The sequence below is a fragment of the Microbacterium marmarense genome (assembly GCF_037204165.1).
Taxonomy (GTDB): Bacteria; Actinomycetota; Actinomycetes; order Actinomycetales; family Microbacteriaceae; genus Microbacterium; species Microbacterium marmarense.
Window position 1 is genome coordinate 229,092 of sequence record NZ_JBBDGL010000002.1, and the last position, 461,373, is coordinate 690,464.

The following is a 461,373-nucleotide window of genomic DNA, read 5'->3' on the forward strand; positions in this document are numbered from 1 at the left end:
AGGTACAGGCTGGTCACACCAAACCGGCCGGAGGCAACCTGCTTGATGGCGCTGCGACGTTCTGGATCGAGTAGGCGATCAACATCTTCGCCACCCTCTCCGGTGTTCGACTTGCCACCGATGCGGTTCATCGCGATCGCGAGAGTCTCGTGCGCTTCGCTCGAGATAGAGCCATAGCTCATCGCGCCGGTCGAGAATCGCTTGACGATCGCCGACACTGGTTCGACCTCGTCGATGGGGATTGGAGTGCGACCCTCGGTGCGCAGCGTGAAGAGTCCGCGAAGGGTCTTCAGCTCCTCTGATTGGTCATCGATGAGCTTCGTGTACTCGCGGAAGATGTCATACCGGCGCGTACGCGTCGCGTGCTGCAGACGGAATACCGTGTCGGGGTTGAACAGGTGAGGAGCGCCGTCGCGACGCCACTGGTACTCGCCGCCGGTCCAGAGGCGCTCGTGAGCGCGCACCGCGGCATCTTCGGGGTACGCGTAGGCGTGACGCGAAGCGTTCTCGGCCGCAATGACATCGAGGCCGATGCCACCGAGCTTGGTCTCCGTGCCGGTGAAGTACTCCTGGACGAATTCCGCCGAGAGTCCGACGGCTTCGAACACCTGTGCGCCGGCGTAAGACGACACGGTGGAGATGCCCATCTTCGACATGATCTTCAGCACGCCCTTGCCGAGCGCATAGATGAAGTTCTTGACGGCTTTCTGCGGGGTGACGCCGTTGATATATCCCGCTCGCACCAGATACTCCACGGTCTCCATGGCGAGATAGGGGTTCACAGCTGATGCGCCGTATCCCATCAACGTTGCAACGTGGTGTACTTCGCGCACGTCACCGGCTTCGACGACGAGTCCGACCTTCATGCGCGTTTGGTTGCGGATCAGGTGGTGGTGCACGGCTGCGAGCATGAGCAGCGACGGAATCGGTGCAAGGTCTTTGTTGGAATCGCGGTCGCTGAGCACGATGAACTCAGCGCCGTCTTCGATCGCGTCATCGACCTCGCGGCACATCTGCGCTAGGCGTTTCTGCATGCCCTTGTGTCCAGCCTCGACACGGTAGAGCCCTCGAATGGTCACCGAGGAGCGACCGGGCAGCGCCGTGTCGATGTGCTGGATCTTCGCCAGTTCATCGTTGTCGATCACCGGGAAGTCGAGCGTGACGATCTGAGTGTGGCCGGGGCCCCACTGCAAGAGGTTGCGCTCAGGGCCGAGACCGATCGATAGCGACGTCACGACCTCTTCGCGGATCGAGTCGAGCGGCGGGTTCGTCACCTGCGCGAACTGCTGAGTGAAGTAGTCGAACAGCAAACGGGGACGATCGCTGAGCACGGCCACTGGGGTGTCGCTTCCCATAGCGCCCAACGGCTCCGCGCCGTTTTGCCCCATGGGTGTGAGCATGATGCGCACTTCTTCTTCGGTGTACCCGAACGTGCGCTGGCGTCGTGTGATCGATGCGATTGGATGAACGATGTGCTCGCGCTCGGGCAGGTCTGCAAGGCGCACGCGGCCAGCCTCCACCCACTTCTCCCACGGTTCCAGCTCAGCGAGCTCTTGTTTGAGCTCGGTGTCGGGAACGATGCGCTGTTGGGCGGTGTCGACGAGGAACATCCGCCCTGGGCGAAGACGACCGCGACGCTTGATGCGCTCGGGCTCGAAGTCGAGAACACCGGTCTCGCTGCCGATGACGATCAGACCGTCGGTGGTCTCTGTCCAGCGACCAGGGCGCAGACCGTTCCGGTCGAGGGTGGCACCGATCATCGTGCCGTCGGTGAAGATGAGCGCCGCCGGGCCATCCCACGGCTCCATCTGCATGGAGTGGAAGTCGTAGAACGCGCGCAGCTTCGGGTCGATATCGTTCTGCTTCTCGTACGCCTCGGGCACCATCATCATGATGGCGTGAGGCAGACTGCGACCAGTGAGGGTCAGCAGCTCGAGAACTTCGTCGAATGATGCCGAGTCGCTGGCGCCCGTGGTGCAGATCGGCAGGATCGGGGCCAGGTCGCCGATCAGCTCGGACTCGAGCTGAGACTGGCGTGCGCGCATCCAGTTGCGGTTTCCGTTGACCGTGTTGATCTCGCCATTGTGGGCGAGCATGCGCAGCGGCTGAGCGAGCGGCCACGACGGGAACGTGTTGGTCGAGTAGCGCGAGTGCACGACGGCGAGTTCAGAGGCGAACCGCTCGTCTTGCAGATCAGGGTAGAACGGCTCGAGCTGGAGGGTGGTGACCATGCCCTTGTAGCCCAGCGTGCGTGCAGAAAGCGAGACGAAATAGGCATCGAGCTCGTTGCGCGAGCGCTTGCGCAAGCGGAACGTGCGACGGTCCAATTCAATGCCACTCAGCGCAGGCTGGTCACCGACGGGTGGGCGTGAGACGAAGACCTGCTCAAACACCGGGCGAGCCGCGAAGGCAAGCTTGCCAAGGTTGTCTTCGGCAGTGGGCACTACGCGCCAGCCAAGAATCGTGAGTCCTTCCGACGCCGCGATTCGCTCGACGCCATCCTTCACCGCGGCCCGCGCGTCGTCGTCGCGCGGCAGAAACGCCATGCCGGCGGCGTACTCCCCCATGGGCGGAAGGTCAAAATCAACAACTTCACGAAGAAAGGCATCCGGCATCTGCGTCAGGATTCCCGCACCGTCGCCAGTGCCGGAGTCAGAGCCGATCGCACCGCGGTGCTCAAGGTTGCGAAGCGCCGTCAGCGCCAGATCGATGATGTCGTGTCCGGCTTCGCCTCGCAAAGTGGCGACCATGGCGAGGCCACAGGCGTCCTTCTCAAAGGCGGGGTTGTACATCCCTTGCTTCGCGGGAAAGCTTCCCACATGCGACTGCGCGTTGATGATTCCCTCAGACGAGGGCTCGCGACGGGGGCTCGGTGCCATACCAACCGTCCTCACTTTGATGATCAAGATGGGACGACGTCGGCCCTGTGCTGATAGTTAATCTCGTCCCCATGGACGAAAGTCTCAGTTCGTGTCGGCTGTGCTTGTGGCGGTGCCCTTGACTACTTGGACGTAAGCGGTTCGCTGACGTCGACGAAGTCGTCGGTGTCTTGCGATTGTAGCGTGCCTTCTGCGTGCCACTCACGACCGGGTACGTACGGCGAGGGCTCCAAGCCCGGGTGGCGTCGCCTCTGCACGATGAGCAGCACCAATCCGATGAGCACGCCGAAGATCGCGGCCCACACGTTCGTGCGCAGGCCGAAGATGATGTCGCTCGGATCGATGCGGATCGACTCCCACACGATTCGACCGGCGCTGTACCAGATGAGGTAGAGCGCGAACAGCCGGCCCCACTGCATCGAGAGCTTGCGTCCGGCCCACAGCAGCACCAGAACGCCCAGGCCGTTCCAGAGCACTTCGTACAAGAAGGTCGGGTGAAAGAGGGTGCCCTCGGCAAGTCCAGGAGGGAAGGCAGGATTGTCGTAGTCGATCTCAAGGCCCCAAGGAACGTCGGTGGGCAGCCCGAACAGTTCCTGGTTGAACCAATTTCCGAAACGTCCGATTGCCTGAGCCAAGAGCAAACCAGGGGCCAGCGCATCCGCGAATGTCCAAAAGCGAATGCCGGTCCACCGGCAGCCAAGCCATGCGCCGACTGCGCCACCGATGAGTGCGCCATAGATGGCAATGCCGCCCTCCCAGATGTAGAGGGCCGACAGCGGGTTGGCGCCTTCGCCAAAGTAGAAGTCAGAGTGGGTGAGCACGTGGTAAATACGCGCCGCGATGATCGCCAGCGGCACAGCCAACAGTGCGATATCGATGACTACCCACGGCTCGGCGCCGCGCTTAGTCAGGCGTCGGTTCGTCAGCAGGGCTGCGAAGACGATTCCCGTGATGATGCAGAGCGCGTAGAAGTGGATGCGGGGACCACCGTCCCACAGGTCGAAGTAGCTGACCGTCGGGCTGGGGATACTGGTGAGCACGCTGGCTGCGGCGGTGATCATGGGCGATCAGGTCCTAGCTGTTGTCGGTGACGGCGAGAAGCCGACGAGAAGAAGTCTAATTGCGACGTGTGCCAGCGGCGATGGCGCGGGTTGCCTCGGCAAGGCCCGCAAGTCCCCCGTCGCGCAGGGCGCGCACCAAGGCGGTGCCCACAATCGCTCCGTCCGCGTACTCCAGTACACCTGAAACCTGCTCGGCGTTGGAGATGCCGATGCCGACGCAGGCGTTGACCTGGCCGTGTTCACGCATGCGCGCGACGAGCTTGCGCGCAGCCGCGTCGAGTTCCGTGCGCTCCCCCGTGATGCCCATGGTCGATACCGTGTACACGAATCCGGTGGAGTTCGCCAAGATCATCTGGAGCCGCTCATCGCTCGAAGTCGGCGCGGCGAGGAACACGCGATCAAGTCCGGTGCGCTCGCTTGCCGCGATCCAATCGGCCGCCGATTCGGGGGTGATGTCGGGTGTGATCAAGCCCGCGCCACCGGCCGCGGCGAGGTCATCAGCGTAGCGATCAACGCCGTACTGCATCACCGGATTCCAATAGGTCATGACGAGAACTGGAATGCTCACACGCTTGGCGATCTCGCGAACCGCCGTGAACGTATCGCGTAAGCGAAAGCCCGCGGCCAAGGCGTGCTGTGTTGCTTCCTGAATGACGGTGCCGTCCATGACCGGGTCAGAGTACGGCGGGCCGAGCTCGAGAATGTCGACGCCGTTCTCAGCGAGTGTGACGGCCGCATCAATGCTCGTTTGCAGGTCAGGAAAGCCCAGCGGAAGGTAGCCGATGAACGCACCGCGCCCGTCGGCAGCAGCAGCATCGATGGCCGCTGAGACGCGTGAGGTCATGAGCTGGCTCCATCATCGTAGAGGCCGAAATAGCGAGCGGCGGTGTCCATGTCTTTGTCGCCACGGCCAGAGAGGCAGACGGCTAGCACTGCGTCGGGGCCCATTTCGCGGCCCAGCCGCATCGCACCCGCAAGCGCGTGCGCGGACTCGATCGCTGGAATGATTCCCTCGGTCTGAGTAAGCAACCGCAATGCTTGCATCGCCTCGTCGTCGGTGGCAGGAATGTATTCCGCACGCCCGATTGAGGCGAGCCATGAGTGTTCGGGGCCAACGCCCGGGTAATCCAGTCCTGCAGATATCGAGTGCGACTCGGTGGTCTGGCCGTCTTCGTCTTGCAAGACATAGGTCTTGGATCCGTGCAGAACTCCCGGACGTCCGCGCTCGATGGATGCTGCGTGACGTGGGGTGTCTACGCCGTCGCCCGCGGCTTCGACGCCGTAGAGCTTCACATCGGCGTCGTCGAGGAAGGCATCGAACATGCCGATCGCGTTGGAACCACCGCCCACACAGGCGATGACCGCGTCGGGCAGTTTGCCTACCTCAGCGAGCAGCTGTTCGCGTGCTTCTTCTGAGATGACCTTCTGGAAGTCGCGGACCATCGCAGGGAAGGGGTGCGGTCCAGCGGCCGTGCCGAAGATGTAGTTGGTGGTTTCAACGCTCGCTACCCAGTCGCGGTACGCGTCGTTGATTGCGTCCTTCAGCGTGCGGGAGCCTGTTTTGACGGGAATCACCTCGGCTCCGAGCAGACGCATGCGTGCGACGTTCAGCGCCTGGCGTTCGGTGTCGACTTCGCCCATGTAAATCGTGCAGTCAAAGCCGAACAACGCAGCCGCGGTAGCGGTAGCGACGCCGTGCTGCCCGGCGCCCGTTTCGGCGATGACACGGGTCTTGCCGAGACGCTTGGTAAGAAGCGCCTGGCCGAGCACGTTGTTGATCTTGTGCGAGCCGGTGTGGTTCAGATCTTCACGTTTGAGGAACACTCGTGCGCCGCCTGCGTGTTCGGCGAAACGCGGAACTTCGGTGATGATCGACGGCCGGCCTGCATAGGTGAGCAGCAGGCGAGCGAATTCGGCGTGAAAGGCCGGGTCGGCTTTCGCCGAGTCGTATTCAGCAGCGAGCTCGTCAATCGCTGCAATGAGGGATTCAGGCATGAAGCGGCCACCGAAGTCGCCGAAGAACGGGCCTTGGGCGTCGCGCAGACTCATGAACCAGCCTCCAAAAATGCGGTGAGAGTAGTCACCGGGTCGTTTGTCACGAGGGCCTCTCCCACGAGCACAACGTCTGCCCCCGCGGAGCGATAGTGCGCGACGTCGGCGGGTGAGAGCACCGCGGACTCCGCGATCTTGACGGCGTCTGCGGGAATTCGGTCGGCCAGAGATCCGAAAAGATTGGTGTCGAGCTCGAACGTGGAGAGGTTGCGGGCGTTGATACCGATCAATCGGGCGCCGATATCTGCTGCGCGGGCGAGCTCTTCGCCAGAGTGCGTTTCAACGAGGGGCGTCATTCCCAGCTCAAGCGTGAGCGTGTGCAGGCGGGCCAGCAAAACTTGATCGAGCGCAGCGACAATCAACAGCACCAGATCAGCGCCTGATGCCCGTGCTTCGAATACTTGGTATTCGTTGGCGATGAAGTCTTTTCGCAGTACCGGCACGCTGACGCGAGATTTCACAGCTTCGAGGTCGGCGAGACTGCCCTTGAATCGGCGACCTTCGGTGAGAACCGAAATCGCGGAGGCGCCTCCCAGCTCATACCGGCTCGCTTGAAATGCCGGATCGGGAATGGTCGCCAAGTCTCCGCGCGATGGGCTCGCGCGCTTGACTTCAGCGATGATCTTCACCCGATCAGCGGGTTCGAGCGCTTTGAGCGCATCGAGCGCGGGTTTCTGTGCGAGCGCGGCTGCCTCAACGACAGCCAAGGGGCGTTCCGAAGCTCGCGCTTCGGAGTCTGCAACCGCGCCGGCCGTGAGGTCGGCGAGCACCTCAGTGGGCTTTCGGCGAGTACTTGGGCCCGGAGGCGCCGTACCCGGCTTTGGCCATGATCCAGCCGACGATGAGGCCGATGACGAGAAGTCCCGCCGATGCCCACACCAATGCGGGCATGTCAAAGAAGAAGAAAAGTGTGCCGAGAGCGACGGCGACCAACATGATTACGACTGCGGTCCAAGCCGCCGGCGAGTGTCCGTGGCCGGGGTCGTCGATGGGGTTGCTCATTGATGTCCTCCGAGGTAGCGCGGGCTTGGTCAGTCTAGCGGTCGAGCGGTGGGATCGTCGCCACGAGACAGGTCATCCCACGAGTCGATCGCATCGTGCGGTCGTGAACTATCTGCGCCAGCGGTGGCCGCAGGAGCGCTCTGGTCGGTGCGAAAGCGACGCGACGAGCCTGACCATGTTCGAGCCGTGGCGAGCGTGAAGATGCCGACAGCCACCAGCAGCCCGCCGGCGACCATCGTCATCGCTGGCCATGCGGTTGGCGTGATTGACGAGACGAGGGCAGAGACAGCGCTTTGACCGCTGATTCCGGTTGCGACCGACACCGTGGCAACGACCGCTGAGGTCGGCTGTTCGAATGCGATGGCAGCGGAAAGCCAGCCGACTATGGCCCCGATGATGACGGTGAGTACGCCGAAGGCGTAACGCAGTATCGTGCCGACGATGGTGAGAGCCAGACCGAGCGCGAGCACGGCAAGGCTGAGCGGAGCAAGCACCACCACGGCGTCGGCGCCTGAGACCGCAAGATCATCACTGCCGCCGTCTACCAGAGTTACGTGCAGCCAGGTCTGTGTGGACGAGATCACCGCCATTGCTCCACACAGCACGATCGCGCTGACAGCGATCAGGCGAGCGCGCTGGATCACGCGGGGGGCTCCGCCGCCGCGAAAGGCTCAAGGTCGACCGCGTCGAAGCACGTGCGAGTGCCGGTGTGGCACGCCGCGCCGACCTGTTCTACGGTCACCAGAATCGTGTCGCCGTCGCAGTCGAGTCGTGCACCACGCACATACTGAGCGTGTCCAGAGGTGTCGCCCTTGCGCCAGTACTCGTTGCGCGAGCGCGACCAGAACGTCACTCGTCCTTCGATCAGAGTGCGGCGCAGCGCTTCAGCATCCATCCAGCCCATCATGAGCACCTCGAGGGTGTCCCACTGCTGAATGATGGCAGCAACAAGTCCCGCATCGTTGAACGTGACGCGGGCGATTCGTTCGTCAATCGATCGGTTCATGCGTGTACTTCTCTCACGGCGATTCCATCAGCCATCATGACTTCTTTGACATCTGCAACCGTGAGCTGGCCGGAGTGAAAGACAGATGCTGCCAACACTGCATCGGCGCCAGAAGCGATCGCCGGCGCAAAGTGTGAGGCATCGCCAGCGCCGCCCGAAGCGATCACCGGCACCGCTGAGATCTCACGCATCAGTCGCACCAGTTCGAGATCAAAACCTTCTTTGGTGCCGTCGGCGTCGATCGAGTTGACCAACAACTCGCCCGCACCGCGGTCGATCGCTTCACGCGCCCATGCAAGAGCGTCGAGCGTGGTTTCGGTGCGCCCGCCATGGGTGGTGACGACGAAACCAGACGGGGTAGCGCCAGAGCGCTTTACGTCGAGCGAGAGCACGAGAACCTGCGCTCCGAATCGGTCAGCGATGTCATCGATAAGCTCGGGCCGCGCGATCGCTGCAGAGTTCACACCAATCTTGTCGGCGCCGACGCCGAGCAGCCGTGCGACATCTTCTGCGGAGCGAACGCCACCGCCGACTGTGAGCGGAATGAACACTTGCTCAGCCGTTCGTCGCACGACGTCGTACGTCGTCGAGCGCGCGTCGACCGTGGCCGTCACGTCGAGAAAGGTGATTTCATCTGCGCCCTGCTCGAAGTAGGCCTGGGCGAGCTCGACCGGATCGCCCATGTCGCGAAGGTTCTGAAAGTTGACGCCCTTCACCACGCGACCGGCAGCGACATCAAGGCACGGGATGACCCGGCAGACCAGGCTCATCACTAAAGCCTGGCGTTGTGGATGGCGGTGACGAGAATTGCGCGTGCACCGATCGCATAGAGGGAGTCCATGACGCGGTTCACGTCTTTGCGGGGGCTCATGACGCGTACCGCAACCCATTCGGGGTCGCGCAGCGGTGAGATAGTGGGCGACTCGATGCCAGGAGCAAGTGCTACGGCCTCATCGACAAGGTTCGCGGGCAGGTCGTAGTCGATCAGCACGTAGCGTCGCGCAACCATCACCCCGCGCAGTCGGCGCAACAGCGTTTCGGCGCCCTCAGCTTCGGTGGGCCCGGCGATGAGCACCGCCTCGGATTCCAGAATGACTGGACCGAAGATCTCAAGACCCGCCTGGCGCAGCGTGGTGCCGGTGGAAACGACGTCGGCGACCGCATCGGCGACACCCAACTGCACGGCAGACTCGACGGCACCATCGAGCGGCACCAGGTCTACTGCGACCCCGTGAGCGTCGAGGAAGCCATCGACCAAACCAGGGTAGGCGGTGGCAACACGTAGGCCTTCGAGATCTTTGATATCGGCGTAGACGCCGGGGCGGCCAGCGAATCGGAAAGTCGAGCCCCCGAAGCCCAGCTGCTCCACTTCTTGCGCACCCGGCATTCGGGCGTCGAGCAGCAGATCGCGACCCGTGATCCCAACGTCGAGCGCGCCGGAGCCAACATAGGTGGCGATATCTTTCGGGCGCAGGTAGAAGAACTCGACATCGTTCACCGGATCGATGACGTGCAGATCTTTCGGATCACGACGACCGGTGTAGCCGGCCTCGTTGAGCATTTCGGTTGCGGTCTCGGCGAGCGAGCCCTTGTTCGGCACAGCAATTCGCAGCATGGGAGCGTGGCTTTCTTGAGTCGAGGTGGGTGAGCGGGGTGAACTCACAGATGTCGGTAGACATCCTCCAGAGAAAGGCCCTTCGCGAGCATCATGACCTGCAGGTGATACAGCAGCTGCGAAATCTCTTCTGCTGCAGCATCCGTCGACTCGTACTCGGCAGCCATCCACACTTCGGCTGCTTCTTCGACGATCTTCTTGCCGATCGCGTGGACACCGGCATCCAGCTCCGCGACGGTTCCCGACCCCTCAGGGCGCTCAGCGGCTTTCGCGGCGAGCTCGGCATACAGAGTGTCGAACGTCTTCACAGTCCTAGGGTATCGAACCGAGAGGATGCTTCGGACGCTGTGACAGATTGGGTCGCGCTTGGGCCGGTCAATATGTGTGACGGTGGCGCGTTGCGATGTTGCGCAGATTCACGATCGCGGTGTCAGGATCGTCGGATCCAAACACCGCGGAACCCGCCACAAAGGTGTCGGCGCCTGCTTCGGCAGCTTCGGCGATGGTCGACTCGCCAATGCCGCCGTCTACCTGCAACCAGACCGCGCTCCCCCGTCGCTTCGCATGCTCCGCGAGTGAGCGAAGCTTCGGCATGGTCTCTGGCATGAATGACTGACCGCCGAAGCCGGGTTCTACGGTCATCACGAGAATCTGATCGAACTCATCGAGCACGTCAAAGAGGTTGTCGACGGGTGTTCCTGGCTTGACTGCCACGCCCGCGCGCGCCCCAATTGAGCGAAGCCGCCGTGCGAGCGCTACCGGCTCGGCAGCCGCTTCCAAATGGAATGTGACCGAAGCAGCACCGATCTCGGCGTACTCGGGCGCCCAGCGCTCGGGGTCATCGATCATGAGATGAACATCGAGCGGAACCGGGCTGGTCTGTTGGATTCTCCCCACCATCTGCGGTCCGAATGTCAGGTTTGGAACGAAATGGTTGTCCATGACGTCAACGTGAGCGAAGTCAGCGCCCGAGATGCGCGCGAGTTCGGACTCCATGTTCACGAAATCGGCCGCGAGAATGCTCGGGTTTATGCGAATGCCGTCGACGCGGCCTGTCTCATCGAGTGGGGGCACGGCTCCATTATGGCGTTCGCAGCGCTCAGGCGCGCTGAAGCAACGAGATCGACATCGCGTCAGTGTTGTGGCGGTGCGGCCACAACTGCGCACGAGCCGTGCCGTCTGACTGCGTCAGAAGCTCAGGGTCACTCGTCGAGAGCCTCGTGATGACATCGCGAGCCGACAGCTCGATGATGGCGTCACCCCACTCGCGCTGCACTTCGGCGACCACGCCCGCGGTTTCTGCCAAATGGGGCGAGCAGGTGATGTACGCCACCACGCCCCCGGGACGCAAAGCGCTCACTGCCGTCGAGAGCAGCTCGGTTTGGAGCGCGGTGAGCTCTGGCACGTCGCCCGGTGACTTTCGCCAACGCGCCTCGGGGCGGCGTCGCAGTGCCCCGAGCCCGGTGCAGGGCGCGTCAACGAGGATTCGGTCATAGGTATCGGCGGAGTTCGAGGCCAAGGCGCGCCCGTCTTCTTCAAAGACGGTGACCTCGAGCGGCACGCCCGCGATCGCCTGACGTACGAGCCCCGCACGCGCTGGTGAGATTTCGTTCGCATCGAGCGCAGCACCGAAATTGAGCGCCTCGGCAGCGAGCATCGCAGTCTTGCCGCCCGGTCCCGCACACAGGTCAAGCCAGCGTTCGCCTTCGCGCACGGGCAATGCACGCGTGAGCGCGAGCGCCGCCAGCTGGGAGCCCTCGTCTTGCACGCGCACGCGACCGTCGGCAGCGCGAATGACCGATTCGGGGTCTCCCCCGCCGAGGCGGAACCCGAACGGCGAAAAGGGGGTGTGTCGGGCATCTTCTGGAAGGTGCGCGAGCCCGGGCAACGCTGCCATTGTCACGCGCGGGGCGGAGTTGTCGGCGGCGAGGAGCGCTTCAAGCTCATCGGCCCTGCCCTCGGCCGCCAGCGCCCGGCGGAAGGCACGCACAATCCAGACCGGGTGAGAGAACAGCAATCCAAGTCGTTCGTCGTCAGAGCGCGCGCTGTCACTCACCCGCGTCATCCAGTCACCAGGATTGTCTCGTGACACCCGGCGCAGCACAGCGTTGGCGAACCCCGCGGCGCCGCGGCCGCCCGCGGATCGGGCGAGTTCGACGGACTCATTCACCGCGGCGTGCGAGGCGACACGCGTGGATTGCAGCTGATGCACTCCGAGTCGCAGGGCGTCCAAGACGGCAGGATCGATATCGGCGATGCTGCGATCAGCCGCAATCGAAATCACAGCGTCATAGGTGCCTTGACGTCGCAGCGTGCCATACGTCAGCTCAGTAGCGAGGGCCGCGTCAGCGGTCGAGAGGCCAGCACGCTCGATCGACTTCGGCAGGAGCAGGTTCGCGTAGGCGTCGGACTCATTGACGGCGCGCAGCACATCAAAGGCAACCTGGCGAGCAGGGGCAACTTTGCTCATGATCCGGCGACCACCGTCTCGCTTCGAAGGCCGCGGAACCAGTCAGCGGCCCGCATTGGGCCCTTGCCTGCAGGCTGCACGATATCGACCTGGATGGGAGCGGTTGCCGTTCCGATGATGACCTCTTTGTGGTGAAGGGCGACCTGCCCTGGCGGAAGGGAAGGGGCGCCGGCCGGTGCGGTGCGGGCCTCGAGCACTTTCACGCGCGCGCCATTGATGGTGGTGTGCGCGCCCGGTGCGGGCGTGACCCCGCGGAATCTGCCGAGAACGCGGTCGCTCGACTGCGCCCAGGTCAACTGACCGTCGATGTCTTCCAGCTTCGACGCATACGACGGTTCTCCGGTTTGGGGCTGAGCCGTCGCGGTGCCGCCGTCAATCTCATCGACGACGCGGGCCAACAATGTTGCCCCACTGACGGCGAGATCTTCGAGGAGCTCCCCCGCCGTCGAATCTGGCTTGATCTCGTGCACGATCTCGTCATACACATCGCCAGCATCCAAACCAGCAACCAGCTGAAACACGCTCGCTCCCGTGACGGGATCGCCCGCGATGAGAGCATGTTGCACCGGCGCCGCACCGCGCCACTTCGGCAGCAGCGAGAAGTGGAGGTTGATCCAGCCGTATCGCGGCATCGACAGCAGTGGTTCGCGAACCAAGCCGCCGTACGCCACGATCACGCCCAGATCGGGTGCGAGCGCTTCCACCTGCGCAGTCGTGGCTGCGTCGAGTCTGTCGGCTCGAATCACATCGATCTCGAGCTCCTCGGCTCGGCGGGCCACAGGCGATGGTGTGAGCACGCGCTTGCGGCCTACGGGAGCATCGCGGCGAGTGATCGCAGCGAGCACCTCGTGGTGGCTCGCGGCGAGCAACTCGAGAGACGGTACGGCCGGTTCCGGTGTGCCGGCGAAGACGAGGCGCATGGGGCTCCTCACAGTTCTAGGTCGGGTACGTCAACCCGCACTCTGAGTGTATTGCCGGGACGGGTCGGACGCCCCTTCGGGGGCTTACGAGATTTCATGGCTTGAGAAACGACTGAGGCACGAAGGCTCTCGGTGACTTTCGCTCCAGATGCGTAGTCGAAGCGAACGAGTGCACGGACCGTCTGGTCGTGCGGGAGGGGACCCAGTATCGCCAACTCATCGAGGGTGGGAACTGCTTCACGTAGAGCTGCGATTGCCGCGTCGACGGCGCGTCGGTCACCCTCAAGTGCGGCAACGCGCACGACGGGAGGCATTCGCAGCGGCGCGCGCTCGTTGAGTTCATTGCGTGCGTAGGCAGGCTGCGTCCAGGTTGCCAACGCGCGAGCGACAGGCCCGGCTACGCCGACAAGATGGACGGGCGCACCTGGCGCGGCAAGGGCGGCGGCGTTGGACCACCAGCGCAGGCAAGACTCTGCGATGCGGAGGTCATCGGCGAGCAACATCTTGTCACCGTCGAGCAGGATCACCGCTCCGTATCCACCGGCCGCAATCGGTTCTGCACCGCGAGTCGCTACGACTAGTGCAGGTCTCGAATCGACATGGGTCACCAGGTGTTCGCCATCCGACACGATCACGCGCACGCCGGGGAAAGCGCGGCCCAGATCATCGGCCGTGCGCTCACTCCCCGACGACGCCATGCGGAAGCGCGTTGACGTGCAATCCGGGCACGTCCAAGACATGGCAGATCGGCCGCACCACGAACACGCTGGTACTGCTCCCTGCCGAGCCGCGTGCAATGGGCCGCTGCAGTGCGGGCAGCGCGCTGGGTGCCGGCACTCGGCGCAGACAAGCACCGGTGCATAGCCGGGGCGTGAAACCTGCACGAGCACTGGTTTGTCGCTCAGCGCCTGCCTTGCGGCGGCGAACGCGGCCGAAGGCACACGTGCGCCTCTCGATTCGCCCTCGCGAGTGGCACTGAGCACGACTTTCGGTGTGATGCGTTTCGCTGGGGCGATCTCGCGCACCCAACCGACCGCGATCAGCCGTTCCACGTCGGTCGTGCGAGTGTGACCAGCGAACATCAGCGCGCCTGATTCGATCTCTTGTCGAAGCAAAGCGGCGTCGCGTGCGTGCACGCCGGGGCTCAACGGTTCTGACAACAGCGAGTCGCCGTCGTCCCACAGCGCGATCAGGCCCAGCGAGCTCACCGGCGAGTACACACTGCTGCGGTTGCCGAGGACTATGCAGGGCGCATCTGCGAGAGTGCGCAGAAACGCGCCGTATCTTGCCGGTGAAGACTGCGCGGCGTCGTGGCGAACGAGTGCGTATTCGGGCACTCTGCCCGCAAGGGCTGCCTCGATCTGGGCGCGGTCGCGATGATCCGGCACCACGATGACAGCGCTCTTTCCCCGAGCGAGAGTGTGGATCGCAGCCGCCGCGAGCAATGCGGCCCAGCCCCCCACGTCTTCGCCATCGTGCGCGCCGCCAACCAGCCGACTAAGGCGAGGCGGGGCGTCGATCGCCATGCGCTCGCCGTCTTGGATCGCAGAGCCGAGGCGGGGAAACGGCGCCATGACATCTGCAGCCCAGCCGAGTGAGGCGCTGTCAACCGTCGGCAGAGTCGGCACGTCTGAAGCGAGCCATGCGCGTTCGGCACGCACCATTCGTTTGGGGATCGCGAGGCGAAGGATGTCGCTGGCTGATCCTGCGGCGCGGTCGGCCGCTCGCCTGGCCAGAGCGTAGAGCTCGGGGGTGAGCACCGGGATTGGCGACACCACGCAGTCGAGTTCTGAGAGCGGACGGTCTGAGTCGTCAGTGTCGCCGTGCTCGACGATGTAGCCATCGACCACACGCCCTGCCGAGCGCAAGGGCACCTTCACGCGCACGCCCGGACGGGCATCCTCAAGAAATTCGCGCGGAATCTCGTAATCGAACAGCCGATCGAGCTGCGGCAGTGGCGAATCGATCAGCACGCGCGCGACGGACCGCGCGGTCACCTCAGAGCCCGGCGGCCGAGCGCAACTCGTCTACTCGATCGGTACGCTCCCACGTGAAGTCAGGCAACTCGCGACCGAAATGACCGTATGCCGCAGTCTGCGCGTAGATGGGACGCAACAGGTCGAGGCGATCGATGATTGCTTTGGGGCGAAGATCGAAGACATCGAGGATCGCGCGGGTGATCGCTTCATCCTGCACATGTCCGCTGCCGAATGTCTCTACGTACATGCCTACGGGAGCTGCGCGCCCGATGGCATACGCGACCTGCACCTCTAGTCGGTCGGCGAGACCTGCCGCCACAGCGTTCTTAGCCACCCAGCGCATGGCGTAGGCGGCCGATCGATCGACTTTGGACGGGTCCTTGCCGCTGAACGCCCCGCCGCCGTGACGCGCTGCGCCGCCGTACGTGTCAATGATGATCTTGCGGCCGGTCAGGCCAGCATCGCCCTTCGGTCCACCGATCACGAACGGACCGGCGGGATTGATCACGTACTCAACGTTCGAAAGGTCAAGGCCGGTTGCTTCAAGCACCGGGTTGATCACTTCGACCTGCAGTGCTGCGCGCAATGCCGCCATGGAGATATCCGGATGGTGCTGGGTGGAAAGCACCACGGTTTCGACCGTGCGCGGAGTCGCTCCGTCGTACCCGAGCGTTACCTGGGTCTTGCCGTCAGGGCGCAGAAACGGCAATGCTCCATTGCGCCGCGCCTCAGTCAGGCCCTCCGCGATGCGGTGCGCCGCCCAGATCGCCGTCGGCATCAACTGCGGCGTCTCGTTTGTGGCGTAGCCGAACATGATGCCCTGATCGCCGGCGCCGAGTGCGTCAATCGGATCAGCAGAGCCGCCTTCCCGGTGTTCGAGAGCAGAATCCACACCCGCGGCGATATCACTGGACTGTTCACCGATCGACACCGTGACCCCGCAGGAGTCGCCGTCGAAGCCAGTCTCGCTGGAGGTATAGCCGATGCGATTGACCACCTGGCGCACGATGCCCGGAATATCCACATATCCGTCGGTGCGAACCTCGCCAGCGACGTGCACGAGTCCCGTCGTGACGAGCGTCTCGACGGCGACACGACTGTTGGGATCTGCGGCAATGAGCGCATCAAGAATCGAGTCCGAGATCTGGTCACAGATCTTGTCGGGGTGTCCCTCGGTGACAGACTCAGAGGTGAACAGACGCAATTCGGTCATTGGTGCTCCAGATAGAAGGCGGCGGACACCAGTATGCCCCTGAGGTCGGACAAATCCGACCTCAGGGGCATCTGAAGGTAATAACTATTCGACGGGCCGCAGGCGCAGCTTGTCTTCGTGAATCTCGTGCATCGCGATCGTCAACGGCTTGTCTTCGACAGTTGAGTCGACGAGCGGGCCGACGTTGTCGAAGAGGTTTCCCTCGTGAAGATCCGAGTAGTAGTCGTTGATCTGCCGCGCACGCTTGGACGCGTAGATGACCAACTGGTACTTCGAGTCGACCTTCTGAAGAAGGCTGTCGATGGGGGGTTCAATGATGCCCCCGTGGTTCGTTCCTGCCATGGCGAAACCTCCTGGATCGGATGACGGTGGAAAAGTCTTTGATGCCTCGAAGGATCAAGGCATCGGTACAGTCTACCTGAGAGTCGCGGAGGGTCGCCTACCGGCGCACCACTAGCGTGCGAGCGCGGCGATCTCGGTTGCTGCGCGCGCCACGTCGTCGTTTACGACGCGATAGTCGAACTCCGATTGCGCTGCCAATTCGACGCGCGCAGTGCGCAGGCGTCGTGCGCGCTCTGCATCGTCTTCGGTGCCGCGGCCGACGAGGCGCTGAACAAGCTCGTTCCAGCTGGGGGGCAGCAGAAAGACAAGAGCGGCTGAGGGGTCAGCTGCCCTCACCTGGCGAGCGCCCTGCAGGTCGATCTCGAGCAACACCGTTCGATTCTCGGCGAGAACTCGGTCGATCGGAGCGCGCGGCGTGCCATAGCGGTGCGAGTTGTGCACTGTGGCGTACTCGAGCAGCTCCCCCGCGGAAATCATACGATCGAACTCAGCATCGGACACGAAGTAGTAGTGCTCTCCCTCTACTTCGCCCTTGCGCGGGCTGCGTGTGGTTGCCGACACCGAGAGATAGATCTCGGGGTGACTCTTTTTGATCTCGGCAGCCACGGTTCCCTTGCCGACGGCGGTAGGGCCCGCCAGCACGAGCAGTCGGCTGCGATCCGACCGAGGCGAAGCTTCAGGCCAGCGGCTGTCGAGAAAGTCTGAAAGCACATCGCGCTGACGTGATCCGAGTCCTCCGATTCGCTTGACCGGCGAGATGCCGAGATCTTGCAGGATGCGATCCCTCTTGCCTTCGCCGATAGCCGGAATACTGGTGAGGAACTCGGTGACGCGCATCGCGCCGGCCGGTGTCTCGGGCGCTGCCCATGCCCGGCGCAAGAGTTCTTGCGGCGAGATGACACGCATGGTGACGTCTTTCTTGAGGGCAGCTCGTTCACGACGGGCGGCGACGGCACGGCGAGATGCCGCTACACGGTCGACTTCTGGTGGTGTGCGGGAATCAGGCACTGGGGAACTCCTGGAGTAGCGCGCGACGCTTGTCGATCGCCATCGCTACGCCTGCGGGGCCAGCCTGAAGAATGCCTCGGCTTTCGCTCACCAGTACTGCTGGAGAGTGAACGCCGAATAATGCCTCAAGGTCGGTGAGCTCGGCACCTTGGTGGCCGAACCCAGGAGCAAGGATGGGTGCGATCGGTTCGATCTTTTCGGGTAGATCAAACGCGTTCCAGTCGACGGTAGCACCGATAACGACACCGATACTCGCCCATTCCTTATCTTGTGTATGAGTGCTGTTAAAAACTGAGATTTGGCCGATGACAGCGGAAGAAACCGTCCGAGATTCGGGATCGGCAGTGCGTGCCGTCTGCAAACTGGGGGCATCTGGATTGCTCGTCGCAGCGAGCACGAAAAGACCCTTGCCGTGCTCATGAGAAAGCGCCATCGCCCCATCGAGCGCCCCCACCCCAAGATAAGGGTTCACGGTGAGCGCGTCAGCTTCGAGGGGCGAGCCGGGAAGCAGCCACGCTGCGGCATATGCGTCCATGGTCGTGCCGATATCGCCACGTTTAGCATCGGCGATCACCAGAAGGCCGGCGGCGCGGGCCGCAGCCAGAACATCCTCGAGGGCAGCGAAGCCCGCAGAGCCGAACCGTTCGAAGAACGACACCTGGGGCTTCACGACGGCGACTCGGCCGGCCGCGGCGTCAACCACCCGCAGACCGAACTCGCGCACCCCGGCCGGTGTCGCATCCAGATTCCAATCGGCGAGCAAATGCTCATGCGGGTCTATACCCACGCAGAGCTGCCCATAGCGCGTCACCGCGCTATGCAGTCGCTCGCCGAAGCTCGTCATGCGCGAGCCGCGCGATCTTGGGCGTACTCCTGAAGACTGCGCACGCGGAACCCCTCGCCCATCACACTCATCGCACTCACGGCGGCGCCGAGCGTTGAGATCGTCGTGAACAGCGCCTTATCTGCGGCGACCGCCGCCGCGCGAATCTCGTAGCCGTCAGCACGGGCAGACATGCCGCTGGGTGTGTTCACGATGATGTCGACTTCGCCCGCGTTGATCAAGTCGACGATGTTTGTCTCGTCGCTGCCCTGCGTCGCGCTGTATTTGTTGACGAGCGTCACGATCACTCCGTTGCGAGCCAAGATCTCGGCGGTGCCCTCAGTGGCAAGCAGACGGAATCCGAGCTGCTGCAAACGGTGCGCGGGCAGAATAACGGCTCGCTTGTCGCTGTCGGCAACAGAGATGAATACGGTGCCCGACAGCGGAATGCCACCGTAGGCCGCAGCTTGACTCTTTGCGAACGCGGTCGGGAAGTCGCGGTCGATGCCCATCACTTCGCCGGTCGAGCGCATCTCGGGTCCGAGCACTGAGTCGACCGTCTGACCGTCTTTTGTGCGGAAGCGCTTGAACGGAAGAACTGCTTCTTTCACTGATACCGGTGCGTCCAGCGGCACCCGGGAGCCGTCTATCGCGGGCAGCAGACCCTCTTCGCGCAGCGTGGCGATCGAAGCGCCCACCATGACTCGGCTCGCCGCCTTCGCAAGCGGAATGCCCAGTGCCTTCGATACGAAGGGCACGGTGCGGCTGGCACGGGGGTTCGCCTCGATGACGTAGAGCACTCCAGCGCTGATCGCGAACTGCACGTTGAGCAGACCACGCACGCCCACGCCCTTCGCGATGGCAAGGGTAGCGTCGCGCACGCGATCGATTTCGGAGCGTCCCAGCGATACCGGCGGCAGCGTGCACGCGGAGTCACCGGAGTGGATCCCGGCCTCTTCGAGGTGCTCCATAACTCCCCCGATGTAGAGCTCTTCGCCGTCATACAGCGCGTCCACATCGATCTCGATGGCGTCGTCGAGGAAGCGATCGACGAGCAGCGGCGTTCCGGCACCGACGATCACTTCGCCTTCGGTGCGCACGAAGTAGTCGCGCAGGCTCGCGGTGTCGTAGACGATCTCCATGCCTCGACCGCCCAGCACGAAGCTCGGGCGCACGAGCACCGGGTAGCCGATTTCTTCCGCGATGGCGACAGACTCCGCGACGTTGATCGCTGTGCCGTGTCGGGGTGCTATCAGTCCGGCAGCGTCGAGCAGCTGCGAGAACAATTCGCGCTCTTCTGCGAGATCGATCGCTTCGGGGCTGGTACCGAGAATCGTGTAGCCGGCGTCTTCGATGCCCTTGGCAAGCCCCAGCGGAGTCTGGCCGCCGAGTTGGCAGATGACGCCAAGAATCTCGCCGGACTGCGCCTCTGCGTGCAGAACTTCCAGCACGTCTTCCAGCGTGAGCGGTTCGAAATACAGTCGATCACTGGTGTCGTAGTCGGTTGATACCGTCTCGGGGTTGCAGTTGACCATGATGGTCTCGTACCCCGCATCAGACAGCGCGAACGAGGCATGCACGCACGAGTAGTCGAACTCGACACCCTGTCCGATTCGGTTGGGACCCGAGCCGATGATCACGACCTTCGTGCGCTCCGACGGCGTGACCTCTGTCTCGAAGTCATAGCTCGAATAGTGATAGGGCGTGAGCGCGGGAAACTCCCCGGCGCACGTGTCCACCGTCTTGTAGACCGGGCGCAATCCAACCTCGTGACGAAGAGATCGCACAGCGGTCTCTTCGATACTGCGCAGCTGCGCGATCTGCACGTCGCTGAAGCCGTGATCCTTCGCGAGGCGCAAGGTCGCAGCATCCAATTCATCAGCAGCGTGCACGAAATCAGCGACCTCGTTGATCAGCACCATCTGGTCAATGAACCACGGATCGATCTTTGTGGCGTCGAAAGCCTGCTCAGGCGTTGCACCCTTGCGCAGCGCCTGCTGCAAGACCACGATGCGACCGTCGGTCGGGGTCTTTGCGATCTCAAGCAGCTCCTGAGTTGAACGTGGTTCCTCGCCCCAGTGAAAACTCGAGCCGCGCTTCTCGAGAGAACGCAGCGCCTTCTGCAGCGCCGTTGTGTAGTTGCGGCCGATCGCCATCGCCTCGCCCACAGACTTCATGGTGGTCGTCAGCGTGGTGTCGGCGGCCGGGAACTTCTCGAAGTTGAAACGCGGCACCTTGACCACTACGTAGTCGAGCGTTGGCTCGAAGCTCGCGGGCGTGACCTTGGTGATGTCGTTGGGAATCTCATCGAGGCGGTAGCCGATGGCCAGTTTCGCCGCGATCTTTGCGATCGGAAAGCCGGTTGCTTTCGACGCCAGCGCCGACGAACGCGAGACACGGGGATTCATCTCGATCACGATGATGCGTCCGTTGTCTGGATCGATGGCGAACTGGATGTTGCAGCCACCCGTGTCGACACCGACCGCACGGATGATATCGATGCCGATGTCGCGCAGCTTCTGGTACTCACGGTCAGTGAGGGTGAGCGCGGGGGCGACGGTAATGGAATCGCCCGTGTGGACGCCGACGGGATCGACGTTCTCGATCGAACAGACGACAACGGTGTTGTCAGCTGTGTCACGCATCAGCTCGAGTTCGTACTCTTTCCACCCCAGAATCGACTCTTCGAGGAGCACCTCGGTGGTGGGCGAGTCGCGCAACCCGGCACCAGCGATGCGGCGCAGATCGGCTTCGTCGTAGGCGAACCCCGATCCGAGGCCACCCATTGTGAACGAGGGGCGTACGACCAGAGGGTAGCCGAGCTCTTCTGCCGCGCTCAGGCAGTCGTCCATGGTGTGTGCGATTCGGGATGCTGCGACATCGGCGCCTGCGTCGAGCACCAGCTGCTTGAAGATCTGGCGGTCTTCGCCCTTGTTGATTGCTTCGAAGTTCGCACCGATGAGCTCGATGTCGTACTTCTCCAGGATCCCGTGGTTGTGAAGATCGATAGCCGCGTTCAAAGCGGTCTGACCGCCGAGCGTCGGCAGGATCGCATCGGGCTTCTCTTTAGCGATGATCGTTTCGATGACCTGCCAGTTGATCGGCTCGATGTAGGTGGCATCGGCGAAATCAGGGTCGGTCATGATCGTCGCTGGGTTCGAGTTGACGAGGATGACGCGCACGCCTTCTTCGCGCAGGACGCGACATGCCTGCGTTCCTGAATAGTCGAACTCGCACGCCTGGCCGATGACGATCGGGCCAGACCCGATGACCAGGACGCTCTTGATATCTTCGCGCTTCGGCATTACTCGGAGTCCTTCACAGAGTCAGTGCTCGAGCCGGTTTCTGCACGCACCATGTCGGCGAACCGGTCGAAAAGGTAATTGGCGTCGTGGGGGCCCGCGGCCGCCTCTGGGTGGTACTGCACCGAGAAGGCAGGAAGATCGAGGGCGCGAAGACCCTCTACGACGTTGTCGTTCAATCCGACGTGGCTCACTTCGACGCGGCCGTAGCCGTTGGGGCTGTCGAACGTGCCGTCGATCGGCGCGTCGACCGCGAAGCCATGGTTGTGCGAGGTGATCTCCACTCGTCCCGTCGACTTGTCGACCACGGGCTGGTTGATACCACGGTGGCCGAAGGGCAGCTTGTATGTGCCGAGGCCCAGGGCGCGGCCCAGCAACTGGTTTCCGAAGCAGATGCCGAAGAACGGCAGTCGCTGGTCGAGAACTGCGCGAAGCAGCGCAACGTGATCGCCAGACGCCGCGGGATCGCCTGGCCCGTTCGAGTAGAAGACCGCGACCGGGTCGATTGCACGAATGTCCTCGATAGTGGCGTCCTGAGGAAGTACGTGCACGTCGAAGCCTCTAGCGGCGAGGTTGAGGATCGTGGCCTGCTTGACGCCGAGATCGAGCACGGCGAGGTTTCCGATGCGGGTGCCCACCGCAGCGGTCACCTGAGCGGTGCCCACAGAAACGGATGCCGAGAGGTTCTGGCCGGCCATCTGCGGCGCATCTTGAACCAGCCGCAACTGCTCGGCGGGATCGAGCGACGCTGCTGCGCCCGAGAAGATGCCACCACGCATGCTGCCGGCTGAGCGGATGTTGCGCGTCACCGCGCGGGTGTCGATTCCGCTGATTCCGATGACCTCATCCGCAACGAGAGCCTCGTCGAGGGTTTCGTCTGCGCGCCAGTTCGACACGATCCGAGACGGGTCGCGAACGATGTAGCCAGCTACCCAGATGCGGCGTGACTCAGGGTCCTCGGCGTTCATGCCGGTGTTGCCGATATGCGGCGCGGTCTGCAACACGATCTGGCCGGCATACGAGGGGTCGGTGAGCGTCTCTTGATAGCCGGTCATGCCGGTCGAGAACACCACTTCGCCGAGCGTGGTTCCGCGCGCGCCGTAGGCATGACCCGAATGGCGGCTGCCATCTTCGAGCACCAGGACGGCGGGGTCGGTCGTGAACTGAGAGGTCATGCGTCGGTTCCGATCTGAGACGGGGTGAGGGTGCCACGGATAGCATCGGCGACGGCGTGCGCCGATGCATCTTGTGGGCGAATGTAGCTGTCAACGGCGGTGGCGTCTGCGGTCAGCCATGTCAGACGCACCAAGCCGTCGCGTTCAACGACGCGATCGATGGTGACGGTGGCTTGCGCGACGTCACGGATGATGTCGCGCGCGAAGAACACGCGCGGTTTGCCGGTGAGGTCGAGCGCCACGCCAGCCGTGGTCACGGTGACATCGGCGCGTGAGCGAAAGTCGAGACCGGCGATTGCGAGGCGCTCGAGTGGCTCGCCGTGGCGAGTGGTCGCCACGTACAACGTTCTGAAGCTGGCAACGGCCGTGGCGTCGTTCGGCATTTCGCCGACAGGCGCGGCGATTCCCGAATCGCGCCGAGTGCGCCGCATCCAGGCCCAGACGAGCACGCCGATGAGCACCAGCGCGAATGCGACGGTGATCGCGAGAGCGCCTTCGCGGGTCATGAGCGCACTCCCGGCTGGTCGAGCAGCGCACCGTCGGCAACGGTGGGTGTTCCCTGGTGCAGCGTCCAGCGCACCTCGCCTGGCAGCTCGCGACCGAGATACGGCGAGTTGATGCTGCGGCCCCGCAGGTCGTCGGTGGTGAACGTGCGCACTGGCGCAGGATCGTAGAAAGTAAGCGAAGCCGCGTGGCCGACGGTCAAAGGGGTGCCGTGCCCCGCGAGCCGGCCGATGCGCGCGGGCTCGCGCGACATCACCCGAGCGATGTCGCCCCAGGTCAGCATCCCCGAGTCAACCATCGAGAGTTGCACCACCCGCAGTGCGCTTTCGAGCCCGACCATGCCGTTTGCGGCGGCGTGCCATTCGCACGATTTGGCTTCGGCCGGGTGCGGAGCGTGATCGGTGGCGACGATGTCGATCGTGCCGTCAGCCAAGCCCTCGCGCACCGCGAACACATCTTCGTCACGGCGCAGTGGCGGGTTCACTTTGAAGTGCGGGTCATATCCGCGCGCGAGTTCGTCGGTGAGCAGCAGGTGATGGGGTGTCACTTCGGCGGTGACATTGACGCCACGCTTCTTCGCCCAGCGGATGATCTCCACCGAGCCGGCCGTTGAGAGGTGACACACGTGCAACCGCGAACCGACATGCTCGGCGAGCAGCACGTCGCGTGCGATGATCGACTCTTCGGCCACGGCCGGCCATCCAGCCAGCCCCAGCTCAGCTGATACCGAACCCTCGTTGAGCTGCGCACCTTCGGTGAGGCGCGGGTCTTGAGCGTGCTGAGCGATCACGCCGTCGAAGGCTTTCACATACTCAAGAGCGCGGCGCATGATGAGCGGGTCCCACACGCAGAACCCATCGTCACTGAAGACACGTACTTGCGCGCGGGAGTCTGCCATGGCGCCGAGTTCGGCGAGGCGCTCCCCCTTCTGTCCGACAGTCACGGCGCCGATTGGCTGCACCGTGACGAAGCCAGCAGCTTCGCCGAGAGCGAGCTCCTGCTCGACGACGCCCGCGGTGTCGGCAACCGGCGAGGTGTTCGGCATCGCGAAGACGGCCGTGTAGCCACCTGCGGCAGCCGCGCGGGATCCGGTCAGGATTGTTTCGGATGCCTCGAAGCCGGGCTCACGAAGGTGGGTGTGCAGGTCGACGAGTCCTGGCAGCGCCACAAGGCCGTCGACATCGATCTCGGTCGCGCCAGCGCGGCTCAAACCGGTGCCGACTTCGGTGATCTGTCCGTTTTCGACGAGCAGATCGGCCGTGCTGGCACCCTCTAGCGTCGCGCCGCGAAACAGGAAGACTTCGCTCATCGTGCGTACTCCTTGTCGTTCTTAGGCACACCGTTCGGGGCGGTGTTGGCTTCGTGCTCTGAACCTGACAGCAACAGGTAGAGCACAGCCATGCGCACAGACACCCCGTGTGTCACCTGCTCCAACACTGTGGAGCGGGCGGAATCGGCTGCCGCGGCAGAGATCTCGAGCCCCCGGTTCATGGGTCCGGGATGCATCACAATGCTATCGCTCCCCAGCGCCTCGAGTCTGAGTGGGTCAAGACCCCAGCGGCGGGAATACTCCCGTTCAGTGGGAAAATATGCCGCATTCATGCGCTCAAGCTGGATGCGAAGCATCATGAGAGCGTCAGGGCGCCGCTCGATTGCCTCATCGAGGTTGTAGAGAATAGTCGCAGGCCACAGCGACACGTCTTGCGGAACAAGAGTCGGCGGCGCCACCAGCGTCACCTCGGCCCCCAACGTAGCGAGCAGCCAGACGTTCGAACGTGCGACGCGCGAGTGCAGCACGTCGCCGACGATCGTGACACGCATGCCATCCAGATCGCGTCCGCGGCTGTCGGCGCCGAAGCGACGTTTGCGCATGGTGAAGGCGTCAAGAAGGGCCTGGGTGGGATGCTCGTGCGTTCCATCGCCCGCATTCACCACACCGGCAGTGATCCAGCCGCTCGAGGCGAGAGTGCGCGGAGCGCCAGAAGCCCCGTGCCGGATGACGACGGCATCTGCCCCCATCGCTTGGAGGGTCTGGGCGGTGTCTTGCAGCGATTCGCCTTTGGAGACGCTTGAGCCCTTCGCCGAGAAGTTGATCACGTCGGCACTCAACCGTTTGGCTGCCGCCTCGAACGAAATGCGGGTGCGGGTGGAGTCTTCGAAGAACAGGTTGACCACGGTCTTGCCGCGCAGGGTGGGGAGCTTTCTCACCTCGCGCAACTGCGTGTCAGCCATGTCTTCGGCCACATCGAGAATCTGAATCGCGTCGGCTCGCGAAAGCGTTTGCGTATCGAGCAGGTGCCTCATGATTCGATCGTCACCTCGTCTTTGCCGTCGGTTTCAGTCAACCGCACGTTGACACGCTCATCCCGCGCACTGGGGAGGTTCTTGCCTACGAAGTCTGGGCGGATGGGCAACTCGCGGTGACCTCTGTCGATCAGTGTTGCCAGACGCACGGCAGAGGGTCGGCCAATGTCTTGCAGAGCGTCGAGCGCGGCGCGAATGCTGCGCCCCGAGAAGAGCACGTCGTCGATGAGCACAACCGTCTTGCCGTTGATTCCGCCATCGGGAATCGAGGTCGGCCGTGGTGCTCGGGTCGGATTCTTGTGCAGGTCATCACGGTACATCGTCACGTCGAGAGCGCCGGTCTCGACAGCAACACCGCTGAAGGTCTCGATCAGCTGGGCGATGCGCGTGGCGAGCGTGACGCCTCGGGTGGGGATGCCGAGCAGAACAAGGTTGTCGGCCCCGCGATTGGACTCCAGAATCTCGTGAGAGATCCGAGTCAAGGCTCGGGCGATATCGGCGTCCTGCAGCACGATTCTCTCGTGTGCGCTCATACCGCTCCCTTCTCCGCCTCACGGGACGGTGTTAAAGGTTGCTTGATGACTACTATCTTAGCGCGTGACGCTAAGCGACTGGGTGCGCAGCTTCGCGGTTGAGTTGGTCTTCAGCCTGTGATGCCCGAATCGGGTGTCCTTGGGTGCTCAGACACTTACCTGAGGCGAGATCCCATTTCCAGTCGTGCAGACTGCACGTGAGCACACCATCTTCGATCTTCGCGGTCTTCGACAGGTCAGCGCGCAGGTGGGGGCATCGCCGCTGCACCACCCACTCTTCGAGCTGGATGTCTTCTGACACGTCAGACTGCTCGGCGTACCAGTTCTCAACATATTCAATGCGATCGCGTGAAAGACACTTGAAGAACGTGTAAATGAACTCGTTGAACTTGCCGATGCGACCAGCGCCGAACTGCATCGAAAGGAAGATGGAGTTCGACCAGTCGATCTCGTGATCACGAATGTTCGTCGAAACGAGATCGGCGGGGATCGTGAACCAGTAGTTCGTCTCTTCCCCCGCGAATTCACGCACCTTCGCTTTCGGGAAGTCGACCACAAGGTCAAGTTCGCCGATGGTCATGCGCACCGCGCCGCCGACGCCGTTGCGGAAGATGCGTCCACGACGCAGCAGGGGCTCCCACCAAGACTTGAGCTCGGCAAGCATCTCGTCCGGAGCGAGCACCGGCGCGCGGGAAGCAACTTCTGCAGCGATCTCGTCTTGGCGCGAATCGCGCTGTTCGGCAAGATACGCCCACTTGTCGTCGAAGATTCGGTCGATCTCAGCATCGGTGTAGAGCGTCTGCGTGACCGAGATCTCGCCGTGGTTGAGCTCCACCGCCGTGCCTGGCACGAACTCGTACCCGTTCTGCTCGGGCCGCAGCTGTTTCATGTGCGCGAGAAACTGGCGTTGATCGGTGAAGATCGAATCGTCTTCGAGGCCGAATCCGTTGTAGCGGAACAGTTCTTCGCGCAAGAACATGGGCGGTCCGGCCATAGGGAAGACGTGCGCCGCGTCGACTTTCTCGATGTAGTACATGGCTCGTTTGTTCTGAGCGTCGCGCTTGAGCCGTGCGAAGTTCTGCTTGGCGTCTTGTGGCAGGTCATAGACCATCGGCCACCAGATAGCCCCCGAGACTTGAGTGAAGTACGCCTCTGGCTTGCTGAAGCGAAGCAGCGTCTCGAGATCGAGCGGGTGGGAGTCGTTTTGGTTCAGGATGCTGGCTGTGCCGTCGTCGACGCTCAACGACGAGTCTCCGATCGGGCCATCGCTCGGTGCGCGCAATGGCGTGACCATGATCTTCAGCTCGCCGAAGGTCAGCGGCTCCCCCGCCTGGGTGTGGATGATGTTGTTGTATCCCAGTCGGCGCAGATCGTTCTCGAGGTCATCGGTTGGGTAATCAGGCAACAGCACCTTGATGCTCTTTGGAACGTGTTTCTGCATCAGCGCAGGATCGAAGTGATCACGGTGACGGTGAGAGATGTACAGAAAGTCAGCGTTGCCGAAATGAGCCCAGTCGAGCGCGCGGTTGTCGGGAAAAGGGAACCACGATCCGAAGAATGTTGGTCCGACGACGGGATCGCACAGGATGCTTCCTCCGGCCGTCTCGATGAACATTCCGGCGTGGCCGAGGCCCGTGATGCGCATGAAATCCTCCTGATTGGAACAGCCCCAATTCTACGTGGCGTGATCGCGCACCAGCGCAGCGGCGCGGCTCGTGGGCGCTACGACTCAAAGAGGCCGCGAATATCGTCCGCGGTGAGCGCGCTGCCGAATAGCGCGTCATCGTCCATCACCGAGCGGAACAAGCGAGCTTTCCGCTGCTGGAGTGCCATCACTTTCTCCTCGATAGTGCCGTTCGCAATGAGTCGGTAGACCATCACCGTGCGTGACTGTCCGATGCGGTGGGCTCGATCGACCGCCTGTGCTTCAGCAGCGGGGTTCCACCATGGATCCAACAGGAACACGTAGTCGGCCTCGGTCAAGGTGAGTCCAAACCCACCCGCCTTGAGGCTGATCAAGAACACCGGCGCATCGCCCTCGCGAAACGCTCGCACCGCGGCGTCGCGATCCTTTGTCGAGCCATCGAGGTATGCGTACGGCACCCCTCGCCTATCGAGTTCTGCGGTGGCGAGCGCCAGAAACGATGTGAACTGACTGAAGATCAGCGTGCGATGACCCTCGGCGAGGATCTCGTCGAGCTGTTCGAAGAGCGCCGTGATCTTGCTCGGGGCGATGTGCGCATGCTCGGGATCTACCAACGCGGGTGCCAGCGCAAGCATGCGCAGCAGGGTGAGCGAGCGAAACACGATGAACCGATTGCGGTCCAGATCATCGAGCAATCCCAACACCTTCTGGCGCTCGCGCTGCAGCACAGTGTCGTAGAGCTCCCGGTGCGCTGCGCTGAGCTCAATGCGCACTTCTTGCTCTTGCTTTGGAGGCAGGTCTGCCGCGACGACCTCTTTGGTGCGACGGAGCACCAGTGGACGAATGCGACGTCGAAGCTGCGCCAAACGCGCTGCTCGATATTCCCCGCCCTCGCGGTTGCTGGGTACCTTCCCCTGCTCGATCGGTCCGACATACTCTTCGCGGAAGCGCCGAGCCGACGGGAACAGCCCCGGCGCCGAGAGCGCAAGAAGCGACCAGAGTTCAGTCAAGCTGTTCTCCAGTGGTGTGCCCGTGATCGCGAAGGTGACCTCGGCAGTGATGTCGCGCGCAGCGCGATGCGCCTTCGTCTTCGCGTTCTTCACGAATTGTGCCTCGTCAAGCACGAGTATCGCCCACTCGACGGCGGTGAACTCACTTTCGTTCAGCCGAAGCAGCGTGTAAGAGGTGATCAGCACATCAGCCGCGGCGGCAACAACGGGCACTGAGACGCCGCGCTTGCTTCTTGTCGCGTCGACGATCGCCACCCGCAACTCGGGCGCGAAGCGAGCGGCTTCGCTTTGCCATGTCGACATCACAGAAGTAGGCGCTACGACGAGCACGGGTCGAGTCTCACCCGATTCGCGCAGGTGTTCGATGAGCGCGAGCATCTGCAGCGTCTTGCCGAGCCCCATGTCGTCGGCGAGGATTCCGCCGAGGCGGTGCTGCCATAGGAATGCAAGCCAGTCGAAACCCGCGCGCTGGTAAGGACGCAAGTCGGCGGCAATACCGCGGGGCACGGGCGTCGGCACGATCTGCCCGACGTCGCGCAGCCCTTCTGCAGTGCGTCGCCAAGATATGGCTGGCTCCGCTTCATCTGCGACGTCTTCAAAATCTGCCCAGAGATCGGTTTGGTACCGACTGAGACGAGGGGGCGTCTCCCATTCGCTCAAGCCGCCGGCTTCATCGATGAGGTCGCGAAGGCGCTGCAGTGCGGGGTGAGAAAGCGAGAAGTAGCGGCCATCGCTCAGCAGCATCTTCTTGCGGCCACGAGCAAGTGCGGTGAACAGGGGTGTGAACGGAATCGTGCGACCGTCTACCGTGACGATGATGCCGAGGTCAAACCAGTCTGGGTCGGTCGACTCCACCGTCGAGATCTTCACGTGCGGATCCGCGGATAGTTCGCGATATTTGGGGCGCTCGCCTCGCAACTCCACTCGCACCCCGCTGCAGGACTCGAGCTCAGGAAGCAGTTCGGCGGCGAACACGGCAGCATCCAGCCCGCTCAGTGATCCCTTGGCGCCCATCGGTACGGGCGAGATCGGATTCCACACGCGCTCAACACGCGTCAGAATCTCAGATTCAGCGTCGTGATCTCGGTGGGCCGCGGAATCCCAGCTGAAAGGTTCCCGCCGTCGCGAGCCATAGCGCCAGTCCAAGGTGAACGACAGCCGATGTTGCGCAGAGAACTGCACAGCCAGCACAAGTTCGGGGCGAGGTGCCAGCGGAATCTCGACGCCCTCAGTCTCTACGGTGCTTTGACGGGCGAGCAGAGGCAGATGCTCATCGATGAACTCGTCCGCATCGGCCTCGGGTACTTCGACGGGAGTTCGCGCAACGAGCAACCCGTGCAAGGGCGCTGACAATGGCACTTGCGCGAGCGTCAGGTCGATGCGTTCGCGGTGCACCTCGAACCTGTACACACCCAGATGTCCGATTGGCCGCAGTGACTCGACGTCCGCAACCACGTCATTGATACGCACCCGTGGTGAGAGCTGAATTCCGCTCGCGGTGCGCTCGGCGCGAACGACAGCATCAGCGCTGTCGGCAATCGTTACGCTGCTCTGCTTCTTTGTCGCGACGATCGGAATGTTCCGTGCAGCGGCTTCACCGAGGTGTGCCCACAGCAGTGTCGATTCGACGTCGTCGATGGTGAGCCACTCTGACACGTCCACGAACGAGCCCAGGGAACGGACCTCGTGTGCGATGCTCCACAGCTCTGCGAACCAACGTGCCTGCGCGGGCTCGAACGGGTTGGCGGGGCGCCTGACCGTGTCCCACGAAGCGCCGCCTTTGATCCAGGTGTTGCTGCGACCGCTGAGTTCGAGAGGGCGCAGACCTACGAGCAGGTCGGCACCCGCAAAGTGCAGACTGCGAGCTGTCGCAGCTTCCGCGCGCAACGGTGCCCAGTTCGACGCGCCGCGCCTGATGCGCTGACGCAGTTCGACTCCGAGCGCGAGGGGCGTCACAATTTCACGAGGCGATGACTCTTCAACAAATAGCGACCGCCAGCGGTCAGAGCCGGCCGTCGGTGCTTCTGAGACCTTCTCGGCACGTTGATTGCTGGCGAGCAGCGTCGCTACGGTGTGCTTGCAATCTGCGTGCAGCGGACAGGTGCATCTGGCAGAAAGGATCGGTCTCGTGCTTCGGGCCGGGTCGAGATGAATTCGGCAGCGGTACGAGAAGTCGCTGCTACCGGTCACCTCGCCGATCAACAATGAGCGGCGAACATCCCACGTCAGGTTTCGCACCGCACCGTCAGCGAAGTAGGCGACGCCTCGCTCGTACGCACCGCCAGACGCCTGCCGGCGGATGTGCGACGAATCGATGAAGGGCGCGTTCACAGCATCCATCCTGCTGGTCGCCCCTGACAATGCCAGAAGATCAGGAAGAGCGTGCGATGCGCGCGAGCACACCGTGCACGAATGATCCCGCTTCGTCGGTCGAGAACTCTTTCGCGAGGTCTACCGCTTCATCGATGGCCACTGCCGTTGGCACCGCGTCGTTGTAGAGAATCTCCCACACTCCTAGCCGTAGCACAGCACGGTCTACGGCAGGCATCCGCTCGAGCGTCCAGTCCTTGGCGAAGGTAGTGATCTGCTCATCGATGGCTTCGCGGTTGTCGACGACGCCATCGACGATCTCCCGTGCGTACAGCCACGAGGCCTCGCGAGACGGCTCATTTGCCGCGCGCTTGGCTTCGGTAGCGAGCATCTCTGCGAGCGCGACGTCACGTACGTCGGCTTGAAAGAGGATGTCGAGCGCGCGTTTGCGTGCTTTAGTGCGAGCACTCACGGCTAGTTCACACGGCCGAGGTAGTCTCCGGTGCGGGTGTCAACCTTGACCTTGGTGCCCGTCTCGAGGAACAGCGGCACCTGAATCTCGTAGCCGGTCTCAACGGTGGCAGCCTTGGTTCCGGCCGAAGAACGGTCGCCCTGGAGGCCAGGCTCGGTGTAGGTGATCTCAAGCACAACCGACGGCGGCAACTCGACGTAGAGCGGGTTGTCGTTGTTGAGCGCAATCTGAACCTGCTGGTTCTCGAGCATGAAGTTTGCCGCGTCGCCGACCGTTGCAGCCTGCAGGCTGATCTGGTCGTACAGCTCAACGTCCATGAAGACGAAGCTGTCGCCGTCGTTGTAGAGGTACGTGAAGTCGCGGCGGTCGACGTTCTCAACGTCTACCTTTGCGCCAGCGTTGAAGGTGCGGTCGATGACCTTGCCGCTGAGCACGTTCTTCAGCTTGGTGCGGACAAATGCTCCGCCCTTGCCGGGCTTGACGTGCTGAAACTCCACAACGTTCCAGAGCTGTCCGTCGATCTTGAGCACGACGCCGTTCTTGATGTCTGCGGTGGATGCCATGAGGAAAACAAGTCCGTTCGTGAGGGAAGTGGGCCGTGGCGGCCCGACGTGTCATTCTACGGGATGGGTTGCGTCGCGCGTGATTCAGGCCGTTGCGCGCTTGACAATGAGGTCTAGCAGCTGTTCCACCGCGCGGGCATATCCGGCCACACCCTCACCGATCACGTGCACCGAGGCGACATCGCGAACGTACGAGTGGTGACGAAACTCTTCTCGCGCCATCACATCCGAGATGTGCACCTCGGCAACCGGCAGCGCAACGCCAGCCAGCGCGTCGCGCAGCACCACAGAGGTGTGAGTCAGGCCGCCCGGATTGATGACGATCCCCGAACATCGCTGTCGCGCGTCGTGAATGGCATCGATGAGCACACCCTCGTGGTTGGACTGGATCGTTCGAACATCGAACCCGCGCGCCTGGGCGGTGTCGGCCACCAGAACTTCAACGTCTCGCAGCGTCTCGTGCCCGTAGATTTCAGGCTGGCGCACACCGAGCAGATTGAGGTTGGGGCCATTGACGAGCAGCAGCGGCAGGTTCGATATCACGCGCTCAGCCTACGACGCGGCGACTTCTTGGTACGCCGCAAACAGCAGCGATTCGTCGGGAGCTTGCAGCACAGTGGGCTTGGCGATGTCATCAAGCACGATAAAGCGCAGCATGCCCCCGCGGCTCTTCTTATCGCGCTGCATCGACGCCTTCAGGGTGGGCCATGCGCCGGCGCGGTAGCTCACCGGCAGGCCAAGAGATTCGAAGATGTCGCGATGGCGCGCGGCGGCTTCATCAGAGAGCCTGCCTGCCAACCGCGACAGTTCGGCGGCAAAGACCATGCCGATCGAGATCGCGGCGCCGTGGCGCCAGCGGTAGCGCTCTGCGTGCTCGATAGCGTGGCCGAGCGTGTGGCCGTAGTTGAGGATCTCGCGCAGCCCTGCTTCGCGAAGGTCCTCCCCCACCACGCGCGCTTTCATGTCGATGGCGAGTTCGACGGTGCGCCGAAACTCGGCCGTCGTGGGATCGGTGGCCACGAGCGGATCAGCCTCGATGATGTCAAGGATCTCTGGTGCCCAAATGAACCCGGCCTTGACCACCTCTGCGTAGCCGGCGACCAGTTCGTTGCGTGAGAGCGTGTCGAGCAGTTCGAGGTCGCAGATCACTGCACGTGGCGCCCAGAAAGCGCCCACCAGGTTCTTTCCTTCGGCAGTGTTGATCCCCGTCTTGCCGCCGACGGCGGCATCGACCATCCCGAGCACGGTCGTGGGAATCTGCAAGACCTCAACGCCGCGCAACCAGGTGGCTGCGACGAAGCCCGCGAGGTCAGTTACCGCCCCACCGCCAAAACCGATGACCGCATCGGTGCGGGTGAAGTCAGCCTGGCCCATAACCTGCCAGCAGAAGGCCGCGACCTCGACGCGCTTGCCCTGTTCCGCATCGGGCACCTCTGCCAGAAGCACCTCGCGTTCGCCTCGAAGAGCGTCGCGAAGACCTTCCGCCTGGGCAGCGAGAGTCGGCGGGTGGATGATGAGGACTTTGCGTGCCGCGGCAGGCAGCAGCTCGCCCGCGGTAGCGAGAATGCCGCGTCCGACGAAGATGTCATACTGTGCGTCACCGCTGACCGAGATGGTGCTCACGTCTGTCATTGGTCCTCCGTGGTTTCGTTGTTTTTCGCCCACGCCACGATCTCTGTGACGATGTCGGCCAAGGGGCCGTGAGAGGTGTCGAAGGTGGCATCTGCGAGTGTTTCGTAGATCGGGCGCCGTGTCTCGAATATCTCGGTCCAGCGTTGAGCCGAATCGTCGCCCTGCAACAGCGGACGTTTCGAACCGGACACTCGAGTTGCCACCACGCGGGGCGCAACGGTGAGAAAGACCACGCGGTGTTCGGAGAGGTCGCGCTGTGTCGTTTCATCGAGCACAGCGCCACCGCCCAGAGCGACCACTCCGCCATTGCCCAAGGCGTCGCTAACCGCTTGGCGTTCCAGAGAACGGAAGTGTGCTTCACCGCGCTCGGCGAACAACTCAGCGATCGCGCCGTGTTCGCGCACAACAACAGCGTCGGTGTCAACGAATGGCAGTTTCAGAGCGCGTGCGACGCGTTTGCCGATACTGGTCTTGCCAGCTCCCATCGGTCCGATCAGAACGATCGAATCAGACCGTTTCGTCATCGCTCAGAGACGCATCGCTTGCGGCAGAGGTGTGAAGCGACTCAGGAATTGCCGCCAGATACGACTCGACGTTGCGACGCGTTTCTCCGATGCTGTCACCGCCGAACTTCTCGAGCACGACATCGGCGAGCACTACGGCAACCATCGCCTCAGCGACGACGCCAGCAGCCGGGACCGCACAGACGTCGGAGCGTTGGTGATGAGCGGTTGCATCATCACCGGTGGCGATATCGATCGTGCGCAGCGCCTTGGGCACGGTGGCGATCGGCTTCATACCCGCGCGCACGCGCAGCACGGTGCCCGTCGACATTCCGCCCTCCGTTCCGCCCGCACGATCGGTCGAACGAGTGATTCCGCCGTCGGTCGCATAGAGCTCGTCATGAGCTTTCGAGCCGCGACGCGTTGTGGTGAGAAAACCGTCACCGACCTCGACGCCTTTGATCGCCTGGATGCTCATGAGCGCCTGCGCGAGCTTGCCATCGAGGCGGCGATCCCAGTGCACGTGAGAGCCCAGTCCGGGCGGCAGCCCGTAGGCCAGCACCTCCACGATGCCTCCCAGCGTGTCGCCGGCCTTGCGCGCATCGTCAACTTCTTCGACCATTTTTGCGCTCGTTGCGGCGTCGAAGCAACGCAACGGATCAGCATCCAGTGCGTCGACATCGGCGGGCGCAGGAACGGGTGCATCTTCGGGCACCCGAACCGGCCCGATCGAGAGCGTGTGACTGACGAGCTCGATGCCGAGTTCCGCGAGGAAGCTGCGTGCGACCGCGCCGAGTGCGACGCGGGCCGCGGTTTCACGCGCGCTCGCACGTTCAAGGATCGGACGAGCCTCGTCGAAGTCGTACTTCTGCATGCCCACGAGGTCGGCGTGACCGGGCCGTGGGCGTGTCAGGGCTGCGCCACGCCCGCGTGACTTGTCGGTGAGTTCGACGGGCTCGGCGCTCATCACCTCGACCCACTTTGGCCATTCGGTGTTGCCAATGCGAAGCGCAATCGGGCTGCCCAGCGAGTAGCCGTGTACGACACCCGACGAGATCGTGAGCTCGTCTTGTTCGAATTTCATGCGCGAACCGCGGCCGTAGCCGAGCTTGCGTCGTTCGAGGTCGGCTTGGATGGCAACGCTGGAGACGGGGACGCCCGAAGGCAGACCTTCCATGACAGCGACAAGTTCGGGGCCGTGCGATTCGCCGGCCGTGAGCACACGGAGCATTGGTCTAGTCTCCCATGAGCGTCGCGCGCATTTCGGCGACGACGGTTGATTCGTTCTCGAGCGGCACGTCGATCTCGTCCGATGTGAACACCCGCACCTGCAGAACCGCTTGATGCAAGAGCATGCCGAGCCCTGATGACGCGGTGTGTCCAGCTCGGACCCAGGCGGCAGACAGCGGGGTCGGCCAGTTTCCGTATACGACATCGCAAAGGTGTCCGCCAGATTCTGCGAGGGCGTCAGAGCCAGCTTCGCTGAGCACTGTCTCGCCGGGCAGTGTGGCGATCGTCACGGTGGCAGCGTTGAATCGTTCGGCGTTGAATCCCACACCCTCGACCTGCATGCCGAGCTTGTCGCCAAGAGCTCGCAACGGCAGCACGGATTCCGGGCGGCGCGCCACGATCTGCACGTCTCGCGCATCGAGCTCGCTGAGAGCGATGAGCGCAGATGTCGCGGTGGCGCCAGCTCCGATGATTCGAGCGGTAGGCGCCGCAGCTACCCCGTCTTCGCGAAGTGCGCGCACCAGGCCGCCGACATCGGTGTTGAATGCGTGAGGACCGTCCGACGTGAGCAGAAGGGTGTTCGATACGCCGGCGAGGGCAGAGTGGCGATCGTGGCTGACGGCACAGTTGAACGCTTCAGTCTTGAGGGGCATCGTCAGCGACAGCCCTCGCCAGTGCTCGTCGAGGCTGGCGAGGGCAGCTGTGAACTCTCGCTCGTTGACGCGACGACGTCCGTAGTCCCAGTTCAGGCCGAGCGTTCGGTATGCCGCACGATGAAGTCTTGGCGAGCGGCTGTGCTCGATAGGGTCGCCCCATACCGCGAGCTGGGCAGACGTCAGCACCCGGCGTCCGGGTTCTCAGAGCACCACGACAACCAGTCGTTCACGGCCGCGTTGTGATCGTTGAGGTTCGTGGTGAACGTCGTTTCACCCGTATTGAGGTTCACTGTCACGAAGTAGAGCCAGTCGCCTTCGGCGGGGTCCATCGCGGCGGCGATCGCGACATCGCCGGGGTTTGCGATCGGGCCCACAGGCAGCCCAGGGTTCACATAGGTGTTCCACGGGTTGTCATCGTACTGAGCGTCCGCTGACGTGCTTGCCGTGCCGTCGTCTTCGCCGAAGCCGTACTGGGCGGTCGAGTCCATCTGCAGGTACCCGAAGGTCTCTTGGTTGTCGGCCTGCAGCCGATTCTCGATCACCGTTGCAACCTTGCGCATGTCTTCTTCGTAGCGCGCTTCGCGCTGGATGATCGACGCGATCGTGAGGATCTCTTGGCGCTGGTCGACCGGCACCTCTGCGGCATCCAATGAGGTGATCGTTCGGTTGACGAGCCTTTGGATCACTTCTTCGGCGGTCACACCCGGATCGAACGAGTATGTGGCAGGAAAGAGCCAGCCTTCGAGGGTGTCGGCTTCGACCCCGTAGTCAGCAGGGTTCTTCACCGCAGCTTCGAGGTCTTCAAGCGGCAATCCGATGCCTTCTGCGAGCAGGGGCAGCGAGTCTTCGACGGTGAGACCCTCGCGAAGTTGTGCAGAGTTCTCCATCTTGTTCTCGGGATTCATCAGCGCGGCAAGTGCGGCTTCAGACGTCATCTGCTGCTGCATCGCGAACACACCGGGTACGAAATTGGGGTTCTGGCCGGTGTCGATCAGATAGTCGTAGAACGCCTCAGGCGTCTTGGTCACTCCGGCGTCGTACAGCGACTGCGAGATAGGCGAACCGGTATCTCCTTCTGAGATGGTGACGAACGTCTCGCCCGTCGCGAGACCCTCCTCATAGTCCTGTGGCTCTTCCCAGCCCATGACCTCGCGGATCTGACTTTCGTATGTACTCCAGACATACCAGGTGGCGACGGCTGCTCCTCCGATGAGGAGCAGAAAGACCGCGAGAGCTATCCACCCGCCGATGCGGCGTTTGCGCCGGTTGCCTGGCGGCGGAGGCGTTCCCAGCGCATCAGCGGTCGCTTCTGCGCTGAACAGATCATCGAGCGTAGCGGTTGAGGCGCGCGGTGTCGGGTCGGTTGGGTTTTGCGCGGATGAGGTGCGAGCGGATGCTGCGTTGCCCGCGCGGTTGTACGACGGCGACGCGGTGGGACGTGTCGCGGGTGTGCCGAAGATCCACGAGTCGTCCGAGCTGTTCGATTCCGTTGATGCGCGCACAGGTGCCGCGGTCGGTGGCGGTTCGGGTGCGCCATCGGGAGCCTTCGCGGGCGCGGCCTCGCGGGCTGCCGCTTCGCGCGCGGCGCGTCGCGAAACGGGCGCAGCGCCGTCGGCGGGACCGGGCGTCGGGGTATCGGACATGTCAGGCGGGCTCCTGAGAGAGGGGGGTTCCAGGGGATCGCCCGGTGTTCTTCTCAACGTCGAGAGCCTGTTGCAACAGGACGACCGCGGCGACCTGATCAACAATGTTACGAGATGAACGCTGTGATCTGCCCGAACTGCGCAGGGCCGCGTGGGCCGAGACCGTTGACAACCGTTCGTCAACGAGCCGCACGGGGCGCTCTGACACCTGCGCAAGCGCTGCCGCGAACTCCCTCGCGTCTGTCGTTGATTGCGTATCGGTGCCTTGCATGTTCAACGGCAAGCCGACCAGAATCTCGAGCGCGTCGTACTCAGCGGCGATTGCTGCCACTCGCGCCACGCTCTGCTGCTCGCGGGCAACCGTTTCTACCGGAACGGCAAGCATTCCGTCAGGATCGCATCGTGCCACGCCGACTCGGGCACGCCCGACGTCGACGCCGATGCGCACGCCACGCCGAAAGCCGTTCACGCCTCGAGCGCCGCCGAAATCGCTGCGAACGCCGCAGGCAGAGCAGCAACGTCAGTGCCGCCACCCTGCGCAACATCATCGCGTCCGCCGCCACCACCACCGAGTACGGCGGAGGCAGTCTTTACGAGTGCACCCGCTTTTGCACCAGCGCGTCGAGCCGAATCGTTCGTCGCGACGATGACGATCGGCCGACCAGAGATCTCGGCGCCCAGGGCGACGACGGCTGCGCGATCTCCCAGACGCTCCCGGACCTGAAGCGCGACAGCACGAACATCGTCTGCCGAAGCTGCACTGCCGAGAGAAGATGCGACCACGGTGTACTCGCCGACGCTATTGGCCGCGGCGACGAGGGCAGGCAATTGGTCGCCCAACGCCTTGGATTCGAACGCAGCGATCTTCTTTTCGGCTGCTTTGAGGTTTGCCGTCAGCTCAGCGATCTTTGCGGGCAGACCTTCGCGCGGCGTCTTCAACGTTGTGGTGAGCTGCGATACCAGGGTGCGCTCTGCCGCCATGGATCGGAAGGCGTCCAAACCGACGAGCGCCTCAACGCGACGGTTTGACGCCCCGACCGATGACTCTCCCACGAGATTGATGATGCCAATCTCCGCGCTGGAAGCGACGTGCGTGCCGCCGCAGAGCTCTCGCGACCAGGGACCACCGATGTCGACCATGCGAACAGTGTCGCCGTACTTCTCGCCGAAGAGCGCCATTGCGCCGAGAGCCTTCGCATCGTCCAGCGCCAGGACGCGCGTGGTGACTTCGAGATTGTCGTGCACCGCGTTGTTGGCGATCTCTTCGATCTCGGTCTTCGTTTCTTCAGAGAGCGCTTGGCCCCACCTGAAGTCGAAGCGCATGTAGCCTGCGCGGTTAAGAGAGCCCGACTGGGCGGCAGACTTGCCGAGGGTGTCGCGCAGCGCCGCGTGAACCAAGTGCGTGGCGGAGTGCGCCTGCTGCCCAGCACGACGATTCGCGGCGTCAACCACAGAGGTCGCAGCTTGCCCGATTCCTACTTCGCCCGAGCTCACCTGCACGGTGTGGCTGATGAGGCCGGCAACGGGGCGCTGCACATCGAGAACTTCGAGCTCGAATCCGGGGCCGACGATGAGGCCCTTGTCGGCGACCTGGCCGCCAGACTCCGCATAGAGAGCGGTTTCGGCAAGGATCACCTCGGCTATCTGCCCGACGGCGGCGCTCGTGACCGGCAGCCCATCGACGAGCAGTCCGAGCACCCGCGACTCAGTTTCGAGGTCGGAGTAGCCGGTGAAGATCGTCTCACCCTGCGAACGGAAGTCGCGGTAGACGCTGAGATCGGCCAGCTGACGCTTGCGCGACTTTGCATCGGCCTTGGCGCGAGCGCGCTGCTCTTGCATCAGCGTGTCAAACGCGGCGCGATCGACGCTGAGCCCGGCCTCTTCGGCGATCTCTAGCGTCAGGTCGATGGGAAAGCCGTAGGTGTCGTGCAGCAGAAACGCCTCATCGCCTGCGAGGCGTGAGCCGCCAGCATCCTTCGTCAAAGCCAGCGCATCGTCGAGAATCACCGAACCGGCCGCGAGCGTGCGCAGGAACGTCTGCTCCTCTGCATAGGCATAGGCAGAGAGGCGGTCGTACTCGTCACCGACTATGGGGTACGCCTCTTGCATCGCATCCCGCGAGGCGGTGAACAGGTCGGGGAATGTCGCCCCCTCTACGCCGAGGAGGCGCATCGAGCGAATGGCACGCCGCATGAGGCGGCGCAGAATATAGCCGCGGCCCTCATTCGACGGGGTGACGCCGTCGGCCAGCAACATCAGTGATGAGCGCACGTGGTCGGCCACGATGCGAAAGCGCACATCGTCTTCGTGCACGGCGCCATAGGTCTTGCCGCTCAGCTCGACAGCCTTGTCGAGAACAGGGCGAACCTGGTCGGTCTCATACATATTGTCGACGCCCTGCTTGATGAACGCGACGCGCTCAAGCCCCATGCCGGTGTCGATGTTCTTGTTGGGCAATTCGCCGATGATGTCGAAGTCGATCTTCGATCGCACATTGTGAATCGCATACTGCATGAAGACCAGATTCCAGATCTCCACGTAGCGGTCGTCGTCAGTGGCGGGGCCACCATCAATGCCATAGTCGGGGCCGCGGTCGAAGAAGATCTCTGAGCACGGGCCGGCAGGGCCGGGCACACCGGTGCTCCAGTAGTTGGTGTCTTTGCCGAGGCGCTGGATGCGCTCGTCTGGCAAGCCCGCGATTCTCTGCCAGAGTCCGAACGCTTCGTCGTCGTCTTCGTAGACCGTGACCCAGAGGTCCTTGGGATCAAAGCCGAACTTTCCGTCGTCTTCAGAGCCGGTGAGCAAGTCCCACGCGAAGGTGATTGCGCCCTCTTTGAAGTAATCGCCGAAAGACCAGTTGCCCAGCATCTGGAAGAAGGTGCCGTGTCGAGGCGTCTTGCCGACCTCTTCGATGTCGTTCGTGCGGATGCATTTCTGCACATCTGCGGCGCTCGGGTAGGGCGCGGGCACTACGCCGCTGAGATACGGAATGAAAGGCACCATGCCAGCGACGGTGAACAGCAGTGTCGGGTCATCACTGACAAGAGACGCGCTCGGAACGATCGTGTGACCCTTCTTTTCGAAGTAGTCCAGATAGCGCTTCGCGATTTCGGCAGTCTTCATCGGGGTCCTCGTCATTCAGCGCGCCCGAATCGGTCCTGGTCGGAGCCGGGGCGCGAAGGTTGGGCAGCGTGTCAGTCGCGGATCTTGTCGGCGATGGCGGCCGCGGAATCGGCGGCGTCGGATGCCGCTGCGATGGCAGCCTCAGCGCCCGCAGCTGCGGCGTCTTTCACATCGTCTACGAGCCCGGTGAAGCGGGACTCTTGTTCACGGTAGGCGTCGCTCATGCGATCAGTGAACTCGGTGATACGAGCGTCAACGTCGGTGAGCACCTCGTGGCCACGCGGGTCTTTGTTGACCAAATGCGCCAAGACGAATCCACCGGCGACACCCGTCAGAAACCACAGGAACTTTCTCATGTCACCACTCTCTCGTGGGCCGCACATGCACGGCCTCCCCCATCGTAGGCGCAAACGAAGAAGGGCGCCGGAATTGCCCGGCACCCTTCTCGCTACAGCTTGCTTTGTTGCTTAGCGCGCTGCGTAGTACTCAACGACGAGCTGAACGTCGCACACGACCGGAACCTCGGCGCGCTTCGGGCGACGCTCAAGGCGTGCCTGCAGCTTGTCGAGTTCAACCTCGAGGTAGCCGGGAACGGGAGGCAGAACCTCGGCGTGACCGCCGGCTGCTGCAACCTGGAAGGGCTCGGTGCCCTCGCTCTTGGCCTTGACGTGGATGGTCTGTCCCGGCTTTACGCGGAACGACGGGCGGTCTACGGGCTGGCCGTCGACGAGAATGTGGCGGTGCACAACGAGCTGGCGTGCCTGCGCGGTGGTGCGGGCGAAACCCGAACGGAGCACGAGAGCGTCCAGACGCATTTCGAGCAGCTCGACCAGGTTCTCACCGGTCAGGCCGTCCTTGCGGCGGGCTTCGTTGAACGTGTTGCGCATCTGCTTCTCGCGAATGCCGTACTGCTCGCGCAAGCGCTGCTTCTCACGCAGACGAACGGCGTAGTCGCTGTCCTGCTTGCGCTTGGTGCGGCCGTGCTCACCCGGAGCGTAGGGACGCTTCTCGAGGTAGCGGGCAGCCTTGGGGGTCAGCGCGATACCGAGTGCGCGTGAGAGGCGGACCTTGCGGCGGTCCTGGGACTTCGTGGTCACGAAGGTGTCCTTCCGATGACGTGGCCGCGTCTTTCGCAGCTCACGGACGTATCGCCCATTCCCGCCATTCGGCGCGCACGTCGGGGCGAACCGGTGGTTTTGTGGGGAGTGGGGATGCCCGAAAACTGTGTTTCGAGCCGGTCTACCTTATCAGAGAAGCCCAGAGGGATTTCTGAGTGGATGCTGCGCTATTGCCGGTCCGACAGAATTCGCCGAATCTTCTCGAGCCGCGCCTGCACATCGCGCTCCGCACCGTGGTTGGTGGGCTCGTAGTACCGCTTGCCCACGAGCTCATCTGGCAGGTACTGCTGGGGCACCACGCCGATCTCAGAATCGTGCGGGTAGCGATATCCCTTTCCGTGCCCGAGCCGCTTCGCGCCGGCGTAGTGCGCGTCTCTGAGTGGCACGGGAACACGACCGAATCCGCCAGCGCGCACGTCAGCAATCGCCGCGTCGATCGCCACGTATGCGGCATTGGATTTGGCAGTCGTCGCGAGGTAAGCGGTTGCTTCCGCGAGCGGAATGCGACCTTCCGGCATACCGATGAATTGCACAGCATCGGCGGCCGCTACCGCGATGGTGAGCGCCTGTGGGTCAGCAAGGCCGATGTCTTCGGCTGCCGAGACAATCAAGCGCCGAGAGATGAACCGAGGGTCCTCTCCCGCTTCGATCATTCGTGCGAGGTAATGAATCGACGCATCCACATCAGAGCCGCGGATCGACTTGATGAACGCGCTGATTACGTCGTAGTGCTCGTCGCCTTGGCGGTCGTAGCGCAATAATGCCCGATCCACGGCCAACGACACATGCTCGGCGGTGATCAGCGGCGCGGAGGCATCGTCGCCCGCGTCGCCCGCGGGTTCGGCCAGCGACGCAGCGGCTTCGAGTGATGTCAGCGCGCGACGCGCATCACCCGAGGCGAGCTGAATGAGCGCAGCGCGTGCGGCGGGCTCGAGGGTTGCAGAATCCGCGAGCCCGCGAGGGTCTGACACGGCGCGGTCGAGCAGCGTTGCGATGTCTTCATCGGTGAGTGGCTGCAGAGTGAGCAGCAACGATCGCGAAAGCAACGGCGAGATGACCGAGAATGACGGATTCTCTGTCGTCGCAGCAATGAGCACGACCCAGCCGTTCTCTACTCCTGGAAGCAGCGCGTCTTGCTGCGCCTTTGTGAAGCGATGAATCTCGTCGAGGAACAGGATTGTTGACTGGTCGTAGAGGTCACGCTGGGTGAGCGCCTCTTGCATCACCTCTCGCACGTCTCGTACGCCCGCGGTGACTGCCGACAGCTCGACGAAACGCCGACCCGAGGTTCGGGCAATTGCTTGCGCCAACGTGGTCTTGCCGGTGCCGGGCGGCCCCCACAAGATGACAGAGGTGCCCGCCCTGGTGGCTGCACCCGGATCAGCGAGGGCTACCAACGGTGAGCCTTTTCGCAACAAGTGGCCCTGCCCCGCGACCTCGCTGAGCGAGGTGGGACGCATGCGCACCGCAAGGGGGGTCTGCCCCTGGAAGAGTGCGCTGGGAGTGGTCACCTTCCCAGGCTAATGCGCGAGATGACCGTGCTCGGCGGTTTGGCTGTGAGCGAAGCCGCGCCGTAGGATCAACCCGGCCCGGGCATCGACCCGGAGCGAGGGAGGTTCCGTGGCCGCTGGTGGCAAGGATCGCGAAACACGCGAGTCCCGTGAACGTGCGCGTCGTTATTTGGCGCGCCAGCAATATCAGGCGGGCCTCAGCACGCGGCGGACGCGCGACAACGTTGTTGCAGCCTTGGTCGGTGGATTACTCATCGTCGCAGCCTTCGTCGCGCAGTCGTTGTACTTCACTACGGGTCCGGGCGCCCCGGAGCCCGTGCCCACTCCCGTCGTCACATCCACTCCCACGCCCACTGCGGAGCCTACGGCCGAGCCGTCTGAGAGCGTTGAGCCCAACCCGACCGAGACGCCGGAACCCTGACGCGTAGCGAATCTCCCGAAAGAGCGGTCCTGGCGTACTAGGCTTGGGAGCCGTCCATCCCCCACAGGCGGCGTATGCCGCGATGAGGTGCATTCCGTGACTGCCGCAGCAGATTCAACTCCCGAACCGACAACAAGCGAGCCCTGGGGCCGCGTCGACGACGATGGCACGGTCTCCGTGCGCGAAGCCGACGGATGGCGGGTCGTGGGTCAATACCCCGACGGTTCGCCCGAGGAAGCACTCGGCTACTTTGAGCGAAAGTATGCCGATCTGGCCAGCGAGGTCGGCCTGCTTGAAGTGCGACACCGTCGCGCCGGGGCGTCTGCCGCCGACCTTCGTGGCGCGGCCCGCACTGTCAGCGGCAAGCTCAAGAACGCCGCGGCCGTGGGCGATCTGGCCGCTTTGGAAGCACGAGTGGCTGCGCTCAACGTGCAGCTGGCAGCAGAGTCTGAGACCGAGGCTGTCGCCGCCCGCGAGGCTGTTGATGAGGCGATTGCCGTGCGCACGACGCTGGTCGAAAAAGCTGAGGCTCTCGCCGCTCGTGATCCCAAGACCGTGCAGTGGAAGCAAGCCTCCGCTGAGCTCGCCGAGATGTTCGACCAGTGGCAAGCTCAGCAGCAGAGCGGTCCACGTCTGCCGAAGTCGACGGCTCAACAGCTTTGGAAGCGGTTTCGCGATGCGCGCGCCACGGTCGACAAGCACCGTCGGGAGTTCTATGCCGAGCTGGACAGTGCGCACAAGGTAGTTCGCGACCAGAAGACCCGACTCGTAGAGAAGGCAGAAGCACTCGCGCCGAAGGGCGAAGACGGAATCGCTTCGTACCGCGAGCTTCTTGACCAGTGGAAGAGCGCAGGTCGTGCTGGCAAAAAGGTCGACGATGCTCTGTGGGCTAGGTTCAAGGCCGCGGGTGACGCGCTCTACGGTGCCCGCATTGAGCGAGAAGCAGCGGAGAACGAGGCCTCAGTCGAGAAGATCGCCGCTAAGCGTGAGCTTCTCGAAGAGGCCAAAGCCGTCGCTGACGAGCGTGTCATCGCCAAGGCACGCACTCTGTTGACCAGCATTCAACGCCGTTGGGACGAGATCGGTCGCATCTTTCCACGCGATACCGAACGCGGACTCGATGACAGCTTGCGCAAGATCGAAACGGCACTGCGCACCCGCGAGGACGCTGACTGGAAGAGCAACAACCCAGAGACGAAGGCTCGCGCCAACGACATGACGCGTCAGCTCACCGATGCGATCGAAAAGCTTGAGGAAGAGCTCGAGGCTGCGAAGAAGTCTGGCGACAAGCGCGCAATTACTGCGGCTACCGATGCGCTCGAAGCTCGACGCACCTGGTTGAAGGCGCTCGGCGGATAGCGAACGTTCGGGACTGATCTGTCCACAGATCGCCCTGCAAGCGCTTCTGGACGCGACACGTCGGGCACGATGCCGGTATGGCATCGCAGTTTCTCTACTTTCCCGATGATCGCTTGTCTCTCGCAGAGCTGACGGCGGCGTGCCTCGATGGCGACCTCGTCGAACTCGGCCCGGCTTTCATGCCCGCGGATGCCGTTGAGACCTCCGCGTTGCGCGCGGGCTCGATGCAATTGCTGCTCGGCGATTCGCTGGCGGCGACGCATCTGAGCGCCGCATGGATCTACGGAACGCGCCACAACCCACCTCTCCGCCACAACGTGCAGCGGGCCGTACCGCAGCGGCGCAACCGACTCCCCGCGCGAAGCGTGATCTACCGTGACGTCCAGCTGCCCGGATCAGATCTGCAACGTATCGGCGGCGTGTGGGTCACCTCGCCCGCGCGCACGGTCGGAGACCTCGCCCGTACGCATGACGAAGAGTACCGAGCTACGGCCAGGCAGATGGTCGCCTATGATCTGCCGTTGCTGCGAGCGAGCATCCGCCAGCTGGAGGCGAGCACACTGCCGAACAAGCACGATGCGCTTGCCCTCTTGCGTCAGCAAGACGTTGCCGGCTAAGAGGATTTGACCCGATACACGTCGTAAACAGCATCGATTCGACGTACCGCATTGAGGACGCGGTCGAGGTGCACGATATCGCCCATCTCGAAAACGAACTTGCTGATGGCGAGTTGGTGCTTTGAGGTCGCGACCGTAGCCGAGAGGATATTCACATGGTGCTCACTGAGCACGCGCGTGACGTCACTGAGCAGTCCCGAGCGATCAAGAGCTTCCACTTGGATCTGCACCATGAAGATGCTCTTGGTTGACGGGGCCCACTCGACGTCGATCATTCGCTCGGGCTCGTCGCGCAGCGCGCTCACGTTGGTGCAATCGTCGCGATGCACCGACACTCCGCTCCCCCGAGTGACAAAACCGAGAATCGCGTCCCCCGGAACCGGGGTGCAGCACTTCGCCAATTTCACGAGGATGTCGGGTGCCCCACGAACGAGGACTCCAGAGTCTCCGGTGCGGGGCTGGCGGGCACGACCGAGCGGAAGATCAATGGGGCCAGTGTTGGTATCTTCTTCGGCGCTCACCAGCGCAGTGACCTTTTCAATCACCGACTGGGTAGAGATGTGCCCCTCGCCTACGGCGGCGTAAAGGGCCGAGACATCTTCGAAGCGCAGTTGGCGGGCTACCTCGGTGAACGAATCCTGGCTCATGAGGCGCTGAAGCGGCAGGTTCTGACGTCTCATCGCACGAGCGATGCCCTCTTTGCCCTGCTCTACCGCTTCTTCGCGGCGCTCTTTCGTGAACCATCCGCGGATCTTGCTGCGTGCTCTGGTGCTCTTGACGAAGCTCAGCCAGTCCTGGCTCGGACTCGCGTCAGGGTTCTTCGAGGTGAACACCTCGACGACATCGCCGCTCTTCAGCTCAGACTCGAGGGGAACCAGCCGACCGTTGACCTTTGCTCCCATCGTGCGATGACCAACTTCGGTGTGCACGGCATAGGCGAAGTCGACAGGTGTGGCACTCGCGGGCAGACCGATCACACGTCCCTTAGGCGTGAAGACGTAAACCTCTTTGGCGCCGATCTCAAACCGGAGCGAATCGAGGAACTCGCCAGGATCGGCGGTCTCAGCCTGCCAATCCGAGATGTGCGCGAGCCACGCCATATCGGTGTCGTTCGCTTTGACATCGAACTTGCCGCCAGCGATCTGCTCTTTGTACTTCCAGTGCGCCGCGACACCGTACTCAGCCTGCTGATGCATCTCGTGCGTGCGAATCTGGATCTCCACGGTGCGGCCGCCGGGTCCGATCACCGTGGTGTGAAGCGACTGATAGAGGTTGAACTTCGGCGTGGCGATGTAGTCCTTGAACCGGCCAGGCAGCGGAGTCCAACGCGCGTGAATCGAGCCGAGCACGGCATAGCAATCGCGCACACTGCCGACCAGAATGCGAATGCCGATCAGGTCGTAGATGTCGTCGAACTCGCGACCGCGCACCACCATCTTCTGGTACACCGAGTACAGCTGTTTGGGACGACCCATGACGCGTCCGCGAATGCGAAGTTCACGCAGGTCGGAGTCAACAGCGTTGATGACGTTCTGCACGTACTGCTCTCGCTGTGGCGTGCGCTGGGTGACCAAGCTGTTGATCTCGGCAAAGATCTTTGGATGCAGCACAGCGAACGAAAGGTCTTCCAGCTCTGACTTGATTGCCTGGATGCCGAGCCGGTGCGCGAGCGGAGCGAAAATCTCGAGCGTCTCAGTCGCTTTCTTCGCTGCTTTCTCTGGGGGCACAAAACCCCACGTGCGTGCGTTGTGAAGTCGGTCGGCGAGTTTGATCAGCAGAACGCGAATGTCTCGTGACATCGCCACGATCATCTTGCGAACGGTTTCAGCCTGTGCGGAGTCGCCGTACTTGACCTTGTCGAGCTTCGTCACACCGTCGACGAGCATGGCGACTTCGTCACCGAACTCTGCGGTCAGCTCGTCCAGCCCATACGACGTGTCTTCGACAGTGTCATGCAGCAGGGCTGCGGCGATGGCCCTGGGTCCCAGCCCGAGGTCTGCGAGAATCTGCGCCACCGCGAGAGGGTGGGTGATGTAGGGCTCGCCGCTTTGACGCGTCTGCCCGGTATGAGCCCGCTCGGCGACCGAATAGGCGCGCTCGATAATCGACAGGTCGCCTTTGGGGTGGTGTGTGCGCACCGTCCGCAGCAGTTGCTCGACGTCGTCTCGGCGCGCGGAACGCGAAAAAATGCGCGGAACCAGGCGACGCAGTGAAGACGGCGGCGCAGGAGGAGAAGTCTCTGCCACTAGATCTCTCCCCTCTGCTGAGTGCCACAATCCTATGCCCGCCCGCGGGCGGAGAACTTCATGCTGAAGTGACGGCTAGCTCCCGTGCGGCGACGATGCGTGCATCGCGTTCTTTGAGCGCGGGCTCATTCTCGCGGAACAACGAATACAGCGGCGCGGCGACGAAGAGCGTGGAGTACGCCGCGACGATCGTGCCGACGAAGATCGACAGCGAGAGGTCGGTGAGTGTTTCGGCACCAAGCCAGAGCGCACCGATGAACAGAATTGCCCCGGTCGGCAAGATCGCAACAACCGTGGTGTTGATGGAGCGGATCAGCGTCTGGTTCACGGCGAGGTTCACTGATTCGCCGAATGTGCGGCCAGACACTTCGCCGTCTTCGCTGGTATTCTCGCGGATCTTGTCGAAGACCACGGTTGTGTCATACAAGGCATACGACAAGATCGTCAGGAAGCCGATGACGGCTGCGGGCGAGATCTCGAAGCCAAACAGCGCGTAGACGCCGATGGTGATGACTAGTACGTCAACCAGGCCGATGATCGCTGAGACTGACATTTTCCAGGTGCGAAAGTACAGCGCCAATATGGCGAAAGTCAGTGCGAGGAAGATTGCCAGACCCCAGAGAGACTGTCGCGTCACATCGGCGCCCCAGCTAGGCCCGATGAATGAGTAGCTCACTTCTGCAAGAGGGACGTCGTAAGCGGTAGCGAGCGCGTCGCTCACTTCGCTGCTGTCATCTGCGGTCAGCTGGTCGGTCTGAACACGCACCGCATCTTCACCGATCACGACAACCTTGGTGGTCGCGTCGGGTACGACAGAGCGCACGGCGTCGGTGGCCAGCTGCTGGTCGGGGGTGGCGACGCTGTTTACCGTGAACTGCGATCCGCCCGTGAACTCGATGGAGAACTGAATCGGTCGGAACAGCGGCACCAGGGCGGCCGCGATCACAAGGATTGCCGCGATCATAAACCACAGTCGGCGTCGCCCAACGAAGGGGAATGACGCTTTGCCGGTGTAGAGATCATTACCGAGCTGACCCATGGAACGCATCAGTTGCCTCCCTCATTGCCGGTCGTGCCGGGTTTGGTCTTGTTTGACGCTGCCGCGAGTTCCGCTTGCTTGCGTTCTGCGATGGTCTGCCTGCGAACTGCCTCACCGCGTGATTTAGAGGCGCGCTTGCCTGCCGGCGTGGTCGCTGACGCCGCCGCCGGTTCGCGGAATTGCGCTCGCCCGCGATAGACGGCTCCCAGAGCAGTCGGATCGAGGCCTGAGAGTGGATGGCCGCCACCGAAGAACCTGGTGCGAGCAAGCAGCTGCATCACCGGGTGCGTGAACATGATGAAGATGAACACGTCGATAGCGGTGGTGAGTCCGAGAGTGAACGCGAACCCCTTGACGGTCGAATCGGCGAGCAGATACAGAACGACGGCTGCGAGCACGTTAATCGATTTGGAGATGTAGATGGTGCGCTTCGCGCGACCCCAGCCGTCTTCTACAGCCGCGGTGATCGACTTGCCATCTCGTAGCTCATCTCGAATGCGTTCGAAGTAGACGATGAACGAGTCAGCGGTGAAGCCGATCGTCACGATCAAACCAGCGACGCCGGCGAGCGAGAGGCGGAAGCCAATTCGCCACGCAAGGATCGCCAGCGCGAGATAGGTCAGGATTCCCATCACCACGAGAGAGGCGATGATCACTGCGCCGAGCGCGCGGTAGACGATCAGCGAGTAGATGGCCACCAGAATGAGGCCGATAAGCCCGGCGATGAGGCCGATCTGCAGCTGCTGCGACCCGAGCGTGGCAGAGATCGTGTCGGAGCTCACGACCACGAAGCTCAGCGGCAGCGCACCGTACTTCAACTGGTCCGCGAGAATCTGAGCCGTTTCTTGCGTAAAGCTTCCGGTGATGCTGGGCTTGCCGTCGAGAATGACGCCATTCATCGATGGGGCCGAGAGTACGGTGCCGTCCAAGACGAAGGCGAATTGATTGAGCGGCGCTTCTGCGCCGTAGAGGCGCTGACTGATCTCGCCGAAGGTTTGAGTGCCCTCGCTGTCGAAGGTCAGATTGACCGACCACAGTCCGTTGGTCTGCTGTAGCCCGAACGTAGCGTCATCGATCGATGACCCGTCCAGTTCGACCGGACCGAGGATGTACTTGTAGAGCCCGTCCACGTCACAGGTGATCAGGGGCTCATCGACAGGTTCAGATGCGGGGTCGTTGCTGGGGTCAGCGCAGTCGTAGGCGAGGAACTCGGCCTGCAGTGCGGGCGTGATCCAGTTCAGGTCGCTGCCGCTGGTCGGCGCCACGGTCGGCGTTGCATCGAGCGTGGGATCTGGTGTCGGGAACGGCGTCTCAAGCCCGTCTTCGCCGACGTAGCTGGTCACCGGTTGGCCGGTGTAGAGCACCGCGCGCAGCTGAAGCTGCGCCGATGCTTCTATGCGTGCACGGGTTTCGTCGTCGGCTTGACCCGGAATCTGCACCACAATCTGGTTCCCAGACTGCGTGGTCACATCGGCCTCGCCCACACCCGAGGCGTCAACGCGCTGGCGGATGATCGTCACAGCCTGCTGCATCTGCTCGGACGACGGATCAGCACCGTCTTCGGTCTGCGCTTCCAGGACGATCTGCGTTCCGCCCTGCAGGTCAAGCGCCAGCTCTGGCGTCCAGGAGCTCTCTTCGAACCCCCATACACCGAGGGAATTGATGCCGAAGAGCACGGCAATTGTTACGAGAAGGCCGGTCAGCGCACGCCAGGCATGCCGGACAGGAGTAGAAGTCGCCACGAGGGTCAGCTTTCTGCAGGTACCCCGAAGGGCGTTCGGTCAGGCCTGGGGCTTGGTTCCGGCGTCGGAGTCCGGCTCGCTTGAGTCGCGCACCGTTCCTGTCGCGTCGTCAGCGGCCAGATCGATTCGTTCGTGGGAGCCGTCAGCGTAGCCTGCGACCGTCTCGTCGACCTCGACGAGCTGATCGTCGTCATCGTCGGCCTCTTCGAGATCTGACACCACGCGCAGGATGGCCTGGCTGTGCACCTCGATCTGCACTCCGGGCGCAATCTCCACGACTGCAGGCTGGTCGAGGTTGTCGGGATCAAACGCGACGATTGTGCCGTAGAGACCACCCTGCAAGAGCACCTTTGCGCCAGGAATTGTCTGGCGAGCCTTCTGTTCCTGTTCGGTCTTCTGCTTCTGCATACGGCGACGCGAGCTCCAGAACATGAAGACGAGCAACGCGCCCAAGAGAAGAATCAGGCCGTACTGGTTGAAGAATGTCGCGAGATCCATGGAGGAGGGAGCGCCTTTCGGGTCAGACACGCGCCGGGCGGCACTGCCAAAGTAATCGGGGCAAGAGATGCCCTCAGCGATTATAGGTCATTGAAGCGCAGCACCGATTCGGGACTGGGCAGGCCAAGGTGCTCGTAGGCCTCTGGCATGGCGATGCGGCCTCGAGGTGTGCGCCCGATAAAGCCGATGCGCACGAGATACGGTTCCACCACTGATTCGATGGTTTCGCCCTCTTCTCCCACCGCGACCGCGAGTGTACTGAGGCCGACCGGGCCGCCGCGGAACCGGCGAACAAGGCTGTCGAGCACAGCGCGGTCGAGCCGGTCGAGGCCGATCGAGTCAACGTCGTATAGATCGAGCGCCGCATCGACGATGCCCATGGTTGCTCCCTGGTCTGAGCCATGAACGATCACGTAATCGCGTACTCGGCGCAGCAGCCGATTGGAGATTCGTGGTGTGCCGCGTGACCTCTTCGCAATCTCTGCGCGGGCCGCTGGAGGAAGCTGAACATCGAGCATCACGGCGGATCGTTCGATCACGCGTTCGAGCTCGCCGGGTTCGTAGTACTCAAGATGCGCGGTGAAACCGAAGCGGTCACGAAGCGGGTTCGGCAGCAGTCCCGACCGTGTCGTAGCGCCGACGAGCGTGAAGGGCGCAAGATCAAGCGGAATGCTGGTTGCGCCCGCGCCCTTGCCCACCATGATGTCGATGCGAAAATCTTCCATCGCGAGATAGAGCATCTCTTCGGCCGAGCGCGCCATGCGATGGATCTCGTCGATGAACAGCACCTCTCCCGGTGTGAGGCTCGACAACAACGCGGCAAGATCGCCGGCGTGTTGGATGGCCGGTCCGCTCGACAAGCGAAGAGGGCGATCGCTTTCGTGAGCAACGATCATCGCCAGGGTGGTCTTGCCTAGCCCAGGAGGGCCAGAGAGCAGAATGTGATCGGCGGGGCGCTGCTGGATCTTCGCGGCATCCAACAGCAACTGAAGCTGCCCGCGCACCTTCTGCTGGCCGACAAACTCAGCGAGCGACTGCGGGCGCAATGCACCCTCAACAGCGAGTTCGACCTCATCTTCGGGTTCGGCGGTGTCTCGAAGGTCATCCATGCACGGACTCCTTCCGGCTCGGGCCAAGCTGAGCGAGGGTCAGACGCAGCAGAGCGGGCACTGACTGCTGGTCGGCTGAGTCGGCATCCACCATGACACCCTCGAGGGCTTCAATGGCAATACGCTCGCTCCACCCGAGACCGATCAGCGCCTGCACAACCTGTGGGGTGATCTGTGCCCGGCCGGTCGTGGTGCCCGCTGACGCGGTCGGGTTCGACACAGTGACCTTGCCCGCGAGCTGAACCACAATGAGCTTTGCTGTCTTCGGACCGATGCCAGAGACGCGCCGAAAAGGAGCGTCGTCGTCAGCAGAAACAGCATCGGCGATTTGGGCGACCGACAGCGTCGCCAAGACGCCGAGGGCAGACTTTGGGCCTACTCCCGTCACGCCAAGCAGCAGCGTGAACACGGCAAGATCGTCGCGGGTATCGAAGCCGAAGAGCGAGAGGGAATCCTCTCGCACGATCAAGGTTGTGTGCAGTGCGATCTGGTCGCCGGTATGAGTCTGTCGTGCAAGCTGCGCGGTCACCGCGACGGAAAGGCCGACCCCGCCGACCTCGATCACCACGGCGTCAGACTCGACGTGCACCACGGTGCCACGAAGCGAAGAGATCATGAACCGAGCCTACGGAGGAGTTAGGACATTTGTTCGAGCGACACGCTTATCGCTTGGCCGAGCGTTCGGCATCTGCCCATGCCTGTTGCGCGGGGGTGAGTGATTGCGCGGTTGCGCTCGGCCCCGCCGACCGCCATGCGTGGCACAGTGCGAGCGCGAGGGCATCGGCGGCATCTGCGGGCTGAGGAAGAGCATCGAGGCGCAGAACACGCGCGACCATGGCCTGCACTTGGCGCTTGTCGGCAGCGCCGTACCCCGTGATCGCTGCCTTCACCTCGGTCGGGGTGTGGGTCGCCGCGCGCAGTCCACGCTCCCCCGCGACCAGAAGCGCGATGCCACTCGCTTGAGCGGTTCCGATCACGCTTTCACGGTTGTGCTGTGCGAAGACACGCTCAACCGCGATCACCTGGGGTGAATGAGCGTCAACGATCCCTCGCAGTCCGGCCGCGATCGTCGCCAAGCGTTGCTCGATGGGGGCGTTCGCGTCTGATCGGATCACGCCGACGTGCACGAGTGTTGCTGAGCGATCGCGCGAGACATCCACAACTCCGACTCCGCATCGCGTCAGACCTGGGTCGACGCCGAGCACTCGAAGGGTTCCCTTGCCTGGCGTTGTTCTCACGCCCTCACGCTACGTGACCTCGGCTAGCAGGGCCGCAAGGCGCGCACCAGTGAGGCCTACTCGTCGTGATCGGTTTCGAGTTCTGCCTGCACCTCGGCGGTCAGATCGAAGTTGCTGAACACGTTCTGCACGTCGTCGCTGTCTTCGAGCGAGTCGATGAGCCGAAAGACCTTTCGTGCGGTGTCAGCGTCGATCTCGACTTTGAGGTTGGGAACGAACTCCACGTCTGCCGACTCGTAGTCGATTCCTGCTGCTTGCAGCGCGCTGCGCACTGCGACAAGATCTGTCGCCTCAGTAATGATCTCGAATCCCTGGGCGTGAGGCTCGACGTCATCAGCGCCAGCTTCGAGAGCGACGAGCATCACCTCGTCTTCGGTGGTGCCGTCTTTCGACACGACGATCACACCTTTGCGCGAGAAGTTGTAGGCAACGCTGCCGGGGTCGGCCAGGGTGGCGCCGTTGCGGCTGAGCGCCGTGCGCACCTCTGCAGCAGCGCGGTTTTTGTTGTCGGTGAGGCACTCGATCATCAAAGCCACGCCGTTGGGTCCGTAGCCTTCGTAGACGATCGACGTGTACTCGACAGCTTCACCGCCGATTCCGGCGCCACGCTTTACGGCACGGTCGATGTTGTCGTTGGGAACCGAGGTCTTCTTGGCCTTCTGAATCGCGTCATAAAGCGTCGGGTTGCCAGCGAGATCGGCGCCGCCCATCTTGGCCGCTACTTCGATGTTCTTGATCAGCTTGGCGAACGACTTGGCACGGCGGCTGTCGATGATCGCCTTCTTGTGCTTGGTCGTCGCCCACTTGGAATGCCCGGACATTGTGCTCCTGAAATCGCTTGCCGACGGGTCTGTCGTCGGCGACCCATTCTAAGACAGGCTAGGCGATGACGCTCAGCCGACCACTTTTCGCATGGTTCGCAGGTTGCGGTTCGTCGTGCGCGTGCGGAACGTCGGCTTCGCCAGCAGCTTCGCAAACGGCGTGTCGGTCGAACGGCCCTTGGCGGGGTTCCAATACACGACGTCGCCGCCGCTGGCCACCGGATCGGTCGCAGCATCCATCTGCACACTCATGCCCACCAGCTCATCGCGCGTGGCGTTGTCGACACAGAAAATCACCCATGGCTGGCGCTGCGCATCAGTCTCGTCGTAGGGAAAGTCGCTGATGGCGACGGCTGCCTCATCGCGCGTGACGAGCACGATCCACGCGTCATAGTCGAACGTTTCACGGAGGGTGGCTTCAATACGAGACTTGAGAACTGCGCGTTCATTTACCGATTCGGATGCTGAGAATGTCACATTTCCGCTCGCGAGCACCGTGCGCACATCGCCGAATCCGAGTTCGACAAACATCTCTGCGAGGGCGGCGTTGCGGATTGTGACCCCGCCGACATTCACCCCGCGCAACAGTGCGACCCACGCCGTGGCACTCGTCATGCGGCTGCCTCCACACGATCGAGGAACAGCCGGTGAAACCGGTACTCCCCCGTGACCTCGGGGTGAAACGCTGTCGCCAACAGATTTCCCTGTCGCACCGCAACGACTCGTCCGTCTTGAAGCTGAGCGATGCGCTCGACTCCGGCTCCTGCTTCTTCGACGAGCGGTGCTCGAATAAACACCGCGCGAACGGGATCGCCGCCGAGCACGGGCACGTCAAGATCAACCTCAAACGAATCGACCTGGCTGCCGAATGCGTTTCGACGAACCTGCACATTGAGGCCGCCGAACGTTTGCTGGCCATCGATGCCATCGCTGATCGAGTCGGCAAGCATGATGAGACCGGCGCAGGTGCCATACATGGGCATACCGGCGGCGATCGCGGCTCTGATGGGTTCGCGCATTCCAAAGATGCGTGACAGCTTGTCAATGACGCTCGATTCGCCTCCGGGAATCACTAGCCCGTTCACGCTGTCAAGTTCATCGGGGCGGCGCACCAGGGTGACGTCTGCGCCGATGTCCGTGAGCGCGCGAGCGTGCTCACGGACATCGCCCTGCAACGCGAGCACGCCGACTTTGGGGCGTGTCGACACTCCGCTACCAGCCGCGCTCGGCGAGGCGGTGGGGTGCGGGCAGGTCCGAGACGTTGATACCCACCATTGCTTCGCCCAGGCCCCGCGATGCCTCGGCGATCACCTTGGCATCGTCGAAGAATGTGGTTGCCTTGACGATGGCGGCTGCGCGTTCTGCAGGATTGCCTGATTTGAAGATTCCAGACCCAACAAACACGCCGTCAGCACCCATCTGCATCATCATCGCGGCGTCTGCGGGTGTTGCGACGCCGCCAGCCACGAAGAGGACGACCGGAAGCTTGCCCGTCTCGGCGACTTCGGCGACAAGTTCGTAGGGAGCCTGCAGATCTTTGGCTGCGACGTAGAGCTCATCCTTCGTCATCGAACGGAGCATGTTGATCTCGCCGGTGATCTTGCGGATGTGCTTCGTCGCTTCCGACACATCGCCGGTGCCCGCCTCGCCCTTCGAGCGGATCATCGCGGCACCTTCGTTGATGCGGCGAAGCGCTTCTCCGAGGTTCGTCGCGCCGCACACGAATGGCACGGTGTAGCCCCACTTGTCGATGTGATTGACGTAGTCGGCGGGTGAGAGCACTTCAGATTCGTCGATGTAGTCGACGCCGAGCTCCTGCAAGATCTGGGCTTCAACGAAGTGCCCGATGCGAGCCTTGGCCATCACCGGAATCGACACCGAGTCGATGATGCTGTCGATCATGTCGGGATCGCTCATGCGCGAAACGCCGCCCTGCGCGCGGATGTCTGCGGGAACGCGTTCGAGAGCCATGACCGCGACTGCGCCAGCATCTTCCGCGATCTTTGCCTGCTCTGCGGTGACGACATCCATGATGACGCCCCCTTTGAGCATCTCTGCGAGACCGCGCTTGACACGGTTGGATCCGGTTGAGGTTGCAGTGGTCACAGGGTTTCCTTCGGGACGGCGCGGCGTCGGGTGCTCCGCGATCGGGGTTATTGGCCTAGGCCAAAACATAGCACGCACTAGGCCGTACACTTCGAACCATGAACCACGACGTCGCGGCGCGCATCACAGGGAGCTCAGCGATCGAGATCGCCGACAGCGTGCGTGCGCTCACAGAGCGCGGGGCTTTCTTTCCCGGCGACACACTGCCTTCAGTACGCGCCCTTGCCCAAGAGCTTGGTGTGAATCGCAACACCGTGATCGCCGCCTACCGGCAATTGGCACAAAGCGGTCTCGTAGAGTCCCGAGGGCGCGCGGGCACCCGAATCACCGACCGAGCTCCGGTCGCACAAGAAGGCTTCGCGTCAGGGACCGTCTTGCGCGACATAGGCACCGGAAATCCCGATCCTGCGCTCATTCCCGATCTCTCCGCAGCACTCGCCGGTCTTGCGGGCAGGCCGGTGCTCTACGGCGAGCCAGTCATCGACCCTGACCTTGAGCGCTGGGCGCTGCCGTGGATGTCAGAAGCTGTCGGTGAGGCAAAGCCGATGCGGTTGACGATCACGGGCGGCGCGATCGATGCCCTGGAGCGCCTGCTCGCGCAAGCACTTCATCGTGATGATGCAGTGGCCCTCGAAGACCCCTGCTTCTTGTCAAGCCTTCACACCGTGCGATTGGGCGGCTACCGTGCAGTGCCCGTCGCCGTCGACGACGAGGGCATGACGGTCGCCGGTCTGCGTGCAGCTCTCGACGACGGGGTTCGAGCGGTCGTATGCACGCCCCGAGCTCAGAACCCGACCGGAACAAGCCTCACTGCTGAACGCGCGTCAGCGCTTCGCGAAGTGCTGGCCGAGCATCCCTACGTATTGATCATCGAAGACGACCATTTTTCAATGCTCTCGACGCAGCCCTACCACTCGCTCGTCTCAGCGGAGCACCAGCGATGGTCGCTTGTGCGATCCGTTTCGAAGTTTCTCGGCCCCGACATGTGTCTGGCCATCACCGCATCCGACCCGTACACCGCAGCCCAACTGGCGAAGCGGCTAAGTCCCGGTACGACCTGGGTCAGTCACTTGCTGCAACGACTCGCCCACGCGCTCGTGACGAGTGATGAGGCACTCGCGGTGGTTCGCAGTGCAGCGCAGCACTACGCGGCACGCAACGCGGCCTTCGCCAACATGATGACGGCTCGGGGGGTGCCAGCATCTGCCGGCGACGGCCTCAGCCTCTGGGTTGCGCTGCCCGTTCCCGCGCGCGATGTCTCTGACCAGCTGATGCGGCGGGGGTGGCTGGCGCGCACGGGCGACGAGTTCGTGCTGGTGGATGCGGCGGCCAGACGACGCTTGCGGCTCACTGTGCACGACTTGACCGATGATGACGCCGAGCGCCTCGCGACAGACATCGCTGAGTCGATCACAGCGGTGACGGAGCGAAAAGTGCGATGATCGAACGGTGAAAATCCTCTCGATCCAGTCAGCCGTCGCCTACGGTCACGTCGGAAACTCAGCGGCGGTGTTCCCGTTGCAGCGTATTGGCGTTGAGGTGATGCCCGTCTATACCGTCAACTTCTCCAATCACACCGGATACGGACAATGGCGCGGCCCGATGATCAGCCCCGATGACGTGCGCGCTGTGATTACCGGCATTGAAGAGCGCGGCGTGTTCGAAGAGATCGATGTCGTGCTGTCGGGCTATCAGGGTGGCGAGGGCATCGCCGACGTGATCCTCGATGCGGTTTCTCGAGTCAAGCAGGCGAACCCCGAAGCGATCTATGCGTGTGATCCGGTGATGGGCAACGCGAAGTCTGGATGTTTCGTCGCCCCAGCCATCCCCGTGCTCCTGCGCGAGCGAGTAGTGCCCGCAGCTGACTTGATCACCCCGAATCAGTTCGAACTGGGGTACCTCACCGACACCGAGCCGGGCACGCTCGAGTCCACTCTGGCATCGGTCGATCTCGTCCGTGCACGCGGTCCTCGTGCTGTGCTGGTCACGAGCGTTGAGCGACCTGATCAGCCCGCCGACACTATCGAGATGCTTGCCGTTGATGAAAGTGGAGCGTGGATTGTGCAAACCCCGCGGCTGCCCTTGAAAGCGAACGGCTCCGGAGACGTTACGGCAGCCCTCTTCACCGCCCACTATGCGCGTACGAAGAGCGCATCAGACGCGCTTGCGCGCACAGTATCGAGTGTCTACGACCTGCTGGCTCGCACGCATGAGTCGGGCCAGCGCGAACTACAGCTCATCGAGTCGCAGGAGTTTTATGCCGATCCGCGCATGCAGTTCGAAGTGCAACAGGTGCGCTGAGCTCTCAGTCGTTCCACGCGGCGGCGACGGCCTCGCGCACGTCGCCGAGCAGTTGCGGTAGAGCTTTGGTCTTGGCGATGATCGGAAAGAAGTTCGCATCCGTAGCCCATCGCGGCACAATGTGCTGATGGAGGTGCTCATCAACCCCGGCGCCTGCGACGCTGCCCTGATTCATGCCGATGTTGAATCCGTCACACCGCGCTACCTTCCGAAGCACGTTCATCCCGCGCTGAGTGAGCGCGCCGATCTCGGCGACCTCTTCGGGCGTGGCCTGGTCGTAGGTGGCGATATGTCGGTACGGGCACACCAGTAGATGACCCGAGTTGTAGGGGAACAGGTTGAGTAGCACATACGCGGTCTCGCCGCGATGCACGATCAAGCCGTTCTCGTCGCTCTTGTCTGGTGCCGCGCAGAACGGACACTCCTTGCGGAGCACTTCTGGCCCGGCCTGAATGTAGGCCATGCGATGAGGTGTCCATAGCCGTTGGAACTCATCCGGCACACCCGCAAACTCCGCGGCATCCCGAATACCCTCGCCATCCGGTGTCGATTGTTCAGCGCCTTGGGTCACACGAAATCCTCGGCGGTGTTGATCAGCGTCTTCGCATCGATGACCTCGTGGATGAGACGCACCGCATCAGCAATCGGCACGGCGTTCCGTTGTGTTCCGTCGCGGAAGCGGAATGAGACGGTACCGCCCGCGCGGTCTTGCTCACCGGCGATCAGCATGAGCGGAACCTTCTGCGTGGTGTGAGTGCGAATCTTCTTCTGCATGCGGTCGTCGCTGTGATCGAGCTCAGCGCGCACGCCGCCCGTCTTGAGCGTCTCGACGACTTCTTGCAGATAGTCGGCGTACTCGTCGGCAACGGGAATTGCGACGACCTGGGTGGGGGCGAGCCACACCGGGAAGGCGCCAGCGTAGTGCTCGAGCAGGATCGCAAAGAAGCGCTCTACAGACCCGAACAACGCGCGGTGGATCATGATCGGGCGCTTCTTCTGGCCGTCACTGTCGGTGTACTCGAGGTCGAAACGCTCGGGCAGATTCGGGTCGACTTGAACGGTCGACAGCTGCCACGTGCGCCCGATGGCGTCTTTGGTCTTCAGGTCGATCTTCGGACCATAGAAAGCAGCTTCACCGGGAACCTCGGTGAGCTTCAGGCCGCTTGCAAGTGCCACATTGCGGAGAGCATTCGTGGAGTAGTCCCAGAACTCCTCGGTGCCGATCCACTTCTCTTTCTCTTCGTCGCGCATCGAGAGCTCGAGTTCGAAGTCGCTGAGGCCGAAGTCACGCAACATCGAAATGACGAACTCAAGCACGCGCGCTGTCTCTGATTCAAGCTGCTCCGGGGTGACGAAGAGGTGTGAATCGTCCTGTGTGAAGCCACGCACGCGGGTGAGTCCGTGCAGAGCGCCAGAGAGCTCGTTGCGGTAAACGGTGCCGTTCTCGGCTAGCCGCATGGGCAGGTCGCGGTAGCTTCGCGCACGCTCCTTGAAGATCAGAATGTGCATCGGGCAGTTCATCGGTTTGAGGTAGTAGTCCACCCCGACTTTGGTGATTGCGCCGTCGGCATCGCGCTCTTCATCCATATGGATGGGAGGGAACATCCCTTCCCGGTAAGTCACCAGGTGGTTCGAGGTGAGAAACAGATCTTCCTTGGAGATATGGGGGGTGTACACGTAGGTGTAGCCGCCCTCGATGTGCCTGCGGCGCGCATGCTGCTCCATCTCGCCGCGAATGATTCCGCCGCGCGGATGCCACACCGACAGGCCAGAGCCGATCTCTTCGGGGAACGAGAACAGGTCGAGTTCTTTGCCGAGCTTGCGGTGGTCGCGCTTGGCTGCCTCTTCGAGCCGCTGCTGGTAGGCGCGCAGTTCGTCTTTGGTGGGCCATGCCGTGCCGTAGATGCGCTGCAGCTGGGGATTCTTCTCGCTGCCGCGCCAATATGCGCCCGCCGTGCGTGTGAGCGCCCAGCCGTTGCCAATCATGCGCGTGCTCGGCACGTGTGGTCCGCGGCAGAGATCCTTCCAGATCGTCTCGCCGGCGCGGTTCACGTTGTCATAAATTGTGAGCTCTGAGCCGCCCACCTCGACGTTCGCTCCTTCGGCCGCTTCTTTCGAGCCGCCCTTGAGTCCGATCAGTTCGAGCTTGAAGGGTTCGTGAGCAAGCTCCGCGCGTGCCTCGTCGTCGGTGACCACGCGACGGGTGAATCGTTGCGCTTCGCGCACGATGCGCTGCATCTCTTTGTCGATGGCCTTCACATCTTCGGGGGTGAAGGGCTGCTCGACGTCGAAGTCGTAGTAGAAGCCATCGGTGATAGGCGGACCGATACCGAGCTTGGCTTGCGGCTTGATGCGCTGCACGGCCTGGGCCAGCACATGCGCCGTTGAGTGGCGCAGGATGCTGAGGCCATCGGGAGTATCGATGGCAACCGGCTCTACTTCGTCTGTTGCTTCGACCGTCGCGGCGAGGTCTCTGAGCTCACCGTTGACGCGCATTGCGACGATAGAACGGTCAGGGAACAGGGCGAAACCATCCGCGGGGTAAGAAACATCAGCAGGAAGGGCGACGTCAGTCACAGGAGTTCTCCAAGGTAATTCGCGATAAAGGCCGCTCAGCTTCGGACACCGACTGTGTCCCGCCCGCTCAGGCCCGCGGTGTTCGCATGCGCGCACCCTGCACGACATCACGCGTGATAGCTGGGCACAACTTCATGGGTCCGATTCTAGTGGCGTGGCGTCCGTGGCGCCTGTCAGCCTCCGTTAAACACAAAAACCCCTGACGAATCAGGGGTTTTCTGCTGTGCGCGATACTGGGATCGAACCAGTGACCTCTTCCGTGTCAGGGAAGCGCGCTACCGCTGCGCCAATCGCGCCTATACAGGCTTTTCAGTTAGAAGCGAGGTGGCGACGGGATTCGAACCCGTGTAAACGGCTTTGCAGGCCGGTGCCTAGCCGCTCGGCCACGCCACCGTGTGGTTTGACCCCACGTGCTGTGATCTCTCCTAGGAGAAAATCTCTACACTCGAGCGGATGACGAGATTCGAACTCGCGACCCTAACCTTGGCAAGGTTATGCGCTACCACTGCGCCACATCCGCATTTTGCACCCTGATTCTCACCCGGGCACTTGGAAAACTTTAGCCCACAAATGGCCGTGCGCAAAACCAGGCGCACTCCGCGCGTGTCTGACGTCGCGGTTCGGTCGACCCCGCAGCATCCGGTAGTATCGACTCCGGTCCTTTGGGGCTTTTGGGCGATTGGCGCAGTTGGTAGCGCGCTTCCTTCACACGGAAGAGGTCATCGGTTCGAGTCCGGTATCGCCCACCAAAACGCTCCGCCTTGCGGGGCGTTTCGTGTTCACTCCCCCACCTGCCAGCCGTAACGCTTGCTCAGGGCATGGGCAACGCGCACGAATCTGTCGAGATCCAGTGCGGCGGCTTCTCGACGCATCCCAGCGTTGTGCACGCTGTACACCTGGTCGATGTCGACCCAGGAATCGCGTCCTTTGCTATCCCACGGCCCCGACCCGATGGGCAAATAGTCGTGGTCGCCATCATGCGCGCGCGAGGTCAGCTTGACCACGAACACCCGGTTAGCACTCTGGCGGCCGATAACGAGCACTGGGCGATCTTTGCCTCGCCCGTCACGTTCTACGTAGGGAACCCAAGTCCAAACGATCTCGCCGGCGTCTGGGGCACCGTCGCGCGACGGTGCATAGGTGATTGTCAGCGCTTCGCGGCTGGGCACGTCGATCTCGATCGTCGCAGTCGACCCGCTTTGGGCGGGCCCCGCTTGAATGCTCTGAGTGGATGCCTGGCTGCGTGATCGAGATCGCGAAGGCGTCGAAGCCGCTGCGGACTGAAACAGGCGGCGCAGAGCGCGCATTACTCCGAGGCTTCTGCTCACAGCCCAACCCTAGCGAACACGGCGAAGGGCGCCACGGCCGAAGCCGTGACGCCCTTCGCTGTACGCGAGAGTTCGATCGATCAGACGCGCTCGTCGAGGAGGTAGCCCTCTTCGCCGTGCACGACGGTGTCGACGCCAGCGATCTCGTCTTCGTTCTTGATGCGGAAGCCGATGGTCTTGTTGATCGCGAAGCCGATGATGTAGGCAACAACGAACGAGTAGACCAGCACGCCAGCCGCGGCAACAACCTGAAGGATGAGCTGCTCTGTGCCGCCACCGAGGAACAGGCCGGTGTCGATTGCGAAGAAGCCGAGGTAGATCGTTCCGATGAGGCCACCGACAAGGTGGATGCCGACGACGTCGAGCGAGTCATCGAAGCCGAGCTTCCACTTGAGCTCGACGGCGAGTGCACAAACCGCACCAGCAACGACACCGAGTACGAGTGCCCAGCCGGGCGTCAGGTTGGCACATGCCGGGGTGATCGCAACAAGACCAGCAACTGCACCCGAGCCAGCGCCGACCGAGGTGGCCTTGCCGTCTTTGAGCTTCTCGACGACCAACCAGCCGAGGATTGCCGCAGCCGTCGCACCGAGGGTGTTGATGACGATCAGGCCGACAACGGTGTCTTCGGTCCCTAGGGCGCCCAGGCCCTCAGCGCCAGCGTTGAAGCCGAACCAGCCGAACCAGAGCAGCGAAGCGCCGAGAAGTACGAGCGGCACGTTGTGGGGCTTCTGGATGCCCTTCTGGAAGCCAATGCGCTTTCCGAGGACGAGCGCCAGGGCGAGAGCTGCAGCACCCGCGTTGATGTGAACGGCGGTACCACCGGCGTAGTCAATGACTTCGGTGGAGAAGCCGAACGAGGTGCCGAGGTTGTAGATCCAGCCACCGCCCCAGACCCATGCGGCCACCGGGAAGTAGACGACCGTGGCGAAGATGCCAGCAAAGATCATCCATGCGCCGAACTTGGCGCGGTCTGCGATCGCACCCGAGATCAGGGCGACCGTGATGATCGCGAAGGTGGCACCGAAGAGTGCGCCTACGAGGTCATCGCTGCCGGCGCTTGCCAGACCGAAGTCTGAGAAGGGGTTGCCGGCGAAGCTCCAGGTGTCGGGGACTGCACTCATGTTGAATCCGTAGAGGATCCACAGCACGCTGATGAGGCCCATTGCACCGAAGCTCATCATCATCATGCTGACGACGCTCTTCGCCTTAACGAGGCCGCCGTAGAAGAACGCCACACCGGGTGTCATCAAAAGCACCAACGCCGACGCAGTGATCAACCACGCGAGATTTCCGCTATCCATCAAATTCCTCATCCATGTCGTTTACCCAAGGTCCTGCGGAAGCCACATAATCGGGTTGCGGTCTTCCAGGTACCCCTAGTGTTGCCAGCCGCGGTTACCAGCGTTGTGCTTGACGTGTTTCGGGTTTGTTACGCAACCTGCGCTCAGGTAAACATCAGGTTTCCTCGCGGCGTGAGCGAACTTGGAGTTTCGCCCAGCGGCGTGGTTTTCGGATCAAGCGAGAGTAGAAGCGACCAGACGTGAAATGGCTCTGAGGTACTTCTTGCGATACCCGCCTGCAAGCATTTCTTCGGGGAAGACCAGGTCCAAACTCACGCCCGTTGCGCGAATGGGAATCTGGGCATCGTAGACGCGGTCGATGAAGGCAACGAAGCGAAGTGCGGCGGATTGATCATCGAACGGATGCACATCGCGAAGCCCCACCACATCGACTGATTCGAGCAGTCGGATATAGCGCGAAGGGTGAACGCGTGAGAGATGCGTGATCAACAGGTCGAAATCATCATCTGAAACGAGTGCATGATCGGCGGTTGACGCGAGCGACGCGGCATAGCCTTCGGCATCGAGAACGTCGGCGTGCCCATCGACTGCCCGGTGGCGATAGTCGGTGCCGTCAATGCGAATGGTTTGAAAGCTTGCCGACATCGCGTGAATCTCGCGCAGAAAGTCCTGCGCAGCAAAGCGCCCCTCGCCTAGAGCGTTCGGGGGCGTGTTCGACGTCGCCGCGAGACGGGTGCCCGAGGCAACGAGTTCGCCGAGCAGTCTCGTCATAACCATGGTGTCGCCGGGATCGTCGAGCTCGAACTCATCAATACACAGCAGATCCGCGCCACGGAACAGTTCGACCGTGTTCTGGTATCCCATTGACCCGACCAGCGCGGTGTACTCGATGAATGAGCCGAAGTACTTTCTTCGCGCCGGCATCGCGTGATAAATAGCGGCCAACAGATGAGTCTTGCCGACTCCGAAGCCGCCGTCGAGGTAGACCCCGGGCTTCACCTCGGGGGCACGCTTGGCGCGGCGAAAGAACCCTGTCCGCTCGACCGTACGCGCGCCAGCGAAGAGCATCAGCAGATCTTTCGCTTCTTGTTGTGAGGCGAATTGCGCGTCAGCGCGGTACGACTCGAAGGTCGCGGCAGCGAACTGCGGCGGTGGCACGAGGGCCGCAACCATCTCTGCGCCGGAGAGTTCCGGCGACCGGTCTGTCAGTTGAATGGTGCCGGTCGCGGTCGTAGTCATCGTGCTACAACTCTACTTCGCGTGTCGGCTCAGCCATTCATTGATGCTCGACGTCCAGCGCTCTTGGTCGTAGTTCCACAGTTTTGTGTGCCGAGCAACGTCGAAAACCACCAAGTCGACAAGATCCGGGCGAAGGATCGCAAGATCGTGAGACGCATCAGACGGCACGAACCCGTCGTCGTCGCTGTGAAGAATCAGAATGGGATGCTGCAACTCCGAGGCCCGCGACAGAATATCGAGCTTGTCGAACGGTATTGCTCCCCCGCTGCGTGTGATGGGAGAGGCCCACGGCGTCGAAAGCGCGCCGATCGCAAGATTGCTCACCGCAGTCGGCACGTTGAGCGCGGCGGACTGGTACTCGAGCACGAGTCGCCAGTCGACCACGGGCGACTCGAGAATCAGACCAATGATGTGTTCACGGTGCGCAGAGTTGAGTGACACTTGCAGCGCAATCGCGCCGCCCATCGACCACCCCATGAGCACAATTCGATTCGCGCCGCGGCGGCGCGCGAAGCCGATGGCGGCATCGACATCGCGCCATTCCGTTGCGCCAAGGGCGTAGGTGCCGGAGCGGCTTCGCGGTGCTTCGGAATCATTTCGATATGACACGAGCAAGGAGGAGATTCCGGCCGCAGCGAAAAGGGGGACGGCGCGCAGTCCCTCAGCGCGGGTGGTGCCGCGGCCATGAATCTGGATCACCCAAACGTCGCCGTCGCCGGCGGGGAACAGCCATGCCGGGCAAGGGCCGACCGACGTGCCGATGAGCTCTGGGGTGTAGGGAAGGTGCAGTTGGTCGGGCGAGTCGAAGTACCAGCCGCTGAATGCAGCCCGCGGCTGGAGATGCGCGTCGGCGGCGATATGGGTGAGCAGCTTGCGAGTGACCTGCGTCTCTTGTTCGGCAAGCACGGATCCGAGCTTGACGTAGGTTGCTGAACCGGTCGTGAAGAGACCGTAGCGGCCCGGCAGCTGCGTATCGGGCGTGCGCGCGAGCGTTATAGTCTGCGCCGCGGTATCGAGATCGAGAATTGTCGTATCAGGCATCCGTGCCGCAGGCGTCACCACCCGCCGTGCCATATGGATAGAGGCCACTGCCATCGCGGCGAGCACGCCGCTGAGAGCCATGCTGAGCACTGTCAGCGCGGCTCGGATTCCGGAAAGGAACGTGGGGGATGCGCGGCGCATCGCGGCGCGCCTGGAAGCGACCATCGAGGCATCAGCCTAGTCTGTCCGCGTGGCTGAGCAACGTTCTGGCGAAGGACCGTCGACGTTCGACGATGCGGCCGCGCAGGTTCGCTCGCTTTCATTCCGTGCAGATCTCAGTGTTCGAGAGATTGCTGCGCCCAGCGGATTGGCAACCGATGCACTCGCTATTGCGGGCGATGTGCGGCCCGAGACCGACGCCCTCGACTCGGCTTACGGCACCGGACGCCTCGTGCTTCTTCACGACGAGGAAGGCCCCTCTGCATGGAACGGCGCCTGGCGCATTGTCTGTTTTGCGCAGGCTCCGCTCGAAACGGATATCGGCATCGACCCGATGCTCGCCGACGTTGCGTGGGCATGGCTCACAGACGCACTCTCTTCCCGCGGGGCGGCGTTTCACTCCGAATCGGGCACGGCCACGAAGACACTGTCCAAAGGTTTCGGTTCACTCGCCGATGAAGGCGATGGGGCACAGATCGAACTGCGCGCATCGTGGTCTCCCCAAGGTGAAGTGACGCCGCACGTGGAAGCATGGGCAGAATTGGTCTGCATGCTGGCGGGTCTGCCGCCGGGTTCTGAAGGGATAACGATGTTGGGATCGCGCAGGTTGCTCGGTGGCTGAGTATCACGTCATAAGCGACGCAGCGGGTCTCGTCGAGGCGTGTGATCTGCTCGCGGCGGGCAGCGGCCCGGTCGCTGTCGACGTCGAGCGCGCTTCGGGATTCCGGTATTCGCAGCGGGCGTACCTGATTCAGGTATACCGACGCGGCGCGGGAGTCTTTCTGTTTGATCCCCCGCCGATCGGCGACTTTGCGCCGTTGAAGCGCGCGATCGGCAGCGTGCTGTGGATTCTTCACGCCGCGAGCCAAGACCTCCCGTCATTGCGGGAACTCGACCTTGAGCCTGAAGAGATGTTTGACACCGAACTGGCAGCACGCTTGCTTGGTCATGAGCGGGTTGGTCTCGGCGCGGTCGTTGAGCACACCCTCGGAATCACGCTGGCGAAGGCACACTCTGCCTCGGATTGGTCGACGAGACCGTTGCCGCAGTCGTGGCTGGAATACGCTGCGCTCGACGTTGAACATCTCGTTGACGTCTATGAGGCGCTGGCAGCCGAGCTGGTAGAACAAGACAAAACAGACTTCGCTGCCCAGGAATTCACGGCAGTGCTGCAGCGCCAGCCGAAACCGCCGCGGGATGACCCCTGGCGCCGCCTCAGTGGGCTGCACACGGTGCGCGGTCGAAAGGCATTGGCCGTTGCTCGTTCGCTGTGGACCGCACGTGAAGAATACGCTCGCGAACAAGACGTCTCGCCCGGACGCTTGGTACCCGATCGTGCATTGGTCGCGGCGATTAGAGCAAACCCGACCAGTAAGCAGGCACTCGCAGCGAACAAAGAATTCATGGGCCGCGCAAGCCGCACTCAGCTGGATCGCTGGTGGGCTGCGATCGAGGCGGGTCGTGCCGACGAGAACCCTCCTGCGGAACGGGCCGCTGGCGGCGACTCGCTGCCTCCTCCGCGCGCGTGGGTTGATCGCAACCCCGAAGCGGACGCCCGCCTTAAATGTGCGAGGCCAGCCGTCGAAGCGGTCGCAGAGGGCCTGAGCATGCCTACCGAGAATCTGCTGACGCCCGATACTCTTCGCAGAGTCGCGTGGTCGCCTCCGGAGGAGTTCAGCGCGGAAGCTATTGCGGAGTCGCTTCGCGCGCTCGGCGCACGCGAATGGCAGATTGACCACACTGCACAGACAATTGCGGATGCCTTTGTCGAATCCGTGCAACCAGTGCCAGAGGCTGAGTCACCTGTTTCGTAGGAATCCACTACGAGTTTCAGCACTAAACCGCGCTCGAACCTAGGCTGGCTGTATCCCAACTATTGGAGGCAGAGTGGCCGAGCTTTCGGACGTCTATTTCGTTGATGGAATGCGCACACCTTTTGGTCGTGCCGGCGAAAAGGGCATGTACTGGAATACCCGAGCGGACGATCTTGCCGTTAAGGCGACGATCGGGCTCATGGAGCGAAATGCTGAAGTTCCGGCAGATCGCATCGACGACGTGGCGATTGCCGCGACCTCACAGACCGGCGATCAGGGCCTGACACTTGGGCGTTCCGTCGCGTTGCTTGCGGGTCTGCCGCAGACCGTTCCCGGCTTCGCCATCGATCGCATGTGTGCCGGAGCGATGACAAGCGTGACGACGATGGGCGCTTCGATCGGCGTGGGGATGTACGACCTCGCCCTCGCTGGCGGTGTCGAGCACATGGGTCGTCACCCGCTGGATGGCAGCAACGTTGATCCCAACCCGCGCTTCGTGGCGGAGCAACTGGTCAGCGCCGATGCCCTGAACATGGGTATCACGGCTGAGCGACTGCACGATCGTTTCCCTCACATGACGAAGGAACGCGCCGACCGTTTCGGAATGCTCTCACAGCACAAGGTGCAGGCCGCATACGACGCGGGCAAGTTCCAGGATGACCTGGTCTCCGTCGCCATCAAGGATGCGTCCGGAGCGTGGGGCCTGGCATCTGAAGATGAAGGTCGTCGCCCTCAGACGACGATGGAAGGTCTCGCCGCGCTCAAGACCCCGTTTCGCCCCCACGGGCGTGTGACGGCTGGCACCTCGTCGCCGCTGACCGACGGTGCCACGATGAGCTTGCTCGCCGGTGGCGGAGCTGTCAAAGAGCTCGGCCTCAAGCCGAAGATGAAGCTGGTTTCATTCGCGTTCGCCGGAGTTCAGCCAGAGGTCATGGGTATCGGACCGATTCCCGCAACCGAAAAAGCGCTCAAGAAGGCAGGCCTCTCGATCACGGATATCGGCCTGTTCGAGTTGAATGAGGCATTCGCCATTCAGGTCATCTCGTTGCTCGACCACTTCGGAATCGACGACGAAGACCCGCGCGTGAACCAGTGGGGCGGCGCCATTGCGGTTGGCCACCCACTCGCTGCAACCGGAGTACGACTGATGATCCAGCTTGCGGCCCAGTTCGCCGAGCGCCCCGACGTCCGCTACGGACTGACTGCCATGTGCGTCGGCCTCGGACAGGGCGGCTCCGTTATATGGGAGAACCCGAACTACAACGGCAAGAAGAAGTGAGCGGCGCAACGATGACCAATTACGCAGAGGTTGACTTTTCTCCGATTCTCGCCGACACCGACGACGAGGTGATCACGCACTCCCCCGTGCGAGACATTCGCCTCGCCTCCGGCAAGGTGCTCGCGCTCATCACGCTCGACAACGGACGCGACCACACTCGCCCGAACACGCTCGGGCCTGCGACGCTGCAAGAGCTGAACAACACGCTCGACGCGCTCAAGGTGCGCGCCGCGGCTGGTGAGATCAACGCCGTGGCCGTAACCGGTAAGCAGTACATTCTTGCCGCTGGCGCCGACCTGAGCGACATCAGCAAGGTGGGCTCGCGAGACAATGCCAAGATGGTTGCCCAGTTCGGCCACCACGTGCTCGGCAAGCTCGGCGATCTCGGGGTGCCTTCGTTCGCCTTCATCAATGGGCTGGCGCTCGGTGGCGGACTCGAGATCGCACTCAACTCGACCTATCGAACGGTGGACGCCTCGGCGGCCGCGATTGCATTGCCCGAGGTGTTCCTCGGGATCATTCCTGGTTGGGGCGGTGCGTATCTGCTGCCAAACCTGATCGGAATCGAGAATGCTCTTGAGGTCGTCATCTCGAACCCGCTGAAGCAGAACCGAATGCTCAAGCCGCAGCAGGCGTTTGAGTACGGCATCACAGATGCGATCTTCCCCGCGGCCAACTACCTTGAGAACTCGCTCTCATGGGCGGATGGTGTGCTCGCCGGCAAAATCAAGGTAGAGCGCAAGAACGAACCAGGAAAGATCGAGCGGCTCACCAAATGGCCGATCGCTATCAAGATGGCGCGCGGCATGCTCGAGTCGAAGATCGGTACCGTTCCGAAGTCACCGTATGCTGCACTCGAGCTGCTCGAAAAAGCTAAGTCGGGCACAAAGGCAGAAGGCTTTGCTCGCGAAGATGACGCACTCGCCGACCTCGTCGTCGGCGACCAGTTCGCAGCATCCATGTACGCCTTCGACCTCGTGCAGAAGCGCGCGAAGCGTCCAGTGGGAGCGCCCGACAAGTCGCTGGCGAAGAAGATCACCAAGGTGGGAGTCATCGGTGCTGGTCTGATGGCCAGCCAGTTTGCGCTGCTGTTCGTTCGTCGGCTGCAGGTTCCCGTGATTATCACTGACCTGGATCAGGCGCGTGTTGACAAGGGTGTGGCCTACATCCACGACGAGATCGGCAAGCTCGAGGCGAAGGGTCGGCTTGACTCCGACTCGGCGAACAAACTCCGCAGCCTCGTTAGCGGCACCACCGACAAATCACTCTACGCAGACTGCGACTTCGTAATCGAAGCCGTTTTTGAAGAGGTGGGCGTCAAGCAGCAGGTATTCGGCGAGATCGAGAAATTCATCGCCGACGATGCCATTCTGGCGACCAACACCTCGTCGCTGTCAGTGGAAGAGATCGGCTCAACTCTCGCTCACCCCGAGCGTCTGGTCGGCTTCCACTTCTTCAATCCGGTTGCCGTCATGCCGCTTATCGAGATTGTGAAGACGCCTCAGACCTCCGACGCTGCGCTCTCGACGGCTTTCGTCACTGCAAAGGGTCTTCGCAAGAACGCCGTGCTGACCGCTGATGCCCCCGGCTTCGTAGTGAATCGTCTGCTTGCCAAGGTGATGGGTGAAGCTGCTCGGGCGGTCTACGAGGGCACTCCCCTGCTCACGGTGGAGAAGGCCTTCGCTCCCATTGGGCTGCCGATGACGCCGTTCCAACTCATCGATCTTGTCGGGTGGAAGGTCGCCGCGCACGTCCAGGACACCATGGCGCATGCGTTCCCTGAGCGCTTCTTCGCCTCGGAGAACTTCCACAAGCTTGCGGAGCTTTCGGAAGTCGTCGACAAGGACAAAGCCGGACGGGTCACCGGCTGGAGCAAGTCAGCCGAAAAGGTACTCAAGGGTGCCGTGGGATCGACCCCCGCGACGGAAGCAGAGATTCTGCGCCGCGTGCAGGATGGACTTGCCCAAGAGATCAAGATCATGCTCGACGACAACGTCGTTGCAGCAGTCGAAGATATCGATCTGTGTTTGATTCTCGGCGCGGGCTGGCCATTCATTGATGGTGGAGCTTCGCCATACCTCGACCGCGAAGGCGCATCCGAGCGTGTGTTCGGCGAGACCTTTCACACGCCGATGGTGAAAGGCATAGCCCACAGCTAGATCCTGATTGAAATATGGGTCAGTACTCTCGGACAGCAATCCGACAGTACTGACCCATATTCTCGTTTTAGGTCAGTGGCAGCTCAGCGCTTGCGGCCCGTGCAACCGGAATTCTGGTGCCCAGCACCTGCGCGATCACGTCTTGCGCGATCTTGGCGGGTGTGAGGCCAGCATCGTCGAGAATCTGCTCACGTGTGGCGTGGTCGATGAACTCATCTGGCACACCGAGTTCGTCTACGGCCGTATCGACTCCTGCCTCACGAAGAACCTGGCGCACGCGCGTGCCGATGCCCCCGACACGAATGCCGTCCTCGATCGTGATGACCAGCCGGTGGTTGGCTGCGAGTTCGATCAACGAAGCTTGAACGGGAATGACCCACCGCGGATCGACAACCGTGGCGCCGATTCCCTGGGCGCGCAGGCGCGCGGCGACGTCCATCGCGGTATGAGCCATCGGACCTATTCCCACAATCAGCACATCTTGGGCATCAGAGCGAGCGAGTACGTCAACACCATCGTGCAGCCGTTCGATCGTCGGAATGTCGTTGCTCACCGTTCCCTTGGGAAAGCGAACCACAGTCGGTGCGTCGTTGACGGTCACGGCCTCGCGCAGCTCCTCCCGCAGCCGCTCAGCGTCGCGTGGCACCGCGATGCGAATGTGGGGCACGAGTTGAAGCATGGCGAGATCCCAGATGCCGTGGTGACTCGGGCCGTCGGGGCCGGTAACGCCAGCCCTGTCGAGCACAAACGTCACACCGGCTCGGTGCAGCGCGACATCCATCAGCACCTGGTCAAAGGCGCGATTCATGAAAGTGGCGTACATCGCCACCACCGGGTGCAGCCCACCGAATGCCAGACCCGCCGCCGATGCGACCGCGTGTTGCTCGGCGATACCCACATCGTAAACACGGTCGGGGAACCGCTCCGCGAACGGCAGCAAGCCCGTCGGGCGAAGCATGGCAGCAGTCATCGCAATGACATCATGACGCTCGGTGCCCACAGCGAGAAGCTCGTCGGCGAAGACGTCGGTCCAGGCCTGGCTGGTGGATGCTCCGCCGACCGTCCGGCCCGTGATGGGATCGATCTTGCCGACCGCGTGAAACTGATCGGCATCGTCGTCGAGGGCAGGCTGGTAGCCGCGGCCCTTCTCGGTGATCGCATGAACGATGACCGGCGCACCGTAAGACTTCGCCAGCTCCAGAGTCTCGAGCAGCACGGGCAGGTCATGACCGTCGATCGGGCCGAGATACTTGATGTCGAGGTTCGAATAGAGCGCTTCGTTGTTGGTGAAGCGCGACAAGAATCCGTGTGTGCCACCTCTCACCCCACGGTAAACGGCACGCGCCGCAGGGCCGAGTGTGTGGAACAGGCTGTCAGAGCCGCGACGCAAGTTGCGATAGGTATCGGCCGTGCGTACGCGGTTGAGGTATCGCGCCATTCCCCCGATTGTCGGTGCGTAAGAGCGGCCGTTGTCGTTGACGACGATGACCAGATTGCGGTCGTTGTCGTCGGAGATGTTGTTCAGCGCTTCCCAGGTCATTCCACCGGTGAGCGATCCATCGCCCACAACGGTGACGACGTGTCGGTCCTTGCGCCCGGTTCGCACAAACGCACGAGAAACGCCATCAGCCCAACTCAGCGAGCTCGAGGCGTGCGATGACTCGACGACATCGTGTGGGCTCTCAGACCGCTGCGGGTACCCCGCCAGGCCGCCGCGCGAACGCAGCCCGGAGAAGTCCTGGCGACCGGTAAGCAGCTTGTGCACGTACGACTGGTGGCCGGTATCGAAGATGAATGGATCTTGCGGCGAGTCGAAGACCCGATGAAGTGCAATGGTGAGCTCAACCACGCCGAGATTGGGACCCAGGTGTCCGCCGGTGCGCGCCACGTTCTCGACGAGGAACTCTCGCACCTCGGAAGCAAGCTGTGACAGCTGTTCGGTCGACAACGAGTCAAGATCACGCGGCCCATGGATGGACGACAGCAACGACATCCTGGCTCCTCTCTTGGCCCTGAAGGGCGCAATTCAGTCTAACCGCGAGACAACGAAGAGGCCGGGACTTGCGTCCCGACCTCTTCGATGTGTGTTTGTTTGCTTAGACGAGCGAGCGCAGCACGTACTGCAGAATTCCACCGTTGCGGTAGTAGTCAGCTTCGCCGGGAGTATCGATGCGCACTACGGCATCGAACTCCACAGTCGGCTTGCCTTCGGCAGAGAATTCGCTTGGCTTCGCCGTTACGTGCACTGACTTCGGCGTGACGCCTTCGTTCAGCTGCTCAAGACCTGAGATCGAGACGATCTCTGTGCCGTCGAGTCCGAGCGAGGCCCAGCTTTCGCCCGCGGGGAACTGCAGCGGGACGACGCCCATTCCGATCAAGTTTGAGCGGTGGATGCGCTCGAAGCTCTCGGTGATGACCGCTTTCACCCCGAGCAGGCTGGTGCCCTTGGCCGCCCAGTCGCGCGAAGAACCAGAGCCATACTCCTTGCCGCCGAAGATCACGAGCGGCGTGCCCTGGGCCTGGTAGTTCTGGCTCGCGTCGTAGATGAACGACTGCGGACCACCAGCTTGCGTGAAGTCGCGAGTGAAGCCACCCTCTACCTCAGCGCCGTCATTCACTGAACGCACGAGCTGGTTTTTGAGGCGGATGTTCGCGAACGTACCGCGGATCATGATCTCGTGGTTGCCACGACGTGAGCCGTAGGAGTTGAAGTCCTTGCGGTCAACGCCGTGCTCTGCCAGGTACTGACCGGCTGGGCTGTCTGCCTTGATGTTTCCGGCGGGGCTGATGTGGTCGGTGGTGACCGAGTCCAGCAGTGTCGCCATCACGCGCGCATCTTCGATGTCGGTGACCGGAGTCAGCTCCATCGTCATGCCATCGAAGTACGGGGGCTTGCGCACGTAGGTCGACTGCGCATCCCACTCGAAAACATCACCGGTCGGAGTGGGGAGGTTCTTCCAACGGTCATCGCCCTCGAACACGCTGGCGTACTGGGTATCGAACATCTCTTTGTTGATCGATGAGTCGATCGTTGACTGGACCTCGGCGGCGTCGGGCCAGATGTCTTTCAGGAAGACATCGTTGCCGTCGGAGTCCTTGCCGAGTGCGTCGGTTTCGAAGTCGAAGTTCATCGTTCCCGCGAGCGAGTACGCGATGACCAGTGGCGGGCTTGCCAGGTAGTTCATCTTCACGTCGGGGTTGATGCGGCCCTCGAAGTTGCGGTTTCCGGAAAGAACCGCAGTGACAGCGAGATCGTTCTCGTTGATCGCTGTCGATACTTCTTCGATCAGCGGGCCGGAGTTGCCGATGCACGTCGTGCATCCATAACCCACCGTGTAGAAGCCCAGAGCCTCCAGGTCGTCGGTCAGGCCTGCCTTCTCGTAGTAGTCGGTGACGACCTTCGAGCCGGGCGCGAGCGTCGTCTTGACCCACGGCTTCGCCTTGAGGCCCTTCTTCACCGCATTGCGAGCGAGAAGTCCCGCGGCCAGCATGACCGAAGGGTTCGATGTGTTGGTGCACGAGGTGATAGCGGCGATCGTGACAGCGCCGTGATCGAGCGTGAACTTCTCACCATCTTCGAGCGTGACCGCAGACGGCTTCGACACCGACTTCGGTGCGTGGCTGTTGTGGTGGTGCTCGTGCGAGTTGTGCTCGTCTTCCGGCGTGTTGCCGGGCGGGTCGGATGCCGGGAACGATTCCGCACCTTCGAGGTCAACGAGGTCGTGGTCGACCTCGGCGTAATTCACGAGATCGAGTTCGAACTGCTCCTTCGAGCGCGACAACTCAATGCGGTCTTGCGGACGCTTCGGCCCGGCGATCGAGGGAACAACTGTCGACAGATCGAGTTCCATGTACTCGCTGAAGGTGGGCTCCACCGAAGCGTCGTGCCAAAGGCTCTGCTCTTTCGCATAGGCCTCGACGAGCGCGAGGGACTGTTCGCTGCGGCCGGTCAGTCGCAGGTAGTCCACGGTGACCGAGTCGATCGGGAACATGGCGGCCGTCGAACCGAATTCCGGGCTCATGTTTCCGATGGTGGCGCGGTTGGCCAGCGGCACCGAGGCGACGCCGTCGCCGTAGAACTCGACGAACTTTCCGACAACACCGTGCTGGCGAAGCATGTCAGTGATTGTGAGCACGACGTCAGTGGCGGTGACCGCAGCAGGGATCGTTCCGGTCAGTTTGAAGCCGACAACCTTCGGAATGAGCATCGACACGGGCTGCCCGAGCATGGCGGCCTCTGCCTCGATGCCGCCGACGCCCCAGCCGAGCACGCCGAGACCGTTCACCATGGTGGTGTGCGAGTCGGTACCGACGCAGGTGTCGGGGTATGCCTGCAGCACACCACTGTTCGTGCGGTCATAGATGACCTTTGCGAGGTGCTCGATGTTCACCTGGTGCACGATGCCGGTGCCAGGAGGAACGACCTTGAAGTCGTTGAACGCGGTCTGGCCCCAGCGCAAGAACTGGTACCGCTCGCCGTTGCGCTGGTACTCGATCTCTACGTTGCGCTCCAGTGCGTTCTCGCTGCCGAACAGGTCAGCGATCACCGAGTGGTCGATGACCATCTCGGCGGGCGAGAGCGGATTGATCTTGGTGGGATCGCCGCCTAGTTCAACGACCGCTTCGCGCATCGTGGCAAGGTCGACGATGCAGGGCACGCCCGTGAAGTCCTGCATGACGACGCGCGCGGGCGAGAACTGGATCTCGGTGTCGGGGTCTGCCGCAGCATCCCACGAACCAAGTGCCTCAATCTGCGCCTTCGTCACGTTCGCACCATCCTCGGTGCGAAGAAGGTTCTCCAGCAGCACCTTGAGGCTGAACGGGAGCTTCTCGTAACCGGGAACGGTATCGATGCGGAAGATCTCGTAGTCGGTGCTGCCGACCGTCAGGGTGCTCTTGGCACCGAAGCTGTCAACCGTGGACACGTGTGTCTCCTTCGTCGGCGGCGGGAGGCGCCGAAATGAGGCGCATCCCCATCATCCCGCGCTCCTGAGCCCTCGGCTAGTGAGGGTGACCTAAGCGAAGCGACGGATGAATTTATCTTGATGTCAAGATAAATCGTATCACTTGGGTTGCGGCGGATACAGAGCGCGCACGGCGAGCCACGTCACAGCGACCATCGGCGCGAAAAGCGGAAGACCCATAACGAGTTTGGCGGTTCCGAGCGCGGTCGTTGCGCCCGGGTCTCCCTCCAGACTCGCGAAGTAGAGGGGCAGCTGCACGAGCAGCCGTGCCGCAAACAAGCCGGCCCATGCGATGCCGAGCCAGAAGAATGCTCGCCGCTTGCGCTTGTCGGCACGCCATGAAGTGCCGTCTCCCATCAAGAACCCGATCGCAAGACCAATCAACGACCAGCCGATGAGCGCCGAGACGAGCAACGCTGAGCCGTAGAGAACGTTGGTGATGAAGCCGGGAACGAAGTTGTTGCTGGCTTCGCCGGTAAACGCGGCGAACGCGGCCGCGACACCAGTGGTGACAAGCCCGCCCATTGCGGCGGTGATCGGCTGGCGCGAGACTAGACGCACGACAGTGAACACGCCGGCAGCACCGAGTGAGACGCCGAGCGACAGCCAGAGATTGCCCTTCTGCGTCTCAGGGTCGATGGTGACGGTGTAGAGCACGATGAACAGCAGTCCGGGCAGGACTGATTCGAGGATGCCGCGCCAGCCTCCCATCGCGCCCCACACGACATGGGAAGTGCTCTTGCCTTCGTTCGGGTCTAGACCGGCACGCCTGGCTGCTCCCCCAAGGGCGGCGCCGAAGATCTCCGACGCCGCGGGGGGTGAGGACGCTTCCGCCGACCCCCGATGCTCATCGCCCGATTCGGTGTCTGCGCCGTTCGCGTCACTCATGCGCTGCCGGGGGTCGCCGGCATGCGCAGGGGAATGAGATCTCGCGGCGGCATGGGTGTTCCACCTCGCACGACGACGATGGATCGGAACAGATCCTCGACTTTCGCCGCTGCTTCGACATCTGCCGTTGCCGCGCCTCCGATGACGCCTCGCAAGAACCAGCGAGGGCCGTCTACGCCCACGAAGCGCGCGAGACGCTTGCCACTGGCACCATCAGCACCAGCAACGACGGGGACTTCTGCCAGCAGCTCAGCCCCCAACGGTCCTTGGCGTTCCTCTACTCGCCCGCCCTGTTGACGCACCTGCGCGCGGATCTGTTCGCGCGTCTCGTCCCACAGCCCGGTGGAGCGGGGCGCCGCGAAGGGCTGCACCTGCAGTGTGGAGTCGGCGTAGTCGAGGCCGACGGCGACAATGCGCTTCGTCTGCTCTTCGACCTCGAGGCGCAGATTGAGGCCTTCGCGAGGGAGGATCTTGATGCCGCCGAGGTCGATGTAGGGCCGCACGGGATTGGCCTCAGTCTCGTCGAAAGGACCGTTTGCCGCGCGCAGGGCCGGGGTCAAACCCGCGGGGGCGTTTTCGGCAGGTGTGGGATCGGTCATGCCGGGGTTCCCTCTTTCTGATAGCCGGTCGATCCGAAGCCACCTTCGCCACGGATGCTGTCGGGCAAGGTTTCGACCGGGATGAAGTGTGCGCGAGAGACGGGCATCACTATGAGTTGGGCAATGCGATCGCCGACGGCGACGTGAAAAGCGGTGCTGCTATCGGTGTTGAGAAGCGTCACCTTGATCTCGCCGCGGTATCCCGCGTCGACAGTGCCCGGCGAGTTGACAACGGTGATGCCGTGCTTGGCCGCGAGGCCGCTTCGCGGCACGACGAATGCGGCATAGCCTTCTGGCAGAGCGATACGAACTCCGGTGCCGACAAGAGCACGAGCGCCGGGAGCAAGCGTCACGGCTTCAGACGCCGCTAGGTCGGCCCCTGCGTCGCCGGGATGGGCATACACGGGTGCGTCGGGGGCGATAATGGGAATGTCCACCGTTTCAGTCACCCAACGAGGGTAATGCAGAACTCAACGAGCAGTGCAGGAGTCGGCGATTATCGCGAGCGACTCGGTCCATCTTTGTGGGTGCTGGTGAGCGCCGGAGTTGTCGCACCGATGGCAGCGCTCGTGTTTGCGCCGCTGAACACAACTCTCGCTCTTGTCATCGGAGCAGCGCTGGGATTGCTGACGGTCGTCTTGCTTGTAAGTCTCGCCCCAGTGGTCAGCGTCGAGAACGACGTCTTGCGGGCGGGACGTGCGCACATCTCCACCGAATTGCTCGGAGAACCAGAGGTGCACTCCGGCGAGTCGGCTCGGCATGCCCGAGGTACAGGACTCGATCCTCGAGCGTGGCACCTGATCCGAGGTGGAATAGACGCGCTCGTTGTTGTTCCCAATTTGGATCCTGAGGATCCCGCTCCGGCGTGGGTGATCTGCTCACGCACGCCAGAGCGACTGGCCGCGGCTATTCGCCGAGCACAGCTTACGCGGAGCACTCCAGGCAGATAGCGCCATCGGCGCCGGTGTGATCGAGCTGCGAACGGTGCTTCACAAGGAAGCAGCTCATGCAAGTGAACTCGTCGTCCTGTGCGGGAAGAACGACAACATCGAGTTCGAGGTCTGAAAGATCCGCTCCGGGCAGTTCAAAGCCTGAGGGATTATCAGCATCCTCAGCATCGACCGAACCGGAGAGCTTGTCGGGAACGCGCTCCTTGAGCGCCTCGATCGACTCGCTGTCGTCTTCGGTCTTGTTGCGTGGTGCGTCGTAATCGGTGGCCATGCCTGTACGTCTCAACTTCCGGGTGACTCGGTGTGTATCGGCCCCGTGGGGCGGCGACAGTTTGCACGAGTTTGAGCGAATACGCAAATACGCTTGGCTTTCGCGCCCTGTCACCCACCTAAACTCGCGGCGCACGCACGAAATTCCCGAGGATTGGGACGGCGTGTGTAAGCATTAGGGCGCATACGCAGGGATCGGAGAGGCGTCCGCATGGAACAGCTCAAGGTCATCGGAACAGAAGAGGACAAACTCGTCCTGGCAACCGAGTCAGGCGAAAGGTTTGTGCTCGCCATAGACGACGTTTTGCGCGTCGAATTGCGCAAGGTGCGTCGCGCCCGCGAAGATGAGAATTCCGTTCTGCGCGCCAGCCCGCGAGAGATTCAGTCGCATATTCGCGCCGGGCTTTCTGCTGCCGAGGTCGCTGAGCTTCTCGGCGCTCGCGTCGAGGACGTCGAGCGCTTTGAAGGGCCCGTGCTTGCTGAGCGTGAACACATCGTCGGGCAAGCGCTCGCTGTGCCCGTGTTGATGGGCGGCGACTTCGAACCGAGCGCTCAGCCGACTTTCGGATCCGCCGTGCGGGGCAAGCTTGCTGAAGCCGCCGCGATTGGCGAACGCTGGACCAGCTGGAAGGAGTCCACCGGGTGGATTCTGAAGCTTGAGTTCACCGCGAATGATGTCGATCACGATGCCCGCTGGAGCTTCGATCCGCGTCGCAGCACGCTGGCTCCTCTCAACTCTGACGCGGTGCAGCTCTCTCGCCAAGGATCGTTGCCTGAGGGCCTCATCCCCCGTCTACGTGCTCTAGACGTTGCTCCTGCGAAGGATGACACCCGGTTCGACAGTGGAGCGTTCGGGCCCCGCAAGATGCCCGAAGCAGACCTTGAGGCTCCCGACCTCAGCGAGCCGACGGCAGCCGCAGTTCAAGCCGCAGCGATCAAGCGTGCCGATTCTCCGGCTACCACGTCGGCCGAAACTGCAGACCTGCTTGAAGCTCTGCGTCGACGCCGTGGACAACGCGAACCGTTGCCCGGTGCTGACGAAGATGCTCCGGAGGATCCACCACGTTCGCACGCACCCGTCGCGCTCTTTGATGCGCTCGAGCCTGGCTACGAGGCGACAGTCGACGAAAACGACGACTCCGCGGCGGCGAAACCCTCACATTTCGAGTCTTCGTCTGCGGCAGCCGAGGGCGGACGCCGCAAGGGGCGGTCTTCAATGCCCTCATGGGACGAGATCGTTTTCGGCGCGAAGACCGACGACTAGCTAGCGGAATGCACCGAGCCTGATCAAGGGCACAATGCGCTCTTCGGCGGTCAACGATCCGTGCTGGCCGATCATCCGTTGCGGACCTTTGTCACCCGTACGATCGTCGTAGTACGCGATTCCGGCGCGTGGGGCGATCAATACATCGCCGATTCGCTCAATGACTTCGTCGCTCACTGGGCCGAGCAAGCCCGACTCGATGATCTCGGCACGAGACAGCACCCACGAGCGCTCGCCCTCTGAGGCACGCCACCGCGCAAGGACGCTCTCTTGCTGGCCCACTTCGGCATAGACATGAAGCATGCGCGGTTCGCCTCCCACCAGTGAGACGCCGTCGACGAGATCGTCGCCAGCACCCAGCAGAATGTGTCGGTGGCGAGGCACGTCGATCATGCCGTGGTCGGCCGTCACGACAGCACCAATACCCGGTCTCAGCTGCGCTGCCAGAGAAGCCGCGGCGGCATCCAAGGTCTCGAGAGTTCCCACCCATTCGTCGGACTGCCACCCGTGTTTGTGACCAGCGCCGTCAAGTTCCGGGGCATAGAGGTAAACCAGAGATCCGGGATGCTGATGAGCGATCCGTGCAGCTTCGGCCACTCGTTCGGTCAGGTCGTCGACACCGACGAACTGAGCGCCGGACTGGGTTGCGCGCGTATATCCGGTTGACTCATACTCGCTCTTCGAGACGACGAAGAACGCTCGACCGAGCGACGTCGCCAGCGGGATGGCGCGCTGCCACGACTCGGGTAGCCCGTCTGTCTCCCAACCCCGCAACTGGTTCGCGACCCGGTGCTCGCCGGGCACGCGAGCCTTGTAACCGACGATCCCATGCTCCCCCGGCAGCGTTCCGGTGAGCAGACTTGCCAGGGCGCTCGCTGTGGTCGAGGGAAAGACAGTGCGGGCAACATCTTTCTTGGTCGCCATCGACGCGAGAAACCGCGCGTGGCCAGACCGAGCGGCTAGATTGTGGCTCCCGAGACCATCGATGACGAAAACGATCGCGCTCGTGGCAGGGGCAAACCATGCGGAGTCTGCGCTCAGTGCGCGCGCCATCTCGGGCACAACACCGGTGAGGCTCCGGGCGTGCGGCGGGTCCACGGGTAGGCTGAGAGGCATCTGGGCCAGTCTCGCATATGCGTGCCGAGCCCTCGCCGCACCGCTGTTACCCCGAGGCCACATCGTCAATGCCTGCATCACGCCCTGAATCCGCCACCGCTGATCACGGACGCATCGAGGACGTCGATGTGTCCGCCGAAATGCAGGGTTCGTTCCTTGAATACGCCTATTCAGTGATCTACTCCCGGGCGCTTCCGGACGCCCGCGACGGACTGAAGCCGGTTCAGCGCCGCATTCTTTTTCAGATGGCCGACATGGGCCTTCGCCCAGATCGAGGCCATGTCAAAAGCGCGCGCGTCGTCGGTGAGGTCATGGGTAAGTTGCACCCGCACGGAGACAGCGCGATCTACGACGCGCTCGTGCGCCTGGCGCAGCCCTTCTCTCTGCGCGTGCCGTTGGTCGATGGCCACGGAAACTTCGGATCCCTCGATGACGGCCCGGCAGCCTCCAGATACACCGAGGCGCGGCTTGCGCCCCCGGCGCTCGCGCTGACCGAGAATCTCGACGAAGACGTCGTGGATTTCATCCCGAATTACGACGGCCAGTTTCAACAGCCCGAAGTGCTGCCCGCGGCATTCCCGAATCTGCTGGTGAACGGCGCATCGGGCATCGCGGTTGGCATGGCGACCAACATGGCGCCCCACAACCTGATCGAGGTTGTCGCTGCGGCCATTCATCTCCTTGAGCATCCCGAAGCCACCGTGGAAGAACTCATGGAGTTCGTCCCGGGGCCCGATCTGCCCTCCGGGGGCATCATCGTGGGCCTTGACGGAATCAAAGACGCGTACACGAACGGACGCGGCAGCTTCCGCACCCGCTCGAAGGTTTCGATCGAATCGGTCGGTCCGCGGCGCACGGGACTTGTCGTCACCGAACTTCCCTACCTCGTGGGTCCTGAACGCATCATCGAGAAGATTAAAGATGCGGTCAACGCAAAGAAGCTGCAGGGCATCGCTGATGTCGCCGATCTCACGGATCGTCACCACGGCCTTCGTCTGATCATCACAATCAAGACCGGCTTTGACCCGCAGGCGGTGCTCGATCACCTTTACCGGCTGACGCCGCTCGAAGATTCATTCAGCATGAACAACGTCGCCTTGGTGGCCGGTCAGCCGGCAACGCTTGGTCTTCGTGAGATGTTGCGCGTCTATCTAGACCATCGCATCAGTGTCATCACGCGCAGAAGCCAGTATCGACTGCGCAAGCGCAAAGAGCGGTTGCACCTTGTCGAGGGCCTGCTGGTGGCCATTCTCGACATCGACGAGGTCATTCAAGTCATCCGCGCATCTGATGACACCGAGCAGGCCCGCGCGAGGCTGATGGATGTCTTCGACCTCTCACAGTTGCAGGCCGAGTACATCCTCGAGCTGCGGTTGCGCAGGTTGACCAAGTTCTCTCGTATCGAACTTGAAGCGGAGCGTGACAGCCTGCTTGCTGAGATCGCCGAGCTGGAGAAGCTGCTCGGCAGCGATGCGCTGATTCGTGCTCAGGTCGCCCGCGAGCTTGAGGTCGCGGCAGACACGTATGGCACGCCGCGCCGAACGGTTCTTCTCAACGGCGGACCCGTACAGCCGCGCTCGCGCGCTGCGGCAGCAGCGGCGGAACTGCAGATCGCTGACGCGCCGTGCCGAGTCTTCCTCTCGGCGAGCGGACGAATGGTGCGCGCCGAGCTCACCCCAGACGTGGCCGCGGGCGGAATCGTGCCACCAGCACGTCGGTCGAAGCACGACGCGATTCTTGCGAGTGTCGACACCACTGCACGCGGTGATATCGGCGCTATCACCACTCATGGTCGTCTGGTTCGCTTCACTCCCGTTGACCTGCCGTCGGTGCCCGGAAACTCTGTGCAGCTGAGCGCAGGAATGCGTGCAGACCAGTACTTGGGTCTGACGGGTGGCGAACGCATCGTATCGATCGTGCCGCTCGCCGACTCCCCCGCGATCGCCATCGGCACAGCTATGGGAACAGTCAAGCGAGTTGCTGCGACCGAACTCGGCGCCAAACACGACATCGAGATCATCTCGTTGCGCGACGGCGACCGTGTCGTCGGGGCTGCGCCCGCCTCTGACGGCGACGAACTGGTGTTCGTAGCCAGCGACGCGCAATTGCTGCGCTTCGACGCATCTTCGGTAAGACCCCAGGGCAAGGCTGCCGGAGGTATGGCAGGAATCCGTCTCGGCGACGGCGCATCCGTGATCATGTTCTCAGTGGTCGGCGCGTCGGCCTTCGATGCGGTGGTGGTCACCGTAGCTGGGGCGACCTCTGCTATCGCAGGCACCGATGCTGGCAGCGCCAAGGTGTCGGTCTTCAGCGAGTTTCCCGCGAAGGGACGCGCGACCGGTGGTGTGCGCGCCCAGCGTCTGCTGCGCGGCGAAGACGCCCTCACGCTCGCCTGGGTTGGATCAGACCCCCGTGCGATCGCCGCTGACGGAGCGACGCGTTCGCTGCCGGAGCCCGGCGCGAAGCGCGATGCCTCGGGCACACCGCTCGACGGCGTGATCGCGTACGTCGGCACGGGAGTTCGCTGACGCAGAGTCAGGCGTCGATTCTGCCGCGCTCCAGGCGGCCCGATGCGTCGATGATGAACTCACGGCGTGGTGCGACCTCGTTGCCCATCAATAGTTCGAACACCGTCGACGAGGCCTCAGCGTCGTCAACTCTCACGCGGCGCAGCAGTCGACCCGAGCGGTCCATGGTCGTAGTGGCCAACTGCTCAGCATCCATCTCACCGAGACCCTTGTAGCGCTGGATCGGTTCTTGCCAGCGCTTGTTGCTCTTGGTGAGCTTAGCTAGGAGCGTCTGCAACTCCTTTTCGGAGTAGGTGTAGATCGTCTCGTTGGGCTTCGAGCCGGGATGCATCACGATGACGCGGTGCAACGGCGGTACCGCGGCGAACACGCGTCCTTCTTCGATGAGTGGACGCATGTAGCGGAAGAACAGCGTGAGCAGAAGGGTGCGAATGTGTGCACCGTCGACATCGGCGTCGCTCATCAGGATGATCTTGCCGTAACGAGCGGCACTGAGATCGAACGAGCGCCCAGAACCGGCACCGATAACCTGGATGATCGACGCGCACTCCGCATTCGAGAGCATGTCGCTGACCGATGCCTTCTGCACGTTGAGGATTTTGCCTCGAATCGGCAGCAGCGCCTGATACTCGCTGTTTCGCGCCAACTTTGCCGTCCCGAGCGCCGAGTCACCCTCGACGATGAACAGTTCGGATTCCGCCACGTCACTTGAGCGGCAGTCCACGAGCTTCGCCGGCAGAGATGATGACTCGAGCGCGTTCTTGCGACGTTGCGTCTCTTTGTGCGCTCGTGCTGAAACACGGGCCTTCATCTCAGACACGACCTTCTCGAGCAGCTGAGAGGCCTGGGCCTTGTCATCACGTTTCGTCGAAGCGAACCGAGCGGTGAGCTCACGCGTCACCACGTTTGCGACGATCTGACGTACGGCGGGGGTGCCAAGAACCTCTTTGGTCTGGCCTTCAAACTGCGGTTCGGGAATGCGCACGGTAAGTACCGCACTGAGACCAGCGAGAATATCGTCCTTCTCGAGCTTGTCGTTGCCCACCTTCAGCTTGCGAGCGTTCTGCTCTACCTGGGTGCGCAGAACCTTCATCAGCCCGGCCTCAAACCCTTGTTGGTGAGTACCGCCCTTGGGTGTCGCGATGATGTTCACGAACGAGCGCGACGTGGTCTCGTAGCCGATCCCCCATCGCACGGCGATGTCGACTTCGCATTCGCGTTCAACCTCAGTGGGGAACATTGCGCCGCTCGGTTGCAATACCGGCACTGTTTCTTTGAAGGTGCCAGTGCCGCTCAACCGCCACGTATCGGTCACCGAGGTGTCGGGAGCGAGAAACTCCGCAAACTCCGAAATGCCGCCGTCGTAGCGATAGCTCGTCTCGATCGGCTCGTCGGTGCGCGCGTCACGGATGACGATCTCGAGGCCAGGTACAAGAAAAGCGGTCTGTCGTGCGCGCTGCTCTAGTTCAGTCAGCGTGAACGCTGCATCTTTAGTGAAGATCTGGCGGTCGGCCCAGTACCGAATCCGTGTGCCCGTCACGCCCTTGGGTGCACGCCCCTTCAGCTTCAGCTCCGACGCATTCTCGAACGGTGTGAAGGGAGAATCCGGTGCGTTGCCGTCGAAATTGCCGGGTTCGCCGCGGTGGAAAGACATCGCCCACGTCTTGCCGGCGCGATCCACCTCGACGTCAAGTCGTTCCGATAGTGCGTTCACGACTGATGCTCCGACGCCGTGCAATCCACCCGAGGCCGCGTAAGAGCCGCCGCCGAACTTGCCGCCGGCATGCAGCTTCGTGAAGACCACTTCCACGCCGCTCAGTCCGGTGCGTGGTTCGATATCCACGGGAATGCCTCGAGCGCGGTCGCGAACTTCTACGCTTCCGTCGTCATGCAGAATGATCTCGATATGAGACCCGTGGCCCCCGAGTGCCTCGTCTACTGAGTTGTCGATGATCTCCCACAGGCAGTGCATGAGCCCGCGCGAGTCGGTCGAGCCGATGTACATGCCCGGCCGTTTGCGGACGGCTTCAAGGCCTTCAAGTACCTGGAGGTGATGGGCGGAGTACTCGGAAGTCACAATCATCGAGCCTATCCGCGGTGTGCGCCAGGATGCCGCAGACACGCTCCGTGGCGACTTCGGCGTACGCGCTGAGCGAAATAAGGCGGTTTCTGGGCGATTGCGGGCATCGTCTAAGCCAGGGCGTGGTTGTATTTCATGACAGCTACATCGCTCTACGCATATGAGGAGGCACCGAGATGACTACGCTATCGACCCCAGAGGCCGCCGTCCTCGAACACCGCCTGACCGCGTCGGACCGCTGTGATTCATGCGGCGCGCAGGCCTACATCGCCGCCGAAGTGAACGGCAGCGAGCTGCTTTTCTGCGCTCACCACGGGCGCAAGTACGAAGAGAAGCTTCGCGCGATCGCCACCTCATGGCACGACGAGACAGCACGCCTGCACGAGGCTGTTTAGCCTTTCTATTCCCCTGAGTACACTCTGGGGATGAGTGGAGACACGCGCAGCGCGATCTCTTCGCCGATCGTGTCGATCGCTTCGGCGAGATCTGTCGGAGACGCTTCCTGGAGATCACCTGGACCGTAGATGCGAACGGTATCGCCGACGCGCGCGTCAGGCCATTTCTCAACGACCGACTGGGAGTCTCCGACGCTCAGCAGCTTTCGAGAACCAGCTGGGGTGCCGACTCGCACCAGGCCAGCGAGCAGTGATGCAAGACCATCAAGACTTCCGATGTTGACGGTGACGCTCCTCTCACCAACGGCGGTGACGTCCGCCTCAAGCCGAGATACCACGGTGAGGCCGAGCGCCTGTTCGGAGGCACCACCTGCCGAGCGGATGCCGTAGCAAAAGGCTCCCACTCTGACGAGGTCGTACCGAAACTCTGGTCTTGCGAAGGCCGCGGCGCTCGCAGCCAGATGGCGCACGCTGATGGCTAGTCCGGCCGTCGCTGCTTTCGCGAGGGCGTCCTCATACAGCCTGCGCGACTCATCGTCTTCATCGTTCGACGCTTCGGCAATGTGGCTCCACACCCCCACTACGTCGATCGACCCGGATTGTTCCAGTCGCGCGGCGTGCGCGACGAATGTGGGCCAGTGCTCAGGCCGGATGCCATTGCGGTGGAGGCCGGTGTCGATCTTCAGATGCACGCGCGCTACCTGGCCCGCCGACGCTGCAGTTGCCGCCACTTGTTCCAGGAGCGCGGCGTCGCCGATTCCTACTTCGAGTCGTTCGCTGATGACAGCGTCGACGTCTGCCTGCGAGCCAGCCATCCATACGAAGATGCGGGCGCTATCTCCCAACGTGGCTCGAACCGCACGACCAGTGCTCACATCGAATGCGCCGAACCAGCTGACGCCCTCTTGCGCAGCCCGGCGCACCACCGGGGCTATCCCATGTCCGTAGGCGTCATCCTTCACGACCAACATCACTTCGGCGGGACTGACAACGGTACGAACACGGCTGAGGTTGCGGGCAAACGCGTTCAGATCGACGTGCAGGCTAGCGGTCACAGCGAAATCTCCCGAGCCGCGCGTAAGCCGACCATCGTCACAATCTCGTTTGCGCGCAGGCCGCATGCCTGCGTCCACTCCGCCAAAGAAGGGTCGCCGGCGCGAGGGTCGCCGAAGAACACGGCGCGGTCGCCTCGTGCGACGTCCGCACTCCCGAAATCGACCACGCACACGTCCATGGCTACTCGTCCGACGACGGGATGGACGTCACTGCCGATTCTCACGCTGATGCTGCCACCGAGGGAACGAACGACACCCTGCGCGTAGCCCCCCGTGACCAGAGCGATGTGCGTGTCGCTCGTAGCGCGAAAAAGATAGCCGTACGACACCCCTTCGCCGGTGCGCAGCCGCTTGGTGCTCAGCACGGTCCCATGCAGGTGCAGTGCCGGGATGCAGGCGTCGTCACCACCGGGTAGCCCGAAAAGCGAATACGGATCGAGGCTGCCGTCGTCGCTGGGGAGGATCGCGGCTGCTGCCAGCACCTCGGTGACCATCGGCGCGCCATGGCCCCAGGCATCCGCATCCAGTATCGATCGCGAGTACGCGCGGTCACCCGCGGCGTACGCGCGACGGGCGTTGTGAACCAAGGCTTCGCGAGACACCCGCGCCGTAGGGCCGCTGGAGGACGCCCGATGTGCTGACACCGGACCGTGCCCAGGGTTCGTCGAACTCACGCCGTCTAGACTATCGGGGTCCCCCAGTTTCTACCTCGGAGTATGCATGCCTTCTCAGCGCCTCGGTCTGAGCGACCGCCTTCGCTACCTTGTTGCTCGCGCGCGTCGAATAGATGTCGGCTCAGTGTTGGAGCGTGCCAAGGAAGCGTCGGAACAGCACGGCAAATGGACGCCCCGCATCGTGATTGACATGCTTTGGTCTGCAGGATTCAACAATGTTGGTTTTCAGGACTACATCGACTACGACTTCGCGATTCTGACGCGCTCAGAGCGAGCGACCTATATGACTCACCCGGTGTCGAACCAGCTGTCGCAGAAGTACGATCACCCCGACTATCGGTACATGTTTCAAGACAAGGTCGAGTTCAACCGCGTCTTCAGCGACTTTTTGCTACGCGACTGGATGGTCGTCACCGACGGGAACGCCGACGAAGTGCAAGCTTTCGTGACCGCTCAAAAGACGGTTGTCACGAAAGAACCAGTAGGTCAGGCGGGAACCGGCGTTCATCGGTATCACGCGGCGGAGATCGCTGACTGGGCTGAGTTTCACCGCGGACTGCTCGAACGCGGAGAACTGTTGATTGAAGAGGTGATTCGGCAGCACGAAGATCTGGCCGCTGTTTGCCCCGGCACCGTCAACACGACGCGGGTGACGGCATTCTTCGATGGCCGCGAAACCCACATACTTGCGATGGCGCAAAAGTTCGGTCGCGGCGCTGTCAGCGACCAGATGACCTTTGGCGGTTTCTACACGATGCTGGACGAGAACGGTCATTCGATGGGCCCCGGCTACGATTCGCATGCGCACGTGCATGTGAAGCATCCCGATAGTGATTTTGTGATCGCCGACTTTCAGCTGCCCATGATCGACGAGGTCAAGGCGTTTGTCGACCAGGTAGCACGCGTCGTGCCACAAGTGCAGTACGTCGGATGGGACATCGTCGTGACCCCCGACGGCCCGGTACTCGTCGAGGGCAACTGGGGAGCGGGCGTGTACGAAAACAAGCCCAGCGTCACCGGAATCCGCACGGGCAACAAGGGCCGCTATCGGGCCGCAATCGGCTTCTAGAGCCAGACAGAAATCTCCCGCTGCGCATATCGCAGCGGGAGATTTTCTATACCGCGGCTAAACAGCGCGAATCACGCCGAGCGGCGTGGACTGATGGCCCTGGCCAAGCGGGTTGTCCTTCAAAATCGACACGAGCCGCTTCTCTGCGGTCTTGTCCAATGTGGAGCCGAGAATGTTTCCACCAAGATCATTGATGTCAACCACAGCGACCTCGCAGACGCCGCCAACGATCGACTTGAGATGGCGAGCAACCTCGTTTGGACGTTCGGGCCCAAGCACGACCGCCTGATTGTAGGGCGGGATCGTACCGCTTGTGGGTCCATCAATGGCGCGTGCCTTGTCGCCTGCGATGCGATAGAAATCGCCCTTGCGACCGAACAGCTTCGTCACGGCCGAAACAGCCGCGGCAAACAGGATCCGAACGTTGCCACACTCGCGTAGCGCCATTTCCATAGTCTCAGGCATGCCGAGACCAATGCCGTATGGAGTGCGGGTCACGTACTTCGAGAGGAAGAGTGCTAGCTTGCGTGGCGTGATTTCGTCGATCGCGAACGAGCGTCCCTGTGTGATCGCCACGATCTTCTCCGTGACGAACAGAATGTCGCCTTCGCGAACGACACTCGTGGCGTACTCGGCGATGAACTCGTCGAGATCATCACCGGGCATGACAACGCGCGTGCGAATTGGGATGCGTGCAAACGACATCCCATCGATGTCGACTGTGAGCGCCTTGCCGGCGTTAGCCTCGCTCACTCGAGGTAGTCCCGCAATGACTGCGACCGGCTCGGGTGGCGCAACTTTGCCATCGTCTTCGATTCGATCTGGCGAATGCGCTCACGAGTGACACCGAACGTGTCGCCGATCTGGTCGAGAGTCTTGGGCTGTCCATCGCCCAGACCGAAGCGCATACGAATCACGCCCGCCTCACGTTCAGACAGCGAGTCGAGCAGCGACTCAAGCTGACGCTGCAACATGGTGAAACCCACTGCATCGGCGGGAACTACTGCTTCGGTATCTTCAATCAGGTCGCCGAACTCACTGTCGCCGTCTTCACCCAGCGGCGTGTGCAGAGAAATCGGCTCGCGACCGTACTTCTGCACCTCAACAACCTTCTCGGGGGTCATGTCGAGTTCGTGGCTGAGCTCTTCGGGCGTCGGTTCGCGACCGAGATCCTGCAGCATCTGACGCTGCACTCGTGCCAGCTTGTTGATGACTTCGACCATGTGCACGGGAATGCGAATGGTGCGCGCTTGGTCGGCCATTGCGCGGGTGATCGCTTGACGGATCCACCAGGTGGCGTAGGTCGAGAACTTGAAGCCCTTGGTGTAGTCGAACTTCTCGACGGCACGGATGAGCCCGAGGTTTCCCTCCTGGATCAGGTCGAGGAACTGCATCCCGCGACCGGTGTAGCGCTTTGCCAACGAGACGACGAGACGAAGGTTCGCGCCGAGAAGGTGGGACTTCGCGCGCTGACCGTCGCGGGCTACCCACTGGAGGTCGAGTCCGAGCTGGCCGGTCCTTTCAGACGGTGACATCTGCGCGAGCTTGTCTTCAGCGAACAGACCCGCTTCGATGCGCATCGCCAGCTCGACTTCTTGCTCCGCATTCAGGAGCGGAACTTTACCGATCTGCTTGAGGTAGTCCTTGACGGGGTCGGCCGTCGCACCGGTGATCTGGGTGGAGTAAACCGGCACATCCTCGTCGTCACTCGATGAGATGACGATCGCTCCGGTGGGCAGAGGTTCAGTGAACGCCGGCTTGGTGTTCTCTTCTTCCTCGTCTTCTTCTGCTGCAGGTGGCGCTTCTTCAGCCTCTGCGACAGGATCAGCAGCCTTGCGCCCGCGCTTGGCAGGAGTCTTCGCGGCCGCTTTTGCCGGAGCCTTAGCGGCTACCGGCGCATCTGCCGCAGCTTCGACGTCGTCGTCGACCTTCGTGCTCGCTGCTTTTTTCACAGGAGCCTTCTTCGCAGCAGCCTTCGCAGGGGTGCGCTTTGCGGCAGGCTTGCGAGCGGGCGCCGGAGCTGTCTCGACAGCTTCCTGTTCGGTGTCCGTCGCAGCCTTTTGGGCAGTTGTCTTCGCGCCTGGAGTCACGTTTAGCCTTTCACCGACGGGCACGAGCCGCACGCCCTCGGTATTCTTCGGACACTAGTAAGACCCTTGTCAAGTCCTCAGCCACGCGCGGAACGCGAACCTATCGGATTGACAACGGGTCAGAGTGTCTATTGTCTCACACATGTGCGGCACCTCTTGCAATTTCGCCGCTATTGTGCCTTTTGCATCTCGCCGAGTCCTGGAGACCGCACGAGACAGTCTGCAACGCGCGACGTGGCGCGAAGATTCCTCAGAGCCCGCGCTTGTCGTCTTCACCCGGAGGGCGTGATGCGAGAAAACGCTCCAACTCCGCGCCGAGTTCGTCGGCACTGGGCAGATCGCCCGTGTGAATAATCGGAGTCGCGTCGGTCGACCCCGCCATGTAGGCGTCGTATCGATCTTCCAGCCCCGAAACCATGCGAGAAAGCTCGTCGTTGTCTTTGATCTGGTCGCCCACCTTGGCGAGATAGTCGCGGTTGGCCTCGCGCAGGTCGTCACCAGCGAACACAAGCCCCGTGGCGATGGAAAGACTGTCGAGCGCGGCCATCGCGGCGGCGGGATAGTCGCTTTCGGCAAGATAGTGCGGCACGAGCAGAGCGAATCCTGCCACGTCGTTGCCAGCCTCAGCCAGGCGCAACTCGAGCAAGTGTGCTGCTGTCGCGGGGACTTGCGTGTGAGGTTGCCACACTGAGTGCGCTTTGGTCAGCTCCTTGCGCGTGCCGCTGACGGTCGTGCCGATTGGCCGGGTGTGAGGCACCGGCATCGGGATGGCGTGAACCCATGTCGCCGACGAGGTTTCGTAGGCGCCCGCGAAATCAACGACAGCTTCGGTGAATGCATCCCAGCCGAAGTCGGGTTCGTAGCCTCCGAGCAAGAGGAAGGGCTGGCCCAGAGTGTCGTGCACGAGCGACAGTTCAAGCCGCGGTGCACGATAGCCGGTGAGATGGTCCTGGTCGAAAGAGATCATCGGGCGTCGAGCTCGGTAGTCAAGAAGAGCGTCGTTCGAGAAGACGGAGACGGGGGTGCCGTCGAGCTCGTCACGCATGTAATCGAGCGTTTGACTCACCGCGTTGCCCGCATCGGCGAAGCCGGTGAGGGTGATGATGAGGGGAAGACCGGCGGGTACAGGCGGTGCTGAACTCGCGCGTTCAAATATGGGACCGGACGAAGGCATATCACCATCGTACGAGGCGTCGTCTACGCGTGGGTCGGGCACGTCCCGCTCACAGCGAACACATCGTCCCTAGGATGGAGAGCATGTCGTACCCCGACCTTGAATATTCGACCGAGTCCATCCGAGACACCGCCGCCGATGCGATCGTTCTGGCCCTTCCGCCGCTCGATACAGATCCGGCTCCTGACCTGGCTGAGTGGCCAGGTCTTGCACAGTCTCTGACAGCCATCGGGTTCACTGGTGCGCCAGGTGTGCTGGTGCGTGCCTACGCACCCGATGTCACCGCACTGCCGCTCGCCGTTGTCGGCACAGGCACGAATCCGGATGCCGCGAAAATGCGCGACAGCGTCGGCGCGGCGTTTCGTGCGCTCGTCGGTTTTGAGAAAGTCGCCCTCGCCTTTCCGCTAGCCGATGAGGCACTCTGGTCGGCTGCAGCCGAAGGCGCTGCTCTCGGCGGATACCGTTTCGACGGGTACAAGAAGGCTGCCAAGAAGTCACGGGCCTCGCTTGTCACCTTGCACCTGGCGAACGTTCCCGACGAGACCGAAACCGCGCGTGTGCTTGCGAGCGCTGACGCCGTCGCCCTCGTGAAAGATCTCGTCGCGACTCCGGCGGAATGGCTCGGTCCTGCCGACTTCGCCGAGCACGCGACGCAGAGCGTTGCCGGCCTGGATGTTTCCGTACAGGTTTTCGATGAGGCGGCCCTCAAAGACGGCGGCTTCGGCGGCATCCTCGGTGTGGGGCAAGGGTCTGATCGCCCGCCACGGCTGGTGCGATTGGAGTATGCGCCGGCGGACGCCGAGCGACATGTCGCGCTCGTTGGTAAAGGCATCACGTTCGACACCGGCGGACTCTCGCTCAAACCTGCATCTGGCATGGTCGGCATGAAGTACGACATGTGCGGAGCTGCAACAGCGCTCGCGGTGCTGCGCGCCGTCGCCACGGTTCACGCGCCGGTTAAGGTCACCGCATGGCTCTGCATTGCCGACAACATGCCCTCGGGTCGAGCCACTCGCCCGGGTGATGTGCTCCGCATCGCGGACGGCACCACCGTCGAGGTGCTCAACACTGATGCCGAAGGACGCCTGGTGCTGGCTGATGGCCTCGTGGCGGCGAGCCGGGAGCATCCGGACTTGATCGTCGATGTCGCGACCCTGACTGGCGCTGTGACGGTTGCGCTCGGTACAAGGCACGCCGGCGTCATGGGTGACGACACCGCGGTCGCCGACTATCTGAAAGCTGCCGCCGACGTGAACGAACTAGCGTGGCAGCTGCCCCTCCCCGAACACATGGTTGACGAGCTCGATTCACCGATCGCGGATCTGCAGAACGCGAAAATCGGCGATCCTGCTGGTGGCACGATGTTCGCGGGGCTGTTCCTGCGTCATTTTGTCGGGCGAGTGAGCGATCAAGACGATGCTGCACGCATCCCTTGGGTGCACGTCGACATCGCGGGTGTCGGCATGAACAAGGGTGCCGGGTTCGGCTTTACCGACAAAGGGGCGACCGGAGCTTCTGTGCGAAGCCTCTTTCACTACGTCACGGGAGCAGCGAACTGATGGCGGAACACACCTTCGACGTCGTGATTCTGGGCGGCGGAAGCGGTGGCTATGCGGCAGCGATTCGCTCGGCTGAACTCGGAAAATCCGTCGCGGTGATTGAGAAAGACAAGCTGGGTGGCACGTGCTTGCATCGCGGCTGCATCCCCACAAAAGCTCTCCTTCATTCCGCCGAGGTCGCTGACACGGCTCGTGCCGCCGCCGACGTAGGCGTGCGAGCAACTTTCGATGGAATCGACGCGCAGGCGGTGCGTGCATATCGCGAGGGAATCGTCGCGAAGAAGTTCTCAGGACTCGAAAGCCTCATCAAGGCTCGGGGTATCACTGTCATCGCGGGCGAAGGACGCCTCGTTGCTGCAACATCAGTCGGCGTCGGCCAAGACGTCTATCACGGTGCCGACGTCATCTTGGCGACCGGATCGCAAAGTCGGTCGCTACCAGGACTCGATATCGCTGGTCGCGTTCTCACGAGCGAACAGGCCTTGGCGCTGGAGGAGATTCCCCAGTCAGTCATCATTCTTGGCGGCGGTGTCATCGGCGTGGAATTCGCCAGCGTCTGGCGCTCGTTCGGTGTCGATGTGACAATCATCGAGGCAATGGATCATCTCGTTCCCAACGAGGACCTCGCAGCTAGCAAGGCTCTCGAGCGCGCCTTCCGGCGCCGCGGTATCAAGTCGTCTCTGGGCGTGCGTTTCGCGTCATCTGCCCAGACTGATGATGGCGTCGCGGTGAGACTCGAGAACGGTCAAGAGTTCGCGGCAGACTATCTCTTAGTGGCCGTTGGCCGAGGGCCGGTTACCGCCGGGCTCGGCTTCGAAGACGCTGGAGTCACGCTCGATCGGGATTTCGTCGTCACAGACGAGCGCCTGCGAACCGGCGTCGATCACCTTTGGGCAGTGGGCGACATCGTTCCCGGGTTGCAGCTTGCTCATCGCGGCTTTCAGCAGGGGATACTCGTCGCCGAGCAGATCGCTGGCCACACTCCCCCGTTGGTCGCGGACGTGAACATCCCCAAGGTCACCTACTCGCATCCTGAGGTGGCTTCGGTCGGCTTTACCGAAGCTCAGGCCATCGCAGACCACGGCGCAGACCAGATTGCGTCTTTCGAGTACAACCTGGCCGGCAACGGCAAGAGCCACATCCTCGGTACCGCCGGAATCGTCAAGGTCGTCCGAATCAAGGACGGCCCTGTGCTCGGCGTGCACATGGTCGGCGACCGCGTCGGCGAACTCATCTCCGAGGCGCAGCTCGTGGTCGGCTGGGAAGCTCATCCTGAAGACATCGCACCCTTTATCCACGCACATCCCACCCAAGGCGAGGCTCTGGGAGAGGCATTCTTGGCTCTCTCGGGCAAACCGCTTCACGCGATCTGACGATCGTGGGCGCAGTCGTCACTAAGCTAGAAAAGAATTCCATCTTGAAGGAGACATCGTCATGAGCACTTCCGTGGTCCTCCCCGCTCTCGGAGAGAGCGTTACCGAGGGAACGGTCACCCGCTGGCTCAAGCAGGTCGGCGACACGATCGAGGTGGACGAGGGACTCCTCGAGATCTCCACTGACAAGGTCGACACCGAAATCCCGTCACCTGTCAGCGGCGTTATCGAAGAAATTCTCGTCCAAGAGGATGAGACCGTCGAGGTCGGCGCGGTTCTCGCGAAGATCGGTGATGGCTCGGGGGCTTCCGAGGCGCCCGCTGCTCCGGCCGCTGAGTCGGCACCGGCTGAAGAGGCACCCGCTGAAGAGGCACCCGCTGAAGCTGCGCCCGCTGAAGCTGCGCCGGCTGAAGCTGCGCCCGCTGAGGCAGAGTCGACTGAAGCTGCGCCGGCTGAAGAGGCTCCTGCGCAAGCACCTCCCGCCGCGTCTGGCGGCAAAGACGTGGTCTTGCCCGAACTCGGAGAGAGCGTCACTGAAGGTACCGTCACTCGTTGGCTGAAGCAGGTCGGCGAAGACGTTGCCGTCGACGAGCCGTTGCTCGAGATTTCTACCGACAAGGTTGATACCGAGATCCCGTCGCCTATCGCCGGGGTGCTTCAGGAGATTGTCGTCGGGGAAGACGAGACAGTTGAGGTTGGCGCGGTCCTCGCGCGCATTGGCGATTCCGCGCCCGCGGCGCAGCCTGAGCCCGAGGCTGCTCCGGCTGCCGAAGCGACGCCCGAGCCCGAGTCAAAGCCCGAGCCTGACGCGAAGCCCGAGCGCGAGGCGAAGCCCGAGCCCGAGGCGAAGCCCGAGCCCGAAGCGAAGCCTGAGCCCGAGGCGAAGGCCGAGCCCGCCGCCCCGAGCGCCGCTCCCGCTGCTGCTGCGCTCGCTGACGACTCAGACACCGTCGCATACGTGACTCCGCTGGTTCGTCGATTGGCACAGCAGCAGAACGTCGATCTCGCTTCCGTAACCGGAACCGGCGTGGGAGGGCGTATTCGCAAAGAAGACGTTCTCAAAGCCGCGGAGGCAGCATCTGCGCCCGCCGCGACTGCCGCAGCTCCGAGCGCGCCCGAACCGGCGCCGCTTGAGGTTTCGCCGTTGCGCGGCACCACACAGCCCATGTCGCGTCTGCGCAAGGTTCTTGCCGAGCGAGCGGTCGCTTCGATGCAGTCGACAGCGCAACTCACTACCGTTGTCGAGGTTGACGTCACAAAACTGGCCAACTTCCGTGACCAGGTGAAGGGAGACTTCCTCGCAAAGACCGGCGACAAGCTGTCATTCCTCCCCTTCTTCGCGTTGGCGGCAGCTGAAGCACTTCAGGCTTTCCCGATCGTCAACTCCACCGTTGACGGAGACAAGATTGTCTACCCGGCGAGCGAGAACCTGTCGATCGCGGTCGACACCGAGCGCGGTCTACTCACGCCGGTCTTGCGTGATGCCGCTTCGAAGAACCTCGCAGAGATCGCTCACGAAGTCGCAGACCTCGCGGCTCGTACGCGCGACAACAAGTTGAAGCCCGACGAGCTCGGTGGCGGGACGTTCACTCTGACCAACACCGGCTCGCGTGGTGCGCTGTTCGACACGCCCGTCGTGTTCTTGCCGCAGACGGCGATTCTCGGCACGGGAATCGTCGTGAAGCGTCCGGGTGTGGTGTCGGTCGATGGGAAGGACGCCATTTCGGTGCGCTCCTACGTCTACCTCGCACTTTCTTATGATCACCGTGTTATCGACGGTTCGGATGCAGCGCGCTTCCTTGGTGCTGTGAAGGCACGCCTCGAGGCGGCTTCGTTCCAGGGATCCCTCGGAATCTAGTCATCGTGTGAATGGCTACTGCTCGGCGTCATACACGTCGCGCAGTAGCCATTCGTCGTTTCTGCGCTCGATGACAACGATCTGAGACTCGCCACCGCGCGCTTCGACCTGCACGACGGCGACTCCCCCATACTCGTCGATCAACGTTTCAGAGCGTTGATCGGAGGGCAGATCGATCACTCCGGCTGGCGGCACAAATCCGCTCTCGACGGCGAAGGCAGTTTCGCAGCCGTCGTCACCTTCACAGTCGGCTCGCCGGGTGAGCAGAGAATCGACAGCCGTTGCGATGTCAGTGTCGGTGCGTGCACCGGATGACTCTTTCTCGTCGGCAGCATCGTTTTCTGGTGCCGGCGACTCAGTCGGTGACACGCCTGGATCCGAGTCCTCCGAGACCATGGCGGTAGCGCTCGGCGATGGCAGCTCGGCGGTCGCCGGTGCTCCAAGTTCCGTTGGCCAGAACAGCCCCCCGGCGAGCACTGTCGCGGTCACTGCTGCGGCGACGAGCCAGGGTGCGCGTTTACTGGTTGAGCGCCGGGAGGTCGTCAACCAGCGCCACACCACGGTGGTTGCGCGTGAGAAGGTGTCGGCGAGGTCTGCATCGACATGGCGAGCGAGACGCTCAGTGAGTCCGCGGGAATGAGGCGTCAAGATCTCATCAAACGTGGTCGCAGTGTGGCTGGCGAGATCTCTCGCTTTGCGTGTGCTCCCGATTGCAGAGGTCGCAAGTGCGCTTGACTCTGCAATCGTGAAGAGCAGCTCTTCTGCGCGGTCGTACTCGCGTTCATTCTCGACGGCACCATCGAGCGCGACAAGCGCCTCTGCCCACACCGGGCCCGCGGCATCATTTTCGGAGATGGCGCGGATCAGCGAGAGCGAATGTTCCCATGCCATCTGAGTGGATGTGCCGGCGGCAAGCACCGGCCGACCAGATTGCGTGAGCCACCACTGACCGGCCACGGCGGCGCTGTCCGTCACCTCGCTCAGTCCGCGTACGATGCTGACGGCCAGAGTCACGCGCTCCCCTTTTGTCAACGCAGCGCCGAGATTCTGGCGGCGTGCAACGAAGTCCTCGACACGCTCGGTGAGCACGGGCATCGCCACGTCGTGACCATCACTGCGCCTCACGATCGCAAGAGGTGTGACGAGGTGACCATCAGGATCAGCGGACCAGCCATCCCATTGCTCAGGCAGAGACCGAGCATCGATCAGCACGCACGCGTCGCCCGACTCCACGGTGGTGAGCATTCCGCCGAACGGAGCATCATCGCCCGCTCGCACGGGTCTGATGCCGCGATATGGCGCACTCAACGCGGTGCGGGGCGTCGACGGGTCGGTAGGCATATTGGTCATCACCCCACACTTGCGCGCGTCCAATGCCATCGGGTCGGCAAGAGCCGAGGTGTGCGCAAGTCAGGAGGGCTGAGTGTCGGGGAGGAGTAGAACGGCGCGGCGACAAAGTAGGCTGTAGTTCATGTCCAGCCGCAGTTCAGTTCCCGAGAAGCGTCCCGGTTTCTTCTCACAGCTTCGTACGCTCTACTCGTTCACTCAGAAGTCATTCCGGTGGCTCCCCTTCTTGCTGATCGCGATCATTCTGATTGGCGTCGCTGCAGGTGTGGGCGTCGGATTTCTGATTCCGCCAGTCGCAGTGTGGAGCCTGATCTTGTGGGGCATCACCGGCCTCATGCTCGGAGTTCTGGGCGCGCTTACCACGATGACGCGTCTGTCCACACATGCGATGTACCGCAAGATCGACGGTATGCCCGGAGCAACTGGACATGTGCTCTCGACGTCTCTCGGCCGCAAATGGCAGGCCAGTGAGGCTCCGGTCGGGGTGAACCCCAAGACGCAGGAAGCGGTCTATCGTACTGTCGGCCGCGGCGGTGTAGTCATCGTGGGTGAAGGCAATCGCAGTCGACTCACGCGACTCGTCGGCGATGAGCGCTCCAAGGTCAAGCGCGTCGCTTCGGGAGTTCCCATCACGGTGTTCTATGTCGGACACGGCGACGACGAGGTCACGATCGCAAAGCTCGCATCCGCGATCAAGTCTCTCCCGAAGGCAATCGACCGCACCACGATGGCGGCAGTCATCAAGAGAATTGATTCGGTATCGCAGTCGAAGTCATCGCTGCCGATCCCCAAGGGCATCGACCCAACAAAGGCTCGCGCTCCTCGACCTCGCTGAGCGCTAGTCGCTCGTTCCGGCGCGACGCATAGGAATGTGCGGAATGTCATCTTCGACGAACGGTTCGCCCGATTGCGCGAAACCAAAGCGTCCGTACCACTCGCTGAGATGAGTTTGCGCGTCGAGCAGTATGGGCGCTGTGGGGCGAAGCTCGGCACATCGTCCAATGGCGAGACGCATCAAACGAGCAGAGTGCCCGAGTCCGCGTGCGCCGGGCGACGTCGCAACACGCCCAATGCGCATCTCTGTCGGCTCGCACAGGATTCGCAGCGTCGACACCACCTGATCGGAGTCTTCGATCCAGGCAAGCTCTGCGCCCGGCTCGATATCTCGTCCGTCCAGTTCTGCGTAGGCGGCCTGCTGTTCGACGACAAAGACACTCACACGAAGCCACAGGATGCGATAGAGGGTTTGCGGGTCGATGTCTGCAACCGGAGCGCAATGAATAGCTATGGGCACCATTCGACGGTACGCCATCGAACGACGAGGCTCCTGTAGGTCGATCCAGCACACGCAACTCGCACCTATCGTGCAGCGGACGCATGGCACCCTGGGATGAAACGCAGCGCGAGAACGAATAACGACGGAGGTGGGGCGTGAGAGCATCTTTGGTCCTGCTCAATGTTGTGATCGCGGCCTCGCTGACCCTGGCATCGGTCGCCGGCGCGGCGACGCTGGCACCGGATGATGCGGAAACAATCACACCGACACCAGGTGTCGCGGCGACCGCGACGCCTGTGCCAGAAGTCGCCGAGACTGCTGAGCCTTCCCCGACCCCTACGGGCGGGTTAGAGACCCCTACCCCTACGCCCAGCACCACCTCCGAGCCGACGTCCACCGCAACCGCGACGCCCACGTCAACCGCGACGCCCACCGCGAGCCCGACAGCCACCTCCACCCCCACCGCAACGCCCACTCCCACAGTCGTTCCCGCCGTGCCGCCGTCAGTGGCCACCTCGACGACATCGTGGCTCACGGTGCTCATCGCAGTCGGGGTGCTTGCGGCAGCGCTGATCATCTTCATCGTTCTCGTGCGCCGTGCGCCGCGTGCACTCCCGGCAACGTCTGCCGCTGTGCTCCCGGAGGCCGAGGACGAGTCGGCAACCATTGTCGTAGACGCGATGGCTGCAATGGGACAGGCCATGGTTGACAGCGGCTATTCGGTAGGAATGGTTCGCACCGCGATGATGGACATCGCCGCGGTGAATGGACATCCCGACGCGGAGGTCATCGTCCTCCCGACTGCGTTGATGCTCTCGGTGAATGACGACGGTCGCGCCATCACCAGAGTCGTCAGCGCCGGCGACTCGACATTTCTGCTGCACCAGGTTGCCGCGGTAGACGCGCTCGTGCAGCGCGCTCGCGCGCAGCGCGGCGCTGCCTCGCGGCTCGCTGACGAGGTGTCGATGATCCGTGTCATGCCGCCCTCGTTCACTCATTTTCAGCGCGTGCTCGCCTACTCGGCGTTGTCTGCGGGAATCTCTGTGCTGCTGGGCGCATCGTGGCTCGGGGTGCTCCTCGCCGTAGTGCTCGGGGTCGCGGTGGGACTGCTGCTGCTGTTTTCTGAGCAAGTGCCTACCAGCTACCGCGTGCTTGTCAACGTCGCCGCTGCCTTTGCGGTCGGCGTCGTGGTGCTTCTGGTCGCGCGAACGTCGTCAGACATTGGAGTGTTGGCGACGGCAATCGCTCCCCTGGTCATTCTGCTGCCGGGGGGCCTGCTCACGACAGCGGTGATCGAGCTTGCGACAGGCCACATCATGTCTGGCGCTGCCAGAGCAGCCGCCGGAGCGATGCGCTTGTTGCTTCTAGCGGTCGGCATGGTTGCGGCAGCCGCCCTCATCGGAGTGCCTTCGTTCACGCTCACCGGTGACGCGTCTGGGGTGAACTCGCTCGCGCCATGGATCGCGGTTGCCGTGTTCGGCATTGGAATATCCGTGTATCAATGCGCAGACCGATCATCGATTCTTTGGATACTGCTGGTGCTGTACGTCGCGTACGGCGCACAGGTTCTCGGAGACATCTTCTTCGGTGGCGTGCTTTCTGCCCTCATCGGCGCTGTAGCCATGGTTCCCGTCGCTGTCACCGTGGCACGACAGCGCACCGGCCCGCCCGCCATCGTGAGCTTCTTGCCAGCCTTCTGGCTGCTCGTTCCCGGGGCGCTCGGGTTGGCGGGGGTCGCGGCGGTGCTCGGCGGCGACTCGAGCGGGGTCGACACGATCGTCACAACAGTGGCCACGATGATCTCCATCGCCTTGGGCGTCTTGATCGGCCTGGCGCTCACGAACATTCCGCGCCATATGCGTATTCGCGGCGCGGCTGAGCGCACTGACCTCAACGCATCGACAGATGCGATCGCTTCGACGAGCGAGCGTTACGCAACGGATGAACCGTAACGCAACGCCGACCACAACTCAGCGCCGCACGAGCACCGTGCCTGCGAGTTTGTCGTGGAAGCCTCTGTGATCGGCATCCCAAACAACGGCCGGAATCACAATGACGAGCAGCAACGTGCGCACGATAGGACGCCAAAGTCCGACCCATGCCCCATCGACGCGCCTCAGCGTAAGGCCGAAGAGGCGGTGGCCGGGGCTTGACTGCATGGTCGGCAGAAAAAGCACCTGAAGCACCGCGAACACGATCAATGGGTAGAAGAGGGTTATGCCTGCGTCGGGTGGCAAGGCAAACTGGTCGTACCCGAAGAACGCGGCGATGATCGTTGCCGCAATGTAGTCGACAAACAACGCACCTACGCGGCGTCCGAGCTTGCCGATCGAGCCGCGTCCGTCGCTTGGCAGGCCAAGACGCTCGCCGGGAAATGTCTCAGGACTCGCGCTCATGCGACAAGCGTATCCAGGTGCCTGTAACATGCACGAAACAATGTGGTCACTGGTGGGCAACGCCTTACCGGTACCTTTCAGGAAGGTCCGCGTTTAGCGCGGCGATCCCGAAGCCCTACCTCTGGAGCGTTAATGTTCAAAGATTCATCCGAGGTCCTGAAGTTCATCAAGGACGAGGACGTAAAGTTCCTCGACATCCGTTTCACGGATCTTCCTGGCGTTCAGCAGCACTTCAACATTCCCGCATCGTCTGTCGATGAAGAGTTCTTCACCGTCGGTCAGCTGTTCGATGGCTCGTCGATCCGCGGCTTCGCCAACATCCACGAGTCCGACATGCAGCTCATCCCTGATGTCACGACCGCCTACCTCGACCAGTTCCGCGACGCGAAGACGCTCGTCATGATCTTCGACATCTACAACCCGCGCAATGGTGAGATCTACCACAAGGACCCGCGCCAGGTTGCCAAGAAGGCCGAGAAGTACCTTGAGTCGACGGGTATCGCAGACACGGCGTTCTTTGCGCCCGAGGCCGAGTTCTACATTTTCGACGACGTGCGTTTCGAGGTCAAGCAGAACTCCAGCTTCTACTCGGTCGACTCCGAAGAAGGTGCCTGGAACTCAGGTCGCGCAGAAGAAGGCGGAAACCTCGGAAACAAGACGCCCTACAAGGGTGGCTACTTCCCGGTCAGCCCCGTCGACAAGACCGCCGACCTGCGCGACGACATCACCCTCAAGCTGATTGAGGCTGGTTTCGTGCTCGAGCGCTCGCACCACGAGGTGGGTACCGGTGGTCAGCAGGAGATCAACTACCGTTTCGACACCATGGTGCACTCGGCTGATGACATCTTGAAGTTCAAGTACATCGTCAAGAACACCGCTGAGCTGTGGGGCAAGTCCGCTACCTTCATGCCCAAGCCGCTGTTCGGCGACAACGGTTCTGGTATGCACGTGCACCAGTCACTGTGGCTCGACGGAAAGCCGCTCTTCTACGATGAGCAGGGCTATGGCGGTCTCTCCGACACCGCGCGTTGGTACATCGGCGGGCTGCTGAAGCACGCTGCATCGGTACTCGCATTCACGAACCCTACGATCAACTCCTACAAGCGTCTGGTCAAGGGCTACGAGGCCCCGGTCAACTTGGTCTACTCGGCCGGAAACCGTTCCGCCGCGGTTCGCATCCCGATCACGGGAAGCAACCCCAAGGCAAAGCGCATCGAGTTCCGCGCACCGGATGCTTCGGGTAACCCGTACTTGGCCTTCGCCGCCCAGCTGATGGCTGGACTTGACGGAATCAAGAACCGTATCGAGCCGCACGAGCCCGTCGACAAGGACCTCTACGAGCTCCCTCCTGAGGAAGCAAAGAACATCCCTCAGGTTCCGAACTCGTTGCTCGACTCGCTCGAGGCGCTTCGCGAAGACCACGAGTTCCTGCTTGCAGGAAACGTCTTCACTCCTGAGCTCATCGAGACGTGGATCGAGTACAAGATCGAGAACGAAATCAAGCCGATCGCTGCTCGTCCGCACCCGTTCGAGTTCGAGCTGTACTACGGCGTCTGATCTAGAGCGCTGAACGATGGGCCCCGGGAAACCGGGGCCCATCTTCGTGTTCGCTACCCGTAGAAAAGCTTCTCGAAGACGCGGCGCGAGCGGCGCGCGGTTGCGAGGTAGTCTTCTTCGACGCTCGTGGCAGAGCGCGGCGGATAGCCCAACAGTCGCCCGATGCCATCGAGCCGCTTGCGATCGGCTGGCAGCACATCGCTGGTCTGACCAGAGAGCAACGTGTTCGCAGAACGCAGTCGGCTCGAAAGCCGCCATGCTTCTCCGAGTCGCTGTGCAGCAATCTCGGGAATGAGCCCGGCGGCACTCGCTGCCTCTAACGTTGCCTGCGTCGAGGTGGTGCGCAGTTCGGGGTGGTCGTGACCGTGCTCGAGCTGAATGATCTGACACAGCCATTCGACATCACTCAGTGTGCCCGGGCCGAGCTTCAGATGACGCGACGGATCCACGCCTTGCGGCAGCCGTTCATTTTCTACTCGTGCCTTGATGCGCTTGATCTCACGCAAACTCTGTGGATCGACCGCGGCAGGATAGCGCACCTGGTCGGCCAGCTCCATGAACGCGGTGATCAGCTTGACGCTCCCGGCTACGCCGCGAGCACGCAACAGTGCCTGCGCCTCCCACGAGAGCGACCAGCGGCGGTAGTACTCGGCGTACGAGTCCAGTGACCGCACGAGCGGGCCGTTGCGGCCCTCGGGCCGAAGGTCGGCGTCAAGATCCAATGGCAGTCGGTGATCTTCCGAGTGCTTGCGAAGTTCAGAGACGATCTTCGTTGAAAGCGCGTGCGCACGCTCTGCGGAGACATCGTTCGCGCGATACACGTACATCACATCGGCATCTGACCCGAAGCCGAGTTCTGCACCCCCGAATCGGCCCATCGCGATGATCGAGAAATCCAACGAGTCATCTTCGGGCGGAACCACCTCGCGTCGCACCGCGCGCAGTGTCGCTTGAATGGTCACGTCCGTGATGGTCGTGAGCGCGGCAGCGACTTCTTCGATCGTGATGTCGCCACCGATGCCAGCCATGGCTGTGCGCAGCAGCTCACGCCTGCGCAGCGCTCTCACGGCGCGCATGGCGTCATCGATGCGTGTGTGACGCGTCTGAATAGCACGCGCCTCTTGCTGTAGTGCCGTCCCAGTGCGAGGGCGAAGCGCTGCCGGATCGTCTAGCCACGCGGCCGATTCCGGTATCCACTCCATGAGCTCGCCGACGTAGTGCGATCCCGACAAGGCGTACGACAGCGACTCCGCTGCGCCTGAGGAATCTCGCAGCATCCGCAGGAACCAATGGGTGTCACCAAGTCGTTCGCTCAAGCGTCGGAACGCGATGAGACCGTAGTCGGGATCGACGCCATGCGCGAACCAACGGATCATCACGGGCATGAGATGGCGCTGGATTGTCGCCTTGCGGCTGAGGCCCGTGGTGAGCGCGGCGATATGCCGCAGTGCACCCGCGGGATCCACGAACCCGATTGCCGCCAGTCGATCGCGAGCCTGGTCGGTGGACAGAACCCGTTCTTCGGCTGGCAAGGAGGCAACGGCAGACAGCAGCGGCCGGTAGAACAGCCGCACGTGGATTTCACGAACCTCGCGCTTGACTCGCTCCCATTGATCCCAGATCTTGGGGCCAGTCTCGGCAAGTTTGGTCGCGCGCGCGAGTATTCGCAGGTCACTGCGATCCTCCGGCATCAGATGCGTGCGGCGAAGGTGACGCAACTGCACGCGGTGTTCAAGTAGGCGAAGAAACCGGTAGTGATCAGAGAATGTGGATGCCTCGGCGCGCCCGATATAGCCCTGTGCGACCAATGAGTCGAGTGCGTCTAATGTACTGCGTTGGCGAATGCGCTCATCTGACAGACCATGCACGAGCTGCAGAAGCTGCACCGTGAACTCGATGTCTCGGATGCCACCGGGGCCGAGCTTGATCTGCAGCGGCACCTCTTCGGGTGGGATGTGTTCCGTCACCCGCTCTCGCATTCGCTGTACATTGTCAACGAAGTTCTCGCGCGCAGCGCTGGTCCAGATCTTAGGCTGAACGGCATCGACGTACGCGGCCCCCAGCTCAGCATCCCCCGCTATCGGACGGGCTTTGAGCAGCGCTTGAAACTCCCAACCCTTCGCCCACCGGTCGTAGTAGGCCAGATGAGAGTCAAGAGTGCGCACAAGGGCGCCCTGCTTTCCCTCTGGTCGCAGATTCGCATCCACCTCCCACAATGGCGGTTCGATCTCGATACTCGACACACCGCGCATCGTCTGCAAGGCCAGGCGTGTGGCGATATCGACGATCTTGCTTTGGCCGAGCGACTCTTCAGCCTCAGCATCTGCGCCCGCGACGAAAATAACGTCTACGTCGCTGATGTAGTTGAGCTCGCGTGCCCCGGTCTTGCCCATGCCGATGATCGATAGCTGCGTCGCGGCGACATCGGCGCGCGGGAATAGACCAGCGCCCGCCGCTCCCCCAGAAATCCGCGTGCGAGCCACACACAGCGAAGCCTCTAGAGCGGCCCCCGCGGCGTCTGCAAGTCGTGAGGACACCGCAGCGACCTCATTGATAGGTGAATCGCTCAAGAGGTCGTACGCCGCGATCTGCGCGAGGATGCGGCGATAGCGCACACGCAACGCAACCCATGAAGTTTCAGAGCCGTCGGGGGCGAAGCCGTCTTTCGCCGCGACGGACTCCAGCATCGAGGCGAGCACTCCTTCGCTACTCGGAAGGGCGCCGAACGTGTGGATCTGACCGATCTCTTCGGGATGCCGCAGATAGAACTCGCCGAACCCGGTAGACGCCCCCAACAATGCCCAGAGCGTTCGCCAGCCATGGGCGCTCTGCCGCAGTGCCCGCACCGGAGCAGCATCCCGTCGGACGATCGAGACGAGCGCGCTGATAGCACCGTCTGGATCTGCCGCAACAGCGACGTCGCTGAGCAACTCGTCGCGTGTGAGTCCGGTTTCTACACTGAGCTCTTCCAGGTACTTTTCGGCGTCTTGAAGATCGCCAAAGCCGAGCCGTGCAAGTGGCGTGAGTGAAGAGCCGGGGCGTTCGCTGGGAGCCATACGTCAGCCGTGTGGCGTCAGAGCATCTCGAGGTTGCTCTTGAGCTCGTACGGAGTCACCTGCGAACGATACTCCTGCCACTCCTGGCGCTTGTTCAGCAGCACGTAGTTGAATACCTGCTCACCGAGCGTCTCGGCGACCAGTTCTGACTCCTGCATGAGCTCGAGGGCATGATCGAGACTCGCGGGCAGTGGATCGTAGCCAAGCGCGCGCCGCTCCGAGTCGGTGAGTGACCACACGTTGTCTTCTGCCTCGGGTGGGAGCTCGTATTCTTCTTCGATTCCCTTGAGGCCCGCTGCCAAGAGGAGTGCGTAGGCCAGGTAAGGGTTTGCCGCCGAGTCGAGTCCGCGGTACTCAACACGCGACGATCCGCCCTTGTTGGGCTTGTACATCGGCACGCGCACGAGCGCGGAGCGGTTGTTGTGACCCCAGCAGATGAAACTCGGAGCCTCGTCGCCGCCCCAAAGTCGCTTGTACGAGTTCACGAACTGGTTGGTCACCGCTGCGATCTCGCCAGCGTGCTTCAACAGTCCCGCGATGAACTGGCGACCAACCTTCGAAAGCTGGTATTCGCCACTCTCGTCGTAGAACGCGTTGACATCGCCCTCGAAGAGCGACATGTGGGTGTGCATACCGCTGCCGGGCTTGCCACCCAGGGGCTTCGGCATAAACGTCGCATACACGCCCTGTTCGATCGCGACCTCTTTGATGACCGTGCGGAAGGTCATGATGTTGTCGGCAGTAGCGAGCGCGTCTGCGTAGCGAAGGTCGATCTCGTTCTGGCCCGGTCCACCTTCATGGTGGCTGAACTCGACTGAGATACCCAGATCCTCGAGCATGCGCACAGAGCGCCGCCGGAAGTCGTGCGCCGTTCCGCCTGGCACGTTGTCGAAGTACCCAGCTGAGTCGACCGGCTGCGGACCTTCCGGCCCGTACGACGACGACTTCAGAAGGTAGAACTCGATCTCAGGGTGCGTGTAGAAAGTGAAGCCGGCGTCAGCCGCTTTCGCCAATGTACGCTTCAGCACGTGACGAGGGTCAGCAACCGCGGGTTGACCGTCGGGAGTCGTGATATCGCAGAACATGCGTGCGGTGGGGTCGATCTCACCGCGCCACGGAAGCGTCTGGAACGTCGTCGGGTCTGGGTGGGCCAGCAGATCGGATTCGTACGACCGCGTGAGTCCCTCGATGGCAGAGCCATCGAATCCAAGGCCCTCAGTGAAGGCACCTTCAACTTCCGCCGGGGCGATCGCCACCGATTTCAAGGTGCCGATCACGTCTGTGAACCACAGACGAACGAACTTGACTCCTCGCTCTTCGATTGTCCTCAGAACGAAGTCACGCTGCTTGTCCATCGCATCCTCTCCAGTGCCGGGCGCGGCCATAGCCAGACTACTGGTCGCACGCGGCGAAACCTGACACTCAGGCAGAACCCCAGTTGTCTTCCTTGGACTCTTCGTCAGCCCACGCGCGTGAGCGCGCCTTGAGAACCTCAGGAGCGGCCGCTGCCTCGTCGGGTGTATCGAACGGCCCCGCGCGGTCAATGGCGGGCGACTCGAAGCCCTTCTCCACCTCGCCCGTTTTCAGGTTGTACCAATACTTCTCGTTGTCACCGGTCATCGTGGATCTCCTCAATGAAGCGGGTTTCCGCAGCTACCGTCATCCTAACGACCCGCGTTCAGCCGATGGGGCGCTCGATCGATAGGCTTGCTCCATGGCATCTCAAGGGACCCGTGCGGTCGGCGTAGATATTGGCGGCACGGGGATCAAAGCAGGAATCGTCGACCTCGACCGTGGCGAGCTGATCAGCGACCGGGTCAAAGTTGCGACGCCTGCCGGGGCGGAGCCCAAAGATGTTCTCGCAGCCGTTACGACAGTGCTCGGCATTCTTGAGGTTGAAGATGCGTCGATTCCGCTGGGGGTGGCTTTTCCCGCAATTGTGAAGAACGGCCGCACTTTGTCTGCTGCGAACGTCTCTGACAAGTGGATCGGGTTCGAGGCAGAAAAGTTCTTTGAAAAAGGGCTAGGCAGAGACATCCACTTCGCCAATGACGCCGACGTCGCGGGCGTCGCTGAGCTGCGATACGGCGCAGCCAAAGGGCAGCAAGGATTGACGATCCTGACCACGCTTGGCACCGGCATTGGCTCAGCCCTCCTGTACGACGGCGTTTTGGTCCCTAACTCAGAGTTGGGCCATGTGCACCGCCCAGGCCACAAGAGCGACGCCGAAGCGTACGCCGCCTACTCGGCGATGGAGCGTGAAGAACTCTCGTGGAAGCAGTGGGCGAAGCGTCTGCAGTGGTACTACGGGCACATCGAGTTTCTGTTCAGCCCAGATCTGCTGGTCGTCGGCGGTGGAGTGTCCAAACACTCGAAGCAGTTCTTGCCGTTACTCGACCTCAAGACGCCGATCGTTCCCGCGGTGCACCGCAACAACGCCGGCATCATCGGCGCGGCAGCGCTCTCGCTGGGCTGACATCAGGGGCGCAACGGCGTTATCGATTCCGCGATGAAGCTGCCGTCCGAGAGCACCTCGGCGTCGAGGAGCGTCTGCGCGGCGTCTTGAACTTCGTCGAGGAGGGTGTTGACCTCTTCGTCGCTGAGATTGCCTGTCTCCACAGCCTCCAGCGACGCAACTGCCCACAGTGAGAACGCTGCTCTTACCCCCATGCCCAGATAATGCTGTCCAGGTGTGTCGGCCACGCCGCGACTCTCAGGAAAACCCCACTCGGGCGGCAACGCCCAGGGCCAGATGGTCGCGGCGGTGACATACTCTGCGTCGACGTCTTCGTGTGTCACTTTGACTGACCCGGTGTTGTTGAGACCTGTCTGAGCGAGCAACTCCGCGGGAGTGCCCGGGTTGGTATCGATTGTTCCGCCCAACGCAATTTGCACACGTTGTGGAAGCAGATGCATGAAGGCCGGTGCGGCCAGCACGAGCAAACCGAACACCACCGCAATCGCGATGGCAACCACGCTGGCCCTAGCAGCGATCCCGCCCTGCGGTCTGCGCGCGGACTTGACGCTCTCGGGGTCTGAATCTTGCATGGTGAACAAACTACTGGAGTGGTACGACAGCTATGAGGCGAATGGGCCGGCCTGTACGCCGGGTTCTGTTCGGGGGCTGAAAGCCCCTCTGATGACCATCTATCTCGGCGACACGTTGCCGTGCCGCTCTAGCGGCCTACCCGGGGACTCGGCGAGCCGCGTCAACATCCCCTGTCTGGCCTTGCTCCGGGCGAGGTTTACCTTGCAGACCGTGTCACCACGATCTCGGTGGTCTCTTACACCACCGTTTCACCCTTACCGGGCGCGCCCGGCGGTCTATTTTCTGTGGCACTGTCTCGCGGATTGCTCCGGGTGGGTGTTATCCACCGCCCTGCCCTGTGGAGCCCGGACGTTCCTCGGCGCGAAGCGGTGAACCGCTCACGACGTGATCATCCAGCCGACCCATTCGCAACAGCGATCCTATCTGGGTCGCACACAATGTGAGACTCTCAGTCTTTCGCCGCGGTGTCTGCGATGCTCACATCGAGCGGGAAGTCGAGGCGGAACTCACCGAACAACAGCCGTCCGGCCGCGTCGGCGGCGGCACGTGCTGCCTCGGCGGCCGCGGTCGCCTGCGACTCGTGCACATGCACAATCACCTCATCGTGCAAGAAGAATGCCAGGTGCGCTCGTCTATCAAACACCGAACCAGATGCACTGGCTCGTTCCTCGGGCGGCGCTGGCGGCAAGCGAGCAAGTCTCGAGCGCAGATCTCCTAGCCACGCCAGCGCCCACTCGGCGGCCGTGCCCTGCACAATGAAGTTCCGCGTGAATCGACCGCGGTCTCGTGCCCAACCTCGTGCACGGGCAACGTCGGCCTCAGACGCGCCTGAGTCGCTTGCCTGTGCTTGGGCAACCTGCCACTGCGATGACGGCGGTGCACAGGTGCGACCCAGCCAGGTCGCGACTGTACCGCCGTCTTCGCCGGTTCTCGCCGCGCCGTCAACGAGAGCCATTGCCCGGGGATAGCTTCGCCGCAGACGCGGCACCAGCCGGCCAGACTCCCCCGACGTCGCGCCGTACATCGCGCCGAGCATGGCGATCTTGGCTTCTGGGCGGCTTGCGATCGTTCCCGAATCGACGATTCCGGCGTAGAGGTCACGGCCGAATGCCGCGTCGGCTAGGTAGTTGTCCGCCGCCATTGCCGCGAGCACGCGCGGTTCGAGTTGCGCTACATCGGCGACGACGAGCTTCCACCCTGGATCGGCACGCACTGCACTGCGCAGCTGACGTGGAATCTGCAGGGCTCCCCCACCAGAAGACGCCCAGCGCCCGGTGACAACTCCACTCGGCACGTAAACGGGCCGGAAGCGGTCGTCGTGCACCCACTCATCGAGCCAAGCCCACCCGTTGGCTGATAGCAGACGAGTCAGCTTCTTGTACTCGAGCAGGGGCGCAATGACCGGATGCTGCTGCTCGGCAAGCTCCCACCGGCTTGTCGATTCCACCAAGACACCCGCGCGATGCAACGCGCGCAGCAGCTTAGGCTGCGAATCTAGGCTGACGGTGTTGTCGCCGAGAAGCTCGTGGATCTGATTTCTGAGCTGAAGGATCTGCGTGGGAATGCCAGTGGTCGTGTCAGGGGTGCCAAGACTCTCGTGCAAGATCTGCTCATGAGCTGCGCGACTCCATGGCAGGCCAGCCACTTGAAGCTCAGCCGCGACGAGCGCGCCCGCCGACTCGGCCGCCGTGAGTAGCCGCAATCTGTTGGGATCTGTGCTCTGTGTAATCGCGGCTTGTTGGCGCGCGAATTCCGCGACAGTCTCATCGGCATCGGTGGGCAGTGCACTTCGTGAGGTGTCGGAATCCCAGTCAAAGAGCACAGGTGCACGGAGTGCACCCGCCTCATACGGCAGCGCATGCCAGCGAGATGCGGCCCGCAGCGGTGCAGCATCCACTACCAGGTTCGAAGCTTCTAGAACGAGGTGTGAGAGCCGAAGATCGTGACACCGCGAAACTCGAATGCCGGCTTGGAGCAGTCGCGGATACCACCGCGGCGTGTCGTTCCATACCCAACGTGGTGAGAAGGCTGACTCTCGGTCGATCACCCAGCCCGGAAACTCCGCTGCGCTCAAATCGACGCGTTGCAGGGCGGCGCCGGTGGCATCGAGCACAACCGCGAGTACGCGCTCGCCAGATGTGCCCAGCGCTACCCAGCCGTGGCGGGCGGAGTCAGAGACCGGAGTCCTCACCGCGCACCAGAATGCACCCGCACTCAGGACAATGCACGACGGCGTCAGGCGCAGCCGCGCGCACTTTCTGCAGGTCGGTGCCAGACAGCACCATGTTGCACGCGCTACAGGTGCGTCGAACGAGTTCGCCCGCGCCGTTGTCACGCTGCGAGATACGGTCATACAGCGCCAGCAAGTCGTCGGCTACGTTTTGCGCGACAGCCGTGCGGTCTCTCGTAGCAGCCTCGAGCTCGGCGGTTGCCTCTGCAACGTGCCGCTTTGCCCCCGCACTCAATTCGGCGCCTTCAGCGTTGGTGGTTGCGATGAGCGACTCCTGCTCGGCGACGGCGGCCTCTGCGGCCTCGAGTCGCTCCATCACCAGAATTTCGCCGTCTTCGAGTTCGCTCTTGCGGCGTGCGAGAGATTCAAGCTCGTGCTCTAGCCCGGCAATCTCCTTCGTATTGCTCGACACCGCGAGACGCCCGGTGTCGCGTTCTCGACGAGCGTCGACTACTTCGACGTCGGATTCGATTCGAGACAGCTCGGTGCGCAGATCATCGCGAACTCCGAGCCGAAGCGCCAACTCTTGCGAAAGCACCTGGCGCTGCGCCAGCAGCTCTTTGATGCGCGCGGCCTGAGGGGCATTCGCGCGGGCATGCTCGGCGCGACGAATTCGAGCGTCGAGGTCGGAAACCTCAAGAAGGAGGCGCTGGTTTGCGGGGCTGGCATTCACGGATCAAACCTAACCGACACGAGGGCTTCCGCGTGAAAGCCGGCTCTAATGTTGGCTGGGCGCGGCGACTTGCACCGTCACACACCAAGGTGCGTGAGATACCGAATCACGCCTGCAGTGGGCCCTGCCGGGATCGAACCGACGACATCCACGGTGTAAACGTGGCGCTCTACCAGCTGAGCTAAAGGCCCTTCCCCATCAGTCTACGAGACTCAGCCCCAAATCAGCGAAACGAGCACATCTGGCCGCGAAACGCAGACATCTGGGCACTTCGGAATCGGCTCCCGACACTCAAACTCGCTAGGCTTATGGTTGGCGCTTTGTGTGAGTCGAACAATGTCCACACCGCTTCGATAGTGATTCCCTGGCACGATCTGCCAGACGACGAAAGGTCTTCTGTGACTGTCAACGATCAGGATCCATACTCGCAGGCTCCCCTCGATAGCGATCCCGATGAAACTGCCGAGTGGCAGGAATCCCTTCAGCAACTCGTGCAAGCTCGTGGCCACGGCCGTGGGCGCGAGATCATGCTGAGCCTGCTCCACACGTCGCATGAGCTTCAGCTCAACGTGCCCCAGGTGCCAACCACCGACTACATCAACACGATTGCGCCTGACAACGAGCCTGATTTCCCGGGTGACGAAGAGATCGAGCGCCGCTATCGCCGTTGGGTTCGTTGGAACGCGGCACTCACCGTGCACCGCGCTCAGCGCCCCGGCATCGGCGTTGGCGGACACATCTCGACGTATGCGTCTTCGGCGTCGCTCTACGAGGTTGGCTACAACCACTTCTTCCGCGGCCTCGACGATCCGGACGGCGGAGACCAGGTCTTCATCCAGGGTCACGCATCCCCCGGCACGTACGCGCGATCGTTCCTTGAGGGAAGACTTACCGAGAACCAGCTTGATGGGTTCCGCCAGGAAAAGTCGAAGGCTCCTGATGGACTGCCGTCGTACCCGCACCCGAGGCTCATGCCCGAGTACTGGCAGTTCCCCACCGTTTCGATGGGACTTGGCCCCATCAACGCCATCTATCAGGCGATGACGAACAAATACCTCACCAACCGAGGCATCAAGGATGTCTCCGATTCGCACGTTTGGGCATTCCTCGGCGATGGCGAGATGGATGAGGTCGAAAGCCGCGGGCAGCTTCAGGTAGCCGCCAACGAGGGCCTTGACAACCTGACCTTCATCGTCAACTGCAACCTGCAGCGCCTTGACGGACCCGTTCGTGGAAACGGCAAGATCATCCAGGAGCTTGAGAGCTTCTTCCGGGGCGCGGGCTGGAATGTCATCAAGGTCGTCTGGGGCCGCGGTTGGGATCAGCTGCTCGCGAAGGATGACGATGGCGCACTCGTGCGTCTGATGAACAGCACCCCCGACGGAGACTTCCAGACCTTCCGTGCTGAAGACGGCGCGTACATTCGAGAGAACTTCTTTGGTCGCGACGAACGTACCGCCGCCCTGGTCAAGGATTGGAGCGATGACCAGATCTGGGGCGACCTTCGTCGTGGTGGGCTGGACTACCAGAAGGTCTACGCGGCCTACAAGAACGCCCGCGAGCACAAGGGACAGCCGACGGTCATTCTGGCCAAGACAATCAAGGGCTATGGACTCGGTCACCACTTCGAGGGGCGCAATGCGACGCACCAGATGAAGAAGATGAGTCTGCAGGATCTCAAGCACTTCCGCGATTCGATGCGGATTCCGGTCTCAGACGCACAGCTCGAAGAAAACCCATACGAGCCTCCGTACTACAACCCCGGACCCCAGGACGAGACGATCCAGTACATGCAGGAGCGACGTCGTGCCTTGGGCGGGTTCCTGCCCGAGCGCCGCACACATCACGTCGGTCTGCAGTTGCCCGGCGATGCGACCTACGCGCTTCCGAAGAAGGGCTCCGGCACGCAAGAGATCGCCACGACGATGGCGTTCGTTCGACTGTTGAAAGACCTGTTGCGAGCGAAGGACTTCGGCCACCGCATCGTGCCGATCATTCCCGACGAAGCACGCACTTTCGGCATCGACGCATACTTCCCCACGGCGAAGATCTACAACCCGAACGGCCAGAACTACACGTCGGTCGACCGTGAATTGCTGCTTGCCTACAAGGAGAGCCCGCAGGGCCAGATCCTTCACGTCGGCATCAACGAGGCGGGTGCTGTGGCCGCGTTCACCGCCACAGGAACGTCGTACTCAACGCACGGCGAGCCCTTGATCCCGGTCTATGTGTTCTACTCGATGTTCGGATTCCAGCGCACCGGCGACGCTCAGTGGGCCGCTGGCGACCAGATGGCTCGTGGCTTCATCATCGGCGCCACCGCAGGACGCACCACGCTCACGGGTGAAGGCCTTCAGCACGCGGACGGTCACTCGCACCTGCTCGCATCGACTAACCCGGCAACGGTGTCGTACGACCCCGCCTACGGCTACGAAATCGCTCACATCGTGCGCGCCGGCATCGAGCGCATGTACGGCGGCGAGCACTCCGATCCGAACGTCATGTACTACATCACCGTGTACAACGAGCCGCTGGTGCAGCCAGCCGAGCCCGAAGACGTCGATGTCGACGGAATCCTGCGTGGAATCCACCGCATCTCGGTGGGCGAAGGCGAAGGTCCTCGTGCGCAGCTACTCGCTTCGGGAGTGGGCGTGCTTTGGGCAAAGGAAGCGCAGCAGCTGCTTCGCGATGACTGGGGTGTGATTGCTGACATCTGGTCAGTGACCTCCTGGACAGAGTTGCGTCGTGATGGGCTCGCTGCCGATGAGCACAACTTCTTGCACCCCGAGGAAGAGCCGCAGACCGCGTACATCACCAAGAAGCTCGCTGGCGCTGAAGGACCCGTCGTCGCAGTGAGTGACTTCATGCACGCGGTGCAAGACCAGATCCGACCCTGGGTGCAGCACCAGTTCGCCACCTTGGGCGCAGACGGCTTCGGCTTCTCTGACACCCGTGCGGCTGCTCGCCGATTCTTCAAGATCGATGGGCCTTCGCTGGTTGTTCGCACGCTTCAGGCGCTCGCCGCCGAGGGCAAGGTCGATCGCTCGCTATCGGCTCAAGCTATCGAGAAGTACAAGCTGCACGATGTGACCGCTGGCACGAGCGGCAACGCGGGCGGCGAGAGCTGATCGCATAGATGCCCGCCTCGACCGACCCCAAGGCCAAGGCCGAGACCCTCGCCTGGCTCAGGCGGATCTCGGGCGAGATTGCCACCACGACGATCAAACGACTTGACGATACCCTTCCGTGGTACGCCGAGATGCCGCCCGCACGGCGATCGTCTGTGGGGTTGGTCGCACAGGCGGGCATCGCCGCGTTCATCCAGTGGTACGACGATCCCGGGGGCACACCGTGGATTGCCGCCGATATCTTTGCGGCAGCACCTCGCGAACTGCTGCGTAGTGTGAGCTTGCAGCAGACGCTGCAGCTTATTCGTGTGACAGTCGAAGTCACCGAAGAGCGCGTCCGCGGGCGCGGCGACGATTTGCGCGAGGCGATTCTGCTCTACTCGCGCGAGGTAGCCTTCGCGTCTGCCGATGTGTATGCGCGTGCGGCCGAAGCACGAGGACTTTGGGATGCTCGGCTCGAGGCGCTCGTTGTCGATTCGATTCTTACCGGTGAATCTGACGAAGAACTACCCAGTCGTATCGCGGCGCTTGGCTGGCACGGGCATGGTGAGGTCGCGGTGCTGGTGGGCACCACCCCCTCGCAGTTCGACATCGACCAGTTGCGGCGTACCGCGCGCAAGCTGGGCGTTGATGTGCTGATCGGTGTGCAAGGGTCACGCCTCGTGCTGGTTGTCGGGCGCTCCGACGCGCCTAATTCCTCCGAGGACCCCGAAGGCGAGTTGGCCTTCGTGGAAATCGCGAAACGACTCGAACCCGGCTTCGGCGCTGGCCATCTGGTGCTGGGCCCGACGGTTCCAGCACTCGTCGACGCCGGTCAGAGTGCCCGAGGCGCGCTTGCGGGTTTCGCGGTCGCACGCGCATGGCGTCATGCACCTCGGCCGGTAGAAGCCGACGACCTGCTGCCTGAACGCGCGCTCGCAGGCGATCCGCTTGCGAAGCAGACTCTGGTAGAGCGCATCTATCGTCCCCTGCAATCGCACAGTGCAGACCTGGTCACCACGCTGTGGAGCTACCTCGACAATGGCCGCTCGCTTGAAGCGACGGCACGTGAGCTGTTCGTTCACCCCAACACGGTGCGTTACCGGCTCAAACGGGTTTCGGATGTCATCGGCTGGGATGCGACCGGTCCGCGGGAGGCGCTGATCTTGCAGACTGCCCTGATTCTGGGCTCGGTAGGGTCAGAAGCACACCGGCGCCGCATGCCGACACGCCGTCAGTCGCACTGACTGTATATCTCGTACAAAGGTTCTGGAGATTCTTGTAAGAGCATCGCCAGAGCGGCCTCGACTGTGCCTGACAGTATGGATAGGTGAAGATCGCCGTATTCCCTGGACAAGGTTCGCAGTCTCCCGGGTTTCTCGCCCCTTGGCTTGAGATCGACTCCGCTCGGGAGCAGCTATCTCGCTACTCCGACTTCGCCGAGATCGATCTCGTCGCGGCCGGAACCGAGTGGGATGCTGATCGAATTCGCGACACACAGGTCGCGCAGCCACTCATCGTCGCCGCGAGCCTGTTGTCGTGGAATCTGCTGACTGATCACTCTGCGATCGGAGCCGTCGCTGGCCACTCGGTTGGCGAGTTCGCAGCCGCGGTCGCCGCCGAAATTCTCACCGACGAAGACGCGCTTCGTCTCGTGGGAATCCGTGGACGAGCCATGGCCGAAGCCGCGTCACAGACCGCGACCGGCATGAGCGCCGTGATTGGCGGAGACGAAACCGAAATACTCACACGTCTTGAACAACTCGATCTCACGCCCGCCAACTACAACGGTGGTGGACAGCTCGTCGTTGCCGGCGCTGTCGAAGCGCTCGCCAACCTGGCCGCCAGCCCCGTTGCCGGCACGCGGGTCATCTCTCTCCCGGTCGCCGGAGCATTCCACACGCGTTACATGCTGCCCGCAGTCGATGCGCTGCGCGCTGCGGTGACCACAGCAGCGGTGTCAGCACCCGCGCTCATGATCCATACCAACAAAGACGGTTCGGTCGTGACCAGCGGAGAGGAGTTCATCGATCTGCTGGTGGCACAAGTTGCATCTCCGGTTCGGTGGGATCTCTGCATGTCGGCGTTTGCACAGGCCGAGGTTTCGGGCATTGTGGAACTGTCGCCCGCAGGAGCTCTCACAGGCTTGGCGAAGCGTGCACTTCGCGGCGTTCCCACAGTGGCCGTCAAAACCCCCGATGACCTTGAAGCAGCCGAAACGTTGCTCGGCGCCGTCAGCGAATAACAGGAAGCCGTTCCATGAACCCCACCCTGACCCAGCCCACCGGTCCTGCTCACACTCGCATCTACTCATACGGTGCCGCTCGAGGCGAGATCGCAGTGACAAACGACGAACTGGTCGGTCCCATCGACTCAAGCGATGAGTGGATCCGTCAGCGCACCGGCATCGTCACACGCATGCGCGCCGTCGCCGATACCGACGCGATCGATCTGGCCACCGATGCTGCTCGCGAAGCGATCTCTCGATCAGGTGTCGCGCCTGACAAGATTGACGTCGTGATCGTAGCGACGATCAGCAACCCAAAGCAGACACCCTCCGTTTCTGCGATCGTGGCCGATCGGGTGGGCTCGAACCCGGCGGCCGCCTACGACGTGAACGCTGCGTGCGCTGGATTCGCGTACGGACTGGCTCAGGCCGACGCTCTTATTCGCGCGGGAGCCGGTCACTACGCGCTTGTCATCGGCACTGAGAAGCTCAGCGACGTAGTTGACCCCACCGATCGCAGCATCTCGTTCCTCCTGGGAGACGGTGCAGGAGCAGTCGTCGTCGGCCCAAGCGACTTTGCAGGCATCGGCCCCACGGTCTGGGGTTCAGATGGATCAAAGGCAGACGCTGTCGCCATGAATCACACACTTACTGAGTTTCGCGACGGTCTTTCCCCCTGGCCTACTCTCCGACAGGAAGGTCCCACTGTCTTTCGTTGGGCGGTTTGGGAGATGGTGAAGGTCGCGCGACAGGCGCTCGAACAGGCGGGAGTGCACGCGAGCGACCTCGCAGCGTTCGTTCCGCATCAAGCCAATATGCGCATTATCGATGAGTTCGCAAAGCAGCTGAAGCTGCCAGAAAGTGTGATCATCGGGCGAGACATCGAAACCACGGGCAACACCTCTGCGGCATCCATTCCGCTGGCGACCCACCGCTTGCTTGAAGATCACCCGGAGCTCAGCGGCGGACTGGCCCTGCAGATCGGCTTTGGTGCAGGACTCGTTTTCGGCGCACAGGTCGTCGTGCTGCCATGAGTTGAAGGCGCACGACTCTAGACTGATTCCCGGCCCGTCAGGGCAACCGACCCAAGAAAAACAGGAGAGATCATGGCATTCAGCACAGAAGAAGTTCTCGCAGGGCTCGCCGAGCTCGTCACGGACGAGACAGGAATCTCGGCCGACGAGGTTGCGCTCGAGAAGTCCTTCACCGAAGACCTCGACATCGACTCGATCTCGATGATGACAATCGTCGTCAACGCAGAAGAGAAGTTCGGCGTCACGATTCCGGACGACGAGGTCAAGAACCTCAAGACCGTGGGCGACGCTGTCACCTTCATTACGTCGAACCAGGCGTAGCGCCATCCCGGTGGGGGCGGATGCCCCCACCGGCAAACGATCACGGAGAATCTGCATCTCATGACCATGTCTCGCATCGTTGTTACCGGCATCGGAGCTTCAACGCCGATCGGCGGTACAGCTAGTGACAGTTGGGCCGCACTGCTAGACGGCGCTTCCGGTGTCAGCAGCCTCGAATTCGACTGGGTAGCCCAGAATGATCTTCCCGTCACCTTCGCCGCGCAGGCAGCGGTTCGCCCCGACAGCGTTCTCGAACGTCCGGAGGCGAAACGGCTCGATCCGTCTGCACAGTTCGCCCTGGTAGCCGCGCGTGAAGCATGGGCCGACGCCGGAAGCCCCGAAGTGGAACCCGAACGACTGGGCGTCGACTTCGCGACCGGTATTGGTGGACTCTGGACTTTGCTCGACGCATGGGACACGCTTCGAGAGAAGGGGCCGCGCCGCGTCATGCCGATGACGGTGCCGATGCTGATGCCAAATGCTGCGGCTGCGGCTGTATCGATGCATCTGAACGCCCGGGCGTATGCCCGCACGGTAGCTTCGGCATGCGCCTCCAGCACGGAGTCGATTGTGAACGCCGTTGAGCATCTCCGTCTCGGACTTGCCGATGTCGTCATCGCGGGTGGCGCGGAGTCAGCCATTCACCCGTTGACGATGGCCGCGTTCTCGTCGATGCAGGCGCTGTCAAAGCGCAATGACGACCCGGCGACCGCTTCGCGCCCGTACAGCATCGATCGCGATGGCTTTGTCATGGGCGAAGGTGCAGCCGCGCTCGTGCTTGAACGTGAAGATGACGCTCGCGCGCGCGGCGCCAAGATCTACGCCGCCGTCGTCGGCGGCGGGATTACCGCTGATTCATACCACATCACGGCCCCCGAGCCTGAAGGGCTGGGCGCATCCCGCGCTGTGCGGCTCGCGCTCGAAGAGGCTGACGCTTCACCCGATGATGTGACGCACATCAATGCGCACGCCACATCAACGCCAACCGGCGACATCGCCGAGTATCGGGCGCTGCGCAGCGTTTTCGGAGACCGGGTACACGAGATTCCGGTGTCTGCCACCAAGGCCTCCACGGGCCACCTGTTGGGCGGCACAGGCGCGTTGGAAGCGGTGTTCGCCATTCTTGCGATTCGAGACGGGATCGCGCCCCCGACGATCAATATCTCAACTCAGGACCCAGAGATTCCGTTGAGGGTTTCCGGCACGGTGTCTCCGCTCCCGTCGGGCGACCAGCTCGTGATCAGCAACTCCTTTGGATTCGGTGGCCACAACGCGGTAGCCGCTTTCGCTTCCGTCTAGGAAGCAGTCTTTGACGGACGAACGCCCTGCGCTCCTTGCGAGGAGTACAGGGCGTTTGTCGTGTCAGGCGACGATTCGTGTTTCCGTTCCCCAGGACCTGAGTCTTCCGAGTGTCGGTAATAGCGCCTTGTCGCCTGAGGCTACGAAGGGCTAGCCCACTTTGTGAAGCCAGACCACGGATGCTTCGTCACTCGCGTGACGGAAAGGTTCGAGTTCTTCGTCCCACGCAGCTCCGAGGGCGACGTCAAGTTCGCGTTGCAGTTCGAAAGCATCGCCTGCCGCAAGTTCGATCGCGTAGCGGATGCGGTCCTCACCGATCACGACGTTGCCCGCGGAGTCAGTCTGGGAATAGTGGATGCCGAGCCCGGGCGTATGCAGCCATCGCCCGCCATCGCTGCGTGGTGTGGGGTCTTCGGTGACTTCGAAGCGCAGGTGCTCCCACCCACGAATTGCGGTGGCCAGAGCTGCACCAGTGCCAGCGACGCCCTCCCAGTAGAACTCAGCACGACGACTCCCCGCCAAGACCGGCTGTTCAGCCCAGTCGAAATTGACCGCGCGCCCGAGGGCGCGACCAACAGCCCACTCAAGGTGCGGGCAAAGTGCTCTGGGCGCAGAGTGAACAAAGATCACTCCACGCGCCTGTGGTGTCGTCATCATCATCTCTCCGTTTCATCAGGTGCGTCTTCCCCTACGACCTGCCGAATTGATGCGGTGACTGCTGTTAAGTTCTGCCGCCATTATCGCCCAGTAACCAGCCAAATAACAACAGTGTTATTCGGAAACGCCGCAAACGCGGCAAAACAAAGTGCGGGGCCCCGAGAATCGGGACCCCGCACTCTGTTGGCAGTGGCGATCAGGCTTCGCTCATCGCCTGCACTTCCACCTGTCCTTTGGCCGCATAGTACGCGGCGCGAGCAGCATCCCGCCTGGCCTGTTCAACCTGGCCGGCCTCGAAGACCTCGGGAGAGATCTCGACCTGGTCGGTGTGCGCCTTGCCGTTGTACTTCGCGATGTATGCGTCAAGTTCGGGGCCAGAGGTCCACGAGGTGATCAGACAGTAACGCGGCTCATCGCCGTTGTGAGTCGCGGCGTGCCAGAGACGCTGGGTATCGACGATCAACTGGGCACCAGCGGGCAGCGCAATGCGGTATTCCAGGCTGGGATCGGTGCGGTTCTCGCGAAGGACGAAGTAGCTGTCCTTGTCGTCGGTCAGATTGAAGAAACCTCGCACGACCCAGCCGGTGCCGTCCGGGTTCAGGCGATTGTTGTCGTCTTGGTGAAGGTTGTAGAGGCATTCGCCGTAAGGAGTCGGCTGCAGCTCGATGATGCGGCAACGCCCCACATTCGCTCCGGGTTCCTGTGCGCGGCGGGCCAGGTTCGGGGCCTTTTCAACCTGCGAATCGATCCAGACACCGTCTTTGTCGGTACGCGGCGGCTTGTGGTTCCAAAAACCATTGCACTCGATGTCGCCGAACGCGCTCGCAAGTGGAGCGAACCGCGTGTCGCCCGACGATTTCCAGTCGTTGTATTCGACGTCGAGCCATTCCTTCGGATCGAGTTCCTGGTTGTAGGAATCGAGCACTACAAAGCCGGTCTCTTCGAGAGCGGCAGACTTGATATAACCCATGAGTGAATCATGCCTTTCGTAGCGGGCCAGCACGTTTTTACAGGCCCTACTTAGGCAAGCGTACCGCTCGCGCAATAGCGGTTGTAGGGCAGGACACACCGTAGACTCGATCGACGGATGGGGTCTCCCTGCTGGGGATTCAGCAGCGCCAGGAGGGACAAAGACACACGATGCTCAACGCGACAAACATCGACGCAACCGCAACCAACACGATCACCTGGTTGGCGACGGGGCATTGGAGCATTGTCGTTCCGGTCTATCAGCGGCAGTACCGCTGGGATATCGGCAGTTGTGAGCGCCTTCTCGTTGACGTGCGCGCCGCAGCGGATTCCCCCGCCAGCCACATGCACTTCATCGGTTCCATACTTTCGAGCCTCAGCGGCGACGCGGGATCAGGCGCCGGTGCGGAACTGGTATTGATCGACGGGCAGCAGCGACTCACCACCCTGATGTTGTTGATCTCGGCGCTTCACCACACCGTGCGTCCCACCGATCCTGAACTGGCTGACGAACTGTTGCAGGTATTGGTCTCCCCCGCAGACGGCCGGCGAACGAAACTGCGTCCGCATAGTGCCTGGGCCGAAGTGTTCGAAGACGTCGTGCTCGATCGGACGCCCGCGCAAGGTGCGCACCGCGAGTCGCGATTCGATGACAACTACGCGTTCTTTCGCAGCCAGATAAGCGTCGAGGAGGCGCCTCGAATTTGGCGGGGCCTGCAGAAGCTCGAACATGTCGCCATCACTCTGGGTGTCGGTGCCAACGCTCAGCAGATCTTCGAGAGTCTCAACTCCACGGGCGAGCCGCTGCGAGACCACGAACTGATTCACAACTACATACTGATGGGCTTGTCTCATACCGAGCAGCGACAGATCGAAGAACAGTACTGGATTCCGATCGAGCGCAACACCGGAGACTCGATCGCCGCATTCTGGCGACAGTATCTGGTGATGGTCACTGGGCGCGAGGTCTCGGTTGCGGGTGGGCGCGGTGTCTACGACACGTTCCGTCAGGTGTTCCCGCGCATCGAAGCTGCCCAGCTGCGCGCGTATGCGCATGAGTGGCGGTCATACTCTGAGGTGTATCGCACACTGATGAATCCCGAAGAGGCTCCCGATTCGGAGCTTTCTCGGCAACTCCACTTTGCCAAGACTTTTGGCTCAAGCATGTACCCGTTGATCATGCGTGACTACGCGGACTTGCTCGATGGAGCGCTTGCGCGCGAGAGCTTCATCTCGCGAATTGAGAATGTGCAGTCGTTGGCGCTGCGACGTGCGGTTGTCGGGTTGAGCAATGATCGACTTGTTGCCCGACTCTGTCGAGCACGAGACAGCGGCGCACAGGCGCTAGAGCGGGCGTTCGAACGCGTCACACCGTCGGATGCGCGGGTGCGCGTCGCGCTGAAGTACTCACCTCTGCCCTACCCTGCGTACGTGCTCGGTCGCCTCGCTGATCTCCACACCACCAACGGCCTGGGCATCGAACACATCGTTCCCGCTGCTCCAGCCGATTCGTGGAGCGGCGATGGAGTACGTACTTGGGCGGAACTCTCCGACGATGAGCAGAATAGCCACCGCGCTCTCGCCGACACCATCGGCAACCTCACCTTGCTCGAAGATGAGCTTGCGCTCAGCGCGCTCGACAAGTCGTACGCGGCAAAGCGCCGCCTCTATGCGCGCAGCACCGTGACCTTGACGGCTGCACTTGACGCTGTTCCTGCCTGGAACACGACAGCGATCGCCGCGCGCTCAACCGCGCTCGTCGAGCGTTTCATCGAAGTCTGGAGGCGTCCCGGTGAGCTGGCGATTGACGACGACGGACTGACTCCGATCCTCGACGCCGTTCGTCGCCGCGGCTGGCCTGCGGGATGGGAACGAGAGTTCGCCTACGTGGAGTATCGAGGCGAGCACTGGGAAGTTCCAGACATCAAGTACCTCTTCAATCGCGTGTTCAAGCGGCTCTGGGCTGATTCGCGTGACGCCGTGATCTCGTACAACGCTCGCCGCGGCGGTCCGGTGTACGAAGCCCGGTCATGGAACGGCCAGTGGGACCAACTCGACGATAGCCACCACCTCTACATGGGGTGGGATTCGAGCTATATGTTGACGGCCGCGCAGGGCGTGCTAGACGAAGCCGGCATCGCCGCGGAGGTCTTCCTCAAGTACTCCTACATCGGCGATGCGATGCGCTAGCGAAATGCAGAAGGAGCCGCCCACAGGACGGCTCCTTCATCGGTAGGGCGGGTGGGACTTGAACCCACGATCGTCGGGTTATGAGCCCGCTGCCTTGACCAGCTTGGCCACCGCCCCGTACATCTCCAGCCTAACGGGAGTATGGCCCTGCTCAATGCGAGGACGTACCGTCGCCTTTGTCCTTTATCGGCGGGTCGGGCCAGACCTTCGCTACCGCCTCAGTGACGCGAATCGAACCAGTCTTGGGCTGCCCTGAATCAGAGAAGGGCTCAGACCCGCGTTCGATAGGGAGTTCCGCGCTCGCACTGACCACCTGCGGGTGGTATCGCGCCAACTGGAACACGCCCCACACCGCGACAGCACCCACGACGGCGAATGCGATGTGTACCCACACTGGCGCACCGTCTGCTTCGCCGAGCACAAAAATCCCAATCAGAATCGCCACGATCGGATCAACGACGGTAAGCCCCGCGATCACGAGATCTGGCGGGCCCGATGAATATGCCGTTTGCACAAAGTAGGCGCCCAGGATCGCACCGACTATCAGTGAAGCCAAACACACGAAAGTCAGCCACTCGAAGTCGCCGGTCTGGATCCTGCTGATGACGACTTTGGCCAACGTCGCGACGAAGCCGTAGATCACGCCAGCGGCGACGATGTAGAACAGCGCGCCCATGCGCGAACGCAACCAGACCCAGAGGATCGCGAAAACGATCGTGACCGCTGCGAGCAGGAGCAGAATCGTGATGAGCTGGCGGTCTGTGACAGGGCTCTCTGTGGCGAAAAGCGCTGCGAGGGTAACGAAGACGAAGATGCCGCCCACGCATGCCGCGATTGCAGTGAGCGAGCGACCTGTGGGCTTGTGACCGCTGATGCGCGCGTTGAGCAGAGTCGTGATGACGAGTGCGATCGCCCCGAGGGGCTGAACCACAATCAGCGGCGCATATGACAGCGCAGCGAGCTGGCACACTATCGCAAGACCGAGCATCAGCGAGCCGATCACCCAGGAAGGGCGTGTGAGCAGGCGCGCCATTTGGGCACCGCTCAATCCCTGCGCCGCGGCGGAACCGCTCATCTGCTCGACTTTTGTGACCCCACGGTGTTGGTACTGCGCACCGAACGACATGAAGACAGCACCCAGCAACGCCAACGGAATTCCGATGAGCAAATCCGGACTCGCGAAGACACCGACGAGTTGGTCACCCACGCTGTCGAACCCTTCTGCTGCCCACATCACATGACGACACTAGCCGTTGCCGTTGCTCGGTAGGCTTAAGGCGTGGCAGTTCTTCCGATTCGCATCATGGGCGATCCCGTACTTCATGCACCTGCGTCGCGCGTAGAAGCGATCACCGACGAGGTGAGAAGTCTCGTGGCTGACATGTTCGAGACGATGGATGCTGCACCCGGCGTCGGCCTGGCAGCACCGCAGGTAGGTGCAGGACTGCGCATCTACACGTATAACTATGAAGACGATGACGGCAATCCATGGCGCGGGGTCATCGTCAACCCCGAGTTGTGGATGAAGCCACTTGAGCCCGGGCATCCTGACCCTGACGAGGAGTCAGAGGGATGCTTGTCTTTTCCGGGTGAGCGTTTCGCGCTTCGTCGTTCCAATTCTGTGATCGTCACCGGCGCCGATCTCGAAGGCGAATCGATTCGCATCGAAGTGGATGGGTGGCGTGCGCGGATCATGCAGCACGAGTTCGACCACCTCGACGGCATTCTGTACATCGATCGACTCGATGATTCTGACTGGAAAACCGTGCAGAAGATCGCGCGAAAGCGAGGATGGGCCAAGCCCGGCGCGGCGTGGACACCCGGCATCGACAACCTCGACGCTTAGAGCGATAGCGCGCCGCGGCATCTCTGTGCCCTTCGCGGCATCTCTGTGCGCTTTGCGTGATCGCTTTGCGGGATCGCTTCGCGATTCCTTGTCCGAAATACGAGCGTCCACCGAAACCCGTGGGCGAACGAGAAAGACCCGGGGTGGAAGCCCGGGTCTTAGGTGAGGGCCCACGCAGATGACGTGGACTTCTCGCTCCCCCACTTGGACTCGAACCAAGAACCTACCGGTTAACAGCCGATTGCTCTGCCAATTGAGCTATGGAGGATTATGCCTTGCTTGCGCGGTGGCAACCCAACTATCTTAGCAAAGCTCTGAGGGTGCTCGTGACATCAAGGCACCAAAAGTTTCCGTTCGGACTCTTCACCCGGAGTCCACTCCACATGATCCACTCCGGGGCCGAAGCCAATGGTGTGGCCCGCGCGCAACACCATCACGTTCGTCTCCAGCTGGCGCAACACGTCGACGTCATTTGTCACGATGACCGATGACATGCCGTAATCGTGCTGCCGCTGGGCGATCGCATCTATTGCGGTCTTGCGCACCTCGATATCCATGTTCGCGAAAGGGTTGTCTGCGATGAAAATGCGTGGCTGCAACACCAGAGCCCGGGCAAACGCAACGCGCTGGCGCATTCCCGCGCTCAGCTCGTATGGATACTTGGTGGCACAGCCGAGGGGCAAGAGTAACTCATCGAGCAGCGTCGCGACCCGCACGGCCAACGCACGCGAGTTGACGTTCCGATCGCGACTCGTGATCGGATCGCTGATCACCTCCGACACGGTTTGACGCGCGGGAAGGCGGGCGCCAGCGGATTGCTGCAGATAGCCGGTGAGGTAGGTGAGAACGCGGTGAGAGCGGCCAGGTCGGCGCACCGAAATTCCCTCGACCTCCGCGTCACCGCCGGCGACCGAGAGCGCTTCTTCTCGTGTTCCAGACAGCACACGGGCGAGTGACGACTTGCCCGAGCCGGTGGGTCCCATCACCGCAATAGCCTGGCCGTGCGGCAACGCGAACGAGACACCGTCTATCACGCGTTGGGAGCCTCCGAGGCGGCCGGCGCGTGAGATGGAGAGGTCCACGCAGCGAATCGCTACCTCGGGGTCTTTAGGTCTGCCCATCCACTCATCCTGCCTTGGCTCGGAAGCGATTGCCAGCGGGACTAGGCGTCGTTGTGCAGCCGCTGACGCTCAGCGTCGAGCTCCCGCAGCTGCATGCGAATTGCTCGACCCTCCTCAGAAGAAGGTGCGACTCGCTGAATTGCGCCGAGTAGTTCGCTCTTGTGCCGATCGATGGAGCGAAGCACGAGCCGTCGCGCGAGTGCAATGGTGGACGCAACTGCGGCGGCGTCGGTGAGCGCCGGAAAGTCGGCTGCCAACAGTTCACCACCGACAGAACGATACGGCTCGCGCACAGTGCCCACTGCGTCGGCAGCCCATCCAGGCCTGTCTAGATCGTCTGCTGCCGCGATAGCCTTTCGCACGGCATCCAAAGCTGGGTGTGCGAAGTCAATCGCCACCGCGCGAGCCAGGAGTTCGGCATCCATGCGATGCCCAAACTGCAGAAAACCCATGAGAGCGTCTCGCTCGAGAGCCGCGCCTGAGGTGCGCGGCAACGATGCGAGCGTGATGCGCGCGACGGGTTCGGCACCGTCAGATGACGAAGCGTCCGCTGAGGCAGTTCTGCGCGTATTGCGCTCCGCGCTGCTGTCACGACCTGCGCGCGATGCGCGTTCGACTTCTCTGCGCACATCTTCGGTGTCGAGGCCCAATCGTCGGGCAAGCACGCGCACGTACTCTGGCTGCAGGAGCTGATCGCGCAATTCGGCGACAACGGGTGCCGCAGAGCGCAATGCTCCGACTCGCCCCTCGACACTCGCGAGATCAAAGCCAGCAATGCGCTGATCGATCACGAACTCAACCATGGGGATTTTCGTTTCTATCACGCTGCGCACAGCGGCATCGCCGCGCTGCAGGCGCAAATCGCACGGGTCCAGACCCTCAGGGCCGGTCGCCACATAGGTCTGCGCATTAAAGCGCTTGGCGTCAGCGAAAGCCCGCAAAGCTGCCTTCTGGCCAGCCGCGTCCGGGTCGAAAGTAAAGACGACTTCGCCCGCTGTAGAGTCATCGCCCATTACTCTGCGCAGCACACTGATGTGATCTGAACCGAAGGCGGTGCCGCACGTTGCCACCGCCGTGGTGATACCAGCGAGATGGCAAGCCATGACGTCGGTGTAACCCTCGACAACAACGACTCGATGCTGGCGCGAGATGTCACGCTTGGCGAGATCCAGACCGTAGAGCACCTGCGCCTTGTGATAAATCGTCGTCTCAGGAGTGTTCAGATACTTGGGGCCTTTGTCGTCATCGAAAAGGCGGCGTGCACCGAATCCGATGACCTGGCCGGTCACGTCGCGAATCGGCCAGACGAGGCGTCCGCGAAACCGGTCGTATACGCCACGTTGCCCCTGAGAGACCAGGCCAGCGTTGGTGAGCTCTTCGTCTGAGAAACCCTTGGCGCGCATCGCCTGGTGCAGTGACGACCATCCTTGTGGGGCGTACCCAACGCCAAAGTGCGCAGCGGCACCCGCATCGAACCCGCGCTCACCGAGAAAGCGGCGCCCCGTGTCGGCATCAGGGCTGGAGAGCTGCGCTCTAAAGAACTCAGCTGCGGCGGCGTTCGCGGCGTACAGGCGCGAGCGTCCGGACTGTTCCGGGGCCGCTCCCCCGTCTTCGTAGTGCAGAGTGAGCCCGACTCGCCCCGCGAGTCGCTCCACGGCCTCAGTAAAAGACAGGTGGTCCATCTTGCGCAGGAACGAGTAGACGTCGCCCGATTCGCCACAGCCGAAGCAGTGGTAGAAGCCCGCTTGGGGTCGAACGTTGAAGCTCGGGCTACGCTCGTCGTGAAATGGGCACAGCCCCTTCATGGCGCCCACGCCCGCCGACTTCAAGGCGACACGCTCGCCGATGATCTCGGAGATATCGGTCCGGGCTTTGACTTCGTCGACGTCGCGCTGACTGATGCGTCCTGCCATCAGGAACCCACGTGCGGTCGCGCGATGGGCGACCAGATACCGACGGCCGCGGGGTCGATTTCGCCTACCAACGTGGTGTGCCATGCGATGGCCACCTGATCGGTGAGACTGGCTACCTGATCGATGATCACGCGGCGCCGCGCGGCATCATTGGCAGCGTGCTCGAAATCTTCGGTGTGGAGGGTGTCGAGTTCACCCGGCGATTCCCATAGCGCCGTGGCCAGTCGTTTGAGCATGCGCCGCTGCTCTTTGTAGAGCTCCTTGCGGCCTTCGATTGACACAACGAACGCGCCGATGATTCCTTTCAGAACCGCCATCTCGGCTTCAATGACACGCGGCACCACTACGTGTGCCTGATAGCGCGTCAGCACATCAGAGGCGTAGGCCTCGCGGGTTGCGGTCGTCGAGGCGCGTGCGAAGCGGCCGATGAGATCCGAGGTGAGGTTCTTGAGCTGCGAGAGCGACGCTCGGGTGCCGTCAAACGAATCAATCCACACAGGCATGCTGGTGAGCCTGAACAAGGCATCGTTCAGCTCATCGCGAGCAAAGTCGTACCCGACCCAGGTCTGAATGGCGGTGAGCAACGAATCATGGTCAGCGGTGTTGGTCAGCGTGGCCGGATCGAGGTAGCCATTGACAATCGCGTCCTCAAAGTCATGGACAGAGTAAGCAATGTCGTCCGACAGATCCATCACTTCGGCCTCGATACAACGCACTCGGCCGGGGGCGCCCTCGCGCATCCAGTGAAAAACATCCTCGTCGTCGGGATAGACACCGAACTTAAGCCGACCGCCCGGATCAGGTATCGGGTTGTCCAGCGTCCACGGATACTTGCATGTGGCATCAAGGCTCGCGCGGGTCAGGTTGAGGCCGTGGGTACGGCCAGCGTCATCGAACACCTTCGGCTCGAGACGCACGACGATGCGCAGAGTTTGAGCGTTGCCCTCGAACCCGCCGATATCAGCGGCCCAGTCGTTGAGCGCTCGCTCGCCGTTGTGGCCGAACGGAGGGTGGCCGAGGTCGTGATTCAGACACGCAGTGTCGACAACGTCGGCAGCCAGGTTCAACGAGGTGGCCAATTCTCGCCCTACCTGCGCCACTTCGAGCGAGTGAGTCAGCCTGTTGCGTGCGAAATCAGCGGGACTAGCGGGACTCAGCACCTGTGTCTTGGCCGCCAGGCGGCGAAGAGCGGCTGAGTGCAGCACCCGCGCGCGATCCCGAGCGAAGTCGTCTCGCTTCGAGCGATGGTGCTCGCTGAAAAAGCGAGCGGCGTCGTGATCGTCGTACCCGGCGGGACGCTGTGACGCTGTGCCAGCCGCAATCGAGGGATCAACCACCACTGTTGTCCAGCTCCGCTTCAGCAAGCGTGCTCGTCGCCTCAGCACCGAGCGCGCGCGAGTCAAGCCAACCTTCGGGCAATGCGGGGCGTTTGGGCGTGCCGGCTCGCCCTCGCTGCCCTTCGGCTGCAGCGCCGGGATAGGGGGCATCCAGATCAAGTTCTTCGATCAGCTCATCAACTTCGGCAAGCGTCGATACCGTCGCGAAGCGTGCGCGAAGCTCCCCGCCGACGGGATAGCCCTTGAAATACCACGCAACGTGCTTGCGGATGTCGCGGCAGCCGCGGCCTTCGTCGTCGAAGAAGTCGACGAGGAGCTCAGCGTGCCGGCGAAAGGCCTGAGCCACGAACTTGAGCGTGGCATCGACGGGCGGGCCTGCTGCGGCATCCGGACCGCCGAGAGCGCGAGCGAGGTCGCCGAACAGCCACGGTCGACCGAGACAGCCTCGACCGACAACCACGCCGTCGCATCCCGTTTCGGCCATCATTCGCGCAGCATCGTCTGCGGACCAGATATCACCGTTGCCGAGAACTGGAACATCGGTGAGTGCTTCTTTGAGCTTTGCGATGGCCGACCAGTCCGCCGATCCCGAGTAAAACTCCGCCGCGGTGCGAGCGTGCAGCGCAACCGCCGCTACCCCGGCGCCTTCGGCGATGCGGCCAGCTTCGAGGTAAGTGAGGTGATCGGAGTCGATTCCCTTTCGCATCTTCACGGTGAGCGGAACGTCACCGGCCGCACTCACGGCCCGGGTGACGATCTCGCGGAAGAGCTCAAGCTTCCAAGGCAAGGCAGCGCCCCCACCTTTGCGGGTCACCTTGGGCACCGGGCAGCCGAAGTTCAGATCAATGTGGTCGGCACGGTCTTCTTCGACGAGCACTCGTATCGCGGCCGCAACCGTCGTCGGATCCACACCGTAAAGCTGGATCGACCGCGGGGTTTCTGATTCGTGGTGAGTAATGAGCCGCATCGTGGTGTCGTTGCGCTCTACAAGCGCGCGTGAAGTGATCATCTCGCTGACATACAAACCAGCGCCATACTCACGGCAGAGACGCCTGAACGCAGTATTCGTGATGCCCGCCATCGGTGCGAGCACGACCGGCGCATCGAGAACGATCGGCCCGATGCGCAAAGAGCGCGCGGGAGCGGCAAGAGTAGTCACGTCCACTATTCTCCCAGAGGAAACCGGCCGTTCGCACGTTCCAGGGCTTAGCCTTTTGATATGACTGAGGTGACGCTGACTGACCCGCGCAATATTCCGTTTCTTGGAGCCGACGGCAACGAGACGTCTCTCGCAGACTTCGGCGACAAAGCCGTGCTCGTCGTGAACGTTGCATCCAAATGCGGTTTGACTCCGCAATACGCTCAGCTCGAAGAGTTGCAGCGCACCTATGGTGACAAGGGTTTCACTGTGCTCGGCTTTCCGTGCAATCAGTTCCTGGGCCAAGAGCCCGGCTCGATGGAAGAGATCCTCGACTACTGCGCCGTCACGTGGGGCGTCAGTTTTCCCATCGCTGACAAGGTTAAGGTCAACGGCGGCGGCGCGAGCCCCCTCTACAAAGCCCTGAAAGAGTCGCGAGACGACAGCGGTAAAAAAGGGCGCGTGATGTGGAACTTCGAAAAGTTCCTGGTGACACCTTCGGGTGAGGTGGTGCGGTTTCGCCCGAAGACGGTGCCGACCGACCCTGCTGTCATCTCAGCCATCGAAGCAAACTTGCCTGCGAAAGGCTAGAACTGCTGTTACGCGTCGACCGTCTCGACTCGCTCATTCCAGACTTGGCGCACTATCTGCGCGAAGGCGTCGGCGGGCTGCGCGCCTGATACGCCGTACTTTCCCTCGATGACGAAGAACGGAACGCCGGTGATGCCATATGCCTGCGCTTGTGCCTGATCGGTTCGTACCGCCTCGAGAAACTGTTCGCTGCGCAGGGCGTCACGTGCCTTGTCGGTATCTAGGCCTACTTCGCCAGCCAGCGAAACCAACTCGTCTTCGCGACCTAGGTGGCGACCTTCGGTGAAGTAGGCGCTCATCAGGCGCTCTGCAAGCTCGATCTGGCGTCCCTCTGCCTTCGCGAAGTGAAGGAGCTCGTGGGCCTTCACAGTGTTTGTGTGCTTGAGAACGTCGAAGTTGTACTCAAGCCCCGCTTCGGCGGCGACCGACGTCACGCGTTCGAGCATCTCAGAGACCTGTTTGCGCTCCATGCCCTTGTGCGTGGCGAGAAACTCAAGTTCATCGCCATCAAAATCGACGGGAGTGTCGGGCGACAGCTCGAACGAGTGGTACGTCACCTCTACGACTGGAGCGTCCTCATCAGATGCGGTCGCGGCGATTCCGCTTTCGAGGTTCCGCTTGCCGATGAAGCACCACGGGCACGCGATATCGGACCACACATCAATTTTGAGGGAATCAGTCATGCTTGGTCGAACGCCAGAAACCGGTCTCAGTATTCCGAATAGCTCAATCTTCGGGTGAAGGCACTTGCTTCGAGGCACCGGGTGAGTCAATTGCTCCGCCAAAACGCCGGTCCCGCCCGAGGTAGCGATCGATCGCTTCCCAGAGGTCGACGCGAGAGAAGTCGGGCCAGAGCGTGTCAAGAAAGACAAATTCCGCGTACGCAGATTCCCATAGCAAGAAATTGGAGGTGCGTTGTTCCCCGCTGGAGCGGACGAAGAGATCTACGTCAGGCATGCCGGGCTGATAGAGCCGCTTCTGAATGAGCTTCTCAGTCACAGCAGATGGCCGCAGCCTGCCCGCAGAGACATCGTCGGCGATCGAGCGCATCGCATCGACGAGTTCCACGCGTCCGCCGTAGTTCACGCACATGGTGAGGGTCAGCACGTCATTGTTCTCTGTGAGTCGCTCGGCGTGCTGCAGCTCCTTGATGACGCTCCCCCACAAACGGGGCTTTCGACCTGACCAGCGAACTCTCACACCCCATTCGTTGAGCTGATCACGCCGGCGGTGCAGGACTTCTCGGTTGAACCCCATCAAGAATCTCACCTCGTCAGGTGAGCGCGACCAGTTCTCGGTCGAGAAGGCATACACCGAGAGATGCTTGACGCCTGCCTGTATCGCCCCGGCGACCACATCGAGCAACGCGGCTTCACCCGCGCGGTGTCCCTCGACACGGGTGAGACCGCGTCTGTTTGCCCACCGACCATTGCCGTCCATCACTACGGCAACATGTTCGGGAACAGCGCCCTTCGGATACTCCGGGGGATACAGTCCCGTCCAGTCGATCGGACGATACGCAACTGCGTCGCGATGCGTATAGGGCTTGGGGGTCATCGAATACTCTCCTGCCGACGAGACGACATCTGACTGAGTGAGCGAATACCGCGCTCAAGGTGCCACTGCGCGTATGCCGCGATGAGGCCGGATGCTGCCGCCGAGGCTCCTGCACCCGCAGCATCCACCTGGTCCCACTCCCCCGCCATGAGCGCTTGCAAGAGAGCGGCAGTGGAAGGGTGCACCCGTGCGGCGCCCGTGGGTGCACAAGAGTCGCACACCATACCGCCCGACTGCGCAAGGAAGGTGTCGTGGGGCCCTGGGGCACCGCAACGTGCACACTCGGTCAGCCCCGGCGCCCAGCCTGATAGCGCCATCGCGCGCAAAAGGTAAGAATCGAGGATGCTGCGCGGCGCATGCGCGCCCTGGGCAAGAGCGCGCAGACCGCCCACGAGCAGGAGGTATTGCTGGGGTGTCGCTTCAGCTTCGTTGAGGCGGTCGGCCGCTTCGACCATGGCGTGCGCCGACGTATAGCGGTCGTAGTGCACCACGATTTCGGCGCCGTACGAACCCAACGACTCTGCCTGCTGAATGATGTCGAGGCTGCGTCCCCTGTAGAGCTGCACATCAGCCACCATGAACGGCTCCACACGAGCACCGAACCGCGATGAGGTGCGCCGGACTCCCTTGGCCACCGCACGAATCTTGCCGTTGCGCTTGCTCAACATCGTGACAATGCGGTCGGCCTCGCCCAGTTTGTGGGTGCGGAGCACGACGATCTCATCGCGATAGGTGGGCATCCATCGATTATCGCTCTGCGCAGAGACATCGCGGCGCTCCGCGCCGCCGCGGCGACTGAAAAGGTGCGCGTCACCGAGAATGGAACGGTGAACGAGCCGACTTTTGTCATTCCGCTGTGGGCGGACCTCATCGCCGTGGGACTCGGCGGCATTCAGGGAGCACTATTTGCGTCGGGCTTCCGCGGGGAGCGGCGTTTGGATCTGCTGGGCGTTGCCATCATCGGGGTTGTGATGGGTATGGGCGGTGGTTTGATCCGCGATCTGCTGTTGAACACCACGCCGGTCACGCTGCAGAGCAACTGGTATCTGTTGACCGCAACGCTGGCTGCCCTTGCAGGAATGTTGATGGCCGGGTTGTTTCACCGATTGAACGCCGCGATCGTCGGCCTCGACGCGGTCGTGATCGGCCTGTTTGGCGCATTCGGAACGAGCAAGGCGTTGACGCTCGGCCTGCCGATCGTTCCCGCGGTCTTCGTCGGCGTCTGCTCCGCCGTCGGCGGGAGTATTCTTCGCGACGCGATGATGGGGTTGCCGACCGCGCTCATGCATGTCGGCTCGCTCTATGCCGTGGCGGCGCTCGGGGGCTCGCTGGTTCTTGCGGGTAGCTATGCCGCCGGGCTCGACCTGACCACCGCGTCAATCATCGGCATCGCGGTCACAACGGTCATCAGGCTGCTCGCCGTCATTTTCGATATTTCGCTGCCTGAACAGCGTGCGCTCTATCGCCGCAAAGTCGCCGTGGAAACCTCGGCGATTCCGATCGTCAAGTCCTGAATTGCGTGGTGGGCGGCCAGCAAACCGTGACCGCCCACTCAAACCGCTTCGAACTCAGACCGCTTCGAGCACGCCTGCCTGTTCGCGCGTACGGATGGCACGGTTCACGCACGAGACGATTGCCTTGAGCGACGCAGTGGCGATGTCGCCGTCGATGCCGACGCCCCAGAGCCGTTCGCCGTCGACTTGGAGTTCGACGTAGGCGGCTGCCTGTGCGTCGCCGCTGGCGCTCAGCGTGTGCTCAACATAGTCATAGAGCGTGACGTCGAAGCCGTGCGTTCGAAGAATTTCAAGGAACGCTGCCACCGGCCCGTTTCCGACACCAGACGCTGCGTGTTGCGCGTCGCCATCGCGAAGTGTGATGTCGAGTGCAACTTCTCCAGACAAGTCGCTCTGCGTGCGGGTCGAAACCAACTCGAAGCGACCCCAGCGGCGATCCGCGTCGTCGGCGGGAAGATACTCGTCGCGAAAGATGGACCAGATCTGATCGCTCGTGACTTCGCCGCCCTCGGCATCAGTCTTGCCTTGCACTACGCCCGAGAACTCGATCTGCAGCTTGCGGGGCAGGTCAATCGCGTGATCCGTCTTGAGCAGGTAGGCAACGCCACCCTTGCCCGACTGCGAGTTGACGCGAATGACCGCTTCGTAGGAGCGACCGAGGTCTTTCGGGTCGATAGGCAGGTAAGGAACTGCCCACTCGATTTCGTCAACTGACACACCCGCGGCAGACGCCGCCGCGTCCATTGACTCGAAACCCTTCTTGATGGCGTCCTGGTGCGAGCCGCTGAACGCTGTGAAGACGAGATCGCCCGCCCACGGGCTGCGCTCGTGCACCGGCAATTGATTGCAGTACTCGGCGGTTCGCTTCACCTGATCGATATCGCTGAAGTCGATCTGCGGGTCGATGCCCTGGGTCAGCAGGTTGATGCCCAGCGCGACAAGATCGACGTTGCCCGTTCGCTCACCATTGCCGAATAGACAGCCCTCGATACGATCGGCACCCGCCATATAACCGAGTTCTGCAGCAGCGATTGCCGTACCCCGATCGTTGTGCGGGTGCAACGAGAGAATCACATTCTCACGGTGAGCAAGATTGCGACTCATCCACTCGATGGAGTCGGCGTACTGGTTGGGCGTTGCCATTTCGACGGTCGCCGGCAGGTTGATGATGACTTTGCGATCAGGGCTCGGCTCGAAGACCTCAATGACCTGATTGCACACATCGACGGCGTACTCGAGTTCCGTGCCGGTGTAGCTTTCGGGCGAGTACTCGTAGAAGACCTTGGTCTCGGGGATGCGCTCCTCGAACTTGCGGCAAAGACGAGCGCCCTCGAGGGCAATGTCGATGATGCCCTGCTTATCAGAGCGGAAGACAACTTCACGCTGGAGCACACTCGTCGAGTTGTAAAGGTGCACAATCGCCTGTTTCGCACCGACGATCGACTCGTAGGTGCGCTCGATAAGGTGCTCGCGCGCTTGAGTCAGCACCTGAATCGTCACATCGTCAGGAATGAGGTCTTCTTCAATGAGTTGGCGGACGAAATCGAAATCAGTCTGACTCGCAGACGGAAAGCCGACCTCAATCTCCTTGTAACCCATGCTGACGAGAAGGTTGAACATCACACGCTTGCGCTCGGGACTCATCGGGTCGATGAGAGCCTGATTGCCATCGCGGAGGTCTACGGCGCACCATCGTGGCGCAACCGCGATGTGCTTGTCTGGCCAGGTGCGGTCAGGCAGCGAAACGGAGAATTGTTCGTGGTACGGGCGGTACTTGTGGATGGGCATCCCTGAGGGCTGCTGAGCGTTGTCCATGATTATGCTTCTCTCTCGGCAAAAAATTAGAGGGGCCGACGACAAGCTCCGCGACGAGGATGGCCCTAAATCGAGGCCTCGTCGCGGCAGCTAAGAAGAAGCAGAAAGCCCGCACGCACGTTTACAGGGTACACCGGGTTGCATCATTTGCCGCACAGACCCGTTCGCGAAGCGACGCGAGCTAGAACCCCAGCCGTCCCAGCTGTTTCGGGTCACGTTGCCATTCCTTCGCGACGCGTACATGCAATGACAAAAAGACTCGGGAGCCGATCAGCGGCTCGATCTGGGCGCGGGCGCGCGCACCGACGTCGCTCAGGCGCGAGCCCTTCTTGCCGATGATGATCGCCTTCTGGCTGTCGCGCTCGATGACGATGTCGGCGAAGATGTCGGTCAGATCGCTGCCCTCGCGGGGCGCAATCTCTCGCACCATGACGGCAATCGAGTGTGGAAGTTCGTCGCGCACGCCGTCGAGGGCGGCTTCGCGAATGATCTCAGCGATTCTGTCGTCGATGCTCTCATCGGTGACGATGTCTTCCGAGTAAAGGGCCGGTCCCTCCGGCATCAAAGCGAGAAGCTCATCCGAAACCACGTCGAGCTGGTCGTTCGTGAGAGCGGAGATCGGGATGACCGCTGCCCAGTCCTCGCGCAGCGCGTCGACTTCCATGAGGCGCTCGGCGATCTGGTCGCGGCTTGCTGCGTCGGTCTTGGTGACAATGGCCACCTTCTTTGCACGTCCGTACCCGCCGAGTGACTCTGCGATGCGGCGATCCCCCGGGCCAACCTTTTCGGTGGCGGGAACACAGAAGCCGATCACGTCGACGTCGCCAAGCACCTGCTCGACCAGATCGTTGAGGCGCTGGCCCAGCAGCGTACGCGGCTTGTGGAGACCCGGCGTGTCGACGATGACCAGTTGTCCCCCGGGACGGTTCAAGATACCGCGTATCGCGCGCCTCGTTGTTTGAGGTTTATCGCTCGTGATCGCTACCTTCTCACCCACCAGAGCGTTTGTGAGAGTCGATTTGCCCACGTTCGGCCTGCCGACGAACGTGACGAATCCTGATCGGTTGGTATCGGTCATGACCGATCCCCCTTCTTCGACACCTTCGCGTCTTTGGATGGCTTCGCGTCCTTCGACGCTTTGGGGTCCTTCGCGTCCTTGGACGCCTTGGTGTCTTTCGCGTCTTTCGACGTCTTTGAATCGCCGTTACGAGACGGGACGGTGCGAATCTCACCCGTCCGCGGTGAACGAGAGGTCGATGTCTCCTCTTCGGGCAAAGACCCTCGTTCAACGAAGACGGTGGATATTCCGCGGCCTTGGCCACGCGACGCGCCACCGGTCATCGCGATGCCGCCGAGCTCGGCTGACGCCCCCGGTTGTGGAACGCGTCCCAGCGCCTTGCCAAGAAGCCCACCGATTGAATCAACATCTTCGTCGTCAAGTTCGAGTCCGAACAGATCGCCGACCGCGTCCAGTCCGAGTCGCGCACTGACACGGTACTGACCAGGAGCAAGCTCGGTGACTTCGTCGATGCGCGCGTCGTACTCGTCTGCGATCTCGCCTACGAGCTCTTCAATGAGATCTTCCAAAGTCACGAGGCCCGATACCCCGCCGTACTCGTCGATGACCATGCAGAGGTGGATCGCGTCACGCTTCATCTGCTGCAGAAGGGTTTCTGCTTTCATCGATTCGGGTACGAACATAGCCGGCCGCGAGATACGGCTGACGGGAGCATCCCGCCATCCGCTTTCGTCGCGGAAGCCGAACTGCACCAAGTCTTTGAGGTAGAGCACGCCGACTACATCATCGGCGTCACCGTCGACAATCGGAGCGCGCGAGATTCCGGTCTCCAGAAACACGCGCATTGCATCACGGGTATCGGACTGGGCGTCGATTGAGACCATGTCGGTGCGAGGGATCATCACAGCGCGAACGAAGGTGTCGGTGAAGTCGAAGACGGAGTGGATGAGCTGGCGATCATCTTGCTCGATGAGCTCGTTCTCGGCAGCTTCATCGATGATGCTGAGCAGCTGTTCCTCTGACGCGAAAGACGTGCCGCGGCTGGCGCCGGGCGTGATGCGCGTGCCCAGGGCGACCAGGCCGTGCGCGAGCGGTCCCAGAATGATGCGCACGCCGCGAATGATTCCCGCTGCTGCGCGCAGCAACCCCTTCGCATGCTGGCGACCGACATTTCGAGGGCTCGCGCCGACCACGACGTAAGAGACGCCCGTCATCAGCACGGCGGCGGCGAGCACAGCCCACCAGATGTTCTCGAAGACGAGCGTGAACGCGACGGTGACGAACACGGCGGCCGTGGTCTCTGCCAACACCCGGATGAAAATGACTGCGTTCGCGTGGGCGTCCGGGTCATTGGCGATCTTCTCTAGAGACGAAGCGTTGCGGCCGGACTCCGCAAGCTCGAACAGGTCCGCTCGCGAGGTGACGCCCATGGCAGCGTCGATCGCGACCATGAGAAACCCGAAGGCAAGAAGGAGAACTGCAAAGACGAGAAGAAACAGCGGAGTCATGCGCGTCGTCGTCGCTCGGCTGCGTTGAAGCTCACGATGAGCTCTCGCTGCAAACCGAACATCTCACGCTCTTCTTCGGGTTCGGCGTGGTCGAACCCCAGCAGATGAAGCAATCCGTGCGTGGTGAGCATGATCAGCTCGTCCATAGTGGAATGTTTCGCCGCTACGGCCTGGCCTTCCGCGACCTGCGGGCACAGCACGATATCGCCCAACAGACCGGGAGGCGTTGGCTGATCTTCCGTGCCGGGGCGCAGCTCGTCCATCGGAAAGCTCAGCACGTCGGTCGGGCCTGGCTCGTCCATCCACTGCACGTGAAGAGCTTCCATCGCGCCCTCGTCGACCAGCATGATGGCGACATCGGCATCGTTGCTGACGTTGAGCTGCATCAGGTTGTGCGCAACGAGCCGCAGCAGAACGGCTTCCTCGACCGCTATGCCGGATTCGTTGCCGATCTCGATTGTCATGAGTGTCCTCGCTTGGGAAGGTGATCTCTCGGCCCCGGCTTGCGACCGCCGCGGCGCTCCACGCGTGACGCGAACTCTGAGGCTTCGTCGCGCTCCCGCCTCGCCGAGAGCCGTGACTCGTCGTACTCGGTGTAGGCGTCCACAATCCGTCCCACCAGAGAATGCCGCACGACATCTGCGCTCGTGAGGCGCGAGAAGTGAATGTCTTCGATGTCTTTCAGCACGCGCGTGACCAGGCGTAGGCCCGAGGTTCCCTGGGGAAGGTCCACCTGAGTGATGTCACCCGTGACCACCATGCGGGTGCCGAATCCAAGACGAGTCAAGAACATCTTCATCTGCTCAGGAGTCGTGTTCTGGGCTTCGTCGAGCACCACGAATGAGTCGTTCAAGGTGCGGCCGCGCATGTAGGCGAGCGGCGCAACTTCGATGGTGCCCGATGCCATCAATTTCGGCACGATCTCAGGGTCGAGCATCTCGTTCAGAGCGTCATACAGCGGGCGCAGATAGGGATCGATTTTGTCGTTCAGGGTGCCGGGCAGAAAGCCCAACCGCTCCCCCGCCTCTACCGCAGGTCGTGTGAGGATGATGCGGCTGACTTCTTTGCGTTGCAGCGCCTGCACCGCCTTGGCCATGGCGAGGTAGGTCTTCCCAGTTCCTGCCGGCCCGATCCCGAAGACGATGGTGTTCTCTTCGATCGCGTCGACATACTCCTTCTGGCCAATCGTCTTTGGGCGGATGATGCGCCCGCGCGACGAAACGATTGCCTCACCCATAACCTCGGACGGCCGTGGGCCACCGTCCGTGCGAAGCATGCGCTCGGAAGAAGCGACATCGTTGGGAACGAGGTCGTGACCAGATTGGGTCATTGCCAGCAGTTCATCGACCAGCCTTCGCGCGGCCTGAACAGCTTCGCGGGAACCCGAAAGTGTGATCTCATTGCCGCGCACATGCACGTCGACCTCAGGGTGTTCCTTTTCGACGACGCGCAGCAGGCGATCCTGAGGTCCGAGTAGCTGCACCATGGCCACGCCATCGGCAAATACTCGGTCGATTGTTGGTTCGTCAGGCACCGACGCTCGTTTCGGTCAGTTCACCGCAGAGCACATGCGCATGAACGTGGAAGACAGTTTGGCCAGCGGTTTCGCCGGAGTTGAATACCAGCCGAAACTCGCCGTTCGCGTGCGTAGCGGCTAGCTCTTTGGCCAGCGCCACCATTTCAGCCAGCAACGCGGGATCTCCAGCTGCGAGCTCGGCGACATCACGGTACTGCTGTGTCTTGGGGATCACGAGCAGATGGACCGGTGCCTGAGGGGCGATATCGCGAATCGCAAACACGTTGTCGGTCTCTGCGAGGATCTCCGACGGAATCTCACCCCGGAAGATGCGTGTGAAAATCGTGGGTTCGCTCATCACTGCAGTCTACCGGCGGGTGGGACCATCGGAAGAGAAACGCTTCTCACCAGCGATCGAGCCGCGCGCTCAGCACCGCGAGCGCCGCCGGGCCCGCGGTTGAGGTGCGCAGCACAGTCTCGCCCAGTCGAACGAGGTCGGCGCCAGCGCCTATCAGCGCGGTGATCTCGTCGGGACTGATGCCGCCTTCCGGCCCGACCACCAGCAGCAGATCGCGAGGATCGTCCTTCACCTCGAACGTCGAGAGTCGCTGTGTGGCAGTGGGCTCGAGCAGAACGACTCGCGAAGACTGAGCACGGGCAACCAGCGCAGCAGTCGTCACCACATCAGAAACCTCGGGCACCCAAGCGCGATGGGCCTGCTTGGCTGCCTCGCGCACGATGCTCGCCCAGCGAGCCCGCCCCTTCGCCTTCTTTGCCGCGTCCCATCGAGATACGCTGCGAGCTGACTGCCACGGCACGATCGCGTCGATGCCGAGTTCAGTGGCTGCCTGCACCGCGAGTTCGTCTCGGTCGCCTTTGGCAAGCGCCTGCACAAGGATCACGCGAGGGTGGGGTTCTGCAAACTGCTGGCGTTCCTCGACCGCGATGCACACCTCTTTGGGCGCGACTGAAATCACGGTGCCGCGAAGCCAGCCGCCCCGACCATCGCCGACGGTCACTTCTTCGCCGGCGCGAACGCGCCGCACCGCAGCAGCGTGATGGGCCTCCGGTCCGGTGAGCGTGACAGTTTCGCCCACTCCAGCCGGCAGCGGATCATCAACCAAGAAGTGCAACGCCACGTCAGATCATCCTCGGAAGCGGTCGCGGAGCTTAGAGAAGACTCCCTGGTGGAACTCCGAGAGCTTGGGGCTTGGCGCGCGGGTGCGCTTGGCGAAGTCTTCGATGAGGGCGCGCTCTTTCGAGCCGATGCGCGTTGGCGTCACCACATGCACGCCGACTCGAAGGTCACCGCGGTTGGACCCGCGCAAGGGAGTGATTCCACGGCCCTTGATCGTGAGCACGTCTCCGGACTGCACGCCGGGACGGATCTCAAGGTCTACGGAGCCGTCGAGAGAGTCGATGGTGGTGTTGGTGCCCAAAATCGCGTCGCTCATTGACACCTCCAATGTCGCGAGCAGATCATCGCCGTCGCGTGAGAACACGTCGTCGTTGTTCACGGTGATCTCCAGGTACAGATCACCATTGGGCCCACCGGCTGGACCCACTTCGCCCGAGCCCGGCAACTGCAGTCGCAGACCGTTCTCGACGCCAGCAGGGATGTCGAGAGACACCGTGCGACGCGAGCGCACTCGACCTTGACCCTGACACGTGGCGCACGGATAAGGGATCGTGGTGCCGTATCCAGAACACACGTTGCACGGCTGGTTGGTGACCACGTTTCCCAGCAGGCTTCGCACCTGACGCTGCACGTGACCCGCTCCGTGGCAGATGTCACATGTCACCGGAGACGTACCGGGCTGGCAGCAGGAGCCCTCGCACGTCTCGCACAGCACTGCGGTATCGACTTCGATGTCTCGGTGAACACCGAAGACCACGTCAGCAAGATCGAGAGTCACCCGCACCAGTGCATCTTGACCACGCTCGCGTCTTGAGCGCGGGCGACCGCCCCGCGAACCACCTGCGCCGCCGAAGAACGTCTCGAAGATGTCGTTGAAACCCCCGAATCCTCCTGCGCCGCCGAAGCCTGCATTATCACCGCCCATGTCGTAGCGGGCACGCTGCTCATCGTTGCTCAGCACGTCGTAAGCGTGAGTCACAAGCTTGAAGCGCTCTGATGCGTCTTCGCCCGGATTGACATCAGGGTGCAGTTCCCGGGCAAGTCGGCGGTATGCCTTCTTGATCTCATCGAGGGATGCTTCTCGGGAAACCCCGAGGACTTCATAGTGGTCAGCCACTTTCGCCTTCCTGCCGCGCACGAGCGCGGGATCGTATTGCGAGCGCGCTTCAGCGGCTCGTGTCGTCTTCTTCGAGCATGCGCGTGAGGTAGCGGGCTACCGCTCTCACCGCCGCAAGGTTTGTGGGATAGTCCATTCGCGTGGGTCCGAGCAATCCGACACGCGCTCCCGCGCCGGTCGCGTCATAGTCGCTTGTCACAACGGATGCTTCGGCGAGTCCGAATGCTTCGTTCTCACGACCGATGCTGGCGGCGAGCCCGTGCTCATCGGCCACCATCTCCCCCATCAAGCGAACCAAAGTCACCTGCTGTTCGATTGCTTCCAAGAGCGGATAGATGCTGCCACGAAAGTCCGACTCTCGTTTTGCGAGGTTCGCGCTGCCTGCCAGCACCAGGCGATCTTGCCGGAATTCTTCGAGGTCTTCCGCTACGGCACGCGCGAGCACGCGGGTGGCGGCATCCCATGGCTTGGTGGGATCGTCGTGCAGCGCCAGGTGGGTTTCGATGCGATGGAGGCCGTCACGCACAGATCGACCGACCAGCAGCGTGCTGAGTTCAGCGCGCATGCGGCCAAGGTCCGTTTCATCGAACTCGTCTTGAACATTGCTGACCCGTTGCGATACGCGGCCTGTGTCGGTAACGACAATCACGAGCATCCGACCACTGCCCAATTGCACAAGTTCGACGTGAGACACATTCGCTCGCTCGAACGAGGGGTACTGCACGATCGCTACTTGGCCGGTGAGCTGTGTCAGGGCGCGCACGGTGCGGCTGAGTGCGTCATCGAGGTCTACCGGGCCCTCAAGAAACGAAGAGATCGCGGTGCGCTGGGCGGGAGTGAGCGGGCGAACCTCAGCAAGGTGATCCACGAACACGCGGTATCCCTTGTCAGTCGGGATGCGTCCCGACGAGGTGTGAGGGGCGACGATGAGCTCCTCATCTTCGAGGAGAGCCATATCGTTGCGAATCGTGGCCGCTGAGACGCCGAACGCATGACGGTCGACGATCGTCTTGCTCCCGACCGGCTCGCGCGTGTCGACGTAGTCCTGGACGATGGCGCGTAGCACTTCGAGCCCACGTTCGCTGACCATGACGTTCCTCCCCGCTGGCACTCCTCAACCGTGAGTGCCAATTCTAGACCGGCTCGACGCCTGACGCGTCAGCGTAGCCCGTGCGTGTGGCATTTTTCCTCGTGCGCACCTACGCTGACTGCGATGAGTGATCCGCAGAGTTCAACGACGAAGCTCCACCTGACCGCCGGAAACGTGCGTGGAACCGAATCCGGGGGCATTCGTCGCTTTCTCGGTATTCCGTACGCTCTGCCGCCTTTCGACGAGCGCCGGTTTCGGCTGCCCGAGCCGGTTCCCCCGTGGGAGGGAGAGCGGGATGCGACCCAATTCGGTGCGACTGCGCCGCAGTCACCGTATCCCGGCGCTATCGGCGAATTGCTCTCGTCTGTCGAGATTGCGGGCGACGACATTCTGACGGCGAACGTGTGGACGCCCGTCGAGGCGCACTCCTTGCCAGTGATGGTGTGGTTTCACGGCGGGGCTCTTGAAAGAGGAACGCCCGCGCTGAGCGCGTATGACGGCTCAGCTTTCGCACGCGATGGTGTCGTGTTCGTCTCAATTGCCTACCGGGTCGGCTCTGAAGGGTTCTCAGTGCTCGAGGGCGCCCCATGCAATCTCGGACTCGCAGACGCCGCCGCCGGGTTGCGTTGGGTTCACGACGAGATCACGCACTTCGGCGGAGACCCGAACCGCATCACGATTGTGGGAGAGTCCGCTGGCGGCGCGATCGTAGCGGCATTGCTCTCGCGCCCCGACACCGTCAAGTTGGTTGCAGGCGCAGCGATCGAAAGCGCCCCGCTGGTGGCCGATTCAATGGCGCGCGCCGGCCGCGTGACCCGAGCGTTGGCCAAGCGGCTGGGTCTTCCCGCGACCCGAGATGCGTTCGCGCAGATCACGCCGAGGATTCTTCTCGAAGAGAGAAGGCAGCAGTCCGCGGGCGGCTCCCCACTGGGCGGGGCACCTGGTTTCGCGCTGGCCATTGACCCTGATACCTTGCCGCTGTCACCCCATGAGGCGCTGGTGAACGTCGAGGTTCCCTTGCTGATCGGCACAAACACCGACGAGTATCGATTGTGGTTTCCGCCGGCAGCGCTCGCTGCCATCACAACCCTGAAGTTCCAGCTCGGTCGCCTGGCGCTGGGCATTTCGTCACGAGCAGTCAAGCTGTATCGGGCGGCATGGCCGCACGCGTCTACCGGAGAGCTCTTTGGGCAGATTGCCACCGACGTGCTTCTGCGCAAGGCCGCTGTCTCCGTTGCCGAAAAGCGCCGGGCGAACTCTTTCGTCTATGAGTTTGCGTGGCAGAGCCCGGTGCGAGAGCTCAAAGCGGCCCACGCGATCGAGATTGGCTTTGTCTTCGATCAGCTGAATGCCGCAGATTCGGTGCGCATGGCGGGCAGGCTTGCACCGCAGGCGCTTGCCGACCAAATGCACGCCGACTGGGTGCGTTTCATTCGCACAGGTGATCCCGGGTGGCCTGCCTATGGCGCACAACGCACGACCCAGCTGTACGACACGGCTACCACGGCTGTTGCCCTGCGCCGCGCCGACGCCCTCGATTCGCTGCCCGCACCGAAAGTGCGCTGAGCCTAGTCGGTGAGCCGGCGAACGACCGCGTCTGCCAGCAGCCGTCCCCGCAAGGTCAGTACGACGGTGCCGCTGAGTGCCGAGGCGCCATCGATGAGCCCATCAGCAATCAGCGAAGCGATATTCGTGCGAGATGCACTCTCGATCTCGTCGATCGGCAGTCCTTCGCGAATGCGACTTCGAAGCAGCACAGCCTCGAGAGTGCGCGCCTTTGCGTCGGGAATCTCTCGCCCTGCCGCTGGCGAATTCTGGTGCGCAAGGCGCTGAGCGTATGCGGCTGGATGCTTCACGTTCCAAAAACGCACGCCAGCGATGTGGCTGTGGGCGCCAGGGCCGAAACCCCACCAATCGGAGCCCTGCCAGTACGCGAGATTGTGCCGCGATCGCTGCGAAAGATTGCGGGCCCAATTCGACACCTCGTACCAATCGAGTCCGGCAGCGCTGAGGCGGGCGTCGACGTATTCGTACATGTCAGCTTGCACGTCATCGTCGGGTGCCACCACTTCGCCGCGCTTGATCTGTCGAGCAAGCTTCGTGCCGGCTTCGATGATCAAGGCGTACGCCGAGATGTGATCGGGTTCTAAATCGAGTGCGGCGTCGACCGAGGCGCGCCAATCATCGAGGGTTTCTCCCGGTGCGCCGTAGATGAGATCAACGCTGACGTTCAAGTTAGCGCGGCGTGCCGCGGCAACGGCTGTTGTGACGTTCGCGGGGTTGTGTGTTCTATCGAGCGCGGTCAGCACTCGCGGGACTGCTGACTGCATTCCGATCGATAGCCGAGTGACACCCGCCGCGGCGAGTTCCTCTGCCACCGCATCGGTCACTGTGTCGGGGTTTGCCTCGACGGTGATCTCGGCGTCGGGTGCTACCCCGAATGCGTCCCGCACGCCGTTCAACATGCGGGCAAGGTCTCCGGGTGGTAGCAGTGTGGGGGTTCCGCCACCGAAGAACACAGTGGATGCCGCACGAATGCCGCCAGCGCGGCTGAGAACACTGCGCGAGAACTTCACTTCGCGCAGCAATGTGTCGGCGTATTGATCCTGCCGTGCGCCGTGCAGTTCTTCAGAGGTGTAGGTGTTGAAGTCACAGTAGCCGCAGCGCACTCTACAAAACGGAACGTGCAAATAGACGCTGAAGGGGGTCGCGAGATCTATCTGTGTGTCAGGGGGCAGGGAGCCGTCTTCAGGAACTGGCTCGCCGTCGGGTAGTGCCGAGCCCACTAGCGAGCCCTCACGCGGGAGTGTTGTAGAGCGGCGAGATCGCTCGTAGATAGCGCGTGAAGAGCTCTCGGCGACGCCGCCGCGTGAGCGCAGGCACCATGCGATACAACAGCGACGTTGGCGCGTCGAATGCGCGAACGGTGAACCACACTTGATCGTTCTCGTACCACTCGATCATGAAGGATTCTTCGCCGCTGACGACCGACTCGCCGACGGTGCCGAGCGCGAAGCCAACCCGTCGAGGTTCGTCGATCGTGAAGATAACCCGCAGTTCGGCGTCGGCGCGCATTCCGCTGACTCGGCCGTGAACACGGACGGTGGTCCCGGGGGCGACGTACGGGGTGCCGTCCGCGTCGTAGCGAAGGTCTGCCTCTGCGCGACTCGGAGCGATCGGAGTGCCGTCGGCGTCGAAGCTCACCCCGGAGTACATCGGGCCGGACGCGGGACGGACATCTGTGAGGGCCAGCCCGGCTCCACGTTGCGCGGTCCACGACAGCAGCGTCTCACTCGCACCCCGAAAACGTGTCTCGCCACTGCCAATGCGCCACGACTGCTCCGCAGGAATGCTGCGTTCAGGCGGAAAGTGCATGAGATCCGCCGCCTGGGTAGCGCCCACGGCCGCATAGTCGACTGTGTCGTCTTTGAAACTCCCGCGGCGCATGTCGAATAGCCTACTTCGCGTTGCGGGTGCGATGCGGGGCCAGATTCGTGGGTCGCAGCATCCGACTACTTCTTTTCTTTGCCCTCGGTGTCACCAGAGAGCGCAGCGATGAAGGCCTCCTGGGGCACCTCGACGCGACCGACCATCTTCATGCGCTTCTTGCCCTCTTTCTGCTTCTCAAGGAGCTTGCGCTTGCGGCTGATGTCGCCGCCATAGCATTTCGCGAGAACGTCCTTGCGCATTGCCCGGATCGACTCGCGAGCGATGATCCGCGCGCCGATGGCCGCTTGGATGGGCACCTCGAACTGCTGGCGGGGAATCAGCTTTCGCAGACGCTCAGTCATCAGCTGACCGTAGGCGTAGGCCTTCTCACGGTGCACAATCGAGCTGAAGGCATCAACCTTGTCGCCCTGCAGCAAGATGTCGACCTTGACGAGGTCAGCCTCTTGCTGCCCGCTTGGTTCGTAGTCAAGGCTGGCGTAGCCCTGCGTGCGGCTCTTGAGCTGATCGAAGAAATCGAAGACGATCTCGCCAAGCGGCATGTTGTACCGCAGCTCCACTCGCTCCTCGCTGAAGTACTCCATACCCAACAGCGTGCCGCGACGTGCCTGGCACAGCTCCATGACGGTGCCGACATAGTCCTTCGGAAGCAGGATCGCTGCCTTCACCATCGGCTCCGTCACTGAGGCGATCTTGCCGTCAGGGTATTCGCTCGGGTTGGTAACGGTGATTTCAGCGCCGGCATCGGTGCGCACCTCGTAGGTAACGCTCGGTGCGGTCGTAATCAGGTCGAGGTCGAACTCTCGGGAGAGGCGCTCGGTGATGATCTCGAGGTGCAACAGGCCGAGGAATCCGCAGCGAAAGCCGAAGCCAAGAGCAACGGATGTTTCCGGTTCGTACTGAAGTGAAGCATCCGAGAGCTTCAGCTTGTCGAGAGCTTCACGCAGCACGCCATAGTCGCTGCCATCGATCGGGTAGACCCCAGAGAAAACCATAGGCTTCGGGTCGGTGTATCCGGGAAGCGCCTCGGTGGCCGGCTTGCGAAAGTGCGTGATCGTGTCGCCCACCTTGGACTGGCGCACATCCTTCACGCCCGTGATCAGATACCCGACCTCGCCCACTCCAAGACCCTTTGACGGCACTGGCTCGGGGCTGGTCACGCCGATCTCCAGCAACTCGTGGGTTGCCCGCGTCGACATCATCTGAATGCGCTCGCGCGGCGCCAGCGCTCCGTCGATCATTCGCACATAGGTAACCACGCCACGGTATGCGTCGTACACCGAGTCGAAGATCATCGCTCTTGCGGGTGCGTCGGGATCACCCTTCGGCGCGGGGATCTCGCGCACCAAGCGATCAAGCAGCTCCTCAACGCCCTGACCCGTTTTGCCGCTCACTCTCAGCACGTCGTCGGGGTCGCCACCGATGAGACCAGCGAGCTCGGCGGCGAAGCGGTCAGGGTCGGCAGCGGGAAGATCGATCTTGTTGAGCACCGGAATGATGTGGAGGTCATTCTCGAGCGCCAGGTAGAGGTTGGCGAGAGTTTGCGCTTCGATGCCCTGCGCAGCATCCACCAGCAAAATGGCGCCTTCGCACGCGGCGAGGGAACGACTGACCTCGTAGGTGAAGTCCACGTGGCCGGGGGTATCGATCATGTTGAGTGCGTGCACTTGATCATCAAGCGACCACGGCATGCGCACCGCTTGCGACTTGATGGTGATTCCCCGCTCGCGCTCGATGTCCATGCGGTCGAGGTATTGCGCACGCATGTCACGGTCAGAGACCACCCCGGTGATCTGCAGCATTCGATCGGCCAACGTGGACTTGCCGTGGTCGATGTGGGCGATGATGCAGAAATTGCGAATCTGCTCCGGTGGGGTGACAGACGGCTCGAGAGGCTTCAGGGCGCGGGGTGACATGGCTAGTCGATTCTATGGTGAACGGCTGGATGTCCCGTACGAAGCCGTTTTGACCTGCGTGTCGAGAGGTGCACGGCACGGTTGCGGTGCAATAGCCTCTGTTGCATGGCGGTCGAGGTCGTCCTGGTACACGGGATTCGCACATCAGCGACGATGTGGCGCGCACAGGTGGGCTATCTGCGTGACCGCGGGAACAACGTCGTCGCTGTCGACCTGCCAGGACACGGCTCTCGAATGAGCGACGAGTTCACGCTGGAGGAAGCCTTCGCCACGATCGATCGCGCTGTGCGCGACGCCGCCGCGCGCGGTCCAGTGCTGCTCGCCGCCCATTCGATGGGAGGACTGCTGTCGATCGAGTACGTGGGGCGTCAAGACGCACCGCCTGTTGCGGGCTTCATCGCGGCCTCATGCACGGCAGTTCCGCGTGGTCTCGGGCTCTCGACATATCGCACGCTCGCGCGCGGGTTCGACTCGCTGCCCGACCGAGGAATGTGGCTCACGGATCGAGTGCTAGAGCGCACGCTGCCGCCGCACACTCGCGCCGACTTCGGTGCCGGTGGCTACGCGTTCGACACTCAAGATGAGGCGTTGCGCAGTCTCTCCGTGCTGAACCTGCTCGAGGCGCTCGGGCGCATCTCGATTCCACTTTGGTTCATCAACGGCCAATACGACCAGCTTCGTGTCAATGAGCGTCTGTTTGCGAGGGTTGCACCGCACTCAGAACTGGTAGTTGTTCCACGCACCTCTCACCTGGTGACCGCCATGCGGCCTGACGTCTTCAACGCACTGCTCAACCTGGCGCTCACCACACTCGAACAGACCTGATAGACTCGGACATTGACTTGCGCGTGTGGGCTTCCCATTCCACACGACCGCTGGAACGCACCCCTCTACTGCGAACCGGCATTTCTCATTCACTCTGAACGAAAGACGTCAAACGTGGCGAATATCAAGTCGCAGATCAAGCGCAACAAGACCAACGAAAAGGCCAACGAGCGCAACAAGCGCGTCAAGAGCGAGCTGCGCACCGAGGTGCGTCGCACCCGCGAAGCGGTCGCCGCTGGCGACAAGGCCGCTGCCGAAAAGGCACTCGCAACCGCGTCGAAGAAGCTCGACAAGGCCGTGAGCAAGGGCGTCATCCACGAGAACCAGGCAGCGAACCGCAAGTCGGCAATCGCGAAGCAGGTCTCGGCTCTCTGAGGCTGAAGAACCCCGGGAGTCATCCCGTCAAAGGCTCGACCCTTCGGGGTCGAGCCTTTCGTTTTTGGTGACGCTCGTGTCTTGACGAGCCTTTGCGACGTTCTATTCGGCGAAGGGAGCGCGCGTAGCGATCACAGTCACGAGGCGCTCGAGCGCAAAGACGGGATCACGCGAGCCGCCTTTCACCTCGGCGTCGGCGCGCGCAGCTGCGTGGATAGCCATGCCTAGGCTCATCTCGTTCCACCCGGTCAGATCGCGGCGCGCACGATCGACCTGCCAGTCTTTCAGGCCCAGCCGTGCGGCGAGGGCTTTCGCTGGCTCGCGATTGCCTGCCACTCGGGCCATGGTGCGAAGCTTCGACGCGATTGCTGCAACCAGCGGCACCGGGTCGGCGCCCGAAGCGAGCGCGTGGCGGAGCGAAACCAGCGCATCACCGTAGCGCCCAGCAATCGCGGTATCGGCAACCGTAAACGCCGACGTTTCGACACGCCCGCCGTAGTAGCGCTCAACCACTTGTTCCGTGATGTCACCGTCGACATCTGCAATGAGCTGTTGGCACGCGGCCGCCAGTTCGGTCACATCATCTGCAAACGCAGACACCAAAGCGCGCAGCGCTACCGGGGCGATACGACGACGAGCAGCCTGAAACTCCCCCGCTGCGAAATCGAATCGGTCTGAGTCGCGCTTGATAGCTGGACACGTGATCTCGATGCCGCCGCCAGTGCCCGCGCGAACCGCATCGAGGAGCTTCTTGCCGCGCACACTTGAGCCGGTATGGCGCAGTACGACCGTTGCTCCCTCTTGCGGCATATCGAGGTACGACACCGCCTCAGACAGGAACACGTCGGAGCACTTCTCGACGCCAGTGACTCGAACCAAGCGAGGTTCGCCGAACAGCGACGGCGAAGTCAGCGCCAAGAGTGTGCCGGCGGTGTAATCGTCGGCTCGGACGTCTGAGACCTCCAGGCTCGCATCGTGTGCGCGCAGTTGTTCACGGATTCCCGCAATCGCGCGCTCAGCGCAGACATCTTCAGGGCCTGCGACCAAGACGATGGCCGCTGGTCGGGGATCGCGCCACGACACTTGGGGGATGCTGCTGCGAGCCGGGCGAGTGGCGGGTCGGCGCGCGGAAGATGGCATGAGACAAGACTATCGACGGCGGATGACATTGCCCGTGAAGGTGGGAGCGATCACCCGCCACGATCACGCCAGATCTGCGCGCCGAAATCGGTCGTTGTTACAGCGACAGTGCCCGCGAGATCGGTGCGGGCGATCACCGCGTCGAGGTCATCGAGTACGGCAACGATCTCATCACGAGGGTGCCCATAGCGGTTGTCGGCGCCGACGGTAAGCAGCGCGATTGACGGTGCCGCCTGCTCATAGAGCGCGGTGTACTGGTCTGCGCTGCCGTGATGCGCGACTTTCACAACTGCGTACGGCGGTTTCAGCACATCAGACGTGAGGAGGCTTTGCTGAGGCGCCGCCGAAAGATCTCCGAGCATCAGCATGGTGGGCACTCCTCCACCCCGCACGTCGAGCACGACACTCGTATCGTTGCCCGGCGCGGCCGACGAGCCGGCTATTGGCCAGAGCACCCGCCAGCGCGAATCCCCAAGAGCGCCATCCATGCCTGCGTGCACTTGCGAAACGAGCGCACCCGAGCGCGCGAGGTCGTCGAGGACAAGCGCGCCCTCGGGCGTAGCTGGGCCGTGAAGAACTGTGCGAGTACGGCCGATCGTTGCTTCCACACCGCCCACATGGTCGGTATCGAAATGTGTCAACACGAGAATGTCGATCTCGCCGACACCAGCTCTCGTCAAGCAACGTTCCAGCAGTGCCGGATCCGGTCCAGTGTCGACCAGAGCGATCATGTCAGCAGACCGCACGAGAATCGCGTCGCCTTGCCCGACATCGCAGGCCAGCACGCTCCAATCGGCCGGCAGCGTCAGTCGGCCGACGCTCGTCGTCAAGAGCGCAACGCCGCCACCGACGCCCGCCACCACCGCCAGCGATATGGTCGCGAGTCCGACGAGGCGCCGCTGCCAACGACGCGGACCTGCCCCGACCAGCACGACAAAGAGGGCGACACCGATCGCGGTGAGAAGCGCAGCTCCCCACAGACCCTCAGCCCACGGCAGCGAGGAGCCGGGCAGCTCGGCAGCGGTTCGCGCGGTGCCAGCGATCCACGAGGCCGGCAACCAAGTCAGTGCGACCAATCCATCCTGTAGCCATGGCGCCCACGATGTGAGGCATGCTGCCAAGCCCACGACGGTCGCCACCGGCGCCGCCGGTGCAGCCAGCAGATTTGCCAGAACGCCATAGATCGGCACCGTAGGCGCGATCAGTATGAGAAGCGGACCGCACACAAGCTGCGCCGACAGCGGTACGGCCAGAGCCAATGCGAGCGCGCGAGGGAGCCATCGTGCCAGCCCGTTGGTGAGCGGCCGAGCAAGCACCAGAAGTGCGGCGGTCGCGGCTGCCGACAGGGCGAAGCCCAGCGAAGCAGCCAACCAAGGATCGAAGACCAGAAGCAGCGAAACCGCAAGACAGAGCACCGCCAACCCTGCACCAGTGCGGGCCAATAGCACCCCGAGCATCGCGACTATCGCCATCGCTGCTGCCCGCACGACACTCGGCTCGGGCGTGACGATGAGCACAAATCCAGCCAGAGCCACCAGGCCGCAGACCACACGCACGGCTCGCGAGGCGCAGCATTGCGCCGCCACGAGGAACGCGATGCCCACGACGAGTGCGCAGTTCGCACCCGACACTGCCGTCAGGTGCGATAGCGATGACGTCTTCATCGCCTGGTCGAGTCCAGCGCTCACCAACGCGGTATCACCGATCGCCAGGCCGGGGATGAGCTCGGCTCCGTAGCCTGGTAATCGCGACGCAGACTCGACGAGGTGCTGACGCAGATGTGATGCCAAGGCGAAGACGCCAGACGGTGCTGCCACCACTGAGAGCTCGCGCGACGCGGCGATCTCGAAGAGTGCCCGTGACCCCTCGTAGGCTGGGCGTGCGGTGCCACGCGCAACGATGACCGCGCCGACATCGAGGCCGCTTCTATCCGTGATGTCGGATGACTCGACACGCACGATGATCGGCCCGTGCACGGCATGTTCGACGTCGCCGATTGCGATGACTGACGCCGTCGCATCAAACGCGAGACTGTCATCTGCGCGTCGTTCGACCTTGCCGACGACGGTGGCGTCGACAGCGAGCGCGCGCCCATCATCTAAGCCGAGCTCAGTCACCTCGGCGCGCAGCGGCGCTGCAAGTGCGACATTCGTCGCGGCCACCGCGCCTGCCGCCGTGGCAATGGTGATGAGTATCAGAACGGTCAAGATCGTTCGCGTGAGCGCATGGCGCTCTTGGTGCATCGCGACCCACGCCGTCGTTGCAAGCGCAACGAAGACGATTCCCCACAGACACGCGGCCGTTGCGCGCGCTGCTTCCGGGACAGCAATCGCGATCGCACAGACGCTCCACGCCACCGCGACGACGGGGATCAGACGCGCTCCCGGTCGCGCCCACACCGCTCAGACCACCACCAGATCACGAAGGGTTGCGAGCATCTTCTCGCCGATGCCCGACACAGCGAGCAGATCTTCGACGCTCGTGAAGTTTCCATTCGTCTCGCGCCATTCGATAATGCGCTGTGCCAACGCAGGCCCGATACCCGGCAACGTATCCAGCTGCGCGCGGTCACTGCTATTGAGATTGACCCGACCGTCTGATGATGTCTCAGCCCCGCCGGCCGCAGCGTTGCTTGCCCCGGGCGTGTTCTCAAGATCCGCGGTTGTCGGCGCGACCAGTTGCTCGCCGTCAGAGAGGAGACGCGCGAGGTTGAGAGCGCTCGGCGCTGCTTCGTCATCGAATCCACCTGCTGCTGTGATCGCGTCGACCACTCGTGCACCTTGGTCGAGAACGTAAAGCCCCGGCGCGGTGACCGCTCCCGATACATGCACGTAGATCACCTCGTTTTCAGCGCTCGAGGTGCCTGTTGCATCCGCGATGATGACTTCTTCGCTCGGCTGCACAGTCGAGCGAACGACACCGATTCCGACCGTCACGGCAAGCGCAACGATGACGATGACTATCGCTGCCCCGAGCCCCAGCCGCTGGCGTGGGGAGGACGGGGGTTGATCCTTCGTTGCAGACACCCGCTCACGCTAAGGCGCCTGCATGCTCAAAGCCGCCATGCAGGTTCAATTGTGCATGGCGGCTTTGAGGCCTAGTCAGAGGAGGAGCGTTTATTTGGTGCTGAAGCTGACGACCTTTGGCGGTCGTACGACGGCACGCGTGATTTCGCGGCCGGCTAGCGCCTTCAGCACGCGGTCGTCTGTGCGAGCGAGGTCCTCAAGGGTCGCCGCATCGATCTTCGCGGACACATCGAGCGTCGCGCGCACTTTGCCGTCGATCTGAATAATGGCTTTCGCCGTGTCTTCCACGAGCAGCATGGGGTCGGCAACTCGCCACGGCACCAGACCGACGAAGCCGGTGTAACCGAGCATCTCCCACATTTCCTCGGCGGTGTGGGGAGCGAACAGGTCGAGCACCATCGCGGTTGCTTCGGCTGCTTCGCGCACAGCGGGATCGGCTGCACCTGCTCCGGAATCGATGGTCTTTCGAGTTGCGTTGACGAGTTCCATCAGACGTGCAACGACAACATTGAACTTCGTCTGATCGATAAGCGCCGGAGCGTCGGCGAGCAGCCGGTGAGTCACGCGCCGAAGTGCCTGATCGCCCTCAGCCCACACGACGCTGGGTTCGCTCGTGACGTCCTGCGCTACGCGAAGGGCACGCGCGAGGAATTTCTGCGCCCCGGTCGTCGAGACATCGTTCCAGTCTTTGTCATCTTCAACCGGACCTGCGAACCCGAGTGCGACGCGCAACGCATCGGCGCCATGAGCGTCGATCTCGTCTTTGAACAGCACGAGGTTGCCCTTGCTCTTCGACATCTTCGAACCACCGAGAATCACCATCCCCTGGTTGATCAGCGAAGAGAATGGCTCCGTGAACTCGATGTACCCCATATCGAACAGCACCTTGGTGATGAACCTGGCATAGAGAAGGTGCAGGATGGCGTGTTCAACGCCGCCGACATATGAATCAACCGGCGCCCACTTGTTGGCTTCGGCTGATGGAAAGGCCTGCGTTGCGTCATTGGGAGCGAGGAAGCGCAGGAAGTACCACGAACTGTCGACGAAGGTGTCCATCGTGTCGGGGTCGCGCAGCGCGGGTTCGCCCGTGTCGGGATCAGTCGTCTGAATCCACTCGGTGGCGCCACCCAACGGTGACGTGCCCTTCGGCGTGAGGTCGAGGCCAGCTGCGTCAGGCAATTGCAGCGGAAGCTGCTCATGAGGAACCGGAACGATTCGACCGTCCGCAGTATGAATCATCGGAATCGGTGTGCCCCAGAACCGCTGCCGTGAGATCAGCCAGTCCCGAAGACGGTAGGTTTTGGCGGCGCGCCCGGTACCGGCTGCCTCGAGTTGTTCGATGCTGCGCGCGATCGCGTTGCGCTTTGAGAGGCCGTCGAGCGCGCCCGAATTGATCATGCGGCCTTCGCCCACCAAAGCCAGGCCGGTCTTGGCTGGGTTGAGCTCGTCGATCGAGTCATCCATACCAGGATCGATCGGGACGCCCTCGTCGTCGAGTTCGATCACAGGGATCGCTCCGGTAATGGGCGCTGTGGTGTCTACGACTACTCGAATCGGCAGATCGAAGGCTCGCGCAAAGTCGAGGTCACGCTGGTCATGAGCGGGTACCGCCATGACCGCTCCATGGCCGTAGTCTGCGAGCACATAGTCCGCGGCCCAGATCGGCAAACGCTCGCCGTTGACCGGGTTGATTGCATATCGCTCGAGGAAGACTCCGGTCTTGGGACGGTCAGTGCTCTGCCGCTCGATCTCGGTCTGCCGCGATACCCCAGCGAGATAGGTCTGGAAGCGTTCTTGGACCTCTGGAGTCGCCTCGGCGACCAATTCTGCCGCCAGGTCGCCGTCAGGAGCCAACACGAAGAACGTCGCGCCGTGCAGGGTATCGGGACGGGTCGAAAAGACCGTCACCGCTTCGTCGCGCCCTTCGATCCGGAAGTCGATGTCGGCGCCGATTGAACGACCGATCCAGTTGCGTTGCATCTGCAGAACCTTGTGCGGCCAGAACCCCTCCAGCTGGTTCAGGTCATCGAGCAAGCGGTCAGCGTACTTGGTGATCTTGAAGTACCACTGGGTCAGCTTCTTCTTGATTACTTCTGCGCCACAGCGCTCGCACCGGCCGTCGACGACCTGCTCGTTCGCGAGCACCGTCTGATCGTTGGTGCACCAGTTGACGGGGCTCTCTTTGCGGTACGCAAGATCGCGCTCATGCATGCGCTGGAAGAGCCACTGGTTCCAGTGGTAGTACTCCGGATCGCTGGTGTGCAGCTCGCGGCTCCAGTCGAACGACACCCCGTATGAACGGAAGCCTTGTTTTTGCTGCTCGATGTTTACGTACGTCCACTCGCGCGGCTCCGCCCCGCGCTTGATCGCGGCGTTCTCAGCTGGCAACCCGAAGGAGTCCCAACCGATCGGGTTGAGCACGTTGTAGCCGCGGTGACGCCACGCGCGCGCGACGATGTCGGAGTACAGGTAGTTTTCGGCGTGCCCCATGTGGAGATCACCGGACGGATACGGGAACATCGCGAGCACGTACTTGCGCGGCCGAGTGTCTTCAGATCCACCGGCGCGGAACGGATCGGCTTTCTCCCAGCGCTCCTGCCATTTGTCCTGGATAGCTTGGGTGTCGAACCCACCGGACTCGGGAAACGGCGTATGACTCACGTGGTGATACCAATCATGGGGTGCACAGGAAAGCGCACAGCGCGCTCTTTCCAGGTTACCCGACGATGTCACACCAGCCCGGCGGCAGGGTGGCGCCGAGCGCCGCGAGTGGTCCTCGCGCCTTGATGCCCACTTCGGCCACCTCATCGGCCGGCTTCGACTGCCAGGTGATTCCGCCGCCCGCCCCCACATACGCCCCGCTCGGATGCGCGACGATCGATCGGATCACCATCGCGAGGTCCAACCCGCCGTCGTCGCCTACCCAACCGAAGCATCCACCGAACAGCCCGCGCGCATCGTCCTCGAGGCCGTGCAGGATTGCCATCGCTGAGAGTTTCGGCGCACCGCTCATGCTGCCGGCCGGTGAAGTCGCAGCGAGCAGGCTGCCGACGGTCGTCCCCGGCGCGAGCGTGCCAGCCACCGTGCTCACCAATTGATGCACTGCGGCGTAAGACTCGACCGCCAACAGCTGTTCGACGGCGACTGATCCCGCCAGGCAGACCTTCGACAGGTCGTTGCGCATGAGATCGACGATCATGATGTTCTCGGCGCGCTCTTTCTCGCTCTGCAGAAGCTCGGCACGCAGCGCGGCATCCTCCTGACCGTTCGGACTTCTAGGGCGAGTGCCCTTGATGGGTCTGGTGCGCACTCTCGCGTCTGAGACCTCCAAGAAGCGCTCCGGGCTTGCACTTGCGAGCGCGACACCGGCAGAGATGATCAGTCCCCCGTGGTGAGACGGGTTGGCCATGCGCAACCGGGCGTACACATCGTGCATCTTGAGCTGTTCGCTGAGTTCAAGCTCGAACCGGGTCGTCAAGCACAGTTGATATGCGTCGCCACGGCTGATTGCGTCGCGGCAACGCTCAATCAGCGATGCGTACAGCTCGGCGGTGTGACGGGGAACTGCTTCACGACACGGCGCTGAGGGAACCTGAGGCGTCGTCGCGCGGGCAGCCCGCTCCCCCGTCTCAATCAGCGATGCGAGATCGTCGGCGGGAGCGAGGGCCCACATTCGACCGCGGGCATGATCGAATGCAAAGAACTGAGTGGCTCGCATCCAAAGGCGCTGAGGCACTGCAAAGCGATCTACTGCAGAGGGCGCACCCGCACGCGATGCGGACTCGTCGTAGCCCAGCCACCCCACCCAACCGCCGCGAAACTTGCCGTCGTAGGTGTCGTTTTCGCGCCCACCTGGAACGCAGACGACAGCGTCCACAAGCGTGGCGTCCCGTTCGGGAACGCCCACGCCGACCCAGCTCCAGCCGAGGCGCGCTGCCGGTCCTGCATCCAACCAAAAGGAATGTTCCGAGGTTGCAGTCAACTCATGATGCACTCGAGCAGGATCAACCCAGCGATCGCAAAGAAAGGTTGAGAGAACCTGCGCCATATCCCCAGGCTAATGCGCTCCTGACGCCCTTAGGATTTTGGGGTGAACGAGTTCTTGACGTGGTTGCTGGACGCCGTGCAGTCTGTCGATCCGTTGGTTCGCAGCCTCATCGCTGGGTTCGCGATCATGCTCGAAACGAGCGTGCTGATCGGTTTGATCGTGCCAGGAGACACGATCGTGATTGTGGCTGGCACAGCAGTAGCGTCCTGGGCAGAGGGCCTCGTTCTGGGGCTTGCCGTGGTGATCGGCGCCCTGGTCGGTGAGTCGATCGGGTTCTGGCTCGGTCGCTTGCTTGGGCCACGGATCCGCAGGTCTTGGCTGGGACAGCGAATCGGTGACGAGAACTGGGCTCGGTCAGAACGTTATGTCGATCGCCGCGGTGGCCTTGCCATCTTCATCTCCCGGTTTCTGCCGGTGCTTCACTCGCTCGTGCCGCTCACCGTGGGAATGACCCAATACTCCTATCGGCGCTTCCTCGCTTGGACGCTGCCGGCGTGCATAGTGTGGGCATCGCTGTACATTCCCGTGGCTGCGCTCGCCGCCGGCACGTACCGAGAGTTGGCCGATCGACTTCACTTCGCCGGATACATCTTCGTGGGGATCATTGTCATTCTCGTACTCGCGGTGTTTGCGATGAAGAAAGTCATCCATCGACTCGAACGACGCCATATGGAAGGCGACGCTGTAGGCGACGTGAAAGACTAGGGAAATGCCCGAGAACGACGCAGCGCCCGCGCGCAAAAAAGCGCTCTGGTTCGCTCGGCTGGAGTATCGGCTTCACGCATGGCGCGAGAGACGGGCCCGCGCTCGCGGCAAACTCCCCACGATCACGGCATTTCCCGGATACGGCGGCGGAAATGGAGACTCGGGCTGGGCTCGGGTCTTAGGGCGCACGATGATTGTGCCCCCGCTGCCAACGGCAGCCAGCGGCGAGCTTGCCAGCGTGCGGGGATGGCGCAGCTTCGCCGCTGTTCCGATCGGCTACGCGCAGGTGACCGTCACGATCGGCGGCGCGACGCACGAAGTGGTCACTGACCGCGGTGGAGTGCTCGATGTGATGCTCCCTGCGTCGCTTGAACCAGGGTGGCAGAGGTTCACCATGTCGGTGGAGGGCAGCGATCCTGTCGAGTCGCGTGTGTTCGTCGTTGCCCCCGAGATTCGCTTCGGGGTCGTCTCCGACGTGGATGACACGGTGATGGTGACCGCGCTGCCTCGGCCGCTGATCGCGGCATGGAACTCGTTCGTCGTCGACGTACACGCGCGCCAGCCGGTCGCAGGCATGGCGGTGTTGCTGGGAAAAGTCGCTCAATCCACGCCCGGTACACCGATGATCTATCTCTCTACCGGAGCGTGGAATGTCGCCCCCACTCTCAGCCAGTTTCTGCGTCGTCATCTTTTTCCCTCGGGCTCGCTCTTGCTCACCGACTGGGGCCCGACGCACGATCGCTGGTTCCGCAGCGGGATCGCACACAAACAGGAGAACCTGCGACGTCTGGCGAGGGAGTTTCCCGATGTCAAGTGGCTGCTTATCGGTGATGATGGGCAACACGATGACGCCATCTATTCCGAGTTTGCCAATGAGAACCCCGACAAAGTGGCGGCCGTTGCCATTCGGCGGCTCTCGACCGCAGAGGCGGTGCTGGCGGGTGGGCGTACCGCGGTCAACGACCACGCCGCCTCCCGGGTGCCCTGGCTGACGGAGTCGGATGGTGCGGGTCTTCTAGAACAGCTTGAGTCCCTGGGCGTCATTCCCCGTTGAACGAGGTTGTGGCCGTTTGTCGATCGAGCGGGCTGTGACCCGGCGCAGAGCCGATTCAGACTGAGCGATGGCCTCTTGCGTGAGCTCGGCCGCCGACAGATCGCTGGTCAGCCAGTCATCTGCGAAAGAACCCGGTATGAGCAGCGGTACGCGATTGTGGACCTCGCTCAGCTCTTGTGACGCTGGCCGCATAACAAGCGAATAGCACGTGTAGCGGGTGCCGTCGGCCGTGCGACCAGGCCGAGTCACGGCGGCCATACCGAAGAGGTCACGCGCCGAGTTGAACTCATACCAAGTGCGCTGGGGTTTTCGCATCTCGAACCATCGCGTCGCTGGCACGAGAGCGCGATTGGGTAGCGTTTCTCGTCGTTCCCGAAGGCGCTCTGCCCTGGTGTTGATCGAGGGGAAATTTGCGGGAGCACCGTCAATCAAATAGCCCCACCACGCATGTTCGAGTGTGCGCTCGCCGCTTTGCGATACGAGAATCGGGTTCAGATTTCGCAGGTTCTTTCCTGTAGGCAGCAGCGTTGCGCCGTCGTTCGCCAGTGACCACGCACTGAGCTGATCGAAGAGATCCTCATTGTCAGCGAGAAGCTCCTCCGGATCCGAAAACCGAGGGTCGAGCCCATAGCTTGCGCACATGTCTCAAAGGTAGTCGAGGCCCACGACATGGAGCGTATCGCTGCTGAGCGGCCACTCAGCAGCGCAACGTATTGTCGAGGGGTGCCCAGTGTTCACGAGCTCGCTTCCCCTGCGCTAACCCTTTCGGAGTGGCATGGTCGCGAGCAGGCGCATCACGAACGCGCGGACGCCCTCACCCGCGAGCGACGTCAACGCGCTGCAATCGGTCAGACCCATCCTGTCGACGATTTTCTGTATACCTACTACTCGTACAAGCCTGCTGTCCTTCGGCGGTGGCACCCAGGCGATGGGCTGCGACTCGAAGCAGCGAGGTACACAGACAGAGCGAACTGGCGCTGGTACGTTCCGGTCAGCGGAACTGATGCGCTCACGATCGACGGCGGCGGTTTTCGCAGCAAGTACGGCGCGCTCATCGCAAATATCGCTCGTATATTGCGGGCGACAGCTGCACGCAGTGCCAGCTTTCGGTGCTTCGGCCTGCATGAGTGGGCCATGATCTACCGCGACGAAGAGCATCGGCACGACGTGCCACTGCGGTTAGGCCAGTCGGGCACCGACGAGGTCGTGGAGTCACACGAACTGGGCTGCACGCATTTCGATGCGTTTCGCTTCTTCACTCCTGCCGCCACCAGCCGGAATTCAGTGGAACTGAGCCGGCAGAGCCAGCCTGAGCGTGAGCAGCCAGGGTGTTTACACGCAGGGATGGATCTGTACAAATGGTCGGTAAAGCTCGGCCCATTGGTGCCGGGCGAGCTGTTGCTCGACACTTTCGAGCTCGCTCGCGAGATTCGAGTCGTCGATATGAGGGCTTCGCCCTATGACCTGAGCGATTGGGGTTTCAGTCCGATCAAGATTGAAACGGCGCAAGGCAAAGCTGAATACGTGGCGGCACAGCGCGATTTCTCGGCCCGAGCCCAGCAACTGCGCGAGGAACTCTTGACAGTTATCGCGCGCGCGTGATCAGTCCAGCGGATTGCAGTCTTCGCACGGAAAGAGACCCCGTCCGTCACCGCTGATTTCAAGTCGTAGCGCCGCGACGCGCTGCGAAGCTTCTTCGAGACGCTCCATAGACAGCGTCCCGTCTTCGGTTGCCGCAACAATTCCCGAGACAATCCGGGGAGCAGTGCTCTCATCCGAGTTGAGCAATGTCAGCACCATATCGTTTCCGGCGATGAGTGCTTCGACAGCGTTCGATACCGGATCAGCGTAGTCGGCGATTCCGGATGCTTCGAGCATGCCGAGATCGTCGGTGATCGCCACTCCAGCAAACCCCAGTTCTTCCCGAGCGATGTCATGCCACTTTGCAGAAAGCGTTGCCGGCTTGCTATCGATCTCGCTGTAGCGCAAATGGCCAAACATCAGCAGAGGCGCACCCGCGTCTATGCCGGCTTGGAAAGGCACCGCGTCAGTGTCGCGCCACTGGGTCAGCGACATTTTCGTCTCTGGAATTCCCGCGTGAGAGTCTCCGGGGGCTGCCCCGTGACCTGGGAAGTGTTTCAGGGTCGACATGGTCGTCGCCGATTCGCCCGACACTGCCGCAGCGACGCGAGAGGCGGCGGATGAGGCAGTCGTGCCCAGCACTCGACGATAGATGAACATGTCAGGATCATCGGTCTCGTCGGCGACAACGCCGAAGTTGATCCCGATTCCCGCACGCAACACCAGGCCGCCGCGACCAGAGAATGCATCGTAGGCGGCTTCGACGGGGTCGTTCTTCAGGGTGAGCGCAGAAGGAAAGTCATCCCACGGGAGACGCGAGACGTCGCCGCCTTCTTGATCGATCGCCAGCAGAGGCGCGAAAGCGGGATCGACCGTGAGCGACGCCGTGAGCGCGCGCAACGACTGTTCAGATGAAGGAACGTTCGCTCCCATCATTATGAACCCGCCGATGTCGGTGTCGTTCATATAGGCGCTAAGAGTGGCGGCATCCGTCGAAGGGAGGTGGCCCATGACCACGCTCGCGGCTTTCTCCTCAACCGTCATCGCAGCTACACGTGCAGTTGCAGCCTCGGCAATCATGTTCGCGGTTGCGGGTTCCACGCGCACGATGCCGGCCGCAGCAGCGTCACCCTCGGTGTCAGTGCCCGACGTCGGGCCGGCGAATGCGGTTGCGGGCGCGAACGCACACCCAGCGATGGTGACCAACAGCACTGCTCTCGCTATGAACGTTCCTACATTCATCGGTCGCTCACGTCGATTCCGTCTTGGGTTCGCGTGCGAGCGCGAACTGTTCCGCGAACCCAACCGGCGCACGCGAGACCAGACGATGCACGAATGCCAGTTTCCGCGCGATCGATCCGACGATGTCAAACGGATACAGATCACCGAAACCCATCGAGCGATTCACCCGGTTGAAAGCTTCCGACATCCATTCCCAATCCGACAGAAGACGTTCGACGGGCTCGGACTGGTATGAGTCGATCGGCACGACGTCGGTGTCGCGCAGTCGAGAAACACTCTCATCGAGACGAATGCCCAAGACAGCAGCGGTGTTCAAGGTGCCCGTGATGTGCAGGTAGTGCGCAAAAGTCTCTGCGAAGTCTTCCCAAGGGTGCATCGTTGCGTACTCGGAGATGAAACTGCTTTGCCACCCTTCTGGTGCGCCCAGAGCGTAGTGCCGCTTGATCGCATCTTGATAGCTGGCACGCTCATCGCCAAAGAGGTTGCGGCATTGATCCCAGTCTGAATCGTCGCGCAGCAGCACACCCTGAAAGTAGTGCCCGACCTCGTGCCGAAGGTGGCCCAGCATGGTTCGGTACGGCTCGCCCAAGCTCACCCGAAGGCCTTCGCGCCGATCATCGAGGCTCTCTGCGAGATCGACCGTGACGATGCCATTCGCATGCCCAATCGTCACCCGTTTGCCGTCCGAGAGGCTCGAGATCAAATCGAACCCAAGACCTCCCTCGTGCAGGTACCAGGGCGCAATTGGCAGGCCGAGGTCGCCGAGTTGCAGAACGAGCCGTCGTTTGGACTCTTCGGTCTTGGCAAGTGCCTCAAGCGCAACCGTGTCGTTTGCATCAGGCTTCCTACGTGTGAGGCGACACGAATAGCAACGGCCCGCCGACGCGTCATCTGCCACGAGCCAGTTGCAAAGCCACTCGCGGTTCGAGCAGGTGAAACGCAGGTTCGAGTCGATCGCTACCTGGCCATCGACAACGCTATGAAATTGGCGGGAGGCTAGATCGTATCCGAGCTGGGTGGTGCAGTTTGGGCAGACCAAGGTATCGAGATAGACGAAGCGCCGGCAGTGCGGGCAGTGGGGCTGAGAGCTCACCCACTCACGGTAACGCTCTAGCTGGCTATTCAGGCGCTGCTCGTAGACTTTCCTGGTGCCCGTTTCTAAGATCATCCTCTACTACACGTTCGCGCCACTGTCTGACCCCGACGCCGTACGGCTGTGGCAGCGGGATTTGGCGGAGTCACTCGGGTTGCGCGGACGCATCCTCATCTCAGAACACGGTCTGAATGGCACCCTGGGCGGGCCGATGGCTGCGCTAAAGCGCTACGTTCGCAAGACACGCGAATATGCTGCATTCCGCAATATCGATTTCAAGTGGAGCGATGGCAGCCCGCTCGATGTCGATGGACGCAGCAGCGACTTTCCCAAGTTGAGCGTCAAAGTGCGAGACGAAGTCGTCTCCTTTGGCGCTCCAGGCGAACTCGAAGTCGACGCACGCGGCGTTGTCGGCGGAGGCACGCACCTCTCGCCAGACGCACTGCATGAACTCGTGTCCGAGCGCGGCGAAGATGTCGTCTTCTTCGATGGGCGAAACGCTCTTGAAGCCGCGATCGGCCGATTCGCTGGTGCCGTGGTGCCCGATGCGGAAACCACCAGAGACTTCGTGCGATTGCTGGATTCTGGTGAGTTCGATGACCTCAAGAACCGCCCTGTGGTGACCTATTGCACCGGGGGCATCCGTTGCGAGGTGCTCTCGAGTCTGATGGTGTCTCGTGGCTTCGACGAGGTGTACCAACTAGATGGCGGTATCGTGCGCTACGGCGAACGTTACCGCGATAAAGGCCTATGGGAAGGGTCACTGTACGTCTTCGACAAGCGCGGGTCGATTGACTTCAGCGATGAGGCCGCGATAATCGGCGAGTGCGCTGGGTGCGGGACTGCGACAAACCGCACCGCGAACTGCAGCATCCGATCGTGCGATACCGAATTCGTGGTGTGCGAAACGTGTGCGCAGGTACCCTGCCTCATCCACAACTAAAAAATCCCCGGATCACCGGGGATTTTTTGTGGACCTGAGGGGACTCGAACCCCTGACCCCCTGCATGCCATGCAGGTGCGCTACCAGCTGCGCCACAGGCCCATCTCGTCGCCGGCCGGAGCCGGGGCAACCCCTCTAGATTACTACATGTTGGAGGAACTGCCGAACACGAGGCTCAGTCAGAACTGCTCTTTGTCGGCGAATCGATCGCGATGACAGGACAGTCCTTCCACAGGCGTTCGAGCCCGTAGTAGTTGCGCTCCTCTTCGTGAAAGACGTGCACGATGAGATCGCCGAAGTCGAGCAGCACCCAGCGCGATTCTTTGCGTCCTTCACGACGAAGACGTTTGTGGCCCGCCTGAAGCAACTGGTCTTCTACCTCGTCGGCGATTGCGGCGACGTTGCGCTCGCTACCGCCAGTAACGAGAAGAAAGGCGTCGGCGAGTGGCAGTGGCTCTGACACATCGAGTGCCACCAATTCTTCGCCGCCTTTCGAATCTGCAGCCGCCGCAGCGATCTGAACCATTTCGTAAGTGGACGTTCTTGCTGTCAAGAGAATACTCCGGTCGCGAATGCGACGATCAGCACGCCTACAAGGGCGAGCGCTAAGACGCCCGCGGTAATCGCGAGCGCCATCATGAGCCGGCTGCCCTTTTCAGGCGCCGGAGGTCGAATTACTTCGCCAGCAGACTTGACCGTGCTGATCGCAGCACTGGCGGCGATCGGCGTGGGCGAAGAATGTGCAGGCAGCTCCCCGTCGATCAGCACGGCATCAGTCTCCTTGCTGTCAGCGGTGCCAACCGCGTGGCCGGTCGATCCCAGGCCTTCAGGCAGCTGAAACGTGCCCGTGACGAGGACTTCACCGGTAGCAGTCACGGCGCCACCGAAATCAGTGGCTGGGTTGTCAGAGATGATGAGCGCGTTCGATGTCGAAACCGCACCGGTGGATCGGGAGAATATCTGATCGAATGACGCCGGTACATCGCTCTCAGCTGCTTTCGCAGTGAGCAAGTTCGCACCGAGCAGCGGATTGACGACAGCGCGATCTGACTCACTGCTGAGTTCATCACGCGCATCGACATCGTTCTCAACAGATTCGACCAACGGTGCTGTGCCGTCGGCGGCGCGTGACTGAGCCTCGATGCTGTCTGCGGCAACCAAGCTGGCCGCTAGTGCAGATGCTTCTGGCGAAACCTTGACGAACATGTCGCGCCAACCTTCATTGTCTGCGCTCACATCCTCATCAAGAACGGTGGGAGCGAAGTCGCTGTCGTCGAAGGACTGTGCTGCTACAGGAGTAGCTCCGGTGCCGAAGACTGATCTCAGTCCATCATCGTGTCCGCGCTGGGCATCGACATTGGCCGTGACCTGTTCCGCGTCATGCTGCGCGGCGACTTCAGGGGTGATCACCGGGACGGATGCCGTGCGGATGCGCTCTTGCTGACGCGCCTGCCGCCGCGTTAACGGGCTCATTCCCAGGTCGACGCTCGAGTCAGCAACCGGCGCAGGAGCGACATCCACGGGAACTGCGGCCCGTGGAAACGGCGCTGCCGGGGTCTTGGGGGCTTCCGGTATCTCGGGTGCGGATTGCTGCTCCGAGTCGGTTTGCTCCCCCGGCTGTTCCGACACGTCGAGCGCCGGTTCACTCTCGGGCTCGGGCTGCACGTCGGCAGCGATGATGGGCGTGGCTCCGGTGTTGCGGATTTCACGCAGTTGCTTGCGGGTCAGCGGTGGGTTCGCCGGCTGCTCAGGTGTGCTCATTCCTCGCTCCGGTAGAGATCATGCTTTGCAATGTACTGGACGACTCCGTCTGGGACGAGGTACCACACCGGGTCTCCTCGCTGGACGCGCTCACGGCAGTCGGTCGATGAGATAGCCAGGGCCGGAATCTCAAGCAGGCTGACACCCTCGGTCGGCAGCCCGTCTGTGCTCAGCGCGTGGCCTGGTCGAGAGACGGCGACGAAATGGGCCAGGTCCCACAGATCATCATGCTCCCTCCAACTGAGAATTTGCGCTATGGCATCGGCACCGGTGATGAAAAACAGTTCAGCCCCGGGGTACTCAGCGCGAAGATCACGAAGGGTGTCGATTGTGTAGGTCGGTCCGTCGCGCTGAATGTCCGTGCGGCTGACCGTGAACTGGGGGTTGGATGCTGTCGCGATCACCGTCATGAGATAGCGGTCCTCGCCAGGCGATACATCCGATTTCTGCCACGGGCGACCGGTCGGAACGAAAATGACCTCATCAAGGTCGAACGATTTCGCGACTTCGCTCGCAGCAACCAGGTGGCCGTGGTGAATGGGATCAAACGTCCCACCCATCACTCCAATTCTTGGAACCTGCGTCACCGACATTCAGTGGGCCTAGTGGCCGTGTCCCACCTGCTGGACATCGTTCTCGTGAGCCTTTGCGTAGGCTTCCGCCTTGTGCACGTGGCGGTTGGCGACGTTGCGATACGAAAGCGTGACGATACCGAGTGAGGCGAACACTATCAACGCGACGATGCCGTAGCCGACCGTCTCGAGCGCCACATTGCCATGGTGTTCGGACTCTTCAGCTGCGAGGTACAGGATCGTGGCGAGGGTCATGCTTGCTCCGTTCAGGTGTGCCTGTGTCGCGCAGGCTTGTTCCAGTCTAGGTGGTTAGGCTCGCACTTGCCCGGTGCCGCGCGCCAGCCACTTCGTACTCGTGAGCTCCGGCAGGCCCATCGGTCCGCGAGCGTGCAGCTTCTGTGTCGAGATTCCGACTTCAGCTCCGAAACCGAATTCTCCGCCGTCGGTGAATCGTGTTGACGCGTTCACCATCACGACGGCGGAATCGACCTCAGCCAAGAAGCGCTCGGCATTGGTGTCAGACGCCGTGATGATGGACTCGGTATGTCCTGTCGAGTACTGCCTGATGTGCGCCAACGCTTCGTCGAGATCGGCGACTACCTTCATCGACACATCGAGACTCAGGTACTCGGTCGACCAGTCCGCTTCCGTAGCCGGCACGACGTGATCCGCCAACAATGCGACAGCTTCGTCACCGTGAACCGTTACGCCGTGCGCGTGCAGCGCCCCGGCGACGGGAGCTACCAGGCGCTCGGCAGCCTCGCGCACCACCAGCACGGTCTCGACCGAGTTGCACACGCTGGGCCGCTGCACTTTGGCGTTGACCACGATGTCACGGGCCCATTCCAGTGGAGCGGACGCGTCGAGCACGATGTGGACAATCCCCGCTCCGGTCTCAATCACGGGCACCAACGACTCGGTGACCACCGTCTCTATCAGCGCGGCGCTCCCCCGCGGGATCAGCACGTCAATGAGCCCGCGTGCCTGCATAAGCTCTCGCGCCCCATCGCGCCCGAAATCATCAACCGTCTGGATGCCGTCCGGATCGACGTTGGCTTGAGTCAGCGCGCGACGCATCGCCGCGATCAAGGCGGCGTTCGTCCGCTCTGCGGCCGACCCACCGCGTAGCACCACCGCGTTGCCAGAGCGGAGCGCAAGAGCGGCGATGTCGACAGTGACGTTCGGTCGCGCCTCATAGATCGAGCCGACGACCCCGAATGGCACCGAGACTTTCGTGAGAGCGACCCCGTTGGGCATTACCTGTTCATCCAGCACTCGGCCGACCGGGTCGGGCAGTCGTGCGACCTCGCGCACAGCTCTCGCGAGCCCTGCGATGCGATGCCCATCCAGGCGCAGCCGATCTTGGAGCGCCTCAGAGAGCCCGTTGTCGCGTCCATGCGCGAGATCTTCGGCGTTCGCGGCCACGATATCGTCTGTCGCGGCCGTAATCTCGTCGGCAACACTCATCAGCGCACCGCACTTTTGCTGATCGGTGAGCAACGAGATCGTTCGTGAGGCGTGCTTGGCGAGAACCATTCTTTCGCGCGCGGTGATGGCCGTAGTGAGCATCAGCCCAGCTTAGCGAGCGGACAGGGCCACGGTGCCCTATCGCTTGGGATGAAACCAGGTGCCGACGCTGCTGCCACGAAGCGCATCGACGACAAGGTCGGCACTCGTGACGAGCACACCAATACCCGAGGCGGCGGCAATCCGGGCAGCCGAGACCTTTGTTGCGGCGCCGCCGGTTCCCACACTGTTGACGACCACAGAACCGAACTCGAATCCTGCCAGCTCATCGCCGTAGGCAACCTCGAAGATGGGCTCCGCCCCCGGCTCGTCTGGCGGTCGGGTGTAGAGGCAATCAATATCGCTGAGCAGAACCAGCGCCTCGGCGCCGATTAGTTGGGCGACCATCGCTGCAAGGCGGTCATTGTCTCCAAAGCGAATCTCGTGCGTCGCGACGGTGTCGTTCTCGTTGACGACAGGCAGAATGCGAAGCCCGAGAAGTCGGTCCATTGCTCGCCGAGCATTGGACCGGGGTGTGGCATTCTCCAGATCTCCGGCAGTCAGCAGCACTTGACCCGCGACGATCTCAAATGGTCGTAGCGCTGCCTGATAGCGGTAGATCAGAATATTCTGGCCGACCGCGGCCGCAGCCTGCTGCGTCGCGAGATCACTCGGCCGCTCATCGAGCGACAGAAAGGGCATGCCCGTGGCGATCGCCCCCGATGAGACCAACACAATCTCGGTGCCTCGACCGTGTGCTTCGGCGATCGCCTCAACGATCGGTCCGATTTTTTGCGAGCTCTCGCCGCTGATTGACGAAGACCCGACCTTGACAACGACACGTCGTGCCGCGGGGATCAGGGCGCGCGCATCTGTGCTCACTCGTCGTCCCCAGCGCGGCTACCACTCTCCGCGATGCGCTCAGATTCGAGTTCGGCGCGAGCCTCAGCTTTCGCGTCCATGCGCTCTTTGTAGTGGTCGCGTCGCTCAGCGGTCGTGCGGCGATTGCTCTGCAAGAGCCGGGGATCGGTGCCTCGCGGCGCGGTCATCAATTCGGCCGCTGAAGTCACCGAGGGCTGCCAGTCGAAGATGATGCCGTCGCCCTCGCCGATGACGACCGTGGCGCCCGGCACCGCACCGGCGCGGAAGAGCTCAGTTTCAACGCCGAGCTTCTCAAGTCGATCGCCGAGGAAGCCGACGGCCTCTTCGTTCTGAAAATCAGTTTGCTGAACCCAGCGCAATGGCTTCTCGCCAAGCACGCGATAGAAGTTACCGTACGTGCCACCTTCGACGCGGATCGTGAATTCCTTCTTCGATCCACGCGGCCGAATGACGACGCGCTCCTGAACCGGAGTCGCGGCGAGCGTTGCGCGATGTTCAGCAACGACCTCGCCAAGTGCAAAGGTGAGCTGACGAAGGCCCGCGTGGCTGACGGTGGAGATCTCGAACACTCGGAACCCGCGCTTCTCGACGTCCGCGCGCACGAGATCAGCGAGCTCTTGAGCTTCTGGCACATCGACCTTGTTCAGGGCAACGAACTGGGGGCGTTCAAGCAGAGGCGTCTGGCCTTCTGGAACCGGGTACGCAGCGAGTTCCGCGAGGATGATGTCGAGATCGCTCAGCGGGTCGCGCCCCGGTTCCAGGGTCGCGCAATCGAGCACGTGCACGAGCGCGGTGCAGCGTTCTACGTGGCGCAGGAACTCAAGGCCGAGGCCTTTGCCCTCGCTTGCGCCCTCGATGAGACCTGGTACGTCAGCGACCGTGTAGCGGTTATCGCCTGCCTGCACGACGCCGAGGTTGGGGTGCAGCGTCGTGAACGGATAGTCCGCGATCTTGGGCCGCGCAGCGGAGATCGCCGCGATCAGGCTCGACTTGCCTGCAGACGGAAAACCAACCAGGGCTACATCCGCGACTGTCTTCAGCTCAAGAAAGACATCGCCTTCCCAACCGGGAGTGCCCAACAGGGCGAAGCCGGGGGCCTTGCGCTTTGGGTTCGCCAATACCGCGTTACCCAGACCGCCAATTCCGCCGGGCGCCACAACGAAGCGCATACCGGGGTCGAGCATGTCGGCCAGTACCTGGCCATCAGCGTCTTTGACTACGGTGCCAATCGGCACCGGCAGTTCGAGCGTCTCTCCGAGAGCACCTGAACGGTGATCTCCCATGCCGAACCCGCCGTTGCCCGCTGAGCGGTGCGGCGAGTGGTGATATGCCAGCAGCGTCGTGACCTGCGGTTCAGCAACCAGCACGACGTCGCCGCCGTGTCCCCCACTGCCACCATCGGGACCAGCGAGCGGCTTGAACTTCTCGCGCTTGACCGACACGCAACCGTTTCCGCCTTTGCCGGCGCTCAGGTGCAACGTCACACGATCGATGAACGTGACCATGCGTTCCTCCCTTTACGGTGCGGTCTGGGTCAAGCCCAGAGTAAATGGAAGGGGCGGGCCGAAGCCCGCCCCTTCTAGAAAAATCTGTGAAACCTACGGAACTACTCCGCGAAGGCCACGATGTTGACGACCTTGCGACCGCCCTTTTGTCCGAACTCGACAGCCCCCGCGCTCAGTGCGAACAGGGTGTCGTCACCGCCGCGGCCGACGTTGACGCCCGGGTGGAAGTGGGTGCCGCGCTGGCGGACGATGATCTCGCCAGCGAGAACTTCCTGACCGCCGAAGCGCTTGACGCCGAGGCGCTGTGCGTTGGAGTCACGACCGTTACGAGTGGAGCTTGCGCCCTTTTTATGTGCCATCTCTGCGTCTCCTGTGGCTCTACTTGATGCCGGTGACCTTGACGCGCGTGAGGTCCTGACGGTGCCCCTGGCGCTTCTTGTAACCGGTCTTGTTCTTGAACTTCTGGATCACGATCTTCGGGCCGCGCTCTTCGCCGATGACCTCGGCGGTGACGGTCACGTTGGCGAGCTTGTCAGCGTCGGTCGTGACAGCGTCGCCGTCAACGAACAGAACGGCGGGCAGCTCGATGCTCGCGCCAATCTTTGCCTTCTGTCGATCGAGAACGACAACCGTGCCGACCTCTACCTTTTCTTGCCGGCCACCGGCGCGCACTACTGCGTAAACCACTTCACACCTGTTTCGTCTTGGGAGCGCACGGCTCCGAGTTGTCTTTATGAGACTGGAAAGTCCTGGTGCGGAAGCAAGGCTCTCGACAGTTTCGCGATCAGTCTGCAAAACGTGACGCACCAAAGGACTACTTTACCGGATGTAGGGCGTATCGGCAAAAGCATCGAACGCCGTGTCTCATGCGAGTGAGTAGGATTCGGGGGTGGCGATCCTGATTGACGACCCGCGCTGGCCAGCCCACGGTCGACTTTGGGCGCATTTGGTGAGCGACTCGAACCTCGGCGAGCTCCACGAGTTCGCCCGTGCGCATGACATTCCGGTGCGCGGGTTCGACCTCGATCACTATGACGTGCCCGAACAGATACACGCGCAGCTCGTGGCAGCCGGAGCAGAGCACGTGAGCGGGCACGAACTCGTGCGACGCCTGATCGCCTCAGGGTTGCGCGTCACCGCTCGCGAGCGGCGCGCGCAAACCTGAGGGCCTAGTCTTCTGGAACGTGCGCGACAGGTGTGCCGGTGAGGGCAGCCGTGGTCACGCGTCGACGCGCGCGTCCCTGCCCGGGGGCCTTCGGCTCGGGTAGCGCCTCGAGTACTGAATCGAGCAGCAGGTCCTTCTCAGTCTTGGGAGCCTGCTGTTTGGCAGGAGCCTTCGCCACTGGCTCTTTGCGTTTTTTGCGCGGCTTCTTGGCGCGCGGTTCAGCTGCCACGTCGGTTTCCGCAGGTGATTCGTCGGCAACCGACTCATCTGGATGATGAATTGTGGATGCTGCGATTTGGGCAAGCGCGGACTTTACGCCCTCGGTGATGACATGAGTGCCGCCGTTCGCCTGAGCAGGCGGCTGTTGCTGCTGTGCAGCGCCGCGAGAGCGGCGCGGCTGTTGTCCGCCTGAATTCGCACTGCGGTGCTTGACGACCGGGTCGTGGTGCACGACAACACCGCGGCCTGCGCACACGTCACACGCCTCGCTGAACGTTTCAAGCAGCCCGAGCCCCAATTTCTTGCGCGTCATCTGCACGAGGCCCAGAGACGTCACCTCAGCGACCTGGTGCTTCGTGCGGTCGCGGCTGAGGCATTCGACCAACCGTCGCAACACCAGGTCGCGGTTCGACTCGAGCACCATGTCGATGAAGTCGACCACGATGATCCCGCCGATGTCTCGAAGGCGCAACTGGCGCACGATCTCTTCAGCGGCTTCAAGGTTGTTCTTAGTGACCGTCTCTTCGAGATTTCCACCCGTGCCGACAAACTTTCCGGTGTTGACATCAACGACCGTCATCGCCTCGGTGCGGTCGATGACCAACGAACCACCGGAGGGAAGCCAGACCTTGCGGTCGAGCGCCTTCTCGATTTGCTCAGTCACGCGGTACTCGTCGAAGGGATCGCGCTCACCCTCATGTGACTTGACGCGGTCGAGAAGGTCGGGGGCGACCGATTGCAAGTACGTCGTGATCGTCTCGTGCGCCTCGTCGCCCTGGATGAGCATGTGCGTGAAGTCTTCGTTGAAAACATCGCGCACGATCTTGACCAGAAGATCGGGCTCGGAGTGCAACAGCGCGGGAGCGCCGATCGACTGGATTTGCTTTGAGATGTGTTCCCACTGATTTGTGAGTCGTTGCACGTCGCGGGTGAGCTGTTCTTCGGTCGCACCCTCGGCTGCTGTGCGAACGATGACACCGGAAGATTCCGGCAGCACTTCCTTGAGGATCTTCTTCAGACGAGCACGTTCGGTGTCTGGGAGCTTGCGTGAGATGCCGTTCATCGCGCCGCCGGGGACGTACACGAGGTAGCGACCAGGAAGCGAGATCTGACTCGTCAGGCGTGCTCCCTTGTGACCGACGGGGTCCTTGGTGACCTGGACCAGAACCTTGTCACCTGACTTCAGCGCCAATTCGATGCGACGTGGCTGATTGCCGGTCTCGACACCGTCCCAGTCGACTTCACCCGAGTACAGCACCGCGTTGCGGCCCCTGCCGATGTCGACGAACGCGGCTTCCATGCTCGGCAGCACGTTCTGCACCCGCCCGAGATACACGTTGCCGATCAACGACGCATCCTGGTTGCGAGCGACGTAGTGCTCTACCAACACGTTGTCTTCCAGCACGGCGATCTGAACTCGACCGTTCTTCGAACGAACGACCATGACGCGATCCACGGCTTCGCGGCGAGCAAGGAATTCAGCTTCGGTGACGACCGCGCGGCGACGCCCTGCTTCTCGTCCGTCGCGGCGTCGCTGCTTCTTTGCTTCGAGTCGCGTCGAACCCTTGATGCGCTGCGGCTCGGTAATGAGCTCGACGGCTCGCTGACGATGGTGCGGCTGGGTCTGCGCGGAATCCGACTGCTCGCTCGAGTCCTGTCGGGTATCGCCACCCCGCCGGCGGTTGCGGCGACGGTTGCTCCCCCGCGGTCCGTCGTTGTCAGCCTGGGAAGGCTGGTCTTCAGCCACGCTCGGCAGAACCGTGATCTCAGGCGCGTAAAACATCAATTGCGTGGAAACTGCCGACACAAACGTTTCGGGCAACAAGCCCAGGCTCACCGCGGTGACGGGGCCGGAGTCCGGTGCTGTTTCGACCGGCTCGGCTTCTACGGCGTCTTGAGAATCGGAATCTGCGTTCGATTCTCCCGCCGACGCGCTGACCTCTGCTGCCTGCGCGGGCGCGTCGCCAGCGGGAGGTTGTTCTGCAGGAGTGTCATCGCGGGGCGCTTCTTCGGCGGCCGGTTCGCTCGGCTGCCGCTCTGCCGCCGCTGTGGGCAGGGCGTCGGGTGCATCGCCGGGAACCGCCGGTGCAGCGTTCCCAGACTCTTGCGCCAGCGAGGCCTCGGGGGCGGTCGGTGTGTCGAATTCTTCGTTTATGCCATCGGCAATCAAGGGTTTACTCCCTGCGGGGTCGCGCCGCGCGCGACCCGGCAAAATCTTGTGCGGTGCCGCACCTGCGGTGCCGCTCTCTCACTCGGTCTGCAGCACACTCTCAACTCTCGTGGTGAGACGTTGTGCTGCCAAGGGCCTTCGTTGCCCTGAAGTCTTCGGTGATGTGCGCATCGGCGCGGCCGCGGCACATCAATCCTCATTATCGCACTTTCGCGCGCCGATTGCTCGCCGACGCGCAATACGCGAGTTGACAATGTCGTTTTGTCAGCTCGACGTCAGCGTCAGTGGGATAATCCTGCACATGCCCAATCCGTCGCCTCGCACTCGTCCAACCGCTCTGGCAGTGTGGCTGGTGATCGCCGGCGTCATTGGATGGTGGGCAGCTTTTCAGCTGACAATCGAGAAGTTTCATGCCCTGACGAATCCTGGTGAAGCCGCCTCATGTGACTTCAATCCGCTGGTGCAATGTTCTGCAAACCTCGATTCCTGGCAAGGGAGCGTTTTCGGCTTTCCCAACCCGCTCATGGGCTTGACCGCGTGGGCTGCCCCCATCGTGGTGGGAATGGCGATTCTCGCAAGGGCGCGTTTCGCACGGTGGTTCTGGCTGCTGTTCGAACTCGGGCTTACGCTCGCCTTCGTCTTCGTGATCTGGCTGATCAGCCAGAGCATCTTCGTACTTGGCACGCTGTGCCCTTGGTGCATGGTGACGTGGGCGGTGACCATCCCCACCTTCTACGCGGTAACTCTCTACACGCTGCACACGGGCTTGTTGCCCGCGCCTGCGTCTATTCGACGCGGCGCGGGCAAACTCACGGGGTGGGTTCCCGTGCTGACCGTTCTCAGTTACGCGGCTATCGCCGTCATCGCGCAGCTTCGACTCGACGTCTTAGGCGCGCTGTTCTAAGAGAGCGCTGCCGCGTCATTGTTCAGAACCAGATCTCGAGTTCACGCGCTGCAGATTCTGGGCTGTCGGAACCATGCACCAGGTTCTGCTGAACCTTCAGCCCCCAGTCGCGTCCCAAGTCGCCACGGATCGTTCCCGGAGCGGCCGAGGTCGGGTCAGTGGTTCCCGCCAGCGACCGAAATCCTTCGATGACGCGGTTTCCCGCGAGACGAATGGCCACTGAGGGGCCAGACATCATGAACTCGAGGAGCGGTTCGTAGAACGGCTTGCCCTCGTGCTCGGCGTAGTGTCGCTCAAGCTTGGCGCGATCTGGTTCGACGAGTCGAACATCGACGAGCGAATAGCCCTTGGCCTCGATGCGGGCCAGGATTGCGCCAGTCAGGCCACGAGCGACGCCGTCGGGCTTGACGAGGACGAGAGTTTCTTCCGTTGACATTTGTATATCTCCGTTCGCCTGAATCAGGCAGGTTCGGTTGGTGATGCAGCTCGCTTGGCGTTGATGCGATCAAGCGAGCTTCCTTTGATGGTGGCATACGCATACATGCCACCGAAAATGATCGCCACGAACAATAGCGCCGGCACCAAGAAGGCGCCGAGTGCGACGATCAGCTGCAGCAGCCATCCCACGGCGATTCCCCAGCGATAGCGAACGAGACCGGCCGTGAGCAGCATCAACAGTGCAACAGCGACACCCCCAACCACACCCCACCACTGCGGCACGGACTCGGGCAGGGCCTCTAGCCCAAAGATCGCCAGGCCCCCGAGAAATGCGATAACCGCTTCAAAGGTCAGCACTATCGAGGCGAGCGACTCCGCGGCTCCTCGCGGGCGCCGCGCGCGTGCCGGCTTGGCAGGCACGTTCGAGCTGTCTGGCCCGGTCACTCTTGCCAACCCGACTTCCACTCCTCTGCGTCGGCGAGCACGATGGCCTCACCGGCGAGAATGACCGAGCCCGCGATGATCACGGCGCGCCGGTCTGCCGCTGCGGCCCACTCGCGGGCTGCCATTGCGGCCGCTGATAGATCGGAGTGCACGGTGACGGGCAAGCCCCGCTCCTCTGCGAGATCCGCCACGCTGTCGGCATCGCTCGCTCGCTCAGAAGTCGGTGCCGTCGCGAAGATGTGAGTTGCTGCCGGTGCCAAAGCGTCGACGATGCCGGACGCATCTTTGTCGGCGAGCACGCCCACGACCATGCCCCACTCGTCAAAATCGAACGACTCGCGCAACGCGGCGACAAGGGCTCGTGCGCCGTGCGGATTGTGGGCAGCATCCACCAAGACGGTCGGGTTGATTCCCGCTAGCTGCAGCCGTCCCGGCGTCGTGACCTGGGCGAACGCCTCGGTAAGGATGTCGGGCGCGATTGGCTGTGTGCCTCCGCCCACCAAAGACTCAACGGCGGCAATGGCAAGCGCAGCGTTGAATGCCTGATGCTCGCCATAGATCGGCAAGTACTCGTCGTCATAGGTGCCAGCCAGCCCGCGCACCGAGACGAGCTGACCACCGACCGCGAGACGCTGCTGAGTGAGAGCGAAATCGGTGCCCTCGAATGAAACCAACGCTCCACGAGCGCCTGCCGCGGCTCGAATCGCGGCTTCTGCTTGGGGAGACTGGCGTGCGGAAACAACAGCAGCTCCGTCTTTGATGATCCCAGCTTTAACCTCCGCGATCTCGGCAATCGTGTTGCCCAAGCGGTCGGCGTGGTCAATGTCAATTGGCGAGAACACCGCAACATCGCCATCGGCGGTGTTAGTGGAGTCCCACGAACCACCCATGCCGACCTCGATCACCGCAACGTCTACCGGCGCATCGGCGAAGACGACAAAGGCAAGAACGGTGAGCAATTCGAAGAAGGTCAAAGGAGCGTCGTCGGCTGCTGCGAGCTCGGCGTCGACGATCTCAACGAAGGGTTCGATCTCGTCCCACGCATCCGCAACGGCAACGTCGGCGACATTCTCGCCATCCACCATGATGCGCTCGGTGAAACGCTCAAGGTGCGGGCTGGTGAACAGCCCCGTGCGCAGTCCGTGGGCGCGCACCAGGCTCTCAATGACCCGGCTGGTGGATGTCTTCCCATTCGTGCCAGTGACGTGCACAACACGGAACGTACGCTGCGGGTCATCCAAGAACTCCAGCACGCGTCGCGTGCGCTCGACGCGTGGCTGCACCCACTGTTCTCCCTGGCGAGCAAGGAGTGCCGAGTAGACGGCGTCGGCGCGCTTGCGGTCTTTATCGCTCATGCTGCTGCCTCGACTTTCGACACTGCGACGATGAAGTCGCCACGATTCGCATAGGTTCCCGCGCTGAACTCAGCGCGGTGGTCGGCACTCTGATCGGTGAGGGCGCCCAGAGTGACAGCGTGAGAAACAGCGAGAGTCTCACCGGCGATATCAGCGACATCGAACGCGGAACGAACGGCGGCTTCATCGGACGGATCGGTGAATGCCAATTCGAGACGAATGCGATCGCTCACGTCGAACCCGGCAGCCTTTCGAGTGTCTTGCACCGCGCGGATGAGATCGCGCGCGAGGCCTTCTGCCTCGAGTTCCGCGGTCGTCGTAGTGTCGAGCAGAACAAAGCCACCACCCGGAATCAAAGCAAGCGCCTCGCCGTCGGGTCTTCCTGTCGTCTCGAGCACCAGGTCGTACTCCCCCGCGTGCAGCGGCAGCTCCCCGTCTGGGGTAACCACGGTGACGACTCCATCTTGCTCGGTCCAGGCGCCCGTGCGCGATGCCTGGATCGCTTGCTGAACTCGCTTACCCAGCCGGGGACCCGCGGCGCGCGCGTTCACGGCGAGACGGTGGGTGATTCCATAGGCACCAGCGGTGTCATCGCGCAGTTCAACAAGCTCGACGTTCTTCACATTCAATTCGTCGCGCAGAATGTCGTCGAACTGCTCGAGTGCCTGCGCATCGGTCAGCACTACGGTCATCGATGCAAGCGGCAGACGAACGCGCTTGCCTTCCTTCTTGCGAAGCGCGTTTGCGACGCTTGACACCTGGCGCACGGCATCCATCGCACTGCGAATATCGGCGGCAGCAGCAAAAGCGGCCGCATCGGGCCAGTCTTGCAAGTGCACGCTGCGTCCACCAGTGAGCCCCTGCCAGACGCGTTCCGAAAGGTGCGGAATCAACGGAGCTGCGACCCGTGTCAGCGTCTCGAGCACGGTGTACAAGGTGTCAAACGCTTCACGGCTAGTCTCGTCGTCTGACACGCCAACCCAGAATCGATCACGCGAACGACGGATGTACCAGTTGGTCAACGCCTCACCGAACTCGCGCAGTTTGGCGGCTGCCAGAGTTGAATCGAGGGCGTCGAGATCAGCAGCAACGTCACGCACTAGGTCACCGGTGAGGGCCAGAATGTGCCGATCGAGAACGTTTGTCGAATCCGTGCGCCACGTCGCTTCGTACCCCACGTCGCCCTGACCGCCTGCGGCGTTGGCATAGGTGGCGAAGAAGTACCAGCTACTCCACAGTGGCAGCATGAACTCACGCACGCCCGCTCGGATGCCCTCCTCGGTGACAACCAGGTTGCCCCCGCGCAGTACGGGGCTGGCCATGAGGAACCAGCGCATCGCGTCAGAGCCGTCGCGGTCGAACACCTCAGAGACATCGGGATAGTTGCGCAGCGACTTCGACATCTTCTGTCCGTCGTTGCCCAACACGATGCCGTGGCAAGACACACCGGTGAAGGCTGGGCGATCGAACAGTGCTGTCGACAGCACATGCATCACGTAGAACCAGCCACGAGTCTGCCCGATGTACTCCACGATGAAGTCGGCGGGTGAGTGGGCGTCGAACCACTCTTGGTTCTCGAACGGGTAGTGCACCTGTGCGTACGGCATCGAGGCTGAGTCGAACCAGACGTCGAGCACGTCTTCGATACGACGCATCGTCGATGTGCCCGAAGGGTCATCGGGGTTCGGGCGCGTGAGGTCATCGATGAACGGTCGATGAAGGTCAACTTGACCGTCGGCATTGCGTGGCAGGCGGCCGAAGTCGCGTTCCATCTCTGCGAGTGAACCGTATGCGTCGGTGCGCGGGAACTCGGGATTGTCGCTCTTCCAGATCGGGATCGGCGAGCCCCAGTACCGGTTTCGACTGATCGACCAGTCGCGGGCGCCTTCAAGCCACTTGCCGAATTGCCCGTGCTTGACGTTCTCTGGCACCCACGTGATCTGCTCGTTGTTGGCGAGCATGTCGTCTTTGAACTCCGTGACGCGAACAAACCAACTAGACACAGCCTTGTAGATAAGGGGATTGCGGCAACGCCAGCAATGCGGGTAGGAGTGCTCATAGCTGGCAAGGCGCAACAGTCGTCCTGACTGGCGAACCAGGCGCACAAGCGGCGTGTTGGCGTCCATCCACAGTTCGCCCGCGACATCGGTCACCTGCGGAAGGAACCGACCACCGTCGTCGAGACTCATGACGAGCGGAATGCCTGCAGCCTCCGTGATTCTTTGGTCATCTTCACCGAAAGCAGGAGCCTGGTGCACGATGCCGGTACCGTCAGAAACCGTCACGTACTCATCGACGAGAATTCGCCAGGCGTCCTGCGTGCCCCAGGTCTCGGAGTCGGCGTAGTAATCGAATAGCCGGTCGTACGCGACGTCAGCGAGTTCAGCACCGAGTATCGTCTGTTCGATGGCGGCGCGAGCGTCGTCAACGGACTCGTACCCAAGGTCCTTGACGTAGCCAGCCAGCAGGTCCTCGGCAATGAGATATCGATGTGCCGTTGCTTCAAGAGGATCGTCTGCCGTTCCATCGGCGTCACGGTGCACATCGGCAGCACCTGCCGGCCCCCCTGGAATGACCACATAGCTGATCGCGGGCCCAACGGCCAGGGCCAGGTTCGTGGGAAGAGTCCAGGGCGTTGTCGTCCAGGCCAGGGCGCGCACACCGGTCAGCCCGAGAACCTCCGCTTTGGCGCCGACGAGGGGGAAGGTTACCGTCACAGACGGATCTTGACGCATCTTGTAGACGTCGTCATCCATACGCAGTTCGTGCGCGCTGAGCGGAGTTTCATCGCGCCAGCAATACGGCAAGACTCGGTGGCCCTCGTAAGCGAGGTCCTTGTCGTAGAGCTGCTTGAACGCCCAGAGCACACTCTCCATATAGTTCGTGTCGAGCGTTTTGTAGCCGCGTTCGAAGTCGACCCACCTGGCCATGCGACCGACGTATGTCTTCCATTCTTCGGAATACGCCATCACCGACTCGCGCGCCTTGTCATTGAAGGTGGCGATGCCCATTTGTTCGATCTGAGCTTTCTCGGTGATGCCGAGTTGTTTCATCGCTTCGAGTTCAGCGGGTAGGCCGTGGGTGTCCCAGCCGAAGACGCGGTCGACCTTTTTGCCGCGCATCGTCTGAAAGCGCGGAAAGACGTCTTTGGCATAGCCGGTCAGCAGGTGACCATAGTGGGGCAAGCCATTGGCGAACGGAGGTCCGTCGTAGAAGACCCACTCCTCGCAGCTCTCGCGCTGGGCAATGGAATCGCGGAAGGTGTCATCTTCGCGCCAGAACGACTGAACGTCTTCTTCGATCGAGGGAAACCGCGGACTTGGTACGACCGCGTCTACGGCCGGCCCGAATGCGGACTTGGGATACGACATGTCACTCCAGCAGGTTGCAATGCTTCCTGCGAGGACGACGCTCCCGAAAGGAAGAGCCGCGGTACCACCCCGCGTGACGAATGCTGCTGCATCCGTCCTCTCTCACTGTGGCTGTCACGGGCCTGACCCGCTCGGTTCTACTTGGCCGAAACGTTCTCGACTGTTCTTCCGAGAGCTCCCCGGTGATAGCCGGATCGGTGCTGGTAGCAAGATTCTACTCGCACTTTTGCTCTTTCGCTGTGGCTGCTCATGCGCCTGACGCCGTGAGCAGCTCACGCGTGAAGGGATGCTGGGGGTTGGCGAATACCTTCGATGTCACACCGGACTCCACCACGACGCCGTCCTGCATGACAAGAACTTCGTCTGAGATTGACGCGACGACTCCTAGGTCGTGGGAGATGAAGAGCATCGCAAGGTCGCGCTCGTCCTGAATGCGGTGCAACATCAGCAGCACACGCTCCCTCACCGAGGCGTCCAACGCAGACACGGGCTCGTCTAGCACCAGCACGTCCGGGTCTGTCGCAAGCGCCCGAGCAATGGCTGCGCGTTGACGTTGACCTCCCGATAGCTGGCGGGGTCGGCGCGTGAGCACATCGCGATCGAGATCCACGTCCCGCAACAGCTGGGCAATGTGCGCCGGGTGTTCGGTCCGCGCAACGCCCACGGCGTCGAGCGCCTCCTTCAATGAACGACCGATGCTCCAGCGCGGGTTGAAGGCGCCAAGAGGGTTCTGGTGCACGAGTTGCACCCGCACGGGGGAACTGTCGCGCATGCCAGACGGCCAGACATTGCCACCACGAAGTATCTGGCCCGTATCTGCCTGCTCCACTCCGATGAGCAGGCGTGCGAGCGTGGTTTTTCCCGAGCCTGACTCTCCGACCACCGCAAGAGTGCGCCCGCGCGTCAACGCGAACGAAACGTCGCTGACAGCGACTCGATCAAATGCCTTGGTCACGCCCCTAGCCTCGAGCACGATGTCACTTGCCGGCTCGCGTGGGGCACGCGGTGAATGCCGAGCGGCCGCTACAAGCGTTTTGGTATGAGGATGCTGCGGTGCGCTGAGCACCTCGGCAACGGTGCCTGACTCTACGATCTTTCCGTGTTGCATCACCGCAACGCGATCGGCCACTCGTGCGACGGCGGCGAGATCGTGGCTGATGAAGACGATCGCCACACCGCGATCAACGATTTCGCGCAGAAGCGCAAGCACGCGCGCTTGCACCGTAGCGTCAAGGGCCGTGGTGGGCTCATCTGCGATGATCACGGCGGGGGCAGCGGCGAGGGCGGACGCGATAAGGGCGCGCTGGCGCAATCCGCCGGATAGCTCGTGAGGAAACTGTCGAGCTCGCCGCTCGGGATCAGGCATTGCCACCGCACGCAGCAGATCGCTCGAGCGCGATTGCCGCGCAGAGCGCGATAACTGCCCGTTGTGCACTTCGAAGGCTTCGACGACCTCGCGCTCGATGCGCCGAAGCGGATCAAGCGACACGAGCGCGTCTTGCGAGACCAGCGCAATGCGTGCCCCGCGCAACTCTCGCCAGCCGCGTTCGCTCAAGTGTGACGCGTCTATGCCATCGACCTCGAGCGCGGTTGCCGTGACCGCAGCGTCATTGGGCAACAGCCCCAGCAACGCGCCCGCGGTGAGGGATTTGCCTGCGCCCGATTCGCCGACGATCGCGAGGCATTCGCCAGGGCCTACCTCGAAACTCACGTCATCGACCGCCACTCGGTCTTCAAAGGCAACCCGCAGATTCTCAACACGTAGCGCCGTCACAGCGATCTGCCTTCCGCTCGAGCGCGCAGAAGTCGTCCCACTACGGTTGCTGCCACGACCGTCAGCGTGATCGCCAGCCCAGGGAACAGCGAAATCCACCACGCCTGGCCGAGCACATTTCGACCGCCCGAGAGCATGAGTCCCCACTCAGGCGTGGGCTCCGTTGGGCCCAGGCCCAGAAACGACAACCCTGCGGCGGCCAGAATGCTCGAGCCGATCCCGATCGTCGCAAGCACACTCAGTGCACCCACCACGCTTGGCACCACGTGCCTGAGGAACGCAGGAAAAGCACGCACGCCGAGTATGCGCGCCGCCTCGACGTGTTCGGCTTGCAACAGGGTGCGCGTCTGTGCTCGAGCGAGTCGCACGTACACGGGAACCGCGGCGATCGTGACAGCGACAGCAATATTCACTGGACCGGGCCCGAGGATCGCGACCACCACGAGGGCGATCAGAAACTCGGGAAAGGCCAGAAGCACGTCGGTAGCGCGCATAGTCGCAGCATCTACCAACCGAGGGGCGCTACCTGAAAGAGCGCCGATCACCAGCCCGATGGTGAAGGCCAATGTGGTGGCGAGCAGACCGATTCCGGCCGAACGTGATGCGCCGTAGACAACACGCGTGAAGACATCTCGCCCGCTCTGGTCAGTTCCAAAGGGATGCGCAGCGCTGGGGGGCTCGAGGGCTGCCCGCACGTCGGTCGTCAGCGGATCAAGCGACGTGAACAACGCTGGCGCGAGGGCCATGGCGGCAATCACGGCCAGCACAACGAGAGCAATCGTGAGTAGTGCGCGGCGCGCGATGCTCATGCGGCATCCTCCCGCGTGCGGGCCCGTCGCCGTGAGGCGCGGAGGCGCGGATCGAGCAGCGGGTAGAGCGCATCGACGACGAGATTCACAATCACGAACACCACCGCACTGAGCAAGATCACGCCAGTGATCACGGGGAGGTCGCGATCCGTGATGGCGGTGAGCGTCACACGGCCGATGCCCGGGCGGCCGAACACGGTTTCGACGAGCACCGCGCCGCCCAAGAGAGAGCCGATGAGATAGGCGGCCAGTGTGAGCGCGTTCGACGCGCCGTGTCGGGCTGTGTGGCGCAGCGTGAGCCACATTGGGCTGGCACCGCGGGCGCGCACGGTGGTAGCGAAAGGCAAGCGCTCGGCCGACTCGATTCCGTCACGCAACACCTGCCCGAGGAGCGCCGCGACCGGCAGCGCCAGTGTCACCGCGGGCAGCACGAGCGACAGCGGGTCACGTGCTCCCGAGACCGGGAACCAGCCCAACTGGAATGCGAAGACGGCGAGTAGCAGCAGTCCAATCCAAAACACCGGAGTCGACAACACCACCAGTTCAGACGCCGAGGCGATGCCGCGACCGGCAGGCCCTCGCGCGAGAAGCGCCACCGCTGCCGCGATGAGGGCCGCGAGTAGCAGTGCGAGTGACGTCAATTGCACGGTTGACTCAAGCTGTCGACCGATCACATCGATGACGGGCATGCGCAGCTGGTAAGAATCTCCCAGGTCACCGCTGCCGAGCTGCAACAGGTAGGTGACGTACTGTTCGAACGGCGGCCGGTCAAGCCCAAGTTCAGCGCGGATCTGGTCTTTCGCGGCGTCGCTGATCTGCGCTTGCGGCCCGAGCATCACTTCCACTGGATCGCCGGGAATGATCCGAACCGCGACGAAGGCGAGCGTGGCCGCCCCCCAGAGAACGAAGACGATGGATGCGACGTGTCGCCCGACCCATGTAAGAGAGCGCCCCCACAGGCTGGTGTCCGCGTCCCGCCTCATAGATCCCTCTCACAACGAGGGCGTCGCTTCACTCGACAGTCACAGAGTAGAACAGCGGACGCCCGTACAGATCGTATTCGAGGCCGGCCACGGTGTCGCCAACGGCGGTAATCAGCGAAGGGCTGTAGAGGGGAACGATGGCATTGTGCTCAGCGTTCCACTCTTGGACCTCGCCGTAGATCGACGCGCGCTGTGCGGGGTCTGTAGCGGCAACCCCACTCTCAAGCAATGCGTCAAGATCGGCGTCGCTCACTTGCGATGCATTCTGAAATCCGTCTGTGTGCAGATGGTTGCGCAGCAGATCCGGGTCGACACCTGAATAGCCCCAGTCGGTGAGATCGAAGGTCTTCGGTCCGTACTGCTCGTTGTAGGCGCCCGGTTCGAGCACTTCGCGCACAATCTCAAATCCGACGTCGCGCAGGTTCTGCTGAATAGCGTTGGCAAGTGCTGCTCGATCATCGGGCACGGGCGTCCACGCGATCCATCGTGCAGAAAGCCGGTCGCCGTCTTTGACCCGGTAGCCCTCGTCGTCGTACTCCGTGAAGCCCGCTTCATCGAGCAGCGAGTTGGCGAGATCGGGGTCAAACGCCCACGTGTCTTCGAGGCCTGCGTTGTAACCGGGCGTCGTCGACCCCAGAATCGACCAGGCCCGTGGGAACTGGTCGAAGAAGATCTCTTCGACGGCAGGCTCGATGTCAATCGCTCGCGAGAAAGCTTCGCGCACGAGCGGGTCAGCGAAGACGCCATACTGCTCGTTGAGATAGAGCGAGTAGGGCAGCCCGGGGTACTCCAACGACTCGACGCTGACGTCATCGCCCAGTGTCGACGCCACGTTCGGGGGCAATTGGCTCGCCAGGTCGGCTTCGCCGCTTGTGACAACGCCTGCGCGCACAGAAGCCTCCGGCAGAATGCTCACGCGCAGCGTTTCGAATGTCGGTGCGAGGGCTCCATTCGGACCCCACGTGTAGTCAGCGTTGCGGGTGTAGATGATCTCCTGATCCGGGATGTACTCGCTCAGCAAGAACGGTCCAGTGCCCACAGTGACGTCGGGACCGCCCGCTTTGAGCTCGTCGGCGTGAGCGTCGAGCACCGCCGGCGAATAGAACCCGAGAAGCGCCGTGCTCGCTGCCTGCAGGAAGGGCGCGTAGGGCTGGGTGAACGAGACCGTCACCGTGTGGTCATCGATCACCTCGGTACCGGCGTAGAAGTCGCCGCCGAGCATGCTCGCTGCTTGCGCCGACTCTGTGGCCGGGTCGACAATCCGATCGAAGTTCGCCTTCACCGCGGTTGCGTCGAACGCTTCGCCGTCCGTGAAGGTCACGTCGTCTCGCAACATGAAGGTGTACTGCGTGGAGTCTTCAGAGATCTCCCACGAATCGGCAAGCCATGGGCTGAAAGTGCCATCGGCCTCCTGGAAGACAAGCGAGTCGAGGACGACGCGCTGCACCATTCCAGACACATCCAACTGACTCGTTTGAGGGTCCATGTGGCCCGCCGAGAGATTCGCGCCTTCGATAGCCCACACCACCTCACCCGTTGCGGGATCAGGTGACTCGGAATCGGCCGTGGCAGCGCACGATCCAAGGATCAGGCTCGCACCGACGAGAGCGGCGACAGCAGAAAGACGACGTAGCGATGGCATGACACAACCTCAGCAGCAGCAAATGGGGGAACATGACAACCGTAGCCCATTATTGGACTGAGTGGATTTACACCGTCGCAGCCGCATGCGAGCTGAGCGGTAAACTGGTGCAGCATCCACACTCAGGCACGCTCACACGGTGCCGCATATACCGGTCGAGGAGATCCATGTCCGACGCGCACATTCCCGATAAGCCCGCTCTTGAAGGCCTTGAGTCCAAATGGGACGCCGCATGGACTGCGCAGGGTACGTACGCATTCGATCGGATTCATGCCGCAGAAGTGGGCAGGGATGGAGTGTTCTCGGTCGACACTCCCCCGCCGACAGCGTCAGGCAGCCTGCATATTGGCCACGTCTTCAGCTACACGCACACCGACGTCAAGGTGCGTTTTGAGCGCATGCGTGGCAAGACGGTCTTCTATCCGATGGGATGGGACGACAACGGGTTGCCGACCGAACGTCGAGTGCAGAACTACTACGGCGTGCGTTGCGACACCACGTTGTCCTACGACGAAGACTTCACCCCTCCCTTTGAAGGCGGCGACAACAAGAGCAGCCGCGCCGCGGACCAGGTGCCTATCAGCCGTCGCAACTTCATCGAGCTCTGTGAACGACTGACGGTCGAAGATGAGAAGCACTTCGAAGACCTATGGCGCTCGCTCGGCCTGAGTGTCGACTGGACGCAGACCTACCGCACGATCTCTGGCGACACGATGCGCACAAGCCAGCGTGCGTTTCTGCAGAACCTGGAACGCGGCGAGGCCTATCAGGCAATGGCTCCCACGCTGTGGGACATCGACTTTCGCTCCGCGATTGCGCAAGCAGAGCTCGAAGACCGCGACCAGCCAGCGGCCTACCACCGCATCGCCTTCCATAAGAGTGATGGCTCGGGCGACGTGCACATTGAAACGACTCGCCCTGAATTGCTTGCGGCGTGCGTCGCGCTCGTCGCCCATCCCGATGACGAACGCTACCTGCCGCTGTTCGGCACGACCGTGCGCACCCCACTCTTCGATGTCGAGGTGCCGGTTTTGCCGCACCCCTTGGCACAGAAAGACAAGGGTTCAGGGATCGCGATGATCTGCACCTTCGGCGACGTGACTGACATCATCTGGTGGCGTGAGCTTGACCTGCCAAACCGCACGATCCTGGGCAAGGACGGCCGCATCATTGCCGACGCGCCCGATGTGATTGCGACCGAGTCTGCCAAATCCGCATATGCGCAAATTGCCGGCAAGACCGTGTTCAGCGCCAAGAAGGAGGTCGTAGAGATGCTTCGCACCTCCGGCGAGCTCGACGGCGATCCCAAACCGTTCACGCATGCAGTGAAGTTCTTTGAGAAGGGCGATCGGCCGCTCGAGATCGTTTCGACCCGCCAGTGGTATTTGCGCAACGGTGCGCGCGACGAAGACCTGCGAGACAAACTGATCGCTCTGGGCCGAGAGGTATCTTGGCATCCCGATTTCATGCGCGTGCGGTACGAGAATTGGACGAATGGCCTCACGGGCGACTGGCTGGTGTCGCGCCAGCGCTTCTTCGGAGTTCCGATCCCGGTGTGGTACGGACTCGATGAAAACGCAGAGCGCGATTACAGTCGTGTGCTGACCCCTGACCTCGCGTCGCTTCCGGTAGACCCGACCACCGACGTACCGTCGGGCTTCACCGAGGATCAGCGCGGCGTCGCTGGCGGATTTGAGGGTGAGGGCGACATCTTCGACACGTGGGCGACCTCTTCGCTCACGCCACAGCTCGCGGGTGGATGGGACCGAGACCCACAGCTGTGGGATCTTGTCGCGCCATTCGACGTTCGTCCGCAAGGTCAAGACATCATTCGCACTTGGCTGTTCTCGACCATGCTGCGCAGCGCGCTCGAGGACGGCCGCGCGCCTTGGCGTGATGCGTCGATCTCGGGGTTCATCGTTGACCCAGATCGTAAGAAGATGTCGAAATCAAAGGGCAACGTCGTCACCCCCGCCGACATCCTCGTTCAGCATGGTTCAGATGCCGTTCGATATTGGGCAGCGTCCAGCAGGCTCGGCACGGACGCCGCCTTTGACCCGCAGAACCCGACGCAGATCAAGATCGGTCGTCGCCTTGCAATCAAGATCTTGAACGCAGCGAAGTTCGTGCTCTCGTTCCCCGTTCCCGAAGGCGCAGAAGTCACTCACTCACTCGATGCGTCGATGCTCACCACTCTCGATCGCGTCGTCGGCGAAGCGACGAAGGCCCTCGAAGCATTCGACCACGCACGGGCGCTTGAGGTAACCGAGTCATTCTTCTGGACGTTCTGCGACGACTACCTCGAACTCGTCAAAGAGCGGGCCTACGATCGCAGTGATGTCGGTCAGGCCTCGGCGGCCTTGGCCTTACGTACGGCTCTTTCGACGATGCTTCGCCTGTTTGCCCCGGTGCTCTCCTTCGCGACTGAAGAGTCGTGGTCTTGGTTCAACGAAGGCTCGATTCACACTGCCGAGTGGCCCAAGTCCTCGGGAACCGATGGCGACCCGGCGATTCTCATCGCGGTCGGCGAGGCGCTCATCGGAATTCGTCGCGCCAAGACCGAAGCCAAAGCGTCTCAGAAGACTCCGGTGAGCAGCGTTACGATCGCAGCAACCGAAGAGGTCATCGCACGCTTACGCACAGCCGAAGGTGATCTGAAGGCCGTGGGGCGCATCGCCGAGATCCACTACGCGATCGCCGACGCAACAGCAGTCACCGAAATCGAACTCGCACCGCAGGAGGTTTGAGATGCAGTTGGGCACACGCTGGACGTCTGGCGAGGAACCTCCACGGGCAGTCCCAGAGGGTCTGGCCCGCGGTGTGCGAGAAGTCGATGCCGCATTGCCGGTGGATCCCCTCGGTCAACCACGAGAGCGCTGGACACTCACCTGGCTCGAAGGCCGCCCGATCGCTGAACTCGACTCCGGCGTCATCGTGACCCTTGACGATTCCGGCGAGCCTGTGGTCAGCCACGACGACGACGGCGAGATGTAAGTCCGGTCTGCATGGCGCAGCTAGCGCGGCATTATTCCAAGCCCGCCAGCCGCGCTGGCATAACGGCGCTGGTCGTCCGCGCTCGCGGCAATCGCAACCCGCGAGTCGGCGACCGGTAGCGCTCGTCGTTCCAGACGTCCCGACACGTATTGCTCCAGTCGGGCGGCGGCGTAGAGAACAAATCGTTCGTATCTCGTCGGGCGCCCTGTCTCGGCGATGAACGCGCTCACTGAAGTTCTCCTCGGTCGGGCAGCGGGAAGACATCGCTGCGGATGGTGACCGCTCGCACGCCTTCACCAGTCTGGGTACGATTCTGAGCAACAACCTCGTCAATGATCGCCATGAGCCGACGGCCGAGCTCGCGGGTCTGTTCGGCGGTGAGTTGCGTGGTGGATGTAGAGATGAGAGTGGCTTCGTGCCACTCGTCGGGCTCTGCGTTGATCCCGCGCCCGACAAACGCCATGAGCTCCTCATTGCGATTGCGCAAGAACTCGCCCATCACCACTTGGGTGGCCGCTCTGCCCGCAGGAGTCGTCATCGCATCGCGGTTCGCGAATGACACTGAACCGACCGGGCGTTCCCACCAGCGTTCCCGTCCCGTGCCGCGACCGTTGCATTCAACGATCAGATCGTGCTTGGCAAGAGCACGCAGGTGGTAGCTCGTCGATCCGCTCGACTCCCCCAGCTGCTGCGCCAGCGAACTTGCAGTTTGCGGCCCGTATTGGCTCAAGATGTTGTACATCTTGACGCGCAGGGGGTGGGCAAGCGCCCGCAGCGCTCCGGCATCGAGAACACGCTCGGGAGACGAAGAAGCAGCAGATTCGTTGACCATACGGCGATCTTAGTCGTGCAAAGAGACCTTTGCAACTGCTTCTTTGCAACAGAACCTTTGGGGTTTCAAGGTAGGCTCATCTCATGCCAAAGGACAATCCACTGCTCGTTGACTCTGCGCTCCCCTACGGATTGCCGGATTACCGGCGCGTACGACCCGAGCACTTTATGCCGGCCTTCGAACGGGCGTTTGCAGAGCACCGCGCCGAGATTCAAAACATCACTCGGGTTCGGTCGATGCCGACATTCGAGAACACAATGGTTGCACTCGAACGTAGTGGGGAATTGCTCGGCAGGGTCGCGCGAACGTTCTACACAGTCTCGTCGGCGCATGCGACGCCAGAGATTCAAGAGATCGATGAAGCTCTTGCGCCCCTCATGTCGGCACACCAAGACTCGGTGCAGCTCAACGCTGACCTGTACTGGCGCATCAAGACCCTGCACGATCAGCGTGACTCACTCGTGCTCGAAGACGAACAGCGCTATCTCGTCGAACGGTGCTACCGTGAAATGACCCACGCGGGTGCGGGCCTTGACGGCGAGGCGAAGAAGGCATTGACGGCCATCAACCAGGAGCTGTCGATACGCACCAACGCGTTCGAGAAGAATCTGCTCGCAGACACTAACGACCTGGCCCTGATCTTCACCGATGAGGCTCAACTCGACGGCTTGAGTGATGGCGAGCTCTCTGCTGCTGCCCAAGCTGCAGCGGATCGTGGTCTCGAGGGTCAATGGCTAGTGACGCTCACTCTGTTCACCGGTCACCCCTATCTCGCGTCACTCACAAACCGTGAGAGTCGCAAGAGAATTCTGGATGCTTCTCGCATGCGGGGTAGGCGCGAGAACGAGAACAGCAACGGCCCGGTGCTTCTCGAGATCGTGCGGCTTCGCGCCGAGCGGGCAGCCATCTTGGGATATGACTCACACGCGGCGTATGTCACTGCAGATGAAACTGCTGGCTCTCCCGACGCAGTGCACTCGTTGCTGCGACAGCTGGCGCTTCCGGCAGCGTCAAACGCCGCGAAGGAACAGTCGGCGCTGCAAGCGATAGTCGACGCGGAACCGCGACCGTTCCCTCTCGAGGCACACGATTGGGCGTTCTACACGGAGCGAGTGCGAGCGGCTACCTACGATCTCGACCGGGCTGCTCTGCGACCATGGTTCGAAGCCGAACGTGTACTACGAGATGGCGTATTTCGCGCGGCAACAGAGCTGTACGGGGTGACCTTCACCGAGCGTGCGGACCTGCCCAGCTATCACCCTGACGCACGCATCTTCGAACTGCACAATGACGACGGCTCGCCGCTAGGACTGTTCATACTCGACCTGTACACGCGCGACACCAAACGAGGTGGCGCGTGGATGAACTCGATCGTTGACCAATCGACGCTACTCGGCACCGCACCGATCGTGGTGAACAATCTCAACGTATCGAAGCCATCGGCAGGAAAGCCCACCCTGCTCTCGCTCGACGAGGTGAATACGCTCTTCCACGAGTTCGGGCACGCCCTGCACGGCCTGTTTGCAACCGTGACCTACCCGCACTTCGCGGGAACGAATGTGTTCCGCGACTTTGTCGAGTTTCCAAGCCAGGTCAACGAGATGTGGATGTTCTGGCCCGAGATTCTGGCCCAATATGCGCGGCACGTCGAGACGAATGAACCGCTGCCGGCAGATGTGATCCAGAAGCTGCAAGACTCAGAAGCTTTCAACCAAGGGTTCGCAACCAGCGAATATCTGGCGGCCTCATGGCTGGATCAGGCATGGCACTCGCTCAACAGCGACGAGGCGGCAGCCATTGTCGATGCAGACGCTTTCGAAGCGGCAGCTCTCGCCGACATCGGACTCGACAATCCAGCCGTACCCACGCGCTACTCGTCGACATACTTCGCGCACGTCTTCTCGGGTGGGTACAGCGCTGGCTACTACTCGTATATCTGGAGCGAGGTGCTCGATGCTGACACGGTGGAATGGTTCATCGAGCAAGGCGGCCTCACGCGCACGAACGGTGACCGATTCCGACAGCGGCTCCTCGGAGTCGGCGGATCCAAAGACCCACTCGAGGCGTACCGCGACTTCCGCGGCCGCCCCGCTGAGATCGAACCGCTGCTGAAACGGCGAGGACTCGCGGGCTAGGCGCTCTTGCGCTTTTCGCGCACGACGAGCGTCGGCTGAGCGCGTTCCTCGACGGATGCACGGGTGATGATGACCTTGTCGACGTCGTCTGTTGAGGGGATGTCGAACATGATCGGACCCAGCACATCTTCCAGGATCGCGCGCAGTCCGCGTGCTCCGGTCTTTCGCTCTACCGCGAGGTCGGCGATGGCGGCCAACGCACCTTCGTCGAACTCGAGTTCGACACCGTCGAGTTCGAACATGCGCTGATACTGCTTGACCAAGGCGTTCTTCGGCTCGGACAGAATCTCGATCAAAGCGGCGCGGTCAAGCGGCGATACTGACGCGATCACGGGCAAACGGCCAATGAATTCGGGAATCAACCCGAACTTGTGCAGGTCTTCTGGCCGCACTTCACCGAAAAGGTCGAGATTGGCATCCTTCTCTTGCAGGGTGGCGCCGAAGCCAATGCCGTGTTTGCCGACGCGTGCAGAAACAATGTCGTCGAGTCCGGCGAATGCACCGGCCACGATGAAGAGAACATTCGTGGTGTCAATCTGGATGAACTCCTGATGCGGATGCTTGCGACCACCCTGCGGGGGCACCGAGGCAACGGTGCCCTCAAGGATCTTCAGAAGCGCTTGCTGCACACCTTCACCCGAGACGTCTCGCGTAATTGACGGGTTCTCGGCCTTGCGGGCGATCTTGTCGACCTCATCGATGTAGATGATGCCCGTTTCGGCGCGCTTGGTGTCGAAATCAGCGGCCTGGAGCAACTTGAGAAGTATGTTCTCGACGTCTTCGCCTACGTAGCCTGCTTCGGTGAGTGCGGTCGCGTCTGCAACCGCAAAAGGTACGTTCAGACGCTTCGCCAGGGTCTGTGCCAGATAGGTTTTTCCGCAGCCGGTGGGGCCCAACAGCAAAATGTTGCTCTTGGCGATCTCGATCTCATCAGCGCGTTGTTCCGCTGATTGGATGGTTCCCTGCGCGCGCACCCGCTTGTAGTGGTTGTACACCGCTACCGACAGCGCCCGCTTTGCCGCGAGTTGCCCGACGACGTACTCGTCGAGGTAGCCGAAGATCTCACGAGGTTTCGGCAGTTCGAACTCGACTACTTCTCCGGAAGACGACTCTGCCATGCGTTCTTCGATGATCTCGTTGCAGAGCTCAACGCATTCGTCACAGATGTAAACGCCCGGTCCCGCAATGAGCTGCTGAACCTGTTTCTGACTCTTTCCGCAGAAGGAACACTTGAACAGGTCGGCACTCTCACCGATGCGAGCCATGAGGCTTCTCCTCGTCTTGCCAGGACGACCCCGGCTTTCAACAGAGCCTAACCGCTGACACCGACAACCACCGGGATTGCGACACGGTCTGTGCATGGTTGTCGTTCGCTGTGCGCGCAACGAAGTGCCCCACCGCCTTTTCGGCGGTGGGGCACTTCGTTCAAGGAACTACTTGGTCAATGCGGCAGGGCCACGCTTGCGCGTGCTCAGCACCTGGTCGATGAGCCCGTAGCTGAGTGCCTCATCGGCCGACAGAATCTTGTCGCGATCGATGTCCTTATTGACCTCGGCCTGACTCTTGCCCGAATGCGCAGCAAGGGTTTCTTCGAGCCAGGTTCGCATGCGCAAGATCTCTGCGGCCTGAATCTCGATGTCGGAAGCCTGTCCGTGTCCGGCTTCGCCGACGGCGGGCTGGTGAATCAGGATTCGCGCGTTCGGCAACGCGAGCCGCTTGCCGGGGGTTCCGGCCGCCAGCAATACAGCGGCGGCAGATGCTGCCTGACCGAGTACCACGGTCTGAATCTGCGGCGCGACGAACTGCATCGTGTCGTAGATCGCGGTCATCGCGGTGAACGAGCCGCCGGGCGAGTTGATGTACATGATGATGTCGCGGTCGGGGTCCTGGCTTTCCAGCACCAGCAACTGCGCCATGACGTCGTCGGCTGACGCGTCGTCAACCTGCACGCCAAGGAAGATGATTCGATCCTCGAACAGCTTGTTGTACGGGTCCTGGCGCTTATAGCCGTACGCGGTGCGCTCTTCGAACTGCGGAAGGACGTAGCGGCTGCCGGGTGACTGAAGCGCCTGGGGCTCGGCGTTTCCGAAGGTGGGGGTGTGCATGTGCGGTTCTCTCTCTTTCGCCTTCGGGATCAGCTTGCGTCTTCAGCGGCCGTGCCGCCACCACCGACGACATCGCTCAGATGTGCGCGGATGTGATCGACGAAGCCATATTCAAGAGCTTCTTCTGCGGTGAACCAGCGATCACGGTCGCCGTCGGCGTTGATCTGTTCAACAGACTTGCCCGTCTGAGCTGCTGTGATCTCGGCAAGCCGACGCTTCATCGAGAGAATGAGCTGGGCCTGCGTCTGGATGTCGCTCGAGGTGCCACCGAAACCACCGTGTGGCTGGTGAAGCAGCACGCGCGCGTTAGGCGTGATGTATCGCTTGCCCTTGGTGCCGCTCGTCAGCAGCAACTGGCCCATCGAAGCGGCCATGCCGATACCCACGGTCACGATGTCGTTCGGCACGAACTGCATCGTGTCGTAGATCGCCATTCCGGCCGTAATAGAACCGCCTGGCGAGTTGATGTAGAGGTAGATGTCCTTCTCAGCGTCTTCGGCAGCGAGAAGCAGAATCTTCGCGCAGATCTCATTGGCGTTCTCGTCACGCACTTCAGATCCGAGCCAGATGATGCGATCTTTCAGCAGCCTGTCGAAGACACTCGTCGCCATAAGCGGTTCTGGCATATTCACTCCTGTTTCGGTGGTCTTGACATCGAATCTACCGGCGCGAGCGCCGTGACCCGCCCGTGTTCGCCCTGGGCAGAGCGGATGAACGAGTGAGGGGTGGATGCCGCAGCATCCACCCCTCACTCTTTGTCGTCTAAACGACTACTCCTTGTCGGCAGCAGGCTTCTTGGCCGGTGCCTTTTTCGCAGCGGGCTTCTTGGCAGCCTTCTTCGGCGCCTCCTCAGCCTCGATCACTGCGTCAGCCTCTTCTGCCGCCTCAACGATCTCTTCAGCCTCGGAAACTACGTCTTCCTCAGCTGCCTCTTCGTCTTCGACCGCAATGAATCCAGTCAGATCGACTGCTTTGCCGTTGGTGTCGACAACCGAGACCTTGCCCAGAGCGACAGCAAGCGCCTTGTTGCGCGCAACTTCGCCGACCATAGCGGGCAGCTGGTTGTTCTCTTGCAGAGCGTTCACGAAGTCCTGCGGCGACATGCCGTACTGAGCCGACGACTGCACGAGGTACTGTGTGAGTTCGTCCTGCGAGACCTGCACGTTGACGCTCTCAGCAATCTTGTCGAGCAGCATCTGAGTCTTGAACTGCTTCTCGCTCGCCTCAGCGACCTCGGCGCGGTGCTCGTCGTCTTCGAGGCGATTCTCACCCTCGAGGTGGTTGTTGACCTCGTCGTCGATCAGCTGCTGCGGAACCGGAATCTCAACGGTCTCAAGAAGCTGCTCGATGAGCTTGTCGCGTGCTGCAGAGCCCTGGGTGAAGACCGACTGCTGACCGACCTTCTCGCTCAGGCTGTCACGCAGTTCTGCGACGGTGTCGAACTCGCTGGCAATCTGCGCGAAGTCATCGTCGGCTTCAGGAAGCTCCCGCTCCTTGACTGCCTTGACGGTGACCGCAACCTCAGCTTCTTCACCGGCGTGGTCGCCGCCAACGAGCTTCGAACGGAACGTCGTGTCTTCGCCAGCGGTGAGAGACTCGATTGCTTCGTCGATGCCCTCAAGCAGTTCGCCCGAGCCGAGTTCGTAAGAAACACCCTCTGCGCGGTCGATCTCGTTGCCGTCAATCGCAGCGACGAGGTCGAGTTCAACGAAGTCGCCGGTTGCCGCGGGGCGATCCACAGGCACGAGAGTGCCGAAGCGTGCGCGAAGAGTGTTGAGCTCCTCGTCGATTGCAGCTTCATCGACCTCTACGGCGTCGACCTCGATCGTGGTTCCCTCGAAGGCGGGCAGTTCGAACTCGGGCCGAACGTCGACTTCTACTTCGACCTTGAGGTCACCTGAAAAGTCCTTTTCCGCGGGCCATTCGATGACCTCGGCGTTGGGACGGCCCATGACGCGCAGCTCGTTCGCGGTGACTGCCTCGCGGTAGTAGTTGTCGAGGCCTTCGCTGACAGCGTGCTCGAGAACGGCGACGCGACCGACGCGCTGGTCAATGATCGGAGCCGGAACCTTGCCCTTGCGGAATCCAGGAATCTGGATGTCCTTGGCAATGTGCTCGTATGCGTGAGCAATGCTCGGCTTGAGCTCTTCCGGGCTTACCGTGATGTGGAGCTTGACCCGAGTGGGGCTGAGCGTCTCGACGGTGCTGTTCACCATGCCTATTAGTTCTCCTCGTTTGGACCGCAAAATACCGCGGCGGTTGAAGGTCTGTTCGCTGGATACTGTCGGGGCGACAGGATTCGAACCTGCGACTTCCCGCTCCCAAAGCGGGCGCTCTACCAAGCTGAGCTACGCCCCGGGCGGCTGCGCACACAGCTGTGTACGATTTCGGCCCAGTGCAGTCTAGCCGACACATCTGTGCTGTTGCTCCGCACGCGATCCGCGACAGAACAACGTGTCACGAAGGTGCTCAAGTTGTGATTAGAATTGTGGATGCTGCGGGGATGTCTTTCCCGCAGAAACCCATCCGGCATCCGTCCGATGCGGGGCTGTAGCTTAGTGGTAAAGCCTCTGTCTTCCAAACAGATGATGCGAGTTCGATTCTCGTCAGCCCCTCCAAAGAAAAACCCCCGGTCATGCCGGGGGTTTTTTGTCTGACCGTCGCAACGGCTTCTGTTCTACCGCTGGCTGCGCCGGTCAGGTTCCGCGTCTTGCCATCGCAGTCGACGAATCACCCGATATCGGCGATGACTTGCATGAGTTGCAGTGAAATGATGTGAGCACGCCGCACTGGCCGTACATCTCCTGCCAAAGGATCGCGACATGACCTCGACGAATGGCCCGATCGGGGCCGCGCCCGCTCGCAAGCTCCCCAGGAAGCCCGCCTCCCGACTTGCGGAGAAATGGACACACGTCGACGACGTCGATGTGTTCTACCGCGAGTCCCCCGTGGTGCCTGCGGATAGCCGCGTGATGGCTCATATTCACGGGTTCGGGCTGTCGGGGCGCTATCTGCTGCCGACGGCCGAGATTCTGGCGGACGATTTTCATACCTATGTGCCTGACCTGCCCGGTTTCGGACGAAGCGGACGCAAAAAGGGAATGCTCGATATTCCAGAACTTGCTCATGCAACGGCTTCATTCCTCGACGATCGAGGAGTAGACAAAGCCACTCTGGTCGGAAACTCAATGGGATGTCCGGTCATCATCGAGTTCGCGCACCACTATCCCGACAGAATCGATCGCGCTGTTCTTGTGTCGCCAGCTGGCGGCGCGTTCAACCAGCCATTGCGGCGCGCCATCGGGCAATTGTCAAAAGATGCCGTCCGAGAGCCCACGCGCATGGCGACAGTCGCCGTGCCGGACTATCTGCGTTTCGGAGTGCCGAGCACAGTGCGCCTGTTCAAGGCCCTCACGCAGTACCCGTCGCTCCAGCGACTCCTTGAACTGCGCATCCCCACACTGGTCGTGCTCGGCGAACACGATCCCCTACTCCCCCACGCGCATCGAATCGATGAAGTCGCCAGCCAAGTCGACAGCCATGTGCTCGTGGTGCTGCTCGAGGGTGCCGCACACGCCATCAACTTCAGTCACCCAGGGCAGCTCGCACACGTCATCAAGCTCTTCATGGATGACAAGCCGATCCTCAATGACCCCGCCTGGCCCGGACACGTGCGGTTGTATGAGGTGCACCGGGGTGCGAATCATCCGACCGGCGAGGTCGACTAGAGCGCAACCGCTTGCTCATGTGCCGCGAGGTGCTCGCGGTAGTTCTGGGCGTTTCGAAGAATTCCGTCACGCTCTTCAAGCGACAGCTCGCGACGCACCTTGGCGGGAACGCCTGCAACCAGTGACCCGGGCGGCACCACAGTGCCCTCGAGCACGACAGCACCGGCCGCCACCAGGCTTCCCGCCCCGATCACAGCGCCAGTGAGCACCACGCTTCCCATACCGATCAACGAACCGTCACCAATAGTGCAGCCGTGCACGACCGCGTTGTGCCCGACCGAGACGTCTTCGCCGATAAACAGCGGCGAGCCGCGGTCTACGTGCACAGAAACGTTGTCTTGCAGGTTGCTACCGGCCCCGATCGTGATGGAGTCGCTGTCAGCACGCAAGACAGCGTTGTACCAAACACTTGCGCCTTCACCTAGAGTGACAGCCCCGATGAGACGGGCGCCGGCGGCAATGAACGCTTCGGCATGAATGTCAGGCGCATGGCCTCCGACAGAGAGGATCGTGGCACCGGCAGCAAGAGTCATGCCACTGACAATACGGGGCGTGACCGCTAGCGCGCAGCTAGCGCGTCGGCTACTGCTTGTTCGTACCAGGGCGCAAGGGAATTGGCGAAGGTGACCGTCAAATGATCTTGATCGCGGTAGATATTCGCCCCGCCCACAACGGTGCTGCACACCTCGGGACCGCAAAAGACATCGGTGAAGTCGAGCAGGGTGACCCCTTCAATTCCTCCCGCCGCGCCGCGCAGGGGGTCGTCTTGAACCAACACGTCATCTCGTGCACCGACGCAGGTCGCAGCATCCCTCGTTCTCAAACACTTGTTCGGGTCGGTTTCCCACACTGGGTTGTCGACGACCGTGATGACCGGGGTGCCCTCATCGAGCACTTCGGACCATGCTTCTTGGTAGCCAGAAACTGCGGCATCGTATGAAGAATCAAACCCCTGAGCGGAATAGGGGGTTGTCGCTATCGCCGCGGTGAACACTGCGTCGAGGTCTGCATCGGTGATCGCGGCGCGCACCTCGTCGCGCCATTGCGTGCAGGCCTCGCCGAATGCGCCCGGTGTGGAAAGGGGCGTGGTGTTCCACGGGCATGCGCCCTTGAACCACGTCACCAGTTGCCAGCCGTTGGCCTCGGCGAGCTGCTGAAAAGTCGAGAGCAGCTGGTATGCGTGGCTATCGCCCACCAGCGCTACGCGCGGTGCCTCAGGATCATCAGAGCCGAACGTGCATGACACGGGGCGCGAATCGGTCAACTGCACAAAGCACTGCTCGTCGGCCGGCCTGTCCACGCCCGCAAAGCCCGGTGCTGGCAACACGGCGTCACCGAAATCAACGTCACCACACGCTTCATCGAGTACCACCGCTGCGCCAAAACAAGTGGGCGGATCGTCACGGAGTTCTTCTAGCCCGCGTACGCCAGCTGCATAAGCCGGAGCGTTCACACCCCACGCGGCAACAGCAACGACGGCGACGAGCAACATCGCTCCGAGCGAGGAGAACAGCGTCACGCGCGGCGGCCGCGAGGTCAGAACCTTCCAGCGACGCGCGGGGTCTTCCACGAACCGCTTCGTCAGCCACGCAAGCACGAAGCAGAGCACGAGCAGGGCGAGCCGGTGGTAGATCGTGAGTCCCCAAAACGGTACCGAAGGCGCGATGATGATCAATGGCCAGTGCCAGAGATACAGCGAGTACGAGATATCGCCGATGAACTGGGCCGGGCGAATCGCGAGCACTCGTGTGGGGTACCACCAGCGCTCAGTGTTTGACGCTGCAATCACCGCAGCCGCGCCCAGAGTAGGTATTGCCGCCATATACCCCGGGAACGGTGTCTGGCCATCGAACTGCACCGCTGCGTAGAGAATCGCGACCAATCCTGCCCAACCGAGAACAAAGCTCGCCAGCGGGTGCTTCACACGCAACCACGGCACCAGCGCGATCATCGCACCCACGCCGAACTGCCACATCCGGCCGAATGTCACGAAATACGCTGGCGCCGGGTCGGTCAGCGTGAACACAACGCAGAAGACGAATGACGCCAGCGAGATCACAGCGAGTGTGACGATGACCGCCTTTCGGCGCGCGCCCGAAAACCATTTGACGCCGATCCACGCCGCGAGAAGCATGAGCAGCGGCCACATCACGTAGAACTGCTCTTCGAGTGACAGTGACCAATAGTGCTGCACGGTCGTGGGATCACCGGAATGATTCAGATAGTCAGCCGAATTGATCGCCAAGTACCAGTTCTCGACGTAAAACGTCGACGCTAGAATCTCGCGCACTTCGTTCGGCAAGGCCGAGGTAGGCGTGAGGTACGGAGACATGGCGACGAGCGCTGAGAAGAGCAGCACGAGAAGTGATGCTGGCAACAGCCGACGGGCCCGGCGGGCCCAGAACTGCCCAAGGCGAACCGTGCCCGTTGCGGTCAATTCGCGCATCAGATGCGCCGTGATCAAGAACCCCGAGATGACGAAGAAGATGTCGACGCCGACGTAGCCGCCTGTGAGACGGCCAGGCCAAAAGTGGTACAGCACGACGCAGAGAACGGCGATCGCACGAAGTCCCTGCACATGCGGCAGGAAGGTCGTCGCGGTTTGGTGTTCGGGTGAGGTTGACACCGCGCGCGCGGACCCAAGCTCGTGATCAGCGGAAGGCACGCCTCGACGTTAGTCGGTGAAGCAACCATTCCAGGTAGCGACTAGCGTCGCGGCACGTTCTGGTTAGCCGAGCCTTGTCTTGCTTGCGGAATTTCCAGGGCTGAGTAGCGTTACACGAGACGAGACAGATCCGCCCCAACCGGGGCCCTTTGATCTGAGATGGAGGCGCTCAACATGAGCAAGACGCAAACTACCGCAGCCACAGCCGCAGACCCCAACACCGCTGCAGCAGCAGCCCAATTCCTCACTCCTGTCGTCATCGGCCTGCAGTCGCTCGCCGTAAACGGAAAGCAGGCGCACTGGAATGTTCGCGGCGCGAACTTCATCGCAATCCACGAGCTTCTCGACACAATTGTCGGCAACGCGCAGAACGGCGCAGATACTGCCGCCGAACGGATCGTCGCGCTTGGCCTTCCCGTAGACGCGCGCGTTTCTACAGTCGCTGACAAAGCCTCTAAGACCGCTGTAGCGGCCGGGTTCTCGCAGTGGGATGACACGGTTCGCTCGGTGATCTCCGACATGGACGCTGTGATCGCAGATGTGAAGGCAGCCATCGACGGACTGGACGAGTTCGATCTGACGAGCCAGGACGTCGCCATCAGCATCATGCAGTCGCTCGAGAAAGACCGTTGGTTCCTCTTCGCGCACGTCGCGGCATAACAACACCACGCACGCAGTACGGCCTTCGACTCACGAGTCGGAGGCCGTTCTGCGTTGCCGCACCGCTTTCTAGCCGCGGTGGGTGAGCCGACCCTCGAGCATCGTCGCGAGCACTTTCATCGAGCGCAGTCCAGTCTCGTCTGCAGTCGACGGATCGTGTGCACACAGTACGAGATCGGCGACCGCGCCGGGCTCGATCCGGGCGACGCTGGCGGAGCCGCCGTGGGTGGACGCGCCGAGGGCTGTTCGCACGTCCACCCGCTGGTGATCCTGCCACGCAGGGCGGCCATCTCGAGTACGGAAGACGGCGGCGGCGATCCCCGCCCACGGATCCAACGGTGACACTGGGGCGTCCGAACCGAAGAGCAGGTTGACGCCCCCGTCAGCCAGCGCCCGCAGCGGATACGGTTGCGCCGTTTGCGTCTGCCAGATGGTGTCGGCGAGATCGCGGTCATCGATAGCGTGCTCGGGTTGCACGCTGGCGCCGATACCCAGCCTTGCAAATCGTGGAATATCAGCGTGAGAGACCAACTGCGCGTGTTCGATTGTTCCCCACGCGCCCGTGGTCGCGAATGCATCGAGGGCGTGAGAGTTCGCCACATCGCCGATGGCATGAATAGCGCAGGCGAGGCCCGAAACCGTCGCTCGGGTCATCAGATCCACGAGTGTCTCGGGATCGATAGTGAGCAGGCCGTGATTGTGCTCATCGTCTGGGTACGCGTGTGAACACGCCGCAGTACGAGTGCCGAGCGAACCATCTGTGATGACTTTCATCGGACCGACCCGTGCGAGATGAGAGTTCGATCCTCGGGCGTCGTCGCCCGTCTGCAGCCCCTCCGAGATGGCTCGATCAAGGTCGTGCGGATAGATTCCAAACTCCACGCGCAAGGTGTCGAAACCCCTGGCCATCCGCCGCGCCCAAGCTTCTTCGTTCCACGCCATATCGAGATCGACGAGGCCAACAATGCCTTTCGATGCCGCCTCTGCGGCCATTCGTGACACCAGCGGGTCGCTCACGTCGGCGGGGACAGCATTCAATCGCCGTGAAATCTCGAAAGCTGGCTCTTCTCGCAGCATCCCTGATTCGTCAGGCTCAAAGCCCTCTCGGCGCCACGCAGCCCAGTTCAGCCACACACTGTGCACGTCGGCATTGATGAGATACGTCGGCACCATTCCGGTCACGGCGTCGAGCGTCTCAAGGCTTGGTTCGTCGGGCCAGAAGGCATCACGAAAGCCACTGCCGACACGTCGGCCGTCGTCTCGAATGGGTGCTGTGCTCATGATCTCTGCTGCTTGGGCCGCCGAAGTGGCATGTCCCAACGGCTGACGCGTGGATTCGAGCGCCCACTGCATGACGTGAACGTGGTGATCCCACAAGCCGGGAATCAACCACGCCCCCTGAGCGTCGAGCACCCCGCCTCTGCGAGCTATGGCGCCGGCCGGTGCGATATCGACGATGAACCCGTGTGCAATGTGAACGTCGACCAGCTCGCTGCCGAAGGGGTCGACCCGCTCCGCGCCGCTGAGGCGCGCGTTCGCGATCACCGACACGTGTTCGCTCTTACCCAGACTCATCGTGCACTCTTTCGCATTTCAAGATCGCGTTTCGCTCGGCATGCGAGACGCAAATCGACGTACGGCGGGCAACATCGCATGCCTCTGGTTGTGCCGCATGCCAACCCTAAGCTTTGCGTCAGGCTTGGCAGCGCGGGCACCAGTAGAGCTTGCGGCCCGCCGCTTGCTCCATCACGATGGCCGTCCCACACACACGACAAGGCAACCCGGCGCGGTGGTAGACCCAGTGCCTGTCATCTCTGCTCGCCATAGCGCGGCGATAGGAATCCGGATCCAGGTCGTCCATGGTCATCATCTGGCCCGTCTCTACACCTACGGCAAGCATCCGTACCCAGTCGCGCCAGATCCCGCGCACGACGTCGTCGCGCACCTCACGGCCGGGGGTATGTGGGTTCTGTTGCGCGCGAAACAACAGTTCAGCGCGATACACATTGCCGATACCGCTGATAACCGACTGATCCATCAGCAGCAGGCCAATGGGAGTGGGCTTGCGCAACACAACCTGGGTGAAGCGATCTTCGCCCTCGGCCACATCATCGACGAGTGGGTCAGGCCCGAGTTTGTCGATCACCGTGGCGACCTCATCGGGGGTCTGGATAGCGCACGCAGTCGGACCGCGAAGATCTGCGCAGGTGCGGTCGGTCAAGAGGCGCAGCCGAACCTGTCCGACGGGTGGCGGCGGCCACTGCTCGCTTTCTTCGTCTGCCAGTCCCTTCGTCTGTTCCGACATGCGCACGCGAACGCGAGCACGCCGAGGCGCTCCGATGGAAGACAACGAGTTCTCGCCCGCCGTGTCCATGACCGTCTCGGCAACCTCGGTCCCCCGCTGGTTTGTCTGCCCCATTCGGCCGTTCGCAGAAGCGATCGTAGGGTCGGTGAGGATCTCACCGGCAAAGTCCCACGCGCCGTACATCCCGAGGTGAACGCGGAGCCAGAAGGTTTCATCGAACTCGAGAAACATCTGTTTGCCGACCGCACGCACGGACGTCGCGGTGCAGCCGTCGATCAAGGCTGCACCTTCAGCGAATCGCCCTTGGGGGCTCACCGCGCTGAGTCGGTGCCCTACGAAGTTGCGGTCGAACTGACGGGCGATGCGATGAACCGAGTGCCCTTCGGGCATGAGGGCTCAGCCTGCTTCGGGATCGAAGGAATCGGCTTCGCGCGGATCCGGTTGCAACGAACCATCGGTTTCGAACGCGGCAAGCTGTGCAATACGGCGCGCGTGGCGTTGTTCGCCCGAGAACGGAGTGTTGACGAAGCGATCGATGAACTGCGCGACCTGCTCGAAGGTATGCTGCCGTGCGCCAATCGCAATCACATTGGCGTCATTGTGCTCCCGTGCAAGCTCTGCCGTGGCAAGGCTCCACACCAGCGCGGCGCGAACTCCTCGCACCTTGTTCGCGGCCATCTGCTCGCCATTGCCCGAGCCGCCGAACACGACTCCCAGCGCCTCGATGCCGGCAGTCTGGTCAGCGACCACGCACTGGGCCGCCCTGATGCAGAACGAGGGGTAGTCGTCGAGAGGGTCATACTCAACGGGGCCATGATCCACGACCTCGTGCCCGCCAGCCGCCAGGTGGTGCTGGAGCTGGGTGGAGAATTCGAGGCCGGCGTGATCGGTCGCGAGGTGAATGCGCATGAACGTAATCCTAGAGAAAAGTGAGCGAATCAGTGCGTTGTCAGGGGGCAATCCCCGCGGCAGCGGGCTTGAAGCCGGCACGAACGTTCTCGCAGCACGCCGGACGACACACATCGAACCACGGACCAAGATTCGTCGCGTGGGGGCGGTCTCGAGCGGCGGTTCCCCTCAGACGTTCCTCCACGAGGTCGACCAGCCCGCTGACAAACACGGGGTCGATCCCCGGCGTCGGTGTGCGCACCGATTTGAGCCCGGCGGCAGCCGCAGCCTCGGTCGCCTCGGTATCGAGATCCCACAGCACCTCCATGTGATCGCTCATAAACCCGAGCGGAACGATGGCGACTGCGGCGATGCCTCTGTTCGGGAGATCTGCGATCACGTCGTTGACGTCGGGCTCCAGCCACGGCTGTGTGGGCGGGCCGGAGCGCGACTGGTAAACAAGCTCCCAACCGATACCGGCAGCGGCAGGAAGATCCGCCGTGACCGCCGCCATCACGTTCTCAGCCACCGCAAGGTGCTGCGCCGCATAGGCGCCCCCCTCACCGAAGTCGATGTCGCGCGGCCCGGAGCGATCCGCGTCTGCGGTGGGGATGCTGTGGGTGGAGAACAGCACCCTGATGGCTGCGGGCTCGACACCGTCGTCGACGAAAGACGCCACCGCATCGCGCACGCCGTCAATGAACGGCTGCACGAACCCGGGGTGATCAAAGAACTGACGCACCTTGTCGATCGTCATAGTCGATGCCAGCCCGGTCTCGTCAAGCACCCGAGCGAAGTCCTCCCGGTATTGGCGGCAACTCGAGAACGACGAGTATGCGCTGGTCGCGAGCGCGAGCAGCTTTCGGTCTTCTGCGGCATCAGCTTCTCTGACCGCGTCGTGAAGGTAGGGCGCCCAGTTGCGATTGCCCCAATAGACGGGCAACTCGATCTCGCGACGCCGGAGCTCAGCTTCGAGCGCACTCTTCAGCGCACGGTTCTGGGCGTTGATGGGGCTGATGCCGCCAAAGTGTCGGTAGTGATGAGCTACTTCTTCGAGTCGCTCGTCGGGGATCCCGCGACCACGCGTGACATTTCGCAGGAACGGGATCACGTCGTCTTGACCTTCGGGCCCACCGAAACCAGCGAGCAGAATGCCGTCGTAGGCCACCGGCACCTCAACGTGTGCGGGGCCGGTTGAGGCCGCGGCGGAGGCATAGGGCACGGTGGTGGTGTGCGCTGCTGGTGAGGCTGATTCGTCTTGCTGGTGCGAAGTCACCACACCATCCTGACACCCCGCGCCGACCAGCGGACCGCGCCCAAGGTTTCACGTAGGCTTGTACGGTTGCCGTCGGCGCCAGCAGCGCCTGTTTGCGGCATCCCACCCACACCCACGGGAGCATTTCAGTGCCAGGAGAAAACCTCACCCGCATCGAGGCGCAAGAGCGCCGAGCGATCCTTTCGACCGAATCGTACGAGATCGCTCTCGACCTCACGAAGGGCGCACAGGTCTTCGGATCCCGCACGGTCGTTCGATTCACCGCCACGCCGGGGGCCTCAACCTTCATCGATCTGATCGCACGCGATGTGCACGAGATTGTTCTCAACGGCGTCGCGATCGATGCCGCATCGGCATTCGCTGATTCACGGATCGCCTTGGAGAACCTCGCCGAGCACAATGAGCTGGTTGTCGACGCTTCGTGCATCTACACCAACACCGGTGAAGGACTCCACCGCTTCGTCGATCCCGTCGACGGCGAGGTGTATCTCTACACCCAGTTCGAGGTGCCCGACTCGCGGCGCGTGTTCGCCGCCTTCGAGCAGCCCGATATGAAGGCGACCTTCCAGTTCACCGTCACTGCGCCTGAACAGTGGCAGGTGGTATCCAACTCCCCCACTCCAGAGCCAGCACGCCACGGCGATGGCAACGCGACTTGGTCGTTTGCCCCTACTCCTCGCATCTCGTCGTACATCACAGCGCTCATCGCTGGACCCTACGAGTCCACCTTCTCTGAACTCACCAGTGCATCGGGTCGGGTGATCCCGCTGGGTGTCTTCGCGCGCAAGAGCCTGTGGCAGTACCTCGACGCCGACTACATCTTCGAAAAGACGCGTCAGGGTTTTGAGTACTACGAAGCCAAGTTCGACTACCCGTACCCGTTCGAAAAGTACGACCAGCTCTTCGTCCCAGAATTCAACGCAGGCGCGATGGAGAATGCGGGCGCGGTCACGTTCACCGAGACGTATGTGTTCCGCAGCAAAGTGACTGACGCTGTGAAAGAACGACGCGTCGTCACGATTCTTCACGAACTCGCCCACATGTGGTTCGGCGACCTCGTGACCATGAAATGGTGGAACGGGCTCTGGTTGAACGAGTCGTTCGCAGAGTGGGCGTCGACGATCGCCACCGCCGAGGCTACGGAATGGACCGAAGCATGGACCACGTTCAACGCGATGGAGAAAACCTGGGCTTACCGTCAAGATCAGCTGCCTTCGACTCACCCGGTGATCGCTGAGATCAACGACCTCGAAGACGTGCAGGTCAACTTCGACGGCATCACCTACGCCAAGGGAGGGTCGGTACTCAAACAGCTCGCTGCCTGGGTAGGCATCGAACAGTTCTTTGCCGGCGTCGCGGCGTACTTCAAGAAGAACGAGTGGTCCAACACAGAGATGTCGGATCTGTTGGTGGAGCTCGAAGCGACCAGCGGTCGTGAGCTCACGACCTGGTCTAAGAAGTGGCTCGAGACCGCTGGCGTGAACACCCTCTCGCCCGAGATCGTGACGGATTCCGACGGCGTTATCACCCGGTTTGCAATCGTGCAGACGGCTCCCGCCGACTACCCGACGATCCGCCCGCACCGGCTGGGCGTTGGTTTCTACAGTCTCAACGACGGTGCGCTCGTTCGCGTGCATCACGTCGAGCTCGACGTCGACGGCGACCTCACCGAAGTTCCAGAGCTCAAGGGGCAGGTTCGCCCCGACCTGGTGCTGCTGAACGACGACGACCTCGCCTACGCCAAGATCCGCCTCGACGACCGTTCACTTGACACCGCAATCAACCATCTCGCGAAGATCAGCGACCCGCTCGCTCGCTCGCTCGTGTGGGGTGCGGCATGGGATCAGACCCGCGACGCGGAGGCTTCAGCCAGCGACTACATCGACCTCGTTCTGCGCAACATCGGCTCTGAGACCGAGTCAACCACCGTGCGCACCACGGTCGGCCAACTTCAGCTGGCGGCAAACTCCTACGTAGCCCGTGAGAAGCGCGCCGCAACCCGCGAGAAGGTCGCGTCGTCGCTGTGGGAGCTCGCGCAGGCTGCCGAAGCTGGCAGCGACAGCCAGTTGCAGTTCGTGACGTCATTCGCGAGCGCTGCCTCCACAGCAGCGCAGTGGGCGACCGTGGCCGGTGTTCGCAACGGCGAAATCGTGCTCGAAGGCCTCGAGATCGACACCGACCTGTCGTGGCAGCTGCTGGTTTCATTGGCGGCAGGCGGAGAGGTGACGGCAGAAGAGATCGACGCTGCCCTCGCAGCGGACAACACCGCGAAGGGAGCGGACTTCGCCGCTCAGGCTCGTGCAAGCATCCCCACTGTTGAAGCGAAGCGGGCAGCCTGGGCGTCGCTCATCGACAACGCCGATCTGCCGAACACGATCGTCAGGGTGATCACCATCGGCCTCACCAGCCCCTCGAGCATCGAGGTGCTGCCGGCATTCATCGAGCCGTACTTCGAGATGCTGCTGCCCATGTGGTCGTCTCGCACCTACAAGATCGCGGAGTACCTGGTAGCCGGGCTTTACCCGGCTGCACTGGCCAGCACAGAACTGCGCGACGCAACGCGCAATTGGTTGATGGCCAACAGCGATGCTCCAGCCGCGCTGCGCCGACTGGTGGCAGAAAACCTCGCTGGCGTCGAACGTGCACTCAGTGTGCAGGCTCGCGACGCACAGTAGAACTCATACGGATGCCTCGGCTCGCACTCAGGTGCGGCCGAGGCATCCGTCGTTAGGATCATCACGATGATCACCCTTGATGCGACAGACACCAGCGACGTCACTGACCCGCTGTTCTGGTCAGAGTTCTGGCCGAATATCGGTGCGTTTTTCACCGGGCTCGGCCTGATGCTCGCCACCGTCGCGATGATCGTCCTTGGGGCGTTCCTGCTGTCGTGGATTCTGCGCGTGATCATTCGTCGCGTCGTAGCCAGAATCGTCAACGGAGCGAAGACCAAGGCGCGAGTAGAAGACACCCAAGCGCTGGAGCGTTCGCCACTTGCTTCGGTGCGACTGGTTCAACGAACTCGCACGCTCGGGTCGATTCTGATGAACATCGGCAACGTGGCGATCCTCATCGTCTCATTGCTTCTCATCGTCGGGGTACTCGCGCCGAACGCGCTAACCTCTCTCACGCTGCTGTCTGCGGCGATCGGTGCAGGGCTTGGCTTCGGCGCGCAGAACATTGTCAAAGACGTCTTGAACGGCATGTTCATCGTCGCGGAAGACCAGATCGGCATCGGCGATGTTGTCGATCTCGGGCTCGCCTCGGGGATCGTCGAATCGGTGAGCGTGCGAGTGACTCACGTGCGGGATGTCAACGGCACGCTCTGGTATGTGCGCAACGGCGAGATCACACGCATCGGCAACCTGTCTCAGGGCTGGTCTCGTGTGATCATCGACCTCGGCTTGCCCGTTGATGCAGACATGGATGCTGCCGAGAAGGCCCTGCTCGACGCGGCGATAGAGCTCGCACACGATCCCAAGTGGCGCACTCGGATCATCGAACAACCTGAGATTTGGGGCCTCGAATCCGTCACGGGCGATGCGCTCATCATCCGTCTCGTGATGAAGACGCGTGCGCACGCCAAAGACGACGTGGCCAGCGAACTGCGGCGCAGATTGAAGAGCGCCGCCGATGAACTCGGCCTCACTCTGCCGGGCATGAACACGGTGATGCCCACCGGAATCGACGGTGCGCAACGTGTGCGTGGCGCGCACCCGCCAAAGACAAAGCCGCAGCCGGTCGCGGTGCCCGCTTCGTCCAAGCCAGTATGGAAGCCGAAACGCACTGCCAAGCCCACACCAGGGTCGGCGGCCGAAAGCAACGACACCAACGCCAGTTCGAAGGACCAAACATGACATCGGACGCAGACCCCATGCGCTCCTTTTACGAAGAGATCGGCGGACACGAGACCTTCGTGCGTCTCGTCGACAGCTTCTACCGCGGGATCGCCGACGATGACGTGCTGCGCCCCATGTATCCGGAGGATGATCTGGGGCCGGCAGCGGAACGCCTGACGATGTTTCTCGAACAGTATTGGGGCGGCCCAAGCACCTACAGCGAGCAACGCGGACACCCCCGACTGCGGATGCGTCACAATGGCTTCCATGTGAATCCCGACGCCCGCGATCGTTGGCTGCATCACATGCGTGCCGCGGTCGACGAGCTCGAACTGGCGCCGCTGCACGATGCCACGCTGTGGGACTACCTCCATCGCGCCGCCTTCGCGATGGTAAACACCTTTGAGCCCACGGGCATCGGACCCAATACCGCCGGCCGCACCGCAGCATCCATTCCCCTGATCGCTGAACCGCCGCAGGACGAATCTCGCTAACTACCCCCTGCCCCACCACCTCGACACTGGAGTCGATATGCCGACCAACACTTACAACACCGACATTCTCGTGATCGGATGGGGCCTGGCCGGGCTCGTTGCCGCGAGTGAAGCGCTCGCTGCGGGCAAACGGGTCGTCATCGTCGACCAAGAGCCACGCACAAACCTGGGCGGTCAGGCGTGGTGGTCATTCGGCGGCCTCTTCTTCGTCGACTCACCCGAGCAACGTCGCATGGGCGTTAGAGACTCCCTCGATCTTGCGCGCCAAGATTGGTTCGCCACCGCGGGCTTCGATCGCGATGAAGACGCATGGCCGAAGCGGTGGGCAGAGGCATATCTGCATTTCGCGCACGCTGAGAAGCGCTCGTGGTTGCGAGAGAAAGGCGTCGGATTCTTTCCCGTCGTCGGCTGGGCAGAGCGTGGCGGCTACACCGCACTCGGCCCGGGCAACTCGGTGCCGCGGTTTCACATCACCTGGGGCACCGGGCCGGGCTTGGTAGCCCCGTTCCAAGCGGATGTGGAAACGGCAGAGGCACAGGGCAGAGTCACCATTCTTCCCCGGCATCGAATCAGCTCGCTCACTGTCACTAACGGCACAGTGGTCGGGGCCGAGGGCGAGGTGCTGGCGCCATCAAGCGCCGCGCGTGGCTTCGCTTCGTCGCGTGAAGTCGTTGGTTCCTTCGCTATCACCGCCGCAGCGACAGTCGTCTCTGCTGGCGGTATCGGCGGCAATCACGAGCTTGTTCGCAAGAGCTGGCCATCACGACTGGGAACTGCGCCCGAAAAGATGATCACCGGCGTGCCCGCCTACGTCGATGGTTCGATGCTGTCCACCTCCGAAGTTGCGGGCGCGAATCTGATCAACACCGATCGCATGTGGCACTACGTCGAAGGAATCGAGAACTTCAATCCCGTGTGGCCCCAGCACGGCATTCGCATCCTTCCCGGGCCCTCCTCACTGTGGCTGGACGCCACGGGCAAGCGACTACCGGTACCGCTGTTTCCGGGCTTCGACACACTCGGCACCCTCGCACATCTGCGCACAACCGGTCATGACCATTCGTGGTTCGTGCTCTCGAAAAAGATCATCGAGAAGGAGTTCACTCTCTCGGGCAGCGAGCAGAACCCTGATCTGACCGGCAAAGACATCTCGCTGCTGCTCAAATCACGGCTCGGCAAGGGGGCCGCCGCTCCGGTGCAAGCGTTCATGGACAACGGCGCCGATTTCGTCGTGCGTGACACCCTTGACGAGCTGATCAGTGGCATGAGGGCGCTTCCCGGCGGCGACGCTTTGGATGCAGCGACTGTTCGAGCAGAGCTCGAGGCTCGTGATCGCGAACTCGACAACGACTTCACGAAGGACGCTCAAGTCGCGATGCTCCGCGCTGCTCGCTCCTACCGCGGTGACAGGCTCGTTCGCACCGCCGTGCCGCATCGGATCACCGATCCAACGGCCGGTCCCCTCATCGCGGTGAAGCTGCACGTGCTGACAAGAAAGTCGCTCGGTGGGATCGAAACAGACCTCGAATCGCGCGCACTCTCTGCAAACGGCGAACCCATACCGGGCCTCTACGCGGCGGGCGAGTCAAGCGGCTTCGGCGGTGGCGGGGTGCACGGCTATCGCGCGCTCGAGGGAACGTTCGTTGGGGGCTGCTTGTTCTCTGGACGCTCAGCGGGCCGGTCGATGGCTGCCGCGGTCTGAGGCTGGTTACGCCCGACCTGTCGAGCGCACTTCGGTGAGCCCCATACGTTCGGGCCTGCGAATCAGCACGTGGCCGCGATCCAAGGTGATTCTCGTCCACGACGCGGCTGTCCTCACCCGCGCTTGCTCTTCGCCGGCGATGAAACCGAGCGCGAACGCAGCGAACGCTGCACCGAGCGGTAGACCATTCAGTTCGTCGTCAGCCGCGCCCCAGACCGCCGCGCGTACGGAGCGAACAACATCCTCGCCGGGGTTGGCGGGAAGGGATTCTGCCACGGTCGTGATTCCCCACTGGGCCCGGGCCGCAAGAGTGGCCGCAGGAATGTCGTCGGCTGTGACCCACCCTGCTCTGGGCGGCGTGACCCCTGCCCACGGCTCCGACACCGCCGTCTCGGGCAGCTCGATCGATGTCGCATCGTCCTGAGCGAGCTGAAGAGTGGATGCTGAAACCGTCAGGTCGCACACAAGCTCAGGATCGACCGCCAACACTCTCATCGCCAGGATGGTTGGTGTGGCGTCGAAAAGGCCACGTGGCGCCAGCGGAGCAGAAGTCATCACCAGAACTCCGTCCGAGGCACGCAATCGGACTGCGCCGTCTCCTAGGGGACTCGAGCGACCTGCAAATGTCATGGCATCGGCTGCGGCGTCGGCTTCGTTGAATATCAAGCGCTGGGGCATCCGCCTAAAGTATCAAGGGAACGCGCGTGCCCCGTTGCGCGTCGAGACCCAGCGAAATGGAGTTTTTCGTGTCGAAGGCCGCCCCCAGCGCTCCTGACAGTTTCGTACCCGATCCCGATCCGGTTGGATCGCTCATGGATGTTCTGGATCTGTCGGGTTCCGAAGCGCGCACGCGCGAAGATATCTTCACCGGCTCTTCGCAGCAAATGCCGTTCGGCCGAGTCTATGGCGGGCAGGTGCTCGCTCAATCCGTGGTTGCGGCTGGGCGCACCATCGCCGACGGTCGAGCGGTGCACTCCATGCACGGCTACTTTCTTCGGCCAGGTGACTCATCCAGAGGCATCACCTTCTCAGTCGACCGAATTCATGATGGGCGGTCATTCTCTACTCGGCGCACCCAGGCCTACCAAGACGGGGTACCGATATTCTCGATGATTGCGTCATTCCAACAAGAGGACCCGGGCTTGGAACACCAACTCGACATGCCGACGGGCATAGCCGCTCCGGAAGACCTTCCAGACATCGAGTCAGAGGTTGCAGCTTCGCACCCGATCTCCAAGCGCCTGTTTATGAACCGGCCTGTGGAATTGCGCCATGTCGCTACGCCGATCTATCTCACGGTCGATGGCGAACCGAAGCCGAGTCAAGCGGTATGGATGCGGATCAAGAAGCGTCTTCCTGACGATCCTGCACTGCATCAAGCGATCCTCGCTTACCTCAGCGATATGACGATTCAGGAGCCGATTCTGCGTGCACACGGCATCGCGTGGTCTACGCGAGGGCTGAAGGTGGCAAGCCTCGACCACGCGATGTGGTGGCACCGCCCTGGACGCGTCGACGAGTGGATGTTGTACGTGCAGGAGTCGCCGAGCGCGCGCGGAGGACGCGGACTTGCCAGTGGCCGGATCTATGCGCGCGACGGATCATTGCTGGCAAGTGTCGCTCAAGAGGTGATGGTGAGGGTGCCCACGGGCAACTAGCACCGGTTCACGAGCGATGAGCGAACACGATGCTCTCGCCGAGGTAGGGGCTCCAGACCGCCCTCTCGATCGCGCTCAGACGCAAAGGCCGTCCGGTCGCCGCGTCGACTTTCACGATGACCGCGGTTGCACGGGCGTAGACGAGTTGTGAACGTGCTCCCGAGAGGGAAACTGGACTGCACACCTCGTAGTTGACGTGCACACTCGAGCCGCCCACTTTGCCGAACCACATCTGCACGTCGAGCGGATCGCGTTGGTAGGGCACCGGAGCGAGGTACTCGATTTCTTGGCGAGCGATCAACGTCAGCACACCCGATTGCAGGCTCGAGTCGAGCACCGCGGTCTCGGGAGCCTGCTCACCTTCCAACGGTGCCCAGAATGCTCGCACTCGCGCTTCTTCGAGCAACTTCAGCATCGAGGTGTTGTTGACGTGATTGAACGCGTCGAGGTCGCCCCACCGCAGATGGATGGGGATGTGGAGGCGACGACCAGTTGCCGTCGCCTCCGTGCGGGCGATCTCAGTCACGGGTCAGCTTGCGGTACGTGGAGCGGTGAGGCGAGGCCGCTTCGGCACCAAGGCGAACGATCTTGTTCTCTTCGTAAGCTTCGAAGTTTCCCTCGAACCAGTGCCAGTGGTCGGGGTGCTCATCTGTGCCCTCGTAGGCGAGGATATGGGTGGCGATCCGGTCGAGGAACCAACGGTCGTGTGTGATCACCACCGCGCAACCGGGGAACTCAAGAAGAGCATTCTCCAGGGACTGCAGCGTCTCGACGTCGAGGTCGTTGGTCGGCTCATCGAGAAGCAGCAGGTTGCCGCCCTCTTTCAGCGTCAGCGCAAGGTTCAGGCGGTTGCGCTCACCACCGGAGAGCACCCCCGCCTTCTTCTGCTGATCGGGGCCCTTGAAGCCGAACTTCGATACATATGCGCGCGAAGGGATCTCGGTTTTGCCGATCGTGATGATGTCGAGCCCGTCAGACACGACTTCCCAGAGCGACTTGTTCGGGTCGATGTTGGATCGGGACTGATCCACGTAGCTGATCTTGACCGTCTCACCGATCTTGAGAACGCCGCCATCGAGCGGCTCCAGCCCAACGATCGTCTTGAACAAGGTCGTCTTTCCCACACCGTTGGGACCGATCACGCCAACGATCCCGTTCGGCGGCAAGCTAAAGCTGAGTCCGCTCATGAGGGAACGGTCATCGAAGCCCTTCTGCAGGTTCTTCGCCTCGATCACGACGCCGCCCAGACGCGGACCCGGCGGAATGGAGATCTCATCGAAATCAAGCTTGCGCGTGCGGTCGGCCTCTGAAGCCATCTCTTCGTAGCGAGCCAGTCGCGCCTTGGACTTCGCTTGGCGTCCTTTGGAGTTGGAGCGCACCCAGTCGAGTTCTTCAGCCAGTCGCTTTGCGAGCTTGGCGTCCTTCTTTCCCTGTACGGCCAGACGCTCCGACTTCTTCTCGAGGTATGTCGAATAGTTTCCCTCGTAGCCAATCAAACGACCGCGGTCCACCTCGGCGATCCATTCGGCGACGTTGTCAAGGAAGTACCGGTCGTGTGTGATCGCGATAACAGCGCCGGGATACTTTTGCAGATGCTGCTCAAGCCAGAGCACGCTCTCAGCGTCAAGGTGGTTGGTGGGCTCGTCAAGAAGCAGCAGATCAGGTTTCTGCAGAAGCAGCTTGGTCAGCGCTACACGACGCTTCTCACCACCTGATAGCGGCGCGATGGCTGCGTCGGCCGGGGGTGTGCGGAGCGCATCCATGGCCTGTTCGAGCTGCGAGTCGAGGTCCCAGGCGTCGGCCGCATCGATCTCTTCTTGAAGCGTTCCCATCTCTGCCAAGAGCGCATCGAAGTCTGCATCGGGGTCTGCCATCAGGGCGGAGATCTCATTGAATCGATTGAGCTTCGCCTTGATCGCGATCCCGTCTTGAATGTTCTCCAAGACAGTCTTGGATTCATCCAACTCCGGCTCCTGCATGAGGATCCCGACGGTGAACCCGGGGCTCAGCTTCGCTTCGCCGTTGGACGGTGTGTCCATGCCTGCCATGATCTTCAGGATCGTCGACTTGCCGGCGCCGTTGGGTCCGACCATGCCGATCTTCGCACCAGGCAAGAAAGCCATGGTGACATCATCGAGGATCAGCTTTTCTCCCACAGCTTTGCGGGCACGGACCATGGAGTAGATGTATTCAGCCATACGGTTTCTGCTCTCCTTGCGCTAGCGATGTCAGCGTCTCAGCCTACCGGGCTTGTGGCGTGCGCGCCCTCGGTGTACTTCGCGCTACCAGTCGATGGCGCGCGTATCGCCGACCAGACACGTACCTTCATCGAGCCCTGGCAGAACCGCGGCGACTGGATCTCCAGTGGCGGGGCCCACCTGGCCGACCAGGCACTGGTCGCCCCACTTCACAGAGAACTGGATGCTCTCAGCGGGGTTGCCGACTGTCGAATAGTCCTCTGTCACTTCCATGTCGGCTTTCGCGAAGCCGACGGCAACGAGGGCGTCAACATACGCACGACCCGAGGCTTTGTCGGCGGAAGCCCACACCTCTTCTACGGTGAGCGCGAATACAGCCAGGTTCTGCTCGGCCGTACCATCCGCATCAAACGCGGGCACGGTCACCGTGGGCGTCGGTGTAGCTGCCGGGGTCACCGTGGCGCTCGCTGTGGGCGTTGGGGTTTCAATCGGTTCAGCCGGCGCACAACTAGCCAACGCGCACGCAAGCACAAGCGTGCCCAGGGCGCCAGACCACCGGCCACGGGTCGTAGCGGTCAGGGCAAACGCGGGTCGCTCGGGACGTCGATGCACCCAGCGATTCTAAGGGCAGACATCCCGAGCACCCCCTGTGAGTCAGACCGGCGCGTGAATACTCTCCTGTTCTGAAGCCGCGGTCGCTGCCGGCTCGTCGAGCACCCGCGCCTCGCCCGGAACCACTGTTGCCCAGGCCGATCCCGCCGACGCGTCTGCTGCCCATGCATCGCCATTCGGCTGTTCGGTGCCGGCATCGTCTCGCGCCGCGCGCGTGTAGACAGTGCTCCCCCACCGCAGATCGTGACCGACGGCATCGGCTTCGATATCCGCGGACATGCCTTTGCCTGTGGAAGACTCCCACGTTCGGAGCCGAAGGCGGCCGCTCACGATAACGGGATGTCCTTTGCGCAACGAAGCGAACACGTGCTCGCCCAATGTTCGAAACGCCGACACCTGGTACCAGTTGGTCTCGTCGTCAGTCCACTCGCCAGTCGCTTTGTCGCGGCGGCGTGCGGTCGTACCGACGCGAAAGCTCGTGACTGTGTCGCCGGTCGAGATCCGCCGTTGCTCGGGATCTGCGGCCAAGTTGCCCCTGATCGTGATGGTGTCTTGCATGCTGTGCTCCTTTCGCACCCGGGAAGGTCCGCGGGTCCGCCGGCGCCGCGTGCCCGTCGAGCGCCGGCGGTCAGATCAGAGTGCCGCACGCAGTGTTCTCGAGTGGCGCATGTTTGGGGGTGTGGGAACAACAGCGATGCCGCTCGCACTGGGGAGGATGAGTGAAACCCTCAGCGTGTGCGAGCGCTCACCACCCTTTAATGCTCTCGGAACGACGGCCAGTCGCTTCCGGGGGGCATGTGCGCATGGAGCGCACTCTTCGCGATCTCCATCGTTTCGTATGTGCCTGTAGCCGCATCGGCACCGGCGATCGTGACGGTGTAGCCGCTGCCGTCCTTGCGGATGCTCCCCGCAACTCCCGAGGCGCCGTACGCGATCCACAGAGCGTGGTGTGTGTCGGTGGTGCTCATCATCGAACTCCTTTCGAATACCGCTTTCTTGGAACGGTACGCCGGGTTCGCTCGCGGCGCTAGAGTTCGTTTGTGCGTGTCGCAACGCTGTAACCTAGAGTCACCTCTCCCTCCGTAGCTCAGGGGATAGAGCGAGCGGTTTCTACCCGCAAGGTCGGGGGTTCGATTCCTCCCGGGGGGGCAAAAAGTTCGAGTTCGTCATGGTTCACTGCATTGTCGGCGTTCGCCAATAGGCTGGAACCATGGCGGCAGGCTCAAAGAACGACCGACTCGTATGGATCGACTGCGAGATGACCGGTCTTGACCCCGATCTCGACGAACTCGTCGAGATCGCGGTGGTCATCACTGACTTCGATCTCAACGTGCTCGATGACGGCTTTCAGATTGTCATCAAGCCTGACCCGTCAGCACTCGAGAACATGAGTGACTTCGTCACGAAGATGCACGAAAAGTCAGGGCTGCTCAAGGAGATCCCCGACGGTGTGAGCCTAGGAGACGCAGAGTTTCAAGTGCTTGAGTACTTGCAGCGCTTCGTGCTGGAGGGCAAGTCGCCGATTGCAGGAAATACGATCGGCACCGATCGGATGTTCCTGGCTAAGTACATGCCCAGGGTGGACCGCTGGTTGCACTATCGCAGCATCGATGTGTCGAGCATCAAGGAGCTCTCGCAGCGTTGGTATCCGCGCAGCTACATCCACGCCCCTGTGAAAGACGGAGGCCATCGCGCCCTCGCCGACATCCTCGAGTCGATTCGCGAGCTCGCCTACTACCGCCAGGCTGTGTTCGTGGCAGAGCCGGGCCCGACAAGCGATGACGCAAAAGCTGCTGCGGCGGCAGCCGTGTCATCATTTGCCTCTCGAATGTGAGAGAATATTTCGGTTGCCCATTCCGGTGGGAAACATGGTGGGTATAGCTCAGTTGGTAGAGCGCGGCCTTGTGGTGGCCGATGTCGCGGGTTCGAGCCCCGTTACTCACCCCAAATGTCGGAGTTGCTGATGGAAATGGATGCAGCAGCTTTCGAACGACTGGTGATCGATGAGTTGGATCTTCTGCCCGACGATATGGTCGAAGGCTTGGACAACGTAATTTTCGTCGTCGAAGATCTCGCCGAAGACGGCAGCACTGATCTGTTGGGCCTGTACGACGGATGGGCGCTGACCGAGCGTGATCGCTATGGCATTGGGGAGCTTCCCGATCGGATCATCGTGTACCGTCAGGCACACCTAGCCGTCTGCGACGACGAGACCTCACTGCGCGACGAAGTGCACACGACGCTCGTGCATGAGATCGCCCACTTCTACGGCATTGATGACGCACGCTTGCACGAACTGGGCTGGGCATAATGAATTCGCTCACCGCCCCCAACATCGCTGAAGAGTCTGATCTTCGCTCCGCGCGCGAACCACAGCGTCCCTGGCAAACGCTCGTCTGGGATGACCCCGTGAATCTGATGAACTATGTGACGCACGTATTTCGTACATACTTCGGCTACCCCAAGCCCGTGGCAGAGAAGCTGATGCTGGCCGTGCACAACGATGGTCACGCGATAGTCGCCGAGGGCGCCCGTGAGCAGATGGAGCTGCATGCCCAGGCGATGCATGACTACGGACTTTGGGCCACCGTGAGGCAGGCGCCGCAGTGACAAAGAAGATTGTGCTGGAATTTGCACGGATCGAAGCTGCCCACATCGCCGCGCTGACCGCTCAGTTCGCTGATTTGCTCTCCGAGCACCCCGAATCGCCACGGGATCCTGCCATCGCGCGCTTAGTGCCTGACGCGTATCGCGAAGATCCCGAAGCTGCACGAGAGTTTCGTGGACTCACCGAAGCAGATCTGCTCGACAGGCGCCGGGATGAAGCCGCCATCGTTCTGGCATCGCTCGAGAGTCTTGTCGGAACGAACACTCTCGCGACTCGGGACGATGACCCGGCGCTGCGGGAGACGGTCGCAGTGACTCTCAGCGCGACCGAAGCAGACGCGTGGTTGCGCACGCTCGCAGCTGTTCGTCTCGTTCTCGCTACCAGGCTGGGAGTCGCCATCAGCGACGAAGAGCGTGACGAAACTGACGCTCGCTTCGGGATCTACGACTGGGTGGGCTATCGGTTGCACGTCCTCGTGGATGCGATAGACGGATTGTCCGATCCCGAGCCTGAGTAGCGCGTTCGCTATGGCACGCGAACCACATGGGTGGCGAGGGACTCGGGGGCATCTACCGAGAGATGGAGCGCTTCTTGCCGCGCCCACCGCTCCCAATGCGGTCGGTAAAGCTCGCCATCACGTGCGAGCGCCCGCGCCCGCCTTGATGGCAACGGCGATTCAACCCACACGCGGATGTCGCCGAGCGACGCCGACTTCTCAGTCAGTAAGCCAGAGCCTTCGACGATGAGCGGAAGAGACGGATCCACAGCGTGTGCTTCGGCCGGTTCGGACCGCTCCCAGTCCCAGCGCTGCCAGACGCCGATCAGTCCCCGTGCATGCGGGCGAAGGACTTCTTCGGTGGCTGTCGACACACCATCGGCAAGTCCGTCCCACCCCGGATAGATGGAATCGAGCGCGACGAGTTGCACGCGTCCGGCTCGAGGCCATTGGGCAACGAGCGCTTCTGCGAGAGTGGATTTGCCGGCTCCACTGCGCCCATCGATCAAGATCGCGGGGTTGCTCGCGTCGACTGCCACGACGGCGTTGAGAATCTGCTCAACGCCGTGCTGAATGGAACGTGCGAGAGCGTCCGGCCTACTTCTTGAGGATGCGGATGACACGAGTGAGCGAGTGACCTGCCACAAGAATGAGCGGAATGGCAACTACAGCGATCATCACAAGGTTCGGCTCGAAACGAAGATCGTCTCCGCGCCGAATGTACGCGCCGATGGGCACGGCGTATCCGCCACCGCCACCGCCACCATTGCCCGAGGAGTCCTCTCCCCCGCCAAACCCCGTCCAGGTGAGGGCAACGGGGATCATACGCACGCCCGCGACGTCCTGCTGCTCGCCATAGATGCTGCTGACGCCGAAAGTTGCCGACTGCTTGCCGAGTTCAAGTGCGATGTTAGGCATGAGGCTACGCTACCGCCACGAGGGCCAACTGCCCAGTCAAATCTGTCTATTCTTGCTCTGGCAATCGCGGATGCGACGGCACAGCGCCGCCACCGCGCGACTCGCCGAGCAGGGTGGCGCGAGTGATGGCTCCGCGCCCAAAGCGCGCTGTAGCAGAATCCACGGCCCCCTCCACCCGCCGCCACTCCTCATCGTCGTCCCAGAGCGCGAGCGGTGAGGCGCCTGCCGGCTGAAGGCGTTCCCCCCTCACGCCCAGCAAGCGCACGGGCAGCGGTCGCGAAATCGAGGCGAAAAGTTCGTGGGCGGCATCACCGATTCTCTGCCCGACTGCGGTGGGCTCGGCCAAAGAGCGGGAGCGCGATACCGTGGTGAAGTCTGCGAAGCGCACCTTGATTGCGACTGTCGTCGCTTCCCAGCCGGAAACTCGCAGCCGAGTGCCCACTCGATCGGCCAGCCGGCGCAACTCCGTTCGCAAGATTGCCGGATCGGAGACGTCATCGTGAAACGTCTCTTCGTGCCCCACACTCTTCTCGACACGAGTCGTGTCGACGGAGCGAGGGTCAATACCGCGAGCCAGGTGCCAGAGCCGCTCCGCCATGGCCCCGCCGAGTGTGCGCTCCAAAACACTCGTCGGTGTGTCGAGAATGTCTCGCACAGTGTGGATGCCGCGCCCTGCCAGCGATTCGGCGGCCTTCGGGCCGACTCCCCACAGCGAGCGAACTGAACGCGTCTGCAGGAATGCCGCTGTATCCGCTTCCGCGATGATGAGCAACCCGTCGGGTTTACTGATCGTCGAGGCCATCTTGGCAACGTGTTTTGTGGCGGCCACACCGATGCTGCACACGAGTCCCGTCTCGGCGCGAACTCGTCTTCGCAGTTCGATCGCGATTTCACCCGGGCTCCCCCAGAGCCGTCTCGCGCCTCGAACGTCGAGAAATGCCTCGTCGATCGACAGCGGCTCGACGAGCGGCGTGACGTCACGAAAGATCGCCATCACATGCGATGACAGCGCCCGGTATCGGTCGAAGTGCGGAGCCACGACAACAGCGCTGGGACACAGCCGCAAGGCTTGACTGACGGGCATCGCCGCCCGCACCCCGTACCTGCGCGCTTCGTACGAAGCGCTTGAGACGACAGACCGTCCTTCGGGCGCGCCGATGATGATCGGCTTGCCGACTAGAGACGGATCGTCCAGCTGTTCGACGGAGGCGTAGAAGGCGTCCATGTCGACGTGAAGAATGCCCGTGCCGGCATCGTTCGCTCCCGCGGGCGACACCACACGGCCCGAGCCGTCACCACGTCCCATGTTGCCTATCCTCTCGTGAGGCTACGACACTGACGTCGAAGCCTCACGAGGGTGCGGCTACTGAGCGGCGCGCTCGATGATGAGCTCACGCACGCGAGCAGCATCCGCCTGGCCCTTCATCGCCTTCATGACCGCACCGATGATCGCTCCCGCAGCTTGGACCTTGCCGTCACGAATCTTAGCGAGCACGTCGGGCTGTGCAGCAAGAGCCTCATCGATCGCCGCCAACAAGGCGGTGTCATCTGACACCACGGCCAAGCCGCGGGCGTCGACGACTTCCTGTGGGGTGCCCTCGCCAGCGACGACCCCCTCGAGCACCTGCCGCGCTAGTTTGTCGGTGAGCGTTCCCGCATCGACGAGCGACTGCAACGCCGCGACATCGGCGGGAGTCGCCAGCTCAGATGCTTCGCGGCCGGCTGCGTTCGCGAGGCGTGTCAGCTCGCCCGTCCACCACTTTCGCGCCGTTGCCGGCGTCGCGCCTGCGGCGACAGTCGCGGCGATCTCGGCGAGCAAACCACCGTTGGCCACGTCTTGGAACTCGAGATCTGTGAAGCCCCACTCCGCCTTGAGCCGTCGTCGACGCGCGGCTGGCGGCTCAGGAAGCGCGTTGCGCAACTCGTCGATCAGCTCAAGTGATGGTGCGACCGGGAGCAGATCCGGCTCGGGGAAGTATCGGTAGTCATCAGCATCGGATTTCGGACGACCGGGCGAGGTGGCGCCCGTGTCTTCGTGCCAGTGGCGCGTTTCTTGGGTGATCGTCCCGCCATCGGCGAGGATCGCCGCTTGGCGCTGAATCTCGTATCGCACGGCACGTTCAACGGAACGCATCGAGTTGACGTTCTTCGTTTCGGTGCGGGTACCGAGCTTCTCTTGCCCACGCGGACGAATCGACACGTTCGCGTCGCAACGCAAGTTTCCGCGCTCAAGCCGAGCCTCCGAGATGCCCAGCGACAGCACGATATCGCGGATCGTCGCGACGTAGGCTTTCGCGATCTCCGGTGCCCGGTGCTCTGCCCCGTAGATCGGCTTTGTGACGATCTCGACCAGCGGGACGCCGGCACGGTTGTAGTCGACGAGCGAGTACTCGGCGCCCTGGATGCGTCCGGTCGCGCCGCCCATGTGGGTGAGCTTTCCGGCGTCTTCTTCCATGTGCGCCCGCTCGATAGGCACCGTCACGACGGTGCCATCAGCGAGCTCGACATCCACCGAGCCTTCGAAGGCGATCGGCTCATCGTACTGGGATATCTGATAGTTTTTGCCCAGATCAGGATAGAAATAGTTCTTTCGAGCGAAACGACTCGAGGGGGCGATTGAGCAGCCAAGAGCCAGACCCAAGCTGATCGAGTACTTGACTGCTTCTGCGTTGACCGTGGGCATCGAGCCAGGCAATCCCATATCCACCGGCGCGACCAGAGTGTTGGGCGCCGCATCGTGGTTGTCGGAATGAGCCGGGTTCGCAGCACCCGAGAACATCTTGGTCTTGGTGTTGAGTTCGACGTGCACTTCGAAACCGAGTACCGGTTCGTACAGTTCCAGAGCTTTGTCGAAGTCCATCAGTTTGGCTTTAGCCATCAGAGCACGCCTCCTTCGCGTGCGAGCAGCTCGGGCGCGCGGTCAAGCAACGGCCCTCCCCATGAATCAACAAGTGTCGCCTCAAGCGCGGCGCCGACACGGTACAGACGTGCGTCCTGACGAGCAGGAGCGAGGAACTGAATACCCACGGGCAGGCCATCTTCTTCAGCGAGCCCCGATGGGATCGAGATTCCTGGAATGCCGGCGAGGTTGGCCGGGATTGTCGTCAAGTCGTTGAGATACATCTGAAGCGGGTCGTCGATCTTCTCCCCGATGCGGAATGCTGTTGTCGGCGCCGATGGCGTCGCGATGACGTCAACCGAAGCGAATGCTGCATCAAAATCCTGCTGAATGAGCGTGCGCACTTTCTGTGCGGACCCGTAGTAGGCGTCGTAGTAGCCCGCTGACAGAGCGTAGGTGCCCAGAATGATGCGCCGCTTGACCTCGGGACCGAAACCCGCATCTCGAGTTGCAGCCATGACGTCCTCCACAGTTCCCCCAGGAACGTCCACCCGCATGCCGAAGCGCACCGAGTCGAACTTTGCGAGGTTGCTCGAGGCTTCAGCCGGGAGAATCAGATAGTAGGCGGCAACCGCATACTCGAAGTGCGGCGCACTGATCTCGACGATCTCGGCACCCTGCGCTTGCATGGTCGTCAGCGCGGCGCGGAAAGATGCAGACACGCCAGTCTGAAAGCCCGCATCCGCGAACTCTTTGATGACGCCGACCTTGAGCCCCTTGAGCACGTCGCCTCGCGCGCCCTCGCGGGCAGCGTCGGCGAATGAGGGCCATTTCTCGGAAATGGAGGTGGCATCGTGGGCGTCGTATCCGCCGATAACGTCGTGGAGGAGCCCCGCGTCGAGGACGTTGCGCGTGACGGGTCCGACCTGGTCAAGGCTCGATGCGAGCGCAATCGCTCCGTAGCGGCTTACTCCGCCGTAGGTGGGTTTGATGCCCACGGTGCCCGTGACGTGCGCGGGCTGACGAATTGAACCGCCGGTGTCGGAGCCAAGTGCCAGCGGCGCTTCGAATGCGGCTACGGCGGCAGCTGAGCCGCCCCCGGAGCCGCCGGGGATACGATCCAGATCCCACGGGTTGCGAGTCGGCCCGTAGGCGGAGAATTCCGTCGACGAGCCCATGGCGAACTCGTCCATGTTTGTCTTACCGAGCGGAACGAGACCCGCCGCGCGCGAGCGCGCCACGACCGTGGCATCGTACGGCGACATGTACCCCTCGAGGATCTTCGATCCGCTGGTGGAGGGCATATCGGTGGTGACGAGCACATCCTTGATCGCCAGCGGCACTCCGGCGAGGGCGCCAAGCGCTTCACCAGCCGCCCGGCGTCGGTCGATATCGGCAGCAATGTCGAGAGCGTGGTCGCTCACGTGCAGGAACGCATGAACGTCGCCATCGACTGCTGCAATGCGATCAAGGTGCGCCTGGGTCGCCTCAACGCTCGATACTTCGCGTGCGGCCAGCTTGTCTGCCAGCGCAGCGGCGCTGATCCTGGTCAAATCTGTCAAGGGAATTCCTTACTGCTCTTCGCCGAGAATGGCGGTCACCCGGAATCGACCGTCAGCCGAGTCGGGAGCGTTCTGCAGCACCTGGGCGGAGGTGAGCAAGTCACCCACCTCATCGGCGCGAAACACGTTCTGCATCGGGATCGGGTGACTCGTCGCTTCGATGTCGGCAGTTGCGACCTCGGACACCTTCGCGATGTTGTCAACGATCGCGTCGAGCTGACCGGTAAGTTGCTCAACTTCTTCGTCGTTCAGTTGGATGCGGGCGAGCACACCGAGGTGCCGCACAAGTTCTGGGGTGATTTCAGACACCCGACAAGTGTAGGCGGTCACGCTCGCCCTCTCCCGTGGCGACCGACAGCGACAGTTAGGCTGGTCGACGTGACGACGACGTATGACCCGCCAAGACCATGGATCGCCAGCTACGCGGATGGTGTGCCCGCAGATCTGACCCCGGCTACCGGTTCTCTGGTGGATATCGTGAACGCGTCGGCGCGGGACTATCCAGAAGCGCCTGCACTGCAGTTCTTCGGGCGCGAGACGACCTACAGAGCTATGCATGACCAGATAGAGCGGGCTGCCGAAGGTTTGCGCGCGCGTGGCGTGAGCGCGGGAGATCCTGTCGCGTTGGTGCTGCCGAATTGCCCGCAGCACATTATTGCGTTCTACGCCATTCTTCGCGTGGGTGGCGTGGTGATCGAGCACAACCCGCTCTACACGCCTCGCGAGATGCGCAAGCAGTTCGAAGACCACGGCGCCAAACACGCCATTGTGTGGACCAAGGGCGTAAAGATAATTCAGGAGTTTCCCGAAGATCTCGCCGTTGCGAATCTCATCTCCGTCGACGTGACACACGCCATGCCGCTTGGCATGCGTCTTGCTCTTACTCTCCCTATCCCCAAGATTCGAGAGTCTCGCGAAGCATTGACGGAGCGTGTGAACGGCACGACATCGTGGGAGAGCATTGTCGGCTCCCCTCCCCTATCGAGTGCGCACCCGATGCCTGAAACCGATGACCTCGCACTCATCCAGTACACGAGTGGCACCACGGGAACGCCAAAAGGTGCCGCGCTCACCCATCGCAACCTGCTCTCCAACGCCGCCCAGGCTCAGGCTTGGGTGCCATCGATCACGCGCGGCGATGGATGCGTCGTCTACGCCGTATTGCCGATGTTCCACGCCTACGGATTGACGCTGTGTCTGACGTTTGCCATGTCTATGGGCGCGCGACTTGTGCTGTTCCCCAGGTTCGATCCCGACATGGTGCTCGCGGTGCATAAGAAGCATCCCGCAACATTTTTGCCTCTCGTTCCCCCTATCGCCGATCGTCTGCTCAAAGCAGCTGAGGCGCAGGGCATTTCTCTCCAGGGCACAGAAGTGGCTATCTCGGGTGCGATGGCTCTTCCCCACGAGCTGGTTGTTCCGTTCGAAGAAGCATCGGGGGGCTTCCTCGTCGAGGGCTACGGGCTCAGCGAGTGCTCACCCGTGCTGATGGCAAACCCCGTCGCTGACAACCGAGTGCCTGGAACCGTCGGGCTGCCCCTGCCCGGCACTGAATGTCGGGTCGTCGACCCAGACGATCCCACCATCGACGTGCGCGCGGGTGAACGCGGTGAACTCATCGTGCGCGGCCCGCAGGTGTTCAGCGGGTACTACGGCAAGCCTGAAGAGACCCAGAAGGTGTTCGTTGATGGTTGGTTTCGCACCGGCGACATCGTTCAGATAGACGATGACGGGTTCGTGCGAATTGTCGATCGCATCAAGGAACTGATCATCACCGGCGGGTTCAACGTCGCCCCGACCGAGGTGGAGATCGCGTTGCGCCAGCACCCTCAGGTAGAGGACGCGGCCGTCGTGGGGCTGCCAAGCAGCCATTCCGGCGAAGAGGTCGCCGCGGCGATCGTCATCGCCCCGGGAACTGATATCGATGTCAGTGCGGTGCGTGAGTACGTGCGCAACATTCTCACGCCATACAAGGTTCCCCGGCAGATATTCATCGTGGATGAGCTGCCGAAGTCGCTCATCGGAAAGGTGTTGCGTCGCCAGGTGCGCGAGGAGCTGCTTCAACGCCTCGCAACGGGCTGATCACTCAGCGTCAAGTCCTGCGGGCCCTTGAGTGACCAGAGTGTGAAATTGCTCGGCATTCAGAATCCGCACCCCGAGCGCTTCCGCTTTCGCCAATTTGGATCCTGCCCCGGGTCCTGCTGCAACGAAGTCTGTCTTCTTCGACACGCTCGAACCCGCTTTTCCGCCCGCCTGGACAATCGCCTCTTGGGCCCCCTCTCGGGTGTACCCGTCGAGCGATCCGGTCGCCACAACGGTCATGCCCTCGAGCACACCGCCGCGCTGAGCAGCCGCTCCCGGCCCCGGATGCCCAGGAGTTGCCAGCTGTGCGCCGGCCCGTGACCACCGTTGGACGATCTCGCGGTGCCAATCGACCGCGAACCAGTCCAGCAGTGAGTCCGCGATGATCGCCCCTACTCCTTCGACCGCAGCAAGTTCTTCACGAGTTGCCTCGCGGATCTCCTCAATCGAGCCGAACCATCCTGCAAGCGCGCGCGCAGCGACCGGCCCGACATGGCGAATGTTCAACGCAACCAGATAGCGCCAAAGCTCTTTCGTCTTCGCCTTCTCGAGTTCCGATAGAAGCGTGAGCGCTTGAGCTGAGGGGTGCAACACCAGGTGGTCTTTTCGCACGCCCGCGGCTCTCCGCTCAGCAGGGGTGGCGTTCTCCCAACCCGGTGGATAGGTGCGCTCCGTGCGTTGAAAGGGCGCACGCCGCACGGGCTCACCCGTACGGTCATCTATGCGCGGCTCGCCGGTCTCGGCATCACGCACCAGCACTTCGATGGGCACCAGCTGGTCAAGTGTGAGGTCAAACAACCCGGCTTCGGTTTCTAGCGGCGGAGACGTCGGCAGCGAGGGCTGAGTCAGCGCCGCCGCCGTCACTTCTCCGAGCGCTTCGATGTCTAGCGCTCCCCGAGACCCCACGTGCTCCACTCGCCCGCGCACTTGTGCGGGACACGTGCGAGTATTCGGACACCGCAGGTCGATATCGCCCTCTTTCGACGGAGCAAGCTCGGCGCCGCACTCGGGACAATGCGTGGGCATGACAAACGCTCGCTCAGTGCCATCGCGAAGCTCAACGACCGGCCCCAGAACCTCAGGAATCACGTCTCCCGCTTTGCGCAAGACGACGGTGTCGCCGATCAGAACGCCCTTGACCTTCACGACGTCTTGGTTGTGCAGTGTGGCTTGGCGTACGACGCTTCCGGCTACGCGCGCCGGCGCCATCATCGCAAACGGCGTTGCGCGCCCGGTACGCCCGACGGAGACGACGATGTCGAGCAGCTTCGTGTTCACTTGCTCTGGCGGGTACTTGTAGGCAATCGCCCACCGCGGCGCCCGGCTGGTGGCTCCGAGTTCGTCATGCAGCGCAAGTTCGTCGACCTTGACGACGACGCCGTCGATCTCGTGCTCCACATCGTGACGGTGCACTCCGTAGTGCGTCACGAACTCCAACACCCCATCGACCCCATCAGCGGTCTGAAAGTAAGGACTGGCTGGTAGGCCCCAGCCGCTCAGCAGCGCATACACCTCGCTCTGCGAATCGACCGTCGGCTCGGGCCACGCTCCGATGCCATGCACGAACAGCCGCAGCGAATTCACGCGCGCCACACCCGCCTCGTGCTCGAGGCCGGTCTTCTTGTCGAGCTGTTGGCGCAGTCCACCGCTGGCCGCGTTGCGGGGATTCGCGAACGCAGGAAACCGGCGCTCGGCACTGAGGCGTGCTTTGTCTTCGTCAAACGCTCGACTGCGACTACGAGCACGGCTCTCTTCGAACGCGCGATCTCGCATAGTCGCCTGCAGCGCATTGAGTCGCTCGAACTCCGCGACGGGAATGAACACCTCGCCGCGCACCTCAACGATGTCGGGATGACCGCTGCCGGCGAGCTGCTGTGGAATGCCCGCAACCCGCACAGCGTTGGCGGTGACGTCTTCTCCCACTCGCCCGTCGCCGCGGGTCGCCGCAGAGGTCAAAACGCCGTTCTCGTAGCGCAGGCTGATAGCGAGGCCGTCGATCTTCAATTCGTTGAGCCAGCGCACTGGACGACCCGCAGCCGACTGCGTCTTCACGCACCATTCTCGCAGCTCGTCAGCGGAGAACACGTTGTCGAGACTGAGCATCCGTTCCGAGTGCTCGACCGGATCGAAAAGGGTGCTTGTTGCGGCGCCGACACTGCGCGTAGGAGAATCCTGACCCTGCAATTCGGGGTATAGCTGTTCAAGAGACTGCAGGCGCGTCATCCAGCCGTCGTATGTCGCGTCGTCAACAATCTCAGCGCCATCGCCGTAATACGCATCTCGCGCACCGATCACCAGATCGGTGAGCCTGCGAGACTCGTCACGGGCGTCGTCGAGGTTCAGCGCATTGAGGTCGCTGTCGTCCTGCATCTCACGTGCCACCCAGCCAGTCTAGAGACGGCCACCGACATCACGCCGTTGCTGGCACCGCCGACACGGTGTGCGCAATCGTAAATTGGCCGACCACGCGCGTTCCGTCGTAGATAACCGCGGTTTGACCGGGTGCGACGCCCTCAAAAGGAGTGTCGGGAAGAACAGTGATGACGCCGCTATCGACGCGTGCGCGAGCGGGCACGGGGTCAGCGTGAGCCCTGATCTGAACCTCACAGTCGAAAGCGGTCTCGCTGGGCGCACGACCTGCCCAGGAATGCCGATCTCCTGAAATCTCACCGATCGCCAGCGCTTCCTTCGGGCCGACCACAACCGTGTTCGAGACCGGCCGGACTTCAAGCACGAAACGAGGCTTGCCGTCTGCGGCCGGAGTGCCCAGCGAAAGCCCGCGGCGCTGTCCTACCGTGAACGAGTGGGCGCCTTCGTGGCTGCCGACTACAGAACCGGAGCGGTCGACGATCTCACCTGTGGCGGTCCCTACCTTCTCTGCAAGCCACCCTCGGGTGTCGCCGTCTGGAATGAAACAGATGTCGTGGCTATCTGGCTTCTGTGCAACGGTGAGCCCGCGCTCTGCGGCCTCGGCGCGAACGATCGCTTTCGAAGGGGTCGATCCCAGCGGAAAGTATGTGTGCGCAAGTTGCTCTGCGTTCAACACACCCAGCACGTACGACTGGTCCTTCGCAGCGTCTGACGCTCGGTGAAGCTCAAGCCCTTCAGGTCCGTCGATGAGGGTGGCGTAGTGACCGGTGCACACCGCGTCAAAACCGAGCTCGATCGCCCGCTCGAGCAAGGCCGCGAACTTGATCTTTTCATTGCACCGCATGCACGGGTTGGGCGTTCTGCCGGCGCGATACTCGTTGATGAAATCATCGATCACGTCGTCACGGAAGCGCTCCGAGAAGTCCCACACATAGAAGGGGATTCCCAGAAGATCGCTGGCACGGCGAGCGTCCATCGCGTCTTCGATCGTGCAACAGCCACGGCTTCCCGTGCGCAGCGTGCCACCAGCGCGCGACAGTGCCAAGTGCACACCGACGACTTCATGGCCAGCATCCACCGCCCGGGCCGCAGCAACCGCGGAATCAACTCCACCACTCATCGCCGCTAGAACACGCATTGGTCCAGTTTACGATCGCTCGGCTGTACGTGGGCCGGATGCTGCGCGGGCCCGTTCGACCGCTGCCGGCAAAACTCGCAACAGCGCGTCTATGTCGTCCTGGGTCGAGGTGCGTCCGAGGGTGAAACGGAGCACCTGGCGCGCCTGCACCGCGTCGCGACCAAGAGCGAGCACCACGTGTGACGGCTCTGGAACGCCCGCCTGACAAGCCGAGCCTGTCGACACCGAGACCTGCGCCTGGTCAAGCAAGAAGAGCAAGGTTTCACCGAACGCCCCGGGAAACAAGAAGTGGGCGTTTCCGGGAAGCCTGTTCACCGGGTCGCCAAGCAGAGTCGCATCGGCCACCGACCCCAGCACGCCCTGGATCAGGTTGTCACGAAGCGCTTCCAAGCGCACCGCCTCTGCCTCGCGCTCAGCCACAGCAAGCTCGGCCGCGACAGCAAACGCTACCGCGCTCGCGACATCCTGGGTGCCAGCACGCAGGCCTCGTTGCTGCCCACCGCCGTGGAACAAGGGAGATACCTCGGCCTTGCGCGAAACGACGAGGGCGCCGATTCCTGTGGGTCCACCCACCTTGTGCGCTGACACGCTCAGCGCCACCAGCCCGCTACGGCCCTGTGCCCCGCCCCGCCACTGCCGAAACGAAACCGGCAAGTGACCGAACGCTGCGATCGCATCGAGGTGCAGCGGCACACCGGCCTCAGCCGCAACTTCGCTCAGCGCCACGGCGTCATTGACGGTGCCGACTTCATTGTTGGCTGCCAGCGCGGTCGCGAACGCGGCGCCTGGCAGCTGCCCGGCGAACGTCTCCGGCGCGACACGCCCAAGGGGATCGAGTGGCACCTCGCGCACGCCGGCGCCTTGATAGTCACGCAGCCACTGCGCAGCATCCACCGTCGAGTGGTGTTCGCCCTCGGGCATCACGAATCCGGTCGCGGCGGCACCACGGGTCCACCACAGCCCCTTCAACGCGAGGTTGACCGCCTCGGTGCCACCGGAGGTGAAGACGACCTCGATCGGTTCGCAGTCGATCGAGGCAGCCATGCGCTCGCGCGCCTCTTCGAGCACGCGCCGTGCGTTTTGCCCACTGCCATGAATAGACGAGGCGTTTCCGACGATCGCACTGGCCTCGAGCCATGCGTCACGTGCTTCAGGGCGCAACGGCGATGTCGCAGCATGGTCGAAATAGTGCGACACGCGTGATTCTCCGTCCTGTCGTAACGCGCTTGACTCAGGGCCTTACTACTGTAGAGCGCATGCCCCGCCCGAAGGCCATGTCGTCGTCCGATCCTCAGGACACAGCAGACAGCCCATCCTCAGCGCCCGTACCCGAAGCCCCTGCGCCCGCAGGCCTGCTTGACAGCAGCCTCGACAATCTGGGTGTCACGTACCAGGACGATGGCGGCACGATTCGCGTGTGGTCTGCGAACGCCGAAGACATCGAGCTGGTCATCTTCGACGACACGGATCTTGATTGGATCACCGACACCGTGACTTTGTCGCCAGTCGGCGGTGGAGTGTGGCAGGGAACCACGCCTTTGCTTCGGCCGGGGGCGAAGTACGCCCTCCGCGCCGACGGGCCGCACTCGGCCGGCAACACGTTCAACGACAGCTTTCTGCTCATCGACCCATACGCGCGCGGACTCGCTCCGAGCGGACACGGTGAGTGGCGCTCTGTGGCCGTCGATGGCGGGTTCGATTGGGGCGGCGTGCAAAAGCCCGCGATCCCCATGGACCGCACGGTGCTCTACGAAGGCCACATCAAGGGAATGACCAAGCGTCACCCTGATGTGCCAGCGGCCTTGCACGGCACATATGCGGGCCTGGCGCACCCCGCCATGATCGAACACTTCCGGAGCCTCGGTGTCACCAGCATCGAGCTGCTGCCGGTGCACGCGTTTGTGACAGAGCCACGCCTGCTGCAGCACGGACTCTCGAACTACTGGGGCTACAACACCCTCAACTTCTTCACTCCTCACGACCTGTACGCGACCGTGGAATCCCGCCAGAACGGCCCCGACGCGGTGCTTCGGGAGTTCAAGGGCATGGTTAAGCTTCTTCACGAAGCCGGACTCGAAGTAATTCTCGATGTGGTTTACAACCACACCTCGGAAGAAGGCCTGGGCGGCCCACGCACCAGCCTTCGCGGGCTTGACAACCGCTCGTACTACAGACAGCAAGAAGACGGGGCGTACATCGATGTGACGGGATGCGGCAACTCGGTGAACACCTCGACCGATGCCGCGGCGCGATTGATCCTGGACTCGCTGCGCTACTGGGCGAACGAAGTGCAGATCGACGGATTCCGATTCGACCTTGCCGCGACGCTCGGACGTGACGGCGCCCACACCTTCACTCCAGACCACCCGCTGCTGCGCACGATCATGGACGACCCCCAACTCGCAGGTGTCAAGAAGATCTCTGAGCCGTGGGACGTCGGGATGGGTGGCTGGCAGACCGGAAACTTCGGCGAAGGCTGGAGTGAGTGGAACGACCGATACCGCGATCGGGTGCGAAACTTCTGGCTCAGTGACGTGGACTATGCCCGACGCGCATCGACGTCGCCGGTGGGCATTGGCGGACTCGCCACGCGCCTTGCCGGCTCTTCGAATACTTTCAGTGCAGAGCGGGGTCCGATCGCGAGCATCAACTTCGTCACCGCTCACGACGGATTCACGCTGCGAGACCTGGTGTCGTACGACGTCAAGCACAACCTGGGAAACGGCGAGCAGAACCGCGATGGTGCCGACACCAACCGCTCCTTCAACCACGGTGCTGAGGGGCCCACAACCGACGAACGCATTCTGGCTACTCGTCGAAAAGCCATGCGAAATCTGCTCGGCACGCTCATGCTGTCTGCCGGTGTGCCGATGCTCAGCGCGGGCGATGAGTTCGGGCGCACGCAACGAGGCAACAACAACGCGTACTGCCATGACTCCGCATTGACCTGGCTCGCATGGGACCACGCGCCATGGCAGAAAGAACTGTTCGCGCACGTGCAGACGCTCATTCGCCTGCGCAACGAGAACCCTGCGATCCGGCCAACCCGTTTCGCGCGGCTTGACGAGTTCACGCCTTCTGCGTCGGTGATGGAGTGGTACGACGAGTCCGGCGAAACGATGTCGGCCGAACGGTGGACGTCGCCGGCACACCGCACATTGCAGTACGTCGCGGCATCAACTCCAGAGAACGAGGACTTCAACCGGGTGCTGCTGATGATTCACGGCATCGAGACGCCTATTGACGTCACTCTGCCTGAGATCGAGGGTGTCACGCGGTATGTATCGCTCTGGTCGAGCGCTGATGAGGTTCCCGACGAGGACCACGCTGTTTTCGCCCCGAACGACGTGGTGCCGTTGGCAGGAACGTCGATGCGCTTCTTCCGCGCGGAATGAGATTTGTCGCTGCACACGCCCCGACATGCCGCGCGGGAGAATTGATAGCGCGGTAGGTTCAAGACGTGGCCAGCAAAAAGCCTTCAGCGTCCCCCCGTCCATGGCGGAGCAACTCACATGTTCCTCTGCGCCCGGTTGTGCCGTGGCAGCAGAGCACCGATACACGTGCGAGCCGCATCCCCTTCGCCAAACCCGCACCCACGGTGCCGTGGGGCGACTACTCCCCTAGCGCCTTCGTCGGCGAGGTCGTTCCCTTTCGCGTGACCGCGTTTCGGGAGGGGCACGACATCATCGGCGTGCAACTGCGGCTGACCTCTCCTGCTGGGGAGGACTCGTTGCATCGGTTGCGTGCACTCGACAACGGCTTCGACGAGTGGCAAACAGAGGTCGCTCCGCTGGAAAGTGGCGTATGGAGCTATCGATTCGAATCCTTCACCGACGAGTTCGCTACGTGGAAACATGCCGCAGATCTGAAGATCTCTGCCGGCGTAGATGTCTCTCTGATGCGCACGATCGGTGCGTCGCTGTGCGAGAGCGCGGCTCGTGAAAAGGGCCGCCCCGCGGCCGTGCGTCGTTTGCTCACCAACGCGGCCAGCGTCTTGCTTTCTTCTGAGACGAGCGACGAGCAGGTTCTTGAGACCGTGCGAGACGAGAGCCTGGAGGCGGTGTTTCACGCTCGTCCGCTGATGTCGCTCGTGACCGTCGGCGAAACCTTCGAGCTCTTGGTCGAAAGGACGCTAGCGGGCGCAGGGGCGTGGTACGAGTTCTTCCCTCGTTCAGAGGGCGCACGGCAATTGAAGGATGGCTCGATCAAGAGCGGCACATTCCGCACTGCTATGAAGCGTCTGCCAGCAGTTGCGGCGATGGGATTCGACGTGCTCTATCTGCCGCCGATCCATCCCATCGGCACGATCAACCGCAAAGGTCGCAACAACACTCTCGACCCGGGGCCGACCGACCCCGGGTCTCCGTGGGCTATCGGGTCGGCTGCTGGCGGTCACGACGCTGTTCACCCCGACCTCGGCACCCTCGCTGATTTTCGAGCGTTTGTGCGCGCAGCGCGAAAAGAAGGCATCGAAGTGGCTCTGGATCTCGCGCTCCAAGCGGCACCCGATCACCCGTGGGTGGCAGAACACCCCGAGTGGTTCACGACACTGCCCGATGGCACGATCGCGTTTGCCGAGAACCCGCCGAAAAAGTACCAGGACATCTACCCGATCAACTTCGATAATGACCCGGAAGGCATCCGAGTCGAAGTTCTGCGAATCGTGCGCCATTGGATCGCTCAGGGTGTGTCCATCTTTCGCGTCGACAACCCCCACACCAAGCCACTCCAGTTTTGGGAGTGGCTGATCAAGACAGTGAACGCCGAGCATCCTGAAGTGATCTTCCTTGCCGAGGCGTTCACCCGGCCCGCCATCATGCAGTCGCTCGCGGCAGCGGGTTTCCAGCAGAGCTACACCTACTTCACGTGGCGCAATACGAAAGCGCAGCTCGAAGAATTTCTCGGGAGTTTCACCCGGGAAACGGCGGATTTCCTTCGGCCGAATCTCTTTGTGAACACGCCAGACATTCTCACGGAGTATCTGCAGTTCGGCGGTCGTCCTGCGTATCGAATTCGCGCAGCCATCGCCGCAACAGCTGGACCAACGTACGGCGTCTACGCGGGATACGAGCTCTATGAGAATGTTGCTCGACCCGGGGCCGAAGAGAACATCGACAACGAGAAGTACGAGTACAAGACGCGTGACTGGGAGGGTGCGGAAGAGCGTGGCGACTCGCTGGCGCCCTTCTTGCGTCAGCTCAACGAGATTCGCGCCTCGCACCCAGCCCTCGGCCAGCTGCGAAACGTAACGGTGCACTGGAGCGACGACGACGCCATCCTCGTCTACGTCAAGCATCTCGACGCCGCGTTCACACCGACCGGCGAGAGCGACACACTGATCATCGTGGTCAACACCGATCCCCACTCGGTTCGCGAAACGATGGTGCACCTCGACACCCAGGTTTGGGGGGTGACTCCCGGCGACCCGTACCAGGTGCGTGACCTGATCACGGGTGCTGAGTGGACGTGGTCAGACCATAATTTCGTTCGACTCGACGCTTTTCACGAACCGGTACATATCCTTCACGTCAGGGGTCTCGCATGATGCCATCACAACAACTCCTCGACACGGTCGCCACCGGCTCGCACCACGAGCCACACGCTGTGCTGGGGCTGCACCAGGGAGTGACCGATACGGGCGAAAGCGAGTGGGTTGTGCGCGTTCGCCGGCCACTCGCGAAGGGCGTTACTGCGGTGTTCCGCGATGGAAGCCGCACACCGCTGGAACACGTACGTGCGGGCATTTGGGAAGGCACCCACGCGGGCAAACCTGGGGCGTACGCCGTTGTTGCCACCTACGACGATGGTTCCACCCACACGGCAGAGGACCCCTACCGCTTCTCCCCCACGATCGGCGAGCTCGACCTGCATTTGATTGCCGAGGGCCGGCACGAGCAGCTGTGGGACGCGCTAGGAGCCCACGTGCGTGTGATCGACGAAACGCCCGGCGTATCTTTCACCGTATGGGCGCCCAACGCCCGTGCGGTACGCGTGGTCGGCGACTTCAACGGCTGGGACGGCCAAGGCCACGCGATGCGCTCTATGGGTGGCAGCGGCGTCTGGGAACTGTTCGTGCCCGACCTCGGCAGCGGCGTCAACTACAAATTCGAGATCTTGACCAGGTCGAGCCAATGGATCATGAAGGCTGACCCGATGGCACGGTTCGCAGAGATCCCTCCGGGCACGGCCTCGGTCGTCGAAGAGTCTTCCTACGAATGGAACGATGCTGCCTGGATGAAGACACGCGCGAAGACGACACCGACGACGTCGCCGATGTCGGTGTACGAAATCCATTTCGGATCGTGGCGTCAAGGGTTGTCATACCGCGATGCAGCAGATCAGCTCGTCGATTATGTATCGGCGCAGGGGTTCACGCATATCGAGTTCATGCCACTCGCTGAGCACCCGTTCGGTGGTTCTTGGGGTTACCAGGTCTCCGGCTATTACGCCGCCACCAGCCGATACGGAAGCACCGACGACCTTCGCTACCTGATCGACCGACTCCACCAGGCAGATATCGGCGTGATCATGGATTGGGTTCCCGGTCACTTTCCCAAAGACTCCTTCGCGCTAGGCAAGTTCGATGGTGAAGCGCTCTACGAGCACCCAGACCCTCGCCGCGGCGAGCATCGCGACTGGGGTACCTACATTTTCGACTACGGACGCAATGAGGTACGCAACTTCTTGGTTGCAAACGCATTGTTCTGGTTTGAAGAGTTCCATATCGATGGGCTGCGCGTTGACGCGGTCGCCTCGATGCTGTACTTGGATTACTCTCGCGAAGCAGGTGAATGGGAGCCTAATGTTCACGGCGGTCGCGAAAACCTCGAAGCGATTCATTTCTTGCAAGAGGTGAATGCGACCGCGTACAAGCGGTACCCCGGCATCTCGATGATTGCAGAAGAGTCCACAAGCTTTCCCGGCGTCACCGCACCTACCAACCACGCCGGACTCGGGTTCGGGTTCAAGTGGAACATGGGGTGGATGAACGATTCGCTCGAGTACATCAAGCGTGATCCGATGTACCGCGCTCACCACGAGGGCGAACTCTCCTTTTCATTCGTGTACGCGTTCAGCGAGAACTACATGTTGCCGATCAGTCACGACGAGGTCGTGCACGGAAAAGGCAGCCTTATCGGGCGAATGCCGGGTGATCATTGGCAGCAGTTGGCGAACGTGCGCGCCTACTTGGCGTACATGTGGGGTCACCCAGGCAAGCAATTGCTCTTCATGGGGCAGGAGTTCGGCCAGATCGCAGAGTGGTCTGAAAGTCGCTCGCTCGATTGGTGGATGCTGGATCAGCCCCCTCATGCCCAGCTGGCTGGCTTCGTCGCGACGCTCAACAGTGTCTACCGCGAGCAGGCGGCGCTGTGGTCTAGAGATAGCGATTCATCAGCGTTCACTCGTTTGGGTGCACCGCACTGGAACGCCAACGTCTCGGCGTTCGCGCGGCGCGACTGGCACGGCAACACGATCGTGGTCGTGTGCAACTTCGCTGGTACCCCCCAGAACGACTTCACTCTCGTGCTGCCCGAAACTGGTGTCTGGGAAGAAATCCTCAACTCGGATGCTGCCGCGTACGGCGGTTCGGGGGTCGGCAATCTCGGCGTGGTCAACACCGACGATGACGGGACAGCTCACTTCACCTTGCCCCCGCTGGGTGTGCTGTGGCTGCGCCACAGCACACAGAAGCATATTCCCTCGCCCACGCGCGGCTAGGCCGGTCAGCCGTCCGCAGAGGCTGCTAGAACAGCAGTGAGGCTAGTTTCCCGCGCGCGCGCAGGACGCGCGGGTCGTCGTCGCCGATGACACCGAACAGCTCAAGCAGGCGTTCGCGCACCACTGCCCGTTCGTCGTTGGGAAGGTGGGCAAAGAGTTCCAGCAATCGCCCAAAGGAATCCTCGACGTGGCCACCCGCCAGATCCAGGTCGGCCACAGCGAACTGAGCGGATGGGTCGAGCGGGTTGGCAGCAGCGATGGCACGCGCTTCTTGAAGATCGAGGCCCTGCACCCGATTGAGTAAACTCACCTGGGCAAGTCCCGCGCGAGCATCAGCATCGCGCGGATTCTCTGCGAGGGCTTTGGTGTAGGCCGCGATCGCGCGCGGGTAGTCGCCGGCTTCGATAGCGTCGTACGCTTCGGCATGCAGCGGCGGCAAGGGCGGCGCCGGCGGCTCTTCTGCGGCATCGTCTGTCGAGGGCGCATCGCTGACCGGAACGGATCCCGTCACCCCGTGCTGCTGCGCAAGCTGCAATAGCTGTGCGAACACGTCGCGGAGTTGTTGCTCGGAAACTGCGCCGCTGAAAAGCGGAACCGGCTGCCCGGCGACCAGGCCGACCACCATAGGGATCGACTGCGCGCGAAACGCTTGAGCCAGCTGCGGGTTGGCGTCGACGTCCACTTTGGCGAGCACCAGTTTGCCAGCGAGCTCGTTGACAACCTTCTCAAGCATCGGACTCAGTTGCTTGCTGGGCTCAGACCATTCCGCCCACAGATCAATGACAACCGGAACCGTGCGTGAAAGCTCGACCACTTCTTGGAAGCCGTCGTCCGTCGCGGTGAATACCAGCGACGGCGATGCAACGCTGCCGTCAGACGCCGTCGCGGCCGAATCAGCTGCTGGCGTCGCTGGTCGATTGCGAAGACTGGAAAGGTCGACGGCACCGCGGAGGTTAGCGCCGGTCATGGGGTTGCTCAATTGATCACCTTTGCACCGAGTATGTCTGATCCGTATCCGAGCAAGCGGATCTTCTCTGTCGATCCCTGTCCCGGAACGTAGAAGAATACCTGATCCGAGTAGTCGGTAGAAAAGCCGGTTGCAGACTGATCTTCGCCCGTGAGTTCTTCCACCATCGGATTCCCAGACAGCTTGATGAATGCGTCTTCATTCGTCGGCTTCACCGAATCGTGCTCGGTGATCGTCACTGCGACAATGGCGCCACTTTCAAGCGTAGCGAGGGCGATCGGCTCGTCGGTGCCTGGCGTCGTGCTGAAAGTAAGCTCACCCGTAGTGGAACCAGTCTCGTTGAACGCTGCGAGGCGCTCTTCACGATCTGCTGCGATACTCACCCGGAGCGCGTCAGTCTCTGCGTCAAACAGACCGTAGTACTCGCTGTCTTCGTCATTGTTGATGACGTCGGAATACGCCGTGGCGAGATCTTCTGGCGCGATCAACAAGAACGGAGAGTCTGGTTGCACCTGTGCGGCACCGATATAGTCCGGGGCGAGATCGGGCATCAAAGTGGATGCTTCCAGTCGCGCGACATGCGAGATCTTGTATTCAGCCCACGGGTCAGCCTGGCTCATAACGACGATGGTGGCGAGCTTGCTGGCTTCGTCGTCGACAACAGCCATCACAGACCGAGGCCAGCCATCGTATGCCTGTGGAAGGAGGATCTCGAGGGGTTGGTTGAGGATGGGATCCGGCGTCGCCGTGTCTTCTAAGGCGTCTCGCAACACGTAATTCGTCTCGCGTACCGCCAACGCGGGGCCAGAGAGCCGCGTGGCGGCGAGATCAGCATCCATCGACTCATCTGCCTCAGCAACCGTGGTGGAGATCTCCGCCAAGATTCGCTCGGCCTGTGCTTTGGTCACCGCAGGCGGCTTCTGCCCTTCCGGAGCGACAACGGTCGCGGTGGGTGACGGCGTGCTCGCGGGGGTCAGCTGCGGCCAGGCATCAGCGGCGCAACCAGAGAACAGCAGGGCGGCAACGGCGACACCGGGTACAACGGCAAATGCGCGTCGTGATCCGGAGATCGAACGACGGGTGGGGGTGGAACTGATCACGCCCTTCTCCTCTGCTTCGATAGTGGCGACGTCGATGGGTTCGGTGACGGGTATCGGCAGCCCCTTTCGCCGTGGCCCGCGAGAGCGGCGAACATGGTTGATCCCAAGAATGTAGAGGAACACGCCGACGGTCATGAGAATCGCACCCAGCGCAATCAGCGGTCCTGCCAACGGGGTGCCGTTGCCGATCGGCCACGAGACTGAAATCGCCGACGGAGCTGGCAGCGTTCCATCGGCGGCGACGAGCACACTCATTTCTTCGGGTAACTGCAGTGAAGCAATCAGCAGGTCGCTCTGCTGAAACTCGTCCAACCACAGGTCAGATCCCGCCGGGCTTCTGCCGGCGATCACAACGCCCGTGTCAGGCTCTTGTTCAGGCACATCGGTCGCAACGGCATCTTCGGTGGCTTCCGGGGTCGCTGGCGCGTCGGTCGCTGGGGCGGATGCTTCGTCATCCTCAACAGCGGGCGGCACCGGTTCGACAAGAGAGACGTCGATCTCACCGGCGGCGTCGAGCGTGACGGAGTTGTAGGTGGTGTCGGCGAGCCAGGCTTGCATGTCTGCGGTGCGACCGTATGCGGCGAAAATCTCGCCCTCCGCGTTGGCACGCAAAGTCTGAGACCCCGGAAGAGCGTTGAACACGGCACCGTCAATCAATACGAACGGAGCGTCTTCGGTGACACTGATCTCCGCTGTTTCGGTCGTCGGCCCTTGGAACACCGTTCGCTGGGCGATACCCGCGACAATCAGCACGGTTGCCAGCACGAATGCCACCACGGCCCAAACGAAACGCACGAAGAACACCTTTCCGGGGTAGTTGCAGAAGGCAACACACCTCCGACTCGACATTTCAGACTAGCGAACTACACCTGAGAGGCGACCCGGAGGTGTCATACACAAGCCTGAGCGTGTGCAGTGCGTATCCTGACCAAGAAGAACAATTGCAGACCTTGAAAGGAGTCCGGTGAAGCTGCACAATCCGTTCCGGACCGCGTTCGTCGCCACTTTGGGCGTTGGCCTCGGGCTCCTGCTCATCGGCAGCGTACAGACGCTGTCGACGATTCTGCTCTACGTTGGCACGGCGCTATTCCTCTCTCTAGGACTTGATCCCATCGTCGCCTGGCTCGAGCGAAGAAAACTGCCACGGTGGGCGGCAGTACTCATCACGATTCTTGGCGTGCTGGCAGCCTTCGCGGGCATCATTCTGATGATCGTGCCGGTGATCGTCGGGCAGATCAGCCAGCTCGTCACCCAGATACAACGACTAGTCGAGAACGGCACGTGGGACCCGATCCCGCAGCTCAAGGACTGGCTGCACACCACCTTTCCCACGCTGCTCGTCGACGATGTCTTCGAGTATCTCGAAGAGTGGCTTGCTGAACTCGATCTCGGTGAGATCGGAGGATCGATCGGTGGCGGCCTCCTGGCGGTGGGTGCAGCTGTCATCGCGGGGCTCGGCGGCGCATTCATCGTGCTGATTCTCACCATCTATTTCACGGCGTCCACCCCGCACCTCAAGAGCGCGGTATACCAAGCCGTCCCGGCCTCGAAGCGCCCGCGGTTCATAGATCTCAGCGAGCAAATCACTGCATCCGTGGGCTTCTACGTGATCGGTCAGCTTTCGCTAGGCGTGATCAACGGCGTTCTCAGCGTGATCTTCTTGAACATCATCGGCGCGCCGTTTCCTGCTGTGCTCGCCGTCATCGCCTTCTTCTTCTCACTCATTCCGCTCGTCGGCACGCTCACGGGCTCGACCATCATCGTGTTGACCTGTCTGATCCCGGGCCTGGGAAGCCCCACGGTCGCGCTCATTGCCGCGATCTACTACCTGATCTACATGCAGGTCGAGGCATACGTGCTCGCCCCCAGGATCATGGGGCGCGCAGTGTCGGTGCCGGGAGCAGTCGTTGTAATCGCGGCACTTGCTGGCGGTTCGCTGCTCGGCTTGCTCGGCGCGCTGGTGGCAATTCCCGTTGCGGCAAGCGTGCTGATCATCTACCGTCAGGTGCTGATCCCCCGCCAGAACGAACGCTAGCCAACCGTTTCGACGCCGTCTACTCGTCGTCGGGCCACTCGGTAGCGAGCGGCAACGCGTCGGGATTGACAGCGCCCACGATTTCGGTCAGCACGCGACGCGTTTGCGTTTCGCCGACCCACAGGTGCTTTCCCCCCTCGACTGCGATGAGGGTCGCCTCGGGCACGGGCGAAAAGCGCTGCACCGCCTCGGCAGGTCGCAGATAGTCGTCAAACTCGGGGATGAGCACGACCAGTGTTCGCGGGTCGCCTTTCCACGCCGCGACGTCTTCTTCCGTGGCGCGGTGCAACGGGGGTGATAGTAGAATCGCACCATTCACATCGTGATCGCGTCCGTACTTCAAAGCGATCTCGGTGCCGAAGGACCAGCCGACCAGCCAAGGATTGGGTAGCTCTCGTTCCCGCACGAAGTCCATTGCCGCGGCGAGATCGAATGCTTCTGCGCCGCCGCCATCGAATGCACCCTCACTGGTGCCGCGCGGTGATGTGGTGCCACGCGTGTTGAACCTCAATACCGCCAGATCGGCCAGTGCCGGCAATCGAGCGGCGGCCTTGCGCAGAATATGTGAATCCATGAACCCACCCGCCGTCGGCAGAGGATGAAGCGTTACCAGCGTGGCCACGGGTGCCCGGTCAACCGGCACGGCCAGTTCGCCGACCAGCGTCAATCCATCCAGCGTTTCGAACTCGATGTTCTCTCGCAGAGCGGGTAGGGCGAATGGCCCACGGATTTCCATCAGTTGATCCTCCAACAGGCTGTGTGCCAGTGTCTACGCGCTTCGAGGTCTGCCCTGTCGCCGAGCACGCCATCAGCACGCCACGCGACGATATGAGCTTCTGCCACCTGAATGCCGCGACCGCAACCCGGGCACGCATAGACTTTCTGCGCATTCTGTGCTGACACCGGCTGCACGGTCCACTCGCCTCCCCGCTTGCTCTCAGTGCGCTTGAATCCCGACAACATTCTCTGGAACGAGTCGTCGTCCCCTGGGTCCGGTCGACGTCGATTAGACCTCGGCATTCGATCAGAACCGGTCCGTCAACGCCGGCGTGCCCTGCAGGGAATGCGGGCTACCGAAATTGATCAGCGGAAGTAGCGAAGTCACAGTGACACAATTCTACCGACCCGCTCAGGAGCGAACGGTAGGGGCCAGCGCACTTATTCGACCGCGAGCATCACTTCGACAACCGCATCAAGCACGGCATCTACTTGAGCCTCACGATAGCCACCGCGTTGCATGCGAAAAGCTACGCCGCGCACCTGCTCAACCGTCACAGACTCGCCGGTCTGCAAGTACGTCGATAGCTTGTCTGCAACCAGGTCCACTTCTTCGACGCGATAGCCGTAGCGCAGCGCGCTGACGCGCGCGAAACGCGATCGCCGAGGGCGGGATAGCCGGTCTAAAACCACCTGCGCGGTTTCTCGGGTTTGGCCGACCCACTCCGAAACCCCACCGCGCGCGACTGCCGCTTCGCGTTCTCGCGCCGCGAAAGCGTCTTCTATGCGACCAAGCGCAGCATCCACTGCAGCGATCGAGTATCCACCTCTAACGAGCGGGAACGCCACCTGTCTGACCTCGGAAGACCCTATGGGCTCCTCCCCCTCTTCGAAGGCCACCCGCGCGCGAGAGATGAACGCGTCTACCTCTGCCGGGGCGTACCCCTTGGTGCGTCCGCGGGTAAGGGGAAAAGCAGACTCTTTGGTCTCTACAGTGGTCACAGCACCGCCAAAGGGGAGAAGAGGTAGTAAAGCCCGAGTGCTGCTGCCGTCGAGGGCAGAACCGAGTCGAGTCGGTCGAGGATTCCGCCGTGCCCTGGAAGCCATGAGCTCATGTCCTTGATCCCCAGATCGCGCTTGATCATTGACTCGCCAAGGTCGCCGAACGTCGCAGTAGCCAATATCACCAAACCGAAGATGAACCCGAACCACCATGGCAGACCGAGCATGAAGATCGAGATGAGCATCGCAATTCCCACGGCTGCGACCACAGCGCCAGCGAAGCCTTCCCAAGTCTTTTTGGGGCTGATCAAGGGCGCCATCGGGTGTTTTCCGAAGGTAAGACCCGCCGCATATGCGCCGGTGTCAGCGGCTACAACCACGCAGACGAAACCGAGAACCCACCATTCTCCGTGCTCTTGACGTACCAAGACCACACAGATGCTCGCCAGGAACGGGGCGTACAACTGCACGAAACCAGACACCAACGCATCCGACAGCACGTCAGCGTAGGCGCGTCCGTCTCCCGCCGTCATCTGGGCGAAAAGTCGCCAAACGATGACCGTGGCGACCGCTATGAAAACCGCGATCCAGAGCATCCAAGAGTCGAAAAAGTAGCCTGTCAATATCAGCACGCTGCCCGCGACGAGCTGTGGGGCGACGTCGACCCGACGTCCGGAGCCATTCATGGCTCGCGACAGCTCGACGGTTCCGAGGATGCTCGCAGCAAGAGCGAAGATGACGAACAGGCTCTTGAAGAACAGCAGAGACCCGAGCAGCACGCCGCCGATCGCGAGAGCAATGACGATCGCGAGAATGAGATTGCGACCAGTGCGTTCTTTGATGCGTTCGTTCGCTACTTCGAACTCAGCGCGGGCGTGAGCAACTTGGTTCTCAATCTCGCTGCGCGCGGCCCGAATCTGCGACTGCAGGTGCGCCGAAGAATCAGCGGCTACGCCCTCGCCAGGCGCAGTCGCCCGCCGCGGGTCCGTTCGCTGATTCGCTACCTCGTGAGGGGTGCTCTCGGGTTCCTGTTCCATCTGCCAATTCTCAGACTTCGAGAAGCTCAGCCTCTTTGCGTTTGAGCGACTCGTCAATGGCATCAACGTGCGCGCGCGTGAGCGCATCGAGCTCTTTCTCGGCCCGTACCAACTCGTCTTCGCCTACATCACTCTTCAGCGCGTCCAGGTCGTCCTTCGACTTGCGGCGGATTCCGCGCACGTGCACCTTCGCGTCTTCGGCTTTTCCACGCACGAGCTTGACGTACTCTTTGCGTCGCTCTTCCGTGAGCTCCGGCATCGAGATGCGAACAATGTTCCCATCGTTCGTCGGATTGGCCCCGAGATTCGGCATTTCTCGAATGGCCTGCTCGATCGCCTTGAGCGCCGATTTGTCGTAGGGCGTCACGATAATAGTGCGCGCTTCGGGGCTGTTCAACGAAGCCAACTGGGCCAGGGGCGTCGGGCTGCCGTAGTAGTCAACCAGCACCTTCTGAAACAGTTGGGGGTTCGCACGTCCGGTGCGCACCGTGGCGAAGTCCTCCTTTGCCGACTCAACGGCACGGTCCATGCGTGTTCCCGCATCGGTTAAGACGTCCGCAATCACTGTGTCTCCTTCACTGGGTGGGGCAGGCTAAGTCTACTGGGGGTGTCGGCTTTACGCCGTGACCCTGGTGCCTATCGGCTCGCCCAACAGCGCACGGGTGACGTTACCAGCGGGCTCCATACCGAAGACTCGCATGTTCATCTTGTTGTCCATACAGAGGCTGAACGCGGTCGAATCCACCACTTTGAGGCCGCGTTGGAGCGCATCGAGGTACGTGATCTGATCGATCTTCGTCGCGGTGGCGTCCACCTTGGGGTCAGCGGTGTAGACACCGTCAACACCGTTCTTCGCCACCAGCACCTCAACGGCGTCAATCTCGAGCGCGCGCTGCGCTGCCACGGTGTCCGTAGAGAAATAGGGCAGCCCAGCGCCAGCACCGAAGATAACCACACGCCCCTTCTCTAGGTGTCGCTCGGCGCGGCGCGGGATGTACGGCTCCGCTACCTGGGTCATCTCGATCGCAGACTGAACACGAGTCGCTGCGCCAGCTTGCTCGAGAAAGTCTTGAAGCGCGAGGGCGTTCATCACCGTTCCCAGCATGCCCATGTAGTCAGCGCGTCCACGATCCATTCCGCGCTGGCTCAGCTCTGCACCTCGGAAGAAGTTGCCGCCGCCTACCACGATGGCAATCTCAACACGATCTACCGCCTCTGCGATTTCACGGGCAATCTGGCCGACCACGTCGGGATTGACACCCAACTGGCCTCCGCCGAACGCTTCTCCAGAGAGCTTCAAAAGGACGCGTCGGCGTCCGCTCACTTCATTGATCACGGGGATCCTCTCGTTGACGACAACCTACAGAAGGGCATGAGAAAAGGCCCGCATCATGTGGTGATGCGGGCCTTTTCAAGATGTTACGCGCCTACCTTGAAGCGGGCGAAGCCCGTCAAGGTGAGTCCGGCGTCCTGTGCCACCTTTGCAACGGACTGTTTGTTGTCCTTTGCATAGTCCTGGTCCAGAAGTGAAACCTGCTTGAAGAAGGCGTTGACGCGACCCTCGACAATCTTGGGAAGCGCCGCTTCGGGCTTTCCTTCGTTGCGCGAGATCTCAGTGACGATCTCACGCTCCTTGTCGACGTCAGCCGCGGGCACCTCGTCGCGCGAAAGGTACGACGGGTTGGCAAACGAGATGTGCTGAGCGATGCTGCGAGCCGTCTCGGTGTCGGTGCCCGTGTACGCAAGAACTACGCCCACCTGCGGAGGGAGGTCTTTGTTCGTGCGGTGCAGGTAGACCTCGAAGTTGTCGCCAACGAGAGTGCGCACGCGACGCAGCTCGACCTTTTCGCCAATGATCGCGGCTTCGTCGTCGATCAGCTGAGCAACGGTCTGCGAGCCAGCAGGAGCAGCAAGGGCTGCCTCGAGCGAGTCCGAAACGGCGGTCGCTGCGGCGTCTGCAACTTTGTCAGCCAGCGAGATGAAGCGGTCATTCTTTGCAACGAAGTCGGTCTCGCAAGCGAGCTCGATCAGCGTAACCTTGCCATCCAACTCGCGAGCTGCAATCAAGCCCTCGCTCGTGGAACGGTCTGCACGCTTCGCGTTGCCCTTTGCGCCCTTGAGGCGCAGGATCTCTACTGCCTTCTCGACATCGCCGTCGGCCTCTTCGAGCGCCTTCTTCGTGTCGACCATTCCCGTGCCGAGCTGCTCGCGCAGCGCCTTGATGTCGGCGATCGTGAAGTTTGCCATGGGTAGTGGCTCCTTGGTTGTCGTGAGTGTGTGGATGCCTCGGCGAAGACAGCCATTTGGTTGTCTCCGCCGAGGTGGAATCTAAATGGGGCGCCGAATTACTCGGCAGCGACCTCTTCAACCTTGGCCTCTTCGGCAGCCTCGGCAGGCGCTTCAGTAACCTCGGCAGCGGACTCAGCCGGGGCCTCAGCCTCTGCAGCGGCCTTGGCGGGAGATTCAGCTTCTGCAGTAGCCGGTGCTTCAGCAGTTTCTGTCGCAGCGGCGCCGTCTTCTGCAGGCTGCTCAAGCAGCGCGCGCTCCCAGTCGGCCAGTGGCTCAGCGTCAGCAGCTTCCTCGCTCGGCTGGTGGCGCTGGATCAGACCTTCAGCGGCCGCGTCGGCGATGATGCGCGTCAGCAGGCTGACCGAACGAATTGCGTCGTCGTTGCCCGGGATCGGGAACTGGAACTCGTCAGGGTCTGCGTTGGTGTCGAGGATGCCGATGACGGGGATGCCAAGCTTTGCTGCCTCGCTGATCGCAAGGTGCTCACGCTTTGCGTCGATGACCCAGATCGCCGAGGGGGTCTTCGACATGTTGCGAATTCCACCGAGTGACTTGTGAAGCTTGTCCAGCTCACGCTTCTTCAGCAAGAGCTCCTTCTTCGTGAAGCCACTTGCAGCGGGGTTCTCGTAGTCGAGCTCTTCGAGTTCCTTCATGCGAGCGAGACGCTTGGAAACGGTCTGGAAGTTGGTGAGCAGACCGCCGAGCCAGCGCTGGTTCACGTATGGCTGACCAACACGCGTGGCCTGTTCAGCGAGGACTTCCTGTGCCTGCTTCTTGGTGCCAACGAAGAGCACCGTGCCGCCGTGCGCGACGGTCTCCTTGACGAACTCGTACGCCTTGTCGATGTACGACAGCGACTGCTGGAGGTCGATGATGTGGATGCCCGAGCGCTCGGTAAGAATAAAGCGCTTCACCTTCGGGTTCCACCGGCGGGTCTGGTGTCCGAAGTGGACGCCGCTGTCGAGCAGCTGGCGAATGGTTACGACGGCCATGGCCGTCCTCCTGTTCTGGCGCACTGAGGCGCCTCTTGCGGTTGTGTGTTTCACCGATGGTGACCGGTGAGCCTAGTGCCCGGCACACGCCCGCTCACGGAAGATTCCGTGAGACCGTTGGGAGTAGTTGCCACGCGGCCCCCTCGCAGAGGGGCCGTTGCGCTGTGGGCACGCGTAGTCACCCTGACAAGCAAGGTGCTCGTTCAGTGTACCAGCACCGGCTCCTCCCCCGTGCGGCGCGGCGCGTGCTGCGAATAGAGTTTCACCTCGGTTCGCAGTGAGCTCGCCGCGAGGACGAATGATGTTCATGTGCACAACGATGAAGATCGCCACGTCGCTCCACATTCCTCACATTCCCCGAGTGCCGGACATCCCCGACGTTCGCGACGCTCGCGACGTTCGCGAAGAAGAGTTCGCTGGGCGCTCAGCCTGGCCATCGGTGTTCTGATGACACCGATATTGGCGGCGCCAGCAACTGCCTCCGCGCCATCCGCGCCATCCGCGCCAGAGCCGCCGTACGCGAACCGCTCCGCCAACGCTGTTTCTGACTCTGCCCCACGCGTGGAGTGGAATTGGCCGTTGGCCAGTTTCGAAGTCACGCGGCCGTTCGTTGCACCCTCCCACGAATACGCGGCCGGTCACCGCGGTGTCGACCTGCGCGCACTGGCGGACAACACCGTCTTAGCACCAGCAGATGGAAGGGTGGCGTTCGTGGGACACGTGGTCGACCGGGCCATCATCACGATTGACCACGGCGGGGGTTTGGTGACCACGCTAGAACCGGTGGCTTCAGACCTCAGTGCGGGCACCGACGTAGCTCGGCAAGAAGCTGTCGGCGAGCTCGCCGTCGGCGGGCACGCCGATCAGGGAGATCTGCACGTCGGTGTGAGATTGCATGGGCACTACATCAATCCCGCGGTGCTGGTCGGCGAAGTTCCACTCGCGGTGCTGCTTCCTTGCTGCTGAGAAATCCACGAATCGCGTGACTAGTCACGACGCATCTCGTTGCGTGAGCCGGAATCGTTCACATTCCCGATCTCTCGGCCGTGGACGTTGTTGTCGTCACCATTGATGACCACGGAGCCAACTATTCCGTCGATATCGACCTCGTTTCTTGAACCCGCGATATCGAGGCTGCCTAAGCTGGCCGCATCCACGCTGTTGGATTGGCCACTGATCGACACGGAACTGACGTCACCTGCATCCACATCGATCCGATCGCCGCGCATGACGATGGCCCCCGTTTCGGCTCCTTCGAGTTCGACCTCGAGGTCGTTGCCTTCGATCGTGATCTGAGGACATACTCCACGCAATTCGAACTCAGCTGCACTGTCGGCAACCGTTACCGCAGCACCAGCACAGTCCACCCGTTCGCGAACCGCGCGATCATCACCGTCGGTATCTGCGGACTCATCGAGATCGTCGGTTTTGTCTCGGCCCGTGTAGGACTCTTCTTGACTACTGCCGTCGCCACTGTTCGGCGCGACTGGCGACTGTGTCGATGGTGCACACGCGACGAGACTCGTGACAGCAACGGTCAGAAAGATTGCGCCCAGTGGTGAACGTAGTTTCGGCATGCGCCCGACGCTAACGCACGCTTCAGCTGTCATGCACGGGGGTGTGCCAGCCGATAGCTTTCTGCTAAGCGCTCACTGGACACATGAGTGTATATCTGAGTCGTGCCCAGACTTGCGTGCCCAAGTATTTCTTGCACACTCCGTAGATCCGCTCCGCCATCGAGCAGATGGGTTGCCGCCGAATGACGCAGGGAGTGCGGTCCTGCCGCACCACCGACGTGCTCGCCAAGCGCACGTGACACCACGTCGTACACGGCCCTAGTCCCCATGCGTCCACCGCGGGCTCCTAAGAACAGCGCAGTCTCCGTGGGCGATCCCGCAGCTCGTGCGACGAGTGCAGGCCGGCCCCGCACAAGGTAGCTATCCACCGCACGCGCGGCCGCGCCGCCGTAAGGCACTACCCGCTCTTTGGAGCCCTTCCCCATTGCTCGAGCCGTGCGCTGGGTGCGGTCCAAGTCGCTTAGGTCAAGACGACACACCTCGGAGACACGCAGAGCTGCGCCGTAGAGCATTTCAACCAGGGCATGGTCGCGCAGCGCAATCGCGTCTCCCGACGACGCAGCGACCTGCATAGCGCTGAGTAACGTCGCCAGCGCATCTTGGGTCGCGATGCGCGGCAGCGAGCGACCGCGCTTGGGCGCTACCAACCGCAGACTCGGATCTCTCTCGATCAGTCCTTGCTCGACAGTCCAGGCAAAGAAACTCCGTGCTGCTGCTGTGCGGCGCGCGATGGTTGCCTTTGCATCGCCTCGTTTGGTCGCGACCCACAGCCACTCGCGAAGGGACTCAAGTTCGATCTCATTCAGCGAGCAATCGCCACTTGAGCGTGCGAGGTCTAGCAGATCCGAGCGGTACGCTCGCGCGGTCGCGGGCGAGAGCCGTCGCACCTTGAGCAGATGCTCCACGAAAGCATCGGCCGCCTCGTTGAACTCCATCACTCAAGCATGCCCTCTGTCAGGTGCGCCCAGCCTGCTGCCTCACCGTGTCCTTCATCTTTCGCTGTTGCGTCGCCAACCGCGCGGGGATCGCTCCGCCTTTGCGTCGAGCGTCAGCATCCCGAGCGCGGCCTCGACTTCTTCGGGAATCATGCCCGCGCGCCTGGCGACGTCGGCTGTTTCACGCCAGACTCGCGCGCTGAGCGCGTCGAGAACTCTTGTGGTGTCGTCCGTACCAGCCAGGTCAAGCACTGCCGTCGCGTCGTCTGAAGCGCTCATACCAAGAAGTTCTCGAACATCGGAGGCACTTGTTACACACTGCGCACCGAACTCTCGAAACAGGCGGTGACATCCGGCCGAAGTCGCCGAAGTGATGGGGCCAGGAACCGCACCCAACGGGCGACACAGCTGCGCTGCATGGCCGGCCGTATTCAACGAACCGCTGCGCCATCCTGCTTCCACCACGACCGTGCCCGAAGCCAGCGCCGCAATTATGCGATTTCGCTGCAAGAATCGCCATTTTGTCGGCGCGGATCCCGGAGGCGTTTCGCTCGCGACCACGCCGGTTTCGGCAATTCGATCCAGCAGCTGGGTGTGTCCCGCCGGGTACGACCGATCGACGCCACCCGCCATCAGCGCAATTGTGGTTCCGCCAGCGATCAGAGCTGCTCGATGCGCGGCGCCATCAATCCCATATGCGGCACCAGAAACGATGGCCACTCCCGACGCGGCAAGCTCCGAGGCAAGCTCCATCGCAACATGTTCGCCATAGGCTGTCGCAGCACGCGCGCCGACGATGGCGGCCTGCGGGACGGAAGAACGCAGCAGCGAGGGGGTGCCGCGCACCCAGAGGCAGATCGGAGCGTGCACGCCGAGGTCACCCAACTCGAGTGGCCATCCATCATCGCCAGGGACAACAAGCGCAATTCCCCTGCGTTGAGCCAGCGCGACGGTGTCGCTCACTGCCTGCTGTGACAGTCGCGGCAGCCATCGACGCAACGCATCGCTGTGCGTCTTCTGGTCCAGCAGCGGCGAAAGGGCGTCATAACCGCCGCGCGCATCGGCAACGAGTCTGTCAAGGCCATCTGCCGCACCATAGGCATCGACGATGAGCCCGGCGATACCGTCGCCGGGCTCAGTGAGATGGTTCCACACGATTCGGGCCGCGTTCTCCCGCACCGAGTAGTCATCTTTGAGCTGGGTTCCCAGTCCCGCAACACTCTGATGTGCCAGATCAATGTCGAGGCAGAAGTCAGTCACAGCGCCATCCCCTTCTTCAGAAACAGAGCGCGGCCAATGTGATCGAGGCCGAGTTGCGCTTTGCCGTCGAGATCTGCCAACGTCCATGCCAAGCGCAACACCCGGTCAAACCCGCGAAGCGTGATGGCTCCCTTACGCAAAGCGACGTCTAGTGGCCGTCTCACTGTTGGCGACGGTGACCGTGGGCCGTCGCGAAGCCAGCTGCCGGGAATCTCAGCGTTGAGCTGCCACCGAGTGTCGATCAGCCGCTGCGCAGCCCGTGCCCGCGCTTCCGCGACACGAAGCCGCGCCTCTGACGTTGACACCGCGACGACTTCAGACCGTCGCTGAGCAACCGAGACACGAGCGAGCGTCAACTCGATATCGATGCGGTCGAGTAGCGGGCCCGAGAGTCGACCTAGATATCGTCGGATCGCGGCTGGCGGACAAGTGCAGTTTCCCCCGCGGATGCCATAGTCGCCACAGGGGCAGGGGTTCGTTGCCAACACGAGCTGAAACTTCGCGGGAAACTCGGCGCTCAAACCCGCTCGGTTGATTGTGATCGTTCCCGATTCCAACGGCTGGCGCAACGCGTCGAGCGCGCTTGCTTGAAACTCCCCCGCCTCATCGAGGAACAAGATGCCTTCGGTTGCCCGCGCGATCGCACCCGGGCGCACAATCCTCGAACCACCACCCACGAGCGCGGCGACACTCGCGCTATGGTGCGGAGCTTCAAAGGGCGCGTTCCTGTCGAGGTCGACGACCCGGGTGCCCGAGAGACTGCGAATGGAAGCAACTGCCAAGGCCGCTCGATCCCCGAGCGGCGGCAGGATCCCCGGCAGCCGGCGAGCCAGCATCGTCTTTCCCGCGCCCGGCGGTCCACACATCAGCAGGTGATGTCCACCGGCCGCCGCCGCGATCAGGGCGTTGACCGCATCGCGCTGACCGACGACATCCGTCAGGTCAGGGATCGTGTCCGTCGCAGCGGTGGAGTCAGACGCCGCAGCCAGTGTGATCGGCTCTTCGTCCGGCACGCAGACGTCGGCACCGTGCCATGACGCAACCTGAGCCAGGTTGATGGCCCCCAGAATCTCAACACCATCGACCAGTTGTGCTTCTTGCGTGTTCGCAAACGGTACGACGATGCGCTTGTGTCCAGCGCGCGCTGCCGCAAGAACCGCGGGCAGAATCCCTGGTATCGGACGCAATCTGCCATCCAAACCAAGCTCGCCCAAGTGCACGGTCGAAGCGACAGAGTCAGCATTCATCGCAATCTCGGTCGCCACAGCGACGGTGGCGATCGCCACATCGAAGCCGGAGCCGTGCTTCGGAAGACTGGCAGGCGACAGGTTGATCGTCAGCCGACGTCGTGGCAAAGCGAGATCACTGTTGGCACACGCGTTGTGAACTCTTTGCACCGCTTCAGCAAGCGCCTTGTCTGGCAACCCGATGATCTTGAAATCCGGGGTCTGGTTGGACAGGTCGGCCTCGATTTCGACTATCTCACCTTCGGCACCGACGAGGGCGACTGAGAGCGTACGCGCAACCTTCATACGACGTCCACGTCCTCAAGGTGTTCGAGGATCGCGGTCTCGGGGTTGGCTCCCGTGACCCCGATAGCGTCGATCCGCACATGCCTTCCTCGTGCCTGTTTTCGATGTTGGGCGGTCCAGGCGACGCTCAAACGCCACAGCCGAACGCGTTTCGCCGCACCAATCGCCTCGAAAGGGTGCCCGAATCGCTCGCTGCGACGGGTCTTCACCTCGACGATGACCAGCTCGTTCGCCCGAGCGACAACGAGATCAATCTCACCGGCCGCACAGCGCCAGTTGCGATCGAGTACGACGTAGCCGAGGCTCTGAAGATAGCGGGCGGCGCGGTCTTCGCCTGCACGCCCGAGGAGATCCTTTTCTGCCATAGGCAGATAATAGGCTCATCCGGAGGCTACGCTCCGACGAACGCTCCACGCCGTGCAGACGCGGCTGTCCCCGAACACTGGGGAGGAGCGCGTCAGATCAGTTGTCGAGCGAAAGTTCCTCAGGAAGCTGGAAGTCACGCCGCGTGAGCTCTTCAACATTGACATCTTTGAACGTCAGCACCCGCACCGCTTTCACAAAGCGATCGGCTCGGTAGATATCCCAGACCCACACATCTGACATCGAAATCTCGAAGTAGAAGTCGTGCTCGGTATCCTGGCGCACAACATTCACCTCGTTGGCGAGATAGAAGCGTCGCTCCGTCTCGATCACGTAAGCGAACTGCGCCACCACATCTCGGTACTCACGGTAGAGCGCAAGCTCAAGCTCACGGTCGTAGTCTTCGAATACCTCATCGTCCATGGTGCTTCTATCCTATGGCTCTCTTAGAACAACGTTGGCGCATCGCGAATCGACCACGATGCACGATGATGTCGGCTGAGTCCGTGCTCGCGAATTGCAGCGCGGTGGGCAAGGCTCGCATAGCCCTTGTTGCGGGCCCACACATAGGCGGGCGTTTCGTCATGCAATTCGATCATGAGGGCATCACGTTGAACTTTGGCGAGAACAGACGCTGCCGCCGCGGATGCGCAATCGCGATCTGCTTTGACAACGGGCTGGACGTGCAACCCCGCGCCGCCAGCCGGCGTGATGTAGTCGTAGTTGCCGTCGAGCAGCACAATCGCCTCTTCGGGCACAACACCGACCGTGCGCAGATCATCGAGTGCCCGCAGCGCGGCAAGACCCAGAGCGCGCATGATGCCGATCTGATCGATGTCAGCTGCGCTCGCCCATCCCACCGCACTCGCAGCGACCCAAGCCTCGGCTCGCGCAGCGACTTCGCCGCGGCGTGCTTCAGGAACCAGCTTCGAGTCCCTAAGGCCCTGCGGCACGCGTTTGCGTGAGCGAGGGGCATCGAGCACGACCGCGCCGACGGCGACCGGCCCGGCTAGTGCGCCTCTACCCACTTCATCACAGGCGATGACAAGGGAGTGCTCCTTGAGCAGCCGGCGTTCCATAGTGAGTCGAGGATCAATCACCGTCACTGAGCAGGTTCTCCGGTGTCCGTGGTGGCAGGGTTCTGCGGGTCGGCCACTCCGGCGAACTGTTCATGATGAAAGTCCAGCAGGCCAAATCGATCGAATGGCCAGGTAACCAGGAACGCACGCCCCACGACGTTGTCTACGGGCACGAAGCCCTTGCCTGGCTGATCAGTGTTGTACCTGGAGTCCTTCGAGCGGTACCGGTTGTCGCCGAGCACCCACAGGCTGTCGTCGGGAACGATCACATCAAACTCGTCACCCGACGCGGCAGCATCCACCGTCGGAGTCTTGATGTAGGCCGACTCGTCAATCGCCGTGCCGTTGACCGTGATCTGACCGACGCTGTTGCAGCAGACCACGTGGTCGCCGGGAAGCCCGATCAATCGCTTCACCAGATGATCGTCGCTGTCTGGAGACGACAATCCGACGAGCGAAAGCATCCAATCGACGCCTTCGATGATCGGCGGTCGGGCGGCTTGCGTCGTCACAGGCAACCAGCCACCGGGATCTTCAAAGACCACGATATCGCCCCTTGAGTAGCCCGCGAATCGCGGTGTGATCTCATCTACCAAAATGCGGTCATTGACCTGCAGGGTGTTCTCCATCGACCCCGAAGGAATATAGAAAGAACGCACCACGAACGTCTTGACTAGGAAAGAAACCAGAACAGCGATCAGGACGATGACGACCACATCACGAGCGAAAGTGAGCCAACCCCGCCGCCGCCGTCGCGACGAAATCTCAGCCCGCGAAGATTCGCCCACCGGGGTCGGCGCGGTCTTCTCGGTGGTCATCGCAGTTTCCTTCGCCTCGCTCCGCCCATCGGAGCATCTGTCAAGGTTGCCACACTCCGTTGCGCGCGCAGGCATATATGCGACAAACAGAAAATACCCCGCACCAAAGGTGCGGGGTATTTATCAGAGAGCGAGTCAGCGAGAGAAACGCTTCTCCTTGATCTTCGCCTTCTTGCCGCGCAGGTCGCGCAGGTAGTACAGCTTCGCGCGGCGCACGTCGCCGAAGGTCACGACTTCAATGTGGTCGATGACGGGGCTGTGCACCGGGAAGGTACGCTCGACGCCAACCTGGAAGCTGATCTTGCGAACGGTGAAGGTCTCGCGAACGCCGTCACCCGAGCGACCGATAACAACGCCCTGGAAAACCTGGATACGTGAACGGTTGCCTTCGGTGATGTTTACGTGAACCTTGACAGTGTCGCCGGCGTTGAAGGTGGGGATGTCGGTACGCAGCGATGCTGCGTCGACCGAATCGAGGATCTGCATGATCGTATCTCTCTGCAGCCGCCACAGGTCGACTACGGGAAGGAATGGAAAGGAGTGCGGTGCCCCGAAGCCGCCGGTGTATCCAGGCGGCTTTGTTCCCCTGAGGCAGAAGCTGGTCAGGGCACGAAGATCTATTCTGCCATGGATACGGGTGCGGGCAAAACTAGCGTGATGCGGGCGGGTGCTCGTTTATGACGAACACCGCTTCGTCGGTGGACGCAGACTCGCGAGTCGGCTGAGCGGCCGGTCGCAGATAGGCAACGCCCTCCTCGGTGCGCAACACCATTCGCGCCGGCTGCGCTTCGCGCCACAACTGCCAAAGTTCGAGCCAGAAGAGCCCCACTGCGACGAAGATCGTGAGCACGAACACCGGTGCCCACCAAGCCTGCGCGTAGAAGCCAAGCGAAATGGTCAGGAGGTGCCAGATGGAGAACCCGAGCACATCCCACCATGACACCGCGTGTTGCGCTCTCACGGTGCCGCGGGCGCGGACCAGGAGAGTGAGAAGCAACTGGCCGACGAACACGGACGGTACTGCGATCAACAGGACCCACAGAAATGCCCAGCCTCCCGCGTTGAACACGCCCCAACCCACGAAGAGCCAAAGCGGCAACAAAAAGGCAGCGGGGATCAACCAGCTATAGAACGCCCTGCGCAACCACATAGGTCGATGGTACGCCCGCGCACCCGCGAGGCGCTATGCACCTATGCGGTCTGGGGCACTCTCCCAGCCATGACGCAATGCGTCCGACACAATGGAAAAGATGAGAGGAGACGCAATGATCGAATTGCGCACGCCCACCGAGATCGATGCGATGCGGCCAGCAGGCAGGTTTGTGGCTGAAACGCTCGCAACCCTGCGCGAAGAAATCACGGTGGGAATGAATCTTCTTGCCATCGACCGACGCGCGCACGAGTTGATTCGCAAAGCAGGTGCAGAATCTTGCTACATCGACTACCACCCGTCCTTCGGCGCGAGCCCCTTTGGCAAGGTGATCTGCACATCGATCAACGACGCGGTCTTGCACGGACTGCCCTTCGACTACGCACTGCGCGACGGGGATCTTGTCTCCGTGGACTTTGCGGTGTCGGTCAACGGCTGGGTTGCCGATTCCGCACTTTCGTTCGTCGTGGGCACACCAAGGGATGAAGACCTCGCGCTGATCGACACCACCGAGCGCGCGCTTGATGCAGCGATTTCTGCCGCCATTGTCGGCAACCGCATCGGCGACATCTCAGCGGCGATCGCAGAAATTGCCCACGCCGACGGGTACTCCATCAACACCGACTTTGGTGGGCACGGTGTCGGCCGAGTCATGCACGGCGACCCTCACGTGCCCAATGACGGCCGCGCTGGTCGCGGATTCCCCTTGCGCGACGGGCTCGTTTTGGCGCTTGAGCCGTGGTTCCTGCAAACCACAGACAAGCTGGTCACTGATCCAGATGGCTGGACGCTTCGAAGCGCGGACGGAAGTCGCGGCGCACACTCTGAACACACCGTTGCCATCACTGACGCGGGTCCGATCGTCCTGACAGATCGCTCTGGCTTGGGCGCGAACTGAACCAGGCACCTCCCAGGAGCTACTCCCCGAGTAGGTCGGGACGGTTCTGAACCGTGCGCTGCATGCTCTGCTCGTGTCGCCATGTTGCGATTGCGCCGTGGTTGCCACTGAGCAGTACGGGTGGAACGTGCAAATCGCGCCAAACCGCGGGCTTGGTGTAGCTCGGATACTCGAGCAACCCGTCCGCCTCGTGCGACTCCTCGACGAGCGACATCGGATTTCCCACCACGCCCGGAATGAGTCGCGAGACTGCTTCGATGATGGCCATCGCCGCCACTTCCCCGCCGTTGAGAACGTAGTCACCCAAGCTCACCAGACGTACGCGTCCCCGGGCGGCAAAGTGGTCGACAACGCGCTGGTCGATGCCCTCGTAGCGACCGCAGGCGAACACCAAATGGTCTTCGCCAGCCAGTTCACGAGCAAGGGGTTGAGAAAAGCGTTCACCCGCCGGCGATGGGACAAGCAAAACGGCGTCGGGCGAGAGCAATGAGTCGAGGGCCTCGCCCCACGGCTCGGGCTTCATCACCATCCCCGCGCCGCCGCCATAGGGGGTGTCATCGACAGTGTGATGGCGATCCTGAGTCCACTCACGAAGGTCGTGGACGTTTAGATTGAGGATGCCGCGATCGCGCGCCTTCCCGATGAGAGAAACGTTCAGAACATCGAAGAACGCCGGGAATATGGTGACGATATCAACGCGCATGATTCACGTCTCAGCTCTGGTCAGCTGGCGTCTCGGCTTCTTCGGAGCCCGAGTCGTCACTATCGACCAATTCTTCGAGCAAACCGGCTGGCGGAGTCAAGATGACACGTCCCTGCGAGACGTCCACCTCGGGAACGATCGCCTTGACGAACGGCACAAGGACCTCGTCGTCACTCTCTGTGCGGATCACAAGAAGGTCCTGCGCGGGAAAGTGCTCTACGCGAATGACGCGGCCGATGATCTGACCGTCGCGAACTGCGTCGAGACCGACAAGCTGGTGGTCAAACCATGCGTCTTCCTCGACCGGCACGACCGCCGGGTCTTGATCGATCCACAAGATCGCCCTAATCAGCTCCTCGGCAGCGTCACGATCCTCGACACCTTCGAAGAAGGCGACGGCGTGCGAGTTCATCCAACGGAACTCTCGGACGGTGAGGGGCTTACCGTGCCACGGCGAAGATTCAGGGACCTGCAAAGTGAACACAGCGCCCGGGACGAAGCGTCCTTCAGGGTCATCCGTGTACAGCTCGAGTTTGATGGCGCCTTTGAGCCCGTGTGCCTTTACGAGGCGTCCAACACGCAGTTGAGTCTTTTCCCCGCCAGTCTCGCTGGGTGGGTCGCCTGCCACTTCAGTCATCGGCAACATCAACGCGGACACGCTGTCCGTCCGCGAGTGCGCCAATAAGAGTGCGCAGGGCTTTGGCCGTGCGGCCGCCGCGCCCGATCACGCGACCCCGGTCATCGGGGTGAACGTGTACCTCGAGCACGTCGCCTCGCGGCGAGGTGCTCGAGTCGATACGGACATCGCTCGGGTGATCAACAATCCCCTTGACGATGTGCTCGAGCGCGGCAGCCAGCAACGGAGTACTACTCTGCGTCAGTTGCGTCAGCGGCGGGAGCCTCGGCTTCAGCTTCGGCCGGAGCCTCAGCCTTCTTCTCAGCCTTCGGCTTGATAACTGACTTCTTTGACGCGTCGATGCTGAACTCTGGCTTCGGTTCGCGTGTCTTGACAGTCGACACTGCGTCCTTGTCACCCTTGAACTTGCCCCAGTCGCCGGTCAGCTTGAGCAACGCAGCAACCTGCTCGGTCGGCTGTGCGCCGACGTTGAGCCAGTACTGTGCACGCTCGGAGTCAACCTCGATGAACGAAGGCTCTTCGGTGGGGTGGTACTTGCCGATCTCTTCGATAACACGGCCATCGCGCTTGGTGCGCGAGTCGGCAACGACGATGCGGTAATACGGCGCGCGGATTTTGCCCAAGCGCTTGAGACGGATCTTGACAGCCACGATTCTCCTGAATGTGTCTAAAAGTGAACGAACTGATCGCCTGGAGCGTGGGGTGCACACCCGGCGGAAGCTCTGAGGAGGATCTCCCCTGCTGGATAGAGGGTCGAGCAGGTGATCCGACCCTCTATTCTGCCAGATGACGACGCTAGTCGCGAACTCAGCGTCGACACGCCGCTTCCTGCCGCATGTAGGTCATCCGCTACCGTTGGAACAGCACCACGATCACGCAACCCGTTGTACCCGTCGGGATGCCCAGCACTCGAAAGGCGCGCATGTCCAAATGGCTGTATCTGGTCGCAGCGATCGTGCTTGAAGTATCAGCGACGCTGTCGTTGCATCTGATGACAGAGCATGCCGCCTGGGTGATCGTGGTTGTGATCGGCTACGTGGGCGCGTTCATCAGTTTGGCGATGTTGCTGCGTGCTGGCGCCCCGATCGGACTGACCTACGGCGTATGGGCTGCGAGCGGCGTTGCACTCACCGCGGTGCTCGCCTACGCGCTCTTCGGTGATCCTCTTACGTGGATGATGTCGCTCGGGATCGTCGTCGTTATCGGTGGCGTTCTTCTCGTGGAGCTGGGCGCCGCTAGCTCAAAGCCCATGGAGCGGAGTGAATCACAATGATCTGGCTATTTCTCGCGGGCGCGATCATCTTCGAAGTGGCTGGAACGATGGCGTTGCGTGCTTCTGAGGGCCTACGCAAGCGCGTGTGGATTGCGCCGATCGTCGCGGCATATCTGCTTGCTTTCACGTTGCTCTTTCAATGTCTCAACGCGGGAATGCCCGTCGGCGTTGCTTACGGAATCTGGTCGGCGTGTGGCGTTGCGCTCACGGCTGTGTTGGCTCATTGGCTGTTCAAAGAGCCGTTCACCTGGATCATGGGTTTGGGCATCATCGCAATCGTTGGCGGCGTGCTGCTGATCGAACTCGGATCGCCGTAGCGAAAATCCGTCCCTGCCGTGCGAGGATGTCGCCATGACGGTGCCATTCGCGACATCAGAGCGCGCTTCGGTCGGGCTCGAGTGGGAAGTGATGCTCGCCGACGGCGCGACCGGAGATCTGGTCTCACGGGCGCCAGAGGTGCTTGAATCGCTCGAAGAAGCGAGCGCACTCGAGCGTTACACGGTGACTGGAGAGCTGCTCACCAACACCATCGAAGTCACCAGCGGCATCGGCGACACCGTCGCGGCCGCGGTCGACGACATCGCAGACTCGATCGGATTGGTCCGCACTTTCACCGACACACGGGGCATAGAGCTGCTCTGCGCTGGCAGTCACCCATTCGCCCAGTGGTATGACCAAGAGGTGAGCGATAAGAGTCGCTACCGCTCACTCATCGATAGGACCCAGTGGTGGGGACGAAACATGATGATCTGGGGCATCCACGTTCACGTCGGAGTTGAAGACGTGAACAAGGTGTTCCCCATCATTCGGGCGCTCTCTGCCTATCTTCCCCACTTTCAGGCGCTCTCTGCCTCAAGCCCTTTCTGGGCGGGCGATCGCACCGGATATGCCTCCAACCGCTCCCTCGTATTTCAACAACTGCCCACTGCGGGCTTGCCCTGGCCCCTCGAGAACTGGTCGCAGTTTGAGCACTACCTCGATGACATGGTGAGAACCGGCGTCATGGAGGACTCGACCGAGGTTCGTTGGGACATCCGGCCTGCTCCGCGGTGGGGAACGATCGAAGTTCGCGCGTGCGACGGAATGTCGACCTTGCCCGAGCTCGCCGCCGTCGCCGCGCTGGTGCAGGTTCTCGTCGAATACTTCTCACGGCAGCTCGATGAGGGCCGCACACTGTCGTACTTGCAGCCGTGGTTCGTGCGTGAGAACAAGTGGCGCGCGGCACGTTATGGACTAGACGCGCATGTGATCGTCGGGCAAGACGGGGCACAAATGCCCGTCAGAGAGCACCTTGTACAGATTCTGGACGAGATGGGTGACATCGCGAACGATCTGAAGTGCGCCCGAGAACTGCGGGGCATCGAATCCATCCTGACCAATGGCGCGAGCTATGAGCGTCAGTTGCGCGTGGCGGATGAAGCAGCCGGGGATCTGCGTCAAGTGGTGCAGCATCTCATTCGCGAGTTCCGTGCCGGGCCCACGTTGCGCGACCACCTGGCTTCTACCAACTAGGTATTCGCGCCAGTCGCGCGACTCCGGTTGCGCGGAGATGCTTGGCGGACCCGCCGAGTTCGTGGGACGAGCCTCAACCCTTGCCAAGCATCTTCTGGAGTTCTGCGAGATCAGCCTCGCTGGGCGCTGCTGACTTGCCGCCGAGGCCAAACCCCGTGCCTGTCGGCGACGCCGATGCGCTGGCAGCAATCCCGGCATTCTCAGCCGCGCGTTTTGCAGGATTCCCCGAGCGCGAGCCCTTCGCCTTCTGCTGCTTGCCGCGCTTTGCGGAAGCACCCGGGCGTGAACCAGGAACTGGGCCCATCCCGGGAATATTGGGCATGCCGCCCTTGGCAACGGTCTTCATCATTTTCGCCGCCTGATCAAAGCGCTGCACAAGCTGATTCACATCCGTGACGGTCATGCCAGAACCACGTGCGATGCGAAGGCGTCGCGACCCGTTGAGCACTTTGGGGTTTCGCCGCTCAACCACAGTCATCGAACGAATAATCGCCTCAGTGCGATCAATCTCACGTTCGTCAAAGTTGTCGAGCTGATCCTTCATGCCCCCCATGCCCGGGAGCATCCCGAGCATCTTCTTCATGGAGCCCATCTTCTTCATCTGCTGCATCTGCTCGAGAAAGTCTTCGAGAGTGAACGTCTCGCTGGCGAGCTTTTCGGCGACCTTCATCGCCTCGGCCTCATCGAACGTCTGCTGCGCCTGTTCGATCAGCGTGAGGATGTCACCAAGATCGAGGATGCGCGACGCCATTCGGTCAGGGTGGAACGCCTCGACATCGTCGAGCCCTTCACCGTTCGAGGCGAAGATGATCGGCCGGCCAGTAACGGACGCTACGGAAAGTGCTGCGCCACCGCGAGCATCGCCATCGAGCTTGGATAGCACGACGCCCGTGAAGTCGACGCCATCCTGGAAGGCTTTGGCGGTACTGACGGCATCTTGGCCGATCATGGCATCGATGACGAACAAGACTTCGTCAGGATTGGTCGCCTTGCGGATATCGGCGGCTTGCTTCATGAGTTCCGCATCGACGCCGAGCCGTCCGGCGGTGTCGATGATCACGGTGTCGTACTGCTTCTGACGGGCGTACTCAACGCCGTCTTTTGACACGCGCACCGGGTCGCCGACACCGTTGCCGGGTTGCGGGGCGAAGATCGCCGCCCCAGCGCGTTCTGCGACAACCTGGAGCTGGTTTACCGCGTTGGGTCGCTGAAGGTCAGCTGCCACCAAGAGCGGCGTGTGGCCGTCCTTCTCGAGCATGCGAGCAAGCTTGCCGGCGAACGTGGTCTTTCCCGAGCCCTGGAGACCGGCGAGCATGATCACCGTCGGAGGTGTCTTGGCGAACTCGAGGCGGCGCTGTTGGCCACCGAGAATCGCAACAAGCTCTTCGTTGACGATCTGCACGACCTGCTGTGCTGGGTTCAAAGCCTTGCTGACTTCGTCGCCAAGTGCGCGTTCGCGAACCCTGGACGTGAAATCCTTCACAACGACCAAGGCGACGTCTGCATCGAGCAGGGCGCGACGGATCTCACGTACGGTTCCGTCGACGTCTGCGGGCGAGAGCTTGCCCTTCGTCCGCAGATTACGGAAGGTCTCGGTAAGACGGTCAGAAAGCGTGCCGAAAGTTGCCATGATTCGCCAATTCTACGCGAGCATGCGGGCTACCTCCGCTCATGTCATCCGTTGAGCGATATTGACGAGGCAGTATCGGCCGCGAGCATCATGAAGGCTGTGAGATCGCCGCGACCGGCACCGCCGCGGGCCCATGCGCCAATAGCCGCCAGAACTGCACCACCCCATGCTGCACCGACGATGTCGGCGGCGAGGCGGTCGGCTCCCCCGGCCACGAAACGGTCAGCCACCGCACGGGCGATTCGTGAACTGCGCAGCGCAGATTCGCGCTCCAGCTCGTCAGTGAGTTTCATTGCCCCCGAGTTCAAGATTGCCAGAGCAAGGCTGTCAGCAACGAAGTCCGCGCCGAGCACGGCGACCGCTGACCGTACCTGTTGTTCGGCATCCACATCGGATTGCTTTTCAAGCGACGCTTCCAGCACGAGCAACGATTCGTCGAACCCAGCCCACAAGATGTCTGACTTCGACGAGAAGTAGTTGAAGAAGCTCGATCTGCTCACGCCTGCACGCGACGCGACCGCGCCAATAGAGGTCGCCTCAAAGCCTCTTTCCAGGAACAACTCGCAGGCAGCCTCGGCGAGAATCTCACGTGACGAAGCCTTCGGCCTGCCGACGCGTGCGGAATAGGTTGTCACGTGAGCCACGCTAGCGGGGCTACTCCGCGCTTGTCACGGAAAGCACTTCGCCGTCAGATCCAAGATTCACAAGCAGAACGTCGTCGGTGGCGTCGGGGTCGAGCGCGTACTCAAGCACCGCGAACGGATCTGAACCGCCGTGCTCATCAGCGAGAATCGTCATGCTCATAAGCTGCAACGAACGGATCACGTCGATGTGGGTATCACCCGAGATGTCGACGAGAAGTTCTTCAAGCTCATCACCCATCGCATCTTGCTGCTGCAGGATGTACTCGGTGACCTCGCTGGTGCGATCGCTGAGTTCGTTGACCATCGCATTGCGCGCGCTGCGATCGATGTCTTCGATTCCCGAGATCAGCCCGGCGGCGACATCGAGCGCCGCTGCGGAAACATCGTCCTGCTCGGGAGCCGTGAGATCAACCGTCACTGACTGGTCGCCGATCTCGACGTTCTCTGACCAGAAGATGGATCCATCGGGACCGGATTCAAGGAGTCCAAAGTAGTCGTGCTCGATTGCCATAGGTCAATAGAACCAGCCTGCGTCGCCTCGCGGTAGTCCACACCGGGCGCGCCGCGCTTCCGTTTACGAGACTGTGACTCAGTCGACCAATGACGAGACGAACACGTGAGGCGTGAACCCGGTGAGGTCGTTGATGCCTTCGCCCTGCCCTAGAAGCTTTACCGGAATGCCCGTGCGCTCCTGAACGGCGAGAACAAAACCGCCCTTGGCGGATCCGTCGAGCTTGGTGATGGCCAGGCCTGTGACTCCCGCGTGCTCAAGAAAGGCCTCGGCTTGCATCACACCGTTCTGACCTGTGGTGGCGTCCAGCACCAGGATCACTTCGCTGATCGGGGCTTGCTTCTCGATCACACGACGAATCTTGGTGAGCTCATCCATCAGTCCACCCTTGTTATGCAAACGACCCGCCGTGTCGACCAGAACAATCTCCGTTGACGTCTGCTTGGCGTAGTCGATCGTCTGAAAAGCAACGGAGGCAGGGTCTTGACCCTCGTGCTGCGGCCTTACGATCGCCGCTCCCCCTCGCTCGGCCCAGGTAGCAAGCTGGTCAACTGCCGCTGCGCGAAAGGTGTCGGCCGCGCCGACGACAACGGAACGTCCGTAGCGCTGCAAGAACTTGGCGAACTTTCCGATCGTGGTCGTCTTGCCGACGCCGTTCACCCCTACTACCAGCACCACCGCGGGTCGTTCCGTGAGCTTCAGGGTCGAATCGAACTTGGCAAAGTGCTCTTCGAGAGTTTCCTTCAGCATCCGTTGCAGATCCCGCGGGTCAGTTGTGCGGAACTTCTCTACCTTCGCGCGAAGCTCGTCGATTACACGCTCTGAGATGTCAGGACCGAAATCAGCCGTGATGAGCGCTGTTTCGAGATCTTCCCACGTCGTTTCATCGATTGTGGGTTTGACGAACATGCCGCGCAGCGCGCGGCCGAGCGACCAAGAACTCTCTGCCATAACTCCAGCCTACGGTGCCGCGATGGCGTGCCTAGGAGGCAGCACGATCAACGATGCGCTGACCGACGACTGCCGACACCCCGTCTTGCCGCATAGAAACGCCGTAGAGTGCGTCGGCGATCTCCATAGTGCGCTTCTGGTGAGTGATGACAATGAGCTGACTCGACTCACGCAACTGCTCGAAGACACCAAGCAGACGACCGAGGTTGGCATCGTCTAGTGCCGCCTCGACCTCGTCGAGAATATAGAACGGGCTCGGGCGAGCTTTGAAGATCGCAGTGAGCAAGGCGACCGCTGCAAGCGAGCGCTCGCCGCCTGAAAGCAGCGAGAGTCTCTCGATCTTCTTGCCCACAGGCCGCACCGATACCTCGATGCCAGTGGTGAGGGGCTCGTCAGGCTTAGTGAGTGAGATGCTTCCAGACCCGCCAGGAAAGAGAATCGGGAACACCTCGCCGAACGCCACCTTGGTGTCTTCGAATGCGGCCAGAAAGATGACCTGCATACGTTCGTCGAGTTCGTCGATGATCGTGACCAGGTCTTTTCGCGTCTGAGTGAGATCCGCGAGTTGCTCCGTCATGAACTTGTGACGCTGTTCAAGAGCGGAGAACTCTTCGAGGGCGAGCGGGTTCACTCGTCCCAAACGGCCCAGCTTTCGCTCTGCCTCCTGCAGTCGCTTGTGCTGCTGGGCGCGGTCGTACACGATAGGCGCCGCATCGACCGGTTCGCTCTCATTGGCTTCGTGGGCCGTTGCGCTGTCGCTCGTGAGCACGCGGTCGGCGGGGATCAACTGGTCGGGCCCGTATTCCGAGATGAGAATGCTCTCTTCGAGACCAAGCTCGGAGCTCACGCGCTCGAGAAGACCGGTGACGTGGAGCTTCTTCTCATGGATCTGCAGTTCGAGTCCGTGCACACTCTCAGTGAGCGATGCAAGCCGCTCTCTGAGGCTGGACTCCTGACGACGAAGCTCGGCGAGTTCATCGGTCACGGCTGTGCGTGCCGACTCAGCCGCGACCAGTTCGAGTCGCGCTTGTGCAACAGAGCGATCTACTGAATCGAGCACGGCGGGCAATGCGGCTGCAACACTCGCTGCCACCTCGCGCTGACCGCGTCGGATAATGGCACGTCGCGCAGCTTCCGCAGCCGCCTCACGCTCGCGCTCCCGCTGGCGCACCATGCCCGCCACACGTGCCTCTTCGGCACGGATGCGCTCGCGCAGGGTCTCCACGTCTAGGCGCGCACGCATCTCGGCATCACGGGCTTCTTCCAGAGCAGCGAGCATGGGCTCGCGCGCTGACGCATCGAGAATCGGCCGCGGCGCCTCAAGGGCTGCGTTCAGCTGCGATTGCGTTGAACGAGCTGCTGACTCCGCCTCCTCGACCGCGTTTACCGCCTGCGCCACCCCTGCCGCGAGGCGTTCGCACTCTGCCACGGCCGATTCGTGGCGAATAGTCGCCCGGTTGAGTTGCTCAGTGTGCGCCGCGAGAGCTGCGTCGTGCGAGCGAAGCGTTGCGAGAGCATTCTTGGTCGCTCGGCGAGCGTCGTCGTGTGACTGCGAGGCTTGTTGCAGCTCTGCACGCAAACGATCTGCAATCGCGGTGACTTCGTCCCGGCGTTGTGCAGCAGCATCCCGTTCCGCGGCAAGTTCAAGCCGGGAGCGTGACGCTCCCGCACCCGCTCGCAACGAGTTCGCCGTGTACACCTCGCCCGCACGGGTGACGATGGTCAATGCAGCCTCAGCATCGACTGTCGCGGCGGCAGCCCGTGCGCTCTCGAGATCATCGGCTACGACGACGCGAGCGAGCAAACCCATAACGCCAGGCGGCGCCGTGACGACCTCAGCGGCCGCGATCGTCTTGATTACCGTCGGTATGCCCCTGGCCGGGGCCGAAGACTCGGCGATGACGATATCGACCACGCCTACGTCGGTGCCGTTCACTTCGCTGGCGAGAGCAAACGCCGAGTCGCGATCGTCAACGAGCAAGCCTTCAGCAAACGGACCGAGAACTGCTGCGATCGCCGCTTCGTAGCCCGAGCGGATGTGAACCGCGTCACCGACGAGTCCGCGAACACCCTGAGCGCCAGCGGCGATCATGTTCGAAGCGGCATTCTTCACTTCGAGTGCCCGGCCCAACGCGGCTGTCTGCGCGGTTAGCGACTCACGCTCGCGTTCGGACTTGTGCAGCTTCTCTCGCAACTCCGCCACCCGCGCTTCTGCATCGGTGGCCTCGCGCTGTGCCCGCTCGTATGCCTCAGCATGCTCGGCAGCCGAGCCTTGTGGCGCTGAGCTTGGGTCGATGTTATCCAGGTCTCGTTGCGCTTCAGTGCGTCTGAGCATCGCGGCGTCGAGAGCACGTTGCTGCCGATCAACGGCGGTCTGCACAGCAGACAAGGCAGAAGACGCGGCATCTGCGCGCCCGCGCAGGGTGGTCAGTTTCATGTCGTGAGCAGACACCATAGAACTCTGCTCGGCGATATCGACGTCGAGCGCATCGAGTTCTGCGCGGGCTCGCATAACCTCTCGCGAAGCTTCGGCCGCAGCATCCTGCGCCCCGCCCAATCCACCCGCGATCTCATCGATCTCTGCGCGGGCGTCATTGATCATCGCCTGCGAGACGGTGGTTAGCTCGTGACGATCGTCGTCTTCGGCCTCGCCGAGCAGAGCAAGACGCTGGCCAGCGAGCGAGTAGAGCCCCCTTAGCCGCTCCTGCACCCGCTCCAGCCCGAATGATACGCTCCGCGCGTTGTCGACGGCCTCGGAGCGTTGATCCGATTCGAGCTGCTCAATGCGACTTCTCGCGTTCTCAAGACGATCCTGCAACACGATCCGCTCCGCGTGACGCTCGTGCTCGCTCGCGGCATGACGGGCAAGCTCGGCACGCAGCGCCACCAGGTCATCCGCGAAAATTCGTGCCTTGGCATCGCGCACAACCGCCGCGATGGTCGCTGCTTCCCGAGCGATCTCGGCTTGCCTACCCAGCGGCTTCAACTGCCGCCGCAACTCACCAGCGAGATCACTCAGCCTGGTGAGATTCGCCTCCATCGCATCGAGTTTGCGCAGCGTCTTTTCTTTGCGGCGGCGGTGCTTCAAGATGCCCGCTGCTTCTTCTATGAAGCCGCGCCGGTCCTCCGGTGTCGCCTGCAGCACACTGTCGAGACGGCCCTGACCCACGATCACGTGCATCTCGCGGCCGAGGCCAGAGTCGCTCAACAGCTCCTGCACATCCAGCAGTCGACACGTGTCGCCGTTGATGGCGTACTCGCTCGAACCATTGCGAAACAGTGTGCGCTTTATCGATACTTCGGAATATTCGATCGGCAAAGCACCATCGCTGTTGTCAATCGTGAGCTGGACTTCTGCGCGACCCAATGGTCCTCGAGTGGAGGTGCCCGCAAAGATGACGTCTTCCATCTTGCCGCCGCGCAGAGTCTTCGCCCCCTGCTCGCCCATCACCCAGGCGAGGGCGTCGACAACGTTGGATTTTCCTGAACCGTTGGGGCCGACGATGCAGGTGACACCGGGCTCCAACGCGAAGGTGGTCGGCTGCGCAAACGACTTGAACCCTTTGAGCGTCAAGCTCTTTAGGTGCATATCGGGGTGCCCTCTCCTGACGATGGAACACGCCTACGGTACCGGACTGCGCCGCCAATGCGCGGCAGGCGTGCTGGTCGGTCGCAGCCCGCTTCGTCCACGACACTGCACCGCACAACTGTGAAGGGAACCTTGACCTACTCAAGGTGTCCGCGCTATTGTCCGAATCGCGTAGCAAGTTGAGCGAAAGGAGGTTCCCGGTGCACACAAACAGCATCTGCGTCGTCCCCACGTGGTCGATCACGCCATGCACTGCCGGAACCGGCTCCTTCGCGCGCGTGCAAAACAGGCGTAGTCACACCTCCAGCTGATCGAGCACAGGAGAACTCTGCCCTAAAAGGGGCATCGGCAGTTCCTTGTGCCGGTTGCTATCGTCGTTGCCTCACATCGGCGCGAAGCCAGTGCAAGCGATCTGCGCAAAGCCGTCGCAAGCACCCTCCCCCTCCTCCACACCGCATTTCGCGTCATTGCCGACGCACAAAGTAGAAGAAGGACTCATCATGCACAGCACTCCCGGTGACATGCGTGTCACCTCAATCCCCGGGCCAAGTTTCCGGCCCCTTCACATTCCTCATGATCTAGCCAGCAGCGAAGCAAGCGACTTCATCGCGATGGTGCGCGTAAGGAACGCGATCTACCGTGAGAACTCAGGGCACGACGATGAAGCCGTCACCCCTGAACAAATGCTTCCGCACTATCGGCCAAACCCATACGAACTCAGGAAGGCATGGGTGATCGTCGTCGGCGACGAGATAGTGGGGCGCGTCGGGATCGACCTACCGCTTGAAGAAGGCTCGGTTGTCGCGTTCTGGCTCATTGAAATTCTGCGCGCGCACTGGGGCCGCGGCATCGGTTCGGCCGCCCTCGTTCTCCTAGAGCAATACGCGCGCAGTCACGGACGAACAACGCTTCAATCCTGGGCAACTCACCCGCCCTGCGACGGCGCGACGCTGACGCCTCGAACAGGGTTCGGAACGATCCCCGAAGACCATGTCGCACGCTTCTACGCTCGACACGGCTATGCCCTCGAACAGGTGGAGCGCAACAGCGCTTTCGATATGACCGAACCGCTTGATCAGGTTGAGCGCCTTCTCACGCAATCACGAGCGGCAGCAAGCGACTACCGCGTGCTGCAATGGGACGCCCCTACCCCAGCCGATTGCATCGAAGGCTACGCGTGGATGAAGTCGCGCATGTCGACTGACATTCCGGCGGGCGCACTCGACTTCGACGAGGAGCGTTGGGATGCCGTGCGCATCACACAACACGACGAGCGCTACACGGCGGCTGGTAGCACGCTTCAGGTGACCGCCGCTCAGCACATTCGCACGGGCGAACTGTGCGCGTTCAACGAACTGATGATTCCCGAGGATCGCACGCTCGCCAGCCACCAAGAAGACACGCTCGTTCTCAAGGAGCATCGCGGGCACAAGCTCGGCACCCTGGTGAAGTGTGCGGGTTTGATTGAGTGGCGAGCACGAATGCCCCACTCTCCTCGCGTACTCACCTACAACGCCGAAGAGAATCGTCCGATGCTCGATATCAACGAAGCGATCGGATTCATACCGATCGCCTACGTGGGGGCCTGGAAGAAGGTGCTCGTTGGCAGTGCGGACAGTAGTGGCTCGAACGATTCGTGAAAGAGACTCTGACGATGGGTGTGCCGCAGCGCGGGCACGCCTCTCCGGTGCGGCCATAGGCGTTGAGCGAGTGCGCGAAGTAGCCAGCCTGTCCATTGACATTCACGTACTGGGCGTCGAAGCTCGTACCCCCTTCAACCAGAGCCCTTTCGAGCACTGATCTGACTTCCGCCAGCAGCGTGGTCACAGCGTGCTCCGACAGCGTCGAGGCGGGTTGCTCGGGATGAATCTCAGCGGCCCAGAGCGATTCATCGGCATAGATGTTTCCAATGCCGCTCACCACCCTCTGATCAAGCAGCACACGCTTGATCGCAGACTTCTTGCGCGAAAGAGAATCGCGAAACAGCGAGTCCGAGAACGCTGGATCGAGCGGATCCCGTGCGATGTGCAGAACCTGTTGCGGAATGGATGCTGCGGGCCAGCCGTATCCGCCGGCGGCCGAGTCGGGTGCTGCGACGAGTTCGTCGACGGCCAACGAGCCGAAGGTGCGTTGGTCGCAGAAGATCATGGCGAGCTCACCGTGCTCGGGATGCTCGAGGTTGAAGCGAACTCGTTCGTGCCGTTCTTGTGGGCTGCCGGCCGCACGAAGCAGAATCTGACCGCTCATACCCAAATGGCCGATGATCGCTTCGTCGGGCACACGCGCAATTTCTGCAAGCGGAAACCATAGGAACTTCCCGCGCCGCACGGCAGCCGAGATCACGCGGTGGGTGATTGCACGTTCGAAATCGCTACCGCTACCCGTGTGACGGGTCAGTGCACGCTCGTCGAGCACATTCACGCCCGAAATCGTCGCGCCTGAAATCGCCGGAGCAAGACCGGCGCGAACGACTTCAACCTCGGGTAGCTCAGGCACGTGCGCTGAGCTCGCGCCATGCCCTTAGCGCCGCGGACATCTCTGCCTGCTTCTTGCTCGAACCGGTGCCTCGAGCTATGACCTCGCCAACCTCAACGGTGGCGGTGAAGCGGCGATCATGGTCGGGGCCCTGAGCTGCTACTGAGTAGACGGGGGCGCCACAAGCAGTACGCGCCGCAAGCTCCTGCAAACTCGTTTTCGGATCCATCGCAGCGCCATAGCGTTCCGGGTCAGCCAGCAACGGCTCGACGAGACGAAGCACAAGAGCAGTCGCCGCCTCAGCGCCCGCTGACAAATAGGCGGCGCCGAGGATTGCCTCGGTGGTATCGGCCAGAATCGAGTCCTTATCGCGACCGCCGGTCTGATCTTCGCCGCGTCCGAGCCTCAAGTACGCGCCGAGTCCAATACCTCGAGCGATCTCCGCCAGAGCGACCGTTGACACGACGCTCGCACGTCTCTTCGCCAGCGCACCCTCGTCGAGTTCCGGGTGTGCCGTGTACAGGCGCACCGTCACTGCTTGGCCAAGTACTGAGTCGCCAAGAAACTCCAGTCGCTCGTTATGAGGGGACTGGCCATTCTCGTAGGCCCATGAACGGTGTGTCAGAGACAGCAACAGAAGCTCGGGGTCGATAACGACCCCGAGCTTCTGTGTGAGTTCTGCGAGCGACGAACGCTCGACCGCGACGTCAGTCACGTCTGTACGCCGAGCGGCGCTCAGACGTCGGCGACCTTGCGGCCCTTGTACTCGAGGAACAATTCCGTTCCCTGCGAGTCGGTGACGACCTTGGCCTGGTGCGGACGGCCGTAGACAACCTGTCCGTTTTCAACGGTCTTGGTCAGCGTGATGGGCGCCGCCTTCCACTGTGCGCGACGCGAACGAGTGTTGGAGCGGGAGACCTTCCGCTTCGGGGGGTTACCTGCCATGGCTAGCTCTCTTCTGTGTGATCAACGCCAGAGCGCGATGCTTTGTCGTCGTGGTCTTTGGAGTAGTCCTGGAGCGCGGCCCAACGAGGATCGAGGGGCTCACGCTGCTCTGTTTCGGTGCTAATGGTCAGTCGCTCGCCCGTATTCGGATCAAGTCCGGGGCAATCCGGCTGACACACCGGTTGAAACGGAAGCGACAGGACCATCGCATCCCTGACTAGAATTTCAAGATCCACGTGGTCGTCTTGAACCTCAAAGTCAGTTGCTTCATCTCCAGGGTACGCGAAAAGCTCCTGAAACTCGACTTCAACATGCTCTGCGATGTCTGTGAGACACCGACCACACTCTCCGACCGACTGCGCATCGGCAGTTCCGGTGACGAGAATCCCCTCGTGGACAGACTCTAAACGGCCGTCGACACGGACGATTTCTCCCTTAGGAAAGGAGACAAGCCCCTCACCCCACTGGGCCTCTGCGGGAACCTCCAGAGTGAAAACCCGCATCTCGCCGGGTTGATTGGTGATGTCGCGAACAGATAGCGCAAACGGGCCGGGACGATGTCTTCTCACGATCACCAATCGTAGCGGTGCACGACGAGCGACGACTGTGAACGCTCAGATGTTGCGGGCTCCAGTGTCGAGAAAGGCCGCGACCGCGGGCGGCACGAAAGGAGAGACGTCGCCACCGAGCGATGCAACCTGTCTGACCAGTGAACTCGAGACCATCGCGTGTGCCGGGTCGGGGAGCAGAAACACCGTCTCGATGTGCGCGAGATGCCTGTTGACGATGGCCATCGGCGTTTCGTATGCGACATCGACCTGCGAACGGATGCCCTTCACCAGCACACTTGCCCCGACGTCTGTCGCGTAATCAACGAGCAGCCCCATGCTCCACGAGGCGACAACCACCTTCGACTCAACGTCGCTGTCGGCAATCGACTGCTCAAGCAAAGACAGTCGCTGGGCGATCGGCAACATTGCTTCCTTGGCGGGATTGTGAACGACCAGCACGTGCAGTTCGTCATAGAGCGCGGCTGCGCGACGAATCACATCGAGGTGTCCGAGCGTGGGCGGATCGAACGATCCGGGGACGACGGCAATCCGGCTGCTCATGCAGCCCAGCCTAGGTCAGTTCTTCGCGAGGGCTGCACGCTCTTCGGTACTCACCCGACGTTCGATGGCGGCAGCCAAGCCTGGATTCCGCACCAACGCAGGGTCGTCTAGCAGAAGCTGTTCGGCCAGGATTCGTGCTTGCGCGATGAGATCTGCATCCTTCGCGACACGCAGCAGACGCAGCGACGAGCGCGCCCCCGACTGGGTGCCTCCCAGCACATCGCCTTCCCCGCGCAAGTCGAGGTCGACTTCAGCGAGCAGGAAGCCATCGAGAGTCTCCGCGACAGCCTCGACGCGCTCTCTGGCGAGCGACCCCCGTGCGGACTCAGTGACGAGCAGGCAGAGCCCCGGTACGCCGCCTCGACCAACACGCCCGCGCAGCTGATGCAGCTGCGACACACCAAATCTGTCGGCTTCGAGGATCACCATCGCGGAGGCATTCGCGACATCGACACCGACTTCAACCACCGTCGTCGCCACGACGACATCGATGTCGCCGCGCGCGAAAGCCTGCATGACGGCATCCTTCTCCTCGCTCGGCATCTTTCCGTGCAGGATCTGCACGCGGATGCTGCTGAACGCCGGATGCCGCGAAAGCAATTCCCCCACCTGAACGACACCCCAGCGTGTGCGAGGCGCCTGGCCGCCCTCGTCAACAGGCCCTTCGGCGGACTCCTCTTCATCCGCGCGAGAGAGTGCCTCAGCATCGATCGCCGCGCACACAACGAACGCCTGGTGTCCCTTTCCGACTTCTTCGGCGATGCGCTCCCACACCCTTGCGAACCAGGCAGGCTTTTCGCCGATCGGCGCGACGTATGTATCGATGCCCGCCCGCCCCGGTGGCATTGTGCGGATCGTCGAGACGTCTAAATCTCCAAACACCGTCATCGCGACTGTTCTGGGGATGGGCGTCGCCGTCAGCACGAGCGCGTGCGGCGCCGTGCCCTTCGCACGCAACGCCTCACGCTGGTCAACACCAAAACGGTGCTGTTCGTCAACGACCACCAGGCCAAGATCGGCGAACGTTGTCGATGCACTCAGCAGCGCGTGAGTGCCTACCACGATGCGCGCCTGACCAGAAGCGACACGGAGTGCGGCCTTTCGCCGCTCTGCAGCGGGCATTTGCCCTGTCAGCAGTGTGGGCATGAGCTCTGGTGCCAAACGAGTGCCGAGCATTCGCGCAATTGATCGCAGGTGCTGTGCAGCAAGCACCTCGGTCGGTGCGATCAAAGCTGACTGCCCGCCACTTTCAGCAACCTGCAGCATCGCACGCAGTGCAACCAGCGTCTTTCCTGAACCGACCTCGCCTTGAACGAGCCGGTTCATCGGCCACGGCGCCTGAAGATCGTCGGCGATCGAATCGCCCACCGCCACCTGATCGGGAGTACGTTCGAAAGGAAGCGCAGCGTCGAAGTCTTCTAGTAAGACGCCAGGTGCGCGGCTGGTCGCCGACATTGATCGAACGAACGCACGTTGCTGTAGCAGCGCCGTCTGCAGCACGAATGCCTCATGCATGCGCAGAGTCTCGAGAGCCGGCGCGATTTGCTCCTCGAAGTCTGGGCGATGGATGCGTTCGATCGCGGTGCGCGCGTCGAGATAGCCTCCTCTTGCACGCGCGTGCTCGGGGAGCGGGTCGGCGATGTCACCGAGCCCATCAAGCACGAGCGCGACGATCTTGGCGATCTGCCACGAGCTGAGTGCGCTCGTCGCAGGGTAGATGGGGATCGGCAGATGGGCGTTAGCCTCGGCAGTCATGCGCGCCGTCTCTTCGTCGTCGAAGAGCTCGTAGTCGGGGTGCGCGAGCTGTTTCGCCCCCCTGTACTCCCCCACCTTGCCGGCGAAGATTCCGCGGCGCCCCGGTGTCAGATTGTTCTTACGCCAACCCTGATTGAAGAAGGTGAGCGCGAGGTTTCCATGTCCGTCGCTGATGATGACCTCGAGAATCGAGCCCTTGCGGTTTTGCATGCGGCGTTCACTGACCGTGCGGACCTCAGCAACGATGGTGACGGGCTCGCCAAGCGGCAGTAGAGCGATCTCAGTCAATTCACCGCGCTTCGCATAGCGCCGAGGGTAGTGCGCGAGCAAGTCTCCGACAGTGTGCATGGCGAACGCCCGCTCAAGCGCTTTCGCGGTCTTGCCTCCTAGCGCACCGTCAAGGCGCGAAGCAAGGCTGAAAGAAGACATGCCACGAGTCTATGAGCGAGCACTGACTGTGCACACACAGCCGGACGGCGTACGGTGGTCTGCGTGTTCCGATCCTTCATCGCCCGCGTTTACTGGGCTTGCAGCAGGTGGACGCTCTCCACCAATCCCGCCCCGACACAGCCGTCGATCTTGATCGGTGCACCGCATACCTCGAACTGGGACTTCGTCGTCATGTTGGCCATCACCTGGCGATTGAAGATTCGAACCCATTGGCTCGGCAAAGACAGTCTGTTCCGCGGTTGGCGCGGGCCCATCATGCGTGCGCTGGGCGGCATTCCCGTAGACAGAAGCAACCCACAGGGACTGGTCGCCGATATTGTTGCACGTCGCAAAGCGGGCGAGGTATTCAGCTTGGTGGTCACCCCCGAGGGAACACGTGGTGCGGGAAAGTACTGGAAGTCGGGCTTCTATCGGATCGCCCGCGAAGCCGATATGCCCGTCGTGCTTGGCTACGTCGATCGCACCACAATGACGAGCGGGCTCGGAGTTACCGTGAAACTCACGGGCGATGTCGTCGCCGACATGACGCGCGTGCGCGATTTCTACGCCGACAAGGCGGGAATGCGCCCGCAGTTTCGCACCGAGCCGCGCCTCCGCGAAGAGGACATCGCGGCGCCGACCGCTGGCTAGGTGAGCCAGGTGACACGAATCATCGCCGGCCGCGCTGGCTCTTTATCGCTCGACGTTCCCGATGCCGGCACCCGGCCGACGAGCGACCGTGTGCGTGAGTCGCTGTTCGGTTCGCTCGAATCGTCTGATCTGCTGCGCTCGGCAACCGTTCTCGATTTGTATGCAGGATCGGGTGCTCTCGCGCTTGAAGCTCTGAGCCGCGGCGCCAGATCGGCAGTGCTGGTGGAGAAGGCACCCAAGGCCGCTGCCGTCGTTCAACGCAATGTCGATCGTGTACTCAAGTCGTTGGGTCAACATTCGACGGCGGTCGTTCATCGGCAATCCGCCGACATGTACCTGCGCGGCGCCCAGGGGCCCTTCAGCCTCGTGTTCGTTGATCCACCGTACGATCTTTCAGACGACGAACTCGGCGCGACGCTCGAACTTCTTGTTCCGGCACTGACCGCCGACGCTTGCGTCATCGTCGAGCGAGCATCCCGAAGCTCTCAGCCGAAGTGGCCTACCGGCCTCGTCGCGACGCGCCATAAGCGCTACGGTGACACGACCATGTGGTGGGCCGCCACAGCCTGATCAGCCGCGTGTCGCGTCCCAGTCATTGTAGGGATCCCACCCGCCACGGCCAGTGAACGCCGCCCCATCTACCAGCACCGGCGACGACGCGCGCGCGCAGACCACCCCAATGGCACGAAATCCCTCAGGCAGCTCACTCCCATGCGCGAACGTCGCTAGCAATGCATGGTCTTCACCGCCAGTGAGCGCGCTTGAGGCGTCGAGACCGAGCGAATCGCTTTGGATCGAAACCGACACGCCCGATGCCTCGGCCATCCGCGACGCGTCCAGCACCAATCCGTCGGAAACATCCATCATGGCGGTGGCGCCGGCAGCGGCGGCGACCGGACCAAGGCTGACGGGTGGATTCGGACGAAGTTGCGCACTCAGATCCGCAGCCTCCGCATCGGAAAGCGAAGTCAGATCAACAGCGCACGGCGCGCCCTCAGCATCCCGAAATCGATCGAACAACAGCGCCAGGCCACGACCTGCCGCGCCCAAGGTGCCCGCCACGGCGACAACATCGCCCACACGTGCTCCAGAACGCAAAACCGGCGGTTGCCCCTGCAACGAGCCGAGAGCAGTCACAGCGACAGTCAACGTGTCTGACACGGTGAGGTCACCCCCTTCAACCGCGCATCCGGGCGCCACCGAGTCGCACGCCGCACGCAGCCCCGCCGCAAACTCCTCGATGAACGACATGGCCGTCTGCTCAGGCATGGCAAGAGCGACGAGCAACGCGGTGGGGGCGGCTCCCATGGCTGCAACATCAGAGAGGTTGACGACCGCTGACTTCCAGCCAAGGTCGAATCCGCTCGTCCACGCCAGACGAAAGTCAGGCCCGTGCACGAGCGTGTCGGTGGTGGCGACCACTCGCCCGTCTGGCATAGCCAGCACTGCTGCGTCATCTCCGGGACCAACAATTGCCCGCGAAGGGGGCAGCGCCGCGAGGATACGAGAGAGGATCTTCCCTTCGCTCATCTCGCCCACTGTCGGGTCAGCCGCACTCACCTCTCAACGGTAGCCTGGAGTTGTGTCTGGAGTTCGCCGTTTTTCCGCTGTAGCCGTATTGGGTATAGCGCTAGCACTCGCCACAGGATGCACAACCACGGTGCCGATGCAGCCTGCGGCGGATTCGAATAGTCCCGCATGCGCCGAAGTGATGGTGCGACTTCCGGATTCGGTCGACAGCCAATCTCGCCGCTGGACCGACGCTCAAGCCACCGCTGCGTGGGGCGACCCGAGCAGCGTGCTCATGACGTGTGGTGTGATTCCCCCGGGCCCGTCGACGTTGCCGTGCCAGACCGTTGACGGCGTTGATTGGATCATCGACGACTCGGAAGCACCGCGCTACCGCGTGACCACTTTCGGCCGGACGCCAGCCGTCGAGGTCTACCTCGACAACGAAGTCGTCTCCAGCGCCACCGTGCTCGAACGGCTCTCAGGTGCGGTCGCGCAAATACCAAGCGAAGGCACGGGCTGCCTCGAGCGCGCTGAAGCCGGTAGCTGAGCGAGCTTGACTACGCCCGCGCCAGGGCCGTGTCGATCAGCTCAGAGATCAACTCGCGGTATGACAGCCCCGATGCAATCCAGCACTTGGGGAACATCGAGATCGGCGTGAATCCCGGCATCGTGTTGAGCTCATTCACATACAGGCCATCAGCCGCCAGAAAGAAGTCGACCCGGGCGAGTCCTCGCCCGTCCACCGCCTCGAACGCTTTGATGCCAAGCTGCTGCAATGAGCTGATCTCATCGTCAGTCAGATCAGCGGGGCACACCACCTGTGCACCGTCGCCGCCGAGATACTTTCCCTCGAAGTCGTAGAACTCTCGTGTGGTGAGCACGATCTCTCCCGGTAGCGACGCCTTGGCGGGTGCCCCGGCGCGACCTTCGAGAATGGCCACCTCGATTTCACGACCGACAATCGCAGACTCGATGAGTACCTTCTCGTCTTCGGCAAAAGCCTTCGAAAGCGCCTCATCGAGCTCGGACGGGTCATGCACCTTGGACACGCCCACGCTCGAACCCGCGCGAGCTGGCTTAACGAACGTCAGCTCCCCAAGCCGGGCCGCGTCAACGCGCACCTGATCGGGGTCTCGTTGCCACTGCCGCTTCGTAACGGTCACCCATGGCGAAACGGGCACACCCTCGGCTTCGAGCACGATCTTCATGAAGTGCTTATCCATGCAAAGCGCAGAATCGAGCACGCCGCCGCCCGCGTACGGGATTGACAGTGTGTCGAGGAAGCCCTGAACCGTGCCATCTTCACCATGAAGTCCGTGCAGAATCGGCAACACGACGTCCACAGTGCCGACTTCCTCGAGTTCTCCGCTGGGGAGGCGCACGCGCAACGTTCGATCTGATCCGCCCTCGGGCCACACGACGCGCGTGCCATTATCGAGAACCTCAGGCAAATGGTCGGCATCGAGCGCGAACTTCTCGGGGTCGTCGTCTTCGAGAACGAAGACTCCTTCGCGCGTGATGCCAATCGGGATCACACGGAATCGATCACGGTCAATCGCTCGAAGCACTCCGCTCGCTGTTGCGGAACTGATCGAATGCTCGCTGGAGCGACCTCCAAAGAGCACCGCCACCGCCGGCCTGTCCATTCTGAGTCCTCTCGCCCGCGGGGGTGTCATCGTCAGTTGTAAGGTGAGGCGCGATATCGCGCGGGTTCATTGTTCCGTCGAGCACCATCTTGACCTGCTCGACGATCGGCATCTGTACGCCAACTTCACGGGCAAGTTGAAGAACGGGCGCGACCGAGGCGAGCCCCTCCGCCGTCTGGTTCATCTGCTTGACGACGTCTTGAAAAGAGTAGCCTTGCCCGAGCAGACGCCCTGCCGTGTTGTTGCGACTGAGCGGCGATTGACACGTTGCGATCAAGTCGCCAAGACCAGCTAAACCCTGAAGAGTCTCTTGCTCTGCGCCCTGAGCAACCGCAAAGTCGGTCATCTCGACAAGGCCTCGAGTGATAATCGATGCCTTCGTATTCTCGCCGTAGCCGACGCCATCCACAATCCCGATGGCGACAGCGATGAGGTTCTTCAGTACTCCGCCAAACTCGGTGCCGATCACGTCGGTGTTCACGAACGTACGAAAGTACTTGTTGCGAGCACGTCGCGCGACCGCTTCTGCCGTCTCTTGACTGACCGAAGAAATCACGGCCGCGGTGGGCTGTTCGCGCGCGATCTCAAGCGCCAGGTTGGGCCCGGACGCTACCGCAATTCGTGCCGGATCGCAGTGCAGCTCCTGTTCAATGACTTGGCTCATCCGCAGGCCAGAACGGCGCTCAACGCCCTTCATCAGCGAGACCACCGGCACGCCAGTGCGAGACAGCAGCGGTCTGACCGCCTTCAAGTTCTCTCGCAGCGCTTGGCTGGGAACCGACAGATACACCTGTTCGGCACCATCAAGGGCCTCCGAGAGGTGATGTGTAGCCGACATCGCTCTGGGCAGGTTGATGCCAGGAAGGTATTGGCTATTGCGCTTCGCTTCTTGAATCTCGGTTGCCAGCTCTGGTCGCCGTGACCACATCACCACGTCTGCACCACCGTCGGCGAGAATCTTTCCGAACGTGGTGCCCCAACTGCCGGCGCCAATCACCGCAATGCGGGGGCGCACAACCTCAGATCTACGACTCAAGGCGGCCCGTTTCCTGCTGACCGTGGGCGGCCGGGTTCCACCGCTGCGCGGGGGCTGGTTCTCCGCGAAGGCCGGAGAGCAGTTGCGCGACGTCGGCCATGATTGCGTCTGTCGCCGCACTCAGCTTGGCAGGCGTAACGTCACCGCTGCGGTACTCACGGAGATCGACCGGGTCACCGATGACAACTTGAATTCTCCGACGCAATGGCCACAGGCGCAATTTGCCATACCGAGGCAGGATTTGCTGCGCCCCCCACTGCGCCATAGGAATCACGGGGATATCGCCGTCGAGTGCGAGTCGAGCTGCGCCCGTCTTGCCCCGCATAGGCCATAACTCGGGGTCTCGAGTAAGCGTGCCTTCGGGGTACACCACGACCCCGCGACCATGCCGAACTAGCATCTCCGTCGCGTCCAGTGTGTTGCGGGCTGACGCAGATGACGAATTGCGCGCGACCGGCACCATACCCGTCACGCTCAGTGCCCAACCCAAAACCGGAACCCGAAACAGACTCTCTTTGGCTAGAAACCTCGGCTCTCGGCCGACACGCCACACGGCAACGGCCACTGCGAGCGGATCGATCTCGGAGTAATGGTTGGGCGCGAGCACATAAGCACCCGTGCGCGGCATTTTGTGGCCGTCAATCACCTCGATCTTCATGATCACCCCGACGAGCGGCACGACGACGGCAGCGAGCGGCCAGAAGATGCTGAAGCGAAACTTCTCACCACGAGCGCGCTTGGGCGATTTGGAGACCATTGCCACCTCAGCCGATGACGTCGAAATCGGCGCCAAGCGTTTCGAGCTTGGTGAGAAACTTCTCGTACCCGCGACGGATGATGCCGACGTTGCGAACGACCGACTCACCCTCGGCAGCCAAGGCGGCGATCACGTAGCTGTAGCCGCCGCGAAGGTCAGGCACCTCAACATCGGCCGCGTGCAACGGCGTAGGACCGTTAATAACCGCCGCCTGCTCAAGTGCGCGTCGTGGAACACGGCGATCGGGGCTCGCGATGCCCTGGGGGTGGACAACGATATCGGCCCCCATCTGCACGAGCGCCTGAGTGAAGCCAAGACGGTTTTCGTACACCGTCTCATGCACGATCGAGGTTCCGTGAGCCTGTGTCAGGGCGACGATGAGCGGCTGTTGCCAGTCGGTCATGAACCCGGGGTGCACGTCAGTTTCCACCACGACCGGCTTGATGTCGCCATCACGACAGAACCGAATGCCATCTTCGTGAACGTCGAACCAGCCGCCGGCCTTGCGGAAAACGTTCAAGAACGTGAGCATCTCTTGCTGTTTCGCACCGCCAACGAAAATGTCGCCATCTGTGGCGAGGGCAGCGCAAGCCCAGGATGCCGCTTCATTCCGATCGAATATGCAACGGTGATCGTAGCCTCGAAGAGAATCCACGCCCTCGATGAGGATGACGCGGTTGGGCTCGTACGAGATGATCGCACCCATCTTCTGCAACAGCGCGATCAGATCCATGATCTCTGGCTCGATTGCCGCATTGCGCAGTTCTGTGATGCCCTTCGCGCGAACTGCAGTGAGCAACACCTGCTCCGTCGCGCCGACGCTCGGGTAGGGAAGCTCAATCGACGCGCCCGTGAGACCGTTCGGAGCGGTGATGCGGATGCCCTCGTACGTCTTGTCTACGACAGCACCGAACGCGCGCAGCGCATCCATGTGGAAGTTGATCGGGCGGTCTCCGATTCGGCAACCGCCGAGGTCGGGAATGAGCGCTTCGCCGAGCAGATGAAGCAATGGTCCGCAGAAGAGGATGGGAATCCTCGAGGCACCCGCGTGCGCATCGATAGCTTCGAAGTGCGCCGAAACTGCGCCGGACGTATCGAAGTGAAGGGTGCCTTCGTCGTTGGCATCGTCGTTGACTGTGACGCCGTGAACCTCGAGAAGAGATCGAACAACCTGAACGTCGCTGATGTCGGGAACGTCTCGCAGCGTGCTGGGCGTCTCGCCCAAGAGCGCGGCGACCATTGCCTTGGTAGCAAGATTCTTGGCGCCCTTGACTTCGACGCGCCCAGTCAGTGGTCGACCGCCGCGAATCGCGAGCACGTCGCCGGAGGCTTCTTTCTTCTCTCCTGCGGGAGTTTCTCCCTTAACGCTAAGAAGCGGCTTCATCCGGTGGACCTCACTTGTGTGTCTAGAGGGGTGGCTGGTGATCTATCGCTCTTGTAGAACGAGAGACCACAGGGTTAGCGAACGGGAAGTGTCCGCGGCCGCCACGCCTCGCGGCGCGCCTCAAACTGCGTGATCTTTTCTTGATTGCGCAGGGTGAGCCCGATGTCATCGAGCCCCTCGAGGAGCCGCCACCTAGTGTAATCATCGATCTCGAAAGACACGTGAAGATCGCCGATCGATGCCGTACGCGCTTCAAGATCCACTGTCATGCTGACGCCAGGGTTCGCGTCGATCGCAGCCCAGATGGCCTCGACCTCGTCTTCGGTGATCACCCCGGTCACGAGCCCTTGCTTTCCCGAGTTTCCACGAAAAATGTCAGCGAACTTGGGACTGAGAACCACCTTGAAGCCGAAGTCACGCAGCGCCCACACTGCGTGTTCACGACTCGAACCGGTTCCGAAGTCCTGTCCAGCCACCAAGATACTGGCGCCCTTGAACACCTCTTGGTTCAGGACGAAATCGGGATCCTGTCTCCAGTTTGCAAACAGCGCGTCTTCAAATCCGGTCTTCGTTACCCGCTTGAGGTACACAGCCGGAATGATCTGATCGGTGTCAACGGCGCTGCGTCGCAACGGCGCTGCGATGCCGGTATGGGTGACGAACTTCTCCATCTCAAGCCTCCACTCGTGCGGGCAGATCGCTCGGGCTCGACAGTGTGCCGCGCACCGCAGTCGCCGCCGCTACCAGCGGTGACACCAGATGAGTGCGCCCGCCCTTGCCCTGACGGCCTTCAAAATTTCGATTGCTGGTCGACGCGCATCTCTCACCCGGTGCAAGTTGGTCGGGGTTCATGCCCAGACACATTGAGCAGCCAGCGAAGCGCCACTCCGCCCCAAAAGCGGTGATGATCTTGTCGAGACCCTCAGCCTCAGCTTCGAGCCGCACGCGAGCGGAGCCGGGAACGACCATCACGCGCACGCCTTCGGCTTTCGAACGTCCCTCAATGACGGAGGCGAAAGCGCGAAGATCTTCGATACGACTGTTAGTGCATGAGCCCATGAAGACCGCGTCTACGGGAACTTCCTTGAGCGGCGTGCCTGCCTCAAGTGCCATGTACTCGAGCGCGCGTTCAGCGGCGGCCCGCTCGTTGGGGTCAGCTATTTCGCTCGGAGTGGGCACAACATCGCTGAGCGAGACACCCTGGCCGGGATTGGTGCCCCAGGTGACAAATGGCTCGAGTTCAGCCGCGTCGAAGAATACTTCGGCGTCGTACACGGCGCCTTCATCGCTCGGAAGCGTGCGCCAGTAGGCGACCGCATCGTCCCAGTCCTGGCCGACGGGAGCATGCGCCCGACCCTTCACATACTCGAAGGTGGTTTCATCGGGAGCGACCATGCCCGCACGTGCGCCAGCCTCGATCGACATGTTGCACATCGTCATGCGCCCCTCCATCGAGAGAGACCGGATGGCACTGCCACGAAATTCGAGTACATAGCCTTGCCCGCCGTTGGCACCCAGTCGCGCGATGACAGCGAGCACGATGTCCTTGGCCGTGACACCCGGCTTCAGCTCACCGTCGACAGTGATCGCCATGGTCTTGAACGGTTTGAGTGGCAAGGTTTGAGTGGCCAGCACGTGTTCTACCTCGCTCGTGCCGATACCGAACGCCATCGCGCCAAATGCGCCGTGAGTCGAAGTATGGGAGTCGCCACACACGACAGTGACTCCCGGCATTGTGAGGCCGAGTTGGGGACCGACCACGTGCACGATCCCCTGCTCTTTGTCGCCAAGCGAGTGGAGCCGAACGCCGAACTCTTCTGCGTTGTTTCGCAGCGTATGAATCTGTGTCCGGCTGGTGAGGTCGGCTATCGGCTTGTCGATGTTCAGAGTCGGGGTGTTGTGGTCTTCAGTTGCGATCGTGAGATCGAGACGGCGCACGGGACGGCCTTCCGCGCGCAAACCGTCGAACGCCTGGGGACTGGTGACCTCGTGCACCAGATGCAGGTCGATGTAGATGAGGTCGGGCTGCCCGTTCTCGCCCTTCACGACCAGATGGTCGTCCCATACCTTCTCGGCGAGGGTGCGGGGGCGATCTACAACGGCAGACGCGTCAGAAATTGTCATTGCTCTATCTCCTCGGAAAGCGAATCAAGCCCGTGACGACACTCCGCGACGAGAGAGGCCTGGACTAGGACTCGTCGCGGCCGCTAAGGAGAAGTCGAGCGATTCGCATCCAGACAGGCTACCACCGCTCACACACCATCGATCGTGGGCGGCGTGCCCTTCTCTTCGGCAACCGCGCCGGCGGCATCTTCCGGACTTGCTGCCCTGCTCTCGCGCGAAGCAGCGATGAGGCTCGCGATCGTTGCCACACCCATCGCGAGCACGATCACCACGAGCGACAGCCAGGTAGAGATCTCGGGAGCCCACGCGATCGGCTGCCCACCATTGATGAACGGAAGCTCGTTGACGTGCATCGCGTGCAACACCAACTTGACTCCGATAAAGGCCAGGATGAAAGCGATTCCATAGTGGAGGTAGCGCAGACGATCGAGCAGGTCGCCGAGCAGGAAATACAACTGGCGCAAGCCCATCAGCGCGAAGAGGTTTGCGGTGAAGACGATGAACGCACTTTGCGTTATTCCGAAAATCGCCGGGATCGAGTCGATGGCGAACAGCAGGTCAGTCACGCCGATCGCCACGAAGACGATGATCATCGGCGTCCACATCTTCTTTCCGCCTACGACCGTGCGGATCTTCGCACCGTCGTAGTGGTCACTGATGTCGATTGTGCGTCGAAGCGTGCGAACAATGAAGCTCTCGCGCTGCACATCGTCATCGTGGTCTCCGCCGGGAAATGCCTGACGGTACGCCGTCCAGACGAGAAACGCTCCGAAAATGTAGAAGACCCAACTGAACTCTTCAATGATTGCGGCGCCGGCCAGAATGAACAGCCCGCGCAGTATGAGCGCGATGATGATTCCCACCATCAGCACTTCTTGCTGGTACCGCCTCGGAACGGCGAACTGAGTCATGATCAGCACGAAGACGAACAGGTTGTCGATCGACAGGCTGTACTCCGTCAACCAGCCCGCGACGAACTGTCCCGCGAACTCAGCACCCGCAAAGATCCACATCAACCCCGCGAAGACGAGCGCGAGCACGATGTAGAAGACCACCCACAGGGTCGATTCCTTCGTCGACGGAATGTGGGGACGCTTGAGAATGAGCAGCAGATCTGCGATCAAGATCAGCGTGAGCACGATCAGCGAGCCAACTTCAAACCAAAGCGGAAGTTGCAGGTCCATACCGGGCCTTTCAAGAATGAGAGCGGGGGCGACAGAACGTCGAAAGTCTCTCCCCCGCACAGTTTCTGTGCGGTACGCGCCCGGGAAGCCAGAGCTCCCGTGATGACGAACGCGCGATTTCGGGATACTCCCTCTCGCTCGACCAGAATACAGGTCACCGGAACGAACTCTGACGTTTTGAGACGTTCGCTGGCAGCGCGACACTGAGAAGCTAAGAGACAATCAGGTGCAGCAGAGCTGCTCGCAGCCAGACGATGGGATGACATGACGGATCGGGCGGTGACAGACGACGCGACGCTCGTGGCGCAGGCCGCAGGTGGGAGCGATCTCGCCTTTCGGGCGCTCTATCGCGCCTACGTGCGACCCGTCTACTGGCTGGCACACCGCCTTCTGGGCGATACTGCCGATGCTGAAGATGTCACCCAGGAGACATTCCTGGTCGCGTGGCGCAAGCTGCCCGGCCTCGATCTTGCCAGTGATTCACTGTTGCCCTGGCTCGTGACAATCTGTCGCTTCCAAGCCGCAAATCGGATGCGACGCCAGCAGCGCGATCGACTTCACACCGCCGCGATGGTCGATGAGAGCCTTGCTGCCACGGTGAACATCGAACAGCAGGTCATCGATGCCGACTTCGCCTCACGGATCATGCGCGAAGTTGCGGACCTCAACCAGCTCGACCAAGACATCTTTCGGCTCTGTGCGACAGAGGGCCATTCGTATGAAGCAGCCGCCGCAGAGCTGGGCGTGACGCACGGTGTGGTGCGCAACCGTCTCTCCCGCCTCCGCACGCGTTTGCGAACCTCGATCGAGGAGACATCATGACCGACAAGCAAGATCGCGATACCTCGCCTGGAGCGAACGCCGACAGCCTGCCTGAACTAGGCGAGGAGCGCATCGACGCCATAGAACGAAACGTGTTCGCCGAGATCTCGCGGGCGCGCGTCGCTCAGCGTTCGCGCCGGAGCAAGTGGTGGATAGGCGGGGCGGCAGCAGCTGCTGTGGTACTGGTAGCTGCCGTCATCGCGCCTAGCCTCGCGCCATTCGTCGGGGGCGCCTCGGACGACAGCACAGACAGTTCAACGATCGTGAGCGAGGGCCCCGCCCTCGAGTCGCAGGTTGAGGGCGCCGAGGTCGTGTCAGAAGATGCAGGCGGGCTCAGCAGCGAGATGAGCGATGAAGCACTAGCCCTGGAGAACGACACAGTCGGTGGCTCAGCCGAGCGTGACATCATCACCTTCGCCTCCGCGACGGTCGTGGTCGAAGACGTGCCTGCTGGCGCCGCGGCTATCGCAGATGCTGCGAACGTGCGAGACGGCTATGTCGAGTCGATGAGTATCGGCCGCTCGGGCGAGGCGTACACCGTTGGCGAGAACGGCATTGCGTACGAGTCCATGCCGTACCCCTACGCCCCAGACGGAGCATGGATCACCGTGCGCGTGCCATCCGATGAGCTCGACGATCTCATCGTTGAGCTGTCTGAACTGGGCGAGGTGACGAGCTCAACCATCAATCGTCAGGACGTGACGGACCAAACGATCGATCTTCGCGCACGCATAGACGCCGCTCAGGCCTCGGTGGATCGGCTTGTCGAGTTGATGTCGGAAGCGACAGACATCGCGGATCTCATTGCGGCCGAGAGCGCCCTATCTGAACGCCAAGCGATGGTCGAGTCCTACCAAAAGCAACTGGAGTCAGTGGAGGGACAGATCGCGATGTCGACGCTCACCGTCACACTTCACTCAGAGTCGCAGCCCGTCGAGGCAGACCCTGCTGGCTTCACCGATGGAGTGACCGCCGGTTGGAATGGGCTCATCGCTACGCTCAACGGCATTGTGCTCGCGCTCGGTTTTCTGCTCCCTTGGTTGCTCGTGCTTGCGGCGCTCGGACTGATTATCTGGGCGACAGTCAGAACCTCGCGTGCCGCTCGGAGAAAGTCCAAATCAACGAGTGAATAGCCTCCGGCCTCTTGTGCGGAGTTGCTCCGTCCTCTAGCGAAGCGCCGCGGCATCCCACCATTCGAGAACTCTCATGGCATAGAAGGTAAGCCATTTGGAGGGCTCACCTTCAGCAACATCCATCTCGAACCAAATACGACCCTTTTGGGTGCGCTCCTGCAGCCAAACTCCGTCGGGCCTTCGCCTGCTGCGAACGAGCTCAATCGCCTCAGTCATGCGTGGATCAGGCGCCGTAGCATCAAATAGTGCCGCTTTGCGGAAGTAGTCAGCCGCGTTCAGCACGCTATAGACCCAGAGGAACGGGTGAACGAGACGTGTGACCCAGGGCCCAACCTGCTCCCCAGTAGAGAGACGTTTGAAGAGCGCCCGTTCGAGAAGGTATTCCTCGCCACCGCGACGGGCAGCTCGGGTTGCCACTGTGCCGCCCGTTGCGATGTCGTAGGCGAGCAGGCCCCGCAACGAACTGATCGTGGAGTGAAAAGAAGATCGTGTCGAGCCGTCGATCCATTCGCAGTTCCAACCACCGTCAGCAAGGCGATGCTCGACTAACCAATCGACGATTCCACCGATCTCTGCACCGAGCCAGACACCGTTTTCTATGGTGAACGCGTTGATGCAACAGTCGACTTCGCCGCCCCAATAGGGCAACTGTTCGTATTCCCATCGGCTGTTGGTCGCGAGTTTCTCCGCGGTGCCAGCAAGAACCACTGGGTCAAGGCCCCACTCACGCAGAAAGTTGAGCGACCATGTCGTGGCGGTCCAAGGCTGGCCTTCTTCGGCTTCAGCGGATGCTTCGTCAAAATCGGCAGGGAAATACGCGCCGCCAGCCCATTGGCCGTCCTCATCTTGATGAGCGAGCATTCGAGCGCCAAATCCCTCGGTCGCGACTCGGTCTCGAGTCGCGTGCCATTCGTCCGGTGGCGATCGCACGAGATCTCGCTGAACTTGCCATTTGAGCGCTGGGTCAGAGTCCAGCAGCCATTCGAGAGTTTGCGTCTCGGTCATACTCGGCAGGCTACTCCCGGCTTCCGACGCTGGCCAGATGCCTGGGGTGCGATACCCGACTTCAGCTAAGAGGCGGCTTCAGCTCTTTTCGGCAGTACCCACCCCGCTCGCGGAAAGTGGCAGGTGTACCCATTGGGGTACCTGAGCAAGTAGTCCTGGTGTTCGGGCTCCGCTTGCCAGAACTTTCCTGCGGGTTCGAGCGTCGTCACAGCCTTTGACGGCCACAGCCCCGAAGCATCGACATCGGCGATGGTCTCGCGCGCAATGCGTGCTTGCTCAGGCGTCAGCGGGAAGATGGCAGAACGATAGCTCGAGCCGATGTCGTTGCCTTGCCGGTTGAGCGTCGAGGGATCGTGGATCTGAAAAAAGAAGGCCAGCACATCGCGATAGCTGGTCTTCGCAGGATCGAACACGATCTCCACCGCTTCGGCGTGTCCCGGGTGGTTGCGGTATGTGGCGTGATCGTTCTCGCCGCCGGTGTAGCCGACCCGCGTTTGCAAGATGCCGGGCTGTCGACGAATCAGGTCTTCCATGCCCCAGAAACAGCCGCCGGCAAGCACAGCAGTTTCTGTGCTCGGTATGCGCGTGATGGTTCCGTCGTCGGTCATGAGTCACTCCTGAGTGATCGTGGTGTTCGCGAACAATCGTATGTTCTGCGCTTACAAGATGAGAGAACGGATGCTACCGGGCTGGTGTTCCCGATGCAGCCGCGTTGGTGAGCAAACTCACAGCCGGCAGATCGGGCTCAGCCCAGCGACGGCCCGAGAGTCGACCGGGAGCGAGCCACTCCAGCGCATCGTGGTCGGTGCTCGCCACAGGAACGGCGTCGTTCAAGGCGGCACGCAGACATGTGAGGCGGATCGTGCGGCCAGACACCACGGTGTCGTTGGTGGTGAGATGACCAGAGATCGTGATGCCAACACCCAGTTCTTCACGAATTTCGCGAATCAGCGCCTGAGCTGGCGTCTCACCTTGCTCGATCTTGCCGCCAGGAAACTCCCATCTTCCGGCGGCAGAGCGCCCTTCTGCGCGACGGCAGACCAGCAGCATCCCCTCATGCTCAATCACGGCCGCGACGACCTCGAGAACGGGCAATGAGTCAGTCACACGGTCAGCTGCGCCAGGCTTCAGCCCGACAGCCCTACGAGTTCTGCGCTGCGCTCCCACAGCTGACGTGCGAGCTGGTCATCTCGACTCAGGCGGTGCGAAGCCATCGGTCGATCGCGCTCGTAGTACTCCCCCGAGATCCAATCCTGCCCGGGGGTTCCCGTGGCAAGGAATGTGAGGCGCGACCCGCCGTCTTCAGTAGTTGTCATGAACCGGCGGGTGAGCGGATTGGTGTAGATAAAGCCGAAGAGTCCACCTGATGACGACGCGAAGCTGGTGGCTACAACGCCGGGATGAAACGCCGCCGTCGACAAGCCGTCCTCAGCAACTCGACGATCAAGTTCGCGGGTGAAGAGAATGTTGGCGAGCTTTGCGTTGCCATAGGCGACTCGACCTGAGTAGTTGTGTTCTCCCTGCAGATCGTCGATGTCAAACTTCGAAAAGCGTTTGGCTGCGACGCTCGAGGTCTGAATCACACTGGCATTGCTCGCGATCAAATTCTCAAGCAAGAGGTTGGTGAGCAGGAATCCCGCGAGGTGATTGACCTGAAAGGTCTGCTCGAACCCGTCTTTGGTGAGCTTGCGGTCGCCGAAGATCCCCCCGGCATTGTTCGCCAGCACATCGATGCGCGGATAGGTCGTCGCCAAGTCCGCAGCGAGTTCACGCACCTGCTCAAGCTCTGCGTAGTCGGCGATATGAAACGGAGCGTCGATTTCACGGGCTATCGCTTCGGTCTTATTGCGAGAGCGCCCGACCAGCACGACTCGCTCGCCGTTGCCTGCAAGCTGTCGAGCGGCGGCAGCGCCGATACCGTCACTCGCGCCGGTGATGACAATCGTCTTTCGTTCGTCGCTCACGCGTGCACCGCTGACGCTAGGCGTGAGAGTTTCGCGCCGACCAGGCGCTGCGTCGTCCACTCGCTCATCGGCGCGGCGCCGATCGACCGATAGAACGCCACGGCTGGCTCGTTCCAGTCCAGCACAGTCCACTCCAATCGCGGATAGCCGCGTTCTTCGCATACTGCGGCGAGCGAGGCGATGAGCGACTTTCCGTAGCCGCGCCCTCGCTGGTTTTCATCAACATAGAGGTCTTCGAGCCAGATGCCATGCTTGCCGGTCCAGGTTGAGTAGGTGAGGAACCAGATCGCGATTCCGACGATGACTTCTTCGCGCTCAATGACGTGGGCGAACGCTTTCGGCTCAGCCCCAAACAAGGTTTCGGTGAGGGCCGCTGCGGTGTTCTCGACCGCATCAGGCTCGCGTTCGTAGACAGCGAGGGCGGCGATGCACGCCAGAATTCCGGCTTCGTCACCAGCACGCGCTTCGCGCAAGACCGAACCATCAGTGAGAGTAATAGAAATCACCCCTCGAGGCTATCCGTCAATTCGGCAGCGCGGCTCGTGGCCGTGCGAGACTCTACGCGCGAAAGATGTGTTCCGTCAGCGCACGGCGAACCTCGTCGGCATGCTCAAGATGGGGACTGTGACCACAATTCTCTAGCGCGAGCTCAGTCACTTCTCCGCCGTTCTGGCGATAGACGTCAAGCACGTTCCTGGTTTGGGTCTTCATCTGCTGAGGTGGCGCGACCGCGTCACCGGGCCAGCCCGGGATGATGCCGGCCGCACCCAACTGATTCAGATCGAAGAACGAGCCGTCAGCGACGATCGCGTCATTCTCGCCGTGAATCCAGAGCACTGGAGGCTTCGAGTTCAGATCAACGATGCCCGATGTGTTGAAGACAGTCGGAGCCATTGTGTTGAGCACGCCCCTTGCGCCTGGTGCAAAGCCCGGCCAATTCTCCGAGGCTGTGGAATCACCCGGATAGTTGTCTTCCCCGGTCACGGTGGTGAGCATGGACTCGACCCACAGCTCTTCGTGCTGCGACTCGAATCCCGGGGCCACGTAGCTTGATCGGTAGACCGCGAGCGGCGAGGTGGGTTCGGATTCGGTACGGTCGCCGGCCGCAAGCCGTTCGACGAAGTCGGGGTTGGCACCGCCCCCGCCTGTGCCCGCGCCGTCGGCAGCCAGCAGCGTGCCGTCAAGCGCGGTGCCTCCGAAGCCGTACGGCGAAACCGGCGCGATGAGGGTGAGACTCGCCACCAACTCTGCACGGTCAAGCATGAGCTGGGTCACTACCCCACCACCCATGCTCCAGCCAACCAGATGCGCGAAAGACACGCCGAGAGCATCAAGAACCGCCGCGACATCGTCAGAGAAGTCCCGCACTCCCCGAGAGGCGTCCACGGGAAGAGTTTCGCTCTCGCCGAAACCTCGAAGATCTATAGCGAGCGAGCGCACATCAGCGGGAAGCTCGAGCATCAACGGCTGCCAGAAAAGCGACGATGACACATTGCCATGCACGAACACCACAGTCCGAGGTGCGTCTGTGCTCGTGGCGGTGCGTTCGAGCACGTTCGCCGTGATTCTGGGCGTGCTCACTCGAGTCGCTTGGATTCCGGGCAGAAGGGTTTGCGTCATCTGTTGCTGCCGTTCTGTTGTGAGACGTGACTGCTTTGTCGGGTGTCGTTACGTTACCGCTCGATCCTTGAGACAGGTACCGCACCAGATTAGTGGGTGCACAACGAAAAACGCCCGGCCAAATGACCGGGCGTTTTCACTTCTGGTGACCCCAGCGGGATTCGAACCCGCGTTACCGCCGTGAGAGGGCGGCGTACTAGGCCGCTATACGATGGGGCCGTACTTTACCGTGTCGCCTTTTCGGCAACCGTTCGATTATGCCATGTCTTTGGCGCGCCCTCCAAATCGAACCGGGAGCCGCATATTTACTTGCTCATCCATCATCCGCGGAGTTGACTCTCAGCATGCGAGTGACCAAGCACGAACACGCCACGCTGACTCTCGAGACCGGTGGAGAAACACTTATCGTCGACCCCGGCAACTTCACGACTCCCCTGCTAGACCTCGAGCGCGTCATCGGGATTGTCATCACCCATGAGCATCCGGATCATTGGACACCCGATCATCTGTCGCGAATCCTCACCGCCTTCCCCGAGATTCCCATCTTCGGACCCGATGGTGTCAAACAAGCTGCCACCGACTTCTCAATCACCGCCGTTCACCCGGGCGATGTCATCGAGGTCGGCCCCTTTTCGCTCGAGTTCTTCGGCGGCACGCACGCCGTGATCCACGAGTCGGTACCGGTAATCGACAACGTCGGTGTGTTGGTGAACGACGAGTTCTACTACCCGGGTGACTCCTACGCCGTTCCAGGCGACAAGAAGGTGCGGTTGCTCGCGGCGCCAGTCGGTGCTCCTTGGCTGAAGATCGGCGAAGCGATGGATTTCGTACTTGCGGTGGCACCTCGGCGCGCGTTTGCAACCCATGATTGGACGCTGTCGGTAATCGGCAAGCAAATGGGCAGCGCGCGTCTGAAGTGGGCCGCCGAACAAAACGGTGGGGAATTCATCACTCTTGAGCCGCTCGATAGTGCCGAGGTGTGACGCACCACGAATCACCACCTCGTTAGGGTCCGAAAGTGCCTGATAAACCGCTCCGGTCGGACGCACTGCGTTCGTGGCTGCCACGAACGGTCGATACGACGCCGCGGCCTGGACGCGCGCCCGCGCCTGGGCAGTCGCAGTCGCCCTCATGTTGCTCGCCCACAGCGACGATAACCCTGCTTATGCCCGACTCGGTAGGGCTTCGCTAAGCCAGGCGCTCGCCGGTTAGCTCGACGAATGCCGCTTCGCCTCCCTGTTTCGAGAGTGGCGAAGCGGCATCGGTAGTTGAGCTACTCAGCGTCTAGATCTGTTTCAAGAAGTGCCACGAGGTCATCGAGTGCCTTTTCGGCGCCCTCACCCTCTGCCTTGAGCGTCACGACGGTGCCGTGAGACGCGCCAAGACCCATAAGCGAGAGGATGCTGCCCGCGTTGAGGTCGGGTCCCCCCTCTACGGCGATGGTCACCGGCACACCGGACTCTTGCACGGCCTTGACGAAAAGCTTGGCCGGTCGGGCGTGAAGCCCAGAACTACTTGCAATGGTTGCCTGACGTTGTGCCATTTGATTCTCCTTAGTTCAGACTGCCGCGACGGTCAGAGCCGGCTCGGTTTCGTTTACGGGCCGACGCACGGCCCACTTCTTGAGCGCGACGACAGCGAACGCACTCACCACAGTGCCAGCAATGATCGCAACAATGAAGCCCCAGAAGGGGTTGATTGCGAACCAAACGAACAAGCCACCGTGTGGTGCGAGCGACTGCACACCGAATGCCATGCTGAGCGCTCCGGTCACCGCACCGCCGACCATTGAGGCTGGGATGACGCGAAGCGGATCAGCTGCTGCGAACGGAATAGCTCCCTCGCTGATGAACGCGGCACCTAGCAGCCAGGCTGCCTTGCCATTCTCGCGCTCCACTTGCGGAAAAAGCGGCCGAGCGAGAACTGTCGACGCGAGCGCCATCGCGAGCGGCGGCACCATCCCTGCGGCCATGACGGCCCCCATGATCAGGTAAGGGGTGGTGTTCTGTGCGGATGCCTCTGCGAGGCCGGCAACAGCGAACGCGTACGCAACCTTGTTAATCGGCCCACCCAGGTCGAAGCACATCATGAGGCCCAGCACCACACCCACCGCGATGATTCCGGAGGTACCGGCGAGGTTGTTCAGCCAGAGAGTGACCCACTCCATCAGGGTTGAGATTGGCCGGCCGAGGAACAAAATCATCAAGCCTGATGCGACGATCGACGCGAGCAACGGAATAATTGCCACCGGCATGAGCCCTCGCAACCAACGCGGAACGCTCCAGGTGGCGATCCACCATGCCGTCACACCGGCGAGCAATCCGCCAACGATGCCACCGATAAAGCCGGCGTTCATCAGCACGGCAACAGCACCCGCAACGAAGCCGGGCGCAAGTCCGGGACGGTCAGCGATCGCGAAGGCGATGTAGCCGGCAAGCGCCGATACGAGGAAGCCCATCGACGTTGCGCCGATCATGAACATCACCGAGCCGAGGTACTGCCCCAGACCACCGTAGTCAGAGGTGATGTTCTCAGTCGGAAGATCCCACAGCGAGTTCTGCACGATCACGTTCGCGGCATTGTCGGTCACCTGATAGCCGCCGAGCAAGAACCCGAGCGCGATCAGAAGCCCGCCACCGGCTACGAACGGAATCATGTAACTCACGCCGGTGAGCAAGATTCGCTGGATCCGCAAGCCCCACGAGAGTGATTCGGCGGATGCTGTCTCAGACTCCGCATCGGCAGTGCCACTCACCCGTGCTGCGTTCGGATTATTGGCGGCTGCCACTGCCTCAGCGATCATCTCTTTCGGGTGTTCAATGCCGCGCTTCACTCCCGCACGAATCACAGGCTTTCCTGCGAAGCGCGCAAGACCTCGCACGTCGACGTCGGTGGCGAAAATGACCGCGTCCGCTGCGTCGATCTGATCTTGCGGGAGCGGCTGGTATCCGCTGGAACCCTGTGGTTCAACGACAAGGTCAACACCCCCTTGCTTTCCCGCCGCTGTCAGCGCGTCGGCAGCCATAAAGGTGTGCGCAATTCCGGTGGCGCACGCAGTGACGGCAATAATGCGAGCAGGTCGAGAATCCACCATGAGACTCGAATCCGCCACGGATGCTGTCTCGCCATCGACGTGTGCGGCAGTGGCGGGCGCCGCTTCTGCGTCCGCCTCGCCGATCGCAACACGAACGATCTGGACGACATCTTCGTTTGTCGTCGCAGCACGTAAGCCACTCGTGAACTCGTCTTGCATGAGGCTTCGAGCCAGCTTGGAAAGAACTGCTAAGTGCGCTTCAGCCGCATCAGCGGGGGCAGCGATCAGAAAGACAAGGTCAGCTGGTCCGTCGTCGGCACCAAACTCGATTCCTGGTTTGAGCCGAGCGAAGGCGAGCGACGCTTCGATGACGGCAGCACTCTTCGCGTGCGGAATAGCAATGCCGCCGGGAAGACCCGTTTCATCCTTCTGCTCACGAGTCCATGCGTCGGCGAACAGCGCCTCGGCATCATTCGCTCGGCCTTGCTCGGTCACGCGAGCTGCGAGAGCACGAATAACGGCAGCTTTGTCGTCTCCGAGGTTCTCGTCCAAGCTCACAAGCCCGGTGGTGATGGTTTGCGACACGGTGTCCTCCTGTTGTCGGCGGGGTTTGGGTTGTTCAGGAATGGGTGGTGACGAATACGTCACCGGCGGGAAGGTCTGCGGGCGTCGGTGCCTGGGTACCGGGAAGGGATGCTGCGGCAGCGCCATAGCGAATGGCGCTGCGCACGCAATCGTCCGGCGCGAGCCCCTGAGCATGTGCGAGCACGTAGCCTGCAAGAGAGCTGTCCCCCGCGCCGACTGTGCTGGCGACCCGGATGCGTGGAGCTTCGCCTACAAGGGCGCTCTCACCGGTAACCAGCACGGCTCCACGCGAGCCAAGAGTTACCAGGGCGCTGGCCGCTCGAGCCGGCACCAGCTGTCTAGCGACGGCGATGACAGCATCGATGGGACCGTCATCAGCAAGTTCGATGCCGACAAGTTCTGCCAGCTCTTCATCGTTGGGTTTGATCAGATCGGGGGTTCCATGCTCGACAACCGTTCGGAGCGCGACTCCCGAAGTGTCAACGGCGATCAACGGCGAAGATTCGCCATGCGCCGCCCGCACGGCATTAATGACGACGACGTAAAAGTCGTCACCGACACCGGGTGGTAGCGAGCCTGCGAGCACCAGCCAACTCGCACCCGCTGATGCTTCCACGACCGCTGCAATAATTGCTCGGGCATCGCTCGGCGAAAGAGCAGGGCCGGGGAGGTTTAGTTTCGTTGTGATCCCAGCGGGATCGGCAATAGTGATATTCGCCCGGGAGTGACCGACAATCGGAACCTCACAGACTGGCAAGGCCGATGCTCGAAGGATCGCACGATACGGATCGTCGATAGCGAGCGGTAGAACTGCACGAGTGGCGGCACCTGCAGCCGCAATCGAACGCGCAACGTTGATGCCCTTGCCTGCGGCGTCTTCTCGGGAAGAGAGAGCCGACTGCACCTCACCAGGTTGCAGTGCCCGTTCGAGAGTGATCGTCCGGTCAAGAGAGGGGTTTACCGTCAATGTCACGATCATGAGATCCAGACCTCCACGTCTGCGTCCGTCAGCGCTTGAGCAAGCGCAGCGCTGGGCACGGCGTCGGTCACCAGTACGTCGATGTCTTGTAGCCCCGCAAACCCCACCAACAGCTCGACGTCGAGCTTGTCACGGTCTGCGACGACAACCACACGACGAGCCGCGCGAACAATAGCTCTCTTGACGGCAGCTTCATCGGGGTCTGGCGTGCTGAGTCCGAAGCCTGCAGAAATTCCGTTGGTGCCGATAAAGGCAATATCGGGCCGAAGCGACTCAATGGAGCGCACTGTGTCTGCACCAACGGCCGCACCCGTGACACCACGCACTCGACCGCCGATCAGTGTGAGTGCTGCGGACGGCGCCGTCGACATTTCGTACGCGAGCGAGATTGCGTGGGTGACAACTTCAACAGACGGCGTGGCGAGTCGAGGTGCCAGTTGAGCCGCTACGGCAGCGGTCGTCGTGCCCGCGTCGAAGAAGACAGAGCCGCGAAATCCGTCACTGACGGCGTCTGCTGCGCGGCGACCAATCGCGAGCTTCGCTCCCGAGTGCCGATCACGACGTTCGCCGAGCGTCGGTTCTGCAGTGCTGACGCGATCAATCGCTACCGCTCCACCGTGTACTCGGCGCAGCGTGCCCGCTGATTCAAGTTGATCAAGATCACGGCGAATCGTCTCAGTGGTGACATCGAATCGAGCTGCCAGCTCGACGACGCTCACACTGCCGTCATCTTCGAGCAGTTGCCCGATCTGTTCTTGGCGCTTCGTTGCGTACACGTGAACCCTTCTTTGGATTCCCACAGAATACAACATGTTCCAACACAAAACAACATATACAAAGAAACCGGTGGCTTAGCGCCACAAGCTACCGACTACGTCTGTTCGTCCGAGGGTGACGTTGGCTCGACGCTCGGCCGCGCCTGTTTCACCCACACTGCAACTCCTTTGTCGTCCGCGAGCAGCCGGAGTGCAGAGCCGTCCGGCATCTCCGGCCCTGGGACCGGGACATCACGGCCCACCAGCACATCAATGCTCGGGTCCAATCCTCCGGGGGAGCACGCTACCGCTTGAATACTCGATCGCGCGACGAGAATCATGCAGCTCTCACCCGTCGCGCTCATGGCAGTCCAGGCAGTCAGCTCACCCAGAGGCTCGTGACCCTGAATGCCAGACTCGCCCACACCCCAATCCATAATTTGGCGTGATAGTTCTTCAGGCAGCCGGTCATTGGTGGTTTCGAGAACAAGGTTCGCTCGAGGAACGGATGCTGAAACCAAGGCTCCGCCCGCGATACCGCCGAGCACTAACGACGCCAAGGCCACCAGCCAAAGTCGGCGAGCTCGTGGTGCCAGCACTGCGTCAGTTGGCGCATCGATCTCCGGCGGCCCTTGCGAGAGCGTCGGCGGTGACGGCTCCGGGACTGAACCACTTAGCCAAGCGGGTTCTCCTCCAGCAACAGCCCGATCGCTCGGTCGTTCTTGCTGCTCAAGTTCGCGTAAACGGTGTTGCGCATCGTCGTCGCCCCAGATGTCGGCGTCGGGACCATATGCGCGGCGCCGTAACGCTGCGAGGTCGCTCGCGTCCGTGGACGCGCGTGGGCCACCATCCATTCAGCCATTATGCGCACACACGGCGCGCACAAGGGGCGCGGGTCCGCGCGCGAGCAGAAGGCGGCGGCGGGGCTGGTCGCCGCGTAGCTTCCATCGACCAAACGAAAAACCCCCACTGAGCGGGGGTTTTCTCGTGGCTGGGGTACCTGGACTCGAACCAAGAACAACGGTACCAGAAACCGCCGTGTTGCCAATTACACCATACCCCAAGGCTCTAACGCCGAGGTCTTGCCGAAGATCGAGTCTAGACGATTGTGGCGCTGCGAACAAACTGAGCCGGTTCGGTCATGACCGGTGGGCGACCAGCGCACCGAGCCGACGCAGAGTCTCTGCCTTGCCGAGCAACTCCATCGACTCAAACAACGGCGGCGAGATGCGGCGCCCGCTCAACGCAACACGCAACGGCCCGAACGCGATCCTCGGCTTCAGCTCTAGCCCCTCGATAAGAGCGGCAGACAGAGCAGATTGAACTGCGGCGGTCGTAAACTCGGTCTCGGGCACGAGCTCAAGCGCGCCTACCGATGCAACGAGCACCTCCCCCGCGTTGGCGGGCAGTGTCGCGAGCGCGTCCTCCGCGTAGGTGATGTCGCTCGTGAACAGGAAGCCTAGCAATCCTGGTGCGTCACCTAGCAGCTGCATTCGCTCCTGCACGAGCGGCGCAGCAGCCTGCAGCATCTCTTGCTGAGCAGCGGTCATCGGCTCGTCAACGACTCCGGCAGCGAGCAGATACGGCACTAACCGCGAAGCGAAGTCTGCCGGCTGAAGCATCCGAATGTGATCCCCGTTGATTGACTCGGCCTTCTTCTGATCGAATCGTGCGGGGTTGGGGTTGACGTCAACGATGTCAAATGACTCGATCAACTCTTCGAGCGAGAAAATGTCGCGGTCGGGCCCAATTGACCAGCCCAGTAGCGACAGGTAGTTCAACAGACCCTCGTGAATGAATCCCTTCTCGCGTTGCAGAAAAAGATCAGCCTTCGGGTCGCGCTTTGAGAGCTTTTTGTTTCCGACCTCGCCCAGTACCAGTGGCATGTGCGCGAAGCGGGGAATGAATGTGGTCACTCCCGCATCGACGAGTGCGCCATACAGCGCAAGTTGGCGAGCGGTGGAAGGCATCAGATCTTCGCCGCGAATGACGTGGGTGATACCCATAAGCGCGTCGTCGACCGGGTTTACGAACGGATAGAGCGGCACTCCGCCTGCTCGCACCAAGACGAAGTCGGGGAACGATCCGGCAGGAAAGGTCACTTCACCGCGAATCAAATCGTCGTAGGTCAGGTCTTTGTCGGGCACCTTGAGACGCCAAGCAGGTTCGCGCCCCTCAGCGCGGAACGCGGCCTTCTGCTCTTCGGTGAGCGTGCGGTCAAAGTTGTCGTACCCCAGCTGTTTTGCTCGACCAGCAGCCTCGTTGCGCGCGTCGATCTCGGCGGCTGTCGAATAGCTCTCGTAGACGGCCCCCGCAGCGACGAGCTTCTCGAGAACATCGCGGTAGAGGTCGTGGCGCTGCGACTGTCGATAGGGCTCGTGAGGGCCCCCCACTTCGACGCCTTCGTCCCAGTCGATCTTCAACCAGCGCAGCGCCTCAAGCAGCTGGTGGTAGCTCTCCTCGCTGTCGCGAGCAGCGTCGGTGTCTTCAATCCGAAAGACAAGCTTGCCGCCATTGTGCCTGGCAAAAGCCCAGTTGAAAAGCACCGTACGGATCAAGCCGACGTGCGGCAACCCCGTCGGTGACGGGCAGAAACGAACACGAATGTCGGCTCCGGCGGCGGTTGTCGTTCGGGTATCAGGTGTAGAAGACATCACCGCCTACTCTAGTTGTCCTCAGCCCCTGTTCCCTGGTCTTCCACGAGACGCGCAATGGCTTCAAGTGCCACGCGCACAGCGGGTACGCGATCGGCACCATGCGCTGTAACCACATGAATGGTTCGAGACTCTGCGGCTGGCAGCGGCCGAGTCACCACACCCGGCAACAGCGGAAACGACGCCACGGCCATGCGGGGCAGCGTCGCAACGCCAATGCCCTGCGCCACCAGCCCTTCGACGGCCACAGCGTTATCCGTCTCAAAAGCAATGTCGGGGCCGAAGCCTGCCCGTGCGCACAACTGAAGAAGATGGCCGCGGCATCGCGGACAACCGGCGATCCACCGTTCTGTCGACAGCGATGCGACGTCGACGCGCGCACGACGCGCCGCCGGGTGGCCTTGCGGGAGCACCGCCAGCAGTTCGTCCGAGCCAACCGTGCGCACCGAGAGGCCCCGTGCACTTGAGCCGTGCGGATCATCGCGGTCGCCTGGGTAACTGAAAGTCAGCGCGACGTCTGCGCGATCGTCTCGTACAGCGTCGACAGCCTCGGGTGGCTCGGCTTCGATGTAGGTGACGCTGACGCCCGCGTGCGAAGCCTCGAGCTCGGCGAGAAGGCGTGGCACGATCGTCGGCGAAGCCGAAGGGAAGCCAACGAGTCTCACACGACCGGATCGCAGGCCGCGAAGCTCTGCGATCTCTCCTGCCGCCGCATCCAATGCTGTGGTCACGGCGGGTGCGTGGCGGGCCAGAATTCGACCCGCTTCGGTGAGCCGCACGCTACGACCCACCCGCTCTACTATCGGCACCTCGAGGCGTTGCTCCAAACGCTTGAGTTGCTGACTGATGGCGGGCTGACTGTATCCGAGAGCGACCGCCGCGCCCGTGATCGAGCCCTCATCTGCGATCGCTTTGATCACGCGCAGCGCCTGAGCATCAAGATCGGGATCGTCGATGTTCACCATAGGCACACACTATGCCCGCGTTCATGCGCATGGTCACATGACGCGAGGTTATTGATTACATGCAATACCTCCCGTAGACACGCAGTGTAGTTCGCGAGCACTGTAAGAGCATGAACTTCTCGACTGCGCAGACTGATGCCGCTCAGCACGTGCGTCCGCTGTCGGTAGCAGATGCCCGCCGTCACTTCACGGGCGGTCGCGGCTATCTTGCAGCGTGCACGTCGGGGCTGCCGTCGCTAGACACTCGGGCGGCTGTGATCGCTGATCTGGACGCTACTTCCGGCGGCCACGTTGATCTCGGCGGATACTGCGCAACGGTTGAGAACTCACGGGCACTGTTCGGCAGACTGGTCGGCGTCGAAGCGAGTCGCGTCGCGATTGGCTCGCAGGTTTCGGTGACCACTGCCTTGCTGGCGGCCTCATTGCCCGCGGGCGCCGAAGTGCTGGTCGCCGAAGGTGACTTCTCGTCGGTCGTGTTGCCTTTCGTGCACTCTCCCCATGCCCTGATCGTGCGCACCGCACCCCTGGAGTTGCTGGCCGAGGCAATTACTGACAACACCGCACTCGTCGTGTTCTCGGTCGTGCAGTCGTCTACCGGCGAAGTCGCCGACACGACCGCGATCGTTGCGGCCGCACGCGCCCACAACGCGCGCACCTTCTGCGACGCAACACAGGCGATCGGGTGGCTCATGCTCGACGCCACGCAGTTCGATGCGCTGGTGTGCCACGCCTACAAATGGCTTTGCTCACCGCGCGGAGTGTCGTTTCTGACGGTCTCGCCAAGACTCGCTGCCGATATTCCCGCACTTTTTGCGGGTTGGTATGCGGGCGGTGACCCATGGTCGACATGCTACGGCGGCGAAGGTGACCTTGCTGACGACGCTAGCCGGTTCGATGTGTCACCAGCATGGCAAGCGTTCGTCGGCGCCGAGCCCGCACTCGAGCTATTCGCGTCGATCGATCCCGCCGAACTGTATGACTACACAACCGATCTCGCAGCAGCCTTTCGCCGACGCATGGCGCTGCCTGCGCCGGAGCGCCCGAGCGCAATCGTCACCTGGAGTGATCCGGACGGCGAGCAACTGAGCCAGCTGAATGCTGCTGGAATCACTGCCTCAGGCCGCGCCGGCCGCGCTCGCGTCGCCTTTCATGTGTTCAACGACATGACTGACGTCGCACTCGCTGCATCCGCGCTCGGTCGATAAGCAGCAACGATCGCCGGGCATAGAGCGCCCTGAGCTTTGACCTGTCACGAGGTGGCTCATTCGGCAGTTTCGCGAAAACCGTGCTTGACTTTGTTTTCAAATCCCTGATATAAAACTAATCACATATGTGATTGTGCACATATCAACGGAGACAACAATGAAGTTTGAGAACGTATTACTCGGCCTACTCGGCACCAAGCCGTTCACCGGCTACGAGCTGATGAAGTGGCTTGACACTGAAGGTCAGTTCGTGCGCTCTAACACGCACCACAGCCAGATCTATCGCGAGCTCGGCAAAATGGTGCGCCATGGCTTGATCGAGTTTGAGGTTGACCCGCGTCCCGGACGCCCAGATGCCAAGGTCTATCGGATTACCGAGATCGGCCGCGAGGCGCTGCTCGAGTGGGCCCGCTCCCCTTACCTCCCCACGAGCCGGTTTCAGGATCCCGATTTTGTCGCGCGCTTCATGTTCACCGTCGCGCTCGATCTCGATGCGGCAATCGCCCAAATCGACGCCGAACTGATCTACCGGCGCAACCAGGTCGCCGTCGGCCGGGATCGGCCGCGCGGTTTGGTCGGAATCGCCCCGATTCCGGAATTCGACGCCGCAGTGTCGATGTGGGCCGGAGATCAAATGCACGGCTACGGCGCCGATTCGGTCGATCGATGGATGGACTGGCTCGAACAGATGCGCGTTGACCTGATCGCCCGCCGCGATTCGACCAGAGCCAGCACAGGGAAAAGGTCCGCATGAGCATCCTTGCTGAGCGCGGCGCCAGATCGTTCGTTCCCTAAACCCGCCAACAAATCTCCGACACCCGAAACCAATTCACGAAGGAGTGGAACATGACCACCGAACAACAGCCAGCGAGCGCGTCACCGCCCGTGCCGCCCACCCTTACCGCCGCCATCCGGCACGGTGACCTCGACAAGAAGGGCGGTGTACCGCGTCGCAAGACCAACCTGGTCGTGCTCGGCGGATCCATGGTCGTCGACGGCGGCGAAGGTTCCATGGCGACGACGCTATTTCCCGTCATCGCCGCAGCTCTCGGCCTTGCCACGAGCGCGCTCGGTGTACTCGCGGCGGTCGGCCGCATTGTCGGCGTCGTCGCCGGACCCGCATGGGTATTTCTCGCGAAGCGGTATGGCCGCAAGCTGATCCTCGCGATCGCTACCGGTTTCTGGGGCATCTGGGCGATCGCCGCTGGCCTCTCGCAGGACTTCACCCAGCTACTGATCCTCTACGGAATCATGGCCGCCGGGACAGCAGCAGCACACGCGATCGTGCCCGAGGTCATTGGTGACTCGTTCGAAGACAAGAAGCGCGGACAGGTCGTTGGGTGGCTTTACGGCGGCACCGCTGCACTGGCTTCGCTTATGGCGCCATTGATCGGTCAGCTCGCAAATGTCGAAGACGGGTGGCGATACGGCTTCTTCGTCTTCGGAGCAATCAACGTTCTCTTCGGGGTTCTGATCCTGGTCTTCTACAAAGATCCGGGCACCGGAGGTGGCGAGGCGCAGCTGAAGACATTCACGCAGCAGGAGCGTGAGGCCGCATCCAAGATCACCTGGGCCAAAGTTCGCTCCCTCGTCACGATTCCCAGCTATCTGGTGCTGCTGGGCAGCCGGCTTCTTTCGAGCCACCTGCTCGTCGCCACTTTCGGCGTGGTGCTGCTGGTCAACGAGTACCGTTTTGACACGGCGCTTGCCGCAACCATCATGGCGCCCTTTGGTCTTGGCTACCTGCTCGGCACCTTCGTCGGCGGATTCGTCTCTGACGCACTCAACAAGCTGAGCCCCAACTACGGCCGGGTAGCAATGCTGCAGGTCGCGCAGGCGCTCTTCGCCGTCGCAGCGTTCTTCGCGACCCAGTTCGCCTACGGCGGCATCCTGCCGTACCTCGTGCTGTTCGCGGTCGTGGGGCTCATGCAGGGCTTGAACCCCGGCGTCAACCGTCCGCTTGTGATGGCCGTTGTGCCGCCGGAATTGCGCGCCGCCGCGTTCGCCATCTATGTCTCAGTGGTCGAGTCGCTCGGCTTTGCAGTGTGGACATTGACCGCGGGCTTCCTCGCCGACGAGGTAGGGCTTCAAGCTGTGCTGCTCTGGCTGGTCTGTGGCGTCATGCTCGTCAATGCCGTATTCCTTACGCTGCTGTACAAGCCATTCAAGAACGACAGGCTGGCACTCATCGCTGAGCTCGATGCTCGTCGCGACTCCATCCTCGAAGCCGAGGCACGCGGAACCTCGCCGAGCGTGTAACTGCGCTCGTAGATCAATACACGACGGTGGGCTCGGTCGATAGACCGGGCCCACCGTCTTGGTGGCTTTCGGATGCTGACGTCTACGCTGGCTGATACCCCTCAGGAGTCTCGATCATTACCTCGATTTCATCGACAGCAGGCCACCTGCCCAGTTCGTGCAGACCGTGGTCGGCATCCAACCATGACTCCAGGTCTTCGGCCGTCCAGTCGCGTGCTTCGCTCACGGCCAAGGTGCCGAGCCGGCCGTCTTGTACCACTAGGTAAAGGTCGAACGTGCGGCCTTCGAGCGCGCGGTAACGCCCGATGACGGGGAACGTCGCGTCGCCAGGCACCGCGACCGGCAGATCTGCAGGAACCTGGAACCCGACTCCTGGCCAGAAGTCGCCTAGCTGCGAACCCTCATAGACCGACGCGCGCGCAACGGCAAGCTGTGCGCGCAACTCGTGCGCGCCGAACCCGCTACTTGCCGAGAGCAGATGCGAAACGAGCGCGCGAACCTCGTCTGGCACAGCGACAAACTGTTCCGCTGCTGCGTCATCAATGCTCCCCTGTGGCACTGTTGCCGGCTGTGTGCGACCCATCCACCACGAAATGAGCGAGATCGTTGCGGCGCCGACGGCCAGTATCGCGCGTGGCCGTGAGGCGCCTGCGCGCACGAGACTGTCGCTCAGGCGAGCGTCCAGAGCTTCCCCTGCTTCGGCAATCCCGAGCGTTGCGCCTGCCGCGCCCACAGTGACGCCAACGCGCGCGGAGCCAGTCAGTGTGCTGTCGTCGTCGGCTTTCAACACCACCCACACGCCCCACGCGGTGAACGCCGCCATCGTCGAACGATAAATCAGCCTGCGAGCAGTGGTGAGTCGGCGGGGGTCGATCAGCGTCATCGCAGCCATGAGCGACGCCGACACCACACCATTGGTGACACTGCGTGAATTGTTGAGCTGCGCGAGCGCAGAGCGAAGTGAAACGGGCATGCACACGAGGCTACCTCTGCGCCCACCTCCCGCTAGCGCTGCAGACGCACCACCGCAACAGAAAGCACTACCGTCGCGACGACAGCGACACTCACAACCATCGCCAAGCCGCCGTAGCCGATCCACGCCAAGACAACGCCAGCCAGGATTGCCCCGATCGCGGCCACGAGGCTCATCGTCAGATCGCTCAAACCTTGCCGCCGCGTGCGCTGTTGTTCAGACGATGCCTCGGTCAGCAGGGCGGATCCGGCAACGGTGGCCGCGCTCCACCCCAGGCCTAGCAGCACCAGTGCGATCGTCACTGCCAATGTGGAATCTTCGCCGAACGAAGCCGTGACCAGAGCCGCCGCCAGCAAGCCCTGCCCGAGCAGAATTGTCGGTATGCGGCCCATGCGGTCGGCAAGAATCCCGAATATCGGTGAGAGCGCGTACATTCCTGCGATGTGGAGGCTGATAGTGAAGCCGATGACGCTGAGTGACGCGCCATGGTGCAGCAGGTGAACGGGCGTCATTGCCATCACCGAGACCATTACGCCGTGCGCCGCCGCAATCGCGAAGATCGCGTAACGGGCAAGAGCAGGTGCGTCGGCCTTAGCGATGCGAGCGCCCGAAGCGCCTGTTGCGTGCGCCGTCACCCGGACGGCCAACAGCAGCGGGTCTGGGCGCAGCAACGTCAGATAGAGCGCAATCGCCAGTACCTGTGCCACAACGGTGAATAGGTACGGTCCGGTCAGTGGCGGCATACCGGCGGCACCACCGAGCATCTCGCCTGGGCCGGTGAGATTCGGTCCGAGCACCGCACCAACAGTTGTAGCCCAAACAACAAGAGAAAGGTCACGGCCACGGGATCGATCGGTTGCCAGGTCGGCGGCGGCGAACCGCGACTGCAGATTGGCCGCCTGTCCCGCCCCGATGAGCGCGAACGACACGAGCAAGAGCGGAAACGAGCGCCACGCCGCGGCCGCGATCACCAGCACCACTCCGCAGAGGGCGACCAGCATGCCGGTAGCCAACGCGGGTCGACGCCCACCGCGCCTCGCCAATGCCGCTAGGGGAACCGCGATCGCGGCGGTGCCCAAGGTCACCGCCGCAGTAGCAAGCCCCGAGAACGCGTCGTCACCCGAGATATCGGCGGCCAACACGGCACCGAGCGAGATTGTCGCGCCGAACGCAACACCGCCAAGCACCTGGCCGAGGGAAAGCACCGCAACGGTGCGCCGCTGAACGCGGGCAACGTCATCGGGGAAGAGCGACATACCGCCCACAGTGGACGCCACGGCCGCGTGCGCTAGGCGTCTCGTGCGATATTGCGCAGTCGACCGAGACCAGTGATCTCGACATCGATGATGTCGCCAGCCTCGAACGGACCGACACCAGCGGGTGTGCCGGTGAGAACGACGTCTCCGGGCAACAGCGTGAAAGCAGCCGAGGCATACTCGATGATCTCGGCAACCGAGAAGATCATGTCGCTGATCGGGCCATCCTGCTTGACCTCTCCGTTGACGGTAGTAGTGATGCGAGCGCCGTCGAACGAGAACTCCGTCTCGATCGCGGGTCCGAGCGGGCAGAATGTATCAAAGCCCTTCGCGCGTGCCCACTGGCCATCGGTTTTCTGCAGATCACGAGCCGTGATGTCGTTTGCGATCGTGTATCCGAACACGTAGTCCATCGCAGATTCTGCGGGAACATTCTTCGCAATGCGACCGATCACGACAGCGAGCTCACCCTCGAAGCTCGTCAGCGAGGTCTGCTTCGGCCGCACAATGGCATCGCCTGGACCGATGACCGCCGTATTCGGCTTGAAGAAGAGCATCGGCTCGGCGGGGAGCTCGTTGCCCAGCTCTGCCGCATGATCTGCATAGTTGCGGCCCACACACACAACCTTCGAGCGTGGGATCACCGGCGCCAGCAGGGCTGCGTCGGCAAGCGGAACCCGTTCGCCAGTCGGTTCGAATCCCGCGAACATCGGATCGCCAGAGAGCACGACCAGATCGGTCTCGTCGACGATTCCGTATTTGATACCTTCTTGGTGGCTAAAGCGCGCGATTCTCACGTAACCAGCTTAGAGCCGACGGCAGCGCCGCCGGCTCCACGCCGTAGTTTCAGTGCAGATCAAGCATCAAGGCGCACGAGCCAGCCGTGCTTGTCTTCGCGGCGACCGTACTGGATGTCGGTCAGCTCTTCGCGTAGCGACAGCGCGAGCTCGCCGATGGGCTGTTCATCGATGAACTCGGCACTCTTGAGTGCGCCGATAGGGGTAACCACTGCGGCGGTGCCGCACGCGAACACCTCAACGATGTCTCCGGATGCCACGCCGTCGCGCCACTCCTGCAGTGAAACCTCGCGTGCTTCCACTTTGTGACCACGATCTTTGGCCAGCTGCAGGATCGAATCGCGAGTGATGCCCTCGAGGATCGAGGGTGATTGCGGCGTCACGATCGTTCCGTCTTTGTAGACGAACACGACGTTCATGCCACCAAGCTCTTCGACGTTGCGATCCGCGTCAAGGAAGACGACCTGGTCGCAGCCGTTCTCGTAGGCCTCTGACTGAGGCAGCAGGCTCGCCGCGTAGTTGCCGCCCGTCTTGGCCGCGCCCGTGCCGCCCTTGCCTGCGCGGGCATAGTCCTCACTGAGCCAGATGGTGACGGGTTTCACACCACCGCTGAAATAGGCACCGGCAGGGCTAGCGATGAGGTAGTAGCCAACCTTTTGCGCGGGCCGAACCCCGAGGAACGCCTCTTTTGCAAACATAAACGGCCGCAGATAGAGGCTCTGGTCATCGCCAGATGGCACCCAGCTCCCGTCGACGGCGATCAGCTCGCGCAATGACTGGATGAAGTACTGCACGGGCAGCTCCGGCAACGCGAGGCGGCGCGCTGAGCGCTGCAGTCGCCTGCCGTTCTGGTCGGGGCGGAAGGTATGCACCGAGCCATCCGCGTGACGATAGGCCTTGATGCCTTCGAAGATCTCTTGGCCGTAGTGCAGCACTGCCGCAGCAGGATCGAGCGCAATGGGACCGTAGGGTTGCACCCGGGGGCGGTGCCAGCCGCCACGGATCGACCAGCAGATGTCGACCATATGATCGGTGAACTTCTGACCGAATCCGGGGTTCGCGAGTATCTCTTCGCGTTCGGCGGCATTCTTGGCGGCAAGGTTGCGGGTGACGGCGAACTCGAGCGGGGCGAGATCGGTGTCGGGGTCGAGGAGAGTCATGTCTTCACATCCAGGCTGGTTGTTGGGGCGTCGCTGCCGTGTCTCAGATTACGCCTGTAGGCGTGCAGAGATCGCGTCGCCGATCTGCGCAGTTGCGCGGGAACCGCCGTCTCGTGCCGCGATGTCCTCTTCCACTGCGCGGGTGACGCGCTGTGCTTCGTCTGCCAGCCCGAGGTGATCGAGCAGTAGAGCCGTGGATAGGATCGCGGCCGTGGGGTCGGCCTTTTGCTGTCCTGCAATGTCGGGCGCTGATCCGTGAACCGGCTCGAACATCGAGGGGAAAGCGCCGTCGGGGTTGATGTTTCCCGAAGCAGCGAGGCCGATGCCACCGGTGACGGCGCCAGCCAGGTCAGTGAGGATGTCACCGAAAAGGTTGTCAGTGACGATCACGTCGAAACGGCCCGGGTTCGTGACCAGGAAAATCGTCGCCGCGTCGACGTGAAGGTAGTCTACGACCACGTCAGGGTGCTCGGCCGCCACCGTATTCACGATGCGCTGCCACATTCCTCCAGCGTGCACGAGCACATTGGTCTTGTGCACGAGCGTCAGCTTCTTGTTGCGACGTTCGGCCAGATCGAACGCATAGCGCACGACTCGCTCGATGCCGTATGCCGTGTTCACACTCGTCTCGTTTGCGACCTCGTGTGCGGTTCCGGTGCGAATCGAACCACCGTTGCCTACGTAGGGGCCCTCGGTCCCCTCTCGCACGACGACGAAGTCAATGTCGCCCGGCTGCGCGAGTGGGCCTGGAACCCCCGGATAGAGCTTCGAAGGTCGCAGGTTCACGTAGTGATCAAGCGCGAACCGCAGTCTTAGCAACAGACCGCGCTCGATGTTCGCATTCTTCAGTCTTCCGTCTCCGGGCACTCCCCCGACAGCGCCGAGCAGAATCGCATCGTGAGCACCGATCGAAGTGAGATCGTCGTCGGTAAGAGTGTCGCCTGTCTCAAGAAAGCGCGCGGCGCCCAGTGAGAATCGGGTCTTGTCGAACCGGATGCTGCTGTCCGCGGTCGCGACTTCGAGCACCTTCTCGGCTTCCGCAATCACTTCAGGGCCAATGCCGTCACCGGGAATGACGGCGAGTTTGATGACACGGGATTCAGGGACGCGCGACATCGCTCTCCTTGTAGTTCAGGGATCTGCCCCGCTGAAGGATCAATGCTCCACGGCCGGTGCCGAGCGGGTCCCTCCCAGGGTAGTCGCCCCGATGCCCGCCGCGAGAACAACCAGGCCCGCCCCGATCAGCGCCGTTACGCTCACGCCGGCATCGAATGCTTGAGTCGACGCCTCGCGAAGTGCATCGCCAACCGGTCCACCGAGTTCGCTCGCCGCGTGAGTCGCACCCGCCAGCGTCTCGCGCGCGTCAAATGCGTATTCACTCGGCACACCGGCGGGCACCAAGAAACTGTTGCGATAGATCGCGGTCAGGATGCCGCCCAGCATCGCGGTGCCGAGTACCGCACCGAGCTCGTACGCCGTCTCCGAGACCGCACTCGCGGCGCCAGCCTTCGCTGGCGGCGCGCTCGCGAGAACAAGTTCGTTCGACACCGTCTCGGCCGCGCCGATTCCAATACCCAACGAGACGAATGACGCAACCAGCATCCATAGGTTCTCGGTTGACATCGCCACCCCGAGATAGCCGATCAGCGAGAAGGTCAGCGCCACTGGCACGACGATCCGAGGGGCGTAACGCTTGGCGACGGGTACCACGGTGAGGCCGGAGAGAATCATCGCCAGCAGCCCTGGTACGAGAGCCAGCCCAGCGGCAAAGGGACTGAGCCCGACCACCAGCTGCAAATGCTGGGTCACGAAAAACAGAAAGCCCACGAGCGAAATGACGCTCAACAAGTTGACCAACAGCGCGCCGCTGAACGCGCCGTTCTTGAACAGCGCCATATCGAGCATTGGCGTCGACACTCGCACCTGCCGACGCACGAAAAGTACAGCGAAGATCGCGCCGGTCACGATGAGCGGAATGCCGAGGCTTTCTAATCCATGAACGGCGAGTTCTTTGATTCCCCAGACAAACGGGACCATGGCCGCCATCGACAAGCCGATGCTGGCCGGGTCGAGGGGGCCGGGCTGTGGGTCACGGCTCTCTGGAACCAACATGGGCGCGAGCACCAACAACGGAATAAGCACGGGCACAGACATCAGAAAGACCGACCCCCAGGCGAAGTGCTCGAGCAGCACTCCCCCAACGATCGGGCCCAGCGCCGCGCCGGCGCTGAAGGCAGCGGCCCACACCGCAATGGCGAAGCGCCGCTGATCACGATTCGTGAAGATGCTGCGCAACAGCGAGAGCGTGGAGGGCATCAGCATTGCGCCAAACACACCCATCAGGGCACGAGCACCAATCAGCAACGCGGCAGTGGGTGCAAGCGCGGCAAGCACAGAGACCGCGGCGAACCCCGAGGCACCGATGAGCAGCATGCGTCTGCGACCGAAGCGATCGCCGAGTGAGCCCATCGTGACCAGCAGTCCCGCCAGCACGAGTGGGTATGCGTCGATAATCCATAGCTGTTGCGCGCTGCTGGGTTCCAGGTCGAGAGCAATGGCGGGCAAAGCGAAACTGAGCACCGTGTTGTCGACCGACACCAGCAGCACGGGCAACATCAGCACCACCAGGGCAACCCAACCACGCCATCCCACCCGTTCGCCCTCAGCGACGCGGGGCTGCCTCAGTGTGGCCGTGATCATCTCGTCCTCAGTTTCTATACCGTCCAGCCGGTATAGTATCAGAGCATGGGATCCGACGTCGATACGATCGAGTCATGAGTCGCCCTCCCCTCGCACGCGAGAAAGTCCTCGATGCGTTCGAGCAGATCATGATCGATGACGGAGAGCGCGCGGCCACACTGGAGGCCACTGCCCGCGCGGCCGGAGTTTCCAAGGGCGGCCTGCTCTATCATTTCGGCACGAAGGAAGCCCTCGAGCTCGCGCTGGTCGCACGCTTGAGCGTGCTCGTCGACGAAGACATCGCCGCCATCATTACTGCCGACGAAGGGCCTGTGGCGTACTTCATGCGCTCATCGGCCATGGAAAGCAGCGCCCTTGATCGCGTGTTGATTGCGGTGTCACGTCTCGCGCAGGGAGGAAACACGCACGCCGTATCTGCCCTACACGATGTGCGAGAACGATGGAGCAACGCGATTCGCCCGCATGTGGCAGATGAGACCGCCCACGACCTGGTGATGCTCGTCAGCGACGGCCTGTACTACAACAACGCGCTCGCAGGTTCTGCTGTCGCGGGCCCCGTGCCCACCGGGCCAGCGATGGACGCGCTGATCAAACTCGTCGAGCGCGCCACTCGCACCTAGGCTCTACGCCTCGGTGAGCTCAATCTGCTGGAACAGGTCCGCCTCAACGGCCGCACGCATCTCGTCGAGCAGCGCATCAGGAACCGGCGAGTCGACTGTCAGCACCGAGAGTGCGCGCCCGGTCGAGTCAGGAGCAGCAACCTGCAGTCCTGCGATGTTGATTCCCGCCCCGCCGAGCTTCTGGCCGTAGATCGCCACGATTCCCGGGCGATCCGCATAGCGCATCACGACGTGGTGGCGCTCGATGGGCACTTCGATCTCGTAGCCGTTGATGCCCACGACCTTTGGAATCATTCGCGTTCCAGCGAGAGTGCCCGCCACGCTGAGTACGCTGCCATCAGCAAGTGTGCCGTGCAGGATCGTGATGTTGCGATACTGCGGACTCTCTTCTTCAACAATGAGTCGCGTCTCGATGCCCCGCTGCTCCGCGAACAGGGGCGCGTTGACGTACGAGACGTTCTCGCTCACGACATTTGCGAGAATGCCCTTGAGCGCTGCGAGGCGGTAGACGCTGACGTCGTACTTGGCGAGCTCACCGCGAACTTCGATGTCGAGACTGGTGAGCGCGCTCTGAGCGAGGCCGGTGAAGAACTGACCCAACTGCTCGACGAGCGCGATTCCCGGGCGTACAAATGGATCGATCACACCGCCGGCAACGTTTACGGCGTCTGGCACGAGGTCGCCCTCGAGCGCGAGCTTGACCGACTTTGCCACCGAGACGCCAGCCTTCTCTTGTGCTTCGTCGGTGGATGCTCCCAGGTGCGGCGTCACAACGACGTTTGGCAGGCTCAGCAGCGGGAATGCCGTGCCCTCGGGCTTCGGAGGCTCGCTTGTGAAGACGTCGAGGCCTGCACCGGCGATCTCGTTCGTGGTGAGGGCCGTGTAGAGCGCCTCTTCGTCAATGAGCCCCCCACGAGCAACGTTCACGACGTAGGCGGTCGGCTTCATGATGCGGAACTGCTCCGCACCGATCATGCCCGTCGTCTCGGGCGTTTTCGGCATGTGAATCGTGACGAAGTCGCTCTGGGCGAGCAGCTCGTCGAGGCCGACGAGCGTCACACCAAGCTGCTGCGCGCGCGCCGGCGTGACGTAGGGGTCATACGCGACAACGCTGACCCCGAAAGCCTGCAGGCGTGCGGTGATGAGGGCTCCGATACGCCCGAGGCCAATGATGCCGACAGTCTTTTCAAAAAGTTCGACACCGGTATAAGAACTGCGCTTCCACAGCCCCTCGGCCAGCGAAGCGTGCGCGGCGGGAATGCGGCGCGCAAGCGACAGAATGTGTCCGACGGTGAGCTCGGCGGCCGAGATGATGTTCGATGTCGGCGCATTCACCACCATGACGCCTGCGGTGGTAGCGGACTTGATGTCCACGTTGTCGAGGCCGACGCCGGCACGGGCGATCACCTTGAGCACGGGCGCCGCCGCAATCGCTTCAGCATCCATCTTGGTCGCCGACCGAATCAGCACGGCATGGGCGTCTGCCAGAGCTGGCAACAGCGCGGCGCGATCGGCTCCATCGATTTGGCGAACGTCAAAATCGGGGCCAAGGGCCTCGATCGTCGCAGGAGAGAGTTCTTCGGCAATGAGCACAACAGGCTTCGTCACGAGGTGATTCCTTTGGGGCAGTGCGCGACGGCGGAGCGAAACGACTGGATTACACGCCACACGGCACCGGGGCGATCTCGAATCCAGCCTATCGCGCCCGCACGCGCGCGGCGCACCTTGTGACGCTGCGGGTCAGCCCACCAGCAGCGACGTGTTGAGCGTTGAATAGGCGATAACGTTCAGCCAGAACACCGCGACCAGCGCGAGACCTGCGAGCATGATGAGCAAAAGCTCGTGCCCCTTGCGCCGCGACCCCAGCGCAAATGCCGCGCCCCAAATGAGCAGCGGGAAAGCTGTTGCGAAGATCCACAGGAACCAACCGAGCGCATTGAGGCTCAAGCCGAGATCGCCCGCAACCTGAACCGTTTGGACGAGATTGCCGATCGCGTTCCACATTGCGTAGACGTAGAAGAGTCCGAAGAAACCTGAAATTGTCGCCACAAGCCAAGTAGGAGACCTTCGTGACGCCGTAGGCGCAGCATCCATCGCTTCAGTACTCACTGTCCCACCGTCCCTGTCATCACAAAGGGCCACGGCACGAGAAGAATCAACCCGGCAAAGAGCCAGGCGATACGCACCCAGGTCTTTGAGTGACGCGTGAGAAGAAACGTCGTGCCAAACCAGATGACGGGCGCGAGCGCCGCCAACCAGAAGCTCGCGAGAAACATGAAATCGGTGACGAGATACTGCGCGAGACCTTGCAACCGCAGTCCCCCGATAACCCAGCCGACTACGTACAAGGCATACGCTCCACCGAGAACACCGATGGTCACCAGCGCAGCGTTGCCCATCGGCCTCACCGCAGTGCGCTCCTCGGCTTCGCGCAGCGCCGTCGAATCGGATTCTTCGGTGGCGGGCACATCCTTCGGAGCATCATGGAGACTTTCGCTCCCCTTGCCCACCGCGGAGTAGCCCTTGGGCAGCGACGGAGACGCTGTTGGCGCTGGCGCCGGCGCAACATCGAGCGTCGGGTCGTCATCGCCGTCCCAGCTGAGGGCATCGTCTCGGTGTGAACTCACACCTCCAGGGTAGCCCTGCCCGCCTATCGTGCACCGATCGAACACTATTCGGGCGCCTGTGATAAGACCGGCCGCCACGCTCCGGGTTAGGAGCGTGACGGCCGGTCAAGAGCCGTGCCGGATGGGACGGCGGTCTAAGAGGAGATCAGCGCGCTGCGCTGCCTTCGGTGTAATCCTCGTCGGTCTGCTTCCACGCGAAGAGCCCGCGAAGCTCCTTGCCTGTCGCCTCGATCGGGTGGTCTGCGCCCTTGGCACGCAACTCGAGGAATTCGGGAGCGCCAGCATCCTGATCGTCAATGAAACGCTTGGCGAATGCACCCGACTGAATGTCTGCCAGCACCGCCTTCATGTTCTCCTTGACGCTCGGGTCGATCACGCGAGGGCCTGACACGTAGTCGCCGTATTCAGCGGTGTCAGAGATCGACCAGCGCTGCTTGGCAATGCCGCCCTCCCACATGAGGTCGACGATGAGCTTGAGCTCGTGAAGCACCTCGAAATATGCGATCTCAGGCTGGTAGCCCGCCTCGGTCAGCGTCTCGAAGCCGTACTGGACCAGCTGCGAGGTGCCGCCGCAAAGCACGGACTGCTCGCCGAACAGGTCGGTCTCGGTCTCTTCGGTGAAGGTGGTCTTGATAACGCCAGCGCGCGTGCCGCCAATGGCCTTCGCGTACGAAAGCGCGGTTGCCCACGCGGTGCCCGAAGCGTCGCGCTCGACGGCGATGATGTCGGGGATGCCACGACCTGCAACGAACTCGCGACGCACGGTGTGCCCGGGAGCCTTCGGTGCGACGAGAATAACGTCAACGCCCTCGGGCGCGTCGATGTAGCCGAAGCGGATGTTGAAGCCGTGCGCGAAAGCAAGTGTCTTGCCCTCGGTCAGGTTCGCCTTGATGCTGTCGGTGAAGATCGAGCGCTGGTGCTGGTCGGGAGCCAGGATCATGATGATGTCGGCCCACTCGGTCGCGTCAGCAACGCTCTTGACTTCGAAGCCCTCGTCGGTGGCCTTGGCAGCCGACTTCGAGCCATCCTTGAGCGCGATTGCGACCTCGACACCGGAGTCGCGAAGGTTGAGCGCGTGGGCGTGACCCTGCGAGCCGTAGCCGACGATTGCGACCTTCTTGTTCTGAACGATGCTCAGGTCAGCGTCGGCGTCGTAGAAAATCTCAGCCATGGGGGTATTTCTCCTTGTTTGTGGTCTTGTAATTGATGTCAGCCGCGCAGAACGCGCTCTGTGATGCTCTTGCCACCGCGTCCGATGGCCAGCAAGCCACTCTGGGCGAGCTCTTTGATGCCGAACGGCTCGAGTGCGCGAAGGAAGGCGTCGATCTTGCCTTTGTCGCCGGTCACCTCGGCGACGATTGCCTCGGGCGCGTAGTCGACGACGGATGCACGGAACAGACTCACTACTTCGAGCACGTTCGAGCGGTTGGTGTTGTCTGCTCGAACCTTGACGAGCACGTGCTCGCGCTGCACAGAGGTGGAGTAGTCCAACTCCACGATCTTGAGCACATTGACGAGCTTGTTGAGCTGTTTGGTTACCTGTTCCAGCGGCAACTGATCAACATCGACAACCACCGTGATGCGTGAGAGGCCAGGCACCTCGGTCACGCCCACGGCGAGAGACTCGATGTTGAAACCGCGACGGGCAAAGAGTCCCGCGACGCGAGTAAGCAGACCGGGCTTGTCTTCCACCAGAAGACTCAGCACGTGGGTAGTCATGGCTCAGTCCTCCTGATCGAATGATGGTGCGTGATCGCGCGCATACTGGACGTAGCTGTTGCTGACTCCCTGCGGCACCATCGGCCAGACCATCGAATCGGCGCTCACCACGAAATCGATCACGACCGGGCGATCGTTGGTGTCGAGCGCGAGCTGAATCGCAGCATCGACGTCTTCTTCCTTCTCGACGCGGATCGCCAGACACCCGTAGGCCTCGGAGAGCTTCACGAAATCGGGAATGCGCGCGGTACCGTGACCGGTGTTCAAGTTGGTGTGCGAGTAGCGGCCGTCGTAGAAGAGCGTCTGCCATTGGCGGACCATCCCCAACGAAGAGTTGTTGATGATGGCGACCTTGATCGGGATGTTGTTGATCGCGCACGTAGCGAGTTCCTGATTGGTCATCTGGAAACAGCCGTCGCCGTCGATCGCCCACACGTGACGGTCGGGTTCGGCCACCTTGGCGCCCATCGCCGCGGGGACCGAGTAGCCCATCGTGCCGGCACCACCGGAGTTCAGCCAGGCGTTCGGGCGTTCGTACTTGATGAACTGCGCCGCCCACATCTGGTGCTGACCCACGCCAGAGGCAAAGACACCCTCAGGCCCGGTCAGCTCGCCGATGCGCGAGATCACATACTGCGGCGACATCAGACCGTCAGTGGGCTGTGTGTAGCCGAGAGGGAATTCGTCGCGGAGACCATCGAGAAACGACCACCACTCGGTCGTATCGGCTTTACCCTCGGCCGATGCCGCACGGTAGGCGCCCTCGAGGTCGACAAGCACATCTTTGAGGTCTCCGACAATCGGCACCTCTGCTGCGCGGATCTTGCCGATCTCGGCCGGATCGATATCGACGTGGATCACCTTCGCATTCGGCGCGAAGAGCGCCGCCTTGCCTGTCACCCGGTCATCGAAGCGCGCTCCCAGCGAGACAAGCAGGTCAGCTTCTTGCAGCGCCAGCACCGCGGGAACCGTGCCGTGCATGCCGGGCATTCCAAGGTGCTGCTGATGAGAATCAGGAAAAGCACCGCGCGCCATGAGGGTGGTCACGACGGGGGCACCGGTGATCTCGGCCAGTGCGCGCAACTCTTCAGACGCACGGGCACGAATCACGCCGCCACCGACATAGAGCACGGGCTTGCTCGCCTCAGCGATGAGCTGTGCCGCCGCCTGAATCTGCTTGCCATGTGCTTTGGTCACCGGTCGGTAGCCAGGCAGGTCGATTTTCGGCGGCCAGATGAACGGGGCCTCAGCCTGCTGGGCATCCTTGGTGATGTCAACGAGAACCGGACCCGGACGACCGGTGCCCGCGACCTCGAAAGCCGCCGCAATGGCACCGGGAATCTCAGACGCGTCTTTCACGAGGAACGAGTGCTTCGTGATTGGCATCGTGATGCCGACGATGTCGGCCTCCTGGAACGCGTCGGTTCCCATCAGGTTCGAGAACACCTGACCGGTGATGCACACGAGCGGTACCGAGTCCATATAGGCATCGGCAATCGCAGTTACCAGGTTGGTAGCGCCGGGCCCCGAAGTCGCAATCGCGACTCCGACCTTGTTGGATGCTGCGGCGTAGCCTTCAGCAGCGTGGCCGGCGCCCTGCTCGTGGCGAACCAGGATGTGGCGCAACTCGGTGGAGTCCATGAGCGGGTCGTATACGGGCAGGATGGCGCCGCCCGGCAGGCCGAACACGTCGGTGACACCGAGCAGTTCCAGCGAGCGGACGACCGCCTGCGCTCCCGTGAGCACAGGCGCGGACGCGGTGCGTGCGGGCGGCCGTGGAACGGCCGTTGCAGATTCGGCGGGCATGATGATGATCCTTGATCAGTCGAGTGAGATGTCTGCGGCGAAGCTCAACCGGTCGTCGCGCCCTGCGCAGCAGAGCGAACGAGTCGGGAGTACTTGGCCAGGACGCCACGGGTATAGCGCGGGGGAAGTGGCTCCCAGCCTTCGCGGCGGGAGCTCAGCTCTGCGTCATCGACGAGTAGGTCGAGAGTGCGAGCCGCGATATCGACCCGTATCAGATCACCATCGCGCACGAAGGCAATTGGACCTGCGTCCACTGCTTCGGGTGCTATGTGGCCGATACACAGTCCGGTTGTGCCGCCTGAGAATCTGCCGTCCGTCAAGAGTAGTACATCTTTTCCGAGTCCCGCGCCCTTGATGGCCGCGGTGATCGCGAGCATCTCGCGCATTCCCGGTCCGCCCTTGGGTCCCTCGTACCGGATCACGACGACATCGCCCGCGGCGATCTCGCCAGCTTCGAGCGCGTCCATTGCGCCGCGCTCACGCTCGAACACGCGAGCGGGGCCTTCGAACACATCCGCGTCGAACCCGGCCGACTTCACGACTGCGCCCTCAGGAGCCATCGAACCGTGCAGAATCGTGATGCCGCCGCTTGCATGAATCACGTTGTCAAACGTGTGGATGACATCCCCGTCGACAGGGTCAGGGTTGAGGTCAGCCAAGTTCTCAGCGAGCGTTTTTCCTGTGACAGTCAGAGCGTCGCCGTGGAGCAGGCCCTCGTCGAGCATCGCCTTCATGATCACCGGGATTCCGCCGTGACGATCGACGTCGTTCATCACGTACTGACCGAACGGCTTCATATCGGCGATGTGTGGAGTCTTGTCTCCGATGCGGTTGAAGTCATGCAGGTCAAGATCAACCTGAGCTTCGCGCGCAATCGCGAGAAGGTGCAGAACCACGTTCGTGGAGCCCCCGAGTGCCATCGCGAGTGCGATCGCGTTCTCGAACGCTTCTTTGGTGAGAATATCTCCGGTGGTGATTCCCAGACGTAGCAAGTTCACGACGGCCTCGCCGGAGCGATGCGCGTAGAAGTCACGGCGACGGTCAGCCGCCGCGGGCGCAGCCGAGCCCGGCAGGCTGAGACCGAGTGCCTCACCCACCGACGCCATCGTGTTGGCGGTGTACATGCCACCGCAGGCACCCTCGCCCGGGGCGAACGCACACTCGATGCGCTTGAGGTCGGCTTCGCTCATGCGACCCGCCATGCACGCGCCGACGCCCTCGAAGGAGTCGATGATCGTGATGTCTTTCTCGGTGCCATCGCTGAGCTTGACCCAGCCAGGTGCGATCGACCCGGCGTAGAGGAATACGCTCGAAAGGTTCAATCGCGCCGCCGACATCAGCATGCCGGGAATCGACTTATCGCAGCCGGCGAGAAGCACGGAGCCATCGAGGCGCTCGGCCATCATCACGGTCTCGACAGAATCAGCGATGACCTCCCGCGATACGAGGGAGAAGTGCATGCCTTCGTGGCCCATCGAGATGCCGTCAGACACCGAAATGGTGCCGAACTGCAGCGGATAGCCGCCGCCGGAGTGCACACCTTCTTTGGCTCCCTGCGCGAGGCGATCGAGGCTGAGGTTGCAAGGGGTGATTTCATTCCAGCTCGAAGCGATGCCGATCTGGGGCTTGTCCCAGTCGTCATCACCCATTCCTACCGCGCGGAGCATTCCGCGGGAAGTCGTGGCTTCGATGCCGTCGGTGACCACGCGGCTGCGAGGCTTGATGTCGATGTCGTTCTGCTGCTCGGGCATTATCGAAGTCTATTGCCGTGCGGCGCTGCGTTCGGTACTCAACACCGTCAATAGTGTGGACAGCTCGGCAATATCGGCCACACAGACGGTGGCGGCCGTGGGAGGCGTGCCGACGCGGATTCCCAGATCGCCCTCCCCCATCGTTTTCAGAGCATCTTCGTCGGTGACATCATCGCCTGCGAAGAGCACCGCGGTGGCGCCGACGTGCTCGCGGAGTTCGGCGATCGCAGTGTCTTTGCCTTCGTGCCTGAACGCGTACTCGGTGATGTTGTGCCCGGTGCGTCTGCGCCAGTGTGGGGCCTGCGCAGCGACGAGTTGATCCACCCTCCGCTGCACCTCTGGCGCCACTGCTGGATCAACCAGCCGAGTGTGCAAACCGAACCCGAAGGTCTTGGGTTCGACCCACACTCCATCGACTTCTGCGGTCGCTGCTTCGGCATGCGCGCGTAGTTCGTCGCGCAGTCTGGCGTCATCGGCGTGGTCTTCGTGGGAAACCAACCCGGTGTCGGGATACCAGTATTCGGCGCCGTGCGAACCAGCCAGCAAGATCTGCGAAGCATCGTCGTGCTCAGCGATCACGCGAAGGTCTACCAGGCTGCGCCCCGAAACGAGGGCGACGATCGTCTCTGGCGCATCGATCAGGGCGTTTACGGCAGCTCTGGTCGCGGGAAACATGCGTGCCTGCATCGGCTCGTCGACGAGCGGTGAAAGAGTGCCGTCAAAGTCGAGCGCGACCAGCAGCCGATCCGTCGTGGCGAGCTTGCGCACTGGGTTCAGATAGTTACTCATCGGCGTGCCACCCGCGCAGCCTTCACCGTTCGGGCGTCAGCGAGCGCCGTGAGAAATGATTCGGACCACTTGGCGACATCACTGTCAAGCACCTTCTTCCGAAGTGCACGCATGCGCTTGCCCTGCTCGGCCGGTGGCATCTGGATTGCTCTCATAATCGCGTCCTTCATACCGTCGATGTCGTGCGGGTTGATGCGCACCGCACTTGCCAGTTCGTCAGCCGCCCCGGCAAACTCGCTCAGCACCAGGGTGCCGCGATTGTCGATGCGCGCCGCCACGTACTCTTTCGCCACCAGATTCATGCCATCTCGCAAGGCGGTGACGAGCATGACGTCGGCGGCGAGGAAGAGCGCAACCATCTCTTCGCGTGGGTACGAATTGTGCAGGTAGCGAATCGCCGTGTGACCGGTCGTATCGAAGTCACCGTTTACTCGCCCGACCGCGAGTTCGATTTCATCACGCAGCTGCATGTACGCCTCGACGCGCTCCCGACTAGGGCTGGCCACCTGCACGAGCGTCACGTCTTCAACCCCGACGTGTCCGTCTTCGAGAAGCTCACCGAAGGCTTTGAGCCGGTGGCGGATGCCCTTGGTGTAATCAAGGCGATCCACGCCTAGAAGGATCTTGCGAGGGTTGCCCAGCTCTTGGCGGATCTCTAGCGCCCTCGCCTGCACCTTCGGGTCTTTTGCAAGCTCGACATACGACGACGCATCGATGGAGATCGGGAACGCTTTTGCGAGTGCGTTTCGGGTCGTGCCGTTTTCGAGCGGAACCGCAATGCCGGTTGCCTTGGTCGTGTAGTGAAACAGTCGCCGCACGGCGCGAGCGAAGTTTCCGGCATCAGCTACCCGCTGGAAGCCGATGACATCTGCGCCAAGCAAACCCTCGAGTACTTGCTTGCGCCAGGGCAGCTGCGAGTAGAGACCGTATGCAGGAAACGGAATGTGGTGGAAATAGCCGATCGTCAAGTCTGGGCGCGCTTCGCGAAGCATCTTCGGGACGAGCTGCAGCTGATAGTCCTGCACCCACACCGTGCCCCCCGGGGCGGCTGCCTCGGCGGCCGCTTCAGCAAATCGTTTGTTGACGCGCACATAGGCGTCCCACCAGATCCGGCGATAGCGCGGCGCGGCGATCACGTCGTGGTACAGCGGCCAGAACGTATCGTTCGACATGCCTTCGTAGTAGAGCTCGATCTCTTCGGCGCTGAGCTTGACCGGAACAAGAAGAGTTCCATCGAACTCAAACGGCTCCACTTCGAGATCGGCGCCTCCAGCCCACCCCACCCAGGCGCCATCTTCCTTCTTCATGACAGGCTCGAGCGCGGTGACCAGACCGCCCGGTGAACGACGCCACGACAATTCGCCATCAGCATCCACCACGCGATCTACGGGCAGTCGGTTTGCAACAACAACAAATTCGGCTTGTGACACAGGCCCTCCCGGGTCGGCAGTATGCAGTCAGGCTAACAGTCGCAGGTGCCACATTGCCTTCGGGACGGGTAGCGTGTAAGCATGCGCTCGTATGTCTTCGGAACTGGTCTTCTTTCGGCTCTCACCGGCGGGCTCACGCTCGTGCGCGGACTTCGCGAAGGTGGCCCGTTCACCTGGCGCCAGGCGCTCGCCTGGGCGAGCTGGGGCATTACGGTTGCGCTTGTCGTAGGTGCGATCGTCGACACGCGCCGCGCCGAGAAAGGCAAGCTCGCTCCGGTCGATTCGCCGGTTCACGGCAAAGAGTCCAAGCTCGCCTACCAGAACCTGAATCGCTGAGACCTCAGACCGGCAGCTCGTAGTGCACGAACCCCGTGTGCTCGGCAACTTTGTCGTAGAGGTAGCGAGCTGTCGTGTTGTCTTCGGCTGTGAGCCAATAGACCTTCTCTGATCCGGCAGCAGCAGCCCACGCGCGAACGTGCTCGATCAGTTCGCGGCCCGTTCCCCCACCACGGGAGTGCGGACTGACGAACAAGTCTTCGAGATAGCAGAACGTCGCCGTCGTCCAGGTTCCAGCGTGCGTCAGCCAGTGCACGAATCCGATCGCGACACCTTCATCGTCGCGGGCTATCGCTCCGTGCAGTTCTCGATCCGCAACCATGCGCGCGAAAGTCGTCTGTGACACGTCACGAGCTACCTCGGATTTGTAAAACGTCAGGTAGCTCTGCCAAAGCGGGCCCCACTCGTCGAAGTCAGCGGAGGTCAGCGCGGCGATGGTGGTCATGGTGTCGAAGCTAGCGCGCGCCGAGCGGTCGCGTAAGTGCTGGCCCTACCGGGTGAGAATCAACGCATCACCCTGACCACCGCCACCGCACAGCGCGACCGCCGCCGTGCCGCCGCCGCGGCGCACCAATTCATGCACGGCATGCACCACGAGTCGGTTGCCCGACGCACCGATCGGATGGCCCAAGGCGATGCCGCCTCCGTCTGGGTTGACCACTTCGTCGCGCAGGGACAGTTCCCGTTGCGATTGCGCAACCACCGCTCCGAACGCTTCGTTGATCTCGACAATGTCGAGGTGACTCGGGGCAATGCCCTGCTTCTCGCATGCCTTCTCGATCGCACGGGCAGGCTGAGCCTGAAGCGAGTTGTCGGGTCCGGCGACTTGGCCCGATGCCCCGACGACAGCGAGCACACTCCAGCCATTCTCGGCGGCATGGGCACGCGTCGTCAGCACCACCGCAGAGGCGCCGTCCGATATCGGCGACGAGTTGCCCGCAGTGATGGAGCCGCCCTCAGCGAATGCTGCTCGCAAGCCAGCGAGCGTCTCGACGGTCGTGTTGGGCCGGATGCCTTCGTCTGTGTTGACCACGATGGGGTCACCCTTGCGCTGCGGCACTTCGACGGGAACGATTTCGGCCTTGAAGCGTCCCTCTGCCTGCGCGGCAGCCGCTCGTTGGTGGGACCGGGCGGCGACCGCATCTTGAGCCTCGCGGGTCATGTTCAGTCGCTCGTTGTGGCGCTCAGTCGAGGCGCCCATGCTCTCGTTGTCGTACGCGTCGGTGAGCCCGTCAAAGGCCATGTGGTCGAGCGCCTCGATGGAACCGTAAGCCCAGCCGTTTCGAGAGCCCATGAGCAGATGAGGTGCCCGGGTCATGGACTCCATCCCCGCTGCGACGACAACTGTTGCGTCGCCTGTCGCGATCATGCGGGCGGCATCGATGACGGCGGTCAGCCCCGACAGGCACACCTTGTTCACTGAAGAGGCGTGCACGTTCCATGGAATGCCCGCCCCGACGGCAGCCTGCCGTGCGGGATTCTGGCCTGCGCCAGCCGCCAGCACCTGGCCAACCAGCACAGCGTCGACCGAGTCTGCAGCAATGGATGCCTGCGCCAGCGCCCCGCGGATGGCAGTGCTGCCCAGTTGCACCGCAGTAAGCGAACCGAGCTGACCTTTGAGGCGTCCTTGCGGAGTGCGCGCCGCCGCAATGATCACGATGTCGTTGTTTGTCATTGTTCACACCTTCAATTCATCGGCGATAGCGAGATGAGGCTCGGTTGCCACGACTACTTCAGCGACGCTGACGCCTGGCGCGACCTCGACGAGCACGAGTCCATTGTCTGTCACATCGATTACCGCGAGGTCGGTGATGATGCGGTCCACGACCGCGCGGCCGGTAAGCGGCAGCGAGCACTGATTCACGATCTTGGGGGATCCATCGCGCGCAACATGTTCCATCAGCACGATGACGCGGGCCGCACCGTGAACGAGATCCATCGCTCCCCCGGGCCCCTTGACCATCTTGCCGGGAATCATCCAGTTGGCGAGATCGCCCGATGCTGACACCTGCATCGCCCCGAGGATTGCTGCGTCAATCTTGCCGCCGCGGATCATGCCGAAACTCGTGGCCGAATCGAAGAATGACGATCCCGCTTGCACCGTGACTGTCTCTTTGCCGGCATTGATGAGGTCTGGATCAACCCGACTCTCCGTGGGATAAGCGCCAACACCCAATATGCCGTTCTCCGATTGCAGCACCACTGAGATTCCCCCAGGCAGGTTGCTGGGCACCAACGTAGGAATTCCGATACCAAGATTCACGTATGAGCCATCGGCAAGTTCAGCCGCTGCACGCGCGGCCATCTCGTGTCGCGTAAGTGCCATGTCAGTTCTCTCCCGTCGACGCAGCCACAGTGCGGCGCTCGATTCGTTTCTCGATCTCAGTGCCAACCTCGATGATGCGGTGCACGTAGATGCCCGGCAGGTGGATTGAATCAGGGTCCAATTCCCCCGGCTCTACGAGTTCTTCGACCTGCGCAATGCACACCCGGCCGGCCATCGCGGCGAGCGGGTTGAAATTTCTCGCGGCCTTGTTGAAGACCAGGTTGCCGTGACGGTCGCCCTTGAGCGCATGCACAAGCGCATAGTCCGTGACGATGGCTTCCTCCAGCACATACTCGCCGCTGACCCCAGCGATCTCGAACGTGCGCACATCCTTGACTGGTGATGCTTCTGCGACACCGCCTACACCGTCGTAACGCCGGGGCAACCCTCCTTCGGCAACCTGCGTGCCAACACCGGTCTGCGTGAAGAAGGCGGCTATTCCCGACCCGCCGGCACGCAGTTTTTCCGCCAGCGTGCCCTGTGGTGTGAGCTCGAGCTCGAGCTCTCCCGAGAGAAACTGTCGTTCGAACTCTTTGTTCTCGCCGACGTACGAAGACGTCATCTTGCTGATCCGCCCTGCGTTCAACAACACCCCCAGCCCCCAGTCATCCACACCGCAGTTGTTGCTGACCACGCTGAGGCCACTCGTGCCCTGGGCGAGCAGCGCAGTGATGAGCGCGATCGGGTTGCCTGAAAGCCCGAATCCACCCACCGCGAGCGAAGCGCCGTGCGGGATGTCTGCGACTGCCTGCTCGGCAGATGCCCATGTCTTGTCGATCACGCGATGACTCCTTTGTGTCGTGATAGCTCGATCCTCGCGGGCGCGCTGACGAACGCATGCACGAAGTGTTGCCATGTGGAGCATTCATCCTTTACTGTCCATATCATGGACAGTAAGCCGTTTCGAAGCACGCCTGTGCCTGGCGCGCAGTCTGTCGCCCGGGCAGCTCAGCTGCTTCGAATTGTGACCTCTGCAGGCGCCGAGGGCGTGAGCTTGGTAGACATCTCGCGTCGTTCAGAGCTGACTCGCCCTACCACCCATCGCCTACTTGCCGCGTTGCGCCAAGAAGGTCTCGTTGACCAAGATGGCCCTTCCGGCAGGTGGATCCCAGGTCCAGAGCTGTACCTCATGGGCACGGTCGCTGCGGCGCGATACGACATCACGGCGACTGCGCGCGACATCGTGCGCTCGCTCGCTGTGCGCACAGAAGAAAGCGCATTCTTATCCGTACGACGCGGCGACGAGACCGTTTGCCTGTTGCGCGAGGAGGGAAGCTTTCCCATCCGCTCGTTCGTGCTCTCTGAGGGGGTGCGTTTTCCACTCGGCGTGGCTTCAGCCGGGCTGGCAATTCTGTCTTTTCTGCCAACCCACGATGTGGACGCATACCTAGAGCTTCACAGTGAGTTGTCCACACAGTGGGGAGCTCCACACAGCGAACCTCGCCTGCGCGCCCGCGTCAAGGAGACGAAGGCGCGCGGTTACGCGGTGAACCCAGGGCTGATCGTCGAGGGCAGTTGGGGCATGGGGGCCGCCGTGTTCACGGCCGCCGGGCATCCGCAGTGGGCGCTCAGCTTGACGGGTGTTGAGTTCCGCTTCGGTCCCGAGCGGATCACCGAACTCGGGCGCACTCTGCTCGCACACGCCCATCAGCTTTCAACACGGATCGCAGCCGCACCGCGCTGACCTCGCCGTTCGTCTGGGCGGCGCTACCTGGCCGCATCCATCTGCACCGAGAGCTCCTGTTGCACCACGGCAGCGACGCGGGCTGCACCACCGGGAGACATCACGATCGTGTAGTGGTTGAACTCTTTCAGTCGCTCATGCTGTACCGCGGGCAGATTCTGCAACACGCGCGCGAGGTGCTCGGGTGCGTAGAGACCGGGAGGCTCGTTCTGCAGTCCCAGCTCAACAGTGAGCAGACGGGTGGGGTGAGACAGCTGTGCAATCGCGTCAGAAAGCGCGTTGCCGATGTTCATATCGACGGTGTCATCCGCCGTCGTCTCGTAGCTTGTCGCCGGACGCAGCCTGCCACCACCGTCGGCGACCAGATCGTATTCGAGATACGCCTCGAGTTCAGGGGTCCATGCATCGGTGAACGCCGGGTGCCGACGCCAGAAGTCGAAGTATTCAGCAGTGGTAGCGAACCGCATCGACAACCGCGCCGCAGTCGGGCCGAGTATCGACGCGACCATTTCGTCGGTGTCCATCCCGACGGGAACGTCGAGAGGCAAACCACCATCGACGAGAACAAGCCGAGAAACGCGATCGGGATGCAGATGGGCGAACGTGACTGCGACAAAACCACCCATCGAATGACCGACAACGAGAGCCTGATCGATGTGCAGAGCATCCAGCGTGGCTTCCAGATCGCTCGCGTGCGCTTTCATGCCCGCAGCGCCGACGAGCGAGTTACTCGCGCCCCGACCGCGAAGGTCGGGAGCGATCACACGCACTCCCGGCAATAGATCGACCACGAATGGCCACGCCAGGTGTGACGCCGTCACTCCATGGATAAGGACGACATCGCTCACAGGCGGATCGCCCTCGAGTTGTGTGCTGTCGAGCGGTTCCCACACCGCGACGCGAAGTTTTCCGCCGTCAACGTCAATGTCAATCGTGCGGTATTGATGAGTGTTCATCGGGCCGTCCACCCGCCATCCATGGCGTAGGAAGAACCTGTCACCATGCCAGCATGATCCGATGCCAACCAGGTCACCAGGGAGGCGACCTCATCGACTTCAACGAGCCGCTTCACTGCCATTTCGGTCAGCATGATCTTCTCGATGACCTCAGTCTCGTCGATGCCATGAACTTTGGCCTGATCAGCGATCTGCTTTTCCACCAGAGGCGTGCGCACGTAGGCAGGATTCACGCAGTTGCTGGTCACCCCGTAGGGTGCTCCTTCCAATGCCGTCACCTTCGATAGACCTTCAAGGGCATGCTTGGCCACCACGTAGGCCGACTTGAACGCGCTGGCGCGTAGTCCGTGAACACTTGAGATATTGACGATGCGCCCCCAACCGCGCTCATACATTCCCGGCAGCGCCGCCCGAACCAGCAAGAAGGGCGACTCGACCATGAGCCGCTGCATGAGTCGAAACGCGTCGGGGTCGAAGTCGACTAGGGGGCTCACGCGCTGAATGCCGGCATTGTTCACAAGGATGTCGACGTCGACAGCGGCATTCTGCACCTCGGCCGTCTCTGAGAGATCAACAACCCACGCTTCGCCATTCACCGCCCGTGCCGCCATCGACGCTGCATCCGCGTCGCGATCAGCGATGATCACATGGGCGCCGCGCGCCGCGAACGAGTGTGCACAGGCAAGCCCGATTCCGCTCGCTCCCCCTGTCACAAGGGCGCGGCGTCCGCGCAGGTCTTCGTCGGCCATCAATGACCTCCTTCGTTCTCGGGTCGAGGTGCCAGAGCATTGTCGATGAATCGAGCCATGCCGTCGAAGACCTTCGGGGCAAGAGTCGCCGGCGGTCGACCCTGCTCGTCTGTCTCCCACAGCAAGAACCGCATGCCGATCAGCTCCCCCATACCCATCAGGGCCCAGGCGGTGGTCTCGGGGTCGAGCTGACGATCGACATCCCCGGTGAGCTGGGCAGCCCGCAGACCCTCTTCGTAGCCTTCGACGATGCGCGTGTAGTGCAGACGGAGGACCGCCGGAGAAACGAACTCGGCTTCGCGAACGACCCGGTAAAGCGCGGGGTGTTCCGCTGTGAAACGAAAGAATCCAGCAAAACCTGCCCGCTCGGCCTCGAGCCGACTCTGGGTGTCGACCATCGCTTCAGACATTGCCTGGCGCACACGCCTGTTGAGATCGATCACCAGGGCTTCGAAGATGGTCTGTTTGCTGTCGAAATACAGGTAGAACGTGCCGAGTCCGATGCCTGCACGGTCGGTGATCTTGACGATGGATGCCTCGTGGTAGCCCTGGTCAGCGAACACTTCCTCTGCAGCCTCGAGAAGCTTTCTGCGCGTCGCCTCACCTCGTTTGGTCAGTGGCCGACCGGTAACCGACGAGACCAATTCGCTGGTGTCATCAGCAAGCTCGCCGTACGCCGTCATGACTGTGCCCTCTCACTCAGTTCGGTCGCGGCATCGCGCAGACGAGAACGCGCAAGTTTTTCAATAGCCGTGCGCGGAAGATCACTCACGATGTCTACTCGAACGGGCACCTTGAACGAAGCGAGGTTGCTGCGGGCGTGCGCGAGCACCTCGTCGGCCGACAGAGTGGCGCCCGCGACGGGTACGACGAACGCGACTCCACGTTCACCCCAGACCGCATCGGCGACGCCAATCACCGCGGCGTCCTCGATCAGTGGATGCAGCGTGAGGGCATACTCAACCTCGCTCGGCGCGACGTTCTCTCCGCCCGAAATGAAGATGTCTTTAAGCCGGTCGACCACGCGAAAGACGCCTTCGCCGTCGCGCGCAACGAGGTCGCCCGTGCGCAACCACCCATCGGTTGTCGCGCGCTCTGTAGCCTCCGCATCGCCAAGGTATCCCGCAAAGATGCTCGGACCCCGCACCCACAATTCACCCGTCGCTTCACCGTCGAGCGCGAGGCCCGAATCTACGTCTACCAGAAGCACGGACACATGTGGATAGGGCCGACCCACGGCACCGCGATGTGCATTCGATTCGGCGGCGGACAGGTGGAGGACATTCGGCGAGGCCTCGGTCAGGCCATACCCCTGGGTGAGCGGAATGCCTCGATCAGTCCACACCTGCTGAAGCGAGGTGGGCATCGTGGAGCCTCCTACCAGCGCTAATCTGAGCGACGAAAGGTTCGCGTGTTCCCATTGGCTATCAGCGACCATCAGCGAGTAGAGCGTCGGAACACCCATCATCGCCGTGACGCCCCGCTCCTCGATGAGGCTGAGCGCTCGCGACGGCTGGAACGATCTTTCGAGAACGACGGTAGCGCCGACCCACCAGGCCAACAGCGGCTGGCAATTCCACGCCGCGATATGAAACTGCGGCAGCACAGCCAGCACCACGTCGTCGTGCGTTAGCGGCAGCGCTTGCGCGAGCGCGAGGTTGTTCCAGAAGCAGTTTGCGTGAGTGAGCACGACGCCCTTGGGCGAAGATTCCGTGCCAGATGTAAAAATCACGAGCAACGGATCATCGTCATGAACAGGACGGTGCGCAACAGGCTGCGACGCCATCGGCACCTCTCGCTCAATTCCTGTCGTACCCATCTCTGCGGCAGCAGGTTGTTCACGTAGCGCTTGAAGCGCCTCTCGCGCCAGAGCCGCATGTTCGTCATCAATGAGCACGAGCGTCGGCGCCGAGCGAAGCATCACGTCTGAAAGCTCGCGTGGCGTGAGGCGCCACGATAACGGCACCAGCGCGACTCCCGCGAGTGCGCACGCGAAGAAGACGACAACTTGGTCGGTCGAGTTTCCCGATACGGTCGCAATCCTGTGACCCGAACCGTATCCGCTCTCCCGAAGCTTGGTTGCCAAATCGCCTGCTCGTCGTGCGAGCGTCTGATAGTCGGTGATCACTCCCCTGTCGTCGATCGCCGCGCGCCGCGGTGACCTGCTGGCGCGATCGATCAGCCACCTTCCGATCGTGTGGGCGCCGTCGTCGATCTCGGCCGTCCAGCTCATCAGCGCACCTGCGCCGAGGTCTCGAGTTCATCGTCTGCGTCATCGAGGCGATGCAGTGAGTCGCGCACGCGGTCACCCTTGCGACGTCGCACCGCTGCGTCAACAGTGCCTGCAATACCACCGGGCAAGAACATCACCACCAAGATGAATAGCGCGCCCAGAATGAACAGCGGCTCTGACAACGGTACCCGCAGCACATCCGGCAGCGAGGCAATAGCGTCCGAACCGGCCAGCACGGTGAGTCGCTGATCGAGCAAGGTGTAGAGCACGCCGCCAAGAATGGCGCCCCAGCGGAAGCCAACACCGCCGAGCACAACCATGACGAGAACGGTGATCGTGAAGTCTGCCGAGACGGCCCGCGGCACCGTGCCTGACTGGAGCAGCATGTACGCGACGCCTGCGAGGCTCGCGAGCCCGGCGGCGATGACGAAGATGAGCAGTCTGACTCGGTACGGGCTCAGTCCCAGCACCCGAACGCGCTGCTCATTCTCTCGAGTGGCTCGCGCGAGGTGCCCCAGCCGCGAAGTATCGACCCACAGCGTGACGAGGTACACCACGACGAGAACCGCGAGAGTGAACCAATAGAGATTGCGGGTATTCACGACACCGATGAGGAAATCAGGCACCAACTCGGTATTCAAGCTGAGCCCTTCCTCACCGCCGGTGATCTGGGAGTTGCGGCGCACGAGAACCGAGCCTGCTTGCGCGAAGGCGAGCGTGACCATCGCGAACGGAATGCCCGACACCCGCATTGAGACGGCACCGGTCACGAGAGCGATGACCATGCCACCGATGAGCGCAATGAAGATGCCAGGCCACAGCGGCACACCGAAGTGCTCGAGGGCGACACCCAGGCCATAGGCGCCAGCACCGAAATAGAGCGCGTGGCCAAACGACAGCATCCCGCCACTGCCCAACAGCAAGTTGTACGACAGCGCCAGTGCAGCGAACACCATGCAGAGTGAGAGCAAGGCAAGAGTTCCCGGCAAGTACGTCGGGGTGGGCAAGATTCCGGGAAGCGACAGGTTGAGCATTGGGAGCAATGCCATGAATCCGATCAGCACGATTCCCACGCCAATAGGCGCGTACCGGCGAAGGGATCGCGAAGCAGTGTTGTTCATCGTCATGCCTTCTTTCCCAGCAGTCCGGCCGGTCGCAGCAAAAGCACGGCCGCCAGCAAGATGACGACGATGAAGTCGCCCGTTCCCCCGAGATAGAAGTTCGCGAACTGCTGCAGCACTGCGACGAGCACAGACGCCACGGCGGCACCGGTGAGTGAGCCGAGCCCGCCCACCACGGTGACGATGAAGGCGAAGATGAGCAACGTCGATCCAAGATGTGCAGACACAAACGTGGAGTAGTGCATCGCCAGCACCCCGCCGATGCCGGCTGCCGCACCTCCGATCGCGAACACGAGCGTGAACGATTTGCGCACGTCGATGCCGAGCGCTGTCACCATGCTGCGGTTCTCAACGCCCGCGCGAATGATCATGCCGTACCTCGTCTTCTTCAAGAAGATCACTAGCGCGAGAAGCACCAGGATCGCGGCAATCATGAGTACCCAGTAGGTGTTCGGAATGCGGGCCCCGAGTACGTCGGTGGTCTGCTTGAGCCACGGCGGCCCCGAGATGTGAATGGCATCTGTTCCCCAAATGCCTTCGAACAGTGCGACCGCGGCAAACGACAATCCCACGGTTACCAAGACCTGTTCAATATGGCGCTCATAGAGCGGACGTATCAGCACAAGTTCGGTCAGCGCGGCGAAGATCGCGCCCACCACCGCCCCGACCGCTATCGAGACGAGAAATGACCACCACGACTCGGTGCCGAGCGCCTGCGCGACCATCCAGCCGACGAAGGCGCTCAACGTGAGAAACGCACCATGCGCGAAGTTCAGCACGTGCATCAACCCGTAGATGAGGCTCAGCCCGCTCGCGACGAGAAAATATAGTGCGCCTAGCCCAACGCCAGTGATGAGAGTAAGGATGAGGGTGCTCATGCGTGCGCCTCCGTGTGGACTCCCAGCAACCGACGGGTGAGTTCTTGGTCGGCAAGGATCTCTCGCGCATTGCCGGTGTGGACGACACGGCCGCCACCGATCACAATGGCACCGTCGGCCAGTTGCTTCACCACTTCGAGATTCTGTTCCACGAGCAGGATGGGAACCACTTTGGATGCTTCGAGCAAGGCGTCGGCGACTTCGCCAACGATCATCGGAGCCAAACCTTTCGTAGGTTCATCAACGAGGAGCAGCTGATTGTCGTTCAGCAGCGCACGGGCGACCGACACCATCTGCTGCTGGCCGCCTGAAAGCGTGCCAGCCAGCTGATCACGCCGTTCAACGAGGTCTGGAAACAGCTCTGCAACGAACTCTCGTCGCGGCGCGCGCTGGCGTTCTGCGAGAGCGAGGTTTTCAGCAACGGTGAGCTTCGAGAAGATCTCACGGTCTTCGGGCACATAACCCACTCCGCGCTGCACGATGCGGTGGGTGGCGAGTCCGCTGATGCGCTCGCCCGCGAGCACCACCTCACCCCGGCGATGAATGAGTCCGAGAATGCCGCGCAACGTGGATGTCTTACCCACGCCATTGCGACCCAATACCGCGGTGATGCCGGTCGCGGGAACGTCGAAAGTGACATCTTCGACGACCTGCTGTCCGCCGATCGAGCACCGCAGCTGGCTCACCTGCAGAATAGGCGTCGAGGCGCTCATGCGGCTGTCCCCAGATATGCCTTCTGCACGAGAGGGTTATCCATCACATTCTGGGGGGTGTCATAGGCGATGATGCTGCCGAAGTACATCACCGCGACCTTGTCCACAAGGTCCATCAGCACGTCGATGTGGTGTTCCACCATCAGCACGGTGCAACCTTTCTGATGCTGCATTTCTCGAATGTTTTCCACGAGCCCTTTTACATCTCCCGACGCGACTCCGGCCATCGGCTCATCCAGCAGCACGAGGTTGGCGTCAGTCGCTAGCAGCACTGCGATTTCGAGCTTGCGCTTGTCGCCATGCGAGATGTCTCCCGCCGCGGAATTCTGCATGTGGGTGAGCCCGACCGCTGCAAGCTTGTCGAGGGCGAGCTCGGTCGCAGCATCCGACCGCTTGGGAAAACGCAGCAGAGACGTCGACCCGCCCAGAGAAACCTGGGCCGCGAGCCGCACGTTCTCGAGCACCGATAGTCGCGGAAAGTTACTCGATGTTTGAAAAGTGCGCCCCAGTCCCGCCCGTGCACGTGCTGGCACCGAAGTCTTCGTGACGTCGTGGCCATCAACGAGCAGGCGTCCCGCCGTTGGCTTCATCAGCCCAGAAACCACGTTGAAGAATGTGGTTTTTCCGGCACCGTTCGGCCCGATCACACCCACGATCGACCCTGCTGACACGTCGATGTCGACGTCTTTCAAGATCGTCGCACCGCCGATCTGCAGTCCGAGTTTCTCGACGGTGAGGGCTGCCCCTCGGGGCGGGTTATCCGAAGTTCGCTCGGACGGAACTGGGGTGCTCATCTTCTTGAAGCGCTCCCGATCACTGGGCTTCAGCAGGCGCGACTGCGTCTGCGGCGGCGGTGTCAACCAGCTCGGCGACGTATCCGTCGCCGTCAGCGACGAGTCGCACCTGATACATCTCCTGGATCAGGGCGTGGTCGCTTTCTCGCACCGTCATCGTGCCCTTGGGCCCTTCGAATGAGAAGCCCTCGAGTGCTGCGATCATCGCGTCGACGTCGTCCTGGCCCTCTGCGATGGCTTGCACGATCATGATCGCCGCGTTGAATCCATCGGGGCTGAAGAGGTCGGGAGTACCGCCGTCCGCTTCGATCGCCTCAATCATCGCTGTGTTCACGTCGTTGTCATTGGCACCGGCGAAGTAGTGATTGAGAAAGCTGATCTGCTCGGACGCTTCGCCGTACGCACCGAATGTGGCGAGGTCGCCGAGACCCGTAACCACGGGCACCTCGTCGAGAACACCCTGCTGGCTCATGGCCTGCCACATTGCGCCGGAGGTAGCACCCGCCCATGCGACGAATACCAGGTCGGGCGAGCTGGCAAGAACCTGCTGCGCGAAGGGTGTGAACTCCGTCACATCTTCGGCAACGAGCACTGACTCGACGCTCGCCCCTTGCGCACCGAGGATCTGCTCGACCGCGGCGAGGTTTCCCTGGCCGAAAGCGCTGTCTTGCGCGAAGACTGTGACAGTCCTTCCGTCGATGTCGTCGAGGAACGTTCCTGCCGTCGCCACATCCTGCGCGCTCTGGCGGCCAGAGCGGAAGGTGTAGTCGTTGATGCCCGTGATGGCGTCGGCAGCTGCCGGGCCCGAGATGTAGAGCACCTGGTTCTGCGAAGCTTGTTCAGCAACGGCCAGAGCGACGCCACTCGATGCCGTACCGGCGATGATGTTCACTCCCTCTCCGATGAGCTCTTTCACCGCGGTGACAGCTTTATCGGGATCGCCAGCATCGTCGCGGTACTCGACGTTGATCGTCGTGTCGCCGACCATGCCGGTGCCATCGGTCGCATAGTCAAGACCGGCGTTGAAGCCGTCCAGATACTGTGTGCCGTAGGTAGCGAGTGCGCCGCTCTCGCTGGTCACAATGCCGACCGTGACCTCGGAGGCCTCTGCGGCATCGGTTGTGTCGCTGTCGGTCGTCGCCTGTGGCGCGCAGGCCGCCAGAGCGATTGCGGCCGTGGCGACCACGGAGCCTAGGAGCAACTTTTTCGTAACGCTCATTTGCGTGCCTTTCACCATTGAAGTGCGAATAACCTGAAACCTGATTCAGGTACCGGCAATACTAGGTTCGGCCAGCGCCCGGGTCAAGCGCGCACAGGCGGTTCTGCCTCAGCGTTATGCAATCGCGACACAGGCAACACCTCACGCTGCGAGTCGAGAACCAATCCGATTGTCGTTTCGAACCGAACAACCCCTGAGGCTGGGAGACCCTGGCGATTGGAGGCCAGGCAATGGCGAAGACGACAACACGTGCCGTGTTCTGGCTCTGGAGCGCGCTGGCAGGAGTCGTCAGCGCAGCTGTCTTTCTCGCCGTAGCCGAGGCACTCGCGCTGATCACTGACCGAAACGGCAGTCCGATACTCGCGGTGGGTGGATTCGTGATCGACATCGTGCCGCAGCCCTTCAAAGAGTTCGCGATCGCCACATTCGGGGAGTACGACAAGATCGCACTGCTCGTGGGCCTCGGCCTTGCGGTGCTCATCGCTTCGGCGATCGCCGGTGTGCTGCAGTTTCTCAAACCGCCGCTCGGCGTCATCGCCCTTGTCATCGCTGGGGTACTGTCGGTCGCCGCGATCGTGACGCGCGCCGGGGCCAGCGCGATCTCGGCTATTCCGGCCGTCGCTGGCACTGTCGCGAGCTGCCTCTTGCTGTGGTTTCTGATCGTGCGTTTGCGCCGCTGGGCTGCCGTCGACCTCGAAGCGAACGGCTCGGCCGATCAAAACGATTCGGCTAAGAACGTCGACCGGCGCACTTTCTTCGCGGTGTCGGCGATCGCAGGCGCCTCAGCCGTGTTGGTCGGTGTCGGTGCTCGCGTCGTAAACGTTGCCACTTCGTCGATTGACTCGGTGCGTAAAGCTCTGAAACTCCCCGCGCCGAGAAGCACTGTCTCTATTCCAGCTGGTGCGGAACTCGACATCGAGGGCGTTTCGTCGCTCGTCACTTCGAATGAAGACTTTTACCGCGTCGACACCGCGCTCACGGTGCCCTCGATCGATCCAGCAAGCTGGCGTCTGAAGATCACAGGAATGGTCGACGAAGACGTTGAACTCAGCTTCGACGATCTGACTGCAATGGGACTCGACGAGTTCGCGATCACGCTCACCTGCGTATCGAATGAAGTAGGCGGAGATCTTCTTGGCAACGCGATCTGGCTGGGAGTCCCGGTGCGCGACGTGTTGAGAAAGGCCGGGGTGAAGTCGGGTGCAGATATGGTGCTCTCCCGAAGCGTCGATGGATACACCGCGTCGACACCCTTGGAATCGCTCACCGACGATGGTCTCGACGCCATTCTCGCCGTAGGCATGAACGGCGAACCGTTGCCGCTCGAACATGGTTTTCCGGTGCGCATGGTCGTGCCCGGACTGTACGGCTACGTATCTGCGACGAAGTGGCTGACTGAGCTGAAGGTGACGACCTTCGCCGAAGACGAGGCGTACTGGACGCCGCGCGGCTACAGCGCGAAAGCGCCGATCAAATTCTCTTCGCGCATCGACACGCCACGCCCAGGCACTCCGATCACCGCCGGACGCACAGCGATCGCCGGCATGGCGTGGGCACAGACCGTGGGCATCGAGCGGGTCGAGGTGAAGATCGACGACGGCGACTGGCAGAACGCGACCACCTCGGAGCCCATCAACAACGACACCTGGGTGCAGTGGTATTTGGATTGGGATGCTGAACCCGGCACCCACTACGTCTCGGTTCGCGCTGTGAATAAGAACGGCGATCTGCAAGTCGAGGAGCGCGCTCCGATCGCGCCTGACGGATCGGCAGGATGGCAGCGCACGCTCGTCACCGTGTCGTGATGGCGATCCAGCTCGACTGCAAAAGCGTGTAGACGCAAAAATAGCCCCGCGACCTGGCGAGAGGTCAAAGGGCTATTCTCGTGCACCCCCTCGGACTTGAACCGAGAACCCACTGATTAAGAGTCAGTTGCTCTGCCGATTGAGCTAGAGGTGCGTGATTCGAACTTTCCGAACCGAGGGTCAACATTAGCATCACGATAGGGCGGCACGGAAATCGAGCCAGCAAACGCCCAGTAATCTTGGAACGTGACCTCCCCCGCCGCGCCTTCGCGCTTCGCAGAGCCGTTCGACGGCGATCTGACTAACGACCTCGAACTCGCCCTGCGCATTGCTGACGCGGCCGATTCAGCATCCATGAGCCGCTTCGATTCGGAGGATCTCGAGGTCAGCAAGAAAGCCGACGCGACTCATGTCACCGAAGCTGACCTCGCCACCGAACGCGTGATCCGCGATCTCATCGAGGCGGAACGCCCCAGCGACGGCATTTTCGGTGAAGAGTTCGGCGTGACCGGCGACTCAGCGCGCCAGTGGATCATCGACCCGATCGATGGCACCGCGAACTATCTCAAAGGCATTCCGATGTGGTCGACACTGATCGCGCTCGCCATCGATGGAATACCGCGCGTCGGGATCGTGAGCCAACCCAGCATCGGTCGGCGATGGTGGGGCGCGACAGGCTTAGGATCGTGGACCAACACGCCCAGCGGCAGCATCCGGCGCTTAGCAGTTTCGGCTATCAACTCGCTCGCAGAGTCGAGTGTTAGCTTTCAGAGCATCGAGCAGTGGCGGGATGCTGATGAGTTGCCTGCCCTCGAGCGTCTCACCTCTGCGGTGTGGCGTGATCGTGGGTACGGCGACGCATGGCCCTATATGTTGCTCGCTGAAGGCCGGTTGGAGTTTGTGGCGGAATTCGGAGTGAAGGAGTACGACATCGCGTCGCATGTTCCGATCATTCTCGAAGCTGGTGGACGCTTTACATCGTTCACGGGCAACGACTCGCTTGGCGAGCGATCGTCACTTGCCACCAACGGTGTTCTGCACGACGACTACCTGATGTTGCTCCACCGTTCTTGACCACGATCCCCTCCCCCGGAGACCGCCTCATGTTCACGTCCCGTAATCGCTTCGGCGCGATCACCGCCCTCGCCCTCACAACCGCCATGCTCGCCACAGGTTGCGCGTCAGCCGACGACGCCGCCGAGAGCACCCCAAGCGCTGAAGCCAGTTCCGGAGCAACTCCGACCGCCGGCGAAGTTGACGCGGACAGCACCGCGGAACCCGAGGTGCCCGTGGTGCTTGTCACTCCCACCTGTGAAGAGATGATCGGTGAGAACGTCGCTGATGACTTCATGAGCATCGGATGGACGCCGAAAGCAGAGACGTTCTACCTCGGCAATATCGAGGTAGAAGATGGCGTGCAGTGCATTTGGGCGGACTATTCGGGTGCCCAGAGCGACCAACTGCAGAAGTTCGGCTGGGCGCAGATCGCAGACGAAGACGCCGCTGCAGGCCAGGCCGCGCTCGTGCAGGAGGGCTGGGTGCGCGAAGAAGCACCCGAGGGCATCTACATCACCGAGAACCCAGAGACAGCGTTCGCGCCGGTAGACGGCTATGGCGTCACGTATCTGTTCACCGACGGCATCGTCATTCTCTCTGACACGAAGCAGGGCCTGCTGCTCATCGAATGGCCAAAGAGCGAGTCCTAGTCGGCAACCTGTGCCGAAGGCAGCGCATCGCTTCTATTCAGCAGAAATCCCTCGTGCACGGCCCCCACGGGCGCTAGCGTCAGATTGTTGCGGGCGATATCCGTGGCGAGATGAGAGGTGAGCATGCAGAGCGTCGACACGATCGTGGTGGGTGCCGGGGTTGCAGGACTGACCGCCGGGGGGCTTCTCACCGGCGCCGGCAAGCGAGTCGTCGTGCTTGAAGCTCGCGACCGTGTCGGCGGACGCGTCTGGACCGATCGACGCGATGGGCTCATCACCGACCTCGGCGCCTCATGGATTCATGGAACCGTCGACGAGCCGGTGGCGGCAGCCGCAACCGCCTTCGACATGGCGACAATGGAGTTCACGGTCGGCGGCTACCAGCCAGACAGTCGCCCGATTGCCTACTACGGCGTCTCGGGGCAGCGGCTTTCAGATGCTGACGCGCACCAGTTCGCGTCGGACATTCATGCGGTTGACGCCACGCTCGCAGAGGTGGTGACCGGCTCTGCGGCGCATGATTCCTACCGCGACGTGACCGACGCTGCGATCGCCGCACAGAACTGGGATGACGAACGAGCGCTGCGCGTGCGCGAGTACATGGAACACCGCTCCGAAGAGCAGTACGGCGCATCGATCGAAGACCTGGCAGCGCACGGGCTCGACGACGATTACATCGAAGGTGACGAGGTGGTGTTTCCCGACGGCTACGATCGCCTGGCGCAACACCTCGCCGACGGCCTCGACGTGCGTCTCAAACACGTGGTGTTGAAAGTGCATTGGTCGGCCGCTGGAGTCGTCATCTCAACAGATCACGGCACGTTTACAGCGGCCAACTCAGTGATCACCGTGCCCGTCGGTGTGCTGCAGTCCGATGACTTTGCCATAGAACCGGCGCTGCCACAGCCAAACGCTGGGGCGCTTTCGCGCTTGCAGATGAACGCATTCGAAAAGATCATCTTGCGCTTCGAGCACAAGTTCTGGGACTCGGATGTCTATGCGATTCGCCAGCAGGGCCCCGAGGGCCGCCGATGGCACTCGTGGTACGACCTCACCTCGTTGCACGGTGAGCCCACGTTGCTAACTTTCGCTGCCGGCGCCACCGCACGTGAGATTCGTGGTTGGAGCGAAGCACGGGTGGTCGAATCGGTGCTCGATCAATTGCGGCGACTCTATGCGGACGCTGTCACCGAACCACGGAACGTGCACATCACTCACTGGCAAGATGATCCCTTCGCTCGAGGCTCTTACGCCTTCATGAGGGTTGGCTCGACGACGGCAGATCACGATGATCTCGCAACTCCCGTCGGCGGCGTGCTTCACCTCGCGGGCGAGGCCACCTGGACCGATGATCCCGCCACCGTGCCTGCTGCGCTTGCGTCCGGACACCGCGCCGCGTGCAACATCCTTGGCGCACAAGTACCTGTTCGGGAGGTCTGGGGCGGCTGACGTTAAAAAGAAGGGGCGAGTTTCGTACTGAAACTCGCCCCTTCTCTGGTGACAACGGCTGGTGGAGATGGGGGGAATCGAACCCCCGTCCACTGCTGCAAGACTGCGTCTTCTCCGGGCGCATTCTGTGAGAACGTTCTGCTCGGCTCCTACTTTTGTCACAGACACCTAAGTAGACGAGCCCAGTCTGGGAAGAGTCCCGCGTGACGTCCAGACGCCATCACGCAGCAAGTTCCCTAGATGACGCTGGGATCCGTAGCGGGAACGCCTACGGTCCAACGGAGTTCAGGCTCGCTTATGCAGCGAGGGCGAACTCAGTGCGCTTTGCATCGGCACTTATAGTTTTGCAGAGATCGTTTACGAGATAACCCTGCATCCTCGACCCGCTTCCCGCAGATTCACAGGCAATGTCGAAACCGATCATCCCCGTGACCTCAATTGAGGTGTCCTTCTCTCGAAGGGGCCGTTGTCACGCTGTTGAATTACCAAGGTTGAACTGCTGCGCATGGTTGCCGAAGCATCCAAGCATTTCAGAATACACCCCTTCAGAGACAACGTCGAGTTCTCGCCATAACCTCACGTGTGCAGACCAGACAATCGGGTAGCCTCGGCGAGTGAGCAAGCGAACCATCTGGATAGTCGTGGCCGTCGTCGCCGTGATCGCTGGCATCGTCATCGGCCTTCTCGTTTTCGCAGGCAATGCTGATGACACTGCCACAGCATCACCGACCGCCTCCGCGATGGCAACAGAAACGCGGCTCGCCGCGGAGTCACCCACCCCGACCCTCAGCGCGACACCCACTCCGACACCGACAGCGGTGACGTGCGACACCATCTCTACCGATGACTTTCGCGACATGATGGCTGAGAACGGATTCGTGTCGTGGGAGACCACCGGCGAGCAGATCGGTGCCCGGCCGTTCGACGCATTTCCCGACGGCCCGCCGGCCGACCAGATCGTTTGCAGGTGGGGCGACGGGCCAGAGGTCGCCACCGACAACGTCATCGATCTCGCGTGGGCGCCGCTCCCCAGCGCTGATCAAAGCGGCACCCAGGACTATCTGATCAGCCAGGGCTACACGCGCTCACACAACGACGCGACAGTGCTCATCAGCGTTGAAGGCGGCGACGGATATCTGTTCACCGCCTCCGATGTTCGTTGGGCACCACAGGCGGATTATCTGCAGTACATTCAGTCCCCGGATGCTGCTCAGTAGTGGCCGGAAAAGCTATGGTCGAAGCATGAGCGATGTGGTCATCACTGTCAGGGGCGAGCATGAGGCCCGCATCCCGCCTGAACTCGCAACAGCGCGTCTCTCCGTGCGTGCCGAGGGGCCAGAACGCGGCCCCCTCGTTGAAAAGATCACTTCACTGACAAAGCCCGTGCGTGACGACCTCGAAGCACGCGATGCCAACGACACCCTCGTCGAGTGGTCGAGCCAGCGCGTCGCGATGTGGTCAGATCGGCCCTGGTCGGGCGACGGACAACGGCTCGCGCCGGTGCACTACGCATCAGTGGATTTTGCCGTCGTCTTCTCTGATTTCGCGGCTCTCTCATGGTGGGCGACGGCGGTCATCGAACGTGAGGGCGTCGAATTGCACACCATCGACTGGCGCCTCACCCCGCAGATGCACGCCGCGACCGAGAAAGTCGTTGCATCTTCGGCTGTGCGGCATGCCGTTGAGCGCGCAACTGCATATGCCGAAGCTGTCGGGCTCACCACCGTGAGGCCCCTTGAGATCGCCGACGTGGGTCTACTCACGAGCAGCGCCGACCCCCCACCCGGCGACGGGCGCCTGATGGCAGCCTCGCTCGATGGCGTGCAGATGGCGGGCGGGCAAGGTCTCAGCCTGCAACCCGCTGACATCGTCGTAGCAGCGAGCGTAGAGGCACGCTTCAGCGCGAACTGACGAAACCCCCGTCAGTCGCCCATGCGGTTTCGGCCGCGCATCGCCCGTTCGGCTTCACGTTTGTCTTCGCGCTCGCGAATCGTCTGGCGCTTCTCAAATTCACGCTTGCCCTTCGCAACGGCGATCTCCACCTTCGCGCGACCGTCAGAGAAGTAGAGCTTCAGCGGCACCAGCGTGTACCCGCCCGCCGAAACAGCGTGCGAGATCTTGACGATCTCCTCTTTATGCAGCAGGAGCTTGCGAATGCGCTTCGAGGAGTGATTCGTCCAGTGCCCCTGCGAATACTCGGGAATATGCACGGCGTCGAGAAAGACCTCGCCGCCGTCTACATAGGCGTAGCCGTCCGAGAGGTTTGCTCGCCCCTGGCGAAGCGACTTCACCTCGGTGCCGGTGAGCACCATGCCCGCTTCGTACGTCTTTTCAATGGCATAGTCATGGCGAGCACGACGATTGGTCGCAATGACCTTTTCCCCGCGTTCCCTGGGCATGCCGACTCCTTGACGTAGTTGAACTGTTTTCGCGCCCCCGCGCGACAGCCCTCCAGCATAGCAAGAGCGCGGGCTCGCGGCGCAGTGGAACTGCTACGCGCGAAGCCAGCGTCTGATCGCAAAGCCTGCCGATAGCCCTGCCAGCACGACACCGAGCACGATCAGTACAGGAATGACCAGCCAGGCGTCTTCCATGCGTATCCAGGTCGTCACGAAATCGATGCGATTGCGCAAGTACTCATTGACGCCGAAATGCACACCAGCAAGCACGGCAGCACTCGCCAGTATCGAACCGATCAACGCGGCAAAAACCCCTTCAAGAACGAACGGGAGCTGAATAAAGCGATTGGATGCGCCGACGAGCCGCATGATCCCCAGCTCACGCCTTCGCGCATAGGCGGAGAGTCGGATCGTGGTCGCGATGAGCAACACCGCAGCCACCAGCATCAGAACTGCGATGCCTACGGCGATGTAGGTGGCGACCGTGAGCGCGGAGAATAGCGGCTCTAGATATTGCAGCTGATCCAGCACTTCTTCGACCCCAGCGGTGCCCGTAAAAGCTTCGAGAATGATGTCGGAGTCACGCTGATCGATCAGGTTGATCCAGAATGTCTCGTTCATCTGCTCTGGCGCGATCACGCTCGCGTAGTCGTCGCCGAGCAGTTCAATGACGTTGTCGTACGCTTCTTCACGCGTTTCGAAGCGCACGTCACCAATCAGGCTCGAAAGCGCTGCGCCGTCGAGTGTGCTCTGCACCTCATCGATCTGGTCTTGATTGGCAGCACCATCGGCACACGTGGAGGCTTGCGAGATATCGGTGCACATGTAGATGGCGACTTGAGCGCGATCGACCCAGAAGTCTCGCATCGTGCCGATCTGCATTTGCATCAGCATGGCAACGCCGACAAAGGTCAAGGAAACGAACGTAACCAAAACGACCGAGATGACCATCGATACGTTGCGACGCAAACCCGAGAACGCCTCGGACAGCACCAAACCGAACCTCACGACGTCGGCCCCACTTCGCTCTGGTCATCGCCGTGGCCAAGACCGAGCTTGTCGGCCAGGCCCAACTCCGCGACGTCGTACGCGCCGGTGTCATTCTCGGCGGCAAGATCCGCGAGCGAGATCGGGCCCGTCGCAGTCTGTGCCGGCGCTGCCGCATCGACGACCGGACGCGTGGTGCCCCCCGCATCGATCGACGGCTCGGGCTGCGCGTGCTGCGTCGTTGACGCCATGGGTTCGGCTTCGTCCCCAGCGGATTTGGGCTCGGCGGTCTCGGGCGCAGTCTGGAGCAGTGCGGCCTCAGCCACTTCGCGCTGCACTTCGAGCACGGCAGTGAGCGCAGCCACTGCTGCCGCTCCCCTTTCGGGCAGCGGTGCCAGCGAGGGCAGACCCGATCTGTCGCCGTAGCCGCCGTGGCGCTCATCGCGCATGATCACACCATGGCGCAGCTCGATGACGCGTCGTTGCATCTGGTCAACGAAGCCTGCTTCGTGTGTCGCCATCACAACGGTCGTACCGCCCGCGTTGATGCGGGCAAGCAGCTGCATGATGTCGACCGACGTTGCAGGATCGAGGTTTCCGGTTGGCTCGTCAGCGAGTAGCACCTGAGGGCGATTTGCCAACGCACGCGCAATCGCGACGCGTTGCTGCTCGCCGCCAGAGAGTTCGTGCGGAAAGCGCTTCTCCTTGCCTGCCAGCCCCACCAAGGCAAGCACCTCGGGCACCGCCTGTTGAATGAAACCCCGCGACGAGCCGATCACTTGCAACGTGAACGCCACGTTCTGAAACACCGTCTTGTTCGGCAAGAGTCGAAAATCCTGGAACACGGCGCCGATATGACGACGGAAGTAAGGCACCTTGCGGTTCGACAGGGTCTTCAAGTCGCGACCGAGCACCACAACTCGCCCCTCCGAAGGGACATCTTCACGCAGGATGAGTCGCAGGCAGCTGGACTTTCCCGAACCGGACGCGCCGACGAGAAAGACGAACTCGCCGCGGAGCACTTCGAAGTCGACGTTGTGTAGAGCCGGCTTCGCCGTGCCGCGATATTTCTTGGTGACGTTCTCGAACCGGATCATGGCCTAACGAGCCTAAGCCGCTGTGTGGCTGAGCGCCTGCGCGACACGGAGCTAGCGGATCAATCCTCAATCTTGCGCTTGCGCCAGCGGATTCCCGCGGCGATGAAACCGTCAAGATCGCCATCAAACACCGCAGACGGGTTGTTGACCTCGTGGTCGGTGCGCAGATCCTTGACCATTTGGTAGGGCGCGAGCACGTACGAGCGCATCTGGTCGCCCCAGCTCGCGGTGATGTTGCCGGCCAGCTCCTTTTTCGTCGCCGCTTCTTGCTCTTTTTGAAGCAGCAACAGGCGGGACTGCAGCACACGCATGGCCGCGGCGCGGTTCTGAATTTGTGACTTCTCGTTCTGCATAGACACGACCGTGCCAGTCGGAAGGTGCGTCAGCCGCACGGCGGAGTCTGTCGTGTTCACCGACTGTCCGCCCGGACCTGAGGAGCGAAAAACGTCTACCCGAAGATCGGCTTCGGGAATATCGACCTCGACGGCCTCTTCCATGAGCGGAATCACTTCGACGGCGGCAAAGCTCGTCTGGCGCTTGCCTGCCGAGTTGAACGGGCTCATGCGAACGAGTCGGTGGGTACCCGCTTCAACGCTCAGCGTGCCGAAGGCATAGGGAGCGTCGACCTCGAACGTGGCCGACTTGATGCCGGCCTCTTCTGCGTACGACGAGTCCATCACCGTGACCTTGTAGTTGTGCTGCTCTGACCAACGCAGGTACATGCGCAGCAGCATCTCGGCGAAGTCCGACGCGTCAACGCCACCGGCGCCCGCGCGGATTGTGACCACGGCCGGTCGCTCGTCGTACTCGCCGTCGAGGAGGGTCTGCACCTCGAGCTGGCCCATCACTGCGGTCAGATCAGCCAGCTCTTTGCGCGCTTCATCAGCCGACTCTTCGTCGTCCATCTCGTTTGCGAGCTCGACGAGCACTTCGAGGTCGTCGAGGCGTTGCTGGATCTCGTTGATGCGTTTGAGCTCGCTCTGGCGATGACTCAGTGCGCTCGTGACCTTCTGGGCAGCATCCGGATCGTCCCAAAGATCGGGCACGCCCGCAGCCTCGCTGAGGCGTGCGATTTCAGCGGTGAGTGCGTCGACGTCGACCACGGCGCGGATATCACCGAAGGTCGAGCGCAGCGCCTGGATTTCAGTGGAAAGATCGAAGTCAAGCATGACAGTCCAGACTAACGTGGAAAGCGTGCCAGACCATCGCCAACCCGTGACGGCGCGCGAAGTCCTCTGGGGATTCGGTCCGATGATCTATGGGCCAACGCTGCTATTCGCCCTCGGCGAAGGCGCCATCATCCCGCTGATCCCCGTGATTGCCGCCAAGCTGGGCGCCGATGTCGCGACCGCCGCGCTGGTCGCTTCGGCCCTGGTGATCGGACAGTTGGCAGGAAATCTCCCCGCGGGATGGGCTGTCGCACGCCTCGGTGAACGCATCACAATGGCGATCGCCGGCACTATCGCAATTGTTGGTGCGGTCGCAATGGCGCTCGCACCATCGCTGGGCGTGTTCGCGCTGTCGGTGTTGTTGATCGGTTTCTGCGCCGCGGCGTTCGGACTGGCCCGCCATTCGTTCATGACAACGCGAGTGCCGCTCGCCTATCGTGCTCGGGCCCTGTCACTACTCGGCGGCACTTTTCGTCTGGGCATGTTCGTCGGCCCGTTCGTGGCAGCGGCGCTGCTTGCGATCTTCGGAGACGAGCGCGCCGCGATGTGGTTCTTCGCTGCCTGTCTCGTCGCGACGATCTCGCTGGTACTGTTCGGGCCCGACCCAGAGGCAGAGTTCGCAGCGCCGCCGCGACTCGCCCTCCCCTCGAACGATGTCGAGGACACCGGCGAGGTCGTCACTGGGTCCATCCCGACGATGGAGCGCGTCGGGGTCTTTCGAACGATGTGGCGGTACCGCCGACTGCTCTCACGGCTGGGGCTCGCGGCCGCTTCGCTATCGGCTGTTCGCTCTGCGCGCCAAGTCGTGCTGCCGCTCTGGGGCGTGTCGATCGGCTTGGATGCGCAGACCATTGCGCTCGTCGTTGGCATCTCGGGCGCTATCGACTTCGCGCTGTTCTATGCCAGCGGTCAGGTGATGGACCGCTTCGGTCGGCTGTGGGCTGCGCTGCCCGCCATGCTGCTGATGAGCGGTGGGTTCATAGCCCTCGCATTCACACACGACCTTGACCAATCAGCAATGTGGTTTGCCATGTTTGCCGCGGTATTGGGGGTCGGCAACGGACTGTCGAGCGGAATCCTGCTGACCCTGGGCGCTGATGTCGCGCCCGCCCAGAACCCAGCGCCCTTTCTTGGCTCGTGGCGCACCCTCACAGACGCGGGCGGAGCGTTCGCACCGCTGCTTGTCTCAGCCATCGCGGCGTTATCGACGCTCGCAGTCGCAACCGGCGCAATGGGAGCAATCGGCGTGCTCGGTGCATTCGCGTTCGCGCGCTGGGTGCCCCGCTTCGTGCCACGACCTCGGTCCGGCGGCGCAAACGAATGAGCGATGTCAGGCAGTTCTGCCAAAGCCGCAATGCATCACGTCGGTGCACTCGCCCACTGGGGCACCCCGGTCTGCACAAGCATCGAATGGTCATGTGGGCGGATGCTGCCGCCGACCCGCCGCGGTGCCCGGGCTCAGCCGCGCTGGGCACCCCGGTGCCCAGCAGCACGGATGGCTACCCCAACGGCCGGGGACTATGCATGATCTGCCACCGGTTCGTTGAGATCACCGGTGCCGTGCTCGCCGAACACCGCACGTTCGACCCGGCAGAGACCGCCGATGAGTATGAACGCCGCCGCGAATGGTTCAACGCAAATGGCTTCTGAGCATGGCCGAAGTCACTGTCACTGAGGCATGATGGAAGCTGGCGCGAAAGGAACCACAATGACAAACAAGAAAGTCCGCACACCCGCTGGACGCGTGGGATTCGGCGTTCTCACGATCGCACAGCTGGCATTCGCGTTTCTCGCTCTTTGGGATCTTCGCATGCGTCGGGACCGCGACGTGAAGGGCCCCAAGTGGGTGTGGGTGCCCGCCATCATGGTGAACTGGATCGGCCCCGCCAGCTACTTCCTCTTCGGCGTCAAGCGCTAGTGCGGTAGTTCCCGCTCAGCGCAGTGCGGTACGACTGGTGGCGGTGGATTCCAGGCCCAGGCCGTCAGGCACGAACAGTGTCATCACTGGCGGCCGCCAGGTCTGAGCCACGGTGACCCGCGCCGAAATCCCGTCGGGCGATGACGCCTCAACCACGTTGGCCCCCTGACCGACAGCATCCACCTGCACCTGTGCCTCCGCGAGCACGGCCTCCGAACTCAGCTCAGCGATCGCTGCGCCGTCTCGCACCGTCAGTGTGAAGCCATCAGCCGCTGCGATCGCGGCTGCGTCAGCCACCGCGTCCAGACGCTTCTGCGCGATGTAGAGACTCGTGGCATCGACGCACACGAGAATCAGCACGATGGCAAGGACGGCATACCCCAGAGTGAGGATCAGGATGCTGCCCTCATCATCGCGCTTGCGTGAGCGCGTGCTCTTCGCCGCGTTCCCCGTCATCTCATCGTGCTCCGTCATCTCGTGGTTCCCCAGAAGCGCGACATTTTCTGTGCCGCCGTCGCTTCGACGGGCACGCTCGCCATCTCATCGAGGCCAAAGATCGACGGCATCATCGGCAGCGTGACCGTGGTGTTCAGCGTGACGATCACCGTTGCGCCCGCTGAAGGGCACGCCGCTGCAACGGGGCGACAATCGAGGGAAAAAACGACCCTGCTCGGCTCCATTCCATACGATTCTGCGACCGATGCGAGTACAAGATTTGCGCTCGTGCGCGCTTCATCGATGTTCGAACTGGTCGCGATCGTGCGCGCGATATGGCGCGCACCTGCTTCGGCACCCAATGTTTGGCCCTGAATCTGCCCGAGCGCGACAATCAGGTAGACCAACGGCACCAGCAGAACGACGCCGACGAGAATGAACTCCAACGCCGCCGAGCCGCCGTCATCGTCGAGCAGAGGATCGCTGCGGAGGTCAGTCGAAGGACTCGGCGGGTGCACTCGCCACCACCTCCAGAGAGTGCGGCGCGCCGAAAAGCCCCACAAGCGGAAGGCTCGCCGTGACACGGATCTCTACGGCAGCGTGCCCGAGCGCAGTGGTGGTTCGCACGGTGACATCAGTGGCGTAGTCGGACCCCACCGTGCGCGCGACGATCGCATGTGTGCGGCTCGCTCCTTCGCTCAGCGTCGTGTCGGCGAGCGCCGCGTGATAGGCACCTTCCACCGCCGCATCGTGCACGACGTTGCGCACATAGATCGCAAGTCCAAGCTGAAGTACACCGAGCGTGAGCACCGTGAGCAACGCGCCCACGAGCACGAACTCCACTGGGCTCGACCCCCGATCATCATCCGAGACTCCAGCGAATCGGTCGCCCCTGATCAGCACCGCTCAGAAGCCTGAAACGCTGGAGATAGCCTGCTCGAAGAGGCCTGCGAGGGCCGGTCCGGCGAGCGCCCAGATCACGACGACCAGCCCGGCAGTCATCAAAGTGATCAGCACCCAGCCTGGTACGTCCCCTTGCTCGTCGTCATGCAGGCCTACCGAAGCGCGATAGAGGCGTTCGGCAAGTTTGGTCGAATAGCGATGGATCATTTCTCTCCTTTGGGTTTGGGGGCAGATGCGTTAGTCATCCGATTCCCAGTCGAAGCATGAAGATGCCGGGAAAAACCGCGAACAGCACGCTGAGGGGCAGTATGAGAAACACGAGAGGCACCAGCATGTAGATCTCTTTCTTGCCAGCCCGCTCGATGAGACCGCGTTTCGCCTCTTCACGAGCGTCGAGCGCTTGCGAGTGCAGAACCTGCGCGAGCGGTGCGCCTCTATCGATTGCCGAGACGAGCTGGTTGATTGCGCGCGACGCAGAAGGAATCTCGAGGGAACGCGACAGCGACCCAAGCGAATCTGACAGCGATGACCCCGTCCCCACAGAAACCACGACACCTCTGAGTTCGGCGGTGAACTCGCCAGATCCCACCCCGCTCACGCGACGCACGGCGTCAAGGATCCCCTCACCAGCGGCCAGGCAGAGAGCGAGAAACTCGAGCACAGTCGGCAACTCATCTTCGATGCGGGCCACTCTCGCGCTCGCCAGCCGACTCAGCCACAGGTCGCACGCGAAAAATCCACCGATCGCGGCGGCCACCGGAATGAGCCCCACGCCCGGATTTCCACGCCCCGCGACAACAACAACCACCGTGATGAGCGACCCCGCAAGTAGGCCCAACACCGCCCAAGTGAGCTGACGACCGCGATACCCGGCAGCATCGACTCGCAGATCCGCCTGTCTCAGCCGGCGAGCAACAGAGGCATCTCCGCCGGCGACACGCGCCAAACGTGCCTTGAGCATGTCCCACAGCTCGCTGAGCTGTCTGCCCCCTGCCGGCCTTAGCGGAGCAATTCCGAGCGGGTCGGTGATGTCGCGAAGGTATGGACCTATGCGTCGAGACAGAGATTGCGCACCCCATCGCGGTGCAATGGACGCCAGCAGGCACACCCCGATCCCCAGGGCCGATCCTAGGACGATGGCGAAAGCCACGTCGTTCACGAGGACGGGGTTCATCCGAACCACCGCCTGGGTTCCGGCAGTCGCCCGATCCCGATCATCGCCCGGTAGGCAGCGAAACAAACGGCGGCACCCGCGACGATAAGCACCATGCCTTCGGCGCTGCCGTACGCGCTTTGCCCTTCGGGCCGCGACGCGAGCAAGATGAGGATCACCCACGGCGCGGTGACCCCAAGCACCGCTGCACCGCGAATCCACGATTGCCGCGCCTCGACCTCTGCTCGTAGCGCAGCATCTGCCCGCACTGAATCGGCGAGCGCACGCAACACCGATGTGAGCTCGGTGCCGCCGACCTGGCGCGCCATTCGCAGCGTTTCGACGATGCGATCCGCAGCTGGATCGGCGAGCGCGACCTTGAGGCTCGCTGCACTGGAATCAAAGTGCCCCGAAGCCATGATGTCTCGCTGAAACCCCGAGAACGCTGGACGCAGCTCGTTGGGGGCGGAATGCGCTAGTGACGCAACCGCATCGGGGAGGGACATCCCCGCGCGCACGGAGGCAATCAGCAGGTCGCAAATGTCGGACCAGAGCGCACGGCGGGATCGCACCAGAGATCCTCGCCGGGCGCGCAACCACGCGAACGGCGCAACTGCGCCGACGACCAGCGCGACAGCCGCCAGCGCCAGCACCTGGGTCGTCAGCCAAGCTGTCGCCGCCACCACCGCGGCAAGCGCGATAGCAACCATCACGATTAGCGCTGGCGCCACCCGAGCGAGCCCTGCATCTTCAAGCAAACGCGAGAGACGCTGCCCTCCGAGGGAGGGCACGCTTTCACCGGTAGCAGGCCACATCCAGGGTGAGAGCACCAACAGCCACCCGGCGGCGAGCACCGCGCCCCACACGAAGGTCACGACGCAGCCAATTGGTAGAGAGTTGTCGCTTCGATGACGCCATGGTCCGAATAGGAGGGCGCGATGATCTCGACAACGCGTCTTCTTCCCGACGAGTCCCGATGGCAATGCGCAACCAGGTCTACGCACGAGGCCACTGCGGGAATCACGAAAGCTGAGTCAATATTGCGTCCCGCAAGCAGCGGGAGAGATGCCAGCTTGATGAGCGCTTCGCGGGCGGAGTTTGCGTGAATCGTGGCAGCCCCGGGCACGCCGGTGTTCAAAGCGAGGACAAGATCGAGCGCTTCTGCGTCTCTCACTTCACCGACGACGAGTCGATCGGGTCGCATGCGCAGTGCTTCTTTGACTAGCCGCCGAAGGGTGACCTCGCCGCTGCCTTCCAAGCTCGGTTGGCGGCCTTGAAGCGAAACCAGGTCTGGTGCGGCGACGGCGAGTTCAAAGGTCTCCTCGACGGTCACAATTCGCGTGTCGGCCGGACACTCCGCAATCAACGCACCCAAGAGAGTGGTCTTGCCCGCATGAGTTGCACCCGAGACCAAGACTGATTTTCCCGCCACCATCGCCGTACGCAGCAGGTCTGCTGCCGCCGGCTCGATAGACCCGGACAGCTCGAGGCGAGCCAGATCACGAAACTGTGGCAAGAACTTCCGAATGTTCACCGCCCAGTGCTGTTTCGTGATGTCAGGAATCACCACGTGCAGTCGACTTCCATCTGGCAACGACGCATCAACAAATGGCTGGCTCAGATCCACCCGGCGGCCGCTGGACTGCAGCATTCGCTCGACAAGATCGCGAACCGCCGTGTCGGTGAGCGTTAGCGCGACCGGCTCAGCGACTCCCCCGCGAGCAATGAAGATTCGATCAGGGGCGTTGATCCACAGCTCTTCAACGGTTGGATCATCCAGGTATGGCTGCAGTGGCCCGAACCCGGCAACATTGGCGAGAACCTCCCGCACACACGACGCCTCGTCATCGACGAGTGACAGCCCTCGCGCGAGCGCGAAATCGTTGTGGCGCCTCACCTCAGACCAAGCGACGCGAGCGGCGAACTCGGGATCGGTGGTCGGATCCGTTCTTTCTTCGCGCAAGCGCTGCCGCACTCGCTCTGCAACCAGAGCACTTGGGGGCGAAGCGACGAGGGTCATTGGAGAATCCTCGCAAGATCTGCAAAACCGACCCCGAGGTTATCCACAGCCCGAAAGATACGTGTGCGACGAACGCGCACAGGCACGCTCGAAGAAACTCAATGCGCAATCCCGCATTAGACTGTTCTCACTCGCGGGAGTGGTGAAATTGGCAGACACGCAGGATTTAGGTTCCTGTGCCTCCGGGCGTGTGGGTTCAAGTCCCACCTTCCGCACGAGCACGATGACGACACCTTGCCACAGCAAATGGCATCCACCGCCGAAGAAGACGACGGGACGCACCCAGTGCACCACATCGCACTAATCCCCTGGCTTGACCCCGAGACGATCATCGCGGCCGCTGGCCCGTGGGCGCTCGTGGTGGTCTGCTTCATTGTCTTCGCCGAAACCGGGCTGCTGGTGGGGTTTCTCCTCCCCGGTGACACGCTGCTGATCATCGCCGGGCTCCTCACACACACCAGCATGGTGTTCGGTCTCAACATCTGGTGGGTGTCGCTGCTGATCGGCCTGGCCGCTTTCCTGGGCGGCGAAGTGGGCTACCTCATCGGGCACAAAGCCGGGCCTGCGATCTTCGAGCGCAAAGAGTCTGGTCTATTCAGCGTCAAGAACGTGCAGCGCACCAACGCCTTCTTCGAGCGTTTCGGCGGCCTGACGATCATTCTCGCCCGGTTCGTGCCAGTGGTGCGTACCTTCGCCCCCGTAGCGGCCGGCGTTGGGCACATGCACAGGGGCACGTACACGCTGTACAACCTCATCGGTGCGGTGCTTTGGGGCTTCGGCCTCACCATGGCGGGCTATCTACTCGGGTACATTCCCCCCGTCGCACGCTTCGTGCAGGAATACATCGACCTCATTCTTCTCGTCGCCGTCGGCGGCACCGCCGTGGTGACGCTTTGGCACTACTTCAACGAGCGCCGCAAAGCCCAGAAAGAAGCGGCCGCGGGCGAAGACATCGTTACCGACGAAGACGAGGCAGAGGCGCTGGTGCTCGACGCCGATGTCTTCGATCGTTCTCCTGAACCGGTCCGTCGCCCCTCATCACCCGAAGACGATCAGCGGCCAGACGAGTAAACCGCTAGGCGCTGGCGCTCTTCTTGCTGTCGCGGGCCGCGCGTGACTTTTCCACGCTCGCACGCAACGCGTCCATGAGATCGATCACCTCTGCGCCGGATTCAGATTCGTCGTGCTCTCCGAAGGTCTCGCTGGTGTCAAGGCTGTCACCCTTCTCGAGCTTCGCGTCGATCAGAGTGCGCAGTTCCTGCTGATACTCATCCGTGAACTCCGACGGATCGAAGTCACTCGAGAAGCTCTCAACGAGGGATGCTGACAGCTCAAGTTCTTTCGCCGAGATACGCACCGACTCGTCGAGGGCAGGAAACGCGGCTTCGCGCACTTCATCAGCCCACAGCAACGTTTGCAGCACCAGCACATCGTCACGCACGCGCAGGGCGGCGAGACGCGTTTTCTGTCGTAGCGAGAACCGCACGATCGCGGTGCGGTCGGTCTGTTCGAGTGTCTTTCGCAACAGCACGTAGGCCTTGGGCGAAGTGGAATCAGGCTCAAGGTAGTAGGCCTTATCGAGGGTCAGCAGGTCAACCTGCTCGCTGGGCACGAACTCAACCACATCGATCTCTCTGCTGCGCTCAGCGGGAAGCGAAGCAAAGTCAGCTTTCGTCAAGATCACGGTGCGCTCGCCGTCATCGAATGCTTTATCGATATCAGCGTACGGAACAACTTCGCCGTCGATCTCGCACACGCGCTGGTAACGGATGCGGCCGCCGTCGCTCGCGTGCACCTGGTGAAGTGACACGTCATGATCTTCTGTCGCCGAATACACCTTGACCGGCACGTTCACCAGTCCGAATGTCAGCGCGCCCTTCCAGATAGCCCTCATCACACCAGTACACACCTGCAACACCCACTCTGCATAGTCACTAGCACCAGCAATCCCCCTCGGCGCTAATCTGAGCGCATGACGTTGTCAGGCCGTGCGGCAGAGCATCTCGTGCGAGTCGACGGTCACCGCCTGCGCCTGACCAACCTCGAAAAGGTGCTGTACCCCAATACGGGAACCACCAAGGGCGAGGTAATCGACTACTACTCGCGCGTCGCGGGGGTTCTCCTGCCCCATCTCGCTGGCCGGCCTGTGACGCGCAAGCGCTGGCCAGAGGGAGTCGGAACCGAGACCGAGCCAGGACCGTCTTTCTTCGCGAAGCATCTCGAGACGGGAGCACCTGGGTGGTTGAAGCGCGTCGGCATTTCACATTCGACCGGCAGCAAAGATTATCCGCTTGTCGATGAAACTGCCGCGCTGGTCTATCTCGCGCAGGTGGCAAGTCTTGAGTTGCACGTGCCGCAGTGGCGGTTCTCGGCAGACGGCGGCAAGAACAACCCCGATCGCTTGGTGCTTGATCTCGATCCAGGTCCTGGAACCGGTCTGCTGGAGTGCGCGGAAGTGGCCCGATTGGCCAGAGAGATTCTAGTGGGCATGGGCCTGGAGCCAGTGCCTGTCACCAGCGGAAGCAAGGGAATCCACCTGTACGCAGCGCTATCTGGCGCGCAGACCGCTGATCAGATTTCGGGCATTGCGAAAGAGTTGGCGCGTGCGATCGAAGCCGACCATCCAGATTTGGCCGTGAGCCAGATGGCGAAGGCTCAGCGCGATGGCCGCGTCTTCATCGACTGGAGCCAGAACAACGGTTCCAAAACGACCATTGCCCCCTACTCGCTGCGCGGACGATCCCTCCCCACCGTCGCTGCACCGCGCACATGGGATGAGCTCGCTGACCCTGGGCTCGACCACCTCACCTTCGAGCAAGTACTGCAGCGGGTAGAGAGCAGCGACGATCCGCTTGCCGCGCTCGGATTTCACGCGGGAGCCAGACAAGACGCTCACGGACCGCTGAGCGCATACATTGCCAAGCGCGCCGCCGACAGAACACCAGAGCCGGTGCCCACAAACGCGCTCGGGCACACAGCCTCGTCGGGTCAGCTGCCGCGTTTCGTCATTCAGGAACATCACGCATCGCGCCTGCACTGGGACCTTCGACTTGAGCACGACGGAGTGCTCGTGAGCTGGGCGGTGCCGCGAGGCATCCCCCATTCAGTTGCACGCAACTCGTTGGCGGTGAGCACCGAGGATCATCCACTGGAGTACCTCGATTTCTCGGGCACGATTCCCAAGGGCGAGTACGGCGCGGGCGATATGACGATCTGGGATACGGGCCGCTATGAGCTTGAGAAGTGGCGGGATGACGAGATCATCTTCACCGCCGAAGGATCACCAGGCGGACCCCTAGGACGTGTGCGTCTCGCGCTCATTCGCACCCAAGGCGACGGCGAGAAGTCATCTTGGTTGCTGCATCGAATGAAAACGGATGCGGCTGGAGCAGTCCAGCGCGATGTCGTGCCCGTGAACGCACAGCCGGCACCCGCGCCCAGCACCAGCACCAGCACCAGCACCAGCACCAGCACCAGCACCAGTACCAGCACCAGTACCAGCACCAGTACCAGCACAGCGGATCTTCGACCGATGCTCTCGACGATCACCACCCCGGGCCTTGCTCGTGCCGCCGTAAAGCGGTGGGCCGAGCAGCCATGGGTCGAGATCAAATGGGACGGTGTTCGCGCGCTGGGCGTGTGGGACGGGGAGCGACTGCGGCTTCGCGCTCGCAGCGGAAACGACATCACGGCCAAATACCCCGAGCTCACTGCGCAAGATCTGGGCCTCGGCTCAGAACCCGCGATATTCGACGGCGAGATCGTCGCCCTCGACAAGGATGGTCGACCAAGCTTTTCTCGACTTCAATCCCGAATGAACCTCTCACAGACTCGCGAGATCGAACGTGAGATGCCGCAAACGCCGGTGCACTACTACCTATTCGATTTGCTGGCGGTAGGTGACAACGATGCGACATCACTGCCGTTAGCATCCCGACGAGAACTGCTCGAGTCGCTCACCCCCCGCACTGCGTCGAGCATCACCGTTCCTCCGGTGTTCGATGATGTGGATGCTGCACTGAGCGCCGCTCGCGAATTCGCTCTTGAAGGCGTCGTGGTGAAGAACCCAAACTCGCCCTACCAGCACGGAACGCGCAGCGAGGATTGGCTGAAGGTGAAACTGACCCGCATGCAAGAGGTCGTCGTGGGCGGTATTCGGCCCGGAAAGGCGCACGTCATCGGTTCGTTGCTAGTGGGGATTCCCGATGGTGACAACCTTCAGTACGCCGGGCGCGTGGGCTCAGGGTTCTCCGACGCCACTCTGAAGCTATTGGAGCGCAAGCTCAATCCTCTTCGCACGGACGTCAATCCGTTCCACGGCGTACCGGCAGCCGATGCCGCTGACGCGCTCTGGCTCTCGCCTGAAGTGGTCGCCGAGGTCGAGTTCGCTGAGTTCACCCCCGGCGGCATGCTTCGTCACGCTCGCTGGCGCGGACTTCGTGCCGACAAGGCGACGACCGAGGTGAAGCGCGAAGCGTGAAGCGAATCACGCGTGGGCGTCGTGCTCGACGTGTCCGGCGGGCTCCAACTGAAAGGTCGAATGCTCCACGTCGAAGTGCTCTGCAAGGCAGACTTGCAGCCGGCTGAGAATGTTCACAGACTCCGCCCCGCTCATCGCGCCATCCTCAACCACGACGTGGGCGCTGAACACGGGGGCGCCGCGGGTGAGTTGCCACACGTGCACATCGTGACAATCGACGACACCCGGGGTAGCAAGAATGTGCTCACGAATCTCTTGCACGTGGGTGCCCACCGGAGCCGATTCGGTAAGAACTGACAACACTTCGCGAAGCAAGCCGATCGCTCGCGGCACGATCATCGCGGCGATCGCCAAGGACGCAAGCGCGTCTGCCTGCACCCACCCAGTCGTCACGATCACGACGGCGGCAACGATGACCGCTGCCGAACCGATCAGATCGCCGAGCACTTCGAGGTAGGCACCACGCACATTGATGCTCCGCCGTTGCGCTGCGCTCAACAACCACATGGCGATGCCATTGGCAAACAACCCAACGACGGCCACGATCAACATGAATCCGCCTGCGACTTCGGCGTCGTCGGGGGTCAGCAGTCGTGCAACGCCTTCTACCGCTACCCACACAGAAAGTGCAATCAAGATGATCGCGTTGATCAGCGCTCCGAGCACTTCGGCTCGTTGAAACCCGAAGGTGTTTCGATCGGTTGCGGGTCTAGCTGCCACCGCGCTAGCGACTAGCGCGATCACCAGTGCAGCAGCATCGGTGAACATATGCACCGCGTCGGCCAGCAACGCGAGCGAACCCGATAGCGCCGCGCCGACGGTCTGAATCACCATCACGGTCGCGGTGATGGTCAATGACACCGCCAGCAGTCGGCGATTGCTCGCGCCTCTGATCCCGGCGGTGCCGTGCGCGTGGTCGTGCATTCATCCAGGCTAGGCCGGGGCAGCCGGGCGCGCGCGCTGCACCGCCTAGTCGGGAATGAATGTGATTCTCAGTGTCGCGTAGCGGTGAGCCCGATCACAGCGTCGCGAGCAACGGGCCGAGCGCTGCGAAGGCGCGTGCCCGGTGCGACACCGCATTCTTCTCGGTGGGGCTGAATTCGCCCACCGAGCGCTCAGTCCCAGCGGGCTGGCCGTCTGGCACGAAGATCGGATCATAACCGAAGCCCCCCTCGCCCGCTGCTGCGGTGGCGAGTCGTCCTGGCCATACTCCTTCAACTACGTGCTCATCGCCGTCAGGATCGACGAGCGCAATCGTCGAGACGAACTGAGCGGCACGGTGCGGGTCGGCGATATCGCTCAGCTGATCGAGCAACAATCTCAGATTCGCGGTGCCATCTTTCGCGTGTCCAGCCCAGTAGGCCGAAAACACTCCCGGTGAGCCGCCGAGCACATCGACGCAGATGCCCGAATCGTCTGCCAACGCGGGCAATCCGGTGTGTGCGGCCGCGGCACGCGCCTTGATCAGCGCGTTTGCGGCGAACGTCACACCGTCTTCGACCGGTTCAGGCCCGTCGTACGACACCACCGTGAGATCAGGACGAGTCGCTGCCACGATCGCCTGAAATTCCTCCACCTTGTGAGCGTTGTGGGTTGCCAGGACAATCCGCGCCACGCGTCACTCCCCCGCAGGCTGCAGTGACGCGAGCTGGTGCGTGCGCAGATCGGCGCATCCCGCGACGCCCAGTTCAAGCAGCGCGTCGAGCTCGCGCTTGTCGAAAGGGGCGCCTTCGGCGGTGCCCTGCACCTCGACGAACAGACCACGGCCGGTCACAACGACATTCATGTCGGTCTCAGCCCGCACGTCCTCGACGTAGGCGAGGTCAAGCATCGGCTCACCGTCGATGATGCCCACTGACACAGCCGCGACAGTGTCGATGAGCGGCGTGGACTTCTGACCGATGAACTTCTTCTTTCGTCCCCACTCGATTGCATCGGCTAGGGCCACGTATGCACCGGTGATAGCCGCGGTGCGTGTGCCTCCGTCTGCTTGCAGTACATCGCAATCGATGACGATGGTGTTTTCGCCCAGTGCCTTCATATCGACAACCGCGCGCAGCGACCGCCCAATCAGCCGTGAAATCTCGTGCGTGCGCCCGCCGATCTTGCCTTTGACGCTCTCGCGGTCGTTGCGCGAGTTCGTCGCGCGAGGCAACATCGCGTACTCCGCCGTCACCCATCCCTTGCCCTTGCCCGTGAGCCAGCGCGGCACACCGTTGGTGAACGACGCGGTACACAGCACCTTGGTTCCTCCGAACGAGATCAGCGCTGAGCCTTCGGCGTGCGCGCTCCAGCCCCGCTCGATGGTGATGGTGCGCAGCTCGTCAACAGCGCGGCCATCCGCGCGAACGATGTCAGTCATTGCTCTCCTTCTGGAAACCCGCGAGATGTGGGTCTCAGGGTCTGGTCGGTGGTAGTTCGATGGCGCCGGTCTGCACCAGCTGCACGTTGCGGATCTCACGGCCCATCAGGCGGTGTGCGAGGTTTACGAACTCGTCAGCAGACGCGCCGGTCGCTTCGTACACGTGTTGGGGTGAAGCATCCGCCCCTGCGAGCAGGTCGCGCGAAACCAACTGGCGGTAGACGTCTTTAGCCGTCTCATTGTCGCTCGACACCAAGCTCACGTCGGGGCCCATGACGTAGCTGATGACCCCCTCAAGAAACGGGTAGTGGGTGCACCCAAGCACCAGAGTATCGACGCCCGCGTGACGCAGCGGTGAAAGATACTCCTCTGCGACCGCGAGGACTTCAGGCGAGCCGGTAACTCCCGCCTCGACAAACTCGACGAACCGTGGACACGCTTGGGCGAACACCGTCAACCGCTCATTGACTTCGAGCATGTCTTGGTACGCGCGCGAACCAATCGTGCCGGTGGTGCCGATGACGCCCACTCGACCGTTGCGCGTCGTCGACATCGCGGTGCGCACCGCTGGGCCTATCACCTCGATGACAGGCACGTCATAGCGTTCACGAGCATCTCGAAGCATTGCGGCAGAAGCGGTGTTGCAGGCGATCACCAGCATTTTCACGCCCTGATCCAACAGTGTGTCGAGGATCTCAAGCGAGTATCGGCGCACGTCAGCGATCGGTTTCGGGCCGTAGGGCGAGTGCGCGGTATCGCCGATGTAAACAAGCGATTCACGCGGCAGCTGCGCAGAAATCGCCCGGGCGACGGTGAGCCCACCGACCCCGGAGTCGAAGATTCCGATCGGCGCCTCATTCACGATCATTCAGCCTACGCCAGCACGTCAGTAGGCTGGCGTCATGAGCGCCTCGACCCTCGTCAGCACCGCCCTGCACACAGACCGCTACGAGCTCACCATGCTCGGCGCGGCGCTACGCGATGGCACGGCCGCGCGCCGCTGCGTGTTCGAGCTCTTCGGGCGTCGCCTGCCGGGTGGGCGTCGCTTCGGTGTGGTGGCGGGAACGGGGCGATTGCTGACCCTGTTGCGAGAATTTCGATTCGGCGATGACGAGCTGCGGTACTTGAAAGACCAGAAGGTGGTGGATGCTGCCACGCTCACGTACCTCGAGAACTACCGCTTCACGGGGTCGATCGTCGGATACCGCGAGGGCGAGGTCTACTTTCCCGGCTCGCCGATCATGACGGTGGAAGGCACTTTCGCAGAGGCTGTAGTGCTCGAGACGCTCGCGCTCAGTGTTCTCAACCACGACTCGGCGATCGCCACAGCCGCCGCGCGCATGAGCATCGCCGCGGGCGATCGCCCACTTGCAGAGATGGGTTCGCGCCGCGCTGGTGAGGAATCGGCGGTCGCCGCAGCCCGCGCAGCGTACATCGCGGGCTTTGCCGCCACATCGAATCTTGAGGCGGGCCGGCGGTGGGGCGTTCCCACGATGGGAACCGCCGCCCACGCGTGGACGCTGCTGCACGATAGTGAGGAAGATGCTTTCCGCTCGCAGATCGACGCGCTCGGCGCGGGCACCACACTGCTGGTTGACACCTATGACATTCGTCAGGGAGTCGAGACAGCGGTGCGAGTTGCTGGCACCTCGTTGGGCGGTGTGCGCATCGATTCGGGTGACCTGCCAACAGTCGCAGCGTCGGTGCGCGCCCAGCTCGACGATCTTGGCGCGACGAAAACCAAGATCACTGTGACCAGCGACCTCGACGAATTCGCAATCGCCTCATTGGCGGCATCGCCTATCGACTCATACGGGGTGGGCACGTCGCTTGTCACCGGATCTGGAACGCCCACAGCGGGAATGGTCTACAAACTCGTCGCCCGCCAGGATTCGACAGGCGCGTGGGTCTCCGTAGCCAAGGCATCCACAGACAAAGGCTCCAAGGGCGGCCGTAAGGCGGCTTTCCGTTCACTGAGAGACGGCACCGCCACCCACGAGCTCGTGAGTGTATCTGACGGGTTCGAACAGCTCAGCGCTGCTGCGCAGCATCCTGAAGCCCGAGCGCTGCAAATACCTTTCGTAACGAGCGGCGACTTCGACAGCTCAGCCGAGGGAAGCACGGGAGTCGAGTCCGCGCGATCACACCACGCGTTCGTTCGTGATGAGCTGCCAGTGCGTTCGCTGGCGCTAAGCAGGTCTGACCCTGCTATTCCCACCGTTTACGTTGACGCCACCGAGCAACGCGCTACTTGACGAGCGACTCGTAGATCTCTTTGCATGCCGGGCACACCGGAAACTTCTCGGGATCGCGCCCAGGAGTCCACTTTTTTCCGCAGAGCGCACGTACCGGTTTTCCCGTCATCGCTGACTCGAGAATCTTGTCTTTCTTCACATAGTGCGAGAAGCGTTCGTGGTCACCAGGTTCAATGCTTTCTTCGCGGATGAGCTCTTCGAGCTCTCGGTCGAGGATAGCCGTACCACCCTGATCCGGGTTGTCGAGAGGAGTGCTCATGGTCAGTCAGTGTACCGGGGCGCACGCGGCACCGGGGTCAAATCCGGCACTCAGGTCGACTCAGCAAACTCCATCAAACGGCTCGTGCGGCGCTCAAACACGGCGGCGCCGACGCCCAGACCGATAAGCAGCACCCCAGCGCCGATTCCGATTCCGCCCCACATCGCGGTCGTGATCGCGTCGTCATCGCCTGACAGTCCTTGCCAGGCCCACCAGAGGGCTGGGGCGCTGAGAATCAGCACCCCGAGCAACACGGCCCCCTGCGACACCACGCTTTCGGCTCCAGTACGCGAGGGCTGACGAAAGGGACTGTCGCCGGGCCGCGACACGGCGTACGGTGCAACAACAGACGCGATACTCGACAACCCGAGACCGCACAGAAAGAGCGAGGCGCACACGCCGATCATCGCTGGCAGTATCGACCACCGACCGTGCAGTGAAACGGCGATCGGAATCGCCACAGCGAGAAACAAGGTGCCGACCAAGAGCACGGGAACAAGCCGCCCCACCCGGTCGGAGAGGCCACGCACGCCTGCAGCGAAGTGCATCCACACCGCCGTGGAGTCGTAGGCGAGATCGTTGTGCACCAACCATCCCAAGAAGAGCGCCGCGAACGGCACCGGCACCAAGGCCACCATCTCGGGCGAAACACCGGCGACCAACAGCGGCACGGTGGTCGCGGCCGCGGCCACCGGAATCACCATCACGTTGACGAGGTAGCGGCGATCGTTGAGCCAATAGAGCAGGCTGCGCCCCGCGATAGCACCCGCCGGCGTACCGGGCGTGACAGCAAGCCAGCCGAGCCCGCCGCGTTCTCGAGCCGCCACGGGGCGTTCTGTCGTCGTCAACAGCCGATTCACGAGCCATAGCCATAGCGCTGCGAGCAGCAAAGCCGTGCCGACAGCCACCCCAACAGCCAGTGCAGCTTGAGAGTCACCGGCCTCGATCAGCGCGGGGAACGCCCATGCGGCGCCGAGCGGCGTCAACGCAAGGACGTCGATGATCTCCGAGAGCTGCGTTGGTACAACGCCGTCCCACTTCAGCGAAGAGAGGAAAACAGCGGTGGGCACGACGACCACGATCATCACCAAGAGAAACACACCGGTCAGTTCGCGTGACTGCCGCCCCTTGAGAAAAAGCGACGCGAGGGCCATGCACACACGCGCCAACAATGCGCATGTGATGATGCCGAGAGCGACGCCTGATGCGGACACCAGTGCCGAGACCCCGAACCCGATCCAGAGCACAGCCGCGCAGACAGCGATCGTGATCAACGCCAAAATCGGCAGACTGATGAGGCCTGCAACCGCAAGAACCGCTGCCAGCGGCCGCGGGGCCATTCCAAGAACGGCGAACCGACGCGGATCAAGCGGGTCACTTGTCGCGCCGATGAGCGGCGACAAGGCGAAACCCAGGGTGATGGCAGATCCGCCCAACACCGTCACCGCTAGGGCTACTTCTACGTTGGTGCTGGCAAGAGACAGCAACGCCCAGCACGCCGCCGCGGTCGCGGCGGCTACCGCGAGCAGCTGAACTGCGGCGCGGACGATGTCGGTGACGTCTCCTCGAAACGAACCGAACAGCAGCGCGATTCTCAGTCGGAGAACGTGTGCAGCCATTCGAGGCCCTCCACGTCGCTAAGACCACCGGCCAGCTCGACGAAGCGCTGTTCGAGGGTCAGCTCACCACGCACCTCTTCCACCGTGCCCTCAGCAAGCACCTGACCCGCCACGATCACAGCGACGCGAGTGCACATACGCTCGACCAGTTCCATACCGTGGCTCGAAAGAACCACCGTTCCGCCGTGAGCCACGTACGTGGTCAGAATGTCGATGATCACCGCGCTCGACACCGGATCGACCGCTTCAAAAGGTTCATCGAGAACGAGAAGGCGCGGTGAGTGGATCAGCGCACCGGCGAGCATGACCTTCTTCAGCATGCCTGCCGAGTAGTCAGACACCACCCGGCCGAGTGCGTCGGTGAGATCGAATGCGCGTGCAAGGTCTGTCGTGCGACTCTCGGCCACTGAGGGCTTCAGCCCTCGCAGCACTCCGTAGTAGTAGAGCAGTTGACGCCCGGTCAGCCGATCAAACGTGCGCAAGCGATCGGGCAACACGCCCATGAGGCGCTTTGCGCTTCTCGGGTCGGATGCAGCGTCGATTCCGCCCACATGAACCGTGCCCTTGTCGGGTGTCAACAGCCCCGCGATCATCGAGAGCGTGGTGGTTTTTCCGGCACCGTTCGGTCCGACCAGGCCATAGAAAGTTCCTGCCGGGATGGTCAGATCGATGCCGTCGACCGCAGCGACCTCACCGAACCGTTTCGTCACGCCCCGCATGACGAGCACATCGCTTGCTGATTCGACGCCGACATCTTGCACGCCGAGAAACTTCTCGTCGACGATGCTGCTCGGGCCTACCATCTGCGTGAGCGGCGCAGCGGCGTCGTCGACTTCAGACTCGAAGTACTCTGGTGCGTCTTCGTCGACAAGAGTCTCGCTCTCGAGGAAGGCGGCAGAATCGCTGGGCGACTCAGCGTCTTCCAGCTCAGCGTTTTCCGGCTCAGCGTCCTCGGGCTCAGCCTGTACTGGCGCGGCTTCTTCAGTCTCAGCGTCTTCGGGCTCAGCCTGTTTCGGCTCAGCGTCTTCCGCCTCGGCGTCCTCGGGCTCAGCCTGTTCCGGCTCAGCGCTTTCGGGCTCAGCCTGCACTGGCGCGGCTTCTTCCGGCTGAGCTTCTTCAGTCTCCGCCTCTTCGGGCTCAGGCTGTTCCGGCTCAGCCTCTGCTGGCTCAGGCTGTAGCAGCTCGGCTTCTGCAGGCCCGGCGTCGACGTTGTCAGCTTCAGGCTCTTCAATAGCCGAACCTTCACCCGGAGCAGCGTCGCCGGCGGTCACATCCGTCACCGCACCCGCGGCAGCGGCCTGCACGTGCGCCGGAAGCGGCGGTTTGGGCGGAATCTCAATGCCGTCGAGCGCAGCAGTGTCGAGCGAAGCAGGCCTGCCCACGAGATCGGTGGGAAGCGGCGGGGGCGGGCCGGGCCATGCCGAGTCTTCAACGCTTGTGCCGATCGCAGGCCCGTTCGCCATGGCGTCTGGCTCCACGATAGGTTCGCTGCTTCGCACGGGCTTCTTGCGCGGCTTCGTTTTGCTTGTCCCCACACGAGCGCCCGCTTTCTTAGCTCGCGGGCTGACCGACTTCAGCTGAAAAACGGGCGTACTGCTGCCATTTTCCGCGTCGTCTGGACCAAAGTCGTTCGGTGCCGGCAGTGAGGCTGTCACCAATCAAACCTACCAAGCGAACCATCAAGTCCGGTACGCATGACCTACTAAAACGCCCAACGGCCAAAGTCACGAATTCGCAACAGCCAGCCAAATCTCTGCACACTCACAGGCCCCATCGCTAGCATAGGTTTGGCACGAAGGGGTGTCCTGTCGGTTAACCGACGATGAATCGCCACTTTCAGGAGAAGACTTTGACCCTTCAGACCGTAATCCTCGCCGCTGGCATGGGTTCGCGACTTGGCCGTTCGTTGCCCAAGCCCCTTACCCAGCTCAGCGATGGACGCAGCATCATGCGTCAGCAGCATGACAATATTCGAGCCGCCTTCGGTAAGACCGCAAAGATCACCGCGGTCGTCGGCTACCGCGCAGAAACGATCGTTGAAGCTTTTCCCGAGGCTGACTATGTCTACAACGACCGGTACGACCAAACCAACACTTCTAAGAGCCTGTTGCGGGCGCTTTCCAAAACAGGGCGCGGCGGAGTGCTCTGGATGAACGGTGACGTCGTGTTCGACCCGCGAGTCCTCGGGCGCGCCATCGAACTGATCGAGCGTGACCAGTCCTTCGTGACGGTGAACACCTCGAAGGTGAGTGACGAAGAAGTCAAGTACACCGTCACCGCCGCGGGGCACATCAACGAACTGTCCAAAACCGTCAAGGGCGGTATTGGCGAGGCAGTCGGCATCAACTACATCTCCAGCCGTGACAAGCGCGCATTCATGCATCACCTGACGCGCGTCGATGACCAGGACTACTTTGAGCGCGGCCTCGAGCTGGCAATAGCCGAAGACGGCATCTTGATCGAACCGCTCGATATCTCAGACTTGTACGCTGTCGAGGTCGACTTCGCCGAGGACCTCGAGCGCGCAAACCTCTTCGTCTGATCCACGCCGAGCCCTTGAGCAAATCTTCAGGGTAGACGTGGTTTGATCGGCTCGATGGCTGAGCAGGTTCACCGCATTCACTCACTGCCAGGCGATGCGCCTTGGCAGGGAGGAATTCCGCCTGTCGGCTCTCCCGAGCACCCAAGATCGATACGCATGCTCGACACCGTGCTGTCATTGCAGCGCCCGCTCGTACTCGCGCATCTTCGCAGCATCAGGCTTCGCCACCCCGACGCTACGCCAACCGAGATCGTGCGGGTGCTCGAGCGACGCTATCTCTCCGCCGTCACGAGCGGCGGCGCCGCGGTTGGAGCGACCGCGGTCGTGCCTGGAATCGGCACTGGGGTGACTCTCGCGCTGAGCGGCGTCGAGACCGTCGCTTTTCTCGAGGCGACGACACTTTTTGCCCAATCGGTCACCGAGGTGCACGGCATTCCCGTCTCAGACCCCGATCGCGCCCGGGCGCTGGTGCTCACCCTCATGCTCGGCAAAGAAGGCATCGACTTGGTCGCCCAGCTCGCGAAGCAGGCGACGGGACGAGGTCCTGGTCGTGACAAGTACTGGGGCGAGATCGTTACCAAGAGCCTGCCGCGTGCAGCAATGGGACCGCTGGTTGACAGGTTGAAGACTTCATTCATTCGACAGTTCGCCGCGCGCGGCGGTGCTTCGTGGATCGGCAAGGCGTTGCCGTTTGGGGTCGGCGCGGTGATCGGCGGTGCGGGCAACAACATTCTGGGCCGCCGCGTGCTCGTGAACTCGCGACGCGCCTTCGGCGTACCTCCTGAGATCCTCCCCGAAGAGCTCGAGCCGCGCCCTGGCGCTTTCAGAGTGGAACGGATGGCCACGGGTGGTGTTCGGCGCGCTGGGGGCGCAGTAATCGGGGGCGTCACCAAGAGCGTTGCAGCAATCGGCAACACCGCGCGACGACTTCCAGGAGTGCGACGTGCATCTATCGCAGACGGCACGACTGGTACCGGCACCCAGCAACCACCGGCGGGGTGAAGAGCGCAAGGAGATGAGCCTCAGGCGCCGAGAACAACTTCGTCGTCGCCCGCTCCTTCGTCTTCGACGTCGTCTATGCCTTCGTCGTCGTCAGCATCACCGGCGTGCCAGCGCTCCCACTGAAGCATCAGCTCTGCCACGGCATCACCGAATCGCTGCGTAGCGGCGCCCGGGGAGGTGTCGCCGAAATAGTGAGCCACCCATTGGTGCAGCTTTGCTCTGGCTTCGTCATCTGCCATCACCCGCGATGCCTGAGACACGATGTCTGCGGCGTCCTCAGCATCCAACCACTCGCACGCCGATAGATAGCCATGCGTGTCGATTGCCGCCGCAGGGTCAGCGGGTCTGGCAATCAACAACGGCTTGTCCGCAGCCAGCCTGTCGTAAACCATGGCTGAAATGTCAACAACCGCAACATCAGCCGCTGCGAGTTGCCACCCGAGCTCGGGGCCCTGGTCGAAGACATGCTGAGCCGAGGGGTCTGCGACATTGGCGGCCGCAATCGCCGCGATGATTCGCGCGTTCGCCGCTCCGTATGCAGCGTTTGCCACCCCGGATCGCGGATGAGGGCGATAGATCACGCGGTGGTTTGAACTCGCGAGTAGCGCACCGACGAGCACTTCTCCATGGGTGGCGATAGACCCGTAGTGGGCCGAAGGACGATCCCCCTCCCACGTCGGTGCGTACAGCACAACGGTGCGAGCGTCTGGCGCATATGGCAGCGCGCCCGAATAGTGATCCGCCTGGGGTCGGCCGATTGCGATCGCCCGCTTATCGAAGTCATAGTCCCAAAGAACCCGGGTGAGCCGCTCACGGGCGGCGTCGCCTGCGATGAAGGAGTAGTCGTAGGCCTTGTACTGATTGGTGGTCATGTACATCTTGTCGGACTCGCCGTGGTTGATGAATACGTGCCAACGCCGCCCATACCGGAACATCTGAAAGTTGCGAGTGTTCTGGTTCACGTACAGGACGACGCGAATGTCTTGCTCCGAGATGAACTTCTCGAGGTCGCGCACGGTCGGTACGAATGCCACGGGCGGCGCTCCAGCGTCTGCGAGCATCGCCTGCGCACCGGTAGCTGAACGGCTGAGCACCACCACCGGCCATTTCGCGGCCAAATCGGCGAGCGGTTTGTACCACTGGCGAATCTGATACATATTCACAGCGCCATCGGCGAAGTACACCGCTACGCGATAGTGCGACTGCGGATGAGCCGGTCGCGAAGCAAGCGTTCGACGCACATCAATCACCGCTGCTCGAGATGACACCGCCTGCCCGACCAGTGAAAGTGCCTTCTTGCCATCCGAGACGATACCCACCGCTCCAGCCTACCTAGCCCTGCTCGTGACATGATCGACGCGTGCATGTCGAGCAACGCGGTCGCAAAGCCCCCCCGAGACCGCCATCCGGCGCGGGGGTTACTTTTGTGATGCCGGTGCTCAACGAGCGCGATTACCTTGAGCGAGCTGTTGCGACCGTGCTTGCGCAGCGCATCGATGAGCCCTTAGAGCTCATCCTGGCCCTTGGACCTTCCACCGATGGCACAACTGAGCTGGCACATCATCTTGCGCAGCTCGACAGCCGGGTGCGCATCGTCGAAAACCCTGCGGCAGACATACCTATTGGCTTGAACCTCGCGATCACGGCAGGGCGCTACCCGACAGTCGTTCGTGTCGACGCGCACTCCGAGCTTCAAGAGGGTTACGCAATGCGTGCTCTGGCGACGCTCGACCGCGTTCGCGCTGCGAACGTCGGCGGGGTGATGCGCGCCGACGGCCGCACACCGTTTCAACGAGCGGTCGCGCGCGCGTACAACTCCCCCATCGGCTTGGGTGGTGGGGCCTACCATGGTGGTACGCAAGAGGGCGAGGCGGAATCCGCCTACCTCGGCGTGATGCGCCGGTCGGTCCTCGAAGAAGTTGGACTGTTCGACGAGACGATCCGCCGCGGCGAAGACTGGGAGCTAAATCTTCGCATTCGCCGAGCTGGCTACCGCGTGTGGTTTGATCCGAGCCTTTCGGTCACCTACTGGCCGCGCGAAAGCTGGGTGCAGCTCGCACGTCAGTTCACAGCAACTGGTCGCTGGCGAGGCGAACTCGTCCGGCGCTTCGGGCGCGGCAATTCGCTTCGCTTCTTCGCGCCGCCGCTGCTCGTGATCTCGCTTCTGGTAGCGATGATCGTAGCGGTGCTGCAGGCGACCAGCGTGATCGCCGGCTGGTGGTCTCTCGCAGCATCCATCATCTATCTGCCCGCACTCGTGTACGCCATCATGATCATCGTCGTATCCATAGGCCCCGGCGGCGGCAAAGGCTGGCGCGACAAGCTGTGGACCGCTGCGGTTCTGCCTACAATGCACCTGTCGTGGGGCTACGGTTTTCTGGTCGGGATGCTGCGCGGCGCCCACGACACTGTTGACACGTCTCGTCTCGGAACACGCAACACTCCCCTGCCGTAAGGGCTTCAGCTCAGTCGGAAACCGGTCCGATCAAGTTCTGGTCAAGCATTCGAGATACGACGCGCTCTGCGGCGTGACCGTCATCCCGCGAATTGAACTTGGCCTGCCAGCGCTCGTACTTGGAAGCGAAGGCGGCCGTATTGTTCTCAGCGATCGCCGCAATCAGCTCCGCTTGCGTGCTGACCACAGGGCCAGGCGCATGGTTGCCGAGATCGAAGTAGAAGCCTCGCAGCTCCCCTCGATAGTGCTCAATGTCTGGCACAAAGAAGTACAGCGGTTTTCCTGTTACCGAGTAGTCGAACATGACCGACGAATAGTCGGTGATGAGAGCGTCGGCGGCGAGCAGCAGCTGAGCAGTATCGGGGAACGCTGTGACGTCGATCACGCGCGAACCCTCGGCGTCTCGCCCAGGCTTCAGAGTTCGCGAGTGTCCGCGTACGAGCACGACCGAGTCTGTCGCAGCGGCCAAGGTTGCCGGATCGACGTAGTCGACGATCTCGTCGCGGTCATCACGCCACGTGGGTGCGTAGAGCAGCACATTCTCGTGTGGCTCGATGCCGAGCAGAGCACGTGTGTGCGCGCCATCTCCGGTGAGGAGGACGTCGTTGCGCGGGTGCCCTTCGACCCAGATCGGCCGGCGCAGAAAGGCATACGCCTTGCCCATGATGCGTTCGGCATAGGCGTTCTGTGCGAGCAGGACGTTCCAACGCCACGACTCGCGCAAGACGGCGATTGCGCGACGAGGATCGAAGCCGCGGCGGTGAAGCGCGAGCCGTTTGAGGGGGGTGCCATGCCAGGTCTGCAACACCGCTTGCCCGGAGCGGCGAACAAAGCGTCGACGCAGCCAGTCGTTCACCACCAGCAGTCGAGCAGATCCGCGCGCCCGCCACCATTCAGGACTGCCCTCTACCACCGGGATTGCACCCTCTGGAACGGCTACGGACAAATCCACCACGCTCCAGTAGCGTGTCAGGCCGGGGACACGGCGCACGAGCTCACGGTCGATCGCGAGTGGGTTGCAACTGGCGTTTCGCCCATAGAAGCTCTCGAAGAACACCGCGTTCTCGAAGTTCGCAGGACGTGTCGCGTAGCGCCTTTCCAGCGCATCCTGACCCTCGCCCGAATCATAGGCCGGATCGATAGGCGGCCCCACACGAAGAACGCCTGCTGAGAGTTCCGCACGCAGGGTTCCTAGCTGGGCAAGCGGCAGCGCCGAAGGCGTGTCAATCTCGGGAGACGTGCGAAAGCGATACTCCCCCGCTGGCAGCGGGAGCACGGGTCCGCCCCAGCGGGATGCGACGAGCGGCACATGTGCTGACCACGCGCCATCATTCGCGGTGATGGTTGCAGTCACCCGAGCACGTGCGCCGACGAGCTCGAGCAACTCGGGAGCGGGTCCGTCCCCGGCAAGCAGCAGCGCAACACCATCGTCGTCGGAGGTGAAACTGGCCTGAGTCATCGGGTACCTTTCGGGCTCTTGTCGGTAGCGGACGGCGTCAACCTCACGGCGGCCAGGATCGCACGGTATACCCGTTCGGTGTTGCGACCGTCATCGTATAGGTGCACTCTTTCGCTGAGTTTCTGCGCCAGCGCGACGCGTCGATCGCGCTCCGCAGCATCGCTCAAGAGCGCATCAAGCTGCGCGGCGGCTTCGACCCAGGTTGTTGCCCAGTTGTCACCCGCGACGTCACGATACCTGCCGTAGAAGCCCCGTCGACCCTCGTACTCTTCGAGGTCGGGGGCAAAGAACAACGTGGCCACCGGCACGAGCGACGCATCGTAGGCGAGCGACGAGTAATCAGTAATGAGAGCATCGAGGCCGGAGAGCAAGGGGGTGATGTCGACAACCATGTCTGCACCAAGACTTCGCACCCTGCTCGTTGAAAAGCTCGGCGTGTAGTCGCCTGCCCCCAGGGGATGAGAACGCACCAGCAGAATCGCGTCTCGCTGTTCGAGCACGGCGTGAATCCGTTGCCAGTCCTCACGGGTGGGTACGGCGGGATCGACCTCACCGTCGCGCCACGTCGGCGCGTACAGCACCAGGCGGGCCCCGCCTACCGCGCCGACGATGGACTCGATCCGAGCGATCGCGCGCTCCCGCCGTTGCGAGGGCGTACCTCGTGAGAGCACGTCAACGCGCGGCTCGCCCGTCACGGGCACCGCCGAGTCGCGCAACGAGAATGCAGATTCCAATCGCCCTCGCACGGAGTGCGATGCTGCCGGAATCAAGTCGATACGGGCCGTCGCGCGCCGATACATGAACGACAGCACAGCCTGAGCCATTGCGGCCCCCGGCAACCCACTCAGCGCGCTGGGAAGCCGCGTGGTCTCGGCCGAATCAATGCCGATCCGCTTCAGCGGAATGCCGTGCCACAGCTGCACGACGAACGCTCCAGACACCGCGTAGCGGTTCACGTCGCCAAAGCCATGGGTGACCACGACAACTCTCGCGCGAGCGGTGCGCCAGAAGCCCCTCATCGAGTGCTTGCCGACCGCGGGAATGCCCAGCGCGCGGGCTTGGGCGGCATGGGCTGCGGACCCGACGAGCCAAACGGCCTTATGGCGATCGGCTGCCGCGGCATTCCACATCTCAAGGGCGCCGTCTGCGATTCCGACTCCACATCCGAAGGCCCACTCATCGCGCGCACGGGGAATCAGTGCGGTGGCAAGTCGTCCCAACGCATACAGCGGAATGGTGAGAAGCTTTCGGGCATTCCCCGCACCGAACGAGAAGGACGCCACCCCGCGAGCCTATCGCGGAGTGGCGTCCTTCTGCGGATCAGACTGGCAGTTCTCCCAGAGTCACGGTGGCCTGCTCGGTCTGGCCATCGCGAACGTAGGTGACGGTCGCTTCGCTGCCAGCAGCAGCCGCGCGCACCTGCGCCGTGAGGTCGACCGAATCGGTGATTGGAACCCCGTTGAAGCCCGTCACCACGTCTCCGGCCTGCAGGCCGCCCGCGGCGGCCGCGCCGCCTTCGACGACCTCATCAATGTAGGCCCCGGTTATCGTGGCACCTTCGACCAGAGAAGCTGACAGCACGTTCGCACCCAAGAGGCCGTGGCTCGCTGAGCCGCTGGCGATGATCTCGCTTGATACGCGCTCGACGACGTCCGAGGGAATTGAGAAGCCCACACCGATCGATCCTGCCGTGCTCGACGAGGTTCCCGCCGAGGCGATTGCCACGTTGATGCCGATCAGGTTGCCCTCGGAGTCAACGAGCGCGCCGCCCGAGTTTCCGGGGTTGATGGCTGCGTCTGTCTGGATGACGGCGATCTTGATGGTCTCGCTCACCTGCTGCTGGGTCTCGCCCTCGCCGAAGTCAAAGAAGAATGGGCTGTCCTGCTCACCCTGCTGCTCGTCCTCGGAGTCGTCTTGGGTGCCTCCCCGACCGGTGCCGTCGGTCTCGTCTGATCCCGAGGTGTCGGGCGCGGCCGACGACGCGATCTCGATCGATCGGTTCAGCGCGCTGACGATTCCCTCGGTGACGGTGTTCGACAGGCCGAGAGGCGCTCCCACGGCGACAGTTACGTCGCCGACGTTGAGGTCAGAAGACGAGCCGAACTCGATGGGAGTGAGATCGCTGGCTCCCACGAGCTTGATCACCGCGAGGTCATAGGTCGGGTCGGTGCCAACGATCTCAGCATCAAAGACCCTGCCGTCTGAGGTCGTGACGCTGATCGTGGCGTCAGCCGTCGCGCCATCGAGGGTAACCACGTGGGTGTTAGTGACGACGTAGCCGTCTTCACTCAACACCACACCCGAACCGGTTCCGCCACCGGTCGAACTCGAAGCAGAGATGGTGACAACGCTCGGAACTACCTTCGCGGCGATCACCGTGGTCGCTGTCACGGAGTCGGTGTCATTGACGGTGACCGTCGAGGGGCCTGCGGCAGGAATGCTGCTGCTCGGCTCGAAGAGCTGGGTTCCCGCGTAGGCGGATCCCAAACCGGCGGCACCGCCGACGATGGCAGCAGCGACCAGAAGGCCCACGAGCTTGCCCGCGCCTGAGGACTTTTTCGGGGTGGTTGCGGCCGGCGCCGAGCCCGCGTTCACTGGCTGCGAAGGGCCGTCGATGGGCAACGTCGGATAGGCGTCTTGCGCTGCTGTTCCGAATGATGCGCCCGTCTGCCCGGCATACGTCGGCGGCACGGAGTGTCCCTGCGGTGGTGCGTAGCTGCGAGGCGGAGCGACCGGCGCTGGTTGGCTGGCTGCGTGAGTCGCGGCGAGCGGCGGCAGCGGAGGCGTCGGAGCCGCAGTCTGCGAAGTCGGCGCAGCCGGTGCTGCCGGCTGGGATGGAACAGCTGGCACGTCAACCGTTGGCGAGGGCGTCTTCGCCTCCGGTGACACGGTCATGTCGCGCTCGGTTGCATCAGCGGCAGGGTTCTGCTCGTCAGGGATGTCGCCCGTATTCTCGCTCATTGCTACTCCTTCTCGGTGTAAATCCACCATGCCCAGCGATTCTGTGTGTTTTCTATGTCGCGAGTGAGTCTCTGCTATGCGTAGGGAATGAGCCTGTCGAGTAGCGTAAACACGATGAACGAAATATCTGGAGCCTGGCGCCGCACCGCAGCCGGCGCTGGGCTGATTGACGCTGATGGCGCGGCCCGTGAAACCATCTTCGCTGAGATGTCAGCACTTGCGGCCGAAACGGGCGCAATCAATCTCGGTCAAGGTTTTCCTGACGAGGATCCACCCAGCGAGGTGCTGGCGGCCGCTCACTCGGCCATGGCGTCAGGCGCAAACCAATACCCGCCGGGTAGGGGCGTACCGCAGCTGCGCGAGGCGATCGCTTCGCATCAGCAACGTTTCTACGGCCTCAAGGTAGATCCTGACACCGAGGTGCTCGTCACCGCCGGGGCGACCGAGGCGCTCGCAGCGAGTCTGCTCGCTCTCATCGAGGGCGAAGACGACGAAGTAGTCGTCTTCGAGCCTTACTACGACTCGTATGCGGCAGTGGTGGCTCTCGCTGGAGCGCGTCTGGTCACGGTGCCACTGCGCTGGCCCACCTTCCAACCCGACCTTGATGAGTTGCGCAGCGCCGTCACCGCCAAGACACGCGTGATCTTGGTCAATGATCCGCACAACCCCACCGGATCGGTCTTCGACGCCGACGTCCGTGCCGAGATCGTCCGGCTCGCCGAACGGCACGACACATGGATCATCACGGACGAGGTTTACGAACACCTCATCTTCGATGCCGCGCACGTGCCACTCGCCACCGCGCACGACGCGCGCAAGCGGACGCTGAGCATCTCTTCTGCCGGTAAGACGTTCTCGGCAACGGGGTGGAAGATCGGGTGGATCTGTGGCCCCGCCGCCTTGATCGACGCGGTGATGGCGGTGAAGCAGTACCTCACTTACTCGAACGGCGCGCCGTTTCAGCCCGCGATTGCGGTGGGACTGAATCTTCCCGACTCATATTTCGCCGGCATTCAACAGTCACTTCGTCAAAAGCGCGACCTGCTCGGCGCGGGTTTGGCCGAGGCGGGGTTTGAAGTCTCGGCTCCGGCTGGCTCGTACTTTACGGTGGCGGATGCCACCGGTCTGGGCGTCATCGACGGAGCAGCATTCTGTCGCGAACTGCCAGAGCGCGCTGGTGTCGTCGCGATTCCGCTCACTGCATTCACCACCTCCGCGCGCAGCCATGAGTACCGCACACTCATTCGCTTTGCCGCTTGCAAGCGCCTGGATGTGATTGAGACCGCCACCCAACGCCTCGCGGCGGCGTTCTGACGCTCAGTCCAACGGGAGCACGGTATAGCGCCGCAGAGCGAGCGCCGGGTTCACCCGGCGCACTCGCTCGATCGCACCACGATCGAGATGGGCGACGGCCACCCCGGTCGCGATGCCCGCGGCCGCAATCTCGACGCCTTGCGGATCCACAATCATCGAGTGGCCGACTCCGAGCGGTGGCGGATGATCGGACGCCGCGATGAAGATCGTGTTCTCGATCGCGCGTGCGTGCAGCAAGGTGCGCCAGTGATGCTCTTTCAGAGGACCGCGCACCCACTCCGCAGGAACCAGCACGAGCTCGGCGCCAGCGTCTACGAGAGTGCGGGCAACTTCGGGAAACCGCAGGTCGTAGCAGGTCATCAGCGCACAGGGTATTCCCGCGACGTCGAACACCTGAGGCGTATCGATGTCACCACGTTCGATCCAGTCTGATTCCCGCTGCCCGAACGCATCGTAGAGATGCAGTTTTCGGTAAGTCGCCAACACACCCCGCTCGTTCACCGCGACCACGGTGTTGTGCACGTGCGCGTTGTCTGCGGCACTCTCCACCAGCCCGGCGGCGATAACGATCCCGTACTGCTCAGCCATGCGCACCAGCGCGGTGGTGAATGGACCGTCGATGGGTTCTGCATTCGCGGCGAGGGATTCGTCGAACGGGTCGATGAAATAGCTGGAGTACTCAGGAAAGAGCACCAGCTCGGCGCCTCGTGAGGCAGCATCCGCCACCAGGTCTGCCACTGCCGAGAGGTTTGCGCCTCGATCTGCGATGGGAGAGAACTGTGCCACGGCAACGGCAAGCGAAGGCGTCTGGCGGTTGTGGGACATAGCGACATCCTCGCGGGTGCCCCTGGGATCGGCAAGTGAGCTGCCGCTACCGGCCCCGTTTAGACGTGCTCCAGATTCCGTGATAGAGTCTCTTCTTGTGCCGCGGGGTGGAGCAGTTCGGTAGCTCGCTGGGCTCATAACCCAGAGGTCGCAGGTTCAAATCCTGTCCCCGCAACAAAAAGAAGAAGGCGTCCCGTCACGGGGCGCCTTTTTCGTTGCTCTTAGGCGGGATCGATCGCCTCGCTGAGCTCCCCCATGAACTGGCTGATGACCTGGAGTTCTTCTTGGGAGTACGGGGTGGCAACCTGCCGCATCAGCCGCAGATACTCCCCGAAATGCGCGAAGAACTCCTGGCGAGAGCGGTCAGTCAGTTCGACCACGCGCGAGCGTCGATCGCTCGGATGCGGTTGGCGGGTAACGTACCCGGATGCCACAAGTCGATCGAGAAGCTTCGTCGTCGACGCCGAAGAGATTCGCAAGTGTTCGGCGATGTCGTGAGGGCTGACCGCCTGTTCGCGCTGCTCGCGGATGATCAGCATGCGAAGGGTCGCAAGGTCGGTGATATTCATGCCCATGTCGCCCTTCATGCCGCCATGCATGCGGTCCATGGCATCGCTGAGCGCCCTAATGGCGTGTAGCGTGCGCATCACGACCATGTCGTGATCAGACGCAGGCATCCAGCGTTCGGCCATGTGGACAGGTCACCCAATTCCCTTGTACGATCAAGTTCACTAGATAAACTAGCAAAATACCGTGGAGGACGGAATGACCGAAGTTGATCACGTTGTACTCCTCGACGCAGAGGGGCGACAGATCGGCACCGCGCTCAAGAGCAGCGTTCACGGCACCGACACAGCCTTGCATCTCGCGTTCTCCTGTCACGTCCTGAACGACAAGGGGCAGCTGCTCGTCACCCGGCGAGCACTCGGAAAGAAGGCCTGGCCGGGAGTATGGACGAACTCCTTTTGCGGGCACCCTCGACCGGCAGAGCCGGTGCTCTCCGGCGTTCACAGACACGCGGAGAACGAACTCGGCCTCGAACTGACCGACGTGCAGCTTGCTCTCCCTCTGTTTCAGTACCGGGCAACGGATGCGAATGGCATCGTCGAGAACGAGTTGTGTCCTGTCTACACCGCTCGCGCGACGAACGAGCCCACGCCAAACCCCAATGAAGTGCTAGAGATGCGCTGGGTTGCCCCGGAAGATCTGGCCTCTTCGCTGGCGTCAACTCCGTGGGCGTTTAGTCCCTGGCTCGTTCTGCAGGCACAGCAATTGCATTTGTTCGGAAACGGACCAGCGTCGGATCTCGCCCGAGCATCATGAACGCCCTTCCGCGTGATGCCAGCGTAGACGCGGCCATCGATGAATCGATATCGCGGATACTGATTCGAACTGCATCCCTCGGGCCCGCATTCGCGCTGCTTGGCGGCGCTCTTTCTCGTGCGGCGTCAGGTGGCAAGCGGCTTCGGCCCGCACTGGTCGCTGCCACGTACCGAGCCTTCAGCAGACAGTCAGATCTATCGCCCGCTGTGCGCGCGGCCGCAGCCGCTTTCGAATTGCTGCACACGGCGTTCGTCGTACACGACGATGTGATCGATCACGATATCGAGCGACGTGGCACACCGAATGTGAGTGGTGAGTTCCGAGCGCGCGGCGAGGCACTGGGGGCTGACAGCGCCGGAGCTGCCACGCTCGGAGATGCGGCGGCCATCCTCGCGGGCGACCTGCTTCTGCACGAGGCGACGCGATTGATCGCCTTCAGCGACACCAGCGTAGAAAACCGCGAGTCGCTGTTCGCGCTCCTCGACGATGCCATTTACATATCTGCTGCAGGCGAGCTCGCCGACGTCGAAAACAGCGTGAGTGATCGCTTAGACGATCCCGACGCCGTACTCACGGCCACATTCAACAAGACCGCGGTGTATACCTTCAGCGCGCCATTGCGTGCCGGTGCGCTGCTGGCGGGGGCGTCATCCGAAGCCCTCGAGGTGCTCGACGCGGCTGGTGGTCGGCTAGGTCTCGCATTCCAACTGGTTGACGACCTCATCGGAGCGTTCGGCACCGCCGCCCAAGCTGGCCGAGAAGCAGGTAGCGACCTCAGAGAAGCCAAGCGCACCCCGCTGGTGGCGCTCGCGCGTGAAAGTACGTCATGGCCACGCGTAGACGAAGCGCTGAGCCAGGCCTACACCGGGCCTGTCGCGGTGAGAGCTGCGCAGGTTGCGTTGGAAGCGAGCGGCGCACGAGAAGATGTCAGCGCCTTGCTCAACGACGCGCTGCGCGCGGCGCGCAAGCTCTCGCAGCATCCTGCGTTGAATAATGAGACAGGCGCTCTGATCCGCCAGCTCGCAGACGATATTGCAAGGCGTACCCCGTGAATGATTCGATCGCCGCCGCTCACGACGGTCTTGAGCTCTACAACCATGTCGCCGAATCCGCTTCGGCAACGGTCATCTCTCAGTACTCGACGTCGTTTGCTCTCGCCTGTCGCTTGCTGGGTCCGAGGGCGCGCCACCACGTGAGAAACATCTATGCGCTCGTTCGAGTCGCCGACGAAGTCGTAGATGGGCCCTGCGCTGCCGCCGGGGTGCCAAGCGACACGATTCGGGTGATCTTGGACGAGCTCGAGGCCGACACACTGCGAGCGGTCGAGCACGGTTTCAGCGCGAATCTTGTCGTGCACGCTTTCGCTGCCACCGCACGCGAGTGCGGGATCGGCGCAAACCTGATCACCCCGTTCTTCGCGTCGATGCGCACTGACCTCGACGTCTCAACGCACGATGCCGCATCCCACGACGACTATGTCTACGGTTCTGCGGAAGTGGTCGGGTTGATGTGCTTGCAGGTCTTCACCAACGCTGGCAAGTCTCACCCCTCTCCCCCAGCGCCACACCTTGTCGACGGTGCGCGCCGCCTGGGAGCAGCATTTCAAGACGTCAACTTCTTGCGGGATCTCGAACATGACTCAGCCGACCTCGGGCGCGACTACTTGGGCGTCGATGCGCGCACAGTCAGCCGCACGGCAGTTCTTGATCGCATCGACGATGATCTCAGGGCCGCGGCTGCGACGATTCCGCAGCTTCCGAGGGATTGCCGGCGTGCCGTGACGGCTGCCCACGACTTGTTCGCCGAGCTTTCGGCTCGGCTGCGTGCCAACGACGGCGCCGACGCACGAGTAAGAGTGCCCAACCCAGTCAAGGCGGCACTGGCCGGCCGCGCGTGGCTCGGCATGCCCCCAAAGGAGGTTCGCTCATGAGCAACGAACGAATTCGCACGCCGCGCACGGCTGTGGTCATCGGTGGGGGCATCTCGGGTCTGGCAACAGCCGCCCTGCTCGCCGCAGAGGGGCTGTCTGTGCGACTCGTCGAAGCTCTCGACGACGTCGGTGGACGAGCCGGTTCATGGGACAGCGATGGCTTTCGGTTCGACACCGGCCCTAGCTGGTATCTGATGCCTGAGGTCTTCGAGCATTTCTTCACACTGCTCGGCACCAGCGCAGCTGCCGAACTGGACTTGATCCCGCTTGATCCTGCCTACCGCGTGTACTCCGACCCTGCAACCGAGCTCAAGCCGCTCGATGTGCGCTCGGGCAGAGAGGCTGCCACAGCGCTGTTCGAGAGCGTTGAGCCGGGCGCTGGTGACCTCCTGAACACGTACCTCGACTCGGCGCAAGATGCCTACCAGCTCTCTGTGTCGCAATTCTTGTATGACACGTACGAAGGCACCGCCGGTCTGCGCGATCCTGTGATCCTGCGGCGGCTGCCACAGCTGACGGGGTTGCTGACTCGCTCACTGGCATCACGCGTCGAGCGAGACTTCCATGACCCACGCCTGCGACAGATTCTTGAGTATCCAGCCGTTTTTCTTGGCGGCTCGCCGTACGATCTGCCGAGTCTTTATCACCTGATGAGCCACCTCGATCTCAATGAGGGTGTGCTATACCCGCGCGGCGGTTTCATCGAGGTCATCCGCGCCATCGAACGGCTCGCGTGCGCACAGGGAGTGGAAATCCAGACCGGCTCGCGGGTTGCGCGCATCGCAACCGCTGGGGGTCGCGCAACCGGAGTCGTGCTTGAGAACGGCACCACCATCGCGGCTGATCTGGTGGTGTCAACAGCAGACCTGCATCACTCTGAAACCGAGCTGCTGCCGCCCCACCAGCAGACCTACCCTGAAAAGTGGTGGGCGAAGAAGACTCCGAGCCCGGGAGCACTCTTGCTCATGCTCGGCGTCGAGGGTGAGCTGCCAGAGCTGGCACACCACACGCTTCTCTTCGCAGACGCGTGGCGCAGCAATTTCGACGACATCTTTGGTGCGAACGCCAAAATCCCTGACCCCGCGTCGCTTTACATCTGCAAGCCGAGCGCAACCGACGAAGGCGTAGCTCCTGCTGGCCATGAGAATCTCTTCGTGCTCGTTCCGATCCCCGCTGATCCCGAGATCGGCCACGGCGGTGTCGACGGCGAGGGAGATCCACGCGTGGAAGCTGCCGGTGATGCCGTGATCGACCAAATCAGCGAGTGGTGCAATATCCCGGATCTGAAGGACCGGGTGGTGCTGCGACGCACGGTTGCCCCCGGAGACTTTGCCTCGAACTTGAATTCGTGGCGGGGCAACTCGCTGGGGCTGGCTCACACTCTCGGACAGAGCGCGATCTTCCGACCTCGAAACGCCTCGCGCAAGCTTCAAGGACTCAGCTTCGCCGGCGGATCAGCTCTTCCCGGTATTGGACTGCCCATGTGTCTGATCTCTGCCGAACTCGTCGTCAAGCGACTGCGCGGTGACCGCACCGCTGGTCCCGTTGCCGAGCCCACCCGGGTCTAGCAATGCCTGGACTGTACCTGGCGGCCATCCTCATATCAGCGACGGGCATCGCCATCTTGGACGCGAGGTTTCGCCTGGCGCTGTGGCGTGACGCGGTCGCAACGCTCGCTGCGGTTGCGGTCGGTGTCGCGTTCTTTCTCAGCTGGGATGCGGTGGGTATCGTGACTGGGGTGTTTGTAAAGGGCGACAGCCCCCTGTTCCTAGGTCTCGATCTCGCCCCGCACCTTCCGCTCGAAGAGGTCTTCTTTCTTACATTCTTGAGTTACCTCAGCCTCGTGGTGTGGTCCGCCGCGATGCGCTTGCTCGACCGCCCCGAAGCTCGCGGCCCGCAAGTCCGGCAAGGCCGACAAGGCCGACAAGGCCGACAAGGCCGACAAGGCCGACAAGGCGGAGCGAAGACCCCGTGACCTACCCGCTGATCATCGTGCCGTTCGCTGTGATTACGATCATGGTGACGCTATTGAGCGCGATCAGGCCGAACTTTCGCAAGCGCATGCTCGCTTCGGCTGTGGCGGCTGCGTTCATATGTGTGCTCACTGCGATCTTCGACAATCTCATGATCGCCTCCGACCTGGTGGTTTATCCCGCCCAACACTTGAGTGGGATTTTCATAGGCCTGGCACCCATCGAAGACTTCTCATACTCTGTGTGCGCCGCGTTTCTCGTGCCAGCTGTATTTGTGCTGCTGCGGCGATCCCCTGCCGAAAGGATGCCGGAATGACAGCGCCCGTACGCATGAGCACCGCCACCGTCATCAACCAGCTCTTTGTGTCATCTCGACCGGTGAGTTGGATAAACACCGCGTATCCCTTCGCGGCCGCGTACCTTCTCACGACGCGCGAGATCGATCTCACGTTTATTGTTGGAACCCTGTTCTTTCTCGTGCCCTACAACCTCGCGATGTACGGCATCAACGATGTCTTCGACTACGAATCCGATTTGCGCAACCCGCGCAAGGGCGGAGCGCACGGCGCCGTGCTCGATACTCGGATGCACAGCATCACACTGTGGACAGCGGGACTGCTGTGTGCACCCTTCCTGATCTACCTGGTCTGGGCGGGCTCCCCTGCCTCTTGGCTGGTACTGGCCGCCAGCATGTTCTTCGTCGTGTTCTACAGCGCGCCACCGCTGCGGTTGAAGGAGCGGCCGTTCGCCGATTCCGTGACCAGCAGCATCCATTTCTTCTCACCGGCCGTCTATGCCCTCGTGCTGACGGGTGCGACATGGACATGGCAGCTGACGGTGATCATCGCCGCGTTCGGGTTGTGGGGCGTGGCCTCGCACGCTTTCGGTGCAGTACAAGACGTGATGGCCGACCGCGAAGCCGATATCGCATCGATCGCCACGGCACGCGGCGCACGGTGGACGGTGCGGTTCGCGCTCGCATGCTACGCCGGCGCGGGGATCCTGATGCTGGCCACCTCGTGGCCCGGACCACTCGCAGCACTGGTCGCCTTGCCCTACCTGGCTGCGGTGTGGCCGTATCGCGACATCACCGACGCCACCGCACATTCCGCCACACGTGGGTGGGGTCGGTTCTTGTGGATCAATCAGTTTGCCGGGTTCATCGTCACGCTGTTGCTGATCTGGTATTGGATGCTGACCGCCTAGGCACATAAACAGAACGGCCCGGTTCTTTCGAACCGGGCCGTTCTCTGGTGTCAGTTACTGCTGCACACCCAGTCGAATGAGGTCTTCGACAGCTGCCGAGAGGCGCTCATCGGCCTCCGCGAATGCGGTGAGATCGCCAGCTGACAGCGCTGCGTCTCGATCAAGCATTGCCTGCTGAGCGTCATCGAGCGCTGCCTGATATTCGTCAGTCAGGACTACGCCACCTGAAGAATCGTCGGGTTCAGCCGTGTCAGGCTCCGGATCAACTTCACTGCCATCGACGTCAGGCTCGGGCTGCACATCACCGTCACCCGCGTCGGCGCCCGAATCGCCACCGAAGAGCGCGTCGAGACCCTCGCTGAGGGTGTTCTCGAACGCGATGTCGGTGCCGAACGAGACCAGCACCTTCTGAAGAGTCGGAAGCTTGGTCGCACCCGACGACTGAACGAATACTGGCTGCACATAGAGCAGACCGCCACCCACCGGAAGCGTGAGCAGGTTCCCGTTCAGCACGTCAGACTGGCCCTGCTTGAGCAGGTTGATCTGTGACGAGACGAACGGGTCAGCGTCGAATGTGTTCTGAACCTGACCCGGGCCGGGAACCGTGGTGTCAGCATCGATGACCAGCATTCGCAGCTTTCCGTAGTCATCGCCCTTCTCACCTGCCACCGCGCCCGCGTTTGAGTCAACCGCGAGGTAGCCCATGAGCACGTTGCGCGCATCGCCGCTCGTGGTCGCCGGGATGAACGACGTGAACATCGAGTACGTCGGCTCCTCCTGACCAGGCATTTGCATCGTCAGGTAGTACGGCGGCTGCAGCTGCGTGTCGACCTGTGGGTCGTTGGGCGTCTCCCACCGGTTGTCGCTCTGATAGAACGAACGCGCGTCATCAACGTGATAGGTGCCAAGCACGCTGCGCTGAACCTTGAAGAGGTCTGTGGGGTAGCGAACGTGGCTGATCAGATCAGCAGACATCTCACTGATGGGCTCGATCGTGGTCGGGTAGACGTTCTGCCAAGTCTGAAGAACTGGATCTTCGTCGTCCCACGCATACAGCGTCACCGAGCCGTCATACGCATCAACGGTCGCCTTCACCGAGTTGCGGATGTAGTTGATGTCGTCCAAGGCGAAGCTCGGCGACGGGTTCGATGAATCCGAGATCGCGGCGGCCAAGCTCACCGTTGACGAATACGGGTAGTTCGCACTGAGGGTGTAGCCGTCGACGATCCATACGATACGACCATCCACCACGCTGGGATAGGGGTCATTATCGAGCGTCAGGTACGGCGCAACCTTCTGCACGCGCAGGCTCGGGTCGCGGTCATAGAGAATCTGTGAGTCTTCGTTCACCGAGTCTGAGAACAGAATCTGCTCGGCCTGGAACTTCAGTGCGTAGATGAGTCGGTTGAAGACTCCCCCAAGGCTCGGGCCGCCATCACCCTCAAACGTGGTCTTGGTCTCGCCGGCACCATCTTCACCGGACGGATAGTCGAGCTCCGCGGGCTCGGATCCCTCTGGCGCACCGACGATCGAGTACTCGGGCGAGTACTCGCCGAAGTACACGCGCGGCTGGAAGTCTTCAGAATCTGACAAGAAGCCCTGCGCTGGGATACCGCGCTCGAGGAACACGGGGTCTCCCTCGGTCGTACGGTCGTTGCCTTTCGCCGCAACCAGGCCGTAGCCGTGGGTGTAAACCGTGGCCGAGTTGAGCCAGTCAGCGGCGGTTCCAAGCTGCTCGAGGTTCAACTCGCGTACCGACACGACGGTGTCTTGCGACTGACCATCGATCTCGTAGCGGTCCACATCGAGCGGGTCCTGGAACTGGTAGTAGGAACGGTACTGCTCGAGCTGGCGCACGGTCGGCGAGATGATTGCCGGGTCCATGATGCGGATCTGCGCCGTCGTTGCGGCGTCTTCACGCAGCTGGCCCGCGGCAGCATCCGTCTCAGCTTGGAAGTCGGCCTTTTCTAGCCCATCCACGCCGTACGCTTCCTGCGTCATGTCGACGTTGCGCTGGTAGTACTCCTGCTCAAGCGTGAATCGGTTCGGCTGCACCTGGAAGGTGTTGACCACCCAGGGGTAGCCGAGGCCGATCACGAGCGAAGCGACAACGAGCAGCGCTGTCGCCACGAGCGGATAGCGCCAGCGTCCGATCACGGCGGTCACAAAGAAGAGAATGGCAACGATGATCGCGATGACCGCGAGAATCTCTTGACCGGGGATGATCGCATTGACGCCGGTATAGCCCGGACCGGTGATGCGGTCGCCAGGTTCGGTGAGCGTCTTGTAGCGGTCAAGCCAGAGGCTGACAGCCTGCACCAGCAGGTAGAGACCCGCGATGATGGCCAGCTGAATACGCGCAGCCTTCGAAATGCGCAGTTCGCGCTGCCCGACTCGTACCGAGCCATAGAGGTAAGCGACGAGCACCGTGACAAGCAGGGAGATCATCAGCACAGCGGAGATGAACGCGACAAGCGCCGAGTAGAACGGCAGGGCGAACAGGTAGAAACCCGTGTCGAGGTTGAATTGCGGATCGGTTGTCGTCGTCGCGACACCGTTGAGCCAAAGCCAGGTGGTTTCCCACTGGGCAGAGGCTGCGAAGCCGGCGAAGAACCCGAAGAACACCGGAATGCCCCACATGCCCAGGCGGCGCAGCGGTTCGACGACCTCTTGATAGCGGTCGAGTTGTGAGCTCAGTCGGGCGTATACCGGCCGCAGGCGATAGGCAAGCTGGATCGCCAGCCACACGGGCACAGCCATGCCGACGAAGCCGATGACGAACATCATCGATCGCGCGATCCACTGGGTGATGAGAACGGAGTCGAAACCAAGCTGGTCGTACCAGAGCCACTCGGCGTAGAAGTTGGCGAACGTAAAGAACGCCACCACTAGTCCGGAGAGGATCGCAAGGGAAATACCGACTACACGTCGAGAGCGGGAAGGTGTGGCCGGTGCCGGCGCTGAGGTCGTGGTCACTATGCCATCCTAAGCATTCATCGGTAACGGGAAGGTCGCGGTCACCTGGACAACGGCCGTGACTCTCGTCACTCGCACGTGGGCAGCGCTGCGTCGTCGCCTCCGCTGGTGACCGTCTCGAGCGCTGTCAGCGCGTCGTCTAGCGTCTCCACCGAAAACACCTGCAGTCCGTCGGGCACATGGTCAACCACTTCATCGCAGTTGTCGATGGGTGCCAGAAAGTAAGACGCCCCGGCATCGAGAGCGCCCCAGAGCTTCTGGCGGATACCGCCGATGGGTCCCACCTCGCCCGCTGCCGTAATCGTGCCTGTTCCCGCCACGATCTCGCCACCGGTGAGCTCTTCGGAGCTCAGCACATCGATGATGCCGAGCGCGAACATCATTCCCGCACTCGGTCCGCCGACGTTGTTGAGTTGGATCGTCACGTCGATCGGAAAGTCGTAGGCCGTGGTGAGAGTGACGCCGATCAGCCAGGTCGACTCGCCATCGATCTCGGTCTCCTTCGGCGTGATCTCGACACTCTGCTGCTCGCCGTCCCGCTCGATCAGAAGGCTCACCGCAGCGCCCTCGGCTGCGTTGATGACCGCCCGCAGCGATGTGGCATCGGTCACCACGGTGCCATCGCCCTCGAGAATGACGTCGCCGACCTCAAGCACACCTTCGGCCGCTGATCCGTCGACGAACGAGTGCACAGTCAGTGCAGCGCCGACGTCGAAACCGAGCTCGCTGAGCGCAGCCGCCGTCGCTTCCTGCTGCGAATCGACCATCATCGCGGCACTCTCTTCGTTGCGCTCCTCGGTGGTGGTGCCCTCGGGAAAGACACTGTCGATGGGCAATACCGCTTTGGTCTCGTCCGCCCACGCGAAGGCAAGCTCCACCCACGACGGTGTGCGCTCCCGATTTCCGACCACTTGCACAGTGAGCAGATCGAGCGCGCCGTCCGTCGGATAGGTGTCGGCCCCCTCGACAGAGATCAAGGGAACTTCCTCGCCGTCCGCGGAAGTCGCTGTTCCCAGAGTGTTGTACACCGGCCCCGGGCGCTGGATCACATACGAGGTGGGAAGAAAAGTGATGATCAAGAGCACGACCAGCGCAATCGCCAATGCCCAGATACCGGCTTGGGTTGCCCGCGACACGCGTCGCCGTGGCAAGACTATTGGCGTATCGTCCTCGTGGAACAGGGTCACTGCGGACCTCTCTCATGCTGGGAGTTCGCGATCGGCGTAAGGAGATCGCGCTCTCAGCCGGGTAGTGCGATGGATGCTGCGACTAGCGTAGGACCTGACGAGATCGACCAGCTGAAAGGCGACTGAAGTGGCACAGGACGATCAGAACCCAGAAGACGAATTTCAAGAGCTCATGCGGCAGCTTCTGGGCGGTGAAGGCGGTGGTCTGAGCGCCGAGCAACTCGAGCAGCTTTCCCAGATCACCGGTCAAAACGTTGACCCTGCCATGATGCAGAACATCATGGGGCACCTCAAGAGCGCTTTCGCCAGCAGCGGCGAGATCGACTGGGAGCAGACACGCCGAGGTGCGCTTCATATTGCCAATCAAGACGGACTGGCCATCACCACGGGTCAGCGCGGCAACCTCGATCAGGCGTACGCCCTCGCCACGCTCTGGTTGAGCGAAGCGACGGCCATCTCGCAACTGGCCGCGCCGCCGCGAGCGATCACACGCGGCGAGTGGGTTGAAGCCACGCTTCCGGTGTGGCAAGAGCTCGCCGAACCGATGGCGACGAGCATTGCCGATGCACTGACGACCGCGCTCAGCGATCAGGCTCCCGACGACATGCAGAACCTCGTGCAGGGAGCAGGCAAGCTCATGCGCGGTGTGGGTGGCGCGCTGTTCGCTGGTCAGCTCGGCCAGGTTGTCGGCAACCTGTCGAAGGAGGTTCTCAGCGGAGGTGACGTCGGGATTCCACTGATGCCCGATGGCGATTCCGCCGTACTCCCCCAGAATTTCGCTGATTTGGGCGCCTCGCTGGAGATTCCCGATGACCAGGTGGCGCTGTATATCGCGACACGCGAACTGGCGCACGCCCGGCTCTTCCGGCACGCACGGTGGTTGCGTCTGCACGTTATTTCGCAGGTCACCGAGTACGCACACGGCGTGCGAGTCGACACCGACGCTCTCGAAGACCTCGCGAGCCGGTTCGACCCCTCTGAGCCTGAAGAGCTGCGCAGCGCGCTCGAAAGTGGCGCGCTGCTGCCCCCTCGCTCCGAGACTCAGAACGCAGCGTTGGCCCGCCTGGAGAACCTCCTGGCCACCATTGAGGGCTGGGTCGATGTCGTGACAGCCGACGCTACGGCCCGACTGCCTGCCGCCGACAAGATTGCCGAAGCGGTGCGGCGACGTCGCGCAGTCGGTGGCCCCGCTGAACGTGCCCTCAACTCACTGGTTGGTCTTGAGCTGCGCCCACGCCGCATGCGCGAAGCAGCAGCCATGTGGCGCACCCTCACCTCCGCCGTTGGTGCCGCGGGGCGCGACTCTTTGTGGGACTACCCCGACTTGATGCCCACCTCTGCCGACATCGACGACCCCGCGGGCTTGGTCGCGCGACTTGAGGCGACCGCTCGAGGGGATGAGCCGGCGACGGACGACATCGATGATGCCTTCGCCCGTTTGCTCGCCGGCGACATGCCATCTGCGGCGACGGGCGGCGAAACGCCCGACGGCGGTGCTGATCCTGACGATGAGCCAGGTAGCCCAGACGACCACCGTCCGGTGTAGCGCCCTCCTCCCCAGGTTTCTGTTTCTCGCGGATCCGTCCCCAGGGCTCCCGTTCCGTCCTACAGGCTGGCTTCGAACGACACAATCGGCACATGCTGATGATCGACCCCGCGTACCCACCGCTGTGGCGCGATGAAACCACGCTGCAGTTCGGATTGCCGGCCGTCGTGACGGTTCGTGATCCGTCGCCGTGGCAACAGCGACTCATCAGAGCACTCGAAGGCGGTGTGGCACAGGAAGCGCTTGAACCGATGGCAAACGTGATCGGAGCTCCGGCACACAGCGCGCGTGACTTTGTGACCACGATCTCAGCGGCACTAGCGCCGTCGACGCCTCCCGCCCCCGCTCAGGTTGCCCTGCTGTCGAGCGTGAGTCTCACCCACGACGAACTGTCGATCATGGCGTCGCACTTGAGCACGGCCCGCACTCACCTCAGCTCGTTGGGCACCGACGGTCTCCGGCAAACCCCCGAGGTCGACATTGTCGTCGTGGTCGCTGCCCACATCATGGACCCGCGCCTAACCGCCGAGCTCATGGCGGGCGATGTCGTTCATCTGCCGATCGTTCTCAGCGGTTCCGGCGCTCACGTGGGACCGGTGATCGTTCCTGGAAAAAGTGCGTGCATGATGTGCATCGGGTTGCACAACACCGACGCCGACCCTGCTTGGCCTGTGCTCGCCGCTCAGCTCACCGCTCGCTCACTCAGAAACGCCGAACCTTCTGTGCTCGCAGAAGCGGCGACAACCGCCGCCCGCATGCTCAGCGCTCACTTCGCCGAAGCGGCGCCCCCGTCGTCCGTCGCGATTCGGGTCGACTCTGTCCAGCGACGCGCCTACTCGCACCACCCTCACGCAATGTGCCAGTGCCAATCTCTTTCAGAAAACGTGACGGCTGGCGATCTCTGGAACCGCGCGCCCATGTCAGAGCGAGACTACGCGCGGCCCGCGTGATGCCGACGTATGCGAGCCTGCGCTCTTCATCGATGTCGTCGAAGGTCGTGGCATACGAGATCGGCAGAAGCCCCTCGGCGAAGCCGATCAGATGCACGTGATCCCATTCCAGGCCTTTAGCGGCGTGGAGCGTCGCGAGCGTCACCGTGCGAAGCGAAGGCTCGTCATTCGACTTCGCACGCGCGACAAGTTCATCGGTGAAGGTACGCAGGGTCGTGCCTGGCGGCGCTTCTTCGGCAAGACGCAGCAATGAAGCGCGAGCCTCCCACGTATCACGCAGCGCTCCGCCGGCCTCAGGCGGATCGTTCGTGAGCCCGAGGGAACGCAGAACATCGCGGACGGTGTCGACGAACCCATGTTGCATCGGCGCGACCGAAGCGCCACGCAAGGCCAGCACCGCCTGTCGCACCTCGGGAAGATCGAAGAACTTCCGACCCCCAAGAACGCTCGACGCCGTGCCGTTCTTGGCAAGCGCAGCGGCGATCTCAACCGACTGAGCGTGAGATCGATAGAGAACCGCAATCGCTCGCGGGTCGATCCCATTGGCGATCTGCGCGCGAATTCTGCTCGCCACTTCGCGCGCCTCGCCCGCTTCATCGTCGAAGGCCGTCACTGTAGGCATTGTTGTCGCTGCCACCGCATCGCTGGACTGATCACCGGCCGCCGTGAGATGCAGCGCTCCGGGGCGACCCTTCATCAGTTCGTTCGCGACGGCCAGCACAGCAGCATCCGACCGATAGTTCGTCTCAAGGCGAACGACTTTTGCGTTCTCATGGGTCTTGTCAAAGTCGAGCAAGTACCGCGCGTCCGCGCCAGCGAATGAGTAGATCGTCTGGCTCGCGTCTCCGACCACGCAGATGTCTCGACGCTCTCCCAGCCACAACTCGAGCAGTCGATTCTGCAACGGCGAGACATCCTGAAACTCGTCGACGGTGAAGTGTCGATACTGCTCCCGCACTGATCGGGCAACATGAGGCTCAGCCTCCAGCATTCCCGCGCACGCGAGAAGCACGTCTTCAAAATCCAACTGCCGACGTTCATCTTTGAGCTTCTCGTAGGCACGTTGGAGGTCGACCACTCGCTCAACCGACAGCCGCCCGATCCCATTGGGATGACCAGCGGCATACTGCTCGATGCTTCGCATTTTTACTTTGCGCCATTCGATGGCGCTGGCAACGTCGCGCAGAGTCGGGGTATCGAGACTGATGCCGATGCTGTCAGATGCATGCGCGAGCATACGCACCTTGTTGTCGATGATGCTCGGCGCGGTATCACCCGCGAGGGTGGGCCAGAAGAAGTTCAACTGCGCCAGCGCAGTGGCGTGAAACGTTCGTGCGGATACGCCTGACACGCCCAAAGCACGAAGTCTGCCCCGCATCTCACCGGCCGCCTTCGCGGTGAAGGTCAAGGCCATCACCCTGCCTGGTGAATAGGCACCCGTGTCTACGCCATGGGCGATGCGGTGTGTGATTACGCGGGTCTTGCCGGTGCCTGCGCCAGCGAGTACCGCCACCGGGCCTCGCAACGTTGCTGCTGCCTCACGCTGTCGCTCGTCGAGGCCGCTGAGAGCCGCCGCGTTCATGGAGCACCCTCGCACCAGTCGCGAATCAGCGCGTGCGCGATCGAAGCGCCACCCGGCAACAGCAGCTCGCTCGTTCCGGCCAAGCCCGCGCGAATCTCATCGCGGGTGAACCATCGCACCGAGAGAATTTCCTCACCGTCAGCGAGCGCGTCGGCATCGTCTGCGGCCACGGCAACGTAGCCGAGCATGAGCGAACGCGGATACGGCCAGGGCTGTGAGCCGCGGTACGTCAACGAGGCGACGCGGATGCCTGATTCCTCGAAGACCTCTCGGTGCACCGCAGCTTCAGCGGACTCTCCCGCTTCAACGAAACCCGCAAAGCAGGAAAAACGGTTGGGCTCCCACAGTGCGTTGTTTCCCAGCAGCAGACGGTCAGGGTCAACGCTACTGGTCACCGCGACGATCACGGCCGGGTCTGTGCGCGGAAAATGCTGCCGCCCGCACGACAGGCAGCGTCGCGACCAGCCCCCGTCGCGTACTTCGGTCTCGGCACCGCAACCAGCGCAGAAAGGCGCATCCCACAGCCAGCGGCCTACACTCAGCGCTGTCACGAAGGCGTCAACGTCGTCGGCGTCAAGCGCCCCTGCGATACGTCTCAGGCTCACCCAACCGCCTGCTGCAGTGAAAGGCGGTTCGCTTCCCTCGGCGAGCACGGCGGTCAGCGCCGCATCCCCCGTCGACGTGCGACCAAGGAAAGCCCACTTCGCATCGTCGAGAGCGATATCGTCGCTGCACCAGATGAGACGTCGCTCAATGTCGAGCGGAGCAGTGTCTCCTACGAGAACCAGCACGCGCGTGGTGGCTGCCGTGCGCATTTCGGCGAAGTCACCCACGCTTGCACGGTCGGCTTCAGCGCGAGAGAGCATCGAGGTGTGCACTGGCCGCAGCCACGAAGTCTCGGATGTTGTCATCGCAATAACTCTCTCCTGCAAAGCTCACCCGTGCACCCTTGGATTCGCGCAAACAGGGTGTGACTGCATACGCCAGGGCGTGGCGCAATGGTTGTCACCGGCACCCGACCTACCCTTGGCACATGGCACGATCACCACTCACTCTAGCCGCGTCCGTGACATCGGCACTTCCCCTCGCAGGCGTAGTACGAGTCGGTGCTCTGACCGAGGGCGAAGGCGCCCGTTTCGACTCCGCAATCGCGGAACTCGACGATGGCCGCAGCGTTGTGATCCGAGTTCCGAACGATGAGTCTGCCGCTGTCGAGCTGAGCGCCGAGGTGGCGGCTCTACGTGCGCTCACGGCCGGCGTGCGCAGCTTGTTGCCCTTCCGTGCACCCGAACTGCTTGGCGAGACGACTCTTGACGGCGCACGTGCCGTGGTTGTCGACTATCTGCCTGGATATCGGGTTGACGCCGCAGAGCTGCCTCCCGGACGCGGCGTATCAACCTCGCTTGGCGAGGCTCTCGCCGCCGTTCACGCTTTGCCTGTCTCGATCGTGCGCGCTGAGGGGCTCCCGGTGCGAATGCCACAGCAGGTGCGCACCGATGTCTCGCGCCTGCTCGACCGCGCCGAGACCACTGCACGCGTTCCAGACGGCTTGCTCGCGCGTTGGCGGCGAGCGTTGCGCGCAGAATCAGTGTGGCGTTTCGAGTCCGCCGTCGTGATCGGGGGCGGCGGGGCGGCCTCGTTCATATTTGACGACGTCGACGAGGTTCCTGAAGTGACGGCCTTGCTCGACTGGCACGCTCTGGCGGTCGGCGACCCCGCGGCTGATCTGCACTGGCTTGCATCTGCGCCAGATGCGGCAGAAGACGTCTTTGCTGCGTACGTTGCCGGCAGTGACCGAGCACCTGACGCACTGTTTCGCGCCCGCACCCGCCTTTACGCCGAACTCGAGTTCGCCAAGTGGCTGGTGCACGGCTACGACACCGGAAGCGACGAAATCATGAGCGATGCTCAGTCGTTGCTCGAAGCGCTCGACGCCAGCACGACGGGCGATGAGATCGTGCCGAACGTCGCAGCAGACGTCGACGGAACGCTCGCTTTTCTCGACAACATGCCCTCAGCCCAAGGCGGGGTCGACACGTCGATGCAGACCGACGCGTATGACGCCGAGGAACTCGCTCAGTGGGTGGCTCGCGAAAACAGCGAGTCATCGCACGCTGACGACGCCCATGAAGAACCAAGCGTGCTCGACGGCACTGAGACCTCAGATCACTCAGCGACGGCGCCCATCGATGTCGATGAGATGCTTCGCGAGCATCGCGCATCAATGGAAGCCAGCGACGATCTCGCCGCGCGCAACGAGCAACAGGCAACGCATGCGGCTCCCGCTGAGGCGCCGCGGACTGATCCAGAGAATGACGATGCGCACGCGGCCGAAGCTGAGCGCGCCTCTGACGCAGCTCTTCGCCGCTGGCTCTCCGAGTAGGCGCACCCCGGCAGTCGCGCCTCGTCAGTTGCGTACTATGACTCCGTCCGCGACGTAGTAGAGCGCAACGTCGATCTGCTCGATAGGTACGCCGTGCTTGGCGTGGTACGCACGTCGGTACAGCTCGAGTTGCAGCATCCGTTCCTCACGTTCTTGCTCTGACTTCGGTGAGCGGCCCGTCTTCCAATCGACGATTTCAATTCGATTTTCGCGGTCGACGCGGCGATACACCGCGTCAAGCTTGCAGATCACGACGTGTGGGGTGCCGTCGAGATCGGTCTCTGTGAAATTGATCTCGGTCTCTACTTCAATCGGCGTCAGCGATGCCCATTCTGACGCCAAGAAGTTCGCGCGCAGAGCATCAAGCGCGGCAGCATCTTCGACGGATGCGTCACTGTCGACGGTGTCTTCGTCGCTCTCCCACAGGGCATCGTCAATGGAGCCGCCCAGGCCCGACTGACCCGAGCGATGTTCGACCCAGGCATGAAAGAGCGTGCCCAAACGGGTCTGTCGAAACGGCCGCTCGGGCAAAGGCCGTGCGAGTCTGGCCAATGTTCCCTCATAGTCCGCGACGAAATCCTTGTATCGTGAGGCCGCAATTCGTGCCGGGGCGATTCGACGAGTCTCCGCTCTGCGAGACTCACGCTCGGCAAGCAGCAGCGCAACATCTTCGTCGGGGACCGGTCGATCGCGCTGCATCGCATCAGAGACCTTCTGTGCTGCAGCCAGCACTCGCGTTCTGCGCTCGCCCAACGGGTCGATTGGCCACTCCAGCAGGCGACGCTCACCGGAATATGGGTTCTCGCCAGGCGCCTGATCAGATACCTCGACGTCGAGCGAGCCGGCAACTTCGGTGAAGAACGTGCTGGGTGCCCGCGCTGTCTTGGTGCCAGACCAGAACGATCCGCTCAACATGAGGTGATCGCGCGCACGAGTGATCGCGACGTACGCAAGGCGGCGATCTTCCTCGAGTTGACGCGAGCGGTTCTGCGCCACGAAGTCGTCGATAGCGGTCTTCAACTCCTGTTGCGTGGGCGCGTCAGCGGCGCTCCACTGCAGCCGTGGAAGCCAGGGAGCATCGCCACGAAACTCATAGGGCAGTACGCCGAAACTCAACCATGCCTTGGTGTCTCGCGGTGCACTCGGCAGTTCGTCTTTGACCAGTCGCACGACGGCGACCGCGTCCCACTCCAAACCCTTTGAGCCGTGGATTGTCAGCAGTTGAACGACATCGTCTTCGGGCGGCTCGGTGCGCGGAGCAAACTCATCCAGCTGCTCGGCATGATCGAGCCAGGCGAGCAGGCTCGGCAGCGATCCAGACTCATCGGCCGCGAGAAAACCATGAAGCTCATCGACGAATGCGCGCAGCTGTGCCGAAGCGATCCTCGCCGGGCCGCGCGCCGAGTTCGCCGCAAGCTCGATGTCGAGCCGCAACTCACTCTCAATAGTGCGTACGAGTTCCGGAATTGGCGCGCCGACCGCCTGACGCAGTCCTGCGAACACTGCGCCCGCCTCGCGCAGTCGCTCACGTGCCGCCTCAGTGAATCCCGCCAGCCAGCCGTGGTCACTCTTGTGACGCACGATGAACTCCAGCGCGTCGGCGAGTGACCCGCCCTCGTCTCCCGCGCTCGATCTGATTCGCTCCAGAACCTCGGGCGCGAGTGGCTGCAACGCGGCGTCGTGGCGAGCGATGCGGCTACTCAGCGCGGCTAGTTCACGCAGATCTGGCAAGCCAATCGACCAGCGTGGCCCGGCAAGCAGACGGATCAGGGCTGAGCCTGCGGTGGGGTCGCTGATGACACGAAGCGCGCTCACGACGTCAACGACCTCGGGGGTCGAAAGCAACCCGCCAAGTCCGAGAATGCGATGGGGGATGCCACGGCGGCCCAGGGCGTCGCCGAACCTGACCATGTGTTTCTTGCTGCGAAACAGGATGGCGCCCGTTGTGGCACGGCCAGCAGCAGCTCGCTCGCGACGCACCTGGGCGAACCAGTCTGCAACTCGCGATGCTTCGGCATCAATATCGTCGTCGAAGGCGAGCTCGATGACGCCTGCTGGCGCGCCCGGTCGTGGCAGAAGCTCGTGAACCGGCACCGCGGCCGTCGCAGCGAGCGGCTCGAGCACCGCATTCGCGGCGGTGAGCACCTGAGCGCTGTTTCGCCAGCTGGTTCGCAGCGCGAAGTGGGTGCATGCGCTTCCGGGCGAGAACGCGGATGCAAAGCCACCCAGGTTGCCCGCGCTCGCACCGCGCCATCCATAAATGGCCTGGTGTGGGTCTCCGACCGCCATCACCGCGGTGCCGGCGAACAACGACGCAAGCAGGTCTGTCTGAACGACCGAGGTGTCTTGGTATTCGTCGAGCAGCACCACCTTGAACCGATCACGAAGTTCAGCGGCGACCGCTTCGTGACTGCCGACGACCTCGAGTGCGCCCGCGACCTGATCTGAGAAGTCGATGACACCGAGGCGACGCTTCTGTGAAGCGTACTCCTGAGCGAGATCCGCGAGCAGACTCAGCGCCGACACACGCTCGGCAGCGAGCGAAACTTCGGCGTAGACGACGGTGCGCTTGTTCGTCGAAGGGCGCTCCACGACCGACGCGAACTGCTCCGGAAACTCTCGCAGCCTGTCGAGGTCAACGAGATTATCCACACCGTCGCGCGCGATGCGCAGCGCAGCATCAACGATACTGCGCACGGCCTCGCCGCGCTGTTCCAAGCGTGGGTCGTCAGAAGCGAAAACTACGCGCCGCATCAACAGCCACGCCGCGGATTCCGACAAGATAGCGACTTCGGCGTCTCTGCCGATTCGCACTGCGTGTTCTCTGACTATCTGATCGGCGAAGCTGTTGTAGGTGGCAACGGTCGGTCGGTGTAGCAAAGCGTCGCTCGATGCCTCTTTCGCGATCGACCCCGTCTCAGCTGCGAGCCCGTCCATCGCGGCATGCCGCTGTTTCGTGGCGTCGGCCACAGTCATGCTTTCCCGCTCAAGCATGCCGAAGATGTCGAGCCGTCCCGCCTCGTGCAACTCAGGCAGCTGAGCGAGCAAGCCCATCGATTCGAACTCTGCTAGCCGGTGCAGCCGCCGCTGGATTCGTTCTGCTAATTCGCCAGCCGCTTTGCGGGTGAACGTGAGCCCCAACACCTCGTCGCGCCGAACCAAGCCGTTTGCCACCAACCAGACCACACGCGCCGCCATAGTCTCGGTCTTGCCGCTGCCAGCGCCCGCAACCACCAAGGCTGGCGAAAGCGGCGCTTCGATCACTGCTATCTGTTCATCAGTCGGCGGAAACTGCCCGAGCGCAGCAGAGATCACCCGTGCAGAAAGCAGCGGTGACACCGTTGAGATGGTCATGATGCGCTCACCGAACCGATCGTGTGAATGCGGCAGAGCCCGTATGAGTGGTCGTCTCTGCAGTGTTCTTCGTACGGCGCACGAAACGACGTGCCGCGCATTACCCCGGCCGCGTTGCGCAGGCGGGTGAGAAACTGCTCACGACGCTCATCATCAAAGGGCGGTTGCCACGGTTCGGCGAAATCCGCCTTCTTCGCGCTCGGCCGCAGCACCAGCAGTTTGGCGCCACCCGATGGCAAATCATCAACTCCCGCAATGGCCCCAGCATCGAAAGCCAACTGGTAGGCGGCGAGTTGCGGGTTGTCCATCACTTTGGCATCGGTCTGCGGTTCGCGCTTACCCGTCTTCAGATCAATGATCACAACGCTGCCCTCGGGCGTGAGCTCGACGCGATCGATGTATCCCGACAAGATCACGCCATGTTCGAAAGAGCCCAAGTCTTCGAGAGCAATCGCCACCTCAAAGTGCGGCTCGGCAGTGAGCAATCTGCCACCCGAAGCGTCAAAGCGTCGAAGATACAGGTGAAGCCGCCGCACAAGGTCTTTGGCGCGTGTCTGCTCAGCACGATCTCGCCACGCAGCTTCAAAGTCGAGTTCGCCCCACCGAGCCACGACTTCTGACCATAGGCTCGCTTCGTCGATGCCCTTGGCGTGTTCGAGCGCCGCGTGAATGATCGTGCCAAGACCGGCCGTGGCGCCGCCTGGATCGCCACCCAGGTCGCCGATCACCCAGTTGAGTTCGCACTCTTCGAGAGTATGCAGACGCGACGGTGAGACCCGAATGTCTTCGCGGTTCAGATCGCGCAGCGGGCCTGTAGAGCTCACCGGGGCCACGCCGTACCACTGCTCGGGTGCCGCGCCGGCTACTCGAGCGTCAGCCAACAATGCCAGCTGACCGGCGGCATGTTCTGCTCGTGTCGGTGACAAGGCGTCGACCGCCGCTCTGCGATGCTGCGCGACTACGCCCCGAAGTGAAAGCGGATGATCGACGGTGAAGTGCTCGGCGTCGGGAAGGAACTCAAAAAACACACTCGGCCCGGTGTCGTCATCATCGACGGCAGTCACCACAACCCGCGAGCTCGCTCGAGACATCGCTCGTGCGAGCAAGCGCAATTCGTCGTGCATGGCTTCGCGACGCCGGTCGAGTGTGTCAACCGGGTTTGCCTCGTCTGCGCCCGTGGCAAGCGCTGCGCTCAAGCGCCACGTCTCGAGCACGCTGCCACGAAGCCGCGTGTTCGGCCACACGCCATCTTGAACACCTGCCACGACTACCGTGTCAAACTCCAGCGCGAGCGCACCCGCGGGGGTGAGTACCCTCACTGCGTCGTCACGCGCCGGAGCATCGAGGCGATCCTCGGCGACGTCGCTGTCGAGCAGACCGCGCACGAAGACCCTGGGGTCAGCGTCAAGCGAGCGTTCAACGAAACGCTTCGCTGCCTGAAACGCCGCCACGACGGCGTCGAGGTCGCGATGTGCTTGCTCGGCGAGCGGACCGTTTCCGCGTGCGGCCTCGGCCCACGGCCGTTCGAGGCCGCTGCGCTCCCAGGCTGTCCACATGAGCTCATGGGCTGTCGCGCCCTTGTTCAGGTCGTGACGCAGAACCTCGAGCGTGCGGGCCAGCACCGCTGCGCGCCGGGCCTCCCGCATGTCGATCAGGTCGAACTCGATCGGATTTCGCATCGCCGAAAGCAACAGTTCACGGCCCGATCGCTCCGAGCCTTCCGCGAGCGCGGCATGACGCAGTGCGGCGCGCAACCTTCGCAGGTCGATGGGATCGAGTTGGCCGTAGGCACTCAGCAGCGACTCTGTCGCGTCGTCGTAGCTCCAGTCATCGCGCGCCGCGAGTTCGATCAGTCGCAGCAGATCACGCACAGGGCGCAGTATGCCGAGCGCTCGACCCGGTCCGCTCGCTCGCGCGGGCACGTCTCGAGCTGTGAGTTCTGATTCGAGGGCCGCCACCTGTCGCGAGTCGTGCGCAATCACCGCGCATCGTCCCCACCCGATGCCATCGTGCACGTGGCGTTCGCGCAGCAATCGTGCAATGGCGTCAAACTCCTCGGCAGACGAGCGAAGCAGCAGGGCACGCACCGTGGAATCTGGTGCAGCACCGACGGTTGGCGTGCGGTGCGCCACGACGCCGACCGCACCGATGCGCTGCGTGATCCGCCGCACCACGTCGTTGTTCCATGCACCGCCGCGGTGCACGTCAGAGAGCACGAACATCTGTCCGAGCAGACCGGTCAGTCTCGCGAAGTTCGCGGGCGTAGCTCCGCGGAACGTTCCTGACCCCACATCAGGGTCGCCGAAAGCGATCACGGCGATGCCGCGCTCACGCGCCGCCGCAATCAGTTCCACTCCCCCGAGCGTCAGTTCTTGGGCATCGTCGATCAGAATCACCTGCAGACGATCGATCGCTTCGATTCCAGCGCCGGCAGTGCGAAGAACTTGCACTGCTTCGCGCACCAGTCCGGCAGCATCGCGATGCGCACCGCGCATTTCGGCGCGCACCTGAAGGTATTCGCCGAAGAACGATGCCAACGACACCCACACCGGCTGATCGTTGGCCACGCCAAGCGCGCGCAATCGTCGCGGATCGATTCCGAGGGTCGTGCACTCCGCGAAGAACGCACGCACCTCTGCCCTGAATCCCGGTGTCGATCGAATCGGTGCGCTCAACCATTCAGGCCAACGGCTCGAAGCATCCTTCTCGTCTTCGGCATCGCCCTCGAGCAGGTCGGCAATGATCTGGTCTTCGTCTCCCCCTGTCAGCAACTGGGGTGGCGCATCGCCCGACGCGACGCTGGCTGCCCGCACCAGCTGGAATGCGAACGAGGTGAGCGAGCGAGCAAGCGGACCCGAAGTGGCGCGCCCCACAGCGAGCGCGAGCTCGTCTCGCAGCGCGGTCGCGGTCTGCCGCGACGGTGTGAGCACGAGCACCGAATCGGGATCAAGCGCGTCATCTTGTTGCGACGTCAGAGCGGCGACCCGTGCGACGAGCGTCGTGGTCTTGCCTGATCCTGGAGCGCCGACCACCACCGCTGAGGTGAACCGATCAAGCTCAGCCACGGCGGTCTGATGTGCGTCCAGATTCTTCTGCCGTCCCCCGGCGCTGCCATTGCCCACACGTCGACCGTAGCTGTCACGTCTGACACGACCGCACCGCCACGCACCGCGCGCGCGTTCGCCCAGAGCGTTCGTATCCACGGGCAGTGCGCGCGTCGGGGTGTCGTAGAGTTGCCATGCGCGCGGGAACCACCAGCGCACCGGCACGAAAGAGGACAGTCACGTGGAGATCCGCATCGGCATCGCAAACACCGGACGCGAGCTCAGCTTCGAGACCAATGAAACGGCAGCGGACGTCAAGAAGTCCGTCGCGAGCGCCCTCGACGCAGGAGCGACCCACGTGTCGTTCACCGACGTCAAGGGAAACTCTTACATCGTTCCGTCTGCGGGACTGGCTTTTGTCGAGATCGGCACTGAAGAGTCACGCCGCGTCGGCTTCGTAGCCTAGGCAGCCCTGCAATGCAGATCATTCTTGCGCTCGTTGTAGGCGCGAGCATTGGTGCTGGCATCCACTTTCTGGTGGGCGATCGATACACCCGTGGCGTCGCAGTTGCGCCCGTACTCGGTGCGGTATCAGCAGTGGTCGCTTGGACGATCCTCACCTGGGCCGGGGTGGGCACTGACAACCTGTGGCTCTGGCTTTCCATGATCGTCGTGCCCGCAGCAGTGACCTACCCAGCGATCGTCGTGCTGGCGAAGCGACGTGTCACCCACGACGCACGACAGCAAGTCACGCTTCGGCTCGGCTGATCACGCGACAAAAGAGCCGCTCATGCTGCGAGGCCCATCGCATCCATACGACGCGAGTGCGCCGCCATCAGCTGTGTGAAGACCGGTTCGACCTTTTCTACGTCGGCCGCGCCCAGCGCGCCGGGCCGCAGTGCTGAGCGTGCGATCAGCAGCGTGTCTCCGACGAGCCGCCGACCCCACATAGCCAGAAGGGATCGCCACTCTTCGTCGCTGGCAATGGCGCGACCGATGATCTCGACGATCGCGCCCCGGTCATCGTCTGCCCGCAGAATCTTTGACACCCGCGTGCCAGTGTCGCCGTAGCTGGCCGATAGCGACAGGTAGAAGTCGTCGAGCATTCCCGCGGTGATGTGCACCGAGAGCATCGTCTCGAACGCGCGAACTCCGTGCGTGGCGCGACGAAACGCGTCGAGCGATTCGCGGAACGGCAGCATCAGCGCTGTCGGGTCAGTGCCTCGGTGCCTGATCAATGCGACCAGCGCCTCATGCTTCGTCAGCGCGGCTCCGGCAGCTCGTGACAGCGACTCTTTGTCTGCGAGCTCGGGGGTGTGAGCGATCAATTCGCTCAACGTCTCGAAGAAGCCCAATTGCAAGTAAGCGGCCTGCCCTAGAAAGGTATCGACGTCGGGAGCGAGCTCTTCAAAGTCGACGCGAAGCGCGCCATCCTGATCATCTCGCGAGCGCAGTTGAAGCTTTCGTCCCACCTCGCGCCGCTTCCAAAACCAATTCACCACGCCGTTCAGCATACGGCGCGGCGTCCATTCAGCACTCCTCCGCTATTCTGGGGTTCGTCCCGGCGTTGGATCGGGGCCCCCGCGCCTGTGGCAAGAGAGAAGGCGTGGATCGCACTTCCGCCCGCGTGGAACTGACCGCGCCAGGGCATCGACCAGGCAGCATCTCACTGCCGGACAGGCTCACATTGTGACCACCTTCGCCGAACTCGGCGTCGACCAGGACATCCTCGACGCACTCGCTGACAAAGGCATCGTCGACGCTTTCCCCATCCAAGAACAGACCATCCCCCTTGGCCTTCCCGGGCAAGACATCATCGGCCAGGCCAAGACCGGAACCGGCAAGACCTTCGGCTTCGGCATCCCCGTCGTGCAGCGCCTCGGCCTCAACCCAGAGCCCGGCGTCAAAGCACTCATCGTGGTACCTACCCGCGAGCTGTGTGTTCAGGTGTTCGAAGACATCGACATGCTCACAAAGAACCGCGGCACGAGCGTCGTGGCGATCTACGGCGGCAAGGCCTATGAGGGTCAGATCGACCAGCTCAAGGCTGGAGCGCAGATCGTGGTCGGAACCCCTGGGCGTCTCATCGACTTGAACAATCAGCGCCTTCTCGACCTCTCCAACGCCACCGAGGTTGTGCTCGACGAGGCGGACAAGATGCTTGACCTCGGCTTCCTCGCCGACATCGAGAAGATCTTCACCAAGGTCGCGCCCGTGCGTCACACGCAGCTGTTCTCGGCGACCATGCCAGGACCGATCGTTGCCCTGGCCCGCCGGTTCATGTCGAACCCGATCCACATTCGTGCGAGCGACCCCGATGAGGGCCTCACGCAAGCCAACATCGAGCACCTCGTGTACCGCGCTCACTCACTCGACAAAGACGAGGTGATTGCCCGCATTCTGCAGGCAGAAGGGCGCGGCAAGACCGTGATCTTCACGCGAACCAAGCGCGCCGCGCAGCGCCTCGTCGACGAATTGGGCGACCGCGGCTTCAATGCTGGCGCCGTGCACGGCGATATGAGCCAAGAGGCGCGTGAGCGTTCAATGGCAGCGTTCAAGGCGGGTAAGAAAGACCTGCTGATCGCGACCGACGTCGCCGCACGCGGTATTGACGTTGACGACGTGACGCACGTCATCAACCACACCATTCCCGACGATGAGAAAACCTATCTTCACCGTGCCGGCCGAACCGGTCGCGCCGGCAAGACCGGTATCGCGGTCACGTTCGTCGACTGGGAAGACCTGCACAAGTGGGCGCTGATCAACCGTGCGCTTGAGTTCGGCCAGCCCGACCCCGTTGAGACGTACTCGTCGAGCCCTCACTTGTTCAGCGATCTGAATATCCCTGCGGGCACCAAGGGTCGCATCGTGACCGCTCCTCGCGCGCAATCCCCCAAGACGAACGATTCTTCCTCGTCGAGCCGGCCCCCGCGCCGCCGCGGCCGGGGAGGATCGTCGTCGAACCCGACAACCGCCGAAGGCCACGCCTCCGCGGCCACCGCAGAGCGCGCCGCAGAGGGTGCAGGCACTCACGATGGTGGCGGCGTCGAGCACCACGATGGCAAGTCAGCACCCCGCCGCCGGCGTCGTCGTCGCGGCGGCGGATCGACCGGCACACCGAGCGCCCCGGCAAGCGCGTAGTTCACAGAAACCTCCCAGGCAAGCTAAGGTTGCAACGAGGCGCCGCAGGCGGTGCCGCACGCTTGCATGTAGAAAGGCACAACCGTGCGATTTATTGAAGCTGTCACCACGGGGTACGAGTATCAGGGGTTTTGGGGCTCCTTCTGGGACATCATCTGGTGGTTCCTGCTCATCTTCGTTTTCATGGCGTACCTGTTCGCGCTGTTCGCCGTCATCGGCGACCTGTTCCGCGATCACAAGCTGAGCGGCTGGTGGAAGGCAATCTGGATCATCTTCTTGATCTTCGTGCCGTTCCTCACCTTGCTCGTATACCTGATCGCTCGCGGCAACGGCATGGCCCGTCGCAGTGCGAGTGCTGCGAGCGAGATGAAGGCTGCGCAGGACGAGTACATCAAGTCGGTCGCTGGTGCAACCGGCAGCAGCCCTTCAGAAGAGATCGCCAAGGCGAAGGCTCTTCTCGACGCCGGCACAATCACGCAGGCCGAGTACGACGCGATCAAGTCGAAGGCACTCGCCTGATCTGACGCGCCATAGGTGCAAGCGCCCTCGTCTCCTACGGGTAGACGGGGGCGCTTCCTGTTGCACGGTCGATGATTCGCGCCACCATCTCGTCAGCCGTCGTGTTCTCCCCGGGAAGGTTCGGCTTGCCGAGGCCGTGGTAGTCGCTCGACCCGGTGACGATCAGATCGCGCTCGTCACAGAGTTTTCGAAGTGCGCGCGTCGGAGCGGGGAGATTCTCCCGATGCTCTAACTCGAACCCTCCCAGACCGGCATCGAGCATGGCGTCAACCAACGCGTCGGGCAGCGGGCGCTCGCGCGCCGCGGGGTGAGCGATAATCGGCACTCCCCCCGCAGCCACAATCAACTGCGTCGCAGACAACGGGTCAGGCGCGTAGAGCGAAACGTAGTAGTCGCCACGTGGATGCAGAATGCGGGCGAATGCCTCGGTGCGGTCCTTCACGAAGCCCCGAGAGACCAGCGCGTCCGCGATATGGGGCCTGCCCACCGTTGCTCCGGCGGTGGTGTGCGCAAGAATGTCGTCCCACGTCAGATCCATGTCTCGAGCGATACGTTCAGCCATGTTGCGAGCGCGGTCGAGTCGCGACGAACGGATCATCTCGATGAGCTTTTTCATTGCCGCATCTTCGGGATCGAAAAGATAGGCGAGTATATGCACACTCTGCCATTCGTGCTTCGCCGATAACTCCATGCCAGGAATGAAGGTCATGTCGAGGGATGCTGCCGCTTGCGAAGCTTCAGCCCAGCCCGACGTAGTGTCGTGATCGGTCAACGCCGCCGTACGGAGGCCGTGTCGGTGCGCAGCCGCCATCACTTCCGCCGGAGGCTGCGTGCCATCCGATTGCGCCGAGTGCAGATGCAGGTCGCTCGGACCGTCAAACCGTTGCATTCGGGGCATCTTTCGACAGTAGCGCGCAACCGGCTCCTCTCTGCCTACTCACGCGCGCCACGGACCGATCTCACAGGCTGCTCACGTAGAGTCGCGACGTGCTTCGCCTGCTCGGAATCCTCATCACCGTGGTGTGTGCGATTGCCGTAGCGGTTCTCACCTGGCCGTCGTTCTTTCGTGTCGATCGCATCTACCCGATCGCGCAGATCATCTCGTTTCGCAGCGTGCTTCTCGCTGCTTTCATCGCGCTGACATTGCTGATGCTGCTGGTGGCATTTGTTCGGCCGATGCGTGCCTTCGCCCTCTCCGTCGCGCTTGTCTTCGGTCTCGCATCCGTGGCAAGCGGTGCCATCTTGCTCACACGAGGCGTGAGCGGCACTGATGCACTTCCTGAGCAAACCGACACGAGTATTCGCGTGATGACATGGAATACAGCAGGAGACGCCACGCCGCCCGAGACGGTAGCGAAGATCGCTGTGGCGATGGACGCCGACATCGTCGCCCTGCCCGAGACCACCATTGAAACGGGCGAAGCTGTTGCCATCGCGATGCGCGCACTCGATCACCCCATGTGGGCACACCACACTGAGTACGGTGACGATGGGTGGGATGCCAGTTCGACCACCCTGCTCATCTCTCCCGCGCTCGGCGACTACGCCATCATCGAGTCGTCGCTTGAAGGCACCAGTAACACCTCGACCCTCCCCAGTGCCGTCGCGATGCCCACAGATGGTTCCGGTCCGACAGTCGTGGTCGCTCACGCGGTGGCGCCGCGCGAGGCCTATATGGATAGCTGGCGCTCAGATCTGCAGTGGTTGGCAGATCAATGCGCCGACTCCAATGTCATCATGGCCGGCGACTTCAACGCCACCGTCGATCACTTCGGTGGTTTAGGCACCAACGGCGGCACGTTAGGCGATTGCCACGACAGTGCCGTCGACACCGGCAGCGGTGCAGTCGGAACGTGGCCCTCGTCGATCAGGGCTCTCGCCGGAGCACCGATCGATCACGTCATGGCGTCGTCGCACTGGGTGGCCACCGGCTCAGTCGTATTGCGCACGCTCGACGGCTCAGGGTCTGACCATCGTCCGCTGATCGTGCAGCTTGAACCGGCTGAATAGTCCCTGCCTGCGATGCGGTTTGCGTGCGAGACTTGAGGAATGAGCACGACAGGCAACACCAGCACCGAGGCCGCTACTTCCACGACCAGCACTAACCGTCGCCAGCCTTACGGCCAGGGGTTTCTCGACACGATCTCGTCAGGTTGGGCTCAGCGCCCCGCTCACGCCTCCCCTCCGCGCGAGCAGGCTCCCTTCGCTGCCGCCCGTCGCGAATCGCTCTCACGCATGTTTCCCGGTCAGCGCCTCATCGTTCCCGCTGGCGAGCTCAAACAACGAAGCAACGACACCGACTACCCGTTCCGCGCGCATTCTGCGTTCTCGCATCTGACGGGTTGGGCCCGCGACGCAGAACCGGGAGCCGTTCTGGTGTTCGAGCCCACCGGCCAGCGGGGCCACGAGGCCACTCTCTACTTTCGGGAGCGAGCGGATCGCACGACGGCAGAGTTCTACTCAGATGCTTCGATCGGCGAGTTCTGGATCGGCCCTCGCCCTGCGCTCGAAGGCGTCGCGTCTGATCTCGCGATCGCGACTGCGCATATCGACGAGATCGAGTATTTCGACGCAGACCTCGTCGTCGACGAGGATTCCACTCTCACTCGCGCGGTGTCTGAGTTGCGGCTCGTGAAAGACGAATACGAAGTCGCCCAACTGCGACTCGCTGTCGATGTGACCGCACGAGGTTTCGATGACATCGTCTCGAATATTCCCGCGATCATCGCGCACGCACGCGGGGAACGCGTCGTCGAGGGAGTGTTTCACACCAGGGCACGCAGCGACGGCAACACAGTCGGCTACGACACGATCGCCGCATCCGGCCCACACGCGTGCTACTTGCATTGGACGCGCAACGACGGGGCCGTGATGCCCGGCGACCTGATGCTCGTCGACGCCGGGGTGGAAGTTGACAGCCTGTACACCGCCGACATCACACGCACCTTTCCTGTGAACGGCACTTTCACCGACGTGCAGCGCAAGGTATACGAGGCCGTGCGTGAAGCTGCAGACTTCGCCTTCGCCTCGGCACGCCCCGGTGTCACGTTTCGGTCGGTGCACGATGCGGCTATGACAGTTATAGCGGCCCGTGTCGCGGAGTGGGGACTCCTTCCGGTCACGGCTGAGGAAGCGCTCGAACCCGATAGCGGTGGTCACCACCGCCGATACATGGTGCACGGCACCAGCCACCATCTGGGTATCGACGTGCACGATTGCGCGCAAGCCCGACGAGATCTCTACTATGACGGCGTGCTCGAACCTGGAATGGTGTTCACCATCGAGCCAGGGCTGTATTTCCAAATTGATGACGTCACGGTGCCTGAGGAGTATCGCGGGATCGGCGTGCGCATCGAAGACGATATCTTGATGACCGTCGACGGCCCCGTCAATCTGTCTGCGGCGATGCCACGTACCGCCGACGAAATCGAGGCGTGGATCGCGCGCCTCGCGTGAGTTTCACCGCTCCGTCGCCGTTCACCACCCGCCCGACCCTGTCGGGCACGTTCGGCATGGCCGCATCTACGCACTGGCTTGCCAGCGCGACGGCTCAAGCTGTTCTGGAACGCGGTGGCAACGCCTTCGATGCGGCGACGGCTGCTGCCTTCGTCTTGCACGTGGTCGAGCCCCATCTCAACGGTCCCGGGGGCGATCTGGTCGGAATCATTCAGAGAGCGGACGCTGACGAACCTCGTGTGCTGATGGGACAGGGCCCGGCCCCGGCTGCTGCCACAATCGAGCACTATCGCACTGAGGGCCTTGACCTTGTTCCAGGAGCTGGTGGCCTTGCCGCCGCTGTTCCTGGCGCCGTCGACGCGTGGCTGCTGCTCCTGCGCGACCACGGCACGTGGGAACTGCGTGACGTGCTGGCGTACGCAATCGGCTACGCCCGCGACGGGCATCCGATCTTGGCGGGCGCCGCGGCAACAGTCGCACGCGTGGCCGACCTGTTTCGCAACCACTGGACCACGTCTGCTGACCTGTGGTTGCCGAACGGTGTGCCGCCTCGACCCGGCGAGATGGTCTTCAACCGAGCGTACGCAGACGTGCTCGATTCGCTCAGCACCGCGACGTGCACGGTGAGCGACGAAGGACCGATCGGGCGAGCCGCACGAATTGACGCGGCACGCGACGAGTGGAAGGCCGGTCTCGTCGCTCGTGAAGCATCGACGTTTCTTGCGACGCCGCACCGACACTCTGCGGGCAGCCATCACGCTGGCGTCATCACTCCTGCGGACTTCGCCGCCTTCGATGCCAGCTTCGAGCCCGCGATCACGATGCCGTTTCGCGGCTACGACATCGCCAAGCCCGGCGCCTGGTCTCAAGGGCCAGCTCTGTTGCAGACTCTCGCAATGCTCGACCCGCTGAATGACGATTCGCTCGATCCCTCGCAAGAGCGCGGTGCGCACACGGTCCTCGAGGCGCAAAAGCTTGCTCTCGCAGATCGCGACGCATGGTTTGGTGACGCCGAGGTTCCGGTCGACGCTTTGTTCGACGCCGACTATCTCGACTCGAGGCGCAGCCTGATCAACGAAGCGGCCTCACACGAGTTTCGGCCTGGATCGCCGAGCGGTCGTGCGGGATTCGCTCCCCCACTGCGCACCTCTGACGAGTTCGCGGCCGACGTTGCAACCGGCGAGCCTACCGTGGCGCGAAACGGCGACACGCGTGGCGACACCTGCCACCTTGACGTGATCGATCGTTGGGGGAACATCATCTCTGCCACTCCCTCCGGGGGCTGGCTGCAGTCCTCTCCCACTATCCCCGCTCTCGGCTTCTGCTTGGGCACGCGACTGCAGATGACGTGGCTCACGCCGGGCTACGCGTCGTCGCTGATGCCAGGGCGACGGCCGCGAACGACGCTCACCCCGACGCTGGTTTCGCGCAACGGCGCGCCCGCGTTCGCAATCGGCACGCCGGGTGGCGACCAGCAGGATCAGTGGCAGCTGTTGGCCCTGCTGCGAATGATCGTCGGTGAGTACTCGCCGCAAGAAGCCATCGATGCTCCCGCTTTGCACACCACCGCAATGCCAGAGTCATTCTGGCCGCGAACCTGGACTCCCGCAGGGGCCGTGGTTGAAGATCGCCTCGGCGACGCATTGATCGCGGGACTCGAGCGCCGTGGTCACCGTGTCACGAGAGCGGGCGACTGGTCGTTGGGGAGGCTGTCTGCTGTCGGGCGTGATGCTGCTTCTGGACTGCTCTGGGCTGCTGCTAATCCCCGTGGAATGCAGGGCTACGCGACGGGCCGATAGCCCGCATCCACGGCTCAATCAGCGCAACGAGGCCCGCGGCGATCTCGTCTGGGGAACGCTTGGCGCCCTTGACCTCGAACGAATGCCCGCCGCCTGCGATCCACTCGAGCCGCGCGTTCTGGCATGACGCCACTGCTGTCTCGAGCTGCTCGGGAGGATCAACGAACGGATCGGCTGTGCCCGAAACGAACAGCTGCGGTTGGGCTACACCCGCCAGATGTGCCGTTCGCAGTTTCGAGGGTTCGCCCGGCGGGTGCAGCGGATAGCCCAGATACACCAGGCCCCCCGGATCGATCATGCTCTCGGCGGCGGCCATCGACGCCATGCGGCCACCGTATGACTTGCCAGATGCGAAGAGGGGCAACTCGCCCGTCGGCGTGAACTCGGCGATAGCAGCCCAGGTGGCTAAGGCGTGCGAGGCGGGGCCTGGCAAGCGGCGCCCTGCCTGCGAGTAGGGAAAGTTGAATCGCACGGTCGCGATCCCGGCAGCATGGGCGGCGGCGATGAGGCCGTCGAAGAATGGATGCTGCGCGTTGCCACCTGCTCCGTGTGCGACAGCGAGCCTGGCCCATGCATTCTCTGGTGCGGCGTGCCATGCCGTCACCGACGCAGTGCCCTTCGGAAGTGAGACCGCGACGAGAGATTCGATCTCCGCTATCGGGGCGTCGTGCGTCATGCGCGATCCGCGTCGTGCTCCGTCGGCTTGTCGTGCGTCGGAGCAGCATCTGAAGTTGGATCAGTGGGCCCGGTGATGCGCTCACCATAGCGAGGTGGCTCTTCACTCTGAGGTCGCGCCTGCGGAGCAGGCCGAGGCTCGGAGACTGGCGGTGTCGGGGCCGTTTCAGGCGCCGACTCTTTCTTGGCGCGCGAACGCTTTTGAGCCGCCGGCGCGTTCACCTCTGTAGCAGCGACTCCCCCAGCCAGGGCTTGCCGTGCTTTCTGAAAGCTGGCCGCCGCGACGGTGATCTCGTATTTGTCGGCCACGACGGTGGTCACCGACGCAAATGGTCGGCGACGCCGCACGAATGCGAAGGTGACCAGGCTGAGCATCATGCCGATCGCGACGCCGACAAAGAGCACCCCGACGAGCGCCTGTACGGGAACGTCGGTGGTGCCGAGCAGCAGAATCGCTGAGAAGAGCACACCGAGCAAAACCCCGTTGATAGCGCCCGATCGCGCCGCGGTGGCATAGCCGAGCCGCCCTGTGATGCGTTCCACTGAGCGCAGGCCGAGCCCGACGATGGCGATGTCACGCGCCGGCACCTCCGCAGCGATCAGGGTGGAGACCGCCTTCTGGGCTCGCTCGTAGGTGGGAAACGTCACGAGTGTCTGGCCGACCTCGTCGACTCCCTGGGGAAAGCGTCCGCCGATCATGGTCATGTCTCTATCCTCCCATGCGGGCACGACTACGCTGGGTTCGTGAGCACGCAAAGGGTATTCGTTGCGCGTCTGTCAGGTTGCGCCGTCTTCGACCCCGTTGGCGACCGCCTCGGCAAGGTGCGTGATGTCGTCGTCATCTATCGCAAGGACGATCCCCCACGCGTCACCGGCCTGGTCGTTGAGATTCCTGGCCGTCGTCACGTGTTCGTTTCCATCGGCCGCGTGATCTCGATCGAGACCGGGCAGGTGATCACCACCGGACTCATCAATGTGCGTCGTTTCGAGCAGCGCGGCGGCGAGGTTCGTGTGATGGTCGAGTTGCTGGGCCGCAAGGTGTACTTCGGAGATGGCAGCGGCACCGGAATCATCGAAGATGTCGCGATCGAGCGCAACCGTCTCGGCGAGTGGGATGTGGGCCAGCTCTTCCTTCGCCTTCCCAAGACGAGCGCATCGCCGTTTGCGAAGGGGCCGACAACCTTCGCGCAGTGGGATGACGTGCGCGAGCAGAGCAACCCCGGCGAAGCGCAGTCGGCAGAGCAGCTGGTAGCTACCTATTCAGAACTGAAGCCTGCCGATCTCGCCAATACCCTGCTCGATCTTCCCGAAGAGCGTCTCATCGAAGTAGCCGAAGAGATGACCGACAGCAGGCTCGCTGACGCTCTCGAAGAGATGCCCGAAGAAGAGCAGGTGCACATTCTCGAGGCGCTTGGCGATGAGCGCGCGGCTGACATCCTCGACGCAATGGAGCCCGATGATGCTGCCGATGTTCTTGCGCAATTGCCGGAAGAGCGCCTCGAGGAGCTCCTCGACCTCATGGAGCCCGAAGAAGCAGAGGATGTGCGCGCCCTGCTCAAGTACGGCTCCGACACAGCGGGCGGCCTGATGACCAGCGAGCCCATCGTGCTTTCCGCTGATGCCACTGTCGCGGAAGCGCTTGCGCTCATCCGCCGTCACGAATTGCACCCGGCACTGGCCGCCGCCGTCTTCGTCACACTGCCGCCATACGAAACCCCCACCGGACGACTCCTGGGCACGGTGCACTTTCAGCGCATGTTGCGTTATCCCCCGCACGAACGACTAGGCGCGATCATCGACGACAGCGTCGATCCCGTGCCTTCGAGCGCTTCAGCTGCCGAAGTGGCACGTCTGCTGGCGAGCTACAACCTCGTCTCGGTCCCCGTCATCGACCCTGCACGACGCTTGGTCGGAGCGGTGAGTATTGATGACGTTCTGGACTATCTGCTGCCCGACGACTGGCGCTCGCACGATGGCAACGAACATCGACGGCAGCCCGTGAGCACCAACACTGCGAGCATCCCGAGGAGGCACTGACATGGCCCGTTCGAACCGCGTTCCCGCACTCGACGCTCCCCGAGGCCGCTCGGGCGTTCTCCAACGAGCCCCGCACCCCTCGCGCGACCGTTTCGGACGGTTCACTGAATGGATCGCTCGCGCAATGGGCACCCCCGCCTTCCTGATGAGTCTCACCCTGTTCTGCGTGGCGTGGCTGGCGTGGAACACGCTCATGCCGGTCGAGCTTCGATTCGATTCAGCAGCGAACGGGTTCACCGCTCTCACACTCGTGCTTTCGCTGCAGGCGTCGTATGCGGCGCCGCTGATCCTGCTTGCCCAGAACCGGCAAGACGACCGCGACCGCGTGCAGATCGAACAGGATCGCCAGCGTGCCGAACGCAACCTCGCCGACACCGAATATCTCGCTCGCGAAGTCGTCGCATTGCGCATGACCGTGGCCGATCTGTCGAACGAGCTCCTCACAAAAGATGTCTTGCGGGCCGAACTGCGCAGTCTGGTAGAGAAGGTTGGGTCTGGTTCCGAGCACGAAGAAGATCGCGGTCAGAACTGATGGATGCCACACACCCACGTGCAGCAGCCGTGCGCTCCGCGGTCGGGGCAGTCACAGATCCCGAACTTCGCATGCCCATCGGCGATCTCAATATGGTGCGGGAGATCACCGTCGACGGACCGCACGCCGACGTGAGCATTGTGTTGACCATCGTTGGCTGCCCAGCGGCAGAGCGCATCTCGGCTGAAGTGCGCGCCGCCGCTGCATCCGTTCCCGGAATCGCGTCAGTGTCGCTTGAGGTTGGCGTCATGACCCCCGCCGAACGCAAAGCGCTGACCGAACAGCTCAAGGGCGGACGCGCGACGCGTGAGATGCCGTTCACCGCTGACTCTTTGACACGAGTGATCGCCGTGACGAGCGGCAAAGGCGGCGTCGGCAAATCCACCATGACCGCGAACCTTGCCGTCGCCCTCGCACAGCGAGGGCTCGCGGTAGGTCTCATCGACGCGGACGTCCACGGGTTTTCCATCCCCTCGCTCATGGGGCTGACCGATTCTACGGGCAGAGCCGCACAGCCCACGCGAATCGACGACCTCATGCTTCCTCCTGTCGCGCACGGGGTGAAGGTGATTTCGATCGGAATGTTTCTGCGCAAAGGCGGCGACGAGTCCCCGCTTGGCGCCATCGCTTGGCGGGGGCCGATGCTGCACCGCACGATTCAGCAGTTTCTCACCGATGTGTTCTTCGGCGATCTCGACATTTTGCTCATCGACATGCCACCGGGGACGGGTGATATCGCGATCTCAGTGGGCCAGATTCTTCCGCACGCCGAAGTGCTCGTCGTGACGACGCCGCAGTCTGCGGCATCTGACGTTGCGGTGCGCAGCGGATTGCTGGCACGACAGACCGGGCAGCAAGTGACCGGCGTCATAGAGAACATGTCAGCCATGGTGCTTGCCGATGGAACCATCGTCGATGTGTTCGGCTCCGGCGGCGGGCTGGCCGTCGCCGATGCCTTGGGCCAGGATGACCAGCAGGTGCCCCTGTTGGCATCGGTGCCGCTCAGTCCGACGCTTCGCGCCGACGCCGACGCGAGCGCACCGACAGTGCTCGCGCACCCCGACGATCCCGCCGCCGAGGCAATCGGCGATATCGCCGATGCGCTCGCCCATTCGCGCCGGGGGCTGTCGGGCAGATCGCTGCCTATGCGCGTGCGCTGAGCTACGTGGCTTCGTTGTCGAACGGCGGCGGTACCTCATCGCCAGCGGCGAACGGCGACTTGGAGGGCGGAGTCGGCACGGGAGCACTCGCGTTCGCCGCGGCCGCCCCCATCGACGCTCGAACGGGTTTGGTCGGAGTGACCGGAGCATCGTCGAGTAGCGCTTCGCGAATGATGCGTCGCGGGTCGTACTGTCGCGGGTCCAGCGTGCGCCAGTCGACCTCGTCGAACTCCTCGCCCATCTCCTCCTTCACGCGAGTTCGCGCGGTAGAGGTCCACTCTTTTGCCTTCTTGACGAAGCGTGCGAGGGCTTCGGCATAGCCAGGTAGTCGCTCAGGGCCGACAAGGAGCGCTGCGATCACTCCGATCAGCAGCAACTTCTCAATGGTGATACCCGAGAACATGAGTCAAGGTTACGCCGTGGCGAGCCGTGTGCGGCACCATACGCGCGTAGGCTGGCGGCGGAGGATTCCTATGGGAGAACACAGTGCGAATCACAGATTCGCCAGCGAAGTGACGAGCGAACCCGATCACATCACTCGCGCTCGAGCGCACGCGCTTGAGATCGGCGCGGCTCCTATCAGCGCGACAGTAGGAGCGCAGTGTGCGGTGCTGGCCGCAACTTCACGCGCACTCAATATCGTCGAGATCGGCACGGGCGCCGGCGTATCGGGTCTCTGGTTGCTGCACGGCGCTCCACGCGCCACGTTGACCACGATCGACAAAGAGCCCGAACACCTCGGAGTCGCGCGTCAATCGTTCGCTGAGGCGAAAATTCCAGCCGCGCGCGCGCGATTCATCACCGGAAGAGCATCTGAAGTGCTCCCGCGCATGAACGAAGCGTCATACGACATCGTGCTGGTCGATGCAGATCCTGAGGGTGTCATCGACTACGTCGAGCATGGGCTTCGGTTGGTGAGAGCGGGCGGAACCGTCTTGATTCCGCGTGTGCTGGCGAATGGTGGAGTGTCCGACCCCGTGCGCCGCGACGCCGTCACGACAGCATTTCGCACTCTCATCCAAGAGACGCAGGCTTCGCCCGCCGTCATCGGCGCACTCTCGATTGTGGGCGAGGGGCTGCTGCAGCTCACGACGGTGCCTACCGAATAGCGCGTCCCCCAGCAACGAAGAACGGCCGGTCAACTGACCGGCCGTTCTTGGATTTGCAGCTGCGACCTATGCGGGGGTGACCACGCCACCCAAGACGTCGTAGAGCTCCTTGGCTTCCGCGTCGTTTACCGAAACAACGAGACGTCCGCCGCCTTCAAGCGGAACACGCACAATGATGAGGCGCCCTTCCTTGACGGCCTCCATTGGTCCGTCTCCGGTTCTCGGCTTCATGGCTGCCATAGTGGCTCCCTTTCGTCGGTGATCTATGTGGTAGTTTACCGTGCCTGGGAACTGCCTCTGACCGCACTGAGAGGGCTGTTTGCTACGGGATCTGCCACACCGTGTTGCCTAGTCCAAACATGTTGTAGATCCACCACCACTGGCCGATCAGGCACGCGGCGAGAACGCTCAGTCGCCACGGTGTGGAACGCGGCGCCGCGAAGGCTCCCCACATCGGTGAGAGCGGAACCAGCAAACGAAAAATGCTCGACTGCGGAAAGAAGACCAGAAGTAGATACACCAGGTAGCTCGCGCTCCAGAGCCGGAGCTCGACACCCAGCTTCTTGACCGCAGGAACGACTAGCAACGCCGCAGCAATTGCCGCTACCCCGAGGCCCAGAACGACATAGCCAACCTCGGCGCTCAGCCCCCACATCGCACCGAACCAGAACGACGTGGCTGCCAGAAAACCGTCAAACGGTGCGAACGCCGCATCGCCGGCAATCCAATTGCGACGCCAGGCAAGCTCTGTCGACAGGTAGGCTCCAGCATCCCCCGTGACGATGCCCGCAATCACTTGCCATGAGAACCCGACGACCACCGCCCAGAAGCCGAGGGCCACGATATGGACGATCTCGATTGCTCCGAGCCGCTCTCGCTCGCGCTGAAACCAGCGCCAGATGCCGAATAGAGCAAGAAACAGCGCGAAGGCAAGGACGCCGGGCCTGGTATATCCCATAAGCGGAATGAGCAGATACAGCCACCCGAAGCGTCGGCGCACGATGCACAGCAAAGCCAGGAACAGCCAGAGCAAGAACAGCGACTCGGCATAGCCGATCTGGAACAGGCCCGCCAGTGGGCCGCATGCGAAAAACACCACCGACCACATGGCCGCAGACTCGGCGAGCTTCTCTCGCATCAGCAAATACAGCACATACGACGCGGCAAAGCCTGCGGCGATCGACACGAGGAACGCACCGACCGCCCACTGGCCGAACGGAAACGACACCAACTTCGCCAGATACGGATATATCGGCATGAAAGCCCACTGATTCTCTGCGATCGCCCCACTGTCAGTCATGGGAAGATCTGCGGGATATCCCGTCTCCGCCACGATCCAGTACCAGCGTGAGTCCCAGGCCAGCACCAGATCGGTGATGCTCGGGTCGACGCCGAACCGAGAGTCAGCCCCTGACAGCTGAGCGGCAAGCAGGAAGAACACTGCGGTGACCACCCGCGCAGCAAAGTAGACGATTGCGACACGCGCCACGACGGGAAGCTGTCGCCAGCGTTGCCGAGCGCCAGCGGCGTTCAGCGCTGAGTCAGCCATGCCCGAAGGCCGCGCTCAACCGATTCGATCTGCGCGACGGAAACACGCTCCTCATCGTGGTGCGCCAGATGAGGATCACCGGGGCCGTAATTCACAGCGGGAACACCCATTGCGCTGAATCGTGCAACATCGGTCCAACCGTATTTCGGCCTGGGTTCAGATCCCACGGCGGCCACGAAGTCCTGCGCCAGGGGTGCATCAAGACCCGGTCGAGCGCCCTCGGCGAGGTCGGTGACCTCGACCTCGAACCCCTCGAACACTGAGCGTACGTGCGCCTCGGCCTCGGCGCCGTTGAGATGGGGTGCGAACCGATAATTCACTTCGACCTCGCAGACGTCGGGAATGACGTTGCCGGCGATACCGCCGCTGATACGCACCGCGTTCAAGCCTTCGCGGTAGTCGAGACCGTCGACATTCACTTCGGCCGCGCGATAGTGGGTGAGGCGTTGCAGCACCGCGCTTGCGCCGTGGATGGCGTTCTCGCCAATCCAAGAGCGTGCGCTGTGCGAGCGCACTCCCTTCGTGCGCACGATCGCACGAAGGTTGCCGTTGCAGCCGCCCTCGACGCCAGCGAGTGACGGCTCCCCCAGGATTGCGAAATCAGCGGCAAAGAGGTCAGGACGGGTGCGGGCAAGGCGGGTCAACCCGTTCAAATCAGCATCCACTTCTTCGTGGTCGTACCAAAGCCAGGTGACGTCTACACGCGGGTCGGTGAGTTCGACCGCAAGCTTGAGCTGCACGGCCAGCCCTGACTTCATATCAACGGTGCCGCGCCCCCAGATGAAGGGTTCGCCCTCGATCTCGATATCCCGGGTCGGCAGGTTGTCGTTGATCGGCACCGTGTCGATGTGCCCCGCGATTGCGACGCGTTGCGCGCGGCCAAGCTCGGTGCGAGCGACGATCGTGTCGCCATCGCGATAGACCTGCAGGTGCGGTTGCGCGAGCATCACTTCGTAGATCGCGTCGGCAAGTGCCGTCTCGTCATCTGAAACGCTCGGGATATCGCAGATTGCGCGTGTGATGTCAGGCGACGAGGCAGCAAGGTCAAGCGTAGGCATGTGCCGAGTCTATCGACGCCCCGTCATCGCGATAGCGTTGTGATCATGACTGAACGATGGGTATGGGGCACTGGACTGGCAACAACCGCAGAGGACGGAACGGTTCTCGACACGTGGTTTCCGTCGCCGGCACTTGGGCGAGTCCCCTCGAGTGATACCACCGACGCCGCGCACGATTTGAAAGCTCTTTCGGGCGTCGATGCTCGCCGCGCAGTGACGATTAGCGTTGTCACGATAGAGATCGACCTCGACGCCGCACCGGCCTCGACCTCAGACGCATATCTGCGCCTGCACGGGCTGTCGCACCGTTTGGCCCAGCCGAACACGCTGAACCTCGATGGCATCTTCGCCCACCTCGCGAACGTCGCGTGGACCAACGCCGGACCAATGCACCCTGACGCGCTGACCGCACAACGGCCGCACCTGCTGCGAGCAGGAATTCAGGTGCAGAGCCTCGACAAGTTTCCCCGGTTGCTCGACTACGTCGTGCCCCCCGGCGTGCGCATCGCCGACGCGTCTCGCGCACGACTCGGCGCCTATCTGTCACCGGGCACGACCGTGATGCACGCAGGATTCGTCAACTTCAACGCTGGCACTCTCGGCCAGAGCATGGTCGAAGGCCGAATCTCGCAGGGTGTCGTCGTCGGCGACGGCAGCGACATCGGCGGCGGAGCCTCGATCATGGGAACCCTCTCGGGCGGCGGCGCACACAAGGTCTCGATCGGCGCACGCACGCTTCTCGGCGCAAACGCTGGCGTCGGGATTTCGCTGGGCGATGATTGCGTCGTCGAAGCAGGTCTGTACGTAACCGCGGGAACAAAGATTCTGCTCGCCGACCAGCCTTCACTCCCCGACGGCAACAAGCCTGCGGTCAAGGGCGCAGAGCTCTCAGGACGCAACGGCCTGTTGTTCCGACGCAACTCACTCAGCGGCGCCGTTGAAGCGGTGCAGCGCGCTGGCGTCGGCGTCACGTTGAACGAGGCCCTGCACGCCTGAGGCCCCCTGCGCACCTCTGCGGCTAAGGTCGAGGAAAAGTCAGGGAGATCACATGGGCAAGCGACTGTCGAAGAAGCTGTACAAGCGCGAACTGAAGAACTTGCAAGCGAGCTTGGTCGAGATGCAAGCCTGGGTGCAAGCCACCGGCGCGCGGATTGTCGTGTTGTTCGAGGGACGGGATGCTGCTGGCAAGGGCTCGACCATCAGCAGGGTGTCGCAGTACCTGAACCCTCGGGTTGCACGCGTCGTCGCCCTGCCCACACCTACCGAGCGCGAGAAGACGCAGTGGTACTTCCAACGCTATGTCGCCCACTTGCCGGCAGCCGGCGAGATCGTGCTGATGGACCGCTCTTGGTACAACCGAGCCGGCGTCGAGCACGTCATGGGCTATTGCACCAACGATGAATATCATCGCTTTCTTCACCAGGTGCCCATCTTTGAGCGGCTGCTCGTCGAAGAGGGCATTCTGGTGCTCAAGTACTGGTTCAGCGTCTCGGATGTCGAACAGGAGAACCGCTTCAAGTCACGCAATGACGACCCGATGCGCCGCTGGAAACTGAGCCCCAACGACGTTCTATCGATCACAAAGTGGGAAGACTATTCGCGAGCGAAAGACACGCTCTTCGTGCACAGCGACATTCCTGAGGCGCGCTGGTTCGAGGTCGACAACGAAGACAAGCGGCGTGGGCGAATCAATATGATCGCCCATCTGCTCTCACAGGTGCCGTACCACCGAATCGAAAAAGAACCGATCGACATCCCGCCGCGGCCCGCTTCGGGCGGCTACGAAAGGCCGCCCCGCGAGCCGGACACGCTCGTTCCTGACCATGCTGAAGAACTTGAAGCCGCAGCACACGCCGAGAAGAAGTAGCGTATCTCGCTACCCGGGTGTCAGCTGACGCCCGGGTAGTTTCGCTCGCCCGCGCCCACATAGAGCTGCTGCGGACGGCCGATCTTCGCCTGCGGGTCTTGGGATGCTTCGCGCCAGTGCGCGAGCCAGCCGGGAAGACGCCCGATCGCGAAAAGCACCGTGAACATGCGCGTGGGGAAGCCCATCGCCTTGTAGATCACGCCGGTGTAGAAGTCGACGTTCGGGTACAAACGACGCTCACGGAAGTAGTCGTCGTTCAGTGCTATCTCTTCGAGCTCTTTCGCGAGGTCGAGCAGGGGATCGCTGACGCCGAGCGCCTGCAGAACTTCGTCGGCAGATTCCTTCACCAGCTTGGCGCGCGGGTCGTAATTCTTGTAGACACGGTGCCCGAAGCCCATGAGCTTCACACCGTCCTCTTTGTTCTTGACCCGCTCCACGAAGCGCTGAACGCCTTCGCCCGAATCGCGGATGCGGCCCAGCATCTCGAGAACAGCTTCGTTGGCTCCGCCGTGAAGGGGCCCGTAGAGCGCGTTGATGCCGGCGGAGATCGATGAGAACTGGTTAGCTCCGGTAGAGCCGACCAGCCGCACCGTCGAGGTCGACGCATTCTGCTCATGGTCTTCGTGCAGAATGAGCAAGCGCTCCAACGCGCGAGACATCACAGGGTCTACCTCGTAGGGCTCTGACATGACACCGAAGTTGAGCTTCAAGAAGTTGTCAACGAAGCCGAGATTGTTGTCTGGGTAGAGGAACGCCTGCCCAATGCTCTTCTTGTGCGCGTATGCCGCAATGACAGGAAGCTTGGCGAGCATGCGAATGGTGTTCAATTCGACAAACTCAGGGTTATTGGGATCGGTCTCGCTCTCGTAGTACGTCGAGAGCGCAGAGACTGCCGATGAGAGCACCGACATCGGGTGCGCCGTGTGCGGCAGCGCCGAGAAGATTCGCTTGAGGTCTTCGTGTACGAGCGTGTGGCGCCGAATCCGCTCGTCGAACTCACCGAGCTGATCAGCGGTGGGAAGCTCGCCGTAGATCAGCAACCACGCGACTTCAAGGTAGGTGCTGTTCGTCGCGATCTGATCGATCGGGTAGCCACGATAGCGAAGGACGCCTTGATCGCCGTCGATGTAGGTGACCGCAGAACGCGTGGCCGCGGTATTCACGAACCCGTAGTCGAGCGCAGTGTAGCCCGTTTGCCTCGTGAAGGTTGACACGTCGACGCTGGGAGCGCCATCGGTGCCGTGCAATAGGGGGAATTTTGCAGTCTTGTCACCGATGGTGAGGGTGGCTTGTTCCTGCTGGGTGCCCGCTACTTCGCTCACGGCGCCTCCTCGCGATTTCTGGTCGGACCGGGGGTGTCGGCCGGATTCAGCATCACCACGGAATGGAGATGAGCTGCTCCGGCACGGAAGCTAGGTCGTACCGAGCCGCCGCCGTCTACAGCCTACTGGTCGCGTGAGACTACTGCCGACACGGCCAAAGGCTGACGGCATCTGGTAGAGGATTCCTCTAGAGTCGCGCGTTGCGCAACCGCGCCGCACCCGCGGCGATTCGCTCGTCGCTGGCGGTGAGCGACAGCCGAATGTGCTCTGAAAAGTGCTCTCCGTAGAAATAGCCAGGACCCGCAAGGATTCCCAGCTCGGCGAGGCGCGCCATGCTCTCCCAGGCGTCGCGACCCTCGGTCGCCCACAGGTAAAGGCCCGCTTCGCTCGAGTCGATGCGGAACCCCGCGCGTTCCACCGCTGGCTTCAATAGCTCGCGCCGCGTGCGATAGAGGCTCTTTTGGTGAACGACATGCGCATCGTCGCCCAGCGCAGCCACCATCGCTGCTTGAACGGGCGCGGGCAGCATTAGCCCGAGGTGCTTGCGCGCGGTGGTCAATCGAGCGACGAGATCTGAATCACCAGCCAAGAATGCTGCTCGATAGCCAGCCAAGTTTGATTGCTTGCTCAGCGAGTAGACCGCGAGCATCCCCGCAAGTTGGCCGCCGGTAGCGCCAGGGTCTAGCACCGAGGGAATCGGCATCGCATCCCACGGCTCATCCCAACCGAGCTCGGCGTAGCACTCGTCTGACGCCAGCACGGCGCCCAGCTCGCGGGCTCGTTCAACCGCGACTCGAAGTTCTTCCACCGTGAGCACACCACCATTGGGATTGCCCGGTGAGTTGACCCAGATCAGCCGCGCGCCTTCTGGCCATTGTGCGGGGTCGTCGGCGGCCACGGGGGTTGCGCCGACGAGCCTCGCGCCGACTTCGTAGGTGGGGTATGCGGCGCGCGGATGAACGACGACGTCGCCGGGGCCGAGCCCCAGCAACAGCGGCAAGAGTGCAACAAGCTCTTTAGAGCCAACCGTGGGGAGCACATTCTCGGCACTCAGGCCGTGCACTCCGCGCCGCCGGGCGAACCACGCCGCGATCGCCTCACGCAATGCGGGCGTGCCAACCGTCTGCGGATAGGCATGCGCGTCCGTCGCTCGCGACAAGGCGGCCGCTACGACCTCCGGGGTCGCGTCGACGGGCGATCCGATCGAGAGATCCACGATTCCGTCAGCATGCTCGCGGGCGCGAGCGGCGTACGGTGCAACGGCATCCCAAGGGTAATCGGCGAGGTCGGCGACACCCATCTCAGCGCACTCGCGGGGTAACTGCAGTCACGACTCGTCTTGCGGCGGGAGGGCTTCGATCACGGGGTGATCCTTATGAATCACACCGACCTTGGCAGCGCCGCCGGGCGAGCCCACGTCATCGAAGAACTCGACATTGGCCTTGTAGTAGTCCTGCCATTCGTCGGGCAGATCATCTTCGTAGTAGATCGCCTCAACCGGGCACACCGGCTCACACGCGCCACAGTCCACGCACTCATCGGGGTGGATGTAGAGAGATCTGTCGCCTTCGTAGATGCAGTCCACCGGGCATTCGTCGATGCAGGCGCGGTCTTTTACATCGACACAGGGAAGAGCGATCACATACGTCACGGCTACAGTCTACGACTCTCTCGTCGCACGGACTCGCTCCGGCCACGCAATGACGACGGCAACAAGCAACGGCACGGTTATCGTCCAGACCACGCCCGCCGAGGTCTCGGGCACGATCACCGATCCACCGGGACCCGTTCCCGAGAAGATGAGGGTGGCGAGCATCATTCCCAGGCCGGTGCTCAGAGCAGCCCAGCGATCCATCGTGAGCAGACGGACTGCCGCAAGAAATGCCGCGCAGCCGATAATCGCCAGCACGAGGCCAAGCGGAAACCAGCCGAGAAAATACGTGTGCGCGATCGTGCCAGCGAGGCCATAAACGGCGCCCACGACAAACGCGATGAGCCAGGTACCGAGTCGTGCCAGGCGGAGGGAGCGCATGTATCGACTCTACTTGCCCGCACCCTGCTGACCTGACGAAAAAGCGCACGCAAAAGGTGGAATCAAGTCTCACACGATTTGAGCCTTCGTTTCATTACGGATAGATAACCGACCGCGCGGTTTGTTTCTTTTCCTGTTAGGTTCGCACCAATCGCAGCGGCGCGAGCCGAGGGGAAGCTATGACGCTTGGCGTACACAACATCGAAGTTGTCTATGAGGACGTGATGCTCGTCGTCAAAGGCGCGAGCATGAAAGTGCCTCGAGACGGCATCGTCGCATTGCTCGGTGCCAATGGCGCTGGCAAGACATCGCTCCTGCGCGCGATGACAGGGCTACTCGACGTGCATCGTGGCCGCATCACTCGCGGCCATGTCTCGATCGACGAAACGCCTCTCGACACGCGGCGCGCCCCCAACGTCGTGAAGGCTGGCGTCAGCCAGGTGATGGAGGGGCGACGCGTCTTCGTAGAGTTCACGGTGGAAGAGAACCTTCGCGTTGGTGCATACACGCGAAGCCGCACCGACATCGCCGCGAAGCTTGACCGGATTTATGGCATGTTTCCGATTCTCGGGAAACGCCGTAGCCAACGTGCCGGCTATCTGTCAGGCGGCGAGCAGCAGATGCTTGCGATCGGACGAGCGCTGATGGCTGAGCCTTCGTACATACTGCTCGACGAGCCGAGCCTCGGCCTTGCGCCCCAGATCGTCGAACAGATCCGCGACCTGATCGTCGGCATCCGCGATTCAGGCACGGGCGTGCTGCTGGTCGAGCAAAACGCTGCAATGGCGTTGTCGATCGCTGACCACGGGTATGTCATGGAGAACGGGAAGATTGTGATGGATGCCCCCGCGCAGGCGCTGCGCGACGACGACGACATTCGCGAGTTCTATTTGGGCACCGGTGCGGCGGGCGCCAGTCTGCGAGATGTCAAACACTACAAGCGGCGGAAGCGGTGGCTCTCGTGAGCCTGCTCGAGGTATCTGAGCTCACTCTTCGCTTCGGCGGCGCGACCACTCTCGATGCCGTTTCCTTCGACGTGAACGAAGGCGAGCTCTTCGCCATCATCGGTCCCAACGGGGCGGGCAAGACCTCGACCTTCAACTGCATCTCTGGCGTCTATCGGCCGCAGGGCGGTGCGATCACCCTGAACGGCGACAGCTTGCTCGGGCTCGCACCCGACGTGATCGCGGGGCGCGGGATCGCGCGCAGCTTTCAGAACGTCGAGCTGTTCGACAATCTGTCGGTGCTCGACAACCTCATGCTCGGTCGCCATCAAGCATCGAGCTACGGCTGGCTCGAGGGGATGATCTGGCTCGGGCGTTCGCGCAGTCAAGAACTGGCCGCGCGCCGGCGCATCGAAGACCTCATCGACTTTCTCGATCTCGCGAGTGTGCGCCATCTGCCGGTCGGCATATTGCCATACGGAATCCGCAAGCGAGTAGAGCTCGGGCGCGCCCTGGCAATGGAGCCGAAGCTGCTCTTGCTGGATGAGCCCGTCGCCGGCATGAACTCGGAAGAGACCGAAGACATGGCACGGTTCATTCTCGACATCCGCAGCGAGCTGGGCACCTCGATGATCATGGTCGAGCACGACATGCGCCTCGTGATGGATCTCGCAGACCGTGTGATGGTCATCGATTTCGGTCGCCGTATCGCTCTCGGCACGCCGGAGGCTGTGCAGAAGAATCCCGCCGTCATTGCCGCCTACCTTGGCGGGGCATCGGAAGATCTGGCCGAGAACGTCATCGACACCGGGGCGGTCGACCCGGAAGCAGACAGCCTCTCGCGACAGGGAGCACCATGAGCATGGTCGCCGAAACCTCTTCTGCGGAGCCGCGGGTCACCTACCTTCCGCGCCTATTGACCGAGGCTGCCAGCACGATCCCACACCACACCGCTCTGCGCGTGAAGAAGGCTGGTATCTGGCAGGACATCACATGGTCTGACTACCGCGATGCCGTCGAGAGCATCGCGTTCGGACTCGCCGACCTCGGTGTCGGCGAAGGAGACCGCGTCGCGATTCAGTCTGAGAACCGTCCCGAATGGCTATTCGCTGATGTGGCGGCAGCAGCCCTTCGCGCGGTGATTGTCGGTTTCTATCCCACCAACCCAGTTGCCGAAGTCACTTACCTTCTGCAAGACAGCGGTGCGCGCGTGCTTGTGGCAGAGGATCAAGAGCAAGTCGACAAGGCTCTCGCTGCCGAAGCGGAGTGCCCGAGCCTGGAGTGGATTGTCTACCTCGACGGGCGCGGACTCGCCACCTATGAACACCCGAAACTGCTCTCAATCGACGCCCTGATCGCCCGTGGCGACTCCAGGCGCGCGGCCCAACCGCAACTGCTCAAAGAAGCTGATGCACTGCGCACACCCGACGACATCGCGACGCTCATCTACACCTCGGGAACCACCGGCCCACCCAAAGGTGCAATGTTGACAGCACGCAACATATCGTTCGCGAGCTACGTCTTCACCCTCGACGGCGGCTTGCTGGGCAAACAGATCGGGCCAGACGACACGCTGCTGTCGTACCTGCCGCTCTCGCACGTCGTGGAGCGGGGCATCTCGGTGTGGGCGAATCTGCGTGCACACACGGTGGTGCATTTCGCGGAGTCCATCGACACGGTCACCGCAGACCTTGCCGAAGTGCAGCCGACTGTGCTGTTTGCCGTGCCGCGCATCTGGGAGAAGATCCAGTCGGCCGTCGCGATTCGCATGGCCAACGCCAGCCGTGCAAAACGCGCGGTCTACTCGATCGGCGCCCGGTGGAGCCAAACGATCGCCAATGATCGCATGGCCAACTCAGGCGCCTTCACCTGGCGCGCGCGCGTGCGCTACGCCGTCGGCTACTGGCCGCTCTATCGGCCGCTGCGCAAACGACTCGGGCTGCTGCGTGTTCGACACGCGATCTCGGGCGCTGCCCCGATCGCTCCCGACGTGCTCAGCTTTTTCCTCGGTCTCGGCGTTCCTCTCTTCGAGGCCTACGGCATGACCGAGAACGCTGCCGTCGCCACCTCGAATTTCGCGGGTCGCATGCGCGTGGGCACCGTCGGTGAAGCCCAACCGCATACGGAGGTGCGGCTAGATGAGCAGTCGGGCGAGATTCTCACCCGTCACCCTGGCACCTTCGCCGGATACTGGGGACGGCCCGATGCGACCGCCGAAACCATCGATGTGGATGGCTGGTTGCACACCGGTGACGTGGGCGAATGGGTCGACGGCACGCACTTGCGCGTCGTTGATCGCATCAAAGACATCATCATCACCGCTGGGGGAAAGAACATTGCCCCCAGCGAAATAGAGAACGCCCTCAAGTCTTCGCCGTACATCAAAGAAGCGGTCGTCATTGGCGATCGCAGGCCGTATCTGGCCGCGCTGATCGGCATCGAGTACGACTCCGTCGCCGACTGGGCCTCACGGCGCCGGCTGGAGTTCACCACCTATCGCGATCTGTCGAGCAAGCCCGAAGTGGTCGCGCTCATCGCCGGAGTGATACGCGAAGCGAACAAGAAGCTCGCACGTGTTGAAGCAGTGCGCAAGTTTCGGATGCTGACCAAAGAACTCGACCACGAAGACGGCGAACTCACCGCCACGCAGAAGCTCAAACGTCAAGCCTTTGCGAAGACCGTCCCCCACTTGGTCGACGACATGTACGCAGATTCCAGTGCCTACCCCGGCGGCGACCTAGGGAGAAACGGATGAATACGCTGCTCTCCTCGTTGGCTACCGGCCTCGGACAGGGCGCTGTCTACGCGCTCATCGCGGTCAGTTTCGTGATTATCTACCGCGCCACAGGCGTGTTGAACTTCGCACAACCCGCGCTTCTCATCCTCGGCACCTTCGCCACGAGCGTGTTCGCAACACAGATGGGCGTGCCGTTCTTCGTGGCCGTACCGATCGCGATGCTGGTGGTCGCTGCGCTCTCGGCTGGAATCGAGCGCGTCGCAATCCGTCCGATGGTCGGTCGCCCCGCGTTCTCTGCGGCCATCGTGACCGTGGGCCTGTTCATCGTGCTGTTGGTCGTTGCCTTCCGGCTTTTCGATTCGAAGCCGCGCACCGTCGGTGACCCGTGGCAACTCAGTTCGGTATGCATTGGGGGCGAGACAACCGAGTCGTTCGGGGTCACCGGGTGCACCGGAGGCGTGCAGATCTACGAGAACGCCATCGCTCGCTTCGTGATCTCGTTGGTCGTCATCGGGGTGCTCGGATGGTGGCTCACCCGTTCCCGCATCGGGTTGGCGATGCGTGCAACCTCGCTTAACCAAGAGACGGCGCTCGCACAGGGCATTTCGGTGGGGCGCATGTTCTCGATCTCGTGGGCGATCGGAGGCGGATTGGCCGCTCTCGCGGGCGCACTGCTCGCCGCCAACGGATCAGTCGTGCAGGCCACCGACGCTCTGTTCGCCCTCGTTGCCTTGCCCGCAATCATCTTGGGCGGCATCGACTCGTTGAAGGGAGCGGTCGTTGGTGGCCTCATCGTTGGGCTCGCCATGGCGTTGACCAAGACCTACCAGCCGATGTTCGCCCCCTGGCTCGGCACCAACTTCGACAATGTGGTGCCGTACCTGATCATGATCGTGGTGCTGCTCGTCAGACCGTACGGCATCTATGGCACGAAGGAGGTGCAGCGAGTATGACCTTCCACGACTCACTCGCCGCGGCGTCGCATCGCCTCACCGGCTCCTCCACCCGCCTCGACTTCGAAAGCTCACGCGGCAAAGTAGCTCCGCGGGTGCGCCGCGGCCGGCCGACGCTTTACACGAGCTACGCCTCCGACCAAGGCCTGCTCAACACACCGGCCAAGCGATTCTGGACTGCGGTGCTCCTCGTGATCGCCCTGGCAGCACCGTTCATGATCGCGGCCGATCTGATCTACCTGCTCACGCTCGCGGTCGTCTACGCCATCGGCGGCATCGGTTTGAACCTGCTGACCGGGTATGCCGGACAGGTATCACTGGGACACGCGTTCTTCTTGGGAGTGGGCGCCTATACGGCTGCGGTGTTGGGCGGCGCCCCTGGAACGACAACGTGGGGACTTCAGCTCGACCTTGCGATCGTGTTGCCCGCAGCCGCGATCGTCACGGGCCTGATCGGTGCAGTGGTGGCGCCGCTCGCTACGCGAGTGCGTGGCCTTTACCTCGCGGTGCTCACCCTCGGACTGCTGATTCTGGGCGAGCACCTTTTCAAGATCATGACGCCGGTGACGGGTGGCCAAGGCGTCGGTCGGGGCGTTGCCGAGCGCCAGCTCTTCGGCGTCGATCTCGATGCCACCTACGCCCTCGGGCCGTTGCTGCTGACTCCGGCGGTTTCGCTGTACCTGCTTGCGCTCGTACTGCTGATCGTGCTGGGGGTTGCGGCACGCAACCTCATGCGCGGGAGATATGGACGGGCGTTCGCGGCGGTGCGCGATCGCGATATCGCTGCCGAGATCATGGGAGTGAACCTGCTTCGCACCAAGACGCTCGCGTTCACGCTCTCATCCGCGTACGCCGGTGTGTCCGGTGCCCTGTTCTCGATCCTGGTGGGACGCATTGCCCCAGAGCAATGGAATCTCTTCTTGTCGATCGATTTTCTCGCGGTGGTCGTGATCGGGGGGATCGCGACCATCTCGGGCACGATAATCGGCGCGGCTTTTGTCGTGCTCGTCCCCCGCCTGCTTGAAGAACTGACCTCGATCATCCCTTGGATCACCGTCTCGGGGGGCGGCGTGGTCAACGTGTTCCAGCTGCAGACCATCGTGTTTGGTGTGCTCATCATCTTGTTCATCACTCTGGAACCGCGTGGTCTGTTCGGCCTTTGGATTCGGGTGCGCAACTACTTCAAGGCTTGGCCGTTCTCGTATTAGCGAGTTTCTTGCTAGTCACAACCGAATACCGATCACAACACAAAGGAGCACAGCATGACCAAGCGTCAAAGAAGCCGCGCGGCGCTCGCCCTCGTCGCGGCGGGCGTTCTCACTCTCTCTGCCTGCACACAGGTGACACCCGACGATGGATCAAGTGGTGACGCAGACAGCGTCTCAGATGGAACCATCACTACGGGGGCGGGAATCACCGAAGAGGCGTGCCCAGACGGCGTGAACGCCGACAATGGCTGCATCTATCTGGGCGTCCTCTCCGACCTCACCGAGGGCCCTTTCGCAGCCCTCGCCGTGCCGATCACCGACGCGCAGCGCGCATTCTGGGCGCAGGTCAACGCGGACGGCGGTATCGGAGGCTACGACATCGACATCGACACCTATACGCGCGATACGAAGTACCAGGCTGCGGAGCATGCGGCGCAGTACCAGCAGATTGCTGCCGGCGTACTGGGCATCGCACAGTCACTCGGCACCGTGAACACCGAGGCGGTGCTGCCAGATATGGTCGAGCGCAGCCTCGTCACCGTGCCCACGTCGTGGTGGTCGGGCTACGCCTTCGAAGAGAACGACAGCGGCATCATTCTCGAGACCGGCTACTCGTACTGCACTGAAGCGCTGGTGGGACTGGACTGGTTCGCCGAAGAGAACGGCTCGCCTGCCACCGTGCAGGCGGTTGGGTACCCCGGCGACTACGGCGGCGACTCAGCTGAGGGCGTCAACCGGTGGGCTGAAGTGAACGGCGCAACAGCGCTCGACCCGATCGGCACCGGACCGAACCAGGTTGTCGGCAACCAAGACGCCGTAGTGGCTGCGGTGCTCGACGGTGGCGCCGATGTCGTTGTGTTGGCTGTCGGCCCCGCCGAAACTGCCGAGATTGTCGGCAAGCTCGCTGCCAGTGGTTTCTCAGGTCGCTTCCTCGGGGCGCTCCCGACGTGGAATCCTGCGTTGCTCGAATCGGCTGCGGCTCCCGCGCTCGAAGCGCTCTATAACCATCTCACCCCCTATGAGAACTGGGATGGTTCGAGTGCATCGATCGAGGCCGCAAAGGCATCACTGAATGGCGAACTGCCGGCGAACGGTGGTTACATCATCGGCTGGGGAATCGGCTACCCGATGAAGGCAGCTCTCGAAACAGCCGCCGACGCTGGCGATCTCACCCCCGAGGGACTCGCTTCGGTGATCGACGGCCTCACCGTCGACTTCGATGGCCTCATGCAGCCTCACACGTACGGTGGCGACCCACAGTCGAACGCGAATCAGGCGGTGAACGTCGGCGTGCCCGACCCTGATGTCGAACTTGGGCTTCGCACGATCGCGAGCTTCTATGAGGGAACCTCCTTCGACGAGACGGACTACTCGGCCGCGTGCGTCGCATCTAGTTGAGCCATGACAACGGGGATGTTCCGAAAGGAGCATCCCCGTTGTCATGCACTCACCCGTGGCGATCCATTCACGCTGCCCATCCCCATAGGCGCAACAGGGCGGCGGTGACAGCTGCAGCGGCGACCACCACCAAGAACGGTGCACGCAACAGCAGCAGACCAGCCGCAACGAGAACCGCGGGCAAGCGCGCATCAAGCACGATCGCCTGACCGCTCCCCAGCGTCTGCACTGCGACCAGCGCTGAGAGAAGTGCCACCGTCAGCAGATCAGAGATTCGGGCGGGTCGCGGCGCGTCGAGCCAGCGCGCGGGAACAAGGTACCCCAGCGCTTTGAGCGCAACACAGATGATGGATGCGACAAGAATTCCGTCCCACATGGTCATGGCAGACCCCCTCGTTCCGCCACGTCATCTGGCTCGTCCCATGGCGCCGCGTTCGCGGCGCCGGAATCGAACAGGTTTGCCCATCCGACCACGATCGCCACGATCGCAGCGATCAACACGGGCATGCCCGGCATGACGAACGGCGTCACGACGGTGGCCACGACGGCGGCAGCGATTCCTACGATGATCGGCTGCCGATGCTTCAGCCGCGGCCATAGCAGCGCGAGGAACGCGGCGGCAGCGGCAGCATCCAACCCATATGCACGTGGATCTCCGAGAACGTCCCCTAGCAGCGCACCGGCCAGTGTGGAGAGGTTCCAACCGATGTAGATTCCGACGCCAGTGACCCAGAATCCGATCTGGCGGGCGTGACCCGTGCGTTGCGCGAGAGACACCGCAACCGACTCGTCGATTGTGAACTGCACGGCCATCGCGCGACGCCACACTCCCCCGCCGACGATCGGCGCCATTCGCATTGAGTAGGCGACATTTCTCACGCCAAGCAACGCGGCTGAGGCGATCGCCGCGGGAATTGCGGCTATTCCCCCGGCCGCGACAACCCCGACAAAGGCGAACTGAGAGCCGCCGGTGAACATCAGCAGGCTGAGCACACATGTCTGCCACACATCAAGTCCTGCGGCGACACCCAACGCCCCGAAAGAAATTCCATAGAGACTGGTCGCGAACGCCACGCCGGCACCCGCACGCGCCGCGCGGCGAGCCTCGCCAGGCGTATGCGCATGATCAAAGCGCGGTTCGAGGTTCACTTGTCGATGTTATCTGCGCAGCGTCTCTCGCGTTGCGGCCAGCGCTGGCTTTTCCCCCGCGCAACAAAGACAAAGCGGGCGGGCACCCTCAGGTGCCCGCCCGCTTTGATCAGATCACGCGTTGGCGTCTTGCTTCTTCAAACGTGCGGTGTTGCGCGCGCGCTCGTTGGCGTCGAGACTCACCTTGCGGATGCGCACGACCTCGGGAGTCACTTCAACGCATTCGTCGTCGCGAGCGAACTCAAGGCTCTCTTCAAGAGTCAGCAGGCGCGGAGGCGTCATCGACTCGAATGTGTCAGAGCTGGCTGCACGCATGTTGGTGAGCTTCTTCTCTTTGGTGATGTTCACGTCCATGTCGTCGGCACGTGAGTTCTCACCGATGACCATTCCCTCGTAGACCTCTTGCGTCGGCTGAACGAAGAACGACATGCGCTCCTGGAGTGCGATCATGGCAAACGGCGTGACAACGCCCATGCGGTCAGCAACGATCGACCCGTTCTGACGGGTCACGATGTGACCAGCCCAGGGCTCGTAGCCGTGTGAGATCGCGTTCGCGATCCCCGTGCCTCGCGTGGTGGTCAAGAACTCGGTGCGGAAGCCGATGAGACCGCGTGACGGAACGATGAACTCCATGCGCACCCAACCGGTGCCGTGGTTGGTCATGTTGTCCATGCGGCCCTTGCGCGCAGCCATGAGCTGCGTGATCGCCCCGAGGTACTCCTCGGGGGCGTCGATGGTCAGGTGCTCGAACGGCTCGTGCGTCTTGCCGTCGATCTTCTTGGTGACCACCTGGGGCTTGCCCACTGTCAGCTCGAAGCCCTCCCGGCGCATGTTCTCGACGAGGATGGCGAGAGCCAGCTCGCCGCGTCCTTGAACTTCCCACGCGTCTGGGCGGCCGATGTCGACAACCTTCAGCGAGACGTTGCCGATGAGCTCGCGGTCGAGGCGGTCCTTCACCATGCGAGCGGTGAGCTTGTGGCCCTTGACCTTGCCCATCAACGGCGAGGTGTTCGTGCCGATGGTCATCGAGATGGCGGGGTCGTCGACCGTGATCGCCTTCAATGGCCGCACATCTTCTGGGTCGGCGATGGTTTCACCGATCGTGATGTCTTCAAAACCTGCGATGGCGACGATGTCGCCGGGGCCCGCCGTCTCGGCAGGATAGCGCTCGAGCGCACGGGTCTTGAGAAGCTCGGTGATACGAGCGTTGCTCGTGGTGCCGTCAGCACGCACCCAGGCAACCGTCTGCCCCTTCTTGAGCGTGCCATTGAACACGCGCAACAGAGCGAGTCGACCGAGGAACGGGCTGGAGTCGAGGTTGGTGACCCAGGCCTGCAGCGGCGCTTCGTCGTCGTACTCGGGTGCCGGTACGTGCTTCAGGATCGCCTCGAACAGCGGCTCGAGGTCGTCATTGTCAGGGAGCGCGCCATTGTCGGGACGGGTGAGGGATGCTGCCCCCGCACGACCACTCGCGTACACCACAGGAACGTCGAGAAGAGCGTCGACGTCGAGGTCGGGCACATCGTCGACGAGGTCGGAAGCAAGACCGAGAAGCAGGTCGTGTGCTTCCTCTTCAACTTCGGCGATGCGCGCGTCAGGACGATCGGTCTTGTTGACGAGAAGAATAACCGGCAGTTTGGCCTCAAGCGCTTTGCGCAGCACAAAGCGCGTCTGCGGAAGTGGGCCCTCGCTGGCGTCGACGAGTAGAACGACACCGTCAACCATCGACAGGCCACGTTCAACCTCACCACCGAAGTCCGCGTGGCCGGGAGTGTCGATCACGTTGATGGTGACAGCCTGACCATCGGGTGCGTGCAACCCGCTGTAGCTGATCGCGGTGTTCTTCGCGAGGATCGTGATGCCCTTTTCGCGTTCTAGATCGTTCGAGTCCATCGCGCGTTCTTCAACGTGCGAGTGCTCGCCGAAAGAGCCGGTCTGGCGGAGCATGGCATCGACCAATGTGGTCTTGCCGTGGTCAACGTGGGCAACGATCGCGACGTTTCGCAGGTCTGAGCGGAAGGCGTGCGCCATGAAGGATTCCTTGCAAGATGTGGGAGGTAGCCGGGATGCCGGCATGACCAGCCTATCGCAGGAGACCGAAAGCGACCTGAGGGCCCGTTTCAGGGCGCTCAGATCGCTTTCGAGCAGGTTGCTTCTCTCGCCTGCCGCTAGCTCGCGGTGCGCCCCAACAGCGCCGCCCGCGCAAGGCGACGCTCACGCTGTTCGGCAGGGTCGGGCACGGGAACCGCGGCGATGAGGCGCTTGGTGTAGTCATTCTGCGGGTTGCGCAGAATCTGCTCCTTCGAGCCCTGCTCAACGATCTTGCCGTGCTGCATCACCGCAATGCGGTCTGCCAGCAGATCCACGACAGCCAGGTCGTGAGTGACGAACAAGGTTGCGAACTGTTTCTCCTTCTGGATGTTCTGCAGCAGCTCAAGCACACGGGCCTGAACCGAGACGTCCAACGCGCTCGTCGGTTCGTCTGCCACGAGCACTACAGGGTCAAGTGCAAGCGCCCGAGCGATGCCGATGCGCTGACGCTGGCCCCCAGAGAGTTCGTGCGGGTAGCGATTGCGAAAGTCACGCGGCAACTCGACAAGGTCAAGCAGGTCTTCTACCCGCTTCGAGATCTCTTTGCGATCGCGTCCGGCAAGCTCGAGAGGCTCCCCGATCGACTCGCCGACCGGCCAACGCGGATTGAGCGACGAGCCCGGGTCTTGGAAGACGATGCCGATCTTGCGACGCACGGCGCGCAACTGCTTGGCATCCACCCCGATCATGTCTTGCCCTGCGACTCGCAAGGTGCCTTCTTTCGGCGCCACGAGGCCGACGACTGCCCTGGCGATGGTGGTCTTCCCCGACCCGGACTCGCCCACCAGGCCCATCACTTCGCCCGGCTGGATCGACAGGGATGCTTCGCTGACGGCGAGGAAGGCCGGAACACGGCCGCGCTTGGGGTACTCGATGGAGACGTTCTCCAGGTGAAGAGCCGCCGTCGAGTCTTCACGAATGCCGTGCACGTCGGAGGTTGCCTCCCCCAATCCGAGGTGGGGAACCGATGCCATAAGCGCCTGAGTGTAGGGATGCGACGGCGCGGCGAACAGATCGGTCGCCGTGGCATGCTCCACCACCGCGCCATCTTTCATGACCATCACGTCGTCGGCCATATCGGCGACCACACCCATGTCGTGGGTGATGAGAATGATCGCCGAATCGAGCTTCTGGTGCAGGTTGCGAAGCAGATCGAGAATCTCAGCCTGCACCGTGACGTCAAGCGCCGTGGTCGGCTCGTCGGCGACGAGAACTCGCGGGTCTAGGGCAATCGACTGCGCGATCATGGCACGCTGTCGCTGCCCACCCGACAACTGGTGCGGGTAGGAGTTGTAGGCCTTCTCGGGGTCGGGCATCTCTACCAGACCGAGCAGCTCGATCGCGCGTGCCTTGGCGAGCTTTCGAGTCATGTTCGAGCGGTGGGTGAGCACCGTCTCGGCAATCTGAAAACCGATCGTGTAGACCGGGTTCAATGCCGTCATCGGCTCTTGGAAGATCGCCGAGATACCCTCACCGCGCACCTTGCGCAGGGATTCGATCGGGGCGTTGATCAGTTCGCGCCCCGACAGCTTTGCGCTACCTGTTACTCGGGCGTTTTTGGGCAAGAGTCCCATGATGGCCATAGAGCTGGTGCTCTTGCCCGAACCCGACTCGCCCACAATGGCGAGCACTTTTCCTGGCATCAGGTCGTAGGTGACATGTTTCGCAGCGGCTGCCCAGCGATCGCCGACCCAGAACTCGACGCCTAGGTTGCTGACTGAAAGCACGGGCTCACCCGGCTTCGGTGCGTGAGAGACGACGGATGCGTCTTTACTCGTACTCATCGTGTGGTCCCTCGTGTCAGGATTGTCGAATGTCCCAGCCGGTTGTCTTCCGTCCACGCGGCGGGGTAATACTCGCGATCATCGCGATGGCCGTGTGCGCTGCCGCGCTGATCTTCATTGTGCTCACCGAAGATCTGACCGCGCTGCTTCGATGGGGCTGGCCCATCGTTCTGCTGGCCTGGAGCGCCTGGCTGTTCTACATTCAGCCAGCTGTCACGGTCACCGACGGTTTCGTTGAAGTTCGCAACCTGGTTCGCACCCATCGGGTGCCCTGGGGTGATCTCGACATCGTCGATACTCGATTCGCCCTCACCCTGGTGACCAAAGACCGACGCAAGATCCAGGCTTGGGCGGCGCCGGCTCCGGGCGCCCGCCAGGCGCTGTCCACGCGACGCGAAGAAGTATCGCTCACTCCCGGCGAGGGAGATTCGCGGCGTCCTTCCGATTCGGAGACGAGCTTCTCGGGCGGAGCTGCCGCTCTTGTGCGCAGGCACCTCGCCGCCTACCAGCAAGCAGGCGGTGCCACGCTTGGCGGCGGAACCACGACGAGCTGGCACGTTGTCACACTTATCGTGAGTGCGGTTCTCGTCGCTGCGACGTTGCTGAGCTTGTTCGCACCTCACGGCTGATCACCCTTAGCGCCGGGGTCTCCCCTATCGGGCCCCTCGACGGTCCCGCGTTCTGCGGGGTCCTCGTAGGCTGCCGCTTCGTCCGTCGACTCACTGAACATCGCGCGCGGCAGGTCTGGGTCTTCCTCAGACGTTTCCATCTCAACCATCTGCACGGCCTGGATCGACGGGATGGCGGCGACAGTCTTGGCTGCCTTGCGGCCCACCTTGCCCTGCTGGCGAGGGTCGAACGCATCGCGCAAGCCGTCACCGATGAAGTTGATGCACAACGCGAGAGTCACAATGAACAAACCCGGCCACCAGAACAACCAGGGTCGCGTGCGGAATGCTTCACGGTACTCGCTGATGATCTGGCCCAGTGAGATATCGGGATAGGTGATCCCGAACCCGATGAAGCTCAGCGCCGCTTCGATGAGCACTGCGGCGCTCATGAGCAACGTGGTGTTGACGATGATCACACCGACCGCGTTCGGCAGAATATGGCGGAAGATGATGCGCCCGCTGCCCGCGCCGGCGACGCGCGCAGCATCGACGAACTCTCGTTCTCGGAGTGCGAGAAAGTCACCTCGAACCAATCGCGCAAGGCCCGTCCAGCTCAGCAGGCCGAGGAAGATGCCGAAGACGATCGCATTGCCGCCGAAGAGCTTTCCGAAAATCGAGCCGATGACAATGATCGGAATGATGATGATCACGTCGGTGAAACGCATGAGCAGTGAATCGACCCAGCCGCGGTAGTAGCCCGACAGTGCGCCGATGACAACGCCCACGATCAGCGAGCCGATGCCGACGAGGAACATCACAGTGATGGACTGCTGAGTACCGCGCATCACCTGCGCGAACACATCTTTGCCGAGCGTGTCCTGGCCGAAGGGATGCTCACCCAAGCTCAATGGCCAGAGCGACAGCGTGGGCTGGCCGCCATTGATCACGGGGTAGGTCGTCCACCAGTTGAGGGGCCACCAGCCGGGAATACGGAAGCCGTCTACGGTGAGCGTGCCGTTGGGAAGCGCCTTCAGATTGCCTGTGCCGCCCACGACCGTTCCGACCGAGCTGAATGCCAGCACGATGACCAGGAAGAGCACGACCATCGCGATCAACGCGAACTTGTGTCGGAAGAAGCGGCGGCGCACCAGGGTTCCCTGGCTAAGGCCCGCAATCGCCTTCTGTTCGATGCTCTGCTCGTTGCCGCGGTCTTCCTGCGGCGCGTTCGTTGGTGTCGTGGTCATGTCAGTTCACCCGAATCCGGGGGTCAAGAGCGGAGTACAGCAGGTCGGCGATCAGGTTGAAGACCACGGCGAGAATTCCGGTGACAACGAAGAAGCCCATCACGAGGTTGACGTCGCCCGCATTCAGTCCGTCGACGAACAGCGCCCCCATTCCCTTCCAGGCGAAGATCGTCTCGGTGATCACCGCACCGCCGATCAGCGCTCCGATGTCGAAAGCAATGATCGTAGCGATCGGGATGAGCGCGTTTCTCATCGAGTGACGCATGATCACGGTGCGCTCGGTGAGCCCCTTGGCACGCGCTGTGCGCACATAATCCTGGTTCATCACCTCGAGGAGGCTAGAGCGTGCGTAGCGCGTGTACGCGGCGATCGAGACGAGCGCGAGCGCGATGGTCGGCAAGACGAGGTGGGCGAAGCCGTCAAGAATCTCAAACCACATGTCGCCCTGCAGACCGGGCGTCTGTGCGCCGATGGTGGCAATCACCCCGCTCTGCGGAATGCGGTCGACGTAGTCGGGATAGACGAGCATCACACGGTCGATGACGATGACGAAGAAAGTGATGAAACTCACGATGGCAGCGGTGCGCGCCGCTTCTTTGCGGCCATCACCGCCGATGAGCGCACCTACGCCGATACCGAGCCCGATGGCAGCAACGGCGAGGCCCAGGAGCATCCAGCCGGTTGGCACGTAGAAGAACAGGTACTGAAGCGGCACATACAGTGCGACCCAGATCGCGACAACGATCAGCGATGAATACAGCGCGCGCTTGTTCGCGAGGCCGGTAGACAGAGCCGTGATTCCTACGGCTGCTGCCACGCCGGTGATGATCACACCGACGATCGTGATCTGGGGGCGTGAGAACCAGTCCATGACGCCAAGGAGCCACAAGAGTCCGGCCGTTGCCACGAATGCCCCGGTGAACGAGATGAGTCGCTTCTTCGCGTTGCCGCCGATGATGCTCATCACGATCAAGCCCCAGACGGCACCGGTGATCAGAATCGCTGGCCATGTGATCACCGGATCGCTCAAGAACTCGTTGAACCGAATCGCGCCGTACTCCTTGAGGAGCACAGCCACCCAGAAGATCGGGAGCGAGTAGACGATGAAGGTGAGGAAAGTCACGGTGTAGTCGAAGCCGCTGTACTGGCGAAGAGCCGTCAGGATTCCGATCGTGAGACCGAAGAGGATGGCGACAATGGTTGCCGCTGTGACCAGCTGAATGGTCGATGCGGCTGCTGAGCCGAGCGCGTCGGTGACCGGCTGATAACTCCGGCTGAACGCCGCACCAAGATCACACTCGAGAACGCCCGGCACGAGGCACTTGGCCGCGCCGCCGAGCCAGACGAAGTATCGCAGCGGGATGGCGAGGTCCAGGCGCAGCTGCTCGGTGCGAAACGCGATGAGCTCGTCACGGTTCGGTGCGCTTGATCCTTTTAGATCCGCGAGGGGATCAGCGGTGATGGCCGTCAACGTGTACACGATGAACGAGGCAACGAGCAGGACCAGTACGGTCGCTCCTAGCCGCCTCAGGATGTAGGTCAGCACTGCCGACCTCCGTGCGAGGTTGTGAGGTTACTCATGGTTCGTTCCATTCGCGAGCGGTCTGCTCAAGCTACTACGTCAACGAGCGTACGGGTGCGTATGCGCGATGACGCGACTGTGGGCGCCGGGGGTCCCCGCGGCGCCCACAGTCTTTGAGTCGTCGACTCGGGAGGGCGGGCATCGAGCCCGCCCTCCCTTGAGGTCAACCGATTTCTACTCGGAATCCTCGGCCGGTGCCCACTCCCAGAAGTTCCAGAAGTAGTCCGGGCTCAGCGGCATCGACTCGACACCGGTCACCTTGTCGCTCGAAACGAGCAGACCCGGGAACTGGAAGATCGGAATCGACACTGAGTCAGCCCAAATAGCGGCTTCAGTCTGCTCGAGAAGAGCGGTTTGCTCGTCGTAGTCAGCGGTCACGTTCAGCTGGTTGAGCAGGTCAGTGACCTCCTCGTTGCAGTAACCGTTGTAGTTTCCGCCCTTGGCGAGCGGGTCTTCGTAGCATGCGTAGATCTGGTCAGATCCACCGACTGCGAGGCTGGTCTGCGACCACGCGAAGATAACCGCGTCGTGGTTGTTGACCGGAACCGAAGCCGGGTCGGTGAAGAGCCAGTCGGGCTCGCTCTCGTCGACCAGCTCGAAACCAGCAAGTGCTGCCGACGATGCGATCAGTTCGTACTCCTGGCCACGACGGACGTTGCCCTCGGGGTACCAGAAGCCGACCTCAACAGTGCCCTCGATGCCAGCCTCAGCGAGCAGCGCCTTAGCGCCTTCGATGTCGACGTCAGCGTATTCGGCCGAGCCGTTGGTGTCTGACAGGAGCGGGTAGCGCTCCGGGTCCGCCGGGCTGACGAGGTGCGTGTTGCGAACCTCTGCGTCAGCCTGAAGCGGGGCGATGATCTTGTCGACGATCTCCTGGCGCGGGATGGTCTTCAGGAACGCGGTGCGCACAGCAAGAGCGGTCGCCTCGTCGCCGTCATAGGTGGCCGGGTCGAACGGGCCGCCGTTGTTGACCGTGAGGTCGACGTGCTCGTGCGAAGCCTGAACCGCGGTCTGAACATCGGCGGTCGCGATCTCGTTCGCGAGCTCCAGAATGTCAGACGTCGGCTGGCCGGTCCAGATGTCGAGCTCGCCCGACTCCAGAGCCTGCAGGGCGGTCGTTGCGTCAGCGATCGTACGGATCGTGATCTTCTCGAACTTGGGCGACGGTCCCCAGGTGTAAAGGGGGTTGGCTGCCACGGTGATGTACTGGTCCTCGACGATGTCGTCGATGATGTACGCACCGCTCGTCAGCGCCGCTGCGGGGCTTTCGGGCAGTGTGGTGTAGCCGTAGCCGGTGTTCCATGCTTCACCGAGAGCCGCGAGAACTTCTTCGTCGCCACTGGTGATAGCGTCGACGACCTTCTGCTTGGCGTCTTCGGCAAACGTTGCCGCAGCTTCCTGGTAGGCGTCCATGTCGCCCTCGTCGTATGCAGCCTGAACGTCTGCGTACTCGTCTGGGAAGGCGAGCGCATAGGTGCCGTGTGCGGAAACGCCAAGCGGTCCCACGAGCTCCCAGTCCACGTAGGGCTCGTCGTAGACGAAGGAGATGGACTTCTCGCCGGTCTCAGGCGTTGTCGTGACGAGGTTGTAGCCCGTGGTCGCCGCGGGTGCGAACGCGTCCGTGACATTTCCTGACATCGCAGCCCACTGCAAGAGCATGTCGGCCTCATCGATGGCCACACCGTCAGACCACACTGCGTCTGAGGTGATGGTGTACTCCACCGTGAGCGGGTCGTCCGAAGTCTGCTCGTATGAGCCGAAATCCGTGTTGTGAACGTACTCGGGGGTGTTGTTGTAGTACCCGAATGACGTGTCCGTCATGTATTTGACGTTGCCGTTGGCTGTGTTGTTTCCGGCACCGCTGTCATCGTTGAAGTGGAAGAATCCCGAGTTGTAAGCAACCGTGATCTCCGTGCCTTCTACGACTTCAGACTCGTAGGGGTTGCCGCAGCCAGCGAGCGTAAGTGCTCCGACTGCAACGATCCCCACGCCCGCCGTCAAGCGTGCGATCTTCACATTTCCTCCTGTGCAAGGGTTAAGTGCCCAGCCTGTGGCAGCGCTGGACACGGTCACGGACACGATAAGCACCGTTGGCGATCCGAACAAAGCAGAAACGCAAACCGTTACATATCCTTAACTCAAAGCGACAAGCGTGTGACAATCTGACAACGTGAATACTTCCCTCCCCCGGAATCTGCTCGATCCGCCTCCGCTGACGCACGGCGCCCGGGTGCGTCAGCGCTGGGAGATCGGTATTGTGCTCGCCATCACCGTCGGGCAGTCTGCGGTGTACTCCGTGCTTTCGCTCGTGCGAGCGCTCTTGCGCCCCACGCCGATCGGCGAGCAGCAGACCCAACTCAACGCATCGCGCGACTCTGCAGCCTTCTGGGATGTGCTCTACCAATCGCTGTCGATCTTCTTCGGTCTGTCGTTGGTGGCTCTGGTGGTGTTTCTGATGTGGGAGCCCTCAGCAAACGCACTGCGCCGCATGGGACTGGACTTTCGCCGGTTCGGAGGAGACTTCGCAAGGGCGCTGCTGCTGGGTGCGGCAATCGGCATTCCGGGTCTCGCGCTCTACGCCGCCGGACGTGCGCTCGGAATCACGGTAGACGTGCAGGCGTCGCCGCTTGATACCGCCTGGTGGACAGTTCCGCTGCTGATCCTGGCGGCGCTTCGTGCTGGTCTCACCGAAGAAGTGATCTTCATCGGCTACCTGTTCGACCGATTGCGACGGCTGGGATGGGGATGGTGGAGCATCATCTTCACGACGGCCGCACTGCGGGGCGCCTACCACGCCTACCAGGGCATCGGTCCGATCATCGGCAATTTCGCAATGGGTGTCGTGTTCGGCTGGTGCTACAAGCGCTGGGGACGGGTGATGCCGCTCGTCATTGCTCACACGCTGATCGACATCGTCGCATTTGTCGGCTACCCGCTCGCAGTCGCCCTCTGGCCGGGTTTGTTCGGCGCGCCTCCCGCAGAGTCACCGACCCCGACCCCGACCCCGACCCCAACGCCCAGCGCGACGCCGTAGCGCTGCAGGCGCTCGCCTCACAAACGACAAGAGGAGGGATGCCATGGCATCCCTCCTCTTGTCGTTGTTCGGGTTCAGGCGAAGGCCTCGATAGGCGGGCACGAGCACACGAGGTTGCGGTCGCCGTGCGCCTGGTCGATGCGCCTGACGGGCACCCAGTACTTGTTGCGCACGAGCGTCGGCACCGGATAGACCGCGATCTCACGTGAGTACGGGTGAGCCCATTCGTCGCCGACAACCGACTGCGCCGTGTGCGGAGCGTTCACCAGCGGGTTGTCATTCGCGGGCCATTCCCCCGCAGCCACACGGTCAGCTTCGGCCTTGATTGCGATCATCGCCTCGATGAAACGGTCGATCTCGCCGAGATCCTCTGACTCCGTCGGCTCGACCATAAGCGTCCCCGCGACCGGGAATGACATCGTCGGCGAGTGGAAACCGTAGTCAACGAGCCGTTTGGCCACATCGTCGACGGTGATCCCCGTGCTCTCTTTGAGCGGGCGCAGATCGAGAATGCACTCGTGCGCCACGAGTCCGCCCTCGCCGGTGTACAGCACTGGATAGTAATCGCGCAGCCGCGAGGCGATGTAGTTCGCCGAGAGCACGGCCGCCGCGGTCGCGTCACGCAGTCCTTCGGCTCCCATCATGCGCATATAGGCCCAGGAGATCGGCAGGATGCTGGCCGATCCGTGCGGAGCACCCGCGACCGCACCGCCAGAGAAGACGCCACCGGCATGATCTTCTCGCTGCTGCATTTCGTGACCCGGCAGATAAGGCGCGAGGTGAGCCTTTGCCGCGACTGGACCAACGCCCGGCCCACCGCCCCCGTGCGGAATCGCGAAGGTCTTGTGCAGATTGAGATGCGACACATCGCCGCCGAGGTCACCGAAGCGCGCGTAGCCGAGCAGCGCATTGAGATTGGCGCCATCGACGTATACCTGCCCGCCGGCGTCATGCACAGCCTGCGTGATCTCCAGCACATCGTGCTCGTACACCCCGTGCGTCGAAGGGTACGTGATCATCAGAGCCGACAGCAGCTCGGCATGCGCGCTGATCTTGGCGCGCAGATCATCGAGGTCGACGTTTCCGGCTTCGTCGCACGCCACGACAACGACCTTCATGCCGGCGAGCACCGCGGAGGCGGCATTCGTTCCGTGTGCTGAGGAGGGAATGAGACACACAGTGCGCTCGGTCTCACCGTTCGCGTGGTGGTAGCCGCGAATCGCCAACAGCCCCGCCAGCTCACCCTGCGAACCCGCGTTCGGCTGCAACGAGACGGCGTCATAGCCGGTGACTTCGGCAAGCCAGCGCTCAAGCTGTTCGATCATGACGAGGTAGCCGCGCACGTCAGCTTCGGGCGCGAAGGGATGCACGCGAGAGAACTCGGGCCACGATACGGCCGCCATCTCTGTTGCCGCGTTCAGCTTCATCGTGCAAGAGCCGAGGGGGATCATGCCGCGATCGAGTGCGTAGTCGCGGTCGGCGAGCACCTTCAGATAGCGCATCATCGCCGTCTCGGAGTGGTGCGTGTTGAACACCGGATGCGTCAGGAACTCCTCTACCCGGTTGAGCTCAACCGGCACCCCTGCGATTGCGTTGCTCTCAGCGAACGACAGCTGAAGCTCTTCAGACTCGGGCAGCCCGAATGCCCAAGCAACCGCCGCCAGGTCATCAGCGGTCGTCGTCTCATCGACTGACACTGCGACCGTCGCCTCGTCAGCTTCGTAGAGTTGATACCCCTTCGATCGGGCGCGCGCGATCACACGCGAAGCAGGGCCGGGCGTCACGACGCGAATCGTGTCGAAGAACGAATCGCTCACGAGCGCGAGGCCATACGAGCGCAGTCGCTCGGCGAGCGCTTCAGCCTTCTGAGCGACTTCGCTCGCGATTTCGCGCAGACCCGCAGGCCCGTGGTACACCGCATACATTGACGCCATCACTGCGAGAAGCACCTGCGCCGTGCAGATGTTGCTCGTCGCCTTCTCACGACGAATGTGCTGCTCGCGCGTCTGCAACGACAGCCGGTACGCCGGTTGACCCGCCGCATCCTTCGACACGCCCACGAGTCGCCCCGGAAGCTGACGCTCCAGTCCCGCTCGTACCGCCATGTAACCGGCGTGTGGGCCGCCGAATCCCATCGGCACTCCGAATCGCTGCGTGGTGCCGACGGCGACGTCTGCGCCAAACGAGCCGGGCGAGCGCAACAGCGTCAGCGCCAGCAGATCGGCCGCCGCCACTACGACGCCGCCCTGCGCGTGCACCGCGGTCACGACATCGCTGGGATCCCAGATATGCCCGGATGCTCCGGGGTACTGCACGAACGCACCGAAGATGTCTTCACCGATCACAGCACCAACGTCATCAGCATGCGCGAGGTCTGCGTATCGAAGCTCGATACCGAGCGCTTCGGCGCGGTGGCCGATCACAGCCTTGGTCTGCGGCAGAGTGTCAGCATCCATCACGAAGACGTTTGAGCGCGACTTCGAGGCGCGACGGGCAACGAGCATGCCCTCCACGACGGCAGTCGATTCATCGAGCATTGAGGCGTTCGCCGTGGTCAACCCCGTGAGGTCGGTGACCATGGTCTGAAAGTTGATGAGCGCTTCGAGTCTGCCCTGAGAGATCTCGGGCTGGTAGGGCGTGTAGGCGGTGTACCACGACGGGTTCTCAAGCACGTTCCGCGTGATCACAGACGGGGTGAAGGTGTCGTAGTACCCCAGGCCGATCATCGGCCGGGCGGCATGGTTCTGCGATGCGAGAACGCGCAACTGGGCCAATGTCTCTGCCTCGGTGGCGGCTGGAGGAATATCGCTGGTCGGTCTCGGCTGGACGTGAATGGATGCTGGTACTGCTGTGGTCAGCAACGCTTCTACATCTGCATATCCCAGGGCGTCAAGCATGGTGCGCTGCGCCGCGGCGTCAAGTCCGATGTGGCGCTGGGCGAAACTGCCACTCATTCTTCGCCGCCGGTGAGTGCGACGTAGGCGTCGCGGTCGAGCAAGGCGTCAACGGCCGCCGCGTCCGTGGCGATCTTGATCAGCCATCCCGCGCCGAATGCGTCGGAGTTCACCAGCGACGGGTCATCGACCGCGGTCTCGTTGGTCGCGACAACCTCACCGCTCAGCGGCGCGTACAGCTCACCGACCGACTTGGTGGATTCGATCTCGCCGCAGACATCACCAGCAGTCACGGTGTCGCCGACTGCCGGCAGTTCCACGAAAACGACGTCGCCGAGTTTGTCGGCCGCGAAGTCGGTGATGCCCACGGTCGCGGTCTCGCCGTCGAAAGCGATCCACTCGTGCTCGGCCGTGTACTTGAGTGAGTTGAGGTCATTCATGGTTTTCTCCGGTGAGGTTGATCAGTTGCTGCGCCGATAAAACGGCAGGGCGGTAACGGTGGCGGCAATGCGGGTTCCCCGCACATCGATAAAGAGCGTGGTGCCAGCGGTGCTGGCCGACGGTGAGATAAGGGCCATCGCGATCGGGTGGCCCAGTGTGGGGCTGAGCGCGCCGCTGGTGATCTCGCCGATGGCTTCACCGCCCTCAGCGACATCGAACACGGCGTAGCCGGAGCGACCTGCCCGACGCCCCTCGCTGACCAAGCCCACGAGCACAGCAGCACCATCGGCATCTCTGGCCGCCAGCCCGTCGCGCCCGACAAAGTCAGACTTATCGCTGGCAACGACCCGACCCAGCCCGGCTTGCGCGGGGACGATGTCGAGCGAGAGCTCGTGACCGTAGAGCGGCATGCCTGCTTCGAGGCGCAGCGTATCGCGCGATGCGAGACCGGCGGGCACGAGCCCCAGGGGCTCGCCCGCCGCGGCGAGCGCGTCCCAGAGGTCGGGAGCCTTATCGACGGGAATCAGCAGTTCGAAGCCATCTTCACCGGTATAGCCGGTGCGTGCGATCAGCAGGGGTGCTGAATCAAAGCGTGCATCGACGGCGGCGTAATACTTCAGCTCGTCGAGCGGCTTGCCCAGATCGGTGATCGAGTCGGTCTTTTCGAGCACCGTCCGCGCGACGGGCCCCTGCACAGCGATCAATGCGTATTCGTCGGTGACATCAGTCACTTCAGCATCCATCGACTGGGAGCGCTCAGCCAGGGCGGCCGCGACAGCCGCGCGGTTGCCGGCGTTCGAGATGATCAAATAGCGCTCGTCAGCAAGGCGATAGACGATGACATCGTCGATGATGCCGCCGCTGGGCTCAAGCAGCAGACTGTACTTCGCTTTCCAGATCGGCATCGCCGTGAACTTGCCGGCGAGCGCATAGTCGAGGTAGTCGCCAGCGCCGGAACCTTCGATGAGGAACTCCGCCATATGCGAGATGTCGAACAGGCCCGCACGGGAGCGTACGGCGCGATGCTCAGCGAGGTCTGAGCTGTAGCGGACCGGCATCAGCCAGCCACCGAAGTCAGTGAACGATGCGCCCAGAGCCTCGTGGCGATGATGCAGAACGGTCGTGCGGGGGTCGGTCATGAGTTCTCCCGGTCGGTTCGGGCAGGCGCACGAATGCACCCTAGGGAACTCCCCCTCTGTCATTGGCCTGAGAGTTTCGCCGACACAGCCCCAGATGGGCGGATGCGACAGCTTTCACCTTCGGCAGGGTCGACGACGTCGATCCTTTTCCAGAGTTGGCCGACCAGGACGGTACGCGTACCTGAGAGATTGGCGGGGAGGCTTGCTCCTTCGGTGCCCGACACGATTGCTGTCGAGGCTCTCCCGCCCGGGTCATTGGCCGATATTGACGTGTTCGATCAGCATATCGGTCGCGCGGTGCAAAAAACCGCAGATGTACCGAAGCACCTGTTGCTCGACTCCCGGAGCCTTACAAGGTCACACGATGTAACACGATTGCTGTCAACCGCTGCGTGTCAGTCACTCTGGACTCTCCCTCACCGACGGCGGTGCGCGTCACCGCCCGGTGGTGCGTTTCGTCGTGCTTGCGATGATTACAACTACTCACCTCTATAAAACGTTCTCTGGCGTTCGCGCCCTCGACGATGTCTCGCTCAGCGTGCCCGAGGGCGAGATCTTCGGCGTTGTCGGCACCAGCGGCGCGGGCAAGAGCACGCTCATTCGTACTCTCAACGGTTTGGAGAAGCCGGATTCCGGCACCGTGGAGGTTGCTGGCCGCACGATCACCGCACTGACGGGCGAAGCGCTGCGCGACGCTCGCCATGACATCGGCATGATCTTTCAGCACTTCAACCTGCTTTCGCGCCGCACCGCAGCGGGCAACGTTTCGCTCGCGCTGGAGGCGCAGGGTGTTTCGCGCCGGGAGCGTACTGCGCGGGTGGGCGAGATTCTTGATCTGGTGGGCCTGGGCGACAAAGCACATGCCTACCCATCGGAGCTCTCGGGTGGGCAGAAGCAGCGCGTCGGAATTGCTCGGGCGCTCGCAACGAGCCCCCGCGTGTTGCTCTCTGACGAAGCGACCAGCGCTCTAGATCCCGAAACGACGCTGAGCATTCTGGACCTGCTGCGCACCCTTAATCGGGAACTCGGGCTGACCGTGCTGCTCATCACGCACGAGATGGACGTCGTCAAAGGCGTGTGTTCTTCGGCAGCGCTCATGGAACACGGTCGCGTAGTCGAAACCGGTCGCCTGCACGATCTGCTGCGCACCCCCGGATCCGTCATCGCTCGGCAGCTCTTTCCGCTGGGAGACGTTCCTGCTGTGGGCAGCGGCACGGTGGTTGACGTGACCTTCACGGGTCTGTCCGCAACCGAGCCCGTCATCACGCGTCTTGCCCGTCATCACACCGCCGACGTCGGCTTGCTCGGCGCGGCAATCGAGACGATCAATGGGGTACAGACCGGCCGTACCCGACTAGAGATTCCTGCCGCGGCTGACACCGCTGCGGTATTGGCAGACCTGCGATCCCAAGGCCTCGTGGTCGAGGAAGTGAGCCGAGCATGATCGATTCGACTGATCCCGGGTTCTGGGCTGACCTGTTGGAGAACCTCGCAAAAGCGACATGGGAAACCCTCTACATGGTCGTCGTCACGATGATCGTGACGTTCATCGTCGGTCTTGCGGTCGGTGTGATTCTCGTCGCTACCGATCGCGGCGGCATCTTGCAGGCTCCGTTCGGCAGCCGCGGACTCGGGCGTACGATCAATGTCATTGTGGCGATCGTGGTGAACATCACCCGTTCCGTGCCGTTCGTCATTCTGATGATCGCGCTGATCCCCGTGACGTACGTGCTGATCGGCACCTCGTTCGGATCAACTGCCGCAATCGTGCCGCTGAGCGTGGCCGCCATTCCGTTCTTCGCTCGCATCGTTGAGATCGCCGTGCGCGAGGTATCGCCTGGAAAGGTCGAGGCAGCCGAAGCCCTCGGAGCTACTCGCTGGCAGATCCTCAGCAAGGTGCTCGTTCCCGAAGCATTGCCGTCAATCGTGCTGGGCTTCACCACCACCGTGGTGTCAATCATCAACTTCTCGGCGATCGCGGGCGTCATCGGCGCGGGCGGGCTTGGCGACCTCGCCATCCGCTACGGCTATCAGCGGTACAGCACCGAGTACATCGTTGCCGTGATCATTGTTCTTCTCATCATGGTGCAGGTACTGCAATCCACCGGCAGCTTCGTCGCGCGACGCATCGACCATGAGCGATCGCGCTCCGGTCGCAACAAGAAGTCAGCGACCGCCGCCAGCGTCTGACCACCTGCTTCGGCGAGTCGTACTGCGGCGCGCCATCTTGTTTCATCGAAAGGAAAAATATGTCTATCTCCACCCGCTTCGCTGCTGCGCTTGTCGGCGTTTCCGCTGTCTCGCTCGCACTTACCGCGTGCGCCGGCACGTCCGCCGACGCCGATGCGGCGCCCGAAGAAGACCTCGGCACACTCGTCGTGGGAGCAACGGCCGTACCAGCCGGCGAGATCCTGGCCTTCGTGCAAGACAACCTTGCCGAAGAAGCAGGCCTTGACCTCGAGATCACCGAGTTCAGTGACTACAACACGCCGAACCCGGCGCTTGCCCAGGGCGCCACCGACGCGAACCTCTTTCAGCACGCGCCGTTCCTCGACCTGTTCGTCACCGATTCGGGCGACGACCTGGTTTCTGTCGGCGAGGTGTACCTGCCGCCGCTCGCCCTGTACTCCGAGACCGTGGCCTCAATCGACGAACTGCCTGACGGCGCCGAGATCGCCTTGCCCAACGACGCCAGCAATGAGTCCCGCGCCCTTCTGCTGCTCGCCGATGCCGGACTTATCGAGACCACGGCAGAACCAACCACGATCGCCGACATCACCGCGAACCCGCGCGGTTTCGAGTTCACTGAGATCGACGCCGCGAGCTTGCCCACGGCCCTGCAGCAGCAGGACGCCGCCATCGTCAACTTCAGCTTCGCGGCCGCTGCTGGGCTCAGCGGAGATCTGCAGATTCTCACGGAATCAACCGATAGCCCCTACTTCAACATCCTCGCCACCCGTGGTGAGCTGATTGATGATCCCCGCATCGTCACGCTCTACGAACTGCTGACGTCCGTCGAGACGCAGGAGTGGATCATCGAGAACTATAACGGGCTGGTTATTCCTGCCGAGTAGTCCACGAATGCGAGTGGGGTGGGATGCTGCGGCATCCCACCCCACTGGCGTTTAGCCCGCGGTCACGGTCACGGTCACGGTCACGGTCACGTGCAGTTTCCTGACGAGACCGACTGTGTGAGGGTGTCGCTCTGCGCAATCACTGGCATAAGTTCTGCCGTCGTCATCGCGTAGCCCAGATTGTCGTCGGCTTCGGCTCGAGCGAACACCACGCCCGCGATTTCACCATCTGCGGTCAGCAGCGGTCCGCCAGAGTTGCCAGGGCGCACCACAGCCTCGAGAGCGTAGATGTCGCGTGGAGTCGAGCTCTCGTCGTAGATATCGGGAATGGGCACCGTTCCGGTTGAGAGCACCGAAGCGCTCACCATCGTGAAGGGACCACCGAGCGGATAACCCTGCACGACCGCGGCAGCGCCAGCATCGAGCACGGGTGCAACTTGCAGCGGGGCCACGCCCAGGTCGTCCACGGCGATCACCGCGAGGTCATCGATCGGATCAAAGTAGACGATGCGGCCTTCTCGAGATGCTTGCCCGGGCAATTCCACGTGGGGCTGATCGACGCCGGCAACGACGTGCGCATTGGTGACGACGAGATCTTCTGCGATCACAAAACCGCTTCCGGTCGAGCTGCGCCCACAGGCGAAGGCGGTTCCAGAAACGCGCGCAACGGAGGCGGCGGCCAAGGCCAGTTCCGGATCGTCGAGATCGACAGCGGGCATTGCCACCTGCGGTGTGACTTCGAGCAGATCGCCCAGCTGCGGGAGCCCCTCGTCGATGACCATCGAACGCACTTCCGCGAGCGCACGGTCGACCGGTTCCGGCGTCAACTGGTCGATCGTGCGCACCACCGTCGATGATGACAGCGCGGTTGCCAACACCGGCACGCCCGCCGCGATCACGCTGGTCGCTGCCAAAGAGATCACGAGCGAGGTGACCACGACACCCGTCGCTGCGCCCAGGAGCCGATCAATCGCCCGAAGCGGGGTTCGATCAACACCGCGGCGCACTGCAGCGCCAACGGATGCGCCGATCGATGCTCCGAGAACCAAGATCAGCAGTGCCGACAGCACGCTTGCCAGGAGCGCCCACTCCGGCCACGGCCACCCTGTGTTGATGAGCGGAGCCGCCCAGTATGCGATCGCGGCTCCAGCGGCCAGACCCGCGAAAAGGCCGATGCTTCCGGTGAAACCGCGCGAAACCCCGCCAAACAGAGCGATCACCAGAATCACGACCAACACGATGTCGACAATCGGCACGCGGTCCTCCGGGGGTAGATCGCGCGGTCTTGCGCACGGACGGCAAGGTTACGAGGTGAACCTTTGAATCCGGTGATGTTTTGCACTTCTGGTCACAGCGACACTAAGATGAGAGCGGAGTAAAAGTCACCATGACCATAACGAACGCCCCAGCCCCCCGCGCGTCCGGCGCCACGAGTTCCGTCGCGCCCGGCACGCGCGTCGCTGTCTCGACGGTGATCTTCACGCTTCGCCGCTCAGCGGGTCAAGAACGGGCAAGCGTGGCACTGCCCCTCGTTCGACGCCAGAGTGATCCACACGAGGGTCAGTGGGCTTTGCCGGGTGGATGGCTCGACATCGTCGAAGACCTGGATGCCGCGGCGTCGAGAACGCTGGCCGAGACGACCGGGCTCGCTCCGAGTTATTTGGAGCAGCTCTATGCGTTTGGAGCGGTCGACCGCTCCCCCACGAGGGTGGTTTCCATCGTCTACTGGGCGCTAATTCGCCCGGACGAGATGGCCGATACCTCTGACGAGAATGTGCGCTGGTTCGATGCCGATGACTTGCCGAATCTCGCATTCGATCACAACCAGATCGTTGCTTACGCGCTGTGGCGACTTCGCAACAAGGTCGGCTACAGCCAGATCGCGCACGGCCTGCTCGCGGACGAGTTCACGCTCGCCGAACTGCGAGAAGTGTACGAGTCGATCCTTCGCCGCAAGCTCGACCCCGCGAACTTTCGCCGCCAAGTCGAGGGCACCGACACGCTTCTTCCTACCGACCGTTTCCGCAAGGGCAGCCATCGCCCCGCCCGTCTTTACCGCTTCAATCAAGATGTTGAGCTTGCCGATCGCGGCCCGCTCGGCGTACGCCCCTGAATCGAGCCCTCATGCCTGCTGTCAACATCGCACTTCAGTCCCGTCCAGACACCGATCCCTCTGTCGATCACGCCATTCAGGCGATCGTGACCGGTGAGGCTGTCGGCGAAACCTGCAACACCGACCTCGCAGCCGGCCCCTGGGACTTCGATGGTCGCCCTGGCTACGGACCTGGCTCTTCGATGGGCGACGTGATTCCCACCGGCTCTCCCCGCCAGGGAGAGCTGCCCCTGCAGTACCGCGAGGCGTCAGAAGACGAGCTCAACGAGCGCATCGTCGCAGCCAAGGCCACGCTCGGCGACCGAGTCGTCGTGCTCGGGCACTTCTATCAGCGCGAAGAGGTTGTGCTGCACGCAGACTACGTCGGCGACTCGTTCCAGCTCGCAAACGCCGCGAAGGCACACCCCGAAGCAGAGGCGATCGTGTTCTGCGGTGTGCACTTCATGGCAGAAACCGCCGACCTGCTCTCAGGCGACGAGCAGGCCGTGATCCTGCCGAATCTTGCCGCGGGCTGTTCGATGGCTGACATGGCAGACATCGACCAGGTCGAGGAGTGCTGGGAGCAGCTCGAAGAGATCTATGGCGACATGGATGCTGTTGACGCTGACGGGCTCGTGCCAGTCATTCCCGTGACCTACATGAACTCATCGGCCGCCATCAAGGGGTTCGTCGGTCGCCACGGCGGCATCGTCTGCACCTCGTCCAACGCCCGCACGGTGCTCGAGTGGGCCTTCGAGCGCGGTCGTCGAGTGCTGTTCTTTCCTGACCAGCACCTCGGGCGCAACACCGCCAAAGCGATGGGCGTGCCGCTCGAGCACATGCCGATGTGGAACCCGCGAAAGCCGTTCGGTGGATCTACCCCCGACACCCTCGAAGAGTCTCGCGTGATTCTCTGGCATGGTTTCTGCTCGGTGCACCGACGCTTCAGTGTTGCCCAGATCGAGCAGGCGCGCATCGAGCACCCGGGTGTACGTGTCATCGTGCATCCCGAGTGCCCGATGGAGGTCGTCGACGCCGCCGATGAAGCGGGCTCGACGGATTACATCCGAAAGGCCATCGAAGCGGCTTCCGAGCCGACTACCTTCGCGATCGGCACCGAAGTAAATCTCGTGCAGCGTCTGGCCGCGCAGCATCCACAGCATGAGATCTTCTGCCTAGACCCGGTGGTCTGCCCATGTTCGACCATGTACCGGATCCACCCGGGCTATTTGGCGTGGGTGCTCGAAGGTCTGGTAGCCGGCACCGTGCTCAATCGCATCACTGTTGCTCCCGATGTCGCCGCCCCTGCCCGCGTCGCTCTTGAGCGCATGCTCGCAGCCAAACCGCCCGCAGCACCCGCGCTCACTGACAGCAGCGCATCATGACGCCGCACGCGGTGATCGTCGGCAGCGGCATTGCCGGACTGACGGTGGCGCTGCACGCGGTGGCCCACGGCTGTCGAGTGACCCTGGTGACCAAAGACGTGCTGGAACACGCCAACACCCGATACGCCCAGGGCGGCATCGCAGGGGTCATGTTTGACGACGACCGCATCGAAGATCACGTGCGCGACACGCTGACCGCTGGTGCCGGGTTGAACGATCCCGAGGCTGTGCGGGTGCTGGTCGAAGAGGGGCCGGCCCGCATTCGCGAACTGATCGACCTCGGTGTCGCGTTTGATCGCGCCGCCGACGGCGACTTCGTGAAAGGCCTCGAAGCCGCTCACTCCTACCCGCGCATACTCCACGCGGGCGGTGACGCTACCGGCACAGCGATTGAGAAGGCACTCGTGGCGAGTCTTCGCGCCTCGAACGTGCGTGTGATCGAACATGCATTTCTCGTCGATCTCGTGGTTTCTGACTCACGAGTGACCGGCATTGAGCTGCTCATAGACGACGTCGCAGCCGGCAGCGCAGGCACAAGCGAAACGGTGCGGGCCGATGCCGTGGTGCTCGCCACCGGCGGCGCGGGAGAGCTCTACGCACACTCCACGAACCCCGAGGTCGCCACGGCCGATGGCATTGCCGCAGCCATTCGCGCTGGCGCGCACGTGCAAGAGCTGGAGTTCTTCCAGTTCCATCCGACCATCATTGCCGCCGGCGAAGCGTTCTTGGTGTCGGAAGCGGTGCGCGGCGAGGGCGCGACACTCGTCGATGAGCACGGCCGGCGCTTCGCGTTCGACGCGCACCCTGACGGCGAGCTTGCGCCCCGCGACATCGTGGCTCGCGCGATCGCGAAGCAGATGGATGCCCAGAACGGTAGGGCGGTGTATCTGGATGCAACTCAGCTGCACTCCACAGACGCTGACGAACGCGCAACGTTTCTCGCCCAGCGCTTCCCGACGATCGATCGTGCCGTGCGTGAACGCGGTTTCGACTGGGCCCGCGAGCCTATTCCGGTGACTCCGGCGGCCCACTATCTGATGGGCGGTGTCACCACAGACCTCCACGGGCGCACCAGCGTACGCGGACTCTACGCCGTCGGCGAGGTATCGCGCACGGGGGTGCACGGTGCGAACCGCCTTGCGTCGAACTCGCTACTCGAAGGCGCCGTATTCGGCGCTCGAGCGGGTGACCTGATTGCGGCCGACGCTACCTCAGGCCGCTGGCCCTCAATGCCCAGTGCTGCGCTCCCCCATCTGGTCAGTGACGGTCGAAACCTCAACGCACCCGTGCCCCCATTCTCGCGCGAAGCGCTGCAAGAGCTGATGTGGGACAACGCCAGCCTCGTGCGCGACGAGACCGGCCTTGCCCATGCGGCCGAGGTGATCGCCGTCTGGCGCAAGACAGCTCGCGAGCAGCGCACAGAGCGGCAATTCGAAGACGAGAATCTGCTTCTGGTGGCAGAACACCTGGTGACCGCGGCCCGCCAGCGTCGGGAATCTCGCGGCGCTCATTTTCGCAAGGATGCTGCGGCGTACGATCAGGGTGCACCATCCACGCGCGGCATGGCTCACACTCACGCTCACGCTCACGCTCACGAGGAGGCGATCGCATGCTGACCCGTGCGCACATCGACCGTGTTGTCGCTGCCGCACTCGAAGAGGATGCCCCCTGGGGCGACCTCACCAGCGAATATCTGATCGACGAGATCTCAGTGGCGCGTGCCGACCTCGTGGCGCGCGAACGCGGGATATTCAGCGGCGGCGAGGTGTTCGCTACCGCCTTTCGCCTGACAGACCCACGCGTCGAGGTCGAACTCGTCGTGGCAGACGGCGAATGGTTCGACCCGGGCGATGTGCTCGCGACGGTGAGCGGGCCGGCCCGCGGTGTGCTCACCGCAGAGCGCATCGGCCTCAACTTTGCGCAGCGCATGTCTGGCATCGCCACGCTGACAGGTCTGTTTGTGGCCGAGGTCGCTGAGACCGCAACCCGCATCGCTGACACCCGAAAGACCACGCCTGGATTGCGAGCATTTGAACGCAAGGCGGTGCGCGATGGTGGTGGCCGCAATCACCGATACTCACTTTCCGACGCGGTGATGGCCAAAGACAACCACCTCGCGATCCTCACGCGCGACGGCGCGTCGATTACTGAAGCGCTGCAAGAAGCGAAGCGGCGGCTTCCTCACACGGCTCATATCGAGGTCGAGGTGGACCGACTCGATCAGATCGAAGATGTGCTCGCTGCCGGCGTCGGGACGATCATGCTCGACAATTTCTCGATCGACGAATTGCGCACCGGTGTCGCTCAGATCGCCGGGCGGGCCACAGTCGAAGCGTCCGGCGGAGTCACGCTCGAAACTGTGCGGGCTATCGCTGTCACCGGTGTCGATGTCATCTCGGTCGGCGCCCTCACGCATTCGGCACGGGCGCTCGATCTAGGCCTCGACGTGCATATCGACACACACTGAGTACCGTCATGCCCCTGCTGTATCTCGACAACGCGGCCACGACTCCTGTGCGCCCCGAAGTTCTCGAGGCGATGGCACCCTATTTCTCACGCTGGTTCGGCAATCCCTCGAGTCACCACACCGTCGGCGAAGCCGCGGCCGACGCACTCGTCGATGCTCGCGCTCGCGTTGCCAGGGTGCTCGACATGCGCGCCGGCGACGTGGTCTTCACCGCTGGCGGAACCGAAGCAAACAACCTCGCCATCAAGGGCGTCGCAATCGCCGCGGCCGCACGTGGCGCTCGGCACGTGGTCACCACCCAGATCGAGCACGAGTCGATCCTCGAGTCGGTGTCGTACCTCGAGCGCATCCACGGCTTCGATATCACCCGTGTGCCCGTCGATGCAGACGGCGTATTGCTCGCCGACGCCGTCGCCAGCGCCGTTCGCGAAGATACCGCTCTGGTGAGCTTCGGCTATGCGAACAACGAGGTCGGCACTGTTCAAGATGTCGCGGGCATCGCGGCAGCCGTGCGAGTGAGCGCAACGCGTGTACCGCTTCACATCGACGCCGTCCAAGCCGCCGGCTGGTTGCCGCTGTCGGCGAAAGCGCTCGGTGTCGACGCCGTCTCTCTCGCGGGCCACAAGATCGGCGCACCAAAGGGAATCGGGGTGCTCGCCGTGCGCGGACGCATTCCGATTGAGCCCGTATTGCACGGCGGCGGCCAAGAACGCGGCAAGCGCAGTGGCACCGAGAACGTTGCCGCAGCGGTCGGCTTTGCGACAGCGCTCGAACTGACCGAAGCAGAGCGCCTCGAATCTGCCGCTCGCGTGGCTCGCCTGCGAGATGAGTTCGTCGACGCAGTTCTTGCGCGCGTGCCAAACGCCCGATTGACGGGCCACCCTGTGAAGAGGCTTCCAGGCACAGCGAGTTTCACCTTCGCGGGCACGAGCGGTGAAGCGGTGCTGCTAGAACTCGAGCGGCGCGGAATTGTCTCGTCGAGCGGATCGGCCTGCGCCGCCGGCAGTGATGAAGCTTCGCATGTTCTCGTTGCGATGGGCATCGACGAACCCATTGCGCAAACCGCAGTGCGCTTCACCTTCAGCCACTCTCACGACGGCTCGCTCGACGCCGTCGCTGACGCCGTCGCTGGCGCGGTATCGGCCGTAAAGCCGGGCGCATAACCGTGGCTGAGAACGCCACAGTCACGATCATCGTGCCAGCATTCAACGTCGATCCATATGTTGCTGACGCACTGCGCTCGTTGCAAACGCAATCGCTTCCGTCGTGGAGAGCGATTCTGATCGACGATTGCTCAGAAGACGACACCGCCGAGATACTCGACAGGTTCGCCGCAGTCGACTCACGATTTCGCGTCGTGCGCCATGGCGCTCGACGCGGCCTAGGCGCCTCAAGGAACACCGGACTCGACCTGGTCGACACACCGCTTGTTGGTTTTCTCGACGCAGACGACATCTTGAGACCGGCTGCCCTGGAACGCTTGACCACCACACTGACCGAGACGGGGAGCGACTTCATCGCCGGTGCCTATGTTCGCCTGCGCCCAGACGCACCGGGCACGTACGAGTCCGGCGAGGTGCAACCATGGGTTCTCGCCGCGACCGATCCCGCGCGGCGTGCAGTGACACTGGAAGATCACCCCGCCGCATCGGGAAACGTGGTCGCGTGGTCCAAGATCAGCCGCATCGATTTCTGGCGCCGGCACCGGTTTCGTTTTCCCGAGGGCAAGGCGTATGAAGACCAGATCATCGCCCAGCTCATGTACACGAAAGCTCGTGCTTTCGACGTGATCACCGACGTGGTCGTGGAGTGGCGCGAGCGCGCCAACGGTTCGTCGATCACGCAGCACAAAGCGGAGCTCCCAGTGCTGCTGGACTATTTGGAGGCGCTGCGAGGGGGGCTGAGCGTTCTCGACGCAGCGGGCGCCCGATCAGCCGCGGCCGCACGCGTGCCGCTGATGCTGATGCTCGATCTGCCGCCGCTGGTTGAGATCGCGATCGAGCACCCGGTGGAGCGGTATCGCAATGAGGTGGGTGCGTTCGCTCGCGAACTCACCCGTCGCGCCGACGCACCCTCAAAGCTGTCGGACCCTGCCGCGCGCGCACTTGCCCGGGCGTCAGGTTGGTGAGCCGCTAGCCACCCTCAACTCCACGATCAGCTTCAACTCCACGATCAGCTTCCGCTTCAGCTTCGGCTTCAGCTTTCAAGATTCGGGATGCTGCCATCTGCTCCGCCGCGAGGTCGGCGTAGAGACCGCCCGCGGCAAGCAATGACGCGTGAGTACCGGATTCCACAATGCGTCCAGCTTCGACGACATGAATGATGTCGGCGCCGATGACTGTTGAGAGTCGATGTGCGATAGACAGTGTCGTGCGACCTCGGGCTGCAGCATCCAGCGCCTCTTGAACGACACGCTCCGAGACCGTGTCGAGAGCCGAAGTCGCCTCGTCGAGCAGCAGCACCGGCGGATCTTTCAACAGAACCCTGGCAATCGCAATACGCTGCTTCTCGCCGCCTGACAGCCGGTACCCGCGCTCGCCGACAATGGTGTCGTAGCCGTGCTCGAAACCCGCAATCACCTGATGGATGTTCGCCGCTCGGCAGGCTTGTTCTAGCTCAGCATCCGTCGCGTCGGGCTTCGCGTAGCGAAGATTCTCACGGATTGATGCGTGAAACAGGTACGTCTCCTGCGAGACGATGCCGACGTGGTCGATGATCGCTTCCTGGGTCAGATGGCGCACATCTGCACCGGCGAATCGCACCTCACCACCCGAGGCCTCGTACATACGCGGGGTGAGGTAGAGCACGGTGGTCTTGCCAGCCCCGGACGGTCCCACAAAAGCCACGTGCTGCCCGGGCTCGGCGGTGAAGGACACGCGGTCGAGGGTGGGGCGAGAGTCGGGCGCAGCATCCGGGTAGCGAAAAGTCACATCTCGAAACTCGACCCGACCGAGAGCGTCGCTGGCGCTATCGACGCCGACGGCATCGGGGGCATCTTTGATAGTCGGCACGAGGTCGAGATACTCGAAGATGCGCGCGAACAGAGCGCCCGACGTCTGCAGGTCGAGTGCAACACGCATGAGCCCCATCAGCGGCATCAGCAGGCGCGCTTGCACTGTCGTGAACGCAACGATCGTTCCCGCCGTGATCGTGTCGGCAGTGCCAGCGATGAGGTAACCCGAGACGAGGTAGATCACCGCGGGCACGCTGGCCATCAGCACCTGCACCACCGCGAAGAAACCCTGGCCGCTCATAGCCTGACGCACCTGCAGACGCACCTGGTTCACGTTCTCGGCACCGTAGCGCGCAGACTCGGCACGCTGCCGGTTGAAGGACTTCGACAGCATGATGCCTGAGACGCTCAGCGTCTCTTGCGTGATCGCGGTGAGCTCAGACAGCGACTCCTGCGTTTCGCCCGCGATGCGAGCGCGCACCTGACCGACTCGGCGCTGCACGATCACGAGAATGGGCATCATGATCACGGCGATGATGGTCAACCGCCAATCAATGATGATCATGGCGATCAGCGATGCGATGACCGTGACGGTGTTTCCTAGCACGCTGGTCACGGTGTTCGTGAGCACACCCGAGACGCCGCCGACGTCGTTCTGCAGGCGCGACTGAATCACTCCGGTCTTCGTTCGGGTGAAAAAACCCAGTTCCATCGCTTGCAGATGCTCGAACAGCCGTATCCGCAAGTCGCCAGTGACGCGGTTGCCGACCGTGGCTGTAAGCCATGTCTGTATCACTCCCACGCCGGCTGACAGGAGGTAGAGCCCGATGGTGGCGAGCACCAGTTCCCACAGCAGCGTCAGATCGGGGGCAGAGCCATCGACGGGAAAAAGCGCGTCGTCGAAAATTCGCTGCACCAACAGGGGCGGGACGACTGCGAGGCTCGCTCCCACGATCACGAGAATCGCGGTGCAGATAATGCTCGGCCGGTAGGGGCGAAAAAGTACCACGATTCGACGACCCAAGTGGGGAATGCGTGGAGCTTCCGCGTTCTGCTTGCGCTGCGCTGCGGTGTCAGGCGGGCGAAAGCTGGGACGCCCTCCGCCCCCACCACGCATCATGCTCACGTCGAAAAGCCTATGCGACCCACCTCACTCCGGCTCCGCCTCCCATTCGAGGCGTGACGCGACTAGGCTCAGACCATGACTTCGACACCCGATGCGTCCGCGCCAGACGGCGCCGATCTGGCCGAACTTCGCAAAGAAATCGACGAGCTCAAGGCGATCCCCGAAGAGGAACTCGTCAATCCCACGCCCGCCAGTCTCACGGACCGCGAGCCCACGCCGCACGCAACCGACGCGATCGGTTCAGAAGACTGGGACGCGAACACAGAGGGTTAGGGCCTCGTCTGAGATTTGTCTCCCTCACGGGAATGCGGCGTGCTCAACCGCCGTTAGGCTGAGAGCTTGCCGATTCTCTGCGGCATGCTTCGCCTTGCCTGATTTCGAGGAGACCACCGATGGCGGCCATGGACACCACGCCCGACGCTGGCAGCATCAGAACAGCTGAATCGGCTCTCACTGCCGAGCAAGCACGAGTCATCTGGTTGCTGCTCGGTGCGGCTTTCGTTGCGATCCTCAATGAAACCACGATGGGCGTCGCGATTCCCGACCTCATCACAACTCTGGGCATCACCGCACTGGCGGCGCAGTGGCTCACCACCTCGTTCATGCTCACGATGGCGGTCGTGATTCCGATCACCGGCTTCCTCATCCGGCGCTACAGCACCCGCCCGATGTTCATCGCCGCCATGTCGTTGTTCTCGCTCGGGACGCTGATCGCGTTTCTTG

427 protein-coding genes, 17 tRNA genes, 2 other RNA genes, 1 pseudogene and 2 riboswitches (2 of these 449 running past the window's edge) are annotated in these 461,373 nt (G+C 62.4%); of the genes and pseudogenes, 141 read left to right on the forward strand and 306 right to left on the reverse strand.

The window, feature by feature from the left end:
* The 40 genes and pseudogenes from gltB to WDU96_RS07695 all read right to left on the reverse strand — a co-directional run.
* A protein-coding gene (gltB, locus tag WDU96_RS07500; RefSeq protein ID WP_420063946.1) for a glutamate synthase large subunit crosses the window boundary here: on the reverse strand, window positions 1–2,879 show its 5' portion. The gene continues 1,729 nt to the left of window position 1, outside the view; the window shows 2,879 of its 4,608 coding nt (coding positions 1–2,879); its start codon is at window positions 2,877–2,879; its stop codon lies off the left edge, out of view.
* Window positions 2,880–2,963: 84 nt separating this feature from the next.
* Window positions 2,964–3,940 (reverse strand): annotated as a pseudogene (gene lgt, locus WDU96_RS07505) (prolipoprotein diacylglyceryl transferase).
* Window positions 3,941–3,995: 55 nt separating this feature from the next.
* Window positions 3,996–4,784, reverse strand: a complete 789-nt coding sequence (trpA, locus tag WDU96_RS07510) for a tryptophan synthase subunit alpha (protein WP_337337881.1) — start codon at window positions 4,782–4,784, stop codon at window positions 3,996–3,998.
* Window positions 4,781–5,989 carry a tryptophan synthase subunit beta gene (gene trpB / locus WDU96_RS07515; protein ID WP_337337882.1) on the reverse strand — a complete coding sequence of 403 codons (1,209 nt, stop codon included), beginning with the start codon at window positions 5,987–5,989 and terminating at the stop codon, window positions 4,781–4,783. Before trpB ends, trpA begins: the two co-directional genes overlap by 4 nt.
* Window positions 5,986–6,762: an indole-3-glycerol phosphate synthase TrpC gene (gene trpC, locus WDU96_RS07520; RefSeq protein ID WP_337337883.1), complete on the reverse strand. Its 777-nt coding sequence runs from the start codon at window positions 6,760–6,762 to the stop codon at window positions 5,986–5,988. Before trpC ends, trpB begins: the two co-directional genes overlap by 4 nt.
* Before the next feature lies 1 nt (window position 6,763).
* A complete protein-coding gene (locus WDU96_RS07525) occupies window positions 6,764–6,994 on the reverse strand; it encodes a DUF6704 family protein (protein WP_337337884.1) in 231 nt (76 codons plus the stop codon).
* Window positions 6,995–7,023: 29 nt separating this feature from the next.
* On the reverse strand, window positions 7,024–7,638 hold the full coding sequence (locus WDU96_RS07530) for a Trp biosynthesis-associated membrane protein (RefSeq protein WP_337337885.1): 615 nt from the start codon (window positions 7,636–7,638) through the stop codon (window positions 7,024–7,026).
* Complete coding sequence (gene hisI, locus WDU96_RS07535; protein ID WP_337337886.1) at window positions 7,635–8,000, reverse strand: phosphoribosyl-AMP cyclohydrolase; 366 nt, start codon at window positions 7,998–8,000, stop codon at window positions 7,635–7,637. The genes WDU96_RS07530 and hisI overlap by 4 nt, the downstream gene beginning before the upstream one ends.
* The gene (gene hisF / locus WDU96_RS07540; protein ID WP_337337887.1) at window positions 7,997–8,770 is read right to left on the reverse strand and encodes an imidazole glycerol phosphate synthase subunit HisF; all 774 of its coding nucleotides are present in this window, start codon (window positions 8,768–8,770) and stop codon (window positions 7,997–7,999) included. Before hisF ends, hisI begins: the two co-directional genes overlap by 4 nt.
* A gap of 2 nt (window positions 8,771–8,772) precedes the next feature.
* Window positions 8,773–9,615, reverse strand: a complete 843-nt coding sequence (gene hisG / locus WDU96_RS07545) for an ATP phosphoribosyltransferase (RefSeq protein ID WP_337337888.1) — start codon at window positions 9,613–9,615, stop codon at window positions 8,773–8,775.
* A gap of 44 nt (window positions 9,616–9,659) precedes the next feature.
* Window positions 9,660–9,923: a phosphoribosyl-ATP diphosphatase gene (locus WDU96_RS07550; RefSeq protein WP_337337889.1), complete on the reverse strand. Its 264-nt coding sequence runs from the start codon at window positions 9,921–9,923 to the stop codon at window positions 9,660–9,662.
* Between the two features lie 67 nt (window positions 9,924–9,990).
* Window positions 9,991–10,689 (reverse strand): ribulose-phosphate 3-epimerase, encoded by a 699-nt coding sequence (gene rpe, locus WDU96_RS07555; protein ID WP_337337890.1) that lies wholly within the window; start codon window positions 10,687–10,689, stop codon window positions 9,991–9,993.
* A gap of 25 nt (window positions 10,690–10,714) precedes the next feature.
* Window positions 10,715–12,085, reverse strand: a complete 1,371-nt coding sequence (locus WDU96_RS07560; RefSeq protein ID WP_337337891.1) for an RsmB/NOP family class I SAM-dependent RNA methyltransferase — start codon at window positions 12,083–12,085, stop codon at window positions 10,715–10,717.
* Window positions 12,082–13,005 (reverse strand): methionyl-tRNA formyltransferase, encoded by a 924-nt coding sequence (fmt, locus tag WDU96_RS07565; protein ID WP_337337892.1) that lies wholly within the window; start codon window positions 13,003–13,005, stop codon window positions 12,082–12,084. The genes WDU96_RS07560 and fmt overlap by 4 nt, the downstream gene beginning before the upstream one ends.
* Window positions 13,006–13,013: 8 nt before the next feature.
* Window positions 13,014–15,002: a primosomal protein N' family DNA-binding protein gene (locus WDU96_RS07570; RefSeq protein ID WP_337337893.1), complete on the reverse strand. Its 1,989-nt coding sequence runs from the start codon at window positions 15,000–15,002 to the stop codon at window positions 13,014–13,016.
* A gap of 1 nt (window position 15,003) precedes the next feature.
* Window positions 15,004–16,197: a methionine adenosyltransferase gene (gene metK, locus WDU96_RS07575; protein WP_337337894.1), complete on the reverse strand. Its 1,194-nt coding sequence runs from the start codon at window positions 16,195–16,197 to the stop codon at window positions 15,004–15,006.
* An 84-nt stretch (window positions 16,198–16,281) separates the two neighbouring features.
* Complete coding sequence (rpoZ, locus tag WDU96_RS07580; protein ID WP_337337895.1) at window positions 16,282–16,539, reverse strand: DNA-directed RNA polymerase subunit omega; 258 nt, start codon at window positions 16,537–16,539, stop codon at window positions 16,282–16,284.
* Window positions 16,540–16,650: 111 nt separating this feature from the next.
* Window positions 16,651–17,547: a guanylate kinase gene (gene gmk, locus WDU96_RS07585; protein ID WP_337337896.1), complete on the reverse strand. Its 897-nt coding sequence runs from the start codon at window positions 17,545–17,547 to the stop codon at window positions 16,651–16,653.
* A complete protein-coding gene (gene pyrF / locus WDU96_RS07590; RefSeq protein ID WP_337337897.1) occupies window positions 17,540–18,391 on the reverse strand; it encodes an orotidine-5'-phosphate decarboxylase in 852 nt (283 codons plus the stop codon). The genes gmk and pyrF overlap by 8 nt, the downstream gene beginning before the upstream one ends.
* Window positions 18,388–21,675 carry a carbamoyl-phosphate synthase large subunit gene (carB, locus tag WDU96_RS07595; protein WP_337337898.1) on the reverse strand — a complete coding sequence of 1,096 codons (3,288 nt, stop codon included), beginning with the start codon at window positions 21,673–21,675 and terminating at the stop codon, window positions 18,388–18,390. The genes pyrF and carB overlap by 4 nt, the downstream gene beginning before the upstream one ends.
* The gene (gene carA / locus WDU96_RS07600) at window positions 21,675–22,847 is read right to left on the reverse strand and encodes a glutamine-hydrolyzing carbamoyl-phosphate synthase small subunit (RefSeq protein WP_337337899.1); all 1,173 of its coding nucleotides are present in this window, start codon (window positions 22,845–22,847) and stop codon (window positions 21,675–21,677) included. The genes carB and carA overlap by 1 nt, the downstream gene beginning before the upstream one ends.
* The gene (locus WDU96_RS07605; RefSeq protein ID WP_337337900.1) at window positions 22,844–23,353 is read right to left on the reverse strand and encodes a PH-like domain-containing protein; all 510 of its coding nucleotides are present in this window, start codon (window positions 23,351–23,353) and stop codon (window positions 22,844–22,846) included. The genes carA and WDU96_RS07605 overlap by 4 nt, the downstream gene beginning before the upstream one ends.
* Entirely contained in the window at window positions 23,350–24,660 is a 1,311-nt protein-coding gene (locus WDU96_RS07610; RefSeq protein ID WP_337337901.1) for a dihydroorotase, read from the reverse strand. The genes WDU96_RS07605 and WDU96_RS07610 overlap by 4 nt, the downstream gene beginning before the upstream one ends.
* Complete coding sequence (locus tag WDU96_RS07615) at window positions 24,657–25,655, reverse strand: aspartate carbamoyltransferase catalytic subunit (RefSeq protein WP_337337902.1); 999 nt, start codon at window positions 25,653–25,655, stop codon at window positions 24,657–24,659. Before WDU96_RS07615 ends, WDU96_RS07610 begins: the two co-directional genes overlap by 4 nt.
* Window positions 25,652–26,188, reverse strand: coding sequence for a bifunctional pyr operon transcriptional regulator/uracil phosphoribosyltransferase PyrR (pyrR, locus tag WDU96_RS07620; protein WP_337337903.1), 537 nt, complete (start codon window positions 26,186–26,188; stop codon window positions 25,652–25,654). Before pyrR ends, WDU96_RS07615 begins: the two co-directional genes overlap by 4 nt.
* A gap of 70 nt (window positions 26,189–26,258) precedes the next feature.
* Window positions 26,259–27,833 carry a Rieske 2Fe-2S domain-containing protein gene (locus WDU96_RS07625; RefSeq protein ID WP_337337904.1) on the reverse strand — a complete coding sequence of 525 codons (1,575 nt, stop codon included), beginning with the start codon at window positions 27,831–27,833 and terminating at the stop codon, window positions 26,259–26,261.
* Between the two features lie 77 nt (window positions 27,834–27,910).
* Entirely contained in the window at window positions 27,911–31,174 is a 3,264-nt protein-coding gene (locus WDU96_RS07630) for a DEAD/DEAH box helicase (RefSeq protein WP_337337905.1), read from the reverse strand.
* A gap of 40 nt (window positions 31,175–31,214) precedes the next feature.
* Window positions 31,215–31,625, reverse strand: a complete 411-nt coding sequence (gene nusB / locus WDU96_RS07635; RefSeq protein ID WP_337337906.1) for a transcription antitermination factor NusB — start codon at window positions 31,623–31,625, stop codon at window positions 31,215–31,217.
* A gap of 2 nt (window positions 31,626–31,627) precedes the next feature.
* The gene (gene efp, locus WDU96_RS07640) at window positions 31,628–32,188 is read right to left on the reverse strand and encodes an elongation factor P (protein WP_337337907.1); all 561 of its coding nucleotides are present in this window, start codon (window positions 32,186–32,188) and stop codon (window positions 31,628–31,630) included.
* Between the two features lie 84 nt (window positions 32,189–32,272).
* Window positions 32,273–32,731: a type II 3-dehydroquinate dehydratase gene (locus WDU96_RS07645; RefSeq protein ID WP_337337908.1), complete on the reverse strand. Its 459-nt coding sequence runs from the start codon at window positions 32,729–32,731 to the stop codon at window positions 32,273–32,275.
* A 9-nt stretch (window positions 32,732–32,740) separates the two neighbouring features.
* Window positions 32,741–33,820, reverse strand: coding sequence for a 3-dehydroquinate synthase (gene aroB, locus WDU96_RS07650; protein WP_337337909.1), 1,080 nt, complete (start codon window positions 33,818–33,820; stop codon window positions 32,741–32,743).
* Window positions 33,817–34,344: a shikimate kinase gene (locus WDU96_RS07655; protein WP_337337910.1), complete on the reverse strand. Its 528-nt coding sequence runs from the start codon at window positions 34,342–34,344 to the stop codon at window positions 33,817–33,819. The genes aroB and WDU96_RS07655 overlap by 4 nt, the downstream gene beginning before the upstream one ends.
* Window positions 34,328–35,554 carry a chorismate synthase gene (aroC, locus tag WDU96_RS07660; RefSeq protein WP_337337911.1) on the reverse strand — a complete coding sequence of 409 codons (1,227 nt, stop codon included), beginning with the start codon at window positions 35,552–35,554 and terminating at the stop codon, window positions 34,328–34,330. The genes WDU96_RS07655 and aroC overlap by 17 nt, the downstream gene beginning before the upstream one ends.
* Before the next feature lie 4 nt (window positions 35,555–35,558).
* A complete protein-coding gene (locus WDU96_RS07665; RefSeq protein ID WP_337337912.1) occupies window positions 35,559–36,395 on the reverse strand; it encodes a shikimate dehydrogenase in 837 nt (278 codons plus the stop codon).
* Window positions 36,389–37,852 (reverse strand): endolytic transglycosylase MltG, encoded by a 1,464-nt coding sequence (mltG, locus tag WDU96_RS07670; RefSeq protein WP_337337913.1) that lies wholly within the window; start codon window positions 37,850–37,852, stop codon window positions 36,389–36,391. Before mltG ends, WDU96_RS07665 begins: the two co-directional genes overlap by 7 nt.
* 1 nt (window position 37,853) lies before the next feature.
* Window positions 37,854–38,321: a Holliday junction resolvase RuvX gene (ruvX, locus tag WDU96_RS07675; protein WP_337337914.1), complete on the reverse strand. Its 468-nt coding sequence runs from the start codon at window positions 38,319–38,321 to the stop codon at window positions 37,854–37,856.
* Window positions 38,318–40,975 carry an alanine--tRNA ligase gene (gene alaS, locus WDU96_RS07680; protein WP_337337915.1) on the reverse strand — a complete coding sequence of 886 codons (2,658 nt, stop codon included), beginning with the start codon at window positions 40,973–40,975 and terminating at the stop codon, window positions 38,318–38,320. The genes ruvX and alaS overlap by 4 nt, the downstream gene beginning before the upstream one ends.
* A gap of 71 nt (window positions 40,976–41,046) precedes the next feature.
* The gene (locus WDU96_RS07685; protein WP_337337916.1) at window positions 41,047–41,331 is read right to left on the reverse strand and encodes an ATPase; all 285 of its coding nucleotides are present in this window, start codon (window positions 41,329–41,331) and stop codon (window positions 41,047–41,049) included.
* 111 nt (window positions 41,332–41,442) lie between these two features.
* The gene (gene rpsD, locus WDU96_RS07690; RefSeq protein WP_337337917.1) at window positions 41,443–42,072 is read right to left on the reverse strand and encodes a 30S ribosomal protein S4; all 630 of its coding nucleotides are present in this window, start codon (window positions 42,070–42,072) and stop codon (window positions 41,443–41,445) included.
* Between the two features lie 188 nt (window positions 42,073–42,260).
* Complete coding sequence (locus WDU96_RS07695) at window positions 42,261–43,604, reverse strand: replication-associated recombination protein A (RefSeq protein WP_337337918.1); 1,344 nt, start codon at window positions 43,602–43,604, stop codon at window positions 42,261–42,263.
* 109 nt (window positions 43,605–43,713) lie between these two features.
* Between WDU96_RS07695 and WDU96_RS07700 the strand changes: the two genes are divergently transcribed.
* The 3 genes from WDU96_RS07700 (at window position 43,714) to WDU96_RS07710 (ending at window position 46,001) form a co-directional block, all read left to right on the forward strand.
* Window positions 43,714–44,025 carry a dioxygenase gene (locus WDU96_RS07700; RefSeq protein WP_337337919.1) on the forward strand — a complete coding sequence of 104 codons (312 nt, stop codon included), beginning with the start codon at window positions 43,714–43,716 and terminating at the stop codon, window positions 44,023–44,025.
* Between the two features lie 87 nt (window positions 44,026–44,112).
* Window positions 44,113–45,384 (forward strand): DUF349 domain-containing protein, encoded by a 1,272-nt coding sequence (locus WDU96_RS07705; protein ID WP_420063947.1) that lies wholly within the window; start codon window positions 44,113–44,115, stop codon window positions 45,382–45,384.
* Window positions 45,385–45,461: 77 nt separating this feature from the next.
* A complete protein-coding gene (locus tag WDU96_RS07710) occupies window positions 45,462–46,001 on the forward strand; it encodes a type IV toxin-antitoxin system AbiEi family antitoxin (protein WP_337337921.1) in 540 nt (179 codons plus the stop codon).
* Here the strand turns inward: WDU96_RS07710 and WDU96_RS07715 are convergent.
* The 11 genes from WDU96_RS07715 to pdxS all read right to left on the reverse strand — a co-directional run bounded on the left by WDU96_RS07715 (window position 45,998) and on the right by pdxS (window position 56,842).
* Window positions 45,998–48,247, reverse strand: a complete 2,250-nt coding sequence (locus WDU96_RS07715; protein WP_337337922.1) for a RelA/SpoT family protein — start codon at window positions 48,245–48,247, stop codon at window positions 45,998–46,000. The genes WDU96_RS07710 and WDU96_RS07715 overlap by 4 nt on opposite strands.
* Before the next feature lie 58 nt (window positions 48,248–48,305).
* Window positions 48,306–49,295 carry a protein translocase subunit SecF gene (gene secF / locus WDU96_RS07720; RefSeq protein WP_337337923.1) on the reverse strand — a complete coding sequence of 330 codons (990 nt, stop codon included), beginning with the start codon at window positions 49,293–49,295 and terminating at the stop codon, window positions 48,306–48,308.
* The gene (gene secD / locus WDU96_RS07725) at window positions 49,295–51,028 is read right to left on the reverse strand and encodes a protein translocase subunit SecD (protein WP_337337924.1); all 1,734 of its coding nucleotides are present in this window, start codon (window positions 51,026–51,028) and stop codon (window positions 49,295–49,297) included. Before secD ends, secF begins: the two co-directional genes overlap by 1 nt.
* Before the next feature lie 39 nt (window positions 51,029–51,067).
* On the reverse strand, window positions 51,068–51,526 hold the full coding sequence (locus WDU96_RS07730; protein ID WP_337337925.1) for a preprotein translocase subunit YajC: 459 nt from the start codon (window positions 51,524–51,526) through the stop codon (window positions 51,068–51,070).
* 80 nt (window positions 51,527–51,606) lie between these two features.
* Window positions 51,607–52,635 carry a Holliday junction branch migration DNA helicase RuvB gene (ruvB, locus tag WDU96_RS07735; RefSeq protein WP_337337926.1) on the reverse strand — a complete coding sequence of 343 codons (1,029 nt, stop codon included), beginning with the start codon at window positions 52,633–52,635 and terminating at the stop codon, window positions 51,607–51,609.
* Entirely contained in the window at window positions 52,628–53,251 is a 624-nt protein-coding gene (gene ruvA, locus WDU96_RS07740; protein ID WP_337337927.1) for a Holliday junction branch migration protein RuvA, read from the reverse strand. The genes ruvB and ruvA overlap by 8 nt, the downstream gene beginning before the upstream one ends.
* Window positions 53,252–53,297: 46 nt before the next feature.
* Window positions 53,298–53,873 (reverse strand): crossover junction endodeoxyribonuclease RuvC, encoded by a 576-nt coding sequence (gene ruvC, locus WDU96_RS07745; protein WP_337337928.1) that lies wholly within the window; start codon window positions 53,871–53,873, stop codon window positions 53,298–53,300.
* 56 nt (window positions 53,874–53,929) lie between these two features.
* Window positions 53,930–54,694 carry a YebC/PmpR family DNA-binding transcriptional regulator gene (locus tag WDU96_RS07750; RefSeq protein WP_337337929.1) on the reverse strand — a complete coding sequence of 255 codons (765 nt, stop codon included), beginning with the start codon at window positions 54,692–54,694 and terminating at the stop codon, window positions 53,930–53,932.
* Between the two features lie 72 nt (window positions 54,695–54,766).
* On the reverse strand, window positions 54,767–55,309 hold the full coding sequence (locus WDU96_RS07755; protein WP_337337930.1) for a DUF1697 domain-containing protein: 543 nt from the start codon (window positions 55,307–55,309) through the stop codon (window positions 54,767–54,769).
* The gene (gene pdxT, locus WDU96_RS07760) at window positions 55,306–55,902 is read right to left on the reverse strand and encodes a pyridoxal 5'-phosphate synthase glutaminase subunit PdxT (protein WP_337337931.1); all 597 of its coding nucleotides are present in this window, start codon (window positions 55,900–55,902) and stop codon (window positions 55,306–55,308) included. The genes WDU96_RS07755 and pdxT overlap by 4 nt, the downstream gene beginning before the upstream one ends.
* Before the next feature lie 4 nt (window positions 55,903–55,906).
* On the reverse strand, window positions 55,907–56,842 hold the full coding sequence (gene pdxS / locus WDU96_RS07765) for a pyridoxal 5'-phosphate synthase lyase subunit PdxS (RefSeq protein ID WP_396668872.1): 936 nt from the start codon (window positions 56,840–56,842) through the stop codon (window positions 55,907–55,909).
* Between the two features lie 56 nt (window positions 56,843–56,898).
* On the opposite strand from pdxS, the gene WDU96_RS07770 reads away from it, so the two are divergent.
* On the forward strand, window positions 56,899–58,242 hold the full coding sequence (locus WDU96_RS07770; protein WP_337337933.1) for an aminotransferase class I/II-fold pyridoxal phosphate-dependent enzyme: 1,344 nt from the start codon (window positions 56,899–56,901) through the stop codon (window positions 58,240–58,242).
* Window positions 58,243–58,249: 7 nt separating this feature from the next.
* Entirely contained in the window at window positions 58,250–59,101 is an 852-nt protein-coding gene (pdxY, locus tag WDU96_RS07775; protein WP_337337934.1) for a pyridoxal kinase PdxY, read from the forward strand.
* A 4-nt stretch (window positions 59,102–59,105) separates the two neighbouring features.
* On the opposite strand, the gene WDU96_RS07780 is transcribed toward pdxY, so the two are convergent.
* The 5 genes from WDU96_RS07780 to WDU96_RS07800 all read right to left on the reverse strand — a co-directional run bounded on the left by WDU96_RS07780 (window position 59,106) and on the right by WDU96_RS07800 (window position 62,198).
* On the reverse strand, window positions 59,106–59,672 hold the full coding sequence (locus WDU96_RS07780) for an HIT family protein (protein WP_396668316.1): 567 nt from the start codon (window positions 59,670–59,672) through the stop codon (window positions 59,106–59,108).
* Window positions 59,669–61,678 carry a threonine--tRNA ligase gene (thrS, locus tag WDU96_RS07785; protein WP_337337935.1) on the reverse strand — a complete coding sequence of 670 codons (2,010 nt, stop codon included), beginning with the start codon at window positions 61,676–61,678 and terminating at the stop codon, window positions 59,669–59,671. Before thrS ends, WDU96_RS07780 begins: the two co-directional genes overlap by 4 nt.
* A 224-nt stretch (window positions 61,679–61,902) precedes the next feature.
* Window positions 61,903–61,974: transfer RNA gene (locus WDU96_RS07790), tRNA-Val, on the reverse strand.
* A 26-nt stretch (window positions 61,975–62,000) separates the two neighbouring features.
* A tRNA-Cys gene (locus tag WDU96_RS07795) sits at window positions 62,001–62,071 on the reverse strand.
* A gap of 55 nt (window positions 62,072–62,126) precedes the next feature.
* Window positions 62,127–62,198, reverse strand: a tRNA-Gly gene (locus WDU96_RS07800).
* Between the two features lie 153 nt (window positions 62,199–62,351).
* Here WDU96_RS07800 and WDU96_RS07805 point away from each other — a divergent pair.
* Window positions 62,352–62,427, forward strand: a tRNA-Val gene (locus WDU96_RS07805).
* 30 nt (window positions 62,428–62,457) lie between these two features.
* On the opposite strand, the gene WDU96_RS07810 is transcribed toward WDU96_RS07805, so the two are convergent.
* The 4 genes from WDU96_RS07810 to WDU96_RS07825 form a co-directional block, all read right to left on the reverse strand.
* The gene (locus WDU96_RS07810) at window positions 62,458–63,006 is read right to left on the reverse strand and encodes a type II toxin-antitoxin system PemK/MazF family toxin (protein WP_337337936.1); all 549 of its coding nucleotides are present in this window, start codon (window positions 63,004–63,006) and stop codon (window positions 62,458–62,460) included.
* Window positions 63,007–63,086: 80 nt separating this feature from the next.
* Entirely contained in the window at window positions 63,087–64,310 is a 1,224-nt protein-coding gene (locus WDU96_RS07815; RefSeq protein ID WP_337337937.1) for an ammonium transporter, read from the reverse strand.
* A 213-nt stretch (window positions 64,311–64,523) separates the two neighbouring features.
* A complete protein-coding gene (gene zapE, locus WDU96_RS07820; protein WP_337337938.1) occupies window positions 64,524–65,549 on the reverse strand; it encodes a cell division protein ZapE in 1,026 nt (341 codons plus the stop codon).
* Window positions 65,550–65,561: 12 nt separating this feature from the next.
* Complete coding sequence (locus WDU96_RS07825) at window positions 65,562–66,755, reverse strand: alpha/beta hydrolase family protein (RefSeq protein ID WP_337337939.1); 1,194 nt, start codon at window positions 66,753–66,755, stop codon at window positions 65,562–65,564.
* 25 nt (window positions 66,756–66,780) lie between these two features.
* Here WDU96_RS07825 and WDU96_RS07830 point away from each other — a divergent pair, with 25 nt between their 5' ends.
* The 4 genes from WDU96_RS07830 to WDU96_RS07845 all read left to right on the forward strand — a co-directional run bounded on the left by WDU96_RS07830 (window position 66,781) and on the right by WDU96_RS07845 (window position 72,001).
* The gene (locus WDU96_RS07830; protein ID WP_337337940.1) at window positions 66,781–67,371 is read left to right on the forward strand and encodes a DUF3000 domain-containing protein; all 591 of its coding nucleotides are present in this window, start codon (window positions 66,781–66,783) and stop codon (window positions 67,369–67,371) included.
* Complete coding sequence (locus WDU96_RS07835; RefSeq protein ID WP_337337941.1) at window positions 67,364–68,563, forward strand: ribonuclease D; 1,200 nt, start codon at window positions 67,364–67,366, stop codon at window positions 68,561–68,563. The genes WDU96_RS07830 and WDU96_RS07835 overlap by 8 nt, the downstream gene beginning before the upstream one ends.
* A gap of 73 nt (window positions 68,564–68,636) precedes the next feature.
* Window positions 68,637–69,842, forward strand: coding sequence for a thiolase family protein (locus WDU96_RS07840; protein ID WP_337337942.1), 1,206 nt, complete (start codon window positions 68,637–68,639; stop codon window positions 69,840–69,842).
* A gap of 11 nt (window positions 69,843–69,853) precedes the next feature.
* Window positions 69,854–72,001 carry a 3-hydroxyacyl-CoA dehydrogenase NAD-binding domain-containing protein gene (locus tag WDU96_RS07845; RefSeq protein ID WP_337338412.1) on the forward strand — a complete coding sequence of 716 codons (2,148 nt, stop codon included), beginning with the start codon at window positions 69,854–69,856 and terminating at the stop codon, window positions 71,999–72,001.
* A 67-nt stretch (window positions 72,002–72,068) separates the two neighbouring features.
* Here WDU96_RS07845 and dxs read toward each other — a convergent pair whose 3' ends face one another.
* The 5 genes from dxs to dut form a co-directional block, all read right to left on the reverse strand.
* Window positions 72,069–73,994, reverse strand: a complete 1,926-nt coding sequence (gene dxs / locus WDU96_RS07850) for a 1-deoxy-D-xylulose-5-phosphate synthase (protein ID WP_337337943.1) — start codon at window positions 73,992–73,994, stop codon at window positions 72,069–72,071.
* Between the two features lie 103 nt (window positions 73,995–74,097).
* Window positions 74,098–76,926, reverse strand: a complete 2,829-nt coding sequence (gene acnA / locus WDU96_RS07855; RefSeq protein ID WP_337337944.1) for an aconitate hydratase AcnA — start codon at window positions 76,924–76,926, stop codon at window positions 74,098–74,100.
* A gap of 138 nt (window positions 76,927–77,064) precedes the next feature.
* Window positions 77,065–77,853 (reverse strand): DUF3159 domain-containing protein, encoded by a 789-nt coding sequence (locus WDU96_RS07860; protein ID WP_337337945.1) that lies wholly within the window; start codon window positions 77,851–77,853, stop codon window positions 77,065–77,067.
* Window positions 77,850–78,452: a DUF3710 domain-containing protein gene (locus WDU96_RS07865; RefSeq protein ID WP_337337946.1), complete on the reverse strand. Its 603-nt coding sequence runs from the start codon at window positions 78,450–78,452 to the stop codon at window positions 77,850–77,852. The genes WDU96_RS07860 and WDU96_RS07865 overlap by 4 nt, the downstream gene beginning before the upstream one ends.
* Window positions 78,449–78,901 carry a dUTP diphosphatase gene (gene dut / locus WDU96_RS07870; protein ID WP_337337947.1) on the reverse strand — a complete coding sequence of 151 codons (453 nt, stop codon included), beginning with the start codon at window positions 78,899–78,901 and terminating at the stop codon, window positions 78,449–78,451. Before dut ends, WDU96_RS07865 begins: the two co-directional genes overlap by 4 nt.
* A gap of 12 nt (window positions 78,902–78,913) precedes the next feature.
* Between dut and WDU96_RS07875 the strand changes: the two genes are divergently transcribed.
* Window positions 78,914–79,402, forward strand: a complete 489-nt coding sequence (locus tag WDU96_RS07875) for a DUF3093 domain-containing protein (RefSeq protein WP_337337948.1) — start codon at window positions 78,914–78,916, stop codon at window positions 79,400–79,402.
* Here the strand turns inward: WDU96_RS07875 and WDU96_RS07880 are convergent.
* Window positions 79,377–79,673, reverse strand: a complete 297-nt coding sequence (locus tag WDU96_RS07880) for a DUF4193 domain-containing protein (protein WP_337337949.1) — start codon at window positions 79,671–79,673, stop codon at window positions 79,377–79,379. The genes WDU96_RS07875 and WDU96_RS07880 overlap by 26 nt on opposite strands.
* A 210-nt stretch (window positions 79,674–79,883) precedes the next feature.
* Here WDU96_RS07880 and sepH point away from each other — a divergent pair, with 210 nt between their 5' ends.
* Complete coding sequence (gene sepH / locus WDU96_RS07885) at window positions 79,884–80,936, forward strand: septation protein SepH (RefSeq protein ID WP_337337950.1); 1,053 nt, start codon at window positions 79,884–79,886, stop codon at window positions 80,934–80,936.
* Here sepH and WDU96_RS07890 read toward each other — a convergent pair whose 3' ends face one another.
* Window positions 80,937–82,052: an alkaline phosphatase family protein gene (locus tag WDU96_RS07890; protein WP_337337951.1), complete on the reverse strand. Its 1,116-nt coding sequence runs from the start codon at window positions 82,050–82,052 to the stop codon at window positions 80,937–80,939. It abuts the gene before it with no gap.
* A gap of 68 nt (window positions 82,053–82,120) precedes the next feature.
* Here WDU96_RS07890 and WDU96_RS07895 point away from each other — a divergent pair, with 68 nt between their 5' ends.
* The gene (locus tag WDU96_RS07895) at window positions 82,121–84,580 is read left to right on the forward strand and encodes a DNA gyrase/topoisomerase IV subunit A (RefSeq protein WP_337337952.1); all 2,460 of its coding nucleotides are present in this window, start codon (window positions 82,121–82,123) and stop codon (window positions 84,578–84,580) included.
* Between the two features lie 7 nt (window positions 84,581–84,587).
* Here the strand turns inward: WDU96_RS07895 and WDU96_RS07900 are convergent, their stop codons facing one another.
* A complete protein-coding gene (locus tag WDU96_RS07900; protein WP_337337953.1) occupies window positions 84,588–86,663 on the reverse strand; it encodes a DNA gyrase/topoisomerase IV subunit B in 2,076 nt (691 codons plus the stop codon).
* A 173-nt stretch (window positions 86,664–86,836) separates the two neighbouring features.
* Between WDU96_RS07900 and WDU96_RS07905 the strand changes: the two genes are divergently transcribed.
* Window positions 86,837–87,055: a DUF7455 domain-containing protein gene (locus tag WDU96_RS07905; protein WP_337337954.1), complete on the forward strand. Its 219-nt coding sequence runs from the start codon at window positions 86,837–86,839 to the stop codon at window positions 87,053–87,055.
* Window positions 87,056–87,060: 5 nt separating this feature from the next.
* Here WDU96_RS07905 and WDU96_RS07910 read toward each other — a convergent pair whose 3' ends face one another.
* Both WDU96_RS07910 and WDU96_RS07915 read right to left on the reverse strand, forming a co-directional pair.
* Window positions 87,061–88,110, reverse strand: coding sequence for an alanine racemase (locus WDU96_RS07910; protein WP_337337955.1), 1,050 nt, complete (start codon window positions 88,108–88,110; stop codon window positions 87,061–87,063).
* Window positions 88,107–88,784: an alanine racemase C-terminal domain-containing protein gene (locus WDU96_RS07915; RefSeq protein ID WP_337337956.1), complete on the reverse strand. Its 678-nt coding sequence runs from the start codon at window positions 88,782–88,784 to the stop codon at window positions 88,107–88,109. The genes WDU96_RS07910 and WDU96_RS07915 overlap by 4 nt, the downstream gene beginning before the upstream one ends.
* 46 nt (window positions 88,785–88,830) lie before the next feature.
* On the opposite strand from WDU96_RS07915, the gene WDU96_RS07920 reads away from it, so the two are divergent.
* Window positions 88,831–89,853, forward strand: a complete 1,023-nt coding sequence (locus WDU96_RS07920; protein WP_337337957.1) for a sugar-transfer associated ATP-grasp domain-containing protein — start codon at window positions 88,831–88,833, stop codon at window positions 89,851–89,853.
* Window positions 89,854–89,910: 57 nt separating this feature from the next.
* On the opposite strand, the gene WDU96_RS07925 is transcribed toward WDU96_RS07920, so the two are convergent.
* The 3 genes from WDU96_RS07925 to WDU96_RS07935 all read right to left on the reverse strand — a co-directional run bounded on the left by WDU96_RS07925 (window position 89,911) and on the right by WDU96_RS07935 (window position 93,117).
* Entirely contained in the window at window positions 89,911–90,606 is a 696-nt protein-coding gene (locus WDU96_RS07925) for a coenzyme F420-0:L-glutamate ligase (RefSeq protein WP_337337958.1), read from the reverse strand.
* Window positions 90,603–91,943, reverse strand: a complete 1,341-nt coding sequence (locus tag WDU96_RS07930; RefSeq protein ID WP_337337959.1) for an RNA polymerase sigma factor — start codon at window positions 91,941–91,943, stop codon at window positions 90,603–90,605. The genes WDU96_RS07925 and WDU96_RS07930 overlap by 4 nt, the downstream gene beginning before the upstream one ends.
* 250 nt (window positions 91,944–92,193) lie before the next feature.
* Window positions 92,194–93,117, reverse strand: a complete 924-nt coding sequence (locus tag WDU96_RS07935; protein ID WP_337337960.1) for a proteasome assembly chaperone family protein — start codon at window positions 93,115–93,117, stop codon at window positions 92,194–92,196.
* 83 nt (window positions 93,118–93,200) lie between these two features.
* Here WDU96_RS07935 and WDU96_RS07940 point away from each other — a divergent pair, with 83 nt between their 5' ends.
* The 3 genes from WDU96_RS07940 (at window position 93,201) to sucB (ending at window position 97,907) form a co-directional block, all read left to right on the forward strand.
* A complete protein-coding gene (locus tag WDU96_RS07940) occupies window positions 93,201–94,676 on the forward strand; it encodes a leucyl aminopeptidase (RefSeq protein WP_337337961.1) in 1,476 nt (491 codons plus the stop codon).
* Window positions 94,676–96,049, forward strand: a complete 1,374-nt coding sequence (gene lpdA / locus WDU96_RS07945) for a dihydrolipoyl dehydrogenase (protein WP_337337962.1) — start codon at window positions 94,676–94,678, stop codon at window positions 96,047–96,049. Before WDU96_RS07940 ends, lpdA begins: the two co-directional genes overlap by 1 nt.
* Before the next feature lie 61 nt (window positions 96,050–96,110).
* Complete coding sequence (sucB, locus tag WDU96_RS07950; protein WP_337337963.1) at window positions 96,111–97,907, forward strand: 2-oxoglutarate dehydrogenase, E2 component, dihydrolipoamide succinyltransferase; 1,797 nt, start codon at window positions 96,111–96,113, stop codon at window positions 97,905–97,907.
* 15 nt (window positions 97,908–97,922) lie between these two features.
* On the opposite strand, the gene WDU96_RS07955 is transcribed toward sucB, so the two are convergent.
* Window positions 97,923–99,257 (reverse strand): hypothetical protein, encoded by a 1,335-nt coding sequence (locus WDU96_RS07955; RefSeq protein WP_337337964.1) that lies wholly within the window; start codon window positions 99,255–99,257, stop codon window positions 97,923–97,925.
* 121 nt (window positions 99,258–99,378) lie between these two features.
* Between WDU96_RS07955 and WDU96_RS07960 the strand changes: the two genes are divergently transcribed.
* Window positions 99,379–100,089, forward strand: coding sequence for a DUF4191 family protein (locus tag WDU96_RS07960; RefSeq protein ID WP_337337965.1), 711 nt, complete (start codon window positions 99,379–99,381; stop codon window positions 100,087–100,089).
* Between the two features lie 3 nt (window positions 100,090–100,092).
* Here WDU96_RS07960 and WDU96_RS07965 read toward each other — a convergent pair whose 3' ends face one another.
* Complete coding sequence (locus WDU96_RS07965; RefSeq protein ID WP_337337966.1) at window positions 100,093–100,548, reverse strand: GNAT family N-acetyltransferase; 456 nt, start codon at window positions 100,546–100,548, stop codon at window positions 100,093–100,095.
* Window positions 100,549–100,685: 137 nt separating this feature from the next.
* Between WDU96_RS07965 and WDU96_RS07970 the strand changes: the two genes are divergently transcribed.
* Window positions 100,686–102,482, forward strand: coding sequence for a threonine/serine exporter family protein (locus tag WDU96_RS07970; protein ID WP_337337967.1), 1,797 nt, complete (start codon window positions 100,686–100,688; stop codon window positions 102,480–102,482).
* Window positions 102,483–102,500: 18 nt separating this feature from the next.
* Here WDU96_RS07970 and WDU96_RS07975 read toward each other — a convergent pair whose 3' ends face one another.
* Entirely contained in the window at window positions 102,501–102,926 is a 426-nt protein-coding gene (locus WDU96_RS07975; RefSeq protein WP_337337968.1) for an RDD family protein, read from the reverse strand.
* Between the two features lie 132 nt (window positions 102,927–103,058).
* Here WDU96_RS07975 and glnA (WDU96_RS07980) point away from each other — a divergent pair, with 132 nt between their 5' ends.
* A complete protein-coding gene (gene glnA, locus WDU96_RS07980; RefSeq protein ID WP_337337969.1) occupies window positions 103,059–104,483 on the forward strand; it encodes a type I glutamate--ammonia ligase in 1,425 nt (474 codons plus the stop codon).
* Window positions 104,484–104,536: 53 nt separating this feature from the next.
* Here glnA (WDU96_RS07980) and WDU96_RS07985 read toward each other — a convergent pair whose 3' ends face one another.
* The 3 genes from WDU96_RS07985 to WDU96_RS07995 form a co-directional block, all read right to left on the reverse strand.
* Window positions 104,537–107,539, reverse strand: coding sequence for a bifunctional [glutamine synthetase] adenylyltransferase/[glutamine synthetase]-adenylyl-L-tyrosine phosphorylase (locus tag WDU96_RS07985; RefSeq protein ID WP_337337970.1), 3,003 nt, complete (start codon window positions 107,537–107,539; stop codon window positions 104,537–104,539).
* A gap of 17 nt (window positions 107,540–107,556) precedes the next feature.
* A complete protein-coding gene (glnA, locus tag WDU96_RS07990) occupies window positions 107,557–108,894 on the reverse strand; it encodes a type I glutamate--ammonia ligase (protein WP_337337971.1) in 1,338 nt (445 codons plus the stop codon).
* A 67-nt stretch (window positions 108,895–108,961) separates the two neighbouring features.
* Window positions 108,962–109,159 carry an SPOR domain-containing protein gene (locus tag WDU96_RS07995; protein WP_337337972.1) on the reverse strand — a complete coding sequence of 66 codons (198 nt, stop codon included), beginning with the start codon at window positions 109,157–109,159 and terminating at the stop codon, window positions 108,962–108,964.
* A gap of 94 nt (window positions 109,160–109,253) precedes the next feature.
* On the opposite strand from WDU96_RS07995, the gene ppgK reads away from it, so the two are divergent.
* A complete protein-coding gene (gene ppgK / locus WDU96_RS08000) occupies window positions 109,254–110,015 on the forward strand; it encodes a polyphosphate--glucose phosphotransferase (protein ID WP_337337973.1) in 762 nt (253 codons plus the stop codon).
* Between the two features lie 2 nt (window positions 110,016–110,017).
* Here the strand turns inward: ppgK and WDU96_RS08005 are convergent, their stop codons facing one another.
* The 5 genes from WDU96_RS08005 to WDU96_RS08025 form a co-directional block, all read right to left on the reverse strand.
* Window positions 110,018–110,587 (reverse strand): hypothetical protein, encoded by a 570-nt coding sequence (locus tag WDU96_RS08005; protein WP_337337974.1) that lies wholly within the window; start codon window positions 110,585–110,587, stop codon window positions 110,018–110,020.
* A gap of 38 nt (window positions 110,588–110,625) precedes the next feature.
* Window positions 110,626–110,992: RNase P RNA component class A (rnpB, locus tag WDU96_RS08010), an RNA gene on the reverse strand.
* Window positions 110,993–111,036: 44 nt separating this feature from the next.
* Complete coding sequence (locus WDU96_RS08015; RefSeq protein ID WP_337337975.1) at window positions 111,037–112,779, reverse strand: bifunctional 3'-5' exonuclease/DNA polymerase; 1,743 nt, start codon at window positions 112,777–112,779, stop codon at window positions 111,037–111,039.
* The gene (locus WDU96_RS08020; RefSeq protein WP_337337976.1) at window positions 112,760–113,491 is read right to left on the reverse strand and encodes a zinc ribbon domain-containing protein; all 732 of its coding nucleotides are present in this window, start codon (window positions 113,489–113,491) and stop codon (window positions 112,760–112,762) included. The genes WDU96_RS08015 and WDU96_RS08020 overlap by 20 nt, the downstream gene beginning before the upstream one ends.
* 118 nt (window positions 113,492–113,609) lie before the next feature.
* Window positions 113,610–113,682 (reverse strand) — tRNA-Val (locus WDU96_RS08025).
* A gap of 207 nt (window positions 113,683–113,889) precedes the next feature.
* Here WDU96_RS08025 and aceE point away from each other — a divergent pair.
* From aceE to WDU96_RS08055, 6 genes are all read left to right on the forward strand, one after another.
* Window positions 113,890–116,619, forward strand: a complete 2,730-nt coding sequence (gene aceE, locus WDU96_RS08030) for a pyruvate dehydrogenase (acetyl-transferring), homodimeric type (RefSeq protein ID WP_337337977.1) — start codon at window positions 113,890–113,892, stop codon at window positions 116,617–116,619.
* 8 nt (window positions 116,620–116,627) lie between these two features.
* The gene (locus WDU96_RS08035) at window positions 116,628–117,845 is read left to right on the forward strand and encodes a PucR family transcriptional regulator (protein ID WP_337337978.1); all 1,218 of its coding nucleotides are present in this window, start codon (window positions 116,628–116,630) and stop codon (window positions 117,843–117,845) included.
* Between the two features lie 83 nt (window positions 117,846–117,928).
* The gene (locus tag WDU96_RS08040) at window positions 117,929–118,843 is read left to right on the forward strand and encodes an ACP S-malonyltransferase (RefSeq protein ID WP_337337979.1); all 915 of its coding nucleotides are present in this window, start codon (window positions 117,929–117,931) and stop codon (window positions 118,841–118,843) included.
* A 14-nt stretch (window positions 118,844–118,857) separates the two neighbouring features.
* A complete protein-coding gene (locus tag WDU96_RS08045; RefSeq protein ID WP_337337980.1) occupies window positions 118,858–119,859 on the forward strand; it encodes a beta-ketoacyl-ACP synthase III in 1,002 nt (333 codons plus the stop codon).
* Between the two features lie 72 nt (window positions 119,860–119,931).
* Entirely contained in the window at window positions 119,932–120,180 is a 249-nt protein-coding gene (locus WDU96_RS08050; protein ID WP_337337981.1) for an acyl carrier protein, read from the forward strand.
* Window positions 120,181–120,240: 60 nt separating this feature from the next.
* Window positions 120,241–121,479, forward strand: coding sequence for a beta-ketoacyl-[acyl-carrier-protein] synthase family protein (locus WDU96_RS08055; RefSeq protein WP_337337982.1), 1,239 nt, complete (start codon window positions 120,241–120,243; stop codon window positions 121,477–121,479).
* A 150-nt stretch (window positions 121,480–121,629) separates the two neighbouring features.
* On the opposite strand, the gene WDU96_RS08060 is transcribed toward WDU96_RS08055, so the two are convergent.
* Together WDU96_RS08060 and WDU96_RS08065 are read right to left on the reverse strand one after the other, a co-directional pair.
* Complete coding sequence (locus tag WDU96_RS08060) at window positions 121,630–122,133, reverse strand: DUF3145 domain-containing protein (protein ID WP_337337983.1); 504 nt, start codon at window positions 122,131–122,133, stop codon at window positions 121,630–121,632.
* Window positions 122,134–122,332: 199 nt separating this feature from the next.
* A complete protein-coding gene (locus tag WDU96_RS08065) occupies window positions 122,333–123,106 on the reverse strand; it encodes a hypothetical protein (RefSeq protein WP_337338413.1) in 774 nt (257 codons plus the stop codon).
* Between the two features lie 170 nt (window positions 123,107–123,276).
* On the opposite strand from WDU96_RS08065, the gene WDU96_RS08070 reads away from it, so the two are divergent.
* Complete coding sequence (locus WDU96_RS08070; protein ID WP_337337984.1) at window positions 123,277–125,295, forward strand: DUF262 domain-containing protein; 2,019 nt, start codon at window positions 123,277–123,279, stop codon at window positions 125,293–125,295.
* Between the two features lie 43 nt (window positions 125,296–125,338).
* Here the strand turns inward: WDU96_RS08070 and WDU96_RS08075 are convergent.
* Together WDU96_RS08075 and WDU96_RS08080 are read right to left on the reverse strand one after the other, a co-directional pair.
* Window positions 125,339–125,412: transfer RNA gene (locus WDU96_RS08075), tRNA-Ile, on the reverse strand.
* A gap of 34 nt (window positions 125,413–125,446) precedes the next feature.
* Window positions 125,447–126,529 carry a DMT family transporter gene (locus WDU96_RS08080; protein ID WP_337338414.1) on the reverse strand — a complete coding sequence of 361 codons (1,083 nt, stop codon included), beginning with the start codon at window positions 126,527–126,529 and terminating at the stop codon, window positions 125,447–125,449.
* 45 nt (window positions 126,530–126,574) lie between these two features.
* Between WDU96_RS08080 and def the strand changes: the two genes are divergently transcribed.
* Window positions 126,575–127,141 carry a peptide deformylase gene (def, locus tag WDU96_RS08085; RefSeq protein WP_337337985.1) on the forward strand — a complete coding sequence of 189 codons (567 nt, stop codon included), beginning with the start codon at window positions 126,575–126,577 and terminating at the stop codon, window positions 127,139–127,141.
* Window positions 127,142–127,336: 195 nt separating this feature from the next.
* On the opposite strand, the gene WDU96_RS08090 is transcribed toward def, so the two are convergent.
* The 5 genes from WDU96_RS08090 to dusB all read right to left on the reverse strand — a co-directional run bounded on the left by WDU96_RS08090 (window position 127,337) and on the right by dusB (window position 132,671).
* Window positions 127,337–127,409, reverse strand: a tRNA-Asn gene (locus tag WDU96_RS08090).
* A gap of 64 nt (window positions 127,410–127,473) precedes the next feature.
* Complete coding sequence (locus WDU96_RS08095) at window positions 127,474–128,262, reverse strand: ATP-binding cassette domain-containing protein (protein ID WP_337337986.1); 789 nt, start codon at window positions 128,260–128,262, stop codon at window positions 127,474–127,476.
* A 41-nt stretch (window positions 128,263–128,303) separates the two neighbouring features.
* Window positions 128,304–130,175 (reverse strand): DNA primase, encoded by a 1,872-nt coding sequence (dnaG, locus tag WDU96_RS08100; RefSeq protein WP_337337987.1) that lies wholly within the window; start codon window positions 130,173–130,175, stop codon window positions 128,304–128,306.
* Window positions 130,175–131,515 carry a deoxyguanosinetriphosphate triphosphohydrolase gene (locus WDU96_RS08105; RefSeq protein WP_396668870.1) on the reverse strand — a complete coding sequence of 447 codons (1,341 nt, stop codon included), beginning with the start codon at window positions 131,513–131,515 and terminating at the stop codon, window positions 130,175–130,177. The genes dnaG and WDU96_RS08105 overlap by 1 nt, the downstream gene beginning before the upstream one ends.
* Entirely contained in the window at window positions 131,505–132,671 is a 1,167-nt protein-coding gene (gene dusB, locus WDU96_RS08110; RefSeq protein ID WP_337337989.1) for a tRNA dihydrouridine synthase DusB, read from the reverse strand. The genes WDU96_RS08105 and dusB overlap by 11 nt, the downstream gene beginning before the upstream one ends.
* A gap of 60 nt (window positions 132,672–132,731) precedes the next feature.
* Between dusB and WDU96_RS08115 the strand changes: the two genes are divergently transcribed.
* Window positions 132,732–133,241: a glutathione peroxidase gene (locus tag WDU96_RS08115; RefSeq protein ID WP_337337990.1), complete on the forward strand. Its 510-nt coding sequence runs from the start codon at window positions 132,732–132,734 to the stop codon at window positions 133,239–133,241.
* 8 nt (window positions 133,242–133,249) lie between these two features.
* Here WDU96_RS08115 and WDU96_RS08120 read toward each other — a convergent pair whose 3' ends face one another.
* Genes WDU96_RS08120 through recO form a run of 3 tightly spaced genes read right to left on the reverse strand, consistent with a single transcriptional unit; the run spans window position 133,250 to window position 135,538 of the window.
* A complete protein-coding gene (locus WDU96_RS08120) occupies window positions 133,250–133,924 on the reverse strand; it encodes a DsbA family oxidoreductase (protein ID WP_337337991.1) in 675 nt (224 codons plus the stop codon).
* A gap of 43 nt (window positions 133,925–133,967) precedes the next feature.
* Entirely contained in the window at window positions 133,968–134,798 is an 831-nt protein-coding gene (locus WDU96_RS08125) for an isoprenyl transferase (protein ID WP_337337992.1), read from the reverse strand.
* Window positions 134,795–135,538: a DNA repair protein RecO gene (recO, locus tag WDU96_RS08130; RefSeq protein ID WP_337337993.1), complete on the reverse strand. Its 744-nt coding sequence runs from the start codon at window positions 135,536–135,538 to the stop codon at window positions 134,795–134,797. The genes WDU96_RS08125 and recO overlap by 4 nt, the downstream gene beginning before the upstream one ends.
* 87 nt (window positions 135,539–135,625) lie before the next feature.
* Here recO and WDU96_RS08135 point away from each other — a divergent pair, with 87 nt between their 5' ends.
* Window positions 135,626–136,312, forward strand: a complete 687-nt coding sequence (locus WDU96_RS08135; RefSeq protein ID WP_337337994.1) for a trimeric intracellular cation channel family protein — start codon at window positions 135,626–135,628, stop codon at window positions 136,310–136,312.
* Window positions 136,313–136,366: 54 nt separating this feature from the next.
* On the opposite strand, the gene leuA is transcribed toward WDU96_RS08135, so the two are convergent.
* The 9 genes from leuA to hrcA form a co-directional block, all read right to left on the reverse strand.
* On the reverse strand, window positions 136,367–138,127 hold the full coding sequence (gene leuA, locus WDU96_RS08140; RefSeq protein ID WP_337337995.1) for a 2-isopropylmalate synthase: 1,761 nt from the start codon (window positions 138,125–138,127) through the stop codon (window positions 136,367–136,369).
* A 181-nt stretch (window positions 138,128–138,308) separates the two neighbouring features.
* A complete protein-coding gene (era, locus tag WDU96_RS08145) occupies window positions 138,309–139,205 on the reverse strand; it encodes a GTPase Era (RefSeq protein ID WP_337337996.1) in 897 nt (298 codons plus the stop codon).
* Window positions 139,202–140,653 carry a hemolysin family protein gene (locus WDU96_RS08150; protein WP_337337997.1) on the reverse strand — a complete coding sequence of 484 codons (1,452 nt, stop codon included), beginning with the start codon at window positions 140,651–140,653 and terminating at the stop codon, window positions 139,202–139,204. Before WDU96_RS08150 ends, era begins: the two co-directional genes overlap by 4 nt.
* Window positions 140,650–141,117, reverse strand: coding sequence for an rRNA maturation RNase YbeY (ybeY, locus tag WDU96_RS08155; protein WP_337337998.1), 468 nt, complete (start codon window positions 141,115–141,117; stop codon window positions 140,650–140,652). Before ybeY ends, WDU96_RS08150 begins: the two co-directional genes overlap by 4 nt.
* Entirely contained in the window at window positions 141,114–142,139 is a 1,026-nt protein-coding gene (locus WDU96_RS08160) for a PhoH family protein (RefSeq protein ID WP_337338415.1), read from the reverse strand. The genes ybeY and WDU96_RS08160 overlap by 4 nt, the downstream gene beginning before the upstream one ends.
* A gap of 40 nt (window positions 142,140–142,179) precedes the next feature.
* Window positions 142,180–142,527 (reverse strand): HIT domain-containing protein, encoded by a 348-nt coding sequence (locus WDU96_RS08165; RefSeq protein WP_337337999.1) that lies wholly within the window; start codon window positions 142,525–142,527, stop codon window positions 142,180–142,182.
* A gap of 46 nt (window positions 142,528–142,573) precedes the next feature.
* Window positions 142,574–143,308, reverse strand: a complete 735-nt coding sequence (locus WDU96_RS08170; RefSeq protein WP_337338000.1) for a 16S rRNA (uracil(1498)-N(3))-methyltransferase — start codon at window positions 143,306–143,308, stop codon at window positions 142,574–142,576.
* 6 nt (window positions 143,309–143,314) lie between these two features.
* Window positions 143,315–144,424, reverse strand: a complete 1,110-nt coding sequence (dnaJ, locus tag WDU96_RS08175) for a molecular chaperone DnaJ (protein ID WP_337338001.1) — start codon at window positions 144,422–144,424, stop codon at window positions 143,315–143,317.
* 49 nt (window positions 144,425–144,473) lie between these two features.
* Window positions 144,474–145,514 (reverse strand): heat-inducible transcriptional repressor HrcA, encoded by a 1,041-nt coding sequence (gene hrcA, locus WDU96_RS08180; RefSeq protein ID WP_337338002.1) that lies wholly within the window; start codon window positions 145,512–145,514, stop codon window positions 144,474–144,476.
* A 123-nt stretch (window positions 145,515–145,637) separates the two neighbouring features.
* Between hrcA and WDU96_RS08185 the strand changes: the two genes are divergently transcribed.
* Entirely contained in the window at window positions 145,638–147,080 is a 1,443-nt protein-coding gene (locus WDU96_RS08185; protein ID WP_337338003.1) for a carboxylesterase/lipase family protein, read from the forward strand.
* 2 nt (window positions 147,081–147,082) lie between these two features.
* Here the strand turns inward: WDU96_RS08185 and hemW are convergent, their stop codons facing one another.
* The 3 genes from hemW to lepA all read right to left on the reverse strand — a co-directional run bounded on the left by hemW (window position 147,083) and on the right by lepA (window position 150,877).
* Window positions 147,083–148,300, reverse strand: a complete 1,218-nt coding sequence (gene hemW / locus WDU96_RS08190) for a radical SAM family heme chaperone HemW (protein ID WP_337338004.1) — start codon at window positions 148,298–148,300, stop codon at window positions 147,083–147,085.
* A gap of 10 nt (window positions 148,301–148,310) precedes the next feature.
* The gene (locus tag WDU96_RS08195; protein ID WP_337338005.1) at window positions 148,311–148,961 is read right to left on the reverse strand and encodes a DUF1990 family protein; all 651 of its coding nucleotides are present in this window, start codon (window positions 148,959–148,961) and stop codon (window positions 148,311–148,313) included.
* A gap of 65 nt (window positions 148,962–149,026) precedes the next feature.
* Entirely contained in the window at window positions 149,027–150,877 is a 1,851-nt protein-coding gene (gene lepA, locus WDU96_RS08200; protein ID WP_337338006.1) for a translation elongation factor 4, read from the reverse strand.
* A 105-nt stretch (window positions 150,878–150,982) separates the two neighbouring features.
* Between lepA and WDU96_RS08205 the strand changes: the two genes are divergently transcribed.
* Window positions 150,983–151,702 (forward strand): alpha/beta fold hydrolase, encoded by a 720-nt coding sequence (locus WDU96_RS08205; RefSeq protein ID WP_337338007.1) that lies wholly within the window; start codon window positions 150,983–150,985, stop codon window positions 151,700–151,702.
* Between the two features lie 114 nt (window positions 151,703–151,816).
* The gene (gene rpsT / locus WDU96_RS08210; RefSeq protein WP_337338008.1) at window positions 151,817–152,077 is read left to right on the forward strand and encodes a 30S ribosomal protein S20; all 261 of its coding nucleotides are present in this window, start codon (window positions 151,817–151,819) and stop codon (window positions 152,075–152,077) included.
* A gap of 102 nt (window positions 152,078–152,179) precedes the next feature.
* Here rpsT and holA read toward each other — a convergent pair whose 3' ends face one another.
* The 5 genes from holA to WDU96_RS08235 all read right to left on the reverse strand — a co-directional run bounded on the left by holA (window position 152,180) and on the right by WDU96_RS08235 (window position 160,291).
* Window positions 152,180–153,217: a DNA polymerase III subunit delta gene (holA, locus tag WDU96_RS08215; protein WP_337338009.1), complete on the reverse strand. Its 1,038-nt coding sequence runs from the start codon at window positions 153,215–153,217 to the stop codon at window positions 152,180–152,182.
* Window positions 153,218–153,267: 50 nt separating this feature from the next.
* Window positions 153,268–155,616 (reverse strand): ComEC/Rec2 family competence protein, encoded by a 2,349-nt coding sequence (locus tag WDU96_RS08220; protein ID WP_337338010.1) that lies wholly within the window; start codon window positions 155,614–155,616, stop codon window positions 153,268–153,270.
* Between the two features lie 3 nt (window positions 155,617–155,619).
* Window positions 155,620–156,243: a ComEA family DNA-binding protein gene (locus WDU96_RS08225; RefSeq protein WP_337338011.1), complete on the reverse strand. Its 624-nt coding sequence runs from the start codon at window positions 156,241–156,243 to the stop codon at window positions 155,620–155,622.
* 90 nt (window positions 156,244–156,333) lie between these two features.
* Window positions 156,334–158,904, reverse strand: a complete 2,571-nt coding sequence (gene leuS, locus WDU96_RS08230) for a leucine--tRNA ligase (RefSeq protein ID WP_337338012.1) — start codon at window positions 158,902–158,904, stop codon at window positions 156,334–156,336.
* Between the two features lie 55 nt (window positions 158,905–158,959).
* Window positions 158,960–160,291, reverse strand: a complete 1,332-nt coding sequence (locus WDU96_RS08235; RefSeq protein ID WP_337338013.1) for an anthranilate synthase component I family protein — start codon at window positions 160,289–160,291, stop codon at window positions 158,960–158,962.
* Window positions 160,292–160,333: 42 nt separating this feature from the next.
* On the opposite strand from WDU96_RS08235, the gene WDU96_RS08240 reads away from it, so the two are divergent.
* Window positions 160,334–160,996, forward strand: coding sequence for a DedA family protein (locus WDU96_RS08240; protein WP_337338014.1), 663 nt, complete (start codon window positions 160,334–160,336; stop codon window positions 160,994–160,996).
* 4 nt (window positions 160,997–161,000) lie between these two features.
* Window positions 161,001–162,050 (forward strand): App1 family protein, encoded by a 1,050-nt coding sequence (locus WDU96_RS08245; RefSeq protein WP_337338015.1) that lies wholly within the window; start codon window positions 161,001–161,003, stop codon window positions 162,048–162,050.
* On the opposite strand, the gene WDU96_RS08250 is transcribed toward WDU96_RS08245, so the two are convergent.
* The gene (locus WDU96_RS08250) at window positions 162,012–162,692 is read right to left on the reverse strand and encodes an SOS response-associated peptidase family protein (protein WP_337338016.1); all 681 of its coding nucleotides are present in this window, start codon (window positions 162,690–162,692) and stop codon (window positions 162,012–162,014) included. The genes WDU96_RS08245 and WDU96_RS08250 overlap by 39 nt on opposite strands.
* Before the next feature lie 81 nt (window positions 162,693–162,773).
* Here WDU96_RS08250 and WDU96_RS08255 point away from each other — a divergent pair, with 81 nt between their 5' ends.
* A complete protein-coding gene (locus tag WDU96_RS08255; protein WP_337338017.1) occupies window positions 162,774–163,652 on the forward strand; it encodes a 3-methyladenine DNA glycosylase in 879 nt (292 codons plus the stop codon).
* On the opposite strand, the gene WDU96_RS08260 is transcribed toward WDU96_RS08255, so the two are convergent.
* Both WDU96_RS08260 and WDU96_RS08265 read right to left on the reverse strand, forming a co-directional pair.
* Window positions 163,653–164,843 (reverse strand): glycoside hydrolase family 3 N-terminal domain-containing protein, encoded by a 1,191-nt coding sequence (locus WDU96_RS08260; protein WP_337338018.1) that lies wholly within the window; start codon window positions 164,841–164,843, stop codon window positions 163,653–163,655. It lies immediately after the preceding gene.
* Window positions 164,844–164,880: 37 nt separating this feature from the next.
* Window positions 164,881–165,966, reverse strand: coding sequence for a zinc-binding metallopeptidase family protein (locus WDU96_RS08265; RefSeq protein ID WP_337338019.1), 1,086 nt, complete (start codon window positions 165,964–165,966; stop codon window positions 164,881–164,883).
* Window positions 165,967–166,021: 55 nt separating this feature from the next.
* On the opposite strand from WDU96_RS08265, the gene trhO reads away from it, so the two are divergent.
* Window positions 166,022–166,909 (forward strand): oxygen-dependent tRNA uridine(34) hydroxylase TrhO, encoded by an 888-nt coding sequence (trhO, locus tag WDU96_RS08270; RefSeq protein WP_337338020.1) that lies wholly within the window; start codon window positions 166,022–166,024, stop codon window positions 166,907–166,909.
* A 29-nt stretch (window positions 166,910–166,938) separates the two neighbouring features.
* Here trhO and WDU96_RS08275 read toward each other — a convergent pair.
* The 10 genes from WDU96_RS08275 to rplU form a co-directional block, all read right to left on the reverse strand.
* A tRNA-Ala gene (locus tag WDU96_RS08275) sits at window positions 166,939–167,011 on the reverse strand.
* Window positions 167,012–167,084: 73 nt separating this feature from the next.
* Window positions 167,085–167,435, reverse strand: a complete 351-nt coding sequence (gene rsfS, locus WDU96_RS08280) for a ribosome silencing factor (protein WP_337338021.1) — start codon at window positions 167,433–167,435, stop codon at window positions 167,085–167,087.
* A 23-nt stretch (window positions 167,436–167,458) separates the two neighbouring features.
* Window positions 167,459–168,670 carry a hypothetical protein gene (locus WDU96_RS08285; RefSeq protein WP_337338022.1) on the reverse strand — a complete coding sequence of 404 codons (1,212 nt, stop codon included), beginning with the start codon at window positions 168,668–168,670 and terminating at the stop codon, window positions 167,459–167,461.
* A complete protein-coding gene (nadD, locus tag WDU96_RS08290) occupies window positions 168,667–169,263 on the reverse strand; it encodes a nicotinate-nucleotide adenylyltransferase (RefSeq protein WP_337338023.1) in 597 nt (198 codons plus the stop codon). The genes WDU96_RS08285 and nadD overlap by 4 nt, the downstream gene beginning before the upstream one ends.
* A gap of 9 nt (window positions 169,264–169,272) precedes the next feature.
* Entirely contained in the window at window positions 169,273–169,497 is a 225-nt protein-coding gene (locus tag WDU96_RS08295; RefSeq protein WP_337338024.1) for a hypothetical protein, read from the reverse strand.
* A 54-nt stretch (window positions 169,498–169,551) separates the two neighbouring features.
* Window positions 169,552–170,811, reverse strand: a complete 1,260-nt coding sequence (locus WDU96_RS08300; RefSeq protein WP_337338025.1) for a glutamate-5-semialdehyde dehydrogenase — start codon at window positions 170,809–170,811, stop codon at window positions 169,552–169,554.
* Window positions 170,812–170,847: 36 nt separating this feature from the next.
* Window positions 170,848–171,630, reverse strand: a complete 783-nt coding sequence (gene proB / locus WDU96_RS08305) for a glutamate 5-kinase (RefSeq protein WP_337338026.1) — start codon at window positions 171,628–171,630, stop codon at window positions 170,848–170,850.
* Window positions 171,627–173,135, reverse strand: coding sequence for a GTPase ObgE (obgE, locus tag WDU96_RS08310; protein WP_337338027.1), 1,509 nt, complete (start codon window positions 173,133–173,135; stop codon window positions 171,627–171,629). Before obgE ends, proB begins: the two co-directional genes overlap by 4 nt.
* Window positions 173,136–173,236: 101 nt before the next feature.
* Entirely contained in the window at window positions 173,237–173,494 is a 258-nt protein-coding gene (gene rpmA, locus WDU96_RS08315) for a 50S ribosomal protein L27 (RefSeq protein WP_337338028.1), read from the reverse strand.
* Between the two features lie 19 nt (window positions 173,495–173,513).
* Window positions 173,514–173,822: a 50S ribosomal protein L21 gene (gene rplU, locus WDU96_RS08320; RefSeq protein WP_337338029.1), complete on the reverse strand. Its 309-nt coding sequence runs from the start codon at window positions 173,820–173,822 to the stop codon at window positions 173,514–173,516.
* 202 nt (window positions 173,823–174,024) lie between these two features.
* Here rplU and WDU96_RS08325 point away from each other — a divergent pair, with 202 nt between their 5' ends.
* Window positions 174,025–174,300 carry a DUF4031 domain-containing protein gene (locus tag WDU96_RS08325; RefSeq protein WP_337338030.1) on the forward strand — a complete coding sequence of 92 codons (276 nt, stop codon included), beginning with the start codon at window positions 174,025–174,027 and terminating at the stop codon, window positions 174,298–174,300.
* A gap of 4 nt (window positions 174,301–174,304) precedes the next feature.
* Here WDU96_RS08325 and WDU96_RS08330 read toward each other — a convergent pair whose 3' ends face one another.
* Window positions 174,305–176,686 carry an Rne/Rng family ribonuclease gene (locus WDU96_RS08330; RefSeq protein WP_337338416.1) on the reverse strand — a complete coding sequence of 794 codons (2,382 nt, stop codon included), beginning with the start codon at window positions 176,684–176,686 and terminating at the stop codon, window positions 174,305–174,307.
* Window positions 176,687–176,990: 304 nt separating this feature from the next.
* Between WDU96_RS08330 and WDU96_RS08335 the strand changes: the two genes are divergently transcribed.
* Window positions 176,991–177,593, forward strand: a complete 603-nt coding sequence (locus WDU96_RS08335) for a vitamin K epoxide reductase family protein (protein ID WP_337338031.1) — start codon at window positions 176,991–176,993, stop codon at window positions 177,591–177,593.
* 22 nt (window positions 177,594–177,615) lie between these two features.
* Here the strand turns inward: WDU96_RS08335 and ndk are convergent, their stop codons facing one another.
* The 8 genes from ndk to WDU96_RS08375 all read right to left on the reverse strand — a co-directional run bounded on the left by ndk (window position 177,616) and on the right by WDU96_RS08375 (window position 188,409).
* A complete protein-coding gene (gene ndk / locus WDU96_RS08340; protein ID WP_337338032.1) occupies window positions 177,616–178,029 on the reverse strand; it encodes a nucleoside-diphosphate kinase in 414 nt (137 codons plus the stop codon).
* A 23-nt stretch (window positions 178,030–178,052) separates the two neighbouring features.
* On the reverse strand, window positions 178,053–178,451 hold the full coding sequence (locus WDU96_RS08345; RefSeq protein ID WP_337338033.1) for a DUF4233 domain-containing protein: 399 nt from the start codon (window positions 178,449–178,451) through the stop codon (window positions 178,053–178,055).
* A 20-nt stretch (window positions 178,452–178,471) separates the two neighbouring features.
* Window positions 178,472–179,830, reverse strand: a complete 1,359-nt coding sequence (locus tag WDU96_RS08350; protein ID WP_337338034.1) for a bifunctional folylpolyglutamate synthase/dihydrofolate synthase — start codon at window positions 179,828–179,830, stop codon at window positions 178,472–178,474.
* Complete coding sequence (ileS, locus tag WDU96_RS08355; protein WP_337338035.1) at window positions 179,827–183,201, reverse strand: isoleucine--tRNA ligase; 3,375 nt, start codon at window positions 183,199–183,201, stop codon at window positions 179,827–179,829. Before ileS ends, WDU96_RS08350 begins: the two co-directional genes overlap by 4 nt.
* 247 nt (window positions 183,202–183,448) lie before the next feature.
* Window positions 183,449–184,975: an ABC transporter ATP-binding protein gene (locus WDU96_RS08360; RefSeq protein ID WP_337338036.1), complete on the reverse strand. Its 1,527-nt coding sequence runs from the start codon at window positions 184,973–184,975 to the stop codon at window positions 183,449–183,451.
* On the reverse strand, window positions 184,972–185,784 hold the full coding sequence (locus tag WDU96_RS08365) for an ABC transporter permease (protein WP_337338037.1): 813 nt from the start codon (window positions 185,782–185,784) through the stop codon (window positions 184,972–184,974). Before WDU96_RS08365 ends, WDU96_RS08360 begins: the two co-directional genes overlap by 4 nt.
* Window positions 185,781–186,767 carry an ABC transporter permease gene (locus WDU96_RS08370; RefSeq protein ID WP_337338038.1) on the reverse strand — a complete coding sequence of 329 codons (987 nt, stop codon included), beginning with the start codon at window positions 186,765–186,767 and terminating at the stop codon, window positions 185,781–185,783. The genes WDU96_RS08365 and WDU96_RS08370 overlap by 4 nt, the downstream gene beginning before the upstream one ends.
* Before the next feature lie 28 nt (window positions 186,768–186,795).
* A complete protein-coding gene (locus tag WDU96_RS08375; RefSeq protein WP_337338039.1) occupies window positions 186,796–188,409 on the reverse strand; it encodes an ABC transporter substrate-binding protein in 1,614 nt (537 codons plus the stop codon).
* Between the two features lie 167 nt (window positions 188,410–188,576).
* Here WDU96_RS08375 and valS point away from each other — a divergent pair, with 167 nt between their 5' ends.
* Together valS and WDU96_RS08385 are read left to right on the forward strand one after the other, a co-directional pair.
* Complete coding sequence (gene valS / locus WDU96_RS08380; protein ID WP_337338040.1) at window positions 188,577–191,156, forward strand: valine--tRNA ligase; 2,580 nt, start codon at window positions 188,577–188,579, stop codon at window positions 191,154–191,156.
* 1 nt (window position 191,157) lies between these two features.
* Complete coding sequence (locus tag WDU96_RS08385; RefSeq protein WP_337338041.1) at window positions 191,158–191,403, forward strand: hypothetical protein; 246 nt, start codon at window positions 191,158–191,160, stop codon at window positions 191,401–191,403.
* 20 nt (window positions 191,404–191,423) lie between these two features.
* Here the strand turns inward: WDU96_RS08385 and WDU96_RS08390 are convergent, their stop codons facing one another.
* Window positions 191,424–191,633: a hypothetical protein gene (locus tag WDU96_RS08390; protein WP_337338042.1), complete on the reverse strand. Its 210-nt coding sequence runs from the start codon at window positions 191,631–191,633 to the stop codon at window positions 191,424–191,426.
* Window positions 191,630–192,235 carry a helix-turn-helix domain-containing protein gene (locus WDU96_RS08395; protein WP_337338043.1) on the reverse strand — a complete coding sequence of 202 codons (606 nt, stop codon included), beginning with the start codon at window positions 192,233–192,235 and terminating at the stop codon, window positions 191,630–191,632. The genes WDU96_RS08390 and WDU96_RS08395 overlap by 4 nt, the downstream gene beginning before the upstream one ends.
* 83 nt (window positions 192,236–192,318) lie before the next feature.
* Here WDU96_RS08395 and WDU96_RS08400 point away from each other — a divergent pair, with 83 nt between their 5' ends.
* Window positions 192,319–194,370: a M3 family metallopeptidase gene (locus tag WDU96_RS08400; protein WP_337338044.1), complete on the forward strand. Its 2,052-nt coding sequence runs from the start codon at window positions 192,319–192,321 to the stop codon at window positions 194,368–194,370.
* On the opposite strand, the gene clpX is transcribed toward WDU96_RS08400, so the two are convergent.
* From clpX to WDU96_RS08425, 5 genes are all read right to left on the reverse strand, one after another.
* Window positions 194,367–195,635, reverse strand: coding sequence for an ATP-dependent Clp protease ATP-binding subunit ClpX (clpX, locus tag WDU96_RS08405; RefSeq protein ID WP_337338045.1), 1,269 nt, complete (start codon window positions 195,633–195,635; stop codon window positions 194,367–194,369). The genes WDU96_RS08400 and clpX overlap by 4 nt on opposite strands.
* A gap of 168 nt (window positions 195,636–195,803) precedes the next feature.
* Entirely contained in the window at window positions 195,804–196,475 is a 672-nt protein-coding gene (locus WDU96_RS08410; protein ID WP_337338046.1) for an ATP-dependent Clp protease proteolytic subunit, read from the reverse strand.
* Between the two features lie 29 nt (window positions 196,476–196,504).
* Window positions 196,505–197,101 (reverse strand): ATP-dependent Clp protease proteolytic subunit, encoded by a 597-nt coding sequence (locus WDU96_RS08415; protein WP_337338047.1) that lies wholly within the window; start codon window positions 197,099–197,101, stop codon window positions 196,505–196,507.
* A gap of 144 nt (window positions 197,102–197,245) precedes the next feature.
* The gene (gene tig, locus WDU96_RS08420) at window positions 197,246–198,691 is read right to left on the reverse strand and encodes a trigger factor (RefSeq protein ID WP_337338048.1); all 1,446 of its coding nucleotides are present in this window, start codon (window positions 198,689–198,691) and stop codon (window positions 197,246–197,248) included.
* A gap of 68 nt (window positions 198,692–198,759) precedes the next feature.
* Window positions 198,760–198,833 (reverse strand) — tRNA-Pro (locus tag WDU96_RS08425).
* 186 nt (window positions 198,834–199,019) lie between these two features.
* Between WDU96_RS08425 and WDU96_RS08430 the strand changes: the two genes are divergently transcribed.
* Window positions 199,020–199,093, forward strand: a tRNA-Gly gene (locus WDU96_RS08430).
* A gap of 204 nt (window positions 199,094–199,297) precedes the next feature.
* Window positions 199,298–200,203 carry an alpha/beta fold hydrolase gene (locus WDU96_RS08435; protein ID WP_337338049.1) on the forward strand — a complete coding sequence of 302 codons (906 nt, stop codon included), beginning with the start codon at window positions 199,298–199,300 and terminating at the stop codon, window positions 200,201–200,203.
* On the opposite strand, the gene WDU96_RS08440 is transcribed toward WDU96_RS08435, so the two are convergent.
* Both WDU96_RS08440 and WDU96_RS08445 read right to left on the reverse strand, forming a co-directional pair.
* Window positions 200,200–200,736, reverse strand: a complete 537-nt coding sequence (locus tag WDU96_RS08440) for a gamma carbonic anhydrase family protein (protein ID WP_337338050.1) — start codon at window positions 200,734–200,736, stop codon at window positions 200,200–200,202. The genes WDU96_RS08435 and WDU96_RS08440 overlap by 4 nt on opposite strands.
* Window positions 200,737–200,762: 26 nt before the next feature.
* A complete protein-coding gene (locus WDU96_RS08445) occupies window positions 200,763–202,868 on the reverse strand; it encodes an acyltransferase family protein (RefSeq protein WP_337338051.1) in 2,106 nt (701 codons plus the stop codon).
* Window positions 202,869–203,042: 174 nt separating this feature from the next.
* On the opposite strand from WDU96_RS08445, the gene WDU96_RS08450 reads away from it, so the two are divergent.
* Window positions 203,043–203,528: a Dps family protein gene (locus tag WDU96_RS08450; RefSeq protein WP_337338052.1), complete on the forward strand. Its 486-nt coding sequence runs from the start codon at window positions 203,043–203,045 to the stop codon at window positions 203,526–203,528.
* A gap of 69 nt (window positions 203,529–203,597) precedes the next feature.
* Here the strand turns inward: WDU96_RS08450 and WDU96_RS08455 are convergent, their stop codons facing one another.
* The 4 genes from WDU96_RS08455 to WDU96_RS08470 all read right to left on the reverse strand — a co-directional run bounded on the left by WDU96_RS08455 (window position 203,598) and on the right by WDU96_RS08470 (window position 207,943).
* Window positions 203,598–205,103: an amidohydrolase gene (locus WDU96_RS08455; protein WP_337338053.1), complete on the reverse strand. Its 1,506-nt coding sequence runs from the start codon at window positions 205,101–205,103 to the stop codon at window positions 203,598–203,600.
* Window positions 205,104–205,221: 118 nt separating this feature from the next.
* A complete protein-coding gene (locus WDU96_RS08460) occupies window positions 205,222–206,223 on the reverse strand; it encodes an Fpg/Nei family DNA glycosylase (protein ID WP_337338054.1) in 1,002 nt (333 codons plus the stop codon).
* 6 nt (window positions 206,224–206,229) lie between these two features.
* Window positions 206,230–206,742, reverse strand: coding sequence for a ribose-5-phosphate isomerase (locus tag WDU96_RS08465; RefSeq protein WP_337338055.1), 513 nt, complete (start codon window positions 206,740–206,742; stop codon window positions 206,230–206,232).
* Window positions 206,743–206,782: 40 nt separating this feature from the next.
* Entirely contained in the window at window positions 206,783–207,943 is a 1,161-nt protein-coding gene (locus WDU96_RS08470; RefSeq protein ID WP_337338417.1) for a ferrochelatase, read from the reverse strand.
* A gap of 182 nt (window positions 207,944–208,125) precedes the next feature.
* Between WDU96_RS08470 and pepN the strand changes: the two genes are divergently transcribed.
* From pepN to WDU96_RS08490, 4 genes are all read left to right on the forward strand, one after another.
* Window positions 208,126–210,672, forward strand: coding sequence for an aminopeptidase N (pepN, locus tag WDU96_RS08475; protein WP_337338056.1), 2,547 nt, complete (start codon window positions 208,126–208,128; stop codon window positions 210,670–210,672).
* A 66-nt stretch (window positions 210,673–210,738) separates the two neighbouring features.
* Window positions 210,739–211,854, forward strand: a complete 1,116-nt coding sequence (locus tag WDU96_RS08480; RefSeq protein ID WP_420063948.1) for a mechanosensitive ion channel family protein — start codon at window positions 210,739–210,741, stop codon at window positions 211,852–211,854.
* Complete coding sequence (locus tag WDU96_RS08485) at window positions 211,851–212,330, forward strand: globin (RefSeq protein WP_337338057.1); 480 nt, start codon at window positions 211,851–211,853, stop codon at window positions 212,328–212,330. Before WDU96_RS08480 ends, WDU96_RS08485 begins: the two co-directional genes overlap by 4 nt.
* A gap of 37 nt (window positions 212,331–212,367) precedes the next feature.
* Window positions 212,368–214,032, forward strand: coding sequence for an FAD-binding dehydrogenase (locus WDU96_RS08490; RefSeq protein ID WP_337338058.1), 1,665 nt, complete (start codon window positions 212,368–212,370; stop codon window positions 214,030–214,032).
* 6 nt (window positions 214,033–214,038) lie between these two features.
* Here the strand turns inward: WDU96_RS08490 and WDU96_RS08495 are convergent, their stop codons facing one another.
* On the reverse strand, window positions 214,039–214,710 hold the full coding sequence (locus tag WDU96_RS08495; RefSeq protein WP_337338059.1) for a DUF8185 domain-containing protein: 672 nt from the start codon (window positions 214,708–214,710) through the stop codon (window positions 214,039–214,041).
* 134 nt (window positions 214,711–214,844) lie between these two features.
* Between WDU96_RS08495 and WDU96_RS08500 the strand changes: the two genes are divergently transcribed.
* The gene (locus WDU96_RS08500; protein ID WP_337338419.1) at window positions 214,845–215,690 is read left to right on the forward strand and encodes an acyl-CoA thioesterase; all 846 of its coding nucleotides are present in this window, start codon (window positions 214,845–214,847) and stop codon (window positions 215,688–215,690) included.
* 7 nt (window positions 215,691–215,697) lie between these two features.
* Here the strand turns inward: WDU96_RS08500 and WDU96_RS08505 are convergent, their stop codons facing one another.
* The 5 genes from WDU96_RS08505 to WDU96_RS08525 form a co-directional block, all read right to left on the reverse strand.
* Complete coding sequence (locus WDU96_RS08505) at window positions 215,698–216,216, reverse strand: acyl-CoA thioesterase (RefSeq protein WP_337338060.1); 519 nt, start codon at window positions 216,214–216,216, stop codon at window positions 215,698–215,700.
* On the reverse strand, window positions 216,209–217,888 hold the full coding sequence (gene ettA, locus WDU96_RS08510) for an energy-dependent translational throttle protein EttA (RefSeq protein ID WP_337338061.1): 1,680 nt from the start codon (window positions 217,886–217,888) through the stop codon (window positions 216,209–216,211). Before ettA ends, WDU96_RS08505 begins: the two co-directional genes overlap by 8 nt.
* 84 nt (window positions 217,889–217,972) lie before the next feature.
* Window positions 217,973–218,500: a DUF6993 domain-containing protein gene (locus WDU96_RS08515; protein ID WP_337338062.1), complete on the reverse strand. Its 528-nt coding sequence runs from the start codon at window positions 218,498–218,500 to the stop codon at window positions 217,973–217,975.
* 42 nt (window positions 218,501–218,542) lie between these two features.
* A complete protein-coding gene (locus WDU96_RS08520) occupies window positions 218,543–219,058 on the reverse strand; it encodes a single-stranded DNA-binding protein (RefSeq protein ID WP_337338063.1) in 516 nt (171 codons plus the stop codon).
* Between the two features lie 197 nt (window positions 219,059–219,255).
* Window positions 219,256–219,468: a methyltransferase gene (locus WDU96_RS08525; RefSeq protein ID WP_337338064.1), complete on the reverse strand. Its 213-nt coding sequence runs from the start codon at window positions 219,466–219,468 to the stop codon at window positions 219,256–219,258.
* Between the two features lie 108 nt (window positions 219,469–219,576).
* Between WDU96_RS08525 and WDU96_RS08530 the strand changes: the two genes are divergently transcribed.
* From WDU96_RS08530 to WDU96_RS08555, 6 genes are all read left to right on the forward strand, one after another.
* Window positions 219,577–219,649 (forward strand) — tRNA-Arg (locus WDU96_RS08530).
* A gap of 61 nt (window positions 219,650–219,710) precedes the next feature.
* On the forward strand, window positions 219,711–220,334 hold the full coding sequence (gene orn / locus WDU96_RS08535; RefSeq protein ID WP_337338065.1) for an oligoribonuclease: 624 nt from the start codon (window positions 219,711–219,713) through the stop codon (window positions 220,332–220,334).
* A gap of 37 nt (window positions 220,335–220,371) precedes the next feature.
* A tRNA-His gene (locus WDU96_RS08540) sits at window positions 220,372–220,447 on the forward strand.
* Between the two features lies 1 nt (window position 220,448).
* Entirely contained in the window at window positions 220,449–220,811 is a 363-nt protein-coding gene (locus WDU96_RS08545; RefSeq protein ID WP_337338066.1) for a metallopeptidase family protein, read from the forward strand.
* Window positions 220,811–221,110 carry an ATP-dependent Clp protease adapter ClpS gene (gene clpS, locus WDU96_RS08550; RefSeq protein ID WP_396668219.1) on the forward strand — a complete coding sequence of 100 codons (300 nt, stop codon included), beginning with the start codon at window positions 220,811–220,813 and terminating at the stop codon, window positions 221,108–221,110. Before WDU96_RS08545 ends, clpS begins: the two co-directional genes overlap by 1 nt.
* Window positions 221,107–221,625 carry a DUF2017 family protein gene (locus WDU96_RS08555; RefSeq protein WP_337338067.1) on the forward strand — a complete coding sequence of 173 codons (519 nt, stop codon included), beginning with the start codon at window positions 221,107–221,109 and terminating at the stop codon, window positions 221,623–221,625. Before clpS ends, WDU96_RS08555 begins: the two co-directional genes overlap by 4 nt.
* A gap of 8 nt (window positions 221,626–221,633) precedes the next feature.
* On the opposite strand, the gene WDU96_RS08560 is transcribed toward WDU96_RS08555, so the two are convergent.
* Genes WDU96_RS08560 through gatC form a run of 6 tightly spaced genes read right to left on the reverse strand, consistent with a single transcriptional unit; the run spans window position 221,634 to window position 227,232 of the window.
* On the reverse strand, window positions 221,634–222,227 hold the full coding sequence (locus WDU96_RS08560; RefSeq protein ID WP_337338068.1) for a nucleoside/nucleotide kinase family protein: 594 nt from the start codon (window positions 222,225–222,227) through the stop codon (window positions 221,634–221,636).
* A complete protein-coding gene (locus WDU96_RS08565) occupies window positions 222,202–222,522 on the reverse strand; it encodes a hypothetical protein (protein WP_337338069.1) in 321 nt (106 codons plus the stop codon). The genes WDU96_RS08560 and WDU96_RS08565 overlap by 26 nt, the downstream gene beginning before the upstream one ends.
* A gap of 46 nt (window positions 222,523–222,568) precedes the next feature.
* Window positions 222,569–223,828 (reverse strand): DNA polymerase IV, encoded by a 1,260-nt coding sequence (dinB, locus tag WDU96_RS08570; RefSeq protein ID WP_337338070.1) that lies wholly within the window; start codon window positions 223,826–223,828, stop codon window positions 222,569–222,571.
* A 57-nt stretch (window positions 223,829–223,885) separates the two neighbouring features.
* Window positions 223,886–225,400 (reverse strand): Asp-tRNA(Asn)/Glu-tRNA(Gln) amidotransferase subunit GatB, encoded by a 1,515-nt coding sequence (gene gatB, locus WDU96_RS08575; protein WP_337338071.1) that lies wholly within the window; start codon window positions 225,398–225,400, stop codon window positions 223,886–223,888.
* Window positions 225,400–226,923 carry an Asp-tRNA(Asn)/Glu-tRNA(Gln) amidotransferase subunit GatA gene (gene gatA, locus WDU96_RS08580; protein WP_337338072.1) on the reverse strand — a complete coding sequence of 508 codons (1,524 nt, stop codon included), beginning with the start codon at window positions 226,921–226,923 and terminating at the stop codon, window positions 225,400–225,402. The genes gatB and gatA overlap by 1 nt, the downstream gene beginning before the upstream one ends.
* 9 nt (window positions 226,924–226,932) lie before the next feature.
* Complete coding sequence (gene gatC / locus WDU96_RS08585; protein ID WP_337338073.1) at window positions 226,933–227,232, reverse strand: Asp-tRNA(Asn)/Glu-tRNA(Gln) amidotransferase subunit GatC; 300 nt, start codon at window positions 227,230–227,232, stop codon at window positions 226,933–226,935.
* Between the two features lie 69 nt (window positions 227,233–227,301).
* Between gatC and WDU96_RS08590 the strand changes: the two genes are divergently transcribed.
* Window positions 227,302–229,005: a long-chain-fatty-acid--CoA ligase gene (locus WDU96_RS08590; protein WP_337338074.1), complete on the forward strand. Its 1,704-nt coding sequence runs from the start codon at window positions 227,302–227,304 to the stop codon at window positions 229,003–229,005.
* On the opposite strand, the gene ligA is transcribed toward WDU96_RS08590, so the two are convergent.
* The 3 genes from ligA to WDU96_RS08605 are packed head-to-tail and all read right to left on the reverse strand — an operon-like array spanning window position 229,006 to window position 233,710.
* Complete coding sequence (gene ligA / locus WDU96_RS08595) at window positions 229,006–231,375, reverse strand: NAD-dependent DNA ligase LigA (protein WP_337338421.1); 2,370 nt, start codon at window positions 231,373–231,375, stop codon at window positions 229,006–229,008.
* 40 nt (window positions 231,376–231,415) lie between these two features.
* On the reverse strand, window positions 231,416–232,513 hold the full coding sequence (mnmA, locus tag WDU96_RS08600) for a tRNA 2-thiouridine(34) synthase MnmA (protein ID WP_337338075.1): 1,098 nt from the start codon (window positions 232,511–232,513) through the stop codon (window positions 231,416–231,418).
* A 9-nt stretch (window positions 232,514–232,522) separates the two neighbouring features.
* Complete coding sequence (locus tag WDU96_RS08605; protein ID WP_337338076.1) at window positions 232,523–233,710, reverse strand: cysteine desulfurase family protein; 1,188 nt, start codon at window positions 233,708–233,710, stop codon at window positions 232,523–232,525.
* 59 nt (window positions 233,711–233,769) lie between these two features.
* Between WDU96_RS08605 and glgX the strand changes: the two genes are divergently transcribed.
* The 3 genes from glgX to glgB all read left to right on the forward strand — a co-directional run bounded on the left by glgX (window position 233,770) and on the right by glgB (window position 240,232).
* Window positions 233,770–235,908 carry a glycogen debranching protein GlgX gene (gene glgX / locus WDU96_RS08610; protein ID WP_337338077.1) on the forward strand — a complete coding sequence of 713 codons (2,139 nt, stop codon included), beginning with the start codon at window positions 233,770–233,772 and terminating at the stop codon, window positions 235,906–235,908.
* A 65-nt stretch (window positions 235,909–235,973) separates the two neighbouring features.
* Complete coding sequence (locus tag WDU96_RS08615; protein ID WP_396668213.1) at window positions 235,974–238,058, forward strand: maltotransferase domain-containing protein; 2,085 nt, start codon at window positions 235,974–235,976, stop codon at window positions 238,056–238,058.
* Window positions 238,055–240,232, forward strand: a complete 2,178-nt coding sequence (gene glgB, locus WDU96_RS08620) for a 1,4-alpha-glucan branching protein GlgB (protein WP_337338078.1) — start codon at window positions 238,055–238,057, stop codon at window positions 240,230–240,232. Before WDU96_RS08615 ends, glgB begins: the two co-directional genes overlap by 4 nt.
* 25 nt (window positions 240,233–240,257) lie before the next feature.
* On the opposite strand, the gene WDU96_RS08625 is transcribed toward glgB, so the two are convergent.
* Together WDU96_RS08625 and WDU96_RS08630 are read right to left on the reverse strand one after the other, a co-directional pair.
* Window positions 240,258–241,211, reverse strand: a complete 954-nt coding sequence (locus tag WDU96_RS08625) for a tetratricopeptide repeat protein (RefSeq protein WP_337338079.1) — start codon at window positions 241,209–241,211, stop codon at window positions 240,258–240,260.
* Window positions 241,208–243,094: a DUF8094 domain-containing protein gene (locus WDU96_RS08630; RefSeq protein ID WP_337338080.1), complete on the reverse strand. Its 1,887-nt coding sequence runs from the start codon at window positions 243,092–243,094 to the stop codon at window positions 241,208–241,210. Before WDU96_RS08630 ends, WDU96_RS08625 begins: the two co-directional genes overlap by 4 nt.
* 169 nt (window positions 243,095–243,263) lie before the next feature.
* Between WDU96_RS08630 and WDU96_RS08635 the strand changes: the two genes are divergently transcribed.
* Window positions 243,264–244,334, forward strand: a complete 1,071-nt coding sequence (locus tag WDU96_RS08635; RefSeq protein ID WP_337338081.1) for an AI-2E family transporter — start codon at window positions 243,264–243,266, stop codon at window positions 244,332–244,334.
* A gap of 19 nt (window positions 244,335–244,353) precedes the next feature.
* Here WDU96_RS08635 and WDU96_RS08640 read toward each other — a convergent pair whose 3' ends face one another.
* From WDU96_RS08640 to rpsB, 8 genes are all read right to left on the reverse strand, one after another.
* A complete protein-coding gene (locus tag WDU96_RS08640) occupies window positions 244,354–245,070 on the reverse strand; it encodes an alpha/beta hydrolase (RefSeq protein WP_337338082.1) in 717 nt (238 codons plus the stop codon).
* Window positions 245,070–245,354, reverse strand: a complete 285-nt coding sequence (locus WDU96_RS08645; RefSeq protein WP_337338083.1) for a hypothetical protein — start codon at window positions 245,352–245,354, stop codon at window positions 245,070–245,072. The genes WDU96_RS08640 and WDU96_RS08645 overlap by 1 nt, the downstream gene beginning before the upstream one ends.
* Before the next feature lie 138 nt (window positions 245,355–245,492).
* The gene (locus WDU96_RS08650; RefSeq protein WP_337338084.1) at window positions 245,493–246,053 is read right to left on the reverse strand and encodes a DivIVA domain-containing protein; all 561 of its coding nucleotides are present in this window, start codon (window positions 246,051–246,053) and stop codon (window positions 245,493–245,495) included.
* Window positions 246,050–247,090: a phosphatidate cytidylyltransferase gene (locus WDU96_RS08655; protein WP_337338085.1), complete on the reverse strand. Its 1,041-nt coding sequence runs from the start codon at window positions 247,088–247,090 to the stop codon at window positions 246,050–246,052. Before WDU96_RS08655 ends, WDU96_RS08650 begins: the two co-directional genes overlap by 4 nt.
* A 10-nt stretch (window positions 247,091–247,100) precedes the next feature.
* Window positions 247,101–247,655, reverse strand: a complete 555-nt coding sequence (gene frr, locus WDU96_RS08660) for a ribosome recycling factor (protein ID WP_337338086.1) — start codon at window positions 247,653–247,655, stop codon at window positions 247,101–247,103.
* A 51-nt stretch (window positions 247,656–247,706) separates the two neighbouring features.
* On the reverse strand, window positions 247,707–248,426 hold the full coding sequence (gene pyrH, locus WDU96_RS08665; protein ID WP_337338087.1) for a UMP kinase: 720 nt from the start codon (window positions 248,424–248,426) through the stop codon (window positions 247,707–247,709).
* 83 nt (window positions 248,427–248,509) lie between these two features.
* The gene (gene tsf, locus WDU96_RS08670; protein ID WP_337338088.1) at window positions 248,510–249,337 is read right to left on the reverse strand and encodes a translation elongation factor Ts; all 828 of its coding nucleotides are present in this window, start codon (window positions 249,335–249,337) and stop codon (window positions 248,510–248,512) included.
* A gap of 98 nt (window positions 249,338–249,435) precedes the next feature.
* On the reverse strand, window positions 249,436–250,371 hold the full coding sequence (rpsB, locus tag WDU96_RS08675) for a 30S ribosomal protein S2 (RefSeq protein WP_337338089.1): 936 nt from the start codon (window positions 250,369–250,371) through the stop codon (window positions 249,436–249,438).
* A gap of 301 nt (window positions 250,372–250,672) precedes the next feature.
* Between rpsB and WDU96_RS08680 the strand changes: the two genes are divergently transcribed.
* Complete coding sequence (locus WDU96_RS08680; RefSeq protein ID WP_337338090.1) at window positions 250,673–250,819, forward strand: hypothetical protein; 147 nt, start codon at window positions 250,673–250,675, stop codon at window positions 250,817–250,819.
* 131 nt (window positions 250,820–250,950) lie between these two features.
* Window positions 250,951–251,337, forward strand: a complete 387-nt coding sequence (locus WDU96_RS08685) for a M23 family metallopeptidase (RefSeq protein WP_337338091.1) — start codon at window positions 250,951–250,953, stop codon at window positions 251,335–251,337.
* 20 nt (window positions 251,338–251,357) lie between these two features.
* On the opposite strand, the gene WDU96_RS08690 is transcribed toward WDU96_RS08685, so the two are convergent.
* The 10 genes from WDU96_RS08690 to WDU96_RS08735 form a co-directional block, all read right to left on the reverse strand.
* A complete protein-coding gene (locus tag WDU96_RS08690) occupies window positions 251,358–251,948 on the reverse strand; it encodes a hypothetical protein (protein ID WP_337338092.1) in 591 nt (196 codons plus the stop codon).
* Window positions 251,949–251,977: 29 nt separating this feature from the next.
* A complete protein-coding gene (locus WDU96_RS08695) occupies window positions 251,978–252,883 on the reverse strand; it encodes a tyrosine-type recombinase/integrase (protein WP_337338093.1) in 906 nt (301 codons plus the stop codon).
* Window positions 252,884–252,937: 54 nt separating this feature from the next.
* The gene (dprA, locus tag WDU96_RS08700; RefSeq protein ID WP_337338094.1) at window positions 252,938–254,143 is read right to left on the reverse strand and encodes a DNA-processing protein DprA; all 1,206 of its coding nucleotides are present in this window, start codon (window positions 254,141–254,143) and stop codon (window positions 252,938–252,940) included.
* Window positions 254,140–255,675 carry a YifB family Mg chelatase-like AAA ATPase gene (locus WDU96_RS08705; RefSeq protein ID WP_337338095.1) on the reverse strand — a complete coding sequence of 512 codons (1,536 nt, stop codon included), beginning with the start codon at window positions 255,673–255,675 and terminating at the stop codon, window positions 254,140–254,142. Before WDU96_RS08705 ends, dprA begins: the two co-directional genes overlap by 4 nt.
* Window positions 255,672–256,040 carry a YraN family protein gene (locus tag WDU96_RS08710; protein ID WP_337338096.1) on the reverse strand — a complete coding sequence of 123 codons (369 nt, stop codon included), beginning with the start codon at window positions 256,038–256,040 and terminating at the stop codon, window positions 255,672–255,674. Before WDU96_RS08710 ends, WDU96_RS08705 begins: the two co-directional genes overlap by 4 nt.
* A gap of 97 nt (window positions 256,041–256,137) precedes the next feature.
* Window positions 256,138–256,461, reverse strand: a complete 324-nt coding sequence (locus WDU96_RS08715; protein ID WP_337338097.1) for a DUF2469 family protein — start codon at window positions 256,459–256,461, stop codon at window positions 256,138–256,140.
* A gap of 23 nt (window positions 256,462–256,484) precedes the next feature.
* On the reverse strand, window positions 256,485–257,144 hold the full coding sequence (locus WDU96_RS08720; protein ID WP_337338098.1) for a ribonuclease HII: 660 nt from the start codon (window positions 257,142–257,144) through the stop codon (window positions 256,485–256,487).
* Window positions 257,141–257,935, reverse strand: coding sequence for a signal peptidase I (gene lepB, locus WDU96_RS08725; RefSeq protein WP_337338099.1), 795 nt, complete (start codon window positions 257,933–257,935; stop codon window positions 257,141–257,143). The genes WDU96_RS08720 and lepB overlap by 4 nt, the downstream gene beginning before the upstream one ends.
* Window positions 257,936–258,070: 135 nt before the next feature.
* Window positions 258,071–258,421, reverse strand: coding sequence for a 50S ribosomal protein L19 (gene rplS / locus WDU96_RS08730; protein WP_337338100.1), 351 nt, complete (start codon window positions 258,419–258,421; stop codon window positions 258,071–258,073).
* A gap of 163 nt (window positions 258,422–258,584) precedes the next feature.
* Window positions 258,585–259,085 (reverse strand): MFS transporter permease, encoded by a 501-nt coding sequence (locus WDU96_RS08735; protein ID WP_337338101.1) that lies wholly within the window; start codon window positions 259,083–259,085, stop codon window positions 258,585–258,587.
* A gap of 115 nt (window positions 259,086–259,200) precedes the next feature.
* Here WDU96_RS08735 and map point away from each other — a divergent pair, with 115 nt between their 5' ends.
* Window positions 259,201–259,983 (forward strand): type I methionyl aminopeptidase, encoded by a 783-nt coding sequence (gene map / locus WDU96_RS08740; RefSeq protein WP_337338102.1) that lies wholly within the window; start codon window positions 259,201–259,203, stop codon window positions 259,981–259,983.
* A 19-nt stretch (window positions 259,984–260,002) separates the two neighbouring features.
* Here the strand turns inward: map and trmD are convergent, their stop codons facing one another.
* From trmD to rpsP, 4 genes are read right to left on the reverse strand one after another with little or no spacing between them, the layout of a single operon-like run.
* A complete protein-coding gene (trmD, locus tag WDU96_RS08745; RefSeq protein ID WP_337338103.1) occupies window positions 260,003–260,686 on the reverse strand; it encodes a tRNA (guanosine(37)-N1)-methyltransferase TrmD in 684 nt (227 codons plus the stop codon).
* A 10-nt stretch (window positions 260,687–260,696) separates the two neighbouring features.
* Window positions 260,697–261,323, reverse strand: a complete 627-nt coding sequence (gene rimM / locus WDU96_RS08750; RefSeq protein WP_337338104.1) for a ribosome maturation factor RimM — start codon at window positions 261,321–261,323, stop codon at window positions 260,697–260,699.
* Window positions 261,316–261,546, reverse strand: a complete 231-nt coding sequence (locus WDU96_RS08755) for an RNA-binding protein (RefSeq protein WP_337338105.1) — start codon at window positions 261,544–261,546, stop codon at window positions 261,316–261,318. The genes rimM and WDU96_RS08755 overlap by 8 nt, the downstream gene beginning before the upstream one ends.
* Window positions 261,547–261,553: 7 nt before the next feature.
* Window positions 261,554–261,973, reverse strand: a complete 420-nt coding sequence (gene rpsP, locus WDU96_RS08760; RefSeq protein WP_337338106.1) for a 30S ribosomal protein S16 — start codon at window positions 261,971–261,973, stop codon at window positions 261,554–261,556.
* Window positions 261,974–262,245: 272 nt separating this feature from the next.
* Here rpsP and WDU96_RS08765 point away from each other — a divergent pair, with 272 nt between their 5' ends.
* From WDU96_RS08765 to WDU96_RS08775, 3 genes are read left to right on the forward strand one after another with little or no spacing between them, the layout of a single operon-like run.
* On the forward strand, window positions 262,246–262,596 hold the full coding sequence (locus tag WDU96_RS08765) for a DMT family transporter (protein WP_337338107.1): 351 nt from the start codon (window positions 262,246–262,248) through the stop codon (window positions 262,594–262,596).
* Window positions 262,593–262,913, forward strand: coding sequence for a DMT family transporter (locus WDU96_RS08770; protein WP_337338108.1), 321 nt, complete (start codon window positions 262,593–262,595; stop codon window positions 262,911–262,913). The genes WDU96_RS08765 and WDU96_RS08770 overlap by 4 nt, the downstream gene beginning before the upstream one ends.
* 34 nt (window positions 262,914–262,947) lie before the next feature.
* Window positions 262,948–264,108, forward strand: a complete 1,161-nt coding sequence (locus WDU96_RS08775) for a glutamate--cysteine ligase (protein ID WP_337338109.1) — start codon at window positions 262,948–262,950, stop codon at window positions 264,106–264,108.
* Window positions 264,109–264,181: 73 nt separating this feature from the next.
* Here the strand turns inward: WDU96_RS08775 and ffh are convergent, their stop codons facing one another.
* From ffh to smc, 5 genes are all read right to left on the reverse strand, one after another.
* A complete protein-coding gene (gene ffh, locus WDU96_RS08780; protein ID WP_337338110.1) occupies window positions 264,182–265,738 on the reverse strand; it encodes a signal recognition particle protein in 1,557 nt (518 codons plus the stop codon).
* Window positions 265,739–265,782: 44 nt separating this feature from the next.
* Window positions 265,783–266,373: a TetR/AcrR family transcriptional regulator gene (locus tag WDU96_RS08785; RefSeq protein WP_337338111.1), complete on the reverse strand. Its 591-nt coding sequence runs from the start codon at window positions 266,371–266,373 to the stop codon at window positions 265,783–265,785.
* Window positions 266,374–266,392: 19 nt separating this feature from the next.
* On the reverse strand, window positions 266,393–266,893 hold the full coding sequence (locus WDU96_RS08790) for a DUF2004 domain-containing protein (protein ID WP_337338112.1): 501 nt from the start codon (window positions 266,891–266,893) through the stop codon (window positions 266,393–266,395).
* A 78-nt stretch (window positions 266,894–266,971) separates the two neighbouring features.
* On the reverse strand, window positions 266,972–267,844 hold the full coding sequence (ftsY, locus tag WDU96_RS08795) for a signal recognition particle-docking protein FtsY (protein WP_337338113.1): 873 nt from the start codon (window positions 267,842–267,844) through the stop codon (window positions 266,972–266,974).
* 31 nt (window positions 267,845–267,875) lie between these two features.
* Window positions 267,876–271,433 carry a chromosome segregation protein SMC gene (gene smc, locus WDU96_RS08800; RefSeq protein WP_337338114.1) on the reverse strand — a complete coding sequence of 1,186 codons (3,558 nt, stop codon included), beginning with the start codon at window positions 271,431–271,433 and terminating at the stop codon, window positions 267,876–267,878.
* Between the two features lie 500 nt (window positions 271,434–271,933).
* Here smc and WDU96_RS08805 point away from each other — a divergent pair, with 500 nt between their 5' ends.
* On the forward strand, window positions 271,934–273,073 hold the full coding sequence (locus tag WDU96_RS08805; protein ID WP_337338115.1) for a GNAT family N-acetyltransferase: 1,140 nt from the start codon (window positions 271,934–271,936) through the stop codon (window positions 273,071–273,073).
* Here the strand turns inward: WDU96_RS08805 and mutM are convergent.
* The 6 genes from mutM to WDU96_RS08835 all read right to left on the reverse strand — a co-directional run bounded on the left by mutM (window position 272,994) and on the right by WDU96_RS08835 (window position 278,149).
* Window positions 272,994–273,929: a bifunctional DNA-formamidopyrimidine glycosylase/DNA-(apurinic or apyrimidinic site) lyase gene (mutM, locus tag WDU96_RS08810; RefSeq protein WP_337338116.1), complete on the reverse strand. Its 936-nt coding sequence runs from the start codon at window positions 273,927–273,929 to the stop codon at window positions 272,994–272,996. The two genes, WDU96_RS08805 and mutM, sit on opposite strands and share 80 nt — an antisense overlap.
* Window positions 273,922–274,623, reverse strand: a complete 702-nt coding sequence (gene rnc / locus WDU96_RS08815; protein WP_337338117.1) for a ribonuclease III — start codon at window positions 274,621–274,623, stop codon at window positions 273,922–273,924. The genes mutM and rnc overlap by 8 nt, the downstream gene beginning before the upstream one ends.
* 20 nt (window positions 274,624–274,643) lie before the next feature.
* Window positions 274,644–274,853 carry a 50S ribosomal protein L32 gene (gene rpmF / locus WDU96_RS08820; RefSeq protein WP_337338118.1) on the reverse strand — a complete coding sequence of 70 codons (210 nt, stop codon included), beginning with the start codon at window positions 274,851–274,853 and terminating at the stop codon, window positions 274,644–274,646.
* 2 nt (window positions 274,854–274,855) lie between these two features.
* Entirely contained in the window at window positions 274,856–275,356 is a 501-nt protein-coding gene (locus tag WDU96_RS08825) for a YceD family protein (protein WP_337338423.1), read from the reverse strand.
* A gap of 111 nt (window positions 275,357–275,467) precedes the next feature.
* A complete protein-coding gene (coaD, locus tag WDU96_RS08830) occupies window positions 275,468–275,965 on the reverse strand; it encodes a pantetheine-phosphate adenylyltransferase (protein ID WP_337338119.1) in 498 nt (165 codons plus the stop codon).
* 15 nt (window positions 275,966–275,980) lie between these two features.
* Entirely contained in the window at window positions 275,981–278,149 is a 2,169-nt protein-coding gene (locus tag WDU96_RS08835) for an ATP-dependent DNA helicase RecG (protein ID WP_337338120.1), read from the reverse strand.
* Window positions 278,150–278,212: 63 nt separating this feature from the next.
* Here WDU96_RS08835 and WDU96_RS08840 point away from each other — a divergent pair, with 63 nt between their 5' ends.
* Both WDU96_RS08840 and rsmD read left to right on the forward strand, forming a co-directional pair.
* Window positions 278,213–278,800 (forward strand): 1-acyl-sn-glycerol-3-phosphate acyltransferase, encoded by a 588-nt coding sequence (locus WDU96_RS08840; protein ID WP_337338121.1) that lies wholly within the window; start codon window positions 278,213–278,215, stop codon window positions 278,798–278,800.
* A 9-nt stretch (window positions 278,801–278,809) separates the two neighbouring features.
* Window positions 278,810–279,370 (forward strand): 16S rRNA (guanine(966)-N(2))-methyltransferase RsmD, encoded by a 561-nt coding sequence (gene rsmD / locus WDU96_RS08845; RefSeq protein WP_337338122.1) that lies wholly within the window; start codon window positions 278,810–278,812, stop codon window positions 279,368–279,370.
* Here the strand turns inward: rsmD and thiL are convergent, their stop codons facing one another.
* Entirely contained in the window at window positions 279,371–280,330 is a 960-nt protein-coding gene (thiL, locus tag WDU96_RS08850; RefSeq protein WP_337338424.1) for a thiamine-phosphate kinase, read from the reverse strand.
* Window positions 280,331–280,382: 52 nt separating this feature from the next.
* Here thiL and WDU96_RS08855 point away from each other — a divergent pair, with 52 nt between their 5' ends.
* Window positions 280,383–280,859: a DUF3515 family protein gene (locus WDU96_RS08855; protein WP_337338123.1), complete on the forward strand. Its 477-nt coding sequence runs from the start codon at window positions 280,383–280,385 to the stop codon at window positions 280,857–280,859.
* 10 nt (window positions 280,860–280,869) lie between these two features.
* On the opposite strand, the gene WDU96_RS08860 is transcribed toward WDU96_RS08855, so the two are convergent.
* The 7 genes from WDU96_RS08860 to WDU96_RS08890 form a co-directional block, all read right to left on the reverse strand.
* The gene (locus WDU96_RS08860) at window positions 280,870–281,958 is read right to left on the reverse strand and encodes a D-alanine--D-alanine ligase family protein (protein WP_337338124.1); all 1,089 of its coding nucleotides are present in this window, start codon (window positions 281,956–281,958) and stop codon (window positions 280,870–280,872) included.
* Complete coding sequence (locus WDU96_RS08865; RefSeq protein ID WP_337338125.1) at window positions 281,864–282,994, reverse strand: NAD(P)H-dependent glycerol-3-phosphate dehydrogenase; 1,131 nt, start codon at window positions 282,992–282,994, stop codon at window positions 281,864–281,866. The genes WDU96_RS08860 and WDU96_RS08865 overlap by 95 nt, the downstream gene beginning before the upstream one ends.
* Complete coding sequence (locus tag WDU96_RS08870) at window positions 282,984–283,751, reverse strand: lysophospholipid acyltransferase family protein (protein ID WP_337338126.1); 768 nt, start codon at window positions 283,749–283,751, stop codon at window positions 282,984–282,986. Before WDU96_RS08870 ends, WDU96_RS08865 begins: the two co-directional genes overlap by 11 nt.
* A gap of 7 nt (window positions 283,752–283,758) precedes the next feature.
* Complete coding sequence (murA, locus tag WDU96_RS08875) at window positions 283,759–285,135, reverse strand: UDP-N-acetylglucosamine 1-carboxyvinyltransferase (RefSeq protein WP_337338127.1); 1,377 nt, start codon at window positions 285,133–285,135, stop codon at window positions 283,759–283,761.
* Between the two features lie 74 nt (window positions 285,136–285,209).
* A complete protein-coding gene (gene leuD, locus WDU96_RS08880; protein ID WP_337338128.1) occupies window positions 285,210–285,806 on the reverse strand; it encodes a 3-isopropylmalate dehydratase small subunit in 597 nt (198 codons plus the stop codon).
* A 1-nt stretch (window position 285,807) separates the two neighbouring features.
* A complete protein-coding gene (gene leuC, locus WDU96_RS08885) occupies window positions 285,808–287,259 on the reverse strand; it encodes a 3-isopropylmalate dehydratase large subunit (protein ID WP_337338129.1) in 1,452 nt (483 codons plus the stop codon).
* A gap of 128 nt (window positions 287,260–287,387) precedes the next feature.
* Window positions 287,388–288,443: a TerC family protein gene (locus WDU96_RS08890; RefSeq protein ID WP_337338130.1), complete on the reverse strand. Its 1,056-nt coding sequence runs from the start codon at window positions 288,441–288,443 to the stop codon at window positions 287,388–287,390.
* Window positions 288,444–288,707: 264 nt separating this feature from the next.
* Here WDU96_RS08890 and WDU96_RS08895 point away from each other — a divergent pair, with 264 nt between their 5' ends.
* The gene (locus WDU96_RS08895; protein WP_337338131.1) at window positions 288,708–289,265 is read left to right on the forward strand and encodes an RNA polymerase sigma factor; all 558 of its coding nucleotides are present in this window, start codon (window positions 288,708–288,710) and stop codon (window positions 289,263–289,265) included.
* Window positions 289,262–290,398 carry a DUF4349 domain-containing protein gene (locus WDU96_RS08900; RefSeq protein ID WP_337338132.1) on the forward strand — a complete coding sequence of 379 codons (1,137 nt, stop codon included), beginning with the start codon at window positions 289,262–289,264 and terminating at the stop codon, window positions 290,396–290,398. The genes WDU96_RS08895 and WDU96_RS08900 overlap by 4 nt, the downstream gene beginning before the upstream one ends.
* Window positions 290,399–290,431: 33 nt before the next feature.
* On the opposite strand, the gene WDU96_RS08905 is transcribed toward WDU96_RS08900, so the two are convergent.
* The 7 genes from WDU96_RS08905 to WDU96_RS08935 form a co-directional block, all read right to left on the reverse strand.
* Window positions 290,432–291,403 carry a squalene cyclase gene (locus WDU96_RS08905; RefSeq protein ID WP_337338133.1) on the reverse strand — a complete coding sequence of 324 codons (972 nt, stop codon included), beginning with the start codon at window positions 291,401–291,403 and terminating at the stop codon, window positions 290,432–290,434.
* Between the two features lie 65 nt (window positions 291,404–291,468).
* Complete coding sequence (gene msrA / locus WDU96_RS08910) at window positions 291,469–292,011, reverse strand: peptide-methionine (S)-S-oxide reductase MsrA (RefSeq protein ID WP_337338134.1); 543 nt, start codon at window positions 292,009–292,011, stop codon at window positions 291,469–291,471.
* 73 nt (window positions 292,012–292,084) lie between these two features.
* A complete protein-coding gene (locus WDU96_RS08915; protein WP_337338135.1) occupies window positions 292,085–292,510 on the reverse strand; it encodes a (deoxy)nucleoside triphosphate pyrophosphohydrolase in 426 nt (141 codons plus the stop codon).
* A 20-nt stretch (window positions 292,511–292,530) separates the two neighbouring features.
* Window positions 292,531–293,367 (reverse strand): SDR family NAD(P)-dependent oxidoreductase, encoded by an 837-nt coding sequence (locus WDU96_RS08920; protein WP_337338136.1) that lies wholly within the window; start codon window positions 293,365–293,367, stop codon window positions 292,531–292,533.
* A complete protein-coding gene (locus WDU96_RS08925; RefSeq protein ID WP_420063949.1) occupies window positions 293,364–293,873 on the reverse strand; it encodes a GNAT family N-acetyltransferase in 510 nt (169 codons plus the stop codon). Before WDU96_RS08925 ends, WDU96_RS08920 begins: the two co-directional genes overlap by 4 nt.
* Before the next feature lie 52 nt (window positions 293,874–293,925).
* Complete coding sequence (locus WDU96_RS08930; protein ID WP_337338137.1) at window positions 293,926–294,987, reverse strand: alpha/beta hydrolase; 1,062 nt, start codon at window positions 294,985–294,987, stop codon at window positions 293,926–293,928.
* Between the two features lie 143 nt (window positions 294,988–295,130).
* A tRNA-Glu gene (locus WDU96_RS08935) sits at window positions 295,131–295,206 on the reverse strand.
* A 125-nt stretch (window positions 295,207–295,331) separates the two neighbouring features.
* Between WDU96_RS08935 and WDU96_RS08940 the strand changes: the two genes are divergently transcribed.
* Window positions 295,332–295,970: an MBL fold metallo-hydrolase gene (locus tag WDU96_RS08940; RefSeq protein WP_337338138.1), complete on the forward strand. Its 639-nt coding sequence runs from the start codon at window positions 295,332–295,334 to the stop codon at window positions 295,968–295,970.
* Window positions 295,971–296,260: 290 nt separating this feature from the next.
* Here WDU96_RS08940 and WDU96_RS08945 read toward each other — a convergent pair whose 3' ends face one another.
* The 8 genes from WDU96_RS08945 to WDU96_RS08980 form a co-directional block, all read right to left on the reverse strand.
* Window positions 296,261–296,530 (reverse strand): HPr family phosphocarrier protein, encoded by a 270-nt coding sequence (locus WDU96_RS08945; RefSeq protein ID WP_337338139.1) that lies wholly within the window; start codon window positions 296,528–296,530, stop codon window positions 296,261–296,263.
* Between the two features lie 15 nt (window positions 296,531–296,545).
* Window positions 296,546–298,606, reverse strand: a complete 2,061-nt coding sequence (locus tag WDU96_RS08950; protein ID WP_337338140.1) for a PTS fructose transporter subunit IIABC — start codon at window positions 298,604–298,606, stop codon at window positions 296,546–296,548.
* A 34-nt stretch (window positions 298,607–298,640) separates the two neighbouring features.
* Window positions 298,641–299,585, reverse strand: coding sequence for a 1-phosphofructokinase (locus WDU96_RS08955; protein ID WP_337338141.1), 945 nt, complete (start codon window positions 299,583–299,585; stop codon window positions 298,641–298,643).
* Window positions 299,582–300,361 carry a DeoR/GlpR family DNA-binding transcription regulator gene (locus tag WDU96_RS08960; RefSeq protein ID WP_337338142.1) on the reverse strand — a complete coding sequence of 260 codons (780 nt, stop codon included), beginning with the start codon at window positions 300,359–300,361 and terminating at the stop codon, window positions 299,582–299,584. Before WDU96_RS08960 ends, WDU96_RS08955 begins: the two co-directional genes overlap by 4 nt.
* A 95-nt stretch (window positions 300,362–300,456) precedes the next feature.
* Window positions 300,457–300,939, reverse strand: coding sequence for a hypothetical protein (locus WDU96_RS08965; RefSeq protein WP_337338143.1), 483 nt, complete (start codon window positions 300,937–300,939; stop codon window positions 300,457–300,459).
* 389 nt (window positions 300,940–301,328) lie between these two features.
* Window positions 301,329–301,403 (reverse strand) — tRNA-Gln (locus WDU96_RS08970).
* A 76-nt stretch (window positions 301,404–301,479) separates the two neighbouring features.
* A complete protein-coding gene (gene gltX, locus WDU96_RS08975) occupies window positions 301,480–302,994 on the reverse strand; it encodes a glutamate--tRNA ligase (protein ID WP_337338144.1) in 1,515 nt (504 codons plus the stop codon).
* 11 nt (window positions 302,995–303,005) lie between these two features.
* Window positions 303,006–303,959, reverse strand: a complete 954-nt coding sequence (locus WDU96_RS08980) for a LysR family transcriptional regulator (protein ID WP_337338145.1) — start codon at window positions 303,957–303,959, stop codon at window positions 303,006–303,008.
* Between the two features lie 110 nt (window positions 303,960–304,069).
* On the opposite strand from WDU96_RS08980, the gene WDU96_RS08985 reads away from it, so the two are divergent.
* The 3 genes from WDU96_RS08985 to WDU96_RS08995 all read left to right on the forward strand — a co-directional run bounded on the left by WDU96_RS08985 (window position 304,070) and on the right by WDU96_RS08995 (window position 307,423).
* Complete coding sequence (locus WDU96_RS08985; protein WP_337338146.1) at window positions 304,070–305,164, forward strand: aminotransferase class V-fold PLP-dependent enzyme; 1,095 nt, start codon at window positions 304,070–304,072, stop codon at window positions 305,162–305,164.
* Between the two features lie 157 nt (window positions 305,165–305,321).
* Window positions 305,322–305,918, forward strand: coding sequence for a PadR family transcriptional regulator (locus tag WDU96_RS08990; protein ID WP_337338147.1), 597 nt, complete (start codon window positions 305,322–305,324; stop codon window positions 305,916–305,918).
* Window positions 305,919–306,010: 92 nt separating this feature from the next.
* Window positions 306,011–307,423 carry an MFS transporter gene (locus WDU96_RS08995; RefSeq protein ID WP_337338148.1) on the forward strand — a complete coding sequence of 471 codons (1,413 nt, stop codon included), beginning with the start codon at window positions 306,011–306,013 and terminating at the stop codon, window positions 307,421–307,423.
* Between the two features lie 82 nt (window positions 307,424–307,505).
* Here WDU96_RS08995 and WDU96_RS09000 read toward each other — a convergent pair whose 3' ends face one another.
* The 6 genes from WDU96_RS09000 to WDU96_RS09025 are packed head-to-tail and all read right to left on the reverse strand — an operon-like array spanning window position 307,506 to window position 314,309.
* Entirely contained in the window at window positions 307,506–308,396 is an 891-nt protein-coding gene (locus WDU96_RS09000; RefSeq protein ID WP_337338149.1) for a hypothetical protein, read from the reverse strand.
* 32 nt (window positions 308,397–308,428) lie between these two features.
* Window positions 308,429–309,652, reverse strand: a complete 1,224-nt coding sequence (locus WDU96_RS09005; protein WP_337338150.1) for an MFS transporter — start codon at window positions 309,650–309,652, stop codon at window positions 308,429–308,431.
* A 32-nt stretch (window positions 309,653–309,684) separates the two neighbouring features.
* A complete protein-coding gene (locus WDU96_RS09010; RefSeq protein ID WP_337338151.1) occupies window positions 309,685–310,449 on the reverse strand; it encodes a fumarylacetoacetate hydrolase family protein in 765 nt (254 codons plus the stop codon).
* A 59-nt stretch (window positions 310,450–310,508) separates the two neighbouring features.
* The gene (locus WDU96_RS09015) at window positions 310,509–311,609 is read right to left on the reverse strand and encodes a branched-chain amino acid aminotransferase (protein WP_337338152.1); all 1,101 of its coding nucleotides are present in this window, start codon (window positions 311,607–311,609) and stop codon (window positions 310,509–310,511) included.
* Between the two features lie 48 nt (window positions 311,610–311,657).
* Window positions 311,658–312,725 carry a 3-isopropylmalate dehydrogenase gene (locus tag WDU96_RS09020; RefSeq protein WP_337338153.1) on the reverse strand — a complete coding sequence of 356 codons (1,068 nt, stop codon included), beginning with the start codon at window positions 312,723–312,725 and terminating at the stop codon, window positions 311,658–311,660.
* 39 nt (window positions 312,726–312,764) lie between these two features.
* Window positions 312,765–314,309, reverse strand: coding sequence for an MFS transporter (locus tag WDU96_RS09025; RefSeq protein WP_337338154.1), 1,545 nt, complete (start codon window positions 314,307–314,309; stop codon window positions 312,765–312,767).
* Between the two features lie 74 nt (window positions 314,310–314,383).
* Between WDU96_RS09025 and WDU96_RS09030 the strand changes: the two genes are divergently transcribed.
* Window positions 314,384–314,929 carry a TetR/AcrR family transcriptional regulator gene (locus WDU96_RS09030; protein ID WP_337338155.1) on the forward strand — a complete coding sequence of 182 codons (546 nt, stop codon included), beginning with the start codon at window positions 314,384–314,386 and terminating at the stop codon, window positions 314,927–314,929.
* Between the two features lie 3 nt (window positions 314,930–314,932).
* On the opposite strand, the gene serA is transcribed toward WDU96_RS09030, so the two are convergent.
* The 9 genes from serA to WDU96_RS09075 all read right to left on the reverse strand — a co-directional run bounded on the left by serA (window position 314,933) and on the right by WDU96_RS09075 (window position 325,051).
* On the reverse strand, window positions 314,933–316,537 hold the full coding sequence (gene serA / locus WDU96_RS09035; RefSeq protein WP_337338156.1) for a phosphoglycerate dehydrogenase: 1,605 nt from the start codon (window positions 316,535–316,537) through the stop codon (window positions 314,933–314,935).
* A gap of 132 nt (window positions 316,538–316,669) precedes the next feature.
* Complete coding sequence (locus WDU96_RS09040) at window positions 316,670–317,038, reverse strand: bacitracin resistance protein (protein WP_337338157.1); 369 nt, start codon at window positions 317,036–317,038, stop codon at window positions 316,670–316,672.
* Window positions 317,035–317,556, reverse strand: a complete 522-nt coding sequence (locus tag WDU96_RS09045; protein ID WP_337338158.1) for a DNA polymerase III subunit gamma/tau — start codon at window positions 317,554–317,556, stop codon at window positions 317,035–317,037. Before WDU96_RS09045 ends, WDU96_RS09040 begins: the two co-directional genes overlap by 4 nt.
* A 145-nt stretch (window positions 317,557–317,701) precedes the next feature.
* The gene (gene ilvC / locus WDU96_RS09050) at window positions 317,702–318,727 is read right to left on the reverse strand and encodes a ketol-acid reductoisomerase (RefSeq protein ID WP_337338159.1); all 1,026 of its coding nucleotides are present in this window, start codon (window positions 318,725–318,727) and stop codon (window positions 317,702–317,704) included.
* A 38-nt stretch (window positions 318,728–318,765) separates the two neighbouring features.
* Window positions 318,766–319,275: an acetolactate synthase small subunit gene (ilvN, locus tag WDU96_RS09055; RefSeq protein WP_337338160.1), complete on the reverse strand. Its 510-nt coding sequence runs from the start codon at window positions 319,273–319,275 to the stop codon at window positions 318,766–318,768.
* Window positions 319,276–319,278: 3 nt separating this feature from the next.
* On the reverse strand, window positions 319,279–321,081 hold the full coding sequence (locus WDU96_RS09060; protein ID WP_337338161.1) for an acetolactate synthase large subunit: 1,803 nt from the start codon (window positions 321,079–321,081) through the stop codon (window positions 319,279–319,281).
* A 44-nt stretch (window positions 321,082–321,125) separates the two neighbouring features.
* Window positions 321,126–322,832: a dihydroxy-acid dehydratase gene (gene ilvD, locus WDU96_RS09065; RefSeq protein ID WP_337338162.1), complete on the reverse strand. Its 1,707-nt coding sequence runs from the start codon at window positions 322,830–322,832 to the stop codon at window positions 321,126–321,128.
* 9 nt (window positions 322,833–322,841) lie between these two features.
* On the reverse strand, window positions 322,842–323,621 hold the full coding sequence (otsB, locus tag WDU96_RS09070; protein WP_337338163.1) for a trehalose-phosphatase: 780 nt from the start codon (window positions 323,619–323,621) through the stop codon (window positions 322,842–322,844).
* A complete protein-coding gene (locus tag WDU96_RS09075; protein ID WP_337338164.1) occupies window positions 323,618–325,051 on the reverse strand; it encodes an alpha,alpha-trehalose-phosphate synthase (UDP-forming) in 1,434 nt (477 codons plus the stop codon). The genes otsB and WDU96_RS09075 overlap by 4 nt, the downstream gene beginning before the upstream one ends.
* Window positions 325,052–325,132: 81 nt before the next feature.
* Between WDU96_RS09075 and WDU96_RS09080 the strand changes: the two genes are divergently transcribed.
* A complete protein-coding gene (locus tag WDU96_RS09080; protein WP_337338165.1) occupies window positions 325,133–325,387 on the forward strand; it encodes a hypothetical protein in 255 nt (84 codons plus the stop codon).
* A gap of 4 nt (window positions 325,388–325,391) precedes the next feature.
* On the opposite strand, the gene WDU96_RS09085 is transcribed toward WDU96_RS09080, so the two are convergent.
* From WDU96_RS09085 to WDU96_RS09100, 4 genes are read right to left on the reverse strand one after another with little or no spacing between them, the layout of a single operon-like run.
* A complete protein-coding gene (locus WDU96_RS09085; RefSeq protein WP_337338166.1) occupies window positions 325,392–325,832 on the reverse strand; it encodes a GNAT family N-acetyltransferase in 441 nt (146 codons plus the stop codon).
* Window positions 325,833–325,877: 45 nt separating this feature from the next.
* Window positions 325,878–327,062 (reverse strand): acetyl-CoA C-acetyltransferase, encoded by a 1,185-nt coding sequence (locus WDU96_RS09090; RefSeq protein ID WP_337338167.1) that lies wholly within the window; start codon window positions 327,060–327,062, stop codon window positions 325,878–325,880.
* A gap of 3 nt (window positions 327,063–327,065) precedes the next feature.
* A complete protein-coding gene (locus WDU96_RS09095) occupies window positions 327,066–327,713 on the reverse strand; it encodes a 3-oxoacid CoA-transferase subunit B (protein WP_337338168.1) in 648 nt (215 codons plus the stop codon).
* Window position 327,714: 1 nt separating this feature from the next.
* The gene (locus WDU96_RS09100) at window positions 327,715–328,494 is read right to left on the reverse strand and encodes a CoA transferase subunit A (protein WP_337338169.1); all 780 of its coding nucleotides are present in this window, start codon (window positions 328,492–328,494) and stop codon (window positions 327,715–327,717) included.
* Window positions 328,495–328,599: 105 nt separating this feature from the next.
* Between WDU96_RS09100 and WDU96_RS09105 the strand changes: the two genes are divergently transcribed.
* Complete coding sequence (locus WDU96_RS09105; protein WP_337338170.1) at window positions 328,600–329,397, forward strand: IclR family transcriptional regulator; 798 nt, start codon at window positions 328,600–328,602, stop codon at window positions 329,395–329,397.
* Window positions 329,398–329,420: 23 nt separating this feature from the next.
* On the opposite strand, the gene WDU96_RS09110 is transcribed toward WDU96_RS09105, so the two are convergent.
* From WDU96_RS09110 to WDU96_RS09150, 9 genes are read right to left on the reverse strand one after another with little or no spacing between them, the layout of a single operon-like run.
* Window positions 329,421–330,353 (reverse strand): alpha/beta hydrolase, encoded by a 933-nt coding sequence (locus WDU96_RS09110; protein ID WP_337338171.1) that lies wholly within the window; start codon window positions 330,351–330,353, stop codon window positions 329,421–329,423.
* Window positions 330,350–331,102, reverse strand: a complete 753-nt coding sequence (locus WDU96_RS09115; protein WP_337338172.1) for a 3-hydroxybutyrate dehydrogenase — start codon at window positions 331,100–331,102, stop codon at window positions 330,350–330,352. The genes WDU96_RS09110 and WDU96_RS09115 overlap by 4 nt, the downstream gene beginning before the upstream one ends.
* Complete coding sequence (locus tag WDU96_RS09120; protein ID WP_337338173.1) at window positions 331,102–331,785, reverse strand: TetR/AcrR family transcriptional regulator; 684 nt, start codon at window positions 331,783–331,785, stop codon at window positions 331,102–331,104. The genes WDU96_RS09115 and WDU96_RS09120 overlap by 1 nt, the downstream gene beginning before the upstream one ends.
* Window positions 331,782–333,335, reverse strand: a complete 1,554-nt coding sequence (locus tag WDU96_RS09125) for a class I adenylate-forming enzyme family protein (protein ID WP_337338174.1) — start codon at window positions 333,333–333,335, stop codon at window positions 331,782–331,784. Before WDU96_RS09125 ends, WDU96_RS09120 begins: the two co-directional genes overlap by 4 nt.
* Window positions 333,335–334,462 carry a branched-chain amino acid ABC transporter permease gene (locus WDU96_RS09130; RefSeq protein ID WP_396668158.1) on the reverse strand — a complete coding sequence of 376 codons (1,128 nt, stop codon included), beginning with the start codon at window positions 334,460–334,462 and terminating at the stop codon, window positions 333,335–333,337. The genes WDU96_RS09125 and WDU96_RS09130 overlap by 1 nt, the downstream gene beginning before the upstream one ends.
* Window positions 334,459–335,334 carry a branched-chain amino acid ABC transporter permease gene (locus WDU96_RS09135; protein ID WP_337338175.1) on the reverse strand — a complete coding sequence of 292 codons (876 nt, stop codon included), beginning with the start codon at window positions 335,332–335,334 and terminating at the stop codon, window positions 334,459–334,461. The genes WDU96_RS09130 and WDU96_RS09135 overlap by 4 nt, the downstream gene beginning before the upstream one ends.
* The gene (locus WDU96_RS09140) at window positions 335,331–336,047 is read right to left on the reverse strand and encodes an ABC transporter ATP-binding protein (protein ID WP_337338176.1); all 717 of its coding nucleotides are present in this window, start codon (window positions 336,045–336,047) and stop codon (window positions 335,331–335,333) included. Before WDU96_RS09140 ends, WDU96_RS09135 begins: the two co-directional genes overlap by 4 nt.
* The gene (locus WDU96_RS09145) at window positions 336,044–336,841 is read right to left on the reverse strand and encodes an ABC transporter ATP-binding protein (RefSeq protein WP_337338177.1); all 798 of its coding nucleotides are present in this window, start codon (window positions 336,839–336,841) and stop codon (window positions 336,044–336,046) included. Before WDU96_RS09145 ends, WDU96_RS09140 begins: the two co-directional genes overlap by 4 nt.
* Before the next feature lie 19 nt (window positions 336,842–336,860).
* The gene (locus WDU96_RS09150) at window positions 336,861–338,060 is read right to left on the reverse strand and encodes a substrate-binding domain-containing protein (protein ID WP_337338178.1); all 1,200 of its coding nucleotides are present in this window, start codon (window positions 338,058–338,060) and stop codon (window positions 336,861–336,863) included.
* Window positions 338,061–338,290: 230 nt separating this feature from the next.
* Here WDU96_RS09150 and WDU96_RS09155 point away from each other — a divergent pair, with 230 nt between their 5' ends.
* The gene (locus WDU96_RS09155; RefSeq protein ID WP_337338179.1) at window positions 338,291–339,865 is read left to right on the forward strand and encodes a molybdopterin-dependent oxidoreductase; all 1,575 of its coding nucleotides are present in this window, start codon (window positions 338,291–338,293) and stop codon (window positions 339,863–339,865) included.
* Window positions 339,866–339,946: 81 nt separating this feature from the next.
* On the opposite strand, the gene WDU96_RS09160 is transcribed toward WDU96_RS09155, so the two are convergent.
* Window positions 339,947–340,019 (reverse strand) — tRNA-Lys (locus WDU96_RS09160).
* Window positions 340,020–340,111: 92 nt separating this feature from the next.
* Between WDU96_RS09160 and WDU96_RS09165 the strand changes: the two genes are divergently transcribed.
* From WDU96_RS09165 to WDU96_RS09175, 3 genes are all read left to right on the forward strand, one after another.
* Window positions 340,112–340,939: an inositol monophosphatase family protein gene (locus WDU96_RS09165; RefSeq protein WP_337338180.1), complete on the forward strand. Its 828-nt coding sequence runs from the start codon at window positions 340,112–340,114 to the stop codon at window positions 340,937–340,939.
* Window positions 340,940–340,968: 29 nt separating this feature from the next.
* Window positions 340,969–341,571 carry a hypothetical protein gene (locus WDU96_RS09170; RefSeq protein ID WP_337338181.1) on the forward strand — a complete coding sequence of 201 codons (603 nt, stop codon included), beginning with the start codon at window positions 340,969–340,971 and terminating at the stop codon, window positions 341,569–341,571.
* Between the two features lie 123 nt (window positions 341,572–341,694).
* Window positions 341,695–343,020, forward strand: coding sequence for a flavin monoamine oxidase family protein (locus tag WDU96_RS09175; RefSeq protein WP_337338427.1), 1,326 nt, complete (start codon window positions 341,695–341,697; stop codon window positions 343,018–343,020).
* A 59-nt stretch (window positions 343,021–343,079) separates the two neighbouring features.
* Here the strand turns inward: WDU96_RS09175 and ssrA are convergent.
* Window positions 343,080–343,448: a transfer-messenger RNA gene (gene ssrA / locus WDU96_RS09180) on the reverse strand.
* 186 nt (window positions 343,449–343,634) lie between these two features.
* Here ssrA and WDU96_RS09185 point away from each other — a divergent pair.
* Window positions 343,635–344,237: a hypothetical protein gene (locus WDU96_RS09185; RefSeq protein WP_337338182.1), complete on the forward strand. Its 603-nt coding sequence runs from the start codon at window positions 343,635–343,637 to the stop codon at window positions 344,235–344,237.
* A gap of 25 nt (window positions 344,238–344,262) precedes the next feature.
* Window positions 344,263–344,931 carry an SIMPL domain-containing protein gene (locus WDU96_RS09190; RefSeq protein ID WP_337338183.1) on the forward strand — a complete coding sequence of 223 codons (669 nt, stop codon included), beginning with the start codon at window positions 344,263–344,265 and terminating at the stop codon, window positions 344,929–344,931.
* Between the two features lie 11 nt (window positions 344,932–344,942).
* Here the strand turns inward: WDU96_RS09190 and smpB are convergent, their stop codons facing one another.
* The 4 genes from smpB to prfB form a co-directional block, all read right to left on the reverse strand.
* The gene (gene smpB, locus WDU96_RS09195) at window positions 344,943–345,419 is read right to left on the reverse strand and encodes an SsrA-binding protein SmpB (RefSeq protein ID WP_337338184.1); all 477 of its coding nucleotides are present in this window, start codon (window positions 345,417–345,419) and stop codon (window positions 344,943–344,945) included.
* A 93-nt stretch (window positions 345,420–345,512) separates the two neighbouring features.
* A complete protein-coding gene (ftsX, locus tag WDU96_RS09200) occupies window positions 345,513–346,427 on the reverse strand; it encodes a permease-like cell division protein FtsX (RefSeq protein ID WP_337338185.1) in 915 nt (304 codons plus the stop codon).
* Entirely contained in the window at window positions 346,424–347,503 is a 1,080-nt protein-coding gene (gene ftsE / locus WDU96_RS09205) for a cell division ATP-binding protein FtsE (protein ID WP_337338186.1), read from the reverse strand. The genes ftsX and ftsE overlap by 4 nt, the downstream gene beginning before the upstream one ends.
* A 59-nt stretch (window positions 347,504–347,562) precedes the next feature.
* Window positions 347,563–348,672 (reverse strand): peptide chain release factor 2, encoded by a 1,110-nt coding sequence (gene prfB / locus WDU96_RS09210; RefSeq protein WP_337338187.1) that lies wholly within the window; start codon window positions 348,670–348,672, stop codon window positions 347,563–347,565.
* 82 nt (window positions 348,673–348,754) lie between these two features.
* On the opposite strand from prfB, the gene WDU96_RS09215 reads away from it, so the two are divergent.
* The 3 genes from WDU96_RS09215 to WDU96_RS09225 all read left to right on the forward strand — a co-directional run bounded on the left by WDU96_RS09215 (window position 348,755) and on the right by WDU96_RS09225 (window position 350,590).
* Window positions 348,755–349,996, forward strand: a complete 1,242-nt coding sequence (locus WDU96_RS09215) for an MFS transporter (protein WP_337338428.1) — start codon at window positions 348,755–348,757, stop codon at window positions 349,994–349,996.
* Window positions 349,997–350,082: 86 nt separating this feature from the next.
* On the forward strand, window positions 350,083–350,322 hold the full coding sequence (locus WDU96_RS09220) for a hypothetical protein (RefSeq protein ID WP_337338188.1): 240 nt from the start codon (window positions 350,083–350,085) through the stop codon (window positions 350,320–350,322).
* Between the two features lie 58 nt (window positions 350,323–350,380).
* The gene (locus tag WDU96_RS09225; RefSeq protein WP_337338189.1) at window positions 350,381–350,590 is read left to right on the forward strand and encodes a PLDc N-terminal domain-containing protein; all 210 of its coding nucleotides are present in this window, start codon (window positions 350,381–350,383) and stop codon (window positions 350,588–350,590) included.
* Between the two features lie 15 nt (window positions 350,591–350,605).
* Here WDU96_RS09225 and WDU96_RS09230 read toward each other — a convergent pair whose 3' ends face one another.
* The 7 genes from WDU96_RS09230 to WDU96_RS09260 are packed head-to-tail and all read right to left on the reverse strand — an operon-like array spanning window position 350,606 to window position 355,101.
* Window positions 350,606–351,064 (reverse strand): pilus assembly protein TadG-related protein, encoded by a 459-nt coding sequence (locus WDU96_RS09230; RefSeq protein WP_337338190.1) that lies wholly within the window; start codon window positions 351,062–351,064, stop codon window positions 350,606–350,608.
* Window positions 351,061–351,543 carry a TadE family protein gene (locus tag WDU96_RS09235; RefSeq protein ID WP_337338191.1) on the reverse strand — a complete coding sequence of 161 codons (483 nt, stop codon included), beginning with the start codon at window positions 351,541–351,543 and terminating at the stop codon, window positions 351,061–351,063. Before WDU96_RS09235 ends, WDU96_RS09230 begins: the two co-directional genes overlap by 4 nt.
* Complete coding sequence (locus WDU96_RS09240) at window positions 351,518–351,928, reverse strand: TadE/TadG family type IV pilus assembly protein (RefSeq protein ID WP_337338192.1); 411 nt, start codon at window positions 351,926–351,928, stop codon at window positions 351,518–351,520. The genes WDU96_RS09235 and WDU96_RS09240 overlap by 26 nt, the downstream gene beginning before the upstream one ends.
* 3 nt (window positions 351,929–351,931) lie before the next feature.
* Complete coding sequence (locus tag WDU96_RS09245; RefSeq protein ID WP_337338193.1) at window positions 351,932–352,135, reverse strand: hypothetical protein; 204 nt, start codon at window positions 352,133–352,135, stop codon at window positions 351,932–351,934.
* Window positions 352,136–352,169: 34 nt separating this feature from the next.
* On the reverse strand, window positions 352,170–353,102 hold the full coding sequence (locus WDU96_RS09250; protein ID WP_337338194.1) for a type II secretion system F family protein: 933 nt from the start codon (window positions 353,100–353,102) through the stop codon (window positions 352,170–352,172).
* On the reverse strand, window positions 353,099–353,956 hold the full coding sequence (locus tag WDU96_RS09255) for a type II secretion system F family protein (RefSeq protein ID WP_337338195.1): 858 nt from the start codon (window positions 353,954–353,956) through the stop codon (window positions 353,099–353,101). The genes WDU96_RS09250 and WDU96_RS09255 overlap by 4 nt, the downstream gene beginning before the upstream one ends.
* Window positions 353,953–355,101 carry a TadA family conjugal transfer-associated ATPase gene (locus WDU96_RS09260; RefSeq protein WP_337338196.1) on the reverse strand — a complete coding sequence of 383 codons (1,149 nt, stop codon included), beginning with the start codon at window positions 355,099–355,101 and terminating at the stop codon, window positions 353,953–353,955. Before WDU96_RS09260 ends, WDU96_RS09255 begins: the two co-directional genes overlap by 4 nt.
* A 133-nt stretch (window positions 355,102–355,234) precedes the next feature.
* Between WDU96_RS09260 and WDU96_RS09265 the strand changes: the two genes are divergently transcribed.
* Window positions 355,235–355,316: transfer RNA gene (locus tag WDU96_RS09265), tRNA-Leu, on the forward strand.
* Window positions 355,317–355,347: 31 nt separating this feature from the next.
* The gene (locus WDU96_RS09270) at window positions 355,348–356,172 is read left to right on the forward strand and encodes a DedA family protein (protein WP_337338197.1); all 825 of its coding nucleotides are present in this window, start codon (window positions 355,348–355,350) and stop codon (window positions 356,170–356,172) included.
* A gap of 4 nt (window positions 356,173–356,176) precedes the next feature.
* Here the strand turns inward: WDU96_RS09270 and ku are convergent, their stop codons facing one another.
* A complete protein-coding gene (ku, locus tag WDU96_RS09275) occupies window positions 356,177–356,995 on the reverse strand; it encodes a non-homologous end joining protein Ku (RefSeq protein WP_337338198.1) in 819 nt (272 codons plus the stop codon).
* A 78-nt stretch (window positions 356,996–357,073) separates the two neighbouring features.
* Between ku and WDU96_RS09280 the strand changes: the two genes are divergently transcribed.
* A complete protein-coding gene (locus tag WDU96_RS09280) occupies window positions 357,074–359,581 on the forward strand; it encodes an ATP-dependent DNA ligase (RefSeq protein ID WP_337338199.1) in 2,508 nt (835 codons plus the stop codon).
* A 6-nt stretch (window positions 359,582–359,587) separates the two neighbouring features.
* Here WDU96_RS09280 and WDU96_RS09285 read toward each other — a convergent pair whose 3' ends face one another.
* The 4 genes from WDU96_RS09285 to murI all read right to left on the reverse strand — a co-directional run bounded on the left by WDU96_RS09285 (window position 359,588) and on the right by murI (window position 362,805).
* Window positions 359,588–360,505 (reverse strand): cation diffusion facilitator family transporter, encoded by a 918-nt coding sequence (locus WDU96_RS09285; protein WP_337338200.1) that lies wholly within the window; start codon window positions 360,503–360,505, stop codon window positions 359,588–359,590.
* A gap of 94 nt (window positions 360,506–360,599) precedes the next feature.
* Window positions 360,600–361,196, reverse strand: a complete 597-nt coding sequence (gene rdgB / locus WDU96_RS09290; RefSeq protein ID WP_337338201.1) for an RdgB/HAM1 family non-canonical purine NTP pyrophosphatase — start codon at window positions 361,194–361,196, stop codon at window positions 360,600–360,602.
* 3 nt (window positions 361,197–361,199) lie between these two features.
* A complete protein-coding gene (rph, locus tag WDU96_RS09295; protein ID WP_337338202.1) occupies window positions 361,200–361,943 on the reverse strand; it encodes a ribonuclease PH in 744 nt (247 codons plus the stop codon).
* Between the two features lie 34 nt (window positions 361,944–361,977).
* Complete coding sequence (gene murI / locus WDU96_RS09300; protein WP_337338203.1) at window positions 361,978–362,805, reverse strand: glutamate racemase; 828 nt, start codon at window positions 362,803–362,805, stop codon at window positions 361,978–361,980.
* A 40-nt stretch (window positions 362,806–362,845) separates the two neighbouring features.
* Between murI and WDU96_RS09305 the strand changes: the two genes are divergently transcribed.
* Window positions 362,846–364,198, forward strand: a complete 1,353-nt coding sequence (locus WDU96_RS09305; protein WP_337338204.1) for a nicotinate phosphoribosyltransferase — start codon at window positions 362,846–362,848, stop codon at window positions 364,196–364,198.
* On the opposite strand, the gene WDU96_RS09310 is transcribed toward WDU96_RS09305, so the two are convergent.
* Genes WDU96_RS09310 through WDU96_RS09320 form a run of 3 tightly spaced genes read right to left on the reverse strand, consistent with a single transcriptional unit; the run spans window position 364,191 to window position 367,539 of the window.
* Window positions 364,191–364,457 carry a DUF3039 domain-containing protein gene (locus WDU96_RS09310; protein WP_337338205.1) on the reverse strand — a complete coding sequence of 89 codons (267 nt, stop codon included), beginning with the start codon at window positions 364,455–364,457 and terminating at the stop codon, window positions 364,191–364,193. The genes WDU96_RS09305 and WDU96_RS09310 overlap by 8 nt on opposite strands.
* 50 nt (window positions 364,458–364,507) lie before the next feature.
* The gene (locus tag WDU96_RS09315) at window positions 364,508–366,076 is read right to left on the reverse strand and encodes a hypothetical protein (protein ID WP_337338206.1); all 1,569 of its coding nucleotides are present in this window, start codon (window positions 366,074–366,076) and stop codon (window positions 364,508–364,510) included.
* Window positions 366,052–367,539, reverse strand: a complete 1,488-nt coding sequence (locus tag WDU96_RS09320; protein ID WP_337338207.1) for an ATP-binding cassette domain-containing protein — start codon at window positions 367,537–367,539, stop codon at window positions 366,052–366,054. The genes WDU96_RS09315 and WDU96_RS09320 overlap by 25 nt, the downstream gene beginning before the upstream one ends.
* 386 nt (window positions 367,540–367,925) lie before the next feature.
* Between WDU96_RS09320 and WDU96_RS09325 the strand changes: the two genes are divergently transcribed.
* Both WDU96_RS09325 and WDU96_RS09330 read left to right on the forward strand, forming a co-directional pair.
* Window positions 367,926–368,618, forward strand: coding sequence for a phosphocholine cytidylyltransferase family protein (locus tag WDU96_RS09325; protein WP_337338208.1), 693 nt, complete (start codon window positions 367,926–367,928; stop codon window positions 368,616–368,618).
* A 54-nt stretch (window positions 368,619–368,672) separates the two neighbouring features.
* A complete protein-coding gene (locus WDU96_RS09330; RefSeq protein ID WP_337338209.1) occupies window positions 368,673–369,620 on the forward strand; it encodes a globin family protein in 948 nt (315 codons plus the stop codon).
* 20 nt (window positions 369,621–369,640) lie between these two features.
* Here WDU96_RS09330 and WDU96_RS09335 read toward each other — a convergent pair whose 3' ends face one another.
* Window positions 369,641–370,939, reverse strand: coding sequence for a CDP-glycerol glycerophosphotransferase family protein (locus WDU96_RS09335; RefSeq protein ID WP_337338210.1), 1,299 nt, complete (start codon window positions 370,937–370,939; stop codon window positions 369,641–369,643).
* Between the two features lie 110 nt (window positions 370,940–371,049).
* Between WDU96_RS09335 and WDU96_RS09340 the strand changes: the two genes are divergently transcribed.
* Window positions 371,050–372,075 carry a glycosyltransferase gene (locus WDU96_RS09340; RefSeq protein ID WP_337338211.1) on the forward strand — a complete coding sequence of 342 codons (1,026 nt, stop codon included), beginning with the start codon at window positions 371,050–371,052 and terminating at the stop codon, window positions 372,073–372,075.
* A gap of 10 nt (window positions 372,076–372,085) precedes the next feature.
* Here WDU96_RS09340 and WDU96_RS09345 read toward each other — a convergent pair whose 3' ends face one another.
* From WDU96_RS09345 to WDU96_RS09355, 3 genes are read right to left on the reverse strand one after another with little or no spacing between them, the layout of a single operon-like run.
* A complete protein-coding gene (locus WDU96_RS09345) occupies window positions 372,086–373,534 on the reverse strand; it encodes a CDP-glycerol glycerophosphotransferase family protein (RefSeq protein WP_337338212.1) in 1,449 nt (482 codons plus the stop codon).
* Window positions 373,531–374,817 carry a CDP-glycerol glycerophosphotransferase family protein gene (locus tag WDU96_RS09350; protein ID WP_337338213.1) on the reverse strand — a complete coding sequence of 429 codons (1,287 nt, stop codon included), beginning with the start codon at window positions 374,815–374,817 and terminating at the stop codon, window positions 373,531–373,533. The genes WDU96_RS09345 and WDU96_RS09350 overlap by 4 nt, the downstream gene beginning before the upstream one ends.
* Window positions 374,818–374,854: 37 nt before the next feature.
* The gene (locus WDU96_RS09355) at window positions 374,855–376,495 is read right to left on the reverse strand and encodes a S1C family serine protease (RefSeq protein ID WP_337338214.1); all 1,641 of its coding nucleotides are present in this window, start codon (window positions 376,493–376,495) and stop codon (window positions 374,855–374,857) included.
* Between the two features lie 114 nt (window positions 376,496–376,609).
* Here WDU96_RS09355 and WDU96_RS09360 point away from each other — a divergent pair, with 114 nt between their 5' ends.
* On the forward strand, window positions 376,610–377,809 hold the full coding sequence (locus tag WDU96_RS09360) for an aminotransferase class I/II-fold pyridoxal phosphate-dependent enzyme (protein WP_337338215.1): 1,200 nt from the start codon (window positions 376,610–376,612) through the stop codon (window positions 377,807–377,809).
* A 3-nt stretch (window positions 377,810–377,812) separates the two neighbouring features.
* Here the strand turns inward: WDU96_RS09360 and WDU96_RS09365 are convergent, their stop codons facing one another.
* On the reverse strand, window positions 377,813–378,634 hold the full coding sequence (locus WDU96_RS09365) for a carbon-nitrogen hydrolase family protein (protein ID WP_337338216.1): 822 nt from the start codon (window positions 378,632–378,634) through the stop codon (window positions 377,813–377,815).
* Between the two features lie 101 nt (window positions 378,635–378,735).
* Between WDU96_RS09365 and WDU96_RS09370 the strand changes: the two genes are divergently transcribed.
* Window positions 378,736–378,809 (forward strand) — tRNA-Met (locus tag WDU96_RS09370).
* Window positions 378,810–378,855: 46 nt separating this feature from the next.
* Here the strand turns inward: WDU96_RS09370 and WDU96_RS09375 are convergent.
* Window positions 378,856–379,326: a MarR family winged helix-turn-helix transcriptional regulator gene (locus WDU96_RS09375; protein ID WP_337338217.1), complete on the reverse strand. Its 471-nt coding sequence runs from the start codon at window positions 379,324–379,326 to the stop codon at window positions 378,856–378,858.
* Between the two features lie 73 nt (window positions 379,327–379,399).
* Between WDU96_RS09375 and idi the strand changes: the two genes are divergently transcribed.
* From idi to WDU96_RS09410, 7 genes are read left to right on the forward strand one after another with little or no spacing between them, the layout of a single operon-like run.
* Window positions 379,400–379,957 carry an isopentenyl-diphosphate Delta-isomerase gene (gene idi / locus WDU96_RS09380; RefSeq protein ID WP_337338218.1) on the forward strand — a complete coding sequence of 186 codons (558 nt, stop codon included), beginning with the start codon at window positions 379,400–379,402 and terminating at the stop codon, window positions 379,955–379,957.
* Window positions 379,954–381,009, forward strand: coding sequence for a polyprenyl synthetase family protein (locus WDU96_RS09385; protein WP_337338219.1), 1,056 nt, complete (start codon window positions 379,954–379,956; stop codon window positions 381,007–381,009). Before idi ends, WDU96_RS09385 begins: the two co-directional genes overlap by 4 nt.
* Window positions 381,006–381,887 (forward strand): phytoene/squalene synthase family protein, encoded by an 882-nt coding sequence (locus WDU96_RS09390; RefSeq protein ID WP_337338220.1) that lies wholly within the window; start codon window positions 381,006–381,008, stop codon window positions 381,885–381,887. The genes WDU96_RS09385 and WDU96_RS09390 overlap by 4 nt, the downstream gene beginning before the upstream one ends.
* The gene (gene crtI, locus WDU96_RS09395; protein WP_337338221.1) at window positions 381,884–383,455 is read left to right on the forward strand and encodes a phytoene desaturase family protein; all 1,572 of its coding nucleotides are present in this window, start codon (window positions 381,884–381,886) and stop codon (window positions 383,453–383,455) included. Before WDU96_RS09390 ends, crtI begins: the two co-directional genes overlap by 4 nt.
* Window positions 383,456–383,457: 2 nt before the next feature.
* Window positions 383,458–383,862 carry a lycopene cyclase domain-containing protein gene (locus tag WDU96_RS09400; RefSeq protein ID WP_337338222.1) on the forward strand — a complete coding sequence of 135 codons (405 nt, stop codon included), beginning with the start codon at window positions 383,458–383,460 and terminating at the stop codon, window positions 383,860–383,862.
* On the forward strand, window positions 383,859–384,176 hold the full coding sequence (locus WDU96_RS09405; protein ID WP_337338223.1) for a lycopene cyclase domain-containing protein: 318 nt from the start codon (window positions 383,859–383,861) through the stop codon (window positions 384,174–384,176). Before WDU96_RS09400 ends, WDU96_RS09405 begins: the two co-directional genes overlap by 4 nt.
* Window positions 384,173–385,066 carry a prenyltransferase gene (locus WDU96_RS09410; RefSeq protein WP_337338224.1) on the forward strand — a complete coding sequence of 298 codons (894 nt, stop codon included), beginning with the start codon at window positions 384,173–384,175 and terminating at the stop codon, window positions 385,064–385,066. The genes WDU96_RS09405 and WDU96_RS09410 overlap by 4 nt, the downstream gene beginning before the upstream one ends.
* Before the next feature lie 54 nt (window positions 385,067–385,120).
* Here WDU96_RS09410 and WDU96_RS09415 read toward each other — a convergent pair whose 3' ends face one another.
* Both WDU96_RS09415 and WDU96_RS09420 read right to left on the reverse strand, forming a co-directional pair.
* A complete protein-coding gene (locus tag WDU96_RS09415) occupies window positions 385,121–388,042 on the reverse strand; it encodes a UPF0182 family membrane protein (protein WP_337338225.1) in 2,922 nt (973 codons plus the stop codon).
* 68 nt (window positions 388,043–388,110) lie between these two features.
* Window positions 388,111–389,229: a YlbL family protein gene (locus tag WDU96_RS09420; RefSeq protein WP_396668100.1), complete on the reverse strand. Its 1,119-nt coding sequence runs from the start codon at window positions 389,227–389,229 to the stop codon at window positions 388,111–388,113.
* A gap of 172 nt (window positions 389,230–389,401) precedes the next feature.
* Here WDU96_RS09420 and WDU96_RS09425 point away from each other — a divergent pair, with 172 nt between their 5' ends.
* Window positions 389,402–390,775, forward strand: coding sequence for a zinc-dependent metalloprotease (locus WDU96_RS09425; RefSeq protein ID WP_337338429.1), 1,374 nt, complete (start codon window positions 389,402–389,404; stop codon window positions 390,773–390,775).
* A 759-nt stretch (window positions 390,776–391,534) separates the two neighbouring features.
* Here the strand turns inward: WDU96_RS09425 and WDU96_RS09430 are convergent.
* Window positions 391,535–393,307, reverse strand: coding sequence for an ATP-dependent helicase (locus WDU96_RS09430; RefSeq protein WP_337338227.1), 1,773 nt, complete (start codon window positions 393,305–393,307; stop codon window positions 391,535–391,537).
* Window positions 393,304–394,218 (reverse strand): NAD(+) diphosphatase, encoded by a 915-nt coding sequence (nudC, locus tag WDU96_RS09435; RefSeq protein WP_337338228.1) that lies wholly within the window; start codon window positions 394,216–394,218, stop codon window positions 393,304–393,306. Before nudC ends, WDU96_RS09430 begins: the two co-directional genes overlap by 4 nt.
* Window positions 394,219–394,340: 122 nt before the next feature.
* Here nudC and WDU96_RS09440 point away from each other — a divergent pair, with 122 nt between their 5' ends.
* Window positions 394,341–395,690, forward strand: a complete 1,350-nt coding sequence (locus WDU96_RS09440; RefSeq protein WP_337338229.1) for a phosphotransferase — start codon at window positions 394,341–394,343, stop codon at window positions 395,688–395,690.
* 24 nt (window positions 395,691–395,714) lie between these two features.
* Here WDU96_RS09440 and WDU96_RS09445 read toward each other — a convergent pair whose 3' ends face one another.
* Together WDU96_RS09445 and WDU96_RS09450 are read right to left on the reverse strand one after the other, a co-directional pair.
* Window positions 395,715–399,044, reverse strand: a complete 3,330-nt coding sequence (locus WDU96_RS09445) for an ATP-dependent DNA helicase (RefSeq protein ID WP_337338230.1) — start codon at window positions 399,042–399,044, stop codon at window positions 395,715–395,717.
* Window positions 399,041–402,166 carry a PD-(D/E)XK nuclease family protein gene (locus tag WDU96_RS09450; protein ID WP_337338231.1) on the reverse strand — a complete coding sequence of 1,042 codons (3,126 nt, stop codon included), beginning with the start codon at window positions 402,164–402,166 and terminating at the stop codon, window positions 399,041–399,043. Before WDU96_RS09450 ends, WDU96_RS09445 begins: the two co-directional genes overlap by 4 nt.
* Window positions 402,167–402,329: 163 nt before the next feature.
* Here WDU96_RS09450 and WDU96_RS09455 point away from each other — a divergent pair, with 163 nt between their 5' ends.
* Both WDU96_RS09455 and WDU96_RS09460 read left to right on the forward strand, forming a co-directional pair.
* On the forward strand, window positions 402,330–402,554 hold the full coding sequence (locus WDU96_RS09455; RefSeq protein ID WP_337338232.1) for a DUF3107 domain-containing protein: 225 nt from the start codon (window positions 402,330–402,332) through the stop codon (window positions 402,552–402,554).
* A gap of 11 nt (window positions 402,555–402,565) precedes the next feature.
* On the forward strand, window positions 402,566–402,856 hold the full coding sequence (locus tag WDU96_RS09460; protein ID WP_337338233.1) for a hypothetical protein: 291 nt from the start codon (window positions 402,566–402,568) through the stop codon (window positions 402,854–402,856).
* A gap of 20 nt (window positions 402,857–402,876) precedes the next feature.
* Here the strand turns inward: WDU96_RS09460 and WDU96_RS09465 are convergent, their stop codons facing one another.
* Window positions 402,877–403,590: a ferritin-like fold-containing protein gene (locus WDU96_RS09465; RefSeq protein WP_337338234.1), complete on the reverse strand. Its 714-nt coding sequence runs from the start codon at window positions 403,588–403,590 to the stop codon at window positions 402,877–402,879.
* A 187-nt stretch (window positions 403,591–403,777) separates the two neighbouring features.
* Between WDU96_RS09465 and WDU96_RS09470 the strand changes: the two genes are divergently transcribed.
* The gene (locus tag WDU96_RS09470; protein WP_337338235.1) at window positions 403,778–405,229 is read left to right on the forward strand and encodes a DEAD/DEAH box helicase; all 1,452 of its coding nucleotides are present in this window, start codon (window positions 403,778–403,780) and stop codon (window positions 405,227–405,229) included.
* A gap of 84 nt (window positions 405,230–405,313) precedes the next feature.
* Window positions 405,314–405,748, forward strand: a complete 435-nt coding sequence (locus WDU96_RS09475) for an SHOCT domain-containing protein (RefSeq protein ID WP_337338236.1) — start codon at window positions 405,314–405,316, stop codon at window positions 405,746–405,748.
* A 34-nt stretch (window positions 405,749–405,782) separates the two neighbouring features.
* On the opposite strand, the gene WDU96_RS09480 is transcribed toward WDU96_RS09475, so the two are convergent.
* Window positions 405,783–406,646, reverse strand: a complete 864-nt coding sequence (locus WDU96_RS09480) for a PHP domain-containing protein (RefSeq protein ID WP_337338237.1) — start codon at window positions 406,644–406,646, stop codon at window positions 405,783–405,785.
* Window positions 406,647–406,735: 89 nt separating this feature from the next.
* Between WDU96_RS09480 and WDU96_RS09485 the strand changes: the two genes are divergently transcribed.
* Genes WDU96_RS09485 through WDU96_RS09495 form a run of 3 tightly spaced genes read left to right on the forward strand, consistent with a single transcriptional unit; the run spans window position 406,736 to window position 411,003 of the window.
* Window positions 406,736–407,758 (forward strand): endonuclease/exonuclease/phosphatase family protein, encoded by a 1,023-nt coding sequence (locus tag WDU96_RS09485; protein ID WP_337338238.1) that lies wholly within the window; start codon window positions 406,736–406,738, stop codon window positions 407,756–407,758.
* 39 nt (window positions 407,759–407,797) lie between these two features.
* Window positions 407,798–409,204, forward strand: a complete 1,407-nt coding sequence (locus WDU96_RS09490; RefSeq protein ID WP_337338239.1) for an aminopeptidase P family protein — start codon at window positions 407,798–407,800, stop codon at window positions 409,202–409,204.
* Window positions 409,201–411,003, forward strand: coding sequence for a gamma-glutamyltransferase family protein (locus tag WDU96_RS09495; protein ID WP_420063955.1), 1,803 nt, complete (start codon window positions 409,201–409,203; stop codon window positions 411,001–411,003). The genes WDU96_RS09490 and WDU96_RS09495 overlap by 4 nt, the downstream gene beginning before the upstream one ends.
* On the opposite strand, the gene WDU96_RS09500 is transcribed toward WDU96_RS09495, so the two are convergent.
* Window positions 410,963–411,679: an alpha/beta hydrolase family protein gene (locus tag WDU96_RS09500; protein WP_337338240.1), complete on the reverse strand. Its 717-nt coding sequence runs from the start codon at window positions 411,677–411,679 to the stop codon at window positions 410,963–410,965. The two genes, WDU96_RS09495 and WDU96_RS09500, sit on opposite strands and share 41 nt — an antisense overlap.
* Window positions 411,676–412,383, reverse strand: coding sequence for a YflT domain-containing protein (locus WDU96_RS09505; protein ID WP_337338241.1), 708 nt, complete (start codon window positions 412,381–412,383; stop codon window positions 411,676–411,678). Before WDU96_RS09505 ends, WDU96_RS09500 begins: the two co-directional genes overlap by 4 nt.
* A 39-nt stretch (window positions 412,384–412,422) precedes the next feature.
* Here WDU96_RS09505 and WDU96_RS09510 point away from each other — a divergent pair, with 39 nt between their 5' ends.
* Genes WDU96_RS09510 through WDU96_RS09520 form a run of 3 tightly spaced genes read left to right on the forward strand, consistent with a single transcriptional unit; the run spans window position 412,423 to window position 415,407 of the window.
* Complete coding sequence (locus WDU96_RS09510; protein WP_337338242.1) at window positions 412,423–413,715, forward strand: magnesium transporter MgtE N-terminal domain-containing protein; 1,293 nt, start codon at window positions 412,423–412,425, stop codon at window positions 413,713–413,715.
* 1 nt (window position 413,716) lies between these two features.
* Window positions 413,717–414,247, forward strand: coding sequence for a DUF1003 domain-containing protein (locus tag WDU96_RS09515; RefSeq protein ID WP_337338243.1), 531 nt, complete (start codon window positions 413,717–413,719; stop codon window positions 414,245–414,247).
* Window positions 414,247–415,407, forward strand: coding sequence for an Mrp/NBP35 family ATP-binding protein (locus tag WDU96_RS09520; protein WP_337338244.1), 1,161 nt, complete (start codon window positions 414,247–414,249; stop codon window positions 415,405–415,407). Before WDU96_RS09515 ends, WDU96_RS09520 begins: the two co-directional genes overlap by 1 nt.
* A gap of 1 nt (window position 415,408) precedes the next feature.
* Here the strand turns inward: WDU96_RS09520 and WDU96_RS09525 are convergent, their stop codons facing one another.
* Window positions 415,409–415,810: a twin-arginine translocase TatA/TatE family subunit gene (locus tag WDU96_RS09525; protein ID WP_337338245.1), complete on the reverse strand. Its 402-nt coding sequence runs from the start codon at window positions 415,808–415,810 to the stop codon at window positions 415,409–415,411.
* A gap of 70 nt (window positions 415,811–415,880) precedes the next feature.
* Between WDU96_RS09525 and WDU96_RS09530 the strand changes: the two genes are divergently transcribed.
* Entirely contained in the window at window positions 415,881–416,516 is a 636-nt protein-coding gene (locus tag WDU96_RS09530; RefSeq protein WP_337338246.1) for an O-methyltransferase, read from the forward strand.
* 66 nt (window positions 416,517–416,582) lie between these two features.
* Here the strand turns inward: WDU96_RS09530 and WDU96_RS09535 are convergent, their stop codons facing one another.
* From WDU96_RS09535 to dapE, 3 genes are all read right to left on the reverse strand, one after another.
* On the reverse strand, window positions 416,583–416,756 hold the full coding sequence (locus WDU96_RS09535) for a DUF3117 domain-containing protein (RefSeq protein ID WP_276179034.1): 174 nt from the start codon (window positions 416,754–416,756) through the stop codon (window positions 416,583–416,585).
* 82 nt (window positions 416,757–416,838) lie between these two features.
* Complete coding sequence (locus tag WDU96_RS09540; protein ID WP_337338247.1) at window positions 416,839–418,065, reverse strand: hypothetical protein; 1,227 nt, start codon at window positions 418,063–418,065, stop codon at window positions 416,839–416,841.
* Window positions 418,047–419,123: a succinyl-diaminopimelate desuccinylase gene (gene dapE, locus WDU96_RS09545; RefSeq protein WP_337338248.1), complete on the reverse strand. Its 1,077-nt coding sequence runs from the start codon at window positions 419,121–419,123 to the stop codon at window positions 418,047–418,049. Before dapE ends, WDU96_RS09540 begins: the two co-directional genes overlap by 19 nt.
* Window positions 419,124–419,168: 45 nt before the next feature.
* On the opposite strand from dapE, the gene dapD reads away from it, so the two are divergent.
* Both dapD and ppk2 read left to right on the forward strand, forming a co-directional pair.
* Entirely contained in the window at window positions 419,169–420,119 is a 951-nt protein-coding gene (gene dapD, locus WDU96_RS09550; protein WP_420063950.1) for a 2,3,4,5-tetrahydropyridine-2,6-dicarboxylate N-succinyltransferase, read from the forward strand.
* Between the two features lie 52 nt (window positions 420,120–420,171).
* Window positions 420,172–420,990 (forward strand): polyphosphate kinase 2, encoded by an 819-nt coding sequence (gene ppk2, locus WDU96_RS09555; protein ID WP_337338249.1) that lies wholly within the window; start codon window positions 420,172–420,174, stop codon window positions 420,988–420,990.
* A gap of 20 nt (window positions 420,991–421,010) precedes the next feature.
* Here ppk2 and WDU96_RS09560 read toward each other — a convergent pair whose 3' ends face one another.
* From WDU96_RS09560 to WDU96_RS09575, 4 genes are all read right to left on the reverse strand, one after another.
* On the reverse strand, window positions 421,011–422,312 hold the full coding sequence (locus WDU96_RS09560; RefSeq protein ID WP_337338250.1) for a citrate synthase: 1,302 nt from the start codon (window positions 422,310–422,312) through the stop codon (window positions 421,011–421,013).
* A gap of 187 nt (window positions 422,313–422,499) precedes the next feature.
* Window positions 422,500–423,612 carry a succinyldiaminopimelate transaminase gene (dapC, locus tag WDU96_RS09565; protein ID WP_337338251.1) on the reverse strand — a complete coding sequence of 371 codons (1,113 nt, stop codon included), beginning with the start codon at window positions 423,610–423,612 and terminating at the stop codon, window positions 422,500–422,502.
* Window positions 423,613–423,639: 27 nt separating this feature from the next.
* Window positions 423,640–423,963 carry a ferredoxin gene (fdxA, locus tag WDU96_RS09570; RefSeq protein ID WP_337338252.1) on the reverse strand — a complete coding sequence of 108 codons (324 nt, stop codon included), beginning with the start codon at window positions 423,961–423,963 and terminating at the stop codon, window positions 423,640–423,642.
* Window positions 423,964–423,972: 9 nt separating this feature from the next.
* A complete protein-coding gene (locus WDU96_RS09575; protein ID WP_337338253.1) occupies window positions 423,973–424,344 on the reverse strand; it encodes a DUF6113 family protein in 372 nt (123 codons plus the stop codon).
* A gap of 179 nt (window positions 424,345–424,523) precedes the next feature.
* On the opposite strand from WDU96_RS09575, the gene WDU96_RS09580 reads away from it, so the two are divergent.
* The 6 genes from WDU96_RS09580 to WDU96_RS09605 are packed head-to-tail and all read left to right on the forward strand — an operon-like array spanning window position 424,524 to window position 431,584.
* Window positions 424,524–425,309 (forward strand): ABC transporter ATP-binding protein, encoded by a 786-nt coding sequence (locus WDU96_RS09580; RefSeq protein WP_337338254.1) that lies wholly within the window; start codon window positions 424,524–424,526, stop codon window positions 425,307–425,309.
* Entirely contained in the window at window positions 425,297–426,148 is an 852-nt protein-coding gene (locus WDU96_RS09585) for an ABC transporter ATP-binding protein (RefSeq protein ID WP_337338255.1), read from the forward strand. The genes WDU96_RS09580 and WDU96_RS09585 overlap by 13 nt, the downstream gene beginning before the upstream one ends.
* A complete protein-coding gene (locus WDU96_RS09590; protein ID WP_337338256.1) occupies window positions 426,145–428,043 on the forward strand; it encodes an AMP-dependent synthetase/ligase in 1,899 nt (632 codons plus the stop codon). The genes WDU96_RS09585 and WDU96_RS09590 overlap by 4 nt, the downstream gene beginning before the upstream one ends.
* Complete coding sequence (locus WDU96_RS09595) at window positions 428,040–428,978, forward strand: branched-chain amino acid ABC transporter permease (protein WP_337338257.1); 939 nt, start codon at window positions 428,040–428,042, stop codon at window positions 428,976–428,978. Before WDU96_RS09590 ends, WDU96_RS09595 begins: the two co-directional genes overlap by 4 nt.
* The gene (locus WDU96_RS09600) at window positions 428,975–430,186 is read left to right on the forward strand and encodes a branched-chain amino acid ABC transporter permease (RefSeq protein ID WP_337338258.1); all 1,212 of its coding nucleotides are present in this window, start codon (window positions 428,975–428,977) and stop codon (window positions 430,184–430,186) included. The genes WDU96_RS09595 and WDU96_RS09600 overlap by 4 nt, the downstream gene beginning before the upstream one ends.
* 54 nt (window positions 430,187–430,240) lie before the next feature.
* On the forward strand, window positions 430,241–431,584 hold the full coding sequence (locus WDU96_RS09605; protein ID WP_337338259.1) for an ABC transporter substrate-binding protein: 1,344 nt from the start codon (window positions 430,241–430,243) through the stop codon (window positions 431,582–431,584).
* A gap of 67 nt (window positions 431,585–431,651) precedes the next feature.
* On the opposite strand, the gene WDU96_RS09610 is transcribed toward WDU96_RS09605, so the two are convergent.
* From WDU96_RS09610 to WDU96_RS09625, 4 genes are all read right to left on the reverse strand, one after another.
* Window positions 431,652–431,966: an AzlD domain-containing protein gene (locus WDU96_RS09610; RefSeq protein WP_337338260.1), complete on the reverse strand. Its 315-nt coding sequence runs from the start codon at window positions 431,964–431,966 to the stop codon at window positions 431,652–431,654.
* Window positions 431,963–432,733 carry an AzlC family ABC transporter permease gene (locus WDU96_RS09615; RefSeq protein WP_337338261.1) on the reverse strand — a complete coding sequence of 257 codons (771 nt, stop codon included), beginning with the start codon at window positions 432,731–432,733 and terminating at the stop codon, window positions 431,963–431,965. Before WDU96_RS09615 ends, WDU96_RS09610 begins: the two co-directional genes overlap by 4 nt.
* Before the next feature lie 114 nt (window positions 432,734–432,847).
* The gene (gene typA, locus WDU96_RS09620) at window positions 432,848–434,764 is read right to left on the reverse strand and encodes a translational GTPase TypA (protein WP_337338262.1); all 1,917 of its coding nucleotides are present in this window, start codon (window positions 434,762–434,764) and stop codon (window positions 432,848–432,850) included.
* A gap of 137 nt (window positions 434,765–434,901) precedes the next feature.
* Window positions 434,902–436,608: an ABC transporter ATP-binding protein gene (locus WDU96_RS09625; protein ID WP_337338263.1), complete on the reverse strand. Its 1,707-nt coding sequence runs from the start codon at window positions 436,606–436,608 to the stop codon at window positions 434,902–434,904.
* Window positions 436,609–436,637: 29 nt separating this feature from the next.
* On the opposite strand from WDU96_RS09625, the gene WDU96_RS09630 reads away from it, so the two are divergent.
* Window positions 436,638–437,237 carry a PH domain-containing protein gene (locus tag WDU96_RS09630; protein WP_337338264.1) on the forward strand — a complete coding sequence of 200 codons (600 nt, stop codon included), beginning with the start codon at window positions 436,638–436,640 and terminating at the stop codon, window positions 437,235–437,237.
* Here the strand turns inward: WDU96_RS09630 and WDU96_RS09635 are convergent.
* From WDU96_RS09635 to WDU96_RS09645, 3 genes are all read right to left on the reverse strand, one after another.
* The gene (locus tag WDU96_RS09635; protein WP_337338265.1) at window positions 437,228–438,463 is read right to left on the reverse strand and encodes an ABC transporter permease; all 1,236 of its coding nucleotides are present in this window, start codon (window positions 438,461–438,463) and stop codon (window positions 437,228–437,230) included. The genes WDU96_RS09630 and WDU96_RS09635 overlap by 10 nt on opposite strands.
* Window position 438,464: 1 nt before the next feature.
* Complete coding sequence (locus WDU96_RS09640; protein WP_337338266.1) at window positions 438,465–440,009, reverse strand: ABC transporter permease; 1,545 nt, start codon at window positions 440,007–440,009, stop codon at window positions 438,465–438,467.
* Between the two features lie 210 nt (window positions 440,010–440,219).
* Window positions 440,220–442,061: an ABC transporter family substrate-binding protein gene (locus WDU96_RS09645; protein ID WP_337338267.1), complete on the reverse strand. Its 1,842-nt coding sequence runs from the start codon at window positions 442,059–442,061 to the stop codon at window positions 440,220–440,222.
* 154 nt (window positions 442,062–442,215) lie between these two features.
* Here WDU96_RS09645 and WDU96_RS09650 point away from each other — a divergent pair, with 154 nt between their 5' ends.
* Window positions 442,216–443,079: a CPBP family intramembrane glutamic endopeptidase gene (locus WDU96_RS09650; protein WP_420063951.1), complete on the forward strand. Its 864-nt coding sequence runs from the start codon at window positions 442,216–442,218 to the stop codon at window positions 443,077–443,079.
* Between the two features lie 74 nt (window positions 443,080–443,153).
* Here the strand turns inward: WDU96_RS09650 and gcvP are convergent, their stop codons facing one another.
* Genes gcvP through gcvT form a run of 3 tightly spaced genes read right to left on the reverse strand, consistent with a single transcriptional unit; the run spans window position 443,154 to window position 447,553 of the window.
* A complete protein-coding gene (gene gcvP, locus WDU96_RS09655; protein WP_337338268.1) occupies window positions 443,154–446,033 on the reverse strand; it encodes an aminomethyl-transferring glycine dehydrogenase in 2,880 nt (959 codons plus the stop codon).
* Window positions 446,030–446,413 carry a glycine cleavage system protein GcvH gene (gene gcvH / locus WDU96_RS09660; protein WP_337338269.1) on the reverse strand — a complete coding sequence of 128 codons (384 nt, stop codon included), beginning with the start codon at window positions 446,411–446,413 and terminating at the stop codon, window positions 446,030–446,032. The genes gcvP and gcvH overlap by 4 nt, the downstream gene beginning before the upstream one ends.
* A 21-nt stretch (window positions 446,414–446,434) precedes the next feature.
* Complete coding sequence (gene gcvT / locus WDU96_RS09665) at window positions 446,435–447,553, reverse strand: glycine cleavage system aminomethyltransferase GcvT (RefSeq protein WP_337338270.1); 1,119 nt, start codon at window positions 447,551–447,553, stop codon at window positions 446,435–446,437.
* A gap of 49 nt (window positions 447,554–447,602) precedes the next feature.
* Window positions 447,603–447,711, reverse strand: a riboswitch (glycine riboswitch).
* A gap of 1 nt (window position 447,712) precedes the next feature.
* A riboswitch (glycine riboswitch) is annotated at window positions 447,713–447,809 on the reverse strand.
* Window positions 447,810–448,022: 213 nt separating this feature from the next.
* Between gcvT and WDU96_RS09670 the strand changes: the two genes are divergently transcribed.
* From WDU96_RS09670 to WDU96_RS09680, 3 genes are read left to right on the forward strand one after another with little or no spacing between them, the layout of a single operon-like run.
* Complete coding sequence (locus WDU96_RS09670) at window positions 448,023–448,997, forward strand: methionine ABC transporter ATP-binding protein (RefSeq protein ID WP_337338271.1); 975 nt, start codon at window positions 448,023–448,025, stop codon at window positions 448,995–448,997.
* Complete coding sequence (locus WDU96_RS09675) at window positions 448,994–449,743, forward strand: methionine ABC transporter permease (protein WP_337338272.1); 750 nt, start codon at window positions 448,994–448,996, stop codon at window positions 449,741–449,743. Before WDU96_RS09670 ends, WDU96_RS09675 begins: the two co-directional genes overlap by 4 nt.
* A gap of 59 nt (window positions 449,744–449,802) precedes the next feature.
* Complete coding sequence (locus tag WDU96_RS09680; protein ID WP_337338273.1) at window positions 449,803–450,627, forward strand: MetQ/NlpA family ABC transporter substrate-binding protein; 825 nt, start codon at window positions 449,803–449,805, stop codon at window positions 450,625–450,627.
* Between the two features lie 86 nt (window positions 450,628–450,713).
* On the opposite strand, the gene WDU96_RS09685 is transcribed toward WDU96_RS09680, so the two are convergent.
* Entirely contained in the window at window positions 450,714–451,883 is a 1,170-nt protein-coding gene (locus WDU96_RS09685; protein ID WP_337338274.1) for a MarP family serine protease, read from the reverse strand.
* Window positions 451,884–452,014: 131 nt separating this feature from the next.
* Here WDU96_RS09685 and WDU96_RS09690 point away from each other — a divergent pair, with 131 nt between their 5' ends.
* Genes WDU96_RS09690 through WDU96_RS09715 form a run of 6 tightly spaced genes read left to right on the forward strand, consistent with a single transcriptional unit; the run spans window position 452,015 to window position 458,699 of the window.
* Window positions 452,015–452,740: an NUDIX hydrolase gene (locus WDU96_RS09690; protein WP_337338275.1), complete on the forward strand. Its 726-nt coding sequence runs from the start codon at window positions 452,015–452,017 to the stop codon at window positions 452,738–452,740.
* A gap of 11 nt (window positions 452,741–452,751) precedes the next feature.
* Window positions 452,752–454,104 (forward strand): quinolinate synthase NadA, encoded by a 1,353-nt coding sequence (gene nadA, locus WDU96_RS09695; protein ID WP_337338276.1) that lies wholly within the window; start codon window positions 452,752–452,754, stop codon window positions 454,102–454,104.
* Window positions 454,101–455,720 (forward strand): L-aspartate oxidase, encoded by a 1,620-nt coding sequence (nadB, locus tag WDU96_RS09700; RefSeq protein WP_337338277.1) that lies wholly within the window; start codon window positions 454,101–454,103, stop codon window positions 455,718–455,720. The genes nadA and nadB overlap by 4 nt, the downstream gene beginning before the upstream one ends.
* Window positions 455,714–456,571: a carboxylating nicotinate-nucleotide diphosphorylase gene (gene nadC, locus WDU96_RS09705; protein WP_337338278.1), complete on the forward strand. Its 858-nt coding sequence runs from the start codon at window positions 455,714–455,716 to the stop codon at window positions 456,569–456,571. Before nadB ends, nadC begins: the two co-directional genes overlap by 7 nt.
* Before the next feature lie 14 nt (window positions 456,572–456,585).
* The gene (locus WDU96_RS09710; RefSeq protein ID WP_337338433.1) at window positions 456,586–457,734 is read left to right on the forward strand and encodes a cysteine desulfurase family protein; all 1,149 of its coding nucleotides are present in this window, start codon (window positions 456,586–456,588) and stop codon (window positions 457,732–457,734) included.
* 2 nt (window positions 457,735–457,736) lie between these two features.
* Window positions 457,737–458,699, forward strand: coding sequence for a glycosyltransferase family 2 protein (locus WDU96_RS09715; protein ID WP_337338279.1), 963 nt, complete (start codon window positions 457,737–457,739; stop codon window positions 458,697–458,699).
* A 4-nt stretch (window positions 458,700–458,703) separates the two neighbouring features.
* Here the strand turns inward: WDU96_RS09715 and WDU96_RS09720 are convergent, their stop codons facing one another.
* A complete protein-coding gene (locus tag WDU96_RS09720) occupies window positions 458,704–460,641 on the reverse strand; it encodes an ABC transporter ATP-binding protein (protein ID WP_337338434.1) in 1,938 nt (645 codons plus the stop codon).
* Between the two features lie 84 nt (window positions 460,642–460,725).
* Here WDU96_RS09720 and WDU96_RS09725 point away from each other — a divergent pair, with 84 nt between their 5' ends.
* Together WDU96_RS09725 and WDU96_RS09730 are read left to right on the forward strand one after the other, a co-directional pair.
* Complete coding sequence (locus tag WDU96_RS09725) at window positions 460,726–460,923, forward strand: hypothetical protein (RefSeq protein ID WP_337338280.1); 198 nt, start codon at window positions 460,726–460,728, stop codon at window positions 460,921–460,923.
* Window positions 460,924–461,042: 119 nt separating this feature from the next.
* A protein-coding gene (locus WDU96_RS09730; RefSeq protein ID WP_337338281.1) for an MDR family MFS transporter crosses the window boundary here: on the forward strand, window positions 461,043–461,373 show its 5' portion. It continues 1,178 nt past the right edge of the window; the window shows 331 of its 1,509 coding nt (coding positions 1–331); it begins with the start codon at window positions 461,043–461,045; its stop codon lies beyond the right edge, outside the window.

Bases quoted from the DNA above. Each gene is read 5' to 3' on its own strand.
- WDU96_RS09610 (WP_337338260.1), bottom strand. From the start codon at position 431,966: ATGACCATGTGGGACGGAATTCTTGTCGCATCCATCATCTGTGTTGCG.
- obgE (WP_337338027.1), bottom strand. From the start codon at position 173,135: ATGGTCACGTTCATCGATCGTGTGACGTTGCACCTGAGCGCCGGCAAA.
- ku (WP_337338198.1), bottom strand. From the start codon at position 356,995: ATGAGGGCTATCTGGAAGGGCGCGCTGACATTCGGACTGGTGAACGTG.
- WDU96_RS09225 (WP_337338189.1), top strand. From the start codon at position 350,381: ATGACAAACAAGAAAGTCCGCACACCCGCTGGACGCGTGGGATTCGGC.
- coaD (WP_337338119.1), bottom strand. From the start codon at position 275,965: ATGAGCAGCCGGATTGCCGTCGTCCCCGGATCGTTCGATCCGCCCACG.
- WDU96_RS08495 (WP_337338059.1), bottom strand. From the start codon at position 214,710: ATGCCCCAGCGCTTGATATTCAACGAAGCCGACGCCGCAGCCGATGCC.
- hisF (WP_337337887.1), bottom strand. From the start codon at position 8,770: ATGAGCCTGGTCTGCCGGGTCATCCCGTGCCTTGATGTCGCTGCCGGT.
- WDU96_RS07890 (WP_337337951.1), bottom strand. From the start codon at position 82,052: ATGCCTCTCAGCCTACCCGTGGACCCGCCGCACGCCCGGAGCCTCACC.
- WDU96_RS09725 (WP_337338280.1), top strand. From the start codon at position 460,726: ATGACTTCGACACCCGATGCGTCCGCGCCAGACGGCGCCGATCTGGCC.
- murA (WP_337338127.1), bottom strand. From the start codon at position 285,135: ATGAAGCCGCTTCTTAGCGTTAAGGGAGAAACTCCCGCAGGAGAGAAG.
- WDU96_RS09600 (WP_337338258.1), top strand. From the start codon at position 428,975: ATGACCTTCCACGACTCACTCGCCGCGGCGTCGCATCGCCTCACCGGC.
- WDU96_RS09520 (WP_337338244.1), top strand. From the start codon at position 414,247: ATGGATGCCACACACCCACGTGCAGCAGCCGTGCGCTCCGCGGTCGGG.
- ftsE (WP_337338186.1), bottom strand. From the start codon at position 347,503: ATGATCCGGTTCGAGAACGTCACCAAGAAATATCGCGGCACGGCGAAG.
- WDU96_RS09580 (WP_337338254.1), top strand. From the start codon at position 424,524: ATGACGCTTGGCGTACACAACATCGAAGTTGTCTATGAGGACGTGATG.
- WDU96_RS07685 (WP_337337916.1), bottom strand. From the start codon at position 41,331: ATGAGAAAGTTCCTGTGGTTTCTGACGGGTGTCGCCGGTGGATTCGTC.
- WDU96_RS09090 (WP_337338167.1), bottom strand. From the start codon at position 327,062: ATGACAAACAACGACATCGTGATCATTGCGGCGGCGCGCACTCCGCAA.
- rplS (WP_337338100.1), bottom strand. From the start codon at position 258,421: ATGCAGATCCTCGATTCGGTCGACGCAGCATCGCTGCGTACCGACATC.
- WDU96_RS08905 (WP_337338133.1), bottom strand. From the start codon at position 291,403: ATGACCGAGACGCAAACTCTCGAATGGCTGCTGGACTCTGACCCAGCG.
- WDU96_RS08485 (WP_337338057.1), top strand. From the start codon at position 211,851: ATGACATCGGACGCAGACCCCATGCGCTCCTTTTACGAAGAGATCGGC.
- WDU96_RS09155 (WP_337338179.1), top strand. From the start codon at position 338,291: ATGGCGAAGACGACAACACGTGCCGTGTTCTGGCTCTGGAGCGCGCTG.
- sucB (WP_337337963.1), top strand. From the start codon at position 96,111: ATGAGCACTTCCGTGGTCCTCCCCGCTCTCGGAGAGAGCGTTACCGAG.
- WDU96_RS07560 (WP_337337891.1), bottom strand. From the start codon at position 12,085: ATGAGCAAAGTTGCCCCTGCTCGCCAGGTTGCCTTTGATGTGCTGCGC.
- smc (WP_337338114.1), bottom strand. From the start codon at position 271,433: ATGCACCTAAAGAGCTTGACGCTCAAAGGGTTCAAGTCGTTTGCGCAG.
- WDU96_RS09460 (WP_337338233.1), top strand. From the start codon at position 402,566: ATGCAGATCATTCTTGCGCTCGTTGTAGGCGCGAGCATTGGTGCTGGC.
- carB (WP_337337898.1), bottom strand. From the start codon at position 21,675: ATGCCGAAGCGCGAAGATATCAAGAGCGTCCTGGTCATCGGGTCTGGC.
- valS (WP_337338040.1), top strand. From the start codon at position 188,577: ATGTCCGACGCGCACATTCCCGATAAGCCCGCTCTTGAAGGCCTTGAG.
- WDU96_RS08370 (WP_337338038.1), bottom strand. From the start codon at position 186,767: ATGAGGCGGGACGCGGACACCAGCCTGTGGGGGCGCTCTCTTACATGG.
- WDU96_RS08285 (WP_337338022.1), bottom strand. From the start codon at position 168,670: ATGAGCACACCTGAGCAGCCGGCGAACCCACCGCTGACCCGCAAGCAA.
- lepA (WP_337338006.1), bottom strand. From the start codon at position 150,877: ATGTCACCCCGCGCCCTGAAGCCTCTCGAGCCGTCTGTCACCCCACCG.
- ileS (WP_337338035.1), bottom strand. From the start codon at position 183,201: ATGTCGTATCCCAAGTCCGCATTCGGGCCGGCCGTAGACGCGGTCGTA.
- WDU96_RS09125 (WP_337338174.1), bottom strand. From the start codon at position 333,335: ATGAGCTGGACGGCCGAGATCGACGACGGCGCCCACACGATCGGAAGG.
- WDU96_RS09110 (WP_337338171.1), bottom strand. From the start codon at position 330,353: ATGAACACTCATCAATACCGCACGATTGACATTGACGTTGACGGCGGA.
- WDU96_RS09605 (WP_337338259.1), top strand. From the start codon at position 430,241: ATGACCAAGCGTCAAAGAAGCCGCGCGGCGCTCGCCCTCGTCGCGGCG.
- WDU96_RS09440 (WP_337338229.1), top strand. From the start codon at position 394,341: ATGGCACGATCACCACTCACTCTAGCCGCGTCCGTGACATCGGCACTT.
- WDU96_RS09515 (WP_337338243.1), top strand. From the start codon at position 413,717: ATGGCCCGTTCGAACCGCGTTCCCGCACTCGACGCTCCCCGAGGCCGC.
- ppgK (WP_337337973.1), top strand. From the start codon at position 109,254: ATGGCATCTCAAGGGACCCGTGCGGTCGGCGTAGATATTGGCGGCACG.
- fmt (WP_337337892.1), bottom strand. From the start codon at position 13,005: ATGCGCCTCGTCTTCGCCGGCACACCGGAACCGGCCGTACCGTCTCTC.
- WDU96_RS08995 (WP_337338148.1), top strand. From the start codon at position 306,011: ATGACCACCGAACAACAGCCAGCGAGCGCGTCACCGCCCGTGCCGCCC.
- leuD (WP_337338128.1), bottom strand. From the start codon at position 285,806: ATGGAGAAGTTCGTCACCCATACCGGCATCGCAGCGCCGTTGCGACGC.
- WDU96_RS07895 (WP_337337952.1), top strand. From the start codon at position 82,121: ATGCCTGCATCACGCCCTGAATCCGCCACCGCTGATCACGGACGCATC.
- smpB (WP_337338184.1), bottom strand. From the start codon at position 345,419: ATGCCCAGGGAACGCGGGGAAAAGGTCATTGCGACCAATCGTCGTGCT.
- WDU96_RS09430 (WP_337338227.1), bottom strand. From the start codon at position 393,307: ATGAACGCGGCGGCTCTCAGCGGCCTCGACGAGCGACAGCGTGAGGCA.
- WDU96_RS08335 (WP_337338031.1), top strand. From the start codon at position 176,991: ATGCCCAATCCGTCGCCTCGCACTCGTCCAACCGCTCTGGCAGTGTGG.
- carA (WP_337337899.1), bottom strand. From the start codon at position 22,847: ATGACCTCTCAGTTCACGACCGACCCCGCCGTCCTGGTGCTCGAAGAT.
- WDU96_RS08055 (WP_337337982.1), top strand. From the start codon at position 120,241: ATGACCATGTCTCGCATCGTTGTTACCGGCATCGGAGCTTCAACGCCG.
- metK (WP_337337894.1), bottom strand. From the start codon at position 16,197: ATGACCGAATTGCGTCTGTTCACCTCTGAGTCTGTCACCGAGGGACAC.
- WDU96_RS08460 (WP_337338054.1), bottom strand. From the start codon at position 206,223: ATGCCCGAAGGGCACTCGGTTCATCGCATCGCCCGTCAGTTCGACCGC.
- WDU96_RS07900 (WP_337337953.1), bottom strand. From the start codon at position 86,663: ATGATTGTGACTTCCGAGTACTCCGCCCATCACCTCCAGGTACTTGAA.
- WDU96_RS08545 (WP_337338066.1), top strand. From the start codon at position 220,449: ATGTCGGAGTTGCTGATGGAAATGGATGCAGCAGCTTTCGAACGACTG.
- nadC (WP_337338278.1), top strand. From the start codon at position 455,714: ATGCTGACCCGTGCGCACATCGACCGTGTTGTCGCTGCCGCACTCGAA.
- WDU96_RS08410 (WP_337338046.1), bottom strand. From the start codon at position 196,475: ATGCACACCCCCACCTTCGGAAACGCCGAGCCCCAGGCGCTTCAGTCA.
- hrcA (WP_337338002.1), bottom strand. From the start codon at position 145,514: ATGGTCAGCGAACGTGGGCTCGAAGTGCTACGCGCCATCGTCCAGGAC.
- ppk2 (WP_337338249.1), top strand. From the start codon at position 420,172: ATGGGCAAGCGACTGTCGAAGAAGCTGTACAAGCGCGAACTGAAGAAC.
- WDU96_RS08300 (WP_337338025.1), bottom strand. From the start codon at position 170,811: ATGCTCACTACGGCCATCACCGCGCGCGAAAGAATGGTTCTCGCCAAG.
- WDU96_RS08835 (WP_337338120.1), bottom strand. From the start codon at position 278,149: ATGTCTTCTTTCAGCCTTGCTTCGCGCCTTGACGGTGCGCTAGGAGGC.
- WDU96_RS08690 (WP_337338092.1), bottom strand. From the start codon at position 251,948: ATGCCGAAACTACGTTCACCACTGGGCGCAATCTTTCTGACCGTTGCT.
- WDU96_RS08250 (WP_337338016.1), bottom strand. From the start codon at position 162,692: ATGTGCGCAAGCTATGGGCTCGACCCTCGGTTTTCGGATCCGGAGGAG.
- WDU96_RS08060 (WP_337337983.1), bottom strand. From the start codon at position 122,133: ATGACGACACCACAGGCGCGTGGAGTGATCTTTGTTCACTCTGCGCCC.
- WDU96_RS09115 (WP_337338172.1), bottom strand. From the start codon at position 331,102: ATGGCCGACGAAGACCTGCGCGGACGCCGCGCCCTTGTGACAGGGGGA.
- WDU96_RS08705 (WP_337338095.1), bottom strand. From the start codon at position 255,675: ATGAAGGTTGCGCGTACGCTCTCAGTCGCCCTCGTCGGTGCCGAAGGT.
- WDU96_RS09135 (WP_337338175.1), bottom strand. From the start codon at position 335,334: ATGAGCACCCTCATCCTTACTCTCATCACTGGCGTTGGGCTAGGCGCA.
- WDU96_RS08715 (WP_337338097.1), bottom strand. From the start codon at position 256,461: ATGGACGATGAGGTATTCGAAGACTACGACCGTGAGCTTGAGCTTGCG.
- WDU96_RS08070 (WP_337337984.1), top strand. From the start codon at position 123,277: ATGCTCAACGCGACAAACATCGACGCAACCGCAACCAACACGATCACC.
- WDU96_RS08770 (WP_337338108.1), top strand. From the start codon at position 262,593: ATGATCTGGCTATTTCTCGCGGGCGCGATCATCTTCGAAGTGGCTGGA.
- WDU96_RS08520 (WP_337338063.1), bottom strand. From the start codon at position 219,058: ATGCAAGACACCATCACGATCAGGGGCAACTTGGCCGCAGATCCCGAG.
- WDU96_RS08400 (WP_337338044.1), top strand. From the start codon at position 192,319: ATGCCAAAGGACAATCCACTGCTCGTTGACTCTGCGCTCCCCTACGGA.
- WDU96_RS08790 (WP_337338112.1), bottom strand. From the start codon at position 266,893: ATGGCAATCGAGCACGACTACTTTGGACTCCTTGAATCCGGTCCCGAT.
- WDU96_RS09170 (WP_337338181.1), top strand. From the start codon at position 340,969: ATGTTCACGTCCCGTAATCGCTTCGGCGCGATCACCGCCCTCGCCCTC.
- WDU96_RS08945 (WP_337338139.1), bottom strand. From the start codon at position 296,530: ATGGCACAACGTCAGGCAACCATTGCAAGTAGTTCTGGGCTTCACGCC.
- rimM (WP_337338104.1), bottom strand. From the start codon at position 261,323: ATGACTGAAGTGGCAGGCGACCCACCCAGCGAGACTGGCGGGGAAAAG.
- WDU96_RS08245 (WP_337338015.1), top strand. From the start codon at position 161,001: ATGCCCGAGAACGACGCAGCGCCCGCGCGCAAAAAAGCGCTCTGGTTC.
- mltG (WP_337337913.1), bottom strand. From the start codon at position 37,852: ATGTCCGATACCCCGACGCCCGGTCCCGCCGACGGCGCTGCGCCCGTT.
- WDU96_RS07865 (WP_337337946.1), bottom strand. From the start codon at position 78,452: ATGACCGATCCCACACCTGCCGAAAACGCCCCCGCGGGTTTGACCCCG.
- alaS (WP_337337915.1), bottom strand. From the start codon at position 40,975: ATGAAGACTGCCGAAATCGCGAAGCGCTATCTGGACTACTTCGAAAAG.
- WDU96_RS08165 (WP_337337999.1), bottom strand. From the start codon at position 142,527: ATGAGCGAACCCACGATTTTCACACGCATCTTCCGGGGTGAGATTCCG.
- WDU96_RS08195 (WP_337338005.1), bottom strand. From the start codon at position 148,961: ATGCGCCGCGGGAGTTTCAAAGACGACACAGTCGACTATGCGGCCGTG.
- WDU96_RS08525 (WP_337338064.1), bottom strand. From the start codon at position 219,468: ATGAGCACCACCGACACACACCACGCTCTGTGGATCGCGTACGGCGCC.
- WDU96_RS08065 (WP_337338413.1), bottom strand. From the start codon at position 123,106: ATGGGTTATATCAAGTCTGCCGCTCTCGAAGAGACCGGCTTTGTAGTG.
- WDU96_RS08500 (WP_337338419.1), top strand. From the start codon at position 214,845: ATGGATGTTCTGGATCTGTCGGGTTCCGAAGCGCGCACGCGCGAAGAT.
- WDU96_RS09445 (WP_337338230.1), bottom strand. From the start codon at position 399,044: ATGACCATCTCAACGGTGTCACCGCTGCTTTCTGCACGGGTGATCTCT.
- WDU96_RS07750 (WP_337337929.1), bottom strand. From the start codon at position 54,694: ATGTCCGGGCATTCCAAGTGGGCGACGACCAAGCACAAGAAGGCGATC.
- WDU96_RS08825 (WP_337338423.1), bottom strand. From the start codon at position 275,356: ATGCGGGTTTTCACTCTGGAGGTTCCCGCAGAGGCCCAGTGGGGTGAG.
- WDU96_RS08450 (WP_337338052.1), top strand. From the start codon at position 203,043: ATGAGCAAGACGCAAACTACCGCAGCCACAGCCGCAGACCCCAACACC.
- recO (WP_337337993.1), bottom strand. From the start codon at position 135,538: ATGCCCACCTATCGCGATGAGATCGTCGTGCTCCGCACCCACAAACTG.
- WDU96_RS08655 (WP_337338085.1), bottom strand. From the start codon at position 247,090: ATGGAACAGGAACCCGAGAGCACCCCTCACGAGGTAGCGAATCAGCGA.
- WDU96_RS07610 (WP_337337901.1), bottom strand. From the start codon at position 24,660: ATGAGCGAAGTCTTCCTGTTTCGCGGCGCGACGCTAGAGGGTGCCAGC.
- WDU96_RS08955 (WP_337338141.1), bottom strand. From the start codon at position 299,585: ATGATCGTGACATTGACGGTAAACCCCTCTCTTGACCGGACGATCACT.
- WDU96_RS07625 (WP_337337904.1), bottom strand. From the start codon at position 27,833: ATGCGCATCACGGGCCTCGGCCACGCCGGAATGTTCATCGAGACGGCC.
- WDU96_RS09005 (WP_337338150.1), bottom strand. From the start codon at position 309,652: ATGTCGCTCTTCCCCGATGACGTTGCCCGCGTTCAGCGGCGCACCGTT.
- WDU96_RS08120 (WP_337337991.1), bottom strand. From the start codon at position 133,924: ATGACTGATTCCCTCAAAATTGATGTGTGGTCCGATATCGCGTGCCCG.
- WDU96_RS08455 (WP_337338053.1), bottom strand. From the start codon at position 205,103: ATGAGTCTGGGTAAGAGCGAACACGTGTCGGTGATCGCGAACGCGCGC.
- WDU96_RS09145 (WP_337338177.1), bottom strand. From the start codon at position 336,841: ATGAGCACCCCAGTTCCGTCCGAGCGAACTTCGGATAACCCGCCCCGA.
- WDU96_RS07975 (WP_337337968.1), bottom strand. From the start codon at position 102,926: ATGAGCGCGAGTCCTGAGACATTTCCCGGCGAGCGTCTTGGCCTGCCA.
- glnA (WP_337337969.1), top strand. From the start codon at position 103,059: ATGTTCAAAGATTCATCCGAGGTCCTGAAGTTCATCAAGGACGAGGAC.
- ffh (WP_337338110.1), bottom strand. From the start codon at position 265,738: ATGGCAACTTTCGGCACGCTTTCTGACCGTCTTACCGAGACCTTCCGT.
- mnmA (WP_337338075.1), bottom strand. From the start codon at position 232,513: ATGCGTGTTCTAGCGGCGATGAGTGGTGGAGTTGATTCCGCGGTTGCT.
- WDU96_RS08465 (WP_337338055.1), bottom strand. From the start codon at position 206,742: ATGCGCATTCACCTCGCGACCGATCACGCCGGCCTCGAATTCTCCACC.
- hisG (WP_337337888.1), bottom strand. From the start codon at position 9,615: ATGCTGCGAATTGCTGTGCCGAACAAGGGCTCGCTCGCCGAGACCGCA.
- WDU96_RS09250 (WP_337338194.1), bottom strand. From the start codon at position 353,102: ATGAACCCCGTCCTCGTGAACGACGTGGCTTTCGCCATCGTCCTAGGA.
- WDU96_RS09530 (WP_337338246.1), top strand. From the start codon at position 415,881: ATGGGAGAACACAGTGCGAATCACAGATTCGCCAGCGAAGTGACGAGC.
- ilvN (WP_337338160.1), bottom strand. From the start codon at position 319,275: ATGACTACCCACGTGCTGAGTCTTCTGGTGGAAGACAAGCCCGGTCTG.
- WDU96_RS08860 (WP_337338124.1), bottom strand. From the start codon at position 281,958: ATGGACAGGCCGGCGGTGGCGGTGCTCTTTGGAGGTCGCTCCAGCGAG.
- WDU96_RS09020 (WP_337338153.1), bottom strand. From the start codon at position 312,725: ATGTCGCGCGTCCCTGAATCCCGTGTCATCAAACTCGCCGTCATTCCC.
- WDU96_RS08125 (WP_337337992.1), bottom strand. From the start codon at position 134,798: ATGACCCCCAAGCCCTATACGCATCGCGACGCAGTTGCGTATCGTCCG.
- WDU96_RS08095 (WP_337337986.1), bottom strand. From the start codon at position 128,262: ATGGGCAGACCTAAAGACCCCGAGGTAGCGATTCGCTGCGTGGACCTC.
- WDU96_RS08050 (WP_337337981.1), top strand. From the start codon at position 119,932: ATGGCATTCAGCACAGAAGAAGTTCTCGCAGGGCTCGCCGAGCTCGTC.
- WDU96_RS09505 (WP_337338241.1), bottom strand. From the start codon at position 412,383: ATGACCATGATCGGCGGACGCTTTCCCCAGGGAGTCGACGAGGTCGGC.
- WDU96_RS08350 (WP_337338034.1), bottom strand. From the start codon at position 179,830: ATGAGCGATAAAGACCGCAAGCGCGCCGACGCCGTCTACTCGGCACTC.
- dapC (WP_337338251.1), bottom strand. From the start codon at position 423,612: ATGGGTGTCGCCGACCTCGCCGATTACCCTTGGGATGCCGTTGCACCG.
- dinB (WP_337338070.1), bottom strand. From the start codon at position 223,828: ATGGGACGTGGTGACGGCTCGGGCCGTGTGGTGTCGCCCGCGGGAGCG.
- WDU96_RS07875 (WP_337337948.1), top strand. From the start codon at position 78,914: ATGCAGAACTCAACGAGCAGTGCAGGAGTCGGCGATTATCGCGAGCGA.
- WDU96_RS09000 (WP_337338149.1), bottom strand. From the start codon at position 308,396: ATGCCCGTTTCACTTCGCTCTGCGCTCGCGCAGCTCAACAATTCACGC.
- nadD (WP_337338023.1), bottom strand. From the start codon at position 169,263: ATGTCGGTGACGCAGGTTCCAAGAATTGGAGTGATGGGTGGGACGTTT.
- tig (WP_337338048.1), bottom strand. From the start codon at position 198,691: ATGGTGAACAGCACCGTCGAGACGCTCAGCCCCACTCGGGTCAAGCTC.
- WDU96_RS09105 (WP_337338170.1), top strand. From the start codon at position 328,600: ATGGACAGTAAGCCGTTTCGAAGCACGCCTGTGCCTGGCGCGCAGTCT.
- WDU96_RS08235 (WP_337338013.1), bottom strand. From the start codon at position 160,291: ATGGCGCAGGTTCTCTCAACCTTTCTTTGCGATCGCTGGGTTGATCCT.
- WDU96_RS08415 (WP_337338047.1), bottom strand. From the start codon at position 197,101: ATGCCAGAACCGCTTATGGCGACGAGTGTCTTCGACAGGCTGCTGAAA.
- WDU96_RS09720 (WP_337338434.1), bottom strand. From the start codon at position 460,641: ATGCGTGGTGGGGGCGGAGGGCGTCCCAGCTTTCGCCCGCCTGACACC.
- WDU96_RS08645 (WP_337338083.1), bottom strand. From the start codon at position 245,354: ATGCCGAGGTCTAATCGACGTCGACCGGACCCAGGGGACGACGACTCG.
- WDU96_RS09220 (WP_337338188.1), top strand. From the start codon at position 350,083: ATGGTCATGTGGGCGGATGCTGCCGCCGACCCGCCGCGGTGCCCGGGC.
- ndk (WP_337338032.1), bottom strand. From the start codon at position 178,029: ATGTCAACGGAAGAAACTCTCGTCCTCGTCAAGCCCGACGGCGTCGCT.
- rsfS (WP_337338021.1), bottom strand. From the start codon at position 167,435: ATGGTTCAGATCGCTGCGGCGGCTGCAGATTCGAAAGGCGGCGAAGAA.
- WDU96_RS08695 (WP_337338093.1), bottom strand. From the start codon at position 252,883: ATGGAGTTCAACGAGGCGGCCGATGCTTTCGTGGAGCATCTGCTCAAG.
- WDU96_RS08045 (WP_337337980.1), top strand. From the start codon at position 118,858: ATGAACCCCACCCTGACCCAGCCCACCGGTCCTGCTCACACTCGCATC.
- ybeY (WP_337337998.1), bottom strand. From the start codon at position 141,117: ATGACAATCGAGATCGGCAACGAATCCGGCATAGCGGTCGAGGAAGCC.
- rph (WP_337338202.1), bottom strand. From the start codon at position 361,943: ATGACTGACATCGTTCGCGCGGATGGCCGCGCTGTTGACGAGCTGCGC.
- WDU96_RS08375 (WP_337338039.1), bottom strand. From the start codon at position 188,409: ATGCCATCGCTACGTCGTCTTTCTGCTGTCGCCGCTCTCGTCGGTGCG.
- pyrF (WP_337337897.1), bottom strand. From the start codon at position 18,391: ATGACGAGCTTCGGCGAGCGACTGCATAGCGCGGTGACGCGCTATGGG.
- pyrR (WP_337337903.1), bottom strand. From the start codon at position 26,188: ATGAGCGCACACGAGAGAATCGTGCTGCAGGACGCCGATATCGCCCGA.
- WDU96_RS08680 (WP_337338090.1), top strand. From the start codon at position 250,673: ATGTTCATGTGCACAACGATGAAGATCGCCACGTCGCTCCACATTCCT.
- WDU96_RS09175 (WP_337338427.1), top strand. From the start codon at position 341,695: ATGCAGAGCGTCGACACGATCGTGGTGGGTGCCGGGGTTGCAGGACTG.
- trmD (WP_337338103.1), bottom strand. From the start codon at position 260,686: ATGCGCGTTGATATCGTCACCATATTCCCGGCGTTCTTCGATGTTCTG.
- ligA (WP_337338421.1), bottom strand. From the start codon at position 231,375: ATGCAGGACGACAGCGACCTCAATGCGCTGAACCTCGACGACGCCCGT.
- WDU96_RS09330 (WP_337338209.1), top strand. From the start codon at position 368,673: ATGGCTGAGCAGGTTCACCGCATTCACTCACTGCCAGGCGATGCGCCT.
- WDU96_RS09340 (WP_337338211.1), top strand. From the start codon at position 371,050: ATGCCGGTGCTCAACGAGCGCGATTACCTTGAGCGAGCTGTTGCGACC.
- nadB (WP_337338277.1), top strand. From the start codon at position 454,101: ATGACGCCGCACGCGGTGATCGTCGGCAGCGGCATTGCCGGACTGACG.
- WDU96_RS07940 (WP_337337961.1), top strand. From the start codon at position 93,201: ATGTCGTACCCCGACCTTGAATATTCGACCGAGTCCATCCGAGACACC.
- WDU96_RS09595 (WP_337338257.1), top strand. From the start codon at position 428,040: ATGAATACGCTGCTCTCCTCGTTGGCTACCGGCCTCGGACAGGGCGCT.
- WDU96_RS08185 (WP_337338003.1), top strand. From the start codon at position 145,638: ATGAGTGATCCGCAGAGTTCAACGACGAAGCTCCACCTGACCGCCGGA.
- WDU96_RS09375 (WP_337338217.1), bottom strand. From the start codon at position 379,326: ATGGCCGAACGCTGGATGCCTGCGTCTGATCACGACATGGTCGTGATG.
- WDU96_RS07770 (WP_337337933.1), top strand. From the start codon at position 56,899: ATGAACCACGACGTCGCGGCGCGCATCACAGGGAGCTCAGCGATCGAG.
- WDU96_RS09400 (WP_337338222.1), top strand. From the start codon at position 383,458: ATGCCTGGACTGTACCTGGCGGCCATCCTCATATCAGCGACGGGCATC.
- dapE (WP_337338248.1), bottom strand. From the start codon at position 419,123: ATGCCTACGCTTGACCTTGCTGCCTCGTCGCCTGACATCACACGCGCA.
- WDU96_RS08805 (WP_337338115.1), top strand. From the start codon at position 271,934: ATGCACAGCACTCCCGGTGACATGCGTGTCACCTCAATCCCCGGGCCA.
- WDU96_RS09130 (WP_396668158.1), bottom strand. From the start codon at position 334,462: ATGACGATGAACAACACTGCTTCGCGATCCCTTCGCCGGTACGCGCCT.
- aroB (WP_337337909.1), bottom strand. From the start codon at position 33,820: ATGACAGACGTGAGCACCATCTCGGTCAGCGGTGACGCACAGTATGAC.
- map (WP_337338102.1), top strand. From the start codon at position 259,201: ATGATCGAATTGCGCACGCCCACCGAGATCGATGCGATGCGGCCAGCA.
- sepH (WP_337337950.1), top strand. From the start codon at position 79,884: ATGGAACAGCTCAAGGTCATCGGAACAGAAGAGGACAAACTCGTCCTG.
- WDU96_RS08435 (WP_337338049.1), top strand. From the start codon at position 199,298: ATGACCTCGACGAATGGCCCGATCGGGGCCGCGCCCGCTCGCAAGCTC.
- WDU96_RS08775 (WP_337338109.1), top strand. From the start codon at position 262,948: ATGACGGTGCCATTCGCGACATCAGAGCGCGCTTCGGTCGGGCTCGAG.
- crtI (WP_337338221.1), top strand. From the start codon at position 381,884: ATGAGCAACGAACGAATTCGCACGCCGCGCACGGCTGTGGTCATCGGT.
- WDU96_RS07710 (WP_337337921.1), top strand. From the start codon at position 45,462: ATGGCATCGCAGTTTCTCTACTTTCCCGATGATCGCTTGTCTCTCGCA.
- WDU96_RS09230 (WP_337338190.1), bottom strand. From the start codon at position 351,064: ATGACGGAGCACGATGAGATGACGGGGAACGCGGCGAAGAGCACGCGC.
- lpdA (WP_337337962.1), top strand. From the start codon at position 94,676: ATGGCGGAACACACCTTCGACGTCGTGATTCTGGGCGGCGGAAGCGGT.
- WDU96_RS07605 (WP_337337900.1), bottom strand. From the start codon at position 23,353: ATGACCCGCGAAGGCGCTCTCGCGATCACCGTCGCATTCGCGCTGGTG.
- WDU96_RS07755 (WP_337337930.1), bottom strand. From the start codon at position 55,309: ATGACGAGTGCCACGGCGTGGGTCGCACTGTTGCGCGGGGTGAATGTC.
- rpoZ (WP_337337895.1), bottom strand. From the start codon at position 16,539: ATGGCAGGAACGAACCACGGGGGCATCATTGAACCCCCCATCGACAGC.
- WDU96_RS09315 (WP_337338206.1), bottom strand. From the start codon at position 366,076: ATGGCTGCACACGTTCTCCGACTGAGAATCGCGCTGCTGTTCGGTTCG.
- WDU96_RS09425 (WP_337338429.1), top strand. From the start codon at position 389,402: ATGCGGCAGCTTCTGGGCGGTGAAGGCGGTGGTCTGAGCGCCGAGCAA.
- WDU96_RS07955 (WP_337337964.1), bottom strand. From the start codon at position 99,257: ATGACCAATATGCCTACCGACCCGTCGACGCCCCGCACCGCGTTGAGT.
- WDU96_RS08990 (WP_337338147.1), top strand. From the start codon at position 305,322: ATGAAGTTTGAGAACGTATTACTCGGCCTACTCGGCACCAAGCCGTTC.
- tsf (WP_337338088.1), bottom strand. From the start codon at position 249,337: ATGGCAAACTTCACGATCGCCGACATCAAGGCGCTGCGCGAGCAGCTC.
- gatB (WP_337338071.1), bottom strand. From the start codon at position 225,400: ATGGCTAAAGCCAAACTGATGGACTTCGACAAAGCTCTGGAACTGTAC.
- clpX (WP_337338045.1), bottom strand. From the start codon at position 195,635: ATGGCTCGCATCGGTGAGAGTGCCGACCTGTTCAAGTGTTCCTTCTGC.
- gcvH (WP_337338269.1), bottom strand. From the start codon at position 446,413: ATGAATGACCTCAACTCACTCAAGTACACGGCCGAGCACGAGTGGATC.
- WDU96_RS09480 (WP_337338237.1), bottom strand. From the start codon at position 406,646: ATGCCCCGAATGCAACGGTTTGACGGTCCGAGCGACCTGCATCTGCAC.
- nudC (WP_337338228.1), bottom strand. From the start codon at position 394,218: ATGACAACATCCGAGACTTCGTGGCTGCGGCCAGTGCACACCTCGATG.
- WDU96_RS09680 (WP_337338273.1), top strand. From the start codon at position 449,803: ATGTCTATCTCCACCCGCTTCGCTGCTGCGCTTGTCGGCGTTTCCGCT.
- WDU96_RS09675 (WP_337338272.1), top strand. From the start codon at position 448,994: ATGATCGATTCGACTGATCCCGGGTTCTGGGCTGACCTGTTGGAGAAC.
- trpA (WP_337337881.1), bottom strand. From the start codon at position 4,784: ATGACCTCACGCGTCTCAGCGGCCATCGATGCTGCTGCTGCCGACGGG.
- WDU96_RS07920 (WP_337337957.1), top strand. From the start codon at position 88,831: ATGCCTTCTCAGCGCCTCGGTCTGAGCGACCGCCTTCGCTACCTTGTT.
- WDU96_RS09280 (WP_337338199.1), top strand. From the start codon at position 357,074: ATGACGTTGTCAGGCCGTGCGGCAGAGCATCTCGTGCGAGTCGACGGT.
- WDU96_RS09635 (WP_337338265.1), bottom strand. From the start codon at position 438,463: ATGACCACGACACCAACGAACGCGCCGCAGGAAGACCGCGGCAACGAG.
- lepB (WP_337338099.1), bottom strand. From the start codon at position 257,935: ATGACCACCGAGAAGACCGCGCCGACCCCGGTGGGCGAATCTTCGCGG.
- rpmF (WP_337338118.1), bottom strand. From the start codon at position 274,853: ATGGCAGGTAACCCCCCGAAGCGGAAGGTCTCCCGCTCCAACACTCGT.
- WDU96_RS09690 (WP_337338275.1), top strand. From the start codon at position 452,015: ATGACCATAACGAACGCCCCAGCCCCCCGCGCGTCCGGCGCCACGAGT.
- WDU96_RS08385 (WP_337338041.1), top strand. From the start codon at position 191,158: ATGCAGTTGGGCACACGCTGGACGTCTGGCGAGGAACCTCCACGGGCA.
- WDU96_RS09320 (WP_337338207.1), bottom strand. From the start codon at position 367,539: ATGGCGAACGGGCCTGCGATCGGCACAAGCGTTGAAGACTCGGCATGG.
- WDU96_RS09270 (WP_337338197.1), top strand. From the start codon at position 355,348: ATGGCATCCACCGCCGAAGAAGACGACGGGACGCACCCAGTGCACCAC.
- hisI (WP_337337886.1), bottom strand. From the start codon at position 8,000: ATGAACCGATCGATTGACGAACGAATCGCCCGCGTCACGTTCAACGAT.
- WDU96_RS09190 (WP_337338183.1), top strand. From the start codon at position 344,263: ATGAGCGATGTGGTCATCACTGTCAGGGGCGAGCATGAGGCCCGCATC.
- WDU96_RS09355 (WP_337338214.1), bottom strand. From the start codon at position 376,495: ATGAGCGAGAATACGGGCGACATCCCTGACGAGCAGAACCCTGCCGCT.
- WDU96_RS09575 (WP_337338253.1), bottom strand. From the start codon at position 424,344: ATGCGCTCCCTCCGCCTGGCACGACTCGGTACCTGGCTCATCGCGTTT.
- WDU96_RS07985 (WP_337337970.1), bottom strand. From the start codon at position 107,539: ATGGCTCCCAGCGAACGCCCCGGCTCTTCACTCACGCCACTTGCACGG.
- WDU96_RS08985 (WP_337338146.1), top strand. From the start codon at position 304,070: ATGAACTTCTCGACTGCGCAGACTGATGCCGCTCAGCACGTGCGTCCG.
- WDU96_RS09085 (WP_337338166.1), bottom strand. From the start codon at position 325,832: ATGACCACCATCGCCGCGCTGACCTCCGCTGACTTCGACGAGTGGGGC.
- ruvB (WP_337337926.1), bottom strand. From the start codon at position 52,635: ATGGATGACCTTCGAGACACCGCCGAACCCGAAGATGAGGTCGAACTC.
- WDU96_RS09630 (WP_337338264.1), top strand. From the start codon at position 436,638: ATGTCCCAGCCGGTTGTCTTCCGTCCACGCGGCGGGGTAATACTCGCG.
- otsB (WP_337338163.1), bottom strand. From the start codon at position 323,621: ATGAGTAACTATCTGAACCCAGTGCGCAAGCTCGCCACGACGGATCGG.
- idi (WP_337338218.1), top strand. From the start codon at position 379,400: ATGACCGAAGTTGATCACGTTGTACTCCTCGACGCAGAGGGGCGACAG.
- rpsB (WP_337338089.1), bottom strand. From the start codon at position 250,371: ATGGCCGTCGTAACCATTCGCCAGCTGCTCGACAGCGGCGTCCACTTC.
- WDU96_RS07995 (WP_337337972.1), bottom strand. From the start codon at position 109,159: ATGACCGGTGACAACGAGAAGTATTGGTACAACCTGAAAACGGGCGAG.
- WDU96_RS08735 (WP_337338101.1), bottom strand. From the start codon at position 259,085: ATGTGGTTGCGCAGGGCGTTCTATAGCTGGTTGATCCCCGCTGCCTTT.
- WDU96_RS09345 (WP_337338212.1), bottom strand. From the start codon at position 373,534: ATGACTCAGGCCAGTTTCACCTCCGACGACGATGGTGTTGCGCTGCTG.
- efp (WP_337337907.1), bottom strand. From the start codon at position 32,188: ATGGCATCCACCGCAGACATCAAGAACGGCGTCGTGCTCAAGATCGAC.
- WDU96_RS07935 (WP_337337960.1), bottom strand. From the start codon at position 93,117: ATGCCTTCGTCCGGTCCCATATTTGAACGCGCGAGTTCAGCACCGCCT.
- orn (WP_337338065.1), top strand. From the start codon at position 219,711: ATGGCGGCAGGCTCAAAGAACGACCGACTCGTATGGATCGACTGCGAG.
- WDU96_RS09215 (WP_337338428.1), top strand. From the start codon at position 348,755: ATGATCTATGGGCCAACGCTGCTATTCGCCCTCGGCGAAGGCGCCATC.
- WDU96_RS09625 (WP_337338263.1), bottom strand. From the start codon at position 436,608: ATGAGTACGAGTAAAGACGCATCCGTCGTCTCTCACGCACCGAAGCCG.
- zapE (WP_337337938.1), bottom strand. From the start codon at position 65,549: ATGACTACGACCGCGACCGGCACCATTCAACTGACAGACCGGTCGCCG.
- ilvD (WP_337338162.1), bottom strand. From the start codon at position 322,832: ATGCCCGAGCAGCAGAACGACATCGACATCAAGCCTCGCAGCCGCGTG.
- WDU96_RS08005 (WP_337337974.1), bottom strand. From the start codon at position 110,587: ATGCAAGATTCAGACCCCGAGAGCGTCAAGTCCGCGCGCAGACCGCAG.
- WDU96_RS08395 (WP_337338043.1), bottom strand. From the start codon at position 192,235: ATGGTCAACGAATCTGCTGCTTCTTCGTCTCCCGAGCGTGTTCTCGAT.
- leuC (WP_337338129.1), bottom strand. From the start codon at position 287,259: ATGACAATTTCTGACGCGTCTGCCGTTGTAGATCGCCCCCGCACCCTC.
- dapD (WP_420063950.1), top strand. From the start codon at position 419,169: ATGACTGAACGATGGGTATGGGGCACTGGACTGGCAACAACCGCAGAG.
- WDU96_RS09260 (WP_337338196.1), bottom strand. From the start codon at position 355,101: ATGACCCTCGTCGCTTCGCCCCCAAGTGCTCTGGTTGCAGAGCGAGTG.
- WDU96_RS09670 (WP_337338271.1), top strand. From the start codon at position 448,023: ATGATTACAACTACTCACCTCTATAAAACGTTCTCTGGCGTTCGCGCC.
- WDU96_RS09365 (WP_337338216.1), bottom strand. From the start codon at position 378,634: ATGTCCCACAACCGCCAGACGCCTTCGCTTGCCGTTGCCGTGGCACAG.
- WDU96_RS09540 (WP_337338247.1), bottom strand. From the start codon at position 418,065: ATGGCTGACTCAGCGCTGAACGCCGCTGGCGCTCGGCAACGCTGGCGA.
- gcvP (WP_337338268.1), bottom strand. From the start codon at position 446,033: ATGAGTGGCAGTTTCGCCCAGCGCCACATCGGACTTGACGCCGCGGCG.
- WDU96_RS09120 (WP_337338173.1), bottom strand. From the start codon at position 331,785: ATGACGGCGTACGGCGAGCTTGCTGATGACACCAGCGAATTGGTCTCG.
- WDU96_RS08295 (WP_337338024.1), bottom strand. From the start codon at position 169,497: ATGACCCTCGCCACGATCCTGTACCTCGCAGCTGAAGAGTCCGAACAC.
- WDU96_RS08980 (WP_337338145.1), bottom strand. From the start codon at position 303,959: ATGGTGAACATCGACGATCCCGATCTTGATGCTCAGGCGCTGCGCGTG.
- WDU96_RS08490 (WP_337338058.1), top strand. From the start codon at position 212,368: ATGCCGACCAACACTTACAACACCGACATTCTCGTGATCGGATGGGGC.
- WDU96_RS08080 (WP_337338414.1), bottom strand. From the start codon at position 126,529: ATGTGGGCAGCAGAAGGGTTCGACAGCGTGGGTGACCAACTCGTCGGT.
- WDU96_RS08900 (WP_337338132.1), top strand. From the start codon at position 289,262: ATGACCGACAAGCAAGATCGCGATACCTCGCCTGGAGCGAACGCCGAC.
- rpmA (WP_337338028.1), bottom strand. From the start codon at position 173,494: ATGGCACATAAAAAGGGCGCAAGCTCCACTCGTAACGGTCGTGACTCC.
- prfB (WP_337338187.1), bottom strand. From the start codon at position 348,672: ATGCTTGACTTCGATCTTTCCACTGAAATCCAGGCGCTGCGCTCGACC.
- ftsY (WP_337338113.1), bottom strand. From the start codon at position 267,844: ATGGCAGAGAGTTCTTGGTCGCTCGGCCGCGCGCTGCGCGGCATGTTC.
- WDU96_RS08640 (WP_337338082.1), bottom strand. From the start codon at position 245,070: ATGGAAATCCGTGGGCCATTCGCCCTACCCGCTCTGCGAGAGAACATC.
- WDU96_RS08870 (WP_337338126.1), bottom strand. From the start codon at position 283,751: ATGGTCTCCAAATCGCCCAAGCGCGCTCGTGGTGAGAAGTTTCGCTTC.
- era (WP_337337996.1), bottom strand. From the start codon at position 139,205: ATGACCGATACCAACCGATCAGGATTCGTCACGTTCGTCGGCAGGCCG.
- WDU96_RS07615 (WP_337337902.1), bottom strand. From the start codon at position 25,655: ATGAGGCACCTGCTCGATACGCAAACGCTTTCGCGAGCCGACGCGATT.
- WDU96_RS09310 (WP_337338205.1), bottom strand. From the start codon at position 364,457: ATGAGCACTCCTCTCGACAACCCGGATCAGGGTGGTACGGCTATCCTC.
- WDU96_RS08205 (WP_337338007.1), top strand. From the start codon at position 150,983: ATGGCGGTCGAGGTCGTCCTGGTACACGGGATTCGCACATCAGCGACG.
- glnA (WP_337337971.1), bottom strand. From the start codon at position 108,894: ATGGACAAGCAGCGTGACTTCGTTCTGAGGACAATCGAAGAGCGAGGA.
- clpS (WP_396668219.1), top strand. From the start codon at position 220,811: ATGAATTCGCTCACCGCCCCCAACATCGCTGAAGAGTCTGATCTTCGC.
- WDU96_RS08930 (WP_337338137.1), bottom strand. From the start codon at position 294,987: ATGACGCAAACCCTTCTGCCCGGAATCCAAGCGACTCGAGTGAGCACG.
- WDU96_RS09030 (WP_337338155.1), top strand. From the start codon at position 314,384: ATGAGTCGCCCTCCCCTCGCACGCGAGAAAGTCCTCGATGCGTTCGAG.
- WDU96_RS08565 (WP_337338069.1), bottom strand. From the start codon at position 222,522: ATGCCTAACATCGCACTTGAACTCGGCAAGCAGTCGGCAACTTTCGGC.
- dxs (WP_337337943.1), bottom strand. From the start codon at position 73,994: ATGTCGTTGCTGTCGTCCATCCATGGGCCGCGTGATCTTGACTCGTTG.
- WDU96_RS09025 (WP_337338154.1), bottom strand. From the start codon at position 314,309: ATGATCACGGCCACACTGAGGCAGCCCCGCGTCGCTGAGGGCGAACGG.
- WDU96_RS07825 (WP_337337939.1), bottom strand. From the start codon at position 66,755: ATGGTCGCTTCCAGGCGCGCCGCGATGCGCCGCGCATCCCCCACGTTC.
- WDU96_RS09305 (WP_337338204.1), top strand. From the start codon at position 362,846: ATGAGCGCCTCGACCCTCGTCAGCACCGCCCTGCACACAGACCGCTAC.
- WDU96_RS08035 (WP_337337978.1), top strand. From the start codon at position 116,628: ATGCCCGCCTCGACCGACCCCAAGGCCAAGGCCGAGACCCTCGCCTGG.
- WDU96_RS08440 (WP_337338050.1), bottom strand. From the start codon at position 200,736: ATGACTCTTGCTGCCGGTGCCACGATCCTCTCTGTCGGAGGCCATGCG.
- WDU96_RS09535 (WP_276179034.1), bottom strand. From the start codon at position 416,756: ATGGCAGCCATGAAGCCGAGAACCGGAGACGGACCAATGGAGGCCGTC.
- WDU96_RS09490 (WP_337338239.1), top strand. From the start codon at position 407,798: ATGAGCACGACAGGCAACACCAGCACCGAGGCCGCTACTTCCACGACC.
- WDU96_RS07880 (WP_337337949.1), bottom strand. From the start codon at position 79,673: ATGGCCACCGATTACGACGCACCACGCAACAAGACCGAAGACGACAGC.
- msrA (WP_337338134.1), bottom strand. From the start codon at position 292,011: ATGACCGACGACGGAACCATCACGCGCATACCGAGCACAGAAACTGCT.
- WDU96_RS09360 (WP_337338215.1), top strand. From the start codon at position 376,610: ATGAACGAAATATCTGGAGCCTGGCGCCGCACCGCAGCCGGCGCTGGG.
- WDU96_RS09525 (WP_337338245.1), bottom strand. From the start codon at position 415,810: ATGTTCTCGGGTATCACCATTGAGAAGTTGCTGCTGATCGGAGTGATC.
- gltX (WP_337338144.1), bottom strand. From the start codon at position 302,994: ATGTCTTCTACACCTGATACCCGAACGACAACCGCCGCCGGAGCCGAC.
- glgX (WP_337338077.1), top strand. From the start codon at position 233,770: ATGCCCCGCCCGAAGGCCATGTCGTCGTCCGATCCTCAGGACACAGCA.
- ettA (WP_337338061.1), bottom strand. From the start codon at position 217,888: ATGGCTGAATACATCTACTCCATGGTCCGTGCCCGCAAAGCTGTGGGA.
- nadA (WP_337338276.1), top strand. From the start codon at position 452,752: ATGCCTGCTGTCAACATCGCACTTCAGTCCCGTCCAGACACCGATCCC.
- aroC (WP_337337911.1), bottom strand. From the start codon at position 35,554: ATGCTCCGTGTGCTCACGGCCGGCGAATCGCACGGCCCCGAACTTGTC.
- WDU96_RS07860 (WP_337337945.1), bottom strand. From the start codon at position 77,853: ATGAGTGACGCGAACGGCGCAGACACCGAATCGGGCGATGAGCATCGG.
- holA (WP_337338009.1), bottom strand. From the start codon at position 153,217: ATGCCATCTTCCGCGCGCCGACCCGCCACTCGCCCGGCTCGCAGCAGC.
- dnaG (WP_337337987.1), bottom strand. From the start codon at position 130,175: ATGGCAGGACGCATCAGTCAGCGCGACGTCGACGAAGTCAAAGCCCGG.
- WDU96_RS07905 (WP_337337954.1), top strand. From the start codon at position 86,837: ATGACTACGCTATCGACCCCAGAGGCCGCCGTCCTCGAACACCGCCTG.
- WDU96_RS09590 (WP_337338256.1), top strand. From the start codon at position 426,145: ATGAGCATGGTCGCCGAAACCTCTTCTGCGGAGCCGCGGGTCACCTAC.
- WDU96_RS09245 (WP_337338193.1), bottom strand. From the start codon at position 352,135: ATGATCCATCGCTATTCGACCAAACTTGCCGAACGCCTCTATCGCGCT.
- glgB (WP_337338078.1), top strand. From the start codon at position 238,055: ATGATGCCATCACAACAACTCCTCGACACGGTCGCCACCGGCTCGCAC.
- WDU96_RS07845 (WP_337338412.1), top strand. From the start codon at position 69,854: ATGACCAATTACGCAGAGGTTGACTTTTCTCCGATTCTCGCCGACACC.
- WDU96_RS08890 (WP_337338130.1), bottom strand. From the start codon at position 288,443: ATGGACCTGCAACTTCCGCTTTGGTTTGAAGTTGGCTCGCTGATCGTG.
- trpB (WP_337337882.1), bottom strand. From the start codon at position 5,989: ATGAGTCTGCGCGACGCCCAAGGCCCGTTCTTCGGCGACTTCGGTGGC.
- typA (WP_337338262.1), bottom strand. From the start codon at position 434,764: ATGGCGCACGCCTTCCGCTCAGACCTGCGAAACGTCGCGATCGTTGCC.
- WDU96_RS08160 (WP_337338415.1), bottom strand. From the start codon at position 142,139: ATGGTGCAGCTACTCGGACCTCAGGATCGCCTGCTGCGCGTCGTCGAA.
- WDU96_RS09080 (WP_337338165.1), top strand. From the start codon at position 325,133: ATGCGCTCGTATGTCTTCGGAACTGGTCTTCTTTCGGCTCTCACCGGC.
- ruvA (WP_337337927.1), bottom strand. From the start codon at position 53,251: ATGATCTCTTCGCTTCGTGGCACCGTGGTGCACGTCGAGTCTGACGCC.
- WDU96_RS08365 (WP_337338037.1), bottom strand. From the start codon at position 185,784: ATGAGCATCGCGCGCCGCGCACTACTCACGATTGCTCTCGTTGTGCTG.
- WDU96_RS09285 (WP_337338200.1), bottom strand. From the start codon at position 360,505: ATGCACGACCACGCGCACGGCACCGCCGGGATCAGAGGCGCGAGCAAT.
- secF (WP_337337923.1), bottom strand. From the start codon at position 49,295: ATGCGTTCCATGGGTCAGCTCGGTAATGATCTCTACACCGGCAAAGCG.
- thiL (WP_337338424.1), bottom strand. From the start codon at position 280,330: ATGAGCGAAGGGAAGATCCTCTCTCGTATCCTCGCGGCGCTGCCCCCT.
- WDU96_RS09060 (WP_337338161.1), bottom strand. From the start codon at position 321,081: ATGCCCGCCGAATCTGCAACGGCCGTTCCACGGCCGCCCGCACGCACC.
- gcvT (WP_337338270.1), bottom strand. From the start codon at position 447,553: ATGACCGACCCCCGCACGACCGTTCTGCATCATCGCCACGAGGCTCTG.
- WDU96_RS09015 (WP_337338152.1), bottom strand. From the start codon at position 311,609: ATGACTCTCCTCGACCCCGACACCGATCTCGCCCCGCTCGAGTTCGCC.
- WDU96_RS07525 (WP_337337884.1), bottom strand. From the start codon at position 6,994: ATGAGCAACCCCATCGACGACCCCGGCCACGGACACTCGCCGGCGGCT.
- ilvC (WP_337338159.1), bottom strand. From the start codon at position 318,727: ATGGCTGAGATTTTCTACGACGCCGACGCTGACCTGAGCATCGTTCAG.
- leuA (WP_337337995.1), bottom strand. From the start codon at position 138,127: ATGGACAACGCTCAGCAGCCCTCAGGGATGCCCATCCACAAGTACCGC.
- WDU96_RS09095 (WP_337338168.1), bottom strand. From the start codon at position 327,713: ATGGCACTTACGCGACACGAGATGGCCGCGCGTGCAGCGGCTGAACTT.
- WDU96_RS08480 (WP_420063948.1), top strand. From the start codon at position 210,739: ATGATCACCCTTGATGCGACAGACACCAGCGACGTCACTGACCCGCTG.
- WDU96_RS07655 (WP_337337910.1), bottom strand. From the start codon at position 34,344: ATGACGAAACGGTCTGATTCGATCGTTCTGATCGGACCGATGGGAGCT.
- WDU96_RS07730 (WP_337337925.1), bottom strand. From the start codon at position 51,526: ATGGATCTCGCGACATTCTTCAACCAGTACGGCCTGATTCTTCTCTTG.
- WDU96_RS09500 (WP_337338240.1), bottom strand. From the start codon at position 411,679: ATGACGCACGACGCCCCGATAGCGGAGATCGAATCTCTCGTCGCGGTC.
- WDU96_RS08115 (WP_337337990.1), top strand. From the start codon at position 132,732: ATGACTGAGGTGACGCTGACTGACCCGCGCAATATTCCGTTTCTTGGA.
- WDU96_RS09140 (WP_337338176.1), bottom strand. From the start codon at position 336,047: ATGAGCGCCTCGACGCCTATTCTGCAGGTGAGCCAGCTGCGGTGCTCG.
- WDU96_RS09385 (WP_337338219.1), top strand. From the start codon at position 379,954: ATGAACGCCCTTCCGCGTGATGCCAGCGTAGACGCGGCCATCGATGAA.
- WDU96_RS08150 (WP_337337997.1), bottom strand. From the start codon at position 140,653: ATGACTCCGCTGTTTCTTCTCGTCTTTGCAGTTCTCCTTCTTGCCTTC.
- WDU96_RS08940 (WP_337338138.1), top strand. From the start codon at position 295,332: ATGCGAGTGACCAAGCACGAACACGCCACGCTGACTCTCGAGACCGGT.
- WDU96_RS07960 (WP_337337965.1), top strand. From the start codon at position 99,379: ATGTCCAGCCGCAGTTCAGTTCCCGAGAAGCGTCCCGGTTTCTTCTCA.
- WDU96_RS08895 (WP_337338131.1), top strand. From the start codon at position 288,708: ATGACGGATCGGGCGGTGACAGACGACGCGACGCTCGTGGCGCAGGCC.
- WDU96_RS09150 (WP_337338178.1), bottom strand. From the start codon at position 338,060: ATGAGCGTTACGAAAAAGTTGCTCCTAGGCTCCGTGGTCGCCACGGCC.
- WDU96_RS09410 (WP_337338224.1), top strand. From the start codon at position 384,173: ATGACAGCGCCCGTACGCATGAGCACCGCCACCGTCATCAACCAGCTC.
- WDU96_RS08710 (WP_337338096.1), bottom strand. From the start codon at position 256,040: ATGGCAGAAAAGGATCTCCTCGGGCGTGCAGGCGAAGACCGCGCCGCC.
- WDU96_RS08765 (WP_337338107.1), top strand. From the start codon at position 262,246: ATGTCCAAATGGCTGTATCTGGTCGCAGCGATCGTGCTTGAAGTATCA.
- WDU96_RS07815 (WP_337337937.1), bottom strand. From the start codon at position 64,310: ATGGATAGCGGAAATCTCGCGTGGTTGATCACTGCGTCGGCGTTGGTG.